Here is a 451,433-nt window from a genome sequence, read left to right as displayed (position 1 = left end):
GCCGACTCGTCGAGCGACTGGATGACTGCATCCTTGTTCGGCTGGTGGAAGAACGCGATCGAGAGGCGGTCGCTGTCCCAGGCGCCGTCGACCGGGTTGGCCACGCGGTGCAGGGTCGAGTTCCAGACGTCGTTCGTCCAGCGCTTCATGAGGTCGCCGAGGTTGATCACGAAGGTGCCCTCGACCACCGGCACGGGCTCCCACCCGTCGCCGTTCCACACCTCGAGCCCCTCCACCGACGGCGAAGCGTGCAGCACCGTGACGCCGCCGAAGTCGGTGTGCGCGCCGCCGCGCAGCTGGCCCGGGAGGGGCGCCTCCCGCATCGGCGGGTAGTGGAAGATGCCGAGGTTGCTGTCGTGCCGGTAGGTGAACTGCTCGAAGTAATCGCGCTCGCGCCCGAGCGCCAGGGCGAAGATCTCCATCAGGGTGTCGGCGACGGCGTTCATGGCGAAGTAGTAGTCGGTGAGTGCCAACCGCAGCTCGCGCGTCGACGGCTCGTCGCCCCAGACCGGCGAGGCGGGGTTCAGCAGGTCGCGGCGCTTCGCGCTGAACCCCTCGCGGAGGTCGGCCGGGGCGTCGGTGCCGAGCGACTGCCCGAGCGACATGTTCGCGAATTCGGAGTAGCCGCCCGAGTACCCCGCCTTCGTGTGCACCGACTTGGCGTCGCCCTCCTGAGCGAAGAAGTCGCGCATGGCCTCGACACCGCGGTCGAGCACGTCGGGCGAGACCCCGTGGCCGGAGATCACGAGGAAGCCGAGCTCCCGGCAGGCGGCGTCGACCTCGGCGACCACGCGCTGCGGGTCGGAGCCGTCACGGAAGGCGGTGATGTCGATGATGGGTACCGAGCGAGACATGATGGGTGTCCTTTCCGTTCCAGGCGGTCACTCGGCCGGGAGGCCGATGCTGCGGTCGATGTACTTGTTGGTGTAGAGGTCGTCGGCCGCGAGGCCGGGGGCGATCGTCGTGCCCGTCGCCGCTGCCATGCCGCTCACGAGGTCGAGCATCCGTTGCATCCGCTCGGGGTCGAAGTCGCCGATGGCGCCGTCGGAGCCGTTGGACACGAGCCCGTCGTCGATGACGCTCGAGACGCCGAACTCGGCAGCGCCGCGGGTGTAGACGATGCCGTTGTCGTAGGCGTCGACGGCATCGAGGATGAGGTCGACCACGGGCGCCGGGTCGGCGTAGAAGTCGACCTCCGCCTGCTGCATCACCGGCACCAGCTTCGTGAGGCAGGCGTCGAGCGTCTCGAGGTCGTCCTTCCGCACCGAGACGGTGGCCGTGTAGTTCGGGTACCCGGCGTCGGCCACCAGCTGGTAGGCGACGGGCTTGTCCCACTCCGGGATCTCGTTCTCGTAGAGGTAGGGCTCGCTGCTCGCGAAGCCCTGCTGGGCATCCTTGCCGTCGGCCGCGACGAAGGAGGCCGGGGTACCGTCGTAACCGCCGTCGGTCTGGTCGGTGCGCAGGGCGCCGGAGTCGACGAGGTAGTCCATGAACGGAGCGCCGCCGTAGTAGCGCACCACCGCATCCGTCTTGCCGAGGTCGGCGATGGTCGAGACGTCGGGGTAGGTGGCCGGGTCCCACATCACGATCTGCGGGCTCACGTCGAGCGGGGCCATCACCGAGACGGTCGGCTGGTCGGCCGAGGCGAAGATCTGGCCGTCGGTCTGCACGTAGCCGAGCGTGATCGACGGATCGGCGTACATCTGGCTCGAGACGCTTTGGAAGCCGATGGCCGGGCCGCCCGCCCGGATCTCGAGGTCGACCCCGGTGTACTCGCCGCCGGAGTAGAGCGGCCCGGAGACCGACATCGACGAGGAGTCGATGACCGGGTCGGGGCCGAGCATCTCGTAGAGATGGCCGTGCTCCGAGCTCGGGTTCCAGTCGGTCTGCACCACGACGGTCGAGGGGCAGACGTCGGAGAGGTCGATGGCGCCGATCTCGGCACCCGCGGTGCTCGATGCGGTGTCGGCGGTGCTGGCGGATGCGCAGCCCGCCACGAGCGTGACGAGAACGGCGCCCGAGGTGGCGGCTGAGACGATCCTGACGTGTTTCCGCATGGCGAATTCCTTTCCTCGCTGAACAGCGGGAATGATCGGGGAGAATATGATGCAGGCGTGGAGCGTGTTCTGACGTGCGGTGCTGAGGGTGAAATATAACCAGTGGGAATATTAGAGCGCACGCGTATTGCCGTCCCGTTTCGCGCTGATTTCGAGTTCGTGACTCCGTGAGCACGGTCGACTCAGACGGCGCAGCCGACGATCGCGCCCTGCGCCGGGACATCGGATTGCGCGTTCGGGCGCTGCGCAAGAGCCGCGGCGTCTCCATGGTGACGCTGGCGGCCGAGGCCGAGATCAGCCAGCCCTTCCTCAGCAAGCTCGAACGCGGCGACACCACGCCGTCGCTGCATACGCTCTACCGCCTGGCGATGGCGCTCGACACCACGCCCGGCGAACTCATGCCGGCGCCGGCTGCGGCGAAGGTGACGGTGGTGCGAGCGCACGAGGGCACCCGGGTCACGGCCGTCGACGACCCGTCGTCGCCGGCGGGCCGGTTGATCCTCCCCGGCGAGGGTGGGCATCTGGAGGTGTTCGACTACTCGGTCGACGCCAGCCACAACGTGAGCGACTGGTTCCACTCGCCGGGCGAGGGGGCGCTCATCCTCTTGTCGGGTGAACTCCTCGTCGAGGTGCGCGATCAGGGCGAATGGGAATTGCGGCCGCGCGACGTGCTGTTCATGCGCGGCGACGTCACCACGCGGTGGACGTCGTCGGGCCCCGACCGCGCGTCGATCATCCTGGTGACGATGCGGTAGGGGCCCGGCAGTGCCCTACGCGGGCAGCGACACCTCGCCGCAGAGGTGCACCTGCACGCCCAGGCGCGCGAAGGCGGTGGCCTTCGCCAGCAGCGCGCGATCGGCGGTGTCGGCGTCGGGGGCGTAGGCGACCTGCACGTGGTTGGCCTTGTGGCGGGCCATGAACTGGTCGCGGTCGATGCCGTGCAGCACGACGTGCATGATCGGCCACTCCGGGTTCGTGGCCTGCCAGCGCCGTTCGGTCTCCGCCTCGGGCAAGGCGACGGCCGACGCGCGGCCGATGTCGAGGTGCAGCGCCCCGCCCTGCACGTAGACGCGCGACCAGACGATCTCGCCGGGCTTCGAGACGCCCTTGATGGTGGAGCCGCCGGCGGGGAAGAACACCGGGTCCTGCCGCCAGCCCACCGCATCCGCGTAGCCGTTCTCGAAGTGCGAGGGCGGCACCGAGCCCGAGATCTCGTAGACCCAGACGAAGCGGCCGTCGAACTCCTCGCCCCAGCGCACGTCGTGCAGGGTGGTGGCGGGGTCGAGGTGCATCGCGGTCCAGATGCGGTTGGTCACGAGGGCGTCGACCGCAACGCCCTCGTCGGCCTCGTTGAAGTGGGGGAGCGCCTTGCCCTCCCAGAGCACGCGCGAGCCGTCGCGCGAGAGCACCGGCGGGCGCTCGACGTTGTTGAGCAGCCCCTCGGGCAGGTCGGATGCAGGGGTCAGGTCCTTGAGGCCCTGCTGGTACTGGATGCCCACCGCATCGAGCCCGAAGTCGTCGCTGATGCGGAGCGCGGCGATGTACATCTTGTACTGCTCGAGCAGCTGGCGCTCGGTGAGCTCGGTGGCGTCGTCGGTGCCGGTGCGGAAGGTCATGCCGGCGTCGAGCAGCCAGCGCCCCACCGCCTCGGCCTCGGCGTCGTCGACACGCTGCATCTCGGCGAACAGGGCACTCTGCGAGAGGCGCTCCTTGTAGATGCCGAGCGGGTTCAGCAGCTCGTCGTCGATGATGGCGTTGTACATGCCCATGCAGCCCTCGTCGAAGACGCCGATGATCGCCTTCTCGCCCTGCAGCTGGGCGGCGATCGCAGTGCCGAGCTCGACCTCGGGGCCGGCCGGCAGCGCAGCCGTCCCCGCCTCCGGGAACGGGCGCACGTGCGAGTCGTCGTGCACGATGGTGCCGGTCTCGATCCACTCGCGGATGCGCTCCCGCGCCCACTCGTCGGTGAAGTCGATGCTCCACACGGTCGAGTAGGGCGTGCCCATCTTGGTGAGGCCCGCGTTGAGGCCGAGCAGGCCGACGAGCCCGGGCCAGTCGCCGGCGAAGTTCGCGGCGGTGAGGATGGGGCCGCGGTGGCTGCGCAGGCCCGCGAGCACGTGGTGGCTGTACTGCCACACGGCCTCGGCCACGATGAGCGGAGCGTCGGCCGGGATTGTCGCGAAAACCTCGAGACCCATGCGCTGGCTCGAGATGAAGCCGTGCCCGGTCGCCGGGTCGACCGGGTTCGCCCGCACGATGCTCCAGCCGTACGAGGCGAAGACCTCGGCGAGCGCCGCCTCGAGCTCCTGCTGGGTGGCCCAGCCGGCGGTGTTGGCGGATTCGCGGAGGTCGCCGCTCGCGACGAGGTAGGCGGTCTGCGGGGCGACCTGACCGCGCTCGGCGATCTCGGGGAGCAGGTAGGGGGCGGACATGGGACTCCTTCGTCGAACGGATGCTGCGCGCCACATTGCCAGAAATCGATTTCTCAGTCAAGCCGCGGCGTCGGGTGGCCCGCCATCGCGGCGGGGAATCGTTCTCTCGCTAGGGTGGGGGCGTGGTCAAGATCGGTGACGTGGCGCGTGCGGCCGGGGTGTCGCCCGCCACCGTGTCACGGGTGCTCAACGAGCATCCGACGGTCGACCCTGCTCTCGCCGAACGCGTGCGGGCGGCGGCGGAGCAGCTCGGGTACCGCCCCAACGGGGTGGCGCGCAATCTGCGACGGCGCACCTCCGACGTGCTGGCGCTCATCATCAGCGATGTCGGCAACCCGTTCTACACCGCCATCACGCGCGGGGTCGAAGACGTGGCGCAGCGCAGCGGGTACTCCGTGCTGCTCGGCAACGCCGACGAGCAGGCCGAGAAGGAGTCGCGCTACCTCCGCATCGCCGAGCAGGAGCAGGTGGCGGGGGTGATCATCTCCCCGCACAGCGCCCAGACGGAGGTGGGGCGCCTGACGGCAGCGGGCATCCCGGTCGTCGTGATCGACCGTCCGCTCGCGAGCGACCTCGATTCCGTGCTCGTGGAGTCGGTCGCGGGCGCCCGCCGCGCGACCGACCATCTGCTCGCCGAAGGGTGGCGGCAACCGGGCTGCATCACCGGCCCCGCCGACGCCGAGACCGCCGAGCAGCGACTCGAGGGCTACCGCAGCGCGCTGCACGGGCGCGGTGACGTGGTGCCGCTGGTGGCACGCGGCGAGTTCCGGCAGACGGGCGGCCGCTCGGCTGCCGCCGAGCTCCTCGATGCACCGCGCCCGCCCGACTCGCTCTTCGTCGCGAACGCGCCGATGGCCATCGGAGTGCTCGAGGAGGTGCGGGCTCGAGGGCTCGTCGTCGGGACGGACATCGGGATGGTCGTCTTCGACGACGCGCCCTGGGCGCCGTTCATCGACCCGCCCATGACGGTCGTGGCGCAACCCGCCTACGACATCGGCGTCCGTGCCGCCGAGCTGCTGATGACCCGATTGGCCGGCGCCGGTGCCGAACCCCGGTCGGTCGTGCTCGAGACCGAGCTCCTCGTACGCGGCAGTTCGCGGCGGCGCACGCGCTGAGCGCGATACGCTAGTTGTCAACTGTTTACGGAAGGGTGCCCGTGGCCGACGTCGTTCATTCCCCCCGCCCGCTCGGTATGGGAGAGCAGATCTCGCACAACCTCCGCGTGGAGATCATCTCCGGTGTCATCGGCGACGGCACGCATCTGGCTGAGGACAGCCTGGCCGCTCGCTTCGACGTTAGCCGGGGGCCGGTGCGGGATGCGCTGCGGCAACTCGAGAGCGAAGGCCTCGTTCAGAACCGGCGCAAGCGTCTGTACGTGAGCTTCCGGGGCCTCCCCGACGTCGACGAGTTGTACTCGCTGCGCGAGAACCTGGAGTCGATGGCGCTGCGCCTCGCCATCGAGCGCTCACAACCCGACGACTGGGCGGAGGCGCAGCAGCTCGTCGAAGCGATGGAGCGCGCGGCCCAGAAGAACGACCCCGAGGCGTTCGACGTCGCCGACATGGACTTCCACACGAGCTTCTACCGGCTGTCGGGGCACCGGCGGCTGCGCGAGGCCTGGCGCCCCTACCAGCGCACCTTCGAGGTGCTCCTCGATCTCAGCAACACCGCCGACCTGCACGCCGCGGTCGCCGATCACCAGGCGTTCCTGGACATCGTGCGCTCGGGTGATGCCGATGCCGCGGTGGCCGAGCTGCACGACCATCTCGTGCGCGCCAAGGGCCGCATCCGCGATGTGATCCGGGATCGGGCGGACCGGATTCCCGCGGAGGACAAGCCCTTGGTCGCCTCCGCTCGATAGAAACTGTTAACAGTTAGCAAAAATTCTTGACTGTCGGACAATGACCGTCTACGGTGACTGTTAACAAGTTACAGTTTCGATCAATGGCGATGAGCGGCACCCGTACCGACGGAGGCTGCGGCGCCGCACAGAAAGCGACAACGCAGCAATGACGCCCCCCACCCCAGTCGGTCACGGCCGCACCGTCATCGTCGGACCGGTGCGGTACGCCGAACTCTGCTCGGCCGGCCGCGCGCTCCTCGTCGAGCACGGCTTCACCCTGGTGGAGAACGAGCGCTCCACGCCCTGGACCGCCGACGACCTCGCGCCGCTGCTCCCGATCGCCGACGCATCCGTCTGCGGCGTCGAGGTGTTCGACGAGGCCGCGCTCGCCGCGGCTCCGAAGCTGAAGATCATCTCCCGGCTCGGCGTCGGCCTCGACAACATCGACCTCGCCGCGGCTCGTGCACGGGGCATCGACGTGGTGAACGCGCCCGGCGGCAATGCCATCGCGGTGGCCGAGCTGGCTCTCGGCCTGCTGCTGTCGGTCTACCGCCAGATCCCGATCATGAACGCGGGCATCCGCACCGGCGCCTGGGACCGCTTCGTCGGCTCGGAGATCGGCGGCAAGACGATCGGCCTGATCGGCTTCGGCGCGATCTCGCGCATCCTCGCCCAGCGCCTCAAGGGCTTCGACGTCGACCTCGTGGCCTATGACCCGTACGCCGACCAGGCTGTCGCCGACGAGCTCGGGGTGCGCCTGGTCTCGCTCGAAGAGGCCGTGTCGAACGTCGACGTGGTGAGCGTGCACGCCCCGCACGTGCCCGAGACCCACCACCTCGTGAACGCCGACCTCATCGCGTCGATGCGGCCCGGCACCGTGCTCCTCAACACCAGCCGCGGCGGCCTCGTCGACCAGGCGGCCCTCGTCGACGCCCTCGAGAGCGGCCACCTCGCCGGTGCCGGCCTCGACGTGTTCGAGGTGGAGCCCGTCGGGCCCGACAACCCCCTCCTCGCGTTCCCCAACGTCGTCGCCACCACCCACGCCGCCGCCGACAGCCTCGAGGCGTACCACCGCATCGGGCTGTCCACCGCCCAGGCCATCGTCGACGTCTTCTCCGGCCGCACCCCGCGGTCGCTCGCCAACTGATGTAGACCCCCTTCCCTCCCGAGCACCACAACCGAAAGGATCAACGATGATCAGACGATCACACCGAGCCCGAAAGCTCGCCATCGCAGCACCGGTCGCCCTCGCCTTGGTGGCGGGCCTGGCCGCCTGCGCCGGCGGCGGCAGCGGCGACAGCTCCGGCGACGTCAAGGAGCTCACGCTGATCGCCGCCAACAGCCCCTTCACCGAGGGCCTGAAGACGCTCGCCGACGAGTACAAGGACGAGACCGGCGTGACCGTGAACCTCGAGTTCTACGGCAACGAGCAGCTGAACGACACCCTCAAGGTGAAGCTGAACGCCCAGTCGAGCGACTTCGACATCTACGGCTACCAGGTGCAGGACGTGATGCGCGAGTTCAGCCGCAACGGCTGGCTCGCCGACATGACCTCCTACGTCGAGAACGACGCCGACTGGAACTGGGAGGACTTCCAGCAGTCCGCCCGCGATGCGGTGACCCTCGACGGCGTCGTCTACGGCGTGCCCGTGATGACGGAGCGTCACATCATGTACTACCGCTCCGACCTGCTCGAGGCCGCCGGCATCCCGGTGCCCACCACCCTCGACGAGCTCGAGGCCGCGGCCGCGAAGCTCAACGACCCGGCCAACGGCTTCTACGGCATCGCGATGCGCGGCGCCAAGGTGCCGCTCGTCACGCAGTTCTCGTCGTTCCTCTACAGCTACGGCGGTGACTTCCAGGATGCCGACGGCAACGCCACGGTCGACACCCCCGAGGCCAAGGACGCCTACGCGATGTACGGCAAGCTGCTCGCCGACTACGGCCCTCCCGGTGTGACCAACATGGGCTGGACCGAGGCGAGCGCCATCTTCGCCCAGGGCAACGCGGCGTTCTACCTCGACGCCGACAGCCAGGCCTACACCTTCCTCGACCCCAAGAGCAGTGCCGTGGTCGACACCGTCGCCTACGGGTCGTTCCCCGCGGGCCCGGCCGGTTCGCACCCGTACAGCATCGTTCCGCAGACCCTCGGCATCAACGAGTACTCGACGAAGAAGGATGCCGCGTGGGACTTCATCAAGTGGGTCACCAACGAGGAGAACTCCAAGAAGCTGCTGGCCGACGACACCGTTCCGGTCGCCCGCGACTCGGCCTGGGCCGACGACACCGCGACGGCGTCGTTCCCCGCCGGCCTCGTGGAGATCGTGCGCAACAGCCAGGGCACGGTCGGCCACGACCGCCCGCAGCTGGAGAAGGTCGCCCAGGCGCGCGAGATCGTGGGTACCCCCGCGATCACCGCGATCGAGGGTGGTGACGTCGACGCCGCAGCCGACAAGGCGAACGCCGACTTCCAAGACCTGCTCGACGGCGAGAAGTAGTTCGCCCGGCCGGGCGGGCTACCTCGCCCGCCCGGCCGCCCCGCGCATCCGCGCCCTCCCATCCGTCCCCGTCAAAGGCACATCATGACCACGACGAGTCACCCGACCTACCTGGCCCCGAAAAGGCGCCGCGGCAGCTCCCTCACGAGCTGGGCCGACCGGCACATCAAGTGGCTGTTCACCGCCCCGGCGATCGCGTTCGTCGCGCTTCTCATCGTGTTCCCGATCGCCTACACGGTGTTCCTCTCCTTCACCGATTCGGCCAGCTCGGTCACGAGGCCGTTCCGCTTCGTCGGCTTCGACAACTACGTCGACTGGCTCACCGACTTCGAGCGGTTCTGGCCGGCGGTCGGCCGCACCGCCTACTTCACCGTCACCGCGCTTGTGATCGAGCTCGTTCTGGGTCTCGCGATCGCGCTGCTGCTGCGCAAGACCTTCCGCGGTCAGAGCATCGTGCGCGTGTTCATCCTGCTGCCGCTCGTGGCGACGCCGGTGGCGGTCGGCATGATGTGGCTGCTCATCTTCGAGCCGTCCATCGGCTTCGCCAACGTGCTCATGAAGTCGCTCGGCCTGGCGCCGCAACTCTGGCTCTCGGGCACCGACACCGCGCTCAACACCATCATCTTCATCGACGTGTGGCAATGGACACCGATGATCGTGCTCATCCTCCTCGCCGGGCTCTCGACCCTGCCGGAGGAGCCCGACGAGGCGGCCCGCGTCGACGGCGCGAACGCCTGGCAGCGCTTCCGGCACATCACCCTGCCGCTGCTCATGCCCACGCTCGCGGCCGCGGCCATCCTGCGCTCGATCGACGCCATGAAGACCTTCGACATCATCTACGCCACCAAGGGCCGCACGGGCGGTTCGAACAACGAGGCCGAGACGCTCAACATGCTCGCTTACAACGAGAGCTTCGGGAACTCGCAGTACGGCAGCGCCGCGGCACTGCTGATGCTCTTCCTGATGTTCATCGTGGTCATCCTCACCGCCCTCACCATCCTGCGTGCGAAGGGAAACCGCACATGATCGCCACCACCGAAGCCGTCCCCCGGCCCGCCCCCGCATCCGGCCCCGGTGCGCCGGCGCCCGTCCGCCGCGCGGCACCCCGCCGCCGCAGGAAGCGCGTGCTGGGCCCGACCTTCCGGGCGATCGGCATCGTGCTCGTCGTGCTCGTGTTCGTGGTTCCGCTGGGCTGGATGCTCATGGCGGCCTTCAAGACGAACCTCGACATCGTCACGCCGTCGCGCACCTTCGACTTCACGCCCACGCTCGCCAACTTCGGCACCGTGTTCGGGGCGCAGAACTTCGCCCCGTTCATCCTCAACAGCGTCATCGTGGGCGTCGGTGCGACCGTCGTCGCCCTCGTGCTCGGTGTGCCGGCCGCCTACGGCATCGCGCGGTACCGCATCCGCAACGCCACCGCGTTCGTGCTGCTGGCACGCGTCATCCCCGGCGTGAGCCTGCTCATCCCGTGGTACTTCCTGTTCAGCCAGGTGCAGCTGGTCGGCACCTACACGGCGCTCATCCTCACTCACATCTTCGTGACGATGCCTCTCGTGGTGGCCATCATGGCCGGCTTCTTCGAGAGCCTGCCCGAGGAGCTCGAGGAGGCCGCGCAGATCGACGGCTCGAGCAAGATCGGCGCGTTCGTGCGGGTGGTGCTGCCGCTGGCGCTGCCCGGGGTCGCGACGAGCGCCATCCTGTCGTTCATCTTCAGCTGGAACAACTTCTTGTTCGCGCTCGTGCTCTCGAACCAGAACACCCGTACCCTGCCCGTCGCCATCTCGAACTTCACGAGCTACGCGTCGGTCGACTGGGGCGGCCTGATGGCCGCGTCGGTCATCATCACCATCCCGGTGATGCTCGTGGCGCTGTTCGCCCAGCGGTACGTCGTGGCCGGTCTCACCGCCGGCGCGACGAAGGGCTGAGCGTGGCTGCGCCGAGCGAGCACGCCGGTGTCGCCTGGGTCGTCGGTGGCGGTACCGGAATCGGGGCCGGTATCGCCCGGGCGCTCGCCGACGACGGGCGCACCGTGGTGGTCTCCGGTCGCCGTGAGGCGGAGCTGAGGCAGGCCGCCGAGTCGGCGGCGGGCGCCACCGGCCGCATCGTACCGCTCGTCGCCGACGTCTCCGGCACCACGGATGACGGCGGCCTCGGCCTGGCCGCCGCGCACGAGCGCATCGTGGCCGACCACGGGCCGGTGGACGTGCTCGTGTACTCGGCCGGCACGAACGTGCCCAACCGGTTCTGGGCCGATGGAACGCCCGACGACTTCGCCCGGGTGGTCGACGTCAACCTCACCGGCGCCGTGCGGGCGGTGCACACCGTACTGCCCGGCATGCGTGCCGCCGCGGGCGGGCTGGTCGTGCTGGTCTCCTCCTGGGCCGCCTGGCGGTTCGGCCCGACGGCCGGTGCTGCCTACTCGGCGAGCAAGACAGCACTCGGTGTGCTCGCCGAGACGCTCAACGTGCAGGAGCGTGACCACGGCATCCGCGCCACCCACCTCTGCCCGGGGGAAGTGCGCACCGACATCCTGAAGACCCGGCCCGTCGTGCCCACCGAAGCCGAGCAAGCGCTCATGCTCACGCCGGACGACATCGGCGCGGCCGTGCGTCACCTCGTCGGCCTGCCGGCCCGGATCTGCGTCAACGAACTCGTCATCACCCCCACCAGCAACACCTCGTACAGCGCCGCGAACGCGGTCGCCCGCCCCAGCAGAAAGTGATTCCATGACCCGCCGAGACATCATCACCGCCGTTCCCGTCGCCTTCCACGACGACGGAACCCTCGACCTCGAGGGATCGCGCGAGATCCTGCGGTACGTCGCGGCCTCGGGCAACGAAGGCGCCTTCGTGCTCGGCACGACGGGGGAGTTCCCGGCGCTCAGCTTCGAGGAGCGCGGACAGCTCACCGCGCTCAGCCTCGAAGAGCTCGGCGGCACCATGCGCGTCATCGTGCACGTGGGAGCGCCGAGCCTCTACGAGGTGCTGCGGCTCGTCGACCAGGCGCGCGAGCTCGGTGCCACCGAGATCGCGGTGCTCACGCCCTACTACCTGCCCTCCGACGATGCCACGTTGCTCGACTTCTACACCGCCGTCGACGCGGCGGCCACGGGGCTGTCGGTGTTCGTCTACGTCTACCGCAAGCGCTCGGGCAACTTCGTGAGCGTCGAGCTGATGGCCGAGCTGGCGAAGCTGCCCTCCGTGGTCGGCGTGAAGGTGAGCGAGGAGCCGCTCGACCTCATCGCCCGCTACCGCGAGGTCGTGCCCGCCGACTTCCTCATCTACACCGGAGCCGACGCCGAACTCGTCGGCGCCGCAGCGGCGGGCGCGCAAGGCGTGATCTCCGGGGTCTCGTCGGTGTTCCCGAAGCCGTTCCGCGCGCTCGCTGCCGCAGCGGAGACCGGCGACCCCGGCCGGATCGAAGCCGCGCAGGCCGACGTCGACACCGTGGTGTCCGCCATCGCCGGTGACATGGGTCGTATGAAGGCCGCCTACCGTGAGCTCGGTGTGCGCGGGGGAACGACCCGCATGGCCATCAAGCGCCCCTCGCCCGAGGTGCTGGCCGAGATCGCACGGATCACCCCCCTCTACCGCTGACGAGGCCGGCCGATCGCGGCGACCGCGCTCGTCGCGATCGGCGGTGAGAACGCCGGCCGGTGAGCCTCCAGAACTTCACCGTACGGTGCGCCGCAGGAGCGGCGGCGCACAAATATGTCACCGGAAGATGATGGTGCGGGCGCCGTCGAGCAGGACGCGGTCCTCCGCGAACCACTTCACGGCCTGGGTCAGGGTGCGGCTCTCCTCGTCCTGACCGATGGCCACGAGTTCGGCCGGCGTGCGGGTGTGGTCGACGCGCACCACGTTCTGCTCGATGATCGGCCCCTCGTCGAGATCGCTCGTCACGAAGTGCGCCGTCGCCCCGATCAGCTTGACGCCGCGCGCGTGCGCCTGCTTGTACGGGTTCGCGCCCTTGAAGCCCGGCAGGAACGAGTGGTGGATGTTGATCAGCCGCCCCTCGAGTTGCTCGCAGAGCTCGGGCGAGATGATCTGCATGTAGCGTGCCAGCACCACGAGTTCGATGTCGTGCTCGTCGACCGCCTCGATCACGCGCTGCTCGAAGGCCGCCTTCGAGGCCGCATCCGTCACCGGCAGCGACTCGAACGGCACGTCGTAGAAGCCCGCGAGGTCGCGGAGCGAGCCGTGGTTCGAGAGCACCAACGGGATCTGCACCGGCAGCTGCCCCGCCCGCTGCCGGAACAGCAGATCGTTGAGGCAGTGCGCCGCCGTCGAGACCAGCACGAGGGTGCGCAGGGGTCGCCCCACCACGTCGAGCCGCCAGGTCATGCCGTACTGGGCCACCACCGGGGCCAGCGCAGCCTCGAACTCGCCGCGCGAGGCATCCGATTCGACCTGCAGGCGCATGAAGAAGCGCCCGGTGTCGGCCGAGGAGAACTGCTGGCTCTCGGTGATGTTGCCGCCGGAGGCCACCACCGCACCGCTCACCGCATGCACGATGCCGGGCAGGTCGCCGCAGACGAAGGTGAGTACCCAGTGATTGTGCGGCAACGCCATGCGAATCTCCCTCTCGTCGGGGCCTCTTGCCAGAGGTTTCCCCTGAGCTAGACTAGTGAGTGGCCGAACGGATGTCGTTCGTCCTCGGGCATGTACGAAGGCGTCACCGGTTCACGGGCTTTCCTCCCGTCACGGTGCGTCAGGTCGTCAGGTGGGCACAGCGCCAGAAGGCGCACCGGCCCCCTCTGTCCGCCGCTTTCGAGTTGTCTTCGAAAAGGTGTGCACTCAGTGACCACAACAATGCCGCAAACGGGCTCGGCCCCCGTCGTGAAACCCTTTCCTTGGGGAGGGCTCATCGTACTGGCCGTCGCCGTGTTCCTCACGGTGACCGCCGAGATGATCCCCACCGGACTGCTGCCCGAGATGAGTTCGTCGCTCGGCGTCTCCGAGTCGCAGACCGGGCTCCTCATCAGCGTCTTCGCCTTCGCAGTGGTGCTCAGCAGCGTGCCGCTGACCTTCCTGTTCCGCCGGGTGCCGCGCCACCTGCTGCTCATGGCGGTGCTCGTCGTCATCGCCGGCTCCAGCCTCCTCGGCGGCTTCGCGCCGAGCTTCGAGGTGCTGGTGGTCGCCCGCGTGCTCGGCGGCATGGCGCACGGCGTGTTCTGGGGTGTGGTGGGCGCGTACTCGGCTCACCTCGTGCCCAAGGAGCAGATCGGTCGAGCGGTCGCCATCACCACGGGCGGGGGCACCCTCGCCTTCGTGCTCGGTGTGCCGCTGGCCACCACCGTGGGGCACGCGTTCGGCTGGCGGGTGCCGTTCTTCGGCATCGGCGTGCTGGCCCTCCTCGGCGTGCTGTTCATCGGGTTGCTGCTGCCGCGGGTCGATCACCGCAAGCACCTCGAGCCGTCGACCGACACGAGGGCGCTCCGCGCGGCCCGACGACGCGGCCCGCTCGACCAGACCGTGCCCGTGGTGGCGCTCATCTGCATCCTGGTCGCCGTGATCATGATCGGCAACTACTCCTTCTACACCTACATCGCGCCGTTCATGATCGGTGAGATGGGGGTGCCCGAGGGGCAGGTGGGACTGCTGCTGCTCATCTACGGCATCGCCGGGGCCGTGGGCGTCTTCGCCGCCGGCGCCGTGTTCGGTCGGCGGCCCTCAGCCGGCCTGGTGGTCGCCATCGCGGCCACGGGCGTGTCGGTGCTGCTCCTGGCCGTGTTCGCGGCCAACCCGGTCATCGCGATCGGCGCCTTCGTCGTCTGGGGCGTCGCGTTCGGGCTCATCCCGACCCTGCTGCCCACCCGGCTCATGCACGCGGCGTCGCCCGCCATCCGCGACACCTCGAGCGCGTTCTACTCCACGGCGTTCAATGCCGGCATCGGTCTCGGCGCGCTGGTCGGTGGCTTCTTCCTCGACGCCCTCGGGCTCACCGTCCTGCCGTGGCTCTACCTCATCGCGCTCGCGCTCGCCGGCGCGCTGCTCGCAGCGACGCCCGCCCTCACTCGCCGAGCGCAGCGCGGCTGAGCCGCCGGTCCTGGCGGTCAGTCGGCGGCGGAGCCGACGGCCGACGCGATCACGACGCCCTTGCGCAGCACGACATTGGCGAACAGGCCGCGCTCGCCCGTGCGCACGACGAGCCGTGAGGAGCGTACTCGCTCGTAGAACGCGAATCGCCCGAGTGCGTTGGTGCGCTCGGCCGGTGCGGAGAGCGCGGCGCGCAGCAGGGCGTGGCTCGCGGGAGCATCCTCGCCCTCCGGCCCCGCCATCAGCAGGGCGGATGCGCCCTCCGCCTGATCCAGCGGCACCACCGTGCGGATGGCCGCGACAGCGGTCGCGGCGCTGCAACCGGGCAACTCCACCACGACGGTGCCGCATCGGTAGGCGGGGAAGTTGGCGTCGACCACCGCGAACTCGTCGCCGTGCCCGAGCCGGTCGAGGTGGAGCAGCAGTTCGCCGCTCAGCACGGGATGGATGCCGCTCAGCATGCCGTGCACCGCTGCCGCTGCCCCCGTCGCTGCCATGCGCTCACAGCTCGAACACCACCGTCTCCCAGTCGTCGAGGTCGCGCAACTCGATCACGCCGTCGACGAGGTGCAGCGGATCGAGCGCCGACCCGACCACCCGGCCCGCCGAGCGGGCGCCCGCGGGTGCCGTCACGCGCATCCGCGCGATGCTCGCGATGTCTTCGACGGCGGCCGGCTGGTCGGCGCCGTGCAGCGTGAGCCGGGCGACCGGGCCCCCCGACACCAGATGGGCCACCAGCGAGGCACCGTCGGGGCGCTCGATCCGGCGCAGCACCAGCTCGGTGTTGCGGTGCGTATCGTGCAGCTGCACGGCCGGGTCGCTGCCCGCGGCGCGGCGCACGAGCAGCTCGAGCAGCTGCCGATAGCCGTCGTGTCCCAGACGCGCATGGTTGTTGCCGAGGCGGGCCGACGAGACGATGACGCGCCCGGCGCCGAAGCGCCGCTCCACGATGGCCGGCACCGCCGGGAGTCGGCCGGGCGCGGGCTGGTTGTTGTGCCAGTACGTGACGGCGTCGGTCTGCAGCACCGGGTCGAGCGCGCCGGCGAGCACCCGGGCATCCGGGTCGACGATCTCGAGTTCCGTCAGCCGGCCGTAGTGGGGAAGCGGTACCGAGGGCGCGCCGTCGGCCACGAGGTCGGCACCCGGCACGATGTAGGGGTAGTGGGCGGCCCGCAGGTCTCCGAACCGCACCCCCAGCACGTCGTCGAGCGCTGAAGCACCGGGTTCGAGGAGCGCGCCCTCGGGCGAGCGCACCGCGGTGGCTCCGGTCACGACGAGCCCCCCGCCGGCCGCCACGAACGAGCGGATGGCCGCCGCCTCGTCGGTCGACACGGCGAGCACATCGGCGAGCACGAGCACCCGGTGCCCCGCCAGCCGGGCCAGGCTTTCGGGGCGCTCGTCGATCAGGGTCACCGGGAGGTGCGACTCGACCAGCGCGCGGTAGCTGCCGGTGACCGCCCCCGCGAGGTCGCTCGGCGAGGAGCGTGGCTCGCTCGGTGGGAACTGCGCCGACTGCTCGCCCTGGCTCGGGTTCTCGGGCGCGCCCAAGAGGCTCTCCAGTTCGCGCGCGCTCTGACTCACCCAGAGTGCCGCGTAGGGCTCGGGTCGCGCGCCGTCGAGCCAGGCTGAGCGCTCGCGGATGCGGTCGAACACCGGGGTCAGCCGGCGGTACACCTCGGGCTCGATGGCGCCGGTCGCATAGGGCTGGTCGTCGACCGACACGGTGGCGCCGTGTGCGGCGACGGTGAAGGCCTCGAAACGCAACTGGGCCTCGGAGCGCTGCGTGAAGTCCCAGGTGTGCACGAAGCGGCTCACCAGCACCTCGTGCGGCCGCTCGAGCACTCCGGCGCGGATGTAGCTCGACGCGAAGCTCGGAAAACCGAGGCCGTGCCAGTCGGTGTACCCCTCGCTCGAGCCGATGTCGGCCAGCGCGAGGTGCGCGGTGCTGAGGCCGATCACCGCGTCGACGAAGGTCGTGGCGTAGAAGTTCGGAATGAAGGCGGCGTCGGGGCGCTCGCCGGCCAGCACGGCGCGCTGCTCGGCCAGGTAGTCGGCGAGGGTGCTCTGCGAGAAGTGCACGAGGTCGAGCCAGCCCGCGTCTGCGCGGCTCGCCGGGATCGGCCGCCCGTACTCGGCCTCGAATGCGTCGGCACAACGGTGGCACACGCAGGGCCCGGCGGTGAGGATGTCGCTCCACAGCCCGTCGATCGGGTAACGGCAGCCGATCTCCCGCACCTGGTCGAGAGCGAGCTGCCGGTAGCCGCTGCGCAGGCACAGCGCCGGCCACCGCCCCGTCTCGCCCCGCGATTCGGCCGGCACGAGCGCCCAGTCGGGATGTGCGCCGGCGGCGGCCGTGTCCCACATGTTGGAGAAGTACGCGATCACCCGGATGCCGCGCGCGTGCGCCGCGCGCAGCTGGTCGCCGAACAGGTCGCGCCCGCCCAGAGCCGAGTGCGGTCGGCCCACAGCCGTCGGGTAGTACGCGTTGCCGTACTGGCACTTCGCGAACAGCACCACCGAATCGGCACCGGCCTGGGCGAGCAGTTGCAGGTCGCCCTCGGGGTCGACCTCCGACAGCAGCGGGAAGGCCGGGTCGCCCACCGCGCCGCGCTGATGCGGGTCTGCCCAGTCGGGGGTGTGTGCGTCGTAGAAGATGCGGCGGCGGGAGGTGGCCCACCATTCGCGGCTCGGCGCGGTGATGGCGGTGCCGCGGGCGGGCGTCGGGATCGACACTTCCACGTCGGTCGTCGTCTCGGTGCGGGAGGTCGTGAGGGGAACGGTCATCGAGGGTGCCGCCCTTTCGTGTCGGCTCCTGCGGAGAGGAGTCCAGCGGTCGGATGGTTCGGGACTGATGGGGGGCGCGCGCCAGGCGCCCGTCGATCACGGGGCGGCGCGGTGGTGCAGGGGCTCGGGATGCCGGTGACGCGGACTGAGCCGATTTTTCTGCCGCGACGACCGGCATCCCGAGATCATGGGCTCGTTCGCCGGGCGCGGTCGGCGGGGGCCGGATGGGCAGGTCGGGCGGCGGCGTCGATCTCGGTCAGCAGCGCCCCCACCGCCGAGGAACTGAAGGCGCTCACGAGCACGGGGAGCACGAAGCCGAGCGCGCCGACCGTCGCGGCGGCCGCGAAGCCGGCGAGGCAGCTGAGCGCGATCACCGTGAGCGCGGTCGACGGGCGGTAGGCGGTGAGGATGGCCGCACCGCGCCACCGGCCGAGCCCGCGACGGGAGCGCACCGCGCCGTACGCGAGCGCCATCGGCGCGAGCACTGCGACGACGGCGGCCGCGGCGAAGCCCGCGTAGCGGAGTGGCCCACCCGCGGCCACGAGGGCTCCCGCCAGAGCCACCGCGCCGGCGAGCGAGAGACCGAAGGCCGGGTCCACGCGCAGCGCCTCCCGGATCGAGGGCTTCCCGCCGAGCTCCAGCAGGGCGCCGTAACGCGCCACGCCGGTGAGCCCGACGAGCGCCGGAGCCGCGGCGAGCACACCGATCCACCAGGGGGCGTCGAACGCGAGGGCGAGGGCGAGCGGGATCAGGCTGGCCAGCCAGAGCCCGCAGACGGCGATGACGCGGGGCAGCTCCGCCCAGCCGAGACGGATGCTCCGCACGAGGAGTGCGGGCAGGGTCGCCGCTCGTCGCGAGTCGGCGTGCACATCGTGGGGCGGGTTCAGGATGGCCATCAGAGCTTCAATCCACTGGAGGCGATCGACTGCACGATGTAGCGCTGTGCGATCAGGAACACGATGAGCACGGGGATGATCGCCAGCGTGATGCCGGCGGCGATCGTGCCGAGAGAGCCGGTGGAGAACCGGCCGGCCAGGAGCACGAGGCCCACCGGCAGGGTCTGCGTCTCGGTGTCGTTGATCATGACGAGAGGCAGCAGCAGGTCGTTCCACCAGTAGGTGAAGGTCAGGATGCCGAGCGTTGCGAGCGCGGGGCCGGAGAGCGGGAGCATCACCTGGAAGAAGGTGCGCACGTGCCCGGCGCCGTCGATCGTCGCCGCTTCCTCCAGTTCGCGCGGCAGGCTGAGGAAGTGCTGCCGCAGGAGGAAGATGCCGAACGCGCTGAACACGCCCGGCAGGATGAGCGACCACAGCGTATTGGTCAGCTGCAGCTTCGACATCACGAGGAACAGCGGCACGATCGTGACCTGGATGGGGATCATCAACGAGCCGATCACGAGCGCGAAGGCGATGCCCTTGCCGGGGAAGTCGAAGCGCGCAAACGCATAGGCGGCGGTCGAGCAGGTGATCAACTGAGCCGCGGTCACGCTGGTGGCCACGATGATCGAGTTGAGGATGAACCGGAAGTACGGCACCTCGGTGGCAACCTTGCCGAAGTTCCCAAGGGTCGGGTCGGCGGGGAAGAGGGTGGGCGGCAGCTGGTAGAGCTCGGCGTCGCTCGGCGAGATGGCGCCGCGGAAGATCCAGAGGAACGGCGCGATGATGGCGACCGCGGCGATGCCGAGCACGGCGAAGGTGAGGATGCGGGAGACGACCACGCTCGAGGTGATTCTCATTGGTAGTGGGTCCAACTCTTCGAGACGCGGAACTGGATGGTGGTGAGCACGACCAGCACCAGCAGCAGGGTGAGGCCGACCGCCGAGGCGTAGCCGAGGTCGAAGGCGCCGAAGGCCAGGTCGTAGATGTACTGGACGATGGTTCGGCTGGCATCGCCCGGGCCTCCTCCCGTGAGCACCTTGGGTTCGGCGAAGATCTGGAACGCGCTGATCGTGTTGATCACGAGCAGGAACAGCACCGTGGGGGAGAGCAGCGGCAGCGTGATGCGGAAGAACCGCTGCCAGGCGTTCGCCCCGTCGACGATGGCCGCCTCGCGGATCTCGTTGGGAATGGATTGCAGCCCCGCCACATAGATGAGGATCGAGAATCCGACCGTCTTCCACGAGGACACGATGATGACCGAGATGGGCGCCCAGAAGCTCGACCCGAGCCAGTCGATGCGGTCGATGCCGATGAGACCGAGCCAGTAGTTGACGAGCCCGAGGTCTTTGTTGAGCAGGAACCGCCAGATCAGGGCCACCGCCGAGGAGGAGACCACGAACGGGAAGAGGAACGAGAGCCGGAAGAACCCGCGCAGCCAGTTGGGCATGCGCGTCTCGAGCAGCACTGCCAGGAGCAGGCCGATCACCACGTTCACCGCGAGGATGACGACCGCCATGAAGGCGGTGGAGCGGTAGACGTCGAAGAGCCGGGAGTCGCTCGCCAGCTTCACGAAGTTGTCGAAGCCGATGAAGGTGCCGTCGGAGAGCAGGTTCCAGCGGAACAGGCTCAGCACGGCCACCGCGATGCTCGGGGCGAGTACGAAGATGCAGAAGGCGATCAGGGAAGGCGCCAGGAAGCCGGCGGCGGCTCGGCCGTCGCGAGCGCGGCGCGACCGGCGGGGCCGGGAAGAACCCGTCCCCGCCGCCCGCGGGAGGCCGCTCGCCGGCTGGGCGGAGCGCACGGCGGTGCCGCCGGCGCCCCGCTCATCGGTGAGTTTCGTCATGTCAGTTGCAGGTCACGATCGACTCGAGTTCGCCCTGCATGGTCTCGAGACCCTGGTCGACCGGTACCTCCCCGGCGAAGATGAGCTGCAGGTTGCGCAGCACCGTGGCCTCGTACTCGCTGTAGTTCGTCGGCGCCGGGTAGGGCACCAGCGTGTCGTAGTCGTCGATGCTGCCGTAGAACAGGTCGGAGTTCTTCGGCGGCACGCCCTTGGTGCTCATCGTGGCCGCAGCCGAGCGGAGCGACGGGATCGAGTCGCCGGGAGCATCCGGAGTGCCCACGATCGCGTTCTGGATGTCTTCGCTCACCGTGAACTTCTGGAACTCCCAGGCGAGGTCGGGGTTCGCCGATGACTTCAGGATCGGGTAGCCCGCGCCGCCGAACACCGTCTTGTAGGTGTCGCCCGTCGGGTAGAGCTGAACGTCGAACGCGGTGAACCCGGCCGGCACGAAGGTGCCGATCGGCCAGCGGCCGGCACCGAACATCGCGATGGTGCCGTTCTGGAAGCGGGTGAACACGTCACTCATCGGCATCGGCGCCGGCGCGATCTTCTTCGCGATCAGATCGTTGAGGAAGGTGACCGCCTTGGACACCTCCGGGGTGTCGACCGTCGGCGTGCAGACCGCATCGTCGGTGAGATTGCCGCCGGCGTTGGCGACCCACGGCATGATGCCGGGGAAGATCTCGTTGCTCGCCCAGGTGAAACCGTACTGGTCGGGTTCGCCGTCGCCGTTGGTGTCCTTCGTGAGGGCCGCCGCCGTGGCTTCGAAGTCGTCCCAGGTCCAGTCGGCGGAGGGTGGCGCGATGCCGGCTGCGGCGAAGACGTCGGTGTTGTAGTACATCACCATGTCGTTCCACTGGTTCGCGAGGGTGACGACGTCGCCGTTGACCGTGAATCCGTCGATCAGGCCCGGCGCGATCCCGTCTTCGATGGCCTGTGCGTCGGGGTCGTTCTTCAGGTAGTCGTTGATGGGCAGGATGAGGTCGTTGTTGCTGACGAACTGCGCTCCCTCACCCGAGATGAGCATCAGGTCGGGGCGCTTGCCCGCCGCAATCGACGTGGCGACGTTGGCGTAGTAGTTGCCCCAGTTCTCTCCCGCCACCGGGGTCAGCTCGACGGTGACGCCGGGGTTCGCGGCCTCGAAGCCGTCGGCGAGGGCCTGGTTGTTGGTCTGGGCGGCGGGACCGTAGTCCCAGAAGGCGACGTTCAGTGTCTTCGACTCGCCGGCCGAGTCGCTCCCTCCGGCGCTGCAGGAGGTGAGTGCGAATGCCGAGATCGTTGCGGCGATCGCGGCGGCAGCGAGTGCTCTCGTGGTGCGTTTCATCGTGGGGATGGGTCCTCTCCGTTGAGAAATCGGCTGAGGACATTGAATCGCAAGAAATCGATTTCGTCAAGTACCACAGATTTGGCGCAAAATTTAGCATGAAATATGGGTGAAACCGATTACAGCAGCGTTGGGATCACACCATCACGCCGTGCTCATCTCCGCCCGGAGCACGACGGTCCGGGCGGGCTGGGTGTCGCCGGCGATGCGGTCGAGCAGCAGACTCGCCGCGGTCGTGCCGAGGTGGCGGGCGGGGAGCCGCACTTCGGTGACGGTATGGGCGGGGAGTGTGCTGAACGGCAGCTCGCCCACCACGGCGACCCCGATCGCGGGCGGTGCGATTCCCGCTGCGGCGAGCGCCTGGAGTGCGCCCACGCCCATCAGGTTGTTCGTGGTCACCACCGCATCAGGGGGTTCGGGGAGGGCGAGCAGCTCGGCCATCGCCGCCCGGCCGCCGTCCACGCGGTAGTCGCCGTGGCGCAGCAGCCCCTCGAACCCCGGTGCACCGCGTCTGCTCATCACGGTCCGCCAGCCCAGGCTGCGTTCTTCGGTGTCTTCGAGCCCGGCCGGCCCGGCGATGCAGGCGATGCGGCGATGTCCCGCGTCCAGCAAGGCGGTCGTGGCCCACATCCCGGCTGAGCGGTTGTCGACCATCACCGCGTCGATGTCGAGACCCGTGTTGCGGTCGACCGCCACCACCGGCCGCCCGCGATCGGTGAGGTGGCGGATGTCCCCGTCTTCCGACGAGGGAGCCAGGATGACCCCGGCCATGTCTTCGGAGTTCACGATGTCGAGGTATCGCGTCTCCTTCTCGGGTTCGTCATCGGTGTTGCACAGCACGATCGAAAAGCCGGCCTCCTGGGCGCGGTCTTCCACGCCGCGGGCGAGCGCCGTGAAGAAGGGGTTCTCGATGTCCGGGATCAGCAGCGCGATCAACTCCGAGCTCTGCGTGCGCAACCGTCGCGCCGACCGGTTGGGGGTGAAACGGAGCTGCGCTGCGGCGTCGCGCACTGAGGCCGCCTTCTCGGCCGAGACGAATTGTCCGTTGAACACGCGCGACACCGTCGCCGGCGAGACTCCTGCGAGGGCCGCAACTTCGTAGATCGTCGACATGCAATCACCTTAGTCGCGTGAAATGGATTTCACGACTTCGGCTCGGCATGGCTCGGTGCGAAGCCGGTCCGCCCTCACTCGCCGAGCGCAGCGCATCTGAGGTAGGCTGGCGGCGTCGCAACTGGCGTATCAGATGGTCACCATCGGGAAGCGACGGACAGGGATTCGGCCGCGCGCCTGGGTCGACATGAATCCCGCTGAGTAGTCCGTCACGCCGAAAAGGAGACCGTCTTGTCCGACACCTTCAACTCACCCCTGGCCGAGGTCGACCCGGAGATCGCCGAGGTGCTGCAGCTCGAACTGGGCCGCCAGCGGGACACCCTGGAGATGATCGCCTCCGAGAACTTCGTGCCGCGCGCCGTTCTCGAGTCGCAGGGTTCCGTGCTCACCAACAAGTACGCCGAGGGCTACCCGGGCCGGCGCTACTACGGCGGCTGCGAGTTCGTCGACATCGCCGAACAGCTCGCCATCGACCGCGCGAAGGCGCTCTTCGGCGCCGAGTACGCCAACGTGCAGCCGCACTCCGGCGCCACCGCCAACGCGGCGGTGCTCTCCGCCATCGCGACGCCGGGCGACACCATCCTCGGCCTCGAGCTCGCCCACGGTGGCCACCTCACGCACGGCATGAAGCTCAACTTCTCGGGCAAGCTCTACAACGCCGTCGCCTACGGCGTCGACCCCGAGACCTTCCTCGTCGACATGAACGTGGTGCGCGACAAGGCGCTCGAGCACAAGCCGCAGGTCATCATCGCCGGCTGGTCGGCCTACCCGCGCCAGCTCGACTTCGCCGCCTTCCGCGAGATCGCCGACGAGGTGGGTGCGAAGCTCTGGGTCGACATGGCGCACTTCGCCGGTCTCGTGGCCGCGGGCCTGCATCCGTCGCCCGTGCCCTACGCCGACGTGGTGTCGTCGACCGTGCACAAGACCATCGGCGGCCCGCGCTCCGGCTTCATCGTGAGCCGTGACATGGAGCTGGCGAAGAAGCTCAACTCCAACGTCTTCCCCGGCCAGCAGGGCGGCCCGCTGATGCATGTCATCGCCGCCAAGGCCACCGCGTTCAAGCTCGCCGCCACGCCCGAGTTCAAGGACCGCCAGGAGCGCACCCTCTCCGGCGCCCGCATCCTCGCCTCTCGGCTCACCGCCGACGACACGCGCGCCGCGGGCGTCGACGTGCTCACCGGCGGCACCGACGTGCACCTCGTGCTCGCCGACCTGCGCACCAGCGAACTCGACGGTCAGCAGGCCGAAGACATCCTGCACGAGGTCGGTATCACCGTGAACCGCAACGCGGTGCCCTTCGACCCGCGGCCCCCGATGGTGACCTCGGGCCTCCGGATCGGCACGCCCGCGCTCGCCACACGTGGCTTCGGCGACACCGAGTTCACCGAGGTGGCCGACATCATCGCCACCGCGCTGAAGCCCGCGCCCGACGTGACGGCCCTGCGCACCCGCGTGCTCGAGCTCACCGCCGGCTTCCCGCTGTACCCGGGCCTCGAGCAGTGGTAGCGGTCCGTCTCGACGGGGTCGCCACGGCGACGGCCCTGAAAGACGAGATCCGCGAGCGGGTGACCGCGCTGCGGGAGCGCGGGATCGTTCCGGGCCTCGGCACGCTGCTCGTCGGCGACGACCCGGGGTCGATCTCCTACGTCGCCGGCAAACACCGCGACTGCGCCGAGGTCGGCATCGAGTCGGTGCGCGTCGACCTGCCCGCCACGGCGAGCGAACAGGATGTGCGCGACGCCATCGCGGCCCTCAACAGCGACCCGGCGGTCACGGGCTACATCGTGCAGCTGCCGCTGCCGGCGGGCATCGACGAGAACGCGATGCTCGAACTCATCGACCCCGCCAAGGACGCCGACGGGCTGCACCCCACGAACCTCGGCCGGCTGGTGCTCGGCGTCGAAGGGGAGCTCGACTCGCCGCTGCCCTGCACGCCCGCGGGCATCGTCGAGATGCTGACCCGCTACGGCGTCTCGCTGCCGGGGAAGCACGTCGTGGTGGTGGGTCGCGGACTCACCGTCGGCCGGCCCCTCGGGCTGCTGCTCACCCGCAAGGGGGTGGATGCGACGGTGACGCTCACGCACTCGCGCACCGTCGACCTCGCCGCCGAGGTGCGGCGGGCCGATGTCGTCGTGGCGGCGGTCGGCGTGCCGGGGCTCATCAAGGCCGAGTGGGTGAAGCCGGGGGCTGCTGTGCTCGACGTGGGGATCACTCGCGTCGTCGATGCGGAGACCGGGAAGGCTCGGCTCGTCGGTGACGTCGATCCTGGGGTCGCTGAGGTGGCGGGGTTCTTGTCGCCCGTGCCTGGGGGTGTGGGGCCCATGACTCGGGCCATGTTGCTCGCCAATGTCGTGGATGAGGCTGAGCGGCGGGGGCGCTGACGGGGGTTGTTCGGGGGCAGTCGGGGGTGGCGGTTTCGGCCTCCCGCCTAAGGGTTGAGCGGAGCTCAAAGGCAGCGGGAGACCGAAACCGCCACCCCCGACTGCGCTTCGCGCAGCGGGTAGGCTGAGGGCGTGCGCGCGCCTACCGGGGAACAGTACTCGCTTCGCTTCGAGGGGGACGGGGCGGTGGTCACAGGGATCGTGACGCAGGTCGCCGCCGGCATCCGCGCTCTCGAGGTGGGTGGGGTGGGGCTTGTTGAGAGCTTTCCCGAGACGGCTACGCCGCCGGGGGCTGCGGGGATCGTGCTGGTGCCGTGGCCGAACCGGGTTGCGGGTGGGGTGTGGAACCTCAACGGGAAGGCGCAGCAGCTCGACATCACGGAGCCGAAGCAGGGCAACGCCATTCATGGGCTGTTGCGGTCGACGGGGTATCGGCTGATCGAACGGGAGCCGCATCGCGTGCTGCAAGGGGCGACCGTTTTTCCGCAGCACGGGTATCCATTCCTGCTCGAGACCACCGTGGAGCACCGGCTGACGGAAACGGGGATGACGGTCACCCACACGATCGTGAACGAGAGCGAGCAGGCTGCCCCGGTCGCCGTCGGCGCGCATCCGTATCTCCGCGTGGGGGACGTGCCGGTGGGGGAGCTGACGCTCACGATCGACGCGCGGACCCGGTTTCTCACCGACGAGAAGCAGGTTCCCGTGTCCGAGGAGGAGGTGGCGGGCACCGACTTCGACCTCACGCAGGGGCGGCGGGTCGGGGGGCTTGCGATCGACCACGGGTTCGGCGGGGTCACGGTGGGGGCCGACGGATGCAGTGTGCAGCGCCTCGAGGCGCCCGACGGCCGCGCCGTGGAGCTCTGGGCCGACGAGAACTTCGGGTTCGTGCAGGTGTTCACGCCGACGAACTTCGCGGCGCCCGACGGGCCGCGGCAGGCCGTGGCCATCGAGCCCATGACCGCGCCGGCCAACGCGCTGAACTCGGGCCAGGGCCTGCGCTGGCTGCGGCCGGGGGAGCGCTGGGAGCTCAGCTGGGGCATCCGGTACCGCGCCGCCTGAGCGAGGCGCTGCGCCGGGAGCACCCCCGGCCGGCTCAGCGGTTGTGGCTGAGCGCGCCGATCGCCACGAACATGATGATCAGCGCGATCATCAGCACCACGCCCACCGCTCCCAGCACGATTCCCGCGATCGAGAGACCACGCCCCATGCCCATCCGGCGGGCCTTGCTGAGCCCGGCGATGCCGAAGCCCACGGCCAGCGCGCTCGGCAGGAAGAGCACGTTGAACCCGATCGAGACGATGCCGAAGACGAGCGCGGCGGTGGCGTAGCCGTTGCGGCTGTCGGCCGGGTCGACGGCGCGGGGCGCGAAGTCGTCGGTCCAGCGGTAGCCGTCCCACCAGCGCAGCACGTCGGGAGCCTCGGGGTCGGGGTACCAGCCCGGGGCGTACCGGCCCTGCGGGGGGAAGCTCATGATTTCGAATGTACCTCGCGCACCTGACCGTTCGATCCGTCCCCGACCGCCGCCCCGGCCACCGCCCCGGCCACCGCCCCGGCCACCGCCCCGGTTGTCACGAGAGCCCCCAGAACGGCCCCTCGAGCCCGGCGGTCCGGAAGTACTCCGCCGCCGTCTGCGGGTCGCGCCGCGCGTAGGGCGAGTCGAGCCGCCCCTCGTACCAGCGCGACGCCAGGCGCCACAGCGTCTCGAGCGACATCGTGTAGCCGGGCTCGAGGCCTTCGTCGGCGAGCCACGCCGCCACGCAGTCGGGGGAGCAGAAGATGCTCTGGTGCGCGCAGGTGTGCACCACGTCGTCCCAGATGTGAGCGGCCGGCACCAGGAAGTGCACCACCTGGTCTCCGTCGGGAGGAGCATCCCGCCCCACCGTCCAGGCGTGCGCCGTGCCGCAGTTCGGGCACCGGGTGGCCACCAGCACCTCCGGCGCATCGCCCACGACGTGAGGGATCGCGAACGAATCCCAGGCGCAGCCGCCCCACCACAGCGTCGACGGCCCCATCACCGAGAAACCGAGCGGGATCGACGCGAACGGATGCGCCATCAGGACGTTCCGCTCCGCATCGAGCACGACGTGCCGCTCGGTCGCCAGCCGGTCGTACGCCGCCGCGACGAGGGTGGGTTCGAGCGACAGGGTGGATGCGACCTCCTCGACCGAGGAAGCCGCCCCGGTCGAGGCAAATCGCGTGTAGATGGCATGCCGCACCCGCTCGGCGAGCTCCGATGTAATCGCTGACGACATTTCTTTGTATCCTCACTTCACGGCCGCGTCGCCCACTCCCGCACGTGAGCATAGCTCATTCGTCCACCAGGGCCTGCGCGAACTGCGAGTTGTAGAGCGCCGAGTACACGCCCTCGGCCGCCAGCAGCTCGGCGTGCGTGCCCTGCTCCACGATGCTGCCCGACTCCATCACGAGGATGAGGTCGGCGTCGCGGATGGTGGAGAGCCGGTGCGCGATCACGAAGCTCGTGCGGTCGGCCCGCAGCGCCGACATGGCCTTCTGCACCAGCTGCTCGGTGCGCGTGTCGACCGACGAGGTGGCCTCGTCGAGGATGAGCACGCTCGGTTTCGCCAGGAACGCCCGCGCGATGGTGAGCAGCTGCTTCTCGCCGGCCGAGACGTTCGACGCCTCGTCGTCGAGAACCGTGTCGTAGCCGTCGGGCAGGGAGTGCACGAAGCGGTCGACGTAGGTGGCCCGCGCCGCGTCGAGGATCTCCTCCTCCGTGGCGTCTGGCCGGCCGTACGCGATGTTGTCGCGGATGGTGCCGCCGAACAGCCACGTGTCCTGCAGCACCATGCCGGTGCGCGAGCGCAGGTCGCGGCGGGTCATCCGCGCGATGTCGACGCCGTCGAGGGTGATGCGCCCCGCATCCAGTTCGTAGAACCGCATGATGAGGTTCACCAGCGTGGTCTTGCCCGCGCCCGTCGGTCCCACGATCGCCACCGTCTGCCCGGGCTCCGCCACGAGCGACAGGTCGGTGATGAGCGGCTTGTCGGGGGTGTAGCGGAACGAGACGTTCTCGAACACGAGCCGGCCGCGGCTCTCGGTGGGCGACTCGGCCGGCGACGGGTCGGGCGTCTGCTCCTCCGCGTCCAGCAGCTCGAAGACCCGCTCGGCCGAGGCGACTCCCGACTGCAGCAGGTTCACCATCGAGCCCAGCTGGGTGAGGGGCTGCGTGAACTGCCGTGAGTACTGGATGAACGCCTGCACCGCGCCGATGCTGAGCGCACCCGAGGCGACCTGGAGCCCGCCGACCACGGCGATCACGACGTAGATGAGGTTCCCGACGAACATCATGGCCGGCATGATGATGCCCGACACGAACTGGGCGCCGAAGCTGGCCTGGTAGAGCTGCTCGTTCTTCGCCGTGAAGCTCTGCTCGGTCTCGCGCTGGCGCCCGAACACCTTCACCAGGGCGTGGCCGGTGAAGTTCTCCTCCACCTGCGCGTTCAGCGCACCGGTGTGCGCCCATTGCGCCACGAACAGCTTCTGCGACCGCTTCGCGATCACCGCCGTGATGCCGATGGTGAGCGGGATGGTGACGAGCGAGATCACGGCGAGGAGGGGCGAGGTGATGAACATCATCACGACCACGCCGACGACCGTGAGGATGCTCGTCAGCATCTGCGACAGGGTCTGCTGCAGGCTCTGCGCCACGTTGTCCATGTCGTTCGTGACGCGGCTGAGCAGCTCGCCGCGCTGCATCCGGTCGAAGTACGACAGCGGCAGCCGGTTGATCTTGGCCTCGACCTCTTCGCGCAGCCGGTAGACGGTGCTCTGCACGATCGTGTTGAGCACCCGCCCCTGCAGCCAGGAGAAGACGGATGCGGCGACGTAGAGCAGCAGCACCAGCCCGAGCACCATGGCGAGCGCGTCGAAATCGATGCCCTGACCCGGGGTGAGCGCGATGCCGCTCAGCAGGTCGGCCTGCTGGGTCTGGCCGCTCGCGTTCAGCTGGTCGATCAGCTGCTGCTTGGACACGTCGGCCGGCAGCGTCTTGCCGATGGCGCCGGCGAAGATGAGGTTGGTGGCCTGGCCGAGCAGCCACGGGCCGAGCACGGTGAACACGACGCTCACGACGCCCAGCACGATCACCGCGAGCACGGCGACGCGGTGCGGGCTGAGCCGCCGGATGAGGCGCTTCGCCGACGGGCCGAAGGTCATCGACTTCTCGGTCGGCATGCCGACGCCGCCGAACGGTCCGCCGCCGCGGCCGCCAGGCCCGCCGCGGCCGGGCGTTCCGGCGGGTGGCCCCGCGGGGCGGGGGGACGACTTGGCCGGGGTGGGGGTCGCGCCGCTCATGCTGCCTCCTCCGCGGTGAGCTGCGACGAGACGATCTCGTTGTAGGTCTCCGATGTCTCGAGCAGTTCTTCGTGGGTGCCGCGGCCGACGACGGCGCCGTCCTCCAGCACGATGATCTGGTCGGCGTCGACGATCGTCGACACCCGCTGCGCCACGATCACCTTCGTGGCACCCGAGACCTGGGTGCGGAGCGCGTGTCTCAGCCGCGCATCCGTCGCCAGGTCGAGCGCGGAGAAGGAGTCGTCGAAGACGTAGATCTCGGGTTGCTTCACCAGCGCCCGCGCGATGGCCAGGCGCTGCCGCTGGCCGCCCGACACGGTGGTGCCGCCCTGCGCGATCGGCGCCTCGAGCTGCCCCTCCATCGCGCTCACGAAGTCTTTCGCCTGGGCGATCTCGAGGGCGCGCCAGAGCTCGTCGTCGGTGGCGTCGGGGTTGCCGTAACGGAGGTTCGAGGCCACCGTGCCCGAGAACAGGTAGGGCTTCTGCGGCACCAGGCCGATGCGGCTCCAGAGCAGATCGGGGTCGAGCTCACGAACATCCACGCCGTCGATGAGAACCGCGCCCCCCGTCGCGTCGAACAAGCGGGGCAGCAGGTTCACCAGCGTGGTCTTGCCCGCGCCGGTGCTGCCGATGACGGCGAGGGTCTGGCCGGCTTCGACCCGCACGTCGAGATTGCGCAGCACCGGCTGCGCGGCGCCGGGGTAGGTGAAGGAGGCGTCGCGCAGCTCCACCGTGCCGTGCTGCCGCAGTTCGCGCACCGGGTTCGCCGGCGGCGCCACCGACGACTCCGTGCTCAGCACCTCGGTGATGCGGTCGGCGCAGACCGAGGCGCGGGGGATCATCATGGCCATGAACGTCGCCATCATGATGGCGATGAGGATCTGCACCAGATAGCTGAGGAAGGCGATCAGGGTGCCCACCTGCATCGAGCCCTCGTCGATCCGGAACGCGCCGAACCAGATCACCGCAACGCTCGAGACGTTGAGGATGAGCATGACCGTCGGGAACATCAGCGCCAGCAGGCGGCCCGCGCGGAGCGCCGAGTCGGTCACGTCACGGTTGGCCGTGGCGAAGCGCGCCGTCTCGACGTCCTCCCGCACGAACGCCCGAACCACCCGGATGCCCGTCAGCTGCTCGCGGAGCACCCGGTTGACTGCGTCGATACGTGCCTGCATCCGCCGGAACTGGGGCACCATGCGCACGATGATGCCGCCGAGGGAGACGAGCAGCACCGGAACGGCGACCGCGATGATCCACGACATCTGCACGTCCTGCTGCAGTGCCAGCACCACCCCGCCGATGGCGAGGATCGGGGCCGAGACGAGCAGGGTGAAGGTCATGAGCGCGAGCATCTGCACCTGCTGCACGTCGTTGGTGGAGCGGGTGATGAGCGAGGGCGCGCCGAACGACGACACCTCGCGCTCGCTGAACTCGCTGACGCGGTGGAAGATCGAGCCGCGCATGTCGCGGCCCATCGCCATGGCCGTGCGGGCGCCGAAGTAGACGGCGGCGATCGCAGCGGCGACCTGCACGAGGGTGATGCCGAGCATCCAGGCCCCCGTCGAGAGGATGTAGCCCGTGTCGCCCTTGGCCACGCCGTCGTCGATGATGTCGGCGTTCAGGGTGGGCAGGTAGAGCGACGCGATGGACTGCACCAACTGGAACAGCACGACGGCGGCGACCAGCCCGCCGTACGGCTTCATGAAGCGCCAGAGGAGGCGGAGGAGGGTCATTCGGATTCTTCTTTCAGGATTCCGGTGGCGATGAGGTGGGCGAGTTCGGCGCTCGTGAACGGGGTGTCGACCTCGTTGATCTGCGGGATGGCGGTGGAGAAGGCGATGAGTCGGATGAAATGCGTGAGGCGGCGGGGGTCGAGGGCGAGCCGGGCGGCATCGGGAGCGAAGATCTGCGCCAGGACTTCGCCCGGGCGGTCGATCTCGGGGCGCCGCGGCGGATCGTGACGGCCGAGCGCCGCCATCACGCGCATGACACCGCGGAGCCGGTTGCCGAAGACGTCGAGGACCTGGGCGATCTTGGCCTCGAGCGGGTCGTCGGGGTCGATCGCGCGGAGGCCGTTGCGAACCCACTCGGGGTCGAAGATCTTCTCGGCGGCGGCGCGGATGACCGACTCCTTGTCGCCGAAGGCGCGGAACACCGTGCCCTCGGCCACGCCGGCGGCCTCGGCCATCTGCTTGGAGGTGATGTCGGCGCCGTGCTCGATGATGAGCGGGATGACCGCGTCGACGATCATCGCCCGGCGGTCTTCGAGAGGCAGGGCCGGGGCACGCCGGCCGGTGATCTCGTCGGTGCTGCTCATGACCGTGACAGTAGCTGAGTGAGCACTCACTCGCAAGTGTGCATGCGTCTGCATCGGGGCGGAAGGAGGCCGACGGTTGTCAAGCCCCATTTTCGGATTTTGGGGCTGAATTCCGCTCGGTTAAGCTCCGACGTAGGGCTGCAACGGGCCCGGAGTACCTGAGGAGCGGCGGTTTGGGCCTATTGATCTACGGTCCGAACGGGGCCGAGATTGAGATGGAAGACCGGCTCCTCGCGCATCTGCGCATCGTGATGGTCTCGAAGATGCGCAATCACGAGGCGTTCACGGTGTCGTGGACGATGGATGTCAGTCAGGGCGGCGGGCGCGAGACGTTGTGGGTGCATCCGTCGATCCCCCTCCGGTTCCGGTTCTTCGGCGGGCGACCGCCGGCGATCAACCGCGCCTGGATCGACCAGATGCTCGTCTCGGCCAACCGGGGCGACCTGCGCATCACCCCCGAGCCCAACCCGGGCCCCGAGGCCGCCGGCTGAGCCCACCCCGCGGGCCGGCACTCCGTGCGAGGATCGTGGCAGGAGGTGCTTCATGACCTACGAACTCGCTTCGCCGCCCGTCACCACCCACGAGCGGTTGCAGGCCCTGCTCGGGGAGCCGCTCGAGCGCGTGAAGAACAAGGCTCGCCCCCGGCTCGACGAGGTCGACCGGGCCTGGCTGGCGGGCTCGCCGCTGTGCTTCGTCGCCACCGCCGATGCCTCGGGCGCCTGCGACGTCTCGCCGAAGGGAGACCCGGCGCCGGTCGCGCACGTGCTCGACGACACCACCATCGTGCTGCCCGAGCGGCCTGGCAACCGGCGCGCCGACGGTCTGCACAACGTGCTCGAGAACCCGCAGGTGGGGCTGATCTTCGTCATCCCCGGTCGCGGCGACACGCTCCGCATCAACGGCCGGGCGCGGATAGCGGTCGATGAACCGTTCTTCGACGAGCTCGTGGTGAAGGGGCATCGGCCCGTGGTCGCCCTCCTCGTCGACATCGAGGAGGTCTTCTACCACTGCTCGAAGGCCTTCCTGCGGTCGGCCGCCTGGGAGCCGGAGAGCTGGAACGCATCCGCTGTTCCGTCGCGCGCTCGCATCGCGAAGGCGGTGGAGCGGCCCGGTGACCCGCTCGAGGAGCTCGAGGAGTACTACGGCCCGCGGTATGCCGAGTCGATCTACTGAGCGGCACGCGCCACGCCGCTAGGCTCGACCCGTGAGCGCAGAACAGCGGATGCCCGACGCGAAGCCGCGGCGCCGTCGTCGCTGGGCGGTGTCGGCGTTCGTCGCCGCCGCGGTGCTGGTGTACCTGCTGGTGGTGCTGCTCTATGCGAACAGCGGGCGGTTCACGTCGATCGGGCCGCCCGATGTCGACCCGAGCGTCGTAACCGTGGTGCTGACGCCGGACGCGGTGAATGCCGCAGGCGATCGCCTCGTGATGCAGGCCGAGATCGATCCGCCGGCTGACATGCTCGAGCCCGACAGTCCGATTCTCAAGCAGAATCTCAGCGTCATCATCGGGCCGGTCGAGGGCCAGCGCACTATCGACATCGAGGCTGGGACGATCCCGCCCGCCCGCTCGGTGTCGATCCTCGCCGACGGCGAGATCGAGAAGTGGCCGTTCGACAGCTACCACACGCAGCTGGTGGTGCTGGCCTACACGACCGTCAACGGGGTGAAGAAGGAGCTGCTGACCGACGTCTTCGTCGTCGGTGGGGTGCCCGGGTGGAACCTCAGCGGCTTCATCAACACGAAGACCGGCGCCGGCGTCGTCACGGACGAGGCGCGGGGCGTGACCGAACCCATCCCGGTCGTCGACATGACGGCGTCGCGCTCCGGCAGCACACTCGCGTTCGGGGTGCTGCTGCTCGGGCTCATGATCGTGATGCCGGTGCTCGTGCTGTTCGTGGCGATCACGGCGTTCCGGGGCATCCGCAAGGTCGAGGCGACCCTGATGAGCTGGATGGGTGCGATGCTGTTCGCCACCATCCCGCTGCGCACCTTCCTCCCCGGTTCGCCGCCGATCGGCTCGTGGATCGACTTCCTCATCGTGCTCTGGGTGATCGTCGGCCTCGTCACGGGCCTCACCATCTACGTGGCCGCCTGGATGCGCTGGGGCACCCCCGCCACCCCGCGAACCGGCGGTGTCGACGCGAACCCGTAGACGTCGAATCGTCGGCTCCTCGATGCAATAGCCTGTGCACATGGGGAGATGGAGGCGGCGGGGCAAGCGTGTGCCACGCGATTACACGGGTGCGTGGGCCGCATGACTGCTCCTGGGCCCAGCCGGCGCGCCGTTCTGGCGAGTGCTTGGGCCGCACCGGTCATCGTTGCGGCAGTGGCGGCTCCGTCAGCGGTCGCGTCGGGAGCCAGCCCGGCCATCACTCTCGAACTCCAGCAGGCTCTGAACCTGGTATTCGTGACGGTCACGACGAAGAACGCCGATGGGGTGGGGGTTTCGACGCGTTTCGACTTGAGTTATTCGTCGGACGGGAACGAGTGGACGTTCTACGCCAGTGCGGTCACCGACGCTCAGGGGAGGCTTCAGTTCCAGGCCGGGAATCGCGGAGCCTCTTACTTCCGGGTGACGGCTGTGATCGACGACGTCGCCGTCGTCGCAATCGCTCCGGTCCAGCCGGCCGTGGGCCCCGGCTGAAAAAACTCGCGGCACCGGCCTTCGTGAGGGGATTCCTGGGCGCCGTATGACACCATTCCTCCGTGAGGTCGTGGCTCCTGCCGTAAGAAGATCGCCCCGCGTCACGTCGACCATGGTCACTGTCTCCGCATCCGCACCCTATGGCGCTGTAGCAGGTCACGGGCGATCGATCCACGCCGCTGCCGCAGTCAGAGGGACAGAGCGCAATCGCTGCCTACTCGAGCGGAAACGTCGACCGTCTGCCAGTAGATCGGCTCTCCTCCGCCCCAGAAGACGCGCAGCGAATCGAAACTGCCCGTATCGTCCTTCTGCTCCGTCTCCAAGAGCAGCACAAGTGTCGCGCTACCGACCCGCGGCACCGGTAGGAACAACATCGCGTTGTCACGCGCCGCCTTCATCCTGTCGATCTCCTCCGTCGGTACCGGCTCGGACGGCCCGTAGGGACTCGCCTCAAAGACCAGGTCGATGCCGGCGACGGCGACGTTCTGTGGCTCGTCGAGCTCGACGCGGAGAATATCCGGCGTGAACTCCAGCCTGGGCTCGGCCACGATCGGAATTTGCAGAACCGAGTCGCGCTGTTCAGCGTCGACATGACACGTCAGGGCTTGCGGATCGATCAGGAGGCCAGCGTGCTCCGTGGGCGCGCAACCGGTCACCCCGAAGAGGATGGTTGCCAAGAGTGTGACGCCGATTGCGCTGCGGAATGTCGCGGCCTTCATGACCACAGAATGTCATCCGACGATCGACTCGGCCGCGACGTCCTGACTTTCGATACCAAGTCGTTGCGGCACCCGCTGACCACGAGGCAGCAACACCAACCTAAGGATCACTGGTGGGCCCGGAGGGGCTCGAACCCTCGACCCGCGGATTAAAAGTCCGATGCTCTGCCAACTGAGCTACAGGCCCTCGCCCTCCAATCTACCGTGAAACCACCACCCTCGTTCGCTCAGCGCGTGACCGGCAGCGGTAACGGATGCGCGCGCGTAGCGTTGAGGAGTCACGAGCCCCGACGGGGGCAGGATGGGATGGCATGAGCAACGATTTCCACAAGCCGGCACTCTTCGCAGGGGCCGCCTTCGAGGCGTTCCAGGGCGGCGACGACCCGGCGACCATCAACCGGGTGGCGCACGAGACCGCGGGCGCGCTGCTCAGCCGGGTGCGCGACGACCCGCAGCCCGAGGTGATCGACCGACTCCTGAGCTTCACCGACGACCACGGCATCGACGCCATCGCCGAGCTCTGGGCTCGTGCGAGCGCCCACAGCCTGCCCGGGAGCCTCTGGCGCATCTACCTGCTGCGCGCGCTCATCCGGCAGAACCCCGAGCAGACCAGCTACTTCTTCGAACGAGGCAGCAGCGAGATCCCGGGCATCGACCCGGTGCTCGCGGGCGCCGAGGCGCCGACCGGCCCCAAGGAGATCACCGAACTCGCCGACCAGATCCTGCGGGGGCTGTTCACCGGCGACTTCGCCATCGCGCTGGAGCGAGCGGCGGCGTTCTGCCGCATCATGGCGCACGGCTGCACCGGCATCGCCGACGAGGCCGAGATCGGCGCGCCCGATACGGCCAGCACACTCACCACCCGAGCCCTCCGCTTCGAGACCATCGGCGACGACCTCGCGCAGTCCGCCGCCCTCTGGCGGCACGACAGCCTCGACTGAGTGCGTAGACTGGATGCCGTCGGGTCGCGGTAACCCCGGGCTCCAATATTCGCCGCTACGAGCGGCCTTTCGCCGAGAGGCGTTTCCGCGGCCCGGCACCTCTACCGCGCAGGGGTGTGAAGAGCACACCGGCACCCCAATCCACTCGGCGCACGGCTTCGAATACCGGGTGTGAACCCGATCCGAGGTTCCGCCCGTCGAATCCGATTGCGAGTGTGACCTGCCATGCTTGAACTCGTGACCAGCGATCGAGGGCCGGACACAGGGAGCTCCGACGCCGCTGTGACATTCGAACGACTCCTCCACCAGATCGCCGCCGGCGACCAGGACGCCTTCTCCGAGCTGTACGACCGCACCGCCCCGCGCGTTCTCGGCCTCGTGCGGCGCGTGCTCGTCGATCACGCGCAGTCCGAAGAGGTGACCCAGGAGGTCTTCCTCGAGGTCTGGCGAACGGCTTCCCGATTCCAGTCGCAGCGCGGCAGCGCCCTGTCGTGGATCCTCACGATGTCCCACCGCCGCGCCGTCGACCGCGTACGCTCATCGCAGTCCGGACACGACCGCGACGAACGGATCGGCCTCCGCGACATCGAACCGGAATACGACGAGGTGAGCGAGACGGTCGAGATCCGCATCGAGCACGAACGCGTCAAACGCGCCATGGCCCAGCTCACGGCGTTGCAACGCGAGGCCATCTCGCTCGCCTACTACGGCGGCTACAGCCACTCCGAGATCGCGGGCATCCTCTCGATCCCCATCGGGACCGTGAAGACCCGACTCCGCGACGGAATGATCAGACTCCGAGACGAATTGGGGGTGACCGCGTGACTACGACACCTGACGACGACGACCCGCGCCTGTCCTCCGGCGCTTACTCCCTTGACGCGGTTTCGCGTGAGGAGGCCGAGGCCTTCGAGAAAGCAGCGGATGCGTCACCGAGCCTCCGCGACGAGGCCGACGGCCTGGTCGAGACGGCCGGCCTCCTCGGTCTCGCTGCGACGCCGGTGGCTCCGTCGGCGCGCCTCAAGGCCGACCTGATGGCGAAGCTCGCCGGCACACCGCAGCTTCCCGCGCTCCCGGATGCGGGCGCTCCGGATGCGTCGGCTCCGGATGCGCAGAACACACCGGTCCCGGACGCGGCAGCCCCTCTCGTCCCGGCTCCCGCTGCGGCCGAGGCGGCCTCCGCACCGGACGGCCCCGCTGCCGCTCGCGCCCGCACCCGCTGGTTCGCCCGCCCCATCGGCGTCGTGGCCGCGGTCGCGGCTGCCGCCGCCCTGTTCGTGGGCGGGGGAGTGGTGGGCACCGCTCTCTCCGGCGGTCTCGGCTCGACGGCTGTGGTCGACGCCGCCAGCAGCGATCTCGCCCGCATCACCGCGGCTGCCGACTCGCAGCGCGCATCCGTTCCCGTCGAAGGCGGTGGCACGGCCACCGTGGTCTGGTCGAACAGCCTCGGCCGGTCGGCCGTGCTGGCCGACGGGCTGCCGCCGCTGCCCGACGGCAAGGTCTACGAGGCCTGGTACATCCGCAGCCAGGGCGCGATTCCCGCGGGCACCTTCGCGGCGGCCGACAACAGCACCTCCTGGCACGTGCTCGCCGGTGCCATGAGCGCCGGCGACACGGTGGGCGTGACGGTCGAGCCCGCAGGCGGCTCGAAGACCCCCACCACCACCCCCATCATCGTGGCCCCCACCGCCTAGAACTCATCGCGACCCGTCGAAAATGGCCCTAAAACCGAAGTCTTAGGGCCAAAATCGACGGCTCGCGAGGAGGTTATCCGAAGCGGCCGGAGACGTAGTCCTCGGTGGCCTGCACGGACGGGTTCGAGAAGATCGTGGGCGTCGCGTCGTACTCGATGAGCTTGCCGGGCTTGCCGGTGCCGGCGATGTTGAAGAACGCGGTCTTGTCCGACACCCGCGAGGCCTGCTGCATGTTGTGGGTCACGATCACGATCGTGTACTCCTGCTTCAGCTCCTCGATGAGGTCCTCGATGGCGAGCGTCGAGATGGGGTCGAGCGCCGAGCACGGCTCGTCCATCAGCAGCACGTCGGGCGACACCGCGATGGCGCGCGCGATGCAGAGGCGCTGCTGCTGGCCGCCCGAGAGGCCGGAGCCGGGGAGGTTCAGGCGGTCCTTGACCTCGTTCCAGAGGTTCGCGCCCTTCAGCGACTTCTCGACGAGGTCGTCGCCGTCGCTCTTCGAGATGCGCTTGTTGTTCAGGCGCACCCCGGCGAGCACGTTGTCGCGGATCGACATGGTGGGGAACGGGTTGGCGCGCTGGAACACCATGCCCACCTGCCGGCGCACGAGCACCGGGTCGACGCCGGGGGCGTAGAGGTCGTTGCCGTCGATCAGCACCTCGCCCTTCACGTGGGCGCCGGGGATGACCTCGTGCATGCGGTTGAGGGTGCGGAGGAAGGTCGACTTGCCGCAGCCCGACGGCCCGATGAACGCCGTCACGGTGCGGGGTTCGATGTTGATGCTCACGCCTTCGACGGCGAGGAAGTCGCCGTAGAACACGTTCAGGTCGTTGACTTCGATGCGCTTGGACACGTCAGTTCCTTTTCGGTGGTGGTTCGGGTTCGGGTTACCGCGAGCCCTTGGGTGCGAACACCTTGGCGACGATGCGGGCGATGAGGTTGAGGATGATGACGAGGAACACCAGCAGCAGCGCCGCCCCCCAGGCGGAGGCGTTCGACGCCGCGATGTCCTGGCCGGGGAACTTGTAGCCGGTGTACGCCATGACGGGCAGCGTCTGCATCGGGCCGTCGAACGGGTTGGCGTTGAAGTTGTCGGTGAAGCTCGCCGCCATGAAGATGGGCGCGGTCTCGCCGATCACGCGGGCGATGGCGAGCATCACGCCCGTCACGATGCCGGCGATGGCCGTGGGCAGCACGATCTTCGTGATGGTGGAGAACTTCGAGACACCGAGGGCGTACGACGCCTCGCGGAGGTCCATCGGCACGAGCCGCAGCATCTCCTCGCAGGAGCGCACCACGATCGGGATCATGAGCACCGACAGGGCGACGGATGCGGAGAAACCGCTGAACGCCTTCGGCCCCACGATGAGCGTGAACAGCGAGAAGGCGAACAGACCGGCGACGATGGAGGGGATGCCCGTCATCACGTCGACGAGGAAGGTGACCGTGCGGGCCATCCAGTTCTGCTTCGTGGCGTACTCGACGAGGTAGATCGCGGTGAGGATGCCGATCGGGATCGAGATGAGCGCGGCGATGCCCGTGATGATGAGCGTGCCGACGATGGCCTGCCAGGCGCCCACCTGCGTGGTCACCTCGAGGGTGTCGGTGTTGAACACCGAGGCCGAGGTCTGGGTGACGAAGTCCCAGTTGATCACCCCGATGCCGTTTGCGAACACCGTGATGAGCGTCGAGACCAGCGGCGCCAGCGCGAGCAGGAAGGCGACCGTGACGAGGCCTCGGATCACCCGGTCGGTGGCCTTGCGCCGGTTCTCGACGGCGGAGGAGAGGATGCCGAGGGCGAGCAGGTAGATCACCGCGGTGAGCACGAGCCAGCCGGCGATGTTGAAGCCCATGAGGGCGAGGATGATCGCGCTGAGCGCGAGCGACCCGGCGAGCACGTACCACTCGATCAGGCGCGGGAGCTGACCCGAGGTCAGCGAGTTGGTGATGCGCCCGGTGGGCTGCCGGCTGGGGCTGATGGTGGCGCTCACGCGTCCTTACCCTTTCGCTCTTCCTCGTCGATCTCGGACGGGCTGCCGTCGACGGCAGCCGCTTCGGCCTGCTCGACCGCGCCCTCGTTGCGCTTCTTGGCCAGAACGTCGTCGACCGCGAGCACCGTGCTCGGGTCGGACGGCGGCAGCTGGGCCAGCATGGCTTTCTTCTTCTTCTGCGAACCCTTGCCCGCCCGGCCGGCGATGACGCGGGCGAGCATGTTCACGGCCAGGGAGATGACGAACAGCAGCAGACCGGTTCCGATCAGCGCCTCGCGCTGGAGCGTGGTGGCGATCGGGAAGTTGAGGGCGATGTTCGCGGCGATGGTCTGGGAGTTCTCACCTTCGGTGATCATCCGCACCGACACCAGGATGGCGGGGGAGATGATGAGCGCGATGGCCATCGTCTCGCCGAGCGCGCGGCCGAGGCCGAGGAGTGTGGCGCTGATGACGCCGGAGCGGCCGTAGGGGAAGACGGCCAGCTTGATCATCTCCCACTTGGTGGCGCCGAGAGCCAGCGCGGCCTCCTCGTGCAGGCGCGGCGTCTGCAGGAAGATCTCGCGGGAGATGGAGGTGATGATCGGGAGGATCATGACGGCGAGCACGACGGCGCCGGCGAGGATGGTCGATCCGGTGGTGGAGACCTGGCCGCCGAACAGCGGGATCCAGCCGAGGTAGGTGTTCAGCCAGTCCGAGAGCGGCAGCAGGAAGGGGCGGATGACGATGATGCCCCAGAGGCCGAAGACGATGGAGGGCACGGCGGCCAGCAGGTCGACCAGGTAGCCGAGGATGCCGGCCAGGCGACGGGGCGCGTAGTGCGAGATGAACAGGGCGATGCCGATGGCGACCGGGGCGCCGATGACGAGCGCGATCGCGGAGGCGAAGAGCGTTCCCCAGATCAGCGGGCCGACATAGGCCCAGAAGTTCGGGTACCCACCCGTGGGTCCGCTGTTCAGATCGGAGTTGTTCGGCCAGTCGGCCACGATGGCCGGGACGGCCTGGATGATGAGGAACAGGGCGACGCCGGCCAGGATCACCATGATCGAGGCGGCGGAGCCGGTGCTGAGGCCGAGGAAGATGCGGTCGGCGGGGCGGGCCTTCGCCCGAACCTTCTTCGCGGGGCCGCTCGGCTGCGGGGAGCCGGGTGTGCTCATGGGGTCCTTACCGGTTGCCGTCTGGTCGTCTCCACCCGCACTCCTCGGGATGGATCGGACTGCTGTGTTTTCGCTCACTGCACTCTTTCTCAAGGGTATTGGCGTAGACGAGCCAGACGGCAACGGGTTCTTGTCAGGGTGTTACTTGACGAGCTCGAGGCTCGTGGCGATCTGCGACAGCATGTCGGCCGGGATGGGCGCCGAGCCGGCGTTCTTCGCGGCGACCTGCTGGCCGACCTCGCTCGCGACGAAGCCGATGTAGCTCTTCGTCAGCTCCGCCTGCGCCTCGTCGGCGAAGGTGGTGCAGAGGATGGCGTAGGAGATCAGCGGGATCGGGTAGGCGTCGGCGTCGGTGATCTTCGTGTAGTCGATCTTCTGGGCGAGGTCACCCTCGACACCGGTGTCCTGCGTCACAGCGGCCTCGGTGAAGGCGTTGGAGGCGCCGTCGGCCGAGAACGGAACGAAGTCGGTGCTGTCGCCGACCTGGATGTTCGCTGCGGTCAGGTCGCCGATGGCGCTGTGGTCGGCGTAGCCGATCGTGCCCTCACCGGCCTTGACGGTGTTCACCACACCGGAGCCACCCTGCTGTGCGCTGGAGCCGGCGATCGGCCACGCGTTCGACGGCGGGTTGGTCCAGATGCTCGGCTGGGTCTGGCTGAGGTAGTTGGTGAAGTTGGTGGTGGTGCCCGAGCCGTCGGAGCGGGTGACCGTGGTGATCGGCGTCGCCGGGAGGGTGGCCTTCGGGTTCTCGGCGGCGATGGCCGGGTCGTTCCAGGTGGTGATCTGGAGCGAGAAGATCTTCGCGATGGTGGCCGAGGAGAGGTTGAGGTCCTTCACGCCCGGGAGGTTGTAGATGACCGCGACGCCGTCGAGGTAGATCGGCAGGTTGAGCGCGCCGCCGGGGCCGCAGATGGTCTGCGAGGAGGCCTGCTGGTCCTCCTTCAGGGGCGAGTCGGAGCCCGCGAAGTCGTAGCTGCCGGCGAGCCAGTTGGTGACGCCACCGCCCGAGCCCTGCGACTTGTCGTAGTTGATGGTGACGCCCTTGGCCTGAGCCGTGAACGCGGTGATCCACGCCGCCTGGGCGTTGGCCTGGGCGCTGGAGCCACCGGCGGTGATGGTGCCGGAGAGCGAGCTGTAGTCGACTGCCGCAGTGGTCGGAGTCGTCGAGGCGGCCGGGGTGCCGTCGCTTCCGCTGCCGCTGGCGCAGGCCGACAGTGCCAGGGCGGTCACGAGGGCGAGACTGCCCACCGCTGCCACGTTCTTGAGCTTCACTGTGTTCCCTTCGAATCGGGTGTTCCCGTCACGGCCCAAGTGAAATGGATCGAACTCGATCGGAGCACGCGCGGGTCGGGTCGGTGCTGACCCGCCTGCGACACTAAGCGCGACGCTTAACGAGTGACCCGCACGAAGATGAACGCGAGGTTAACGAACCCCGTCGATCGGCGAACTCCCGAGGGTCACGGACTCGTCACGGACTCGGGACGTGGGACTCGATGGCGATGATGCCCGAGCCCGGCCGGTCGACCGAGAGGTGAAGAACCGAGAAACCGGCGACGGGCAGGTCGCCGGCGCGGGAGACGGTGGCCACGGGAGCGGTGCCGGTCGCCAGCGCCACCTCGCGCACGATGTCGGGCAGCACCGGTCCGTGGCTGCAGACCACGACGTTCACCCGTTTGCGCACGCGCTTGCCGATCATCTCCCGCACGGCGCTCTCGCCGGATTCGTACGCGTCCTGACTGATCGCATCCGTCGTCTTGACCGGCAGCTTCAGCGCCTTCGACAGCGGATCGACGGTCTGCCGGCAGCGGCGGGCGGTGCTGGAGTACAGCTTCTCCGGGCCGAAGGCGGCGATGCTCGGCACGATCGAGCGCGCCTCGCCCCGCCCCCGCTCGGTGAGCGGCCGGTCGGCGTCCGGCCCGTCGAACTGGTACGGCGGAATCGCTTTGGCGTGCCGGAGGGCGATGATGGCGAAGGTGCGGGTGACCCCCTGCTCGACCAGCATGCGGAAGCGTTCCACGATCTCGGCGTCGCGCTCGTACGTCAGCGCGCCCATGGCCCGCTTGAGGGGCAGCCACTCGAGGGCCGCGACCTCCCCGTTCGGCAGGAAGGTGGAGGCCAGGATGGCGCCCTCGGTCGCCTCGGCCGCCCAGTAGTGCACCACCTTCTCACGCCCGTTCGGCATGGTGTAGTTCGTGACGCCGAGCGGAACGCCGAGCGTGACGGCGAGGCCCGTCTCCTCCGCGATCTCCCGCACCGCGGTCTGGGGGAGGGTCTCGCCCGGGTCGACCTTGCCCTTCGGCAACGACACGTCCCGGTGCGCGGTGCGGTGGATGACCAGCACGTTGACCTTGCCGTCGACCACCCGCCAGCAGACGGCCCCGGCCGCGAAGACCGTCACCGCGTGGTGCCCGGTCGCTTGCGGCGGCTGATCTGCTGCATCAGCTCGTCCTGCAGGTCGATCAGGTGCTCGCCTTCGGCGTCGACGACGCTGCGGTGCCAGTCGCCCTCGGCGTCGAGCGCCCAGGAAGTGACCTCGTCGGACATCGCCAGCTCGAACAGTCCGTCGATCTCGCGCAGGTGATCGGGGTCGACGAGCCGCACGAGCGCCTCGACCCGGCGGTCGAGGTTGCGGTGCATCATGTCGGCCGAGCCGATGTACACCTGCGGGTCGCCGTCGTTGTGGAACGAGAAGATGCGCGAGTGCTCGAGGTAGCGGCCGAGGATCGAACGCACCCGGATGGTCTCGCTGAGCCCTTCCTGCCCTGGCTTCAGCGCGCAGATGCCGCGCACCCAGATGTCGATCGGCACCCCGGCCTGGCTGGCGCGGTAGAGCCCGTCGATGATGGCCTCGTCGACGATGGAGTTCAGCTTGATCCGGATGCCCGAGGGCAGCCCCTTCTTCGCGTTCTCGGCCTCCACCGCGATGCGCTTCAGCAGCCCCTTGCGCAGGTGCAACGGTGCGACGAGCAGGCGCTTGAACTTCTTCTCGATGGCGTAGCCCGAGAGTTCGTTGAACAGCCGGGTGAGGTCTTTGCCCACCTGGTCGTCGGCGGTGAGGAGCCCGAGGTCTTCGTAGATGCGCGAGGTCTTGGGGTTGTAGTTGCCGGTGCCGATGTGGCTGTAGCTCTTCAGCCGGCCCTTCTCCTGGCGGATGACGAGTGCGAGCTTGCAGTGCGTCTTCAGCCCCACGAGGCCGTAGACCACGTGCACGCCCGCCTTCTCGAGCTTGCGCGCCCAGGTGATGTTCGCCTGCTCGTCGAACCGCGCCTTGATCTCCACCAGCGCGAGCACCTGTTTGCCGGCCTCGGCGGCGTCGATGAGCGCTTCCACGATCGGGCTGTCGCCCGAGGTGCGGTAGAGCGTCTGCTTGATGGCGAGCACGTGCGGGTCGGCGGCGGCCTGCTCGAGGAAGGCCTGCACGCTCGTCGCGAACGACTCGTACGGGTGGTGCAGCAGGATGTCGCCGCGCGAGATGGCCTTGAAGATGTCGGGCTTCGCGTTGGGCTCGGGCGGCAGCAGCGCCACCGCCGTGGTGGGCACGTGCTTGGGGTACTTCAGGTCGGGCCGCGCGATGCGGGTGAGGTCGAACAGGCCGCCGAGGTCGAGCGGCGACGGCAGGCGGTAGACCTCCTGTTCGGTGATGTCGAGCTCGCGCACGATCAGCTCGAGCGTCACCGGGTCCATGTCGTCGGTGATCTCGAGGCGGATGGGCGGACCGAACCGGCGGCGCAGCAGCTCCTTCTCGAGCGCCTGCAGCAGGTTCTCGGTCTCGTCCTCCTCCACCTCCACGTCTTCGTTGCGGGTGACCCGGAAGACGTGGTGCTCCACGATCTCCATGCCCGGGAAGAGGTCGCCGAGGTGGTTCGCGATGAGGTCTTCGAGCGCGATGAAACGCAGCTCGTTCACCGCCTCGCGCTGATCGACCCGGATGAAGCGGTTGAGCACCTGCGGCACCTTCAGGCGCGCGAACTCCTCCTTGCCGGTCTTCGAGTTGCGCACCCGCACCGAGAGGTTGAGCGAGAGCCCCGAGATGTAGGGGAACGGATGCGCGGGGTCGACCGCGAGCGGCATCAGCACCGGGAAGATCTGCGACGAGAAGATCTCGTGCAGGTTCTCGCGGTCGGCGTCGTCGAGCTCGTTCCAGGTGACGATGCGGATGCCCGCCTCCGCCAGTGCCGGGCTCACGAGGTCTTGCCAGGCGGCGGCGTGCCGGGCCTGCAGCTCGTGGGCCTTGACCGAGATGTCCTCCAGCACATCCGTGGGCCGGCGGCCGACGTTCGTGGGCACGGCGAGGTCGGTGAGGATGCGGCGCTTGAGTCCGGCCACCCGCACCATGAAGAACTCGTCGAGGTTGGAGGCGAAGATGGCCAGGAAGTTGGCGCGTTCGAGCACCGGCAGCGACGGGTCTTCGGCGAGTTCGAGCACGCGGGTGTTGAAGGCGAGCCAGCTGAGCTCGCGGTCGAGGTAGCGGCCCTCGGGCAACGGCGGGCCGTCGGAGGTCACGGCCAACTCGTCGTAGTCGTCGTCGAAGTCCGTGACGACACCGGCGTCGAGCGAGATCATGTCGTCGTCCATCTGAACATCATGGCACTCGGGCGTGACCGTCGGGACGCGGGAGCGGGTCAGGGCACGATGTGGGTGGCCAGGGCGGCGGCGACGGTGTCGGAGACCGAGGCGGTGCCGCCGAGCAGCACGATGCGGCGGGGCGCGAGCCGGTCGAGCTCGGCGGAGACGGGCGCCGGCACGCTGTCGCGGGTGACGAGGAGCACGGGCGCTCCGCGCGCGATGGCCGCCGCTCCGCCGGAGAGGGCGTCGGGGAAGGTGAGACCGGATGCGACGAACACCGTGCCGCGGCTGCTGTCACCGAAGGCGCCCGCCGACACCGCCGCCGACACGGCGAACCGGTCGGCGCCCGCGACGCGCGTCGCCGCGACGCCGGCGGCCTTCGCCACGGCCGACCGGGTGGCTTCGGAGACCGTGTTCACCCCGCCGAGGAGCACCACCGAGCGGGGCTGCAGGCGGTGCAGCTCGGCCGCGATGTCCGTCGGCACCGCGTCTTTGCGCACCAGCAGCACCGGGCCGCCGAGGTGGCCGGCGGCGGCCGACCCCGCCAGGGCGTCGGGGAACACCTCGCCCGAGGCGACATAGGCGACCGGTGGCCGAGCCGCGAAGGCGTGCGCCGAGACGGCGGCGGAGACGGCGAACCGGTCGGCACCCGCGATCCGCTCGACCGTGGGAGCGTACTGCTCGAGCGTGCCGGAGACCGCGGCGCCCACGGAGCTCTCGCCGCCGAGCACGACGATGCGTTGCGGCTGCAGCCGCCCGAACTCGGCCGCCACCGGCGCTGGAATGCCGTCCCGGCGCACCAGCAGCACTGGTCCACCCGCGGCGCCTGCCGCCGCCGACGCCGAGAGGGCATCCGGGAACACCTCGCCCGACGCGACGTAGACGGTGGCGGCGCCGGGCGCGAACGACTCCGCCGACACCGCCGCCGACACCGCGAACCGGTCGGCGCCGCCGATGCGGGTGAGCCCGGTGTCGGCGGGCCCGGCGGGCAGCCAGGAGTTGCCCGAGAGGAGGAGCATGACCTGCAGACGGATCGAGTCGGAGTAGTACCCGCCGCTCGGAGCCGCGACGAGGGCGGCCCACCCCGCATCCACCCACGCCTGCCCGTCGCGGTGCGGTGCCGCCACGGCCACCATCGGGGCGAGGAACGCCAGGGCACCGTAGTTCTCGAGGGCGGTGCCGCCGAGGCTGTAGCCGGCGCGGATGCGCGTGGGATCGCCCCCGGTCGCGGTCTCGGCCCAGCTGCGGATGCGGTCGGCGGCGGCCAGCGCGACCGCATCCCCGCCCTCCGTCCCCGTCGTGAGCAGCGCGCCCGCCGCGAGCCGCCACGGCGTGCGGCACGCGTTCCAGGAGAAATCACCGTCACGGGCCGCCTCGAGGTAGTTCTGGCCGGCCGGCTCCGGCGTCGTGTCGGTGTTGATCACGAAGTCGGGCAACAGCCCCGTCTCGGGCGCCCAGTTCGCCTGCATCGTGCTGACGAGGTCGCCCGAGGCCGTGGTCACCGCGCCCCAGAACGGGTCGCCCGTCGCCACCTCGAAGGCTCGGAAGTGGTCGATCATGAGGTCGGAGGTGCGCACACCGAAGTGGTAGCCGCTCGTCGGCCCCGCCCAGTCGCCGAGCAGCGGCAGCTTCGTCTGATGATTGATCTCGCTGTCTTTGATGGCCGCGATCACGCGCGCGGCCTCGTTCGCGTAGTCGATGGCCCCGGTCGAGCCCCACTGGGTGTCGGCGAGCAGGAGGGCGAACGCGATGTCGAGGTCGCCGTCGGTGGCGCTGCTGGAGTCGGGGAAGCTCGAGCAGTCGGGCTGCTGGTGCCAGGCCATCAGGTCGGGATCGGTCGTGCTCGGGTGGTCGTCGACGAACCGGAACAGGCCGTCGAACACCGTGCGCGCTGCCGGGTCGTGGCCGGCCATCAGCGCGGTGATCACCATGCCGTAGCCCTGCCCCTCCGACACCACCATCGACGCCGTGGCCGAGGAGGCGTCGACGTAGTACCGGTCGGCGCCGCAGCCGGCCTTCACGTAGTCGGCCTTCCACCGTGCGTAGGCGGCCGCGGTGTCGGCATCGGCGGCGGCCGCACCACCGGGCGGCAGCGCAGCGCCGGGCGCCGGGTCGACGAGGTGGGAGCCGAAGGGCCGGCTCGGCGCATCGCCCCCGGCCGCCAGCGCGGGGGAGGGCGGCGCGACGGCCACCCCGAGGAGGGCCGCGACGACGGCGGCCAGCCCGAGCGTGGTAATGCCACGCCTGCCTCGACCGCGCATCCGTTCCCCCTCGTCTCCGGTGCGACCTCGACTCCGGTGCGATCGAGGATACCTCAGCGCCGCTGGGGCCGCAGCGGCAGCCGCTGCTCGTACTGCACGTCGACGGTGTGGTCGGTGAAGCCGAGCGAGCGGTAGAGCGCGACCGCCCGGGTGTTGTCGGCGTCGACGAAGAGCGCCGCCTGCACGCAACCGCGCTCGGCGAGCCGCGCCAGGCCCCGGTTCATCAGGAACCGGCCGAGCCCCTGCCCCGCGGTCGATTCGTCCACCCCGATCACGTAGATCTCGCCCACCCGGTCGTCGCCGGGCTCGACCTTCAGCCAGTTGTAACCCACCAGCCGGCCGGTCGTGTCGCGCAGCAGCAGGAAGTCGTCGGGTTCGAACCACGACTCCGAGCGGCGGAAGCTCAGGTCTTCCGCGGTGAGGCCGCCCTGCTCCGGATGCTCGGCGAACACCCGCGCGTTCAGCTCCACCCACTCGTCGATGTCGCGCCCGCCGCGGAAGGTCGAGAGCTCGAAGCCGTCCGGCACCGGGGCGATGTCGAGGGCGGCGGGCAGTTCACGCCGCAGTTGCAGCAGCCGGCGCACCGCATCGAAGCGGTGCGTCGCGGCCAGGCGCCGTGCCGCCGGGTGGTCGCCGTGCGCCCAGGCGCGCAACGGCTCGTCGTCCGGCCCCGGCCGGCCCTGGTTCGCCAGCAGGATCTCGAGCAGCTGCCGCCCGAGCCCCTCCTCGCGCCATTCCGGGTCGATCACGAACTCGAGCTCGCCCTGCCCCACGATGGCGGCGCCCACGATCGTGCCGCCGCGCTCGGCGACGAGCAGCGAGCGCGCGCCCTTGCCCGCATCCACCAGCGCCTGGTCGTTGAACGGCTGCTGGCCGTCGACGAGGGCTGCGCGTGCCACGAGCCGGAGGAAGGGTTCGCGCGCCTCGTCGGGGCTACTGACCGAGAGGGTGAGCGAGTCGCTCATTGTCGTCCTCGAAGAAGTTGAAGCGGTACCCCACGTTCCGCACGGTACCGATCAACGACTCGAGGTCGCCGAGCTTGGCGCGCAGCCGCCGCACGTGCACGTCGACGGTGCGGGTGCCGCCGAAGTAGTCGTAGCCCCACACCTCGCTGAGCAACTGCTCGCGGGTGAACACGCGCGAGGGATGCATGGCGAAGAAGCGCAGCAGCTCGAACTCCTTGAAGGTGAGGTCGAGCGGGCGGCCGTGCACGCGGGCCGAGTAGCTCGCCTCGTCGATGACCACCCCGGATGCCTGGATCTTCGACGTCGACTGGTCTTGCACCTGCCGGCCGATGGCGAGCCGGATGCGCGTGTCGACCTCCGCCGGACCCGCCGACTCGAGCACCACATCCGCTGCACCCCACTCCGCGCTCACGGCGGTGAGGCCGCCCTCGGTGAGCACCAGCACCACCGGCACGCCGATGCCGGTGCTGGAGAGGATCTTGCAGAGCGAGCGCGCCGATGCGAGGTCGTGCCGGGCGTCGACGAAGATGAGATCGCTGTTGGGCGTGTTGACGAGCTGCGAGGCTTCGGCCGGGATCTGCCGCGTGCGGTGGCTGAGCAGGGAGAGCGCCGGGAGCACCTCCACGTCGACCGCAGAGGTCAGGATCAACAACTGCGCCACGTAAGATCCTCCAGAGAACGCCGTCGGTACATACTATCGGGCAGAATGACGGGTATGAGTCTGCTCATGAGAAGCGTAGTCCCGGTGTGGATCCTCACGGTTCTCGCCGTCGTGGCGGTGGGGCTGTTCATCGCGCCCGGGCAGTTCCTCGTGTTCATGCCGGTGGTGCTGGGGCTCGCGGTACTCGTGACCTTCGGCAGCCAGCTCCTCGTGCGCGAACGCAAGGGCTTCGTGAACCGGGTGTCGGCAAGCCTCGCGGGAGCGGTCGTCATCCTTGCCCTCGCCACCGTCGTGCTCGGTCCCTTGGCCTTCGCCGCGGGCGCTAAGCTGTGAGCATGTCCTACGTCGCGCTGGAACTCCTGTTCATCGGGCTGCTCGGGCTCGCGAGCCTCGCAATCGCCTGGACGGCAGGGGTCGTCATCTACAAGCTCTTCCGCGGTCAGCGCTGAGCCGCGCCCGGGTGCAGTCGTGATCGAGATCCCGACCGGTCTCCCCGCCGAGCTGGTGCCGCTGTCGTGGCTCATCGGCGTGTGGGAGGGCACCGGCGTCATCGACTATGCCGTGGGTGAGGAGCGGGTCTCCCAGGAGTTCGGGCAGCGCATCAGCTTCAGCCACGACGGGCTGCCGTTCCTCAACTACAGCTCGTACACCTGGCTCATCGGGGGCGACGCCGAGAGGCAGCCGCTCACCTCCGAGACCGGCTACTGGCGGCTGGCGCGCCTGCACATCGAGGGCGATGTGGGCCCGGGCATGCTGCCGGGCGTCGGCCCCAGGCCGTTCAACACCGCGCAGTCGGTCGAGACGCTCCGCAACTCGGCGGAGGGCTTCGACATCGAGGTGTCGATCGTGCATCCGACGGGCGTCAGCGAGCTCTACCTGGGCCAGGTGAAGGGCCCGCGCATCGACCTCGCCACCGACGCCGTGGTGCGCACGCAGTCGGCCAAGGAGTACGCGGCCGCCACCCGCATCTACGGACTGGTCGACAACCACCTGCTCTGGGCGTGGGACATCGCGGCCCTCGGCCAAGACCTCCGTACGCACGCCTCGGCCCGGCTCGCGAAGGCGGATTGAGCGCCGTGCCGGCCTCACCCTTCCTCGAGCTGCCCGGAGCGGTCGCCGCGGCCGCCCCCGATGAGGGCGTGGCGGCGCACTACGGCAACCCGATCGCCGAGCAGCGGATGCTCGGGGCCGCCGGTGCGGTGGTCGACCTGTCGCACCGCGGCGTCATCTCCGTCACCGGCCCCGACCGCCTGAGCTGGCTCGACTCGGTGACGAGTCAGAGCATCCGCGACCTCGCTCCCGGCGCCTCCGCCGAGACGCTGCTGCTCAGCGCCAACGGCCGCATCGAGCACGCCATCCGTGTGCTCGACGACGGCGAGACCGCCTGGCTGCTCGTCGACGCGGAGGAGACCGCGCCCCTCGAGCAGTGGCTGCAGCGCATGCGGTTCATGCTGCGCGTGGAGATCGCCGATCGCAGCGCCGAGTTCGCGACGGTCGGCTGGCTGGCCGACGGGCCCGACGGGGCGGCGCCGGGGGCGCTGGCCGAGCGGGCGGGCGTGGGGAACGGGCATCCGCTCATCTGGCGCGACCCGTGGCCCGAGGTGGTGGCCGGCGGCGTGCAGTACGCGCTGGTCGACGAGCACCCCGGTGCCGAATGGTGGTGGCGCGAGACGCTGGTGCCGCGCGCCGAGCTGCCCGCGCTGGCCGATGCCGTGCGCGCCGGTGAGCTCGCGGTGGCGGGCCTCCTGGCGGCCGAGGCGTTGCGCATCGCCGCGTGGCGGCCGCGTCTGTCGACCGAGGTCGACGAGCGCTCCATCCCGCACGAGCTCGACTGGATGCGGTCGGCCGTGCACCTGAACAAGGGTTGCTACCGCGGGCAGGAGACGGTGGCGAAGGTGCACAACCTCGGGCATCCGCCGCGCCGGCTGGTGCTGCTGAACCTCGACGGCTCGGACGCCGTGCTGCCGGCGTCGGGCGACGAGGTGGTGGTCACCGGCGGCGATGAGGCCGTGGGGCAGGTCACCTCGGTCGCCGTGCACCACGAGTGGGGCCCGATCGCGCTCGCCGTGGTGAAACGTCAGCTGGCGGCGACCGAGGTGCTGGTGCGCACCGCCGACGGCGATGTGGTCGCCGCGGTGGAGGAGATCGTGTCGCCCGAGGCCGGCGCGACCGTCGGCCGCGTGCCGCGCCTGCCCCGGCTCGGCGCCCGCACGCGCTGAACCGCCCGTGACCGACGGCACCGCGCCCGACGGGCAGCCGCCCTCGCGCCTCCGGCGCGGAGAGGACATCGCGCGCGGCGGAGTCGAACGAACCGTCACGAGCTTTCCCGCCATCCTGCAGCTCGTGGTGGCGGTGACCGTCGCGTACGCGCTGGCGCACTACCTGCTCGGGCACGAATACCCGATCGCCGCGGTCACCGTCGCCCTGTCGAGTCTCGGACTCGTGCTCGACGCCCGGCCGCGCCGCGTGATCGAGACCGCCATCGCGATGACGATCGGCATCGCGGTGAGCGAGGTCATCCTGCTCACGCTCGGGCAGGGGGTGTGGCAGTTCGCGCTCACCATGCTCGCGGTGCTCGCCGTGACCCGGGCGCTCTCGCCGCTGCCCGGCATCCCGATCGTGGCCGCGGTGCAGGCCGCGCTGGTCGCGCTCATGCCCGTCCCGCCGGGCGGACCGTTCACCCGCACCGCCGACGCGGTGGTGGGCGGGTTGATCGCGCTCGCCTGCACGGCGCTCATCCCGCGCGATCCGCGCCGGGCGGCGCGGCGCGAGGCGCTCAAGTTCTTCGGCGCCTTCACCGCGCTGACCGCGTCGCTCGTGACCGTGCTGCGGCTCGGCGATCAGCACACCGCCGAGGTGGTGCTGGGGCGCGCCCGGCAGACCCAGGGGCTCGTGGAGCAGTGGCGGGCCTCGGTCGACTCGGCGGTCGCCATCGCCCGCATCTCGCCGTTCCTGCGCCGGCGGCGGGCCGAGCTCGCCGAGCTGCAGGTGATGCAGGCGAACATGGATCACGCGGCCAGGAATCTGCGCGTGGTGGTGCGCCGCGTCAGCGTGCTGCCCGGCGGCCGCCCCCGGCCGGCGATCGCGCAGGTCATCGAAGGGGTGCAGAGCGCGGCGTCGTTGCTGGCGCAGAGCATCGACCGGCCCGAGCTCCGGCCGGTCGTGCGGCAGAGCCTCGTGCTCATCGCCATCACGCTCGACCCGCGCACCCTGGTTCCGGACGAGCCGGTCTCGGAGGCGGCGCTCGTGGTCTCCATCCGGCCCTTGGTGTCCGACCTGCTGCTGGCGAGCGGGATGAGCGTCGACGACGCCCACGCCGCCTTCCCCGACATCAGCCGCTGACGCCGGTGCCCGTCACTCCGGCCGCACGCAGGTACGCCGCGCGCACGGCCGGCTCGAGCGACTGCTGCAGCTCCTGCCAGGTCTCTCGGTGGCCGGCCAGGTACGTCCCGGCCGCACGACGGAACTCCGCCAGCAGCGCATCCTGGTCGATCAGGGTGCACCGTCCGTTCTCGACCACCAGTCGCCCGTCGACCCACACCTGGTGGATCGACTCGCCGTTCTCGGCCAGCACGAGCTGCGTCGCCGGATCCGTCAGCGGGGTGAACGCGGTGCCGGCGGTGAGATCGAACACCACGAGGTCGGCGGCGAACCCGGGGGCGATGCACCCCGTGCGCTCGCCCCACCCCGCGGCGTGCGCCCCGTTGACGGTGGCGGCGGTGATCACCTCGCCCGGCTGCGGCCAGCTGCGGTAGTCCGGGTCGCTGAGGGTGTGCACGAGGGCTGCCGTCTTCATCACCTCGAGCAGGCGCAGCGAGTCGTTGCTCGAGGCGCCGTCGGTGCCGAGCGCCACCCGCACGCCGGCGTCGTGCAGGGCCCGCCAGCGCAGCAGCCCCGAGCCGAGCCGCAGGTTCGACAGCGGGTTGTGCACGACGGATGCGCCGGCCGCCGCCAGCAGCGCGATGTCGTCATCCGTCAACCAGACGCCGTGCGCCGCGGTGAGCGCCGGGCCCACGGTGTCGAGCACGCCGAGATCGTCGAGGTGCTGCACGATGGTGCGGTCGTCGTAGCGGGTGCGCGCGAGCGTCTCCTGCAGCCGCGTCTCGAGCAGGTGGGTGTGCAGGATCTCGTCGTGCTCGGCCGCTTCCCGCGCGCAGCGCACGAAGAAGTCGTCGGTGAGCCGCTGCGGCGCGCTCGGCGACAGCGCGAACCGCAGCCGCGGATGACCCCGCACGAGGGCGCGCGCCTCGTCGGCGAAGGCGAAGTAGCGCTCCTGCAGCCCGGCGGTGTCGGCCATGGCTGCGCGGCTCGCCTCGAGCACCTCGGCGGGTAACACCTCCTCGGCGAAGGCGAGGCGGTCGACCATCGGCACGTCGACCGTGGTCGCTGCGCAGGTCGCCCGCAGTCCGGCGTCGTCGTAGGCGGCGAAGACGGCCCGGATGCTCGCGACCGTCTGCTCGGGCAGCTCGCCGGTGTCGTCGAGCACGGTCGTCACCCCGCCGCGCAGCGACTCGATCGCCGCGACCATCGTGCGGAGGTACACCAGGCGCTCCGGCAGGGGATCGACGTTCGCGGGCGGGTAGCTCAGCAGCGTCCAGATCTCCAGCGGCAGGGGAGCGCTGCTGCCGCGCTGGAGCACCTCCCAGGAGTGGGTGTGCGCGTTCACCAGCCCGGGAGTGATGAGGAGGTCGGTCGCGTCGATCACGGTGACCTCCGCATCCGCTTCGGGTACCGGGATGCCGCCCGCCGCCGTGAGGGCCACGATGTCTGCCCCGTCGATCAGCACGTCGCCCCGGAAGGGCACGGTCCCGTGTTCGTCGTCGGCCGCGATGACGAGCGCGTTCTGCCACAGGATGCTCACGACCTCGATCCTCCCAGGATGCCCGGCACGGCGTCAGCGCAGCCGCGCGATGCGGGCGGTGAGCTCGTCGTAGAAGGGCTCGGCGTCGACGTCGCGGGCGTAGAACAGGGTGCGGGGCAGGTCGGTGATCTGCCAGTAGTCGGCGACGAGCATCCCCATCGTCAGTTCGCTGCCGGTCTCCACCCGGGCGTTGATGAACCGGCCGTGGAAGAGCTCGGGCCGCAGCAGGTAGAGCGGCACCACCGGCCCGTGCAGGGGTGCGCCGTCCCAGCCGTACTTCTCGAGATCGAAGGTCTCGGAGAAGGTCAGCAGCTGGTCGACGGCTCGCCCGCACTCGTTGCCGAGCGCCGAGAAGGCGTCGAGCCGGGCGCGGGTGTTGCGCAGCTGGTGCGTGACGTCGAGCGGCAGCATGACGATCGGCACCCCCGACCCGAGCACGATCGCGGCGGCGTGGGGGTCGACGTAGATGTTGAACTCCGCCGCCGGGGTGATGTTGCCGACCTCGAAGTAGGCTCCGGCCATCATCACGATCTCCGCGATGTGGTCGGCGATGTCGGGCGCCTCGGTGAGGGCGACCGCCAGCGTCGTCATGCTCGAGAACTGGGCGATGGTGACCGAGCGCTCGGGGGCCGCGCGGAGCATCCGGATGATGGCCGCGACCCCCGATTCCTCCTCGGGGCGCCCGACGACGGGCGGGAAGTCGTAGCCGTCGAGGCCCGTCTCGCCGTGCACGTGGGCCGCCGTCACGAGCGGCCGCAGCAGGGGCTGCGGCACGCCCGTGAAGACGGGAACGCCGGTGACGCCCGCGAGCTCCAGCACCTTGAACACGTTCGCCACGGTGTTCTCGAGCGTGGTGTTCCCCGCGCTCGCGACGATGCCGAGCACCCGGAAGTCCTCGGGTGAGGCGAAGATCGTCAGCAGGGCCACCGCCTGCTCCTGGCCGGGGTCGGTGATGCAGATGAGGTCGCGCACGGGCGTCACCGGGCTCACGGGGCGGAGGGGGTGTCGATGACGATGTCGCCCGCGATGATGCCGGCCTGGATGTCGTCGAGCTCGCCCTGGAGGCTCGGCGCCACCTTCGACTCGAAGTCGTGGAACGGGCTCATCAGCACGCCGCCGTTCTCGAGCGTGCCCACGTACGGCTCGGTCGAGAACTCGCCCGCCGCCGAGGACTGGATGACCTCGGAGATCGACTTCGGCATGTCACGGGCGATCGAGGTGAACCAGATGTCGTCGTACTCGGGGTCGCTGAGGTACATGTCGGTGTCGACGCCCACCAGCGCCACCGGCTTCGACGATTCGCGGATGGCCTGCGCCGCGCCCTGGTAGATCGGCCCGCCGACCGGCACGATCACATCGGCACCCTGGTCGAGGATGCCCTGCGACAGCACCTTCGCGGCGTTGATGTCGCTGAAGTTGCCGGTGAACTGGCCCTCCTGGCTGTCGGGGTTCCAGCCGATCACCTGTACGTCGGTGCCCTTCTGCTTGTTGTGGTACTCGACACCCCGGGCGAAGCCGTCCATGTAGAGGGTGACCGGCGGGATCTGCGCTCCGCCGTAGGTGCCCACCTTGCCGGTGGTGGTGTAGTCGGCGGCCGCGTAACCCACGAGGAAGCCGGCCTGCGAGGTGTCCCACACCACGCCCTTCACGTTGTCGGCGGCGACCGTGGCGTCGTCGACCATGATGAAGTGCACGTCGGGGTTGGCCGCTGCGGCCTCTTCGGTGGCGGCGGCCAGCAGGTAGCCCATCGTCACGATGGTGGTGCAGCCCTGGTCGACGAGGCTCTGGATGTTCGGGGCGTAGTCGCTCTCCGTCTCCGACTGCACGTCGATGTGATCCGTGCCGAGCGCCTTGGCGGCGAGGGTGACGCCCTCGAGTCCGAGCTGGTTGAACGACTGGTCGTCGAAGCCGCCCTGGTCGCTGACGATGCAGGGCAGGAAGTCCCCGGCGGCGCCGGCCGGCGCGGAGCCGGAGGAGGCGGCGTCGCTCGGCGCGGAGGCGCAGCCGGCGAGTGCCAGCGCCCCGACGGCGGTGAGGGCGGCGGCGACGCAGAGCCGCCGGGCGAGGGTGGGGGAGGTTGTCATGATGCTCCTAGTGGTCGGGTGGTGCGAATGGGGTGGTGCAGGGGAGGGATGGAACTGGTCGATGCGGCGCGCTCAGCGAGGCGTCTCAACCCAGGCGTAGATCTCCCAGATGTAGCCGTCGGGGTCGACGAAGTAGGCCGAGCGGGTGCCCCACTCGTAGACCGCGGGCGGCCCCGAACTGACGAGTCCGCGGGCGACGAGGTCGGCCCAGAGCTCGTCGACCTGCTCGCCCGTGTCGAGCTCGACGGCCAGCATGAGGTGCCCGCCGTTGCGCGTGAACGAGGCGAACTCGCCGGGCGTCAGCTGGTCGTGACCCGTGCCGGCCACGTCGAGGACGGTGATGGCCACGTCGCCGGCCTCGAAGCGCATCCGGCCACCGCCCGGCGTGGCCACGAAGCCCAGCCGTTCGAGGAAGTCGAAGGTGCGCACCGGGTCGGAGACGGCGAGCTCGATCTCGGCGATGCGCGTGCGCCCGCTGGAACCGGCCCGGAGCACCGTGACGAAGCCGTCCGGGTCGGTCACGGCGTACCGCACGGCGCCGTCGGGCATCGGGGCGACGAGCCGCACCGAGGCCGGGATGCGCGCGGCGGCGGCCTCCACCTCTGCGCGCCCCGGCAACTCGAGCGTCACCCGGAACGGGAGTCCCGGTGCCTCCGGGTACCCCGCGCCGACGGTCTCCGCGATGCTCGGCCGCAGCCACATGGCCAGCCGCGGGCCGCTGTCGAAGGCGAAGTCGGCGAACCGCACGTTGCGCATCCGACGTTCGAGGCCGACGCCGAGACGATAGAAGTCGTCGCTGGCGGTGACGTCGGAGTTGACGATGCAGATGTCATCGAGTCTCATGGATCTCTTTCGGGGTCGGCGCCGCGAGCGGGCTCGAAAGACCGCTCAGGGCGCGCGGATGCGTGAGGACGCCCGGGCGCGCGGGAACGGCGGCGGGGCGGAGCGCAGGCTCACGGCAGGAGGATCAGGTGCCCGGTGGGCAGACTCCTCCCGCGGAGCGGGGCGCGGTCACGAGTTGAAAGAGAAGACAGAGGTGTTGTGGTGGCCGCTCTGGCGGCGCAGGCAGAACCATTGGCAGAAGCCTTCTGATTCGTGCGACATCCTCATGCCACCGACGGTACGGGAGCCGTGTGACGACCGTGTTTCGTGACCGGGTCGAAATGGTTTCGATCCGTCACGACGACAATCCGGGGTGCGCGCACACGGAGCCCTTCGGTTTCGGTACCGTTAGCACCATGAAGATGCGCACCTCGGCCCTGATCGCCCTGCCCGTTCTGGCCGCCTCGCTGCTGTTGGCCGGCTGCACCGTCACCGGGCCCACCGAGAACTTCTCCGGCTTGCCCGACGAGGAGCACATCACCCAGGAGGCGGGCAGCGCCGACGACGGCCTGCAGGCGTTCTGGATCGAGGAGGGCGACCAGCTCGCCATCAGCATCTCGGGCAGCTCGACCTGCCCGGTCGTCGGGTCGCACATCAGCGTCGTCGAGCCCAAGAACGAGGGCAACACGGTCGCCATCACGACCGTCCCCATCCCGGGCGACAAGATCTGCACGATGGACTTCGTGCCGCACACCTCGGTGTTCTGGACCCCGTCGAAGGTCACCCCCGCTCAGCCGCTGACCATCCAGGTCGACGGCAAGGAGATCGTCCTCCCCGTCAAGTAGCCGGCGCTCGCGCACACACACACGCTCACGCGCTTCACCCGGGGAAGGCGCTGGCGCACGTGTGCTGGGTAGCCGTCTGGCCGGTCAAGCCATCGACCACTTCGGGCGCCGCCGTGCTCAGTTCCGGTTGAGGCTCACCGGGCTCCGGGCGCAACTCTTCGGATCCGGCTTCCGGCGAGGTCGTCCCTGGCGAGTCGGTGGCCAGGCCGAACGGCCGATCGTCGAGAATGTGCGCGAAGAGGTCATCCGCAACGTCGTACAGGGGCTGGACTTTGTTCGCATCCTCGACATACGTCGTGACGGGGTACTGGACGAAGACCACTCTGTCCAGATCGACGTCTTTCAGGGTCATCGCCAGGGAGACAAGAGTGTCGAGGCCCTTGAGCGAGGTCGACGGCGTGATGTTGTGCGACGCGGCTTGAGCAAGCTGATAGAGCTTGCCGGGATCGCCGAGAGTGCTGTCGGCCCGGATCTTCCGCAGCAGCGACGCCAGGTACTGCTGCTGCGAGCCGATTCGCGACAGGTCGCTGCCGTTGCCGACCCCGTGCCGATTGCGTAGGAACGCCAGCGCGCTCTGCCCGGACACCGTGCTCACCCCCGCGGGAATGTCGACGCCCGAATCGGCGTCCATGATCGGGTCATTCGCACAGACCTCGACCCCGCCCACTGCGTCACTCAGCGCGATGACGCCGTTGAACGAGGTGGCCGCTGCATAGTGGATGGGCACACCGGTGAGATCGGTGATCGTGGCGGCGACGCACGCCAGGCCGCCGCGCGAATAGGCGACATAGAGCGGTTGCGCACTCATGGGGCCGAACGATTCCCCCGTGCTCGGATCGGTGCAAGTGGGGTGAGGGATGACGAGATCCCGTGGAAAGCTGATGACGACAGCGTTCTGATGGTCAGCCGACACGTGCAGCATGATGGTCACGTCGTTACGCACACCATCGCGCTCGCCGAAGTCGTCGCCCTGATCCGCATCGTTGTCGGTGCCGACGATGAGCATCGTGAACCCGCCCTCGAAGGCGCCCAGGTACGGTGGCGGAGGCGCAGGAGCGGTGCTGCCGATGTCGACGGCGGACGCATCGAGCGTCGATGAGACGCTGTAGATCGCATACGCACCGATGCCGGTCATGCTGACGATGGCCACCGTCCCGACGACCAGAGCAGCGCGCACGATGGCCGCCAGCGAGGATGGTGATTTCAGACGCCCATGTCGAAACTGCATTCACGACTACCCAACGATAACGAGGAAACCTCGCTATCGTAGCCCGTGCTGGAGATTCCGGCGACGGCTCGGGCCGCGTCAGGGCCAGCGGTAGCCGTTCGGGGCCACCTCGGGCCAGGGGAGGGTGAGCTCGCCGAGGCGCAGGCGCTTGCGCGGGGTGCGCACGCCCCAGCCGGCGGCGGCGAGGGCGTCCGCGGTCGCGATCCAGCGCTGCACCGGGCCGTAGGTGCCGAGACCGGCGTTGTGCTGCCAGAACCGGTCGAGGTCGGTGAGCAGACGGTGCACCGGCTCGCCCGGCACGTTGCGGTGGATGAGCACCTTCGGCAGCCGCTCCGCCACGATCGACGGATGCTCGAGCTCAGCCAGCCGCAACGACACCGTGAAGGTCTCCGGCCCCTGGTGTCCCACCGTCACCCAGCTGCTCACGCGACCGAGTTCGTTGCAGGTGCCCTCCACCAGCAGACCCTCCGGCTGGAGGCGCGAGACCATCAGTCGCCAGGCATCCGCCACCGCCGACTCGTCGTACTGCCGCAGCACGTTGAACGCGCGGATGACCGCCGCCAGCCGGCCGCCGGGCAACGGCACCTCGAAACCGCCCAGCGCGAAGTCGACCCGGGCGTCGGCCGCGAACCCGGTGCGGCCGTCGCGCACGTCCTTCAGCTGCCGCACGGCTGTGGCCACGCGCTCGGGCGCGATCTCGAGACCGCGCACGTGCACGTCCGGCCGCACCCGGGCCAGGCGGGCCTGCAGCTCGAACGCGGTGACGCCGCTGGCGCCGTAGCCGAGGTCGACGACGAGCGGATCGGCCGTGCGGCGCAGCACACCCAGGGTCGTGATGAAGCGGTCGACGCGGCGCAGGCGATTGGTGTTCGTGGTTCCCCGCGTGACGGCCCCGATCGGCATGCCCCAATAGTATTGAGCCATGCCTACTGAGCCTTACACCCTCATCCTGCTGCGCCACGGCAACAGCGAGTGGAACCAGAAGAACCTGTTCACCGGTTGGGTCGACGTGCCGCTCTCCGAGGTCGGTGTCGGCGAGGCCAAGCGGGCCGGCGAGCTGCTGGCGTCATCGGGTCTGCTGCCCGATGTGCTGTACACCTCGCGCCTCAGCCGCGCCATCCAGACCGCCAACCTCGCCCTCGAGGTGGCCGACCGCTCGTGGATCGACGTGAAGCGCTCCTGGCGCCTCAACGAGCGCCACTACGGCGCCCTGCAAGGCAAGGACAAGGCGCAGACCCTGGCCGAGTACGGGCCCGAGCAGTTCCAGATCTGGCGCCGCTCGTTCGACGTGCCGCCGCCCCCCATCGACGACGACGACCCCTACTCGCAGGTCGGCGACCCGCGCTACGCCGACCTCGGCGACGACGTGCCGCGCACCGAGTGCCTGAAAGACGTGATCGAGCGGATGCTGCCCTACTGGGAGTCCGACATCACCGGCGACCTCGCACTCGGCAAGACCGTCCTCGTCACCGCGCACGGCAACTCGCTGCGGGCGCTCGTGAAGCACCTCGACGGCATCTCGGACGACGACATCGCCGAGCTCAACATCCCCACGGGCATCCCGCTCGTCTACAAGCTCGACGCGTCGTTCGCGCCCGTCGGCCCGGGCGAGTACCTCGACCCCGAGGCGGCAGCCGCCGGCGCGGCAGCGGTAGCAGCCCAAGGGCTGCGTAAGTAGCGCGCCTCCGCGCGCGCGACGAGCCGAGGCAGCGATTCGCCCGGCCGCCCTCACGACGAAGCCCCGGCACCTCGCAAGAGGTCCGGGGCTTCGGTCGTGAACGGGAGGTGGCTACGCGTTCGTGCTGGTGGGCGACCACTCGCCGGTGGCGAGGTACTGCACCTTCTTCGCGATGGAGACGGCGTGGTCGGCGAAGCGCTCGTGGTAACGGCTGGCGAGCGTGACGTCGACGGTGTCGACCGCCTCACCCTTCCAGTGCGAGCCGAGCACGGCGTCGAACACGCTGACGTGCAACTCGTCGATGCGGTCGTCGTCGTTGCGCATCTCGTCGGCGAGGGCGAGGTCTTCGGTCTGCAGCAGCACCGTGAGCTTCTTCGCGATCTCCACGTCGAGCCGGCCCATCTCGGCGAACGTCTGACGCAGGCTCTTCTTCACCACCTTGTCGGGGTAGCGGTACCGCGCGAGCTGGGCGATGTGCTCGGCGATGTCACCCATCCGCTCGAGCGACGAACTCACCCGCAGGGCGGTGACGACGATGCGCAGGTCGCGGGCGACCGGCTGCTGCAGGGCGAGGATGCTGATCGCCAGTTCGTCGAGGCTCGACGCGAGCGCGTCGATCTTCGTGTCCTCCGCGATCACCGTCTCGGCCAGGGTGACGTTCGACTCGTTGAACGCCTCGGTGGCGTTCGTGATGGCCACGGTGACGAGTTCGGAGATCTCGACGAGACGCTCCTGAACCTCGCGCAGTTCTTGCTGGAATACCTCACGCATGCGTGCAGGGTCCTTTCTTCGGTGATGCCATCCTCCTGGGGCCAGGTTAACGCCGAGTGCCCGGCAGTTGAACAGTCCAGGAAGCAACGGCGCCGCCGCGGGATACCGGGCGTCGAGCCCAGATGGACTCACTAGTGTAATGGCTATGGAAACAGGCTGGCTGGTGCTGTTCTCTGTGGCACTCGGCCTTGCCGTGGGGGCGGGATTCGTCATCCTGCTGCACGTGGCTGAACGGCGGGGAAACAACGCGGTCACCGTCGCATCCTCCGCGGTGCCCGACGGTGTCGACCAGGTCATCGATGCGCTCGACTCGGCCGGCCTCGTGCTCGACCCGTCGAACAACGTCGTGAAGGCCTCGGTGAAGGCCTACACCTATGGTCTCGTGCTGAACGGGCTGCTCGTGCACGACGAGCTGCTCGAGATCGTGGCCCGCGTGCGGGCCGACGGGGAGTCGGTGAGCGAGGAGATCACGCTGGCCCGCGGCCCGTTCGGTGAGGCGAGCATCCATCTCGACGTGCAGGCCGCCCGCCTCGGCAGCCGCTACGTGCTCGTGCTCGCCGAGGACCGCACGGATGCCTACCGCCTCGAAGAGGTGCGCCGCGACTTCATCGCCAACATCAGTCACGAGTTGAAGACCCCGATCGGCGCGATCGCGCTGCTCGCCGAAGCGCTCGAGCCGGCCTCCGACGACCCCGAGCAGGTGCGCCGCTTCGCCAAGCGGATGGGCGCCGAGGCCACCCGGCTCTCCCAGATCACCCGCGAGATCATCGAGCTCTCCCGGCTGCAGGCCACCGACGTGCTCGCGACCGCTGAGCGCGTCGACCTCAGCGAGGTCGTCGCCTCCGCCGTCGACCAGAACCACGTCGCAGCGGATGCGCGCGACATCACCCTCGCGGTCGGCGGCGCCAAGCGGGTGCAGGTGATGGGCGACGAGGCGCTGCTCACCCTGGCGATGAACAACCTCATCGCGAACGCGGTGCAGTACTCGCCCGACGGCTCCCGCGTCGGCATCGGCGTGCACCACGACGAGGGCGTCGTGGAACTCGTGGTCACCGACCAGGGGATCGGTATTCCCGAGGACGACCTGCCGCGGGTGTTCGAACGGTTCTTCCGGGTCGACCAGGCCCGCTCGCGCAACACCGGCGGCACGGGCCTCGGCCTCAGCATCGTGAAGCACGTCGTGCAGAACCACGGCGGCGACATCCGGGCCTGGTCGCAGATCGGTCAAGGCTCCACATTCACCATCCGGCTGCCCGAGGCGCCACCCGCGTCGGCGGTTTCACAAGGAGAGAAACGATGACCCACATCCTGCTGGTCGAAGACGAAGCGGCGCTGAGCGAACCGCTCAGCTACCTGCTGCGCCGGGAGGGCTACGGGGTCACCGTGGCGCCCGACGGGCCGAGCGCCATCAGCGAGTTCGACCGCGGCGGGGTGGACATCATCCTGCTCGACCTCATGATCCCCGGCATCCCGGGCACCGAGGTGTGCCGCGAGATCCGCACCCGCTCGTCGGTGCCGATCATCATGCTCACCGCCAAGGACTCCGAGATCGACATCGTGGTGGGCCTCGAGCTCGGTGCCGACGACTACGTGACCAAGCCGTACTCGACGCGCGAGCTGCTGGCGCGCATCCGTGCGGTGCTCCGGCGGCAGCTCGAGGTGATCGACGCCGCCGAGCCGCAGCTGGTGGCCGGCCCCGTGTCGATGGACGTCGAGCGGCACACCGTCGCCGTGAACGGCAAGGAGGTGGCGATGCCGCTGAAGGAGTTCGAGCTGCTCGAGCTGCTGCTGCGGAACGCCGGCAGGGTGCTCACGCGCGGGCAGCTGATCGACCGCGTCTGGGGGTCGGACTACTTCGGCGACACCAAGACGCTCGACGTGCACATCAAGCGCATCCGCTCGAAGATCGAGAAGACGCCGTCGGAGCCGACCCTGCTCGTGACCGTGCGAGGCCTGGGCTACCGCTTCGAGGGCTGAGCCCGCGGGTTCAGCCGGCCGGGGTCTCGGTGGGCTCGGGGGTCGGGGTGGCCGTCTCGATCGGGGTGTCGACCAGCGTGGGCGGCGGCGACTGCAGGGGCGTGGCCGTGGGGGTGGGCGTCGGCGCGAGGTCTGCGTACTCGGGGAGGCTCGTGTTCAGCACCGGAACCAGGATCTGCTTGCCCTCGGCGCTGCCCGACTGGAAGTAGACGGGGAAGAGGCTGCCCGGCTTCGACACGTTGGTGAGCAGGATCTGCTCGCCGTCCTTGCCGCCGAAGCTCGTGATGGCGCCGTTGCCCTCGACCGTGACCTTCTGGCTCACGCGCTTGCCGGTGGCGCCGTCTTCGTACTGCACCTGCACCTGAGCGCTCGAGTCGCCCGTGTTCACGAACGAGACCAGCATGCTCGCGAGCTCGCCGTCCTCGCTGATGAGGGTCGCGTTGCGCACGGCGATGTCACCGATCGATCCGTTCACGCCGTCGGAGGTCTCGACGATCTCCGTGGTGGCCTGGGGGGTGACGAACGCGCACCCCGCGGTGCCGAAGCCGACGAGTGCAACCACCAGAACGGATGCGGCGAACCGAGCTCTCACAAGACCCTCCAGAGTCGTAAACGCTTTGACCCGAGCTTACAACGAGCGGGCTCCGCGGGGTTGGTTAGGACACCCTTACTACATGCCCCCTGTGGTATCCTGGTAGTCACGGAAGGACATCCATTCATGCTTTTTGAGGTCGGCGAAACAGTCGTTTACCCCCATCACGGAGCCGCCACGATCTCCGAGGTCAAGACCCGCATCATCAAGGGCGAAGAGAAGATCTACCTCAAACTCCGTGTGACGCAGGGCGACCTCACCATCGAGGTGCCCGCCGACAACGTCGATCTGGTGGGTGTGCGCGACGTCATCGGCCGCGAAGGTCTCGACAAGGTGTTCGAGGTGCTGCGTGCGCCGTTCACCGAGGAGCCCACCAACTGGTCCCGCCGCTACAAGGCCAACCTCGAGAAGCTCGCCTCGGGCGACGTCATCAAGGTGAGCGAGGTCGTGCGCGACCTGTGGCGCCGCGACCAAGACCGCGGTCTCTCGGCCGGTGAGAAGCGCATGCTGGCCAAGGCCCGGCAGATCCTCATCTCCGAGCTCGCCCTCGCCGAGAAGACCGACGAGGAGAAGGCCTCGCTGGTGCTCGACGAGGTTCTGGCCTCCTAGCCCGCTCGGGCGCCGGTCGGTCCGCGCATGGGGTCCATCGCGGTGATCGTCGTCGCCGCCGGCTCGGGCAGTCGATTGGGGCGTGCCGAACCGAAGGCGTTCGTCGAGGTCGCGGGGCGCAGCATCCTGTCGCGGTCGATCGATGCCGTTCGGGGAATGTCCGAACCGGCCGACCTTGTGGTGGTGGTTCCGGCGACGCTCGTGAGCGCGGCATCCGACACCCTGCAGGGGCTCGGCGTTGCGGCCCTCGTGGTCGCCGGCGGGGAGACCCGGCAGCGATCGGTGGCCGCGGGCATCGAGGTGCTCGCGCCCGACGTGGAGGTGGTGCTGGTGCACGACGCCGCGCGCGCGTTCACGCCGGCCGCCGTGTTCGACCGGGTGGTGGCGGCGGTGCGGGCGACGGGGCACGGCGTGATCCCCGGGCTGCCGGTCACCGACACGATCAAGCGGGTGGCGGCAGACGGCTCGGTGCGCGAGACCGTCGACCGCTCCGAGCTCACCGGGGTGCAGACGCCTCAGGGTTTTCCGCGCGACCACATCGTTTCGGCCTACGTGCGCGCGGCGGCCGACTTCACCGACGACGCGGCGCTGGTGCGTGAGGCCGGGCACGAGGTGGGTGTGGTGCAGGGGTCGGCGTTGTCGTTCAAGATCACGACGCCCGACGACCTGGAGCGGGCCGAGGAGCTCGCACGACGGGCCTCGGGCGCGGGGGCGCTTTCGCCGGTTCTGCCGCGCACGGGGGTCGGCGTGGATGCGCACGCCTTCGACGCGTCGGCCGAGCTCTGGCTGGCCGGGCTGCACTGGCCGGGGGAGCCCGGGCTCGCGGGGCACAGCGACGGAGATGTGGTGGTGCATGCCATCTGCGATGCACTCCTGGGCGCGGCTGGGCTCGGCGATCTCGGCAGTCGTTTCGGTACCGCCGATCCGGCGCTCGCGGGCGCGCACGGCGAGGTGTTCCTCTCCCGCACCCGCGACATCCTCGCGGACGCCGGTTTCGTCGTCGGCAACGTCTCGGTGCAACTCGTGGGCAACCGCCCGCGCTTCGCTCCGCGCAAGGCCGAGGCCGACGCCCTCCTCACGTCCCTCCTCGGCGCCCCGGTCTCCGTCTCAGCCACCACCACCGACGGCCTCGGCTTCCCCGGCCGAGGCGACGGCCTGACGGCCATCGCGACCGTGCTGGTTGTCGGGCGGCCCGGGCTTCGCCCGGGCAGCCCGGTAAACTAGCGCAGTGACTCTCCGCCTCTACGACTCGAAGGCCCGCGCCCTCACCGACTTCACGCCGCTCGTTCCGGGGCAGGTCGGCATCTACGTGTGCGGCCCCACCGTGCAGTCGTCGCCGCACATCGGTCACCTCCGCTCGGCCCTCGTCTACGACCAGCTGCGCCGCTGGCTCGCCTACAGCGGGTACACCGTCACCTTCGTGCGCAACGTCACCGACATCGACGACAAGATCCTCATCAACGCCGCCGAGAGCGCCGCGAGCGGCAGCCCGGAGCAGTGGTGGGCCCTGGCCTACCGCGTCGAGCTCGAGTTCACCGCCGCCTACAACGCCATCGGCGTGCTCCCGCCCACCTACGAGCCGCGAGCCACCGCATCCATTCCCGAGATGCAGGCGATCATCCAGCGCCTGATCGACTCGGGGCACGCCTACGCCACCGACGACGGCACCGGCGACGTCTACTTCGACACGGCGAGCTGGCCCGACTACGGCGAACTGACACATCAGAAGCTCGACGACATGGCACCCGCGACCGATTCCGATTCGCGTGGCAAGAAGGATGTGCGCGACTTCGCGCTCTGGAAGGGCCACAAGGCGGGCGAGCCCGAAACGGCGGCGTGGGTGAGCCCGTGGGGCCGCGGGCGCCCCGGTTGGCACATCGAGTGCTCGGCGATGTCGACCAAGTACCTGGGTGCCGAGTTCGACATCCATGGCGGCGGCCTCGACCTGCGCTTCCCGCACCACGAGAACGAGGAGGCGCAGTCGCACGCGGCGGGCGACCCGTTCGCGCGGCTCTGGATCCACAACGGTCTCGTCTCGGTCACCGGCCAGAAGATGTCGAAATCGCTCGGCAACTCGATCTTCGCCGCCGAACTCATCGCTGAGGCCCGCCCTGTGGTGCTCCGCTACTACCTCGGCGCCGCGCACTACCGCTCCACGCTCGAGTTCCACGACGGAGCGCTGGCCGAGGCCGAGGCCGCGGTGTCGCGCATCGAGGGCTTCCTCGAGCGCGCCGAGCGGCGCCTGGCGGGCACGCGCTTCGCGGGCACGTCCGAGCTCCTCATCCCCGACGAATTCCGAGCGGCGATGGATGACGACCTGAGCGTTCCGCAGGCCATCGCCGTCATTCACGAAACGGTCCGGCGGGGCAACGCCGCGCTCGACGACGAGGACTTGGCCGAGACGGCCGCCCTCCTCGGGCAGGTGCTCGCCATGACCGACGTGCTGGGCATCAACCCGCTCGCCCCTGAGTGGGCAGGTGCCGGCGACGCCGTCGCCGAGCGCGCGCTGGGCACCCTCGTGGAGCGGCTCGTCGCCGACCGTGAGGCGGCCAGGGCCGACCGTGACTTCGCAACAGCGGACCGCATCCGGGATGAACTCGGACAAGCCGGAATATCGATAGAAGACACGCCGAACGGCGCGCACTGGAGTCTCGATGGCTAAATCAGGAACGGGACGACCCTCGCGGGCCGGCGCCGTACGCAGGAGCACCAAGGGCAGCAAGGCCGTCGGTTCGGGCGGTCAGGGCCGCCAGGCGCTCGAGGGCAAGGGCCCCACCCCCAAGGCCGAGGACCGGCCGTACCACCCCGCCGGCAAGGCCAAGGCGGCGCGTGAGCGCTTCGCGGCCGCCGGCGGCAAGGGGAAGCCGGGTCAGCGCGGCGGGAACGATCGCGGTCAGGGTCAGGATGCGCGCACCGCCCCCGCCCGCCGGGTCAAGAAGGCCGACGACAGTGAGATGGTCACCGGCCGCAACTCGGTGGTCGAGGCACTGCGGGCGCACATCCCCGCGACCGCGCTGTATGTGGCGTTCCGGGTGGAGGTCGACGAGCGCGTCAAGGAGGCGCTCGCGCTGGCGAACAAGCGCGGCATCCCCGTCATGGAGGTGATGCGGCCGGAGCTCGACCGCCTCTCCGGCCACGACGCGGTGCACCAGGGGCTGGCGCTGAAGGTGCCGCCGTACGAGTACGCGCATCCGGAGACCCTGCTCGACGAGGTGCTCGCGAAGCAGCAGACGCCGTTGTTCGTGGCGCTGGACGGCATCACCGACCCGCGCAACCTCGGTGCGATCATCCGCTCGACCGCCGCGTTCGGTGGCCACGGCGTGATCGTGCCGCAACGCCGCTCGGTGGGCGTGACGGCCTCCGCGTGGAAGACCTCGGCCGGTGCCGCGGCACGCACCCCTGTCGCCATGGCGTCGAACCTCACCCAGACCCTCAAGTCGTTCAAGCAGCGCGGCGTCTTCGTGGTGGGCCTCGCCGGCGATGGAGACGTGACATTGCCCGACCTCGACTTGGCGCAGGGCCCCGTGGTGATCGTGGTCGGCAGCGAGGGCAAGGGGCTCTCGCGCCTGGTCACCGAGACCTGCGACGCCGTGGTGAGCATCCCGATCTCGGCGAACACCGAGTCACTGAACGCGGGCATCGCGGCCTCCGTCACCCTCTACGAGATCGCACGCCAGCGCGCGAACTGAATCGCCGACTCGGGTTTGTGATTAATACTCACTTCAGCTAAGCTCGACCTGCAGGTCCTTTGGGGGGACGCAGCAGTTCGAGGCCGCGGTCTCACGACCGTGGAGTACCGCTGTGTCGCGTCCCCTTGGCAGGATGTCGTTGGTCCTGTCCGCTTTGCTCATCGGCGGTGTCGTCGCGGGAAGCGGTGGTCCCGCCTGGGGCGCCGTCGGTGACGTCGTGGTGCCTTCTGCCACGGATGAGTCGGCAGCACCCGATCCGGCGCGGCTCGATACGGAGGATTCGGACCCGCCGTTGATCCAGCCCTCACCGGCCCCGGCAGGCGACTTCTCCGATGAACCGGATCGGGACCCGGTACCACTTCCGTTACCTGCGGCCCCGCTCGTGGTACCAGACGACTCCTCGGTCGATGCATTCGACGTCGACACCGCAGAACTCGTCGCCCGTACCGAATTCGACACCACATACCGCAACGCCGACGGTACGTTCACGACCGTGGCCTCACCCGAGGCCCAGAACGTGCGGGTCGGCGACGAGTGGGTACCGATCGAGACGGATGTCGCGACCGCCGGCCCGTGGGCGTGGCTCGGTATCGGCGGAGCGGAGGTGGCGCGCCATCCGCTCGCTCCGGCATTCGCGCCGACCGCCAGCGACGACGACGTGCTCCGCCTCAGCCGAGCGGGTCGCACGATCGGATTCACTCTGCGCGACGCATCCGACAGCCCGCTCGTGCGTGACGCGATCACGGGGGAGGAGAGCGCGAGTCATGTCGAGTACGACGCCGTCTTCCCGAACACTGACCTGCTGTACGACGTCACGACGTCGAGTGTGAAGGAGAACCTCCGGCTCGAATCGGCTCCTGGTGGCCGGGGCAGGACGTCGTGGTCGTGGGACGTCGATTCCGGCGGGCTGTCGCTTCACAAGACTGCCGATGGTGCCGTCGAGTTTCGTGATGGTGAAGGCGAGGTTGTCTTTCTCCTCCCGGCGCCGAGCATGTCCGATTCATCCGCGGTGGCGGGAGTCCGCACTGCCGCGGATGCGCCACTCCAGACGACGGTTCTGCACCGTGGAGACGCCTGGACGCTGACAGTCAGCGCTGAGCGCGACTGGTTGGACGACCCGGCGCGGGTCTACCCGGTACTGGTCGACCCCACCATCTCGACGGCCCCTAACGAGTACCTGCATGCCTACAAGTCCAATGGCATGACGAGCAACGGCATGCAGGTCGGCAACTCGAACAACGGCGGGTTCTGGCGAACCGTCTTTCACGTGAACTACGAGCAGTTCTTCGGCAAGCAGGTCATCGGTGCCGGGCTCGAGGTCACCGACATCTACTCCGACAGCTCGAACGACGAGTACGGCGTCGCGCTGTCGACGGCCACGACGTTCGGCTACGACAGCGTCGGCCAAGACCTCGGGGGTTTCACGATCGGGCCCAGCGGCGGCGCGAGCACGGATTCGCAACTGCAGACGAAGATCTCGGAGTACGTGCGCACGAAGTACGTGGGCGGCTACTTCACGCTGATCGGCGACGAGAGTCCCGGCGTCTTCACCTACAAGCATGTGGAGACACAGCTCGTCGTGAACTGGAAGGAGTATCCGACACCCGGTCGTCCGGGTGCATCGAGCCCGACGAACGGTGCTGTTAACGTCAGCCTGCTCCCGAAGCTCTCGGTGCAAGGTGCGACAGTCGATCCTGCTTGGCAGTTGCACTACCGGTTCCGCGTGTCCACGGCTGCAGACCCGGCGACCGATCCGAACCCGGCCTACGACTCGGACTGGGTCGGTTCGAGCGAGGTGACGATTCCGGATGCCAAGTTGCAGCCCGGGACGACCTATCGGTGGATGTGCTGGATACGGGACACGACCGACGGCCACCTCGGCGACTCGAGTGTGCGCCAGAGTCCGGTCACGTGGTCGTTCACGACGAACTCGGTGCCGCTGACATCGCTGGCATCCGCAGTGCCCGCCGACAACGGCATCGTGGTCACGACGACGCCGACCCTGAGCGTGGCAATCCCAGCGGGAACGGCGGGGCGCACGATGAAGTACTGGTTCCGGATCGCCTCGGGCAATGATTCGAAGACCGGCGTCATCGTCTCGTCGGGCTGGCAGACCGGGACGAGCTGGACAGTGCCGGCGAACTTCCTGCAGGACGGTTCGTCGTACACCTGGACGGTGTTGTCGCAGGATCAGTACTCGGACTCGGCCACACCGTGGGTCGGGCGCTTCCGCGTCAATCAGCGGATCACCGATCCAGGTCCCGCCCCGACGGATGTCGTCGGGCCGGTGGCGGTCAACCTCGCCAACGGGAACGCCGGGCTTCAGTTCTCCTCGCCGACGGTGTCGACCGCCGGTGGCCCACTCGGTATGGCGTTCTCGTACAACTCGCAGAAGCCATCGAACACGGGACTTCGTGGCGAGTACTTCGACGCCACCGAGCCTGCCTCGGCGACGCCGCCGTTCTCGTTCGACGGTCGTTCCCCGGCGATGGTGCGCATCGATCCCGCCATCGACTTCAACTGGGCACTCAGCTCGCCGACGGACGCGTCGGCCGGCGCTGCCAAACCGTTGGTGCCCGCGGATCGCTTCCTGGTTCGATGGGCGGGGATCATCACGCTGCCGGAAGGGAAGTACACCTTCGGCGTCACGGGTGACGACGGGTACCGCGTCTGGCTCGACTCGACGAAAGTCGTCGATCACTGGTTGACGGGAGCATCGACCACCTGGTCGACCACATCGATCGACGTTCCGGCGGGCGGTCGCGCATACTCCTTCAAATTCGAGTACTTCGAACACGGCGGGCCGGCCGGCGTCGTGCTCAAGTTCAAGCTCGGTGGCAAGCCGGAGACGCCGGTGCCGGCGACATGGTTCACCCGCGCCCCGGAGATCCTGCCATCGGGTTGGGGTGCATCCAGCATCCTCGCGGGCGTCTCGGGCACCTACTCCCGAGCCGAGGTGAGTGAGGGTGGGATCAAGATCACCGACGTCTACGGCTCGGTGCACTCCTACACGAAGAAGAGTTCCGGTGGCTACATGCCCCTGAGCGGCGAGTACGGAGTCGTGGCGCTCGACACGACGGGCGCCGTGACGTTCACCGATGACTCCGGCACTGTCTTCGCCTTCAATAAAGACGGCAGTTTCGCATCCGCGACGTCGCCGACCGACGTGCGAAAGCCTACGGCGCCGATCGTGTCGTACCGTTCTGGCAGCCGTCTCGTCGACAGCCTCGCCGATCCGTTGTCCCGGGTCGGTTCGACGGGCTCCTACGACCGAAAGGTCGTCTACCGCTACCGCGGCGACAGCCAATGTGTCGTTGAGGCGGGGTTCGCGCCCGCGCCGATCGGCATGCTGTGTCAGATCGAGTATCCGGATGCCGGCGTCACGAAGTTGCAGTACGACGCGAACGGCTATCTCGTGCGCATCGTCAATCCGGGAAACGAGGTCTCCACCTTCACCTACGACTCCCGCGGGCGCCTGGCCCAGGTTCGCAACGCCGTGGCGAACGACTGGCTGATGGCCGATTCGAGTCGGGTTGCGGGTCCCGCCAACCGAACCGATATCGGCTATGACTCCTCCGGCCGAGTGTCGGCCGTCACGCTGCCCGCCGGAGACGGCCTCACAGAGTCCTCCAGGTCGGGCGAGAAGTTCACCTACGCCCCGGGCGTGAGCTATGTGGACGTGGTCGGGCTCTCGGTTCCGGCCGGCACGGGGAGCGACGGCCACGCCACGAAGGTGACCTTCAACTCGATTCTCCAGCTCACCTCTTCGACGAGTGCTGAGGGTCTGACCACCCAGAGCGAGTGGAGTGCCAAAGATCAGGTGCTCTCGTCCACGGATGCCCAGGGCGTGAGAACCAGCACGATCTACAACGCTCAAGATCGCGCTGTCGCTCGGTACGGCCCAGCACCGACGAGTTGTTTCGACGCCGACAGAACCCTCCTCCTGTCGTGCATCACCTCCTATCCGATGACCCGCACGATGTATGACGAGGGCCTCCAAGGTCTGAACGTCGCCTACTGGGACAACGAGGCGCTATTCGGCCAGCCCAAGGCTTTCAGCCTGGGGTTCGACGGTGTGGCCGGCGGCGCATTTGCGCGCGACTTCGGTGCCGCAGCCCCGACCGGCGGAATCACGGATCCCGATACGTGGTCCTTGCGCGGCACGGGGCTGATCCGATTCGATCAGACGGGGGCGTATCGCTTCAACGTGTGGGCCGACGACGCGGTACGGGTGTATCTCGACGACGTGTTGGTCATCGACAACTGGACCTATCACGGCCCGGCGTTCGTCGGGGATTGGAAGGTGTTCACCGCGACCGCCGGCCAGACGGCGCGCATCCGCATCGACTACGCCGAGAACACGGGATCGGCCAATGTCCAGCTCAACTGGTGGAAACCGGGTGCCTCGACGTGGGAGGTGACCCCGGGCACGGCGCTGGCGCCCGACTATGGTCTGGAGACGGGCGCAGTGGCGTACGACACGGCACCGATCGGTGTGAGCGGCATCTCGCGCACCCAGGTCACGTCCCTTGCGAGCTCGACAGCCTATGCGAAGCCGTGGCTCGGCCTTGCGACCTCCTCGAGCGTCGATCCCTCCGGGTTCAACCTCACCACCCAGACTGTTTACGAGGGCCCGGACCTCTACAACCGCCGCATCGGACGGCTGAGCCCGGCTGACGCAGGTAGGCCCAGCCCGGCGAACGGCTCGAGCTACTCCTACTGGGCGATCGACGGCACTCCCTCGGCGGTGACCTGTGGGGTGTCGACGTCGACACGGCAGTACGGAATGCTGAAGACGGCCGTTCTCTCCCAGGCGTCCGCGGAGACCGGTGTCGGGGCGATCGCGGTCGACTACGTGTACGACGTGATGGGGCGGGTCGTCGGCACCAAGAAGACAGGCGACACCGCGTGGTCGTGTGTGTCCTACGACGCCCGCGGGCGTCCGACCGCGAAGACCTCCGCCTCGCTGTCCGCATCGGTGCGCACGACCACGTACAGCTACGCGTCGTCGACGGGCGATCCGCTGACATCCTCAGTTCAGGACGACGGCACGACGGGATCGCCGACCTCCGGGCGCATCACCACGGTCGTGAACCTCCTGGGCCAGGTCGTGTCGAAGACGGATGTCTGGGACACTGTCACCGTGATGAGGTACGACATCCTCGGACGGGTGACGGATGCGTCGGTCACCGCCGGAGGCGTGACGAACACCTCAACGTTCACCTATTCACCCGACGGCCGCGTGGAGACGGTCTCCGACAACGGAAAGCTGATCGCTGACCCGAGCTACGCCCGCGGGCAGCTCGCGTCAGTGGTGTATCCCGCCGCGGACGCCACGAATGCGGGCAACGGATCGATGCTCGCGGCGATCACCCGCGATGGCGCAGGCCGCGATACCGCTCTCACCTGGCGGTTCGCGGCGGCGGACATCGTCAGCGACACCGTGGTGCGGTCGCAAGGTGGTCGAGTGTTGCGATCGACTCTGGCCGATCCCGTCGCGCACGCCAGCTACGCGTCGACCTACTCGTTCGACTCGGCCGGGCGGCTGGCTGCAGCGACCATCCCCGGTCACGCCTTGACGTACGACTACGCCAGTAGCGGCGGTTGCGGCTCGGCCGCGCGGGCCGGCGCGAACGGCAACCGCACCCGCACTTCGGACACACCGACGGGTGGGGCGGGTCTGCAGTACGCGACCTCCTACTGCTATGACAGCGCAGACCGACTCACCTCGGCGCAGGAGCTGGTTGCGGGTACCGGGAGCGCGCCCGCCTCGATGGTTCGACCGGCGCGCTCGCTGGCCGCGACCGACATCGCCTACGACGCCCACGGCAACATCACGAAGCTCGGTAATCAGACCTTCACGTACGACGCATCCGATCGCCATATCTCGACGACGGTCGTCGACGCGGGCGTGACGTCGACCGTGTCGTACGTGCGCGATGCCACCGGTGCGATCGTCGCTCGCACCGAGCAGGAAGGCTCGGCTGCGCCGGCTACCCACCGCTACTCCGGGCCGTTGGTGCTGTCCGAGTCGAACGTCATCGAGCTGCGAACGCTGACCCTGCCCGGTGGCGTGACGGTTTCGCTTCCCGCCGCCGGCGATGCGGTCTGGTGCTACCCGAACCTGCATGGTGACGTCACCTGGACGGCCGGTCCTGGAGGTGCCCGCACCGGCCTGTACCTGTACGACCCCTTCGGTCAGCCGATCGATCTGACGACGATGGTCATCGGCAGCACGGCAGCCGACGAGTCCGTGCCCGACACGATGCCGGGCTCCTTCGACCCCGGCTGGGTCGGTTCGAAGGGCAAGGGCTACGAGCACCTCGGCTCCATCGCGACGATCGAGATGGGCGCCCGGATGTACTCGGCCATGCTCGGCCGCTTCCTCACCCCCGACCCCGTCGAGGGCGGCAACACCGGCAACTACAACTACCCCAACGACCCCGTCAACCTCTTCGACCTCACCGGCGAGCGCCAGAATTGTGGAAGCGGATGCAGCTACGCGAGTCTCATGGCTGGCCTGGCGGCGGGTCGGGATGGTGCGGGACAAAGCGCGAGGAATTCCGGCTTCAGCTCAGGCGACGGGTACAACCCAGTCGCGAGCGTGGCTTTCGCCGGACAACGATGGGCGCGGACGTCAGTCGCCCAGAGTCTCAAAAAGTATTTGAGTGCTGGTTCCTTTGTGGCGGGATTGACGGCGGGATTTGCGGCACGTCTTAAGATGCCCTGGCAAGTTATCGCTGTGGCGACAACGATGAGTTGGGTGACGGGCGCGGCTTCAACCGGCATTGGTTGTATGGCCGACCCGATGACACCGGACTGCGGGATCGGCATGATGGCTCTCATGTCGCCCGCGGGGGTCGCATTCGGAAATGGCGGGCGGCACGCACTTTCGCCAAGTGCAGGACGACTGGCCATTGGGGCGCTGACGATGAGCGAGGATATGAGGTTCGCTTTCGAGATGTTGGCGGGGATGTGAGCCGTGTCTACCGCAGCGTTGAAGTGGATGACTCTTGTTGTGTACAACGCGGCCTTCGTTGTCGCACTCGCCTATGCGGTTTTGCTGCTCGTAGACGGGTTGTTGAACCCGGAACAAGGGGCGCTCGTGGCCGCGATCGTGCTTCTTGGATGCCTGGTTGCCCTCGGCATGACGTTCCTTGTTGCTGGCCTGATTGCAGTACTGCGATTTCGGCGAGTGAAGTCAAGGTTGCCGAACGCACGCGTCTACCAGGTGACGCCGCACGAGAACTTCGACACGCTTCTTGCCGCATTCGCCGAAGACATGGGCGTCCGACCGCCCTTGTACCGCCCTTGGGACGTCTACCTGATTGTTGATGAGGATTTCGTGACATTTCTTGCTGGGTCATCTGGGCTTGAACTCGTTTCGCTCAGGAGAAGCAGCACGAGCGCGACCGTGACCTGCCTGCTGACCTGGATCGCTCTCATCCCCGTAGTACGGGTCTCGATTGCCGGTCTTCCTGCAGTGTCGCTCGCATCATCCGTGCTCATCTCCGGGGGAATGGTTTCGCGAGGCCCTCGCTTCCTCCGGCGCATCGCTGAAGACATCGGTGGGTCGCAAGAAGGTGGGCTCACACGGTGAGGCGCCAGTCTGCGTCGTCCCCACCACCCTGGGTGGAGATGGGGAGCGTGAACGTGCCCGCGGGTGGGTCGATGACCGTCGGCTCAGCGCAGCGGTGGTGCAGCACGGTGTCGATGTACGACGAGAACGCCTCGGCCAGTGGCACGTCGCGGCTCATGAACCAGCGGTGCTCGCTCACCGCGGCGGAATGTTTGCAGCGCGCGAAGACATGCGAAACGAGTGATCAGTGAGCTGTCTGCGCCCATTGAACAGATGGATCAGCAAGCGGAGGCGGAGTGTCGGAGGCTGGTCTGCATCGATTCCGACGACAGCGGCCTGCGGTGACGATGGCATGCAATGCGGTACGCAGTACCTTGCCGTCTATCAGACGTCGAGCTTATGCGGGCATGCCCGCAACGAGATCGCCTTCGGTCCACGCAGGCCCTGAAAGATGAACGACAAGCGGGGATTCTGGCTTGCGGTAGGCGGGGCGCTGGCAGCGTCGTCCGTTTTGCTGACTATGCAATTCGTGCGGTCGTCTCAGACCGGAGGTGGCGAGCCCTGGCTTCTTCCGGCCGCGATGGTGGTCTCGTTTCTGCCGATTGTTCTCGCAATTGCTTTCTTGTCCGCAGTCGCGGCGGGCTGGAATCAACGTGCGAGTCGATTGAAGGCGCAGGGCGTCTACGACGTGATCGCTCCGATAATGAAGTCGGAGCGGATGGAGACTGAGCTGTGGCGAGTCAATCCTTTGGGCCGGCGACGACGGCTGCCGCGCGCTCTGACTCTTACCGCAAATTCTGACGGAATCGGCATCTGGTCTGGCCGAAAGACTGTTGAGCTGGAAATCTGGCTTCCGTGGTCCACCATTGAGGCCATCGAGGCGACGTTGACGAGAGACCCACTCGAGAGCTTTCGCGGTCTCATCATCCACGCTCAATGGGGAGACGAGAGGGTCGGCCTGCCAATGCCCGTAACTGGAAGCTCTCCATTCGGAACCCGCATTGCCGGCACTGATGCCCTCTCCGAATTGATCGCCGACCTGAATCGAGTGCGACGCCCGGGGTGATCAGCTCGGTCCTCATCTCCGGTTGGATGGTGTCGCACGGTCGCCGCTATCTCCGGCGCATCGCCGAAGACATCAGTGGGTCGCGAGGAGCAGAGTTCAGACGGTGAGGCGCCAGTCGGCCTCGTCCCCGCCGCCCTGCGTGGGGATGGGGAGCGTGAACGTGCCCGTGGGCGGGTCGATCACGGTCGCCTCGTCGCGGCGGTGGCGCAGCACCGTGTCGATGTACGACGAGAGCGCCTCGGCCAGCGGAACGTCGCGACTCTGGTCCTGGCTCATGAACCAGCGGTGCTCGAGCAGCTGGTGGAACACCTCGGCCGGCTCGAGCTTGCCGCGCAGGTCGCGCGGAATGGCACGGATGACCGGCTCGAACACCTTCGCGAGCCACTCGTGCGCCACCATCTCCTCGTCATAGCCCTTGCGGCCGTACTTGGCCGTGTAGGAGTCCAGGTCGTTGAGCAGCCGCCGCGCCTGGTTCTCCTGGGCGTCGAGCCCGGTGAGGCGGAGCAGCCGGCGCTGGTGGTGCCCCGCATCCACCACCTTGGGCTGGATGCGCACCGTCGTGCCGCCCTCGGTGGTCTTGATGGCGAGCTCCTCGATGTCGAAGCCGAGGTCGTTCAGGCGGTCGACCCGCTCGTTGATGCGCCACCGCTCCGACGAGTTGAACGACTCGGCACCGGTGAGCTCCTTCCAGAGCGACCGGTAGGCCGCGACGATGCCGTTGGAGACCGTGATCGGGTCGAGCTCTTCGTCGACACGGCCGCCGGCCTCGAGATCCATCAGCTCGCCGGCGATGTTCACCCGGGCGATCTCGAGATCGTTCTCACGCTGTCCGTTCGACAGGCCGTCATAGAGCTGACCGGTCTCGGCGTCGACGAGGTAGGCGGCGAAAGCCCCCGCGTCGCGCCGGAAGAGGGTGTTCGAGAGCGACACGTCGCCCCAGAAGAAGCCGATCACGTGCAGCCGCACCAGCAGCACCGCGAGGGCGTCGACGAGACGCGTCGCCGTGTCGGGCCGCAACTGCTGCGAGAACAGGGCACGGTAGGGGAGCGAGAACTTCAGGTGCCGGGTGACCAGCACCGAGTTCAACGGGTCCCCGGATGCATCGGTGCGGTTCGTGATGACGGCCAGCGGGTCGACGCAGGGCACATCGAGTCGCTGCAGTGTGCGCAGCATCTCGTATTCCCGCTTGGCCATCTCATCCGTCGTCTCCTTGATGGCGATGACGTGACCGGAGAGGTGGGCGAACCGCACGAGGTGCCGCGAGATGCCCTTGGGCAGCGCGGCGATGTACTCGTCGGGCCACTCGTCCAACGGCAACTGCCACGGCAGATCCAGCAGGGCCGGATCTGCCGTGGCAGAGGTGATCGAAAGGGAGGTCGCCAAAACTAGCTGACGACGGCCTTGTTGCCGAGGCGCTCGCCCGACTCGAGGTCGAACAGGTGCACGTGGTTCGGTGCGGCGGTGAGGTACACCTTGTCGCCCACGAACGGGTGCGAGCGGCCGTCGACGCGGGTGACGATGTCGGTGCGCTTGCCCTCGATCTCGGAGTGACCGTAGAGGTAGCCGTCGGCGCCGAGCTCCTCGATCAGGTCGACCGTGACCTCGAGGCCTTCGCCCGGGGTGGAGGAGACGATGATGTCCTCGGGCCGCACGCCGATGGTGGCGCTGGTCGCGGTGGTGGAGGCCAGGGTCTCGCGGTCGACCGGGACGATCGAGGTGCCGAACTTCACGCCGGTGTCGGCGAGGTCGGCGTGGAACAAGTTCATGGCGGGGGAGCCGATGAATCCGGCGACGAACACGTTGTTCGGCTTCTCGTAGAGGTCGCGCGGCGAGCCGACCTGCTGGAGCAGGCCGTCCTTCAGCACGGCGATGCGGTCGCCCATGGTGAGCGCCTCGGTCTGGTCGTGGGTGACGTAGACCGTGGTGACGCCGAGGCGGCGCTGCAGCGACGCGATCTGGGTGCGGGTCTGCACGCGGAGCTTGGCGTCGAGGTTCGACAGCGGCTCGTCCATGAGGAACACCTGGGGCTGACGCACGATGGCGCGGCCCATGGCGACGCGCTGACGCTGACCACCGGAGAGGGCCTTGGGCTTGCGCGAGAGGTACGGCTCGAGGTCGAGCAGCTTCGCGGCTTCGAGCACGCGGGCGGCCCGCTCATCCTTGTTGACGCCGGCGATCTTGAGCGCGAAGCCCATGTTCTCAGCCACGGTCATGTGGGGGTAGAGGGCGTAGTTCTGGAAGACCATCGCGATGTCGCGGTCCTTCGGCGGGATGTCGGTGACGTCGCGGTCGCCGATGAGGATGCGGCCCTCGTTGACCTCTTCGAGGCCGGCGAGCATGCGCAGCGAGGTCGACTTTCCGCAGCCGGAGGGGCCGACGAGCACGAGGAACTCGCCGTCGGCGACCTCGAGGTCGAGCTTGTCGACCGATGCTCGCGTGGCTCCCGGGTAGATGCGGGATGCCTTGTCGAACGTGACAGATGCCATGATTCAGTTGCTCCTTCACCGGCAGGTACGTGCCGGACGATCCGTAGTGATGGATGATCGGGCCTGCTCCGTCGAAGACCCAGAGGCCATTATGCCACGGCCTCGTACACAGGATGCGCGTGGTCAACTCCCAGAGAGCGTCCCTACTATTCTGGAGTCATCCATCTCGAACCCCACGGAGCATCCACGCATGAGTACAGGCGGAGCCGACGATTCTCGTCTCTCGAAGAACCAGCGGCGTGAGGCGGCTCGGGAGAAAGCGAAGCAGCTGCGCGAGGAACAGCGCAAGAAGGACATCCGCAACCGGGTCATCCTCATCTCCTCACTCAGCGTCGTCGTGATCGCCATCGTGGTGGGCATCACCCTCGTCATCGTCTCCACGCTGAAGCCCGCGGGCCCCGGGCCGCTCAACATGGCCAGTGACGGCATCACCATCGGCACCGACTTCGTGGCCGAGACGACGCCGGCGCTCGCCGCCGGGGAAGACCCCGTGCCCACGACGCCCGACACGTCGTCGGGAGTCGTCGACATCCGGATGTACGTCGACTACATGTGCCCGTTCTGCGGCCAGTTCGAGAGCACCAACAACGCCCAGATCGGCGATTGGGTGAAGTCCGGGGTGGCGACGGCGGAGATCCATCCGCTCTCCATCCTCGACCGCTCCTCGCTCGGTTCGAAGTACTCCACCCGCGCTGCGAACGCGGCCGCCTGTGTCGCGAACTATTCGCCCGACCAGTTCTGGGACTTCAACGGCCTTCTGTTCAAGAACCAGCCCGCCGAGAACACCGAGGGGCTCGACGACGCCACGTTGAAAGACCTCGTGAGTCAGGCGGGCGTGAGCGCGCAGAGCGACATCGACTCGTGCATCGACGACACGCAGTTCAAGGGCTGGGTGGCGGATGCGACCTCCCGCGCCCTGCAGGGCCCGTTGCCGAACTCCGATGAGAAGGCCGTCACCGGCACCCCGACGGTGCTCGTCAACGGCCAGAAGTACAGCGGCCCGCTCGACGACGCGGACGCGTTCGCGAGCTTCGTGCTGCAGGTCTCCGGTAACGACTCCAGTTCCACGCCGACGCCGACGCCCACGCCGACCCCGGCAGGCTGATCGGCGCGGCCGTGGGGCCGTGGCTAGAATGAACTGTCCCACCAGCCGGCTTGGCGCAATTGGTAGCGCACCGCTCTTGTAAAGCGGGGGTTGCGGGTTCGAGTCCCGCAGCCGGCCCATTCAGGCCCGGAATCTAGCGGATCTGCTCACGAGCAGTCGCCAGATTCCGGGCCTTGTCACGTTTAACTCACGCTTTTCGCGAGGAAACGCTGCAGCAGGTCGCTGGCATCCGGGCCCTCGTGCAGCATCTCGATGTAGTGCTCGTTCGTGATGTCCTCGGACGAGTGACCGAGCTGATCCTTCGCAGCGGTGACGCCCATCTCGCGCGCGAGCAGTGTCGCGACAGCCTTGCGGAACGACTTCGGGGTCATGCCCGCCCACGTCGTCTCCGCGAATGCGAGCCGCCACTGGGTGCGGAAGTTGTTCGGCGACCGGAACGTGCCTGTCGACGATGGGAACACGAGCTCGGACATCGAGTGCACGCGGCGCTCCATGAGCATGTCGGTGGCGAACGGTGGCAGCTTCAGTTCGCGGCGGGATGAGTCGCTCTTCATGCTGTCGCGGAGCTCGAGCCGTCCGTCGAGGCCGAGAGCGATCGAGCGGCGCAGTGTGACGCGAACCGGCGTCGCGGCGACGTCGACCACGTCCCACTGGATCGCCAGGACTTCGCCCGTGCGGGCTCCCGTGGCAGCGAACATCACGGCGACGTCATAGAGGTCCGTCGTTCTCGGCAGACCGCGCTTGTCGGTGCCGGCGTCCCACGCCTTCAGGTGCGCGAGGATGCCCTGTACGTCCTCGGGGGACGGTGCCACGACGGCCTTCCGCGTCCGCGGCACGCTGCCTACGTCGCGCACCGGATTCGCCTGCACAGCGCCGTGACGAGCGGCCAGCGCGAACATGCCTGAGAGCACCACGCGCGCGAGCCTCGCCGTCGCGGGCCCGCTCGAGGACGAGAGAGCCTTGATGAACCGGTCGAGTCGCGGCACGGTCGCCTCCATCAGGCGGACGTTCCCGAGTCCCTTGAGGATGTGGCGCTCGATCGACTCGCGGTACTTCACGATGGTGCCGGCCGCGAGGTCGCGCTTCTCCGTCTCCGCGAGCCACAGCTTCGCGAGCTGGCTGACGGTCGAGGAGCCCGTGAGGTCGTCGACCGCGGGCGCCAGACGCTCCTTCAGCGCGGCGATGAGGTTCCGCTCGGCCTCGGCCGCAGTGCGTCCGGCGCGCTGCATCGGGCGGGTGACGCCGTCGGAGTCGCGGTAGCTGGCGCGGGCGACATGGGCGCCGTTGATCTTCATCCGGCGGATCTTGCCCCACGTCTCGAGGACGAGCGGCGGCCTAGGCAAGAGCGGCCCTCGCCACCCACTGGCCCTCGCCCATGCGTGGGTCGACGTAGGTGACCTCGCCGATCTTCTCGATGCAGTACCGCTGGTAGTCGAGGACGATCTGCTCTGTCACGTCGAGCTCTTCGGCGATGAACGCCACGTCGTGCGAGATGGCCTCGGCGCGTGCATAGGCGGCTGGGTCGACGAGGAGCGCGGCCGCGTACCGGTTCGCCTGCCGTTCGCCGCTGGCGCTCTCGCAGGTGTGGCAGTACTTGGCGTGTCCGAGTTCGTGCGCGATGACCTCGTGCCGCTCGGCGCGGGTGAGGGTGAGTTCCACGTAGATGGTCGACTCGTCGTGGTCGTAGAAGCCGACCAGGTCCTCCTCGATCTCGTCGAGGTGAGCGATCTCGATGCGGACCCCCAACTGGCGGGCCACCGCCCACAACTCTCGCATCATCGTCGCTACTCCTCGGTGTCCTTCTTCTGCCGGCGCTTCGCGGCCAGCTTCCCCTCGCCCTGCTCCCACCGCTGCCGAGCCTTCTCGGTCGCTCCGCGCGGCGTCTCCGATTCAGTATCCGCATCCCCTACGACACTGAGAGTCGGTCGGGCCGCAGCAACGAGCTCGAAGGGAGTGATCCCCAGCAGGTCGGCGATCCCGTCGAGGTCTGTCGTGCTCCACGGGAACTTCCCATTCACGCGGTACGACACGTAGGTCTGGTTCCGCCCGATCCTGGCGGCGATGTCCTCTTGCCGCACACCGGCGGCCTTTCGGAGCTGTTCGATCGTTACGCGCAGGGCGTCGGAAAAGGGCGTGAGCGAGGTCTCTTCGTTATCCACAACGACGACTGTAGCAATGAAATATTGCCTGCGCCATATGTTGACATGGGTATGGTGATGAACATATGGTCTACAACATGAACTTGACCAATGCGATCGGCGGGGAGCTCAAAGCGGAACTGGCCCGCCGTGACCTCTCCCAGGAAGTCCTCATGAAGGCATGGGGCGTGAATCAGTCCACGGTCTCGGCGAAGCTCAAGGGCCGCTCGCCGATCTCAACGGAAGAGCTCGACGCTGCCGCTCGGGCGCTCGGGTTCGACCCGTTCGACTTCGTCGCTCGAGCCGGAGCCAACGCGACCCCGGCGAAGGACGTGGCGGCATGAGTGCCGTGGCTCTGACCCCGGAGCAGGTGGAGCAGCGCACCGGCGTCGCCAAGAAGACGCTGTCGAACTGGCGGGCTCTCGGCGTTGGCCCGGCGCACTTCAAGATCGGGCGCCTCGTCCGCTACTGGGAGGCCGACATCGACGCCTGGCTCCTGGAGCAGTCCAAGGCGTCCGCCTCCTAACCCCAAATTCCTGCCGCGTTCGCGACCCCCATCGACCCGTCGGGCGGGCGCGGCACCCACTCAGAGAAGAGAGAGAACCATGGCGATCGAGATTGGCACGAAGGATGCGCAGCACGCGCTCTACGTCGTCGCAGGAGACTTCGGTCTCGGCCAGCAGCCCGGGTCGTTCACCGTTCACCTGATCCACGCGATCCAGCACGCTGACGCGCTGAACCGGGCGCGTATCGGTCACTCGTTTCCGTCGCTGGTGCTGGCCGTGAAGATGGCCGGCGGCTCGGTGGAGTCGGTCGAGGCGTTGCGGACGATCGTGAAGGACCGGCAGGAGGTCGGGGCATGAGCCGCCGGCGCCGGTCGACGTTCGTGCCGAAGCGGGCGTCGTGGGTCACGTACCGCATCCTCTCGATGCGGCTCGGGTTCCTCGCGTTCCTGGCCGCGGCTGAGCAGGACCGGGACGAGGTGGCGTCGTGATCGGGGCAGTGTTCGGGCTCGTCGGCCTACTGCTGGCCGCGGCAGCGATCACCCGGTCGTACACGGTCGCCGTCGACGGCCCGGTGGTCGTGCTTCTGGTGGCGTTCGTGCTCGTCGCGGTCGGGTTCGCCCGGTGGCTGAGGAGGGCGTCATGAGCTTATTCGAAGACATCGTCGAGGACTGGAAAGCTGCCGCCGCCGCGGAACTGTCGATGATCGCGCACCTCGACTTCGAAGCGCCATTGATCTGCGAGAAGGCGGAGGGCTGCGACCAGCGCGCCATCGCCTTGGTCCGCTCGCGGTGCTGTGCCGTAGGGTGCACCCTCTGCTCCGGGCACCTGGAAGCCCTGCGCATCCAAGTCGATTCGTACAGGCAGACCTTGTGCAACCGGTGCGGTGCGACAGGTCACTCGTTCGACGAGGTGGTCGAGGTCGTCCCGATCAAGGACGTGACCCGGTGATGGCCACGGTGACGTGGGACACGGACCTGTTCTGCCCGCAGTGCCAGCGGTACCAGCTGGTGCAGGACTCCGAGGGCGCCTGGTGGTGCCGGAAGTGCGGGGAGGTGGAACCCGAATGAGCACCCAGTGGAACGTCGTCGAACTGACCACCGACAGGCACGGGCTCGAGACGTCCTCGGTGATGTCGGAGCACGACACGCTCAGCGCGGCCGTGAACGAGGCGCAGCGGCTGCAGTACGACCGCGGCGAAGAGCCCCGGTTTGGTGCAGGTGACCGTGTCGAGTTCATCGTCGACGAGGTGGAGTTGCCCGATGATGTGGACTGACCGCATCCTCGCCGACGGAACCGACCGTGAGGCGTGGAAGGTGGCGCGCTACCCAGTCATCGGCGCGTCGGACGCGAAGATCCTGTCGAAGGCGTCGTCGATTCCCCTGTACCTCGCGGCGAAGCTGAAGCGGGACGTCTTCACCGGCAACGTGTTCACCGACAACGGCAACCGGTGGGAGCCTCTGATGCTCGGCTGGGCCGGGTACGAGCACAACACCGCACTCTTCCACGCCCCCGATGAGCCGGGCTTCGCAGCCACCCCTGACGGGCTCCGCACGTTCGGTGATGGTGGCGAGCTCGCTCTCGCAGAGGCCAAGGCGAAGCACGTCGCCGCACCGGGCACCATCAAGGGCCCGTCGCTCCCGGAACGCCGGCAGATCGCATGGCAGTTCCGGGTCATGCCCGAGGCCTACTGCCTCGACTGGATCTGCGCCGAGATCAACCGGGACACGGACGACCTCTGGGAGGACGAGCCGTGGAAGATCCGCTTCTACCCCGACGACCCGCAGATCGTCGCCTGCCTTCAGCAGGTGGAACCGATCGCTACTGAACTGCTCGCGCGGCTTCGTGCCGCACTCGAATTCGAGAAGGAACTCGCATGACCACCGACATTGAGCCGTACCGCAACGCATCCCTCGAGGACAAGCGGGCATACGTCCAGACCCTCGCCGCCGCTGGCGAGCTGCTCCCGAAGGGGCTCTGGGCGAACGTGAAGAACCCGGACACGGGGCTGATGGAGAACAGGCCGTCTCCCGGGAAGGTGCTCCTCATCGTGGAGACCGGCATCATGCTCGGCCTGCACCCCATGGCGGCGCTGCAGGGAATCGACGTCATCGAGGGCAACCCGACGCTGAAGCCGGCTCTCATGTCTGCGCTGATCCGCAAGGCGGGGCACTCGCTGCGCATCCGCCAGGTCGGCACCGTCGAGGGCGGCGACCTGGCCGTCACGGTGACGGGTATCCGCTCCGATGACCCCGATTTCCCGTACGAGTACACGTGGACTCCATTCGACGCGATTCGGGCGGGTCTGCTCGACTCGTACGCCCCGAACGCTGACGGTGTGTGGCAGGCGCGGGCACGGTCGGAGAAGGGCGGTGTGAAGCCGTGGGAGGCGTACACGGCTCGCATGTGCCGGTGGCGGGCTCTCGGTGACGTCGCGTCTGCGGGGTTCGAGGACGTGCTCATGGGCATGCACTTCACCCCGGAGGAGATGGGCGCCGCGGTGAACGCGGACGGTGAGGTCGTCGGGGGGTACGAAGAGGCTGTGCCGACCGAGGACTGGGAGGCGTTGGTCCGGGAGGCGACGACGAAGGAGGCTTTGGCCGAGATCAAGGCCCGGGCGGTCGCGGCTGGCGACTACTCGGACAAGGTCCGCACGTGGGTGCTGACCCGCTCCGGGATGATCAGTCGCGGCGAGGTCGCTGAACCGGCGCCGGTCGTGGTCGATGAGGTGGAAGAGACCGACGAGGAGCGGTGGGAGCGCGAGGAGCGCGAACGCTTCGATGCCGAACGGGCCGACGTGCAGCTCGACATCGAGGTGGCGTCGTGACCGCGCTGGCTGTGACCGTGTACGGGCTTCCGGCGCCGCAGGGGTCGAAGCGGCACGTGGGCGGCGGTGTGATGGTCGAGTCGTCGAAGAAGGTCAAGCCGTGGCGGCAGGACGTGAAAGCGACCGTGGAGGCTTCGCTGCCGGCCGGGTGGGTGCCGCTCGACGGCCCCGTGACGGTCACGGCGACGTTCTTCCTGCCGCGACCCGCAGGGCACCCGAAAACGCGGCGCACGTACCCGATCCGCACCCCCGATCTCGACAAACTCGTGCGATCGACGTTCGATGCCCTGTCGGCGGCGGGTGTGTGGACGGATGACGCCCGCTGCGTGGATCTGACGACCCGGAAGCGGTACGCGCACCCGGAACGCCTCGCGCTGTTCGGTGAGCTGCTGAGCCCAGGCGTGATCCTCACCATCGACGGGGGCGACCGATCATGACCCGCCGGTTGCGGGGCCAGTACTGGTTCACGCTCAAGAACGAGCGCGGTGAGGCTGTCGCGTTCCTGTTCCCGTCGTTCAGGCGGGCGTGGGAGCGGGCTCGGGTCAACGGGCATCCGACGATCTTCTTCACCGACGCGCAGGACCGTGACCACGAGTGCGCTGTCGTGCCTGGCCAGGAGGGGTACACGGAGGTGCTGCCGTGAAGACGCTGTACTGCCCCAAGTGTGGGGAGCCTCTGGTGGTGGTCGGTCTCGATCACTTCCACACCATCTTCGAATGCTGCAACGGACACAGGGAGCACCGATGACCATCGAACAGGAAGCGGCACCGTATGAGGGGTCGCAGGGCCGGGTGATCGCCCCGTACGGCGGCACGATCACCCTCATCAAGTGGTCCCTTGGCCGCGATGGTTGGACGCACGAAATCGTGCACGGCGTCTTCCGCGGTCGCCTTGACGGCTGGTGGCAGATCACCATCGACGGTGTCGAGCAGCGCCTCCGGGTCAGCGAGTGGGCGGAGTACCGGTCATGACTATCCTCCCCAAGACCGCCAAGCCGACGCCGGCTCAGGAGGCCGCAGCGTACGCGACCGCGACGAGGCGCGACAGTGGCCGCTGCCAGATGTGCCGCCGCTACTGCGGGCCCATCAACCGTGACCACCGCCTCGACCGGTCCCTCGGCGGCCGCACAGTGCCGTCGAACCTGCAGCTCCTCGGAGGGTCGGGTACGACGGGCTGCCACGGCCGGAAGACGTTGAACCCGCGGTGGGCGCTCGAGGAGGGCTGGTCGGTGCCGTCGTGGGCGACCCCAGCGGAGTGGCCTGCCCGCCGGTACCTGGCGACCGATCACGGGACGCTGCGGGCCGCGTGGGTGCTCTACGACGACGAGGGCGGGTTCCGTGAGATCCCGACCATAGAGGCGTTCGAGCGCATGGGGCGGATCTCATGAGCCTGGTGAGCTTCAAGTCTCAGAACCACCCGCAGCAGACCGACCTGCGTGGAGCTCTCGACGACGTCGACGACCGCGCCACCTTGCCGCTGTACATGCTGCAGTTCGAGGAGCGATTCGGTGCCTTCACGCTCGACGTCGCGGCGGCCGCACACAACGCGAAGTGCGAGCGGTACTTCACGAAGGAGCAGGACGGCCTCGCCCAGTCGTGGGCGGGGGAGCACGTGTGGTGCAACCCGCCGTACTCGGACATCTACCCGTGGGTGCACAAGGCGTGGCAGGAGTACGGGCGCACGCGCGGCATCGTGATGCTGCTGCCTGCGAACCGCACAGAGCAGAAGTGGTGGCAGAAGCTCGTGGAGCCTCGCCGCGATCGCGCCGGCTCGCCGCTGACGGCTGAGTTCCTGCCGGGCCGGATGCGGTTCCTGAAGCCGGGTCAGTCCGAAATCAGCCCAAATGAGCGTCCGCCGTTCGGCAACGTGCTGCTCGTGTGGACGGGAGGCATCACGTGAACGCGGAGGAGCGAGAGGAAGCCCGACGTATCGCCGCCGGCCTGCCGCCGCGCCGGTGCCCGAACTGCGGCGGCGTCGGCCGCCACTGGGTGCCGGAGCGTCTCGGGCAGCCAGGGTTCTGGTCGTGCGATGACGACGAGGCGGCGTGATGGACAAGAGCAAGCTGCTCGCCTGGCTCGGTCGCCGGGCACAGGCAGAGACCCCGGTCGTGGGAGCGATCTACGACGGGCTGATAGCGCGCATTCGGCGCGGAGATTTCGACGAAGAGGAGGTGGAAGACAGATGAGTGTTCACGTGAGCTCGTGGGTGTGGAAGCACGCACCCGCCGCAGGGAATCGACTGCTAGTGCTACTGGCACTCGCGGACATCGCGAATGACGACGGTGTTGCCTGGCCCTCACGGAGTCACCTTGCCGAGAAGACGCGGCTGTCGATCTCGACCGTCAAGCGAGTCCTGTCGGATCTCCGCGCCGATGGTGTTCTGGTCGCCGATGTGACTCTGGGCCGGTCGAGTGTCTACCGCATCGTCACCACAGACCCGGGTCATTCTGCACCCCAAGAGGTTCAATCTGACCCGGGTCAAGTTGAGCCGGGTCAATCTGAACCGGGTTCACATGTGACCCGGGGGGTGGGTCACAGCTATGACCCGGGGGGTGGGTCAACTGTGACCCTCTATACATCAGAGACACATCAAGACACGTCATTGGTAGTGGATGATGCCGATATCCCGAAGGGATCGCGTGCAGCGGTCGTGTTGCCGAGGCCTTGGCTGCTCACTCCGGAGATGCGTGCATGGGCTGCAGCTAACACCCCCTCGGTGGATGTCGAGGATGAGACGCGCGGGTTCGTCGAGTACTGGCGTGAGGGTGAGGGTCGCGGCAAGAAGAAGAAGAACTGGGAGCTGACCTGGCGGAACCGTCTGAAGGCTCAGCACCAGCGGAACGTCACGCGCGGGTGGAAGCCCGGGCAGATGGCGAACCCCGATGAATGGATGTACTCGTGACTGGGTCGCGGGCTGAGAGCTCGCTGCTGGGTGCTCTGCTGCTGGACCCGTCGCAGGCGCGCGCACTGTCGTCGTCGGTGTCGGGGAAGGACTTCGCGGATGCCCGCATGGGGGTCGTGTTCGATCGCCTGTTGGAGCGGGCGTCGATGGGGTCGCCGGTGCCGATCGGGACGGTGGAGACGAACTTCCCGGACTGGGATGTGCGTGGGCTGCCGGCGGGTGTCGAGTTCGACTGGATCGACGCGCAGATGACGATCCCGCACCTGGCGTTCGAGTACGCGGCGACGGTGCGGACGGATGCGTTGCGGCGCGCGCTTGGCGTGGTGGTGTCGACGATCACCGGGGAGTTGCAGCAGGGTCGCGGGCCTACGGATGTTGCAACCAGGGCGGCCACGCACCTGCAGAAGGTGTTGGAGGGTGCGACGTCGGGTCGTCTGGCGCCGAAGACGTTGAACGAGATCATGCAGATCCAGGACTCGTATGACTGGGTGATCCCGAACATGCTCGAGCGGCATGACCGGGTCATCGTGACCGGCCCTGAGGGGTTGGGGAAGACGACGTGGGCGAGGCAGATTGTGATCCTCGCGGCCGCCGGCATTCACCCGGTCAGCTTCGACCGCATCGAACCGGTGAAGGTGCTGGTGGTGGATGCGGAGAACACGTACAAGCAGTGGCGTCGTGAGGTCGACTGGATCGTCCGCAACGCCCGCGCGGAGGGCATGACGGACCCGGGTGAGCAGATCATCGTGCAGGCGGGGGAGCGGCTGGACATCACGCAGGGCCCGCACCTGGCGGAGATTCACCGGTGGGTGGACGTGTACAAACCGGACCTGCTGTACATCGGGCCGCTGTACAAGCTCGTTCAGGGTGCGATCACGAACGACGACGACGCCGCGCCGCTGATCGTCGCCCTGGATTCGCTGCGAGACCGCGGCCTGGCGCTCGTGATGGAGGCGCACGCAGGGAAGTCGGCGGGCGTCGACGGGAACCGTGATTTGCGGCCTCGCGGGTCGGCGGCGTTGCTGGGCTGGCCGGAGTTCGGTCTGGGCCTGAAACCGTCTCAGACGCCCGGTGAGGTCGATGTGGTGCCGTGGCGTGGGGGCCGTGACCGGTCGCGTCCGTGGCCGAGGAGGATGCGGCGCGGTGAGACGTGGCCGTGGGAGAGAACGAACTGATGGGAAGGACAGGACGAATGAGCATCACCGAAGAGGCGGTCCTGATGATCGCCGACGTCGACGTGAACGACGGGTACCGGGTCGAGTTGTGGCAGCACCGACGCCGCACCGACTACACGCCCGAGCAGGCCGAGACACTGGCCGCGGAGCTGATCGTCGCGGCCGCGGATGCCCGGCAGAAGTTCGAGGCGTTCCAGGAGGCCACGGCGGCCCGCATGCTCGGCACGCCGCCGCTGGTCGCGGACGCGGTTGAAGCGGTGCGTTCGACGGCGACGTTCAACCAGCAGATGCGGGCTCGTGGCCTCAGCGTCGAAGAAGGCGGTCAGTGATGGATGCTCTTCGTCTTCCCTCAACGACCCCGCGTGTATCTCGTTCGGCTGCCATGGTTGGGACGAACGTGATCGCGATCGAGGGCGCCCAGTTCGAGGACGGGCTGCGACGCATCGTGGTCGGCCCGGAGATCTCCGCTGAGTCGATGAAGGCGATCGAGGAAGCGCTCAGGCAGCTCGAGTTCGAGGAGGATCGCCGCCGGTGGTTGCTCGAGCTCCTGAGCCAGAAGCACGCGACGGGAGGCCCCACCTCATGACCATCACCACCGACACCCTGTTCTGCGTCGTCCACACCCGCACCGACGACGACGAGGAAGTCGCCGCCCGCTTCGGGTGCCTCTGCGGGCCCTGCTACGGCCGCACCCGCTGGATGCTCCGTCAGACCCCGCAGATGGTTGCGCACATCCGCTCCCTCGTCGCCCCTGACGTGCAGGCGGCAGCGTACGGCGCGAAAGTGTCCGGCACCCCGGAACGGCGCCTGCCGATGCGTGAGCAGGCTGTGGAGGACGCCGACGACCTGTTCTCGCAGCTCGCGAACTACATGGACGGGTTCGCCCGCACCCTGCACGTCACGGGCCCGTACGCGACGTTGCCGTACCGGGGTGAGGAGGACGGCGCCACCCGACTCCCACCGTTCGCCCTCGACCATGCCGGAGCGTTCCGGGCCGTCGAGAACCTCGTCGAATGGTACGAGAAGCGGGAACTGCAGATCGTGACCGCCGCCGACCCCGACGACATCCGCGCCTGGCACGACGACCTGGCCGACTACACCCGCACCCTGTGGGGCCGGTACCCGCAAGCACCACGGAAACCCCGTCAGGCGCGGCCGCGTGAGTGCCCGGTGTGTGGGGAGCGTGCGGTGGTCGCGACGTTCCTCGCCGCCGGCCCCGAGGTGAAGTGCACGCACTGCGAATGGCCTGTCCCGGCCGCTGAGGTCGACAAGTTCGTGGACTGGGCCGAGTGATGGACGCGAACTCTGAGCGCCCCTTGGGGAGGAGAGAAGAAGACATGAACGACTACTACCGTGAGTCATCGGGCAGCCCCGAGGTGTCCACGACGCATGAAGCTGCGGTTGAGCGGATGGTCACAAGAATGGCGGCGCTGTTCCGCGAACGGGTGGGTGAATTCCTAGCTGACGTCCTCGACGATCTCGCGCCGGCCTACGTGCCGCCGATTCATCGGGATGCATCTGACGACGAAAACGATGAGGTGTTCGCGGATGCCCTCAACGAGTTTGAAAACCAACTGGTCGCCGCTGTCACCCACACGAGAGGAGAAGCAGCATGAACAAGAACGACGAACTGATCGAAGAAGCGCGAGCACGCGCGGACTCGGAGCAGACCATCTACGAGAGCGCCACGGTTGGCGAGAGGCCAGAGGAACGGGCCGGGTCGAACATGGAACTCTTCGGCGAACTCGCCGATGCTCTGGACGAGGCAAGCTCGCCGCTGCCAACCATCGCGACCCCCGATGATCTCGCGGAGTTGATGGAGGACTGCTACCAGATGGTGGTCCGCACGAAGGACGGCGAGCTTCTACTCATCGCCTCGGGCGAGGACTGGTATTTCTATCAAGGCGTGCCCACCGAGGCCGACGAAGACGGGGTGGAAGTCGACCAACGCAACGGCGACATAGAACTCATCGACTCGCGGCATTGGCCGCTTGAGTATGTGGGGTCTGCGCTCCCCGCGGACCATGTGCGAGTGCGCGCAGCACTGATTCGCAAGGCCCGCGCTGATGGGGTGTCTTCATGACCGAACAGACCGAGACCCCGCTGCTCGATCCGAAGCCATGGGCGTGCGTCAACTGCGCCGACCGGTTCGTTCACGACCAGACCGAAGCCTTGGTCCACTGGACGAGCTTCTACCCGCGCCCGCAGTACTCCCAGAACCGAGAGGACTACCGCTCATGACCGAACAGTCCGACGAGGAACGCATCGCTGCCACCCTGCACGACGCCGTTGTGCGGTGGGAGGATCACGGCGGCGTTCTTGAACAGATCATGTACCGCGATGTGGTCCAGCCGCTGATCGAGCGCCTACGCGCAACCGAAGCTCGAGTTGAGCACTTGAAGGGCCTTCACCTGATCGACTTGGACATCATCGCCGAGCAGGCGATCAAAGTCGCGGCACGAGACGCCGCGATTGCAGAAGCACCCCATAGCGCGGATTGCGCCGCTGATCCCAGTTGGGGGATCACCGGAGCACCATGCAACTGCTGGAAGTCTGCTGCCCCTGCTTCGGTTCTGCGGGAACACGACGCCGCAACACTCGAAGCCGCTGCGAACGAGCTGGATCGCATGTACGCGGGCACGGACGGCACCGAGGCGGAGAAGCACTGGATCGGCGGTGTGCAGTCCGCAGCAAGGCAGGTACGAGCACGAGCGTCCGCATACCGGGCAGGAGCCGACCAGTGAGCGCCGAGTACGCAGGAATGATGTTCGACGCCATGTCGCCGAGCCGAGACGAAAGGAATGAGCCCGTGATCGCACGACTGACCGTTCAACGCGGTGACCTGACCGAATACCCGCTGGCCGAGCGCACGAAGGGTGGATGGCAGAACGGGGTGACCTTCTACCCGGATGAGGAGGTGGTGAAGGTCATCGAAGGATGGGGGTACACCAAGGCGCTCAGCGCTTTACTCGACTGGCTTCCGTCTCACATCACCCACGTCGCTGTAGACGACGTTCGAGCGGCTCTCGCGGGTGAACAGCGCTGGATCAACCTGCTCGCAGCACAGGGTAAGGCGGCACAGCACGATGAGTGACACCGACCGTGACGAACTGGCGCACCTGATCGACCCGAACGCGCTCGAACTCGACGCGTACCCGTGGCCGCGTGACGCCGCTGACCGGGTGCTCGCTTCTGACTGGCTGGCTCGTGTGAAGGCGGAAGCCGCAGCCGACGCGCTGGAGTCTCACGCCAACACGTTCCGGGGTGACTGGTACACGGGCTCGGAGGTCGCGAAGAGGCTTCGTGCTCGTGCTGCCGAGTACCGGGCGAAAGTGGGCGACTGATGCCAGCACCCGAACAGATCTGGGGCGTCGAACTCGACGATTACGGCAGCACCGACTGGCACGAGTCCGAAGCCTCAGCCCGCGAATTCGTCGCAAAGCACCCTGGCACCGTGCTCACTCTGACGACCGTGCAGCGGTTCCCTCACACGTCGATCGAGTTGCAGCAGCAGTTCCGAGAGCAGGTGAAGTGATGCCCCAGTTCGTCGTGATGAACTCAGCGACGGGTGCTGCCTGTTCCGAGGCTGGTGCACTGTGGTGGGCGCAAGCCATCGCGGATCTGATGAACCGACACCATCAGGGGATCACGTACACGGTTGGGCAGGTGAAGTGATGCCGAAGCTGATCACCGAGTGGAGCACCGACGACCACGAACTCGCCGAGATGCTGAAGAGCATCGCAGCAGAACCCGAGTACAGCGAGCTCCGCCTCGAGCTGGAGATCGCGCTCCACCAGTTCCAAGCGAAGCACACCGCTGAGCAGCTCGGCCGGCTTCGTGCCGACCGCCTGGACTCGGAGCGCAGGCGTGCCCGGTGGGCCGAGATCAAGGCGCAGCGCGCCGCAGCACGAGAGAAGGCGACGTGATGCGCCCACTCCGATACATCCGCGACTGGCTGGTCGACTGCATGGAAGCGATCACGCCCGGGGCCATCGTCTTCAGCATTCTCGGTACCGCAGCGATCGTCATCGTCATCCTCTGGCAGGTGAGCTGATGCCCGACAACGTGATCCCGTTCCCCACGAGCAACAGCAACCTCGCCTGCCCCGACTGCGGGTCGGAGTGGTTCGACGTGAAGGCCATCAACCTCGACACCGACATGCACCCGATCGGGTACGCCGCACCGGTCACCTGCCACGAGTGCGGGCGTGTCGTCCCTGCGAGAGGATGATCCAGTGCCGTTCTACATCACTGACCGCCTCTCGGCGCGGGCAGACATGGAAGAGAGATACTTGCAGCTGCCGGGCGCCAGGGAATCGCTCGCGAAGAAGCTCGCGCGCGATGTGATTCGCGAGGCAGAGAAGGCCGGCGGGTTCCCCAGGGAGGGCCACTTCCACTTCGAAGAATCCGAAGGACACAACTTCAGCCGCCGATTCACGTGCACATGGTCACCGAGCAGGGCACGACTCGTCGGAGGACCCAATGATGGGGACGAGTTCGACGCGGTTCGCGAAGGGTGGCAAGCGCTGCCCGTATGGCACACGACCGGCCTTCCGCAGCAGCCCACCTACAACGCCGACACATACGCAACGCAGCCGTCCGCGGCCTTCACTTACCTCCTCGCAGGAATTGATGGCATGGAGTCCGTCTGGGTGTACGAGTACCGCGCTTCCACGCCAGCCTGAGCCGTTTTCACGCCCTCATCGGGGAGAATTACACCAGTGTGATTCCTAGGCCGTGAGAGAGGCGCTGAGCGATGGACGAGGATCGGGAACTCTACGACATCCGACACGCAGCACGACGCGTGCACCGCGCCCGCTGGACCATCTACCACTGGATGCGAGACGGCATGACCTACCGCACCATCGCCGGACGCCGCTACATCGAACACGACACCCTCCTCGCCACCTACCGCGGCAAACTCACCGGCCGCACCGAACACACTCGCCGCCACGATTCACGCGGCAGGTTCGTGACCGCGCAAGAAAAAGTTTCCGAATTGGTTTGACACGCACCATGTCACACACATTTACTTCAAAGTACGCAGAAGTGGACAACGGCTAGAAGCAGTCGCTCGCCGAGTTGTTCGAAAGTTTTGCATCACCCTTCACAGACCCGCCACCAACTCTCTTCGGTGGTGACACAGGGCGACAACCTGGCTCCTGGGGGAGCGAACTCGTCAACGGGCGGCCGGCCGCGCACCGGGAGCGCAATCCCGAGCGGCCGGCCCCACTGACCGGGGCAGGGCGGGTAGTCGCGTAACGCGCACGCCCTGCACCCGCACACCGGGACCTGGAACCCGAGCGGCGCTGCACGTCACACCGTAGGCGACCGCATCAAGCCAGGCGCGCACCGGCCGCGAATTTGCCCCGGACGTCGCCGGGTACTCGGCGTCCGGCATCCTCTTGGCCGTGTACCTCGCCCAGTCCGTCTGACACGCGGCACGGCGACCGGAGCGGCACCCACGTCGAAGGAGACACCGATGCCCTGGTTCCTCCGCGAAGCACCCATTCCGCTCCCGTCGAAGAAGTCACGAGTCCGGGCACAGCAGACCAAGGCGCATCGGCGCCGGAAGACACGACGATGAGACCCCTTCCCGTCGTCCTCATCGGCATCACCCTGATGAAGCTGGCCGTGCTCGCCGCCCTGTACTCGTTGCGCCTGGCACCCGCCGACCCCGGACCACTCGAGGATGACGAAGTAGAATCGAGCACGTAAGAACCCCGCGACTGCGCTAACAGCCCGGGGCCATGGTCAACCTGGTCTAGAGGTCAACATGAACGATCGTACCTGTGCCGTCCCCGAATGCATCAAGCCCGTGAAGACGCGCGGTTGGTGCGGGATGCACTACCACCGCTGGCAGCGTCACGGATCACTCGAACTACCTGTCAAGGTCAAGGCCATGTGCTCAGCGCCTGGATGCGACCGACCGACAGAGAAGCTCGACGTATGCGCCAAGCACTACTCGGCTCGTCGACGTGAAGCGCGGCCGCACCACGTCTCTCAAGCGGACTGGCAGGCCAGGACAAGCCGACTGGCACGCGAGGCGCGATATGACGTATCTGGCAACAGGCGGTGCGTCCGATGCGGGATCGCGAAGCCGGACTCGGCGTTCGGAAAGACCAAACTGCGAAGCGACGGACTCCATACCGAGTGCAGGCTGTGCATGAGCGACCGGGGGTGCCTTCGACGCTACAAACACTCCTACGCCGAGCTGGTCGCCCGATACGGCGAACGCTGCGGGATGTGCGGTGTCACTGCATGCCCGACCGGGCAACGGTTCAGCGTCGATCACGACCACTCATGCTGCGCCAGCGAGATCACGTGCGGTGAGTGTGTACGCGGTCTGCTGTGTCGAGGATGCAACCGCGCTCTCGGCATCCTAGAGAGCACCATCACGCGCGAAAGGGCTGCTGCCTATCTCGCACGTGTCTGAGGAGGTGATGCACAATGGCAACCATCAAGCCCGACGCTGTCGCGGACCCGCGACCCGGCTCTCGTGGTTACCTTTAGCCGCCCAAGTGGTACTGGACCAAGGGGCCAGGCCTCGCGAAGTGGGCGAAGTCCCCGCACCCCTGGACGGCGCTGAAGCGGCACCTCACCGGGAAGGTGCCCGCCACCTACATCGACAAGGTCGTGTCGGCGTGGTTCGAGGACGTCTTCGGCTACCCGCCCTCAGCACGACAGGGCAAGAACCCGATCGGGAAGGGATGACGTGAGCACCGAGGACGACGTCCGAGCGGCACGCGACGAACTCAGCGCCGCGATCACCAAGTGGATGCGAGTCAAGGCGGCGTTCCGCGAGGAAGGCCCCGACGAGTACGACACCACCGTGACGAGCGACCCGATCATCCAAGGCTGGATCGTCATTGCTGCGTACACGAGCATCGAGCTCGAGCGTGAAGAAGCAACCGCAACCGCGTACGAGTGCGGAGACGGCCAGCCAGCGCCCCTGAGTCGCGGTCTCGCGACGTACGGCGTCGACCGCTGGTCGAACTTCTGACTCATGCCCGGCTGGCATGGCAGTAACCGCGCCGCTGAACTGGGACCGAACTGGCCGGCCACACGGCTCCGCATCCTCGACCGCGACCAGTGGCGGTGCGCCCACATCCGAGACGACACCGGGCGCCGCTGCGGACTCCGAGCAACCGACGTCGACCACATCATCCCCCACAGCGAGGGCGGGTCAGACGACGACGACAACCTCCAAGCGCTCTGCACCTGGCACCACGGCAAGAAGACCGGCCGCGAAGGCGGTAAGGCGTCAGGACGAGTGAGAGCCGCGAAGAAGACCGCGGCGAAGCCGCTCCACCCTGGTCTGCTGCCCGCTCCCACACGGCAACCCGTACCGAGCCCACACGAAGACCCACCACCGTTCTGAATCCAGGAGGCCCCGCATGGCCACGATCACTGAAACCCCAGCCCGCGAACTCAGCGGCAACGACATCGGATTCCTCGTCCGAGCACGTCTCGACGAAAACACCGAAGCGCGCGGCATCCTCACCGCCGTGCACCACGACATCGACACGCTGCTCTACGACTGGTCCGGAGCTGCGGCGCGCACAGCCCTCAGAGTGACGCTGACGATCGACAAGGTCGGAGCCGTCACCGTCAACCACGGGACGCTCATCGAAGTGGAGCACGACTGATGGTCATCGGAACCATCACCGTGCCCGTCACGATCCAGATCGTCACGGAGGCAAGCGAGAGCCCGCTCATCGAGGTTCCCGTCACGCTCCGCACCAAGGTGAAGACGACAGGGCAGATCAGGCACAGCGCCCACGTGTTAGGTGTGCAGCTGTCCGTCGACCAGGATGCGCTGCACATCGAGATGGCCGAGGCGCTCCGCCATGTCGCAGCACAGCTCGACCCAGCCGGCGCCAATCAGGAGCGACCCGAAGGCGTCGGCGTCATATGGCACACGGACGGAGCGGGACAGTGACCGACCGGTTCGCTCCCCGCTTCGGGACACCCATTGCGCCGTGGCACTGGCACTTCGCCTGGCGGCCCGTCAACACCCTCGACCGCGGCTGGCGCTGGCTCACGCCCGTGTACCGACGCCGCGTCGCGAAGCACGCCTATCTCGACGGTGGGGCGGACCTGTGGTGGCAACACGCGGTCGACCCCGACGCGAGTGATCAAAGCCCCCGCCCCAAGGACCCGAACGCGATGACGCCGGGGCAGCACGGCGCCTGGCTCAAGGGGGAACGATGACCGAGTACCTCAAGCAGTGGTGGCTCATCCTCGCAACACCCACCGCGACAGTCCTCGTAGCCGCCGCACTCGCACCCTGACACCCAGGGGGTCCACCCCCTCCCCACCCCTCCCTCCTGACCGCTTCGCGTTCTGCTGCTCGCGGTGCGCGCGACTCTGGGGGGATTGCTTCAGCCGCGCTCGGTCGCCGTCATGGTGGCTGGCATCCGCCATGGAGGTTGCTCATGTTTGCTCGTTCGTTCCGCGTGTTTGCGGGGTTGTGCTGATGGCGGGGCATGGGTTCGCTCCGTCTGGGAACCGGGTGAGGGATCGCGACAATAAGAAGCAGATCGCGCTCGTTGCGGATGGGAAAACGCGTGGTCCAGCGTTGCCCCGGAACGCGCTTCGCGACAAGTCGGGCAAGGTGCAGGCGTGGCACCCGCAGACGGTGCGGTGGTGGAACAGCTGGCGGAAGTCGCCGCAGGCGCTGCGGATGATGACGGGCCCGGACTGGGACTTCCTGCTGGACACGGCGCTGATGCACCACCAGATGTGGGAGTACGGCCGGTGGGAGCTCGCCGCGGAGGTGCGGTTGCGGGTCCAGAAGTTCGGCGCCACTCCGGAAGACCGCGCACGTCTCGGCCTCGAGGTGGGCACGTCGCGACCGGATGACGGCCCGGTGCAGACTCCGGGCGGCGCTACTGTGTCGTCGATGGACGCGGAGCGCGAGAAGCGGCTGCTGTCTGACGAGGACGACTGATGCCGCGCCGGGTGATCAAGGCGCCCGGCCATTCTCGGAAGGTCTCGCTGCGGATCGCGGTGTGGTGGATCGAGACGTTCACGGTCCATGGGCCTGGCGACGTCATCGGCCGGCCGACGCACCTGACGGACGAGTACGCGAAGTTCGTGCTCGACTGCTACGCGCTTGACTCGTTCGGGCGCCGCCTGTACGACTCGGCGTTCCTGTCGCGGCCGAAGGGCACCGACAAGTCGGGGCTCGCTGCGAAGTTCTCTCTGCTTGAGGCGTTTGGGCCGGCACGGTTCGCGGGCATCGCGAAGGGCGGTGAGCGGTACGAGTTCCTGGGCCGCACGTACGTGTACTCGGCTGGGGAGCCGATGGGCCGCCCAGTCGTGTCGCCGTTCGTGCGGATCATGGCGACCGAGGAGGAGCAGGCCGGGAACGTCTACGAGACGATCTACTACAACCTGCACGACTCGGCCGCGCCGCTGTTCCAGCTGCAAGCGTTCGGAGTGCAGGTCGGTCTGAACCGCATCGTGATCCCGTGGGGTGGGCAGATCGTCCGCTCGACGGCCGGTGCAGCGTCGAAGGACGGTGGGAAGGAGACCTTCGCGGTCTTCGACGAGACCCACCTGTACGTCACGCCGGTGTTGCGGCAGATGTACACGACGGTGACCAACAACCTCGAGAAGCGCAAGATGAGCGCCGAGCCCTGGTACCTCGAAACGACGACGATGTACGCGCCCGGCGAGGAGTCGGTCGCTGAGTCAACGTACGAGCTCGCTGAGGCCATCGACGAGGGCCGCGCAAGACGTGCCAGGCTGCTGTTCGACCACCGGTGGGGTGACGTCGTCGACTTCCGCGACGAGAAGGCGCTCGCTCAGGCGTTCCGGGAGGCGTACGGCGACGCGATCGAGTGGAACTCGGTCGATTCGCTCGTCTCCGCGGCGTACGACACCCGCCGGAAGGTGTCGACGACCCGCCGGTACTTCCTGAACGCGGTCGTCGGCTCGTTGAACGCGTGGGTGGAGCCCGAGCAGTGGTCGGCCCGCTCAATCCTCGTGCTGAGGAAGACGGCTGACGGCCCGTACCGGTGGAACGGTGAGGAGCTGTGGCTCCCGCCCGCGCCCGGTGACGTGATCACGCTCGGCTTCGACGGGTCACGCTCGAACGACGCCACCGCCCTGGTGGCGTGCCGTGTGCACGACAGGTACCTGTTCCCGATCAAGATCGCGGAGACACCTGACGGACCCGAAGCCGAGGACTACCAGGTCGACCGTGTCGCCTTCGACGCTGCCGTGTCGCAGGCGTTCACCGTCTACCGGGTGGTGGGGTTCTACGCGGACCCGCCGCTGTGGCAGGACTACGTGGATGCCTGGGCGAAGGAGTACGAGGACCAGCTCCTCGTCGAGGCGTCCACGAAGCATCCGATCGAGTGGTGGACGAAAGCCGACACACGCATGGTGCCCGCGCTCGAGCGCCTACACACGGCCATCGTGACCGGCACGGTGACTCACTCGGGAGACCGGGTGATGACCCGGCACTTCCTGAACGCCCGGGAGTGGCAGCGGCGTTCGGGAACGGTCATCGGCAAGGAGAAGAAGAACTCGCCGAAGAAGATGGACGCCGCGATCGCCGCGACGGCCGCTTTCGAGGCTGCCGCCGACTGGCTGGATCACGGGAAACCGCTGCCCGCCGCGATTACGAGTGTGCCCGAGAGGGTCAGATAGGGGAGTCAGGTTGCTTACACAGACCAGCATCCCCGGCACCGACGACTGGTGGCTGATGCAGCTCGCCACGGAGTGGGGGAGAGACCTTCCCCGCCTCGGCGAGCTGAAGAAGCACCGCGACGGTGTGGCGGCCGTCCCCGATGCTGCCGACGAGTCGATGCGGAACGCCTACCGTCGATTCTCGCTGATGTGCCGACTGAACATGGCCGACCTCATCGTGTCGGCTCGCGTGAACCGAATGAAGCCGGTCGGGTTCCGCACCGCGGCGCCCGGCGACGTCGACGGGGATGCCTCGGCGTGGGCGACGTGGAAGCGCTCCAACATGAAGGTCGGTGTCCGCGACTTCTTCGGCGACGCAGCGACATACGGAAGCGCGTTCCTGACCGTCACAGGGTCCGCGGAGTCCAACGGGGCAGGCGAGTTCGCTCAACCGCTCATCGTGCCCTCCAACGGTTGGAGCACGGCCACCCGGCAGTACGCGACGCAGAAGCAGATCACCGAGGCAGCGCTGCAGGTCGGATACGACCCCATCAACGGCGTCGACATCCTGACCCTGTTCCGACCGGGCTACATGCGGCAGGCATACCGGAAGGCGCGCACGAGCTCGTTCCCGACCGACGGCACGCCGTGGAGCCCTGGCCGCGACTGGGCATGGGTGTCCGACCCGGTGCTGCTCGGGTTCACCGACAAGGTGAACGTGGTTCGGTACGACCTCGAGGGCCGCATGGGCGTCTTCGAACGCCATCTCGACACCCTCCGTCGCATCGACCAGAACATCCTCGACCGCATCACGATCATCGCGATGCAGGCGTTCCGGCAGCGTGCGCTCAAGGGTGACCTACCGAAGGTGTACCCGCCGGACCACCCGCGCGCTGGCGAGACGATCGACTACAACGAGATCTTCAAGGCAGGCCCCGCTGCTCTCTGGCTGACGGGGAACGCGGAGATCTGGGAGTCATCGGTCACAGATGTGACCCCGATCCTGTCGGCATCGAAGGACGACATCCGCCACCTCGCGGCGTCATCTTCAACGGCCCTGTACATCCTTTCCCCGGATGCCGCGAACGGCTCCGCTGAGGGCGCGTCTCTCGCTCGCGAGTCGATGGTGTTCGCTGTCGAGGCTGACGAGGACCGCGCCGACCCGGCGTTCGCGCTGGCGTTGGGGATGTCGTTCGAGGCCCAGCGCGACCTGGTCCGCGCAGACCCGGCCGACATCGAGACGATTTGGGCCGCTGCAGAGCGTTCCTCGATCACTGAGCGGTCGTCCGCGGCCGCGCAGGCGAAGGCGGGCGGTATGCCTCAGCGGATGATCGACGAGAAGGTGTTCCAGTTCACGCCCGCGGAGATCGCACAGGCACGTCAGGATCGTTCGGACGAGGCCTTCGAGCAGCCGGCGGCGGTGTAACCCGTGGCGGCCGATATCGACCGTCTCGGCGCCCTCACAGAACGTCAGGCGGCGCAGCGCCGCTCGATCGTGGTGAAGCTCATCCGACTGCTGTTGGGGTTGTGGGGCGACTTCGGGGATTCTCGCGACCCGAACCTCACCGCAGGGCTCGCCGCGGCTTCTGCGACGCTCACGGATGCCGCACTGGTGCAGACCCGGCTGCTCACGCGCACGTATCTGTCGAACGTGCTTCGGGAGATGGATATCCGGAACCCTCAGTTCCCCGCCCGCGTGGATCTGTACCCCCGATCGGGCATCAGCGAGCTGGACGTGTACGCGCGACCGGCCGAGCAGTTCGTCTACGCCCTCTCCCAGGGCAAGTCAGTGGACCAGGCGCGCACGATTGCCGAGCAGAGACTGACGGCCATCGCGACCCAGGACGTGAAGGCCGCCGACCGTGACGAGGCCCAGAAGCTCTACGACGCGGTGCCCCGGATCATCGGGTACCGCAGGGTGCCGCACCCGGAGCTCTCCGAGACTGGCACGTGCGGTCTCTGCTGGGTCGCGTCGCAACGCCTCTATGCCACCAACGAACTGATGCCGCTCCATGGGCCGTCGTGCAACTGCACCACCCTCGGCGTGGTGAAGGGCGACGACCCAGGCCTCCGCATCAACGAAGCCGACTTGCAGCGGATCTACGACACCGCGGGCAGCACCGCCGCGGAAGATCTTCGCACGACCCGCATCAAGGTCAACGAGCACGGCGAGCTCGGCCCGGTCCTCACCCGCCAGGGCGAGCACTTCCGCGATGCGAAGGAAGCGGGCAGGCCCGAGTACTCCCGCCCGACGCCGCAGAGCGCCCGAGCCGCGAAGAGCGTCGAGCGGGCACAACTCGCGACCCAGCTCGAGATAGCGCAGGTCGCCTACGACGCTGTGCGCGCCGCCGACCCGGACGGTGTACCACCCGGCGGCGACGCCGGGCTGCGCCTGTTCCGCGCAGTGAAGCAGATGAAGGAACGCGTCCAGATCCTGGACCGCTTCATCGCGTCACTGCCCGAGTAGACCACCGGCCACCGGCCGGCCCGCCCGTCACGGGCACCATCCACCGACACGGAGGAAACACCACATGTTCCGCATCAACGCATTCGGGCAGCGCGTCCCCTGCAACCCCCGACTCCGATTCCACTCGGACCCGGAGAACCCGCCGTCGGGAGGCAACCCGGCAGACCAGCCGGTCGACCACGGCTTCCCGCAGGGCACCCCGCTCGAGCAGATGACCGCGGAGCAGCGCGAGGCGTACTGGAAGTTCTATGCGCGCAAGCACGAACAGACCGCGAACTCGCGCGCCAACTACGACCAGCTCAAGGCGGACTCGGAGGAGCTGGCACGGCTTCGTGCCGAGAACGCCACGGACGCAGAGAAGGCGCTCGAAGAGGCTCGCCGCGAGGGCGAGAACATCGGCGCCGCACGGTACCTGAAGCAAGCCGTCATGGGGAGCTTCCAGGGGCTGACCGGGAAAGACGCCGCGGAGGTCGCCACGATCTTCGCTCACGTCGATCCCAACACCTTCACGGACGCGAACGGCGACATCGACGCCGAAGCGCTCGAGAAGTACGCCGCCACCTTCGGCGCTCCCGCCGGCGGCACGACCCCTCCAGCAGATCCCGTCAGGGAGGCGCTGAACCGGTCGCAGACACCTGGCGGTGGCGGAGGAGGCGGCGGTGGTTCCATCGCCGAGCTCAAAGCCCAGCGCAAGGAAAAGCTCCAGAAGAAGAAGTAACCCCATCACCTACTGAGAGGAATCCATCATGGATCTCACCCCCGTGGTGACCTCGACGGGCGGTACGGACAAGACGTGGCTCGCGTCCGACCACGGGCTGAGCAACGCGCTCACCCGCACCCTCGATGTCTCCAAGTTCACCAGCGGCACCCACTACGACGCCACCACGAAGGTGCTCAAGTCGGGTATCGGCATCGCGAAGATCACCGCGTCCGGGCTCTACGGCCCCTACGACACGACCGCTTCCGACGGCCGCCAGTCCGCCCTCGACAGCTTCATCGTCAACGAGGAGCCCCTGCTGCTGTCCAACGGCACCACGTCGACCAAGGTCGCCGTCGCCGCAGTCCGGCACGCCATCATCAACCAGCCTCTTCTCCCGATCGCTGCACAGCGAGCGGCGGGGGCGTCCGACGTCGCGGCTGCCACCACCAGTGGCCAGTTCGTGTTCGAGAACTAGGAGGGACACGGAATGGTCTACTCGTCTGCATTCCGCACCGCCTCGCAGCTCACCGCAGCTGCCCGAGCGGCTGCAGAGCTCACAGCCGAGAGCTACCTGCTCTCCGGCTGGCTCCCCGCGCGAGAGAACTTCGGACTCTCGTTCGACTTCGACATCAACGCGTTGTCGCTGAACGAGACCGCGACGTACCGCGCGTTCGACACCGAGGCGCCCTTCGGATCGACTCCGGGCGGACAGTCCCGCTCCGGGAAGCTCCCCCCGATCAGCCGCAAGCTGCGGGTCTCCGAGTTCGATCAGCTCAGCCTCTACGGCCAGACCGATGCCATCGGTCAGAAGTTCGAGGATTACGCCGAGCGAATCGGTGGCCAGATCGCTGCCCGCGTCGCTCTGGCGCAGGGGCAGGCCGTCGAGACTGGAACGATCGTGCTGAACGAGAACAAGCTCTCGTTCACGATCGACTTCGGTCGAGCCGCAGGTCACACGGTCACCGCGGGCGCGGTGTGGTCGACGACCAGCACCGACGCGCTCACCGACCTCATCAACTGGAAGGCGGTGTACGTCGCGACGAACGGCTTCCCGCCGGCCGTGGCGATGATGTCGACGTCGATCATGTCGGCGCTGCAGAAGAACACGTCGATCATCAAGGCGTACTGGGGTCGCGGCACGGACGTTTCCACGATCCTCAGCGTCGAGCAGGTCATGTCGGTGTTCTCGACCTTCCGGCTCGGTCGGGTCGTCATCAACGACGACCAGGTCAAGGTGGGCTCCACCACGACCCGTCTCATCTCGGCTGACAAGCTGATCTTCCTCCCGGAGGAAGGCGGCGTGCAGCTCGGCGGTGCTGGCGGTTCGCTCGGCGGCACCGACTGGGGCATCCCGGCAGAAGCCATCAACCCGACCTACGGCATCAGCGACGCCGACAAGTCGGGCGTGTTCTCCGCCGCCTTCCACGACGACGACCCCGAGGGCCACAACATCCTCGGGTCCGCCATCGTGCTCCCCGTGCTCGAGAGCGCGAACGCCACGTTCGCCGCCGACGTCCTGTAGGGGGTGGTGATCATGGCGAAGGTACTCGCGACCGACGTGCACGTCACCAACGAGAAGGGCGAGGCGGTTCGGCTGGAGGCCGGCTCCAAGGTGCCCAAGTGGGCGACCGAGCTGGTCACCAACCCGAAGGCGTTCGCGGAGAAGGCTGAAGAGTCGGCGGATGACGCCGGCCAGCAGCCGCCTCAGACTCCTCCGGCCGCTCCGGCGTCTTCCGAGCCTGCCTACGAGGCGAGGCGGGAGAACGTCGACGAGGTGCATCCCTACGACACGTGGGCGTACCACGAGCTCCAGCAGGAGTCCATCGGGCGCAAGCTCGACGGCGGCGGGTCGGGCAAGGGCGAAGAGATCGTCGCTCGTCTCCGCGCGGACGACGCCGCGCAGCAGCCGCCCCAGCAGTAACGAGAGGAGGGCCACCGTGTCACTGCCAGCAGTCCAACTGGACGAGCTCGAGAACCGGTACGAAGGCGACGACTTCGCCACGCGTTGGCGTACCCAGTATCTGGTCACGAAGCTGGCCGACGCGGTGGCCCTCATCCAACAGAACTACCCGACAGTGGAAGGTCGGCTCGCATCCGGGCAGCTGCTCGAACAGAACTACCACCGCATCGTCTGCGACGTCGTGCTCAGGGTCATCACGAACCCTCGCGGCCTCACCAGCGAATCGGATGGCGGCTACTCGTACGGCATTCGCCCGGTCGTGTCGTCGGGAGATCTGTGGCTCACCCAGAAGGACATCGACACCCTGTTCGGTATCGTGCAGACCGCCGACATGGGCACTGTCGCGATCGGTTACCACGACCTCGGGAGACGCCACCGTGGGTATCCTCGATAACCCCCGGCACCAGCTCGAGCTGCAGCGGTTCGTTCTCGCAGGCGGCAGCCTGGGGCAACGGAAGCCCATCGCTGACGGCGAGCGGATCACCGTCCGCTGCAACATCCAGCCCCTCGACTCCGCCGAGCGCCTCAACCGAGGTCTCCAGCTCGAGATCACGCGGCGCGTGTCTTCGCGCACCTGGCCGGGTGACTACCTGTCTCGTGCTTACTTCGAAGGATTCGAGTGGGAGACGGTGGGCGAGCCTGAGCACTTCACCATGGGGCAGGGCACAGAGCACTTTGTGATCATCCTGAAGCGGGGCGCGCGCGATGGCGCAGGTCAATAAGAGCGCCGGCATCATCGCTGCACGCATCGTCGGAGAATCATCCGCGATGGATCTCGCTGCGCTGGTCGTGCTCGGTCGCGTGAAGATGGTTGCCGCGCGTCACCGCCTCACCGGTAACTACATGCGCGCGCTCGAGATCAAGAAGGTCCGCGGCCGGAACGGGGTGAAGGACCGCCTGGTCTCAGCAACGGACCCCGCCTCGATCTCCATCGAGTACGGGCACTACCCGGTGAAGGTTCGACGCAAGCGCCACGCCGGATCACGGCGCGTGTCCACAGGCACGCTCCGGTGGGTGCCCGGGCAGTACATCATGACGAAGGCGCGGGGGATGCTCTGATGATCGACGCCGAAGTCCTCGCCAAGAAGCTCCTCGACGCGGCCGTGCCCGACGGGGTGGCTGTGATGCCCGACATCGACGCCGACGCCTGGGACGACTTCCCGCTCGTCACGTTCCGCATCACGGTCGGCCAGGCGATCGACAACCACGCCCCACCGAGCGGCTGGACGGCGTCCCTCGACATCAACATCCTCGACGACGACCTCGACGACGCGAAGGCTCTCGCTGGCGCCCTGTACGACTCCATCTGGGAGTGGGCAGACCCGTTCGCCGGAAAGAACATCGTGCCCGACGTCGGGTCGGTCAATGACATCGAGGACCAATCGATCTTCACCCGCGTCGCGACCGTCGAGGTCGAGTCGAAGTGGGTGACGCAATACGCAGGCAGTTTCTCGCTGACGCTGCGACCAAGTAAGTAACCACCCCCGTCTCCAGCGGCCGAACGGCCGGGTCCGCCAACCCAAGGAGACACCATCATGGCCCTCGACGGAGATGCCGTATTCCTGCCTGGTCGCGGACTTCCCTTCCTGGCTGACGTCGACACTGCCCCGCCCGCATACAAGACGATGACGCCCGCCACGCCCGGCACCGGCTGGGAGGCGGCCGGCCACACGTCGCGCGAGAACAACGTCTCGCTGAGCAAGAACGGTGGCGAGGCGACCACGTCCGGTTCCTGGTGGACGCCCGCGCTGCGCACCACGTACTCGGACACCACCTACACGGGCACCATCGCGTCCCTCCAGATGGACAAGCTCACGCTCGACCTCGCGTTCAACGGAGCGATCGACACGGACGACGGGTACATCGTCCCCTCGACCCTCACGCCGGTCGAGCGGGCCCTGTTCATCCTCTGCCTCGACGGCACCGACCGGATGGGCGTGTACTTCCCGCGCGTCTCCATCGGCATCGGCGACGCCCCCACCTTCGACCCGACGAAGTTCTTCGAGATCCCGCTGGCGTTCTCGGTGCTCTCCTCCGACGAGCTCGACGGCGTCATGAAGTGGTTCCACCCCGCCCTCGAGGCGTGACACATCTTCCCGCCAGGTGCTGGAATGCGGACCCGCCTGGCGGGGAGACCCTCCTTGGTCCGCGCAGAAAGGGTCCGCAATGACCGCCCCGAAGAAGCCGCAGGATCACCTTCCCTCCAAGAGCGACCAGCTCGCCGCGGAAGCTGCCCCGCCGCCTGGTGCCGACCTCCTGAAGCCCGTCACGTCTCTGCCGTCGTGGGATCGCCTGGACCTCACCGCGCTCCTCACGGAGGCGTTCGAGGGGCTCGGCATCGATCTCGACGACGAAGACAAGAGCTTCGAGATCACGACCGATGCGAAGTCGCTGCGCGCGCTCGCGTCCATGCAGCGCGGGCTCATCCCCGTCGCTGTCAACGAAGAGGCCTACATCGCATTCGCGTCGGGCCCGGACTCCATCAGCCAGGTCACGAACCTCGCGATTTGGTACCTGGCGGCCATGGGGGAATCGATGGGCTCTGCGGCCTAGTCGACCAGCACGGGGCCGAGCTGCGCGGGGACTTCCAAGAGTTCTTCCAGCTCGACCTCGTCGACGTCTGGCGCGGCACGATCACACCGCGTCGGGCTCTCGACCTCGCAGAGTCCCTCTTCAGCGTGCCCCGCTCCCGCTACCGCGCCGCGGTGATGGGTGACCGGTGGATGGGGTGGTCGAACGAGACCGCGGTCCTTGCCGACGTCTTCGATGCGGTGCGCGACGCCATGACGTCGAATGCGGAGATCTGGGGCGGGAAAGTCACCGCCCCGAAGTATCCGCGGCCGGCGGCGAAACCCGACCTTCCAGTGGGCAGGGAGGCGTCGAGCACGATCGCGGACTTCCCGATTTGGGAGATGGTGCGCTCCACTTCCTGACCCGAAAGAGGTGACCGCATGCCGGTGACGAACACGGGTAAGGAAGTCGGTCGCGTATCCATCCGGGTGCTCCCGAACGCGACGAAGTTCCGCGAAGACGTGCGGCAGATGTTGAAGCGCGTCGAGGGTTCGATGGCGGCGAACATCAAGGTCGAGGCGGACACCCGCCCGGCGGAGAACGCCGTCCGCAAGCTTCGCGACGACATCAAGAAGCGGGCAGCTGACCTGAAGGTCGACGCGAAGACCCTCAAGGCATCCGCGGAGATCGCGAAGACCGCCCGGGACCGGCGGGTGAAGATCGCGGTCGACGTGAGTAAGGCGTCTGTGGCTCGTGCCGCCGCCATCCTCGCGACCCTGTCCGGTGCCCGGCTGGTCAGTTCGACCTTCGCCGACATCGGGCGTGGTCTCGCGAACATCGACCGGAACCTGCCCAAGATCGCGCTCGTCGCCACGTCGGTCGCGTCCCTGGTCAGCTTGGTCCTGTCGGGTATCGGTGGCATCGCGACGGTGGCCGCTTCGGTGGCGTCGCTGGTGGCGCTGGCGGCCCCTGTGCCGGGTCTTCTGGCCGCCGCTGGGGTGGCTGGCATCGCGCTTGCTGTGGCGCTCTCAGCGGCCAAGGAGCAGCTCTCCGAGCTGCAGCCCGTGTGGGACTCCCTGAAGGCCACGATCCAGGACAACTTCTGGGCTCGTGCACGGCAGCCGATCCTCGATCTCGTCAACGGGGTGTTCCCGCAACTGACCGACGGGCTCGCAGCCGTCTCGAACTCGCTCGGCGCCTGGGCGGCATCCGTCGCCGCATCCTTCCAGGCGGCCTTCGGCGACGGGGTGCTCGCCGGCATGATGGGGCAGCTCGCCACGGCGATCGACAACTCGACCGGCGGCACGGATGCGTTCGCGCAGTCCATCGCCTCCCTCGGCAAGTTCGCCGCCCAGTACCTGCCCTCGATCGGCAGCTGGTTCTCGGACATCTCGATCCAGTTCAACAACTGGATCGCCGCGGTAACCAGCAACGGGCAGCTCGCCCAGTGGGTGCAGGACGCCCTGAACGTCGTGACCCTGCTCGGCTCCTCGCTCGGGTCCGTGGTCGCGATCCTCGCCGGCATCGACGAGGCCGCCCGGCGGGCCGGTGGCGGCGGTCTGGAGACCTTCGCAGGGGTCCTCGCGAGGATCGCCGATGCGATCAACAGCAGCGCCTTCCAGGGCGCCCTGACCGCCATCCTGGTCGGCGCCAACGCCGGATTCTCGGCCCTCGGCGCAGCGCTCGCCCCGATCGGGCGGATGCTCGCGATCCTCGCACCCACGATCGCTTCGATTCTGACGACCGCAGGCGAGGCGCTCGGCGGCTTCCTGTCATCGATCGCAGGGGCGCTCCAGACACCGGCCTTCCGGGAAGGGCTCGACGCATTCTTCTCCGGCATCAAGTCCGGGTTGGACGCCATCGGCCCCAGCCTGCCGGCCGTCGCCGCAGCGCTAGGCACCCTCGGCGCCGTCGTAGGTGACCTGGCTGCCACCCTCGGCCCGGTTCTCGGTAAGGCTCTCGCGGTGGCGGCGCCGCTGTTCAGCGCCCTGCTCGCGAACATCGCTCCGCTGATCCCGGTGCTCGGTGACGCGTTGATCCAGTCGATCGATGCGCTCGCCCCGGCGCTGATGTCGATCGCGCTCGACGTGCTGCCACAGCTCGTTGACGCGATCATCCAGCTCGCGCCGCTCCTGCCCGCGCTCATCGAGTTCTTCTCGCAGCTGCTGGTCCAGGTCGCTCCGATCGCCGTGCAGCTGCTCGAAACCCTGATGCCCGCGTTCGTCGCCTTGACGCCCGCGATCATCCAGATGCTCGACGCGCTGACCCCGCTGCTGCAGTTCCTGCCCGTGATAGCTGAGGGCGTGCAATTGCTCGCCGCGGTGATCTCGACAGTCCTCGTGGTCGCGTTCGGAATTGCGCAGACGATCTGGACAGGCTTCACCGCGCTGATCACCGGCGACTGGTCGAACTTCGCTCAGAAGATCACCGACATCTCGAGCGGAATGGCGAGCTCCATCGGTCAGATCTGGTCCGGATTCATCGGCGGAATCGTCAACATCTTCGAGTCCGGAAAAGACCAAGCCATCCAGGTCGGCATCGACCTCGGCAACGGAATCCGCAACGTCTTCGACGGCGCGGGCTCCTGGCTCGTCGGTGCCGGACAATCCATCGTCGAGGGTCTCGCTCGCGGCATCCGCAGTGCAGTGAGCACCGCAACGAACGCTATCGCCGGCGTCATGGGTGCCGTCCGTGACTTCCTCCCGTTCTCGCCCGCGAGGGTGGGTCCGTTCTCGGGACGCGGCTGGTCGCTGTACTCGGGCCAGGCGATCGGTCTCGCCCTGGCATCGGGCATGCGGTCGACCACCAGCAACGTGCAGGCAGCAGCCAACGAGCTCGCGGCCAGTGCGTACGTGGGCGGGTCGGGAGCGGCGACCACTTCCACGTCCGCGAACGGCGCGGCAATCGTGGCTCTGCCATCCCAGATGACCCTGGTGGATCAGGACGGTTCGATACTCGCCCTGACCCGGGTAATCGCGTCTGACACTGTCGCGAACTACGACAGCGAGTCGGTGCGTCAGATGAAGGGTGGAGTGAACCGCTATGGCTAGCATCGAGGCCGTCGCGTTCCCGTCGGGCGCCCCGTCTCCGTACGTGGACCTGCTCGTATTTGGTCCGCCGCCGGTCGTGGCGTCAACGGTGACCGTGTCGCGCACCAGCGAAGGACGAACCTTCAAGGTGCGCGGCATGGTCGATCTCGACGTCAACTCCGAGCTCTCTCGCCGCGACTACGAGGCACCGTTTGATCGAGAGATGACGTACCGGGCGCAGTACTTCGATGTCGCAGGCAACCCTGTCGGGTTCTCGGACCCGACGACGGTTCGTCTGCCGGCGCTCACGCGGGGCACGGCGTGGTGGCACAACCCGTTGGACCCTGAGTCCGCAGTTCGGGTGATGATGGCACCGAACGCGGCGTCCGAGTTGACGCGTGAAGTCGAATCGGAGCTCCTGCGCGTCAGGAACCGATCGGTGGGCGTGATGATCGGCGGGGTCAGGCAGGGGCTCACGAAGATCCCGTTGGATTGCATCACCTTGACCCCGCGCGAGTCCGCCCGGTTCGATGCTCTCTTCGGCGGGTACGACCAGATCGTGTCCGGCGTCGTCTGCATCCGACCGTCAGGGGTGATTCCACTCCCTGGGGTGCTGTTCGCGAGCGTGTCGACTCCAACCCAGCGCCCGTACAACCGGAAGCAGCGCATCGACCCGTCGTCGGACTGGCCGCTCGTGGGCGACGAGGTTGCGCCTCCGGCTCCGGCGATCGTCCGAGCGCTCCTGACCTACCAGGACTTCGAGGACTTCTACGCCACGTACGCCGAGTTCGAAGCGGCGTACACGTCGTATCAGCAGGCGGCGAGGGACTACTCAGTGAAGGGGTGACCGCGTGCGAGCCACCGACCGTCTCTTCGCTGACATCCTCACAGACTCGGCCACACGCCGGATCACCGCCGACCTGTTCGTCGGCCTCGACCGAGTCGCCGAGGGAATCGAGTGCTCCAGCATCGCCCTGGTGTGGGACGGCTCACGGCAAGTGCTGTGCTCAGGAACAGTGCAGCTCGTGTACCAGGACGACTGGGGACGCTCGATCGCGCCCGAGAAGCTCACGGACTGGCTGGCGCCCTTCGGCGCGTGGCTGGACCTGAAGTACGAGATCACCCTGGGCGACTTCAACCGGTCGGTGCGTCTGGGACGACTGGTCGTGCAGAAGCCCCGCGACGTGCGCCGGCAACGGATGGTGATGACGGGGCGTGTGTTCTACCCGGGCGAGACGATCACAGTGGATGTCGCCGACGCGTTCTCGATCACGGCCCGGGAACGGTTCGTGACCCCGGGCCAACCACCGACCGCAGCGACGGCGTGGAGTGAGCTCGCGCGTCTCACGGGTTGGCCAATTCTGCGGAACATGCCCGATGTGAGCGTCCCGATGTCGGTGACGTACCAGGAGAGCCGCCTCGACGCCGTGTTCGATCTCGGGGACGTGTTGGGTGGGTCGCCGTATCTGCGCGCCGACAACACTCTCACGCTGCGGCCGTTCACGCCGGGTGGGGTGGTCGCGACGCTGCGCGACGGGCCGGAAGGTCAGATCGTGTCGCACACCGTCTCCGAGTGGGACGCCGACGAGGTCTACAACCAGGTCGTGGTGCGCATCACGGATGGCGACATGGTCACCGCTCTCGCTGAGGCACGGATCAAAGAAGGCCGGCTGCGGTACGGGCTCGCCTCGCAAGGGGCCTGGGGGCGCATCCCCTACTACGTGTCGTCGGAGTACATCAAGACCGTCGACCAGGCGCAGGCGTACGCCGACGCTCGGTTGCCGATCGTGTCGCAGCAGAAGACGACCATCGCGTCGATCGAGATGCTCCCCGACCCTCGCCTCGAGGTGGGTGACGTGGTGCGGTTGGAGGCTTCCGTGGATGACAGCGCGACCGTGGCCCGCATCCAGAAGATCTCCCTCTCGACGACAGGGCCGATGAAGGTAGAGGCGAAGCTGCTGTGAGCGCCGGAAACGAGGCCGCGAAGGGCTTCTCGGACATCGCCGCCAACGAACTACTCGCGGGCACCTACCTCGGCAACGACGAAGCGACAGGCTTCTGCGTCGTCGACACAGGCAACTCCGAGCGGGTCACGATCCCGAACCTTGGCTTCTACCTGCCCCTCCCGGGTGACCCGGTGCGGATCTGGCGGATCGGGAACCAGATGCTTCTCCTTGGCCCCGCGAAGCCGAAACCGCCCGACGCGACCGTGGAAGCGTTCGGGATCGACGGCTCCGGCGCCTTGTTCATCGACGCCCGCACCTCAGACGGAGTCCTGCGCAGTCACCTCCGCGCCTACGACACCTACGAGGAGCCAGCCATCGGGGACAACGTCGCCATCAACTGGCCCCTCGGAGGGATCGTCGAGGGCCGCTTCACATCCGCGGCCGCATCAGCACCTGTCAGCCCGGGCAACCCGGTGACCCCGGTGACGGACCTCGAGTTCCCAGCGATCGATTCGGGTTCGTGGAGATCCGGGAACGGGTGGTGGACCGACGACGTGTGGTGCTCCGACACGAACACCGGCGCATGGTTCTACGGCTCCGCCGTGTCCGACACGATCCCTGACGCTGCGACGATCACGCGCATCCAGATCTACCTTCCCCGCTACTTCGCATCCGGGGGAGCGCCGACATTCGGTGTGCACTCGTCTCCGACGAAACCGGGCGGGAACGTCGATGTGAGCTCGGCAGTCGCGCTCGACGCGGACGGGTGGGCGGACCTTCCTACCTCGTTCGGTGAGGCGCTGAAAGGCGCCCCGGGCGGTATCGGAACCGCGACCGGCGGCTACCACAAGTACAGAGGTGTCAGCAGCGACGGCCTGTCAGGGCGGTTGCGGATCAGTTGGAGTTGAGATGTCCACCACGCCCGGCCCCAAGTCCCAACCACGCACCGCGTCTCTCTCCGCGGCGACGTTCTCGGGTGACCTCACGAAGGTCGCGGACTACGCAGCATTCACCGGCAACTACATCGTGGGTACGAGCACGCAGCGCACCTCGTTCACGCATCCCGACTGGCCGGACCTCACCGCCCCGTGGGAGGGCCTCTTCTGGCAGGAGTCGGACGGCACACGCGACGGGTACCTGTACACCGGCACCGGGTGGGTGTTCGTTTCCCGCCCCCGGTCGACGACGGCGGGCCTGAACTACAACTCCGGGTACGGCAACGCCGGAAACATGCGGATCGCCCGAGCGAATGGGATCGTCACCGCAATGCTGGCCCTGTCGAAGGTCACACCGTTCACCGACGCTGACGTGCCGGGCACGATGCCTACGGGCTTCCGTCCCACGACCACCCTTGTCGCTGCCGGTGTGTTCAGCGGTGGCGGCGTCGTTCCCGTATTCGGGTCGGTCACGATGACCACCGCAGGGGTGGTGACTCTCTCGGGTACCCCAGGGCCGCATCCGGCGTTCTACGCGAACCTCAGCTACGAGCACTCCTAACCCGCCCGGCACCCTTCCTGGCTCGCCACTCGGTGGGCCTTCGTCGTTCTAGGGAGACCTGATGTCCCAGATCCGCACTGGCGTCGTTGAGATCACGACGAACCAGGCCGGCTACACAGAGTTCGACCACGAGGTCGGCGAGAAGCCCGACCAGCTGCACACCGCGATCATCGAAGACCCTGCGAGCCCGGGCGCCTACGCCTTCCTCGTCACCTCCTGGAACGACGCAACCGTCCGGGGGGTGCTCTTCGACCGCGCGACCGGTTCGGAGGCGGGCGAGGTGACCGCAAAACTGCGGTGGGATGCCGAGGTGGTGTCGTGAGCGCCATCTCCTGGGCGCCGAACTTCCAGAACGGCACCCCACCCGACGGGCAGTGTCTGGACGTCAACGGGCAGGGAATGCTGCTGCATTGGGAGGCCGCCCGCCAGTTTTGGGCGTTCGCCGCAGCGTTCGAGGCCGTCTTCGGCATCCCCCTCACCATCTCCGAAGCCGGCCGTTCGCTCGCCCGCCAGGAGTTCCTGTTCGACGGGTGGTCGCGGCGCCTCCCTGGCTTCTACCCGGCATCCCAGCCAGGGGAATCGTCACACGGCGAGTTCACCGCGATCGACATCAACTCGTGGGTGTACGGCGGTTCCGCCGGCACAGAACGTCACGACTGGCTCGTGGAGAACGGCCCCGCCTACGGGTGGGACTGGTACCTCGTCGGCGAGCCCTCGGGCGAGGCCTGGCACTTCAACTACCGGTTCGGGCTCAAGACCATCACGGCGGACGCGAACGGCGTCTACAACATCACGTCTCTGGAGGACATCGAAATCATGGGCGCGCTCGACGAAATCAAGAAGGCCATCACCGACTCCGAGGAGCGCATCCTCGCTGCCACGGGCCGTGGTGGGTCGGTCGTGTACTGGGTCCCGGCCTGGAACAGGACCTACCAGGTCGCACCGAACCTCATCAAGCACCACGCCAACGGCGTCGAGCGCGACAACGGGTACGTCCAGGCCGGGCAGCTCGACGAGCTCGCGATCCAGGCCGACGAGTTCAACATCGAACGGGTCTTCTGGAACAACGGCATCACTCACATTCCTGTCGCGAAGATCAAGACCGCACCCGCCGGCCAGGTGTTCCGGCCGGACACGAAGATCGACTGGTGACCTGCCCACCTCGACCCTAAGAGGGGTGTTCATGCGTCGGTTCAAACGCATCCTCCCGACAGAGGAGCCGCCCGAGGGTTCGCCGTACCCGTCGCTGCTGGTCAAGTACGTGCTGATCGCGCTCTACGGCATCGGCAACGCCGCGGTCGGTGTCACCACCCTCGACCTCGTCGCAGGCGAGGCGTGGGCGCTCGCATGGCCGGTGCTCGTCGCCGTGTGCGCCACCATCGCTTTCGTTGGGGTGGTGCGGTCACTCCGCACGAAGCGGTTCGGCCTCGAGCTCGTTGCGACGCTGCTGCTCTTAGGGCTGCTCGCAGGGTATTCGCTCGCTCTGATCATCCGCGCGGCGACGCTCGGTGACACCAGGGTGCTGCCGATCGCCCTGCTGCCGATCATCCTGGCGGTGTTTCCGTGGCGTCGGCTGTCGTCGATTGTGAGGGCTGGGGGCGGCGGATGGTGGGGGTGATCCTCGCGGCCGCCGTCGCCGTAGCCACCGACAGCGACATCCCCGGCTGGGTGTACCCCGCAGCGACCGTCATCGCTGCGCTGCTCGGCGCGCTTGGTCTCGTGATCGTGCGGAAGGTCCGCGGCCCTGTCGCGATTCAGGACCTGTGGGCGGAGAACCGGCTGCAGCGCACCGAGATGACCGAGATGAACCGGCGCATCGATGCCATGGTCACCAGCCGGGAGACCGACCGAAGCATCATCCGCATCATCAGCGAAGGCTTCCGGGCACTCTCGGACGTGGTCGACCGGCAGGTCCACAACGGCGTGGCTCCGCGCATCTTCCCGGATGAGGAGAAGGCCATCGAACGCGCCCGCGCGGTGGTCGATGACGACGACCTCTGGAACACGCTGCCGTCCATGCCGAAGCCCGGCGACCACGATCCCACGAAGGAGGAGTCATGACTCACGCCGCACCCACCCCGATCCAGCGTCTGTGGACGCAGTTCGCCCCCAAGCTGATCGCGTTCCTCGCGACCGGCCTCACCGCCTCCGGCCTCATCTGGGCGGTGCAGTACATCACCGGCCTGTTCGGGTACGACGTGACCCTCCCGCCGGAGCTCGCCGCGATCCTCGTCGGCATCGTCTCCACCGTGGCCGCGTACATCCAGCGCGACAACCTCCTGAGCCTGCGCCCGAAGGAGTTCGCGTCGAAGGTGCTCGTCTTCGCCCTCACCGGCATCAGCGCCACCGGCATCCTCGCCGTCGCATCCGCTGTCGGTGTGGACCTGTCGCAGTATTCGCCGCTGATCACCGCAGGCGTGACCCTGCTGGGTGCGATCCTGGGCTACTTCAAGCGCGACACCTACGCCCTCGCCGCATAGCAACGCCGCCCTCTCACACCGTCCTGGCCGCCGCGTGGGCGGCCTTTCTCATGCCCGGAGGAACTCATGGCGTCTGTCACCATCACCGGTCCCGTGCTCGACTCCGTGGGCCGCCCCGCGACAGGACTTTTCGTCGTTGAGGGCACCACGCAGTACGCGACGGAGGACGGCGAATACGTGTCGCGCACCCAGTACGTCGTGCAGGTCGCGGAAGGCGTCCCTCTACTCTCTGATGGCACGTCCCCGTGGACACAGATCGTTCCGCCGGTGGGTCAGGCGGTGCGAGTCTTCGAGCGGCTGCAGCCATCCGGCGACACTGCGGCATCGGGCACCAAGATGGTGCAGCGGACGCGCGTGCTGCAGATCCCCGGTGACGTGTCGACCGTGAAGTACGGCGACCTCATGGATGTCACTCCTGTCGATTCGCCCGAGTACTGGGTCGCGCAAGGTCCCGCCGGGCCGGAAGGCCCAATCGGACCCGCAGGCGCGGATGGGCTTCCCGGCGTGAACGCGGTCGAGAACGACACCGCAGTGGCGGCCTACGTTGGCACGAGGACGTCGCTGACCCGCGGAAAGCTCGACCAGACGTACGCGCCCACGAACTTCGTGCGCCACCTTTCCGAGTGGGTGCTTGACGGTGAGATGCTCGACCCGACCGACACGGCCGACATGTCGCCGATCTTCCAGCGCGCTGTCGACGCCCTGCAGGACGAGTTTGCGGCGCTCACCACGAAGCGACCTTTCATTCTGAACATTCCAGCAGGCGACTACCGCATCGCGACCGGTCTCGTGTTGGACGAGACGATCGGGATGCAGATCGGCTTCAAAGGCGCGGGGCTCGACGAGACATTCCTGTTCGTCGAGGGCGACGAGGCGTGCATCAACGGCACCACCTCCGCGACCCTCGACCCGGACCATGTCCTGTTCGGTGCAATCTCAATCGCTGACTTCACGATCGATGGGGCCCGGCAGACGCAGACCAGCTATGACTCGCGTCGTAAGGGGATCTTCATCCAGTCGGTCGGACACTTCCGGGCGGAGCGGGTCCGGATTCGGAACACTCTCGCGACCGGCTTCGGCGTCGACTACATCCAGGACGGCCAGTTCATCGACTGCATCGCCGAGAACTGTGGCCGCGGGCACTACGCCGACCCCGATAACCCCGACCCCAACGACCCTGCCAACGACGAGCACATCGGGTCGGGTGCCGGCTATGGTCTCGGCACCGGGCTGTATGAGGTCGAGAACGTCACCTTCACCAACTGCGTCGCGATCGGCAACTACAACGCTGGATGGTTCTCTGAGGCTGTTCTCACTCGCGCTGGGGTGACGCACGCACAGACCAAGGGACAGGTGGTGACCGGGCTGAAAGCCTATGGCAATTGGTACGGTCTTCTCGACGCGGGTTCGGATGGTCTCGTCGTCACGGGGTGCGACCTGTCTCGTAACCTGAAGGCCGGTTTCGCGCTCGACGCCACCCACGCTTCGCCGGGTGGTGGCATCAACGGGCGCGTGTCCGGTGGGCAGATCACCGAGAACGGGCCTGCCGACAACTCTGGTGCGGGCATCCTGATCGCTACGGCCATCGCGGGAGGGTACAGCTGGGACAACATCACCGTTGCTCGCAACAATGGACCCGGCGTCCGCTTCACCAATACGGACCCCGCTGGGTGGGCATTGGGGGCGATCTTCGGGTTCACGAGCCTGAAGATCCTCGAAAATGCCGGAGCTGCGATCCGTGGCGCGGTGGCGCTGCCCGCCGACTTGATGGTCGACAACTGCACGACCCGCGGCAACGCCTACGGGCTGCAGTTCGTCGGCGCGTACACACTCAACGGGCTTCTGGCACGAGTCAACTTCTTCTCGGAAACCCATCAGGTCACGCAGACGCTCTCCAACCCGCGACTGTCGGGTAACACTGGTCTGGGTCTGAACACGCCCTCCTCGATCATCGCAACCTACAACCCGACGGTGGCCGGTACGGTGGCGTTGACGTGGACAGCTCCGCTCGAGGTCCCAGACGACTACCGGGTCGAGTGGCAGGACGTGAACGTCGGAACGTGGCACACGGTGACGCGCAGCGCCTCCACCACGCCGAGCCAGACGATCACGGGGCTGCCTTCGTTCGCGAAGCTCCAGTTCCGAGTCGCGGGGATCGTGTCGAGCGTTGTTGGTACATACGCCGTGTCGGCTGCGCAGCGATTCATTCCGACTCCGTACGCGGGTGATCACTTCAACCGGTCGGACCGAACTCTGGCTGGTACTGCCACGCCAACGACGGACGGGCTGAATGCTCTGACGTACACGGACCACGATTCGGGTACCTGGTCGATTCTGTCGAACTCGATCCGCCCAAACATGAACTACGCCAACAGTGCTCGCAAAGCGCTCACCGTGGACGCGGGTTCCGCGACCGGAACTGTTCGGGCGGTGTACGCGAAAGCACCACCGCTGGTCGCGGATATCTCCACCTCCGGCGTGCTGGTCAGGTACGTGGATGCTTCCAACTACGTCGTCCTCGACATGTCATCCACTAACGGGTGGAGGCTCAGGAAGTGCGTTGCTGGTTCCTACTCGGTCATCTCAATGTCCGGGGTCGGGACCGGCGCGATTGCTCCCTGCACGGTCGGAGATCAGGTGATGGTGCAGTTTGCTGGCAGCAGCTACACCGTCACCATCAACGATCAACCGCCCGTCACGGGCACTGACACCGACCTGAACGCGGCTACTCGTCGCGGCTTCCTTCAGGCCGGCGCGAACGTCAGTGGCGGTGGATCTCCGATGAAGTGGGATGATCTCGAGACCTGGAACATCGCAGCGTAGAACACCCGAAGACCCCGGCTCAGCCCTATAAGGCTGGGTCGGGGTCTTTTCGCTTTTCCCGGACGGGAAGCCTGACCTCGAGACGACGCCGCACCTTCGCCAGCGGGTCCTCAACCAACCGGTACATCACCTCGGCGGCGGCGATTGTGACAGCCAGGGCGATGACATCACGGACAGGGTTGATAGGCGACAGCGGAGCGACGAGGGCTATCGCGAGCCGGTGGAGGAGATAGATCGAGAACGAGAGCACCCCGATGTGTGCGACGACGCGGTTGTTGAGGATGCGACCAACCCAACTGGTGGGCTGGGTGATCACGAACCAGAAGATCGGGATGAGGCACAGGTACTGCACAGTGTCGACGACGGAGAGGCGGATCGCGTCCTTCTGGATCAGCGCGGAAGCTGCGAACACAACCACCGCGACTGGGACGAGCACGCGCGCGATGATCTTCTGGTCAACACGGAAAGGGAACGCGTCGCCAGTAGTCGGGTTCCACAGCAGCGCCATCGCGGCGCCGGCTAGTAGCCCGTCGAATCGGGTGTCGGTGCCGGTGTAGAGGTGGAAGAAGCTGGCGTGCGCGAACGTCAAAGCGATCCTCCACAGCAGTCCCACACCGCACGCGACGAGGAGGATTCGCCCAATGGTGACGCGGCTGAGTCGCTTGCGAAGCATCAGGATAAGCGCGGCGGGGAATATCAAGTAGAAGTGCTCTTCGACGGCGAGTGACCACAGCATCGACGTCTCGGGCGGGAGCCCTTCGCGTCCGAAGAAGATGAGGTAGTAGTTGGTGAGGTTCAGGCCCTCTGCCAGCACACCCCACACGGTAGTTGTCGCCGCCAGCACACCCGCCGCACCGAGGACCACGGCGATGATGATCGTGATGTAAGCCGGTGGGAGGATGCGCAGAGCACGCCGGAGGTAGAACTTCGAGAGTGAGATCCGCCCGGTTTTGCCCCATTCGCGCCTTAGCAGGGTGGTGATGAGGTAGCCGCTGAGGAAGAAGAAGATGGTGACGCCGACGTTGCCGGGCCAGATCAGCGGCGCGGTAGCTCCGTGTCCGATGAACACGATGAGGACCGCTATCGCGCGGATGCCATCGAGAGACGGGATAGCGCTCGGGCCGTGCTTGTTACCTGGTGCTGGCATCTTCCCCCCGCCGTCCCCTGTACTCGACGAGTATAGACGCGCGAACCACGCTTACCGGTCGACGCCGACGTTGAGCATCTGCCACCCCTCGGGCACCCGCTCCCGGAGGTCGGCGTATCCGAGGTCGTAGACGTCCGTCTCGACCTCGATTGTGTCGAGCTCGAGCGTGTCGGTGTTGCGAATCGTGGACGAGATTTTCATGGGCTGATCGTACGAGCAGCCACTGTCACTGGTGCCAAAACACTCTGTTCGGGGAGAAGCTCGAGGGCGGACGGTGACTGCGTAGTTGGCGTACGGTCGTAGGCCGTGTGGGTTACGCGACGCGGTTAGCTGAGCTGTTCGAGCTCCTCCCTGGGGAACTCTGAGACCGAGTCGATGTTGTCCAGGATCAGCCCGATGAAGCCGTCGGGCGAGGTGCCGACGTAGACGCCCTCCATGCCCGTGGCGATCACCAGGAAGCGGGCGTGCGGAGAGATGGTCATATTGCGCAGCCTGACACTGCGCCCGCCGGTTTCCTTGGACTGGGGGCATACTCACCGGTACTCGGCGACTTCGTTCCTGATCACGGTGGATGGTCCGTGGTGTGTGTGGAGCACCTGAGGGGTTGCTATGGCGATCGCGTGCTTGTGGGCGGCCAAGGCGGCGTCTTCGATCTCGCGGTAGTAGCCGTCCCCGATGAGTCGCCGCTTTTTCGGGTCGGTGTGCCAGGTCACGACCCGCCACCGGGAGATGGGTTCGCCGTTGAGGTGGACGTCGACCCAGCGGATGATCGCGAACGGCTCCTTGGTGCCGGGGCGGGGGAAGATCCACTCGGTGGCGAGCATCGACTCGACAGGGTGCCATTGCTGCTTCGCCACGTCGTGCTCCCTCCCTGCGGAGCGCGCCGTGCTCCTGCGCACCTGATGGTAGGCAGCACCACCGACAACACGCCAAGAGGCGGTCAGGAGGTCAGGCGTGCCAGTAGTGATTGGGGCTGACCGAGTAGTAGATCAACCAGATCACCGGGATGAACAGGAACACCGACAGGATGATCCACAGGGTGAGGCTGTGTCCCTGCTGCGGGCGAACGTACGACACCCCCATGTTGTTCGCCTGCCGGCCCTGCACGCTCACCGGGATGGGCTGTTGGTACGGCTGGTACTGGGGCTGCTGAGGGTAGTAGGCGGGTTGCTGGTACTGCGGCTGAGGTGGGGCTGGCGGGGGAGCGTAGTGGTCGGTCCACTGGTGCCCGTCCCACCACCGTTGACGTCCTGCCCCGTCGTCGTACCAGCCAGCTGCCGCGTTGCTCATGAGAACCCCCTGATCGAGTCTGGAGCGATCCTACCCACCGAGCAGGGCCCCGTGACAGTCCCGCCTCGCACGCGCCCATCCACGGGCCGTGCGGGGCGTTCTCTCATTGTCGGTGGGTGGTGCGAGCATCGACCCCATGCTCACCGATCAGGACCGCGCCATCCTCGCTTTCGAGGAGCGGTGGATCGACCAGCCCCGCGGCCGCGAGATGGCGATCCTCCGCGAGTTCGGGTGGACGGCAGCACGGTACCAGCAGCGCCTCGCGCACCTGCTCGAAGACCCGGCCGCACTGAAGGCGCACCCGCAGCTCGTCTACCGGCTCCGCACGCGCCTCGAGCGACGCCTGAACCACCGCGACCGGATGCTCCTGTGACGCGACGATTAGTCACGGTTTACTCACGCTTTTGCGCGGGCCACGCCGGGCAATCGAGGGCAATGCGAGGCATCCCGGCCGCGGAGAACCGCCCGATGGCGGGCCGCTTAGGGCCGCATCGGGCTTCGCCAGACTACAAGCGGGGGTTGCGGGTTCGAGTCCCGCAGCCGGCCCCACTGACCGCCCTGAGTCGCGCGCGTGGCCGGCCCGGGCGACGCACGACGCGATGCGTCGTGGGGTTCGAGTCCCGCAGCCGGCCCCTCCGCCGCCACCGCTCTGGCTGCCTTTCCTCCAGGCGAAGCCGCCGTCGTACCGTTCTCAGGCGATCCGCCCGTTCTCAGGCCCCTGGCTCCTGAAAACCGCACGATCGCCCGCCGGCTCCTGAATTGCGGGGCGGGTGCGGGTGCGGCGGGTCAGCGGAGCGGGAGCTCGTAGTGGCGGTAGGCGGCGTCGGGCTGCCAGCCGAGGGACCCGTAGAGGCGCTGCGCCGCAGTGTTGGTGTGCGCCGTCGAGAGCTCGAGGCGGCAGGCGCCGGCCTCGACGCCGAGCCGGCGCGCCGCCTCGAGCAGGGCGGTCGCGGTGCCGCGGCCCCGCGCATCCGGGCGCACGAAGAGGTCGTAGAGCACGAGCACCGGCGCGAGCTCGAGCGAGCAGAACGTCGGGTAGAGCTGGGTGAAACCGTCGAGCCGCGCGGGCGCAGCAGTCGGGTCCGGTGCGGACGTGGCCGACGACGGGGCGACGAGCACGATCGACTCGCCCTGGCGCATCCGTTCGGCGAGGTAGTCGCGCGCGGCCGACGGCTCCGCTGGGTCGATCGGGAGGCCGTAGAAGGCGCGGTAGGCGTCGAACAGCGGAGCGAGCTCGTCGAGGTCGTCGAGGGTGGCGCGGCGCACGGACATGTCCACACCCTAGCGAGCGAGGCGCCTCCGGCGATCGATGCCGAGTGAGACGAGCAGCACCGCGAAACCGGCCGCCGCGAGTCCGACGCCGACCAGGGCGGGCGAGAGGTAGCCGAACCCGCCGGCGATCGCGAGGCCGCCGAGGAATGCGCCGAGGCTGTTGCCGATGTTGAGCGCCGAGTGGTTGAGGGCCGCGGCGATCGACTGGGCGTTGTGCGAGACGTCCATGAGCCGGGTCTGGATGGCGGGCGAACAGGCGCCCGCGCACGCCCCGATGAGCAGCAGGAACACGATGATGCCCGCTGCGGAGCCACCGAACAGGGCGAAGCCGAGCACCGAGACGCCCACGGCGCCGAGACTGATGAGGAGGGCGCTGGTGACGGAGCGATCGGCCAGCCAGCCGCTCACGAACGTGCCCGTCGTCATGCCGATGCCGAACACCACGAGCGCCCACGGCACGAACGCCGCCGGCAGCCCCGCCACGTCGGTGACCACGGGCGCCACGTAGGTGTAGACGGCGAAGATGCCGCCGAAACCGACGGACCCGAGGATGAGCGTCAGCCACACCTGCAGACGGGTGAACGCGCTCAGCTCGTTGCGGAGGGTCGCCCGTGGATCACCCGGCCGGAACGGCACCGCCACGACGATCGCCACGAGCGCCACGGCGAAGATGACGGTGACCAGGAGGTACGCGCTCCGCCAGCCGTACTGCTGGCCGAGGAAGGTTCCTGCCGGCACCCCGACCACGTTCGCGATGGCGAGCCCGCCCAGCACGAAGGCGACGCCACGAGCGCGCCGGCCGGGCCCCATCAGCGATGCCGCTACGAGCGAGGCGATGCCGAAGTAGGCGCCGTGCGGCAGGCCGCTGAGAAAGCGTGCGGCGAGCACCAGCCCGAACGAGGGCAGCACCGCCGAGAGCAGGTTGCCGGCCACGAACACCGACACGAGCACCACCAGCAGCCGTTTTCGCGGCCAGCGGGCGGCGAGCGCCGCGATGGTCGGAGCGCCGACGACCACACCGAGCGCGTAGGCCGACACCAGGTGACCGACGGATGCGTTTGCCGACTCCGGATCGACGGCGTACGTCGCGGGCAGCAGGTCCTGCGCGATGTTCGGCAGCAGCCCCATCGTCACGAACTCGGTGACCCCGATGCCGAAACCGCCGAGCGCGAGCGCCACGATGGCGAGCCAGCGGCGCACGGTGCCGACGTGCTCGAGCGGGGCCGGGCCGGCGTCGGTGTCCTGGCCGGTGGTAGCGGAGGCGGCGGGAGCGGCGGGAGCGGCGGGGGAGTCTTCATTGACTGGAGTCGAGTCCAGTTCAGTCACCGGTCAATCGTAGAGCACGGCCGGATGCGCGTCCGCCGCGCGCCGCACCGTCAGTTCCAGAGCGACAGCTTGTCGGGGTTCACGACGATCCACACGTCGGCCACCGACCCCTCGACGACGTGCAGCGTCGCCACCCCGATGATCCGGCCCTCCTCCCAGATGGCGAACCCGAGCCCGTCGGGCGTCTCCTGGTCGACCACCTCGAGGCTCGGCCGTTTCGTGAGCAGCCCGACCAGGAACCGCGCCACGTGGTCGGCGCCGGACACCGGGTTGCGGGCAGCGGACACGACTCCGCCCCCGTCGGAGCGGAGCACGACATCGGGGTCGAGCACCGCGATGAGCGCGGTCAGATCACCCGAACGCGCGGCCGCCGAGAAGGCCCGCACCACCGCGTCGTGCTGAGCCCGCGAGACCTGACGCACCCGGCTGGCCGCCACCCGGCGCCGCGCCGAGGCCGCGAGCTTGCGGCACGCGGCCGGGGTGCGGCCGACCGTCTCGGCGATCTCCTCGAACGGCACGGCGAACACGTCGTGCAATACGAACGCGACCCGCTCCGCCGGGGTCATCGCCTCCAGCACCAGCAGGAGTGCCGTGCTCACCGAGTCGTCGAGCGTCGCCCGGTCGAGCGGATCCTGCGGTTCGTGCGACCGGCTCGTGACGGTGCCCGCGAAGGTGTCCGACGGCACCGGCTCGGGCAGCCACGGGCCGACGTAGCGTTCGCGGCGCGCCCGCGCGGAGCCGAGCACGTCGAGGCAGACGCGGCTCGCCACCCGGGTCAGCCAGGCACGCGGCACCTCGATCGCATCGCGCTCGGCCGGCGACAGGCGGTACCAGCGCGTGTACGTCTCCTGCACGGCGTCTTCGGCCTCGGCGACGGTGCCGAGCATCCGGTACGCCAAGCTCATCAGGTGCCGGCGCTCGCCGATCACCTCGGCGTCGACGTCGCCGCGATCGTCGGGTGCGGTCATCGGGAACTCCCTTGCTTGCGCCCATCATCTCGCGACTCCCGGATGCGGGTCACACTTTCTGCCGTCATTCCGTCCAGAGAGATATGAACAGCACACCTCGACGCATCCTGCTCGCCGCGGCGGCGCTCCTCGGCGCCTACGTGGGCGTGTGGGCCGCCTTCTTCCCCCACTCCTTCTACGACGCCTTCCCCGGGTTCGGGCTCACCTGGGTCTCGGTCGACGGGCCCTTCAACGAGCACCTCGTGCGCGACGTCGGCGGGCTGTACCTCGGCCTCACCGCCGCGAGCGTGGCGGCGATCGCCGCGCGCACGGCGGCGCCGGCGCGCGTGGTGGGGCTCGGCTGGGCGGTGTTCGGCGCCATCCACTACGGCTACCACCTGCTGCACCTGGAGGGTTCGGCGGTCGACGTCGTCGGCAACGTGGTCAGTCTCGGTGTCAGCCTCGCCCTCGGCGTGCTGCTCGCCCTGCCGGCGCGTCCCGTCACGGTGACGCCGGCGGATGCGCGGCTCACCGTCGTGGCCGACCGCGACCTCGAGGGGCTGGCACGATGAGGGTCGCGGTCGCGGGCGGGACGGGCGCGGTGGGGCGGCACGTCGTCGACGTGCTGCGAGCATCCGGGCGCGATGCCGTCGTGCTCAGTCGCTCGGCCGGGCACGACCTCACCGCGGTGGGCGCGGTGCCCGCCGTCGCGGCTGCGCTGGGCGGCAGCGACGCCGTGATCGACGTCTCCTCGGTCAGCACGACGTCGGCGCGGGCTTCGACCGCGTTCTTCGGTGCCGTCACCCGCACACTGCTGGCGGCGGAACGGGCCGCGGGTGTGCCGCACCACGTCGCGCTCTCGATCGTCGGGGCCGCCGCGGCGCCCTCGGCGTACTACGCCGGCAAGAAGCTGCAGGAAGACCTCGTGATGGCCTCGGGCGGGGGCTGGAGCATCCTGCGCGCCACCCAGTTCCACGAGTTCGCGGCTCAGATGGTGCAGCAGGGCCGGATCGGACCGGTGCAACTCGTGCCGACGATGCAGTCGCAGCCGGTCGCGGCGGCCGAGGTCGCGGCGGTTCTGGTGGAGATCGCGCTCGGCGCACCTCGCGGTCTCGACCGCGATCTGGGTGGCCCGCACACCGAGAACATGGCCGATCTTGTGCGCCGTTACCTCGCTGCGACCGGGCTTCGGCGCCCGGTGCTGCAGGTGCCGCTGCCCGGCGTGTGGGGCCGCGCCCTCCGCGACGGCACCCTGCTGGCCGGCGCCGGCGCCCGCCGCGGCACGCAGACCTTCGAGGAGTGGCTGGCCGCGCTCTGAGACGCCCGTCCGGAACGACGGATGCTCGCGGCAACGTCGGAGCGAGCATCCGTCGTTCCCGTCAGCGGCCCCGAAACTCCGTCGTTCCCGTGCGGGGCTGGAGGAGTGCGCGGCGGAGGGTGGGCAGCGCGTCAGAGCGACGAGAGGTGCTCCGCCACGCGGATGCGGCCCTTCGGGCGCTCCTTCTTGCCCCGGTCGGGCAGGCCCCCGACGTAGAGCCAGCCGAGCAGCTCCTCGTGCTCGCCGAGCCGGTGCGCCGCCCGCACGGGCTTCGTGCGGGTGAGTTCACCGGTGCGCCAGATGACGCCCCAGCCCTCGTCGTCGAGCAGCAGCATCAGCCCGTGCGCGACGCCGGCGGCCACCGCCTCCTGCTCCCAGCGCGGCACCTTGTGGCTCGGCCGGAACGACGCGACCACCGCGAGCACGAGCGGCGCACGGCGCGCCTTGCCGCGGAACTTCTCGGCATCCCGCCCGCCGTCGGCCGCCGCGAGCGCGTCGCCGAGGATGTCGCGCGCCTCGCCGCGGATCTCGATCACCCGCCACGGCCGCAGCCCGCTGTGGTCGGCGAGCTGGCCGGCCGCCTCGACGAGGTCGGCGACCTCGGCGGGCGTGGGTGCCGCATCCGTCACCTTCGACGAGGACCGCCGGGCGAGCATCGCGGCTCTGACGCCGGGCACCGTTACTCGGCCGCCTCGAAGCTCAGCGAGATGGAGTTCATGCAGTAGCGGTCGCCGGTGGGGGTCTGCGGGGCGTCGTCGAAGAGGTGCCCGAGGTGCGAGCCGCAGTTCGAGCAGCGCACCTCGGTGCGCACCATGCCGAGCGAGCGGTCTTCGATGAGCTCCACCGCGTCGGAGCCGGTGGGGTCGTAGAAGCTCGGCCAGCCGCAGTGCGAGTCGAACTTCGTGGTGCTGCGGAACAGCTCCTGCCCGCAGGCCTTGCACTTGTAGACGCCCTCCCGGTTCTCGTCGAGGAGCTCGCCCGTCCATGGGCGCTCCGTCGCCGCCTGCCGGAGCACCGCGTACTCCTCGCTCGACAGCTCGGCGCGCCAGGCGTCGTCGGACTTCTCAACCTCGTAGGACATGCTGCTCCCTGGAACGGATTCGGGCGGGTCGACCATCAATCATTTCAGTAAACTCTGGCAGGTGCCTGCCCATTCCCTTGTTCAGAAGCGCTGGGCCGAGCTCAGCACGGCCGAGCTCTACGCCTTTCTCAAGCTCCGCACCGATGTCTTCTTCGTGGAGCAGAAGGTCGACGAGACCGAGCTCGACTGGCGCGACGCCGAGCCCGAGACCATCCACTACTGGATCGCGGAGGGCGACCGGACGGTGGCCTACCTGCGGGTGCTGACGGATGCGGAGCCCGAGCACGAAGACGCGCGCCGGCTGATCGGGCGCGTGGTCGTGCATCCGGAGTTCCGCGGTCAGGGGCTCGCTCAGGTGCTCATCGCCCAGGTGCTCGACCAGTTCGGCGACGAGTCGATGCTGTTGCACGCGCAGAGCTACATCGCACCGTTGTACGCACGGTTCGGGTTCGTGGCGTTCGGTGAGGAGTTCGTCGAGGCGGGCATCCCGCACGTCTCGATGTTCCGGCCGGGCAACGACGACAGCGCCGACTGAGTCGCGCCGCGCGCCGCGCCGCGCCGATCGCGCGGCCCGCCGCCGCTATCGGCGGGCGTTGAGGCGTGCGCACATATGATGGCGAAAACGCGCGCAGAGGAAGGAGTGGGATGGCCGCCGCCGAAGAGCAGCAGCCGGGTGCCCCGGCCGCGCTGAGCGACCGCGACGCCCGCATCCTGAGCTTCGAACGCGCGTGGTGGAAGCACGCCGGGGCGAAGGAGCAGGCCATCCGCAAGGAGTTCGGACTCTCTTCGGCCCGGTACTATCAACTTCTCGGTGCGCTGATCGACTCCCCGGCCGCTCTCGCACACGATCCGATGCTCATCAAGAGGCTTCAGCGGGTGCGGGATGCGCGAATGGCCGCGCGCTCCGCACGACTGCTGTCGCGCGACGACTAGGACTTCACCTCCGCATGGCCCGTTTCTCTGAGGACAGCTTCGACCGTCTGCCCGCCCACCCCGATCGCGTCGGCGCGCACCGCGGACCACGCGCGCGCGGCCGCGGCTGGATCGTGGTGGCCTGGGCGGCACTCGCCACCGCCCTGCTCGTGGGCGGGGGCGTGACCTACCTGGCGGTGATCAACAACAACATCCAGTTCACGGATGCGTTCGGCGGCGGCGGGAGCGGAGGCGGCACCGCGGTGCCGTCCGAGACCCCGACGCCCACTCCGACGATCACCCCGGTCACCGACGGCACCCTCGCGGTGACGGTGCTGAACGGCACCGAGAACGTGGGTCTCGCCGGTCGGGTCGGCCAGGCCGCGACCGAGGCCGGCTGGAACGTGGGCACCATGGCCAACGCGAGCTCCACCGACTTCGCCACCACCACCGTCTACTACGAAGACCCGGCGAACGAGGCGGCGGCGCTCGGCCTCGCACAACTGCTGGGCGGGGTCGCGACCGAGCAGTCCTCGACCTTCCAGGGTGCAGCCCTCACCGTGGTGCTCGGCACCGACTACGCCGGCCCCGGCCTCGACGGCGGGACGAGTGAGGTGCCGCCGGCCGTGGCTCCGGCCGACGGAACCGAGTAGTGCCCGGCGACTGACCCGGGCATCCGGGCCGCAATATTACGCGCGTGTTTCCGTCGTGTTGAGTTGCGGTCACGATCTGCCGATTTTGCCGCTCGAGCCTTTCTCGCCCGAATCCGCGCCCCTAGGATTTGGAAGTGGTCGTGGCAACTGTGTCACCACTGCAGAAACACAGCACTCGGGAGTAACAATGGCGAATGGAACCGTGAAGTGGTTCAACGCTGAAAAGGGCTACGGCTTCATCACGGTCGACGGCGGTGGGCAGGACGTTTTCGTCCACTACTCCGCCATCGACATGGCAGGCTACAAGGTCCTCGAAGAGGGCCAGCAGGTCGTCTTCGAAGTGGGCACCGGCGCGAAGGGGCCTCAGGCCGAGTCCGTCCGGCTTGCCTGATCACCTCGCCCGTTCTGCGGCGCACGACGGTGTGCGCCGATGCTGACGCCGCGCGGCGTTAGTCTGTGGGCGTGAAGAGCCGACGTCGAGGCGCGCTGCGCATCGCATCCGGTGCGGCGCTCGCGCTCTCGATGTCGGCGGTCGCCGCCTGCACGGCGCCGACCGCGGCACCACCGGCCGCGGTGGTGACGCCCACCGCCGGCTCGTCATCGGGTTACCAGACGCCGCCGCCCACTGAGCCCGCTCCACTGCGCGGCACTCTGGTGCCGGTGGGCAGCCTGACGAGTCCGGCGCTCGCGGCGAAGATCGACAACCACGAGGATGCCCGCCCCCAGGTCGGGCTCGAGCGCGCCGACCTCGTGTTCGAGGAGCTGGTCGAGGGCGGCCTCACGCGCTACGTCGCCGTGTGGCAATCCGACCTGCCGGAGCTGGTCGGCCCGGTGCGGTCGATCCGGCCCATGGATCCCGACATCCTCTCCCCGCTCGGCGGCATCGTCGCGTTCTCAGGCGGCCAGGAGCAGTTCGTCGAGCTGATGCGCCAGGCGCCGGTCTACAGCGCCATCCACGGGCAGAGCGACACCGAGGCGACCTTCTTCCGCGCCGACGACCGCGACAGCCCGCACGACGTGATGGTGAAGGCCGCCGAGCTCGCGGCCGAGCACGCCGACCTCGCTCCGCCGGCCCAGCAGTTCGCCTACGCCTTCGACGCCGCGTCGTCGACCGCCGGGGTCGACGGCGCGCCGACCGGCACGCTCGACCTGGTGTTCTCGGATGCCCGGTACCCCAGCTGGGCGTGGGACGCATCCGCTTCGATGTTCCTCCGGTCGCAGGAGGGCGCGCCCGACCTCGATTCGGCGGGGGCGCAACTCGCCGCCAGCAACGTGGTGACGCTGCGGGTCGACGAGGTCTACGACTACGACGCCGAGGTGCCGCGCGCGGTCATGGTCGCCTCGGGCGAAGCCTGGGTGTCGAGCGGCGGCAAGACCGTGCACGCGACCTGGACGAAGGATGCTCAGGGCGCCCCCATCCGTCTCGTCGACGATCTCGGTGCCACCGTGCGTCTCGCCCCGGGCAGCACCTGGGTGGAGCTCGTGCCGCTGGAGCAGGGGAGCGTCACCGTCACCGCGCCGACCACCGCGCCCGCGGGCTGAGCTCACTTGCACTCCCACCCTGCGAGTGCCAGTATTGCTTTAGCACTCGTGAACTCTGAGTGCTAACCCACGGAATCTTTGAAGACGTCCAGGGAGGACGAGAAACACACATGGCAAAGATCATTGCTTTCGATGAGGAGGCCCGCCGCGGCCTCGAGCGCGGCCTCAACACCCTCGCCGACGCCGTCAAGGTGACGCTCGGCCCGCGCGGCCGCAACGTCGTGCTGGAGAAGAAGTGGGGCGCCCCCACCATCACGAACGACGGTGTCTCCATCGCCAAGGAGATCGAGCTCGACGACCCGTACGAGAAGATCGGTGCGGAGCTCGTCAAGGAGGTCGCCAAGAAGACCGACGACGTCGCAGGCGACGGCACCACCACCGCCACCGTGCTCGCTCAGGCCCTGGTCAAGGAAGGCCTCCGCAACGTGGCCGCCGGCGCCGACCCGATCTCGCTCAAGAAGGGCATCGAGAAGGCCGTCGCCGCCGTCTCGGCCGAGCTGATCAAGAACGCCAAGGAGATCGAGACCAAGGAAGAGATCGCCGCGACCGCTTCCATCTCGGCTGCCGACCCTGAGATCGGCGCGATCATCGCCGAGGCCATCGACAAGGTGGGCAAGGAAGGCGTCGTCACCGTCGAGGAGTCGAACACCTTCGGCACCGAGCTCGAGCTCACCGAGGGCATGCGCTTCGACAAGGGTTACCTTTCGGCCTACTTCGTCACCGACCCCGAGCGTCAGGAAGCGGTCTTCGAAGACCCCTACATCCTGATCGTGAACAGCAAGGTCTCGAACATCAAGGACCTGCTGCCCATCGTCGACAAGGTCATCCAGACCGGCAAGCAGCTGCTCATCATCGCCGAGGACGTCGACGGCGAGGCTCTGGCCACGCTCGTCGTGAACAAGATCCGCGGCATCTTCAAGTCGGTCGCCGTCAAGGCTCCCGGCTTCGGCGACCGTCGTAAGGCGCAGCTGCAGGACATCGCGATCCTCACCGGCGGCCAGGTCATCTCCGAGGAGGTCGGTCTCAAGCTCGAGAACGTCACCCTCGACCTGCTCGGTCAGGCCCGCAAGGTCGTCATCACCAAGGACGAGACCACCATCGTCGAGGGCGCGGGCGACCCCGAGGCCATCGCCGGTCGCGTGGCGCAGATCCGTGCCGAGATCGAGAACACCGACAGCGACTACGACCGCGAGAAGCTCCAGGAGCGCCTCGCGAAGCTCGCCGGCGGTGTGGCGGTCATCAAGGCCGGTGCCGCGACCGAGGTCGAGCTCAAGGAGCGCAAGCACCGCATCGAAGACGCCGTGCGCAACGCGAAGGCCGCCGTCGAGGAGGGCATCGTCGCCGGTGGTGGCGTGGCCCTCATTCAGGCCGGCAAGACCGCGTTCGAGAGCCTCGAGCTCTCGGGCGACGAGGCGACCGGTGCGAACATCGTGAAGGTGGCCATCGAGGCTCCGCTGAAGCAGATCGCGTTCAACGCGGGCATGGAGCCGGGTGTCGTCGCCGCCAAGGTGCGCGACCTCGACTACGGCTGGGGCCTGAACGCCGCGACCGGTGAGTACGTCGACCTGCTGTCGGCGGGCATCATCGACCCGGCCAAGGTCACCCGCTCGGCGCTGCAGAACGCCGCGTCGATCGCCGGTCTGTTCCTCACGACCGAGGTCGTCGTGGCCGACAAGCCCGAGAAGAACCCGGCCCCGGCCGGCGACCCCACGGGCGGCATGGACTTCTAGTCCCCGCGCCTTCGGGCTCAGCACCACCACTGCCAAGGGCGGTCCCTCCGGGGGCCGCCCTTCGGCGTTCCTGGGGGCTCTTGCGGTGGGGGGCCGTCTTTGTTAGTGTCGAACCGGTTCGAATCGAACCGGTTCGACGACAATGTGACGGCAGGACGATGGAGACCTCATGGTGACGATCGGAGACGTGGCCCGCGTAGCGGGAGTGTCCCGCAGCACGGCGTCGTACGCCCTGTCGGGCAAGCGCTCCATCTCGCCCGAGGTCCGCGAGAAGGTCGAAGAGGCCGTGCGCAACCTCGGCTACACGCCCAACGCGGGGGCGAAGGCGCTCGCCACGTCGCAGACCAAGGTGCTCGGCCTCCTGGCCCGCTTCCTCGAGGACGAGTTCGCGCCCGCCATGCTGCAGTACATCCTCGGCGTCACGAACCGCGCCCGCGAGGCCGGCTACGACACCCTCCTCCTCACCGACGAGGACGGCGTCGCAGCCCTCAAGCGCATCTCCGACTCGCGGATGGTCGACGGCTTCATCCTGCTCAACGTGGCCGAGAACGACGACCGCCTCGACATCCTCCGCTCGGCCGCACAGCCCGGCTCGCTGGTCGGCCTGCCGGGCGACCCGTCCGGGATCGACGTCTTCGACCTCGACTTCGTGGCCGCCGGCCGCCTCATGGTCGAGACACTGCACGAGCTCGGTCACCGCTCGCTCATCCTCGTCTCCCAGCCCGAGCACGTGCTCGAACGCGGCGGGGCCTACGTCTGGCGTCTCGCCAACGCCGCCCAGCAGCGCGCCGCCGAACTCGGCATCGAGCTGCACCACCACTTCGGCTCCTCGAGCCAGCCCGAGATCGGGATCGAGCTCGAGCGGCTGCTCGACGAGCATCCGTCGGCCACCGGTCTGCTGCTGAACAACGAAGCCGCCGCCGCCGCACTGCCGAACGTGCTGCACTCGCGGGGGCTCTCGGCGCCGGCCGACATCTCGGTGATCGGCCGCTACTCCGACGACTTCGCCCGCACCTTCTCGCTCCCGTACTCCGCGATCGACAGCGCCGCCGATGAACTCGGCCGGCGCGCCGTCGAACGCCTGGTCTCCCGCATCGACGGCACCGCCGATGCGGAAACAACCGTTGTCGATCTGCTCGCGCCCCGGATCGACGACCGCGGCAGTACAGCTGTACCGCCGACCCGTCACTGACACCAAGAGGTCCGGATTCCCGGACACGTTCAAGGAGGAACACCATGATCACCAAGACGCTACGAGCGCCGCTCGTCGTCGCGGTCGCCGCACTCGCGGTGGGCGCGCTCGCGGGCTGCTCGACCTCGGGCACGGGCGACAGCTCGTCGACCGACGCCGCCGGCGGCACCTACACCTGGTGGGACCCGTACCCCCAGCACGAGGAGGGTTCCGACTGGGCCAACCGCGTGCAGGCCTGCGGCACGGAGGCGGGGGTGACCATCGAGCGCACCGCCTACGACACCACCGCTCTCACCAATCAAGCGCTGCTCGCCGCGCAGGAGGGCACCGCGCCCGACATCATCCTGCTCGACAACCCCGCCGTGTCGACCCTGGCCGACACGGGCATGCTGACCACGACCGACGAACTCGGCCTCGACACCTCCGGCATCGACGCCAACCTCCTCGCGGCGGGTGAGCTCGACGGCAAGGACTACGGCATCCCGATCGGCGCGAACACCCTCGCGCTCTACTACAACGCCGACATCCTCTCGGCCGCCGGTGTCGACCCGGCCTCGATCACGAGCTGGGCTTCGCTCACGGATGCTCTGGCCAAGGTGACCGCAGCCGGCCACAAGGGCATCACCTTCGCCGGTATCAACACCGAAGAGGGCTCGTTCCAGTTCCTGCCCTGGTTCTGGGGAGCCGGTGCCGACCTCACGAAGCTCGACTCGCCCGAGGCGGTCAAGGCCCTGACGCTGTGGACGGACTGGGTGCAGAAGGGCTACGCCCCGCAGTCGGTGATCAGCAACTCGCAGAACACCACCTGGGAGGAGTTCCTCACCGGCGACTTCGCGTTCGGCGAGAACGGCACCTGGCAGGTCAACAGTGCGTCGAAGCAGCCCTTCAAGACCGGCGTCATCGAGCTGCCGGCCGAGAAGTCGGGCGTCGCGCCGGCCCCCACCGGTGGTGAATTCATCACGGCCCCGGTGCAGAACGACACCGCGCGCTACGAGACCACGAAGAAGATCGTCGACTGCATGACGACGCCCGACGGCTTCGTGAAGACCGCCGACACCTTCGCGTACTACATCCCGCCGACCAGCGACGGTCAGGACAAGCTGCTCGAAGAGCACCCGGACCTCACGACCTGGGTCTCGGCGGTGCAGGCCGCGAAGGGGCGCACGAGCGACAACCTCGGCACCGACTACCCGCTGATCTCCGAGCAGCTGTGGACGGCCGTTCAGAGCGCGCTCTCCGGAGCATCCTCGCCGCAGGATGCGCTGACCGCGGCCCAGCAGGCGGCGTCGTCGGCGACCGACGGCAAGTAACCGAGGAGGCCCGGGGCGGGCTCGCCGCCCGCCCCGGGACCCGGAACCAACCCGTGACGAAGGACTGATGATGGCGATCTCCACGGCGTCGGCCGCCCCACCGACGCGCAGCACCCAGGCCTCGGCCGTGGCGCGCAAGCGCCGACCCGGCCGGCTCCAGGGCTCCCGCTGGGTGGCGGTGGGCTTCGCCGCGCCGCTCGTGGCGTACCTGATCGCGTTCTACGCGTATCCGCTCGTCCGCAGCATCGACCTCAGCGTTCATGACTACACGGTGCGCGCCTTCGTGCAGGGCAACGCCGAGTTCGTGGGGCTGAAGAACTACACCGACGTCATCACCTCGCCGCTGTTCGGCGAAGCGATCGGCAACACCGCGGTGTTCGTCGTGGCGTCGCTGGTCTTCCAGTACGCGATCGGGCTCGCGCTCGCCGTGTTCTTCCGCAACAACTTCCGTCTCAGCGGGGTGCTGCGGGCGCTGTTCCTGGTGCCGTGGCTGTTGCCGCTCATCGTGTCGGGGTCGACGTGGGCCTGGATGCTCAACAGCGACAACGGCATCGTCAACTCGGCGCTCCAGGCCTTCGGGATCGGTCAGATCAACTGGCTCACCTCACCCGACACCTCGATGCTCGCCGTGGTCATCGCGAACATCTGGCTCGGCATCCCGTTCAACCTCGTCATCCTCTACTCGGGCCTGCAGAACATCCCCACCGACGTCTACGAGGCCGCGTCGCTCGACGGCGCCGGCGCCTGGCGGCAGTTCTGGAGTATCACCTTCCCGCTGCTCCGCCCGGTCTCCGCGATCACCCTGCTGCTCGGGCTCGTCTACACGCTCAAGGTCGTCGACATCATCTGGATCATGACCAAGGGTGGCCCGGCGAACTCCACCACGACGCTCGCGATCTGGTCGTACCGGGAGGCCTTCGGCACCGGGCAGCCCGACCTCTCGCCGGCCGCCGCGGTGGGCAACATCCTCATCATCATCGCCTTGATCTTCGGCTTCGTGTACCTGCGCACCCAGCGCCGTCAGGAGTTGTCATGACCGCCCGCCGCCCCTGGTGGAAGACCGCCCTCGGCATCGTCTTCACCGCCCTGATGCTCTTCCCGGTGTATTGGATGGTGAACGTCTCGTTCACGAAGACCCAGGACCTCCGGCTGAGCCCCCCGCACATCTTCCCGTTCGACGCCACGCTCGACGGGTACACCGACGTGCTGCGCCAGCAGCTGCCGAACCTCGGCACGAGCCTCATCATCGGTCTCGGCTGCGTGGTGCTCACCGTCGTGATCGCCGCGCCCGCCGGCTACGCCATCGCCCTGCTCAACCTGCGCGGTGGTCGCACCCTCAATTTCGTGCTGCTGGTGGCGCAGATGATCCCGGGCGTCGTGATGGCGATGGGCTTCTACGCCATCTACGTGCGGCTCGGCCTCCTCAACAGCATCCCGGGCCTCATCCTGGCCGATTCCACCATCGCGGTGCCGTTCGGTGTGCTGCTGTTCACCGCGTTCATGAGCGGGCTGCCGCGCGAACTGCTGCAGGCGGCGCGGATGGACGGGGCCGGCGCCTGGCGCACCTTCACCTCGGTCGTGCTCCCGCTCAGCCGCAACTCGGCGCTCACGGTCGCGTTGTTCGCGTTCCTCTGGGCCTGGTCGGACTTCGTCTTCGCCTCGACCCTGGCCCGCAACTCGGCGCTGAAGCCCGTGACCCTCGGCATCTACGCCTACATCGGCAACAACACGACCCAGTGGAACGCCATCATGGCCACCGCCGTCGTGGCCTCCATCCCCGCGGCGATCCTGCTCATCGTCGCCCAGCGCTACGTCGCCGCCGGTGTCACCGCCGGCGCAGTGAAGGACTGACCCCGTGACCCTGTCCACCAGCATCGCCGATCAGCTCCCCGATGCCGAGGCGACGGTCGCGGCACCGGTGCGCCCGACCGGTTCCGCTGTCCAGGGCGTCGCCGTGACCGACGTGCAGCTCGACGCGCAGGGCTTCTGGGGTGTGCGCCAGGCGGTCAACAGCTCCGCCACGCTCGAACACTGCCTGCAGTGGATGGAACGCCTCGGCTGGCTCACGAACTTCGACCGCGTCGCCCGCGGGGAGGTCACGCACGACCGGCCGGGTTGGCAGTTCTCCGACTCGGAGGTCTACAAGCTGCTCGAGGCGATGGCCTGGGACTTGGCGCGCACGCCCGATCCGGCGCTGGAGGCGACGTTCTCGGCGCTGGTCGAGCGCGTCGGTGCCGCGCAGGACGACGACGGGTACCTCAACACGGCGTACGGGCATCCGGGCCTGCCGCCGCGGTACTCCGACCTGGCGATGGGGCACGAGCTCTACAACATCGGCCACCTGCTGCAGGCCGCGGTGGCGCGGTTCCGCAGCGGGCACGACGACCGTCTCGTCGAGATCGCTCGACGCGCGGCCGACCAGATCTGCGAAGAATTCGGGGCGGGCGGGTCGGATGCGATCTGCGGCCACCCCGAGATAGAGGTGGCGCTCGTCGAGGCGGGGCGCGCATTCGGCGAGCGTCGCTACCTCGAACAGGCACGGCTGTTCATCGAACGCCGCGGCCGCGGCACGCTGCCGGTACGTCCGCTGCTCTCGGCGGAGTACTTCCAGGACGACGTGCCGGTGCGCGAGGCGACGGCGCTCCGCGGCCACGCCGTGCGCGCCCTCTACCTCACGGCGGGGGCCCTCGACGTCGCGGTGGAGACGGGCGACGACGAGCTCTTCGGCGCGGTCACCCGCCAGTGGGAGCACACGGTCGCGCGCCGCACCTACCTCACCGGCGGCATGGGCTCGCGTCATCAGGACGAGGGCTTCGGCGACGACTGGGAACTGCCGGCCGACCGCGCGTACTGCGAGACCTGCGCCGGCGTCGGCTCGGTCATGCTGGCCTGGCGGCTCTACCTCGCGACCGGCGAGGTGCGCTATGCCGACCTCATCGAGCGCACCCTGTTCAACGTCGTCGCCACCTCGCCGAGCGCCGACGGCACCGCCTTCTTCTACGCCAACCCGCTGCAGCAGCGGGAGCCCGGCGAGCCCGCCGGCGACGGGGTGAACACCCGGGCCGAGGGCGGCATCCGGGCCCCCTGGTTCGAGGTGTCGTGCTGCCCCACCAATGTCGCGCGCACGCTGGCCTCACTCGGCTCCTACCTCGCCTCGGTCGACGACGAGGGCATCGCGCTGCTGCAGTACGCATCGGGCGAGATCCGGGCCGGCGGGTTCGTGCTGCGGGTCGACACCGCCTACCCCGTCGAGGGAGCCGTGCGTGTGCGCGTCGTCGAGGCGCCGGCCGGAGCGCAGCGCCTGCGGTTGCGCATTCCCGAATGGGCGACGGATGCGACGGTGCAGTTCGGTGACGACGCCCCGGTTTCCGTTGCGCCCGGCTGGGCCGACCTGACGCGCTCCTTCGTGAGCGGCGACTCGGTCGTGCTGCGGCTCCCGATCGCCCCCCGGTTCACCTGGCCCGATCCGCGCATCGACGCGGTGCGCGACACGGTCGCGGTCGAACGCGGGCCGCTCGTGCTCTGCCTGGAGTCCACCGACCTGCCCGCGGGCGTCGCGATCGACGACGTGCACGTGCATCCCAGCGGTGCGCCCGGCGCCGCGGACGACGGCGCCCGGCTGACCGGCACGGCCGACGTCGTGCCGAGCGCCGACGGAACGCTGCCGTACCGCCCGGAACCGGCATCCGTCGCCGGGCGGCGACCGATCGAGCTCACTCTCGTGCCGTATCACCGCTGGGCCGAACGCGGCCCCGCCACGATGCGCGTCTTCCTCCCCGTGGCCGACTGACCGTCGGCCACGGGCCCTGAACGCCCCGCCACACCCATCACCATCACGCAAAGGAGCATGACGACATGATCACCACTCCCACACCGGTGCGACGGGCGCGCGGGCGGCGAACCGCTGCGGCCCTGGCCGCCGTGACGGTCGCGCTGGCGGCGGTCGCCGCGTCGGCGCCCGCCGCGCAGGCCGCGCCGAGCGCCGCGAACACCCTCGTGGTGCACGCCGACCAGGCCTTCCGGCCGGTCACCCACCTGGCATCGGGAAGCCTGTACGGGCTCGCCGACGCCGACTCGCCCTCGAGCGAGCTGATCTCCGCGATCAAGCCGCACACCTTCATCCAGAAGCCGTTCGGCGGCAAGCAGCAGCCGACCGGCGACGTGGGGGACACCTGGCAGGTCGCCGCCGACCACGACGCGCGGGTGGTCATCCGGCTCTCCGACTACTACGCCGGCTGGCCGTACCAGTTCGACTGGGCGAACTGGGACCAGGTCGTCACCGACCAGGTGCGCCAGGCCAAGGAGTCGGGCATGACGAACCTCGCGGCCTGGGCGCCGTGGAACGAGTCGACCGGCACCTGGAACGCCGCGAAGAACGGCTCGTTCGAGGACTTCTGGGTGCACACCTACCGGCTCATCCGGAGCCTCGACCCCGACACGCCCATCCAGGGGCCGAGCTACTCCGACAACATCTCCGAGGCGCGGCAGTTCTTCACCGTGGCCAAGGCGACCGACACGATCCCCGACATCCTGGCCTGGCACGAGCTCATCCGGTCGCCCAAGATCGTCGACGACTACGCCACCATCGAGGGCATCCTGACCGATCTCGGCATCGACCAGCGTCCCATCTCCATCGAGGAGTACGCCGCGCCCGCCGAGGCCGGAATCCCGGGCTCGCTCGTGGGGTACATCGCGAAGTTCGAGCGTCTCGGCATCCACGACGCCGAGCTGCCGTTCTGGAACCAGTCGGGCACGCTCGGCGACCTGCTCACCCAGCGTGACGGGGTGCCGAACGGCGCGTACTGGCTCTACACCTGGTACGCCGACATGAGCGGTGACATGGTGACCACCGAGGCGCCGGGCAATACCGCGTTCGAGGCCGCCGCATCCGTCACCGCCGACAAGAACCAGGTGGAGGTTCTGGCCGGTGGTGGCAGCGGCTCGACCGCCGTCACCATCGACGGGCTCGACCAGCTCGCCGTCGCATCGAGCGGCGCCGTGAACGTGAAGCTCGAGTACACCCCGAGCTACGGGCGCACGGTCGCGGTCGCCGGGCCGGTCACCGTCTCGAACACCACCTACCAGGTCGGTGCGGACGGCTCGATCAGCGTGCCCATCACGATGAACCCGGCCTACGGCTACCACGTCGTGGTGACGCCGGCCGGAACCGGCGACGATCTCAGCGGCGCCTACACCGTCAGCAACGTGAACAGCGGGCTCGCGCTCGACACGGCTGATGCGGCACCCGCCGCCGGCACGCTGGTGAACCAGCGCACGCCGAACGCCGGCGCGGCCACCCAGACGTGGAACCTCGTCTCGGCGGGCTCGGGCCTGTACAAGATCGTCAACGCCACCAGCGGACTCGTTCTCGGCATGAAGACGGTCGACCAGAACAACGGCACGAAGGTGGTCGTGGCCGCCGACGCCGGCTCCGACGACCAGCTCTGGCAGCCGATCTCCGACGGCAAGGGCGGCTACCGCTTCGGCAACTACGCCACCGGGCGGGTGCTGGCCGTCGACGGCATGAGCAAGAGCGACGGCGCGCAGGTCGTGCAGTGGCTCGACGGCAACCCGTCGTCGAGCTGCACCGCCTCGGGACCGCGTCAGCCGGGCAAGCTCGGTACGGCGCTGAACTTCTGCGGAACCCCCGCATACGTGGCGCTGCCGACCGGAGCGGTCAGCAGCCTCACCGGCGACTACAGCGTCTCGGCCTGGGTGAACCCGGCGTCGAACGCGGCCTGGCAGCGCATCTTCGACATCGGAACCGGCAGCCAGCAGAGCATGTTCCTCACCGCGAACGACGGTTCGAAGCTGCGTTTCGTCATCACCACCAGCGGCGCCGGGGGCGAGCAGCGACTCATCAGCAGTGCGGGTGCGCTGCCGCTCAACCAGTGGTCGCTCGTGACGGTGACGGTGTCGGGCACGACCGGCAAGCTCTACGTGGGCAGCCAGCTCGTGGCCACCAACACGGCGATGACCGTGCATCCGTCGGCCTTCGGTCAGAGCACGAAGAACTACCTCGGCAAGTCGCAGTACTCCTCCGACCCCGCGTTCAACGGGTCGCTCGACGACGTGAACATCTACAGCCGGGCGCTGACCGCCGACGAGGTGCTGAACCTCTCGACGGGCGTCGCCGGCACCGGTGACGTGCTGAAGTACAGCTTCGACGAGAACACCGGCGCGAGCGTCCCCGACTCGTCGGGGGCGGGCCGCAACGGCACGATCCAGAACGGCGACAACGCGGGCAACGGCACCAACGCCACCACCACGGCGACGGATGCGCAGACCGCCGACCACTTCTGGAAGCTCACCCCGGTGGTGGTGCCCGACACGCAGAAGCCGAGCGCCACGCTCGTGACGCCGACCACTGCGGGGCCGTTCTCGGCGCTGTCGCTCCAGGTCGACGCGAGCGACGACCGCGGACTGAAGCGGATCGTGGCGAACATCTACCAGGGTGGCACGCTCGTGAAGAGCACCCAGACGGCGGTCGCCGACGGCGCGCTCACCGGCACGCACACCGCGACGGTGAACCTGCCCGACGGCAAATACACCATCCGTTACAACGCCGAAGACCTGGCCGGCAACATCGCGCCCACCAAGACCTTCGACGTCACGGTGGATGCCACGGCGCCGACCGTCTCGGTGAAGACGGGTGACTCGTTCGCCGTCGGGGCCGACGGGGTCTACGATCTCGTCAGCTTCAAGCTGAACGACGCCGGGCTCATCGACAAGGTGACGCTCAACGGCGTCGTGAAGGATCTCTCGAACAACGCGTGGTCGGACGTCAACTTCGTCAAGCCCGGCGTGTTCGGGGCGGTGCAGGGGGCCAACACCCTCGTCGTCTACGACGTCGCCGGCAACACCACCACGGTTCAGTTCACACTGAACTGATCATCCGGGTTCTCCGGGGCGCTCCGCGTGGGCGCCCCGGAGAACCTGCACCATTCCTGAAAGGGCCTTCGTGACCGCACCGTCCGACCTGTCGTTCGACATCCGTGAGATCCCGTTCAGCCGGCGAGGCTCGTGGCTCGACATCTCGCCGGTGGTGGGCCTGCACACCACCCGCGAGCAGCTGCACCTGGTGTCGCATCAGACCGGGATGCACGCGATCTTCCGGTTCGAGCCGCTCTCCGACGGCGCCGCGGGTGTCGTGGCGGTGTCGGCAGCGCCGGGCCGTCTCCTTTGGCAGTCACCGGCCGGGGCGGTTGAAGCGGTGTTCGAGAACGACAGCACCATCCGGATGCGCGGCCGCGGATTGGGCATGCGCATCGCGGATGCGGTGACCGAGCTGACACCCTTCACCGGCTCCTACCTCTTCCGTGACCCCGTCGACGGGGCCGCCGTGCTCACCTCCTACGAGACCGGCCGGCGTTACCGCATCACCACCGTGACCGGTGAGACGGTGGTGTCAGGGGCCGAGGTGCTCGGCACCGCCGATCGTTGGGTCGAAGCACGCGGCGGGGCCTGGGAGCTCGCGATCGAGGAATACGAGACGGCCCGCGCGCCGTATACCGCTTCGCGGTCGTTCGACGAGCTCGTCGCCGAGGCCGCGGCCGAGTTCGACGACTACGTGGAGACGCTCGCTCCGTGGCGGAACGAACGAACTCCGGCCGCCGTGGCGGCCTGTTACGTGCTCTGGTCGGCGACGGTGGCGCCGCGCGGTTTCCTCGAGCGCGAGGCGATCTTCATGTCGAAGCACTGGATGGACAAGGTCTGGAGCTGGGACCACTGCTTCAACGCCCTGGCGCTCGCGCCCGGGCTGCCGCGCGAGGCTGTGGAGCAGTTCCGCCTCGTCTTCGACTTCCAGGACCCGTCGGGCGCGCTGCCCGACTCGGTCACGCACTCCGAGGTGCTCTACAACTTCGTGAAGCCGCCCATCCACGGCTGGGCGCTCCGCAAGCTCCGCGCCGCGCTCGCGGCGCCGCTCTCGGCCGACGAACTGGCGGCGATCTACGACGCACTGGCGCGGTGGACCCGGTTCTGGCTCGACCGCAGGCGGGTGCCCGGGCATCCGCTCGCCCACTACCAGCACGGCAACGACAGCGGCTGGGACAACTCGACCATGTTCGATCGCGACCGCGTGATCGAGGCGCCCGACCTCGCCGCGTTCCTCGTGGTTCAGCTCGAGGTGCTCGGCGAGCTGGCGGCCGAGGTCGGGCGCGGTGAGGATGCGGCGGGCTGGCTCAGTGAGGCGGAGTCGATCCGGGCGGCCCTGCTGGAGCTCTGGCGCGGCGACACCTTCGTCGCGCGGGCGCCCTCGAGCGGACGCGAGAGCACGACGACCTCGCTGCTCAGCACCTTGCCGATCGTGGCATCGGCCGGGTTGCCGGCCGCCGTCACCGCCGGCCTCGCGACCCGGATCGAGTCGCACCTGACCGAGTTCGGCCCGGCCACGGAGCTCGTCGACAGCGCGGAGTACGAGGCCGACGGGTACTGGCGGGGGCCGGTCTGGGCGCCGTCGACGGTGCTCGTGGAGGACGGGCTGCGCCAGGCGGGGGCGACGGAGCTGGCCGACCGGATCAGCGAGCGGTTCCGGCGCCTGTGCGAGCGCTCCGGTTTCGCCGAGAACTTCGACGCCCTCACCGGCGCCGGCCTCCGCGACCGCGCCTACACCTGGACGGCGAGCAGCTACCTCCTCCTGGCCCGCGAGGCCGAGGCCCGCGCCGCGCGCTGACGCCGCCCTCCGTCGCCCTCACACCGCCCGCTGAATCCCACTCGCCCGCGCAATTCAGGAGCTTCGCCCGTATTCAGGACTGCGCCTCCTGAATACGGTGGTTTGCGAGCAGAAGTCCTGCGATGAGGCCTGCCACGAGGCGGCACGCTGGTTGTTCCGACGAGGGGCGGACCGTCCAGGCCGCCTCGGCGCCCGTGTGCGCAGTTCAGGACGTTCGGCAGGAACCTCCCTTGCTCAGGCGCCGGGGACCTGAATTGGGGAGACCCTCGTGAGACAGGGACGGCCGGCCTGCGGCGCGGGCGGACAAGGGCGGGGGTGTCCGGGGCTGGGCGGGGGCTAGGCGGGGAGGGGCTTGCGGGGCGGGGGCGTGGGGGCGGCGCCGACGGGCATGAGGGGGAGGGTGACGCGGAAGGTCGCGCCACCGCCCGGGGTCTCGAGCGCCTCGACGGTGCCGTGGTGGGCGGCGACGATCGACGAGACGATGGCGAGGCCGAGGCCCGATCCGCCGGTCTCGCGGGTGCGCGAGGAGTCGGCGCGCCAGAAGCGCTGGAAGATCTTCTCCCGGATCTGCGGCGGGATGCCCTCGCCGTGGTCGATCACGTCGACCATCGCCACCCGACGGGCGTCGTCGACCTGCACCGACAACTCGATCGGGCTGTCGGCGTCGGTGAAGCGGATGGCGTTGCCGATGAGGTTGGTCAGCACCTGCCGGATCTTGTTCTCCTCGGCCAGCACGATCGGCCGCGTCTCGGGGATCGCGATCGGGACGGCCGCCGCCGTGCCGTCGGGCGTCGCGGCCTGGGCCGGCGCGGTGGGATCAGGCACGGAGCCGGTGGCCCCGTTGGCTCCGGTGGCCCCGTTGAACCCAGAGGCTCCAGGATGCCCGGGCGCGCCGGTGTCGGACATGCCACCCGGCACAACAGCGGCAGAACCGCCAGTCGAGCCCACCAAGCCGCCGCCCGCGCCCGCCGCTCCGCCGCCGGCCCCCGCGGCTCCGCGCGGCCGGCGCCGCAGCCGCGCCAGCGTCGCGTTCGCGAACGCGATGGGCCGGGTCGCCGTCGACGGGCTGCGCCCCGATCCAGCAGCATCCGCATCCGCAGAGGGCACCCCCTCGATGCCGGGCGCGAACGAGACGGGCCCGTCGCTGTGCGGCGTGATCGCGGTGACGACGCGCCCCGGGCTGGCGGCACGGGCATCCATCGCCGCGTCGAGCGTCAGCGGCACGAGGTCGACCGGCGCCAGCTGCAGCGGCCGCGTCTCGTCGAGCCGGGCGAGCTCGAGGAGGTCTTCGACGAGCGTGCCCATCCGGATCGCCTCCTTCTCGATGCGATCCATGGCCTGCGCGACGTCTTCGGGCGTCTGCAACGCCCCCATCCGGTAGAGCTCCGCGTAGCCGCGCACCGACACCAACGGGGTGCGCAGCTCGTGCGAGGCGTCGCCGACGAAGCGGCGCATCTGGTCGATGGTCTTGGCGCGGTCGGCGAACGCCGAGTCGATGCGCGCGAGCATGGTGTTCAGGGAGCGGTTCAGCCGCCCGACCTCGGTGTTGGGCGTCGCATCCGACATGCGGCGGCTGTAGTCGCCGCCGTCGGCGATGGCCGCGGCCGTGCGTTCCACCTCGCGCAGCGGCCCGAAGGTCGACGTGACGAGCAACCGCGTCAGCATGGCGCCGAGAATGACCACACCCACGCCGAAGGCGAGGAAGATCGAGAGGTAGGTCGCCGTGGTCTTCTCGGTCTCGGCCAGTGATTTCGCGATGACCACGTTGCCGAGCGATCCGTCGCCGCCGAAGAGGTAGACGGTGGTGGCGATGGCGTGCCACTCGGTGCGCTGGTCGACCGAGTCGACGCTGAACACCTTGCCGCCCAGCAGGTTCGACGTGTCGAGCGAGACCTGCGCGTTGGGCATCGCGTCGGCGGGGCGATCGCCCCAGTTCGAGACGATCAGGTTGCCCGAGGCGTCGAGCAGCCCTACGAAGTAGTCGGTCGGCGCCGAGGTGATGTCCTCGATGCGGAACTGCTCGGTCGTCGCATCCGGCCCCAGGAAGGGCGAGGGGTCACGGCTCGCCGAGTCGAGCTGCGAGTCGACCTGCTGCAGCAGGTACGTGCGCAGCACGATCATGGTGCCGACACCCGAGACCACGAGGCCGAAGGTGAGCATGAGCACGGTCACCCCGGTGATCTTCGAGCGCAGTGAGATGGAGTTCCACTGCTTCAGGATGGCGTTGAGCATGCTCCCAGAAGGCTACGCCCTCTATGCCTTCGAGACTTTGAGCATGTACCCGAAGCCGCGCTTGGTCTGGATGAGCGACTCCTCGGTGTGGGCGTCGAGCTTGCGGCGGAGGTAGGAGATGTAGCTCTCCACGATGCCCGCGTCGCCGTTGAAGTCGTACTCCCAGACGTGGTCGAGGATCTGCGCCTTCGACAGCACCCGGTTGGGGTTCAGCATGAGGTAGCGCAGCAGCTTGAACTCGGTGGGGGAGAGCTCGATGGCGGCGTCGCCGACGAACACCTCGTGCGTGTCCTGGTCCATCGTGAGCTCGCCGGCGCGGATGATCGCGTCTTCGTCGGCCTGCATCGTGCGACGGAGGATGGCCTTGATGCGCGCCACGATCTCGTCGAGCGAGAACGGCTTGGTGACGTAGTCGTCGCCACCCACGGTGAGGCCGGTGATCTTGTCCTCGGTGTCGTCCTTCGCGGTGAGGAAGAGGATGGGGGCGGTGTAGCCCGCCGCTCGCAACCGCTTCGTGACGCCGAAGCCGTTCATGTCGGGCAGCATCACGTCGAGGATGATGAGGTCGGGCTCTTCTTCGAGCACGGCCGAGATGGTCTGGGCGCCGTTGGAGACGGCACGCACCGCGAAGCCGGCGAAACGCAGGCTGGTGGTGAGGAGGTCGCGGATGTTGGGCTCGTCGTCGACGATCAGGATGCGAGGACCGGTCATGGCTCCATTATCTGCGGGTTCGCTGGGCGAAGTCTGAGAAGTTTTCGGATGCGCGCGTTGAGCCTGCTACGCGGCGATCGCATCCGCATCGAGGATGCTGTAGGCGTACCCCTGCTCGGCCAGGAAGCGCTGCCGGTTCTGCGCGAACTCCTGATCGACGGTGTCGCGTGCCACGAGCGTGTAGAAGCTCGCGGGCAGCCCGGACTCCTTCGGCCGCAGCAGGCGGCCGAGACGCTGTGCCTCCTCCTGGCGGGAGCCGAACGAGCCGGAGACCTGGATGGCCACGCTCGCCTCGGGCAGGTCGACCGAGAAGTTCGCCACCTTCGACACCACGAGGATCTTCTCCTCCCCGTCGCGGAAGGCCTGGAACAGCCGCTCGCGCTCGGCCACCGGCGTCGCGCCCGTGATCTCGGGGGCGCCGAGCTCACGCGAGAGCTCCTCGAGCTGGTCGAGGTACTGCCCGATGACGAGGATGCGCTCGCCGCGGTGCTGCTCGATCAGCTGCCGCGTCGCCTCGAGCTTGGCCGGTGCCGTGGCTGCGAGGCGGTAGCGCTCGTCGTCGGCGGCCGCGGCATAGGTCATCCGCTCGGTGAATGGCAGGTCGACGCGCACCTCGTAGCAGTTCGCGGGGGCGATGTAGCCCTGGGCCTCGATCTCCTTCCAGGGGGCATCGAAGCGTTTCGGGCCGATCAGGCTGAAGACATCCGACTCGCGCCCGTCTTCGCGCACCAGCGTGGCGGTGAGGCCGAGGCGGCGGCGCGCCTGCAGGTCGGCGGTGAGCTTGAACACCGGCGCGGGCAGCAGGTGCACCTCGTCGTAGACCACGAGGCCCCAGTCGAGGGCGTCGAGCAGCTCGAGGTGCGCGTACTTGCCGCCACGCTTGGCGGTGAGGATCTGGTACGTCGCGATGGTGACCGGCTTGATCTCCTTGACGAGACCCGAGTACTCGCCGATCTCGTCCTCGGTGAGAGTGGTGCGCTTCAGGAGCTCGGCGCGCCACTGGCGGGCGGAGACCGTGTTCGTCACCAGGATGAGCGTGTTCGTCTTCACGCTCGCCATGGCGCCGGCGCCCACCAGGGTCTTGCCCGCGCCGCAGGGGAGCACCACCACGCCGGAACCGTGCGCGGCGAAGTTGTCGACGGCCTGCTGCTGGTAGTCGCGGAGGTGCCAGCCGGCCTGGTCGAGGTCGATCTCGTGCGGGGTGCCGGGGGTGAAGCCGGCCAGGTCGTCGGCGGGCCAGCCGAGCTTGATCAGCTCCTGCTTGAGCTGCCCGCGCGCCCAGGGCTCGATGCTCCAGCTGCCGTCGGGCCGCTTCTCGGTGAGGAGCGGCGCCACCTTCTTACCGCGGGTGATCTCGGTGAGCACGGCGGGGTCGGTGGAGCGCAGGGTGAGCACGCCGTCGGGGTGGCGCTCGATCACGAGCTTGCCGTAGCGGTCGATGGTCTCGACGATCTCGAGGGTGACGGTCTGCGGCACCGCGAACTTCGAGAAGCGCTCAAGCGTGGCGAGGATCTCGTCGGCCGTGTGGCCGGCGGCGCGCGCGTTCCAGAGCCCGAGGCGGGTGATGCGGTAGGTGTGGATGTGTTCGGGGGCGCGTTCGAGCTCGGCGAAGACCGCGAGCTCGTGGCGCGCGGCTTCGGCATCCGGATGCGCGACCTCGAGCAGTACGGTGCGGTCGCTTTGAACGATGAGGGGGCCGTCGGGCATAACAGACGAGTCTACGGCGCGCTGCTGTCAGTCGGCCGGGACGAGGCGGATGTTCGCTACCGGCAACGTGCGCTCGACGCCGGCCCGCTCGTCGACGCAGCGCAGGCGGCCGTTGGCGAGGCTCAGCGGGGTGACGTCGAGGCGGCGCGTGCTGCCGTCGGGCAGCTCGACGTCGATGGTGACGGAGGTTCGGCTGCGTACCGCCTGCTCGAGGCGGCGGGCCACCCAGGCGGAGTCATCGGCGGGGGACTGGCGGGCCGCGGAGTCGCGGAGGCGGCGCACGAGGTCGACGACCGCGGGCGGGGTCGGCGTGGCGGGCGCGGCGGGCGGCGCGGACTGGTCGGGCGGCGAGGACTGCTCGGGCGGCGCGGGTGCGGCGGGCGGCGCGGCCGGGATCGTGGTGGACCCGTCGCGGGGCGGCGTCGGCCGTGCGGGTGGCGGGTCTGCGATGCGAGCGCGGCGCATCACTGTCGGGCGGCCCTCGGCGTCTTCGGCGAGCACGGGGTAGCGCGCGTCGACGAGCGACCAGTAGACGGTCGTCGGGTCGCTCCGGCTGGCGAGGGCGTCGCCGTCGACGCCCGGGGCTTCGGTGGCCCGCAGGGCGAGGGGTGCCAGGGTCTGATCCACGGCGAGAGCGGCGAGCAGGGAGTGGTCGCGGGTGTGCACGACGGTGCGGGGGGCGCCCGCGTGGGCATCCGCATCCGCGAGCCGGCGGACGCGGACGGAGCCGTGGCGGCGGCCACCCTCGGTGAGGAGGTAGTCGAGGGCCTGCGGAATACCGGTCAGCGAGATCTCGGAGAGGAACCCCTTGAGGTCGGCTTCGGTCTCGCCCGAGGCCAGTGCGCGGTCGATGGTGGCCTGGGAGATGCGGTAGCTGGATGCGACCCCGCGGTTCTCGATGTCGGCGAGTAGGCGCAGGCGGGCGTCGACGGCGGGGGCGAGCGGCCCCGGAGCGATCACCGAGAGGTCGTGTTGCACGTACACGCGGCCGACCTCGGGTGGCAGCGCCGCGTCCAGAGCAGAAACCGCAGCCGCCGTCGCCGCGAGCGCGGCCCGCCCGAACAGCGTCCCCTGCCCGTCGGCCGTCAGGCCGAGCAGCGTCGCAATGCGGTTGACGTCCGCGAGCTGAGCGCGCATCGCCGCGTCGGATGCGGGGAACAGCCACGCATACCGCTCCCGCAACGCGCTCCCGCTCACCCAGCCGCCCGGGGCGTCCGCCCCGCCACTCCCACCGCCGTCCGCCGCCCCGCCCCCATCGGTGCCGTCGCCGTTCTGCGTGTTGGCGGCGCGGAGCGCCCGCTGCACGGGGAAGGGGAGGCTGCCGAGCCAGGCCGTGGCGAGCGCGAGCCAGCGCTCGGCGGCGGGGAGTCGACCCCACTCGTCGGCGAGCGACGTCGAGAGGAGCGTGTCGCCCTCCACCGCCACGAGCCGCGCGGCGGAGGCGATCCCGACCACATCGGGCACTGCCTGCGGGTCGACGCCGAGCACGGCCCCGAGCCGCTTCTCGTCTCCGGCCGGCACGCCTCCTCGTGCGAGCAGTCGCAGCGGTGCGGCCCGCAGCTGCTGCCCGAGTTCGGCGACCGCCGCCATGGCGACGAACGCGCGCTCGCTCCCCATCGCATCCGCTGCCGTGCTCACAGTGCCGGCTCCGGCCGGGTCGGGTGCGCCGTGCGCCGAGCCGTCGGCCTCGGTCAGTACCCGCGCGGCCGCCTCGGCGACGGCGGCGTACGGGCGGGGCTCGGCCGCCGCATCCGTCGCCTGACCGAGCGCGAGGTCGCTCAGGGTCGCGGCAGCCGTGTGCGGCGCCGAGCCTGCGGCGAGGTCAGCCAGCGTCGACCGGTCGAGGGAGCGCAGGGCCAGCTGGATGGAGGTCGGGTCGAGCAGCGCATCCGCCAGGTCGAAGAAGTCGTGCTGGTCGCGGGCAGCGACGTGACGGCGCACGAGCAGGGCGGTCAGCGCCTCGTCGTCGAGGGAGCTCAGCCGCCGCGCGAGGGCGAGCGAATCGCTCATCGACTCCCGCGTGCGTCGCGAGCGCGCCGACGCATGTTGACAACGAGTAGGGCGATCATGAAGATCAGCCCGATCGGCAGGCCGACGAGGGGGATGAAGAAGATCACGCGCCACAGGTCGCTGTCGAAGTCGCGCACGCCGAGCAGCGTCGAGATGATGATGGTCAGGAACGCGAGCACCGACAGGCCGATCGTCGCCGCGACCATGAACGCGAGGGGTCGTTCGGCGCGACCCGGCGCGCTCTTCTGTTCGTCACTCACGACACCAAGGATACGGGCACCGGTAGGCTGGTCAGTGGCCACGAGAGGTATTCGGGCCGATTACACGAGGAGATTCAGGATGCCTACCGGCAAGGTCAAGTTCTACGACGACGAGAAGGGCTTCGGCTTCATCAGTTCCGATGACGGTCAAGAGGTGTTTCTGCACGCGTCCGCTCTGCCGGCCGGGGTCACCGTGAAGAGCGGCACGAAGCTCGAGTTCGGCATCGCCGACGGCAAGCGCGGTGCTCAGGCGCTGTCGGTGCGGGTGCTCGAGGCCCCGCCGAGCCTGCAGAAGATGGCACGCAAGCCCGCCGACGACATGGCCGTGATCGTCGAAGACCTCGTGAAGGTGCTCGACTCCATCGGCGGAAACCTCAAGCGCGGGCGCTACCCCGACAACGCCCACAGCCGCAAGATCGCCGCGCTGCTGCGGAAGGTCGCCGACGAGCTGGACGCCTAGTGGCGTCCGACGACTCCGTCGACCGTTCCGCTGAGGCCGAGACGCCGGTCGCTGACGGCGGGTCCGCTACCGGCCTCGAGTCCGCCGCCCCGGTGGTCTCCGACGTGGAGTCTTCCGCTGACGCGGTCGAGCCGGTGGCGGATGCGCCCGGTTTCGCCGACGAGGCCGAAAGCGCCGCCGACGTGCGCGACTCCGACGGCGCGGGCGAGGGTGAAGCCGAAGCCGAAGCCGAAGCAGAAGCCGACGAGCCGGTTGCCGGCGAGCCCGTGGAGCCGAAGCCCGCGCCGGTCGTCGACGAGGTGCTGCTTGCTTCCGTCGATCTGGCGCGCGCCGCGCTGCTCGAGATCACGCCCGCCGCCACGGTCGGCGAGGTCGTGGGCTCGGTCGCCGATGAGGACCACGTGCTCAGCCTGCACTTCGCCTCGAAGCTCGCGGGCTACCCGGGCTGGCATTGGACGGTGACGCTCGCTCGCACCGACACCGACTCCGAGCCGACCGTGCTCGAGGTCGAGATGCTGCCCGGTGAGAGCGCCCTGATCGCGCCCGATTGGGTGCCGTGGTCGGAGCGCCTCGCCGAGTACCAGCTCGCGCAGGAGCTCGCAGCGGCCCAGGCCGCCGACGAGGAAGAGGGCGACGACGACCTCGATGACGACGACGAAGACGACGCCGAAGGCGATGACGATCTCGGCGACGACGACGACGATTTCGGCGACGATGACGATGACGACGACCACGACCTCGACGACGACGGACTCGACCTCGACAACGGCATCGACATCGACGACCACGTGACGGACGACGACGAGCTCGCCGGCTCCGTCGAGGATGGTTTCGGGGCCGCCGGCTCCGAGCCCGGCGGCTCCGTCGACGGCGACGCCGACCCCAACGGCGACGAGGACGAGTCCTCGGACATCGTCAGTGACGACGACTCATCCGACGACGTGGACGCCTACGCCGATGACCTCGACGACCCGCACGCGGAAGGCCCCTGGTCCGGGCGCTGACCACTCGGGCGGCCCCGTAGCCCGAATCCGGGCAGCGCCCGCAGGGCGAACGCGGACAACTCCAAAGCACGCGCCAACCGTCGCCCTCCAGGGGCGAGGTGCGCGCGAGGTTTGGAGAAGTCCGCAGCCGTCGCGAGCGGGCGCGCTCGTCGGCGTCGGCGCCGGCCTCAGTCGGCCAGGTGCTCCACGACGTACTCGATCGACGCGATCAGCGCCCGCACGTCCGACGGCTCGATCGACACGAACGTCGCCACCCGCAGCTGGTTGCGCCCGAGCTTGCGGTACGGCTCCGTGTCGACGATCCCGTTCGCCCGCAGCGCTGCAGCGACGGCAGCGGCATCGATCGAATCGTCGAAGTCGATCGTGACGACCACCTGCGACCGGTGCGCCGGGTCGGCCACGAACGGCGTCGCGTACGACACCCCGGATGCCCACTCGTAGAGCGCCGACGACGACTCCGTCGTGCGAGCGGATGCCCACGACAGCCCACCGTTCCCGTTGATCCACTCGATCTGGTTCGCCAGCAGCACGAGGGTCGCGATGGCCGGCGTGTTCAGCGTCTGGTTCAGCCGCGAGTTGTCGACAGCGTTCTTGAGGCTCAGGAATTCGGGGATGTACCGGCCGGATGCGGCGATCCGCTCCACCCGCTCCAGCGCCGCCGGCGAGAAGAGCGCGAACCACAGCCCGCCGTCGCTGGCGAAGTTCTTCTGTGGGGCGAAGTAGTAGACATCCGTCTCGGCGGCGTCGAACGCGATGCCCCCGGCGGCGCTCGTGGCGTCGACGACGGTGAGCGCGCCCTCGTCGCCCTGTACGCGGGTCACGGGCGCCATCACGCCGGTGCTGGTCTCGTTGTGCGGCCAGGCGTACACGTCGACGCCCTCCACGACCTCGATCGACCCGCGCGCGCCGGCCTCCGACTTCACGACGTGCGGTGCCTCGAGCCAGGGCGCGGCCGCAGCGGCGGCGAACTTCGACCCGAACTCGCCGAACGAGAGGTTCTCGGCACGCTTCTCGATGAGGCCGAACGCCGCCGCATCCCAGAACGCGGTCGAGCCGCCGTTGCCGAGCACGACCTCGTAGCCGTCGGGCAGCGAGAACAGCGTGGAGAGGCCGGAACGCACCGACCCCACCAGCTTCTTCACCGGCGCCTGACGGTGGCTCGTGCCGAGCAGCGTCGCTCCGCGGGTGACGAGGTCTTCGAGCTGCGCCGCACGCACCTTGGACGGCCCGCAGCCGAATCGGCCGTCGACGGGCAAGAGGTCGGTGGGAATCTGGATCTCGGCCATGCGCTCAATAGTATCGACGCGCGAGGGCCCGGGTCGCACGGCGAAACAGTAGGCTGGTTAGGTACGCCTCACAGGGTCTAGGAGCATTCATTGGCAGATCTCATCGACACCACCGAGATGTATCTCCGAACGATCCTTGAGCTCGAGGAGGAGAACATCAATCCTCTTCGCGCGCGCATCTCCGAGCGTCTCGGCCACTCCGGCCCCACCGTGTCGCAGACCATCGGGCGCATGGAGCGCGACGGTCTCGTCGTCGTCTCCGTCGACCGGCACCTCGAACTCACCGAGGTCGGGCGCCGCAAGGCCATCTCGGTCATGCGCAAGCACCGCCTCGCCGAGCGCCTGCTGAGCGACGTCATCGGTCTCGACTGGGAGCTGGTGCACGAAGAGGCATGCCGCTGGGAGCATGTGATGAGCGAGCAGGTCGAGCTGCGCATCCTGGACATGCTCGACCACCCCACCGAGTCGCCGTACGGCAACCCCATCCCGGGTCTCGACGCATTCGGTGAGGCCGCCGCCATCCCGTTCACGAAGGGCGTTGTGAACATCGTCACCCTCGTGCACGGAGCCGTGGGCCCGCAGACGAAGACCATCCGCCGCCTCGGCGAACCGGCCCAGGTCGACCCCGAGTTGCTGCTGCAGCTGAAGCAGGCCGGCATCGTTCCCGGGGCCACGGCGGCCTTCACCCCGGTCGGTTCCTACGTTCTAGTCGAGGTTGAGGGTTACGGCGAGGGGCTCGAACTGCCCAATGAGGTCGCAAGCCATATATTCGTTGGCATCTAAATCCATCGGGCCGGATGCGGCGTTACAGAATTGTTAAAAAGGGCGGGTCGAGAAGTGACAAACTCCGCACCCTCCCGTATTCTCTAACGAGTCCGAGGCCACCTGACGGCCGCGGGCGCGGGCCAAGACACCTCGATTCCCGTCTCTTGGTCGCTGACTACGCACGCAATTCGGTGTGGACGGGAGCAGTGCCCTAGCTGCGAGAGGTGCCGGAGGATTTCATTTTGGCCCCATATGGTGAGTCGCTCGGTTCCGAGCGAAACCCCGAAAACCCGAATAGACCCGAGACACCTTCCGCTTCATCCGCCAGCACCGGCACCGGTCAGCCCATGACCCGTCGTGAGCGGCGTGAGGCCGAGGCGCGTGCTGCAGCTGGCACATCCGCCGGGTCGGCCCCCGAGGCCGTCGCGCCGGGCACCGATCTCGTGCTGGCAGCGTCGTCGGCCACAGAGCCCGCCATCGCCCGTGCCCCCGAGAGCGTGAAGGCGCTTGAGCTCGCACTTCCGCGGGAGGCAGCGCCGGCTCCGGTCGCCACGACGTCGGCTGTCGCCGCGAAGCGCGGATCGGGCATCCGTATGCCGCGGCTCAAGAAGCCCACGAAGAAGTGCGCCGTGAGCGCGGTCGTCATGACCTTCGCCGCCGCCCTCATCGCCACCATGGCACTGCCCGCATACGCCTTCGGCGGCGGTGGCAACTTCGACAACGGCGTTGCGACCGACACCGCGCTGAGCGGTGCGCAGACGCTCGAGGTGCCGGCCAACGCATCCGCAGCGCTCGCCGTCAGCCGCGACAACTACAAGGCACCCACCACCGAAGAGCTGGCTGCCGCCCGTGAGGCCGCAGCTGCCGCGGTGGCCGCGACCGAGGCGGCGAACCGTGCCGCCGAGGCTGCCGCCGCCAAGGGCGCGACCGCCTCGACCAGCGGTGCTTTCACCGTCAACCCGCCGCAGGGCTCCTACAGCGGTGCCGCGATCGTGGCGTTCGCCGAGCAGTTCGTGGGCGTCGTGCCCTACGGCTCGGGTGCGAGCCCCGACACGAGCTTCGGCTGTGACGGCCTCACCCAGTACGTCTTCGGCGCGTTCGGCGTCTACCTGCCGCGCACGGTGAGCAACCAGGCGGCGATGGGTATCCCGATCTCCCCGGCGGATGCGCAGGCCGGTGACCTCATGATCTACCCGATCGGTCACGTCGGCATCTACGACGGCAACGGCGGCATGATCGACTCGCCCGACTGGGGCCGTTACGTCGAGCACCGCCCGGTGTGGGGGAGCTACTACTTCGTGCGCATCGTCGCCTAGTTCTGCGCAGACGGCGTGTAAACACTCCGTTACCGACTCCTGAATCGGCGTGCCACGAATATGTGGCACGCCGATTCTGTCGTAACCTGATGCTCTGATCGTCGAAGGAATCGGGAGAGCCTGATGTCACAGGGTAGGAGCATCCGCACCACGGATCGCCTTCTGCCGCCCGTGCGCAGGCACACGAGTGTGTTCAGTCAGGGCCGGATATCGGTCTCTGCGAGCAAGGCGCTGTCATTGTGACGGCGCCTTTTTTGTTGCCCACGCGTCTCCCGGCCCGCTCGTCGACATGTGAATCATCGAACACCTGGAAAGCCGTCCAGGTCTCTTCGAAAGGGAGAGCATGCGAACACTGGTCCTCAACGCAGGATATGAACCGCTCGGGGTCGTCTCGTTCAAGCGGGCGCTCGTTCTGGTCTTGAACGAGAAGGCGCGAGTCTTGGCGAGCGACGACGAGCATCCGGTCTTCGGCACCTCGGGTGCCTACGAACGGCCGGCGGTCATCCTGCTCACCCGGTACGTACGGGTGCCCTTGAATCGGATGATGCCGGTGTCGCGGCGCGGCGTGCTGCGTCGTGACGGGCAGCGCTGCGGGTACTGCGGCGCGTCGGCCACGACGATCGATCACGTGCAGCCGCGCTCCCGTGGCGGGAAGGACACCTGGGAGAACCTGGTGGCGTGCTGCCTACGCTGCAACAACGTGAAGGGCGACCGCACGCCGGCCGAGATGGGCTGGTCACTGCGCTTCGCCCCGCGGATGCCGCATCAGGCCGGGTGGTCGATCAAGGGCACCGAGAAGGCGGAGCCGCAGTGGGAGACGTTCTTGGCGGCTGCCTGAGCCGGCCGCCGGGCGTGACCGGCTGCACCCGCTAAACTCGTGGGGTCAGCCTCTGTAGCTCAATGGAAGAGCGACTCCGTCCTAAGGAGCAGGTTGGGGGTTCGAGTCCCTCCAGGGGCACCGCTGTGCTAGCCCTACGAGGATGCGTCCTCCGATTCATCAGGCGTCCGTCGACGGATCGGCTTGCCGGGGAGCATGAGCTTGTCCGCATGGCTCGTCGATTTCAGTGCGCGGGTCTCGTCGCGTATCGCCGCAATGCCGATGATCAGCGCGACGATGAGCGCACCGACGCCGATGAGCCAACCCATGATCGGGACGCTACACCCGCCGGCATACTCATGCGCACCTTCCGGTTCGTGCGCTGACGTGCGAGAATAGTTTGGTACCGAACGAAAGGATGGGTCATGAGCTTTGAGCGCATTGCACTGATCACGGGTGCCAATCAAGGGGTGGGGTTTCAGGTCGCCAAGGAGCTCGTGGCGAACGGGGTGACGGTTCTGTTGGGGTCGCGCGACGCCGCGAAGGGCGTCGCCGCCGCGGAAGAGATCGGCGAGGGTGCCATCCCCATCCAGATCGACATCACCGACAGTGACTCGATCCACGCGGCGAAGACGCGGATCGAGAGCGAGTTCGGCCGGCTCGATCTGCTCGTCAACAACGCCGGGATCTCGCGCGCGGCCCGAGACGACGGAGACTTCCTCGAGGGGTACGCGGCGGCGAACAAGGCCAGCACGGCATCGCTCGACGAGATCCGCACGGTGTGGGAGACCAATGTCTTCGGCACGCTCGCGGTGTACCAGGCGATGCTCCCGCTGCTGCGGAGATCGTCGGATGCGCGCATCGTGAACGTCTCCAGCGGCGTGGGATCGCTCACCGCCAACGCCGACCCGAGCTATCCGTACCACTCGATGTTCGGGCCGGTGTATCCGGCGTCGAAGGCGGCGGAGAATGCCATCACCCTTGCGATCATGGTCGAGCTCGAGGACACCGACATCAAGGTGAACCTGGTGTCGCCGGCGTTCACCGCGACGAACCTCAACTCGTTCGCGGGGACCGAGTCGCTGGAGGACGGATCGCGCGAAGTGGTGCGCGTCTGCCTGCTCGGGCCGGACGGACCGAGCGGCACCTTCACCCGGTGGGAGAACCAGAGCATCCCGTGGTGACATGGACTCGGTGATGCCTCCAACGGGGGAGTCGGATTCGCTCGGCGCCTGGGCGAAGCGCTACTACTATGCGAACCGACTGGCCGTCGAGACGCTCCTGAAGGCACACGGCATCGGCTCGACCCAGTGGCTCGTCCTCCGCCACCTCGCCGCCGAGGGTCCGACCGCGCAACGTGATCTCGGGCCCATCATCGGGGCCGAACGCGCGGCGCTCAGCGGCATCGTGGCGACGCTCGTGCGCAAGGGCTTCGTCGAGCAGACGACCTCCGCCGCCGATCAACGACAGCGCGAACTCGCCCTGACGCCGTCGGGGCGCCGGCTGCTGGACGGTCTCCCGGACCCGTTCGCGGAAGTCCGCGGGGTCGCGCTCGCGGGCATCGACCCCGCCGACATCGACGCAGCGATCACGGTGCTGCAACGCGCCATCGCCAACGTGCAAGCGCATGATTTCAGCCGGTAGCCATCCTGAGCATCCGCGAGGCTATTGGCTGCTCGTGGGGAGGGGCGCGAGGGCGCGGTCGACGAGGTCGGCGATGAAGGGGCGAGTCGCGGGCTTCGCCTCGAAGGTGACCCGCACGAGGACTGCTCCCGTGAGCGTCACGAGCACGAGGTCGACGTCCCCGGGGGCGAGGTGGGCCGACAGGACCCGGCGGAGGCCGGCCGTGCCGGTGTCGTAGAGACGCCGGCGCAGCTGGTCGACGACGGGATCGGAACCGCTGCGCTCGATGATGCCGCCGAGCACCCGCGCCAGGTGGCCGGCCGAGAGGTCCGAGGCGAAGTCCGCGAGGCCGGCGATGAGGTCGGCGCGCAGGTTGCCCGTGGGCTCGGGGTGGTGGGCCTCGTCACAGATGCGATCGACCGCATCCCGCACCAGGTCGATGCGCTGTGGCCAGTGCGTGTAAACCGTGGCTTTCGCGTAGCCCGAGCGGCGGGCCACCTCGGCGTGCGTCACGCGCTCCCAGCCGTCGAGAAGGAGGATGTCGGCCGCCGCGGCGACGACGTCGCGCCGCGTGCGGGCGATCCGCGGGTCGGTCAGCTGCGAGTCGGTCACGATAGGCAGTCTAGACAGAAACGGACTTCTGTGCTGTTAATAGACAACATGACCAATAGTGAATCGATCGTCCATCCATCTGGCGTGAGCGTGCTCGCGCTGCCCACCGGCAGCTATGCGACGAGAGCCGCCCTCGCCTTCCGTGGCGGGTCGTTCTTCGACGTGCGCCAGTTCGCCGCCACCCCCGTGCTCGTGCGCCACCCGCAAGGCGATCTGCTCATCGACGCCGGGTTCGGCCGCGACTTCGACGCGCACCTGCGGATGCTGCCCTCCTACCAACGGGCGGCGCACACCGTGGGGGTGCCGGTCGTCGACCAACTGATCGACGCCGGCTACGACCCGGAACAGCTGGCGGGCATCCTGCTCACCCATTCGCACTGGGACCACGTGAGCGGGATCGCCGACCTCGACGCGCCGGTGCTGATCACCGAGGCGGAGATCGCCTATGCGGCGCACGCCAAGAACGACACGGTCTTCGCCGCCGTCTCACCCGGCCACCGGCTGATCACCTACACCTTCGACGACGGCCCGTTCGAGGGCTTCCCGGCCAGCCACGATCACTACGGCGACGGCTCGGTGGTCGTGGTTCCGGCCGCGGGGCACACCTCCGGGTCGGTGATCGTGTTCGTGCACGCATCCGACGGGGCGCGATACGCCTTCATCGGCGACCTCGCCTGGCAGCTCGACGGGGTGCAACGCCACGTGGACCGGCCGTGGCTGATGCGGCGGCTCGCCGACAGCGACCCCGATCAGGTGCGTGCCGACCTGGCCCGCGTCTCCGCGCTCGCGGGCCGTTACCAGGTCATCCCGGCGCACGACGCCCGAGCGTTCGACGGCATCCCGACGCTGAGCGCCGAGGCGCTCCGATGAGCGCCGACCGCATCGCCGCCGGGCGCGCGGTGTATGCGCGCAACTTCGGGGTGGACGAAGCGACCGCCCAGCAGGCCATGGAAAGCCGGGTCGGGCCGGCGTTCGTGGCCGAGGCCTTCTTCGCCGCCGGCGGCCCCGGCTGGTCGGGCGAGCACCTCACCGACCGCGACCGCAGCCTCGCCACCATCGGCGCGCTGGTCGCACAAGGCGTCACGGATGATCGGCTCGAGGTCTACCTTTCCGTCGCCCGCCGAAACGGCGTCGACGAGCAGGGCCTGGCCGAGCTGATGATCCTCCTCACCGCTTACGTCGGCCAACCGCCAGCCTCGCTCGCGATGCAGGCGGTGCGCCGGACGGCGGTCAGCGCTCCATGACGATGATGGCCCGGCCCGAGATCTCGCCGCGGTCGAGCGCGGCGTAGGCCTCGCCCGCCTCTTCGAGGGAGTAGCGGCGGGTGACGGCGCGGGCGACGTCGTAGCCGCCGGATGCCGCCATCTCCACCACCTTCGGCAGGTCGCGCCGGGTGCGCGCACCGAACGAGCCCATGATGACCTGGCCTCGCCGCACCAGCGGAGTGATGGGCACAGCGGCGGTGGCGGCGCCGGCGGCGATGCCGACGGCGACCATCCGCCCGCCCTCGCGGAGGAGCGACACCGCGAGCTCGAAGGTCTGCGGTCGGCCGAGTGCCTCGAACGCCACGCTCACCCCTTTGCCGCCGGTGGCCTCGCGCACGCGCGCCGGCACATCCTCACGGGTGGAGTTGATGACGATGTCGGCGCCGAGCTCGCGCGCCGCGGCGAGCTTGTCGTCGTTGACGTCGATGGCGATGATCGGGCTCGCCCCGAGGTAGCGACCGACCTGGATGAGGCTCGATCCGATGCCCCCGGTGGCCACGATCGCCATCGACTCGCCGGCCACGATCTCCGACTTCGCGGCCGCGCCGTACGCGGTGAACGCCGCGCACCCGAGCACCGCCGCCTCCTCGAAGCTCAGCCCCGCGGGCAGCGGCGCCAGCGCCGACAACGGCACCACCGCGTATTCGGCGAGCCCTGCCATGGAGTACATCGACAGGCGAGTGCCGTCGGCCCGGTGCAGCCGTGTCGTGCCGTCGAAGAGGTTGCCCTTCAACCGGTTCTGTTCGAAGAAGGCCTCGCACATGTCGTCGCGGCCGGCGCGGCACGACTCGCACTCGGTGCACGGCATGATGAACGCGCCGACGACGCGCTGGCCGGCGGCAAGGCCGGTGGGTGCACTGCCCGGCCCGATCGAGACGATCGTGCCGCTCACCTCGTGCCCCATCACCGCGGGCGGCGGGAACGCCACCTCGCCCTTCATGACGTGCAGATCGGTGTGGCACACCCCGCAGGCGGCGACCTTGATGAGCGCCTCGCCCTGCTGCGGTACCGGAACCGGGATCGACTCGACCACGAGCTCCGGCGAGTCGCCGTTCCAGATGGCCGCGCGCATCGTGCTCAACGGCTCGCCCCGATCTTCGACAGCAGCGCTTGCAGTGCGTGCCGGTAGCCGAACCACCCCGCACCCGCGAAGTAGACGGTCGCGATCTCGGCGAAGATGTCGTGCCGGCGCCACTCCTCCCGCGCGTGCACGTTGGAGAGGTGGATGATCGCGAGCGGCACCCCGCACTCGTTCAGCGCATCCCGCAGCGACAGCCCGTAATTGGTCAGCCCCGCGGGGTTGCACACCACACCGTCGATCTCGCCCTCGACCGACTGCAGCCAGTCGATCATCGCCCCCTCGTGGTTCGACTGGAAGTGCACGAGCTCCACACCGATCTCCGCGGCGAGTACGTCGAGGTCGGCGACGATGTCGGGCAGCGTCACCGTTCCGTAGACCTCCGGTTTGCGCACGCCCAGGCGGTTGAGGTTCGGCCCCTGCAGCACGGCGATCTTCATGTGATGTCCTTTCGAGACGGTGGGATGACGGCGGCACGGATGCGCGCCACGAGCTCCGCAGGCTGGTCGGCCGCGAAGAAGTCCGAGGAGTAGGCGACCCCCGCCGCGCCACCGCGGGCCCCGTCGGCGGCCCGCCGCACCGCATCGGCGGCGGAGATGGGCGGGGTGGAGGCGAGGAGGACGGGCACGCCCGCCGCCGCGATCACCCTCTCGACGTCGCCGTCGGCGGGCTGCTCGACCTTCACGGCGTCGGCTCCCAGCTCTTCGGCGGTGCGGATGCCCCAGAGGAGGTGTGCCGCATCCCGCTCCTGCCCGGCGGCGTTCGTGCCGCGGATGAGCGGCTCGAGGATGCAGGGCAGACCCACGGCGTGCGCCTCGCGCACCGCCCGGGCCGCCCGCGCGACGTAGTCGGCCTCGACCGCGGGGTCGCCGTGACCGAGCAGGCAGTAGTGGATGACCGCATCCGCCCCGCTCGCCGCCGCCTCCGCCGCCGAGGAGACCGTGACCCCGACGCCGTCGGCGACCGGGCTGAGCTGAGGCCCGCGCCACTGACTGCACCAGTCGAGGCGCACCACGAGGGTGAGTTCGGGCCGGGCCACGAGCGTTGAGGCGAAGGTGGGCACGGCCGCCTGGGTGAGCAGGATGCCGTCGACGTCGAGTTCGGCGAACGCGCGCAGGTCATCCAGCCGCCGGGTGGCGCCGGGCGGCCCGACCTGCAACCCGACGTCGGCGCAGACGAACACGGCGAAGTCGGTGTCGCCCAGCAGGCGCCGGCGGCGCCGCGCCGCGGGCAGCGTGCTCACGCCGGTCATGCGTGCGCGCCGTGCAGCACACCGGCCGGCACGACCGGATTGCGCAGCACGCCGATGCCCTCGATGTAGGCCTCGACCTCGTCGCCGTCGTGCAGGAACACCGGCGGAGTGCGCGTGAACCCCACCCCCGCCGGCGTTCCGGTGGCGATGACGTCGCCCGGCTCGACCGGCCAGAACTGGGAGAGATGGCTGATCAGCTCGCCGACGCCGAAGATCATCTCGTCGGTCGACGAATCCTGCAGCGTCTCGCCGTTCACCCGGAGGCCGATGCGCAGCCCCCGCGCGTCGCCGAGCTCGTCGACCGTCACCAGCGCCGGGCCCATCGGGCCGAACGTGGGGAACGATTTCGACGTCATCCACTGGCTCGTGCGAGCCTGCCAGTCCCGGGCACTGACGTCGTTCATCACGGTGTAGCCGGCCACCGCCCGCAGGGCCTCGCGCGGCGTCGCGTTGACCACGCGGCGACCCATCACCACCGCCAGCTCCGCCTCGTAGTCGACCTCGGTCGACGAACCCGGCAGGGCGATGGCCGCTCCGCTGCCGACCACCGACGAGCGGTGCTTGGCGAAGACGACGGGCTGGGTGGGGATGGCGGCGCCGGTCTCGGTGGCGTGGTCGCGGTAGTTCAGGCCGATGCAGATGATGGAACGCGGCTGCGGAACCGGCGCCAGCACCTCGAGCTCGCTGACCGGCCGCCAGGAGTCGCGCGGCGCCTCGGCCTGCACGGTCGGCAGCCGCTCGCTCCAGAACGGCCAATCCTCGAGCACCTCGTTCATCGAGAGCGGGACGGGCGCGGCCGCGCCGCTGCGTGCCGCCTCGAGGGGCAGCGCCAGCTCGGTGCCGTCGTCGGCGGCCGTGACCAGGGCCGCCGCCGCGAATCCGCTCTGGTCGATGGAGATGAGTCTCATGATGCCTTCTTCGTGGTGGCGTGGTCGGTGACGCCGAGCAGGCGCCGGATCTCGCGGCTGACCCGGTCGACTTCCGGATGCTCGTCGTCGTCGAGCAGGCGGGGCCGGGGCCGCGTCATCTCGTACTCCGCCAGGATCTGGCCGGGCCGCTTCGACATCACGATCACGCGATCGGAGAGCAGCGTCGCCTCCGAGATGGAGTGCGTGATGAAGAGGACGGTGGGCCGCCGTTCGAGCCACAGGTCTTGCAGGTCATAGCACATCTGCTCGCGGGTGAGGGCGTCGAGGGCTCCGAACGGCTCGTCCATCATGATGAGCGGCGGCTCGTGCAGGAGGGCGCGGCAGATGCCGACGCGCTGCTGCATGCCGCCCGACAACTCGTGCGGCCGGCGGTTCTCGAAGCCCGCGAGCCCGACCTGCGCGAGCAGCGCCTTGGCCTTCGCCGTGGCCTGCTGCTTGGGCATCGACCGCATCTCGGCCTGCAGCAGCACGTTCGAGAGCACCGAGCGCCAGTCCATCAGCAACGGGTTCTGGAACACGATGCCCAGGTCGCTGTGCGGCTTCGTGATGGGCGCTCCGCCGATCGAGACGCCGCCGGCGCTCGGGCGGATGAGGCCGGCGACGGCTTTGAGCAGCGTCGACTTGCCGCAGCCGGACGGCCCGACCACCGAGACGAACTCGCCGGCCCCGATGGTGAGGTCGATCGGGCCGAGGGCGTGCACGGGCCCGCCGCTCGTCTCGTACTCGATCTCGAGTCCGCGTACGTCGATCTGCGTGCCCGTCGCCGCGACCGGCGCCGAGTCCCTGATGTCCGCCATGCTCATGCCGTCGGCCTGCTCACTTGATGTAGTCATTGGTGTAGTACGCGTCGAGCGACGCGGCCGGGGTGAGCCCGGAGTAGGTCGACAGCACGTCTTGCGTGGCTGCCCAGTCGGCTTCATCGGTCTCGCAGATCGGCGATCCCTCGGTGGCCTTCGTGTGCAGGAGCGGCACGGCGGCGTCGATCTGCGTGAGCGCGAGCTCCCGGTCGAAACTCGGCACGCCGGCCACGAAGTCGTCGGCGGCCTTCTCGGGGTTGTCGACCACGAACTGCGCCGCCTCCTGGGTGGCCGCGACGAAGCGCGTCAGCAGGTCTTCGTTGTCGGCGGCCCAGGCCTTATTCACGACGATGCCCATGCTGAGCGTGTCGACACCGAGGTCGGAGAACGCGAGGTAGTCCATGTCCTCACCCGAGGTCTGCTCGATCGCGGGCAGCTGCAGCGTGTAGTAGCCGAGGAAGGCGTCGGATGCGCCGGTCAGCACCGAGCTCTGCTTCGCCGCCGGGTCGGCGAGCCCGACCATGTTCACGTCGCTCTCGCCCAGACCGTTGGCCGCGAGCACGGCCGGGAAGATCTGCGACAGCGAGTCGCCGGGGGTCACGGCGATCGTCTTGCCCTTGAGGTCGTCGAGGCTCGTGATGCCGGCGGATGCGGGGAAGATCGCCGACATGGGATTGCGCTGAGCCAGCACGCAGACCGCCTGAACGGGGAGGCCCTTGCCGACCCCGCCCATCATCGTTCCCGCATCCACCAGCCCGACCGGGTCGCTTCCCGATGCCACCAGCTGGAGGGTCGAGGCCGAGCCCGTGCCCTCCTGCGGCTGCAGCTCGATGCCGTGCTCGGCGTAGATGCCCTCCGCCATGCCGGCGAAGAACCACGGGTGGTCGGCGGCCTCGAAGGTCCAGTTCAGGCGGATCGGCAGGACGTCGAGTTGGTCGCCGCCGGTGGCGGCGGGGGTGCCGGCCGGACTCGCGGCGGAGCAGGCGGCGAGGGCGAGTGCTGCAGAACCGGCGAGGGCGATGGACGCCAGCCGGGCGGGCTTCTTGTTCACGGATCTCTCCTTTGAGATTGAGTCGATGCGGATGCGGGGTGAGGTGCTGGGCAGGATGGTCGCCGGCTCAGACGGCCGGGCCGGTGGTGACGGTGCCCTCGGCGCGCTGGGAGACGTGCCACGGGATGACGAGCCGCTCCACCAGGGAGACGGCGTAGTAGAGCACGAGACCGAGAACCGTGAGGATCGCGATCGCGGCGAACAGCAGGGGCGTGTCGAGGTTCGCGTTCGCACGCAGGAGCAGATAGCCGAGCCCCTGCGTGGCACCGACGAACTCACCCACCACCGCACCGACGACGGCCAGGGTGATGGCCACCTTCACGCCGGCGAACACGTGGGGGAGCGCGGCCGGCAACCGCACCTTGCGGAAGATCGCCCACGTCCCGCCGCCCATCGAGCGCACGAGGCTCGCCATGTCGGGGTTCGACGAGCGCAGCCCCGTCATGGTGTCGAGGAGGATCGGGAAGAAGCAGATCAGGAAGGTCACGAGCACCTTCGGCAGGATGCCGAAGCCGAACCACACCACGAACAGCGGTGCCAGCGCGATCTTCGGCACGGTCTGCAGCAGCACGATGAACGGGTACACCACCGTCTCGAACCAGCGGAACGAGACGAGGAGCATGGCCACCGGGATGCTGATGACCACCGCGATGCTGAAGCCGGCGAGCACCTCGCCCGTGGTGACCAGGGTGGCGGCCCACAGCTCGTCGCGGTTGGTCCAGAGCGACTCCGCCGCGTCGACCGGGGTCGGCAGGATGTAGGTGGGCAGGTCGAACAGCACGGCGATCGCCTGCCAGGCGAGGAGCACGAAGACCCCGACGCCCAGCGTGATGATCCACCGGTGGTTCTTGGCCCAGGCGTTCCGGCGCCGCAGGCGGGCCGGCGCGGCGGGGGTTCCGCCGTCGCCGTCGCTCGCGAGCTGCGTGGCCGCGGTGGCGGTGTTCGTCATCGGGCGCGCCTCAGAACTCGCCGTTGCGCTGCTGGAACTTGGTGGGCTTGCCGATGGTGGGGCCGGATGCGGCGACCCAGTCGCCGACCCGCTCGATCATCTGCGCCAGCGTCGTCGACGGGAAGCCGAACTCGGCCTGCTGCGCGGAGCCGTCCATCACGTAGGCCGTGCCCGACTCGACGCCGTCGAACACCGGGCGGGTGCCGAAGCGCTCGCCGAACCTCTCGGCGAGCCAGCGGATCGAGACGATCTCGGGTCCGGTGATGTTCAGCCGGCGCGGCGGCGTGCTGGCCAGGTGCAGCGAACGGATGGCGTACTCCGCGACGTCGCGCTGCCAGATGACGCTGGCGTGACCCATGGCGAGCGGGATCGGGGTGCCGTCGTGAACGGCCTGCGCGATCTCCTGCAGCACGCCGTACCGGGTCTCGATCGAGTAGCCGAGGCGGAAGATCAGGAGCGGGGTCTCATGCTTCAGGGCGAAGTGCTCGAAGGTGCGCTCCCGGCCGAGGCACGACATGGCGTACTCGCCGATCGGGCCGGGCGCATCCGACTCGCGTGAACCGCCCGTCGAGACGTCGGCGAGCGGGTAGGTCACCAGGGTGGAGAACGCCACGATGCGCGAGTCGCGGAAGCGCTGCGCCACCCGTCCCGGCAGGTAGGAGTTCATCATCCAGGTGTGGTGCTCGTTGCCGGTGGTGCCGAACTTGTTGCCCGCCATGAAGATGACGTTGCGGGCCTCGGGGAGCCCGTCGAGCTCGAGGTCGTCGGTGAGGTCGGCCGGCACGACGTCGACGCCGTAGCTCTCGAGCGACTCCCGGGCGGCCGGGTCGCTGAACCGGGCGACCCCGTAGACGCGCTTGTCGACGCCCGCCTCGACGATGGCGCGGCGCGCCATGATGGCGACGCTCGGCCCGACCTTGCCGCCGACGCCGAGCACCATGATGTCGCCGTCGAGGCGGCTGATGTCGTCGATCAGGGCGGGGGTCGGGACGGTGAGGTCTGCTTCGATCTGCTGAATGGCCGTCATTGGCTTCTCCCGTGGGGTCTCGGGTGACTGCTCTGTCACGAATCAAGACTCACATGTGCGGGATTCCCAAAACGACGGGACAATTCCTAACGATCCTCCTAGGATTTTGGGATGGTCTCACAATCTCTGCGGTACGAGCCCGACGTCGAGGCGCTCACCGCCCGAGCGGTCGAGCTGATGTGGAACACCTACGCGGGTTATTCCGACGACGTCTTCGACAAGTCCGAGCTCATGCCGTCCGTGGCGCGGAACATCGAGCTCGCTGTGCGGGTGCTGCAGCGCGGCACCCCGCCGACGCGGGCGGAGCTCGTCTCGGGTCAGCACCTGGGCGGCCGCCGTGCCGCCCAGGGTGTTCCCCTGGAATCGGTCATCCAGGCCTACCGCTCGACCGAGCGCACGGTGCTTCTCGACCTGTTCTCCGGCTCCCCGGCGTGGCCCGTCGAGCTCACGAGTCACTACGCCGATCTCATCATCAGCACCTTCGACCTGCTGACCGAGGAGATGATCAACTCCTACCGCGAGACGGCGTCGGCGCTCGAGGCGGCGCAGCGCCGGGTCGAGAACGAGTTGGTGACCGCGATCGCGAACGGCATGCCGGCCGGCAACGAGCTCGATCAGTGGACCCGGACTCTGGGGGTCGAACAGCCGGGGCCGTGGTTCTCGTTCGCGATCGGCAGCGTTCGTGCGGCCGACCACGTGGAGGTGCTGCGATTGCGGCAGCGGATCGCGAGCGCGCTGCAGCCCTTCGTGAGCGGCCCACTGCTGTTCGGCGACATGGGCCGGCTGACCGTGGCACTCGCCCGGCCGCGCGGGAGTGCCTCGGGCATCCGGGAGGCTCTGGGCCGGGCGATCGACGGATTCGAGTCGTCGGTCGAGTACGCGGTGGGGCTCGGCGGGGTGAGTGACGGCCTCGTCGCCGCGCACGAGTCGAGTCAGGAGGCGCGGGATGCGGTGGCCGTGGCCCTCAGCGGGGTGCGGTCGACCCGGGTCGTGCCGTTCGAGGACGTGTTGCTCGAGGTGCTGCTGGCGCGGGAGCCGAAACTCGCCACCCGGCTGGTCGACAGCCGCCTCGGGGCGCTCCGCGACCATCCGTACCTGATCGACACGGTGGAGGCCCTCGTTGCGTGCAATCACTCGCAATCGGCGGTGGCCAAGGCCCTGTTCGTGCACCCGAACACCGTGACGTACCGGATGCGTCGCATCCATCAGCTCACCGGCTTCGACCCCCTCGTGATGTCCGACTTCGTGCAGCTGGCGACTGCCCTGCTCTGGTTGCGCATGAACCCGATTGCCCCTTGACGTCGCTGCGCGGCGAGGATTAGCGTGCCTGCGTATCCACAATGTTTCAGCAACAAACTGAAACAACAGGCACAATTCAACGAGGAGTCCCGTGCGCACCGATCGAAATCCACCTCCTGTTCCCGACCGTCCCGTCTCCCGGCGAAGCCTCCTGCTGGGCACCCTGGTCGGCGCCACCGCGGTGGCCGCCATCTCCGGCAGCCAAGGCCTCACGCCGGCGATCGGTACCGTGCCGCCCGCGAGCGGCCTGATCGATCCGGCCCTCACCGGCCAGCATCCGCGACTCATCCTCGGCACGCGCGTCTCGGTGGCCGAGGTGCAGCGTCGCGCGGCCGCTCCCGCATACGCCGGATTCGTGAGCACCATGCTCGGGTACGCGACCGCCCGCGCGGCCCTGCCCACCATCACCGGTGCCGGCAACGACGGGCAGTGGCAGACGGTGTACTGGGGCATTCCCGAGCTCGCGATGTCGTACATCATCACCGGGGACACGGCGTATTCCACCAAGCTCCGCAACTGGACGCTCTACGTGGCCGACCCAGCGAACTTCCCTGACTGGGGCGGTGAGAACGGCGGCTCGATGTCGAACGCCGTCGCGCTCATCGCGGTCGCCATCGCCTACGACTGGTGCTACGAACTCTTCAGCGACACCGAGCGCGCGATGATCCGCGACAAGCTCGCCCTGCAGGCCGATCGCCTCATCGCGCAGTTCTCGAACACCTCGGTCGCGACCGACGCGTACTGGAAGAACGATCCCCAGCCGAACCACCGCCACTTCCGTATCGACGGTATCGTCACCGCGGCCGCGGCGATCCACGGCGACGGCGCTGCCGACAGCATGGAGAGCGACGACTACCGGCTGGAGTTCGGCCGGAGCCAGCTGCGCCAGGTGCTCAGCTGGATCTCGCCGGACGGGTCGCAGCACGAGAGCATCACCTACGCCACCTACGGCAACGAGCACCTGGTGCGCGCCGTCGACGTGCTGGAATCGATCGGGAGCGGCGACCTCTGGGCGGAGCCCGAGATCCCGGGCATGGGCTCGTTCAAGATCGACGTCTCGCTGCCGACGAACGTCGGGCAGTTCTCCTACGGCGACACCGACGGATCGCTCTACTACTTCAACCCCTACCTCTGGCACATCGCTTCGAAGTACCAGGACACGCAGCTGCAGGAGTTCCTGCAGCGGCTGTACCAGTCGGGTCCGGCGGGGGTGAGCTCGTTCTTCTACAACGCCTGGAACCTGCTCTGGCACGACGACTCGCTCGCGGCGTCGGGGCTCGACGACCGGCAGACCACCCGGCTCTACCCCGACCTCGGCGTGCTCGCCTCCCGCTCCGACTGGAGCGCGACCGGTGTCTCCCTGCACCTCAAGGCGGGTGTGATGGGTGGCGTGCGCCTCAACGAGTGGCGCGACCGGCTGGGCCCGAACTCCCGCTACATCAACGTCGGTCACGATCACCCCGACGGCGGCCACTACAGCATGTCGTTCGGGGGAGCCATCTTCGGTGCGTACGCGCCCTACGGCGCCTACCTCACGAAGCAGACCAACAGCGTGGTGGCGGGCGCCGACATCGGGCAGGCGGGCGAGCGGGCCACCGGGTTCACCCAGCCCTACACCGACATGCGAGGGCGCGCCTCCATCCCCGCCGTCAGCGCCCTCGGCGCCGACACGGTCGTGGTGGCCGACACCTCGGGGCTCTACGCCGCCCCGAGCACCTCGGGCATCACCCGCTCCCGGCGCACCATCGCCTACGTCGACCGGCAGGCCGCCATCGTGCTCGACGACGTCGTGGCCTCCTCGGCCAAGGACATCCACTCGCTGTTCCACAGCAAGGGCACGGCGTCGTCGGTGACGGGAGGCAGCGACATCGCGCAGACGGTCGGCTCCTCGACGGTCACCGCCCGGTATCTGCAGTCTTCGCCCGACTCCGGTGCCACCTTCACCAACGGTGCGGGCCTCCTCCCCGAGCTCGGCACGACCTGGCGCACCACGGTGCCCGGGGCTACCTCGGCGCACATCGCGACCGCGCTCGTGCCCCAGCGTTCGGCAGCGGATGCCGCGACCCTCACCTCGTCGGTGAGCGGGAGCCAGTTCTCGGCCGACCTCACCCGCCCGAACCGCGTCGACACCGTGGCCATCGCCACCACCAGCGACGGCTACGGCGCCCTTTCGCCGGCCGGCGCATCGGGCAACGCACGGGCGCTGCTCGTGCGGAGCGAAGGCGCGACACCGGTGCCGACGAAGCTGACGGCCGTGGATGCGACGTTCGTGGAGTTCGTCGGCGCACGGGTGGAGGTGGCCGGCACCCGCCGCAACCTCCGGCTCGAGACCGACGGAACGGCGCTCACCGTTCAGGTCGATGCGGTGGCTCCGGGGGCGACTCCCGCGGCGAACCTGGTGCTCGGGCACCTGAACCCGGGACCGTTCAGCGTGACCGTCGACGGAACGCTCCGCGACTACTACACGGTGGGAGCGAACGGGCGGATCACGATCGCGCTCGAGCCGACGGCCGCACACACGCTCGTCTTCGACCTGCCCTGAACCGGTGCGGCGGGCCTGCCCTGTGCAGGCCCGCCGCGCTCAGGCCCGCCGCACTCAGGCGAGCACGGGCAGCAGCCGGTGGTCGACGGCGCCCTGCAACGGCTCCCCCCGGCCGTACCGGCCGAGCTCCGCCACCATGAACGCACCGAGCGACGCGACCTCCGTGCCCTGCACCCCCGCCGCGTGCGGCGAGCAGAAGACGTTGGGCAGCTGCAGCAGGAGGTCGTCGGGCGCGAGCGGTTCGGGGTCGGTCACGTCGAGGATCGCATCGATGCGGCCGCTCGCGCACTCCGCCCGGAGCGCGTCGTGATCGACCAGCGCCCCGCGAGCCGTGTTGATCAGGGTGGCGCCGTCGCGCATCAGCGCCAGCCGCCGCGCGTCGATCATCAAGCGGGTCGCGGGCACATCGGGCGCGTGCAACGACACGATGTCACTCGTGGCGCAGAGCTCGTCGAGCTCCAACTGCCGGGCACCGAGCTCGGCGATCGACGCCGGGTCGGCCACGGGGTCGTACACCGCGACATCCCAGTCGTCGGCGACCAGGCGCTCGATCACGCCCCGGCCGATCGCGGATGCCCCCACGATCCCGACCCGTGTGCCCGGCCGCCCACGACGCCCGCGCACCGGGACGAACTCGCCGTGGCGGTACGCCTGCGCGAGCGGGAAGATGCGGTGCGTGGCGAGCGTGATCACCGCGACGGTGTACTCGATCACGGGCTGCGCGCCGAGCGCCGCCGCCGAGGTGACCACGAGACCCGAACGCCAGCCGGCGTCGAGCACGGTGCCCTTGACCGAGCCCGCGGCGTGGAAGACGGCGCGGAGCCGGGGAGCGCGGGCGATCAGCTCGGCGCCGATCGGCACGGCACCCCAACTGGTGATCAGCACCTCCGCCTCGGGCAGGCAGCCGGCGACCTGGTCGTCGAGGCTCGTCAGCGGGCGCGGGTCGAGCAGCTCGACCACCTGGTCCAGTTCGGCGCGCACCGCCGGCGGGAACACCTCACCCACGACGTCGCTCCACATCGACAGGAGCGCCTTGGGTCGCCGGGCGCTCATGCGGCGCTCCTCGACCGGACCCATTCGACAGCTCGCCAGGCCTGGTGGGCCCCGCCGCCCTCGTGGGCGTTGTAGGGGTACACCGCGATCTCCTTGTCCGGCCCGCCATAGCGGTTGAAGGCGGCGAAGACCGTCCGCGGCGGACACAGGGCGTCCATCAGCCCCACCGAGACGAGCGCGGGCGCCTGCGCCCGCGTGACGAGGTTCGCCACATCGAAGTAGGCCAGGGTGTCGAGCACGTGCTGCTCCTGGTCGCGGTGCAGCATCAGGTACTGGATCAGCTCGGCGCAGCCGCCGGCGTTCTCGGAGGAGAGCGCGAGCGCCTCGGGGAAGTCGCACAGGAACGGCACATCGGCCACGACGCCGGCGAGGTCGCCGACGAGGCCCGCCGCCGCGAGTGCGATGCCCCCGCCCTGGCTGACGCCGGTCGTGAAGACCCGATCCGCGTCGACCTCGGGGAGGCTGCGGAGGGCGTCGACCGCGCGGACGGCGTCGACGAAGACCCGCCGGTAGTAGTAGGTGGCCGGCGAGGCGATGCCGCGGGTGAGCCAGCCCGCCGCCTCGGCACCCGTGCCGCCGTGCGGGTCGGGGGTCGCGCCCGCCGTCCAGGCGCCGCCCTGCCCGCGGGTGTCGACCGCGAGGTGGGCGAAGCCGGCCTGGGGCCAGAGGTGCGGCTCGTGCGCGAATCCGCGGCCGCCTCGATAGCCGTGGAACTCCACCACCCCGGACAGTGGGCGGGTGCCGGTATGCACGGGAAGCCGCAGCCAGGCCCGGATGCGGTCACCGCCGAATCCGGCGAACGACAGGTCGAAGGTGCGGAGCCCCGGGAAGCCGAGGTCGACCTCCGTCAGCTGCACGTCGAGCTCGAAGGTACGGGCCTCGGCGAGGCTGTCGGCCCAGAACGGCTCGAAGTCGGCCGGGACGGTCAGCTCGGGGGAGTGAGCGCGGAGCTGCTCGAGGGGGAAGTCGAATTGCATGAGGTCCTCGTGGAGGTCGGGGGTCAGTTCGTCGACAGCGTGATCGACTGCAGGATGTCGGTGGCCGAGAAGCCCACGTGGGCGGTGAACGCGCCGGGCTCGACCTGCCAGGAGTGCTGATCGGTCGACCAGTGCGCGAACTGCCGGCGGGGCACGCGGATGCGCACGACGGCACGCGCGCCGGCCTCGAGCTCGACGGCGGCGAACGCGCCGAGCCAGAGCGGCGGCCGGGTCACCGCCGACTCGGCGCGTGAGAGGTACACCTGGACGACCTGACGGCCGCGCCGGGCTCCGGTGTTGCTGATGGGCACGACCACCACCGTGGTCTCCCCGTCGTCGTCGGTCTCGGCGACGACATCGCCCACCCGCCACGAGGTGTACCCCAGGCCGTGGCCGAACGCGAAGGCCGGACCGGCCGGGCTGAGGGCCCAGGCGCGGTGACCGATGGCGACACCCTCCTCGTACCACAGGGTGCCGTCCGTCGGCACGACGTTCTGCACGGGGGCGTCGGCGAGACGCTCCGGCCAGGTGGTGGGAAGCCGGCCGCCCGGCTCCGCCTGACCGGTCAGGAGCGCCGCCACCGCCTCGCCGAACTCCTGCCCGCCGAACCAGGTGAGCAGGATCGCGGCGACCCGGTCGCGCCAGGGCAGTTCGACGGGGGCGCCGGCGCTCAGCACCACGACCGTGCGGGGGTTGACCGCGGCGACCGCCTCGACCAGGGCGTCGTGCTCGGCCGGCAGCGCCAGGTCGGTGCGGTCACGACCCTCGGTCTCGATGCGGGCATCCGTGCCGACGAAGACGATCGCCACGTCGGCCGCCTCGGCCGCGGCGATCGCCGCCGCGCGCAACTCGGCGGCATCCGCCGGGAGGACCCGGCCGATGCGCACGTCGAGAATCCGCAGCTCCAGGTCTTCCGGTGCGTCGGCAACGACCACCACCCGCACGGCGCGGCCCGCGATCGCGTCGAGCTGCGCCGACAGTCGCGACTCCCCGGTCACGCGGGCGCCGTCGACACTCAGCGAGCCGCCGGCCGGCAGCTCCACCACGAGCTCGAGCGGGCCGTCCTGCTGCGGCAGCACGTCGAACTCCGCGGTCAGCTCGCGCGCCGCGACCGGCAGGCCGCCGAGCCAGATCAGGCGCGAGGAGGTGCGGAGCTCATCGCTCAGCACGCGCCCCGCCGCATCCGTCAGGACGACGTGCATCGCTCCCGGGGTGCCGTCGGGCGCCTGGAACTCCTCGGCACGGAACGGTTCCGGATGCTCGGCCACCACGCCGGCGTGCTCGCTGACCTCGATTCCCGGGATGGCCCGGAGCGCCTGCGCCGGAGTGCTGACGTGATCGGGGATCACCGCTGCGCTGCCGCCGCCCTGGGTGCGGGGCCGGACGGCTCCCGGGCCGAGCACGGCCACCCGGAGAGGCTGCTCGCCGGAGGCGAGCGGCAGGGTGCCGTCGTTGCTGAGCAGGACCGAGCCCCGCTCGAGCAGGCGCCGAGCGGATTCGCTCGTCTCGGCGGCCGGCTTCACGGCCACCCGGTGATCGGCGCCGAGCGCGCCGACGCGCTGGGCCAGGGTCAGCAGGTGCAGCACCTTCTCGTCGAGCGTCTCGACCGGCACCGTTCCCGCTTCGACGGCGGCGCGCAGCGCATCGTCCCAGACCCCGCCCGCCACTCCGTCGGAGCCCGGCATGGCGAGGTCCTGGCCGGCCGACGCCGCGTCGATCGACCGCACGGCCGACCAGTCCGACACCACCGCGCCGTCGAAGCCCCACTCCGAACGGAGCGGATCGCGGAGCAGGTCGTGTTCGGTCATCCGCACGCCGTCGACCGAGTTGTAGGCGCTCATCACGCTCCACACCCCCGCGGCGACCGCATCCTCGAAGGGGCGGAGGTAGAGCTCGCGGAGGGTCGTCTCGTCGGCCTCGACCGAGACGGTCATGCGCTCGGTCTCCGAGTCGTTCAGCACGTAGTGCTTGGCGCAGGCGCCCACCCCGTTGTCCTGGAGCCCGGCGATGTATCGCACCGCGAGGGCGGAGGTGAGGTATGGGTCTTCGGAGAACGATTCGAACGACCGCCCGCCGAGCGGGGTGCGGTGCAGGTTGACGGTCGGGCCGAGCACGACGTCGACCCCGTGCCGGGCCGCCTCGGAGGCCAGGTCGGTGCCCACCTGGTAGGCCAGCGCCGGGTCCCAACTCGCCGCGAGCGCTCCCGCGGAGGGCAGGTTGAGTGAGGGCTGCCGTTCGTCCATCGACGGGCCGCGCACCCCCGCCGGGCCGTCGGACAACACGATGGGGCGCAATCCGATCCGCGGCACGGGCGCCGTCGTCCAGAAGTCGCGCCCGCTCACGAGGGCCACCTTCTCGTCGAGGGTGAGGGCGGCCAGCGCCTCTTCGACGTTCCGCACGGGCGTGCGCGGTGCCCGCGGATGGGCCGCCAGCCACGCATCGGCGGCCGAAAGGGCCTCGGTGAGCGGGGGGAGTTCGGGGTGCCAGCGCAGTTCCCACTCGAGGCTGAGGTAGCCGTCGTAGCCGCGGGAGTCGAGCTGGATCAGCACCTCCTCCAGCGGCAGCGCGCCCGTTCCCGGGAGCACCGGCCGCGGGTCACGGCGGCTCCCGACGTCTTTGATCTGCACATGGCGGAGCCACGGGGCGAGGAGGGCCGCGGTGGTGCTGACCGGTTCCGCCGCCACCCAGGGGTGCGCGATGTCCCAGATGGCGCCGACGCGCTCGTCGTCGACCGCGTCGAGCACCCGGGCCACCGACAGCCCGGTGGGGTGGCTGTCGTGGGTCTCGAGCCAGATGTCGACGCCCGCGTGGCCGGCGGCAGCGCGGAGCCGGCGGATGATCGCCGTGTCGTCGTCGCCGCCGGCGAACACCCGGATGGCCGTGAACCCCAGGTCGCCGGCGAGATCGGCTTCGGCGCGCAGGCCCGCGATCACCTGCGCGTCGTCGGCGTCGGGCCCGTCGAGGGTCAGGTACGTCGCGAGGCACACGCGCTCGACGCTGCCGAGCGTCGACGCGATGTCCGCCCGCTGCGCCCGGTCGATGCCCGTGTGCACTGCCGTCTCGGTGCTGGAGCGCAGCTCGATCGCGTTCCATCCCGATGTCTCCGCCAGCCGCACGATCTCGTCGATTCCCGCGGTGGGACAGCCCAAGGTGGAAAAAGCACGCCGTCGTGTCATGAATCGGGTCCTCACGAGTGGGATTGCGATGGGTAACGCTGCGTAGAAACGCATTAGAGACATTACAGAAACAAACTGCAGAAACAAAGCGCAAATCGGCGTTTCTGATCGCAGGCGCGCCAAATCGCGGCACGCGATGGCGCGTGCCGCGATAGGCGGTGCCGGGGGAGGTGCGGACTACGCCCGGGGCGGAGCCACGGAGTCGCGCACGACCACGTGGGTGCCCAGTTCGACGACCGAGCCGGGCATGCCGGGGAGCGGCTTCTCGACCGCCAGGCGCGCCGCCTCCCAGCCGAGGTCGAACACCGGCAGGTGCACGGTGGTGAGGTTCGGGCGTATCTGCACGGCCACTTCGTTGTCGTCGTAGCCGACCACCGAGATGTCGTTCGGCACGTCGACCCCCGCGTCGTGCAGCGCGCGCACGACCTCGACGGCGTGGAAGTCGCTGTTCGCGACGATGCCCGTCACATCCGGGTGCTCCTCGAGCAGCCGGCGCGTGTTCGCGTAGGTCTGATCGATCGTGCGGATGCGGCGGCTGCTGTTCGGCTGCACCGACTCCCGGTAGGCCACCTCGAGTTCGAGGCCGTGCGCTGCGAGCGCTCGCTGCACGCCGAGCACCCGGCCCTCGGTGGTCGAGTGGTTGCGGAAGCCGCCGACCCAGGCGATGCGCCGGTGTCCCCTGGACGCGAGGTAGCTCGCGACGGCGAAGGCGCCGCCCTCGTTGTCGTAGCCGACGCTCAGCGCGCCGAGATCGGCGCCGGCATCGCCGGGGCGTGCGCAGAGCACCAGCCGGGCATCCACCTCACCGAGCATGGTCAGGTAGTCGCCGAGCCGGTCGGGGTAGTCGTCGACGAGCTGCCGGCCGCCGACGAAGACGAGGGCGTCGAGTTCGCGCTGGCGGGCGGCGAGGCGCACGATGTCGCGCTCGCGGTCGAAGTCGCCCTCGGTCGGGTAGATCATGCAGATGCGGCCGTTCTCGGCGGCGGCGGCGTCGATGCCGGCGGTGACGCCCGACACCAGTGACGACCGCACGTCGGTCACGACCACACCGATGGTGCGGGTGGCCTCGCGCCGGCGCGCTCGGGACTCGGAGTAGCCGAGCTCGCGCATGGCGCCGACGACCTTCTCGCGCGTGGCGCCGGAGATGGGGTAGGTGCCGGACAGCACGCGTGAGGCCGTCGACAACGAGACGCCGGCGAGCGCCGCGACCTCGCGCAGGTTCGCGCGCCGAGCAGGATTCTCGGGAGCTGCCTTCATCGCGACCTCCTCACGCTTTCCACGTCACCGACCCTAGCTCAGCCCATCCGGAGCCGGGTCACCCCTTGATGCCATTCGCCATTCCCACACTGCGGAGGAACTGGCGCTGGAAGATGAGGAACAGCACGATCGGAATGATGAGGGACAGGAACAGCGCCGCCATCATGGCCGAGTACTCCAGCGACGGCTCGACCCGGGGCAACGCCACCGAGATCGGCTGCACGTTCGGATCCTGCAGCACGAGCAGCGGCCAGAGGTACTCCTTGTAGGCCGACACGGCGCTCAGCAGCGCCAGCACGCTGAGGATGGGCCGGGACAGCGGGATCACCAACGACCAGAGCACCCGAACCGGGCCGGCGCCGTCGATGCGTGCCGCCTCGATGAGCTCGCGGGGGATGGAGTCGAAGAACCGCTTCGCCAGCACGAGCGAGAAGGCGCTGGCGCCGGCCGGCAGCCACACCGCCCACATGGTGTTGAGCAGGCTGATGCCGAAACCGGGCAGGTCGAGCACGGTGAGGTAGAGCGGCACGAGCGAGATGACGCCGGGGATGAACAGGGTGGCGAGCACCGCCCAGTACACCACCGCACCCCACCGCGGCCGGAGGATGGAGAGGCAGTAGGCGCCGGTGACGCAGACCACCAGGGTGACGGCGGCGCTGCCGAGCGCGAGCCACAGCGTGTTCAGGAGGTACTTGAAGATGCCGAGCTCGTTCCAGACCACGCCGTAGTTCGACAGGTCGATCCCGGAGGGCCACCAGGCGAGCGGGTCGCGGATGAGGTCGCCCGTGGTGGAGATCGACGCCTTGGCCAGCCAGACGAGGGGGAACACCGAGGCGACCACGAGGCCCACGAACACGAGGATCTGGATGATCCGCAGTGTCCAGCGCACGCTCGGGCTCCGACGATCGCCCCACGACACGGCCGAGCGCGTGGCTTCCTCGTCGCTGCCGCGGGCGCGACGCCAGAAGAACCGGTCGCGCACCGTCGCCGTGGTCTCCTCGGGAATGTCGAGGTCAGTCATTGTCGCTCCACCTCCGGGTGGCGAACTGGTAGGCGATCGAGATGAGCGCCAGTGCGAGCGCGAGCATGACGCTCAGCGCGGCGGCGGCGCCGTAGTTGGAGTTCACGAAGCCGTACTGGTAGATCATCATCAGGATCGTGATCGACGCGTTGTTCGGCCCACCGCCGGTCAAGAGCTTGGGCTCGTTGAAGACCTGGAGGGTGCCGATGATCTGCAGCAGCAGGAGGATGAGCACCACGCCGCGGATCTGCGGGAGCGTCACGTGCCAGATGCGGCGCCAGACGCCCGAGCCGTCGAGCTCGGCCGCCTCGTAGAGTTCTGGGCGCACGCCCCCGAGCGCGGCGAGGTAGATGATCACGGCGGTGCCGGCGCCGGCCCAGGTGGCGGCCAGCACCATCGACGGGATGACCATCTGCTCCGAGTTCAGCCAGGCGAAGGGGCCAAGGCCGAAGGTGCCGAGGATCGAGTTGAACAGCCCCTCCTCGCCGGGCAGGTACATCACCTTCCAGAGCAGGATGCCGACGACCGGCGGAATCACGACGGGGAGGTAGGCCAGGGCGCTGTACAGGCCCTTGCGGCGGCGGAGTTCGGCCATCACCACGGCGAGCGCCAGCGGCAGCGGCGCGCCGATCACGAGCGAGATGCCGGTGAAGATGAGCGTGTTCACGATCGCTTTGGGCAACACCGGATCGGTGAATACGAACTCGAAGTTCGACCAGCCGACCCAGGAGGTGACGAGGAAGTTCGTCTTCTGCAGCGACAGGACGACGCCGCGCAGGATCGGTCCCCACGAGAAGTACGCGAAGACGATGACCAGAGGGGCCGCGAAGACGATGGCCCAGACCCCGCCCCCCTTCACCCAGCGGGAGAAGCGGAGCCGGAGGGTACGGCGAGGTGCCGCCCCGGCTCCCGAGCGGGTGTCCGCTCGGGAGCCGGGGGTGGCAGTGCGTTGCTGCGTCATGAGTGAGAGTGCGCTCCGGTCATCCCTGCGAGATGATTCGTTCGGCCCGCGACGACGCATCGCTGATGAGGGCCGGGATGTCGGCGCCCTCGTCGGTCAGCGCCTGCTGCACGGTCGGTGCCAGGTCGGCGTAGACCTCCTGCGCCCGGGTGGCGGGCTCGGGCACGAGCGGGATCACGTTCAGCGAGTCGGTGTACCCCGTGAAGTGCGCCGGGTCGACGTTGATGTAGTCGGCGATCCACTCGCGGTACTGGTCGTACGCCTCCTGGCTGAGCGGCGACAGGCCGGGCAGCCCCACCACTCCGCCGTCGGCGACGATCGCCTTCGCGTCGGCCACGGCCTTCTCCTCGTCGGTGTACTTGCCGAAGTAGTAGAAGTCCACCCACTCCGTGGCGGCGGCGAGCTGCTCCGGCGTCGACTTCGGGTTGAACATCTGCACGTTACCGGAGAGCAGGGCGCCGTAGGGGCCGCCCTCGGCCTGCGGCACGTGGGTCGCGCCGATCGTCGAGAGGTCGAGGTCGTAGACGTTGTTCAGCCACTCGTAGGTCTGCACCGGTGCGATGAACATGCCAGCACGGTTCGCGGCGTACTCCTGCATCAGCGTCTTCAGGCTGAACAGCACGGTCGAACCCATGGACTTGTCGTCCCAGTACATGTCGTGCACGGTCTGCAGGGCGGCGACGCCCTGGTCGCTGTCGAGCGTCACCTCGGTGCCGGTCGGGTCTTCGATCGTTCCGCCCTGCGAGTAGACCGTGGCGGTGTAGATCCAGCCACCCTGGCCCTCTTCGGTCATCTGGAGGTATCCGGGCACCCCGGTCTTCTCGGTGATCGTCTTGGCCGCGGCACGCACCTCGTCCCAGGTCGACGGCGGGTTGTCGGGGTCGAGCCCGGCCTGCTCGAAGAGCTGGCGGTTGTAGATCAGGCCGAGGGCGTCGACCGAGGTCGGGATGCCGTAGATGTTGCCGTTGTCGTCCTGGGCCTGCTTCAGCGTGTCGGGGTTCACCTGGTCGGTGATGCCGAGCGGTTCGACGATGCTCGTGATGTCGGCGACCTGGCCGTTGTCGATCACCTGCTTCGTGTTGGTGAACGGGACGCTCATGACCGTGGGCATCGTTCCGCCGGCCACGAGGGCCGAGAACGAACCGGTGTCCCAGCGGGTCTCGCTGGTCTCGATCGTGACATTGGGGTGCGCCTTCTCGAAGGCGTCGACGGAGTCGAGGAACTGCTTGCGGGCAGCCTCGGCCTGGGTGCTGGGCAGGTCGCCCACCGTGATGGTGACAGGCGCGTCAGGGTCGAACTGCGGGGTGGAGGAGGTGGCGGTCGCGGTGCACCCTGCTGCTGCGAGCGCCACTGCGCCAACAGCGACAGCGGCGACGCCGTGTCGAATCCGGAGCTTCATCGTTGAGTCTCATTCTCTCGTGGGCACGATCTCTTGGGCTGGCGGCGTCAACTTTCGACCCCGCGATTGGCGATGCTAGTTGAACTATTTCAAATGTGCAAGGATGGGGTGAGCACCGCACTTCGAACCAGGAAAGCGAGATGATGGCTGAAGAGACAACGACGTCCATTGCAGATGTCGCTAAGCGCGCCCGAGTCTCCGTCGGTACGGTCTCCAACGCTTTGAACCATCCTGAACGAGTCACCAACGCCACGCTCCGGCGCGTGCGCGCCGCGATCGACGAATTGGGCTGGACGCCCTCCGGTCGCGCCCGCAAAGCGCCCGGCCGGCTGGAGACCATCGGGGTCGTGCTGGTCGACGTCTCGTCGTCGCGGGCGGCGGTGCTGGAGGGCATCCAGGAGCGCATCGGCCGAACCGGCGTCGAAGCCCTCACGGCCTTCACCGGCGGGGACGACGAGCGGCTCCGCGGTGCGCTCAACGCTTACGAGCGGCTCGGCATGCAGAGCATCATCCTGGAGTCGGGCGAGGGCACCGATCAGCTGGCCGAGTCGCTGACCTCCCGCGGCATGGCCGTCGTCATCGCGGGCGAGTCCGTCTCACCCCGATTGTCGGCCGCGGCCGCCGACGACGAGAGCGCCTGCCGCCTGGTGATCGAGCACCTGCTGGCGGGCGGGCGGCGTCGCATCGTGCTCGCACAGGACGGTCGTGAATCCGCTCGATCCACCCTGCGCGCGGCCACCGCGCGTGCGACGGTGGCGGAGGCCGGACTCGATCCCGACGCGGTGCTCATCGACCAGGTCCTCCCGGGCCATGGTGCAGCCGGCGGGCGAGCAGCCGGCGATTTCCTGCTCGACCGGCGCGTGCAGTTCGACGCCCTCGTCTTCCCCGACGACTCCTCGGCGATCGGCGGCTGGCAGAACCTCGTCGCCCAGGGGCGGGCGGTGCCCGGCGACGTCGCCGTCGTGGGGTGCGGCGACTCGCCCGAGGCCGCAGCCGTCGGCATCTCGACCGTACGTCTGCCGCTGCATGCCGTCGGCTACCAGTGCGCCGAGTTGCTGCTCACGCAGCGGCGCGACCCTCGCTCCGCTCGGGTGAAGCAGGTGCTCCCGGTCGAACTCGTCGTGCGGGAGTCCTCCCGATGAGCCTCGATCCGCTGCTCCTGCGCACGCTCGCCGGGGTGGCCGACTGGGCCGACTACGAGCGCGCCATCGCGACCATCACCGAGGGGTACCGCCCGCCGGCGGTCGAGGTGACGCCGAGCACCGCGCCGGGGCCGCACGGTGCCGTGCCCCTGCGGCTGTACCGTCCATACGACGCGGCTGAACGGATGCCCGCGCTCCTCTGGGTGCACGGTGGCGGTTTCTCGGGCGGCTCGGTCGACATGCCGGAGGCCGACGTCGTCGCCCGGGAGCTCGCTCATCGTGCGGGCGCCCTGGTCGTGACCGTCGACTACCGGCTGGCCGGGCCCGGAACCCTCTTTCCCACCGGACTCGACGACGTCCAGGCGGCCTGGAACTGGCTCGTCGGTGCCGCCGCCGACCTCGGCGCCGATCCGGCGCGACTCCAGCTCGGCGGATGCTCGGCCGGCGGCAATCTCGCCGTCGCCGCCGCCCGTCGCCTACTCGATGCCGGGCAGCCGGGGCCATCGGGCCTCCTGCTCGGCTACCCCTGCCTGCACTTCCCGACGCCGGCCGTCGAGGGGCTCGAGGTCGACGAGCTGCCCGCCGTGCTCCGCTTCACCCCCGGCCAGTACCTGGCGGTCGTTCAGGGCTACCTCGGGCGCATCCACGACATCCCCACCGCGGCCATGCCCGGGCAGGGCTCGGTCGAGGGCTTGCCGCCGACCCTCCTCGCGCTGAGCGCGGTGGACGAGCTGCGCGGCTCGGGCGAGTTGTTCGCCGAGCAGCTGCGCTCGGTCGGCGTCCCGGTCGTCGTCGACGTCGCCGAGGGGCTCCCGCATGGGCACCTCAACATCCCGCCCGTGCCCGTTCTGCCGGAGATCGATCGCAGCCTGGCCGTTCTGGCGGCGGCGCTCCGCGCGGGGTCACCTGCATGAGCTGGGCGGCGCAGTTCATCTCCCCGCCGGCCGACAGTGGGGCGGCCCCGCTCTTCCGGCGCGAGGTGGCGCTGCCCACCGATCACGGAGGCATCGCCTCCGCGCGGTTGCGGCTCTCGGTGCACGGGGTCTGCGAGGCCAGCATCAACGGCCGGCCGGTGTCGGACGAATTGCTGACCCCGGGCTGGACGAGCTACCAATGGCGCACCCGCTTCACCGAGCACGACGTGACGGCGCTGGTGCAGGGCGACGCGGTGGTCATCGGCATCCGGGTGGGCAACGGCTGGTACCGCGGACACCTCGGCTGGGGCGGCGGCCGGGCGTTCTACGGCAGCCGCCTCGCCGCGATCGCCGAGTTGCGCATCCGCTTCGCCGACGGGCACGAGCAGATCGTCGCCACCGACTCGCAGTGGCGCACCTCGACCGGGGCGACGCTCGCCGACGATCTGTACGGCGGGCAGGAGATCGATGCCCGGCGGGAGCAGGCGGGGTGGGATTCGCCCGGCTTCGACGACTCCGGCTGGGCGCCGGTCGAGCAGTTCGAGGCCGACCTGACACAGCTCGTCGCGTCGGCCGTTCCGCCGGTGCGGCGACTGCGCGAGATCGCCCCGGTCGCGATCGGGTCGAGCCCGAGCGGACGGGTGATCGTCGACTTCGGGGAGGACATCGTCGGCTGGGTGCGGCTGACCGCGTCCGGTGCTGCCGGCACACGCATCACGGTGCGGCACGCCGAGGTGCTGGAGGGCGGCGAGCTCGCGACCCGGCCGCTGCGCTCGGCGCGAGCCACCGACGTCTATACCGCGAGCGGCGGCGTCGACGTGTTCGAGCCCACCTTCACCTTCCACGGCTTCCGGTACGCCGAGATCGACGGCTGGCCGGGTGGGGCGGATGCGCTGCTGACCGCCGACCCCGCCGACACCGGGGTGACCGCCGTGGTCGTGGGGTCGGACCTCCGCCGGATCGGGCGGTTCGCCTGCTCGGACCCGGACCTCGAGCGCCTGCACGAGAACGTCGTGCGGAGCATGCAGGGCAACTTCCTCGCCCTGCCGACGGACTGCCCGCAGCGCGACGAGCGGCTCGGCTGGACCGGCGACATCGCCGTGTTCGCCCCGACGGCGGCGTACCTGTTCGATGCGCAGGCGTTCCTCGCCGACTGGCTCCGCGACCTGGCCCTGGAGCAGGCGGCTCATGACGGGGTGGTGCCCTACGTGGTGCCCGACCTGTTCACGTTCACGGGCATCCCGACCGAGCTCGAGCCGTACGATGCGACGGCGATCTGGGGCGACGCCGCCGCCTGGGTGCCCTCGGCGCTCTGGTGGGCCTACGGCGACCCGGCGCTGCTGCGCGAGACCTACCCGTCGATGGCCGCCCACGCGCGCCGGGTGCGTTCGCTGCTCTCCGCCGACGGGGTGTGGGACACCGGCTTCCAGTTCGGTGACTGGCTCGACCCGGCGGCGCCGCCGGACAACCCGGCGGCCGCAGCGGCCGACCCCGGTGTGGTGGCGACCGCCTCGGCCTATCGCACCGCCCGCATCCTCGCCGACGCCGCGGCCGTGCTCGGGCACGCCGACGACGTCGTGGAGTTCGAGGAGCTCGCCGCGTCGCTCCGGGCCGGGTTCCGGGCGGTCTACGTCGGCGATCGGACGATCCGCAGCGACTGCGCCACGGTCTACTCCCTTGCCATCGTCTTCGGGCTGCTGGCCGAAGACGACCTCGGCTGGGCCGGTGACCGCCTGGCCGAGCTCGTGGCTGCCGCCGGGCATCGCATCTCGACCGGATTCGCGGGCACGCCGTTCGTGCTCGACGCCCTCACCAGCACCGGGCACGCGGACGCGGCCTACGCCCTCCTCCTCCAGCGCGAATGCCCGTCGTGGCTCTACCCCGTGAGCATGGGGGCGACCACCATCTGGGAACGCTGGGACAGCATGCTCCCCGACGGCACGGTGAACCCGGGCGAGATGACGAGCTTCAACCACTACGCACTCGGCGCCGTGGCCGACTGGATGCACCGATCGATCGGCGGCCTGGCGCCGCTGGAGCCCGGGTACCGCCGCATCCTCGTCGAACCCCGCATCGGCGGCGGGCTCACCTGGGCCGCCACGAGCCTCGACACCCCCTTCGGGCTCGCGTCGGTGCGCTGGGAGCTCGACGGAGACGGCCGGGTGCGGATGCTCGTCGTCGTGCCGCCCGGGTCGTCGGCGCTCGTGCGGGTCGGCGACGACGAGCGCGAGCTGCCCGCAGGGGAGCACGAGCTGACGGTGCCGAGGCCGGCGGCGTAGTCCGGCAGGACAAGGACGAAACGCATGCACACCGCACCTGCAGCCGAACTCGTGATCTTCGACCTCGACGGCACCCTGGTCGACTCCGGCGCGAACATCCTCGCGGGGCTCCGGGCGACGTTCGCCGAGCTCGGCCTCCCGGTGCCGGGCGACGAGGAGCTGGGGCACTACATCGGGCCACCGGTGCGGCAGTCGTTCCTTGCCCGGGCGGGGCTCGGCCGTGACGAGGCCGAGGCGGCCGGGCGGCTGTACGGACGCATCTCCGACGAGCACTTCCGCGACGGGGTGACCGTGTACCCGGGCATCCGCGACGCCCTGGTGGCGCTCGCCTCGCGGGGTGCCGCGCTCGCGATCGCCACCTCGAAGCCCGAGGCCCAGGCGTTCGCGCTGCTCGACGAGCACGGCCTGCGGGAGCGCTTCGCCGTCGTCGTCGGCTACCTGCCCACGGGGGAGCGCGAGTCGAAGGCGGCGATCATCCGCGAGGTGCTCGATCGCGTTGCGTCAGCGTCGGGGCCGGCGGTGATGGTGGGGGATCGGGAGCACGACCTCGACGGGGCCGCCGCGAACGGCATCGACTCGGTGTGGGCGGGCTGGGGTTACGGCCGCGCGACGGAGGGGGCGACGGCCACCCGCACGGTGCTGCGCCCCGATCAGCTCGCGGAGACGGTGGGCGAACTCCTCGACGGCGCCCGCCGCGCCGGCCTCAGCTGAAGCGCAGGACGGCGGCGACCACGAGCGCGGCGGCGCCGAGGAGCACGACCGCGCCGGCCGTGATGCGGAACACCCAGCTACGACCGAGCCGCTGCCACCCGGTCTCGAGCTCCGGCCGGTAGAAGCGCCCGCGCCGCGAGTACTGAGTCCTGGTCACCGGACGACCGTACCCGGCGGCCACGCGCCCGACCGGGCGAAGGGCGGAGGGTTCACCCCGCCCTTCACCCGCGCCGCGTCACGGCGTGATCGTGATGAGCTGCGTCGTGGTGTCGAAGGTCACCGTGTAGCCGAGCGCCTGGTGGAACAGCGACGCGGGCACGTGCACCCGGCCGCCCACCAGCACGGGCGGCGCATCCAGATGGATGCTCGTCGCGCCGTAGTGGGCCGTGCTGCTGCCGATCTGGGCGATGAGCGAGGTGCCGCCGTAGACGGCGACGAACCACTGGGTGTCGGGCCGCCACTCCGGGCGGCCGCCCGTCGCCTCCGCCACCCAGAACGCGGGCACCATCGGGGTGCCGTTGCTCGCGATGCTCGGCTGCGCCACCCGGTCGTACTTGCCCGCGACGAGGAGGCCCGGCGAGGGCAACGGCACCTTCACCACGCCGATCTCGTCGATCGTGAAGTCGCCGGGCGTACCCATCGTGTCGACGCGGATCTGCCGGATCGTGCCCACCCACCTCGGGTTGCCCCACACGGCGACGTAGGCCACGCCGAACTCGTCGTTCGCCGCGTCGTTGATGATCTGCACCCCTTTGTCCTGGGTCCAGCTGCCGTCGGCCTCGGTGGTGAAGAAGAGGTATTCGGCGGGGGTGTCGCTCTTCATCCGGATCTTCACCCACGGTGCCAGCTTCGCGTCGATGCCGAGGTGGTCGGCCGAGACGATGCCCGGGTCGGTGCCCGTCGAGGTGCCGGTGAGGTAGCCGCCGGCCACCTGGATGTTGATCACCTGGTGGTTGCTGTCGTCCTCCCAGCCCTCGGTGTCGCCATCCGTGTCGAAGGTCCAGTGGTGCCAGTAGTCGTCGGGCTTCGCCGGTGCGGGAATCTCCCGCAGGGGTTGCGTGCGGCCGGCCGGGTAGAGCTTGTTGATCCGCGCCAGCTGCGTGGCCGTCGGCACCACGTTCGACGGGCCCGCGGTGGTGCCGAAGACGTTGCGGATGCCGTTGACGTAGCCGAAGCCCGCGAGCGCACTCGGCATGACGAAGTGGCCCTCGCCGAACTCGTTCCAGTTGTCGACCAGCACGAGGGAGCGCCCGAGGCTCGTGCTCGGCAGCGTCGGGATGAACTCGTCGCGCACCCAGGTGGCGTTCGCCTCGTAGGTCGGCACGTCGGCCCACAGGCCCGGCGTCAGTGCCCACGGCTGCTGGTCCTGCCCCATCGAGATGGTCGGCAGCACATCCACCACCGCCGTCGTGCTGCGCCACTGCAGGAGGTTCATCTGGTAGGCGTCCTCGAAGGCGGCGACCGATCCCACGCTGTACTTGTACTGCGCGGTGACGCCGACCGTCGCGGCGTCGCTCAAGGGCTGCGGCGTGATGAGGATGATGTCGTCGAAGCCGGCGTCCTGCACCGCGGCGCGCAGGAAGTCGATCTCGGCCTTCACCCCGGCGGTGGTGCCACCGAAGGTGTCCTTCATCTTCTGGAACGAGAAGATGGAGAACACCGGCTTGTTGTCGATGACGAGGTAGTTCGGGTCGCGGAAGTAGTACTCGATCCAGAACGGCACCATCACGGTGCGGAAGTCGCTGCTGTTCGTGGCGCCGCTGCCGATGTTCTCGTACATGATGGCGAACTTCAGCATCGACTTGTACTTCGCCTTGAAGAGGCCGTCGTGCAGGTGGTGCCCGAGGTAGGGGAACTTGATCGGCTGCCCGACGCCGTCAACCGGCCGGAACCAGCAGGAGAGCTCGAACGACACCCCGTTCTCGACCAGCCACTTGATGCACCAGTCGGTCAGCTCCGGGTCGCCCTCGTCGTACCAGCCGAGCAGGGGCTTCCGGCTCGGGTACGGGGTGATCGCATCCCAGCCCTGGTGGTGCCCCTCCCGCCAGCCGGCGAAGGTCTGCACCCCCACCTGGTAGTCGCCGGTGTCGACCGGTACCGGGGTGGGCACGTAGTCCGCCGGCTCCGAGGAGGTCTGGAAGAGCCGGATGTCGTCGAGGTAGACCTTGCCCTGCGTGCCCGCAGCCACGCTGAAGGTCACCGTGTCGATCGAGGTGGCCGTGGGGATCGCCACGCCCGCGGCCGCGGTCTTGCCGTTGATCGCGATGGTGGCGACGCTGTTCTGCGGGTCGACCGAGATCACGACGTCGTACCAGAGGTTGGCCTTGCAGTCGTAGCAGGCGACCGGGGAGCCCGAGCCGTCGGTGTAGGAGATGACCCCGGATGCGACGGAGAGCTGTGCGCCGGGCGTGCCGCCGCCCGAGAGCGTCGCGGTCAGCCCCTGCGCGCCCAGCGGGGCCAAGAAGCGGAACGAGAAGGTGAGGTCGCCGGTCTGCGCGGGAACGCTCCGCGCGAACACCGCCGGCGCGGTGGCCGCGGTCGTGTCGACGAGCAGGCTGTACTTGTCGGCGTAGGTCGAGCCGTGCAGCTCCTTCACCGAGAACACGGCGCCGGCGCCGGTCATCGACCAGTCCGTCGGCACCGACCCCACGGGCACCGTGATGAACGACTCGTTGGCCAGGTAGCCGCGGTGGATGCGCACCGCATCGAAGTAGAAGTTGCCGGTGTAGGCATCCGCCGTCTGCACCGCGAAGGTGTCGAGCACGGTCGACGCCTGGCTGAACGGCACCGCGCTCGCGGCCGAGACGCCGTTCACGAAGACCGATACGAGGTTCTGGTCGATGTCGGCGACCACCCGCACCCCGACCGGTTGGGCCAGGCTGTAGCTCGCGAGGGTCACGGCGCCGCTCGGCGACTGCAGCGTCAGCGCCGATGCGGTCGCGGCCACCACGATCGCGTTCGTGGCGATGGTGCCGGCCGAGCCCGCGGCGCCGATCGTCCAGGTCACGCCGTTCAGCTGCGTGACGGGCTCGAACCGGAAGTCGACGGTGATGACTCCCGCCGTCTGCGCCAGGAACCGCTTCTGCATCACCACGGGCATGCTCGGGTTGCTGTCGGTGATCTTCGCCCAGCGGTTGTACGCCGCGCTGAAGCTGCCGCCGGCCTGCCGCACATCCCACCCCGACGGCACCATCAGCACCGGGTCGGTGACGAGGTTGGGGAACTGGAAGTCCTCATCCATCAGGTAGCACGTCGTCCCCGGCGCGCTCTGCACGCCCGCCGGCACGAACGACGGCAGCGCCGCCGCGACCGCGCGCGGTGCCGAATCCTGCAGCAGCAGGCCGGCGGCGGATGCGGCGGCCGCGATCGTGAAGAAGGAACGCCGGGTGAGTCCCCGGCCCTGGCTGTGCTCCTGACCCTCCGGCGGTGGTGGCGTCTGCGCGTGAGCGGCGTCGTTCATGTGGACTCCCTTATCCCCAGTACCCCGATGCCAGTTCATAAACGTGAACTGGCATTCTTAATAATGAACTTGCGCGATGAAGCTACCGGGTACGCGAGGTGGAACGCAAGAGGGGTCGCCGAAGAGCCCGCCGATCGGCGGGAGTGTGACAGGGGGGAGTTACGGGCGGATGAGCGTCTCGAGCTCGGCCATCGAGCGCCGCAGGGACTCGTAGATGTCGAGCGGCCACTCCGCGGTGGTGCGCGATGTCGGCATGGTGAGCGAGATCGCAAGCTGGGTGTCGCGGTCGCTCACGAACGGCAGTGGAACGGCGACACAGCGGCAGCCGCTCATGTACTCCTCGTCGTCGACGGCGTAGCCGTCTTCGTGCACGCGGTCGACCAGGGCGAGTAGTTCGTCGACGTCGGAGACGGTGTGCTCGGTGAGGTGGGCCAGGGGCGCGGCGGCCCGCAACCGGCGTTCCGCCTCCTCGCGGGGGAGCAGGCTCAGCAGCGCCTTGCCGATGCCGGTGGCGTGCGCGGGGAGCTGCATGCCCACCGAGGAGGCCAGTCGCATGGTGCGCGCCGGCTGACTGATGGCGATGTAGGTGTTGTTGACGCCGTCGAGCTGCGCCAGCTGCACCGTCTCGCCGACGCCGGCGGCCAGCTTGTCCATGATCGGCCGCACGATGCCGAGCAGGTCGGTGTTGCCGCGGAAGTTCTGCCCGACCTGCCAGGCTCGGAGCCCGAGCGAGTACTGCCGGGTGCGCGGGTCGTGGGCGACCCAGCCGGTGGAGGTGAGGGTCTGCAGCAGCCCGTGGGCGCTGGAGCGGGGGATCGACAGCTCGGTGAGGATCTCGCCGAAGCTCACGCTCTCGTGCTCGCTGACGAACTCGATCAGGCTGAGTGCTCGTTCTGCCGATTTGACGCTCGTGGCCTTCTCGTCCGTCGCCATCGCTGCCTCCTTCGGCGCACATCGTCGCGCATTCTCATCGGCGTCCGCCGATCCCGTCGATAGGATCACGATACAGCGAGATGAACTCTTGACCGGCATTTTCGATCAATAGTTCAGCTACGTGAACGCTAATCCCTTGACATGAACCATGATGGTCTGTAAGACTTTCGAGCGCTTACTCACCGGCTGCCGAACCCGACGGCCGCCGACTCATCGTGGAGGACATATGGTCGAGGTTCAGACGCCTGAACGAGTGGTGGCAGCGGTGGTGATCGCCACAGAACCCGAACCCTCGGTGCGTCGCCCGCGCCGCCGCAGCATCAGCTGGGGCGCCTACCTCGGGCTGGCTCCGCTCGTCGTCATGCTCGGGGTGTTCTGCTACTACCCGGCCGTGAGCGGCATCTGGCACTCGTTCTGGAACTGGAACCCCGGCGGCGAATCCATCTTCATCGGCGTCGACAACTACTCCGCCATGCTGAGCGACCAGCTGTGGTGGGAGTCGTTCAAGAACCTCGGCATCATCTTCGTGTTCGGCATCGTCTCCTGGGTGATCCCGCTGGCCGCGGCAGAACTGCTCATCAGCCTCCGCAGCGAGCGGGCCCAGTTCGTCTACCGCACCCTGCTGATCGTGCCGATGGCGTTCCCCGGTGTGGTGACGGCCCTCATCTGGTCGTTCCTCTACCAGCCGAACGAGGGCGTCATCAACAAGGCGCTCGAAGCCGTGGGGCTCGGGGGGCTCGCCCAGAACTGGCTCGGCGACCCACACCTGGCGCTCCTCGCGCTGCTGTTCATCGGCTTCCCGTTCGTGGCGGGGCTGCCCTTCCTCATGTTCTACTCCTCGCTCCAGAACATCCCGAAGGAGATCTTCGAGGCGACCTCCCTCGACGGGGTGAACCGCGTGCAGCGCCTTTTCATGATCGACCTGCCGCTGATGGGCCGCCAGGTGCAGCTGCTGCTCGTGCTCGTCATCATCGAGACCCTGCAGTACGGCTTCATCGCCTACATCCTCACCGCCGGCGGCCCCGACAACGCCACCACCGTGCCGGTGCTCCGGATGATCAACGAGGCGTTCTCGGGCGGCAACTGGGGGTACGCCGCGGCGCTGTCGACGACGCTGTTCGTGTTGACCGTGTTCTTCAGTGCCATCGTGGCCCTCGTCCGCCGCCGCGACACCACCACCAACGTGAAGGGGATGTGAGACCGATGGCCACACTGTCCGTCGAATCGCCGGCCCGGGGCGCCCGCCCCCGCCGTAACAGCAGGCGGTCGCGCTCCACCGTGATCGTGCACGTGCTGCTCATCGCCATCGTCGCGGTGGGCCTCCTGCCCTACCTCTTCGTGCTCACAACCTCGGTGAAGTCGAACGAGCAGTTCGCGGTGAGCTACTGGACCCCGACCTTCCCGTTCCACTTCGAGAACTACCTCAGCGCCTGGAACCAGATCGCGCCGTTCATGGCGATCTCGATCATCGTCGCCCTCATCTCCATCCTCGGGATCGTCGCCCTCAGCCTGGTGTCGGGCTTCGTGCTCGCCCGGTTCCGCTTCCCGGGGCGGCAGTTCTTCTTCATCATGGTGGTGGCGCTGCTCATGGTGCCGGGCATCGCGAGCCTCATCCCGCTGTTCGTGATGATGCGCGACTTCGGCCTCCTCAACACCCTCTGGGTGCTCATCCTGCCGCGCATCGCGGGCGGCGCGGTGCTCGGCACCATTCTCATGAAGACCTTCATCGAGGGCATCCCGCAGGAGCTGTTCGACGCCGCGCGGGTCGACGGCGCCGGCACCGGGCGGCTGTTCCGCTCGATCATGCTGCCGCTGTCCCTCCCGGTCGTCGGCACGGTGTCGCTGCTGACCGTGATCGGCGTGTGGAACGACTTCTTCTGGCCACTGCTCACCGTCACCAACAACGCGCTGAAGCCGGTGAGCGTGGGGCTGCTGTTCTTCCAAGGGCAGGCGGGCACCGATTACGGGGCCATGTTCGCGGGCTACATGATCGCGAGCCTGCCACTGCTGCTCCTCTTCCTCTTTCTTTCGAAGTACTTCCTGGCGGGCATCCAGGGAGGGCTCCCCGGTTCGCACTGACCCGCGGGTTCGCAGTTTCCAGAGGCACAATCACAGAAAGGCACTACACCCATGTCACGAAAGCTCACGACGATCACCTCGATCGGGGTGATCGGAGCCGCCGTCCTCGCGCTGGCGGGCTGCGCGCCCGCATCCGATGAGGGCAAGACCACCATCACCATCGCCGGACCCAATCAGTGGAACACGGATGCGCAGAGCTTCGGCCCCGCGTGGGAAGACCTGGTGGCGCGGTTCGAGAAGGCGGAGCCCAACATCAAGGTGGACACGGTCGTCCTCCCGTTGAGCGAGTTCTACCAGACCCTCTCCACCCAGCTGGCCGCCGGCACGGCCCCCGAGCTGGTGTTCAACCAGGCCTCGCACAAGCCCGACCAGGTGGTCTCGCTCGACGACTACTTCGAGGCGCCGAACCCCTACATCGAGGGCAACACGAAGTGGATCGACGCCTTCAACCCCGACTACATCGGCGGTGACAAGAACGCCGGGCGCAACGCAGCGCTGCACTACGAGTTCGTGCCGTTCAACCTCTACATCAACGGCCTCTACTACAACAAGGACGTGTTCGACGCCGCCGGCATCGACGCTCCGCCGACCACCTACGGCGAGCTGATCGATGACTGCAAGGCCATCAAGGCCGCCGGCTACACACCCCTGGCCTTCGACAACAGCTACCTGGCCCAGAACAACGTGGTGAAGCCGATCACCTCGATGCTGCTCACCAAGTACTTCGACGAGCTCAACTACTACGGGCCCGACGGCAAGCCGGGCACCTCGAGCCAGATCTCGGTGAAGGACTTCGCGAAGGCCGTGCTCACGGGCGAGTTCACCCCGCAGAACACGCCCGAGATCGGTGAGGCGTACAAGCTCGCCAAGCAGGTCGTCGACGAGTGCGCCACCCCGAACTGGTCGGGCGTCGCCACCACCGGCGCGGCGTTCACCGGCGCGCAGGAGTTCCTCTCCGGCAAGGCCGGCATGTCGTTCGGCGCGAACTTCTCGGCGAACAGCCTCGAGGACGTGGGCTGGGACTACGGCGCGATGCCGTTCCCGACCGTCACGAAGGAGGACAGCCCCCTGGCGACCGGTGAGCCGGCCCGCTCCGGTGCGAGCACCGGTGGCACGAGCTACATGATCCCCGCCACCACCAAGGGCGACAAGCTCGACGCGGCGGTCAAGTTCCTGCAGTTCGCCTCCAGCCCCGACGGCATCCAGCCCTGGCTCGACGCGACCGGCGGCATCCCGGCGATCGCCGACGGCAAGGCCGCTCCCGGACTCGAGGCGCTCACCTCGGGCGACTGGGCACTGAACCCCACGGTTCCGCAGCCCTCGCTCTCGCCCAAGGCCGTGCTCGGTCAGGCGATCTACACCGGGTACCTCACCGGCAACAAGTCGCTCGACGACCAGCTCACCGAGACCCTGGACCAGTGGACGACCGGAGCCAAGGAAGTCGCGGCCGACGGCAAATGGACGGATGACTGGGTTCAGCAGTAACCCCGGAATCCCTGATGGCCCGGCCGGCGGATCGACACCCGCGGGCCGGGCCCGTACCTGGAGGTATTGATGCTCCGAGTCGCACTCGCCGGCAGCGGCTGGTGGGCCCACCACGCCCACCTCCCAGCGATCCTCGCGCATCCGGAGGCCGCACTGGTAGCGGCGGCCGACCCGTCGCCGGAGCGGCTCGCCGCGCTGACGGCGGTCGTTCCCGGGGTGCGCACGAGCGGCACCGTCGAGGAGCTGCTGGCGCCGGGCGACATCGACGTGCTGGTGGTCGCCTCGCCGGCCGCGTTCCACCACCCGGCGGCGCTGGCAGGCCTCCGGGCGGGCGCGCACGTGTTGGTCGAGAAGCCCTTCACCCTGCACTCCGCCGAGGCGCACGAACTGGTCGATCTCGCGGCCGAGCGCGGCCTCGGGCTCACCGTGAGCCTGCCCTACCAGCACACCAGGGCCGCGTCGACCGCGCGCTCGCTCCTCGCCGCCGGCGCGGTGGGCCGCCTGGTCGCGGTGCACGCGGTGTTCGAGTCGTACACCGGCCCGCTCTACCAGGGCGACGTCGACGAGTATCTGCGACGGGTGAACCGGCCGCACGCGCTGGCACCCCTCCCCGGCACCTACGCCGACCCGGCGATCTCAGGCGGCGGACACGGTCAGTCGCAGACGAGCCACGTGGTGTCGGCCGTGCTGGACACGGTGGCCGCGCGCCCGGTGCGGAGCACCGGTGAGTCGGCCTACGCGGCGCCGGGGATGGACGTGGCCAACGCGATCGCCGTGCGGCTCGAGGGCGGCGCGGTCGCGAGCATCCTGTCCTCCGGTGCCACACCGCCCGGGCAGCTCGCGCAGCAGAGCATCAGCTACCTCGGCGAACGCGGGTCGCTCCGCCACGACCTCGCACGGGCGACGCTCGACTGGACGACCGTCGACGGCGACACCGGCCGGGTCGAGCCGGGAGCCGGCGAGTCCACCTACCCGAACGGGGCCCCGGTCGCCGCGCTCCTCGACGCGGCTGCCGCCGCGAAGCGCGACGGAACGGTGGAGGGACTCCGCGAGCTCACCCGCGGCGCCGAGCGCGCGGCCTGGGCGGTCGAGATCATCGAGCAGCTCTACCGTCCGGCGGCGGGCGCCTCGACGGTGGACGACTGAGCGGAGCCCGGATGCGCCGGGATCGCGCCGACGAAGCGGTGCGCCCCGCTCGTGACGGCCCAGCGCTGTTCGCCGAGGTGCACGGTCGCGGTCGCGCCCACCGGCACCTCGACGTCGATCTCGATCACGCCGCCGGTGCGGCGCCAACTCACCGCCGCGCGCCCGAGGGGCGTCAGCACGCTCGCCTTCGCCGACTCGAGCTCGAGCACGGCCGGCGCGATGCGGATGCTCCGCCAGCCCGCCGAGGCGGGGGAGAGGCCGGCCACGCCGGAGTACAGCCAGTCGTCGATGGTGCCGAGGAAGTAGTGGCCGTGCGAGCGGGCATCCGGGCTCCAGTGCTCCCACAGAGAGGTGGCGCCGAGCTCGACCCAGTGCCCCCAGCTCGGGTAGCCGGTCTGCTCGGCGACCGCCAGCGCGGTGCCGGCGTGGCCGAACCGGGTGAGCTGCGGCAGCAGGTACTTCGTGCCGAGCGCGCCGGTGTTGAGGCGATGACCGTTCTCGGCGATCTCCCGCGCCAGGGTGTCGGCGACCGCCTGCCGGTGCTCGGGCGGCAGCAGGTCGAAGGCGAGGGCGAGCACTTGGTGGGTCTGCCGGAAGCCGGCGTCGCCCCGGCCGGCGACCCGGGCATCCTGTGGCGCGAAGAAGGTCTCCACGAAGCGGATGCGCCACCGGGCGGCCTCGTCGGCGAACCGCCGCCCGTCGAGCCCGAGCACGCCCGCGGTTCGGGCCGCGATGTCGAGGCAGGCGATCACGAACGCCGAGGCCGCGATGCGCGTGTCTTCGGGCGCGTTTCCGCCGCCCGGGTCGGCGTCGGGACTCACCCAGTCGCCGAGAGTGGTGTCGGCGATGCGGTCGGGCCAGCGGGCCAGTTCGAATTCGAGGTAGGCGCTCGCGTCGCCCCAGGTGTCGGCGAGCACCCGCACGTCGCCGCGCTGCCGGTAGAGCTCCCAGGGCACGAACAGCAGCGACGCGTGCCAGGTGGGGGCAGGCGTCCAGTCCATGGTCCAGCCGCCGTGCGGCGCGATCACCTCGGGCGCCCCCGAGCCGTGCCGGGAGGCGGCGATGTCGGCCGCCCATTTCGCCAGCAGCTCCTGGCAGTCGAGGTTGAGCAGCATGAACTCCGCGCCGAGCATCCCGTCGCCCGTCCAGCCGTTCTTCTCGTACATCGGGGTGTCGGTCGGCAACCCGTGCAGGTTGTTCAGCACGGTGGCCACGCTGAGTTCGTGCAGCCGGTTCAGCAGCGGGCTCGAGCTGTGGAAGATGCCGGTGCGGGCGACGGCGGTGTGCACGAGCTCGGCCTCGACGTGTGGCCGGTTCGGTGCCGTCACCTCGACGAAGTGGAAGCCCTGGTAGCCGAAGCGCTGCACCCACTCGAGCGGCTCGCCGGCGAGCGTGATGCGGCACTCCTGGAAGCGACCGGCGTAGTACCCGGCCGGGTCGTCGGCGTCAGGCCGGCCGTCGGCCCGCAGCTTCTCGCCGGCGCTGACGGTGACCACCTCGCCCGGCGCTCCGGCCAGCTGCATTCGCACCCGGCCGGCGATCACCCGCGGAAACCGGAACAGCCACCGGCCCGGCGCCGTCTGCTCCACGTACTCGGGCGCGAACCGCTCCGCCACGGCCACGGGTTGCTGCCGCCGGTTCACGGCCCGGCCGCGGGGGCCGCGGGCGCGGCTCGCCGGCCGCCAGTCGCGGTCGTCGTACCCGGCACGCGAGAAGCCGGGGCGGTCGGCGCGGGCATCGAAGTCCTCGCCGCCGTAGAGATCGTCGTAGCGGGTCGGTCCGTCGATCGCGCGCCACTCGTCGTCGGTGCGCAGCAGCACCTCGCCGTCGGCAACGAGCAGGATGCGCACGCAGGGGTCGTCGTGCCAGGGCGCCGTCTCCCAGTTCCAGGTCGACGCCGAGCTCATGCCGTAGAAGCCCCGGCCGAGTTCGACGCCGAGAGCGTTGGCGCCCGGCACCAGACGGTCGGTGACGTCGGTCACCACGTACTGCGTCGTCACGTCGTAGTCGGTGAAGTCGGGGGCGAGGGTGAAGCCGGGCAACTCCTCGCCGTTCAGTTCGGGCCGCGCGTACCCGCCGGCCGCGACCACGAGCAGGGCCGACTCGGGCATCCGGCTCACCGTGAACTCGCGGCGCAGCAGCGGCGCAGCGCCGTCGGCCGACGGATGCGCGATCCAGCCGGCACCCCGCCAGTCGCCGTCGAGCACCCCGGTCGTGAACGTCGATTCGGCGACCGTGTCGCCGCGGTCGGTGCGCACCGCGACCCGCCAGTCGTACCGTGTCAGCGACCGCAGCTCGGGCCCGTCGTACTCGACGTCGACACCGGGGGCGCCGGACGCGTCCTCCTTGGTCCAGAGCGGGTCGCCCGGGGCCGACAGCACGTCGAGACGCCAGCCGAGCACCTGAACCGGCTCGCCGTCGCCCTCGACCTGCCAGCCGAATCGCGGCCGCACGTCGATGCCGAGGGGCGCCGGGCTGTGCTCGACGGTGAGGCCCGCCAACCGGATGCCCACGGCGCGTCAGCCGATCCGGTACCGCTCGAGGGCGGCGTCGTCGACGTCGAGGCCGAGGCCCGGGGCATCCGGCACGATCACGCGGCCGCCCTCGATCCGCCAGGGCGCGCTGCGCAGCACGCTGTCGTTGAGGCTCCAGGCTTCGTCGGGGGTGAGCGCGGGCGGCAGCACCGCGAGTTCCTGCCACTCGGGCCCGATCAACGCGGCGGCCTGCAGCCAGCCGGGCAGGCGCAGTCCGCCGGTGCCGTGCAGGCACACCGGCACGCCCATCGCCTCGGCCATCGCCGCGACCCGGACGGTGGGCAGGATGCCGTTCGCGATCGCCGCATCCGGCTGGATGACGTCGAAGCTGTGTGCCGTCAATGCGGCGGCGAACTGCGCAGGGCTGGTGTAGCCCTCGCCGCCCACGATCTGCAGGTCGACCTCCTCGGCCAGACGCGACTGACCGGCGAGGTCGTCGCGGGCCAGCGGCTCCTCGAGCCAGCGCACGCCGACGGCCTCGAGTTCGCGCGCCTCGGCCAGGGCGTCGTCGTAGCTCCACGTGGTGCCCGAGACGTGCGCCGTGCGGTCGACCATCAGCGTGAACCCGGGCCTCGTCGCCGCCAGGATGGCCTCGCAGAGCGGGGCGTTCTCGCCGAGCGGGCGCCAGCAGCGGATCTTGATGCCCTCGAAGCCGGCCGCCTCATAGGCCAGCACGTCGTCGACGATCTCGGCCGTGCTGACCTCGGTCTGGCTGGGGTCGCCCGGCCAGACCAGGGTCGCGTAGGCCTTCAGTGTCGTGGTGCGCGCCCCGCCGAGCAGGGCGTGCACGGGCTCGCCGAGAGTCTTGCCGAGCGCATCCCAAGCGGCGTGCTCGGCGCCGTGCCCGCGGTCGAGTCCGCGGCGGAGCATGCCGTCGATGTCGTGCACCGGGTACCCCTCGGTCGCCTCGACCACGAGCGGCCACACCGAGCGGTCGATCGGCCCCGCGAAGCTGTAGCCGCGCACGCCGTCGGTGGTGGTCATCCGCACCACGGCGTAGCGGTGGTAGTAGCCCGCCTGCACCTGAGCCGGCGTGGCCGGCAGATTGACCGGGAAGACCTCGGTGCGGGCGATGCGCGCGGCAGAAGTTCTCGATGCTGATCTTTCAATCATGATTGTGAACTGTATCGGATGCTCGCGCCGCATGGTCAATCTTGCTCGGTCCTGAAGTTCAGTTAGCTGAACTTGCTTCCATCAGAATGAACTGACTGCTAAGGTCTCGATGACGCACGACGAGAGGAAGACAGCCATGCGCGCACTGGTCCTGGCCGAATTCGGGCGAATGGCTCTGGCCGAGCACCCGGTGCCCACGGCCGGCCCGGGAGACGCTCTCATCCGGGTGGCTTACACGGGTATCTGCGGCTCCGACGTGCACGGGTACACCGGGCACAACGGGCGGCGCTCGCTCGGTCAGGTGATGGGCCACGAGTCCTCGGGCACCATCGAGGAGTTCGGCGACGCGGCCGGCGGAGCAGCCAACGGGCTCGCCATCGGCGACGCGGTGACGTTCAACCCCGTCGTGCTGCCGGCCGAGGACCGCGAGGTGTACGCCGGGCGCGAGCAGCACTCCCCGCGCAAAGCGGTAATAGGCGTCGACCCGGCACGCACGGCGTCCTTCGCGGACTACGTCGTGGTGCCGGTCGCCAACGTGGTGCGCCTGGCCGACGACATGCCGGTCGAGCACGGGGCGCTGGTCGAGCCGATCGCGGTCGCTCTGCACGCCGTGCGCCGCGCGGGCGTCACGGCGGAGCACCGCGTGCTCGTGGTGGGCGGCGGCCCGATCGGCCAGTCCGTCGTGCTGGCGCTCGTCGCGCTCGGGGTGCGGCGCATCCACGTCACCGAGACCAGCGCCGCGCGGCGCGAACTGCTCGCCACGATGGGGGTGACGGTGATCGACCCCACCCAGGCCGACCCGCTCGAGGTGCTCGAGCGGGACGGCGGGCCGGTGGATGTCGCGATCGACGCCGTCGGCAGCTCGCGTTCCCTGGCCGACGCCCTCCGCTGCACGGTGCTCGGGGGCACGGTCGGGCTCGTCGGCATGGGGGAGCCGTCGGTGCAGCTGGACGCGTTCCAGATCAGCACCGCCGAGCGCACCGTGGTCGGCAGCTTCACCTACTCCGCGCGCGACTTCGCCGATGCGGCCGAACTGGTGGCCGCGCATCCGGAGACCGCTGCCGCGCTCATCAGCCGCGTGGTCGAGCCCGAGAGCGCCGACGAGGAGTTCTTCGGGCTCGCCCAGGGCGTGACCACTCCCGGCAAGGTGCTGGTGAGCTTCCGGCAGGAGCCGGCGCTCGCCGGGGCGGGAGCGCACGCCCGATGAGCACCGCGCACGCGATGAACACCGTGGTCTTCATCGGTGACAGCATCACCGAAGACGGCAGCCCCCTGGCCGACCCGTACGCCCTCGGGGTCGGGTATGTCGCGCGGGTGGCATCCGCCCGTCGCGCCGCCGGCGCTGTGGAGCAGGTCGTCAACACCGGTATCGGCGGTAACCGCATGGTCGATCTCGTCGAGCGGTGGGAACGCGACTGCCTCGCGTACAGCCCCGATCTCGTCTCGGTGCTCGTGGGCATCAACGACACCTGGCGGCGCTACGACGGCGGCGAGGCCACCAGCACGGCCGCATTCGAAGCAGGCTGCCGCGACGTGCTCGAACGCACCGCTGCGACCGGAGCGCGGCTCGTGCTGATCGAACCGTTCCTCCTCCCCGTCCGGCCGGGCCAGGCCGACTGGCGCGACGACCTCGATCCGAAGATCGAGGTCGTGCGGGGACTGGCGGGCGAGTTCGGCGCCACTCTGGTGCCGGCGGATGTCGCGTTCACCGCTCGCGCGCGGGAGGTCGCCGCCGCCGAGCTGCTGCACGACGGCGTGCACCCGACCGACGCCGGCCGTGACCTCCTCGCCCGCACCTGGCTCGAGTCGGTGAGCGACTGACATGCTGCTCGGCGTTCAGTACTACCGCCCGCCGTCGCCCGACCCCGAGTTCTGGTCCGACGACTTCGCCGGGATCGCCGCGGCCGGGTTCGACACCGTGCAGCTCTGGTTGGTCTGGGGCTGGGTCGAGGCCGTCGAGGGCGTCTTCGACTGGAGCGACTACGACCGGCTGATGGATCTCGCGCACGAGCACGGTCTCGGCGTCGTGATCAGCACCATCGCCGAGCAGCAGCCCGCGTGGTTGCTGCGCCGGTACCCCGATGCGGCTGTCGTCGACCATCTCGGGCGCGTGACGCCCTCCACCACCCGCGCAGAGCTGCAGAGCGGGGTCACCCCCGGCGGCTCGATCGACGATCCGCGGGTGCTCGCCGGCATGCGCACCTTCCTCGACGCGGCGGCGCGGCACTTCGGCGGGCATCCGGCCCTCCGGGCCTGGGACTGCTGGAACGAGAACCGCTGGGCAATGGAGGCCGACGGCCACCTCGACTACAGCCCGGCGAGCGTGCAGGCGTTCCGCGACTGGCTCTGCCGGCGCTACGGCGACCTCGACGGGGTGGCGCGGGCGTGGCGGCGGCGGTTCGCCAGCTGGGACGACGTGCAACCCGGCCGGAAGCCCGGGCTGCCCTACACCGACCTGGTGGCGTTCCAGCAGTTCCTCACCGAGCGGGCGACCGTGCACCTGCGGATGCGGCGCGACACGATCCGGGCGGCCGACCCCGGGCATCCGGTCTGGGCGCACTGCGGCGAGCCGTCGGTGAACTCCCCGGGCAGCCTGTTCGAGCAGGCGCTGTCGCGGGGCAACGACTTCGCGTTGGCCGCGGAGCTCGACGGCTACGGCACCTCGAGCTTCCCGCACGTCACCGCCATGTCGGCGCTGGAGTTCGGGGTGCGCATCGAAGCCACCCGCAGTGCGGCGGGCGACCGGCCGTTCTGGCTCGCCGAACTGCAGGGCGGCGGCGCCAAGATCGGGCTGCACGTGCTTCCGCCGGTGCGCGCCGAGGAGCAGCAGCGCTGGATCTGGAACGGGATCGCCCGAGGTGCCAAGGGGGTGATCGTCTGGCAGTGGCGCGACGAGATCCTCGGCCGCGAGTCGGCCGGCTTCGGGTTCTCGGGCTACGACGGCGAGGCGGCCCACCGGGCGAGTGCGATGGCCCGCACCGCCGAGCTGCTGCGCGAGCACCGTGAGCTGCTCGACGGCTACCGGCCCGCACCGGCGCGCGCCGGGGTGCTCTTCCTCCCCACCACGTACCAGCTGGAGTGGGCGCAGGACGGCGTCGCCGCCCGGCAGGCGCACGGCAGCACGCGAGGCTGGCTGCAGGCCTTCGAGCAGTTGCAGCTGCCCTACGAGGTGCTCGACCCCGATCATCTCGACCGGCTCGACGAGCTGCGGCTGCTGGTGCTGCCGTGGCCGTTGTCGGTTCCGGATGCGGCCCTCGCCACGATCACCGCCTGGGTCGCCCGCGGCGGCGTGCTCGTGACGGAGGCCGACCTCGCGGCGTTCGACGACGAGGCGTTCTACCGCGACCCGCCCGAGCGCACGGCGGCAGTGGCCCTGGGTGTGCGATCGCTCGGCCGGCGGATGCTCCCTGACGATGGTGTGCTCACGGTGGTGCTCGGTGCGGAGGAGATCGCCCTGCCGACGGCGAGCTGGCTGGAGGAATACGACGCGCCGGGCGACCGGGTGATCGGCCGGCACGACGGGCGGCGGGCGGCGCTGCGGTTCGCCCGCGGCGAAGGCACCGTCATCTCCTGGGGGAGCTTCCCGGGTCTCGCGCACGCCGCCGTGCCCTCGGACGGCTTCCTGGCCGCGGTGCGCGAGCTCGCGGCGTTCGCGGGCGTCGAGCCGGGCATCCGTGTCGCCGGCACCGACGGCACCACGCTGCAGTGGCGGCTCGGCCGCAGCGCCGAGTGGACCGTGCTGTTCCTCATCGGCGAGCCGGATGCCGACCTGCTGGTGGAGGGCGACTCCCTCGCCGGAGCCGCCGGACTCGAGGAGCTCACGGATGCGCACGCCGCGCTCGTGGAGGGCGGCCTCCGCGTCACGCTGTCGCCCTGGGGCGTCGCGGTGCTCCGCTGGCGCCGAGCAGCGTCGCCGGTAGACTGAGGGCCGTGGGAACAATATTGAGCGCGCCCATGACGGCGTGCATCGTCACCATCCGTGAGCGCCGCGCCTGACGGCGCGTTCGCTCCCTCGCATCAGCGCGCCGTCTTCCGAGACCATCTGCACCTCGGACGGGCGCTTCGCCGTACCTGCTTCGCCCCGCGGGGTGCTCCCTTCTTCTCTTGGAGCACGCTCATGCCGCATTCCCGCCATGGCGGCCGACACGAACTCGGCCAGAACTTTCTCACCCACCTACCCACCATCGACCTCGTCACAGGCCTGGTGCGAGCCACCCGCGGTGCCGTGCTGGAGCTCGGCGCCGGAGACGGCGCGCTCACCCGTCCGCTCGCCGCGCTCGGACGGCCCCTGACCGCGATCGACCTCGACGAACACCGCGTGCGGGGGCTGCGTCACGCGCTGCCCGCCGTCGAGGTGGTGCACGCCGACGCCCTGCGCCACCCGATCAGCGCGACCACCGTGGTGGGGAACATCCCCTTCCACCTCACCACGCCCATCCTCCGTCGCCTCTTCCGCGAGGAGAGGTGGTCGCAGGCGATCCTCGTCACCCAGTGGGAGGTCGCGCGGAAGCGCGCCGGGGTGGGCGGCCGCACCATGATGACGGCGCAGCACGACCCGTGGTTCACCGTCGCGCTGCACGGGCGGGTGCCGCGCTGGGGCTTCACCCCGTCGCCGAGTGTCGACGGAGGCGTTCTCGCCATCACCCGGCGCGATGCGCCGCTGCTGCCGGTGGCCGATCGGCAGGAGTACGAACGCTTCGTCGGCGCGGTCTTCGCGGGCCGGGGCGGCACTCTCGAGCGCATCGTGGCCGGTGCCACGGGCGCACCGGTCACCGCGGCGCGAGCGGCGGTCGCGCGGGCGGATGCGCACGGCGCCCTCCCGCGCGACCTGGGGGTCGAGCAGTGGCTGGCGCTGTGGGGAGCCCTCGGCCGGGCATCCGTCGTCAGCCGGGGATCGCCCAGCTCACGACGATCGTCCCGGTCACGTGCTCGAGGGTGAGGAGGCCGTCGACGGTCTCGGCGGTGACGTCGCGCATCGCCACGACGTCGCCGATGAGGTTGAGGTCGGCCTGGTCGTCGCGTACCAGCACCACCTGCGCGGCGTCGCGCGGGACGGTGACGTGCACCCGGGCATCGGCGAAACCGGTGGCCGTGAGGGTGCGCGTCATCGCGTGCGGGTAGGCCGGGGACTCACGGCAGGCCACCGTGCCCGCCGTCTCCTGCTGCACGAACAGGCGCACCTCGGCGTGCACCGACTTGCCGAAGGCGTATTCGGTGTGGCCGTTCTCGAACCAGGCCTCGTGGCCGGTCGCGAGCGGCGCCCCGTGCGGCAGGCGGTAGCGCGGCCGAGTGGTGGTGTCGGCGAGGTAGCCGCTCAGCCGCAGCGCGTTGTCGCTCGCGTGCACCGTCTGCACCGCCACCTTCGACGAGGCGGTGCGGCGCACGAAGCCACACGACACCCCGAGCTCGCCGAGCAGCCGCCGCAGCACCGCGCCGGCCTCCTCGAACTCGGCGGGGTCGAGCGCACGAGCCGGGCGGAAGCCGTGCTGGTCGAGCGGTGCGCGGTCGAAGGCCGACGACCCGCGCACCCACGTCCAGGGGCCACGCCGGGTGGCGTATGCCCGCGAGCCGGCGTCGAGACCGTCGCTCGCGCCCGCGAGGCCCGCGTCGTCGGCGGCGCCGGCGTCATGCGCGCCGCTGCCATCGGTGCTGACGTCGGCGCTGCGCACGCTGGCGAGCACCACGGCGCCCGAGTCGGCATCCGCGACCTCGCGCACACCACCGCCCGACAGCGCCGCCACGTGCCGCAGCGGCCGCCGCAGCTCGCCCGCAACGACCGTGTCGGCGGCCAACGTGGTCGTGAACTGGAGGTCGCCCTCGAGGGCATCCGCGAGCCGCAGGCCGAGCAGCCGCCGCCCCGCGTCGTCGGCGCGCTCCGCGGGGCCGTAGGCGAGGATGCGCGCACCGCGCTCGACGAGCGTCACCAGCTGCTCGAGCACGGCGCCGCGCAGGGAGCGCGTGGGCGTCACCACGACGCGCCCGTCGAGCGTGCCCGCCTCGACCGCCGCGGCGAGCGACCCGGTCGACACGACCGTGTTGATCGGTGCGCCCGCGTTGATGCCGGCGGTGAGGTACCAGTCCTCGAAGAAGGGGAACTGGATGCTCGCCGGCTCGTTCTGGGCATCGGCGGAGTACTCGTCGAGCGGATAGAGCCACACGACCGGCCCGGCCGCGTCGGGCGCGGCCTCCAGCGCGCGGAGCACGTGCGACGAGACCTCCCGCCCGGCCCTCGGGTCGAGCTCGCCGCGCTCGGTGTCGATGGAGAGGAACTGCACGTCGGATGCGGTGCGCACGGCACCCCGTTCGTCGATGCGGGAGACGCTCAGCGGCAGGTCGATGTCGAACGGCTCGCGGTTGTAGAAGTCCCACCACGGGTTCTGCCAGAACCAGGGATCGTTGACGTAGAAGCGGAAGAGGAAGCCGTCGCCCGGCACCTCGGCGATGCGCGAGAGGTACCCCGCCAGTTCGATGCCGAAGTCCTCGTTCAGCGGGCCCCACGGCGAATTCGGCGGCGGGTTGCGGAACGAGCCCGCGCGGTAGATCTCGCGCGTGGGCACCGCGTCTGCTCCCAGGTCGATGCCGGCCGAGAAGTTCGTGCCCCGCACCTCCACCGGGAAGCGGCATTCGGCGGTGAACACCCGCCAGAACTCCAGCAGGGTGGCGGCGACGGCCGGCACCCGGCCGGGGTGGAAGGTCTCGCCGTCGTAGACCTCGCCGAGCGGGGTCCAGGAGTAGGCGCTGAACCCGAACCCGTTCGAGAGCCAGAGGTAGTCGAAGCCCATCGCCGCGAGGTAGGAGTCGGCCTGGCGGCCGAGGAACTCGCCGAACACCGTGTCCTCGGGGATGCCATCCGGATAGCCGGCGAACGGCCGCTCGTCGGCGTGCAGCACCGAGTTGGCCCGGATCATGCGGATCAGCCGCCCGATCTCGCCCTCCTTGTCGGCGGCCACGATCTCCGGGTGCTCCTCGTACTTGAACGGCGAGCGCGTGAACTCCGGCCCCGGGTCGAAGGTGGCGCCGACCGTCACCGGGATGCCGAGGCGCTCCTCGCCGACCCGGCGGATGGTGGCGACCAGCCGACGGATGTCGCGGTAGCGCAGCGTCGGCACATCGGCGCGGTAGGGCTGAGCCACGTTGTCGGGCGTGACGGCGTGGGGGTAGGCGCCGTACTCGGTGTTCGAGAAGCCCACCGAACTCGCCCAGTCGAGCTCGCGGTCGAGATCGCCGTTCCACTGCAGCAGTTCGCTGCCGTCGGCGACCCAGAGCAGCACGGTGGCGCTCTCCGCGCCGGCGAGGAGGTCGCGCCACTGCTCGAACATGGTCGCGGCGGTGGCCGCGACATCCGCTTCGCTCCACGACGGGAACGGCTTCAGTGAGGTCTCCAGTCCGACTCGGGCGAGCGGGCGGATGCGGGGGCGGGAACTCATCGGGGCTCCAGAATCGTCGGCGATAATCCAGCGGGCTGTACAATAGTCTCACATGTTGAACTCTGGGTCGGATGCGCGCTAGCATCGCTGTGCCCCCTGCGAACGAAGACGTCTGAACCGAGGAGCCCGTGCAGATCAGCAATGTCGTCGTGACGGTTGCGCCGTTCTCCTCCGGCACCTGGCTCGACGAGAGCCGCGTCTCGACCCCCATGTCGCGCTACCCGGAGTTCGCGGAGCGGCGCAGCAGCTGGCGCGGCCCCGGCAGCGACCTCGTCTGGGTGCTCGTCGAGGCCGACGGCGGCGAGGTCTTCGGCGTCGGCCAGAGCCGGGGCGGCGCGGTGACGGCCGCGCTCATCGAGCACCACTTCCGCGACCTCTTGCTCGGGCGCGACCCGCTCGAGCTCGAGACCCGGGTGGAGCAGCTCCGGCGCGCGGCGCTGCCCTACGCGGCCGGCGGTGTGCTGGCGATGGCGCTCTCGGCCTGCGAGCTGGCCCTGTGGGACCTCGGGGCCCGCGCGGCCGGGGTGCCGCTCGCCACCGAACTCGGGGGGAACGTGCATCCGCTCGAGCACTACCTCACCTGCCCGGCCCCCGAGCTGCTCGACGGCATCGATGCCGGCCTCATCGCCACGAGCACCACGGTGAAGGTGCCCATGCAGTACGGCCCGGCCGACGGACCGGCGGGGCTGCGCGCGAATCTCGCCCGTCTCGACGCCACCCGGGAGCGGGTGCCGGCTGCGGTGCCGCTCTCGGTCGACTGCTTCATGTCGTGGGATCTCGACTACGCCACCGCCTTCCTCCGCGAGGCCGGCGACCACTCGCTCGGCTGGATCGAAGAACCGCTGCTGCCCGACGACCTCGCCGGCTACGCCGAGCTGCGGCGCCGGCAGCCCGTGCCGGTCGCGGGCGGCGAGCACCTCTTCGGCCTGACCGAGGCCCAGCGTTTCCTCGACGCGGACTGCGTCGACGTGGTGCAGGTCGACGTCACCTGGTGCGGCGGGATCGGCGTCGCCCGCGCGGTGGCGGCGCTCGCCGCCGAACGGGGTGTGACCTTCGCCCCGCACGGAGCGGCCATGCATCCGTGGGCCGTGCACCTGCTCGTGTCGCCCGGCGTGGAGGGGCTCACCGAGATCCTGGTCGGGCTCGGCGCGCCGGCGGCGGTGCCGTCGGTCGGCTCCGGCCCGGGTGTCGGCATCGATCCGCGTTCGGTGGGCCTGCGGTGATCGTCGACGCGCACTGCCACCTGTGGCGGCACTGGCCCTACCCCTCGACACCGCCGGCCGGCGGCGCGAGCGCGGAGGCGCTGCTCGGTGAGCTCGCGTCGAACGGGGTGTCGCGTGCCCTGGTGGTCGCGGCGCAGATCGGGTCGGCGGCGGCGGGCACCGCGAACCCGCGCAACAACGACGACGTCGCGGCGGCGGTGGCCGAGCATCCGGACGCCCTGCGGATGGTCGTCGACGTGGACTCGCGCTGGTCGCCCGACTACCACCGTCCGGGCGCCGCAGCGCGCCTCGAGCGCGAGGCGGCGCGGCCCGGCGTGGTCGGGTTCACGCACTACCTGGCCGACGAGGTCGACGGCTGGTTCGACACTCCCGAGGCGGCGGCGTTCTTCGGGGCGGCTGAGCGGCTGGGTCTGGTCGCGAGCCTGCACGCCCCGCCCGCGTGGCACCCGGCGCTCGGCGAACTCGCGCGGCGGCACCCCGACCTCGAGCTGCTGCTGCACCACCAGGGGCTGGCCGGCACCGACGACGAGGTGGCGGTGCTGACCGGCCTCGCCGTGCATCCGCGGATCGCCGTCAAGGTGTCGGGGTTCCGCTACGTCTCGGCGGAGTCGCCGCCCTACCTCGACGTGCGGTCGCGGCTCGAACGGCTCGCCCGGGCGTTCGGCCCGGGCCGGCTCGCCTGGGGTTCGGACTGGCCGGTGTCGACGCAGCACCACAGCTACGGCGACGCGCTCGCCTTCGCGCACGAGGCTCTGGGGTTCTTCGACGACGGGGAGCGGGAACGGGTGTTCGGGGGCACGATGCTCGGGCTGCTCGGCCTTCCCGCGCGTGGCACGACGACGGGAGCGTGGGGATGACGGTGTTCGAGATGTCGCGCGACGAGGTGCGGGCGGCCGTGCGCGGCACCACCTTCGTCGACGAGACGGCGGAAGGGGTGTCGCCCATCCGGCTGCCGCACCTCATCCGGCGGCGCGGGGGCGACGAGTCGATCGAGCGGATGGCGGCGCAGACCGCCGGCGTGCGCCTCGAGTTCGCGACCGCGGCGGCCTGGGTCGAGGTGACGGCGGAGCTCACGCGCAGCTTTCCGGCGGGGGTGCCCGACGACGCGCGGCCGGCGACCCTCGTGGCCGTGGTGGGCGGGCGGGAGACCGATCGGCAGGGGTTTCTCGACGGACCGATCCTGCGGCAGCTCGCGGGCGGGACGGTGTCGTACGTCGAGGGCGTGGTCAGCGTTGCCCGGCTCTCGTTCGACGGCCCGGCACCCGAGGCGCGCACGGTGGAGGTCTGGTTGCCGCACGTGAGCGCGGTGAGCATCCGCTCGGTGCGTGCCGACGCGCCGTTCGCGCCCGCTCCGGCCCGGCCTCGGCCGCGGTGGACGCACTACGGCAGCTCGATCAGCCACTCCGCCGAGGCCGACGGGCCCACCCGCACCTGGCCGGCCGTCGCGGCGCTGGCGCTGGACTGGGACCTCACGAACCTCGGGCTCGGCGGGCAGGCGATGCTCGATCCGTTCGCGGCGGCGGTCATCCGCGACGTGCCGAGCGAGGTGATCACGCTCGAGATCGGCACCAACCCCGTCAACGCCGACGCGTTGCGGATGCGCACCTTCGCGCCGGTCGTGCACGGCTTCCTCGACACCATCCGGTCGGCACAGCCCGGCACGCCGGTCGTGGTGATCTCGCCCATCTCGGCACCGATCCACGAGACCACGCCGGGGCCGACCGTGGTGGGAGCCGACGGGCTGCTGACGGGCACACCGGATGCGGGTGACCGGCCGGGCGTGCTCACCCTGTCGACCGTGCGGCCGATCCTCGAGCAGGTGGTCGCCGATCGCGCGGGGGAGCCCGTTCACTACCTCGACGGGCGCCGGCTGCTCGGGCCCGGTGACGTGCATCACTTGCACGACCGCCTGCATCCGGATGCCGCGGGGTATGTGCTCATGGGAGAGCGCTTCGTCGCGCTCGCACGGGAGGCGGCCTGGTCGCCGCCGCCCGGACCGATCGCGCAGGCCGAAACATCCACTGGAACGAGGCTGGAATGACCGACTTCTCCCACACCGCCACTTCGGCCGCGCCTCGGCGCGAGCGCCTCGCGATCAACCCGCTGTCGTTCGTGCTGGAGGGGAGCGACCTCGACCTCAGCCGGCCACGCCTGCACGCGAGCTTCGAGCAGATCGCCCGCGCGGGCTACACCGCGGTGCACGCCGACGTGCCGCCCGGCTTCACCGTGAGGGAGTATGCAGAGTTCATCGCGTCGTACGGGCTGCGGCCGGCGCCGGGGTACGTCGGCGGGTTCTTCGACCGCGTCGAGGAGCGCGCCGACGTCGTCGAGGGCGCGCGGCGGCGTGCCGCCGAGGCCGCCGAGCTCGGCGTCGACGCGCTGTTCATCGCCCAGCACATGTGCGACGCGCGGCGCGCTCGGCCCGGCATCGGGGTCGAGGCGTCGGCGGAGCGGCTCGCCGTGATGGCCGACGGGCTCGCCGAGGCGGCTGACGCGGCTCGGGCGGAAGGCGTGACCGTGGCGCTGCATCCGCATGTCGCGTCGTGGATCGAGACGGAGCCCGAGGTGCGCGGCGTGCTCGACCGCACGCACGGCAGCGCCCTCATGTTCGGGCCCGACACGGGTCACCTCGCCTTCGCCGGAGCCGACCCCGTGGCCCTCGTGGCCGACTACCGTGACCGGGTGGCGAGCATCCACCTGAAAGACCTGGACTCGTCGGCGGCAGCCGCCGTGCTGCGCGACGGGGCGAACTACTTCGACGCCACCCGCGGCTACCGCATCTGGGCCGAGCCGGGCACGGGCGACCTCGACCTCGCGGGCGTGCTGGCCGCGCTGCCGCCCGGGTACGGGGGCTGGTACGTGGTGGAGGTCGATCTGCCCAAGCACGGCACGCCGTTCGAGAGCGCCGTGCTCGCGCGCGAGAACCTGCTGGCGGAGCCGTACTTCGCCGAGACGCCCTCCGCCGAGGCGCCGCTCACGGAGGACGCCCGATGACCGCGGCGCCGCTCGGCGTGGGCATCGTGGGGGCGGGGCCGGTGGTGCAGGCCATCCACCTCCCTACCCTCGCCCGGCTGCCGGAGCTGTTCGCGGTGCGGAGCATCATGGACGTGAACCCCGAGGTCGCGGCCGCCGTGGCGGGCCGGGTGGGCGCCCGACCGGTGAGCTCGCTCGAGGAGCTGCTCGACGACGAGGCCGTCGAGGTGGTGGCGATCTGCAGCCCCAGCTCGTTCCACGCGCCGCAGGCGATCGCCGCGATGCGCGCGGGCAAGCGGGCCGTGCTGTGCGAGAAGCCGTTCGCGACCGACCGGGAGCAGGCGGCGCAGATCGCCGAGGTCAGCCGCGAGACCGGGGTGCCGGTGGTGGTCGGCGCCATGCACACCTTCGACCCGGCGTGGCTCGCGGTGGCGAAGGAGTGGGGTGCGCTCGAGAGCGAGGCGCACACCATCCGGTCGCGGGTGGTGCTGCCGCCGAACGCACGCTTCGAGTCGGCGGCCACGGAGGTGTTGACGGCGCGGCCCGATCTCGGGCCCGCCGATCTCTCGAACCCCGAGGTGCGGGCGGGGATGGTGACGGGCGGGGTGCTCGGTCTCGCCATCCACGACCTGCCGTTGATCCGGCGCTTCCTGCCGAGTGGTGGCGGTGGCGGCGGTGGTGGTGGCGCCGACGACGGCGTGCGCGTGGTGTCGGCCTCCGCCCTCTCGCCGTGGGGCTACGAGATCGGGTTCACGTCGGGCGGGCGCCTCGTGCAGCTCATCGGTGCGCTCACCGAGCAGTGGCGGCCGCGCTGGGAGCTCGAGGTGCTGAGCGAATCGGCTCGTCTGCACGTCGAGTTCACTCCCTCGTACGTGCACGCGGGTTCGGCGGTGGCGACGTGGGAGACGGCGGGGCGCTCGGTGCGCCTCGGGCCTTTCGACCACAACGGGTACGAGGGGGAGTGGCGGGCCGTGCACCGCATCGCCTCAGGAGAGCGCGATTCCGCACCCGCGCTCGCGACCCTCATCGACGACCTCGTCTTCGCCGTCGGCATCGCCGCCGATGCCGCCGCACTGGCCCGAGAGGACGGCCCACGATGACGCCAGCCACCCTGTGGATCGGCCCGGCGGATGCCCGGCGCACTGCCGCGACCACCGCCGCGCTTGCCGCCCTGCCCCTGTCGTACCGGCCGGCCGGGAGCCCGACCGCGGCCGACGTGGTGGTCGTCTCGGGCGCGGCCGGCTGGCCACTCCGGGTCCGGGTCGCGGCCGACGCGGGCGCGCGGGTGGTGGTCGTGAGCGACCCCGCCCCCGAGCTTCGCGAGGGCGGGGTCGCGGCTGCTGGGCGGGCATCCGCTGCTGCCGTCGTGCTCGCGGAGCCGTGGGCGTCGAACCCCGTGCTGGCCGCGGTTCGGGCGGAATGGGATGCCGAGGTCGCGCGGGCCGGGCTGATCGAGGCGTCGGCGATCGAGCCGCCCGGGGGTCGCGACCTGCGATCGGTGTTGTTCGCGGAGTTGCGCGCCGTGCAGCGTCTCGGCGTCGAGGTCGCTTCGCTTCAGGTGGTCGCCGAGACCGCGTCGGCAGCGTTGGCGCACGGGCGCACGGCGGCGGGCGCGGCGGTGGTGTTGAGCGCGGCCCGGAGCGTTGTCGCGTCGGGCGAGTTGAGCATCCTGCTGGCAGCGAGCGCCGAGACGCTCCGCGTGACCGTCCCCGACGGCCGAACGGCCCGGCCGGGCCAGGCGGTGCTCACCACCCCCGATCGCGCCATCGAGCTCCCGACCCGCTGGGAGGCCCCCTACCGCGCCGCCCTCCGCGAAGCCCGGGACCTCCTGGGTGCCAGCACCGCACCCGACCCCGTTCTGGCCTTCCAGGCGGCCGCGGCGTTTCTCGGCTGAGTTTCATGCCTCACGCACACCGGTCGAAGTGACCGGCACGTCAGAAGACGGACGTAGGGTGGGGAGATGGCACGCGAATTCAGTCATGAGGCCGACCGGCACCGCTACACGCTGCGCGTCGACGGGGCGATGGTGAGCGCCGTCGATTACGTGGTGAACGACGACACCATCTCGTTCACCCACACCTTCACCGATCCGAAGAAGCGCGGCCAGGGCTACGCGGGCGAGATCGTGGCCTTCGCCGTCGACGACGTCGAGAACACCACCTCCTACCGTGTGGTGCCGATGTGCTGGTACGTCGGGCAGTGGTTCGACAAGCATCCGGAGCGGGCGGCGCTGCTCTCGCGCTGACGCGACATTCGCCGTTCACCGGCCGGACTTGCTATGCTCATTCGTGGGGAGGGCTTCGGCCCTCTCCACCAGCATTTACCCCGGGATTCGCAGCAGCGGCAGTTCTCAGCGCCGGCCGTTCTCAGTGCCGAATCAGCCGCACCACCGGAATGACCCGGCCGCCGGCTTTGGCCTCGTACTCGGCGAACCCTCGAGAGCGTTCCGTGAACTGCGCCCATCCGGCGTCCCGCTCGCCGCCCCGCAGCACCTCGGCGGTCACGTCCACCGTGTCGACGCCGCCCTGGCCGTCGCCCACCTCGATGCGGGTGTCCGAATGCGCGCGCAGGTTCCCGAACCACGCCGGGTTCTCCGGCGCTCCGCCCTTCGACGCGGCGATCAGGATGCTGCCGTCGGGCTGAGGGATGCCGAGCACGGGGCTGACGTACTCGGTTCCGGTGCGGGCCCCGGTGCTGTGCAGCAGCAGGAGGCTGGAGCCGAAGCCGCCCGTCTCGACGCGGCCGCCGTTGGCCCGGAACTCGTCGACGATGCGTTGGTTGAAGTCAGTCACGCTGCCCACGCTAGCGCTCATGACGGTGTCGGGGGTATCGCGTAGCGTTGACGCATGGTTTCCGGCACCGACTACGACTTCCGCTCCTTCACCGCCGCAACCGAGGGCCCCGGTGGCGATGCCACCCGGGCGTGGCTGCTGGCCGAGACGCAGGGCTTCCACGAGCCGCGACCGAGCGAGAAGACGCTCGCCCGCTCCGCCGCGTACCTGGCGCGCGACGGCCAGGTGCTCACCGGTGTGTACGCCGAGTCGCGCCCGCAGTCCTCGCTCGGCCCTGAGGTCCCGGTCGCCACCTTCGCGAGCTTCGAGCGCACCATCAACGTCGGCGGCGACGCGCTGCTGCCGGCGCACCTCATCTCGGCGGTCACCGTGCGGCCCACCCACCGGCGGCACGGCATCCTGCGCCGCATGATGACCGACGACCTCGCCCGCGCCGCCGCCGACGGGTACGCGGTGGCGGCGCTCACCGTCTCCGAGGCGACCATCTATCAGCGCTTCGGCTTCGGCGTCGCCACCACGGTGCACTCGGTGTCGGTGGGGACGGATGCGCGGTTCCGCCTCACCAGCGAGCCACGCGGTCGCTGCGAACTCGTCGATGCGCGGGAGATCGCGACGCTGGGGCCGGCCGTCTTCGCCGGTTTCCACGGCAGTCGTGTCGGTTCGGTCGACCGGCACTCGAAGTACTGGGGCCGGGTGTCGGGGCTCGACGGCGAGAAGGGCGACGACGACGACCCGGCCGTCCGCGGAGCGCTGCACTACGACGAGTCGGGTGCCATCGACGGCTACGTCACCTACCGCTTCTCGGGCTGGGAGAGCGAGCCGCACGTCATCGACGTGGTCGACCTCGTGGCGCAGAACGCCGACGCCTACCTCGGGCTCTGGCAGTTCCTGGCCGCCATCGACCTCGTCGGCACGGTCACCTACAGCGCTGCGCCCGCCGACGACCCGCTGCGCTGGGCGCTCACCGACTGGCGGCTCGTGTCGGTGAAGAGTGTCGACGACTGGCTCTGGCTGCGCATCCTCGACGTCGTCGCCGCCTTCGAGGCGCGCGGCTACCTCGACGAGGGCTCGATCGTGTTCGATGTCGTCGACCCGCTGGGTCACGCCGACGGGCGCTACCGGATGCGCGTGGCCGGCACCCGCGCCCAGGTCGTCCGCGACGACTCGGCCACCCCTGCCCTCGAGCTCGACGCCTCGGCGCTCGGCTCGCTCTACCTCGGTGGCGCCGACGCGCGGGTGCTCGCGGCGGCCGGCCGCGTCACGGAGCACACCCCGGGCGCGGCAGCCGCCTTCGCCCGCCTCCTCGCCCCCGTGCAGCCCCTCTACGGCATCACCCACTTCTGACTCAGGTTCGCGGTGCCCCGCGCCGCGGTAGCTGCACGCGCTTCGGTGCGCGAACGACGGAGTTCTCGCCCAGAGCGGACTCTCGCTCCGTCGTTCGCGACAAGTCCGTTGAATCTCCGTCGTTGCGGCGGCGGCAGAGGGCGGTGAGGGGCGGGCGGGGACACCTCGCGTTCACCTGGAGGTCACCTGCGCTTCCTACGCTCAATCGCACCGGTCCGCCGACGCCGGTGGCCGCGACGCGGCTGGGTGGGCGCGCGGACGACGCAGGCGGAGAGGGACCAGGACCAGTGGGCGACGACAGCAGGGGTCAGCGCGTGCTCGACGCGGCGGCGCGAACGACTCCGGAGCGCACGCTGGTCGACATCCTCACCCGCACGGCGCTGGAGAACCCGGATGCCCTCGCCCTCGACTCGCCCGAAGGCGCCGTGAGCTACCGCCGCCTCGTGCGGCTCGTCAACACGCAGGCGGCAGCCCTCACCCGCGCGGGGGTGCGGCGCGGCGATCGGGTCGGTATCCGCATCCCGTCGGGCACACGTGAGCTGTACGTGTCGATCCTCGCGGTGCTGACCGTCGGCGCCGCGTACGTTCCGGTCGACGCGGACGACCCTGAGGAGCGCGCCCAGCTCGTCTTCGGCGAGGCCCGCGTGATGGGCGTGGTGGGGCCGGGCGGAGTGTTCCAGGCGCGCGCCGGTGCGACCGGCGCGACAGGCCCGGCGGTCGAGGCCAGCCGCGCCGGTGCCACCGGCTCCGACGCCGAGGTCGCGCTCACCGCGCGCACCCTCCCGAGCGACACCCCGCCCTCCCTCGCCACGCCGACGGGCACCATCCCCGCCGTCGGGTCGCCCACGCCCGACGACGACGCCTGGATCATCTTCACCTCCGGCTCCACCGGCGTGCCCAAGGGCGTCGCGGTGACCCACCGCTCGGCCGCCGCCTTCGTCGACGCCGAGGCGCGACTGTTTCTGCAGAGTGACCCCATCGGCCCGGGCGACCGCGTGCTCGCGGGCCTTTCGGTCGCGTTCGACGCCTCCTGCGAGGAGATGTGGCTCGCCTGGCGCAACGGGGCCTGCCTCGTGCCCGCGCCGCGCTCGCTGGTGCGCTCCGGTGTCGACCTCGGCCCGTGGCTGATCGCCCACGGCATCACCGTCGTCTCCACCGTGCCCACCCTCGCCGCTCTCTGGCCCGAGGAGTCGCTCGAGCTGGTGCGCCTCGTCATCTTCGGCGGTGAAGCCTGCCCGCCCGAGCTGGTGGCGCGCATCACCGCCCGCGGCCGCGAGGTCTGGAACACCTACGGCCCCACCGAGGCCACCGTCGTCGCCTGCGCGGCTCTGCTCGGTACCGGCCCGGTGCGCATCGGTCTGCCGCTGGACGGCTGGATGCTCGCCGTCGTCGACGCCCGCGGCAACCGGGTGGGCGAGGGGGAAGTGGGTGAGCTCGTCATCGGGGGAGTGGGGCTCGCCCGGTATCTCGACCCGGCGAAGGACGCGGAGAAGTACGCTCCGTTCCCGACTCTCGGGTGGGAGCGGGCCTACCGCTCCGGCGACCTGGTGCGCTTCGAGGAGGCGGGTCTGCTCTTCGTGGGCCGCGCCGACGACCAGGTGAAACTCGGCGGCCGCCGCATCGAACTGGGCGAGGTGGATGCGGCGCTCCAGGGTCTCGACGGCGTCGCCGGCGCGGCCGCGGTGGTGCAGACCACACCCGCGGGCAACCAGGTGCTCGTCGGGTACCTCGCGCTGGCCGACGGCGTGGCGTTCGACCGGGCCGCCGCCAACGACCGCCTCCGGCAGGAGCTGCCGGCGGCGCTGGTTCCGTTGCTGGCCGTGGTGGACTCGCTGCCCACCCGCACCTCGGGCAAGGTCGACCGGGCCGCGCTGCCCTGGCCGCTGCCGGCCGCCGGAGGCGGCCACGCGGGACACGACGCTACCGGCGCGGGCCCCGCTGCGCTCTCGCCAACCGCCGCGTGGCTCGCCGAGAGCTGGCAGGCCATCCTCGGCATCCCGGTCGAGAGCCCCGACGACGACTTCTTCGCCCACGGCGGCGGCTCGCTCTCGGCCGCCCAACTCGTCTCCGCCATCCGTCAACGATTCCCCGACACGCGTGTGGCCGACATCTATGACCACCCACGCATCGGCTCCCTCGCCGACGAGCTCGACGGGCGCGCTCCCGCGGGCGCCGGCTCCGGGCGCGGAGCGGAGCGGCCGATCGACGTGACACCGGCGTCGAGCCGTATCGCGCAGACGCTGCTCGGCATTCCGCTGCACGTGCTCGTGGGGCTGCGCTGGTTCGTGTACCTGGCGGCGGCGAACAACCTGCTCGCGGCAGCCGGGGCCGGGACCGTTCTTCCCACCGTGTCGTGGTGGTGGGTGCTCGTGGGCTTCGTGCTCTTCGTGACCCCGCCCGGCAAGATGGCCATCTCGGTCGTGGCCGCGCGGTTGCTGCTCGCGGGGCTGCGCCCCGGCGACTATCCGCGCGGCGGCACCGTGCATCTGCGGGTCTGGCTGGCCGAGCAGGTCGCCCAGCTCTCCGGTGCCGTGAGCCTGGCGGGCGCGCCGTGGATCAGCTACTACGCCCGCGCGCTCGGCGCGAAGATCGGCCGCGGCGTCGACCTGCACAGCCTGCCGCCGGTCACGGGCATGCTCCGGGTCGGTGCCGGAGCCGCGATCGAACCCGAGGTCGACCTGGCCGGGCACTGGCTCGACGGCGACACCTTCCGGGTGGGGCGCATCCACATCGGTGCCGACGCCACCGTCGGGTCGCGCAGCACCCTGCTCGGCGGAGCGAACATCGGCCGCGGGGCCGAGGTCGAGGCGGGTGCCGCGGTGTCGGGGCGCGTGCCGAGCGGCGAGCGCTGGGCCGGATCGCCCGCCGCCCGGGTGGGCTCCGCCCGGCGGCCCTGGCCCGCCGCCCGTCCGTTGCCGGCCCGGCGCTGGCTCGTCGCCTACGCCCTCGGCTCGATCGCGATGGCGGCGTTCCCCGCTGTGGCGGTCCTCCTCGGCGCGCTCGTCGTCGGAGCGGTCGTCGGCGAGCCCGCGTCGCTCGGCGAGGCCGCCGCGCGCGCCGCGCTCGCGACCCCGCTGGCGGTGCTCGTGGCCGGGCTCGCCTACGCGGTGCTCGTCGCCGCATCCGTTCGCCTGCTCGGCATCGGGATGCGCGAGGGCTACTACCCCGTGCGCAGCCGTATCGGGTGGCAGGCCTGGTCGACGGAGCGCATCCTCGACAGCGCGCGCACCCTGCTCTTCCCGCTCTACTCGAGCCTCGCCACGCCGTGGTGGCTGCGCCTGCTCGGCGCGAAGGTCGGCGCGAACGTGGAGGCCTCGACCGTGCTGCTCCTGCCGGCCCTCACCACGATCGCGCCGGGAGCGTTCCTCGCCGACGACACGATGGTGGCCTCCTACGAGCTCGGGGGCGGCTGGCTGCGCATCGGCCGCGCGAAGATCGGGCGCCGCGCCTTCCTCGGCAACAGCGGGATCGCCGGGCCGGGGCGCAGCGTGCCACGCAACGGACTGGTCGCCGTGCTGTCGTCGGCGCCGAAGAACGGCAAGCGGGGCTCGTCGTGGCTCGGCAACCCCGCGGTGCGACTGCGCCGCACGGTCTCCGACTTCGACGAGGCGCGCACTTTCCGGCCGCCCACCGCGCTGAAGGTGGCGCGTGCGGTGTGGGAGATCCTGCGGATCGTGCCGGTGGTGGTCACCACCTGGATCGCCCTCGGCATCCTCGTGACCCTCGACTGGCTCTGGATCGAGGTCGGACTCGGCTGGGCGATCCTCCTCTCCGGTGTCGTGCTGCTCGCCGCCGGAGCCGTGGCCGCGCTCGTCACGACGGCCGCCAAGTGGGGGCTGGTGGGCCGGATCAGGGTGAGCGAGCATCCGCTCTGGTCGTCGTTCGTGTGGCGCAACGAGCTCTCCGACACCTTCGTCGAGACCGTGGCACGACCGTGGTTCGCCGCGAACGCCTCCGGAACGCCGGCGCTCGCGGTGTGGCTGCGCACCCTCGGCGCCCGCATCGGGCGCGGGGTGTGGTGCGAGTCGTACTGGTTGCCCGAGGCCGACCTCATCACGCTCGGCGACGGGTCGACGGTGAACCGCGGATGCGTGGTGCAGACCCATCTGTTCCACGACCGCGTGATGCAGCTCGACTCGGTGGCGCTCGCCGAGGGCGCCACGCTCGGGCCGCACAGCGTCATCCTGCCGGCCGCCGCCGTCGACCGGAATGCCAGCGTGGGCCCGGCGTCGCTCGTGATGCGCGGGGAGCGCGTGCCGGCCGGATCGCTGTGGGCGGGCAATCCGATCGCACCGTGGCAGACTTGACCGCACTCATGGCTGCCACTCCACCATCCGCGTTCACGGGGGCTGCTTCGGCGGGCGACGACTACCTGCCGACCAGCGGCAACGGTGGCTACGCCGTGCTCTCCTACGAACTCGACCTCGACTACCGGGTGGCGACCAACCGGCTGAACGGCACGGCGCGCATCCGGGCACGCAGCACGATGCCGCTCGAACGGTTCAGCCTCGACTTCGCGGGGCTCAGCGTCGTGAAGGTCACCGTCGACGGGGAGCGGCCGCGCAAGCTCGCCGAGACGCCGCGCAAGCTCGTCATCACGCTCGACCGGGCGCTCGACGCCGACACCGAGTTCACGGTGGAGGTGCGCTATCGCGGGGCGCCGCATCCGATCAGGAGCCCCTGGGGCGAGGTGGGGTGGGAGGAACTCGCCGACGGCGTGATCGTGGCGGGCCAGCCGAGCGGCGCGGCGTCGTGGTTCCCGTGCAACGACCACCCGAGCGACAAGGCCACATACCGCATCACGGTGGCCTGCGAGGCGGGCTACACGGTGGTGTCGAACGGGCCGCTGGTGTCGCGGGTGAACCGTTCGGGGCGCACCATCTGGACCTTCGAGATGCGGCAGCCGATGGCGACCTACCTCGCCACCGTGCAGATCGGGCGCTACCGGTCGCAGCAGCTCGGCGCGCCCGTGGGGGCGGCGCCGCAGACGCTGTTCTACCCGCAGGCGATCGAGCGCGACGTCATGATCGACTTCGGCCGGGTGCCGGAGATGATGGCGCTGTTCTGCGAGCAGTTCGGGCCGTATCCGTTCGAGTCGTACTCGGTGGTGGTGACCCCCGACGAACTGGAGATCCCGCTCGAGGCGCAGGGGCTCGCGGTGTTCGGGCGCAACCACGTCGACGGGGCGCACGGCACCGATCGGCTGATCGCCCACGAACTGGCCCACCAGTGGTTCGGCAACAGTCTCACCCTGGCTCGGTGGCGGGACATCTGGCTGCACGAAGGGTTCGCCTGCTACTCGGAATGGTTGTGGGCGGAGGCCAGCGGCGGCAAGACGGCCGACCAGAGCGCGGCCTGGTACCGCGCGGAGGTGAACGCGCAGCCGAAGGACATCGTGATCGGCGATCCCGGGCCACGAGCGATGTTCGACGACCGCGTGTACAAGCGGGGGGCGCTCGCGTTGCACGCTGTGCGGCGCGCGCTCGGCGATGCGGTGTTCTTCCCGTCGTTGCAGGCGTACGTGGCCGAGTGCCGCTTCGGGCTGGTGTCGACGGAGGACTTCGTGGAGATCATGGAGGCCCACTCGGGCAGCGACGCAGTGGGAGAGTTGGTCGAGCGCTGGGTGTACGGGCGGGCCCTGCCGAAGCTGTAGGGGCGTTCAGCGCCGTGAAACTCCGTCGTTCGGGCGCGGGCCGGGCGGGGGTGCGGATGCGGGTGCGGCGTCGCCGAGGGTGTGAGCTTCGGCGAAACGGATGCGCGTGGGCGAGGCGGACGCGACGGCGACGTAGCCCACCAGGCCGTCCGACAGTGCCGCCAGTTCGTGGAGGGCGGGGCCCTCGGCAGCCATCTTGGGGGTGCTGCGGCCGCCGGAGGCGGTGCGGAGGGCGAGGGGTCGCGCCGGGTGGGCGAGGTCGAGGGCGACCTCGCGGGGATCGGTGCGCAGGCCCGTGCCGGCCGCTTTGAGCACCGCCTCCTTGGCGGCCCAGGCCGAGGCGCGCATCCGTCGGGCCTCGGACTCGCTCCCGTGGGCGGCCAGTGTATCGAGCGACGCCCGTTCGGTCGCGTCGAAGGCGACGTCGTCGAGACCGGCGGCGGCGACGGCGTCGATCGACTCGATGTCGATGCCGACGGGTGCGGCGAGCGTGGCGGCCAGACCGACCCACCCCGCCGCGCGGGAGAGGCTGAGGTACACGCCCGCGACCGCCGTTCCGTCGGCCGACTGCAGTGACGGGCGGCCATGATCGCTCGCTCCGCAGTGCGCACAATGGTGGACGACGACGAACGCCAGCGGTGTGGCCGCGGGTGCTGCGGGCTGGAGGAGCTCGCCCGCGAGTGCAGCGAGCGTCCGGTGGTCGGCCGCGGGATCGCCCGTGTCGCGGATGACGGCCACCACGATCTCGGCGGGGGAGTCAGGGGAGGCGGTCGTCATGTGCGGGCCTCCCTCCGTGCGGTCGGAGTGAGCGTAGCGCGGCGGTGCGTGAGAAAGCACCGAGAGTTCACTCGGCCGGGGTGGGCTACAGCTGTCGTATGCCGCTACGCTCGCGGGATGAAGACGACGGCGCCGCTCACCACGTCCCTCACCGCGCTGCTGCTCGCGGTCGGCCTCGTCGCGGGCGGAGCCGCCGGAGCCGCCTCTGCGGCCGAGCAGCCCACCCCGCCCGCCGGTTCGGTCGCCCCCTCGCCCGGGTCGGACGCCGTCACCACCCCGACCCCCACCGACGCGCCCAGCACCGACGCACCCAGCACCGATTCGCCGAGTACCGACGCGCCGAGCACCGACGCGCCCACCCCGACCCCCACCGACGCACCCAGCACCGACGTGCACCCCAACCTCGTGGCGGGCAGCGTCGTGAGCTTCCGTGCCGGCGACATCATCAGCGACGCCAACATGTACAACGGCTCGGCCATGTCCGCCGCCCAGGTGCAGACCTTCCTGCTGCAGACCGTGCCGATCTGCCAGAGCTCGAACTGCATCGACATCAAGACCTTCGACCCGAGCCCCGCGCAGGCCGCGAACGCCGAGTGCACCGCTGTGTCTGGCGGCCTGACGAAGGCCTCCGCGATGATCGCCGCAATCGGTCAGGCCTGCGGGGTGAGCCAGAAGGCGCTGCTCGCCCTCATCCAGAAGGAGTCCTCGCTCATCGGCGACGCCAACCCGAGCGACGACGTCTACCAGCACGCCACGTTCTACGGCTGCGACGACACCGGCTCGGGCTGCAACCCCGCCTACGCCGGCTTCTTCAAGCAGGTCTACAACGCCGCCCAAGACCTCAAGAACTCCAAGCTGCACCCGCCCGTCGCCTTCCCGGTCGGCGAGACCACCGACATCGACTACAACCCGAACGCCGCCTGCGGGTCGGCCCCGGTGCTCATCCGCACCGTCGCCACCGCCGCCCTCTACGACTACACGCCCTACCAGCCGAACCCCGCGGCCATGGTTCCGGGCAGCGACGGCAACGGCTGCTCCAGCCTCGGCAACCTCAACTTCTGGTTCGTCTACACCGACTGGTTCGGCTACCCGCACATCGACGTCGACCGCATCCAGGGCGCCGACCGCTACGACGTCTCGGTGGCCATCGCCCAGAAGGCCTACCCGAGCGGCACCGACACGGTCTACCTCGCCACCGGAACCAGCTACGCGGATGCCCTTTCCGCCGGCCCCGCGGCCGTCGAAGACGGAGCGCCCCTCCTCCTCACCCCGCCGGATGCCCTCACCCAGGGTGTCTCGAACGAGATCACCACCCTCGGGGCGAAGAACGTCGTGATCGTGGGCGGTCCCAACTCGGTCTCCGAGACCATCAAGTCCGGGCTCGAGAAGCGCGGCCTCACCGTCACCCGCATCGGCGGCGCCGACCGCTTCGAGGTGTCGCGCAACGTCGCCGAGCACGCCTTCGGCGAGAGCGGCGCATCCGGCGCCTACGTCGCGACCGGCCTCAACTTCCCCGACGCGCTGAGTGCCAGCGGCGCCGGCGGGCACAGCGGCCGGCCCGTGCTGCTCGTCAACGGCTCCCTCGCCGCCATCGACCCGGACACCGCCTCGACCCTGGCCGACCTGGGCGTCACCGACGTCACCGTGGCGGGCGGCCCGAACTCGGTGTCGGCGGGCATCCTGAACTCGCTGAAGAAGCCCGGCGTGACCGTCACCCGGCAGAGCGGCGCCGACCGTTTCGAGGCGTCGCTGAACATCAACCAGGCCGCCTACGACACCAGCGACCGCGTGTACCTCGCCACCGGCTTGAACTTCCCGGACGCCTTGGCCGGGTCGGCGCTCGCGGGTGCGCAGGGCGCTCCGCTCATCGTGGTGCCGCAGGACTGCGTGCCGCAGGCGGTGAAGCTCAGCTTCAAGAACTTCGACAACACGAAGGTGACACTGCTCGGCGGCCCCAACTCCCTGGGCGCGGGTGTCGCGAGCCTCACGAGCTGCTGAACGCTCGTCGACCCGTCAGTCGTGGTTGGTATGGGCGGCTCGAATCAACCACGAGTGACGGGTCGGATGCCCGGCATCAATGTGGTTGCATGGTGACATGTCAGAGCTTCCGTCGACCGGGCCCGCCGCCCATCCGCACGAGCCGCACGTCGAGGGGCTCGCGAGCCGCCTGAACTGGCTCCGCGCCGGGGTGCTCGGCGCGAACGACGGCATCGTGTCGGTAGCGGCGATCGTGGTGGGTGTCGCGGGTGCGACGGCCGCGGTCGCGCCCATCCTCACGGCGGGTGTCGCCGGCCTCGTGGGCGGTGCGATCTCGATGGCGCTCGGCGAGTACGTCTCGGTGAGCAGCCAGTCCGACAGCCAGAAATCGCTCATCGCCAAGGAACGCGGCGAGCTGCGCGACATGCCCGACGAAGAGCTCGCCGAGCTCGCGGGCCTCTACCAGCAGCGCGGCCTCAGTCCCGAGACGGCGCTCCAGGTGGCGAAGGAGCTGACGGCGCACGACGCCCTCGCTGCGCACCTCTCGGCGGAGCTCAACATCGACCCGGACGACCTGGCGAGCCCCTGGCAGGCGGCCGGCGCATCCGCTCTCGCGTTCACGGTGGGGGCGCTGCTGCCGTTCCTGTCGATCCTGCTCTTCCCGGCCGAGATCCGGGTGGCGGCGACCTTCGTCGTCGTCATCATCGCGCTCGTGCTCACCGGAGCGTTGAGCGCCTGGATCGGCGGCGCCCGCATCGTGCGCGCCACCCTCCGCGTGGTGATCGGCGGCGTGCTCGCGCTCGCGGCCACCTTCGCGATCGGCACCCTCCTCGGCACCACCGGCGTCGTCTGACGCCGTTTCGACCGCTCGGCTGGAGGATTCGGTGGCAGGCTGGCCAGTGCGGCGGGTGGTGGCTGCGGTTCTCGGCGGACTGCTCGCGGCTGGCGCGGTCGTCGTCGGGCCCGGCTTCGACCGCGCGCCCGTCGACCCGGACCTGACCACATTGCTCGGCCTGCCGGAGGGCGACGTGGAGGCCTTCCTCACGACCCATCAGAAGGTGATCTTCGAGGTGCTGGCCGACCACCCCGATGCCGTGTCGGACTGGTGGGCGGGAGTCGACGAGGCAGAACGGTCGGACATGATCGCTTCGGACCCGGCGATCGTCGGCAACCTCGGGGGAATCGACTACGCCTCCCGGGATGCCGCGAACCGGGCACACCTCGACGATGAGCTCGATGCCGCGGGCAAGACGAGCGCGGCACATCCTTCCGACGCGGTCGCGGCGACACGGTTCGCGGCGCTGAGCGCCGTGCACGGGGCGATCTCGGGAAAACATGATCCGCCACGATTCCTGGTGGAGCTGAGCGACGACGTCCCTCCGCTCGCCGCGGTCGCGGTGGGTGACCTCGACACAGCCGATCAGGTCACCTTCGCGGTGCCGGGGATGGGCACCTACAGCACCGACATGCAGCTCTGGACCGTGGCCGCGGAGAACATCCACCTAGCCCAAGGCCGTGCGGGTGCCCCGGCCGACCGCGCGGTGATCGCCTGGATCGGGTATGAGGTGCCGCCGCCGGGAATCGACGCGACAGTCGGTTCGTACGCCGCGCTCGGCGCCCCGCGACTCAGCGCGGACGTCGCCGCGATCACGGCGACGCGGGCGGGGACCGGGCCCGACACGATCAGCGTGATCGCCCACTCCTACGGCACCACGATGGCGGCGAACGCCCTGGCCGACTCGGACCTCGGGCTGTACGCCTTCGTCATGCTCGGATCGGCGGGAGTCGAGTATCGGGTGGGAAGCGCGGCATCCCTGAGCGCTGAGCGCGTGTATGCCGGTGAGGGGAGTCGCGACAATGAGGCGTTTCTCGGCAGACTCGAGCGGATCGATCCCCGAGCCCGGTCGTTCGGGGCGACCGTCTTGAGCACGGACGGTGATCCCGCCCGGGGACTCGTGGGCGTGACCGGGCACGAGCCCATCCTCCATTCGGCCTACAACGACGACCCGACCAGCAAGGCGTGGACCAGATACACCGACCCCGCCGAGCGCGACCGCCTGTACCAGGAGCACATGAGGATGTTCGGGTATCTCGACACCGGCACGGAGTCCCTGGAGAACGCGGCACGCGCATCGACGAGGGTGCCGCGCTTCGCCTTGCTACAGTGAGCGCCGAACGGGAGGGGATCGGGTGCCGTCGACAGGACTGAGTTCGGCCGAGGTGCGGGAGCGGATCGAGGCCGGGCGCACGAACGCCTTCGTGCAGGACACCAGCCGGAGCGTCTGGAGCATCGTCCGGGCGAACGTGCTGACGCTGTTCAACGGGATCATCCTGGCCTGCTTCATCGTGCTGTTCGCGATCGGGCGCTGGCAGGATGCGCTGTTCGGGTTCTCCGCGATCGCCAACGCCGTGATCGGCAGCGTGCAGGAGTTCCGCGCGAAACGAGCCCTCGATCGGCTGGCGCTCCTGAACGCCCCGCACGCGCGGGTGCTGCGCGACGGTGCCGAGACCGAGGTCGAGGTCGCCGAGGTGGTACTCGACGACACCCTCGTGCTCCGCGCGGGCGACCAGGTGCCGGCGGACGCCGTCGTCGACGACGCGCGCGGTCTTCAGCTCGACGAGTCGATGCTCACGGGTGAATCCGATGCCGTGGAGAAGTCGCCGGGCGACCGGGTGCTCTCCGGTTCGGTCGTGGTCGGCGGCGAGGGCACCGCCATGGTCGATCGGGTCGGGGCCGATTCGTTCGCGAACTCGCTCGCGAGCGAGGCGAAGCGGTTCTCGCTCGTCGCGTCGGAGCTGCGCTCCTCCATCGATCGGGTGCTGCGCTGGGTCGCCTGGATCATCGGGCCGGTGGCCCTCCTCGTCCTCAATGCGCAGATGATCGCGCAGGGCGGATGGTCGGAAGCCTGGGCGAGCGGCGCCTGGCGCGACGCCGTGACGGCGACCATCGCATCCGTCGTCGCCATGGTTCCGCTCGGACTCGTGCTCATGACGAGCATCACCTTCGCCGTCGGGGCTGTGAAGCTCGCCCGCCGGCAGGTGCTCGTGCAAGAGCTGCCGGCGGTGGAGGGCCTCGCCCGGGTCGACGTGATCTGCCTCGACAAGACCGGCACGCTGACCCAGGGCGACATCGTCTTCGACGCCGCGCATCCGTTGGCCGAGGTCGACGGGTGGCAGAGCGTGCTCGCCTGGTACGGGGTGCAGAACGACGCCAATGCGACCGCCAGGAGCCTCACCGAACCGTTCCCCGCGGTCAGGGAGGAGAGCCCGGCCGGGCGGGTGCCGTTCTCGTCCGCGCGCAAATGGAGTGCAGTGACGTTCGACGACGGGATGTGGGTGCTCGGCGGCCCGGAAATGGTCTTCCCGGACGCCACCGGTGCCGACGGCGCTGACGGCGCTGAGGGTGACGACGGCGACGACGGAGACGACCCGCTGAGGCGCGGCTTGGCGGCACGGTCGGCCGAGCTTGCGGCCTCGGGACGACGAACCCTCGTGCTCGCGCACGGCTCGCCCACCGCCGATGAGACGGTTCCCGCCGACGCCGTGCCTGTCGCGCTGCTGACCTTCCGTGAGAACATCCGCCCCGATGCCGCCGAGACCCTCGCCTACTTCGCCGCGCAGGGCGTCGACGTGCGGATCATTTCGGGCGACAATCCGCAGACCGTCGCCGCGATCGCCCGCGAGGTCGGGCTCGACGCACCCCACGGCTTCGACGCACGCGAGCTGCCGGAGAGCGAGGGGGAACTGCTCGAGGTGCTCGAACGCACCCGCGTGTTCGGCCGGGTCACGCCCGACCAGAAGCGACGGATCGTGGTCGCCCTGAAGTCGGCCGGGCACACCGTGGCGATGACCGGCGACGGGGTGAACGACGCGCTGGCCATCAAAGAGGCCGACATCGGGGTCGCGATGAACTCCGGTGCCGCCGCGACCAAGGCGGTGGCCCGGCTGGTGCTGCTCGACGGCCGGTTCTCCCATCTGCCGAGCGTCGTGGCGGAGGGGCGGCAGGTGATCGCCAACATCGAGCGTGTGTCGATGCTGTTCCTCACCAAGACGGCTTACGCCACCTTCTTGGCCATCACCTTCGGCATCTTGCTGCTGCCGTTCCCGTTCCTCCCGCGCCAGCTGTCGGTGACGGATGGGCTGACCATCGGCCTTCCGGCGTTCTTCCTCGCCCTCCTGCCGAACGCGCAGCGGTACGTGCCGGGCTTCTTGCGTCGCTCGCTCACCTTCGCCATCCCCGCCGGGCTCGCCGTCACCCTCGGGATCGCCGCGTACGCCCGGCTGGCGGCGAACGCGCAGATCCCGGAGGCGGAGATCCGCACCGGGTCGACCCTCATCCTGACCATCATCGGGCTGTGGATCCTGGTCGTCCTGTCGCGACCGGTCACCCGCTTCAAGGGGGCCGTGATCGGCGCGATGATGATCGGGTTGGTGCTGGTCTACACCGTGCCGATCGTGCGCGACTTCCTGCAGCTCGTCGATCCGACCCTGCCGACCGCGCTGCTCGTGCTCGGCACCTCACTCGCCTCGATCGCGCTCATCGAGATCGTGCGCTTCGCCCACCGACGCATCGCCCGCCGGGACGCGGAGCGCGCGAGCGCCGGGTTGCGCGCCCAGCCGGGTCACGCCGACGCGAAGTAGCGGCGGCCCGGACCGGCCCACAGCGGAAGGATCACCGCCACGGCGGCGACCGAGGTGACCGCGACGCCCGACCAGTCGCCGTCGCCGGCCACGACGAGGTCGACCACGGCGAGGGCGACGCCGAGCAGCATCACCGCGGTGGCACCGGATCGCGCGGCCCGGCTGGCGCGCGCCACGCCGGAGGCGAGGGCGATCACGAACAGCCCGAACAGGATCATCGCGGCCCCCAGCAGGGTCACGGTGAGCGCAGCAGCGCCGGCACTCGCCTCCGGGGTGTAGCGGAGGAAGATGGCGAGGATGCCCAGCGCGATCTGGGCGATGCCGCCGATGTACATCAGCACCACCGCGATCGTCACCGGTCCGGGTCGCTTGGCTCCTGCGCTGTTCACCATGTGCTCATCGAACCATGCGGACGGCGGTGTCACTCCGAGGCGTACCGGCGCGAACCGGCAGAACGCCCGGCACTGTGGAGCTCCGCGGCCCCGTCACGGCCACGGGAGTTCATCGATTCAGGACGCATCCGAATGGTGGTGAACTCCGAGCTCGGGGAATCGCGCCGCGAGCAACTCGAGCGTGCGCTCGCGGGACGGCGTCGCGTCGAGCGGGTCGGCCGCCCACGCGCCCCCGGCCGGCGACACCATGACCTCGTCGACCCCGAACTGCTCGGCGAGCGAGCGGATGCGCCCCTCCACCGACTCGGGCGTGCCGATCAGCCAGCGCCGCGACTGCTCGAGCACCGATGCCTGCTCGGCATCGGTCAGTTCCGTGGTGCGCGCCTCGTCGATCGTGAGCTGAGGGGTGAGCGCCCCGCCGGTGCGCAGCCGCGCCATCGAGATGAGCTGCGGCAGCGTCACCAGCTGCGCCTCTTCATCCGTCGGGGCCACCGAGATGTTCACCGTGAGGAAGGTCTTCGGCGCGGCCAGCGCCTCGGAGGGCTGGAACCGGCTGCGGTAGATCTCGAGCGCCTGCTCGATGCCGGGCTGCCCGAAGTGGTTCGCGAACACGAACGGCAGGCCGAGCGAGGCCGCGAGCGTGGCGCTGAAGTTGCTCGAGCCGAGCAACCACAGCTCCGGCGCGGTGCGGATGCTCGGGGTGGCCTTCAACTCGTACGACCGCGCCCGGATGTTCAACCCCACGCCGGGCTGGTCGTCGTCTCCGAACGGCTTGCTCGCGGTGGCGCGGTCGGAGCCGAGCAGCGCCGCAACGGTCTCGACGTCGGTGGGGAAGGTCTCGGCCGGGTCGGCGTCGCTCGAGGTGCGCTGGCCCCGCAGCATGTACGCGGTCACCGGGTCGGAACCGGGAGCGCGCCCGAGCCCGAGGTCGATGCGCCCGGGGTGCATCGCCTCGAGCAACGCGAACTGCTCGGCGATCGAGAGCGGCGCGTGGTTCGGCAGCATAACACCGCCCGAGCCCAGACGGATGCGCGTGGTCTGCGCCGCGAAGTGCGCGATCAGCGTCGACGGCGAGGTCGAGGCGACGGCCGGCATGTTGTGGTGCTCCGCCACCCAGAACCGGGTGTACCCGAGGCGGTCGGCGGCGCGAACGAGCGCGAGGCTCGCGGCCACGGCCTCGCCGGACGACTGGCCGGTGCGAACAGGAATGAGATCGAGCACGGAGAGCTGAGTCATGACCTCTACCTCAGCCTCGCCGGGCGCCGGTTTATTCCGGCTCCCGGGCAGCTAGGCGGCCCGGGAGCCAGGCGCGTGCGCGTGCGGTCGTAGGCTGGGGGCATGCCTGCACGCGATCATCCCGCCGTCCGCGCCGTGCGAGAGGCGCTCGACGCCGGCGGCGTGCCAGGCGAGGTGGTGTGGCTCGACGACGCGGCGAGCACGGCGGCGCTTGCGGCCGCCGCGCTGGGCGTCGAAGTCGGGGCCATCGCCAACTCGCTCGTGTTCCTGCTCGACGGGCAGCCCCTCCTTGTGCTCACGAGCGGCGCGCATCGAGTCGACACCGAGTGGCTCGGCGAACGACTCGCGTCATAGTGCCGGCGCGAGCGCGAGGCTCATGGGGGCATACGCAACAGGCCGTACTCGACGACCCAAGGTGAGGGGGTGGCCGGACGGTGCGTCCGAAGGCCGCGCCGTTCGACCGCGCCCTCACATGTCGCGTCGCGCCGGACAGGGGCCGGCGCGACCCGGGCAGCCCGAGCGAAGCCCGGGCCGCCCGGCAGCCGGCACTGTGGTTTCCAGCACGGACTGAGGCGGCACTGACGCGGGGCTGAGGCGGGAATCCGCGCGAATTCGCGAAACTCGGCTCGATTACCGCCCAAACGGGGCGCGCGCACGTACTGTGACCATGTGTGGCGTGCCGATAAGAAACGAGACTCAGACGATTCGTCGTCTGCAGCCGACTCCGTCGAGTCGGCCTGGGGTCGCAGTGGCCGGTCCTCGTCCAACAGCCCGATCGCCCAGGTCTACTCGACGGAGAGCCTGGTCGAACCGACCCGTGACCGCTGGCGGGAGGAGATCGCGTCGCTCGGCGGCGAGTCGCCCCTCATCCGCTTCGACGATTCGCCGCGCTCGCGCATCGAGCTGAGCACCACGCATCCGGGCGGCCTCGCGCAGTTCATCACGGGCAACTCGACGCTGCTGTCGAGCCTCATCCGCGACGAGCTCGCGCTCCGCAACGCCCGCATCGCCGCGGGTGCCATCACCGACAAGGGCGTCGAGCTGCGCTCGGTGCGCGGCATCGACTCGGTGCACCTCGCCATCGGCCTGGCCGAGTGGCGTGGGCAGGCGGATGCGCAGAATCCCGACGCCGAGCCGGCCCAGTTCCGCGCCCCGGTGCTGCTGCGCCCCATCTCGGTGCGGCGTTACGGCCGCGACTTCGAGTTGAAGCTGCGCGGCACGCCGTTCGTCAACCCCGAGCTCGTGCGCGTGCTGCAGGAGCAGTTCCAGATCACCGTCGACCGCGAGGCGCTCGTCGCGCTCGCCGCGTCGAACGGCGTGTTCAAGCCGCAGCCCGTCATCGACCGGCTGCGCAGCCTCACCTCGCACCTGGCCTGGTTCCAGGTGCAGCCGCGGCTTGTGGTCTCGAGCTTCGCCGATGTGGCGAGCGGGATGCTGGCCGACAGCGCCGACATCTCGCATCCGGTGCTCGACGCCCTGGCCGGCAACCTCAGCTCACGCCGCGCGGTGCAGGACGGTTACCACCCGGTCGAGCCGTCGCCGCAAGATCACCGCGCGCCCGCCACCGACACCCTCCTGCTCGACGCCGACAGCGAGCAGGAGAACGTGATCGCGCAGATCGCGGGCGGCAACTCGCTGCTCGTGAAGACGCTGCCGGGCACCGGCGGCACGCAGACCATCGTGAACGCCATCGGCGCCCTCGTCGGCCAGAACAAGCGGGTGCTCGTGGTCACGCCGCGCCGGCTCAGCCTCAGCGGCATCAACCGCCGGCTGTCGGATGTGGGGCTGCCGGGTGTCGCGGTGTCGCCGCGCACCCTCCGGCGCGACCTCATCCAGTCGATCGGCCGCAACGAGAAGGCGCAGCAGCCGCACGTCGCCGACGTCGACGAGGCACTGGTGCGTCTGCGCAGTGTGCTGCTCGACTACCGCGCGTCGATGTCGCGGGTCGACCCGCTGCTCAAGGTCTCGGTGCTCGACGCGCTGCGCGAGCTCGCCCGGCTCGCCCTGCTGCCCAACCCGCCCTCGACCACCGCTCGGCTCGACCGTTCGGCACTCGAATCGCTCGCCACCGGCCGGGCGAAGGCCGCCAAGACACTCAGTCGCGCGGCCGAGCTCGGGCAGTTCCGCTACGGCCCCGACGACTCGCCCTGGTACGGCGCCCAGTTCGCCTCGAGCGACGACGCGCACCGGGCCCACCAGCTCGCCAAGCGGCTCGACAAGACCGACCTGCCGCGGCTGCTCACCGGTGCCTACGAGCTCATCGGCCAGACCCGCATGCGGCCGTTCACCTCGCTCAACGAGCTCGGCACCTACCTGCGCCTGCTCGCCGACCTGCGCGAGACGCTCGACAAGTTCCTGCCGGTGGTCTTCGACCGCTCGCTCACCGACCTCATCGCCGCGACGAGCCCGCGCCGCGACGCCCCGCAGCTGTCGTCGACGAGTCGCCGGCGTCTCAAGGCGCTCGCGAAGGAGTACGTGCGGCCGGGCGTGCACATCGGCGACCTCAACGAGGCGCTCCGCCGCATCCAGCAGCAGCGCACGCTCTGGTACCGGTTCGCCGCCGCGGGCATACCGCCGGAGATCCCGGTGGGCATCAACGACGTGCAGGTCGCGTTCCAGCGCGTCACCGAAGACCTCGCGCAGCTCGATCTGCCGCTCGGCACCGTGGGCACGGCACGTCAGCTCGCCGCCCTGCCGATCGACCAGCTGATCGGACTGGTCGAGGGTCTCGCCGCCGATTCCGAGGTGCTCGCCAACCTGCAGGAGCGCACCGCGCTCCTCGACTCGCTGCGTGAGCACGCCCTCGACCCGCTGATGGTCGACCTCTCGAACCGGCACGTGCCCGAGTCGGCCGTCGCCGACGAGCTCGAACTGGCCTGGTGGCAGTCGGTGCTTGAGCTGATGCTCGCCGACGACCGGGCGCTGCTCGGCGCCAACACCGGTGTGCTCGACCGCCTCGAGGGCGACTTCCGGCTCGTCGACGAGGCGCACGCCGCCATGAACGGGCAGCTGCTGGCCTGGCAGCTGGCCGAGACCTGGAGCGTCGGCCTCGTCGACCACCCCGACGAGGCCTCGGCTCTCAAGGCCCTGCTGCGCTCCGACCGCGTCGACTCCTTCGGGCTGCACGCCGCGGCCCCGCACCTCGGCAAGGTGCTGGCGCCGGTGTGGCTCGCCTCGCCCTACGAGGTCGCGCAGATCACGGATGCGATCACCTTCGACACCGTCATCCTGGTCGACGCGGGCGCCACCACCCTGGCCGAGAACGTCGGCGCCATCCGCCGGGCCCGCCAGGTGGTCGCCTTCGGCGACCCGGTGACCCAGACGCCGTCGCACTTCGAGATCGCGATCCGGCCGATCGAGGAACAGCGGGTGCGCCCGACCCTCGACGCGACGACGGTCGACGAGCTGCATGCCGAATCGGCGCTGGCCCGGCTGGCCGACATCGTCCCGACGCTCTCGCTCACCCGCAGCTACCGCGCGGGCGGCGAAGACCTCGCCGAGCTCGTCAACCACCGGTTCTACGGCGGCAAGATCGACTCGCTGCCCTGGGCCGGCACCTTCCTCGGGCACGGTTCGCTCGCCCTGCACTACGTCGAGGGGCGCGGCGGCATGCCCGACTCCGAGACCGGAGCCGTCGAATCCGTCGATGCCGAGGTCGATCGCGTCGTCTCGCTCGTGCTCGACCACGCCATCAACTACCCGCGCGAGTCGCTGATGGTCATCACCGCCTCGCCCAAGCACGCCGTGCGGGTGCAGCAGGCCGTGCTCGCGGCGTTCGCCAAGCGCAGCGACCTGGCCGACTTCATCCTCAAGGAGCGCGCCGAGCCCTTCATGGTCGCCACCCTCGAGCAGTCGGTGGCCCAGAGCCGCGACCGGGTGATCTTCTCGGTCGGCTACGGCAAGACCGCGCACGGCCGCGTGCTCACCAACTTCGGCGGGCTCGCTCGTCCCGGCGGCGAGCGTCTGCTCGCGGTTGGTATGACGAGAGCCCGCCGATCCATGGACATCGTCTCGTGCTTCAGCCCCGCCGACATCGACGAGGAGCGCATGAACTACGGGGTCGTCGCGCTGCGGCAGATCCTGCAGGAAGCCGAGAACGGGCCCACACCCGACACCTTCTCGAGCCCCGGCGACGCGCTGCTCATCGACCTCGCCCGCCGGCTCGGAGCACGCGGGCTGGATGTCGCCTTCGAGCACCGTGGCAAGCTCACCCTCGTGGCGTCGCACGACGGGCGGGCCATCGCGATCGAGACGGATGCGGTCGTGCACTCGACCTCGCTCCGTGAGTCGCTCCGGCTGCGCCCCGACATGCTGCGCCGGCTCGGCTGGCATTACCTGCGGGTGCACTCGTTCGAACTGTTCGCGAATCCGGAGGCGGTGGCGGCGCGCATCGCGAACGTGATCGGCGTGCGCGAGCTGTCGCTCGTGGAGACCTCGCCCATCCACGTGCACATCTGACCGGCGTAGGCTCGTCGGGTGACCCTACGCAAGACCGGGACCCGTCGAGTCTCCACCGACCCGGCGCCGGGGAGCGACCCCACGCCCCAGGCCGGCCGAGCGGATGCGCCGGTGCGCGCGGCAGAAGACGCCGACGAGTCCTGGGGGGACCGCCCGCGCACATCCGAGGGTCCGAACGACGCCCGCCTCAAGCAGGACGTGCCGCCCCACTGGAGCTGAGGCGCGCCTGAGAGATCTGCGGCGGCTGCGCCGCGTGTCTCGGGGCTAGTGCTTGGGGGTGTGCGGCTCGGCGGGCGCGCCCTCGAGGGCGGCTGCGGCGTTCTGGCGGGCGAGCAGGTCGCGGATCTCGATGAGCAGCTCCGTCTCGGTGGGCGGCAGCTCCTCCTTCGTGTCCTCGATCGACTCGGCCGGCGTCTTCTTGATGGCGAAGGCGGCCTTCTTCAGGTGGTTGATCGGCAGCACGAACACGAAGTAGACGACCACGGCCACGATCAGGAACTGGATGATCGCCCCGAGCACCGCGCCGAACTTGATGTCGGAGCCGTTGAGCGTCACCACCGCGACGTTCTCGAGGTCGCTGGCGTCGAAGATCGCCGCGATCAGCGGATTGAAGATGTTGCCGACGATCGAGTTGACGACCGCGGTGAACGCCGCACCGATGACCACCGCGACCGCGAGGTCGATGACGTTGCCGCGGAGGATGAACTCTCTGAACCCCTTGAACATGCTTCCAGCCTAGGCGGGGGTGCTCTTCGCGGGCGCACTGGCGGCCGGCGCCGCGGGCGCGCTCGTGCCGCTGCTGCTGCCGCTCGACGAGGACGACGAGCCCGAGTCACTCGACTTCGACGACGACCCGCTCGACCCCGCATCCGACGAGCTCGACTTCGCCCGCGAATCCGTGCGGTAGAACCCCGAGCCGTTGAAGGTCACGCCGACCGGGCTGAACACCTTGCGCAGCTTGCCGCCGCAGACGGGGCAGTCGGTGAGCGTGGCGTCGGTGAAGGACTGCTGGATGTCGAACGCGTTCTCGCACTCGGTGCAGCGGTAGGAGTAAGTGGGCATGGAGTCTCCGTGGGATCGAGCGCAGCGCGCTCAGGGGTGGAACCGGATGATGCGCGTCGGGGTGACGGCGCCGTCGACCGGCGCGTCGTGCAGCTCGCGCGGCACCTCGTCAAGGATCTCATCGTCGAAGACGACCGCAAAAACCGGCGGGCAGTTCTCCATCGAGCCGAGCGTGCGGTCGAAGTAGCCGCGCCCCCAGCCCATCCGGGTGCCGTGCTGGTCGACGGCCGAGGCGGGGATGAGGATGAGGTCGGCGTCGTTGATGGCGATGGGCCCGAGGATGCCGCCGACGGGCTCCGGCAGCCCGTACAGGCCCTCCGTCTCGGTCTCGCCGTCGCCCTCGGCCCAGTCGAGCAACCCGTCCTGCCGCGCGATCGGCAGCAGCACCCGCCGCCCGTCGGCCAGCGCCCAGTTGAGGAAAGGGCGCATGTTGGGCTCGAAGGAGGTGGAGAGGTACGCCGAGATGGTGTGCGCATCCGTCTCCTTCGCCAGCGCGATGAGGTTCTCGGTGAAACCGAGGTTCGCGGTGTCGACGACATGGGCGGGGCGGGTGCGCCGGCGCTCGCGCAATTCGGCGCGCAGGGCCCGCTTGAGATGGGCCGCCTCGGAGGTCATGGCAGCAATTCTAAGTTGCCGCAGATGACGGGAGTGTTTCACGGCCGACATCTGCGCGTGGCGAATTCTGGTTACGCTTGAGCACCATGGGGATTCATCTGACGAAAGCAGTCATTCCGGCGGCCGGCCTCGGCACGCGCTTCCTGCCGGCGACGAAGGCCATGCCGAAAGAGATGCTGCCGGTCGTCGACAAGCCCGCCATCCAGTACGTGGTCGAGGAGGCGGTGGATGCGGGTCTGAACGACGTGCTCGTCGTCACCGGCCGCAACAAGGCCGCCATCGAGAACCACTTCGACCGGGTCACCGAGCTCGAGTCGACGCTCGAGCAGAAGGGCAAGGGCGACATGCTGCGGGTGGTCAACGAGTCGACGGCCCTCGCCGAGATGCACTACGTGCGTCAGGGCGACCCGCTCGGGCTCGGCCACGCGGTGCTGCGCTCGCGGATGCACGTCGGCCACGAGCCCTTCGCCGTGCTCCTCGGTGACGACATCATCGACGCCCGCGACCCGTTGCTGCAGCGGATGCTCGAGGTGCAGCAGTCCCGCACGGCCACGGTCATCGCCCTGATGGAGGTCGATCCGTCGATGACGCACCTCTACGGTGTCGCCTCGGTCGAGCCCACCGACGAAGACGACGTGGTGCGCGTCACCGGGCTCGTCGAGAAGCCCGAGCAGGGCTCGTCGCCCTCGAACCTCGCCGTCATCGGGCGCTACGTGCTGCAGCCCGAGGTCTTCGGGATCCTCGAGAACACGCCGCCCGGCAAGGGCGGCGAGATCCAGCTGACGGATGCGCTGCTCACCCTGGCCGACGACGTCTCGATCGCGGGCGGCGTGTACGGCGTGGTGTTCCGCGGTCGTCGTTACGACACCGGCGACAAGCTCGACTACATCAAGGCGATCGTGCAGCTCGCGACCGAACGCGACGACCTCGGGCCGGAGCTGCGGCCGTGGCTGAAGGATTTCGTCGCGGAACTGTAGCCGACGACGGGGGCGGGCGCGGTATTCTTCGAGCACATGTTCGTTCCCACACTCTCCGAGGGGCCCATCGGCCTGCGGCCGATCCGTGTCCGCGACGCGAAGCCGCTCGAGCGCGAGCTGATCGAGAACCGTTCGTGGCTGCGCAAATGGGAGGCCACGAACCCGAACGGTCCGCTGTCGTTCGACACGCGGGCGAGCATCCGCTCGTTGCAGGCGAACGCGCGCGCCGGGCTCGGGTTGCCGTTCATCCTCGAGCACGAGGGGGAACTGGCGGGGCAGCTGAACGTCTCGTCGATCAGCTACGGGTCGGTGGCGTCGGCGTCGATCGGGTACTGGGTGTCGGAGCGGTTCGCAGGCAAGAACATCACGCCCGTGGGGGTGGCGCTCGCCACCGACTACTGCTTCTACTCAGTCGGGCTGCACCGCATCGAGATCTGCATCCGCCCCGAGAACGGGCCGAGCCTGCGGGTGGTCGAGAAGCTCGGCTTCCGGTACGAGGGGCTGCGGCGGCGGTACATCCACATCAACGGCGACTGGCGCGACCACTTCTGCTTCGCGCTGGTGCGGGAAGAGCTGCCCGTCGGGGTGCTGCGCCGCTGGCGGGAGGGACGCATCCCGCCCGGCGACGGCACGGTGCCGGAAGCGGAGCGGGTGGCGGCGCTGAAGGCGTTGCCTACAAATTAGCGCTGTTCACGCGCCGCGCCGGCCTGCGGTCGGTGCGGCGCTTATTGCTCGCGCCGCCGCTACTGCGGCGCGAGGCGACATGTTCGCGTGCGATCGAGGGGCACGGCCTGCGGTCGCACCCCTCGGCCGCGCGCTCACCCTGGGTCGTCGAGCGCGGCCTGCGGCCTGCGGTCTCGTTCCCCACGTGAGGGCGTGGCGCGGCCCGCGGGCTGCGGTCTCGTCGGTGCGACTTGGGTTGCGTCGAGGGTCCAGGTGTTGTCGGAATGGGCGGGGGTATTGTGACCATTTCTGGAGATTGGGTGGGGGAGTGGGGGTGAGGTGGCAACACGCGCGGGGGGTGCGCGGGCTGGGGGGCGTGGTGCCCCTACCGTAGGGGCATGACCACGGAATGGCTGGGCGGAGGGCTCATGATCGCCCTCGCGGCGATCCTGTGGCTGGTGTACCTGATCCCCTCCTGGTTCCGGTCGCGGCAGTACCTCGCCACCGAGCGCAACGCGGTGCGGTTGCAGCAGACACTGCGCATCCTGGCCGAGACCGCCGAGGTGCCCGAGGAGGTGCACGTCGAAGCCAACGCCCGCAGCATCGCCGAGCAAGAACGCATCCTGAGGCACCGGGCGAGCCGGCGCGAAGCCGAAGCCGTACCCGCCGCGGTGCGCGTCGCCGGCCGCCTGCGCCGGTCGCGTGCGGTCACCGCCGGCGTGCTCGCGCTCTCGGTCGCCGTAGCGGTGCTGGGCGGGATGCAGGCGGTGTACACAGGGGCGTGGATCATCCTGATCGCCGGTGTCATCGCATCCGCGGTCAGCGTGATCGTGCTGGTGAGGCTGGCGCGCGCGAGCCGCGGACTGCGCCTGCCCCGCCCGGTGGCGTCAGCGCCCGTCGCGATGCCGTTCGTGGACCACCTCGCGGACGCGGACGCGGGCGCCGACGAGGTCGAGCCGGCCGACGACTCCGCCGACGTCGAGTCGCCCGCCGACGGCTGGGTTCCGGTCGCGGTGCCCCGCCCGCTCTACCTCGGCCGCGGCTCGGCAGCCCCCCTGGGCCTCGCCGACTCCTCGTTCGCCCCCGCCGACGACACCGACGCCGCGGACGAGGGCGCCGTTCCGGTCGCCACCGCTGCCGCAACGGGCGGCGGCGATGGCTCATCGGCGACCTCGCTCGCCGCCGACGCCCACCGCGAGTCGCTGCGCCGCGCCGCCGCCGAGGCGGAGGGGGCTTTGCGTGCCCGCCTCGCCGTGGAGCACGCGACCGTCGCTGAGCTGCCGGCACCCGCATCCGCCGCCGTTGCGACCGCCACTGCTTCGTGGAGCGCCACAGCCCCCGGCGCCGCGACCGCGGTCGCCGCAGCAGCGAAGTCGACCCCACCCGCGGTGCCCTCGCGCTTCGCCCGCATGGGCATCGTCGACGACGACACCGCCTCCCACCTCGACCTCGACGCCGTCCTGGCCCGCCGCCGCGCCGGCTGACCGCCCCGCCGGCAGTCGCCCCCGCGCATCCGGTCGGCGTTGCCGCTCGGTGAGGGGCGGCGTAGCGTTGAAGGGGCATCCGAGCGAGAGGGATGACCATGAGCGAGAGCGACGACGTTCCGGTGACGGGTAGCACCGACACCTCCGGCACCACCGCCGAGAACCCGGTGACGAAGTACCCGGCCGACGGATTCCCGAAGCAGCAGCAGGATCAACCGGGCCTCATCGGCAAGACCGATCCGCGCCCCGATCACGGCGAGGAGAGCTACGTCGGCACCGGGCGCCTGAAGGGCCGCCGGGCGCTCATCACGGGCGGCGACTCGGGCATCGGTCGGGCGGTGGCCATCGCCTACGCCCGCGAAGGCGCCGACGTCGCCATCTCGTACCTCCCCGAAGAGCAGGACGACGCCGACGACACCGCCCGCTGGATCCGCGCCACCGAGCGCCGCGCCCTCCTCCTGCCGGGTGACGCCCGCGACGAGGAGTACTCCACCGGGCTCGTCGACCGCACGGTCGCCGAGTTCGGCGGCCTCGACATCGTGGTGCTGAACGCCGCCTACCAGGAGAACCGCGACGGCCTCGAGAACGTGCCGACCGACGAGTTCGATCGCGTGTTCAAGACGAACCTCTACTCCCTCATGTGGATCGCCCGAACCGCCATCCCGCACCTCAAGCCGGGCGCCTCGATCATCGTCACGTCGTCCATCCAGGCGTTCCAGCCGTCGCCGGCGCTCATCGACTACGCCATGACGAAAGCCGCCCAGGTGGCCTTCGTGAAGGCGCTGGCGCAGCAGCTCGGTGCCCGCGGCATCCGGGTGAACGGCGTCGCGCCGGGCCCCATCTGGACCCCGCTCATCCCGGCGACCTCCTGGCCCGACAAGCTGCCCACCTTCGGCCAGGACACCCCGCTCGGCCGGGCCGGACAACCGGCCGAACTCGCACCCGCCTACGTCTTCCTCGCCTCATCCGAGGCGTCGTACGTGTCGGGCGCCATCGTGCCCGTGACGGGCGGCAAAGCCCTGTAGCGCGATCGCGATCGCGACGATCGCCGCACCCCGACCGAGAGAGCAGAGAGGAGAACAGGATGCCCGGCAAGAGCACCCCGCAACTGAAAGATCCCGAACTCTACGAGAAGCTCCGTGACGAGGGCGACTCCAAGCAGAAGGCGGCTCGCATCTCGAACGCCGCCGCCGCCCGCGGGCGGAAATCGGTGGGGAAGAAAGGCGGCGAGTCGGGCTCCTACGAGGACTGGACCGTGCCGGAGCTGAAGAAGCGTGCCAAGGAGCTCGGGCTCACCGGTTACTCCAAGAAGACCAAGCCGCAACTGGTCGAGGCCCTTCGCGATTCATGACCCCGCGCCGACATATGCCGCATCGTCGATGAGTCGGCCTCATAAGATGGCCGCATGAGCGACCGGGCATCGTCGATCGATCTCTCGAAGCGAGATCTCACCCTCGATCTGGCGCGCGTGTTCTGCGTGCTGCTGGTGGTGGTCATCCATCTGCTGATGGTGGGGGTCGGCTTCGGGCCCGACGGTGCCGTCGAGGTGTCGCGGCCGCTCGAGGCCCAGTGGTGGTTCGCGCCGGTCACCTGGGCGGGCCAGATCATGCCGCTGTTCTTCGTGGTGGGCGGATTCGCGTCCATCACGGCCTGGCGGAGCCTCACCCGGCGCGGCGGCACGGCGGCCGACTACGTGCGCAACCGGGTGCTGCGGCTCGCGCAGCCGGCGCTGCCGCTGTTCCTGTTCTACGTCGTCGTGATCGGCGGGGCCCGCCTCATCGGCATCGACCCCGAGCTCGTCGACCTGGCCGTGGTCGGCGCCGCCTCGCCGCTGTGGTTCCTCGCGGCGTACACGCTCTGCCAGGCGCTCGTGCCGCTCATGGTCTCGTGGCACCAGCGGGCGCCCCGGGCGACGTTGCTGGTGCTGCTCGCCGGAGCCGTGGTCGTGGACGCCCTGCGTTACAGCACCGGCATCGACCCGATCGGTCTCGCCAACCTGTTCTTCGTCTGGCTGCTCGTGCAGCAGCTCGGCTTCTGGTACGCCGACGGCTGGTTCGCCGCGCGACGGTGGTGGACGCTGGTCGCCATCGCGATCGTCGCCTACGCGAGCCTCGTGCCGATGACCGTCTGGGGGCCGTACTCCGACGACATGCTGACGAACCTCAACCCGCCCACCCTGCCGCTCGTGGCCCTCGCGGTGGCTCAGGTGTGCATCCTGAAGCTGTTGCGACCGGCGCTCGCGGCCCTGATGAACACGCACGCGGCGCGGGCCGTCGTGTTCGTGATCGGCACCCGGTTGATGACGATCTACCTCTGGCACCTCCCAGTGATCCTGGTGCTGTCGGGCGTGGCGCTGCTCATCCCCGGCGCGAGCCCGGCGCCGGCGAGCCTCGCCTGGTGGTGGACGCGACCGGTCATGTTCGTGCTCGTGATGGCGGCCGTGTTCGGCCTGTCGTTCCTCGTCGGCCGCTTCGAAGCGCCGCGCGAGGTGGGGCCGACGCCGCCGAACCGCGTGGTGGCGATCGCCACCGTGCTGGCCTTCGTGCCGCCCTTCCTCGTGATGCAGTTCTTCATGGACCTGCCGATCGCCGTCGTCGGCAGCGTGCTGCTCTCGGCGGCCATTCTGCTGCTCGGTCGCTGGCCGGCGGCCCGGCGAGCGGATGCGTCGGTGCCCGGTTCGCATTCGGCGGCGATTTCGTCGTAAACTGTCGGAGTTGTCGCGCAAGCGTCAGCGGGGCTATGGCGCAGTTGGTAGCGCGTCTCGTTCGCAATGAGAAGGTCCGGGGTTCGAATCCCCGTAGCTCCACCAAAAGTGCCGCTTTCGAACCCCGACCATCTAAATGTGATGGTCGGGGTTCTTTGTTTTGGGTTTCCTCAGTCAGCACGCTGAGGATGGTCGGGCTCAAAAGGGTCTCGAACGGTTCTGCAAGCTGTCCGCTGACAGTCATCTCATCGGTATATATGACTTCAATGCGCTCGAACATGGCTTGGTTGATGTCTCGGCGAATCTGATCGTTTCCGCGGAGGTAGGCCTCGTAGCAATTTTCGGCGAGGGTTAGTGCGACTTCGAGATTGGTTTGCAGTAACGCGGTGGCGGCGCTGGCTGAGAATAGTTGGCTCTCGATTCCGGCAAGTCGCTTTGCGATGCTGGTCTGCTCCTCACGAAGGAGTTCGATAGGGATGGCGCCCTCGAGGTGTGCGTCGAGGAGCTTCTTTCGACGTGCTTCGAGTTTTCGGCGCCGGATGACCAACCTGCGTTCGAGGTCCGCGGCTTCGGTCTGGGCGCGGTCGAGTTCTCGTGTGAGCACATCTTGGATGGTGCGCCGAAGCTCGGCGGGGAGCGCTATCGCCTTGTAATACTCGACGATCTTCTGTTCAAGAGTGTCGATGGGCACTGCCGATTGCCGACAGGTATTGCGCCTGAGTATCTTGCCTATACACACGAAGTATTCGTAGGTGACGCCGTGTCGGTTGGTTGCGTGATTGACGACGAGTCGACTGCCGCAGTTGCCGCAGTAGACCGTGCTCTTCAGGTAGTGCGGATGTTCACGAGTCTTTTCTCCCACGGCGCGGGAGGCCAACATGTTCTGCACTTTTTCCCAAAGCGCTGGTGTCACGAGTGGCTCATGCCGGCCTGGGTACACAGCACCTCGGTATGTGACGTCGCCCTTGTAGTACGGGTTCGTAAGGATGCGGTGGAGTTGTGATGCGCTGATCGGTTGCGACGCTCGTTTCGGTGTTGCCAGCGAGACAAGGCCACCATCGGCAAGTGCTTCCGCGAGTTCTTTGAGGGTGGTTTGACCTGTGCTGTATTGCTGGAAGGCCCAGCTAATCTGGGGTGCCCGCTCGTCATCGACTTCAATGGTTCTCACCTCTCGCCCGAGGTCATCGGTGAGGCGAACATTGCGATATCCGAGTGGGGCCTTGCCCGGAGTGCCTCCGGTCTTGGCCTTCTGTTGCATTCCCTTATTCACCTCGTTAGCGAGGTTGCGGGAGTAGAACTCCGCGATTGAGCTCATGATCCCGTGCAGGAGCATCCCTGACGGTGTTTCATCGATGTTCTCTGTGGCCGAGATGAGTCGCACATCGGCGGTGTTGAGAGCGAGGTTGATTGCGACATCGTCGGCGCGGTTTCGGGCTAGTCGGTCGACCTTGTGGACGATGCAGTACTCGATGGGGTGATCCGCGACGTACGACAGCATCCGCTGAAGCTCGGGTCGGTCTGCTGATCGGGCCGACTCACCTCGGTCGATGAATTCTTCGATGATGTGAGCGCCGAGGCTCTCGGCCTTGCGACGATTGGCTTCGAGTTGAGCCGGAATGGAATAGCCGTCGGGGTCGCCGTCGCGTTCGGTCTGCTCTCTGGTGGACACGCGGACGTAGCTCACGGCAAGGAGTTTGGCTGTTGGGTGCATAGTTCCTCCTCTCTGGTTTATTGCCAGGTGAAACCGCCTTTTCCGGGTTCATCTCCTCATGGGCTCACTGACTGTAACTCTCTTCGGCATGTGAGTCGAGATCTTTGGAACGAGAAATCGACGCGCGGTAGGTGACTCTCCGTCGTTGGTCTCGAAGGGCACCTGCCGGCCGCCCCGAGCTTAGGTGTGGGACGGCCGGCCGGCCCTTTCTACGCCTCATCGACATAGATCCGGTCGAGAGCTGCCATCTAGAAGTGGTTGTCCCAGAAGTCGGTTTCACCTGTCCTGGACGTCAGGTGGCGTCGGCTCACGAAGTAGCAGTTCTGGACATGGGTCATTTCCGCGAAGTCGAGGAGCGCGCTGAGCCCTGGTCGGAGTCCGCGTGGTGTGCCGTAGTCGATGAATTCAGCAACGATTATCGTCTGCTCGGTGCGCGCGGCTCGAGCGATGATCTGTCGTTGCTGGTCCAGCGAGTCACGGCCGACCGTGCGGGGTGCCCGGGGATCGGTGTAGCTCCGTGCCCTCAAGTAGGCGACCCCTGTCCGGTACAACCTGTGTTTAGTTGTGGGTTCCCCTCACGGGGTCTTGCTCAGCCCACGGGGTGGACTGAAATCGGTGGGCCGGCAGCTCATTTGATGAACTGATAGATGCGGCCGTTGTATTCGACGAAGTCGTAGATCTCGTCCATCCGTGTCTTGATGAGGTCGAGATCCCAGACGAGCAGGTGCTCGTCGATGCCATGGGCGAGCCTCATCTGATGGAGGGCGTCGGCCCAGCCGAGGTTGTCGAGTTGTGCTCGGAGAGTTTCATCGATGGTGGCGTGGTCGCCGCGGTAGACGGCGTAGAAGTCGTTCTCGAGTTGCGCCGAGCTGGGGTCGACGTCGGAGAGTGAGAGGTAGGCGAGCAGGGCGTCGCCGAGTTTCTGGTGTGCGTGTTTGAGGCGCTCGGTGGTGAGCTGTTCTGCGCGTTGCAGGACATCGCCAGAGATCGGTGCGTCTGGGGTTGAGTCGGCTGCGTGGCGTCCGCGGCACGGCTGTTCGGCGTGGTTCATGCTGGTTCCTCCTTTCCGGGGGCGGGGGTTTGGTTGGTGATGATTTCTTCGAGTTGGTCGAAGGGGGCGACGGTGAAGAGTCGGGGGTGGAGGGTGCGAGAGAGTAAGATGGCGTGGCGGAGCCGCTCCGCCCGGGTTTCGCTCGTGGTGAGCCAGAGAACGCGGGGGAAGACCCCGTTCGTGGTTTGTTCACGTCTGGTGCGCCGGTAGGCCTCGTATACGGCGCATTTGCCGATGACTGTGCGGGGTGATTCGGTGCCGAGGTCGACCTCGATAAACCACCGGTCCTCATATTCGGGCTCAGAGAGGACGGCAGCGAGGTCTGGTCGGAGCCAGCTTGGTTGTCCTGTGTCACCGGAGAATTGCCGCCAGGAGGCTTGCTCAACCTCGACGGTAGTGAGGTCACGGTGGTGTGCCCGAGCAATCTCGGTGAGGCGAGTGCGCGTCTCGGTGACCGCCAAGGTGTGGTCGAGGAAGGTCGCGGTCGGGTTGAGGAACTTCCTCTGGGTATGGGCTCCTTCTCGGAGGAGGCGGTGTCCGTTGAAGTCCAGTGCCCAGACTTGGGAGCTGGAGCCACCTCGTGTTCCACCGACGCGGCGTTGAATTCGTGTCACGGTGTGGAGACGTTGGAGTCGCTCCATGACGCGGCTGCAGGCTCGCGCTCCCGCGGCCAAGGTGGCGTGGTCGTGAAAGTGGAGTCGCACGATCTGCTGCCCGGTGACGAAGCGATGCTCCAGCAACGTCTGCAGGATCGCGAGGTCGCGGGTGGAGAATCGTTGGCGGAAACTCTCGAGTTGGAGGTGGCCAAGGTGGTGCACGCTCATGACTGCCTCCGGCCTGCCATGGGATTGGGGAGGATCACTGCGAAGCAGGGATTAGTCGTTGCACCAGTTCGCGGTTTGGCCGCCAAAGACGCCGGAAAGGGACTGGTGTGCCCGTAGGCGAACGGACGGGCGGCTGGATGGGCACGGGGGCTTGTGGAGAGGCTCATTGGACCCTCCGCTTCTGGCGTCCGAAGCCTTCGCTGCCATCATCGGTACCTTCACTGGTCGCGCCAAGCTCCTCGGCTGAGGGGTTTGCTCCGTAGCGTTGTTGGCTGCGCGCTCGCAGCTCGATCTCGCTCGAGGTTGCTGGAGGTGGCGGTAGCGTTTTGCCGGACATCCACGCCCCGGGGGCGCCGTCGACGACGAGGCGGGTGTAGATCTCGTGTTTGCCGAGGGCTTGAAAATCGGCCGCCTCTAACGTCGGGGCGTGTTTGGCCATCGAGGCCGCGTCTTCGGGGGACGGGGAGAAGATGATTTTGTTCCGGGCGTTGGCATCGATCGCGGCGAGCATCGACTCGGGCATCTGCGCCCGGTACTGGTGGGCGAGCACCCAGCCGACCTTCATGGCGCGAGATCGGGCGAGGGCTTCGGGGAGGTCGACCGCGGAGAGGTGGAGAAAGTCCTGGGCCTCGTCTAGGTAGATGCTGAGCTGCCGTCTGCGGTGTTCGGGTACGGCGGCTTGGGCGAGGGTCTGAGACCACAGACCCGAGACCAACAAGGAGCCGAGCAGCTTGGCCGCCTCTGGCCCGAGGAGTGACTTGTTGAGTGCGACCAGCAGAATCCGGGGTTTGACGAACAGGTCAGTGATCTGGAACTTGGGGTGCACCTGTCCGAGGACGCGGCGAAGGCTTGGCCTTAGGAGCAGCTGCCGGAGGCGACTGAGCGACGGCGCGATGACCTGCGCCTGCTGCGTAGCCGACATGGCATCGAACTGAGCCCAGAACGGCTCGAGGGCAATCGGGTCGTCCAGGGTGCTGGTCAGCGAGCGGCGGAACACCGGATCGGTCAAGAGCCGTGGCAGCCACACGAGTGAGGCGTGTCCGTGGTGGGCGAGGGTGAGGAGCGAGGCGTGCATGACGTCGGTGGTGCGGGGTCCGAACGCGGAACCGTAGAGGTCTTTGAAGGTGCCGAGGATGCTGTCGGCGACGAGCTCTGGTGGTGTCCCGGGGGCGGCCAACGGGTTGAGACCGACCGGGCTCGCATCGGATGGGTCAAGGACGACGACGTCATCTCGACGATGCGCCGGGATGCGTTCGAGGAGATCGCGCACCAGGTTCGCCTGCGGGTCGAGAACGACCACGGATCGGCCGGCCTCAATGTCGTCCAAAGCCAGTCGGATGATCACGGATGACTTCCCCGCACCTGTGGGGCCAAGGAGCAATGTGTGAAATCGTCGTCCTTGTTCGGTGAGCCCGATCGGCACGGGAGTAGATGGTGCGGTGCCGGTCGCGAAGATCCCTGCCGTGCCTGCCTCCGCGGGCAGCAATTTCGGGTGACCGCTCAGCAGGCCTGGATAGGTGCCGTCGCCGAGTGGCCACCCAAGGAGCGGGAGGGTTTCCTCCAGACTGAGGCTCAGCGGCCATCGCAGCGGAAGAAGTGCCCCGTCTAAGGCATGGTCGTGGTCACGGTGCAGGGTGATGCGGAGCCCAGGAGCCTGCATGGTGCGAAGAGCGGAAAGGACACTGCTGAACAGTAGCCGGGCCACGTCGTCGTTCGCGTTGGTGGCGATCCGCACCTTCGCATCAAAGGTGTGCTGCTGCTGTTTCGCGGCGAGCTCTCGCCGAGTACTGGTGTCTGCGGTGCGTGATCCTCGTAGTAGCGTGTCAGCCCATCCTTGTCCCGGATCGCTGGGGGACCGGGAGCTACGATGCGGCGGAACGCCGGAGCCAAGGACGACTTGGAACGCCGTTTCCCCGGTTTCCGGGGTGCTGGTCAGTGCCTGGAGTAGTTGCCGAATTGCAGCGGGGGAGTCAGACGTGTCGAGACTGAGCGCTCTCGGCCGCACCGCCAGCTTCACCGTCACGGGCAGGACCGTGCGGGGTTGGGCGAGTTCGGTCACTGTCGTTCCGGGGAGGAGAGACTCGAGCAGGCTCGAGATACCGCGGAACGCCTGAGGGACGGCACCGAGCAGGTACTCGATCCTCCCCGATCGGACCCGGATTTCGAACACCACCGGACGCCGCTGTCCCTGCGAAGCCAGACGACGCAACACAGCCGCGACGGCGGGCTCATCGACAGGGCGCGGGAGGTGGATCTGCCGCCACCGGATGACCTCACGCATCTGCGGCCTCCGGCGACACATCGTCGATCAACTTCTGCCGCTCAGGAGTGTCAGCGGCGTGGGCCTTGGCGGCGTCGGATTCGAGTTGAGCCAGCGCGAGCAGCGCTCGGGCAAGCTTCGGCAGATCCGGTTCCTCACGGCGGATCCCACGGACGAACACACGCCGCTCTCGCGCCGCATTAGACCTGCGCCGGTTTCTGTTCCCACCCGTCATGATGTGCCACCTCCGGCAACAACGAGCAGTCCCCGTCTTCCCGGCCTGGCATGATTCCCCTGTTTCCCTTCATGTATGAATGAACCGCGCTGTTTCGTCAAGAGGAAAACGAGCCACCTACGATACGACCGGACGGGTGAGTACAGGGGCCAGAGCTGATCTGCTGCAACGGCGCGACGCGCCGTCACCAACGGCTGCGACGCATCCGCAGCCACCAGATCAGGCCCGCGACGACCGCCGCGATGACCACGCAGATCACGACGATGATCCAAATCTCCGCCAACAGCTGGACCGCCAACCACACACAGAACACGCTGCCCAGTATCAGGATGCAGGCGTGCCACAGTCGGGCGAGCAGGCGTGGACGTTCCTCGGACATGGTGCAGATCCTTCCCGGTCATGCGGATGCCCTCGTCGAAGGCGAATCCGGAACAGGAAACCCCTCGAGATCGACATCCGCGGCGATTTCGTTTCCCCAGGCGTGGTAGCCCTGACGGGGGCGGCGCGCGAACAGTTCGAGACGGTTGCCGTCGGGGTAGAGGCGATCGACGATGTCGTAGAACTCCTCAGGCTTGTGGGAGTGGTCCTGGACCGGGGCGAAGAACCAAGTGCCTTGGCCCTTGAAGGCAGGCTTCGGTGGCCGACCCTTGATCCCGAGAAGTACGTGCTCCGTCATGTTGCGCAGCGGCTGTCCGAGACCCATCCGGGCTTTAATCCAGGTCATCGTCCCGGAGTAGGTGTAACCCCAAGCCTCCAGAACGTCGTGGCCAGTCTTGATCGTGGCATTCGTGACCCAGAGAAAACAGACTGAGTCGGGCAGCATGTGCATCGCGATAGCCGGTCCCATGGCCTTGATTTCCTCATCCGTCATGAGGTCGTAGTGGGCCTGCGCGCCAAGATGGCCAAGCTGTCCAGCCATCCATGGCGGATCCGCGATACAGACGGCGTGCTGAAAAGTCTTCATTGTGTATGTCCTTTCCGCCGGCGCGCTCGATATCCGCGGTGTTTTGCAGCGGCTACTCGGGTTGCTCGGCGAACGTAGTGAAACTCAGTGGAGGGGGAGGGGCAACCGTCCGATCGCCCGATCGAGCGGTGCGGTCGGACGGTTACCCATCACTGGTGAGGCGGCACGTATCGGGCCTTCATCGGAGGTGTTGTGATTTCTGCAGCGATCAGGAACAGTGCCTACCGCTTGGGCAGGACACCGCGGGCTCTGTAGGCCGCCCGGATCATTTCCTCGCTTGCCCGGCGACCGGCGACCTTCTCCTCGGCGAGAGCGTCAGCCAGCTGCAGTACCGTCTGCCGAATCACGGCTTGGCGACGATTGAATTCTGCTTCTATTGCTGCTCGCCGCTGACGGTTCCTGCTCACCCACCACGTGCGAATCGACCGAGCGAGAAAGACCAACACAACACCGATGCCCACAGCAGCAAGGGTCACGCCACTCTCGAGCAGTCGTGGAGATGCCCAGTCCTGAAGGCTCATCACAGACCGCGACTCAGGCGGCGGCCGGCACCGATTGCATAGCCCGTGATGATGTCCTCATAGAACTGTGCACCCGACGGTGCCACTCTCATGTGGGCCTCCGCCTGGCTGACCAACACGGCGACGTTGGTCATAGCAACCGACGCCTGAAATGCGTGCGCCTGCTCAGTGATGGCTGCGACCTCGGTCTTTGCCGCGATGCGTTCGTTCTCGCGCTTCACCTGGCGAGCGAGCGCGCCGTTGATCTTTTCGCCGCTTCTCGTGGTGTGGGAACCGAAGAGGGGGATGATCTCGGTCATTGTGACTCCTTTCATCGTGTTGATGTCACATTTCTGGTCTATCCGGCCGCGAAACAGCGGGCTTAACGAGGTAGCGAGATACCTCCAGATACCGGTCGAGATAGCGAGATACCGGGTTTTGACATAGAGAAAGCCCCGCGTCGACGAATCGATGCGGGGCTGGTGGCTCGGGTGATTGGTTACTTCTTCGCGCACTCGCGCAGCAGCTCTTGCTGGCGGCGCGCAACGCACCGGTCGAAGAGAACTCGATCGAGTGCAGGGTGCTGAGTGTCGACCGGGGCAGGGAGCAGCGATATTCCTTCGATCGATGGACCGTCCTCTCCGACATGAATGTCGTCGAGGTCAAAGTCCTCCGGGTGTCGGTAGTATTTCGGGTCCTGATTCGGATCGATTGGTCCGTCGGTCCAGGGCTTTGTCCAGCGCGCGCCGAAGGTGCCCCGCTGGAGCTGGTCGCCGATCGTGATGATCAGGATCAGCCAGGACTCATAGGTCGGGCAGTAGTCCGTCCCGCTATCTTCGGCTATCCACATGAAGAGATAGTCGAGCAGGCATGTCGGGTAATCTGCTCTCTCTTTGTAGATCTCGTACCCGAGGTAGGTGCTCGCGAACGAGTCTGCGTCGGGTGCAATGAGCCAGTTGATAAACGCGTGAGACGGGTCCATCAAGTCCTGATACGGACCGCTTTCGATGGTATTGAAATCACTGTGTCGAGCCATAGGGGCTCCTTTCGATAAGGAGCCACCCTCGAAGATGATTATACCTCAAAAACGAGCACTTGTCAACAGGAGCGATACTCTCGACGTGTGGGCCTCGATAATATGAGCGATCTCGCTTGGCAGCCGTTTTACGACGACGTCGAGACACTCATGTCCGGGCATAAGAAGTTTGTGGGAAAGACCTCGACGAGCACCCGGTTCAGGAACTTTGAACAATTGGGAGCCATCAATAATTTTGCCGCGGAGACAGCCCGAGCTGTGGCCCCTACTATTCAGTGGACGCTTGGGGACACTGCTCGGATTGTGGTCTCGTTGATAGAGGGTGTAGAAAACGACCGTTTCGACAAACCCGCGCTGCTTGCAATCAAGATCTGCGCTGGATTTAGGGACGACCCTCTACCGAATGATCGAGTCTCAGGACAGGATCCTGAGTTGCGGTGGAGTAGCTTCGAAGCCACTCACCCCGACATCTATAACGATCGAGATTCGTTCTCAACAAAGATCAAGATTCGTCGCCTTTTCGCCTCTCCGCTATACGAAGGCGCAAACGTCAATCACTTTGATAAAAAGAAGCCCAGCATCAAGCGGGTGACTGAGGAATTTCTACATGAGCTAAAGGTTGCCGTAGAGACAGAGGTGACGAAGCGACTCGCGCCGCCGACAGCGGTCATCGAGAGGCCACAGTCCGCTGAGGAGCCACGAATCGACGGAATTCGGCCGCCTGTCGAGCAAACTACAAGGCCTCAAGTGCTGCAATCAACTGAAGTACCTCTGACAGAAGAGACCTCTCGGACGGCCTCGGATGAGGCGCCGGAACTGCTGAAACCCGCAGTAACGGTATCCATGTCCGAAGGCAATGATCGGCGTGGAGCGACAGCAACCAATTTTGTCCCAGCAGTTGAGAAGCGAATTCAGAGCGTGTCGCCATCGAGATCAATGGCCCCAACTGAGGGGCCCAAACAGCGATTGCGTGCCACCAGTACCGATAAGAGTTCCGAGCGGACAAGACGCTCAAGAGGCCGTCAAACACTGCGGCAAATAGGGATTCTCATGGGTGGAGCGCTTGTCGCGGGTGTGTTGGCCGTAGGTGTTTACGCGCTTATCGCACCGGTTTCGGCTCCCTCCAGTGCAACCCTGTCCGATGAAGTCCCTACCGCGATCCGAACCTATGTTCCAGGAGACGCCGAAGCCTCGGCGGCCGCGGATCTGGCTCCGGATACGTTGGGCGCAACCTGCTGGGAGCGTTCCTATGTCTCTGCCCGAAAGGACGCCCGCCTATGTGCCCTTGGGGGAGTTGACGGGGGCCTCATCTATGACCCTTGCTTTGTAATCAACCCCGGCACGGTGACGTGTTTCAGCGCCAATGACATATTTAGTCTGTCGCCTCCGGTGGGCGTTGTTGCGCGAATCACCGAATCTCGCCCGGCGCCTTCTTTCCTGCCGATGGAGGGTCTTGTGGGCGCAGAGCAAGCCGCTGAGACGCGATACCCCTGGGCGATAAAGCTCGCGATCGATGACCCTGGCGGCGTTCCTTATGTGTGTGCGCCTCTGCCAGTCGAGAGTGCGAACCTCGACGGAGTGCCCTTTGCATGTGGAGGGGGTGGCTTGCGCCTCGCCGGAGGCGAGGACAACTTCGTTTCAGGCGGTTCGATATACGTTCAACTCGCGGGCACCGTCCAAGCAACGAAGCTAGACACGTCAACCGACGAGTGGACGATCTCAATCGCGGACCCCGCAACGAACAGCCTAAAGCGGGTCGGCGTCGTCGAGGCGTGGTACTAGATTGTGCGCCGCCCTTGGTCAGTCTCCAAACACCATGGCTGACCCCCACCGTTCTTGCAGGTACTCACGAAACACCGGTGGGAATTGCGATGTGCTCGTCACGAAGATCGATAGGTCATCAATGCAGAGTGTCGTGAATCCATTGGCCGTTGGCCAAAGGTTCTCTGGGGTGCCATTGCACCCGATGCTTCCACCCGGATCTGTGTTCATGCGGAAGGCGACACCGTTCACCTGGCCCGCTTTGTAACCGGTGCCATTAGGCGCCATGCACCCCCAGGCCTCAGCGTTGGCGGACTTCACGTACCACACGGGCTGGCCGGTATCGCAAGTCGCGCCTGCCGGTGCGGTCTCAGACATTTCGGTGTCGATGAGGCGTGGATCACCCGTGTGCGAGGACTGGTCGACCGTGAGTCCGGAGAAGCCGGCCAACGCGGTAGTAGCGAGCTCGTCGGCCTGCTGCGTCTCTGATGGATCGACGTTGCCTTCGGCGCTGGTTACCGTGGAGCGGATCACCCAGGGGGCGTTGGAGCTGTACCGGCTGAGAGTCGGGCAGCTCGCGGCAGGCCCAGGGCTCGTCGTGGGCGAAACGCATGGATCTGCAAGTTGCTCGCTCCGACCGATCGACTGCTGCACTCCTGCGGCGTCCAGGTACCACTCCGCGGAGACGCTCGTAGTGAGTGGTCCGTCGCTTCGGGCACAGGAGATGGTCGCGAGGGCTTCTGGTGCATCCGGTGTCTGCCATGCCGCCGAGATGTTTCGGGCGGACTTGAACGTGAAGGTGCTTTCCGCGACGTTGCCGTCGATCGCGGAAGCTGCGGAGTCGAGGTCGACTGTCGTGCAGGCACGAACCGCGTTGTCGGGGTTGGGGGCGTCGTCGAACGTGGGTACGAGGCCGGCGTTCCAGCTGTCGACAAGTCGCCACAGGAGTGGAAGCAATTCAGTAGTGGTGGTCTGTGTGTCGACCGCGGGTGCCGTGACGTAGAGGACGAAGTGGTCTCGCAGTGAGATGCGCGCTCCGCTGGGGGTGAGCGAGCCTCGGTAACCGAGGTAGTCGACGGTGCCGTCCGAAGGCCAGACGCTCTGGTCGACCAGGGGCTGGTAGTCAACCAGCACCGTTGGTTCGCTGTCATCGAACTCCACTTCACCGGACGGTGCGGAGAGCTGACATGAAGTTTTCGCCCCGTCACTGTTCACCGAGAAGTCCTGCCCGTACATCGTGACAGTCGGGTACGACTTTCCAAGGATCTCCGGGGGAGCAGCGGCTGCCTCGGGAGCGATCCACGTGCACACGTCGATGTCAGCGAGGCGTTCGAGCGCCGCCCGGTCAATGGTGGAGCTCTCTGCCGGTGCAGCGGCGGCGGCCGGCGAACCGGTGGAGGCGGTCTCGGCGCCGGGTGGAGGCGTCTCGGTGGCAGTCGCGGTGCAGGCGCTGAGGCCCACGGCTGCCGCGAGACAAGCAGCCGGTAGAAGAAGGCGGCTACGCACTTCCGGCCCCCATCAAAAACAGGCTGCTGGGCGGGGTTTCTGGCATGGGAACGCTCCTCTGAAGACCTCGGCCGGAAGCCCAACGCGGGGCTTCGTGGCGGGATCTGCAGATTACCAATTTATATTGGTTCTGCCCAACTCTTTTTGGTTTCAGGCTGTACCGATGACCGACGGACCCGCAGCCAGTCCAAAGTGGGCCGCCTTTGCGCGGGAGCTCGGCCGCAATCTGCGTCGCATTCGGGTAGAGAAAGGGCTAACCCAAGAAAAGCTCGCCGAGCATGCAGGAATCTCGCTCTATGCATATCAGCAGTACGAGCGGGGTGCTTCGACCAAGGGTGGTGCACCCACCAACCCTCGTCTGGCCACCATGCTGGCCATCTGCGATGTGCTCGAGACGCCCATCCAGACGCTCCTGCCAGACCGGCCTCGTTAGTCCCCGAACCAGAAACCCCGACGGAATCCCGCATATGAGGCGCCATCGTCTGGTCTTTCACATGAGTGCCTCTTTGTCGCTGGGCTGCCACTGATCGCTGCAAGCTTGGCGAATTACCGATTCGGCCGGTCTTACAGCTGTGGGAAGCACTCCCGTGATGGTGTCTCGAGATGGAGACTCGATTCCCGACGGAATCGACAATTGCCTTGACATAGAGAACTTCGGACAGGAGGACTACGACCTAGACGGTATCGGCAATCCTTGCGACTCCACTAACGGAATCCCCACCGTCGATAAGCCAGGCGTTTCCGTGGTCGAAGAGGGCGGCGTCACCGCGCCAACAAGCCCGACACCTAGTGCAACTCCCGGCCCAGGAAACGTTATAACTTACCCGACTGGAGATCCCAACGCGACCGGGCCAAAGCTTGCGGCGACTGGTGGGGCGACGAATTGGATTGTTGTTGCCGGGGCCGTGTTGATGCTATTTGCCGGAGGCCTGATTTTCGTCACGCGCAGTCGCCGTCGAGTGTAGACGGCGACGGCGGGCTGTTTCCCCCAGGAGAGGCGCTACTTTTGCTCCGATGGTTTGCTCCACGATAAGGCGACCAACAGTTTGATCCGAGAAGCGCCAGATTGGATAGAGGTACTGGGACGGATTCAGAACCGCAACGATCCAGACTCGACCAGTGAGGTTGAGTACTTCGTGGCTGACGGTGGTCGTACCAGCTAGTACCGGCACGGTCCACCGCCTAAGTAGTCGCTGTTGAAAACTCCAACGAGCGACCGCAATTGCGTGATGGTCCTATTTGTCGAGTCGCTGAGCGTCGCCGCGTTCTGCCGCAGGTGACCCAATCAAAGTCGTCGGAAGACTAACTTGAGACGATCTTCGAGAGGTTGCGCCCATTTCCATACGTCATTTGTCCAGCCAATAGACAAGGCGACAGCTGCGGGGGATTTGGATCGCCTGGACGATGTCGTTGAACGTCTACGGGTTCAGGCCAGGCGTGATTAGCTCCCACAGGGCCTCCAGTTCCTCGTCCAACGCGGATTCGGATGAGCTGTCGACCAAGACAGTCACGACCCCGAATAAGCAATTAACGATCGTCCTGCTGGCGCGTTCCAGGTCGAGCGCAGCGCTTACGTCGCCGTCCTGCACGCCATCTAATAGGAACTGGATTAGCCTATTCGTCCACGCGGAATAGGGATTATTTTCTTCAGTGACGAGATGGAGTTCTTGGGAAAGGCGCATCGCGGCACGAACCCGAAGATCATGAACCATGATGGTCGCTACTCGAGATGCGGTCGCCTTCAGGCCCGAAATGCCACGGTGGCCACTTGAACGTATGGCCGCAACGATGACGGGCCATTCGTCGTACTTAGCAGATAGAAGAGAGTCTGCGAGACCCTGTTTCGAATTGAAGTGAAAGTAGAACGCACCTTTTGTCAGATGTGTGGCGGCGACAACCCGGTCTAACCGCGCACCGCTGAAGCCATATCGAGAGAACTCGATTGCGGCGGCGTCAAGAATCTTCTCGCGCGTCTCCGATGCTTGTTTCGCCCGGTCAGGCACGGCAACCTCTCTGGATGGGCTACCGGCACGCTGGAGCGGGCTTCTATCGGGACCCGTTGCACCAATCGGGGCAAATACATGTCGGAAGTATTATGTCACGACTTCGATGGCGGGGCGCGGCTCCACGGTACCGTGCCGATCAATAAGCCTTGCCGGACAGATTGCCAGGAAGAAGTCATTGTTCGCCCATTGACAGAACCTGAGGGATTCACATACTGAAAAGTATGCAGCGTGCTCGCAATTCAGGATGAGCTCGATGCAATCGGAATCAAACGAATGGGAGAACAAAATGAAAATCACGTCTGGTCTGATTGTTGAACACCGAGTTCGCTCGTTCCAGCCCGCCCTCGCGCGGTTTGGGTCGAACGGCATCACCGAACTGGGCGTCCTGGCCCCCGGCGGCTCCACGTGCAGCAGCGCAGGATCATCCTGTTCCTGCACATGCGCAGCGGTGAACGCTACGCCAGTGGCTGTCGCCGTCTAGGCAGACAACCATGGCTGATCCAGGAATTGCTAAAGCGACGATTTCAATCACCTCCTACCGCGTAGTCAGCCCCGGTCTCGAAGGCGTCGGACTGCGCTCCAACCAGTTCAAGGCCGACAACCTCGACTCGGGTCACTTTCCACGACCAGCGGAAGAGTTTCTCCTTTCGTCGCGGATTACGCGGTGGGACCGGGATTTCGCAATCTCAGTGAACGACTACTTTGGCGACCCCATGGTGGAGACGTACGGCAAGCTGGATCAGGACAGCTACTTGGAGGGAGAGATAGTCACTCTCCCTCCAAGTACAGCCGCGCACATGAGCGTGGACGACGCTGTACGGCAGCGCCGCACCAAGCGGTACTACACCGGAGATCCCCTCGAGATCGCAGATGTCACAGCCATGCTGCGCAACGCCGCAGCTGTTACGGGAGCCGCTGACGTAGATCTTTCGACAGGCGAGACGGTCCGTTATCACTATCGGGCCGTGCCGTCCGGTGGAGGCCTCTACCCTGTCCAGCTACATTTCGCGAGCACCAACGTCCGGGGGCTCGAGCGAGGCATCTACCGCTACTCCCCGCGACGAGACGTGCTGGTGCGTACCGGAGATGCAACGGCAGTAGGACGGTTGCTCGAGAGCATCTCCTCGCCTGAAGAGGACCTGAACGTCTCTGCCTCGGCTGGCATATTTCTGTTGATCGGGTACCCATGGCGAGCCATGAGAAAGTACGGCCCTCGTGGCCTTCGCTTCACCTTGCACGAATCGGGCGCTTTGTCCGAACATCTCCATCTGACGGCGACAGCGCTTGGTGTGGGAAGTGCCGACTACAGCAGTTTTTTTGACGATGAAGCGAACGAGGCTCTGGGGATAGACGGGGTAATCCAATCCCTGCTCCACATGGTCCTCGTTGGCATGCCATCTGAGTAGCACAACCATCGCTCATCCATATCGGTCATCTCATCCGGATGCCGACAGTGTTCGTTGAAAGGTAAGTCATGGCTTCATCGTCGAGTCTTCGTCTTGGTTCCGAATGGACTCTCGTCCCTCATTCAGCCGATGATGTCGAACTAAGAACAGGCGTCTGGAATTCGCAGGTGCTGAACCTCGCTGACGAGACTGGGCAGGGCAGCCTTTGGCCCATACTCAAGCGGTTGCGAGAGGGCGCTTCCGCGAAAGACATCGCTCGTGATCTGAAGGTTTCACGGCTCGAAGTCGACTCGCTAATCGATCAGCTCACAGGCCTCGGCGTCATGGAGGCCGGTCCCAGAAGCGCGATGGATGCGTTCGCTCAGGGAGCGGGTGCTGGCGTCCTGGAATTGGGTAACACCGACCAGCTCATGTTCTTCGGCGATAACAACGTCCACACGCGAATCCTCGGTGAGCTGTCCGGGGAATTGGAAGCCCACACCTCATTGGTGAAGAGCTCCGATGCATTGTTCACCAAATTTGAAATGCTGACCCACCAAAGTTTCGCTGACGGACTAAGCCTTGAACGCGTTCGAGAAGAATTTTCGTCGCTGAATGGCAGCCTCGTGGTCTTTGCGTTGGAACACAACAATCCGATCAAATTCCAACTCATGGATCTCCTGGCTCACGCTGTCGGGTTTAAGTGGATTCACGCGACTATTGATGGGCCATTCCTGTACGTCGGACCGACAGTTGTGCCGGGAAGAACAGCCAACTACCGCAGTTTTGAAACTCGTGTCGCGATGAATCTGCGAGAGTCTGAGTCCTACTTGAAATACAAGACCGCACTCGTTGACAACTCGGTCGTTCACGGGGTGTCGGAGCTTCATAAACCGGTGGTGGGCCTTCTGTCCGCCCATGTGGCACTCGAGCTTACAAACTGGATATTGACGGGGACCAACTTCACGACGAACAAGGTACTTGGGATCTACCTGCCCACTATGGAGATCGCGTACCACGAGATTTTCAGGTTGCCGAATGAAGGCGTCGCCGGAACTCTGCAGAACAGGGATGCGCCAGATCTCTACTTCGACGTCCGCGAATGGTTCGGCCGGAACTCGGAGTCACGATAATGCGCGTAGCGATCGATCGTAATCCGACAGATGTCACCGACAACTACCGAAAGCGAATGTATAGCCCTCTTTGTGGCATCGTCACGTCGGTCGGCTATTCACTGAGGTCCAGGACTGGGCCGCGCGTATTTGTAGCCGGCGGCGAACTGACTGGAGTCCACGAGCTTCTTCATCAAGAGCCGCCCAAGGCCGGCAGCTACCACATTGGCGGCTCCGGCGTGCATCCTTTCGAACCGGAGATTCGGGTCTACGCGGAAGCCGCCGAACGATACTCCAGCGCCGTTGCCTTGCTGCACAGTAAATTCTCCACGCGTTGGACCTCCTATTCCGCGCTAGTGAGTGAGGGGGAGCCGGTTCTTGATGAAGCTCTCCTTACACTCCGTCCACCCGGTGCCGTGGGCGGCCCATATGACTCCTTCAATCGCGACGCTCCTATGACATGGGTCCTCGTTCCTCGGGTGAAGGGGCTTCCGGCATCCATGTGGATACCGTCGCAGTTGTTTTTCGTCGGATACACACCGCGGAGAGAAGAGGGGGAGCCTTGGCTGCAAGCAGCAGTGACCACAGGAACGGCCGTGCACACGTCCTATCCGAGAGCCATCGCTGCGGCTGCATACGAGATAATTCAGGTCGATGCCACCATGGGTCACTGGTACGGCACCTCCGACGCTGTTCGCATCGGATTCGATAGCCGCACGACACGTATCGAATCGCTCCTGGCGAAGCACACCGATCGGCGAGGGTACAAGTTCGACTTCTATTTCATTCCTAGTCCGGATCTGCCTTCCTTCAGTGTCGCCTGCGTAATCGCAGAGGCGCAGGGTAGAGCACCCGTCGTGTCAATCGGTCTTGGTGCAGATTCGTCGCTCGAACGGGCGATGTACAAGGCTTTTCTCGAGGGGTCGGGCGTCCGCACTCTGGCCGAGTGGGGACTAATCAGTCACCAGCTGGACTCTCCGAACGAAGAACTTGATCCGGCATTGATGTTTGATCTTGATTCGAATGTCAGCTACTACGCGGCGCCGGGGAAGGGCGAGTCAGTTCTAGCGCGGTTCTCGTCCGCAAACACAGTTCCCGCAAGCACGCTACCGGCGGACCTTGATCTTGATGAAGAGGCACTCGCTCTACACCTTCTCGATTCTTTCGTCGCCTCCGGCAAAGATATCTTCTGCGCCGATATCACTCCGATCGACATCGCGGAGATCGGATTCAAAGCCGTTCGACTGTGGTGCCCGCAAACCCTTGCGCTGTGCCTGCCAAGCGCGCCCGCCGTGTCCCATCCACGATTCTTGGATTACGGAGGATTTACCCACTCCGAACCTCACCCATATCCATGACCGATCCTCTGGGGGCGACCGCGCTGTATGTCGCGGTGGTCGTCGTTGTCATGTCGCTCGGGACTGTGACGCTCACCACCTCGGTCGCACGCCTTGTGCCGGGCAGATGGCGAGTTCAAGTCAACACGATCTACACGCTGGTTACTCTTCTGTTCGCCGTCGCAGGGTGCGCGCTCTGGCCAGCTACCCTTCAGGTCGCGAAGAACCCCATCGCGGTTGCATTGTCGGTTCTCACCGGAGCCATCCTCGTGGTGCCTGTCACCAAAATCGACTCTGCAATCTCAAGGCGATTAGCCGTAAAGGTGCAACAGCAATTGGGGAGAACCTCATCGGCCCAACGCGGACTTCCTGCTCAGAGGCGACGAGTCTCCGTCACACCTGCGGGAGTCGCGAATCAGCGTCCAGGTCCTGGAGCGAGCAGTAGTGGGCAAAAGACCCAATTTCAACGCACCAGAGCGGCAGGCGGCAGATTTTCTACTCTCTTTTGGTTGATGGCCGTCGCAGTCGCAGAAGAGCTGTTCTTCAGGGGAGCGATGGTGGGTTGGGCGCAGTCACTTGGGAGCGAGGCGGCGACTATTGCGGGTTACGTGTGGCTAACTGTCGCCTTTTTGCTACTCCATAGCGGATTCGGCTGGGGTCAGGTAGTTGCGAAGATCCCGCTCGCCGTTGGGACACTCGCTTGTTGCCTCGCCTTCCAATCGGTGTGGGGCGCGATCGTCCTTCATGGTCTATTCAATTTCTGGTATTGGCGACGTCAAAGCTGGCTTGCTTCCTCGCCCGTCGGGACGGTTACGACATCATGACACCAGGCCTCCATTCGGTAGTGAGTATCGGCACTGTCCTCATCGTCTTCTTCGGTTATTACTATTTCGCGAAGGCCGGACTGTTCCGGCTGTCACATTTCTTCGCATCGCGCTTCCCCCGATGGGGGCGAGGCCGCCCTGTCCTCCAATCGTCGGCCATATACGAGATCGTCCTCGTCGTGGCCAGCCATGTGGTGCTCGTCATCGGACTCTATGCGTTGGCGGGCTCGCTGGGCTTTTCTGTCCCGGGCTTGCTCGTCAGTGATTTGACGCTCCTTCTGCTGCCGTTAGGAGCGGTGCTCGGTGTTGCCCAGATGACGGCTTCTATCTACATTTGCCAGCTCATTATCACCGGGATAGCAGCGACACAACGTCGCGCGGCAGCCGCTAAGCCGTCTGGTCGTGCGAGGCCGGCGATGGCCTCGCAAATCTCGCCGGAGCTGTGGACCGATTACAGCCGAGCTGGCTGGATGAGGCACCACCTCGTCGCGGAGTCCACCATTCCGCGCGCCTTGTCGGTTCTGCTCACCACTACGCAGGTTGCCTGCGAAGAGGTGGTCTTTCGAGGGATCATTCCCGCGGTGCTGCCGTTCGCAGGGCTGTGGATATCAGGTGCATTGTTCGTTGTGATGCAGATGTTCTTCATGCCGAATTGGCGTTCCGCAATGTTCCCGGTGGTGGGCGCCGTCCTTATGGCTGTCACGCATGGATTTCTCTTCTCCCACATACCCGAGCTATGGCCACTCATCGTTGCGCACGCGGTGAGCTTTTTTGCTGCCTCGAAGCGCTGAAGAGTGGCAATGAGATCCTTGACTGACTCGCAGGTAAGCGTATAGTTATACATATAGTTATACGAAAGGAGCGAGAAGATGCCAACTAAAACCGTGTATTTGTCCGCCGAGGACTTGGCCTTTATTGACGCGAATGCAGAGATCCTCGGAGACAACCTGTCGGCCGCGCTGATGGAGGGATTGCGCCTTCTGGCGGATCGCCGGGAAGCGCAAAGCGCAGGATTCGAAGAGGTGAAATTTAACGTCGGAGAAAGGGGGAGGCCGCAGATGAAGTCTTTTAAGGGGAGACTGTTGGCCCGAGTTCGCGAACTCGAAGAAGACGGCAAAGTAACGATTGCTCGAAGGATCTACGCGACACCCAAGCACGCCTATGTATATGTAGAACGCCGCTCAGTGAACTGGGACTACTGGACGAAAGCGGGTGACAACGATGTGTTTGATCTAGCGGCGGTCGAGGAGAAGCGTGTGTTCGAGGTGTCGGACACCTTGGAGGCTCTGGTCGCGATCGCTGGATCGGACCTCGTCAACGCTGCGCTCTCGGCCGAAGCCGATGCAGACAAATCCCTCGTCGAATACCTCGATATCTGATGTCTACGCGATCAGCGCCCGCCGGGGAGCGCGGCGGAAACCCGATCATTTCGGTTGACGAGGTCTCCTGCGGCTACTTCTACAAAGGTCGACGAATCCCTGCACTGAATGAGATGTCGTTTGATATCCGAGAGGGTGATTTCGCCGGGCTGTTTGGAGTCAACGGTGCGGGGAAAACGACCATAACGAAGATTCTGACCGGGCTTCTGCGCCCCTCATCAGGAACAGTGACAGTGTCGGGTCATGACGTTTCAGATGGGCACCAAGCGAAAGAAATGCTCGGCTACGTCTCGCAACAGGGTTCACTTCTTGCAGGAATGACGGTCCGTGAGGAGCTTCAATTCCAGGGGCGTAGCTTCGGCCTTTCATCCGCAGCAGCAAAACTCGCAGCAGGAGATATTGCTCCGCTACTCGGGGTGCAGGACCTCCTGCCTCGGCCTACACAGTCGCTGTCAGGGGGCCAGAGGCGCCGCGTAGAGATCGCGCTCGCCATCGTCCATCGCCCGAAGATCCTGATCATGGATGAGCCAACTCTTGGCCTGGATCCTCAGACTAGGGAGGGTCTCTGGGAGACAATCCGATTCCTGCATGACGATCTCGGCACCACCATTCTGATGACTACGCACTATCTGGACGAAGCGGCAGGGCTTCTAGATCAGGTCGTCGTTATCGACCACGGTCGTGTTGCCGCCGAGGGGTCGCCGACCGAACTCATCAGATCGCACTCAAAGGGACAACTTAGCGTCATACTCTCATCGCCGACTGAACTAGTGAAGGCGCAAGGGATCGTGAAGAAGGTCGCCGATGTCGAGCCGCAGGTTGACGGTCACGAACTCCTCCTGGCGAGCGCTCGGCCGGAGGAGGATGCCGTGGCCGTCCTTCAGTTGCTTCGCGACGCGGGGATAGAAGTCCAGTCAATGTGGACCCGTCCAGCCGCGTTGAGCGAAGCGTTCTTCTCGATTACTGGCCGCAAGATTCTCGCCTGACCCAAGCATTGGAGAAACAGAAATGTCGTTCGCCAGCCAGTTCATGATGGTTTTTTCCAGATACTGCATGCTCGCCCTGCGCAACCCCTTCGTGATGCTTCTCTCGATGCTGCAACCGCTGCTGTACCTCTTCTTATTCGGGCCACTTCTGTCGGGTATTCGTTCCGTGGGAGTGGAAGCAGGGGGTAATAGCTATGACGTGTACGTGCCAGCCCTGGCTATTCAGCTGGCACTGTTTGGCGGCGCATTCACCGGACTGACTCTTCTCACCGAATTCAGACAAGGTGTTCTCGACCGTATGCTGGCGACACCCGTCTCCCGGGGGGCGCTGTTGGGAGGTCGGGTGCTCCGCGACGCCCTGCTCATCACCATACAAGCGGCAATTCTGATTGCTTGCTCGTTCTTGCTCGGAACATCGTTCACGCTGCTGGGGATAGTCCTGACGCTGGGACTGGTGCTCTTGACCAGCACTTCGTTGTCCTCTGTGTCCTATCTCATTGCTCTTATCACCAAGAGCGAGTCCAGTCTTTCTGCCGTGTTCAACGCAGCTCTATTGCCAGTGCTGCTGCTCTCCGGAACGATGCTTCCGATGACGCTGGCGCCTCAATGGCTGGCCTGGATCTCGCGCCTCGATCCGTTGTCATACATCGTTGATGGTGCGAGAGGGGCCTTCAACGGGAACGCTGGCGTCGTCTTGATCGGATACGCCGTGTCGTTGGTTCTCGGTGTGGTCACATTTCTGCTGGCGACCCGTCGCTTGGCGTTCGTGCCTTGATGGACCGCCGCCGCTTCCGCCGAGAACAGCGGTTCGTTCCCGGTGCACAGGTTCGCTGTTGCTTGAGCTGACGAAATAAGAGCGAGGCGGAAGATCGCATCCTCTCTATATAAAGGAGCTATTCAAATGACCAGTGTGCAAGCCCTGGGATCTCCGCCGCCGTTGAGCCATGGTTTTGATTCGGTGTTGGGGCCGTCTTCACGCAGGTATTTCGGGGCTGGATATCGTCAAGTTACCTACGCGATTGAGTTTTCAACCGAGGCGGTCAATTTGGATGTTCGACCTAGAGGCCTTCACGGAGTAGGTGCAGTCAGCTACCCGAGGAACTGGTCCGTGAAGGACAAGGGCGAACCGCAAGTAGCCCATCTGAGTTCGATCGATGCCATGGTGCTTGCTGTCACTATGTGTGAGGAATATCTCGTGGCCTACTTCGGCCTCTCAAACGAGTCGCTCGAGCAGGCAAGAATCGAGACCTTGAGCCTGCGCGCCGGCTCGAAACCACTTGAGGACATCTCGGCAGTGGCACTCTCGTTACTTCTCGTTCAGAACGACCCTGTCAGCGAGAGCTGCTGCGTTTCCACGTTCGAGATCGGCGTTGGTCCGCTCCATGTCATCGTGCAGATTCGGCATGAACCCCCTAGTCCGCGGTGGTTTCACGTAGACGAGGTGCGACCCCTTGAAGAGCGCTCATCAATCTATAGGCGTTTATTCCGCGAGACTTCGCACTCGTCCACACCTGACAGTTCATCGATTAGTGACGATTCGATTGCCTATCGGCATGACGTCGTCGTCCGTTCAGAGCAGGCGCCATCGGGGATAGAAGCCGCATCCTGGCCGAAAGCCACGTTCATAGACAGTCTTGTTCTAGCTGCGCAGATGGCTGAGGTGCTCATCTATTCGTCCGGCGGCACGTCGCGAGACGCGAGCGGAACCCTCTGGATGCGCCAGGTCTCGTTTGCCGTCACCTCCTCTTCAGACTTCATCGGCATGACCGACGCGGCGACCTTGCAACTGGTTCGAAGCCGAGACCTTGTGATGCCGGAAAGGACCTTCCGCAGTCTCGATGTGAAACTTGACTCTCTATTCGGCGTTCGCTTTCGCTCATCCTTGGCATACGAGGTTCGTTAACGTGACTTCGATTAGCCGGGGTACCGTGCGCCAACCTCAACTCTCTAAGCAGGACGAGCAATACTCCCGGGCCCATCGTTCCTTTTTCGCAATCGCCTTCGGTGGTTCTGCACAATCTGGGGTGGCGCAAAACCGCGTCCGCGCGTGGTGGGCTGTGCCGAGAGTTACTACCGATTCATGAACGATATAGAGCAGCCTGACGCAATCCGGAAAGCGCGACTGTCCGACGTTCCTCAGGCCGGGCTGATCGCTGGGTTCGCGTTCGGTCGACCGTCGCGGTTCTGGCGGCTTGTCGTGCCGGAGATGGTTATTACCGTTCTCATCTCATGGGCGAGATCGGAGCTGTATATGAGCAACGATCGCCAAACCACGGTAATCGTTGGCGAACGCCGCACATGGCGCGCGTTGCTCAGGTGGATACCGATAGTGGCTGCAGCAATTGCGTGCTTTCTGGGCGTTCCGATTCTTGTGGCGATCATTGTCTGGATGGTCTCCGGGGACCTACTTGCGGCTCTCGATGCGGGGCAATCCGTGAATCTCGTTATCAGCGCAGGCACGATCCTCGTGCTTGTTGTGGGGCTGGTCCTTCTACGTCGTGGATCCGAGGCGAGCAAGACACACTCTCGCCCGAAGGGCCGGTTTTGGGAAATCGCAAACCTCGCCACGGGGCATGACGACGGACTTCGCGCCCTACCGGCTGTACGGCATTTGATTCGCGAAGTGGTGCCAAGCGGGAGCGAGGTCTTGGTCGTGGCTCGAACGAAACAGACTCGACGACTCTATGTTGCGTTCGGCTTCGTAGCGAGGCCTGACTCGTACTGGGTGCTGACCCGCCGATGTTGACGAGTGCAGAGTACGCGCTTCCCGCGGGAAGCGATCACTCCCCGTCGCTAGTTGAGATCTGCATCTTCCTCGTAGGGGCGAAGTGCAAACCAATCGAGATCTTCAGGGAAGAAGAGAAGCTTGCCGCTCGTATTTGATTGCCGGAGCTTGCCCATGAACGCGAAGAAGCTGCCGGAGAGTTCATCAAGGTCTTCGAGATTTTTGTCGCTGAGCAGTTGCGCCAAATCTTCTGGCTTGATCAACACGCTGGGAGATTGCCGGCTGCCTGTGTTGAGCCAAGCGCCTCCGGCCTCGTTAGTTCGAGGGAAAAGGATGGTTCCCCAATACACGCGCAACCGGCCAATATCCCTCTCGGTGACGTCCCCCATGTGCTTACAGACCGTGCGCACAGCACCGCGGGAACCGTCGGAAAGGACGAGCATAGTGCGGCTGGTCAGGAATTTCTCTCGCAGTGCAAGCTGCCTCAGCAGCCTGTCCATATTCATCGATGACACACGCAGCTGTCGGCTACCTCTCCCCGTATAACGCACCGCCGTGCCGGTCCCAGGAGACGCATCCGGATCGTGGGAGACATGACGTACCGAGCGAGTTCGGTTGGCTTCAATTCGGAATTCGTCACCGGCATTGATCCGCTCGTCGGTCTCATCAAGCGCGGCATTACCTCCGTCTTCGGTTGACAGCGATGCAAGTTCGCAGTCTTCCCCGTGCGGGCGAGCACCGAAGCAGGCGCGGCGACCGTCGCGACTCTCGCGGCGGAAGTATGCGTCGGCATGGCACGCCGGACACTCAAGGTAGCCGCGCAGCTCATTTCGTTGGCGCGCGGGCATCGCCATAAACGCATCGGCCGACACTGGCGCACCCGAGGATCGGAGCAAGGCTTCGAACAACGCAGTACCTTTCAAGTTGGTCTGGATCGGGCGCGTAATGCAACCGCCGCGCCCGATCCAGAGATCGGCTATCCCCGAGGTGGGAACGGATCGTTGCTGTAGGTGCGCTCGTCTTCGATGGTGCCGTCGGCGCGGTGGATGATCAGTTGGCTCGGCTGGTTTGCCTTCGCAACCGTGACGCCGGCGTCGATCGCCGTCGCCTTCGAGAAGTGGTCCGAAAGGGTAGTGCCGCTGAGCGTCACCTTCCACATCGAGCCGTTGGGGGAGACGTGATACTGCTTGCGCGCCACTGTCACTTCTCCTTCCGAACGCCCTTGAAAGGGGCGCTGTCAGACTTGCCGTCCATGAAACGTCCCGTTGAGTCGTTGCGCTTGACGTAGGTGTTCGTCTTCGGGTTGAGCACCTGCGAGCGTCCGCGCACGGCGCCCTGGCGATACCCCTTTCCGGTGTTGCTGGCCATCGAGGCCTCCTTCTGTGATTGCAGGAGCGTTGCAGTTCCACAACGCGGTTCTACATTAGCACCGTGTTGCGCTACTGCAACACTGCTCCCTTGGGGGTACATTGGACTGACGATGGGAGTTACATGGCGGAGAGTGTCATCGATGTGGCCGGCTTAGCGAGGACTGTCGAGGCAAGAGTGACAGCAGACGGAATCTCTTGGCGGAAAGCTGCCGGGGAAATTGGGGTGAGCCCTTCGTTGCTCACCCGGCTGAAGCAGGGGCAGCGACCAGACCTCGAAGCATTTGCGCGGATTGTACGTTGGCTTCGTCACGGCGCCGATGAGTTCCTCATCGACCCGAGCGAGCTCGCGAATCGGCCCGATCCGGCGCTCGACTCGTCAATTAGCGCGTTGCTGCGTGCCCGAAAAGATCTCACCGACGAAGATCGCGAGTATTTGGAGAGCATCCTCCAAGCCGGAGTGAAGCACTTCCGCCAAACCCGTAGCGCCGGATAGGCGCACCGATGCGCCCCAAAGCGGCCCTCGCGCGCCTGGCCGCGGAAATCCGAGCTGACTACAATCTCTCGGCTTTCGATCCGTTCGATCCGATGGCCTGGTCGGAGGAGTGCTCGGTTCCCTTCATATCCGTGGACGATTTTGTGGTGGACCCCGCAGCCCGGCGGCGCTTCGTCGAGGAACGTCCTGAGGTCTGGTCAGCGGCTCTCTTGCGTGACGGGATGGCACACCTTGTCATCTACAATCCCGCCCACTCGTTCGAACGCACTCGTTCTAACTTGACCCACGAAGTCGCCCACTTCGAAGCCGAGCACGCGCTTTCAAGTGGCTGGATGACCGAGGACAATGGTTGCGGTGGTTCCTCAAAGTCTGACGAGACGGAAGCAGCTGAACTGGCTGGCGCTATCCTCGTTCCTGTAGAAGCGGCGAGGCAGCACGCCATTCGAGACGGTGACCCGATGGTGCTTGCGCGACGTTTCAGGGTGAGTCACGAAATGGCGCTGTGGCGAATGCGGTTATCTGGCGGCTATCTCATTCGAGACCGGGCGGCAGAGAAGCGTCGGCGCCGCAGCAGGTAGTTGTGACAAGAGGCTTGATGATGAATTCAACTTCATCGAAGTTGTTTATGGGGAGACCGCCGAACAAGGCGTGCAGACCGAATATTGCTTCGGAGTTGCCGTCCGGTGATGGCCATTACGCGCAGAAACCTTGGATCGTGTCGTCGCCCCTAGAGCTGCACGACTACGAGCCTCGAGGAGTTCACGAAGACGTGGTCATCGCCGGCTTTCTCCGTCGTCCATTCTCGAAACCCGACATCGGCCGCAGAGCCCATGCTAATTCGACCAGCTACAGGTGCAATGCCAACCCACACCTCGACCTCGTCGGACTGTATGAAACCGAGAAATGGGACGCTGCGTTCTGCGATGGGGTCGATGCCTGCTAGCTGTAGGAGGTCAACACGTTATTGACGCGTGAGGGTGTCGCAGATGCTGGCGGTTGTCCGCCGTGTGCGCCGTGGGGGCGGTGATAGTTGTAGTGCTGGTTCCATATCGTGAGTGCGGCGGCGCGCTCTGTTTCTGAGTGCCACGTGCGGGCGTAGAGGAACTCTTCGGCGAGGATGCGGTTGTAACGCTCGATTTTCCCGTTGTGACGCGGCGTGTACGGGGTGATTCGCTGGTGTCGACTCTCACCGACAGCTTCGGCGAAGGCGTTCGCACGATAGCAGGAGCCGTTGTCTGTCACGATGCGTTCGATCTGTGTGATGCCGTGGGCCGCGAGCCACGATCTTGCTCGGTCGAGGAATGCCACAGCCGTGACGGCTTTCTCGTCGGGCAGCGCCTCGGTGTGGGCGAGCCGGGAGTAGCCATCGATCGCGGAGTGGAGGAACACGTAGCCGGTCTTTGCGCCGCGCGTCTTCGCCCGGGCTACCTCTTTGGCCTTGACGCTGTTTTTGCCGTGCACGCGCCAGCCGCCCCCGTCAGGAATACGGCCGGTCTTTTTCACGTCGATGTGCACCATGTGACCTGGGCGGTTGGCGATGATCTTTCTTGCCTCACGGTTGTTCTCGCCGGTGGGGTCGATGAACTGTCGCCGGTTCAGCCCCAGCTGGGCCAGCAACCGCGTGATGGTGCGGCGTCCGACCGGTGTGCCGTCGTGGTGGAGCTCGAAAGCGATGCGGGATGCGGACCACTTGTGCTCGCGCCGCATCTGCTCGATCCGCATGACGAGCCGCCCCGGCGTAGCCGTTGGCTGCCGCGCCGGAGCGGACGAGCGATCGACCAGCCCGAGTTCACCGAACTGCTTGTACCGGTTCAGCCACTTGGAGGCGGTGGCGCGGGAGATGCCCATCTCAGCGGCGACGTGAGCGATCGGCCGCGTGCGACAGCGAATGATCAATCGCATGCGCCCTTCGGGAGTTAAGGGCGCGTTCGCGTGCGTCATGTGCGCGCCAGGTCCGCTGCTGCGCGGCTGAGGTTCTGGATCTGGTGCAGGGGCATGCTCGCGTCACGGTGGATGCGTATCCGTCGCATGCCGCTGGGGCCGTCTCCTTCGAGGAGGTCGTCGGGGTCTTCGAGTTCTGCGCCGCGATAGTAGAAGATGTTGATCCATTCTCGCGCCGCGTAGAGCTTGACCACGGCGTGTCCATGGAGGAAGAAGTAGGGGTGGCTCCACTTGATCGCTTCCTGGAACGGACCGCCTGCGCGAATCGCGGTGACGGCGGAAGTGAGCACCTCCGCCGGCCAGGGATGCGTAGCCTCGGCGAGGTATCGGTCGACGTCAGTGCCGGTCATGCGTCTTGGCTCAGGTGGACGCGGTTGCCTGCCACATCACGGAGCGTGACCGCGGTTCCCCACGGCTGCGACTCCGGTTGTCCTTCGAACTTGACCCCATGCGCCAGCATCGCTTCATAGTCTCTGCGGCAGTTGTCGGTCGCGATACTGAACATCGGCAGCGCGGCCGCCTGTCCACCTACAAGAGCCTTCTCCTCCTCGGTGGTCGCGAGATCGAGGTTGATCCCAAACCCAGGCTGCTCTGGGTAGCCGACGAGGACCCAGCGGTAGTCGCCGAGCCGCTTGTCTTCGAGCAGGCTCATGCCAAGCTTGCCGGTGTAGAAGCCGACCGCCTCATCGAGGTCGTTCACGAGGACTTTGAATAGCGGGATCGATGGCACGGGCAGCCTCCTCAAGTGCGGGGTGGTGATGAGTAGCGGACCCAGCCTCGCGTCACCCTGGGCCCTCAGTCTTGGACCAATGCGACGTTCCCATCCGGATCGGTCGTGTGCTGGAACTGCCTGCGATAGTCGCGTGGAGTCATCAGCGCGAACAAGGTGAAAGCGCGATTCATGTGCGGCTGGTCCGCGTACCCAGCCTCCGCCGCCACGCGGGCAAGCGGGAGATCTTGGTTTATGAGTAGGCGGCGGGCGCGTTCGAACCGGAGGCGTGCGATCATCTGCGCTGGCGTCGCATCCAACACCTGGCGGAAGTCGCGCTGAAGCTTGCGCTGCGAGGAGGTGCACTCCGCCGCGAGTTCCGCGACGGACAGCTTCGCGGCGTGGTCCGCGATCGCCCGTCCCGCCTCTCGGAGGGGGGTGGGACCGATCGTCCACGCCAGTAGGTGCGACAGCAGCACCCGGTTCAGCTCGTCCACCGGGTGCGCCGACGAGGCTGCGTCGCGGATGCCGGCGACAAGACCCGCGTCGAAGACGTCGTCTGCCGCTGCCCATTGTCGTCCGGCGAAGGCACTGACGTCCCCGAACGGGGCCAGGCCCCACCACGGGAACCTGACGCACCAGACTTGTATGGCGCCCTCGGCTGTCAGCACCAGCGGACGGTCGAGTGTCCCGATCGCGACACATGTCGGTAGCTTCACGCCCGCGTCCCTGTAGGGGGCGGCAAGCTGAACGACGAGCTCGACCGTGCCGTCAGGCATCACCGTCTCGACATCCTCATCGCCGTACGCCCGCTCGTATGTCCACGCGCACGTCACCCACTCGGACAAGCCGGGATGGAGCCGCTCCTCCCGATAGATAACCGAAGCCACCCAACCATCATCCCGTCCGACGAGCCGCGCGCCCGTCAACAACCTCCTGGCCAGCAACAGCTAGCCGGATCTCTTCGTCCGAGGCATCGGTCGGGATGAGTGCGTATCGATTGGCCATCAAAGAAGCATACGAGTTGGTCAAACTGGAGCGGTCAGGTCTCTGGCCCCGGTGTGGTGGTTTGCGGTCGCTCAGTTGCTCACGGATTTCGATCTGCGCTCGAACATCTTTGCTGAGGCGAACCGTCAGCATCTCGCCACTGCCTGCGGGCGGGGCTGTCTGGTGTGATGTCGCTCATGATGAACTTTGTCTCCTTGGTTTATCCGGCCGGGACTCGAGATTGGTTCCTCTTGGGAAGCCGCAGGCCACGAAGGAAGGCACCGTGCGAGGGGCTCTGGAAACAATGTGCCGAACGCCCGGGGCGCTGAGGGCGCGCTCTGATTAAGGCCCTGTCCTTTGGCGTCCTCAACCGTCTGATCGCTCAAGGACGACCCCTGCAATGCAGGCTGGCGTCGTACGGTGCTGCTAGCCTCACAAGAAGTAAGAATGAGGCAGGGAGCTGCGCTTGACGAGCGTGCGTACGGAGACCGAGACGGTCATAAAGCGGATTCTTCCGTACCTTCGGCGTCGGGGCTACGACCCCGAGGTCGACATCGATTTTGAGACTCCTGTTCAGAACCCCGAGCGTTACTCGAAGGGGTATGTCGACCTCCTGGTCAACTGCGGCGCAAAGACGCCGCTGTTCGTTATCGAAGCCAAACGTAACGGCAAGACGCTGACCGCGGCGGACGCGAAGCAAGCTCGTCAGTACGGCTCGTCAGTCAAGGCTCCGTTCGTCGTAGTGACGAATGGATTGATCGTGCAGGTCTTCAACACGGCCACTGGCGAACCTCTCAAATGGAACGGCCGCTTGGCGGACAAGATCCCCAGCCGCGACCAAGTTTCCACGGTGGCTAAGTACCTTCGGCAGAAGAAAGATGCCGTTGACGTGCCCCTGGGCAAGGGCGACGATAGCCTCCCATTCAGACCTGCGCTGCCCCTTAAGCAGTTGAACGAGCTGTTCTCCAGATGCCACAACAAGATCCGCAACATCGAGAAGAACGAGGAGTACGCATTCGCCGATTTCTCAAAGCTCCTCTTCCTGAAATTGCTCGAGGAGAAAAGTGATATTGGCGACTTCGTGTTGCCTTACTCATTCACATTCTGGGAACTGGCAGAGAAACCAGCTGCACAAGCTGACCAGATCAAAAGCTCGATCCTTAACATGCTGAGCGACATCAAGAAGATGGGGTACGGCGACGTCCTCACCGAAGATCTTCACTTGAAGAACCCCGCAACCTACCGCTACATCGTTGGTGAGCTGGCAAAGGTGTCATTCACCGACAGTGATCTCGACGTCAAGGGTACGGCGTTCGAGTACTTTGTTCGAGCCACTCTAAAAGGGAAGAAGCTCGGTCAATACTTCACACCGAGGCCTGTTGTGGAAGTTATGGCGGATTTGGTGGGCAGCACAGGAATTGTGTCATCTATGCTCTCCGGCTCTGAGGTGAGAGTACTTGATCCAGCGTGCGGCACCGGTGGCTTCCTGGTCTATCTACTGAAGTCGAGCATGGCTGATTTGGACAATCTCGTCGCTAAGCGCAAAATCACGCGGGCTGCTCGGGATGACCTGGCAGCAAGATTGAAAAAGGATGTTTTCCACGGTGGCGACGCTAACGACGGGGTAGCGTCCGCCGCCAAGATGAACATGATTATTGCAGGCGACGGACACAACAATATTGTTTGCGAAAACTCTGTGTTGCCGAATGCCTCAATTTGGCCGATCAGCCAGGAGCAGTACGACTACATACTCACCAACCCACCATTCGGAACTGCGGAGGGAGACTCCTTATCCGCGTCGGATGCCGCGCAGTATCCGATCAGCGGCGGTAAGGGTCAGCATCTTTTTCTTCAGCGTATGGTGATGGCGACTAAGCCTGGTGGCTACATCTGCACGGTGATCGATGACGGACTATTGAACACCGATACAGGAGTCGCGTTGCGGCGCTGGATCATGCAAAACGTGGAACTCCGCGCAGTAGTGCAGCTCCCGAGCGATACTTTTAAGCCAAACAAGATCAACGTCCGGTCAAGCCTCCTTCTGATGCGGAAGCGAGACGTTCCCGACATCGACCTCCTCGATACCTACAGTGTTGCGTTTGGGGAGATTGAATCCCTGGGCTACATCGGATCCGGCGAACCGGTACGTGGGTTTGATCTGGAGGCGCTAAAAAAATCCTTCTCCGACGGTCTTCTCGACTCCACGCTTGGTGCGTCTCGTTCAGGTGTTTCTTGGAATGCATTTGATGTCCCGTCGGCTGACCTCGTGGCCGACGGAACCACACGATGGGATCGTAAATATTGGGAGCCTGACGTTCGAGTGCGAATGACGGCTCTCCGAGATGCCGGCGCAAAAACGATTGGTGAATTGAACTCCATTGCAACGCGCCGAGGCAAATCGCCGACGACAAGCTTCTACGTCGACGAATCTGATGGCTACGCAGTAGTGATAAAGGCCGGAAGCTGCATCTCAAAGTTCGGTGAGATCAATCTTGATGGAGCCGACTGGATAGAGAAGGCCGCTTATGACGACACTCTCGACGATGTGAAATTGCACCCCGGAGATGTTCTCGTTGCTTCTACCGGTGACGGCACGTTAGGCAAGGCCACCGTTTGGGATCTTGATCAACCCGCTATCGCGGACGGGCATGTCACGATCGTGAGAATGCCCGCAACCGAGATGGACCCATACTTCCTTGCGGACTATCTACGGGCTGGATTCGGTAATGAGCAGATCCAGCGTCTGTACACAGGTAGCACCGGTCTTATCGAACTGACCCCTGATCACGTCAAACGAATTGTCGTCCCGCTTCTAAGCGACACGAAGGCCCAGCATGTCCTTTCAGACAAGCTGCGCCAGGCAGAGTTGGCGCACCGGGCTCTCGTCACTGATGCAGAGTTAACCCTCAGGCAGGGCCGTTCCGAATTCACGGCGCTGGCCTCGGCCGCGCCGCTCGACTAGGTTGTCGTCCTTCGAGGGAGCCGTCGACGACGTGTGAGGGCGACCAACTTCCGGGTACTCCTCGATCTATTTGCTCGGGCAAGTCCGCTTGTCGTGCCGTGGAAGCCGCAGACGCTGCACACCCCTGCATTGATTGCACTGGGCGGGACCTCTTGTCATGACCTCATTCCTGCAGAGAGACGAGGGCCAGCCGGTCGATTGCATCACTACACTCACGTGGGTTGGATTCCAATATGCGGTTCGGGCCTGTCAGCGCCTTCGCGGTTCAGCGATTGGGACCAATGTTTCGCGACGTCTATGGCGGGCAGCCGTGGCTTTTGCCAAAGGGTGTGCGGCATGCGATGTCGGTGGCACGGTGTATCTCTTGACTGATCGAGTACGTCGCCAGTTTCTGGACATAGGCGTATAATTGAAGATAAATCAAATATGTGAAGGAGAAAGTAATGAGCGAGAACGAATCAAAAGGAAAAGACAAAGACTACGAAATCGTCGTGAACGGTGAACGGCATGAGGTGCACGACGAGACGCTGACGTTCGAACAGATCGTAGCGATTGCTTTTCCGACGCCTCCGAGCGCCGATGCTCGGTTCACAGTGACCTTCCGTGGGGCAAAGAAGCCAAAAGAGGGAAGCCTCAAGCCGGGCGGTCAGGTCGAGATCAAGAAGGACGGCGCCGTCTTTAATGTCACCCCAACCACCAAGTCTTAGTCCAGATCTGCAGAAACTGCAGGACGAGGGCTACGGCATCGAGCTGAGGTCCGGGCACCTTCTCGTAAGCGTTCCTTATGCGAACGCCCAGCGTGAGGTCGCCTGGGGCAAACTGGTGTCGAGCCTTGAGATGGCTGGCGATCAGACGTACCCACCGGATATCCACGTCGCCTACTTCATAGGGGAGACCGTCGATAGTTACCCCTGTGATAGTGACGGAGCTAAGCTGGCGAGCCTGATTCACCATGAAGGGCCCGTCGACCTGGGCAACGGACTGGTTGTCACCTGCGGCTTCTCGCAGCGACCGACCAACGCTCGAAATGACTACAACAACTACTTTGACAAGATGGCGGCCTACGTCGGGATGCTGCAGGCCGAGGCTCAAACCATCGACTCCACGATCTCCTATCGAGATTATCCGCCAATCGAAACGCATCCCGATGACTCGGTATTCAGGTACACGGACTCGGCGACAACACGAGCACGAATAGGCGCTGTCGTCGATCACATTCGCGGTCAACGAATCGCGCTCGTTGGACTAGGCGGGTCCGGTTCCTACATATTGGATGCCGTCGCAAAAACTCCTGTCGCCGAGATCCATCTCTTCGATGACGACACCCTGCTCACCCATAACGCATTTCGCGCGCCAGGTGCTGCCACACTCGAGCAACTCAATGCCCAACCGTCAAAGGTCGAACACCACCGCGCAACGTACGATGCCATGCATCGCCACGTAATCGCTCATCCGGAACGGGTGACCGCTGCCAATGCTAATCAGCTTGTCGATTTCGATTTCGTGTTCATATCCATGGACGCGAGCCCTGACAAACTTGTGGTGTTCCAAACTCTGCAACATAACGACGTGCCGTTCGTGGACACGGGAATGGGGATCTATCAGCGAGGCTCTTCAATTGGTGGGATCCTCCGCACCAGCCTGAGCTCGCCGAATCAAATTGATCCAGCCTGGATCAACAGCGACAGTGAGATCGCGTTTGTCGATGATGGTGACGACGACTACGACCAGAACATACAGATAGCAGAGCTCAACATGCTCAACGCGTCACTCGCGGTCATCATGTGGAAGAAGCACTTCGGCTTCTACTTTGACTTCGAACACGAGCGCTCGAGTAAGTTCACGATCGACGGCAACCATATGCAAAATGAGGTGCCGGCATGATAAAGATCGATCGTCTCGAGCCTGTCTTCGTAGAGTTCGTCCCGAAGGAGTCTGATCTGCAGCCCGGGAAGCTCTACATTTCGATGAAGTACACCACAACGGTTCATCTCTGCGCGAGTGGCTGCGGAATGAAAGTCGTCCTGCCCTTGAATCCGGCGAAATGGCACCTCAAGTTCGATGGCGAATCAGTTTCTTTGTCACCTTCGGTAGGCAACTGGGACTACCCGTGCGAGTCGCATTACTGGATCAGGAACAACAGAATCGACTGGGCTCCCAAATGGGACCGTGCGCGCATCGAGGCTGGCCGCCGCAATGACGAGCGCGACGTCGACGAGTATTTCGATCGATTCAAAATCGAGCCCGTTGAACCTCAAGCGCAGCCGAAGCCCTCGCTTGTTCGGTCGTTTTGGAGGCGGCTTCGCGGACTGAAGTAACTAATGAAGGGAAGGCCGGCGCCCACCTTGTCTTGGACGAACAGCCGCGTTGTGTCGTCGGAGCGCAACAGAGACAGTGGCTGCGGTTACGCCCAGTTGCTCACCAACGTCGGCGAGCGATAGCCCCGAAGAGTAAAGCCGAATGGCTTCTAGCTCCTGTAATTCAGTCAGTCCATCCAGCCGCAGCCGGATACCGCGAGCGCGGAGAGCGCGGCTAACGGTGTGCCGGTTGCAGTCAAAATGTGCCGCAACCTCACGGACCGTCAAGCCCTGAAGGTATAGCTGGACCGCTTCACTACGCTCAATGTCGGTAAGGCGCTTCTGGTGCTGTACCTGCCGCAGCGTTGCTGGTGCCGGTGTGACTGCGGGGGAGTATCGCGAAATTTCACGGATTGCCCCTGTCCTAATGTTCGAAAGCGAACTCTTCAGGACCACCACCGGTCATCACATCACGGGGGAAAATGATGTCTGAAGTCCAGAAGTCCGACGGGTTCTCACGCCGCACCGTGCTGCAGGCGGGTGTCTGGGCGGTTCCGGTGATCGCGGTCGCCGCTGCGGCGCCCGGTGCCGCCGCCTCGGAGGCGGGCGACTTCACCATCTACAACCAGTCGTGGTCGTACTACAGCTTCTCGACCGACTTCCAGGTCATCCGCCTCGTCGTGCAGAACGCGGGCTCGACCGCTCCCACGGGCGGCTTCGTGCAGATCTCCACACCGACGGCATCGGGCCCCTACAACCTCGACCCCTCGCGCACTCAGCCGTTCAGCGACGGCACGGGCACGGCCTGGGTGCTGTTCTTCCCGCTCACGCAACGCCCTGCCAACGACGGCGAGACCCTCACCGGCACCGTCACGCTGCTCGACCTCGGCTCGGTGCCCCTCACCGACATCATCTCCGACATCTGATCGCACCGCCGGCTCAGGCCGGTGCAACGAAAATCTCCGACGCGGAGCCAGGATGATCTGGCTCCGCGTCCGTCGTTAACGGGTATCCGCGGCCCCTTTACCAGACGGGGGCGTTCCATGTCACGTGACTGGAAGTTAACACTCCGGGCGTGACATGGAACGAGGCCGCGGCCTAGCATGGCCGACATGGAACAGCGTGCCATGTCGTACCACTCGCAGGGCCTCGCCCGCGCGCTCGCGGCATTGAAGGCTTTGAGCAAGGCCGAGAAGCCGCTCACCCTGGCCGATCTCTCGCGCGCGCTCGACCTGCCGAAGTCGACGCTCATCCGGCTACTGGCCGTGATGGAGGAGCAGGGTTTCGTGCGGCGCGAGGGTGAGCCTCCGGCCTACTCCATCGGGCACAGCGTGCTCGAGATCGCGGAGGCCTACCGCCCCGCCGACGTCGCCGACGTCGCGGCGCCGTTCATGCGCGACCTCGCGCAAGACCTCGGCTTCACCACGAACCTGGGCGTGCTCGAGGGCCGCTCCGTGCTGCACCTGCACGTCGAGGAGCCCCAGCGGGCACTGCGCTTCGCGGCGAGCGGCACCCTCGACTTCACCTATTGCACCGGCCTCGGCAAGATGCTGATGTCGACCCTGCCGGCCGAGCAGCTCGCCGAGCACCTGCCGCAGGCCGAGCCCTACCTCGAGTTCACGCCGAAGACCATCACCACCCGCGCCGGCATGGAGGCCGAGCTCGCCGCCATCCGCGAGCGCGGCTACAGCCTCGACGACGAGGAGCGCAATCGCGGGGTGATCTGCCTCGCCGTGCTCGTGCCGGTGGCGGGCGCGAAGCCCGTGTCGCTCAGCATCTCGGCGCCCTCGGGCGAGCTGATGCAGCCCGGCGACCAGGAGCGCTGCTACCACGCCGTGCGCGACACGGCGGAGACCCTCGCGGCGAACCCGCGATTCGTGTCGGCACTCGCCGCATTCAACAGCAAGGTGAACAACGGATGATCGTCGATCTGCACAGCCACTGCCACCTGCCCGAGCACTGGGGGCACGAGCACGAGGACCACTGGGAGAGCGCCTACGGTGGCGAGCCCTACCCGGTGGTGACTCCGGCGAGCTTCGATGAGGTGATGACCGAGGGCGGCATCGACGTGGCGGTCACCTTCGGCCTCGCCGCCTCGCAGGCCGGCGTGCGCACCCCGAACGACTACGTCGACGAATTCGTGCAGGCGACCACCACGCCCACCATCGCGTTCACGTCGATCGACCCGCTCGACGGCGACTGGCGCGACCAGCTCGATGACGCGATCGCCCGAGGCTTCGCCGGCATCAAGCTCTACCCGGTGCTCTCGCTGTTCGACCCGGTCGACCCGTCGTTCGACGACTTCTACCGCATCGCGACCGAGAACGGTCTCGTGCTGCTCTGGCACATGGGCGCGACCCCGAGCCCGATCGGCCGCCTCTCGGTGAGCCAGCCGCTCGTCGTCGACGAGGTGGCCCGCCGGCACCCCGATCTGAAGCAGGTGATGGCGCACATGGGTCACCCCTGGCAACGCGACACCAACACGGTGCTGCGGAAGAACCGCAACGTCTACGCCGACGTGTCGGGTGTGCCCTCGCGGCCGATGGATGCCTTCTTCGCGCTGGTCAACGCCCAGGAGTGGCACACCGTCGACAAGCTGCTGTTCGGCTCCGACTACCCGCTCTGGACCCCGGCGGAGGCTCTCGCCAACCTCCGCTCCATCGCCGAGTTCCGGGCCGGCAACCTTCCCTTCGTCACCGCCGAGACGGTGGAGACGATCATCCATCAGGACACCCTCACGCTCCTGGGCCTTCCCGACCCCCGGAAGACCCGGGCGTGAGCCGCGCAACGCAAGGAGAGAGATCCGTGACCACCACCAGGTCGAGCAGCAGCCTCATCGACGAGGCGAATTCGTTGATCCCGGGCGGGGTGAACTCGGCGACCCGCAACATCGGCTACCCCTATGCCTTCAGGCGGGCCGAGGGCGCCTACCTCACCGATCTCGACGGACGCCGATACGTCGACTACCACGCGGCCTTCGGCGCCATCCTGCTCGGGCACTCCGACGAGCGTGTCAACGCGGCGGCCGCGGAGACTCTCGGCCAGATCGATCTCGTCGGCCTCGGCACCACCGAGCTCGAGGTGGAGTGCGCCCGGCTCGTGGCCGAGCTGATCCCGTCGGTCGAGATGTCCATCACCACGATGAGCGGCACCGAGTCGACCTTTCAGGCGGTGCGCCTTGCACGGGGAGTGACAGGCCGCAAGTACCTGCTGAAGTTCCAGGGCTGCTTCCACGGCTGGCACGACGCCGTGGCCCGCAACGTCGCGTCACCCGCCGACAAGCTGTACCGGCGCGACCCGCTCTCCTCGGGCATCCTCGACGACGCGCTCGACTCGACGCTGGTGGCCGAGTTCAACGACCTCGAGTCGGTGAAGGAGCTCTACGAGCGCTACCCCGACCAGATCGCCGCCGTCATCCTCGAGCCCGTGCCGCACAACGTCGGTGCGCTGCTGCCCGAGCAGTCCTTCCTCGAGGGGTTGCGCGAGATCACCCGCGCCAACGGTTCCGTGCTCATCTTCGACGAGGTGATCACCGGCTTCCGGCACGCGCCCGGCGGCTACCAGCAGATCGCCGGCGTCACGCCCGACCTCACCACCTACGGCAAGTCGATGGGCAACGGGTTCGCCGTCGCCGGCATGGGCGGCAGCGTCGAACTCATGTCGCAGTTCAGTTCCGCCAAGGGCGACGTGCTGCTGGCCGGCACCTTCAACGGCAACCCGGTCTCGATGGCCGCGGCGATCGAGACGATGAAGCTGATCAGCGACCCTGAGGTCGGCTTCCACGACCACGTCTACCGGCTCGGCGACCGGATGCGCGCGGGGCTCCGGGAGATCACCGAGCGCCACTCCATCCCCGCCGTCGTCACGGGCATCGGCTCGGTGTTCATCACGTACTTCCTGGAGGGCGAGGTGCGCGGGTACAAGGATCTGCTGCGCAACAACGACCGTGCCTACGCGATGTTCCACCGCCGCATGACCGACGCGGGCTTCGTGATGTACCCGATGACCCTGAAGCGCAACCACATCTCGGGCGCGCACACCGATGCCGACATCGACGCCACGCTCGAGGCGGCCGACGAGGTGCTCGGCGCGATGGCCAAGGAGGGCGTGTTCGCATGAGCGCGCGCCGGGTTCTCATCGTCGGGGCGGGGGTGATCGGCCGCCGTCACGCCACCGCTGTGCTGCGCGGCGGCGACACCGTGACCGCCGTCGTCGACGCGGACCCGGAGCGTGGCCGAGCCTTCGCCACGGAGTTCGGCGGCGACGCCTTCGCGTCGCTCGACCTGCTCGAGGCGCGGCAGCTCGCCGACACCGCGGTCATCGCCACGCCCTCGCCCGCGCATCACGCTCAGTCGGTGCAGCTGCTCGCCGAGGGTCTCGACGTGCTGGTCGAGAAACCGCACCGCGTGCCGGGGCAGCCGGCGGCCGAGCTCGCCCGCGCTGCCGCGGCGGGTGGCGGCCGCTACGTCGTCGGCATGACCACCCGGCACTGGCCGGGGGTGCGCGCGCTCGCCGCCGCCGTGCACGACGGCGCGCTCGGTCGGGTGCTCGCCTACGACGACCGGATGCACTTCCGCCTCGGCCCGGACGACCTCCCGCCGTGGTACTTCGACCCGGCCAGGAGTGGCGGCGGCATCCTGCTCACCAACGGCGTGCACGCGCTCGACCGTGCCCGCGCCGTGCTCGGCTCGGCGCTCACCGTCGACGGCGCCCGCCTCACCACGGTGTTCCCCGGCCACGGCTGCGAAGACTCCGCCGAACTCGACCTGCACGCCGGTGACGGCACGCGGGTGCGCGTGAGCCTGCTCTGGTCGCCGGTCGTGCCGCTCGGCGCCGGTCTCCAGGTCACCGGCAGCGCGGGCGTGGCCCGGGTGGAGACGGACGGCTCGTGGCGCATCCGCACCGCCGATGACGAGTCCGGCGGGCCGGCCCTCGTCGACGACGACGAGCCGTTCGCCCGGCAGTGGGAGGCGTTCCGCGAGGGCGAACCCGGGTTCGGCCTCGACGACCTCGAGCCCACTCTCGCCCTGATCGAGCGCATCTACCGGGAGGAGCGGCGATGAGCGGCGACGTGACGATTCTGCTCTACCCCTGGGACGTCGTGGCCGAGGGCGTCGACGCCGTCGTCGACAGCATCGCCGCGACCGGCGTCCGGCGGCTGCAGATCGCGACCGCCTACCACTCGGCCGAGGTCATCTCCCCGCGGCGGACGAACCGGGTGTTCTCCGTGGCCGAGGCCAACACCGCGCACACACCCCTGGCGCTGCCCGGAGGGTTCTCCGACCTGGCGCTGCCGCCGTCGTCGATCGCGACGGAGCGTCCGGAGCTCTTCGCCGAGCTGAAGACCGCCGCCGAGGGGCGCGGTCTCGCGCTCGACGGCTGGGTGGTCGCGTTGCACAACAGCACGCTCGCCACCGATCGGCCGGACGCGGCGATCCGGTCCGCGTTCGGCGACCGGTTCACCCACGGGCTGTGCCCTGCGAATCCGCTGGTCCGGCGGTACGTGCGCGAGCTGTTCGCCGGGGTGGTCGGCACCGGGCTGTTCGATCGCGTGCTGGCCGAGAGCATCTCCTACCTGCTGCACGGCCACGGGCATCCGCATGAGCTGTGGGGAGCGCGGCTGGACGTGACCACGAAGTACCTGTTCTCGCTGTGCTTCTGCGAGCACTGCGTGCGCCGCGGCCAGGATGCCGGCATCGACGTCGAGGCGCTGCGCACCCTCGTGGCGGCGGAGCTGTCACGCACCTGGAACGCGCCGTACTCGGCCCCCCGGACCCCCGACGACGGGGTCGAGCTCGCCTCGCTGCTCGTCAGCTGGCCCGACCTCATGGCTTACACCCGGATGCGGCTCGACACGGTGACCTCGCTCGTCACCGAGGTCGAGGAGCTCTGTCGCGCCGGCGCGGTGGAGCTCGACGTGAGCGCCGCCGTCTGGGGCCGCCCCGCACCCCTCAATTGGCTCGAGGGCGTCGACGTGAGCGCGACCCTGCGGGTCGCCGACGGCTTCGTGCTGGAGAGCTACTACGAGTCGGCGGCCGACGTGGTGCGCGAGCTCGACCACACCGCGGCGCTCGCACAGGCGGTGGGGGAGCAGGCGGCCGAACTCACCGTCGCGCTGACGCTCTGGGAGAGCCACCACGGCACCGCCGACGGTCTGCTCGGCAAGGTGCGCGCCGCGCGGGAGGCCGGCGCCGCCCGGCTCGCCCTCTACAACTACTCGACTGCGAGTGATCGCAGCTACGCCTGGATTCCCGACGCCGTCGGCGAGTTCAGCGGGAGACCGTCATGACCGCACGGTCGTCGGCCCGCAGCTGTCCCACCCCGTGTCATCCATTCCATCGATCCGAAAGAGGCAGAAAGTGACCATCCACGCACGTTCCGCGCGAGCGGCCGCCGTCGCGGCACTCGCCATCGGCGCGCTGACCCTCAGCGCCTGCTCCGCATCCACGCCCGGTTCCACCTCGAGCGCGGGTTCGGTGAAGGACCAGGTCGTGGTCGCCCTCCCCGGCGACATCGACAACTTCGACCCGCACACCAATCAGCTCATCACCTACCAGTACGCGGTGAAGGACCTCGTGTTCTCGAGCCTCGTGAAGTACGACGAGAACCTCGAGGTGGTGCCCGACCTCGCCGAGTTCAGCGTGAACGACGACGCCACCGTGTTCACCTTCACGCTCGACCCCGACGCGGAGTTCCAGGACGGCACGAAGGTCGACGCCGCCGCGGTGGTCGACTCGCTGAAGCGCGCGGCCGGCTCGGCCGACTCGATCTGGGCCCCCCGACTGGCGGATGTCGCGAGCTACGACACCCCCGACGACGGGACGGTCGTCATCACCCTGAACAGCCCGAATGCGGCGTTCCTGGCCGGCCTCGTCGACATCTCGATCCTCGCTCCGGGGAGCTTCGACGACGCGAAGTCGAAGCCCGTCGGTTCGGGCCCGTACTCCTTCGTCTCGTGGGAGCCGAACAAGCAGATCACGCTGGAGCGCTTCGACGACTACTTCGGCGGCGCTGCGCCCACGAAGACCATCATCGAGCAGCCGATCACCGACCAGCAGGTCGCTCTCAACAACCTCTACAGCGGCAGCGTCGACATCATCGCCAGCGCCTCCTCGGCCACCACGGCACAGGTCGACAGCTCGCGGGCCGAGGTGGTGACGCCGTCGACCTCGAACAGCATGGACCTGATCGAGTTCAACTCCTCGGGCAAGCTCGCCGACCCGCGGGTGCGCCAGGCGCTCGCCCTCGCGCTCGACAAGGACTCGGTGCAGAAGATCGCCTACGGCGGTGGCGGGAGCACGACCGCCAGCCCGCTGCCGGAGAGCAGCTGGGCCTACGCCGAGCAGAACGGCTACGACTACGACCTCGACAAGGCGAAGGCCCTGCTCGCGGAGGCCGGCGCATCCGATCTCTCCTTCACCCTGGAACTCCTCAGCGGATTCCCGCAGGCCGAGCAGATGGCCCGGGTGTGGCAGGAGTCGCTCGCCCAGATCGGCGTCACCATGACGCCGCGGGTGAGTGAGCTCTCGGTCTGGCTCGACGCCTACACCTCCCGCAACTACGACGCGATCTGGAACAGCTTCAACGTGGGCGGCGACCCGAACTCGTTCTTCGACGTGATCATGACCCCGCACCTGGCCGACGACTACCCGAACAGCCAGGTGAAGGACCTCGTGGCCCAGGCCGTCGCCACCTCCGACGAGGATGCGCGCAAGAAGATCTACGCACAGCTGCAGGAGATCATCGTCGACGAGCTGCCGGTCATGGTGATCGAGTGGGCGCCGGTGGCCTCCATCGCCGGCAAGGACGTGACCGGGTACGCGATGAACCCGCTCGGCTGGGCCCTGCTCGGCCAGGTCGCGGTCAGCAAGTAGCACGGGCGGAAGACGGGGAACGACATGAAGAGAAAGCAGCTGGCGCGACGCATCGGGTTTCAGGCCCTGCGGCTCGTGTTCATCCTGTGGCTGGTGTCGATCCTCGTCTTCCTCGCCCTGCGCCTCACGCCCGGCGACCCGGCGGTGCTGCTGCTGGGCCCCCAGGCCGGGCGGCCGGATGCTGCTGAGGCGCTCGCCGCGCTGCGGCAGCAGATGGGCCTCGACCAGCCCTGGGTGGTGCAGTACGGCATCTGGCTCGGCAACATCCTCACCGGGAACCTCGGCGTCTCGAGCCGCAACGACGTGTCGGTGGTGCAGCTGATCCTGGGTGCGGTGCCGAGCACCCTCTGGCTGATCGTGCTCTCGGTCGTCATCTCGGTGCCGCTGTCGATCCTGCTCGGCATGTGGGCGGCGCGGCACCGCAACGGCATCGTCGACCGCGTCGTGCGCACCGTCACCACTTTGGCCATCGCCATCCCGGCGGTGTGGCTGGGGCTCCTGCTGATCATCCTGTTCTCGGTCACGCTGCGGGTGCTGCCCTCGGGCGGGTACGTGGCACCGACCGACGACCCGCTCGGCTTCGTCACGAGCATGGTCCTGCCGGTCACCACCCTCTCCATCTTCCTCACGGGTGTGCTCACCCGGTTCGTCTACGCGGAGGCCTCCGACGTGCTGCGTCAGGACTACATGCGCACCGCGACCGCCATGGGCATCTCGCCGCGCCGCCGGTTGTTCGCCTACGCCACGAAGAACGCGGTGCTGCCGATGATCACCATCGTCGGCGTGCAGATCTCCGCGCTCATCGGCGGCGCCGTGCTGGTCGAGGCCGTGTTCGGGCTCGGCGGGCTCGGGCAGCTTCTGCTCAGCAGCGTGCTGAACCGCGACTACCAGGTCGTGCAGGGGGCGGTGCTGCTCACCACGGTGGTGGTGCTCGTCGTCGGCTTCCTCTCCGACATCGCCTACCGCCTGGTCGACCCGAGGATCGCCCGATGATCGCCCGCTTCGGCCGCCGCGTCGCCGCGCTGGGCCCTGCCCGGCTGGCGCTGCTCGTCATCGGCCTGATCGTGCTGCTGATGGCGCTCTGGCCCCAGCTGTTCACACCGTACCTCCCGACCACCATCGACGCGGACGCCATCCTGCAACCGCCGTCGTTCGCGCATCCGCTCGGCACCGATGAGGCGGGCGCGGATGTCTGGGCGCGCATCGTGTACGCCACGCGACTCGAGCTAGTGGTCGCGGTGGGCAGCCTCGTGATCGCCCTCGTGATCGGCATCCCCACCGGCTTGCTCGCCGGCTACGGCGGCCGCCTGGTCGACGGAGCGCTCTCGGGTGTCTCGTCGGCGACGCTCGCGTTCCCGCTCATCCTCTTCGCCATTCTCATGGTGGCGAGCTTCGGCACCACGGCGGTGACCCTCGTCGGCATCATCGGATTCCTGTTCTTCCCGCGCATCTTCCTGCTCGTGCGGGCGCAGACGCTCGCCCTGCGGCAGCGCGAGTTCGTGCTCGCCGCGCACGTCACGGGCATCTCGCCGGCGCGCAACCTCGCGCGGCACATCCTGCCCAACGCCGCCGGGCCGCTGCTGACCCTCATCCCGCAGCTGATGGCCGAGGCCATCCTGATCGAGGCCGGGCTCAGTTACCTCGGGCTCGGCGTGCAGCTGCCGGCCGCCACCTGGGGCACCATCCTGCAGTCGTCGAAGAACTACTACGTCACCGCGCCGAGTTACGCGATCGCGGCGGGCCTGGCCATCACGCTCGCCTCGGCCCTCCTGATGTTCGCGGGCGAACTGGTGGCGGAGTCGTCGAACCCGATGCGACGGCGGCGGCGATCATGAGGGAGGACGACGTGATGACGTCAGCTGCACGGCCGGGGCCCGGCGGGGCGGCGCTGCTCGAGGTGGACGACCTCACGGTGCGTTACCCGGGCGCCGCGGGCAACGCGGTCGAGGGTGTCAGCATCAGCCTGCAGCCCGGCGAGACGCTGGGCCTGGTGGGCGAGTCGGGCTCGGGCAAGTCGTCGGTGGCGCGCTCGGTGCTGGGTCTGCACGAGAGCAGCGGATCGATCCGGTTCGAGGGGGTGGAGTTGTCGTCGCTCGGCCGGCGCCCGATGCGGGCCGTGCGCGCTCGGCTCCAGATGATCTTCCAAGACCCCTACGGCACGCTCGACCCGCGGATGACGGTGGGCCGGCAGATCGCCGAACCGCTGCGGGTGCACCGGGTGTGCCCGCCGCGCGAGGTGCCCGCCCGGGTGGGCGACCTGCTCGACCGGGTGGGCCTCGACCCGGCGATGGCGGTGCGCTACCCGCACGAGTTCTCGGGTGGCCAACGTCAGCGCATCGCCATCGCCCGGGCCATCGGACTCTCGCCGAGTCTCATCGTCTGCGACGAACCGACCTCGGCTCTCGACGTCTCGGTGCAGGCGCAGATCATCGCCCTGCTACAGGATCTGCAGCGCACGACGGGGGTCGCCTACCTGTTCATCGCCCACAACCTCGGCGTCATCCGCGAGATCTCCGACCGGGTCGCCGTGATGTACCGCGGTCGGATCGTCGAGACGGGGCCGGTCGACGAGGTGTTCGACCATCCGCAGCATCCGTACACCCAGGCGCTGCTGCGTGCGGTGCTCGAACCCGACCCGGCATCCCGGCACGCGCCGCCGGTGCCGCTGGAGTTCGTGGAACCCGGGGTCGAGCCCGTCACGTCGGGGAGGGAATCGTGAGCGACGATCTGCTGCACATCGAGAACCTCAGCATCGCCTTCGGCGACGCGCCGCCGGTCGTGCGGGGGGTCGACATCGTGGTGCCGCGCGGCCGGCGGGTCGGCATCATCGGCGAGTCCGGCTCGGGCAAGTCGGTGTCGGCGATGTCGGTGCTGCGACTCAACGACGAGAAGATGATGCGCTACGGCGCCGGCTCGGCCATCCGCTTCGACGGGGTCGACCTGCTCGCGGCCAGACCCGCCGTGGTGAACGCCGTGCGCGGGTCGGAGATCTCGATGATCTTCCAGGACCCGTCCACCACGTTGAACCCGGTGTTCCGCATCGGCAAGCAGATCGTCGACGTGCTGCTGACGCACCGGCCGATGCCCAAGGCCGAGGCGAAGAAGCTCGTGATCGCGAGCCTCGACAGTGTCGGCATCCGTGACAGCGAGCGGGTGTACCGCAGCTACCCGCACCAGTTGAGCGGCGGGATGCGCCAGCGCGCCATGATCGCGATGGCCACCGCCGCGCGACCGCGGCTGCTGATCGCCGACGAACCGACCTCGGCGCTCGACGTCACCGTGCAGGCGGCGGTGCTCGACACCCTCGGCGCGCTGGCGGACGAGCGGGGCATGTCGGTGCTGATGATCACCCACGACATGGGTGTGGTGGCGCGGTTCTGCGACGACGTGTACGTGATGTACGCCGGCCAGGTGGTTGAGTCGGGTCTCGTGGCCGACGTGCTGGTGCGGCCGCAGCACGAGTACACCCAGCGATTGCTCGCGGCGGTGCCGCGGGTGCGGACGGTGGGGTGAGGATGGCGTCGTTCGCGCTCGTGGGCGGGCTCGTGGCCGACGGCGGCGGAGGAGCGCCGGTGCGCGCCGACGTGCTCGTGCGGGACGGACGGGTCGAGGCGGTCGTGCCGGGCGCGGCCGAGGCCGCCGCGGGTGCTGCCGCGCGCTACCCCGACCACGCGAGCATCGACTGCCGCGGGCGCATCGTGGCGCCCGGCTTCGTCGACGTGCACTGCCACTCCGACCTCAGCCTCCTGGCCTACCCGGACAACGCCAGCCGGGTGACCCAGGGCGTCACCACCGAGGTGGTGGGCAACTGCGGCATGTCGCCCGCGCCGACGGGCGGCGATGCGGCGGGGCTCGCCGCGGTCATCGGCCCCGTCGACGTGGTGCCCGATCTGCCGCGGCCGTGGGCGGATGTCGCGGGCTGGCTCGACGCCCTCGACCGCACGCCGACCGCCACCAACGTCGTCGCCCAGCTCGGGCACGGGTCGGCGCGGTTCGCCGTGGCGGGGGCGCAGGCGCATCCGCTCGACGCCGCGACCGCCGACGCCCTGGAGCGCGAACTCGAGCGAGCGCTCGATGCGGGGTGCGCCGGGCTCAGCCTCGGCCTGATGTACGCGCCGGGTGAGGGCGCCGACCACGCGGAGCTGGCCCGGGTCGGGCGGGTCGCCGCCCGGCGCGGCGTGCTCCTGTCGGCGCACCTGCGCGACTACTCGGGCGAGCGGCTCGCCGAGTCGGTCGAGGAGGTGCTGCGGGTGGCCGAGGAGACCGGCGCACGGGTGCAGATCTCGCACCTGCGCCGCACCGGTCAAGGCGGGGACTTCGCGGCGGTACTCGAGCGGATCGAGCGGGCTCGTGCATTCGTCGATGTCGAAGCGGATGCGTATCCGTACGTCTCGGGGCACACCAATCTCGTCCAGCTGCTGCCGACCGAGGTGCGCGGGCTCGGGCCGGCCGCCATCACCGAGCTCTGCCGGAGCGCGCCGGAGCAGGTCGCCCGAATTCTGCGCGGAGCCGGATACCGGCCCGATCAGCTCGTGATCATGAAGGCGCCGCAGACCCCGGAGGACTCCGGGCTGGGTGTCGAGCAGGTCTCAGGCGACCCCTGGCGGTGGCTGGTGGCGCTGCTGGTCGCCAACGAGAGCAACGTCGACGTCGCGGTCGAGAGCGGGCGCTGGGCCGACGTGCAGCTCGCCCTGGCGACCCCGTGGGTGAGCATCGCCTCCGACGGCGCGGCGCTCTCGGCGGGGCACCGGTCATCCGTGCCGCATCCGCGGTCGTGGGGGTCGTTTCCGGCGGCATACCGCTTGCTGCGGGCCGCAGGAGTCGACACGGGCGAGGCGGTGCGCCGCATGACGGATGCCCCCGCCGCCCGGGTGGGTCGCTCCGCGCGCGTGCTGCCGGGCGCCGCCGCCGACCTCGTGGTCTTCGACGACCAGGCCTTCGCCGCTCGCGCCGACTACGCGACGCCCGCCCTGCCCGCGACCGGCATCGATCACGTGTTCGTGGCCGGCGTGCCCGTGCTCACGCACGAGACCCCGACCGGCCGCCGGCCCGGGCAACTGCTCCGGCACGGAGCGACCCCAGGCTCGTGACCATCCGCGGCGTCCGCCGCCTGAACCACCCGCGGCCCGTGCCGCCCATCGAAAGGAACACCATGCTCGAACCGGTCTTCACCCCCGCCGCCCCGCCCACGGCCGGCCCTTACTCGCCCGGCATCGTGCACGGCGACCTGCTCTTCCTCGCCGGGCAGGGGCCGTTCGACGCCGCCGGCAACCGGGTGGGCGACACCTTCGCCGACCAGGTGCGCCAGACCTTCAGCAACCTGCAGGCGGTGGCCGAGGCGGCCGGCGGCACGCTGCACGATGCGGTGCGCATCGGCGTCTACCTGAAAGACCTGGCCGACTTCGCGGTGCTGAACGAGGTGTCGAAGGAGTTCCTCACGGAGCCCTATCCGGCCCGCACGACCATCCGCGTGGGCCTCAGCGGCTTCGACATCGAGATCGACGCCGTCGTGGCCCTGCCGGCCGACCGCTCGTAGCCTGCGGCCCCGGACAACTCCAAACGAGGAGCAGACCGCGGCGCTCAGCGGCGCCACTGCCCGTGAGGTTTGGAGTTGTCCGCGCTCGAGCCCCCTGCTCGCAGCAGTCAGGGCCGCCACGGGAGGGGGGCGCCGCCGTACTTCGCGGCGCGCACGTCGCCCGAGCGGGCGTGCCCCTCGAACTTCTCCACCCGCGCGGCCCGCCCGCAGAGCTCGCCGAGGAAAGCGGAGGACGCCGGGTCGACGACCTCCTGGTAGGTCACCGTCTTGAGGTACTTGCCCACCCACAAGCCGCCGGTGTACCGCGCGGCACCGCGCGTGGGCAGCACGTGGTTGGTGCCGATGACCTTGTCGCCGTAGGAGACGCAGGTGCCCTCGCCGAGGAAGAGGGCGCCGTAGTCGTGCATCCGCTCGAGGGCCAGGCGTGGCCGGGTGGTGAGGATCTGCACGTGCTCGAAGGCGTACTCGTCGGCCAGGGCGAAGGCGTCGTCGAGCGAGTCGACCACGTGCACCGCGCCCCAGTCGCGCCAGGCCGGTTCGGCGTAGTCGCGGGTGGGCATGGTGGGCAGCAGCTCGTCGATGTGCATCAGCACGGCGCGGGCGAGTTCGTCGCTCGTCGTGATGAGCACGGCGGGGGAATCGGGGCCGTGCTCGGCCTGCGAGAGCAGGTCGACGGCCACGATGAAGGGATCGGCCGTCTCGTCGGCGACGACGAGCACCTCCGTTGGCCCGGCGAACAGGTCGATGCCCACCTCGCCGAACAGCTGGCGCTTGGCCTCGGCCACGAACGCGTTGCCGGGCCCGGCGATCAGGTCGACCGGGGCGATCGACTCGGTGCCGACCGCCATCGCGGCCACCGCCTGCACCCCGCCGAGCAGCAGGATCTCGTCGGCGCCGGCCAACCGCATCGCCGCCACCGTCGCATCCGGCACCTCGCCGTGGATGAGCGGCGTGCACGCGATCACCCTCGGCACGCCCGCGACCTTGGCGGTCACGATGGTCATGTGCGCACTGGCGAGCAGCGGGTACTTGCCGCCCGGGATGTAGGCGCCGGCGGCGGAGACCGGGATGTTCTTCTGCCCGAGCAGCACGCCCGGCAGGGTCTCGATCTCGAAGTCCTGCAGCGCGGCGCGCTGGCGTTCGGCCATCGTGCGCACCTGCTGCTGCACGAAGCGGATGTCGGCGAGCGTCTGCTCGGGCACCCGCGCCACGATCTCGTCGAGCTCGGCTTCGGTCAGCCGGAACGTCTCGGGAGCGTGGCCGTCGAAGCGCTGCGAGTACTCCCGCACGGCGGCGTCGCCGCGGGAGCGGATGTCGGCGATGATCCCCTCGACCGTCGCGCGCACCTCGGGGGTGCTGCCGCGCTGCGTGTCGGAGGCCGCCGGGGCTTTCAGCAGGCGGCCGGCTCGGGGGCTCGATGTGGCGGGGGTGCGCATCCGTGTCTCCTCGGTGAGTGCTGAGCCGGCGTCGTCACCGGCGTCTCGGTCGGTAGCGTATACGTATGCACGACTAGGATCAAGCACGCGGCGGGCCCGGCGCGGGCGCGCCGGAGACGAGGAGGGGCGCGGTGCCGACCAGTCATGACGTCGCCCGGGCGGCGGGGGTGTCGCAGGCCACGGTCTCGCGGGCGCTGAACGACGACCCGCGCATCTCCCTCGCCACGCGCGAGCGGGTGCGAGCGGCGGCCGAGTCGCTCGGCTACGTGCCCCACGCGGCGGCGCAGATGCTGAAAGGCCGGCGCACGGGCATCGTGGGGGTCGTGGTCGACGACCTGGCGAATCCGTTCTACAGCGAGGTGCTCGACGAACTCGCCCGCGTGTTCGCGGAGGCCGAGTACCGGATGGTCGTGTGGCACGCCGGGGCGGGCAGCCACGTGGATGCGCTGGCCGCCATCCGCGAGCGGGCGGTCGACGGGGTGGTGTTCACCACCGCCACCGGGTCGTCGCCCGAGCTGCAGGAGGCGGTCGCGCAGGGCAGCGCGTTCGTGCTCATCAACCGCACGGTCGCCGGGCTGGCCTGCGACCAGGTGGCCAGCGACAACGTCGAGGGCGGGGCGGTGATCGCGCGGTACCTCGTGCGGCACGGTCGCGTCCGCGTGGCGTACGTGTCGGGCACGGCTGGTACCAGCACGGCGGATGAGCGCGAGGGCGGGTTTCGGGAGGAGATGGCGGCGCTCGGGCATCCGCTCGATGCACGGCGCTGGGAGGGCCGCTTCGCCCGCGAGGACGCGGCCGCCGCGGCGCGGGCGATCGTGGCGGCCGGTGAGGTCGACGCCATCGTGTGCGCGAACGACTCGATGGCGTTCGGCGTGCTGGATGCCCTGCGGGACGCCTCGGGGGAGCGGCCGTGGGTGATCGGCTACGACGACGTCGACCTCGCGTCGTGGCCCGCCTTCGATCTCACCACCGTCCGCCAGCCGAGCCGCGAGATGGCGCGGGCCGGCGCGCGGCTGCTGCTCGAGCGCATCGCCGCCCCCGACTCGCCGCCCCGCCGCATCGAGTTCCCGTGCGAACTCGTGGTGCGCGGCAGCACCGCCGACGCGCCCGCCTAGCCGCCCGGCGCTTCCGCTCAGTCGACCGTGCCGCGCGGCACGATCCACCGGTGCAGAAAACGCCGCTCGACGGCCGCGACGTGCTCGAAGTCGCTGTCGTAGTGGAGCACCGTCGCCCCGTTCGTGAGGGCGTACGCCGCGATCTGCAGATCGGCCGCGCCCACCGCCCGGATCAGTCCGGCCGCGCACAACCTGCTCTGCAGATCGAGCACGTCGGCCGCAGTCGGCGCGACCAGACACTCTGAGAACTCGGCGAGATCGTTCATGATCACGTGATGGGCGGAGGCATTCCGCGCGATATGCCCCACCTCCGCTGCGACCGGTGGGCACATCAAGATCGCTCGCGGCGAACGTGTGGCGACGATCGTGTGGAGCGCGGCCGACACTGCGGGCGACAGGCGTGCGCGTGACCAGGCGCTGGTATCGATGAGATAGGAGGTAGGGAACTCGCTGAGTGCCCGGGGGCTAATCAGCCCCCTCCGACTCGGAAATGAAGAGGTCGAGTCGACTCAACGAGTCGATGGCGTCGTGCTGCCGCTGCCGCATCACCGCATCCCGCAATGCCAGATCGATGGCCTCGCGGTTCGTGCGCACACCGAAGGCGCGCTTCGCTGCGCGAAGCACCTCCGTGTCGATCTCGACATTCGTGACGGCCATGAGGCGATTCTACCGTCGCGACGACAGTGAGACAAGCTCATGTCGCGCGAATGGGATGCGCCTGCTCGGGGTCAGAAGAGGGTGGCGGCGGTGCTCGGCGGCTCCGGCTCGCGCTCGGCGTCGGGGGTGGGCAGCGGGGCGGGGGCGCCCGGGTAGCCCGGCCCCGTGTCGGGGGTGCGGCCGCGGGCGAAGGCCTCCGCCGCGCCGCGGGCCCGGGCATCCGCCGCCTCGTTGAGCTCGTGCCCCACGTGGCCCTTCACCCACTCGAAGCGGTAGCGGCGCCCCGCGATCGCCTCGTCGATCTCCTTGATCAGCTCGAGGTTCATCACCGGTTTGCCGTCGCCCTTGCGCCAGCCCTTGCGTTTCCAGCCGGGCATCCACTTCGTGACCGTGTTGATGACGTACTGGCTGTCGCAGAAGATGTGCAGGTCGTCGTCGACGTGCGCGGTGGCGCGAAAGAGCTCGAGCACCGCCTTCAGCTCACCCATGTTGTTGGTGCCGTGCGGCCAGCCGCCGGCGCCCCAGGTGTGGTCGTCGATGTACCAGGCCCAGCCGGCAGGTCCGGGGTTGCCGAGCGCGGAGCCGTCGGCGGAAGCGGTGATCGTCATCTGCTCCAGGCTACCGTCGCCGCGACCGGAGTCCGGGTGTTACACGCGTGTAAAACGTTCACGAGCTGGGGCTGCACCTCTTGCGCGAGCGCGAAGCCCGGTGTCAGAATCTCTACTATTGCGATAACGGGTCCTCAGAATGTAAGAATTTGAGAATCCAGAGGCTCGCCAGAGCCACCGAAACGAGGGGAACCACAGATGGTCGACAGCCGACGCCGTGCCGAGATCTCGGGCGGAGGTTTCGCGGGGCTCACCGCGGCCGCCGCTCTCGCCCGCATGGGCTGGAGCGTGCGCGTGCACGAGCGGGCCCCGGAACTGCGCACAGAGGGTGCAGGCATCGTGCTCTGGAACAACAGCCTCCAGGTGCTCGACAAGATCGGCGCCACCCACGACCTCATGTCGCGCTCCATGACGCCGCCGGCGTACGAGACGCGCATGAACAACGTCATCCAGTCGCAGGAGACCCTCGACGGCATCCGCTGGCGCACCATGACCCGCCCGCACCTCTACGAGACGCTCCTCATCGCGGCCCGGGAGGCCGGCGCCGAGGTGGTGGCGGGCTCCGAGGTGGTCGGGGCCACGGCTGACGGGCGCATCACCTTCGCCAGCGGCGAGACGGCCGAGGCCGACCTCGTGATCGGCGCCGACGGCGTGGGCTCGGCCGTGCGCGACTCCCTCGGGGTTCCGCTGAAGCGCGAGCGTTCGCGCGACGGCATCACCCGCTTCCTCGTGCCGCGGCGCAAGGCCGAGCTGCAGGCCCTCGAGCCCGACACCGAGTGGGACAACGTGATCGACTTCTGGAACCTCGATCCGCGCGTGCTCCGCGTGCTCTACACCCCGGCCAACGACGAGGAGCTCTACATCGCCCTCATGTCGCCCGCCGCCGACGCGCAGGGCTCTCGGGTGCCGATCGATCTCGAGCTGTGGACCTCCGTGTTCCCGCAACTCGCCCCGGTGCTCGAGGTCGCCGCCGAGACCCCCGGCCGCTACTACGGCTACCAGACCACGCGACTCGACTACTGGACCGACGGCAAGGTCGCCCTCATCGGCGACGCCGCCCACGCCATGTGCCCGGCGCTGGCGCAGGGCGCCGGATGCTCGATGCAGAACGCCTGGACCCTCGCCGTGGCCGCGACCGCCGCCGCCGACGGCGAACTGCCGGATGCGCTGAAGGAGTGGGAGCGCCTCGAGCGCCCCGTCACCGACCGCACCCAGGACAAGTCGCAGTGGTACGCCGACACCCGCGAGATGGCCAAGGGCAACCAGTTCACCGGCGACAGCGTCGAAGCCGCCCTCTACAACCCGACCGACCCCAACCGACACGAGGTACACGCAGCATGAGCATCGACCCTTACTACGACGTGCGGGCCTGGCACTCCTTCGTGCAGGAGACCGTGCACGAACTGGGCCCCGCGCCCGAGCAGCCGCTCGTGAAGGCAGCGGTCGCCGTGGTCATCGCCAACCCGTTCGCGGGCCGCTGGGTGGAGGACCTCTCACCCCTGACCGAGCCGAGCGCGAGTCTCGGCACCGAACTCGGCAGCCGTGCACTGGCCCTGCTCGGCGGCCGCCCCGCCGAGAGCTACGGCAAGGGCGGGCTCGCGGGGCTCGACGGCGAGCAGGAGCATGTCGTCGCCTGCGTCACGACCGTCTTCGGCAACGCCTTCCGCGACGCCATCGGCGGCGGCGACGCCTGGATCTCCTCGGCCACGAAATCGGCGGCCGCCGGCGCCACCATCGACATCCCGCTGGCGTACAAGCACGAAGTGTACGTACGGTCGCACTATGACGCCATCACCATCACGATCCCGGATGCGCCCCGGCCGGACGAGCTCGTCATCATCGCGGCCGTCGCCACCGGAGGCCGGGTGAACGCCCGCGTCGGCGGCATGACCGTCGCCGACGTCGCCGCCCGTAAGAACTGACCAGCCGAGCAAGCCGAGCCCGAAGACCTGAGGAGCCAGCGTGACCTACACGCACGAGCAGTATTACGAAGACCAGTCGATCGCGAGCGTGCTCGCCGACGTCGCGCGAGCCCACCGCATCCTGGAGCTGGAGGGCCACGGCGACATGTCGATGGGTCACCTCTCGTTCCGCGACCCGTTCGGCCGCGGGCTCTGGCTGAAGCGCGGCAACCTCGCCTTGAGCGAGGTCGAGGGCGACGACTTCATCCTGATCGACTTCGACGGCACCGTGCTCGAGGGCACCGGCCTCCGCCACCTCGAGTGGCCCCTGCACGCCGAGATCATGAAGGCGCGGCCCGACGTCAACTTCGTGGGGCACTCGCACGCGCACTACTCCACGGTGCTCGGCGCCTCGGAGGAGACGCTGAAGCCCTACAACAACCACGGCGTGTGGTTCGCCTACGAGGGCGTGCCGCGCTTCGCCGAGACGAGCCACATCATCACCACGGTGCCGCTCGGCGTCGCGGCGGCGAAGGCCCTGGGCGACGCGCAGGCGATCCTCCTGGCCAACCACGGCATCGCGTTCGTCGGCAGCACGGTGGCCGAGGTCACCCTCACCGGCATCTTCCTCGAGAAGGCGGCGCGCTTCCAGGTCGACCTCAAGGCATCCGGATTCGCCCCCATCGAACCCGACGCCGAGGAGACCAAGGAGAAGTTCGACCGCATCTACCCGGCCAAGGCCCAGCACAACTTCTGGACCTTCTTCAACCGCCGCCTCGACCGCGTCGAGGGCGCCTACGGCATCGGCATCTCGCCGATCGCCCTGCCACCCGGCATCTGACCCCCCACCACCCTCGACACGCCAACCGCGAACACGACACCCAACCCGCGAGAGAGAGAACCACGATGAGCAGTCTTCCCAGCATCGCCACCGTCATCGGCTCGGGCACCATGGGCCCCGGCATCGCCGCCACCCTCGCCCGTGCGGGCGTGACCGTGCGCCTGTACGACATCGCCGACGACGCCATCGCCCGCGCCGAAGCCGCCTACGGCGTCGTGCAGGGCGTGCTCGAGGCCGTCGACTCGCCGCAGGCGCCCGGCGGTTCGGTGTCGTTCGGCACCGACCTCGACGCCGCGCTCGAGGGCACCGAGCTCATCATCGAGGCGGTGCCCGAGAAGCTCGAACTCAAGCAGAAGGTGTTCGCCGACCTCGAGGCCCGCATCGGCGACGACGTCATCATCGCCACGAACACCTCCGGCATCCCGATCAGCACGATGGCCGAGAGCCTGCGCGTGCCCGGCCGCCTCATCGGCATGCACTGGTCGAACCCGCCGCACCTCATCCCGATGATCGAGATCATCCCCGGCAAGGCCACCGACGAGGCGCTCGTCGGCAAGCTCACCGAGATCGTGAAGGCGTTCAACTACGTGCCCGTGCTCGAGAAGGAGATCGCCGGCTTCGTCGAGAACCGTGTGCTCTACGCCATCCTCCGCGAGTGCCTGGCGCTCCTCGAAGAGGGCATCGTCACCCCCGAGGGCCTCGACGCCTGCGTCAAGTGGGGCATCGGCTACAAGCTCTCGGTGATCGGCCCGACCCGCCTCCTCGACATGGCGGGCCTCGACATCTACCAGGCGGTCTCCGGCTACCTCAACAAGGAGCTGGATGCGAGCACCGAGACCCCGCAGCTGGTCAAGGACAAGATCGCGGCCGGTCAGCTCGGCTTCAAGTCGGGCGGCGGCATGTACGAGTACGGCGAGGGCGACGTCGACGCCAAGCGCAAGGAGATCGTGACCGGGCTGATCGCCGCCCGCAAGACGCTCTCGAGCATCCCGAACGTCTGATGGCGCCGGCCCGCTCGTTGTCGATCGAGGAGATCGGCGACGGACTGGTGCGCACCCGGGGGGCGGAGGTCGACATCGCCGCCCGGGTGCGCGGTTCGGGGCCGGCCGTCGTGCTGCTGCACGGCACCTCGGCGAACCACGCGGTGTGGGAGCCGGTCGGCGACGCCCTGGCCGACCACGCGACGGTGATCGCCCTCGACCAGCGCGGGCACGGGCGGAGCGACAAGCCGCAGGCCGGGTACACCGGCCCCGACTTCGCCGGTGACGTGCTCACCGTGCTCGACGCCCTCGGCATCGAGCGCGCCGTGGTGGCCGGCCACTCGCTCGGCGGGCGCAACGCCTGGATGACCGCCGCCCTCCATCCGGAGCGCGTGTCGGGCGTGGTCGTGGTCGACTACGCACCGTTCGTCGAGGCCGCGGTGCTCGACGAGCTGCAGGAGCGCGTGGCGGCGGGCTACCGCACCTTCGCCGACCGCGACGAGATCGAGCAGTACCTCCGCGACCGGTACCGCGCCATCCTGCCGGGTGCCGTGTCGCGGCGAGCCCGGTGGGGCTACGCCGAGGGCCCGGACGGGCGGTTCACGCCGCTGGCCGATCCGGATGCGATGCGGCAGCTGATCGACGGCTTCCGCACTCCGCACCTCGACGAGTTCCGAGCGGTCTCCCGGCCGATGACCCACCTCCGCGGCGCGGACAGTCGTATTCTGAGCGAGGCGGCCTGGGCGAGCGCCCGGGCCGAGCGTCCCGCCGACCGCTGGGTCGAGGTCGACGGTGCCGATCACTACATCCCCGAAGAATTCCCCGACCTGGTCGCAGCCGAGCTCGATCGTGCGCTCGGCTCGTGACCGACATCCGTCACTGAAAGGACATACCACATGCCCATGTTCGACAAGCTCTCCGTCTCGAGCCCCGACTTCGAGAACGAGGGTCGCATCCCCGACCGGCTCACGGCCGACGGCGGCAACGAGACGCCGGTGGTGGAGCTCTCCGGTGCGCCCGAGGGCACGGTGGAGCTCGCGCTCATCGTGAACGACCCGGATGCGCCGCTGCCCAACGGCTTCACCCACTGGGTGGTCTACGGCATCGCCCCCGACACCACCACGCTCGACGTCACCGCCGACGGTGTGCGGGTGGGGCCGATGGGCGCCGGGCAGACGGTGTGGTACGGCCCGCAGCCGCCCGCGGGGCACGGCGACCACCACTACTTCTTCCACCTCTACGCGCTCGGCACGGCTGTCGAGGGCGAGCCGACCCGCGAGGAGTTCCTCGCCCGCTACGCCGGCGACGTGCTCGAGACCGCCCGGTACGTGGGCGTCTTCTCGAACGACGCCTGAGCGCTGACGACCGCAACGACCGAAGGGGAGCCCGGATGCCTATCACGGATGCGCACATGCACGTCGGGGACTTCCCGACGTTCGGCGTGAAGCTCGACGAGGACCGGCTGGCGCCGTACCTGGCCGAGAACGACATCGACACCGCCATGGTGTTCCACCAGGACAACGCCATGGTGCGGCGGGTGATCCAGGACATCCCCGGCGCGTACGGGCTGTACTGGGCGAACCCGAAGCTCGGCGATCCCGTCCCGGAACTTCGGGAGTACCTGAAAGACCCGAAGTTCCGGGGCGTCAAGCTGCATCCGTTGATGGACGGGTTCCACCCCGACGACCCGATGGTGTGGCCGATCATCGAGGTGCTGATCGAGCACGACCTGCCGGCGCTCATCCACTGCGGGCATCCGATCTTCTCGCTGCCGTGGAGCATCGAAGAGCTGATCGAGCGCTACGAAGACGCGAAGATCATCCTCGGCCACATGGGGCACGGCAACATCATCTACATCGACGCGTCGATCAAGGTGGCGTCGCGGCATCCGAACGTGTGGCTGGAGACCAGCGGCATGCCGATGAGCGTGAAGATCCTCGAGGCGGTGGAGAAGGTCGGCGCCGACCGAGTGATGTACGGCTCCGACGGCCCCTGGCACGAGCCCAAGGTCGAGCAGCTCAAGGTGCAGCTCGCCGGACTCGCCCCCGCCGACCTCGCCGCCGTCATGAACGGCACCGCCCAGCGCCTCTTCCTCGGCGCTGGCGTGTAGCCTAATGCGTCAAATTCGACGCAAATGGCTCAGATATGACGCAATTGTGTCAAGATTGCCGTGTGAATCTTAGTGAGCCGCTCGACGGACTGACCTCGCGAGTGGGTGCCGCGGCACTCCGAGTCCTGGCTCGCGCGGACACGGCCTTCTCCGGGCGCCAGGTGCACGCGCTGTCGCGCGTCGGCTCGGTGTCGAGCGTTCAGCGTGAGCTCGCCGCTCTCGTGGCCGTGGGCGTCGTGACGGCGCAACCGAGTCCGCCGTCGATCCTGTACCGGGTCAACCGGGAGCATGTTCTGTGGCCCGTCATCGAATCCGGGCTCGCGGCGCGCGATCGAGCATTCGACAGCATCCGGGCCTTCTGTGAAGACGACTTACCGACCGAGCTCGGCGTGAGCGTCGTCGTCTACGGATCGGTCGCGCGGCGGGACTCGCGCACCGAGTCCGACGTCGATCTCTTCCTGGTGTACCCGGACGGATTCGATGACGATGCTCGCGCCGAGTTCGGCTATGCGCTGGCCGATCATGTCCGGCGAGTAACCGGCAACGAGGCCCAGGTCTACGCGATCGAGCGTACTGAATTCGCTCGTCGCCGTGACGACGGAGACCCACTGGTTGCCAACGTGCTTGCCGACGGGATCGCCCTCGCTGGGCCGCCTCTCGAGTCCCCGACCGGGAGCGCCGCGTGACACCGAGGATCAGCACGCGACGCCAGCCGATGGACGCCGCAGCAGTGCGAGCGCGGATGAAGGATGCACAGACCCGACTCGTCTCCGCCGAAGTGCAGCTCGACGGCACGAGCCCGCATGAGTGGAAGCACGCCGGAGAAATCGCGGTCAGCGCGGGCATCGCCGCGAGTGATGCGCTCTGCGGGCATGTGCTCGGCTACAAGGTGGCGGCGGAGTCGCATCGCGATGCCCTCGACGCCCTGCGTCTCGCCTCGAGCGCGGTCGTCGCGAAGCACCTCGACAGTCTGCTCGCTGCCAAGTCCGCCCAGTCCTACGGCGACCGGCTGCCGACCCATGCCGATGCCGCACGACTGGTTCTGCACGCCCGTCGGCTCGTCGAGGCGGCGGCGGTGGCGCTGATGACGTGACGGATGTCCCGGGTCGACGTCTTCAGGCGTCCCAGTGGGCGGCGAAGGACTCGGCGAGGGCGAGCACCGAGGCGTGCACGGGGCCCGCGGTGATGGACGGGATGACGGAGGCGTCGACCACGTGCAGGTTCGCCAAGCCCCGGAACTGCAGGCCGGGGGTGACGGGGGCGTCGTCGGAGGCGCCCATGGCGAGGGTGCCCACGGGGTGGTGGTGGGTGATGGCGGCGCGTGCGATGAACGCGTCGAGCGCGTCGTCGTCGGCGTCGGTGTCGGATGCCCCGGCCTGAGCGGCGAGCCACCGCGCCGGCAGCACCTCCTCCTCGCGCCAGGCGTCGAGCCCGGCCGACCCGCCGACGAGGCGGGCGTGCCGCAGCGCCGCCCGGAACATCGCCCGGTCGTGCTCGGTGTCGAGGTAGTTGGGGTCGATCACCGGCTCGTCGTCGATCGAGGGCCCCGTGATGCGCAGCGACCCGCGACTCGTGGGGTTGGTGACGCCGAACAGCAGCGTGTAGGCCGAGCCGGGAACGGCATCCGCCGCGATGGCGCCGAACGACTCCGACATGCTCGGCCCCACCACGCACCCCACCACGATGTCGGCGGCCCCGGATGCCGCGGTGCGATCGCCCGCCGACAGGTACGTCATCGACTCCGACAGCTGCAGTCGCGTCGGCGGCACCGGCTGCCGCGAACGGTACACGTTCCCGGCGCCGAGTAGGTGGTCGTGCAGGTTGCGGCCGACGTTCGGCGACGCGAGCACGGGGGAGACCCCGGCCGCGGCGAGCACCTCGGGGTCACCCACGCCTGAGCGCATGAGCAGCAACGGGTCGCCGATCGACCCGCCGGCCAGGATGACCGTTCCCGCCGTGAGCACCTCGGAGCGTCCCTCGTGCGTCACCTCGACCCCCGTGACGCGGTCGCCCGCGATCACCAGCCGGTGCACGGTGACGCCGGTGAGGAGGGTGAGGTTCGGCCGGTCGAGCGCCGGGTCGAGGTAGACGTCGGAGACGGTCACCCGCTGGCCGTCGCGGATGGTGAGCGAGTTCGGCGTCGCGCCGAGCATCTCGCCACCGTTGTGATCGGCGATGCGTGCGACCCCGAGTTCGCCCCAGGCCGCGAGGTAGTCCTGCACGAGCGGGCTGGAGAGCTCCGGCCCGGGCAGCACCACCGGCAGTGGTCCGCTCGAGCCGTGCACGACGGTGCCGTCAGCGCCTGTCAGCGGCCCGCCCGAGAACGACTCGGTCGCGATGAAGTGCGGGAGCAGAGCATCCCACGACCACCGCGCGTCACCGGTCGCCTCGGCCCAGCGGTCGAAGTCGGCGCGGCAGCCGCGCATGTGCGCCATGGCGTGCACGAGGCTCGATCCGCCCGGCCCCTTGCCGCGCGCCCAGTCGAGGCTGCGCCCGGCGAGCCCCGCCTGCGGGGTGGTGCGGTACGCCCAGTCGTAGGAGCGGCCGTGGATGAACGGCCAGAGCTCCGGCCGGCGCATCTCCGGGTCGGAGACGCGTTCGCCCGCCTCCAGCACGGTCACCCGACGGGTCGGGTCGGCGCTCAGGCGGTTCGCCAGCACGCTGCCGGCCGAACCCGCCCCGATGATCAGGATGTCGGGGTGCGACACGCCCGGGCCTAGTTACGGGTGTGGCCGGCGTCGACCACGAGGGTCTGACCGGTGATCCACTCCGCCTTCTCCGAGGCGAGGAACGCCACTGCGGGGGCCACATCGGCCGGGACACCGCGCCGGTTGATCGCCTGCATGGGCACCACGTAGTCGAAGCCCGCCGCGTGCGGGCCCGAGAGCACGCCCTCGCTCGCGATGATGCCGGGCGCCACCGCGTTGATGGTGATGCCGAGCTTGCCGAGCTCGCCGGCGAGACCGCGCACGAGCCCGATCGAGGCGCCCTTGGTGGCGACGTAGTGCGCGCAGTCGGGAGTGCCGGCCACGAAGGTGTTCGAGGCGATGTTCACGATGCGCCCGTAGCCCGCCTTGCCCATCACCTCGGTGACGGCGTGGGTGACGAGGTAGATGCCGTCGAGGTTGACCGACATGACCTTGCGCCACTCCTCGAAGGTGATGTCGGCCCAGGGGGTCAGCGGCACCAGCGCCGCGTTGTTCACCAACACGTCGATGCGGCCGAACTCGTCGACGATCTCGCCCACCACGGCGGCCACCCGCTCGGGGTCGCTGACATCGAGCGTCTTCGCCACGCCGTCGATGCGGTCGGCGACCGCCTGGGCGCCCGCCGCGTTGACGTCGGCGACGACGACCTTCATGCCGTCGGCGGCCAGCTCTTCAGCGATGGCGGCGCCGATGCCCTGGGCGCTCCCGGTGACGAGCGCGACGCGCTGTTCAGTCTTGGCCATGGGGGTGTTCTCTCTTCCTGCTTCGGGGTCGGGTCTGGGGTGACGGGAGGGTGGTGCGGCTCAGTTGCCGCCGTAGAACTCCGGCGCGAGCTTCCACTCCGCGAAGGAGGCCTGCTCGTGCGAGGGGTAGATGTCGGCGTCCTTCGTGCGCGCCAGGTAGTTGAGCCGGCGGATGGCCTCGACGGATGCGGTCGGGTCGATGTGGAAGCCGGCGATCCACTCCTTCTCCAGGGTGGTGCGGGTGTACCCGGCGTCACCGCAGAACAGCATGCTCTTCTCGTTCTGGAGCTCGACGAGGAGGGAATAGTGGCCCACCGTGTGCCCGGGGGTCTCGAACAGCCACACGCCCGGCACGATCTCGTAGTCGCCCGAGATCGGCTTGTACGTCACATCCGCGTGGTCGAACGAGAGGTCGGAGTAGCCCAGGCGCTCGAACGGCTCGGGCACCTTCGCGTGCCGCAGCTCTTCCTTGTGCACCAGGGTGGTGGCCTTCGTGAGGTACTTGTTGCCGCCCACATGGTCGAAGTGGAAGTGCGAATTCACCACGATGTCGACGTCGTCGGGCGTGAAGCCGCACGCGGCGAGCTGCGCCGGGATGGTCTGCTCCGGCGTCTGCTCGGGCAGCTCGAACGGCAGCACCTTGTTCACGTGGTCGAGGTCGTAACCCGTGTCGTAGAGGATGAGGGCGTCCGGATGCTCGATCAGCACGCTGTACACCGGGAACCGCACCGGGTTGCCCGCGTTGATGTGCCAGTGCACGTCCGACTCGTCGATGACCAGGGTGCCGCCGTCGAGCAGGTAGACCTTGGGGTCCGTCATCGTGGCCTCATTTCTTCTTTCTCATATGACGCTAATTGCAGATCACGTTATGAGAAGCGATTTCGCACTGTCAAGAGGGTGGGGCGGAGTTTACGCATCGGTAACACGTTCAGCCGGCCGTCACCGCGGGGAACTCGGGGAAGGTGGGTTCGAAGTCGTAGTGCGCCCAGCGGTAACAGTGATCGAGCTGGGGCTGCTTCGCGAAGTCGCCGATGCAGGTCGCATCCTGATACCGGTCGCCGCTGTCGTCGGTGTAGTGCACCCGGCAGAGCACCTTCCAGGTGGTGTCGTCGAGCGAGGGGTCGACGACCAGGTGCTCCGAGGGGAGCCAGCACTCGGTGGAGGTGATGGCGTCGGGATCGACGTTCGAGGTGGGGCCGGCCACCTCCGCCAGGGTGGCGAGCGCGTCGGCATCCTCGGCCGAGAGTGGCGGCGCCGAGGCGGGCGAGGGGCTGGGTGCGGCGGGGGCGGGGCTCGTGCAGCCGGTCAGGGCGAGGGCGAGCGCCAGGGCGGCGAGAGGGAAAGCTGCGCGTCGGGGCATCGGGGTCTCCTTTTCCCTCATCGTCGGGGGCGCGTGTTTCCGAAGTGTAAAACCTGCAGATTCATCGTTGACGCTGCGATCGTTCTTCTCATACTGTATCGCTACCCCCGCACATTGTGAGAAGAATGTACCGAATTGATAACGACGAAGTTCGGGGGCCCTTACTCGAGAGGAAATCTTCGGCAATGTTCACATTCAGCAGCAGCGGCCCACGCCGCACCCTGACCCGGGTCGCGGTGCTCGCGACCACCGGCGCCCTCGCCGTCGCCCTCGCCGGCTGCTCCGGCGGCCGCGGTGGCGACGACTCGTCCTCCGGCGACTCCACGTCGTCGGCGGGCACCACCGTCACCTCCTTCGCCCTGGTCGCCCCCGAGAACGAATCCGACTTCGGCTGGAACCAGGCCGGGCTCATGGGTGCCGACGAGGCCGCCACCGATCTCGGCATCAAGGTCACCCTCGTTCCGGACGCGGGCTGGGACAACACCGAGACCGTGCTCGGCCAGGTGGCCGACGGCGGTGCTCAGTTCATCATCGCGCACGCCTCAGGCTACGGCGTGGCCGCCACGAGCGTGGCCGAGGCCAAGGACGTTCCGATCCTGATCCAGGACGCGGGCGACAACATCCCCGGCAAGATCGCGGTCACGAAGACCGAGGCCCAGGAGGGCGGCTACCTCGCCGGCATCGCCGCGGCGATGACCACGAAGAGCAAGACCATCGGCATCGTGGTCTCAGCCGACGACCTCAACTGGTTCAAGATGTCGGCCGGCTTCGCCGAGGGCGTCTACAGCGTCGACCCGTCGATCAACGTGCTCTACACCTCGGTCGGCCCCGCGGCCTACGCCGACGCGGCGGGCGGCAAGACGGCCACCGAACAGCTGATCGCCTCCGGCGCCGACGTCATCTTCGGCATGGGCGACGGCGCGACCCACGGCTACCTGCAGGCGGTCGAGGCGTCGCCGGGCGTGAAGTACATCGCCGACATCGGCGACGTCACCTCGGGCCTCAGCGACCCGAGCGTGCTGCTGACCTCGGTGCTCTGGAACTACGGCCCCACGTACACCCAGGCCATCAAGGATGTCGAGGCCGGCACCTTCGGCGAGCAGGGCTACGACCTCACCACTGACAACGGCGGCCTGTCGCTGCAGGAGACCGATAACCTGACCCCGGAGATCCAGACCGCGATCGACACCGCGAAGAAGGGGATCGCCGACGGGTCCATCACCCCGACGCCGGCGACCACTCCCGACGAGGTCGCCAAGGTCATCGCCGCCAAGGGCGCCTGAGGCCAGGGCTCCCGCCCCAGTCCAGCCGAGCCGACCCGATCAGGACTCGGTGCCGAGCGACCCCGCTCGGCACCGGGTCCCGTCTCCCACGCCGAAGGAGCACCCTTGACGACATCCGCGCCCGACGTGATCGCCCTGCGCGACATCACGAAGGCCTTTCCCGGGGTCGTGGCCAACGACCACATCTCGCTCGACATCGTGAGCGGCGAGGTGCACTGCCTCCTCGGCGAGAACGGCGCCGGCAAGTCGACGCTGATCAGCATCCTCGCCGGCATGCAGCAGCCCGACGCCGGCACCATCACGATCAACGGCGAGCCGGCCGCCATCACCTCGCCGAAGGCCGCCGTCGACTACGGCATCGGCGTGGTGCACCAGCACTCCACCCTCGTGCCCGCCTTCACCGTGCTCGAGAACCTGATGCTCGGCGAGACCGGGCTGATGCTCGAGAAGAAGCGCGCGATGCAGCGCCTCGACGAGCTCTCGGACCTGCTCGGCGCCCGCATCGACCCGCACGCGCTCGCCGCCGACCTCGGTCTCGGCCAGCAGCAGCAGGTCGAGATCGCGAAGGCGATCTGGAAGGGCAGCCGGCTGCTCGTGCTCGACGAGCCCACCTCGATGCTCACCCCCCAGGCCATCGAGCACCTCTCCGAGAGCGTCGCCCGGGTCAAGGCGCAGGGCCTCGCCGTGGTGTTCATCACCCACAAACTCCGCGAGGCGTACGCCATGGGCGACTGCGTCACCGTGCTCCGCGGTGGCCGCAACGTCGGCCACATCTCGGTGGAGGAGCTCGCGAGCTACACCGAGCAGCAGGCGCAGGACGCGATCCTCCGCGCCATGTTCGGCGACGACCTGAAGACGGTGGGCGACGACGCCGCCGAGCTGGCCGGCGCGACCGAATCGACCCGCGAGGTGCGGAGCATCGACCTCGCCACCCGCCCGGTGCGGCTCGAACTCGTCGGCGTCGCCAGCCACGGTCACGGCCGTGACGTGGAGGTGGAGGACATCGCGTTGCAGGTGCACGAGGGCGAGATCCTCGGGGTGGCCGGCATCGACGGCCACGGCCAGGGCGCGCTCGCCGAGGTCGTCGCCGGCCAGCGGCCGGCGTCATCCGGAACCGTGCGCTTCGACGGCACCGACGTGACCCGGCTCGGTGTTCGCGGCCGGCAGCAGCTCGGCCTCCGGTACGTGACCGACGACCGGCTGCACGAGGGCACAGTGGGCTCGATGTCGGTGGCGCTCAACCTCGTGATCAAGCGGATCGGGCAGCGCCCGTTCTGGAAGTTCGGCCAGATCCAGTCGAAGGCGGTGGACAAGGAGGCCGCGCGGCTCATCGAGGAGTACGGCATCCGCACGCCCTCGCCCGCCACCCGGGCGGGCACGCTGTCGGGCGGCAACATCCAGAAGATCCTGTTGGCGCGCGAGCTCACGCACGGCGCCCGGCTGGTGGTGGTGAACAAGCCCACCTACGGGCTCGACCTCAAGACCGTGCATCTGGTGCGCGAGATCCTCATCGACTTCGCCGCACAGGGCGGCTCGGTGCTGCTGCTGTCGACCGACCTCGACGAACTGGTCGAGCTCTCCCACCGCATCGAGGTCATCTCGCGCGGGCGGCTCGTCGGCAGCGTGAACAACGACGGGCCGGGAACGGCAGAGAAGGTGGGCCACTACATGACCGGCGCGATCGAAGGTGTCGAGGCATGATCACCGAACACAGCCGCGGGCGCAGGATCGTGGACGGCCTGGTGCGGTCGATCCTCCCCGTCATCCTCGCCCTCGTCGTGGCGGGCTTCATCATGCTCGCGATGGGGTCGAACCCGCTCGACTTCTTCGCCGGGGTCTGGACCTACGGCCTCACCGGCGGCAACTGGCAGCGCAGCCTCGTGCTGATGGCGCCGCTCGTGATCATCGCGGTCGGGCTCATCGTCGCGTTCCGCGGGCAACTGTGGAACCTCGGTTACAACGGCCAGTACCTCCTCGGTGCCGTCGTCGCCTCCGGTGCGGGCCCGTACCTGTTCGCCGCCCTGCCGGCCTGGCTCGCGACGCTCGTCATCTTCGTGGGCGCCATCCTGGTGGGTGCTGTCTGGTCGCTCATCCCGGCCATCCTCAAGGCGCGCTACGGCACGAACGAGATCATCACCTCGCTCGTCATGTCGTTCATCGCCGTGGGCGTGGTGAACCTCCTCATCAAGGGACCGTTCAAAGACCCCGACACGCCCATGCCGCAGACCGCCGTCATCCCCGACGACCAGCTGCTGCCCTACATCCCAGGCACCGAGATCCACGTCGGCTTCCTGATCGCGATCATCCTCGCGGTGGTGGCGCAGTTCGTGCTCAGCCGCACCTCGTTCGGGCTGCGGATGGACATCTTCGGGGCGAGCCCCAAGGCCGCTCGGCACGTGGGCATCAACTCCACCTGGATGGTCATCCTGCTCTTCGCGATCTCGAGCGGTTTGATCGCCTTCGCCGGTTCGATCGACGTGCTGGGTCAGTTCACCTACCAGCGGGCGAACTGGGACCCGCACTACGGCGACGCCGTGATGCCGTTCGTGTTCCTCGCTCGGCTGAGCCCGCTCGCCGCCATCCCGCTCGTCGCGTTCTACGCGGTGCTCGCCACCGGCGGCACGCTCGCGGCGCAGCAGGCGGGCCTCAACGTCGACTTCCTGCTCGTGATCGTGGGTCTCATCCTCATCTTCATGACCATCACCGAGTACGTGGGCGAACGCAGCCGGCTCGGCCAGAGCTACCTGCCGCCCGGATTGCGGCGCACCCTGTACCGGCCGTTCCAGGGCCTCGGCGGAAGGAAGTCCTCATGACCGCGCTCTCCGCGGCCTTCGTGACCGTGTTCATCGTCACGGTCATCGCGCAGACCATGCCCCTGCTGCTCGCGTCGGTGGGTGAGACCATCGGCGAGCAGGCCGGCGTGCTGAACCTCGGCATCGAGGGGGTGATGCTGATCGGCGCGTTCTCGGGCTTCGTCGTGACCCTCACCACGGGCAACTTCTGGCTCGGCATGCTCGCCGGGGCCGTGGGCGGGGTGCTCGCGAACCTCGCGATGCTCGTGCTGAACGTGTGGCTCGGGCTCAACCAGATCGTCATCGGTCTCGCCGTCACGCTGATCGGCGAGGGTCTCACGAGCGTGCTCTACCTGCAGAACTACGCCAAGTCGAGCACGAGTCTCGGCACCGCCCCGTCCCTCCCGATCCCGCTGCTCTCCGACATCCCCGTCGTGGGGCCGGCGATCTTCCAGCAGTCGGGCATCTTCTGGGTGTCGCTCCTCCTCGCGGCCGCCGTCGGGTTCTTCCTCACCCGCACCAACTGGGGCCTCTCCATCCGGTCGGCCGGGCAGAAGCCGTCGTCGCTGGATGCGGCGGGAGGCAGCGTGGTGCGCATCCGGTCGCAGGCGGTCATCCTGGGCGGCGCCTTCGTGGGCCTCGGCGGCGCCTACCTGGCCGAGCTCACCACCGCGACGTTCACCCCGTTCATCACCAACGGTCTGGGCTTCATCGCGATCGTCATCACCATGCTCTCCCGTGGCCGGATCGTGCTCGTGGTCATCACCTCGTTCATCTACGGTCTCGCCGTGGCGATCGGCCCGGCGCTGCAGGTGCTCGGCTTCGCAGTGCCGGCCGACTTCATCAAGATGCTGCCGTTCGTGGTGGTCATCCTCACCCTCATCATCTTCGCGCGCAGCTCCGTGGTGCCTCCGGCCCTCGGCGCTCCGTACACCCGGGGCGCGCGCTGACGCGCGTTCCGCCGCTCCAGAAAGGCAGTTCCATGGCATTCCCCGATTTCACGCTCTCGGCCGGTCCCGTCACCGTCTCGGCGCGCACCCAGGCGGCGCTCGGGTCGCCCATCCTCTACCACTACGACCCCGAGTTCATCGCCGCGTTCCGCCGCACCCAGGAGAAGGTGGCGCAGATCTTCCGCACCTCCAACGACATCGTGCTGATGCAGGGCGAGGCGATCGTGGGGCTGGAGGGCGCGCTCCGCTCCCTCATCACCCCCGGCATGCCGGTGCTGAACCTCGTGCAGGGCGTGTTCGGCAAGGGCACCGGCTACTGGATCTCGGGGTTCGGGGCAGAGCTGCACGAGATCGAGGTCGGCTACGACGACGCCGTGAGTCCTGCGGCGGTCGAGGAGTACCTCGACGCGCATCCGGAGATCCGCATGGTGTGCCTCGTCGCATCCGAGACGCCGTCGGGCACGGTGACGGATGTCGCGGCGATCGGGTCGCTCTGCCGCGACCGCGGCATCCTGAGCTACGTCGACACCGTCTCGGGTGTGCTCGGCATGGCGTGGGAGACGGATGCGTGGGGTCTCGACCTCTGCGTCGCCGGCGCCCAGAAGTGCCTCGGCGGCCCTCCCGGGGTGGCGCTCATCTCGGTCAGCGACCGGGCCTGGGAGGCGATCTACGCGAACCCCGCGGCGCCGCGCGACTCGTACCTCTCGCTGATCGACTGGAAGGAGAAGTGGCTCGGCGAGGGCCGCTTCCCGTACACGCCGTCGGTGAGCGACATGAACGGGCTCGAGGCGGCACTCGACCAGGCCCTCGAGGAGGGCATCGACGCGGTCATCGCGCGCCACGAAGCGGCGGCAGCGGTCACCCGGGCCGGGGCCGTCGCGATGGGGCTGACGCTCTGGGCCAAGCGCGAGGAGATCGCCTCGGCCTGCGTGACCTCCATCCGCCTGCCCGACCACATCGACAACGCCCTGGTGCGCGACCACGCGCGTGAGGTGTACGGCGTGATGCTGTCGCACGGCCAGGGTGCCGGCAACCTGGTGCGCCTGTCGCACATGGGGCCGACGGCCGGGGGCCTGCACTCGGTGGTGGGCCTCGCGGCGCTCGGCCGCACGCTCGCCGACCTCGGGCTGCCGGTCGACGTGGGCGCCGGCCTCGAAGCGGCGCTCGCCGTTCTCAGCGAACAGCGGCGCTGACCTCCGCCGACCCGGCCCGGAGCACGATTAGGATCGTCAGGTAGTCCATATGAGCACACATCAAGACGGAGACGCCGTGACCGCGCAGCCTCAGCGCACCAAAGGTGTCGACAGCGCGCGCCGCGCGCTCCAGATCCTGCTCCAGTTCAACGAGACGACGCCGGAGCTGACGGTCGACAACCTCATCGAGGATCACGACATCTCGGTGCCGAGCGCCTACCGGTACATCTCGTTGCTGCGCGAGATGGACCTCATCGAGGAGCGCGAGAAGGGCCGGTTCGTGCTCTCGCCGCAGGTGCTGCGGCTGGCGCGGGCGGCGGAGGCGTCGTTCGACTACCGGGCGCAGGCGCAGCCGATCCTCAACCGGCTGGCCGAAGTGACGGGGGAGACGGCGCTGTACCTCCGGCGGGTCAACGACTCGGCGGTGTGCCTGGCGATCGCCGAGTCCGATCATCCGATCTCCATCTCGTTCCAGCCGGGCAACCTCATGCCCTTGCACAGTGGGGCGGCGGCGAAGCTGCTGCTCAGCGACCTGAGCCCGTCGAAGCTGGCGCAGTACTTCCAGCGCGCGGGCGCGACCATCCCGAAATCGGCGCGGGAGGCGCTCGAGACCGATCTCGACGCCATTCGGGCCACCGGCTACGCGGAGAGCGCCGGTGAGGTCGACCAGGGTGTGTGGGCGAGCGCGGCGGGCATCCATGTGCGCGGCCGTCTGGTGGGTGCGATCACCGTGGTGGCGCCGGCCTACCGCCTCTCGGAGGAGCACCGCGACGCCATCGCCGACGCGGTGCGCTCGGGCGCGCGCGACCTCGAGCGGGCCCTGGCCGTCCGCGGCTGACCCCGCGCGGGCTCGTGGCTAGTACATCGAGGCGGCTGCGATGGCGGTGATGGTCCAGCTGATGACGGTGACGACAAGGAGGATGGCGCCCACGACCACGCCGGCGAGGGCCGGGGTGTTCTTGTAGCCGGCCTTCTTCGACTGGTTGAGGGCCACGAGGCTCACCACGAAGCCGACCAGGCTGACGAGAATCGCGAGGATGAGCCCGACGATGCCCAGCGTCTTGCCCGGGTAGTCGGTGCCGGCGGGCGCGGTGGTGAGGGACGACTGCGACATGGGGTGCTCCTTCGAGACGGTGGTGGCGGCGCTCTGCCGCATCCACGAATCTGGCACAGTTCGCAGTAAATGACAAATACTCGGTTGTCGACCCCATGCGAGCATGGCGGGTGGGTTGCGGTGCGGCGGGCTACTTGAGCAGGCGGGAGAGCACGCGGTCGGCCAGCGGCTTGCCGCCGGTCTGGCAGGTGGGGCAGTACTGCAGGCTGGAGTCGGCATAGGTGACCTGCCGCACCGTGTCGCCGCAGACCGGGCACGGTTGCCCGGTGCGCCCGTGCACCTGCAGGCCCGACTTCTTCTCGGCCTTCAATTCCGACGCCGCGAGCCCGTCGGCGCGCGCGATCGCGCCGCGGAGCGTGTCGTTCAGCGCCGTGTAGAGCACCGACACCTCGGCGGGAGTCATGGCAGCGGGCTTGAACGGCGACATGTGGGCCGCGTGCAGGATCTCGTCCGAGTACGCGTTGCCGATGCCCGCGATGAGGGACTGATTGCGCAGCACGCCCTTGATCTGCGCGCGCCCCGCAGCGGCCAGGATGCCCGCGAACACCTCCTCGGTGAACTCCGGCTCGAGCGGGTCGGGCCCGAGCCGCGCCACGCCCGGCACCTCTGCCGGGTCGCGCACCACGTACAGCGCCAGGCTCTTCTTGGTCCCGGCTTCGGTCACGTCGAATCCCGACCCGTCGTCGAGCACGAGCCGCGCCGCGAGCGGACCCTTCCCCGGGCGCCCCGAGGGTGGCGGGGGCGGCCCGTCACGCCAGCGCAGCCAGCCCGCCCGCGCGAGGTGCACGAGCAGGTGCAGCGAACCGATCTCGAAGTCGAGGAACTTGCCGTGCCGGCTCACCCCCTGAACGGTCTGGCCGCTGAGCGCCGACGCCGGGGGGTCGAAGGTCTTCAGCGCCGCGAACGACACCACGTCGAGCCGGTCGACCACGCGCCCGGCCAGGCGCGCGCCGAGATCGGCCACGAGCGCGGTGACTTCGGGCAGTTCAGGCATGCCTCCAGTCTCGGTCATGGCACCGACATCGGGGTAGCGTGGGCCGGATGAACGGTTCAGCCTGGAGCGAAGTGGCCGACGGTGTCTTTCAGCGGCGCTACGAACCGCTCGACGTGTCGGTGGTCGCGATCGTGGGGGAGACCGGCGTCACCGTGGTCGACACGCGCAACAATCCGGCCGAAGCCGACGAGATCGTGCACGATGTCGAGGCCGGGTTCGCGCGCCCGATCGTCGCGGTGATCAACACTCACGCCCACTACGACCACACCTTCGGCAACGAACGGTTCACCCGCGCACCCGGGTTCAGCGGCGTGCCGATCTACGGGCACGCGCGCATCCCGGCGCATTTCGAGCGGTACGAGGCGCCGCGCCTGGCGGCCGTCCAGGCCGATCCGGCGCGTGAACCCGACAAGTCCTGGGCCGACGTGCAGCTCACCCCGCCGACCGAGCTGGTGCAGGCGCCGCTCACCGTGCATCCGGGCGGCCGCACGATCGAGTTGATCCCGGTGGCGCCGGGCCACACCGACACCGACCTCGCCGTGTTCGTTCCGGATGCCCGCACGTGGCTCCTCGGCGACGTCATCGAGGAGTCCGGGCCGCCCATGTTCGGCTCCGGCAGCTTCCCGCTCGGCTGGCCGGGCGCCCTCGACGAGCTGCTGGAGCGCATCCGGCCCGGTGACGTGATCGTGCCCGGGCACGGTTCGGTCGTCGATCGCGATTTCGTGCTGCGCCAGGCCGACCAGCTGCGGGCCGTCGCCGAGTTCGTGCGAGCGGCCCACGATGCCGGCGCGCCCGTCGACGAGGTCGAGTTGCCGGCTGTGCTCCTCGCCGTCTGGCCGGACTCGTTCCTCCGCTCAGCCCTCACCGCCGGATACGCAGAACTCCCCCCGCGCTGACGCGCGAGGGGAGTTCGGAGCGGGAAGACGGGCGGCCCGGCTCAGCGCGCGCCGAGCAGGTGCTCCATCGCGAGCTGCTGCAGGCGCACGAAGCCGAAGCCCTTGCCACCGAAGTAGGCCGCAGCATCGAAGTCCTCGTAGGCGCTGCGGTCGGCGATGAGGGCATCGATGCCCTCGCCCTCGGCGAGCGTCGGCGTGGCGATCTCGTCGACCTTCGACGCGGCCAGAGCCTCCTGCACCTCGGGGTCGGCACGGAACGCGGCCGCCCGCTCCTTCAGGAGCAGGTACATCTGCATGTTGGCCTCGACGGAGTCCCAGACCCCGGCCAGGTCTTCGGTGCGGGAGGGCTTGTAATCGAAGTGCCGCGGCCCGTCGTACGCCGGCGTGCCGCCGGGGCCGCCGTGCTCCAGCAGGTCGACGAGCGAGAACGAGTTCTGCACGTCGCCGTGACCGAACACGAGGTCCTGGTCGAACTTCACGCCGCGCTGGCCGTTGAGGTCGATGTGGAAGAGCTTGCCGGCGTCGAGGGCCTGCGCGATGCCGTGGGTGAAGTTGAGGCCCGCCATCTGCTCGTGCCCCGTCTCGGGGTTGAGGCCCACGAGCTCGGGCCGCTCGAGGGTGGCGATGAAGCCCAGCGCGTGCCCGACGGTGGGGAGCAGGATGTCGCCGCGGGGCTCGTTCGGCTTCGGCTCGATGGCGAAGCGGAGGTCGTAGCCCTTCTCGACCACGTAGTCGCCGAGCAGGTTCACCGCCTCGCGATACCGCTCGAGCGCGCCGCGGATGTCCTTGGCCGCGTCGTACTCGCCGCCCTCGCGGCCGCCCCACATGACGAAGGTGGTGGCGCCGAGCTCGGCGGCGAGGTCGATGTTGCGGATGACCTTCCGCAGAGCGAACCGGCGCACGGCCCGGTCGTTCGACGTGAATCCGCCGTCCTTGAACACCGGGTGCGAGAACAGGTTGGTCGTCACCATCTCCACCACCACGCCGGTGTCGGAGGTGACCTGCTTCAGCCGGTCGATCTCGCGCTGCCGCTCGGCGTCGGTCGACTCGAACGGGAACAGGTCGTCGTCGTGGAAGGTCACGCCCCACACGCCGCGGGCCGCCAGCCCTTCGACGGCCTCGACCGTGTCGAGCGGGGGGCGGGTGGCGCCGCCGAACTGGTCCTGCGCGTTCCAGCCGAGGGTCCAGAGACCGAAGGAGAACTTGTCGGCGGGGGTGGGCGTGAGTGTCATGGTGGAACTTTCTGTTGGTGAGGAGCGGGGCGGTGGTGGCTATTTGCGCGCCGCGCGGTTCGCGAAGCGCTGCTGGAGCAGCACCGCGACGACGATGATGACGCCCTTCGCGATGGCCTGCACCGAGGTGGAGAGGTTGTTCTGCGTGAAGACGTTGGTGAGCGTGGCGAAGATGAGCACGCCGAGCACGGTGCCCATGATCGTTCCGCGACCGCCGATGAGGAGCGTGCCACCCACGACCACCGCGGCGATCGCGTCGAGCTCGTAGAGCGTGCCGTGGGTCGAGGTGCCGGCCGTGGTGCGGCCCATCATCATCATGCCCGCGATGCCGGCGGTGAGGCCGGAGAGCACGTAGAGGTACATGATGTGGCGCTTGACCTTGATGCCGGCCAGTCGCGCCGCCTCGAGGTTGCCGCCGATCGCCACGGTGCGGCGGCCGAAGGTGGTGCGGTTGAGCAGGAACCAGCCGGCCACGACGACGACCACGAAGATCCAGATCAGGATCGGCACGCCCAGGATGTCGCCGCGGAAGAAGTCGAGGAAGCCCTGCACCTTCACGATCTGCGTGGTGCGGTTCGCGAGCACCTCGGCGAGACCGCGGGCGCCGACGAGCATGGCGAGCGTCGCCATGAACGCCACCACGTTGCCGTAGGCGATCACGATGCCGTTGATCAAACCCGCTCCGGCGCCGACCGCGAGGGCGATGATCACCAGGACGACCCAGTTCGAAGCGTCGGCGAACTCCTGCACCCACGAGAGGGTGGCGACCACGCTGGCCAGGCCCATCACGGAGCCGACCGACAGGTCGATCCCGCCGGCCGTGATCACGAAGGTCATGCCGATGCTGATGACGCCGGTGATCGAGGCGAAGCGGATGATCGTCAGCACGTTCTCGAAGTTCGCGAACCGGTCGCCGGCCGTGATGGTGCCCACCACGAACAGCACGAGCAGGGCGATGATGAGGCCGATGCTGCGCCCGGCGGAGCCGCCGAGCACACGGTTCAGCACGCTCTGCCTCTGGTTCTGCGGCGGCAGGCCGCCTGCGACATGGCCCTCTCCCGCCAGAGCGGGGGCGACGGGCGAATTCTGCTCGCTCACGCGGCACTTCCTTTCATGACCAGATCGAGCACGCCGTGCTCGTCGATGTCGGTGGCGGTGGTGGTGTGGATGACGCGGCCCTCGGCGACGACGAGCACACGGTCGGACAGACCGAGCACCTCTTCGATCTCGCTCGAGATGACGACGATGGCGGTGCCTTCGGCGGCGAGCCGCCGGATGAGGGTGTAGATCTCGGCGCGCGCGCCCACGTCGACGCCGCGGGTGGGTTCGTCGAGCAGCAGCACCCGGGTGCCGTGCACGAGCCACCGGGCCAGGAGGATCTTCTGCTGGTTGCCGCCCGAGAGGGTGCGCGCGGGCCGCTCGGGGTCGGCCGGCCGCAGCTCCAATGCCTCGAGCTGCGTGCGGGCGACCTGCCGTTCGGCGCGTTCGTTGAGGAACCCGGCCTTGGCCCACCGGGCGAAGCTCGCCAGCGTGACGTTGCGGTAGACCGGCTCGTCGAGGATGAGCCCCTGGCTCTTGCGTTCCTCGGGGGAGAGCCCCATGCCGGCGTGCACGCCGGCGCGTACCGAACCGGCCTCGATGGGCTTGCCCTCCACCTCGACGGTGCCCGAGGTGGCCTTGCGTGCGCCGTAGATGGTCTCGATGATCTCCGACCGGCCCGAGCCGACGAGTCCGGCCAGGCCCACGATCTCGCCCGCGCGCACGTCGAAGCTGACGTCCTCGAAGACCCCGCGGATGCCGAGGTTCTGCACCGACAGCAGCACCGGCGCATCCGCCGGCACCGGCACCGCGGGCGGGAACACGTTCTCGACGGTGCGGCCGGTCATCAGGCGGATCAGGTCCTGGGTGGGTGTGTCGGCGACGGCCAGGTTGGTGGCCATGGTCTTCCCGTCTTTGATGACGGTGATGCGGTCACCGATCTCACGGATCTCTTCGAGCCGGTGCGAGATGTAGATGACCGCGATGCCGTCGGCGGTGAGCTCGCGCACCACCCGGAAGAGGTTCTTCACCTCTTCGGAGTCGAGCACGGCGGACGGCTCGTCCATGATGATGAGCTTGGTGTCGTGGCTCAGCGCGCGCGCCATGCTCACGATCTGCTTGTTGGCCGCCGACAGCGTGCCCACCTCGCGGTTGGGGGAGATGCTGCCGTGCCCGAGCCGGCTCATGATCTCCTGCGCCCGCCGCGCGGTCTTCCGGCGCTCGGTCACCCCGCCGCGCGCGAACTCGTGGCCGAGGAAGATGTTCTCGGCCACACTGAGCCCGTCGACCACGTCGAGCTCCTGGTACATCGTGGCGATGCCGAGCCCCAGAGCGGCGACCGGGTCCGAGATGGTGACGGGTTCGCCCTGCCACACGATCTCGCCGTCGTCGGGCTGGTTGACGCCGGAGAGCGTCTTGATGAGCGTCGACTTGCCGGCGCCGTTCTGGCCGAGCACGCAGTGCACCTCGCCCGGGAGGATCTCCAGATCCACCCCCTTCAGCGCCTGCACACCGGCGAACGATTTTGTGAGTCCGCGCACCTTGAGCAGTGGAAATCCATGGTCGACAGTGATCATGAGGGCACGGTAGCAGAATTGTTACGGTCCTGCATCAAAATACCGCGAGGTGGCCCTGAGGCCCCGAATTACAGCGGTTTCAGGCCTCACAATATTGCTCTTGAGCAACTAAAATTGGGCGAGACAAATGTCGAGCGGTCTGTTATGTTGCATGAAACGTCAATGTGGACTGAGGCACCGTTGCACCTCCACACGGGCGAAAGCAGAATCCCTGCATCCATCACCAAGGAGGAACAATGCTTGCACCACGCTCACTGCGCAGCCGCTTGCTGCTGGCGTCCGGAGCATCACTCGCCGCCGTCGCGATGATGACCGGATGCACATCGGGAGGCTCCGGCACCTCGACCAGCGCCGCGGTCGAAGAGAACACCGTCGAGGACAACGCGGCCACCGGTGAGACCATCACCATCGGCTTCTCCGGCCCCGCCGCCGACCACGGCTGGCTCGGCGCCATCAACACCGCGGCCATCGCCGAGGCCGACAAGTACGACGACGTGAACCTGGTCGTGGCCGAGGGCACCAACGACGCCAACCTGCAGATCAGCCAGGTCGAGACCTTCATCAACGACAAGGTCGACGCCATCGTGCTGCTGCCCACCGACGGCGCCGCGCTGACGGATGTCGCGATCAAGGCCATGAACGCCGGCATCCCCGTGATCAACGTCGACCGCGAGTTCTCCAGCACCTTCGCCGCGCGCACCACCATCCTCGGCGACAACTACGGCATGGGCGTGAGCGCGGGAACGTACATCTGCGAGCAGCTCGACGGCAAGAAGGACGCCGTGGTGGCCGAGATCGCCGGAATCGACAGCCTGCCGCTGACGCAGGATCGCAGCAAGGGCTTCGCCGACGCACTCGACGACTGCGGTCTCGAGGTGAACAACCGCGTCGCCGCCGACTTCACGGTGCAGGGCGGTGAAGCAGCCGCCTCGCAGCTGCTGGCCTCCGCACCCAAGATCGACGCCATCTGGAACCACGACGACGACCAGGGCGTCGGCGTGCTCGCCGCGATCGACGCCGCGGGCCGTGACGAGTTCTTCATGGTCGGCGGCGCCGGTTCGGCGAACGTGATGCGCGACATCCAGGCCGACAACACGGTGCTGAAGGCCACGGTCATCTACCCGTCGACCCAGGCGGCCGACGGCATCAGCCTCGCGCGCCTGATCGTGCAGGGCAAGGGCATGAGCGACCTCGTCGAGTCGGCGGTACCGCGTAAGATCCAGCTGTACGCACCCGTCGTCACGAAGGAGAACGTCGAGGTCTACCTGCCGAGCGCGTTCGAGTCGTAACCTGCGCGAGGCCGGGGTCGTCGCGGACTTCACCCGCGGCGATCCCGGCCTCACCTCTCGCTGACTCCGGGCACGGTGCCCTTCCCGCTAGAGAAAGTGACGACACGTGACGACAACCGCACCACTGCGAGTGGCGATGGTGGGCTACGGATTCATGGGAGCCGCCCACTCCCAGGGCTGGCGGGTGGCACCGCGCTTCTTCGAACTCGGCGCCACCCCGGAGATGACGGTGCTGGTGGGCCGGGATGCCGAGCGCACCGCCGCGGCCGCCGAGAACTGGGGCTGGGCGGAGATCTCCACTGACTGGCGCGAGACCATCGCGCGGGACGACATCGACATCGTCGACATCGTGACTCCCGGCGACTCGCACGCCGAGATCGCGATCGCGGCCCTGGCGGCCGGCAAGCACGTGCTCTGCGAGAAGCCGCTCGCGAACACCGTGGCCGAAGCCGAGGCGATGGCCGCCGCGGCCGACCGCGCCGCCGAGAACGGCGTGCGCGCCATGGTCGGCTTCACCTACCGCCGGGTACCCGCCGTCACCTTCGCCCGCGACCTGGTCGCCGCCGGCCGCATCGGCACCGTACGCCAGGTGCGCGCGCAGTACCTGCAGGACTGGCTGCACGACGCCGAGGCGCCGATGACCTGGCGCCTCGACAAGTCGCTCGCGGGCTCCGGCTCGCTCGGCGACATCGGCGCCCACGCCATCGATCTGGCGCAGTTCATCACGGGCAGCCGGCTGACCTCCGTCTCGGGTGTGCTCGAGACCCTCGTGGCCGAGCGTCCGCTGCTGGCGGATGCGCGCGGCCTCTCCGGCACCGCCTCCGACGAGCGGGGCCAGGTCACCGTCGACGACGTCGCCCTCTTCACCGGGCGCTTCGACGACGGCGTGCTCGGCAGCTTCGAGGCCACCCGCTTCGCCACGGGCCGGAAGAACGCGCTGCGCATCGAGGTCTCCGGCTCCACCGGCGCCCTCGCCTTCGACCTCGAAGACCTCAACGCGCTGCAGTTCTTCGACGGCACGGCCGACCCGGCCACGCAGGGCTTCACGAAGATCCTGGTGACCGAGCCCGAGCATCCGTATGTTGCCGCCTGGTGGCCGGCCGGGCACATGCTCGGCTACGAGCACGGCTTCTCGCACCAGGCCCGCGACTTCGTCGAGGCCATCGTCGCCGGGGAGCAGCCGCGGCCCTCGTTCACCGACGGTCTGCAGGTGCAGCGAGTGCTCGACGCCGTGGAGCAGAGCTCCGGCAACGGCAGCGCCTGGACCGCCGTCTGACCGCCACCACGTATAAGAGGAGTAAGAAACATGGCACGACCGATCACTCTCTTCACCGGCCAGTGGGCCGACCTGCCCTTCGAGGAGGTCGCACGGCTGGCATCGGAGTGGGGCTACGACGGGCTCGAGATCGCCTGCTGGGGTGACCACCTCGACCCGTGGCGCTGGGCTGAACCCGGTTACGTCGAGGGCAAGCTCGCTCTGCTCGAGAAGTACGGGCTGAAGGTCTACGCGATCTCGAACCACCTCAAGGGCCAGGCGGTCTGCGACGACCCCATCGATCAGCGGCACCGCGACATCCTGCCCGACGTGGTGTGGGGCGACGGCGACCCCGAGGGCGTGCGTCAGCGCGCCGCCGAGGAGATGAAGAACACGGCGCGGCTCGCGGCGGCGCTCGGGGTGAAGACCGTCGTGGGCTTCACCGGCTCGGCCATCTGGAAGTACGTCGCCATGTTCCCGCCGGTGTCGCAGGAGCTCGTCGACGCCGGGTACCAGGACTTCGCCGACCGCTGGAACCCCATCCTCGACGTCTTCGACGAGGTGGGTGTGCGGTTCGCGCACGAGGTGCACCCCTCGGAGATCGCGTACGACTACTGGACCACGGTGCGCACCCTGGACGCGATCGGGCACCGCCCGGCGTTCGGCCTGAACTGGGACCCGAGCCACTTCGTCTGGCAGGAGCTCGACCCGGTGGCGTTCATCCTCGAGTTCAAGGACCTCATCTACCACGTCGACTGCAAGGACGTGAAGATGAACACCGGCAACGGCCGCAACGGCCGGCTCTCGTCGCACCTCGCCTGGGCCGACCTCCGGCGCGGGTGGGACTTCGTCTCGACCGGCCACGGCGACGTGCCGTGGGAGAAGAGCTTCCGTGCGCTCAACGCCATCGGCTACGACGGCCCGATCTCGGTGGAGTGGGAAGACGCCGGCATGGACCGGCTGGTCGGCGCGCCGGAGGCCCTCGAGTTCGTGAAGCGCCTCGCCTTCGACGCCCCGACCGCGGCCTTCGACGCCGCGTTCAGCACGCGATAGCAGCAGCGGATGTCAGTGACAGAGCCCCCGATCTTCGGATCGGCGTCGGCGGCCACCACCAACGACCAGACCAGGCGCACCAACCTGTCGCTCATCCTCTCGCTCGTGCATCACCGCGGCACCCTCACCCGGGCGGAACTCGCCCGGGTGACGGGGCTCAACCGCTCGACGGTGGCCACGCTCACCGCTCAGCTCAGCGAGCTCGACCTGCTCTACGAGTCCTCGCCCGGCACCAGCACCAACGTGGGCAGGCCGAGTCCGCAGGTGCATGCGAACCCGTCGACGGCGGCGCTCGCGATCAACCCCGAGATCGACGCCATCACCATCGGACTGGTCGGGCTCGGCGGGCGGGTGCTGAAGCGCATCCGCTACCCGACGGAGCACGTGCCGACGGCCCAGGAGGTGGTGAACATCGCCGCCGCCGTGATCGAGGGGATGCGCGGCGAACTCGACTCGGCCTACCGCATCGTCGGCATCGGCATGGCGGTGCCCGGACTCGTGCGCGCGGAAGACGGCATGGTGACCTATGCGCCGCACCTGCGCTGGCTCGACGAGCCCATCGCCGACATGGTGGCCACCGCGACCGGCTACCCGGTGTGGGCATCGAACGACGCGTCGCTCGGCGCGGGCGGCGAGATCCTCTTCGGCGCCGGGCACGGGTCGACCCATCTGCTCTACGTGAACGGCGGCTCGTCGGGCATCGGCGGGGGAGTGGTCACCGGCGGGATGCTGCTCACCGGCACCGACGGCTACGCCGGCGAGCTCGGTCACACCCTGGTCAACTCGACCGGCGAACTCTGCCACTGCGGTGCGATCGGATGTCTGGAGACCGAGGTCTCGAAGCGCCGGCTGCTCGACGTGGTCGGTCTCGACGGGGGTGACAACGACGAACTCGAGCGGGCGCTCGCCGCGGCCACGGACCCTGCGGTCACGGCAGAGGTGCACCGCCAGGTCGACGTGCTCGCCGTAGCGCTGCGCAACGCGGTGAACGTGCTGAACCCGGAGCGGATCGTGCTGGGCGGCTTCCTCGCCACCCTCCACGCCCTCGCGCCGGGGCGGCTGGTGGCGAAGATGCGGGAGAAGGGCCTGCAAGCACCGGCCGAGGCCGTGGAGATCACCCGGGCGGAGCTGGGCTCGAACCTGCTCATGATCGGAGCCGCCGAGCTCGCGTTCTCCGGCGTGCTGTCGGACCCGGCGGGTGCGGTGCGCTCGCGGTCGCGAATCGACGCCCGGGCGCCGGAGCTCGAAGCTGAGAAGAAGCTTTAGGTGTCCGATGGATGAGGTGTGAAATCTTCTAGCGAAGCCGTGCCGTTCTAATTTGTTGTCTCGCCGCTGATAATATGATGCTCCCGCCTGGATGGCCGACGGGTAACTCGATCTGCTCCGGGATTCCTGGGCGAGGGCGGTGCGCGATGGTCGTGAGCGACTCAACGAAAGTCCCCGTGCGTGCGGCGGCGCGCGGAAACAACCTCGACGACGTGCGGCGCAACAACCTGTCGGCCGTGCTCAACCTCGTGCACTCGAGCGGCGCGGTCACCCGCGCTCAACTGACCCGCGACACCGGGCTGAACCGCTCGACCATCGGCGCCCTGGTGGGCGAACTGGTGAGCCTGCGCCTTGTCGACGAGACCGAGCCCGACACCACGAATCAGGTCGGCCGGCCCAGCCTCATGATCAAGCCCGGAAGGCGCGCGGTCGCACTGGCGGTGAACCCCGAGCTCGACGCCGTCACCATCGGGCTCGTGGCGCTCGGCGGTCAGGTGCTGAAGCGCATCCGGTACGACACGGTGCGGGTGCCCTCGGTCGAGGAGGTCGTGAACATCGTGTCGGCCGTCGTGGCCGGCATGCGCGACGAGCTCGACACGAGCTACCGCACGATCGGGGTCGGTCTCGCCGTGCCGGGCCTCGTGCGCGCGAGCGATGGTCTCGTCAACCTGGCGCCGCACCTCGGCTGGCAGCACGCTCCGCTCTCGGAGATGCTCGGCCGTTCGCTGCGCCTGCCCGTGTACGCGGCGAACGACGCCGCCGTCGGTGCCCTGGGCGAGAGCCTGTTCGGTGCCGGCCGCGGGGTGCGCAACCTGGTGTACCTCAACGGCGGGGCGAGCGGCATCGGCGGCGGAGTCGTGAGCAACGGCGTGCTGCTCACCGGTGAGAGCGGCTACGCCGGGGAACTCGGCCACACCCTCGTCAACAGCGACGGCCTGCCCTGCTACTGCGGGGCCAGCGGATGTCTCGAGACCGAGGTCAAGCGGCAGCCGCTGCTGGATGCGCTGGATCTTGCGCCCCATCGGGTCGACGATCTCGACGACGTCCTGCGGGAGCGACTGGCCGATCCCGCAGGGCCTGCCCCGGAGCTCGTGGCGCTGGTGCATCGTCAGCTGGACTTCCTGGCCGTCACCCTGCGCAATGCGGTGAACCTGTTCAATCCGCAGCTCATCGTGCTCGGCGGCTTCCTCGGGTCGCTCTTCGACGCGGCACCGGAGCGCCTGCAGGGCGCGGTCGCGCGGTCGGCCATGCTCGGCTCGCGGGAGACCGCTCGCATCTCCCGCTCCTCGCTGGGCCGGGATCTCCTCATGATGGGCGCGGCCCAATTGGCGTTCGCGCCGCTCCTGGCCGATCCGGCCGGCGTGGTCACCGCATAACTCGACGTCTGTCGCCCGCAGCGGCTGGAGAACGCCTGATGAACCGGGTTTCTCTGCGCTGCCATCCTAATCGCGCCCGCTTTTGCTCAAAACGCGCTCGAGACGCCATTTGACGCGCATCTCGAATTAATCTTGACGGACAACAAAATCCTCCTTAGGATCGGCAGGAGTTGCGCGTCGTCCGGCGCGCCAGGTACTGAGGGGTGCACACGTTGAACAGAGCTGTCCAACCACATCGCTCCGTGAGATCGCGACTCGTCGCGTCTCTCGCGGCTCTCGCCATGGTCGCTTCCGGCGTCCTGGCGACCGCCGGCGCGGCTTCCGCGTCGACGACGACCACCACCGCCGGATCGCCCCGCGTGGGCACAGCCATCGCCCCGGCCGCGGTGGATCCCGATTTCAAGGTGCTGGTCTTCTCGAAGACCGCCGGCTTCCGGCACGGCTCGATCCCGGCCGGCATCGCCGCCATCCAGCAGCTCGGCACTGAGAACAACTTCTCCGTGGACACCACCGAAGACGGTGCATCGTTCACCACGGAGAACCTCGCGCAGTACGACGTGGTGGTCTGGATGTCCACCACGGGTGACGTGCTGAGCGCCGACCAGCAGGCAGCGTTCGAGGACTACATCGAGAACGGCGGCGGCTACGCCGGCGTGCATGCGGCCTCCGACACCGAGTACGACTGGCCGTGGTACGGCGAGCTCGTCGGCGCCTACTTCGCCGGCCACCCGGCCGAGCAGAACGCGACCGTCAAGGTCGAAGACCACGCGCACCCCAGCACCTCGCACCTCGGCGACACCTGGACGCGGTACGACGAGTGGTACAACTTCCGCAGCAACCCGCGGGGCAACGTGCACGTGCTCGCCTCCCTCGACGAGAAGTCGTACACCGGCGGCACGATGGGCATCGACCACCCGACCACCTGGTGCCAGAACTACGACGGCGGTCGCTCCTGGTACACCGGCGGCGGGCACACGGATGCGTCGTACAGCGACCCCGCGTTCCTCGAGCACCTGCTGGGCGGCATCAAGACCGCGGCCGGCGCCCAGAACGCCGACTGCAGCGCAACGCAGAGCGACAGCTACGAACTCGTGCCGCTGGACACCGACACCGGAAACCCGATGGCGATGGACATCGCCGACGACTCGACGGTGTTCTACGCCGAGCGCAACGGCCGCGTGCAGCGCATCGACCCCGTTTCGCTGCAGACCACCACGGCGCTCTCGCTGCCGGTGACGCAGGCCAACGAAGACGGCCTGCTCGGCATCGCGCTCGACCCCGACTTCGCCACCAACAACTGGGTCTACGTCTACTGGGCCCCGGCGAACGTGGGCAGCGACGGGCCGCACAACCGCATCTCCCGCTACACCTACGACCCTGCGGCGAAGACCTTCGACCCGGCAAGCGAGAAGGCCGTGCTGAAGGTCACCACCCAGCGCAACACCTGCTGCCACGCCGGTGGGGACATGCTCTTCGACAACGACGGCAACCTCGTGCTCGCGCTCGGTGACAACACCAACCCGTTCGAGTCCGACGGCTACTCGCCGATCGACGAGCGTGCGGGGCGCCAGGACTACGACGCCCAGCGCAGCGCCGGCAACACGAACGACCTGCGCGGCAAGATCCTGAAGATCACGCCGACCCCCGAGGGCGGCTACACGATCCCCGAGGGCAACCTGTTCCCCGAGGCGAACGACACGAACGACAAGACGCGGCCCGAGATCTTCGCGATGGGCTTCCGCAACCCGTTCCGCATCGGCCTCGACCCCTACACGAACAACCTGCTCGTGGCTGACTACGGCCCCGACGCCGGCTCCGCCAACGCCAACCGTGGCCCCGGCGGCACCGTGGAGTGGAACATCGTGAAGCAGCCCGGCAACTACGGCTGGCCGTTCTGCGTGGGCATCAAGTGCTACAAGGACTACAACTTCAGCACCCAGACTTCCGGCGCCGAGTTCAACCCGGCCGCGATCGTGAACAACAGCCCGAACAACACCGGCCTGACCACGCTTCCGCCGGTGATCGTGCCGGAGTGGTGGACCGAGAACGGCACCACCGCCATCTACCAGGAGATCGGCAACGCCGGCGCCCCGATGGGTGGCCCGGTCTACCAGTACGACGCCTCGAACCCGTCCGAGACGAAGTGGCCGGAGTACTGGGACGGCAAGGCGATCTTCGCCGAGTGGAACTCGGGCCGGATGTTCTCGTTCCAGCTGAACGAGGACACCAGCGACACCGTCGGCCGGCACACGAAGATCCAGGACATCAACCGCATCTTGCCCGACATCTTCGACCCGTCGAAGGGCTTCAGCAAGTCGATGGACTTCCAGTTCGGCCCCGACGGCGCGCTCTACGTGATCGACTGGGGTTCGGACTTCGGTGGCAACACCGAGAACTCCGGCGTCTACCGGGTCGACTACGTGCAGGCCAACCCGTCTCCGATCGCCCGCGCATCCGCTGACGTGACGAACGGCCCCGGCCCGACGCTCGACGTGCAGTTCTCCTCGGAGGGCACGCGTCACCCGATCTCGAAGCCGTTCACCATCGAATGGGACTTCGGTGACGGTTCGCCCACCACGACGGAGCCCAACCCGGCCCACACCTACGCGCAGAACGGCGACTACACCGCCCGCCTGACCGCGACGGATGAGGACGGCAAGACCGCGATCGCCAACGTGCGCATCGTGGTGGGCAACGCCACCCCCGAGATCTCGATCGATTTCCCGGAGAACGGCGGGTTCTTCACCTGGGGCGACGACATCGCCTACAAGGTGACGGTCAACGACCCGGATGCATCGGGGCCGATCGACTGCGAGAACGTGAAGCTCATTCCCGCTCTCGGTCACGACTCCCACAACCACGACTTCGGAGAGATCCACGGTTGTGAGGGGAGCTTCCCGACGGCTCGCGACGCAGGCCACGGCCTCGAGGCGAACCTCTTCTGGGTGGTCAACGCCAACTACACCGACGACGGCGGCGCCGTGGGCGTGCCGCAGACCGGCTACGCCACGACGGTGCTGAACTCCACCCACATGGAGGCCGAGTACTTCGACCAGACCGGTAGGGTCAACGGCACCGGCGGGGCGGACGACGGCGTGAAGACCGAGTCGACCGGCGACAGCGCCGGCGGCGGTCGCAACGTCAGCAACGTCGAGGTGGGCGACTGGTGGTCGTACTCCCCGGTGAACCTCAAGGGCATGGACAGCGTCACGCTGCGCCTGGCCAAGGGCTTCGCCGGCAACGCGAACATCGCGGTGCGCTGGAACGACCCCGTGACCGGTCAGCTGCTCGGGAACATCCCGTTCACGCCGACGCTGAAGAACGGGAGCCCCGACTGGCAGACCTACTCGGACTTCACGCTGAACTTCGACGGGGGCCTGCCGACCGAGACCGGCACGGTGTACTTCGTGCTCACCGAGGGCGGCGCGAACATCAACTACATGAACTGGGGTGGTGACGGCGTCGAGTCCAACTCGCCGCCGACCGTGACCCTCGGCGTCTCGCCGAAGTCAGGCACCGCACCGCTCGTGGTCGACGCCACGGTCGACGCGACCGACCCGGAGGGCACCGCGCTCAGCTACCGCTGGGACGCCGGGCTCGGCGGCGGGTTCGTCGCCGGCGACGCGACGGAGCAGTACGTCTACGACACGCCGGGCAGCTACGAGCTGCGGGTGCGCGTCTACGACGAGCAGGGCTCCTACACCGAGAAGAGCCAGACGATCACGGTGAACACGCCGGGTGACACGCTGTGCCTCACGGGTCGCTCCGACGGATTCGACGGCACCACCCTCGACACGAGCCGCTGGAACCGCATCGTGCGGCCCACCCAGGATGCTCGGGTCGAAGACGGCGCCCTCGTGATCCCGGCGTCGAAGACCGACATCTACGGTGCCGGCGCGGGCGACGTGCCGAACATCACGCTGCAGGATCTGCCCGCGGGAGCGTGGCAGGCCACTGCGAAGCTGACCTTCGAGGCCCGCGCGCAGTACCAGCAGGCCGGTCTGATCGTGTACGGCGACGACGACAACTACGCCAAGTTCGTGCTGCAGGGCCGGAGCGGGTCGCCGGATGCCGCTCAGCGCATCTTCCAGTACATCCGTGAAGAAGGGGGCACCCCGAACGAGGTCGCCGCATCGAACACCGCGAACCTGGGTCTGGACTTCCCGGACACCTTCTTCGTGCGGCTCACGAGTGACGGAACCAACCTGAACGCCTCCTACTCGGCCGACGGTGTCTCGTACACCGCGATGAGCGAGACGAAGCCGCTGGCCGGCATCGTCAACCCGCGCATCGGCCTGGTGGCCTTCGCGAACAGCGGCTCGCCGGTGGACGTGATCGACGCCAAGTTCGACTGGTTCCAGATCACGCCCGATGACACCGCGGTCGCGGCGACGCCGAACGACGAGTTCGACGGTTCGACGCTCGACGGGTGCCGCTGGCAGGTCGTCAACGAGCAGCCCGAGGGCTACCGCGTCTCCGACGGCGCGCTGCGGATCGACACGACGCCGAACGACATCTACGGTGGCGACACCGGAGTGCCGAACTTCATCGTGCAGAACCAGCCCGAGGGTGACGAGTGGGTGATCGAGACGAAGGTCGACGCATCCGACCTCGACCGGAGCTACCAGCAGGGCGGCCTGATCGTGTACGGCGACGACGACAACTACGTCAAGCTGGACATCCTGGCCACCAACTCGGCCGGCTCGGCCATCGCCCGCAACATCGAGCTCCGCAGCGAGATCGGTGCCGTGGTGCAGAACCCGCAGCCGAACGCGCCGGCGCCCGCCGACGGCATCGTCTGGCTGCGCCTGGCGAAGTCGGGTGACGTCTACACCGGCTGGTACAGCAACGACGGCACCACCTGGTCGCAGATCGCCGAGACGGTGACCAACGCCGGCCTCGGTGGCGCCCGAGTGGGTCTGTACGCGCTCGGCAACTCCAGCCAGGGCCAGGTCTCGAACACGGCCGTCTTCGACTACTTCCACGTGGTCGGCGACGAGCCGGAGGAGCCCGTCACGGTCAGTGCGACCGTCGAGCCCGCTGCGCCCAACGGTCTGGCGGACTGGTACACCCAGGCCGTCACCGTGACGGTGGAGAGCCAGGGCGGCGGTTCGAGCACGGTCTACCGCGAGTACAACCTCGACGGTTCGGGCTGGCTCGAGTACACCCACCCGGTGCAGGTGACGGCCGATGGCGAGCACACGGTGCAGTACCGTGCATCCGCCCCCGGCTCGACCAGTGAGATCGGTGCGGTCTCGTTCAAGATCGACGCCACCGCCCCGGAGGCCACCGCGAACCTCGTGGTGGACGGCACGGAGCGCACGGTGGAGATCACGGCGACGGATGCCACGAGCACCGTCGACACGATCGAGTACCGCATCGGCGACGGCGCCTGGGCCGACTACACCACGCCGGTCGCGGTGGACGAGACGGCTCAGACGGTGCACTACCTGGTGACGGATGTCGCGGGCAACCCGTCGGCAGAGGGCTCCCTCGAGGTTCCGGCCGCGCCGGTCGACCCCGAAGACCCGACGCTGACGGTCGAGGTGACCCTCGACCCGGCGACCGCCAACGGGCTCGGCGGCTGGTACACCACGGGGGTCACGATGACCGCCGTGGGCACCACCACCGATGCCGAGGGCACCGCCACGGTCGAGTACTCCACCGACGGCACCACCTTCAGCCCGCTCGGCGCCTCGGTGCTGCTGTCGGCCGAAGGTGAGACCACGGTGAAGGTGCGCGCCACCGACGGCGAGGGCCACTACTCGGCCACCGTCGAGCGGCTGGTCAAGATCGACACCGTGGTGCCGAGCGCGACCGGTTCGATCGAAGCGCGCACCGTCACCCTCGCCGGCACCGACGCCACCAGTGGTGTCGCCCGGGTCGAGTACCGACTGCCCGGTGACGCGGCGGATGCCTGGCGCAGCTACACCGCACCGGTCGTCGTCGCGGGCACCGAGGCCGCCACGGTGACGTACCGTGCGGTCGACGTGGCCGGCAACGTGAGCGCCACCGGCACCGTCGAGGTGGCGGAGACCGAGGAGCCGCAGCCGACGCCCACCGTCGTGGTGGACGACCGGAACGTCAAGCAGGGCGAGCTCGTCAAGGTCACCGGAACGGGCTTCCCGGCCGAGACCGAGCTCGACGTGTGGCTGTACTCCGAGCCGCTGAAGATCGGCACGGTCACCACGGATGCGGACGGCGGCTTCAGCTACACGCTGCAGGTTCCGGCCGGGTTCGAGGTGGGTGAGCACCACGTGGTGATCCGCCTCGGCGACGTCGAGCTGGCGCGGAGCCTGGCCATCACGGTCAGCGCCGCGGCGGTCGACCCCGGGCCGGGCAACCCCGGCACGCCGGGCAACCCGGGCAACCCGGGCACCCCGGGCGGCGGCAACGGCGGCTCGGGCTCCGGATCGGGCGGCCTCGCCAACACCGGCGCCGACGGCTGGCAGAACCTGGTTCCGCTGGCGATCATCCTGCTGGTCGGTGGTCTCGGAGGACTGCTCCTCCTGAACCGCCGCCGCACCGACGGCGCGGCCGAGTAACACCCGACCGCACCAACCCGCCGACCCGTCAGTCTCCGTCGCTTTGACCCCCTCAGAGCGACCGGGACTGACGGGTCGGCACTCTCGTTACGATCGGAAGGCAATGATGCACACGATTGACATCGCACGACGGGCGGCGGTCGCCGTCGCGATCGGGCTACTGGTGGCGCTCGCGGCGGTGCTCGGGGCGGCGGCTCCAGCGGCGCTGGCGCACGGCGGGCCGTTCCAGCTCACCGTCTCGCCGGACGGCGCGGGGGGACTCATCGTGAACGCTGCCTACACGGAGGACGGGCATCCGGTCTCGGAGATCATCGACCCGGTCGCCACCGCGGTCTCGCCGAGCGGGGAGAGCGTCGGCCCGCTGGCGCTCGTCTCCTCACCCGAGGGGGAGGGGATCTGGATCACACCCGAGCCGTTCCTGCCCGATGGGCAGTGGGCGGTGACGGTCACCACGACCACGCCGAGTTCGGCCTCGACCACGGTCGACATCACGGTGGCCGAACTCGCGCCGCCGGTCGAGCCCGGGGAGACCATCGCGCCGGTGGCCGATGAGGCCGCGGGGGCTGGGGATGCGTCGACGGCGACGCCGGCGTCGGCGGGGGTGTCGCCGCTCACCGTCGGGCTCTGGGTCGGCGCGGTCGTGGTCGTGCTCGCCGTCGCGGGCGGGCTCGTGTACGTCAACCGCGGGCGGTTGTTCGCGCGGCGCTGAGGCACGCTGCGCCGCCGGTCAGGGCAGGCGGCGCAGCGAGTTCTGCGGGTCGAGTCGTTCGAGCAGGGTCGCCATGATCCCGTCGAGCTGCTCGACCTGCTCGTCGGTCAGCAGGTCGATGACGTGCGCGCGCACAGTCGCCACGTGGCCGGGTGCCGTCGCCACGACCTTCTGCCAGCCCGCCCCGGTGAGGTGGGCGTTGGTGGCCCGGCGGTCTTCGGGACAGGGCCGGCGCTCGAGGAAGCCGCGTGCCTCCAGGCGGCTCACCACGTGCGAGAGGCGAGGCAGGGTCGAGTTCGTGATGGCGGCGAGCCTCGTCATGCGCAGCACGTGCTCGGGCGCCTCGGAGAGTTTCGCCAGCACGAGGTATTCGAAGTGGGTGAGTTGGGCATCGCGCTGCAGCTGCGAGTCGAGCACTGTGGGCAGCAGCTCCACCACCGATTCGAGCCGGATCCACGCCCGCAGCTGCTCGGGGGTCAGCCAGCGCGGGGTCTCCATCCGTCGATCCTAAGTCCGTTCCCGGGCGTCAGTTGCCGCGACAACCACTTTCAGCGGGCGATCGACGCCAGACGCCACTGGCGCACCTGGCCGGGGCGGATGGCGGCGCAGGTGGAGAGGAGCGGGTCGGAGAGCATCTCGGTGAGCTCGACCGTGACGGGGCGCGGGTCGTCTGCCGTGCCGGCGAGGCGCACCGTCCAGGTGCCGCCGTCGTGCCAGTGCTCCTCGAGCGGGGCGTAGGCGCCGACGCGGTCGTCGCCGTACTCGAGCCGGGCGAAATGCTGCGCCGCCTGCACCGGGTGGGTGAGCGAGCTCCGGCCGCGGAAGAACTCCTCCTGCACCCGCCCCTCGAGGTAGGCCTCCGCGATGCCGACGGCGTCGCCGTCGTCGACCCGGCCGTAGTAGAGGCCGTGCGGGAGCAGCACCATGGTGCCCGCGAAGCGGTCGCCACCGAGGTGGGAGCACTCCCAGGTCTCGTCGGGGAAGGCGTCGGCGAGCTTCGTCACCACCGGGCGGCCGCGCACCGCGCAGCACTGGTCGTGCCGGGCGTGGGCGCAGACGGCGAAGATCGGGCGATCGGATGCGACCCCCGTCGACCCGTCGAGCGGCACCTCGAGGAGGTCGGCCGGGTCGGCCACCTCGCCCCACCGCACGCTCTCCCGCCCCGGGCGGGAGTCGACGACGGCCCAGCGCCAGCTGCGCTGCGGAGGCCTGCGACCGGTGCGGCGGATGGCGAGCGGGCGCATCCCGGCTGCCTCGATGCGGGTCACCAGGGCGCGGCCGAGCTCTTCGTCGAAGGGCGGGTCGAGGAGCGCGCGCGTGCCCCACGCGCCCGACACCTCGATGAGGAACCACTGCAGCCCGCGCGACCCCGTGGCGGCGAGCGGATCGCTCCGCTCCCGCGCGCAGTCGCTGCACGGCGCCCACCCGGCGGCCGGGCCGAGGTTCTTGGCCGTCACGCCGCGCTCGTCGCCCGGCCAAGGCCGGGGCCGCGGGCGCTGCGCGCTGCTCGGGGCATCAGGCGGGCACCAGGATGCCCTCGCGCAGCAGGCGGCGGGCCACCACGATCGCCGATTCGAGGTCGAGGCCGGGCAGCTCGGCGAGCGTGACCGCGGTCAGGCCGCCCTCATGCAGCCGGCGCACGGCCGCTTCGGCGTCGATCGGCAGCGCGACCGTCTTCGCCGCCGTGACGATGCGCACGTGGGCGCCATCGCTGCTGCTGTCGATGCGCGCACCGAGCGAGCCGCGCCACCGCACCGCGGTGTCGGGGCCGAGTGCGGCGATCGCGTCGACCGTCGTCAGCGGAGCGACCGGTTCGGGCCTGGTCGCACCGGCGAATCGGGCGGCCAGGTGCCGTGACACGGTCGCCGCCGGGTCGGGGGCCCGGAATGCGGGGGGCGCGACCGCGTTCTCGAGCTGATCGTGCGCATCCGGGAGCGCGGTCAGTGCCCGCACCAGCTCGGCCACCGTCTCCTCGACCACCGGGCGCAGCGCATCCGCATCGCTGAAGTCGAGGCCCAGCGGGAGGGAACCGCGCAGGGCAGGCACGTCACCGAGGGTGGAGACGAGCGCGCGCACCACGTCGGCGCGGGTGTAGGCCGCGACGCCGACGGTGAGATGCACCGAGGTTCCGCCGAGCGCCTCGGCCGAGTGCAGCCAGCCGCGGGGGAGGTAGAGCGCGTCGCCCGGCCGCAGCACGGCGTCGATCACCGGCTCGTTCTGCGCCTCACGGGCCACGGCCTCGCGGTGGTCGCCCCAGGGCTGGTCGCGCAACGGGTCGACGTGCACCGGCGCGTGGATGCGCCAGTGCTTCTCGCCCGCGATCTGCAGCACGAACACGTCGTGCACGTCGTAGTGGGGGTCGAAGCCGCGCGACGATGCCGGGGTGATGTAGGCGTTCACCTGCGCCGGATGCCCGATGTCGTCGACCAGGCGCCGGGTGAAGTCGATCAACGGCGGCCACAGCCGGTGCAGCCCCTGCAGCACGATGGTGGCTCCGGTGGCGAACTCGGCGAGCACCTTCTCGGAGCTCACCTGGTCGCCCACCTCGGCGCCGAACCCGCCGGGGGCCGTGTAGGCGCCGGGCGAGAGCACAGTGCCCTCTTGCGCCATGCGGATGAACGGGGTTCGCACCCCGCGCTCCGCGATCAGTTCGTCGACGGCCCGCTCGCTGAACAGGTCGTCGAAGCCCTCCGGAAGGGTGTCGGCGGGGGAGAGGAGTGGCCGCCGGCCCCAGAGCTCACGCGCGAACTCATCGGGCGCGACATTGATGCAGCGGGAGAGCGCGGGCCGGGTGACCGACCCGCGCTCGATCTCGATCGTCACGCCGAGCCGTCGGCCCCGCCGTCGTGGCCGCCGGGGTTCGCGCCGCCGTCGGCCGTGCCCTCGCCCTCGTCGGCCGAGCCGTCGGCGCCGCCGTCGTGCCCGCCCGGGTTCGCGCCGCCGTCGGCGGTGCCTTCGCCGCCCGCTGCCGAGCCGTCGGCGCCGCCGTCGTGCCCGCCCGGGTTCGCGCCGCCGTCGGCCGTGCCCTCGCCGCCCGCTCCGGCCTCGGTCGTGATGTCGTCGTCGTTGATAGCCATGCCGTTCTCCGTTCACCTGTGACGGTCGTTGCCGTCGATCCGAGCGTACGCCGAACCCCCGACGCCCCGTACCCCTTGTGCGCGGGCTCAGCCCGCGGTCAGGATGTGGTGGAGTAGATCGTCGTCAGCTGATCGGCGATCGCCGCGAGTTCATTGCGCACCGAGACCGGCGAGAGTACCTCGGCGAACGCGCCCCAGCCGGCCAGCTGCCGCGCGATCAGCGCTCCGGTCGGCGCCGACAGCCGCACCCGGCTGCGCCCGTCGGCAAGCCGCTCGAGCTCGTCGCAATTCTGCCCGAACTGTGCGCGCAGATACCCGAGCAGCGGCGATGCCACCACCGCGACAGCGGTCACCGCGGCGCGTTCGGTCGCCACCTCGGCCACCACCCGATCCCAGGCCGCGCCGAGGTCGAAGTCGTCGGGGCGGGTGGCCGGCTCCTCGGTCGGCGTGACGGCACGCATCCGGTCGACCCGGAACGTGCGTTCGCCGTCGCGGCCATCGACGCCGCCGAGCAGGTACCAGACCTCGTTCTTCTCCACGAGACCCCAGGGCGACACGAGGTAGTCGGTCTCCGCCTTCGACCAGCCGGCGTAGCGGATGCGCACGACCCGCCGCTGCACCACCGCGGTCTGCAGCGTCTCCACGAACGCAGGTCGCGCGCGGCCCGCCCGCCCCCACGCAGCCGGGTCGACCACCACGGCGGACGCCGCGGCCTCGGCGTCGGCCCGGAACGTCTCGGGCAAGGCGCGCACGAGCTTGCGCAGCGCCGACTTCGCGGCCGGATCGATCGCCGCTGCGGGCCCGAGGAGAACGAACAGCGCCTGCGCCTCGGGCGAGCTGAGCCCGCTGAGGTCGGTGCGGGCGCCGCCGAGCAGGGCCCAGCCACCGCCGCGGCCGGGCTGCGGATAGACCGGGATGCCCGCACCTGAGAGCGCCTCCAGGTCGCGCCGGGCCGTGGCCACCGAGACCTCGAGCTCCTGGGCGAGTTCACGGGCCGTCACCCGGCCGCGCGCTTGGAGGAGGAGAACGGTGGCCACGAGCCGGTCTGCGCGCATGCCTCCATTCTCGTCAGAAAAGTAGTCAATCGATGAGCACTTTCGAGTCGCAGACTGAGTGCACGAACGAACAGACGCACCGCGAAGAAGGAGAACCACCATGTTGCGAGGACTGTCCACCGTCAGCTTCTACGCCGCCGACCTCGCCGCCGCCGAGCGGTGGTACGCCGAGGTGCTCGGCATCCCGGCCTACTATCACGTGCCGGGATACACCGAATTCCGTATCGGCGACCACGAGCACGAACTCGGCATCATCGACGCTCGCTATGCTCCGCCCACCCGCACCGGCGGGCTCGGCGGCGAGATCGTGTACTGGCACGTCGACGACCTCGAGGCATCGCTCGCCCGCCTGATCGACCTGGGTGCCACACCGCACGAGGCGCCGCGCGAGCACGGCCCCGGCTTCGTGACCGCGTCCGTCGTCGACCCGTTCGGCAACATCCTCGGTGTCATGTTCAACCAGCACTACCTCGATACCCTGGCCGCCGAGCGAGGCGGTGACGGTGGTGCTGTGCCGGGACCCCCATCGCGCTGAGCGGCTCCTCGAACACTCGCAGGTCAGGCACTCGCAGGTCAGGAGGCTAGCGTGGACGCATGCGAGCACTCACCCACGCCAGTTTCGGCGACGCCACCGACGTTCTCGAGGTCACCGAACTCCCGCTTCCTGAACCGGGCCCGGGCGAAGTGCGCGTGCGCACGGTGCTCTCGCCGATCCACAACCACGACCTGTGGACCATCCGCGGCACCTACGGCTTCAAGCCGGAGCTGCCCGCCGCCGCCGGAACGGAGGCCGTCGGCGTGGTCGACGCGCTCGGCGACGGCGTGACTTCACTCGAGGTGGGCCAGCGCGTCGTCGCGGGTGGCGTCTTCGGCGTGTGGGCCGAGTACTTCGTGGCGAAGGCGGCCGGCCTCGTCCCGGTGCCCGACGGCATCGCCGACGAGGCTGCGGCACAGCTGATCGCCATGCCCTTCAGTGCGCTCAGCCTGCTCGACTACCTCGACGTCGAGCCCGGGGAGTGGATCGCCCAGAACACGGCCAACGGGGCGGTCGGCCGTCTCGTCGCCCAGTTCGCCGCCCGCCGCGGAGTGCGCGTGCTGGGCCTCGTGCGGCGCGACGCCGGCGTCGACGAGCTCGCAGCCGCCGGCATCCACGACGTCGTCTCCACCGAGAACGACGGTTGGCAGGATGCGGCGGCGGCACTGCTCGACGGCGCGAGCCCGCGGGCGGCGGTCGACTCGGTCGGCGGAAGCTCGGCCGGCGACCTGGTCGACCTGCTGGGTGAGGGCGGTCTCCTCGTGTCGTTCGGCGCCATGGGCTCGGGCGATCTGCAGATCCCGTCGGGCGCCCTGATCTTCAAAGACGTCACGGTGAAGGGCTTCTGGGGCAGCCGCGTGAGCCGCGAGATGGCCGCAGGCAAGCGGTCGGCACTGTTCGCCGAGCTGTTCGAGCGCATCGGCTCGGGCGAGGTGCAACTGCCGGTCGAGGCGATCTTCTCGTTCGAGGACGCCCGGCAGGCCGCGGCGGCGAACGCCGCGCCGGGTCGCGACGGAAAGATCCTGCTCCGCTTCTGACGCAGGCCGGTGGGCTTCGGTCAGCGCCGCCAGCGGTACTCGAACTCGGGGCGGCCGGGCTGCCCGTAGCGCGGGGAGCGTTCGACGGTTCCCGACGCGGCGAGGTTCTCGAGGTAGCGGCGCGCGGTCACCCGCGACAGGTGTAGTTCGGCTGCGATCTCACTCGCCGACAGCGCGGTGTCGGCGGCGCGGAGGGCCGCGATGATGCCCGCCCGGGTGTCGGGCGCCAGCCCCTTGTCGAGCACGGGCGCCGACTCCGTGCGCAGGCTCGCGAACGACTGGTCGACGTCGTCCTGGGTGGTCACCCCCTGCACCTCGCCGAGGCCGGCACGGAACGCCCGGTACCCGTTGAGCTTCTCGGCGAACACGGGGAACGCGAACGGCTTGATGAGGTACTGCACGATGCCGAGCGACACCGCCTGACGCACCACGGCGATGTCGCGCACCGCCGTCACGGCTATCACGTCGACGTCGATCCCCACCGACCGCAACTGCCGGCAGAGGTCGATGCCGTGCACGTCGGGCAGGTTCATGTCGAGCAGCACGAGATCGATCGGGTCGCCACCCGGGCCCGCGGATGCCTGCAGTCGCCGCACCGCCTGCGCCCCGTTCCCGGCGACACCGGCCACCTCGAAGCCCTCGAGCCGAGCGAGGTAGGCGGCGTGCGCCTCGGCGGTGATCGGCTCGTCGTCGACCACCAGCACCCGCAGCGGATTCACTGCTGCTCCACGGGGGCGGCGAGGGGGATGACGACGGTGAAGGTCGCCCCGGGCCCGTTCGTGACGGCGATGGTGCCGCCGAGCCGCCGGACCGACTGGCCGACGAGCGCCAACCCGATGCCCCGGCCGCCGACGCCGGCGTCTTTGGTGCTGTAGCCGCGCCGGAACACCTGCTCCGGTTCGGGCACGCCCGGGCCGGTGTCGGAGACCGCGATCAGGAGCGACGCCCGCTCGCGACGCACCGAGACGGTGACCTGCGGATGATCGTCGGCCGCCGCGTCGAGCGCGTTGTCGATCAGGTTGCCGACGATCGTCACGAGCTCGTCGGGCGCGGTGCCGAGCGGCCCGAGATCGGGCGCGAGCTCGAGCACGAGGGAGATGCCGCGTTCGCCCGCCTGCGCCGACTTGCCGAGCAGCAGCGCCGCGAGCACCGGCTCGTCGACCGCCGCCGACACCACCTGGTCGACCAGGTGCTGGCCGAGGTTCAGCTGGTGCGCCGCGAACTCGAGCGCCTCATCGGGTCGCCCCAGCTCGATCAGCGCCACGATGGTGTGCAGCCGGTTCGAGAACTCGTGCGTCTGCGAGCGCAGGGCGTCGGAGAGCGTGCGCATCGAGTCCAGCTCCCCGCTCAGCTGCTGCAGTTCGGTGTGGTCGCGCAGGGTCGTGACGGTGCCGAGCCGTCGCGCCGGCCCGGTCGAGGCCGCCGAGACGGCGACCGACTGGTTCACCACCAGCACGCGATCGTCGGTGAGGTAGACCTCGTCGACCGCCACGGCGCCACTGCCGAGGAGTGACCGCAGCGGTCGGGCGATGGGCAGGTCGTCGAGGGCGAGCGGATGCGCATCCGCCGGCTGCGAGCGGAGGCCCAGCAGCTCGGCTGCCTGATCGTTGTAGAGCACGAGCCGGCCTTTGGTGTCGACCAGCACGAGTCCTTCGCGCACCGAGTGCAGCACGCCTTCGTAGTAGGCGAACATGCGGCTGAGCGCCTCGGGGCCGCGCCCCCAGGTGACGCGGCGAAGATACCGGCTCAGCAACCACGACGCGAGCGCCCCCACCAGGAGGGTGGCGAGAGCCGCGCCGATCACGAACGGCAGCCGTTGCGCCAGGGCGGCCGAGAGGTTGCTCACGGTGACCCCGGCGGAGACCAGTCCGATGACGGTGCCCTGCGCATCCGTCACCGGGACGACCGAGCGCACCGAGGGGCCGAGGGTGCCGGTGTAGGTCTCGGTGAAGCTCTGCCCGGCGAGGGCCGGGGCGATGGTGCCCTGGAACGGTTTGCCGATCTGGCTGGGGTCCGGATGCGTGTAGCGGGTGCGATCGGGATTCATGATGGTGATGAAGTCGATCGAGGTGTCGGCCATTAGCGTCAGGGCGTAGGGCTGGAGTTCGGCGCTCGGGTCGGCCGACGAGAGCGCGTCGACCACGAACGGGTTGTCGGCGATGGCCGTGGCCACCGCCATCGTCTTCTGCCCGGCGTCGGTGTCGACGTCGTTCTGGGCGTCGGCCCAGAGCCACATCACGGCGACGCCGGTGAGCAGTGCGATGAACGACACCTGGAGCACGAAGAGCCGGGCCGAGATGCTGAGGCCCGCGATCCATGCCTTCATCGCTGCCTCCTTCGGCCTCGCTGCCCGTCATTCGGTGTGATCACGATAACGCCGCCGCGCCCGAGCGGGCTCTGAACAATATGAACACAAGGCCGGCCGGATGCGCGGCGCCACCCATGCTGATCTCCTCACCACCAGCGAGCCGTCGACGCAGACGCGGCGGCCTTGACCGTTAGGAAGACCCATGGCAATGACGCACACGGTTCGGCCGACCAGGAGACGCCGGCTCGACCGATCGCACTACCTCTACATCGCGGTGATCGTGGCCGTGGCGGCCGGCATCGCGGTGGGACTCCTCTTCCCCGACTTCGCGAGGGGCCTGAAGCCGCTCGGTGACGGGTTCGTGGCGCTCATCAAGATGATGATCGCGCCCATCATCTTCTGCACCATCGCGCTCGGCGTCGGGTCGATCGCCAAAGCGGCCACGGTCGGCAAGGTGGGCGGGCTCGCGCTCGGCTACTTCGTGATCATGTCGACCTTCGCGCTCGGCATCGGGCTCGTGGTGGGCAACCTCATCCATCCCGGTGACGGCCTCAACATCGCGACCACCACCTACGACACGTCGACGCTCGCCCCGGCCGACTCCACCGAGTTCGTGCTCGGCATCATCCCCACCTCGTTCCTGACGTCGTTGACGTCGGGGAGCATCCTGCAGGCGCTGTTCGTGGCGCTCCTCGTCGGCTTCGCGCTGCAGCGGATGGGCGCGAAGGGCGAACCGATCCTCGGCGCCATCCGCCAGCTGCAGCAGCTGGTGTTCCGCATCCTCGGCATGATCATGTGGGTCGCCCCGATCGGTGCCTTCGGCGCGATCGCCGCCGTGGTGGGCACGACGGGCGTGGCCGCGCTGGTCGCGCTCGGGGCGTTGATGGGCGCGTTCTACATCACCTGCATCCTGTTCGTGGTGGTCGTGCTCGGCGGCCTCCTGAAGCTCGTCACGGGCATCAACATCTTCCGGGTCATGAAGTACCTGGCGCGGGAGTACCTGCTGATCGTGTCGACCTCGTCGAGCGAGGTGGCCCTGCCGCGGTTGATCGCGAAGATGGAGCACCTCGGCGTCTCGAAGCCGGTCGTGGGCATCACCGTCCCCACGGGCTACTCGTTCAACCTCGACGGCACGGCGATCTACCTCACGATGGCGTCGATCTTCGTCGCCAACGCACTCGGCACCCCGCTCAACCTCGGCGAGCAGCTCTCGCTGTTGGTGTTCATGATGATCGCGTCGAAGGGCGCCGCGGGTGTCACCGGTGCGGGCCTCGCAACACTCGCCGGCGGGTTGCAGGCGCATCGCCCCGACCTCGTCAACGGCGTCGGACTGATCGTGGGCATCGACCGGTTCATGTCGGAGGCCCGTGCGCTCACGAACTTCACCGGCAACGCGGTCGCCACCCTCCTCATCGGCAAGTGGACGAAGCAGATCGACACCGGCCAGGTGCGACAGGTGCTCGCCGGCACCCTGCCGTTCGACGAGACGACGATGAGCGCCGACGACCACCTGAGCGACGACGAGAAGACGCATCACGCCCGCGACCTCGCCGCGGCGGGCCAGGAGGAGCGGGTCTCCACCGGCGCCATCGCGAGCATCGTGCACGGGCCGGACGCCGACACGCGCGTGCCTGCGCGCAAGTAGCTCCTAGCGGGCGGCCGGCCACGGCTCGTCCGCGTGAGCGAGCCACACCCGGTGGGGCTCGAGCGCGCGGATGAGCCGCTGGCCCTCGGTGGCCGGCGCGTCGAGTTCGCCGGCCCACACCGCGGTGTCACCGGCGATCACGACCGGACCGTCGGCCGTCTCGATCACCACGATCTGCGACCCCCGCGTGTGCCCCGGCGCGGGAACGAGGCGGATGCCCGGCAGCAGTTCGAGCTCGCCGTCGACCTCGGTGTAGCTCACGCCGGGCGCATCCACCCACTCGCGGATGGTGTAGTCGTCCTGCGTCCGCGCATCCTCGAGCTCCTGGCGCTGCACGTAGACCGGGGTGCCGGGGAACAGGTGGTTGCCGCCACAATGGTCGAAGTGCAGGTGGGTGTTGACGACCGCGGTGATGCCACTGAGGTCGATGCCCTTCTCGGTGAGGGGCTCGAGCTGCGGGTCCATGTCGGCGACGGCCGGGTGCAGCTCGGTCAGACCGGTGTCGACGAGCACCCGGCCTTCAGGATGTTCGATGAGGTGCACGTAGAGGGGCATCCGCTCCTCCTCGCCCACGAAGAGGGTGGCGACGCGCACCGGCGTCACGGTGAGCGAGGGAGTCGTCATGTGGACACTGTACACTTCGGGCGGACCGAGCGATGGTCCGAGGGCTGATGTCACGCCCCGATCTGGAGGCCGAGGGGCAGCATCGCGGAATCGGCCGGGCGGGTGAGGTACTGGATACCGCGCGGGGAGAGCACCTGCTCGATGGCCGAGACCATCCCGCCGATGAGGCCGGCCTCACTGCCGAGCGCGCTGTGCGTGACCGAGAGGTTGCGCGTGGCCAGCGGCTGCGCCTGCTGGTAGACGACGCTGCGGATCTGCGAGAGCACATCCTCGGTGCACTCCGTGACATCGCCGCCGATCACGATCCGGGCGGGGTTGCAGAAGTTCACCAGGTCGGCGATGGCGCGGCCGAGCGTCGCGGCGGTCTCCCGCACGATGCTCACCGTCGTGGCGTCACCGAGCACGAGCCGGTCGATGAGGTCTTTCGAGCTCACCGGGACCTCGAGTGCCTCCGACACGCGACCGGCCATCGCGCCCACCGAGGCGATCGCCTCGAGGCATCCGCGGTTGCCGCAGCTGCAGAGCACGTCGCTCATGTCGCGCATCTGGATGTGGCCGACGTCGGCCGCGGCACCGTCGGCTCCGTGCAGGAGCAGTCCGCTCTCGCTGACGAATCCGGCACCGACGCCCGTGTCGATGTTGATCATGAGCAGCGGCAGATGGGCTCCGCCGTATGCCCGCGCCTCGCCCAGGGCCATCAGATTCACATCGTTGTCGGCGATCACGTCGCAGGTGAACCGCTCCGCCATGAAGGAGCAGACGCTGAACCCGTCCCAGCCGGGCATCAGCGGGGGGCGCACGGCGAAGCCGAGGTGGGAGTCGACGGGGCCGGGTAAGCCGACCGAGATGGCGAGCGCATCGGCGTTGGTCAGTTCGTGCGCGTGCAGCATCTCCGAGAAGGCGTCGCAGATGGCGCCGAGCAGGGCCACCGGACCGGCATCGACGCGCATGTCGACCTCCCGTCGTTCGACCACGACCTTGTCGAGAGTGGTCACCACCAGCCGGGACTTCTCGATCGAGACGTCGGCCACGAGCACCACCCCGCGGCCGGCGCTGATCGTGAAGACCTGAGCCGGGCGGCCGCGCAGATTGGCCCCGCCGAGGCCGCCGTCTTCGATCAGCCCGTTGGCGAGCAGTACGCCGAGGTGCCCGTCGATCGTCGACCGGGCGAGTCCTGTTGCCCGCACGATCTCGCGGCGACTGACGCGGACGCCATCCGCGATCATCCGCGCGATCACACTCCGGGCGGCGTGGGCGTCAGGAGCGAGGTTCTGGTCGGGCTTCAGAAGTTGCACCTCTGTCCACAGCGTTCCCATTTGTCGAATGTCCCCTTCGCGGCCCTGATTTATGTTTTTTTCAGAATAAATCGGGCGTCTTTTTTCTCTTCTCAACGCTATTTAGAGTAAGTGAGCGCTCAAGAAATGACCAGCCATCGTCGGTTGTAGAAAGAAAGAGGTCGAAGATGACACTCCGCTTGGAGGTGAAGGGCCTCTCGAAGCACTTCTTGGGAGTGCAGGCACTGCAGGACGTGAGCTTCGGGATCGAACCGGGCCAGGTCGTCGCCCTGATCGGCGAGAACGGCGCCGGCAAATCGACCCTCATCCGCATCCTCTCGGGGGCGCACGCCCCGGACACGGGAGAGGTCTTCGTCAACGGCGAACCCGCGACGATCACCGGACCAGCCGCGGCCGAGCAGCTCGGTATCGCGACGGTGTACCAGGAGCTCAGCCTCTTCCCCGACCTGTCCGTGGCCGAGAACCTGCTGTTCGGGGCCTACCCGGGCAAGGGCATCATCAACTGGCGCGCGGCCAATAAGGAGGCCGCGGCCTTTCTCGAGGACCTGGGCCTCTCGGTCGACGTCACCGCGAAGGTGCGTCAGCTCGGCATCGCCGAGAAGCAGATGCTCGAGATCGCGAAGGCGCTCCACCGCCGGGCTCAGATCGTGATCCTCGACGAGCCCACCGCGGTGCTGGGCGGCGAGGACGTCGATCACCTGCTCGCCCTCGTGCACGGTCTCAAGGAACGCGGCGTGAGTGTGATCTTCGTCTCCCACCGGTTGGAAGAGGTGTTCGGCCTGGCCGACCGCTACGTCGTGCTGAAGGACGGCGCGCTGAGCGGCGTGGGAAAGATCTCGGAGACCAATCACGACGAGCTCGTGTCGAAGATGGTCGGCCGGGAGTTCACGCGCGCCCCCCGCGCCGTCAACCAGACCTTCGGCGACGTCGCGCTCGAGGTGACCAACCTCTCGCGAGCCGGCGTGCTCGACGACATCTCGTTCTCCGTGCGCGCCGGCGAGGTGGTCGGCATCGCCGGGCTCCGTGGTGCCGGCCGCACCGAGCTCGCGCGGGCCATCTACGGCGCCGACCGCATCACGAGCGGCGAGGTGAAGGTGCATGGCACGGCGACGTCCATCACCAATCCGCTGCGGGCGATCCGGGCCGGCTTGGGACTCGTGCCGGAGGAGCGCAAGACCCAGGGACTGTTCGTCGCTTTGTCCACGGCCGCGAACATCCCGATCGTTCGGATGCTCAAGCGTGGGGCGGCCCGTTCCCACCCCGGCGCGGACCGTCGCACCGCTGCCGACTACGTCACGAAGCTCCGCATCAAGGCGGGCGACGTCACCGCACCGGTCGGCACCCTCTCCGGGGGGAACCAGCAAAAGGTCGTGCTCGCGAAATGGCTGGAGGCGGGTGCCGACGTGCTCATCCTCGACGAGCCGACCCGCGGCATCGACATCGGCGCCAAACAGGAGATCTACGAACTCATCCAGGCGCTCTGCGAGCAGGGTCGCGCGGTGATCGTGATCTCCTCCGAGCTCCCGGAGGTGCTCGCCCTCAGCCACCGCATCCTCGTCATGTACCACGGCCGCATCGCCGCCGAGCTCGACGGGGCGACCGCCACCGAGGAGTCGATCATGTTCCACGCAGTAGGAGGAAAGCAATGAGCACCACCGCACCCGGCCGGGGCGCACTGAACACGTTCTCGATGCGGCTGCGCAGCAACTGGCTGCCCATCGCGATCTTCGTCGGCGCCGTGGTTCTGGTGGCGATCTTCGTGCCGGCCTTCTTCCAGCCGAACAACCTCCTGAACGTCGGGCGTCAATCGGCCATCGTCGGCGTGATCGCCATCGGCATGACCTTCGTCATCCTCACCGGGGGCATCGACTTGAGTGTCGGATCGATCCTCGCGCTCTCCGGTGTCACCACCGCCTTGCTCATCAACAACGGGATGGTCGTCCCGCTCGCCATGGTCATCGCCCTGATCGTCGGGCTCGCCGTCGGCGTGTTGAACGGACTCGGTGTGGCGGTGCTCGGCATCCAGCCGTTCATCATGACCCTGGCGACCATGGTGGCCATCCAGGGTCTGTCGCTCCGGCTCACGAACGGCGGTCCGCAGCAGTTCAGCAACACCGAGGAGATCTTCCGCGTGATCGGGAGCGGCAACGTCTTCGGCATCCCGGGCCCGTTCCTGGTGTTCCTGATCGTGGCGGTCATCGGCATCCTGGCGCTCCGCTACCTCGCCTTCGGCCGCTACGTGTACGCGATCGGGGGCAGCCTCGAGGCTGCCCGGCTCTCGGGAGTGCGCACCAAGCGCACCCTCGTGATGGCCTACGCCATCAGCGGGCTCTGCGCCGGACTCGCCGGCGTCATGACGGCGTCTCGCCTCGGCGTCGGCGACCCAACGGCGGGAAGTCTCTCGAACCTCGATGCGATCACCGCGGTGGTCATCGGCGGAACGAGCTTGATGGGCGGCACCGGCGGCGCCGTCGGCACGGTGTTCGGCGCCCTGCTGCTCGCTGTGCTCTCGAACGTGATGAACCTCATCGGCATCTCGCCGTTCGATCAGCAGATCGTCAAGGGCGCCGTCATCGTCATCGCCGTGCTGGTCGCCGTCCAAGCCACCCGCCGCCGGCTGCGCGAACGCAAGCCGCTCGCGCCGCGCAAATAACGCATCCGATCGTCTGTCGTCACTCCACCCACCACCACCACCAAGAGAAAGGTGCAATGATGCACGCCCTGAACAAGACCAGAGCACGTTGGCTCGCCCTCGCCGCCATCACCGGTTCGGTCGCACTGCTGACCGCCGGATGCACGTCGACGGGGTCCACCAGCCCCACGTCGGTCAACGAGCAGGTGGGCGATGAACTCGCCCCCAGCATCTACTGCGGCGAGGAATGCCAGAGCCAGCTCACGCTCAAGGCCGACCCCGCGTCGATCGACTGCCCGGTCGGCGTCTCGTGGAGCAGCGCCTCGTTCCCGTACGGCGCGAAATCGACCAAGCAGATCCCCGAGTTCGCGAAGGCGTTCTTCCCCGGCATGAAGGTCACGGTCAGCGACGGCCAGGGTGACGCGACGACCCAGTCCGGTCAGGTCGACGACATGATCGCGCAGGGGATCAAGGTGCTCATCATCTCGCCTCAGGACGCGGCGGCCCTGGCCGGTGCCGTCGACCGGGCGACCGCGGCCGGCATCAAGGTCATCGCGGCCGACCGGGCCGTCGACACCACCGTCTCCACCTACATCGGCTCCGACAATGTCGAGGCCGGCCAGGTCAGCGGCGAGGCGGTCGTCTCCGACTTCCCCGACGGCGCGAAGGTCGTCGAGCTCGCCGGCAGCCTCGGCGCCTCGCCGACGATCGATCGCGGCAACGGCTTCCGCACGGCCATCGAGGGCTCGAAGGTCGAGATCGTGGCGAGCCAGACGGCGAATTACGACCGGGCCGAAGGGCTGAAGGTGATGGAGGACTTCCTCCAGCGCTTCCCGTCGGGCCAGATCGACGCCGTCTTCACGCACAACGACCAGATGTCGTTCGGCGCGATCCAGGCCATCAAGGAAGCCGGTCGTGAGGGCGAGATCAAGGTCTACGGCATCGACGGTGAGTCGGGCGCCCTCGACATGGTGAAGGCCGGCGACTACACCGCAACCGTCGGCTATCCGCTGGTTGTGAAGGAAGCCACGATCGCTGCCGCGAAGCTCTGCGCCGGTGAGCCCATCGACGAGCGCATCGTGCTCGACTCCACCCTCATCAACGCCGACAACGTCGACGACTACATCGGCCGCGCCCCCCAGTGATCGCGACCGGGCCGGATGCGCTACGCGGCGCATCCGGCCCACCCCGACTTCCCTCTGAAAGGAAAGACATCATGAAGATCTCCTACAACACCTGGGCCTACTCCAGCTTCTTCGTCTGGGTTCCGGCGTACACTCTCGACGAGACGATCAAGCGGATCGCGGGCCTCGGCTACGACGGCATCGAGATCGGCGCCGCCGCGCCCCACGCCTACCCGCCGCACCTCGGCGCCGACCGGCGCAAGCAGGTGCGTGAGCTGCTCGACGAGCACGGCATCCAGCTCTCCAGCATGCTGCCGGCTCCCTCGGGCGGCCCGGGCAACAACCCGGCCTCGCCCTACATCGAGGAGCGTCGCGCCACCGTCGAGCACTACAAGGAGCTCGCCGAGATCACCGCGCAATGGGGTGGCAAGACCCTCATCTACCTGCCGGGCTGGATCATCTTCGGCACCACCCGCCGCCAGGCCTGGGCCTGGAGCCGCGAGGTGCTCACCGAGGTGGCCGACGCGATCGCCCACACCGGCGTGACCCTCGTGATCGAGCCCACCTCGCACGACACCAACCTCTGCATGAGCGCCGACGACGCCATCGAGCTGATGGAAGACGTCAACCGGCCGAACGTGAAGCTCATGTTCGACACCTTCCATGTCATGTACAACAAGGAGGTGCTGAGCGACTACGCCTACAAGATGGGCGAGAACCTCAAGCACATCCACATCTCCGACAACGACCGGCTTCCCCCCGGCTCGGGCGTCGGCGACTTCCCCTCGCTCGTCGACGCGCTGATCGACGTGAAGTTCGACGGCTTCCTCACGATGGAGACCGGCTTCCACCGTCGTGGCATCGAGCCCGACGAGGACGCCCGCACCTCGATCGAGTACCTGCGCCCCCTGGTCGAGCAGAAGCTCGCCGCACGGGCGGACGCGAACACCGGCGCGTGACGAGACCCGAAAGGCAGTGGTGACGATGGAGTCGACGTTCTCCAACGATTTCGCACTCTTGTTCCTCAACGTGAGGGAGGCCGCGACGGTCGAAGCGCTCGTCGGGCACATCATCCCCTCCGAGCCGGACTCGCCCGGCGCGTGGGAGGCCGGGGTGACCGAGTACATCGACCGGGCGCTGTCGGGCTTCCTGCGCGACCTCCAGCCGGTCTACCGGGAGGGGTTCGCCGAACTCGACGTGTTCTCCGTCGAGACCTCCGGCGCCCCGTTCCTGGAGCTCGACGAGGAGCAGCAGCTCGGGATCGTGGTCACGCTCGACGAAGTCAGCCGCACGGATCCCGAGGCGTTCCTCGGCCAGTTCTTCCGCATCGTGCGGGAGCACACGGTGCAGGGATTCTTCGGCGATCCGGCGTACGGCGGCAACCGCGAAGTCGTCGGCTGGAAGCTGGTCGGCTTCCCCGGCGCCCAGTGGGGCTACACGCCGGAGCAGATGCGCCCCGGCGTCGACTCCGCCACCATCCCCATCCTCACGGTCAAAGACCTCTACTCACGGATCGGAAGCGCGCGATGAGAGAAGAATTCGACGCCATCGTCGTCGGCATGGGTTCGGCGGGAGGCATCATCGCCGAGCAGCTCACGAAAGCCGGCGCGCACGTGCTGGCCCTCGAGAAGGGCCCGGACTACACCCAGGACGACTTCCTGGTGAAGCAGGACGAGCTGCGCTACTACCAGCGCGGCGCGATCGTCGCGGGCGTGAACGTCGACCCGGTCACCTGGCGGCCGAACGAGACGACCACGGCGCGCGTGCTGCCCTGGTCGGCGGGCGCCCTCGGCACGGACGAGCCGCTCTACGGCCTGCCATCGATCGGCACCGGCGGCGGCACCCTGCACTGGGGCTGTGCGGCCTATCGGTTCCGCGAAGCGGACTTCCGGATGCGCTCCGCCATCGCCGAGCGATTCGGCGAGGCCGCGCTGCCGGAGGGGTCGTCGCTGGCCGACTGGCCGATCAGCTACGCCGACCTCGAGCCCTACTACGAGCGGGTCGAGCAGGAGCAGGGTCTGTCGGGCCGCGCGGGCAACATCGACGGCGTGCTGCAGGAGGGCGGGAATCCGTTCGATCCGCCGCACGCCCGCGACTATCCGATGCCCCCGGTCACCCAGGGGCCGGGCGACGTGCCGTGGGTCGAGGCCACCAAGCGCCTCGGTCTGCACCCGTTCCGCCAGCCGCTCGCCATCAACTCGGAGGAGTACCGCGGGCGGCCGGCCTGCGTGAACTGCGGCTTCTGCCACGGGTTCCCGTGCCACGTGAAGGCGAAGTCCACCACGCAGGTTACCTCGGTGCCGGAGGCGAAGGCCACCGGAAACCTCGAGCTGCGCGCGCGGAGCCGGGTGCTGCACATCAACCGTTCGGCCGACGGCCGCGAGGTGACCGGGGTGACCTATGTCGACGCGCGCGGCGAGACCCACGACGTGTACTCCAACACGGTCGTGCTCACGGCGTATGCGCTCGAGAACGTGCGTCTGATGCTCATCTCGGGCATCAACTCCAACGGGCAGGTGGGTCAGCACTTCATGACCCACAACTTCGGCTGGTTCACCTCGGTGCTGCCGGAGCCGACGAACCCGTTCCTCGGCACCTTCAACGCCTCCAGCGCCATCGACGACTACACCTCCGAGCTCGTGCCCGACAACGATCTGGGCGTGCTCTGGGGCTCGCCGATCATCAGTGTCACCGGTGATCTGCAGCCGATCGAGGCGTACCACAACATGAACCCGGCCGTTCAGAAGTTCGGGCTCGAGTTCAAGCACTGGCTGCGCGACAACTACCGGCACATGCACCGCATGTACTCGCAGACCACCAACTTCCCCTACGCCCGGCACTACGCCGACCTCGACCCCGTGGTGAAAGACCGCTGGGGTCAGCCGGCCCTCCGCATCACACACGACTGGGACGACCACGACGCCAACTCGGTGACCCTGATGGGCCGCTACAAGGAGCGCATCGCGCAGGAGATGGGCGCCAAGGAGTACTGGATGGACTCGCCGCGCCCGCCCTACCACCTCTCGACCCACGACGTCGGCGTGCACCGCATGGGCCTCGATCCGGCGACTTCGGTCACCGACGTCTACGGCCAGGTGCACGAGTGCAAGGGGTTGTTCGCGGTCGGCGGCGGCCAGTTCGTGAGCTACGGCGGTTACAACCCGAACCAGACCGTGCAGGCGCTCGCTTACCTGAGCGCGGAGCACCTGCTGGCCTCGAACGGCGTGCGGCTCAGCCGTGCATTGACCCAGGCGGCGTGATGGGGCGCTTCACCGGCAGGGTCGCGTTCGTCACGGGCGCGGGCCGGGGGCAGGGGCGCGCGCATGCGCTCCGGCTCGCGCGGGAGGGAGCGGATGTCGCGCTGCTCGATCTGGGGAGCGCGGGGCGGGTCGAGCATCCGTCGTACCGCACGGCGACGAGGGACGATCTCGATGCGGTGGCCGAGGAGGTGCGCGCGCTCGGCCGTCGCGCCGAGATCTTCGAGGTCGACGTGCGCGATCCTGCGGGCTTGCAGGATGCAGCGGATGCTGCGGCCGAGCGCCTCGGCGGCATCGACCTGCTCGTGGTGAACGCCGGTATCACCGACGGCTTTCACGACGCCTGGGAGCTGCCGGTCGAGAACTGGCGCACCATGATCGACATCACGCTGTCGGGCGCGTTCTACACCTGCCGCGCGGTGCTGCCGCACCTGCTGCGGCGGCCGGAACGCGCATCCGTCGTGCTGATCGGGTCAGGCGTGGCGATCAGGCCGGTGCCGGGGCTCAGCCACTACGTGGCGGCGAAGGCGGGTCTCGTGGGGTTCGCCGGTGCACTGGCCGCCGAGCTCGGGCCGCACGGCATCCGTTGCAACTCGGTGCACCCCGCCGGGATCGACACCGAGATGACCACCGCGATGGTGGAGCTCAACGGCATCCCCCGCGAGGAGTTGCTGAGCGGGTTCCGCGAGCGGCAGCTCATTCCGCAGAACGTCGAGATCGTCGACGTCACGGCCGCCGTGACCTGGCTGCTCTCCGACGAGGCGCGCCGGGTGACCGGGCTCGCCATGACCGTCGACGCGGGCGAGACGAAGAAGTGACCAGCTCCGACGGAGCGAGAGAGGACGAGAACATGACCACCCAGAACGTCTACCGCGTGGGCATCGTGGGCCTGGAATTCGGTGCGGAGTTCATCCCCATCTACCAGCGCCACCCCAACGCCGAGATGTACGCCATCTGCCAGCGCACGCAGTCGAAGCTCGACGAGGTCGGCGACCGCTACGGCGTCGACGTGCGCTACACCGACTACGAGCGGATGCTCGCCGACCCGGCGATCGACATCATCCACATCAACACGCCGCTGCAGTTCCACGCCGACCACGTGGTCGCCGCGCTCGAAGCCGGCAAGCACGTGGGGTGCACCATCCCGATGGCGACGTCGGTGGAGGACTGCAAGCGCATCGTCGACGCGCAGCGGCGCACCGGGCTGACCTACATGATGATGGAGACGACGGTCTACAGCCGCGAGTTCCTCTTCGTGCAGGACCTGTACCGCAGCGGCAAGCTCGGCAAGCTCCAGTTCCTGCGCGCCTCGCACCACCAGGACATGACCGGGTGGCCGTCGTACTGGGACGGCATGCCGCCGATGTACAACGCCACCCACGCGATCAGCCCCACGCTCGCGCTCGGGCGCCACCAGGCCGAGTCGGTGCAGGCACTCGGCTCGGGGTCCGTGTTCGAGCGGATGAAGGGCGCCTACGGTGCGCCGTTCGCGATCGAGTCGACGCACATCCGGTTCCTCCACGCCGACCTCGGCGCGGAGGTGACGCGGCACCTCTGGGCGGTGGCACGGGAGTACCGCGAGAGCTTCGACGCCTACGGCGCCATCCGGTCGTTCGAGTGGACGCAGACCGAGGGCGGCCAGCACGTCGTCTACCTCGGCGAGCAGGCGGAGCGCGTCGAGGTCCCCGACTTCGCGAGCCGTCTGCCCGAGCAGATCCGGTCGTTCACCACGGCCGGCGTCTACACCGACGAGGGGGAGTCGGAGCATCGCTCCTTCGTGCAGGGCGGAGGCCACGGGGGATCGCATCCGCACCTCGCGCACACGTTGCTCATGGCGGTGGCGGGGGAGCAGGAGGCGTTCCCGAACGCCGTGCAGGCGGCGAACATCACCTGCTCGGGCATCCTCTCGCACCAGTCGGCGCTGCAGGGCGGCGAGAAGATCTACTTGCCGGAGTGGACGCTGAGCGACGAGAAGCCGTTCGAGGTGGAGCTCGTCGAGGGCCGCGAGCCCGCGTGGGCGGGAGAGACCGGCCTCTGAGCGGGTCCGCGCCCCCGAAAGGGAGGGCGGCGGTCGCTCTCCTGCTTCGTTTAGTGTGAGCGGGCGGATCTCGGATGGTGAGCCGCGACGACCGCAACGGGGGACGGCTGTGGGCATGATCGGACGGGCGCGCGGCGCCGGCGTGGCGATGGCCGTGGTGGTGGCACTTGTGCTCGGCGGAGCCGGTGCCGCCAGCGCCGACGAGACCTGGGGTGACGGACCGCAGCCGACGCCCGAGGACAGCGCCGGAGGGACTGACCTCGCGCCGCTCTCGGGTGAGGCGGCGCGCGCCGCCGGGGCAGCCGTGCTGGTGTTCGGCTCGAGCGACAACGGCTACGAGCGCGACAACCTCGCGGCGACGCTGACCGAGCTCGGCGCGGTCGTCGACACCGAGGACACCCTGCCCGACGACCTCGCGCAGTACGCCGAGATCTGGAACGCGGATGCCTACGGCAGCTTCGATGAGGCGGTCGAACAGCGCCTCGTCGGTTTCGTGCGGCGCGGCGGAGGCCTCTACCTCACCGGGGAGCGTCCCTGCTGCGAGCCGCTCAACGACAGCGTCGAACGCGTGGTGAACGAGCTGGTCGACGGGGGTGGCGTCACCATCGGCGACCAGGGCGACATCGACGGACCCTTCACCTTCAACCCGGACGCGGCCGATGAGGCCACCAGGCTGCCGAACGTGCTGGTGGACTTCGTGCCCGACTCGCCCGGCGGCATCCTCGGCATCGGGGGCATCAGTGCTCGCAACGTGCTCGCCAGCAATGCGAGCATCGCTGTGGGCGGCGTGTGGTCGGACGACGACCTCGTCGGTGCGGCCGGCCGGCTGGCGGTGTTGATGGACATCGACTGGCTCGGCTCGGAGTCGCGTGAGCCGATCATCGAGAACCTGCACACCTTCTTGAGCTTCGGGGTGAGCTGCGCGCCGGCCGACGAGCATCCGACCATCGTCTGGACCTCGACCATGCCCGAGAACTGCGGCACCATCATCGCCCCCGACACCGTCAACTTCCTCGCCAGCGTGCAGCGCGGGTCGATCGACGTGCAGGTGCAGGGCCGCGGGATCGACCTCGATTGCGATCACTTCGCCGGCTCCCCGGTCACCTCGGCGTCGCAGCTCTGCCGCTTCACGAGCGTGCCGGTCGAGGGAGCGAGCATCGTCGTCACCGCGACCGCGAGCGACTTCGGCGAGTCGACGCTGTTCTTCCGCATCAAGAACAAGAACGATCCGCGCAATGTGCCGTCGGGCTTCGCTGCTGCGTCGAACTGGTGGGAATGGCCGGACGGCGACAACGACGGCATCCCCGACAAGTGGGAGCTCGACGGGGTCTGGGGCAAGAACGGGTTCCTCGATCTGCCGGGGCTCGGCGCCGACCCGCGGCACGCCGACCTCTTCGTGTACGGCGACTACCAGGAGGGGTTCGAGGTGTCGGACCGGATGCGCGACAACGCCCGCGCCGCCTTCGCCGCGTCGCCCCTCAACGGCGGCCAGGGGGTGGACCTGCATTTCGTGAGTGGCAACGCGGCGCCCGCCTCCCTCATCCGCAATCTGTCCTTCACCAAGGACTTTGTGAACCAGTCGGGAGTCGACGAGGAGACGCAGAAGGACTTCCAGCGCATCGCCACGTACACCGGCTTCCTCGCGAGTCCGTATGCCGGGGGTGACGGGGTGCCGCAGATCGTGAAGTGGTGGCTCAACTACGACCGCACCGACGGCGATGTCGCGAACGACGGGGCGGTTCTCGGGCAGGCCATCATCAACGGCAGCCTGCTGTGGACGTCCGTGGAATCGCAGTACCGGCAACTCGATCCCGGCGCGAACGAGCGCGCCCTCGACTGGACGCGGGCGTCGAACTTCGTGCACGAACTCGGTCACTCCCTCGGGCTCGGGCACGGAGGCGCGAGCCTCGAGCACAGCAAAACGCCCACGAAGTACCAGAGCGTGATGAGCTACTCGTACAGCACGACGGGTGTGCCGAGTGTGCCACCGCCGAGCGATCCGGCCGGGAAGATCAGCTTCCGCATCGACTACTCACGCCAGAACACCATCAACAACGACTGGCGCTGGCGGGCGCCGAACGGGGCGCGTTACGGCAGTCTCGAGTTCGTGCAGGGGCAGAACGGCGAGTACCCCCGGTTCTACGGTGACAGCTTCGCCAACGTCTTCTCGTTCGAAGGCGAGCCCACCGAGGCGCACGACCTCGAGGAGATCACCCGCGAGATCGACCCGGCCGACTATCAGGCGTTCGCGGCGGAGTTCGAGTTCGAGAGCGCCCTGGTGTTTCCGAAGGTCACGCCGCCGAGTGGTGCCTGGTCTGCGCGGGAGCAGCCGACGCTCACTCTTTCGGCCACGGACATCGGGGACGCGGCGAGCGTGCTCGTCGACGCGGCGCCGGAGCACGGCACCCTCACCACCGACGGGCTGTCGCTGCGCTACACGCCGGCCGCGGGCTACTCCGGACCCGATTCGGTGACCGCGCGCGTGACGAGTGACGGGCTGTCGTCGGAGCCCCTGACGATCGCCATCACGGTCACCGTTCCGCCGTACACCTGGCCGCCCGCGGTCACGCGGGTCGCCGGAGCCGACCGCTACGAGGCCGCCATCAACGTGTCGAAAGCGGCGTACCCCACCCGCTCGGCCGATCAGGTGGTCTACGTGGTGACCGGCACCAACTACCCGGATGCGCTGTCGGCGGGGCCCGCGGCGGCGAAGGCGGGTGCGCCCCTGCTGCTGACCGACACGTCGGTCTTGCTGCCGATGGTCAAAGCGGAGATCCAGCGTCTCGCGCCCGTGAAGATCGTGGTCGTGGGCGGCCCCAGCTCCGTGTCTCCCGCCGTGTTCGCGCAGCTGACGGCCCTGCAGAAGAACACGGTACGCATCTCGGGTGCCGATCGGTACGAGGCGTCACGCAATCTGGCCGAGTACGCCTTCGGCGACACGGCGGTCAGCACCGCCTACGTCGCCACCGGCGGAACCTTCCCCGACGCGCTGAGCGCGGGGGCCGCGGCCGCCAGTGTCGACGGCCCGGTGATCCTCGTGAACGGAGGCGCATCGGCACCCGACGCGACGACGAAGGCATTGCTGAACAGGCTCGGGGTCAGCGCCGTCAAGATCGCCGGGGGGCCGGCATCGGTCTCGGCGGGTGTCGAGAAGGGACTCGCGTCGGCGTCGCGCACCGTGGAACGTTTCGGCGGGGCCGACCGGTTCGCCGTGGCGGCGGCGGTCAACCTCGACGCCTTCGAGACGAGTTCGCGGGCGTTCCTGGTGACGGGGCTGAAGTTCCCGGATGCTCTCTCCGGCTCAGCATGGGCCGGCACGCTCGGAGCACCGCTCTACGTCGCGCACAGCGACTGTGTCCCGGTGGAGACGCTCGCGGCGCTCCGCGCTCAGAAGGTGACGGAGGTGACGCTGATCGGCGGCCCGGCCTCGCTGGATGCGCGGGTGGAGGCGCTCACCAGCTGCGGCTGAACGTCGGCCCTGCGGTGCCGGGCGCGGGAGCCCGAACGGGCGTAGCGTGGCGAGCCTCACCGCGACGGATGGAGCACCTATGACCGACAACCACACCGACGACATCGAGACCCTCGCCGGGCTGCTCGACGACTTCCCCCTCACCATGATCGTCTCGCTCGACGACGACGGGCATCCGGTGTCGCAGCCGTTCGCCATGCAGCAGCAGCACCATCGATTCGACGGCGACCTGTGGTTTCTGGTGAGCGCCGAGTCGTCGACGGCCGCCCGCATCGAGAAGAACCCGGTCGTGAACCTGGCTTTCGGCTCGAACGGCTCGTGGGTCTCGCTCACCGGACACGCGGAGCTCGCCACCGAGCAGAGCTACATCGACCAGATGTGGGACCCGAGTGTCGAGGCCTGGTTCCCCGGAGGCCGCACCGACCCCGCGATCCGCGCGCTGATCGTCCACGCCGACTCGGCCGAGTACTGGGACACGCCGGGCTCCACGCTCGCGACGGCCTTCAGCTTCGTGAAGTCGAAGGTCACGGGAACCCCCATGGACATCGACAACGAGAAGGTCGAGCTCTGAGCGACGGGCGCGCAGACAGCAGGTAATCGCTGCCCATCGGCCTCAGGCGGCGCGAGCCGCGGCGGCGAGGTGCTGCACGGCGCGCACAGACCGCGCAACGCTCGTCGGCGACATGGTGTCGTGCCCGTATCCCGCCCGCGTCTTGAGTGACAGGAGGGTCGAGAGGTGCCCGGCGGGGGTGACGACCACGTCGCGGAGCTCGTCGTCGGCCAGAGCGAGGATGATCTCGGCGGCCTCGACGAATTGCGCCGTCGTGGTAGACCGCCCGTGCAAGACGGCGGGATCGCGATCAACGCGCGGCATGCGCTGACTGCGTTCGGGCGCCGCGGCGCAGCCGGCTGCGGAACGCGGCGGCGTCGCCCGCCACGGTGACGCCATCCCGGATGGCGGGAGCGAGGATGTGGTCGGGGTTGAATGAATGGAGCGTGAGCTTTCCCGCTGGGCTGGCCCGGACCCTTCCCTGCGCGGAGTTCTCCGTCGCCCGCCCGATCTCCGCGATGCTCATCGGCACAGAGCACTACCACGATTCCGGATCGCGAAGCCCTCCTGACTCGACGCTAGGCGGCGAGGAGGGCCAGGACTCCGGTGGCGACGAGGGTGGTGAAGCTGGTCCAGAGCGAGATCGCCACCGCCTGCCAGAGGAGCACCCAGCGTTTCGCCACACCGGTCGAGACCAGGATGGCCGAGGTGAACTGAGTGGGGATCGCGAGCGGACCGAGGATGCTCGCCCCCGGCACACCGAAACGCACCAGGAAGCGCTTGAACCGCCGCACGCCCTTCGACTCGGGCTTGGGTTCGGGTGCGCGCTCGGCGGGCGACTGCTCGGCGGACGACTGCTCGGCGGCGGACTGCTCGGGATGGTCGGACTCGCCGGGCATGTCGGGCTGCCCGGCCGGCACGAGTCGGCGCGCGGGAACGGACTGGCCGGCGGCCCGACGGCGGGCGCGGCGCGCGACGATCGCCGCCCGGATGCGCGCTCCGAAGAACACCACCACGAAGACCGATGCGAAGTTGCCGGCCGCCGCCGCGAGCGCAGCCACCACCGGATTCAGCCCGGCCCACACGCCGAGCACGGAGGCCACCTCGCCCTCGACGAACGGGATCATCGCGGCGACCGCGACGATGACGGGCTGCACGAAGAAGGGCACCTGGGCCATGAGCTGTTGGATGAAGGTGACGACGTCCATGATCTCTCCAAGGAAGGAAATTGGGCCGGGCGCATTTCGCCTGGCGAAGGTGGTGGAATGACGACGACGGCCGTCACCGGTTGGCGACCACGATCGACGCCACCAGCGCGTTGGTGACCACGGCCGTCATGGTGCGGGTGACGGCGGCCGCCGCCGCATCCGCCGCGGGATCCCCGAGCTCCAACTCCTTCGCCCGCGTGGCCGTGGCACTCGACCACGGGATCTCGGCGTCGAGGACGGGCAGCCCCCCGCTCGCCGACACGAGTGCTGTGACCGCCGCGATCCGCTCCGTGGGCGCCGCGCCGTCGAGGAGCACGGAGCGCATGGCCTCGATGAGCTCGGCGCGGCGGGTGGTGCTGCCGAGGCGGAGGGCGGTGGTGGGGATGAGTCCGAGCATCCGTTTCTGCACCCGGACGAGATCGCCGCGCTCCACCAGGCGGTCGAGCACCGGAGCGCGCAGCGTCGGCCCGGTCGCCGCCAGAACGGTCTGCACGCCGCGGGGTTTCGCCGACACGAGGTCCCAGGCGGGCTGGAGCACGGTGTCGTCGGGTCGTTCACCGGCGGCGCGGATGAGGGTGCCGCGCAGCCCCGCACCCTCCACCACGGCTGAACCGCGCTGCGCCAATTCGGCGAGCACGGCGCCGCCGAGCACGTAGAAGAGGATGTTCTCGCCGGCGATCGTGCCCGACGACGGCTGGAACAGCACGAGGAGCACGTCTTCGGCGATGAGCCGGTCCGGATGCGCGCCGAGCGCTGGTTCTGTGGACATGCAGGAGAGACTAGCACACTGTACTAGCACACTGTGCTAGTACAGTCGACCGACCCTCTAGAATCGACCCGGGAGGTTTCGTGGAGAGCACACGTGACCGCATCCTCGCCTCTGTGATGGCGATGATGCGCGACGGCGCTGAGCGGTTGAGCGTGCGCGCCGTGGCGGCGCACGCCGGGGTCGGGGCGAGCACGCTGCGCCACTACTTCCCCACGCAGCGCGACCTCATCAACGCGGCCCTCACCGCCACCTATGACGCGGCCATGCCCGACGAGCGCATCCGCGACACGTCGGTGCCGCCGCGCGAACGCCTGCGCGAATGTCTCTGGCGTCTCTTCGAGCCCTTCGGCGACAGCGAAGCCGCCGCCTTCGAGGTCTGGCAGAGTCTGTTCGCGACCTTCCCGGGGCCCGACACGACTCCGGATGCCCGCGCCGGCTACGAGGTGATCGTCGCCCAGGCCGAGCGCCGGGTCGGGGCGTGGCTCGCCATCCTCGAGGCCGAGGGTGCGCTGGCGCCCGGCGACACGGCGCGACGCACGCACTTCTTGCTCACGGTCGTCGACGGGCTCTCGATCGAGCGCGCCCTGCCGCATAGTGCCGACTACCTCGAGGCCCAGGCGGCGACGCTGGCGTTCGCGGTCGACGCCGTGTTCGACCTGCCGGCGGCGCCCGGCCCGGCGAGCTGAGCGCGCCAGTCGGCACGTGGGGGCTGTCGCGGGGCGGCCCGACGTGATCGAATGAGCCATGCCATACGCCGTCGTCTCCCTCCACTCGCCCCGACCGGAGCACCGCGCCGCCGTGCTCGACTCGATGCAGCGCTACAGCCGCGTCGCCCGTACCCAGCCCGGACTGGTCTGGACGGGCGTGGTCGACGACAGCTCGGGGCGCTTCGTCGGAATCGCCCTCTGGGAATCGGCCGAGGCCGCGCAGGCTGCGTCACCGGCCCTGATGGCCGAGGTCGGCGACGATCCCTTCACGACGTGGGACGAGCATCCGATCGACAGCCTGCGGGGCCTCGTGCTCTGACTCAGAGCCCGCGCTCCGCCAAGAAGTCGTCCACCTGCCGGTGCGTCGAGGTCAGGCGCTCAATGCGCTCGGCGAGGCCCGCTCGCACGTGCACGAGCTGCTCAGCGAGGGCGTCGTGGGCGGCCGCCGGTGCGTCACCCGTGCAGGCCAGCACCGAGTGCACGACCTCGCGCGGGAAGTCCATGCCGAAGAGCAGGTGGATGATCTCGGCCCGGTCGACCATCGCGTTGTCGTAGTCGCGGTAGCCGTTGGACTCGCGCCGCGCCGCGATGAGGCCGTGCTTCTCGTAGTAGCGCAGCGACCGAGCGCTCACCCCGCTGCGGCGGCTCAGCTCGCCGATCTTCATCGCGCGTTTGACCTTGACATGATGTCAGAGTTTAGCGTGTTCGTGGTCCGGCGAGATACGCCGCGCACGAAGGATGTCTGATGCTCTCCACTGTCTCGGTCGCAGGCCGCTCCCGCACGTTCGCGGTCGTCGGGGAGGTCGAGGGGGCCGCCGATCGCGCGATCGTGCTCGTCTTCCATGGCTCGCGGCAGACCGGTGAGGTACACCGCCGCTTCACCGGTGGCGCCCTCGACCGGCTCGCCGACGAGGGGCGCGCGGTCGTCGTCTACCTCGACGGCTACCGTGGCAACTGGAACGACGCCCGCGCCGAGAGCTCGTTCCCGGCGCGGCGCGACGGGATGGAGGACGTCGCCTTCGCCCGGGTGGTGGTCGACGCGGTGCGGCGCTCGCATCGCGTCGACGGGCGCGCCGTCGTGGCGGTGGGCTACTCGAACGGTGGCCAGATGGTCTTCCGCCTCCTCCACGAGGCGCCCGAGCTCCTCGCGGGCGCGGTGGTCGTGGCAGCCACCATGCCCGACCGAGCCGGGTTCCTCGGCGACTTTTCCGACGCCCCGGTCGAGCGACCGATCCCGATCGTGCTCGTGGCGGGAACCGCCGACCGCATCGTGCCGTTCGAGGGCGGGCGGATGGCGTGGTGGGCGCGCGCCCTGTTCAAGGTCGGGGGAGTGGCGCTGTCCGCTCCTGCCACCGCCGCGTACTTCGCCGGGCGCAACGGCATCACGGTCGCGCCCGAGGTCGAGCTGCTGCCCGCGCGGCCGCGACCCGACCGTCCCACCGCCGCGAAGCCGGCCACCCGCATGGAGCGCACGGCGTACCGGGAGTCGGGTCGCGCATCCGTCACCCTCTATGCGGTGCAGGGCGGTGGCCACACCGTCCCCGGCCCGACGCCGGGCCCGGCCGTGGTGGGTCGCACCGGCACCGACCGCGGCATCGACGAACTCGTGCTCGACGTGCTGGAGTCGCTCGACCAGACCGGGCATGACGAATTACTACCGAAATGAGACGGACTGCCCCGCTACACGGGGTCGGTGTCGCTCATTCCGGTAGTTACTCGGGGCGCCCGACTCCGGCAGCGTCACGCTCGACGGATGCGAGCACCACGAAGCCGGAATCGCCCCCGACGACGAGTCTTGTCGCTCGGCGGCGTGGCGTGGTGGCCTTGCGCTACCGCCGGAAGTAGGCGTTCGCGCTGCGGGTGTAGAGCAGGATGATGCCGAGGAGCGCGAGGACGCCGTTGATGAGCCCCTGCCACAGGCTCGACGGCACGGCCACGAGCAGGTAGATGGCGCTGGCGAGGTTGAGGGCGAGCACGATCGTCGTCAGCACCCGCGCGACCTGACTGCCGCGGAGGAGCGCCGCGCCGACGATGATGGTGATGATGCCGAGCACGATGGCCACGATGGCGGTGGCGGTGAGCGATCCGGTCGCCCCGGGGACCCCGCTCACCTGGGCCGTCGTGGGCGCCGTGATCAGCCCGATGACGCCGCCGATCACCTGCAGTGCCCCCGAGATCCAGACGATCACGGCCACGAGAGTGACTCCACCAGGTCGACGCACGACTACCCCCTTCTTCGAGCCGGCCTGATCCGACTCGTTTCGAGCATCACCCTACTGGTGTTGAATCCCCAACGGGAGGCCGGCCCTCACGCTGCACCGACGTCGAGCATGGAGCGCACCGACTGCGGCTCGCGGCCGAGGAGCGTGCCGAGCAACGGGTCGACACCCGCGAAGAAGCCCTCGCGTGCGGCCCGGTACATGCCGAGCGTGAAGCGCGCCATCATCTCCGGATGCCCGGCGGCGGCCTGGCTCGCCACCCACTCCTCGTCGTCCACGACGACCCGCGCGATGGTTCGCCCGGCAATCTCCGACGCCATCACCGCGACCTCATCGAGAGTAGGAGCGGAGGCTGCGGTGAGCGTGGTCGGGCCGTCGTAGGCGCCGTCCGAGGCGATGATGATCGCGGCGGCCTCTGCCTCGTCCGCGCGTGAGGTCCAGGAGACGGGCCCGTCGGCCGGCACCGCCATGACGCCGGTCTCGCGCCACGGCCCGGTGAGCCAGCTCAGGCTGTGGGCATAGAAGCCGTTGCGCAACGAGGTCCACGCCACGCCGCAGTCGGCGAGCAGCTGCTCGGTCTCGGCGTGGTCGCGGCCCGGACCGAACGGGGTGTCCAGCGCGGCTCCCTGGTGGCTCGTGTAGAGGATGCGCCCGGCTCCGGCGGCGACGGCCGCGTCGATGGCGGTGCGATGCAGGGTGACCGCATCCGCTGCCGGGTCGCTCGACGACACCAGCAGCAGCTGGTCCGCTCCCTCGAATGCGGAAGGCAGCGATGCCGGGTCGGCGTAGTCGCCGTAGCGCACCTCGATGCCGAGGTCGGCGAAGCGCTCGGCCTTCGCGGTGTCGCGGGCGACGACCGCGATCTGGCCGGCGGGCATCCGCTCGAGCAGATGGTCGACGGTGGAGCCGTTGAGCGCGCCGGTGGCGCCGGTGATGACGATCATGGTTATCCGTTCTTGTTATCGATGGAATCAAGTGAACAGTATCACTGGAAGTGTCGTTGTTATCAAGCGTGCGATAACATCGATACATGGACGACGCATTCGATTCGCGACCAGGCATCCGCGAGCGCATCATCGATGCCGCAGCGCAGCTGCTCAAGGAGCACGGCCCTTCAGCGGTGACCACCCGTGCCGTGGCCGTCGCCGCGGGCGTGCAACCGCCCGCCATCTACCGTCTGTTCGGCGACAAGGACGGCCTGCTCGAGGCGGTCGCCGAGCATGTGATGACCACCTATGTCGAGGCGAAGGCGGGAATCGTCGACGCTGCCGCCGCAGACGGAGTCGATCCGCTCGACGACCTCCGTGCCGGGTGGGAGACGCAGCTGGAGTTCGGGCTGGCGAATCCGGATGTCTTCCGTCTGCTGAGCGAGCCGAGTCGCGTTCTGAACTCCCCGTCGGCGGCTGCAGGGCGGCGAGTGCTGGAGAAGCGGATACGCCGGGTCGCCGAATCCGGGCGCCTCCGCGTCAGCGAGCAGCGTGCTCTCGGCCTCGTGCAGGCGGGCGGGGTCGGCGCGGTCCAGACGCTGCTCGCGACCCCGGCTGACCAGCGCGACCCCGGGTTGGGGGAGGCGATGTTCGAGGCGGTGCTGGCGCAGATCCTCACCGACACCCCCTCGCGCGAGCCCGACGACACGGTCGCGGCGACCGTCGCGTTCCGCGCGATCGCGCCGTCACTCACCGCGCTCACCGCCTCGGAGCGTCAGCTCATGACCGACTGGCTGGATCGGGCGCTGGCTGCGAAGTAGATCAGCGTCAATCCGGCGGCGAACCGACGGCGAGCCGTGCCGGCTGTGACCCCTCGAGTTCGAGTTGCGGGCCCGGGGTGAAACGTGAGGCTGCTCCGATGCCGAAGACGGCCGCGCCGGTGAAGACCTCCACCGTCTCCCCGTCGACGAGGATCGTCACGGGCTCGGTCGACGCGGGAACGACGGTGGTCGTGTCCTTCCAGGTGCACACGACGCTCTCGCTGGTGCGGCGAACCCGAAGGGCGTCGGTGTCGTTCGTCGTCGTCCATTCCTCGTCGTGGTCGAGCATGATCCGCGTGGGGCGGTACTGATCCGTCTCGTCGGAGTACCCCTCGAGGGAGCTCATCACCGACGGATGAGGTGCCGACACGAGGGTGTCGCCGTCGAGGCGCAGAACATGGGGCACGCTCAGCGCGCTGGCACGTCCGGCGACCTCGTCGAGAACGCCGCGCATCCAGAAGATGAGGCACGGCTGCCCCGCTTCATCACGGAAGAACGACGGCGCGTAGTAGCTCTCGCCATAGGTGAGGCGCCCCCAGTGCTCCGGCTCGAAGCGGCCGTCGCGGAAAGCGCCGATCGCGTAGACGACGTAGTACAGCTCGTCGTCCTGCCAGACCGACGTCACCATCACGTCGCGCCCGTCGATGGTGAAGATCTGCGGGCACTCCCAGAGCGATCCGGTCCACACCGGCTCCGACTCCCGGGTGTTGCGCGAGGCGGCCAAGCCCTCGTACGACCACTCCGAGAGGTCGTCGGAGACGAACGAGCTCGCCGCGGCTTCTCCGCCGGCGAGTGCGGTTCCGACGAGCATCCGCCAACGATCTCCGTCGCGCAGAACGAAGGGGTCGCGGAAGGCCACGAGATCGAGGGGAGGAGCCGGCACGACCACCTCGCCCTTGCTCCAGACCAGCCAGTCGTCGTCGACGGGGGTGGCCGTGCGGATGCTCCCCACGCCGAAATCGGGAACCCGTACCGACGTGTAGAAGATCGTCGGCCGGCCGTCGTCGTCGATCGCCATCGACCCCGACCAGATGCCGCCGTCTCCGTCGCCCGGCTCGATGGCCGGCGGATGCTCCCTCCAGGTGACCAGGTCGGGCGAGGTCGCGTGGCCCCAGCGGCAGTCCGGCGCCCAGTCGGTGCGATCAGGAACGAACTGGAAGAAGAGGTGGTACTGACCGTTGTGCCAGGTCAACGCCAAGGGGTCGTTGATCCAGCCCGATCGCGGTGTGAAATGCAGGCGGGGGCGTGGTCGCTGCGCGTCCGTCATGGGGGCGGCTCCTTCTGCGGCCTCCGTCGGTGGCGGCCGTGCTCTGACAATTATGGAGTTGACAAGACGTTTTGGCAAAACGTATTGTCATCACAGTCGCTTCGGGCGACCGGCGCCGGACCACCCGGCGCGTACCCTCGCAATCACGCACCACCGCACAGAATTGGAGCCGAAGTAATGATGCTTCGCACACACCGGCACTTGTCCCGACGCGTCCTCGTCGGGGCCGCCGGAGCCCTTGCCGCACTCACCGCCGTCACCCTCACCGGGTGCGGCGCCGGAGGAGGAACCTCTGCCTCCGGAGACGATTCGATCACCGTTCTCGTCGAGGCCGGCGGCCACGGAGAGCTGCAGCCGATCGCCGACCAGTTCGAGAAGGACACCGGCACCTCGGTGGAGTTCGTCGAGCTGCCCTACGACGGTCTCTACAACCGCCTCAACAGCGAGTTCGGCTCGGGCTCGCTGTCGTTCGACGTCGCAGCGCTCGACGCCATCTGGCTGCCGACCTTCGCCGAGGCGCTCACCCCGCTCGACGAGATGTTCACCGACGACGTGAAATCCGATCTCTTCCCAGCGTTGGTCAGCGAAGCACAGGTCGACGGATCGTTCGTCGGGATGCCCGCCTGGACCAACTCCGAGATCCTCTACTACCGCACCGACCTCTTCGACGACCCGACGCAGCAGGCGAACTTCAAGGCCCAGTACGGGTACGACCTCGCCCCGCCCACGACCTGGGAACAGTACGCCGACATCGCGAAGTTCTTCACGCAGGACACGAACGGGGACGGCCAGGTCGACGTCTACGGCACCGACGTCAAGGGCGCCGTCGAAACCGAATGGCTCGCCACCCTGTCGCAGACCGGCGAGACGAACATGGTGGTGGGTGACGACGGCACCGTGTCGCTCGGCGATGCGGACAGCCTCAAGGCGCTGGACTTCTACACCAGCCTGCTGCCCTACGCGCCGAGCGGCGCCGCGCAGCTGGACTGGGCGGGCTCGCAGAACCTCTTCAATCAGGGTCAGCTGGCGATGATGCGCTTCTGGGCACACGCCTACAAGCAGATTCCCGCCGACTCCCCGGTCTCCGGCAATGTGGGGGTCACCACGATGATCGGCGGACCGGGCGGAATCGCCGGCGTTCCCGGCGCGTGGTACCTCTCCGTGCCCTCGGGCACCCCGAAGCAGGAGAAGGCTCTCGAGTTCGTGCAGTACGCCTATGACCACAACGACCTGTCGGTCGACACCGACCTGGGTCTGGCGTCACGGATCTCGGTTCTCGAGAAGTTCGAGAACGAGCCCGGCTTCGAGAACTACAAGCCGCTCGTCGACACCCTGAACGCCGAGGCGACCATCCCGCGGCCGGCCAACCCGAAGTGGCAGGAGATCGTGGACTCGGCGCTCATCCCGATGATCCAGAAGGCCGTGGTGCCGGGGGCGGACAACCAGAAGCTGCTCGACGAGGCCAAGGCGAACGTGCAAGACATCATCGGCGGCTGACCGCCGGCCGGTGGGCTTCCGCCCGCTCGCGGAAACCCACCGGCCCTCCCTGCCCATCACCTCACCGAAAGTCTCATCGTGCGTCTCACCGACCGCCGGTTCGCCTTCTTCTTGATGCTGCCGGCCACCCTCTTCCTCGCCGTGTTCGTGGCCTGGCCGCTCGTGCAGTTCGTCTCGGACTCGTTCTTCGAGATCAGCAAGTTCGCCGGTGGCCCGCGCACCTTCGTGGGCCTCGACAACTACATCGAAGCCTTCACCTCCGGCGACTTCGGCAATGCGGCCTGGCGGACGCTCGTATACACGGTCATCGTGGTCGTCTTCGAGTTCGTGCTCGGCCTCACCGTCGCCCTGATCTTCACGGCCCTCGGCAACAGCTCCCGGGTGTTCCGCACGATCTTCCTCTACCCCCTGATGATCGCCCCGATCGTGGCCGGACTGCTCTGGCGGTTCCTGCTGATCGACAACTTCGGCATCGTCAACCAGCTGCTCACCGACGCCCACATCCTGCACGACCCGGGTCAGATCCAGTGGCTCAGCGACCCGAACATCGCCCTCTTCTCCGTGGCCATCCCCGACATCTGGCTGACCACGTCGTTCATCTCGCTCATCCTCTTCGCCGGGCTGCAGAACATCCCCGGCGACGTCATCGAGGCGGCCCGGCTCGACGGCGCTCGCTACCCGACCATCTTGTTCCGCATCATCATCCCGCTGCTGCGACCCGTCATCGCGGTCGCACTCATCCTCCGCGGCATCGACGCCGCGCGGGCCTTCGACGTCATCCTCATCCAGACCAACGGCGGCCCGCAGCAGAGCACGGAGACCATGTCGCTGCTCATCTACCGCACCATGGTGCGGTTCGGCGACCCCGGCCTGGCGAGCGCCATGGGCACCGTCTACCTGATCGCGATGCTCGCGGTGTCGGTCGCCGCCATCCTGCTCATCTGGCGACCCGGAAGTGAGAACGATCGATGAACGGCCTCGAAACCACCCGGATCAGTTCCCGCGTCATCCTCTGGATCGCGCTGGTTCTTCTCGTCGTGCTCTACGGCTTCCCGTTCCTCTACATGCTCTTCACCTCGTTCAAGACGCCGCTGGAGACGATCGCGGTGCCGCCGACGGTTCTCCCGTCGACCTGGACCATCGAGAACTACGCGACGGCGATCGGCCGCGACGGTGTGGTCGCCTCGTTCATCAACAGCATCGTCACAGCGGTGCTCAGCACGCTCATCTCGCTCGTGCTGGCGGTGCCTGCGGCCTATGGCGTGACCCGCTTCCGCACGCGGTTCGGACAGTTCTTCATCGTCGGCGCCCTCGTGATGCGGATGGTGCCGCCGATCGTCATCGGCGTTCCGATGATCGCGATCTTCCGCAACCTCGGCATCTCCGACACCTCGTTCGCGCTGGCCATCGCCCATGCCACCATCTCGCTGCCGCTGTCGATCTGGCTCATGTCGAGCTTCTTCGAGGCGGTGCCCGAAGAACTGGAAGAGGCAGCGAAGATCGACGGCGCGAGCCGGCTCGGCGCGCTCTGGCGGGTCGTGCTCCCGGTGACCGCGGGTGGAGTGGCGGTGACGGCGATCTTCGCCTTCCTCGCCTCCTGGAACGAGTTCCTCTTCGCCCTCCTCCTCACGGCCACGAGGTCGCAGACCACCCCGATCGTCATCGCGAACTTCCAGACCCAGTTCGGTCTCGACTGGGGAGCGATGACCGCCCTCGCGGTGCTCTACTCGGTTCCCGTCATCCTTCTCGCCTTGGTGCTGCAGCGGCACATCGTCGCCGGACTCACCGCCGGTGCGGTCAAAGGCTGATGGGCTCGGCCAGAATGGTCGCCAACCAGGTTCGAACCGAACGGACGCAGAGGACGAGAGCAATGGCACGCAACACAGTGGGCATCCGGGACGTCGCGCGTGAAGCCGGGGTCTCAGTCACCACCGTCTCCCACATCCTCAACGACGTCGAATCGGCGCGGGCGAGCGACGAGACGCGCGAACGGGTGCGGGCCACGGCGCAGCGGCTCGGCTACGGTGCCAACCGCATCGCCCGCAGCCTTCGGCGGCAGCAGTCCGAGATGATCGGTCTGCTGAGCGAGGAGATCGCCACCACGCCGCACGCCGGCCGCATCATCCTCGGTGCCCAACAGGCGGCCCGGGAGCGGGGGCTGACGCTGGTCTTGATCAACACCTCGCGCGACGAGCTCGACATCCAGCGCGACACGGATGCGCTGCTCCGCCAGCAGGTCGACGGCGTGCTCTACGCCACCATGTATCACCGCGAGATCACGCTCCCGGCCTCCCTTCAGGCCGTGCCGACGGTGCTGATCGACTCGACGTCGGAGGACGGACGTGTGCCCTCGGTCGTGCCCGACGAGGAGGGCGGGGCCTACGTCGCGGTCGACGAACTCATCCGGCACGGACACCGCCGAATCGGCTTCATCACCAACTCCGACGACGTGCCCGCCACGCGGGGGCGGCTGGCGGGGTACCGCAAGGCGCTCGCCGACGCCGGACTCGACTTCGACCCGACCCTCGTCGTGGCCGAGCAATCCGAGACCCCGGGCGGCTACAAGGCCGCGGTCGAGGTGCTCGGGCGGCCCGATCGACCGACCGGCATGTTCTGTTACAACGACCGGATGGCCATGGGCGCCTACCGCGCGGCGGCCGAACTCGGTCTCCGCATTCCCGACGATCTCTCGCTGGTCGGCTTCGACAACCAGGAGCTCATCGCCGAGGGCCTCTATCCAGCCCTCACCACCGTGGCGCTCCCTCACTTCGAAATGGGGGAGTGGGCGCTCGGCGCTCTCACCACGTTGATGGAGGGCGGAGACGATTCCGATGAGGAGACCGTCTACGAGGTGGCTGTGCTGCCCTGCCCACTCGTGCGGCGGCAGTCGGTCGCGGCGCCGGCGCGCTCGAAGGAGGGCATCGATGAGTGAAGTGCTCGTCATCGGTGAAGCGCTCGTCGACGTGGTGTCGACCTCGGACGGTCGCGAGGCCCACGCCGGCGGGAGCCCCATGAACGTGGCGGTCGGTCTGGCCCGGTTGGGGGCATCCGTGACCCTGGCGACACGCATCGGCACCGATGAGAACGGGCGTCTTCTCTCGGATCATCTCGCCCGGTCGGGTGTGCAGCTGACGCGTGGATCGGTGGATCCCTCGTTCCGCACCTCGTCGGCGACGGCGACGATCCGGTCCGACGGATCGGCGCGGTACGACTTCGACATCACGTGGGACATCGCCGCTCCTCCGGCCGTCGGGTTCGGGGCGATCCATTCGGGGTCGATCGGAGCGCTGCTGCCGCCGGGAGGCGAGATCGTCGCGGCCTGCTTCGAGGCTGCCGGGGCCGGTGTCCTCCGCTCGTTCGACCCGAACATCCGCCCGTCGGTGCTGGGCCCGCGGGACACCGTGCTCCCCGAGGTCGAGCGCCTCGCGCGCCGGAGCACCGTCGTGAAGCTGAGTGACGAGGATGCCGCCTGGCTCCAACCCGGGCTCGATGCGGCCGAGGTGACGGCGCACTACGCGCGGCTCGGGGCCACGATCGTGATCGTCACGCAGGGCGCATCCGGGAGCCTTGTCCGGCTCGGTGCGGAGACGGCGTTCGTGCCGGCCGTCACCACCGAGGTCGCCGACACCATCGGGGCCGGTGACTCCTACATGGCGGGGCTGCTCCACTCCCTCACCACGACGGTCGGTATCGAGCCGATCGTCACCGGGACGGCTTCGTTGGCCGAGGTCGTGGAGGCGGCTTCGTTCGCGGCGGCGTGTGCCGCCGTCACGGTGAGCCGACCGGGCGCCGACCTGCCCCGGCTCGACGAGGTCGCTTCTCTCTCATCCCCCCGTTCCGAAAGCGAGACCCCATGAGCGCCGCCAACCGGTACGACGTGACCGAGTGGCCCGTCGGAGACCCGTTCGACGATGTCGGCGAGGTGATCATGAGCATCCTCGCCGACATCAAGCAACGTCAATCCGCCACCGACGAGAACGACGGCGGCAAGCCGGGCGCCGTCATCTACGTCCCGCCCGGAGACTTCCGTCTGCGCACCCAGGTCGTGATCGACGTCAGCTTCCTCCGGATCGAAGGCTCCGGTCACGGCTTCACCTCGTCGAGCATCCGTTTCAACGTGCCCGAGGACGAGTGGCCCGATCTGCACGAACTGTGGCCGGGTGGCAGCCGAATCCTCGTCGACATCCCTCCGGGCAGGCGCGCCCAGCAATCCGACGGTGCCGCCTTCCTCGTCGAGCGGCCGGGGAGTCCGCGGATCAGCGCGGTGGAGTTCTCGAACTTCTGCATCGATGGCCTGCACTTCGCCGCCGACGGCTCCGACCGGCATCCGGAGAACACCTATGCGAACGGGAAGACCGGCATCCACGTCGCCGGCGCCAACGATTCGTTCCGGGTCAACGGCATGGGGTTCGTCTACCTCGAGCACGCCCTCACCATCCACAACGCGGATGCGCTGTCGATCCACGACAACTTCGTCGCCGAGTGCGGGAGCTGCATCGAGCTGCGCGGGTGGGGTCAGGCGTCGAAGATCACCGACAACCTCATCGGAGCCGGCCCGAGCGGCTACTCGATCTACGCCGAGAACCACGGCGGCCTCCTCGTCACGGCGAACAACGTCTTTCCGCGCGGTGCGAGCAGCGTGCATTTCAGCGGCGTCACGCGCTCGAGCATCACCGCGAACCGGTTGCACTCCTTCTACCCGGGCATGCTCGTCCTCGACGCCGACAGTTCCGAGAACCTCGTGGCCTCCAACCATCTGCTGCGCGACCACGAGCCCTGGACCCCGTTCCTCGAAGTCGACAACGGTCTCGACGACGACTACGGACTGGTGCGGATCGACGGCAACGGCAACTCGGTCATCGGGAACCACATCTCCGAAGTCGTCGACTCCCGGAGCCTCCGGCCTGCGGGCACGATGCCGACGATCATCAGACTGGCCGCGGGCACGGGCAACTACGTCGCGACCAACCACGTCGTGGCGAGCGACGTGAGCGCGTCGTCGAGCAGCGGCTCTGCGTTCGAGGCGCAGGTCGACGCCCTGCTGAGCACGGCGGTGTCGAGCTCCCTCGACGTGGTCACCGTCATGGCCGACCCGGAATCGACCGGCAACACGATCCTCGACTCGGGGACCGACGTCCAGGTCGTCGCCGATCGGCACGCGAACGCGGTGAGGGCTACCCCGGCGATCGGCGCCCGCACCGACTGACGGAGTCGACGCCCGAGTGGATGGTCGCGGTCCGCCTCAGACGGATGCCCGTCGAACCGGCGGGCACGAGATCGCGAGCGGCGCTCCCGTCGGGGCCTCCTGCAGTCCGAGGAGCACCCGCACCCCTGCTGCGCCGAGCTCGTAGTGGGGGAGTGCGACCGTCGACAATGGCGGCCGCAGGTGGGCGGCGATGACCTCCTGGTTGTCGAAGCCCACGACCGCGATGTCGTTCGGGATGGTCAGGCCGAGTTCGCGCAGGCCGTCGTAGAGACCCATCGCCACGCGGTCGTTGTGGCAGAAGACGCCGGTCACGCCGAGGTCGCGGATGCGGCCGGCGACCGCGTATCCGCCCTCCTGTTCGGGTGCGGCATCCAGAACCAGGGTGGGGTCGAAGTCGATACCGGCGTCCTGCAGGGCGTCGCGGTAGCCGACCAGTCGACCCGATCGCGCGGGGGACGGAGTGGTGGTGTTCACGAAAGCGATGCGGGTGTGGCCCGCGCCCAGGAGCAACCGGGTGGCCACGTTCCCCCCTTCCCGCTCGTCGGGCACGACCGCGGGGGCCGGCGTCGCGGTGTCGAAGCAGTCGACGAGCACGTACTCGGTCTCGTGCAGCGCCGGCGGAGCGGTGACGGCGCGGTGATACCAGGTGGAGTAGAGGATGCCCCGCACCTTGTGCTCGAGCATCATCGAGATGGCGGCCTCCTCCGCAGCCAGATCGCCCTCGGTGTTGGCCACGAGCAGCACGTAGCCGTGCTTCCAGGCCTCGTCTTGGGCGCCGTGGATGATCTGACCGGCGAACGGGGTGGTGGCGATCGCGTCGGCGACGAGGCCGATGAAGTTCGAGCTCCCGCTGGAGAGTGTCTTCGCGAGGGCATTCGGCCGGAATCCCAGCTCCTTGACGGCGTCGAGAACGCGTTGGCGCGCCTCGGGGCCGATCCTCGCCCCCTTCTTGTCATTGACCACGTAGGACACGGTCGCGATCGACACGCCGGCCGCTTCGGCGACTTGGCGCATCGTGATGGGCTGGCCTGCCCGGTCGGCGCTCATCGGTTCACTCGTTTCGGACACGAGACGATCATCCCTTAGTCGCGCCGCTCGCGAGGCTGTAGGTCATGGCTTTGTTCAAGACCAGGAAGACGAGGAGCAGCGGAGTGATGCTCACGCACACCGCGGCGAAGGTCGCGGTCCAGTCGACCTTGCCCATCGCGCCGATGTAGTTCTGCAGCCCGAGCGGGATCGTCTTGAGGTCGTCGGTCAGCACGAAGGTGTTGGCGAAGATGAAGTCGTTCCAGATGAAGATGCTGTTGACCATCGCCACCGTCACCATCGTGTTCACCGACAACGGCAGCGTGATCTGCCCGAAGATGCGGTAGGGCCCCGCGCCGTCGAGCGACGCCGCTTCGTAGATCTCGCCGGGGATGTACTCGTAGAACGACGAGAACAGGTAGATCGATGTCGGAAGCGCGAACCCGGCGAGCGGGATGATGATCGACTGATAGGTGTCGAGCAGGTTCACTGCGGCGTAGTCGACGAAGAGCGGCACGAGGGCCACCTGCACCGGCACGATGATGCCGATGAGGAACAGCGCCCGCACGAACTTGCTGAAGCGGAACCCCAGCACCTGCAGGGCGTAGGCACCCATCATCCCGAGGAAGACGATCACCACGATCGCCCCGACCGTGACGATCAGCGAGTTCAGGATGTTGAGGCCGAGGTTCCCCGTGGCGAAGGCTCGCGTGTAGTTGTCGAAGGTGATCTCGGTCGGGAGAGCGAAGGGATTGCCTCCGGTGAAGTCCTGTTCGGTGCGCACGCTCGTGATGAACAGCCACGCGAGCGGGTAGACCTGCACGATGACGATGAGGGCGACGATGACGCCGGTGAGCTTGCGCTGCAGATGCAGCTGTCGGCGGCGCGGGCGCGGCAGGCTCTCCTGCTCGGAGGGCCGGATGGGGCGGGTTGCCGTGAGCGTCATGCGTCGGCCTTACGTCGGAGGAGCAGGAAGATGAGGCCGACCGCGACGAGGCACTCCACCACCACGAAAACCGAGATCGTGCTCGCGTAGCCGTAGTTCGTGCTCGTGAACGCCGTCTTGTACATGTAGGTCGTGAGGAGCTCGGACGACTGGCCGGGGCCGCCGTTGGTGAGGAGGTAGGGGATGTCGAACCCGCGGAGGGCGTTGGTGGTGGCGATGATGGTCGTCGTGATCCACACGGGGCGGATGTAGGGGAATCGGATGCGCCAGAACGTCTGCCACCACGACGCACCGTCGAGCTTCGCCGCCTCCTCGAGCTCTGCCGGCACGGCGAGCAGAGCGGCGTAGATGATGAGCATGTAGAGCCCGGTGAATCGCCATCCCTCCGGCACGGAGACGGCGGCCAGCACCGTGCCGACGTCGGAGAGCCACGCATTCTGCAGGTTGCCGAGGCCGATGAACTCCAGCACCTGGTTGATGAGTCCCTCGGGGTCGAGGGAGTAGATGCGCTGGAACAGGAACGCGATCGCCACGGTGGAGATCACCGCGGGCAGGATGTAGAGCGTCTTGACGACTTCGCGGCCCCGGCGGAGCAGGGTGAGCAGGCTCGCCACGATCAGCGCCCCTCCGAGCTGGAGGACCAGGCAGATCACCACGTAGCCGAGGGTGTTGCGGAACGCGATCCAGAACACGGTGTCACCCGTGAACATCCGGACGTAGTTCTCGAAGCCCACGAAGAGCATCGGGCTGATGCCGTCCCAGTCGAAGAAGCTGAGGAACAGCGACTGGAAGATGGGCAGCAGCACGGCGATGCCGTACAGGGCGAGCGGCGGCAGCAGGAAGACCAGCACGGAGAGGCGTGACCGCTGGGGAAGCATCGGCATCCCCTTCCTGTGGGGCCCGGAGGCCCCACATCAGGCGTGGATGGAGGGGGATTACTGGAAGGCTTTCGGCCCGTTGTCGGCGATCACGCCGTCCATGGTGCTGATGAACTCGTCGGGGTCGATCTCGCCCTGCAGCAGCAGCGTCAGTTCCTGCTGGAGCCGGGTGTTGGAGGTCGGGTCGAGCTGGGTGTCCCACGGCATCGCCGTCTTCTCGCCGACGTCGTTGGCCTGGTCGACCGCGCGCTGGTAGAGAGGAGTGGCGTTGTCCGGGATGGTGGTCTGCACGTTCGTGGTGGGAGAGAGGGCACCCGTGGCCGCGTACACCTCGGGGTAGCGCTTGAGCGCGAAGGAGAGGAAGTCGCGCACCAGCGGGTCGTAGGTCTTGGCGTTCACGGCCATTCCGATGCCCGACGGCGAGACGTACTCGTTGGCGGCGGTCACCGAGTCGGCGGTGACGGGGAGCGTGAAGTAGTCGATGTCGTCGCGCACCGAGGGGTCGAGTGCGTCGGTGGCGAGGCTGTTCAGCTCCCAGGTGCCGATGTTGTACACGGCAGCCTTGCCCGAGGTGAAGGAGGCCTGCGCGTCGGAGTATCCGGTCGACGAGAAGCCGTCTTGGAAGCATCCGGCCGACCCGAGGTCGCTCAGCCACTGCACGGCCTGCTCACCGGTCGCGTCGCTGAGTTTCGCATCGCCCTTCTTGAGCTGCTGCACGTAGTCGGGCCCCGCGGTGCGGAACGGGTAGTAGGCCATGTACCGCTCGAGTGGCCACTGGTCTTGGCCGTCGAGTGCGATGGGGGTGATGCCGGCGGCGCGGAGCTTCGTGCACATCGCGGGGAAGTCGTCGAGGGTCTTCGGCACCTCGACCCCGGCCTGCTCGAACAAGGCTTTGTTGTACCAGAAGAACTCCAGCTGGAACTCGAACGGCACCATGTAGAGGGAACCGTCGTCGAAGCGCTGGTAGTTCAGAGCGGCGGGCCGGTAGTCGTCGTAGACGCCGAGATCTTTCAGCAGCGCCTCGGCGTCCATCATCGTGCCTTGCGAGGCGAGCTTCTGGGCGAACGGGGTCGCATCCGTGTCGAACAGTTCGGGCAGTTTGTTCGCGGCGGCCAGGGTCTCGTACTTCTGGATGTACGAGGGCCGGTCGGGCGTGGTGATCAGGTTGAGGGCGAAGCCGGGGTGGTCTTTCGCGTACTCGTCGGCGATCTGCTCCATTGCGGTGATCACGCCGCCGTCGGCCGGCCGGGAGAGCAGCCAGGAGATCTCGCGGGGAACGATCTCGCCCTCAGGGCTCACATCGGTCGGATCGCTGGTGCCGGAGCTGCCACCGGAGCAGCCGCTGAGCAGCAATCCGATGGTGGCCACCGTGGCTGCGAGGGCGAGTCGTGTGCGGGTCGTGTTCATGTGTTCCATCTCCATTGATCGAAGGGTAGGTGAGGATTGGTGCTGGTGGCGAAGCGTGATGGTCAGGCGTACTGCGGGTCGGAACGTGTCATCGCGGAATCCGCGTCGGTGGCGGGAGATCCGTCGGGCCGTACCGACACCTCGAAGTCGTGCGCGGTCACCGCTCCTTCGCCCACGAACACGCCGATCCGGCCGCCGGTGCGGTCGTAGATCCGGGTGCTGAGGGTGGTACGGCCGTCGAGGTTCACGACGCACAGGTCGTTGTCGACGATGACGTCGAGCCGGTGGCGGCCCGGGGTGAGATCGCACGGGCGCTCGAGCTCGATCAGGAACGGCACGTCGCCGGAGATCTCCCACTGTCCGTCGCCCGTGCGTCGTCGGGGCCAGCGATCGAAGACCATCCGGTTGCGCTTGGGTTCGAGACGCACGATGTAGGAGGTGTCGCCGTCGCTGCTGGAGCGGAGGAGGAGGCCGCATTCGGTGGTTCCGGGGTCGATGTCAAGTGTGACCGAGGCGCGGAAGGCGGTCGGTGTGTCGTGGTCGGAGAGCGCCGCGGCGTAGCCGTGCGGGGCGGCGAGCACGAGGGGATCGCCGCTCGGGTGACCGGCGAAGGTGGTGGTCACGGGCTCGCTGAAGCTCGCGCGCGTTTCGGCGGCGAAGCCGAAGGCGAGGGTGCCGTCGGCGTTCTGTCGTGCTTCGAGCACCGACAGGGTGCCGGCCCATTGCCAGGCCCCGTCGTCGCGGGAGTCCTCCTTGCTCGCGATCCAGCCGAAGAAGAAGCGGCGGCCGTTCAGCTCGGCGGTCTTCGAGGCGTAGAAGGCGCGGCCGTCGATGCTGTCGAACTCGGGCACCTGCCACGGACCGTCGAGGGATCGGGCCATCCGATAGCGCGTCGTGAAGCCCTCGGAGAACTCGGAGTACACGAGGTACCACCAGTCGCCCCAGTGGAACACCTCGGGGCATTCGTGAGCGATGTAGCGGCGAGGATCCCAGAACGGCTCAACGGGCTCCCAGGTGACGAGGTCGGTCGAGACGCACTGGGCGATCACACCGCGCCGCCGCTCGGGGCCGTCGATGTGCCGGGCGGCGATGAGCATCCGCCAGACCCCGGCCGCCTCGTCGCGGAACACGAAGGGATCGCGCCAGTCGCCGGATTCGTAGCCGGCGGATGCGCCGAAGGTGTGCTCCGGATGCCGGGTCCAGCTGGCCATCCCGTCGGAGCTGGTGGCGTGCATGACCAATTGCAGCGGCAGCCCGTCGGAGCCCAGGTGGCGCGGGTTCTGGCCGGTGTAGAAGAGGTGGAAGGTGTCTCCCTGCTGCACGATGCTTCCGGTGTAGACGTTGAAGTCCGGGTCGTCGGCCGTGCCGTGTTCGAAGGCCAGCCCTTCGTCATCGAAGTGGACGAGGTCGCGGGTGGTGACGAGGTGCCACGGGGTGCCCGGCTTCGGGTCGGATCGCTCTTCGTAGAGGTAGAAGAGGGCGAGGTCGCCGTCGTGCTGGAAGGGGATGATGTCTCCCACCCACGCGCCGCGCGGCTGGAAGAAAGTGTGATCGGGCATCGTCGTCGAGTCCTTTGGTTAAACGCTTGATCATGACCATAAACGATGGAATTCTTTTGATCAAGCGGTTAAGCAATTTAAGCGTCTGCCCGAGGCGGATGCTCTCGCGGGACTGGCGACCCGACAGTAGCCTGGATGCGAACCAGTTCCGCCTGCATCGAGGGAGAGCAAGGGATGCGACCGCTGCGCTACGGAATCAACGTCACCCTCGACGGTTGCGTTCATCATGAGGCGGGTGTAGCCCCCGACGAGGACTCGATGCGCTTCTGGACCGCCGAGATGGACAGGGCGGACGCGCTGATCTATGGCCGGGTCACCTACGAGATGATGGAGGCCGCTTGGCGGCGGCCCGCCACAGGCGAGTGGCCGAACTGGATGGGGGAGTGGGACATCCCGTTCGCCGAGAGCATCGACGGCAAGAAGAAGTACGTCGTGTCGAGCGCCTTGGCCGAGGTCGACTGGAACGCCGAACTCGTGCGAGACGATGTGGGCGACGCGGTCCGGCGGCTCAAGGCGGAGGTGGGAGGGCCGCTGTCGGTCGGGGGCGTCACGTTGCCCCTGGCGCTCGCCGACCTCGGCCTGATCGACGAGTATGTGTTCGTCGTGCATCCGGTGATCGCCGGCCGCGGCCCGACCTTGCTCGCCGGACTGCGAGAGCGGGTCGAGCTCGAGCTCGTCGAGCGCCAGGACTTCCGCTCGGGGGCCATGGGCCTGCTCTTCCGGCCCGCTGCGGTGTGAGACGAATGAGCCGGGACCGTCTCCGCGCTTCTCGATGATCAGCCAAAGTTCGCGGTGAGGACGACGTCAATCACCATCAGCTGAATCGTTCGGATCTGAAGATTGGCCCACGACTGAGCTGGGTTCGCGCTAAAGAACGTCCCGCCGCCGGGTGGAACGGGGTCGTCGACGGACCACTGTGCGCACCACGCGATCGACGCGGCGTCGGAGCACGCGAAGGGTGCGGCGCATCCGGCCCACCACGGTCGCACGACGGCCATGCGGCGCACTGACCCACGGTTCGCGCTGCTGGGCCGGGTCAGCCGCCTCGGCGGCGACCTCACCCTCGACCGGCTGACATACTGTTGCCGACAGCTGAAGGGGTATGTATCGCCGGTACTCTCAAGGCATGTCGCTGCTGGATCGCATTGTCGTCAGCCCGAAGGTCGTGCACGGCCGTCCCGCCGTTCGCGGTACACGGGTGCGTGTGGCAGATGTGCTCTTGCTTTTGGCCGCGGGCGCATCGGAGGCAGAGATCCTCGAGGACTACCCGTTCCTCACGGCCGACGACATCCGCGCCTGCCTCGAGTACGCTGCCGCTCAGGCAGATCACGCGATCGTGTTCGCTTCCTAACCAGCGCGTTTCCTCATCGACGCCACTGCCGCCGGTACCTGCCTGCACGCTGGCCCCGCGCTCCCGCTGCCGCGCGGCCCGAATTACGCCGTCGTTTCCGTAGCCCACGGCGTCAGAGAGTCAAACGCATCCGCTCCGCAAACATTGGAACTCCGGATGCTTCCAGGCGATCGACGATATCAGTGGCGGCCAGATGAGGTGGCGGCTCGTGGTCAAGATTCGTCTCACTGCATCGACAACAGCGACGGGGTCGTCGTCGAACAACTTGGTCAGGAAAGCATCCGGATGCTGCGCTGTCACGCCGTACTGCGCTAGGTCGTCCGCAGGAAAGTCCTTCAGATTTGCGGTGATGATCACGCTGGCGCGGGCCTGGATTGCGGCAGCGAGCACATGCCGATCGTCAGGATCAGGCAACTCGAGCTCGTCGATCAGATACTCGAAGCCGGTCACTGGGGCGTCGCGCACGGCATCGGTCATCAGCGTCCGAGTTCTGTCCAACGCGCCGATGTCGAGGTCCGGCCGGTTTGCGCGAAGGATCCGAAACACCTCGTCCAGAATCTGCTCCGTCCAGCGCGCCCGCACGGCGCCGGCGATGGAGAGCCGGATGAGAATGTCACGGAGGAGCGAAGGGTAGAGAACGTTCGCGTCATAGACGGCGACGACGGTCACCGGTCGAAGCCCATGTCCTCTGTCAATCGCACCAACTCGTCAGCTGCATCATGAGCTCGAGCGTCAGCACGAGCCTTGTACGCGAGCAGCGAATCCGTGTTCACTCGACGATGTGTTCCCACCATCCGATAGTCGATCTCGGCACTTTCCAGCAGCTTGATCAGGTAGGGGCGCGAAACGTTGAGCACCTCCGCGGCCTGCACCGTCGTCAGCTCGTCATCGCGCGACAGCACGCTCACGTGGTGGCCGGCGGCGAGGTTCTCGAGAGCCGCGATAACAACCCCTGTCATCTCCGCGGGGATCTCGACCGGCGACTCCTCACCCACAATCGTCAGTTCGACCACGTTCGACCCCGGCGCCGCTTCTGCCGCACGGCGAACCCGATCAAGGGCGCGCTTGGCGACGCGCTCCGGGCTCTCACCAGGGACGTGATTGGCGGCGGTTGACATGCACCCATTGTCGCGCCACAAACGCAATAAGTGAAGCGAACGCTATGCCGTCACGATGTTGAGTGCGTCGCCTCTGAGATCAACTACGACAGCACGATCGTCGCCGATAGTCGCGCCTGCACTAGAACGCAACTGCAAATGCCGGACCTAAAGGCAATTCAGCTTGAATCGCAGGAGCACCCTCGACGTCTCGTAGCGCCCTGTCCCTCGGGCCTGCCGCCACGTTTGGTGGCACAGAACAGTGCGCGACACGCCGCGTCCCGTGCAGCCGCTCGATACCGGCGGACGTGTGGTCCCACGCGCTCCGAGTGACCCGAGGCTGGTGGATGGCGCTCTCGTGGCTATTACGCACTGAACGACACTGCGCCAGCACCGCGCTTCCGTTCCCTCTTCTTCGGGACTACTCCCGTCATTTCAATCTTGGCTAGGGCAACTTTGAACCCACCGCGAGTGATCTGATCGATCGAGTTTGCAATCTGAACCTTTGTAAAGAAGAAAAGGGACTTGCTTAGGGGTCCGGGCTTCGGCGTGGCGATTGCGAGCACGAATGTTGCGTCGTTGCGTGATAAAGCCTCGGCGCCCGGACGCAAACTTACCCAATGAGCGTGAAGGTGAGATTGGTAGCGTAGGTCTCCCCACGTGGCGGCACTCACCAACGCCTGGGCAACAAGGTGAGAGAGCGTTGCAGAACTGGACGCAGACTTGACGCATAGGAACTCGCCATCGGCAGTCAACAGATCGCATATTTCTAGCTTCTCGCGAGGCCCTAGCTGAACTAGCTTCTTGTCCATCAGGGCATAACCCTTTTGTTTCGCTGTACGTACGTTGTATGACCCTTCGGAAGTTGGGTCAGACGTATCCGCCTTGAGGGCGGGTGCATCCCAAACCGGCAGAGCCAATTGTGCACTTAGGTCGGCAATGTCTTTAATCTTCTGATCTACGGATTCCGCAAAATCCTCTCGAACGGTGAACCATAGTCCGGCAGAGAGCAAGTAGTTGGTGCCATCGTGAGTCACTTCCGTTTGCACGTATGACTTTAGGTCGCGCACTCGGTCGACGAGTCCGCCGTCGCCATCGACTGCATAGACGCGCACCGCAGTTAGCGGATCCTTATCAGCCTTGAGTTCGTCGATAATGTCGAAGATTGCAACGTTGTCGAGCTCTTCAATGTCGAATCTGTGATAGTTCGCGGTGATCTCGAAGTGGTCTAAGCGGTCCAACTCAAACGGATCGGGAGCGGCGAACGTAATTCTGGGCTCTCGCGCCCTTAGTTGATTCGTGACTAATGCGTCGAGGTCTTCGACTACGGGATCGCTCTTGTCGATTGGCGTGATCTGGTCGAGAAACGGGAAGACCGATGAGTAGTGATCAGAGCGATAGGCAGAAAGAACGGCGTCCACCTTCGATTCGATGTCTTGAATCGAAAATTTGGGAACGGTGATACGTAACGAGTCCGATCCTGAAACGGACGTGCCGAAGGTCTTGTCCGTGGCAGTGCCTGCGAGTTGTCGCAGCCAATCTTCATTCACTTCGATGTTGAGGTCCGCGAACTGCCCATCCACAGGAAGAATCGTCTTTTGGTCTCGGGCATCCCTGGCTACGCCTCGTGTCTGAGCGCTGCGAACCTTGGATTCACTCACTACGTTCGCTGTGACGCGAAGGCCAAATCCTCGCTCGATGAGGGCGGGCCGGATCGCGTGGAACCCGATTCCAAAGGTTATCGCGAAGACCCGGCTGTCACGAAGCACCAAGAGGACCGCGCCGAGGCTCTGGTTCTTGAAATCTAGAACACTCTCGCTGAGTTCGGCGATCAAGGCGACATCTTTTACCCAGTCAGGATGCCGGGCGTTACCTGTCATTACATACGTCGCAGAGGTAGCCGAAGAAAGGCTTCTACCGGGAACGAATTGAGCTTTGGCGGTCTCGCGGAACACCTCGTCAGACAGGTCGGCTCCATCACGAAGTAAATACATGGTTAGACGCATCTGAATCCCCCTCTTTCGAACCGACCCATAAAAATCTGCCAGGGAACTGACGTTCGCCATGCCCCCAGTTCTGGGTTGATTTTCTTACTCCACTACAACAGTCGATTGCAGGTAGCTTCAAGATAACGGGATCGACGGGAGTAGCAATGACGCGATACGTACCAATTCTCAAAGGCATGCCAGCCGAATTCAACGCTTGGGCAAACGCGTCCGCAGCTGTCCGGTTGGGCGCCACACCGCTGTTTGAAGTTGTGCCGAAGTCTGGGCTCGACGAGGATCTCAGAAAGTTCACTGACCGCCTCAGCTCTTCTGTCGCTGCTTCGAGCGTGGTCGCATTTGACACCGGATACCTAGATCAGGTGACGCCGGTTGGAACCGGTGTCGATGCAGCGAGCGTCTGGACGGCCAAACGCATACTCGCTTTTGGGGCAATAGCGCGGCCGACAGTTCGGATTGACGACGTGGCTCGCGTGGTTGACGATGCTGCGAGTATTGCAGCGACGCACGGCGAAGGCGTTACTCTCCGCATCGGCGGCAATGAAAGTGACCCAGATGTCGACCTGGTTTCAGCCCAGCTACCGGCCCTACTCTCCCAACTCCGTCTCGCCACCAGCGATATACATCTGGTGGTGGACTTTTTTGACTTGAAGGATGCTCGCGATGTGGCCAGGACGCTTCCGATTGCGAACTCTTGTTTGGCTTGGGCGGCCTCAGTTGGTCAATGGGCTTCCGTGACAGTAGGGAGCGGTGCCTTTCCCGCCACTGTGAGTCATTTAGAAAAAAGCATCGAGAACCGACTACCTCGACTTGATGCCGAGTTCTGGACACGTCTGAATACACCGCATGGACTGATGGTCCAGTACGCGGACTATGCAATTAACCATCCTGCCCTGGGCGGGGTGGGGCGTGGCCCGTTGCCTTCGTTGAGGTACACCGATGGAAACGAATGGATCGTCTGGCGCGAGGCCAAAACTCGACCTGGCAACGAATCGTTCTTTACCGTTTGCCAACGCGTTGTAGCCCTGCCCGCATTCGCGGGGCAGATCTATTCATGGGGAGACAGCGAGATCCACCGATGCTCGACATCGACCGGGGGAGCAGGTACCGCTACGCAGTGGCGGGGATACGGGACAAGCCATCACTTGGAGACAGTAGTCGACCGCCTGGCCACTCTTGGCGCTCCTTGATTCGGGTTCGAACAACATTTCGGAGCTCGGCCGCTGGGACCACCTCTACTAGCCGCTGCCACACGTACCAGCGGGCTTTGCCGCTGAGCCCGGTCGCACTTGATCGACTTCTGAGTTCGTCGAGGGCTTCTTCGCGCCATAGCATCTGGGCCAGGGACATGGAGTCGATTGACTCGTTCCTGCGTGCGCTACGCTGCGTCAGGAGTGAGACTCCACCGGACGCATTAGTCGCGATGATCAAGCCCCAAGACTCCGGGAGGAGGCTCGCGGCCTTGGACGCAAAGCGTTCCGTAGTGACGAGCCAGCAGTAGTCGAGTACTTTGCCGTAAGCCTCTATTTGGCCGCCAAGCCGAGCTAGGGTATCGACGTCGCTCTTGATCTCCCAGCCGGCCATATCGCCGTTGAGTAGCGCGACGTCGACACGTCGGCGCCCCTCCAACAGTCCCATCTCATGACGGATAACGACGTGTCGATCGTAAGCGTGCATCTCGAGTAGGTCCCGCTCGAGGGCCCCTCGAATGTCGATGTCACGCATGCGACGAGCATATTACCCATCGGGCTCAGGCTTGGCCCGGACTTACCTATGCCGAACTGAGTCACGGACTTTGTGAACCAGTTTGGGTCAACAAGGCTATGGGATCGCTGCTCGTGAGAGCTGCAATCCGCTCCACGGACCTGAGGGTGAGGTTTCGTTCGCCTCGTTCGATGCCGCCGAGGTAGGTGCGGTGGTAGCCGAGCTTGTCGGCGAAGTCTTCTTGGCTCATGCCCTGGCTCTCGCGCAGGCGGCGGAGATTGCGGCCGAGGGTCTTTTGCAGTTCGCCTTCCATCTGGTCGAGCGTCGCGGAATGATACTTGAAGGTCTACATACTTATGAGTATCATTTGGAGCAACGAACGGAGGCTTCGCGTGAGGTTCAAGGCGAGATTGCGTCGGTGTCGGCACTGCGGCATCCGGGTGCTTCGCAGGGAGATGCGGTACGACCAGTTGGCCTGCTCGGAGGAGTGCGCCAATGAAATCTGGATTGAGCGGCATCCGGAGGCAGTCGCTGAATGCTGCGTGGGATGGCCCGGCGAGGAGGTGGGGACGTATGTTCTCGCGAGTTGAGGTGCGCGGGTGTGTGTCGAGTGAGCCGTTTGTTGGGGAAGGGCCGGCCGGGGAAGTGGTTGCGTTTCTGGTTTCCGACGATGTTCACGTGGGTCGTCCGGAGCCGACGTGCGAGATCATCTGCGAGGGTGCACTCGCGGATCATGCTCTCGCGTGCGTGGTTGAGGGAGGGCGAGTCGTCGTGACGGGCGCGCTTCGTGCGTCTCAGCCGCCCGGGCTCGAAGGCAGTGACCTTTGTGTGCTGCGAGTCGAGGCTCAGACGATCGAGTGCGCGTAGGCTCGGCGGGGCGCTCGCGTTCGCATCCAGGATATGGGCAGTGAGGGAGCGGCTGCCGAGGTCGCGACATCCGGAGCGCTGGTGAGTCCTAGCCGTGTAGCAGACGACGGGTGGGCTCGCCTGGCCCAGCGTCGATCGCGTTGCGGAAGGCGCTGGCTCTGACGTCCACCAGACTTGTGGGGTGACGAACGTCTCCTACCCGGTTGTCTCCGTTCTGCGCGCCAAGAACACGGCGTATCTGCTGTTCACCTCGCTGCTCGGACGGCTCCCCGGTGCGATGGCGGCGCTCGCGATCGTGCAGCTCGCGCGGTCGACGAACGGCGACTTCGGGTTCGCGGGGCTCATCACGGCGGTCTACGTCGTGGCGGGCGCGGTGGGCCAGCCGCTGCTCGGACGACTGATCGACCGGGTCGGGCAGGTGACCGTGCTGGGGGTCAGCGGCATCCTGAGCTTTCTCGCGTTCACGGGCATGGCGCTGGCGCTCGGTTCGCTGCCGGCCTTGGCGGTGGCGCTCGCCGCAGCCGCTGGGGTGTTCACGCCGCCGCTCGAGCCGGCGTTACGGGCGCTGTGGCCGCGGCTCGTGGCGCCCGGACCGCAGTTGAAGGCGGCGTTCAGCCTGGATGCGGGGGCGCAGGAGATCATCTTCATCCTCGGGCCGCTGCTCACGGTGGTGGGGATCGCGGTGTTCGGGCCGGTGGGGAACCTGTTGTTCGCCGGTGGGCTCGGGCTGGTCGGGGCGCTCGCGTTCATCCTGAATCCTGCGCCGCGGGCGGCCTCGACTCGTCGGCGCGTCGGTGTCAGCGCTCATGCCGGGGTTCGCTCGCCGATCCTCATTCCGGCGGTCGCGCGGGTCGCGGTGTTCACGTTCGGCATCGGTGTGCCGGTCGGTGCGCTGACGATCGTCGCGACGGCATCGGAGGCGGCGCGTGCGAACGACGGGTTGGCAGGGTGGATTCTCGCGGTGAACGCGCTCGGGGCGCTGGTGGGGGCGACGGTCGTGGGCATCCGGCCCCTCGGATCGACGCCGGCGCGGCTGCTCACACTGTGCGGGGTGCTGCTCGCGGTGGGCTACCTGCCGCTCGCGGCGACGGCGCTGCCCACTTGGGCGTTCGTGGTCGTGGCCGGCGTCTCGGGGTTGATGCTGCCGCCGACCCTCGGCCAGGTGTTCGAGCGGATCGCGCAACTCAGCCCGGCCGCCACGCTCACCGAGGCGAACGGGTGGGTGGTGAGCGCGATGACGCTGGGGGTGGGGGCTGGGACGCTTGGGGCGGGCGTGGCCGTGGGGGCGGCGGGGACGGATGTGGTGGGGTGGACGGTGCTGGGGGCGTCGGTGGTTACGGCGGTGCTGGCACTGGTTGCGCTGCCCGGGAGAGTCGCGGCATCTGCTTCCGTGTCGATTTCGGAGGGTTGACCGCATCCGCTTGCCGAGCATCCGCCATCTGTACGGAGCTCAGCTGCGTTCGCGTCGGCCGGCTCGCTCGGCGAAGTCATCGATCGCCCCGAGGATCTCGTCACTCCGCCAGAACGGGCCGGCCTGGTGCTCGGCCTTCGACTTCAGGATGCCCGCATCCGTCAGCGCCTGCAGCGCCGGATAGACGTTCGGCTGCTTGACGCCGAGCGCAGCGGCCGCGGTGGCGGAATCGATGACCGGTCGTTGGGCGATCACGTCGAGCAGCGCCCAGGCGTTGCTCGACCTGCGCGCTTTCAGCGTGCTCTGCCAGCCCGATTTGATTGCGTCGATCTCAGCAACAAGTGCTCGCGAGTTGGCGACGGCGCGGAGCGATGCTTCGCCGAATGCCAGGATGATCGGCGACACGTCTCCCTCGCGATACGCGCTGAGGGCTCGGTGGTACCCCTCGACATCGGCGAGCAGACCCGCCGAGACCGGCACCGCGACATTCCGGGTCACGCCACGGTGACGGAGCAGGGCTTGGGCGAACGCGCGTCCGGTTCGGCCGTTCCCGTCGGTGAACGGGTGAATCGTCTCGAACTGCGCATGTGCGACCGCCGTCAACGCGAGAGCGGGGATGTCGCGCCTCGCAGAGAATTCGATGACGTCGTCGATGAGTGCCGGAACTCGCTCGAAGTGTGGTGCGACGAACTCGGCGCCGATGGGGCTGTTGGACTTCGTTCCGATCCAAACAGCTTCGCGCCGCCACTCCCCGGGGGTGTGACGCGTTTGGTCGCCCATCAGCACGCGGTGCATCTCGGCGAGGGCGGTTGGAGAGAGGGCATCCGACAGGTCGATGGCGGCCTGCATGGCACGCGTGTTCGCGGCGATCAGCTCGGCGTTGCGGCTGCTCTTCGATCCGAGCTCGGCGGTGAAGATGGCGCGTGCACTGGCGGTGAGATTCTCGATCTGAGATGAGGATGCGGCTTCGGATCGCAGGAGCACGGGAGCGAACCCCGCAACCCGAGCACCGAGCTCGGCGTCGAAGCGGCCCAACTCCTGCACTGCAGCCTCCGCGGCTTCTCGGGCCTCGGTGTCGGGCTCGGGAGTGAGAGCAGCTATCGCAGGCGGAACAGAGGACTTGTATGGCTGACCGCCACTCCCGAACTCGGCGTTCACGCTCCACCCTGATGTGGGCAGCCATGCCCCGCGCTCCCACTCGAGGCGTGGCCAGCCGCTTGGTGCCGCGTGCTTCGAAGCGACGTTACTCATAATGGTGAGCAGTCTAGTTTATGACTAACTCAGTTACTCATAATTCCACCGAATCCAATTATTGCCAGATCATGCGGGGCCGAGATGCCCAAGAGCGACGACGGATAGCCTGTCACCATGGTCTCGACGGCGATGTCCTTCTCCCCGGCGCTGCAATACAGCCGAGTGAACACCGCGCTCGAACTGGACGTGCTCGCCCCGCGCCGGAACGCCGACAGCGATCCGCTCCCCACGGCGATCTTCTTTCACGGCGGGGGATGGCATGAGGGCGACCGCGGTGCGGGAATGCACCCGTGGCTGAATCCCCTTCTCGCGGCCCGCGGATACGTGACCGTCTCCGTCACCTACCGGCTGAGTGGTATCGCGCTATGGCCCGCTCAGTATGAAGATGCTCACGAAGCCCTGGCTTGGGTGCGGGAGCACGCCGCCGAATTCGGGGGAGACCCGTCCCGGATCGGGGTGTGGGGCTTTTCAGCGGGGGCGCACCTCGCCGCCCATCTGGCACTTCGTGAGCCCGGGGCCGTCAAGGCTGCATCGTTGGCGGCGTGCCCGGCCGACCTGCGGGATGCGGGAGCCGATGACCCCAACGAGGTGACGTGGTTGGTGGGGCCGTCGCCGAGCGCGGAGGTGCTTGCCGACGTGAGTCCGATCAGCTGGGTGACCCCGGATGCGCCACCCATCCTGATCGTGCACGGAACCGACGATCAGATCGTCGACTTCGCCCAGGGGCTCGCGCTCCGAGATGCCTTGGTGGAAGCGGGTGCGCCTGCTCAGCTGCACGTGATCCCGAACGGAACCCACGAGTGGGCAGACAAGCCGTCGCCCGACGAGAATGCCCCGCGCGCGAATTTCGGAACGGTCACCGCGGACTTCTTCGACCGCGTGCTCTGAGTCGCCCTGGCTGCTCCGGCCCCGGATGCTCATCTGAAATAAATCTGCGTGATCCCGACAGCCACGCTATCGACCGGGAGACCACTTCGTGAGCATCCACCACGACCATCCCACCGACCATGATCACGACGAAATGGGTCCCGCCGCTAGCGTCTCGCGGGTAGCGTGGGAGTGTCGCGGTCGACCAGGGTGCCGTGAGCGCGGTGGCCGCGTGTGGCATCCTGTTCGGCGTGACACGCGGGTGGATTCGCGGATGCTGACGAGACGGGGGACGCCGATGTTCGGGCTCGGAGACAAGTTGAACGACGTGGTGTCCCAGCTGCGCCCCGATCTTTCGCGCGAATCGCTCGGCGTCGGGCCGGCGTTTCCGGGTATCGCGCCGAACCCCGTGCTCAGCCCGGCCTCGCACACCCGCAACGCAGAACTGCGCTCCGGCGCGCTCGCGATCGGCACCCTCGTCGACTGGCGAGAAGTGAGCAACGAGGGCAGCCCCCGCGTCGTTCTCATGCTCGACGTCGACACGCCCGAGGGCGTTTCGTTCCGGGGCATCGCGGATGAGACGCTCACCATCACCGACCTCACCCGACTCCGGGCTGGCCAGAGGATTCCCGTCCGCTACCGCCCCGCGGTCATGGACCACTACGTCGCCCTCGTCCGAGACCTCACGCCCGAGCAGATGCAGGATCTCGCCGACCGTGTCACCCCACGAGCCCGCGACTGATCCCGAGCCTACGAAAGCAGGGTCGCGACGACGTCGTCGGTGTATCCGTCGGGCCCGAACTCGACCCAGAAGGTCGCGATCCACAGGCCGCCGCCGAAGAACTGCGTCTCGCCACCGGACGCCGTCGCATCCTGATGGCTCGTCGAACAACGCGTTCCTCGTTCCTCCGCCTCGCAGGTGTACGCCTCGGCTGTCGCTGTGGTGATGAGTGCGGCTTGCTCATCGCTCGAGATCAGGCTGACGGACGTGGTGAGCCCGACTCCGCCGCCTCCGCTCGGCTTCGCCCAGAAGCAGTCGAGACGGTCCTTCGCCTGAAGCAGGGGCAGCAACTCGGCGTTCTTGGTGCCGAGCGAGGCGGCGCCCTCGACGTCGGTCCACGCGGGATTCAGCACCAGGATGCCGGCCGCAGCCTGCAGTGACTGCAGGTAATCCGGGCTGTAGATCTGCTCGCAGGATGCCGGGAGCGCGACAGGTGCGGTCGTGGGCGTGGCCGACGGGGTCGCCGAGGGAGCCGGAGAGGCACTGGTCGGGGCCGCCGCCGATGCGCCGGAGGGTTGTGTGGCCGCATCCGACTCCGCTGGTGACCCGACGCATCCGGTCAGGAGAAAGGCGACGATGGGCAGTAGCGCGAGCGTTCCCGCGTGACGTCTCATGGGTTGAGAGTAGCGGCGCAACGACACGCGTAGAGTAGCGGTTTCGTAACGGCTCGTCTTCGCAACTCGATTGTGAGCAGATCACACCTCTGGTGATGGATGCGTGGCCATGTAGTCGCGCATCGGCACGAGGTTTCCGAGCGGCGCGAAGTATCCGGCGGCGGGGTAGTCGAAGACGATTCCCTTGACCCCGACGCTCGAGAATGACGCGGCCCACTCGATTGCCGAGGGGAGAGGCACGGCGAGCAGCCAGGATGCCTCCTCCTCGGAGAGGCCCATTCCCAGCGCCGCAGATCTCGCTCGCTCGCCGGTGGTGAAGGCGAAGAGCATCGGCCCCTGCGGGAGCTCGCCGGCATAGGGCCCGGGCTGGTCGGTGGTGCCTCGCGCGATGAAGATCCAGCGGTCGAGTTCATAGACGGCGCGCCAGAGCGCATCCATTGCGGCGAAGTCCTCCGGCTGCGCCTTGAGCGCGTCGGCCCTTCGGTCGATCTCGGCGACCTGTTCAGGCGGGGGACTGAGGTGAGGCGTCTCGGAATTCTCCATGCCTTTCACTCTTCCACGACGACCGATGTCGGCAAGGGCCCGCTCCGTGGCCTGCCGACGGCGCGTGCCGCATATTCGGTAGGGTCGACGCGTGATTCCCGCTCACTCCGCGACACCCGGGTCGCAATCGGATCGTCGCGCTCAGCTGCGGGCCATCCTGGCGGGTTCGGTGCCGAACCTCGTGCAGTGGTTCAACCTGTACCTCTACGCGACGTTCGCTCCGTATTTCCGCACCGAGTTCTTCGATCGCAACTCGCCGGATTCGCTCATCTACGTCTACGGACTCTTCGCCCTGACGTTCGTGGTTCGCCCGCTCGGCTCGTGGCTGTTCGGCAGGTTCGCCGACACGCGAGGACGGCAGCGGGCGCTCGTGACCGCGGTCACCCTGATGGCGGCCGGTTCGGTCGCGTTGGCGGTGGCGCCGACCGAGCGGGCGATCGGTGCGTGGGCGGCTGTGATCCTCGTGGCCGTGAGCATCCTCCAGGGCATCGCCACCGGCGGCGAGTACGCGGCCGCCACGGTGCTGCTGTCGGAGTCGGGCACTCGGGGCCACCGCGGGTTCTTCGCCTCGTTCCAGGGCGCCACGATCGTCGGCGGTCTCGTGCTCGCACAGGTGTGCCTCCTGGTGCTCCTGCTGTTCGGCGATCGCGCGGAGATCTCGGCGTGGGGCTGGCGGGTCGCGTTCGTCGCCGGTGGCGTGGCCGGTTTGGTGTCGCTGTGGTGGGCGCGGGGGACGAAGCGGGCTTCATCCGCCGCGGTCTCCTCGGGGGGCGGCGGCGTCGCGTCCGCTGTCGGTGCCGCATCCGCTGCCCCATCCGCATCCACCTCGCCGAAGCCGGCGACCTCCGGCGAGGCGTCGACGATGAAGGCGTTGCTGCGCGACCACTGGCGCCCGCTGGTCTGGGTGATGCTGCTGACCGCCGGCGGAAGCGCCGCGTTCTACACCGCGACGGTGACCGTTCCCTACATCATTCGCGAGACGTTCTTCGGCGCGGACGGCAGCGCGGGGGAGCTCACCGCCACGGGGCTCGTGCTCGCCGCCTTCGTGGTGCTGATGCTGATGCAGCCGCTCGGTGGAGCGCTGAGCGACCGGATCGGCCGGAAGCCCCTGCTCATCACCTTCGGGGCAGTGGGGCTCCTGGGAGCCGGCGTGCTGGTGACCGCGGCCGCCCAGGTGACGTCAGCCCCGGCGGTGCTCGGCATCCTCGTTCTCGCCTTCGCGGTTCTGACCTGCTACCTCTCGGTGAACGGCATCGCGAAGGCGGAGGTGTTCCCCGCGCACATCCGGGCTCTTGGGGTCGGCTTCGGCTACGCCGTCGCGAACTCGCTCTTCGGTGGCACGGCACCGCTGCTCTATCACGCCACGGCCGGAGACGGCAGTGTCGGCTTCATCGTGTACCTGACCGTGCTGCTCGGGGTGACGCTTGCTGCCGCGCTGGTGATGCGGGGAGGGGCGTCCACCGCGCTCGACGGGCCCGGAGGCTCGCCGAAGGGCTGATTCAGTGTCATGTCGGACTCGGGAGTGATCCGATGACTCGCGGGACGCGCCTGAAGTATCGCGCTAATTCCTGTTCCTGGGCGCGTCAGTTACGGTTGGCGGCCTGGGGTCGACGAATGACGCTGGAACTCAGCCCGGAGAGCATGGGGCATCGAGCCTGAGCTTCGGTAGGGTCGGTCAGTCAGCTCGCCAACTTGTGTTGCGCGAGCAGGAGATGCACCGCCTCGCGCACAAGCTCGGCCTCCGTGCGGCCCGTCTCCTCACGCAGCCGTGTAAATGCGGCGAAGTCCTCCTTGGAGACACGCGCCCGGACTGTCGGAGACGCTCCCGGCATTCTGGTCCCGCGCTTCGGCCTGCCCGGTCGCATCGCGGCTTCGAGGGCTTCTTCGGTGCCGTACTCCCGAAGCAGGAAGGCCCTGCCGTGGGCGGCGGCTTTTTCTCCGTGGAGTTCCGCGATGGCCGGCGTCTCTTGGTCGGGATCAGTCAGTCGGGCTGCCAAGACGTCATAGTCGATCTCATCTCCAGCCATCGGGGTTCTCCTCTCGGTAGCGGCGGTACTTGGGGCCCAAGGGCATTGCGTGGAAGATCGATGCCTCTTGACCTGACTCAGGATGCTCGTGCACAAGGATTTCCAGCTCACGATCGGTCTGCCCGTGAGCCGGTCCGATGTAGATCACGATGCGTCCCCGGCGCACCGGCTCGTCCAGAATTCGCACGTAATCTGCGTGAAGAATCGCGTGGATCTGGTCGTGGCGCGGCACCCCGTGTTTCTCGCTCGAAGGCTCCCATCGGGGAGTCATCGGTTGCGAAATAATTGTAGCCGCATTATCTGTTCCGGTGAAGGCGCCGGTAGTGAGTATTGCTGGTGCGCATTCTCTGGATGAGATCTCATAGTGCAAAGCGTAGCGGCGAAAGTGATGATTCCTAACTTTATCGCGATTGAAGAACGAGACGAGGCCGTCGAGCTGCACAACCAGCCGGATGCCCGAAGCGGGCGGGAGGGCTTGGGACCGATTTCACTGACTAGCCGCCCGATGCACCCGACCGCGTGGGCGCCGCGACGCCGGCCCGGCGGTGACCGGCGCGCGGGTTGATGCCGACCTGCCGCGAGGCCATCTGGAGGGTGATGCCCTGGCGCATCAGTATCAGTATCAGTAGAGTCCAGGCGCGATCGGTGTGCTTGGTGGGGTTGGCGGTGCTCCACAGCTGGTCGCAGTAGTCCACCGCCAGCTTCGCGAGCAGCGAGGCGTTGCGCACTCCTAGCACGCTCGTGGGCGCCGCCTCGCCCCACTCGAACGCCACGGCGAGATGGTCGTCCGAGGTCGAACGCCATCGGCAGCCAGACGGTCGTCTTCGACACTAATCGGGCGTCGCCGCCGCTGCAGACGCCGCCGTTCCTCGTGGGGAGGGCAGCCGCTCCGCTGAGCGGTGCGCGACTTCGGCTGGTCGATCGGAGGGCGCACCGCCGCTGTCACGCCCGGTGTGGCTCTGGCCGTCGGAGCCGGCTTGCCGATCCAGGCACCGCTCCGCATCGTGCCGGCCTGAGCGCGGGCGGTGGCTCGCGGCTCGACGGGGCCGCCGGCCCGGTCGAGACTCAGTCGCCCGTGGTGCCGTCGGCGAGTTCGCGGAGGATGTCGATGTGGCCGTTGTGGCGGGCGTTCTCCTCGATGAGGTGCAGGATCACCCAGCGGAGCGTCGGATGCTCGCCCGACCGGAACGGGGTCTGCGACCGGTCGTCGAGCTGGAGGCCGGCGATGAGCGCATCCGTCGCGGCGGCTTGGGCGCGGTAGCCGTCGATCACGGTCTGCAGGGGGAGCGTCGAGCCGTCGATGAACTCCTGGTCGGGGGACTCGTCGGTCCACGGCCCGAGGTCGGGGCCGCCGACGAAGCGGTTCTCGATCCAGGAGTGCTCGACCCAGCGCATGTGGTTGAGCACGGCGCCGACGCTCATCAGCGGGGAGGTCGCGAGCGGAGTGGCGGCGGCTTGGGCATCCGTGAGGCCTGTGGCCTTCTCGATGCCCGTGTCGCGGGTGTACTGCAGCATGGTGAGGAGGGTCGTTCGTTCGTCCCAGGCCTGTGGGTGATCGGTGCGTTCCATGCGTCGAGTATGTCCGGGCATGGGCGCGACCGCACGGGTTCGGATGTGTCAGGCGGTCACGCACCGAAGCCGGTGAGCGAGCCGCGATCGTCGAATCGAGCGCTCGAGGCCCACGCGATCTCCCAGCGGTTGCCCTCCGGATCGGCGATGTACCCGGATCGGCCGCCCCACTCCCGCGTCGTCGGCTCGCAGAGCGCCTGGCCGGCCCGCTCGAGCCAGGTCAGGTGTGGGCGCACCTGCGTGCGCCGCCGCGGAGGTTGCAGATGCCATAGGCTCTGCAATGCGACAACTGTCGCCGGAGCCGACAGGAGTTGTTATGAACGGACTCGGTATGCGCGGGGCGTGGCTGAGGATCGCGGCGGCGGGCGTGGCTCTAGCGGTCTCGGCAGTTCTCGGAGCGGCGATTCCCGCGGCCGGTGCCGAGCATCCGGGCGGGTCCGGCCGAGGTCTCGGAGGCGACTCCGGCGCCAGCGGAAACTGGGTGACCGGTCCAGCAGGCGCCGCCTCCACGGAGTCGGGAAGTCAGTCGAGCGGTGGCGAGACGAGTTCCTCCGATTCCGGGACCCTCTCGGCTCAGGCTCCCAGCGATGCTTCTACCGGCACCATCACGGGTGACGTCAGCTATGCCGCCGCCGACGGCCTCCCGCAACGGCCCGGGAACGCTGTCCTGGTCGAGCTGGCCCGACTCATCCCTGATTCGGGCGCGTTCGAAGACGTCACGGCCGCCTACGGCCCCACCTTCCGCTTCATCGGACTCGAACCCGGACAGTATCGCGTGCATTTCGCCGACAAGGGCGGCCAGGACGTGCGGAACGAGTACTACGACGACTCGCTCTACGCTTCGGATGCGACCCTGATCACACTGGCCGCCGGCCAGACCGTCGCGCGAGTCGACGCGACGCTCGAGCCCTGGGGCATCTGGACCTACCGCTACGGCGGGGACACCCGGTACGACGTCGCCGCCTCCATCGCAACGCTCGCCTTCGAGCCGGGCGTACCCGTCGTCTACATCGCGAGCGGAGAGAAGTTCGCCGATGCTCTGAGCGCCGGCCCGGCCGCTGCTCGCCAAGACGGCGCCATGCTCCTCGTGACCTCTCACAGCGTGCCCGTGGCCACGAAGTCGGCTCTCGAGAAACTCGAGCCGAAGAAACTCGTGGTCGTCGGCGGTGAGGCCACCATCTCGGCGGCCGTCTACGCTGAGCTGGCCGCGCTTCAGCCGGACATCGTTCGGGTAGCGGGAGCCGACCGGTACGAGGTGTCGCGGAACGTCATCGAATACGCGTTCTGCGATCAGGTCACGGGCGACTGCCCCGATGGCGCGAAGACGATCTTCGCCGCCAGTGGTGCGAATTTCCCCGACGCGCTTTCCGCCGGTCCGGCCGCTGCTCACGTCGATGGCGCCGTTCTCCTCGTACCGAGCGGCGAGTGGCGGGTCGATTACCCCACCCAGCTGCTGCTGCACCGGCTTGGCACCAACCGCATCTACGTGGTCGGTGGCCCCGCATCGGTGAGTGAGTCAGTGCTGTTCGACCTGGTGTCGGCGATTCCCGGAGGCGGTGGCTCGCGCATCGGTGGTGCCGACCGTTATGACGTCTCTGCGAACGTGAACGCTGAGATCTTCACCACGGGGGAAACGGCGTTCCTCGCGTCGGGCTCGGTTTTCGCCGATGCGCTTGCCGGAGGCCCGGTGGCCGCAACGATCGATGCCCCCATGTTTCTGGCGCAGAAGGACTGCTACCCGGGATCGGTCTGGAACGGCATCCGCAGCTACGACCCTGTTGACCTCCTACTGCTCGGCGGACCGAACACCCTCAGCGACTCGGTGCTGCACGTCGAGTACCTGTGTTGATGCCGGCTCGAACGGGCACGGAACTGCGGTAACCGGCGGCGCAGCATGACGCTCACGCTCGACCAATTCCGCGCGGCGCTTCGCAACTCCGCGGAACGAGCCGAACTCGGGATTGCGATGACCGATTCTGAGGCTCAAGCAGTACTGGCCGACGAGCACCAGGTTGCCGCATACTTCGAGATCTGGGAGCAAGACCGGGGCCGCAGGGAGGTGAACGGAAGCTATTGGCAGCCCACGGCGATCGCCGGGTTCGTCCTGGCGATCGCCGGCGCCGCAGCCATTGCTTACAGTTTTCTGCCGTTCGCCTGGACCGTCACGCCGGGGTTGGCGGCAATCGCCACGGTGGCCGCCGTCATACTCTCCGCCAACGGCCTCAGTGCTTGCGCTGCCAACGGCACTCGAGGGCGAGCATTGGCGGCGGGCGGGGTCGTCATCGGCTCAGCTTCGGTGCTCGCCGGCATCGCGATCGTGATCTCCCTCGTCTCGACTTGAGCCGGCAGAGGCTGAGCGTCGCGCCCCCGGTTGCCGCGAAGATGACCGTGCCGCCATCGAGGTGGTCACGGCTTCATGAAGAACGGGGAGTAGTGGTATCCGTCGAGGTCGTCGAACTGGCGCTGATACATGAAGGGGTAGTCGTCGGTGTCACCGACGCGCCCGCCCGCCGCCCCGGCCCGCTCGACCAACTCGTCGACCGCCTCCTGGCTCGCGAGGTCGAACGAGATCGTGACCTTCGATGGGGTGTCGGGCGTGCCGATCAGTTCCTCCGTGCCGCCGACGCTCGCGTACAGCTCGCGGCTGCCGAGCATGATGTACTGCTCGGGGGCGATCGAGAAGCAGGAGACGTTCTCGGCTGACATCTCCTCGTTGAGAGTCCAGCCGAGCGCGGTGTAGAAGGCGGTGGCTCGTTCGACGTTCTCGACGGGGCAGGTGATGTAGAGGCTCATGCCGTTCATCGTGGCGGTCGACGGATGCTCGGTCAAGGCGCCAGGGCGACCGACGCGATCGGGCAGCGATTGTCGGGTGTCGGCGAACGGGGGCTGCGAGGGTAGTGAGCGAAGGGAGAACCGTGATCGCTGAACTGAACCGGCTGGTCGACCAGATCGACGAGCGCCTCACCGACGAGATCGACATCGACGAGCTGGCGCGCGGGCTCGGCACCACCGAGTACCACCTGCGGCGCATGTTCTCGTCGCTGGCCGGCATGCCGCTGTCGGAGTACATCCGTCGCCGGCGCATGACGGTCGCCGCCGCGGAGCTCGTGAACACCGGCACCGGCGGCGCCGCTGATCTCCTCGGTCTCGCCGTGCGCTTCGGCTACGGCTCGGCCGAGGCGTTCGGGCGCGCGTTCCGTTCCGTGCACGGCGTCGGCCCCGCCGACGTGCGGCGCGATGGCGGACCCCTTCGGATGCAACCACAGCTCAGGTTCCGCCTGACCGTAGAAGGGACAACCCAGATGGACACTCGCCTCGTCGAACGACCCGCATTCCGCCTCGTGGGGCACGCCACCCGTGTTCCGCTCATCCACCACGGGGTCAACCCGCACATCGCGGCTTTCATCGGCTCTCTGCCGGCAGCCGAGCACGACCGGCTCAAGGCGCTGAGCACCACCGAGCCCGCCGGGCTGCTGCAGGTGAGCGCGGATGTGGATGCGGACTACCGCGAGGGTACGGAGCTCACCTACCTGCACGGAGTCGCGGTCGACGAGGAGACCGCCGTGCCCGCTGACCTCGACGCCCTGGACGTCCCGGCCGGGACCTGGGCCGTCTTCCGGGCGGTGGGGGAGTACCCCGCTGCGCTGCAGGCGGTGTGGGCGGCGACGGCGACGGAATGGTTCCCGTCGAATCCGTGGCGGTTGCGCGAAGGCCCGTCGATCGTGTCGGTGCTCGAGCGGGCCGCGGACTTCTCGACCGCCACCTGCGAGCTCTGGCTGCCCGTCGAGCGAGCCTGACGCCGCCGGTTGTCAAGCCACCGGCGGCGTGACCCGCCTCGCCGTACGGTGGGTTCACATCCACGACGGAAGGATCACCCGATGGATCTCGGAGCACTCGGCGGCTACCGCCTCCCCGCAGCACTCCGCGACGCCTACGGCGTCGCCACCGCACAAGAGCTGGCCGACCAAGTCGGTATCACCAAACGGCCGACCCCCGACCTTGCCGGCGAAGCGGATGCCGCCTACCGCGCCCTCAAGCGTGGCGACACCGCTCCGGCCCGAACTCTGCTGATCGACAAGCTCGGCGTCAGCGAGACCTCGGCGGACGCGGCGCTGAGCAAACTCCCGCCGCTCTAGCCGCCGCCTCCATCAGCTGGCGAGGGCGTCGAGCCACGCGAGTGGTCGCGCTCCGTCGAGCGTGCCGACGGAGGCCGCGCCCGACTCGAAGAACAGCGCGATCGTCACCGCCCCCGGGTCGAGCACCCCGCGAGCGAGTTCGCCGACGTAGCTCGCCCGGCCGCGGGAGGCGACCAGGCCGGCCGTCGACTCGGCGCCCGCCCGCGCCGCGCCCGCCGCCGCCCTGAGCGCACCGGCGACCGAGGAATCCTGCGCGGCAGTTTCGCCGAGGGCATCGGCCGCCGGCGCCAAGGCGTCGATCATGGTGTTGTCGCCGACCTTCGCGCCGCCGAGCTTCTGGATCGTGGCGAGGCCGCCGGCGACGCCCTCCGCCAACTCTGCGGCCGAGGCACCCACCGGGGAAGCGGAGCGCGAAATGTCGCGGAACCACATCCCGAACAGCGGGCCGCTCGTTCCGCCCGTCGCAAGGAACCCCCGCGACGTCGCTCCGAAGACGGTGGCGAAGCTCGCGATCTCCCGATCCGGCAGTTTGTCCGTCGCCCGCCGGAGCGCGGAGGAGATGTTCGTGCCGAAGTCGCCGTCGCCGGCGAGGCGGTCGAGATCGGTGAGGCGTTCCTGTGCTGCCGCGAAATCCGCTGCGAAGCGGGTGATCCAGTCGAAGGCGAGGGTGCCGGTGATGATGTTCGAATCGGTCATGGTCGTGAGGTTCCTTACCAGGTGAGGTTGGGGGTGCGGACGGGGGCGTCCCACGCGCGGACGAGTTCGTCGTCGGCGACGGTGAAGGTCACGGATGCGCCGTGCATGTCGAGCGAGGTGACGTACGACCCCACGAGCGAGCGCGCGACGCTCACCCCGCGGTCGCCGAGCAGACGGTGCACCTGGCGCGCGATGATCGACAGCTCGAGCGCATACGCCCCGCCGAGCCCGTTGACGATGGCGATGACCGACTGCCCCCGCTTGAGTCCCAGGCTCTCTGCCAGGGGAGTGACCAGCTGCTCCACGAGCTCGTCCGCAGTGGCGAACGGGATGCGCGAGGTGCCACGCTCGCCGTGGATTCCCACCCCGAACTCCACCTCGTCGGCCGCGAGCTCGAACGCGGCCCGGGATTGGCCGGGGTGCGCGCAGGCATCGAGGGCGAGCGCAAGACTCCGCGACCGGCTCACCACGTCCCGCCCGCGCGCGGCGACGGTGGCGAGGTCGGCGCCCTGCTCGGCGAGCGCGCCGAGCACCTTCTCGACGGTGACGACGGCCGCTGTGCCGCGGCGGCCCGGCCCGTCGCCGGCTCCGTCGGACGCCAGGTCGTCGTCGACGATCACCGCCTCCATCGAGATGCCGTCGTCGCTCACCAGCTCGGCGGCGATCTCGAAGTTGAGTACGTCGCCGGTGTAGTTCTTCACGATGTGCACCACCCCCGCTCCGCTGTCGGCCAGCCGGGTGCCGGCCTGCACCTGCTCGGAGGTGGGGCTGGCGAACACGGCACCGCAGACGGCGGCATCGAGCATCCCGGAGCCGACGAATCCGGCGTGCAGCGGCTCGTGCCCCGAACCGCCGCCCGACACCAGGCCGACCTTGTCGACCGCGGGCCTCGCCCGGGAGATCACGTTCGCGTCGGCGTCGAAGGCGAGAAGGGCCGGGTAGGTGCGTTGGAGCCCCTCGAGAGCCTCGGCGATCACGTCGTCCGGCCGGTTGACGAACTGGCGGCGGAAGGTGGACATGCGTTCTCCTGTCGTTGCGGTGGGGTGGTGATGGATCATGGCGGTGTACGGCGTGAGGGCCTCGAAGAGGAGGGCGGCGGATGCGGCACCCGGGTCGAGGTGATCGGCGCTGCGTTCGCCGAGGTAGCTGGCGCGGCCCTTCCGCGCGATGAGGGGAAGTGTGCGGTCTCGCCCGGCCACGGCAGCCCGTGCGGCGTACTGAAGGACCGTGTCGAGCGGCGCCTTTGCTGCCGCTCGGGTGAGCAGGGCTCTGGTGCCCGCGGCGAGCGCGTCGACCATGGTCTTGTCGCCTGTCTCCGCACGCCCGAGCGCGACGACGGCTGCGAGACCGGCCTCGAACGCGCGGCCCAGATCGGAGGCGCTGAGCTCGACGACTGCCCCGACGTGGTCGCTCATGGCCCGGAACATCGAGCCGTACAGTGCCCCACCCGCCCCGCCGACCGTGGCGAGCATCGTCATGCCGCACCGGCCGAAGAGCTCACCGACATCAGTGGCGGCGTGCTCGTGCAGGCTCCGCCGGAGGGCCGAAGTGCCCCGGGTGAGGTTGACGCCGTGGTCGGCGTCACCGATCGCGGTGTCGAGCTCGGTGAGCCAGGTCAACTGAGCGACGCACAGGTCGTCGAATCGGTCGAGCCACGCTACGAGATCGCCGACGGAGAGGGTCTCGGCCGCTTCTCCCCGAGTGTCAGCGGGCACGCGCATCCTCTTCCTCGAGCGCCTCGGTGAGCGTGGTGCGATCGGCGCGGGTGCGGGAGATGACCCCGAACAGCAACCCGGCGGCGATGCCGGCGAGCAGCTCGGCGATGACGTAGACGGGCCACTGCTCCCAGCGCACGGTGCCGCCGAGCAGCTGCTGCACGAGCATCGGGCCGGTGGTCCGGGCGGGGTTGATGGAGGCTCCGGTGGCCGGCGCGACCGGGATGATGGCGGCGAACACCACGAGCCCGATGACAAGGCCCGCGAAGCCGGGCGCCGCTTTGCGGTGGATGACGCCGAAGACGGTGAACACGAGGATGAACGTGCCGAGGAACTCGGCGGTGAACGCCTGCCAGACCGGGATGTCGCCGTACGCCGCGACGCCGAGACCGAGTTCGCTCGCCCGCTGCCCGAGAGCGCCGACGATGGCGAAGGCTCCGGCGACCGCTCCGAGCACCTGGGCGAGCAGGTAACCGGGAACGTCGCGCCAGGCGAACTTGCCGCTCACCGCGAGTGCGACGGTGACGGCGGGATTGATGTGGTTGCCGGAGATGTAACCGAACACGTAGACCGTGGCGATGACGATGGTGGCGAAGGCGAGCGAGATGAAGCCGAGGCTCGCCATCGTGAACGGGGCGTCGCCGTTGACGATCAGTGCGGCGGGCACCGAGCCGACCCCGATGAACACGAGGAACGCTGTGCCGAGGAACTCGGCTGTCAGGCGCTGCCAGGCGCGGTTGTCGTCCATGTGACTGTTCTCCTTTGAACGGATGCGTGGCGAATGGATGCGCGACGGGATGCCCCCACCATCCATTCGATATTGTCGAATAGCTTTCGGTAATATCGAATAATGCACGGTTGCTCGTACCGTGTCAACAAGTCCGCGAGAATGGACACGGCGCGCGCAACGGCGGGCGGTAGGAGAGCGAGTGATCCAATCGATCGACCGGGCGGCGGCCATCCTGTCGCTGCTGCAGGGCGCCCGCCGGCTCGGCATCACTGAGCTCGGAGCGGCACTCGGGCTGCCTCCGTCCACTGTCCACGGCATCGTGAAATCGCTGCAGGCCCACGGCCTCGTCGCCCAGGAGCGAGGTGGTAACCGATACATGCTGGGTCCCGCGCTGGTGAAGCTGTCGAGCGTCTACCTCGACACCCTCGACGTGCGCGCGCGCTCGATCCGCTGGATGCACGACCTGTCGAGTCAGACCGGATTCGCCACGAGACTCGGAGTCGAGTTGTTCGGCGAAGTGCTGGTCATCCATCACGACCGGCGCCCTGACGGGTCGGAGCAGATGCCTGAAACCGGGCTCACCATCCCGAGCCATGCCTCAGCGTTGGGGAAGGTGCTGCTGGCGCTCGACGCCGACCACCGGCGTGACGCCTTCGAGCGCCCGCTGCGCACCCTGACCGGGTCGACGAAGACCGACCCGGCCGAACTCGAGGCGGAGTTCGAGCAGGTGCGACGATCGTCGCTCGGGTACGAGGTCGAAGAGGCGGTGATCGGCGAGAATTCCGTCGCCGCCCCCGTCTATGACAACAGCGGCGCGGCCATCGCCGCGCTGGCGATCGTGGTGCCGTCGTCGGAGTGGCCGCCGCCCGGCACCGCGCTCGTGCACCTGGCCGACGCGGCGCGGAGCATCTCTCGCGAACTCGGCGCACCCGCCCTCACGCGCCCCGGGAGTTGACCGCGGTGCTCCGACGCCCCCAAATGTGGGGGCGTCGGTGCGAACGGGCCGTCTGCCACACTCGTCATGTCCCTGCTACGAGAACCGAGGATGCCCGTGCCCCACCTGTCCCGCCTCCGCGCCGTCCTCACCGCTTCCCTCGCCACCGCCGCGACGCTCGCGGCCGTCGTGGCGCTACCCGCCGCATCCGCCACCGCCGACGGGTTCGACAACTACGTGGTGAAGGGCCAACTGCAGTTCGAGTGGACCTGCAACAACACCACCGCCACCTTCACCTGGAAGGCACCCGAGGTGGAGTTCGGCTCGAGCGCGCAGGGCGGATTCGTACTCGACGACGCACCCATCGGCCGCACCACGACGACGTACCACACGGGCAGTTACGCGCCGTTCCTGCAGACGGTGACCATCCCCGTCGCGTCGTACCCGAAGCACGTCGAGGTGGGCTACTGGATCGGCTACTCCGCCGACGACCGCGCGTTCACCTACCCGGGCTTCGACCTCCCGACCAACTGTGGTACGGGCGGGGGCAGCCCCGTCACCAACCGCATCGCCGGCGCCGACCGCTACGAGGTCGCCGTCAACATCGCCGACCAGGCCTACCCCACGACCGCCGACGTCGTGTACGTGGCCACGGGCGCGAACTACCCCGACGCGCTGAGCGCCGGCCCCGCCGCGGCGTTCGGCAACGGACCCCTGCTGCTCACCGACACCACCACCCTCATCCCGAGCGTGAAGGCGAAGATCGAGTCGCTGAACCCCGCCGAGATCGTGGTGGTCGGCGGCGTCAACTCCGTCTCGGCGGCGGTGTTCGACGAGCTCAAGGGCATCCAGCCGAACACCGTCCGCCAGGGCGGAGCTGACCGGTACGAGGCGTCGCGCAACCTGGTGGAGTCGGCGTTCCCCGACGGCGCCGCCACGGTCTACGTCGCCACCGGTGCGAACTTCCCCGACGCCCTGAGCGCCGGTGCGGCCGCCGCCACGCTGCAGGGGGCGGTGCTGCTCGTCAACGGCTCAGCTTCCGCGCCGGACGCCGCGACCGTCGCCACCCTCACCGAACTCGGCACGACCCACATCGTCATCGCCGGTGGCCCCAACTCGGTGAGCCCCGGCGTCGAGGAGGGGCTCCGCGACATCCCCGGTGTCTCGTCGGTGGTGCGTGAGGGCGGCGCCGACCGCTTCGCCGCATCCGTGAACATCAACGCGGCCGCCTTCCCGACGGCGTCGCGGGCGTTCCTGGCCACCGGGTTCAAGTTCCCGGATGCCCTTTCCGGCTCGGCCTTCGCGGGCGCCATCGACGCACCCCTCTACGTCGCCACCACCGATTGCGTGCCCCAGGGTGTGCTCGCGGCGATGCACGATCAGGGCATCCGCACCGTCACCCTGCTCGGCGGCACGGCCACCCTCACCCAGGCGGTCGAGGCCCTCACCCCCTGCACCTTCTGAGCCTCGGGTCGGCTACGCGTCGGTCGGGGCGTGGCGCTCGAGGAACTCGAAGACCTCCGTGGTGTCGACGCCGGTGAAGCCGGTCGTGGGCATCGCCGCCAGGAGCGACGAGTTGAGCCGGGCCGACGGATGCGCGTGCCCGGCCCAGGCGGCCGCGAGCGACGCCGGCGGGCGGCGGCAGCACGACTCGTCGGGGCAGGAGGAGGTGAAGCGGTTCGCCGTGTCGCGGCCGCGAAACCACTTCGCGTGCGCGAACGCCGTGCCCACCGACACCGAGAACTGGCCGGTCGACCCGGCTTGGATGCGCGAGGTGCACCAGTAGGTGCCCGTCGGCTTGTCGGTGTACTGGTGGTAGGGACTGAACCGGTCCTCCACATCGAACACCCGCCGTGCACTCCAGTAGCGGCACACGGGCTGGCCCTCGACGGAGCCCAGCGCATCCGTCGGGAACGCCACGTTGTCGTTCTCGTAGGCCTTCGAGAGCGTGCCGTTCTCGTGCACCTTCAGGAAGTGCACCGGGATGTCGAGATGGTGCGTCGCGAGGTTCGTGAAGCGGTGTGCCGCGGTCTCGTAGCTCACGCCGAAGGCGTCGCGGAGGTCTTCGACCGAGAGCTCGCGCGCCTCCTTCGCCTGACGCAGGATGTCGACGGCCCCCGCCTCCGGCACGAGCAGCGCCGCCGCGAGGTAGTTCGTCTCGACCCGCTGCTGCAAGAACTCGGCGTAGTCAGCCGGCTCGCGATGCTCGAGCACGTGCGAGGCCAGCGCCTGCAGCACGACCGAGCGGGGGTCGGCATCCGGTGACTGGCCGAGCGGCACGTAGATACGGCCGTTGCGGAGGTCGGTGACCGATCGCGTCGAGCCGGGGAGGTCGCCCACGTAGTGCAGCGTGAAGCCGAGGTGCGAGGCCAGGTCGGAGGCCAGGCGCTGCGAGAGCGGCCCGCCGCTGTGCCCGACTGCCGCGTGCAGTTCTGCGGCGGTGGCCTCGAGGTCGGCGAAGTAGTTCGCGCGTGCCCGCATCGCCTTGCGCAGCTGGGTGTTGGCCCGGCGCGCCTCTTCGGGCGTGGCGGCGCGCTCGTTGTGCACGCGCTCGAGTTCGCGGTGCAGCCCGAGGATCGTCTCGATCGCCTCATCGCTCAGCGACTTGCGCACGGGGAGGGCCGGCAGTCCGAGCGACGCGAACATCGGCCCGCGCTGCGCCCGTTCGAGTGCGATCTCGAGCGCTGCGCGCCGCGAGGGCGGCTCGGCCGAGAGCAGCTGGTCGACGCTGATGTCGAACACCCGCGCGAACCGCTGCAGCTCGCCGAGCTTCAGCTCGCGCTTGCCGTTCTCGATCACCGACACCTGAGAGGGCGCGCGACCGATGGCGGCGCCGAGGTCGTCGAGCGTGAGCCCGCGGTCGGAACGGAGCTGGCGGATGCGGCGGCCGATGGTGAGCGAATCGAGCATGTAGTCATCATCGACGGGTCCGGTGAGCGATGGGGGCATGCCGGAAGTCTCTCACCTCCGGTTCTTCAAGAAAACAGAAGAACGCAAAAAATTCTGTGATGAAAGTCGGTGAAGAAGCATTGCGTGGCCCGGATAGTCGAAGGCAGACAGCAATTCCACGGCAGAGGAGCCACCATGACGAACCGACCCGGAGACCAGACCCAGACCGCCGCCGACCTCGAGCGGGAATGGAAGACGGATGCGCGCTGGAACGGCATCGAGCGCGACTACAGCGCGGACGACGTCATCGCCCTCCGCGGTCGCGTGCAGGAGGAGCACACCCTCGCCCGCCGCGGTGCCGAGCGCCTCTGGCAGCTCATCCACACCGAGGAGTGGGTGCCGGCCCTCGGCGCCCTCACCGGTAACCAGGCCGTGCAGCAGGTGCGCGCCGGGCTCAAGGCCATCTACCTCTCGGGCTGGCAGGTCGCCGCCGACGCCAACCTCAGCGGCCAGACCTACCCCGACCAGAGCCTCTACCCCGCGAACTCGGTTCCGTCGGTGGTGCGCCGCATCAACAACGCGCTGCTCCGCGCCGACCAGATCGAGTGGGCCGAAAAGCATCCTACCGGTGGGAATTCGGCGACCGCGTCGGTGAATTCCCACGCGCACGCCGGACAAGGGCCGGCGTTAGCCGACGAACACAGCTGGCTGGCGCCGATCGTCGCGGACGCCGAAGCCGGGTTCGGCGGGCCGCTCAACGCCTACGAGCTGATGAGCTCCATGATCGCGGCCGGTGCCGCGGGCGTGCACTGGGAAGACCAGCTGGCCAGCGAGAAGAAGTGCGGGCACATGGGAGGCAAGGTGCTCATCCCGACCTCGCAGCACATCCGTACGCTGAACGCCGCCCGGCTCGCCGCCGACGTCGCCGGGGTGCCCACGATCATCATCGCCCGCACCGACTCGCTCGCCGCCAACCTCATCACGAGCGACGTCGACGAGCGCGACCGGCCCTTCCTCGACGGCACCCGCACGCCGGAGGGCTTCTACGGCACCACGCCGGGCATCGAGACCGTGCTGGCGCGCGGGCTCGCCTACGCGCCCTACGCCGACCTGCTCTGGGTCGAGAGCTCCGAGCCCGACATCGAGCTGGCGCGTCGGTTCGCCGAAGTCATCCACGCCGAGTTCCCCGGCAAGCTGCTCGCCTACAACTGCTCACCGTCTTTCAACTGGAAGTCGAAGCTCGACGACGAGCAGATCGCGAGCTTCCAGCGCGAACTCGCGGCGATGGGTTACGCCTTCCAGTTCATCACCCTCGCGGGCTTCCACGCCCTCAACCACTCCATGTACACCCTCGCCCGCGGTTACGGCGAGCGGCACATGAGCGCCTACGTCGAGCTGCAGGAGGCCGAATTCGCCTCCGAGGCCGACGGCTACACCGCCACGCGCCACCAGCGCGAGGTCGGTACCGGCTATTTCGACCGAATCGCCACGGCCCTGAACCCCACGAGCGCAACCCTCGCGCTCGTCGGGTCGACCGAATCCGAGCAGTTCCACTGAGCCGGCACCGCTCAGCCGCCGACTCATCGATTGAAAGGCCTGTCATGACCACCCACACCAGCCCCACCGCCATCACCGTGAACGCCGAGCACGGCGAGCGGTTCGACGAGATCCTCACCCCCGAGGCGCTCGCCTTCATCGCCCGCCTGCACGACCAGTTCGCCGGCCGGCGCCAGGAACGCCTGAACGACCGGATGCTCCGCCGCAAGTCGGTCGAGAACGGCCGTGACCTGCGGTTCCTACCCGAGACCGCCGCGATCCGCGAGAACACCGAGTGGCGCGTCGCCGGCGCCGGCCCCGGTCTCGAAGACCGCCGGGTCGAGATCACCGGGCCGACCGACCGCAAGATGACCGTCAACGCCCTGAACTCCGGGGCGAAGGCGTGGCTCGCCGATCTCGAGGACGCCACGAGCCCCACCTGGCAGAACGTCATCGAAGGCCAGATCAACCTGTTCGACGCCATCCGCGGGCAGGTCGACTTCACCAGCGCCGAAGGCAAGGAGTACCGCGTCGGGGCGCAGACGCCCACCATCATCCTGCGGCCGCGCGGGTGGCACCTGGTCGAGAAGCACCTCGGCTACCGCGACCGCTCCGGCTACACGCGGGCCGCATCCGCGAGCCTGGTCGACTTCGGGCTGTACTTCTTCCACAACGCCAAGGAGCTCATCGCGAACGGGCGCGGGCCGTACTTCTACCTGCCGAAGCTCGAGAACCACCTCGAGGCCCGGCTGTGGGACGACGTGTTCACCTTCTCGGAGAACGCGCTCGGCATCCCGCGCGGCACCATCCGGGCGACGGTGCTGATCGAGACGATCACGGCCGCCTACGAGATGGACGAGATCCTCTACGAGCTGCGCGACCACTGCGCGGGACTGAACGCGGGCCGGTGGGACTACATCTTCTCGATCATCAAGACGTTCCGCGACCGCGGCCGCAGCTACGTCTTCCCCGACCGGTCGCAGATCACCATGACGGTGCCGTTCATGCGCGCCTACACCGACCTGCTCGTGCAGACCTGCCACAAGCGCGGGGCGCACGCCATCGGCGGCATGAGTGCGTTCATCCCGAACCGGCGCGACCCGGAGGCGACGGCCATCGCCCTGGCGAAGGTGGGCGAGGACAAGCGGCGCGAGGCCGGCGACGGGTTCGACGGCACCTGGGTCGCGCATCCGGATCTCATCGCCACCGCCCGCGCCGAGTTCGACGCCGTGCTCGGCGAGGCGCCGAACCAGCTCGACCGGCAGCGGCCCGAGGTGCACGTCACCGCCGGTGAGCTCGTCGACCTCAGCGCGCTCGAACCGCGGGTGACGGATGCCGGGGTGCGGTCGAACGTGTCGGTCGCGCTGCGGTACATCGAGAGCTGGTTGCGCGGAACGGGTGCCGCGGCGATCGACGGGTTGATGGAGGACGCCGCAACCGCAGAGATCTCGCGGTCGCAGCTGTGGCAGTGGATCCACCAGGGCACCGTGACCGCGGAAGGCACCCGCATCACCCGGGAGTACGTGCTCGACGTGCTGCACGAGGAGCTGCGCGGGCTGGAGCGCTCGCTGGCCGACCGCTTCGACGACGCCGAGAACATCCTGCGGCTCGTGGCGTTGGAGGACGAGTTCCCGACGTTCCTCACCATTCCGGCGTACGCGCACTACCTGGTCGACGTGGCGCCCGCGCCCGCGGCTGCCACCGCTCCCGCCCCCGCTCCCGCTCGGGAGGCGGTCGCGGCCTGACGGTCGGGTTCTCCAAACGAAACGGCCACCGTGCGCTCCCGGCGCACCGGTGGCCGTTTCGTTTGGAGAACTCCGGCGCCGAGCGGCTCTCGCGTCGTCCATAATTGCGTTCTATGGACGGCGATACCGTGGGCACGATCGTGTGGGTGGTCTCGTTCGTCGTGGTGACGGTCGCGGTGACGGGGCTGTCGCGGCGCGTGGGCTGGTCGGCGCCGGTCGTGCTGGTGCTCGTGGGGGCGCTGGTCTCGTTCATCCCGGGGGTGCCGAGCATCGCGGTCGAACCCGATCTCATCCTCTACGGACTGCTTCCCCCGCTGCTGTTCGCGGCCGCCATCCGCACCTCGTTCTCCGATGTGCGAGCGCGGCGGGACAGCATCCTGCTGCTCTCGGTCGGTCTCGTGGCGTTCACCGTCGTGACGGTGGGGCTGGCCGCGTGGCTCGTCGTCCCCGCCATCACGCTCGCCGCCGCGTTCGCCTTCGGGGCGGTCGTGGCACCGACGGATGCGGTGGCCGTGACCGCAGTGGCCGGTCGTCTCAACCTGCCGCGCCGTCTCGTGACGGTGCTCGAGGGCGAGAGCCTCCTCAACGACGCCACCGCGCTCGTCGCGCTCAATGCCGCCGTGGCGGCCATCATCGCCACCGTCAACCCCGGCATGGTGGTGCTCGACTTCGGCATCGCCGTCGTGGGCGGCCTGGGGGTGGGGCTGGCGGTCGCCTTCGTGATGGGGTTCATCCGCAAACAGTTGCGCTCACCGGTGCTCGACACGAGCCTGTCGCTGGTCACGCCGTTCGTGGCATTCATCCCGGCCCAGCTCATCCACGGATCGGGTGTGCTGGCCGTCGTGGTCGCCGGGCTCTACCTCGGCTACAAGGCGCCCGTCATCCAGACCGCCGAGGCACGCATCGCCGAATCGTTGAACTGGCGCACCATCCAGTTCCTGCTCGAGAACGCCGTGTTCCTCTTCATCGGGCTGAGCCTGTACGGCATCCTCACCTCGGCCATGTCGACCGCGCCGGGGCTCTGGACGACGGTGTGGATCTCGGTGGTGATCCTGTTCGTGCTGTTCGCGTCGCGGTTCGTGTGGATGGTGTTCACGACCTCGCTGTACCGCTACGGGCCGAAGCGCATCCGGTCGCGGGGGTGGAGCTGGCGGAACGGAATCGCGGTGTCGTTCGCGGGCATCCGGGGGGTGGTGACGTTGGCGGCGGTGTTCCTGCTGCCCGAAGAGACGCCGGGGCGCTCGTTCCTGCAGTTCCTCGCGTTCATCGTGGTCGTCGGCACCCTACTCGGAGGGTTGACGCTGCCCTTGATCATCCGTGCCCTGAAGCTGCCGCCACCCGACTACTCGCAGGAGCAGACCGAGGCGCACATGCTGATGGCCGAGGCGCAGACCATCGGGCTTGCCCGGCTCGAGGAGGAGGTGAGCGACGCCGACGAGGAGCGCGTGGTGAACCGGCTCCGGCTGAACGCCACCTTCCTGAGCGACGCGCTCGAGAACCCGGCGGCCGACGGAGTGGAGCCGCCGGCCCGTGCCTACAACCGGCTGCGCCGGATCATGATCGCGGCCGAACGCCAGGCGGTGCTCGATGCGCGACGGGAAGGCCGCTACCAGGACCGCGCGGTGAAGTCGGTGCTCGCGAAGATCGACGTCGAAGAGACCGAGCTCAACCTCGGCAAGCAGAAGAAGCTCGACTGAGCCGGGCGCCCGGTCGCCCGGTGGTGCCGGGGCGGTGCTACTCGGGTCGGAGGCGCAGGTTCTGCATGCCGCCGTCGACCGCGATCGACGTGCCGGTGGTGGAACCCGACCGCGGGCTCGCGAGGTAGGCCACCGCATCGGCGACCTCGGCGGCCGCCACCAGACGGCCGTGCGGCTGGCGGGCGTTCAGTGCGGCCCGCTCGGCGGCCGGATCGTCGGCCTGGTCGAGCAACCGTGCCACCCACGGGGTGTCGGCCGTGCCCGGGTTCACGCAGTTGACGCGGATGCCCTCGCGGAGGTGGTCGGCGGCCATCGCGCGGGTGAGCGAGAGCACCGCGCCCTTCGTGGCCGAGTAGAGTGCGCGCTGCGGTAGGCCCGCGGTCGCGGCGATCGACGCGGTGTTGACCACCGCCGCCGACGGCGACTCGCGCAGCAGCGGAAGGGCGGCGCGCGTCACGCGCGCCATGCCGACGACGTTGATGTCGAAGACCCGGTGCCACTCGTCGTCGTCGTTGTCGGCCACGGTTCCCACCGCCCCGATGCCCGCGTTGTTCACGACGATGTCGATGCGCCCGAACCGCTCGCTCACCGCCGCGATCGCAGCGCGCACGGATGCGTCGTCGGCCACGTTCGCCGCCACCGCGAAGTGCTCGGGGTCGGCGCCGGAGGGATTGAGGTCGAGCACGGCGACCGAGGCGCCGCCCTCGTGCAGACGGTCGGCGATGGCCGCGCCGATGCCCGATGCGCCGCCCGTGACCACCGCGACCAGCCCGTCGAACTCGGCCATCAGACGAATTCCTGCCGCTGCCCGCCGAGGCCCTCGATGTCGATCTCGACCACGTCGCCCGCCGTGAGGTAGGGGAAGCGACCGGAGAGCGCGACGCCCTCCGGGGTACCGGTGAGGATGAGGTCGCCCGGTTCGAACGCCAGGTACTGGCTGAGCTGGTAGATGATCTCCTCGACGCCGAAGATGAGGTCGGCGGTGGACGAGTCCTGACGCGGCTCGCCGTTGACGAAGGAGCGCAGACGCAGGTTCGTGTGGTCGACCTCGTCGGGGGTGACGAGCCACGGCCCGACCGGGCTGAACCCGGGTGCGCTCTTGCCCTTCGACCACTGGCCGCCGGAGACCTCGATCTGCCAGGCGCGCTCGGAGAGGTCGTTCGCCACCACGAAGCCGGCGACGTGCGCCAGTGCGTCGGCGGGGGAGTCGAGGTACGAGGTGTGCGTGCCGATCACCACGCCGAGCTCGACCTCCCAGTCGGTCTTCGTGCTGCCGCGGGGGATGCGCGCCTGATCGTTGGGCCCGACGACGGTGTTCGGCGTCTTCAGGAAGATGATCGGCACCTCGGGCGGAGCGGAGCCGGACTCGGCGGCGTGGGCCGCGTAGTTCATGCCGACGCAGATGACGGCGGAGGGCCGAGCGATGGGGGCGCCGATGCGCAGGCTCGTGGCCTCGGGCAGTTCGGGCAGTTCACCCGCATCGAGCGCTGCCCGCACGCGGGCGGGGCCGTCGCCGGCGAGGAACGCGCCATCGATGTCGGCGGTGAGGCCCGTGAGGTCGTAGTAGGTGTCGCCGTCGAGCAGGACCGGTCGTTCGTGACCGATCTCTCCGAGTCGCAGGAATTTCATGGAGCCGCTTTCTTCATCGAGTACGGGCGGTAACATCAGAACTATAGCGGGCAGCCGAGCCGAAAACATCCATCCGCGGCATGATTGACACCATATACATCCGATGTTTATGCTCGGCCGATCAGCTAAAAGGAGACACCTCGGTGAGCACCATCACGACACTCGAGACGAGTGACATCAGATTCCCCACCTCGACGATGCTCGACGGGTCGGATGCCATGAACCCCGACCCCGACTACTCGGCCGCCTATGTGCGGATCGTCACCGACTCCGACGACGCGCTGACGGGTCACGGCTTCGTGTTCACCATCGGGCGGGGCAACGACGTGCAGGTGGCCGCCATCCGCGCCCTCGAGGCGCACCTGCTCGGTCGCGACGTCGAGCAGCTGCTCGGCGCGATGGGTGCGACCTGGCGCGAGCTCGTGCACGACTCGCAATTGCGCTGGCTCGGCCCGGAGAAGGGCGTGATGCACATGGCCATCGGCGCCGTGGTGAACGCCCTCTGGGATCTGAAGGCGAAGCGCGCGGGTCTGCCGCTGTGGCGGCTGCTCGGTCGGCTCTCACCGGAGGAGCTCGTCGAGCTGGTCGACTTCCGTTACCTCACCGACGCGATCACGCCTGACGAGGCGCTGGGGCTCTTCCGCAACGCTCAAGCCGGTCGCGCCGAGCGTGAGGCGCAGCTCATCGCGAGCGGTTACCCGGCCTACACCACGACGCCGGGCTGGCTCGGCTACGACGACGCGAAGCTCGAGCGGTTGAGCATCGAGGCGGTGGCCGAGGGGTTCGAGCAGATCAAGCTCAAAGTGGGCGGAGACGTCGACGACGACGTGCGCCGATTGGGCATCGCGCGTGCGGCGGTCGGTCCGGACATCCGGATCGCGGTCGACGCCAACCAGCGCTGGGAGGTGGCGGAGGCGATCGAGTGGATGTCGAGGCTCGCGCCGTTCGACATCGCCTGGATCGAGGAGCCGACCAGCCCCGACGACGTGCTCGGCCACGCTGCCATCGCCCGAGGGGTCGCGCCGATCCCGGTCGCCACGGGGGAGCACGGCGCGAACCGGGTGATGTTCAAACAGTTCTTGCAGGCAGACGCCCTCCAGGTGCTGCAGATCGACGCGACGCGCGTGGCCGGCGTGAACGAGAATCTGGCCATCCTGCTGCTGGCCGCGAAGTTCGGCGTGCCGGTCTGTCCGCACGCGGGCGGTGTCGGGCTGTGCGAGCTGGTGCAGCACCTGTCGCTGTTCGACTACGTGGCGCTGTCGGGCCGGCTCGACGGGCGCATGATCGAGTACGTCGACCATCTCCACGAGCATTTCGTCACGCCGGTCGACGTGCGGAACGGTCGCTACTGGCCGCCGCTGGCGGCGGGCTCCGGGGCAGAGATGCTCCAGTCGAGCCGACGGGACCACGAGGTGGCCGCGTATGTCTGAGTCGGAGCGCGCAGGCGATCAGGAGCATGTGCCGGCAGTCGAAGGCCGGAGGCGACCGGCACCGGCCTTCGGCGCGGTCGGGTACGGCGCCGCCAACCTCGGCAACCTCTACCGGGAACTGAGCGACGAGTCCGCCACCGCCATCCTCGACGCCGCCTGGGAGTCCGGGGTGCGCTACTTCGACACGGCGCCGCACTACGGGCTGGGTCTCTCGGAGCGGCGCCTCGGGGCCTTCCTGCGAACCAAGCCTCGAGACGAGTTCGTGGTCTCCACCAAAGTGGGGCGGCTGCTGCGCCCCAACCCGGCGGGCGCGGGCACGCTCGATCTCGAGAACGCCTTCCACGTCCCGGCCGACCAGAAGCGTGTGCTGGACTACACTGCCGATGGCGTGCGGCGGAGTCTGGAGGAGTCGCTCGAGCGGCTTGGACTCGACCGGGTCGACGTGCTCTTCCTGCACGACCCCGAGCAGGGCGACCTGCAGCGCGGCGTCGAGGAGGCGTTACCGGCGCTCGCCGCCCTCCGCGACGAGGGAGTGGTGCAGGCGGTGGGCGTCGGCTCGATGTCGATCGAGGCCCTGCTCGCCGGCGCCGCGGGCGGGCACATCGACCTGCTGATGCCGGCGGGCCGCTACACGCTCGCCGAGCAGCCGGTCTTCCCCGACATCCTCGCCGCGTGCGACGAGAACGGGGTGGGCATCGTGAACGCGTCGGTATTCAACTCTGGCCTGCTCGCCACGAACGACCCGCGCGCCGACTCGCGGTACGAGTACGGCGGCGTGCCGGCCGACGTGCTGGAACGAGTGCTGGCGATCGCCGCTCTGGCCCGGGAGTTCGGCGTGGAGCTGCCGGCCGCGGCGCTGCAGTACACCGCTCGCGACCCGCGGGTGCACACCGTGGTGGTCGGCAGCAGCCGCCCGGAGCAGATGCGGCAGAACGTCGAACGGATGAGCGCGGAGATCCCGGCGCAGTTCTGGGCCGAGCTCCGCGATCGAGGGCTGGTGCAGGTGTGAGCGGCGGGCGCGCGGTGGGTGGTGCCTCGCAGCCGGTGATCGACTCGCACCTGCACCTGTGGAACCGGAGCGGCGGTGGCTACGCGTGGCTCACGCCCGCGGCGGGTGAACTCTTCGCCGACTTCGAGGCGGCTGACGTCGCACCCGAGCTCGAGCGGGCCGGCGTCGACGGCGCCGTGCTGGTGCAGGCCGACGACACCGAAGCCGACACCGAGGCGATGCTGCGGGTCGCCGACCAGAACGACTGGGTCGTTGGCGTGGTGGGCTGGGTCGCGCTCGACGACCCGGCGCGGGCGGCGGCTCAACTGGCGCGGTGGCGCGAGCATCCGCGGTTCTGCGGCGTGCGTCACCTCGTGCACGACGATCCGCGCGACGACTTCCTCGAACTGGCGCCGGTGCGCCGATCGCTCGGCCTCCTCGCCGAGAACGGCATCGCCTTCGACGTGCCGAACGCCTGGCCGCGCCACCTCGCTTCGACGACGGCGCTCGCCGCGGCCCTTCCCGAACTCACCATCGTGATCGACCATCTCGCCAAGCCGCCGCGCGGGCGAGCGGATTTCGCCGACTGGCGGGCCGAGTTCGAACGAGTGGCCCGGCGGTCGAACACGGTCGCCAAGCTGTCCGGGCTGCGTGAGCCGACGGCGCCGTACACCGTCGAGGCCCTTCGTGAGGTGTGGGATGTCGCGCTGGACGCGTTCGGTCCCGAGCGCCTGCTGTGGGGCAGCGACTGGCCCGTCACGGTGCCCGACGGCGGGTACCAGCCGACGTTCGAGGTGCTCACCGCGCTCATCGACGAACTCGGCCCCGAGGAGCAGCGCGCCGTGCTCGGCGGCACGGCCACGCGCGTCTACGCCTTGGAGAGATCCGAGCTCTGAGCAGGGTCGGCGGCAGCCGGCGCGAAGTCCACTGTCAGGGTGGCCCCCTCTCCGCGGGAGCGCGCGATCCATTCCCGCAGCCAGCGCTCGATGCCCGAGATGTGCGTGACCATCAGTGCCTCGGCGAGCTTGGCATCGCCGACCTCGAGCGCATCGACCATCGCCGCGTGCTCCGAGAGCGTGCGAGCGGTCGCGTTCTCCTGGGTGAGGCCCCGCCACAGCCGCGCCCGCACGGTGCGGCCGGAGAGCGACTCGACCAGGGTCGCGAGGTAGGCGTTGCCGGCCGCGTCGACGATCGCGGCGTGGAACTCCAGATCGTGCGCCACCAGGTCTTCGACGTTGCGCGACTCGTCGATCTCGGCGATGCGAGCCCGCAACTGTGCGATTCGTGCGGCATCGAGGTGGCCCGCGGCCATCCCCGCCGCCGCCGGCTCCAGGATGCGCCGCACCGCGAACAACTCCAGGATCGAGTCGTCGTCGTGCAGGTCGACCACGAAGCTCATGGCCTCGAGCAGCAGCCGCGGCTCGAGACTCGTGACGTAGGTGCCGTCGCCACGCCGTACGTCCAGCACCCGGATGACCTCGAGTGCCTTCACCGCCTCGCGCATCGAGCTCCGCGACAGGCCGAGCCGCTCACTGAGTTCCTTCTCAGGCGGCAGCCGGTCGCCGGGAGCGAGCTCGCCCGCGAGGATCATGTCTTTGATCTTCACGATCGCTTCGTCGGTGACGGCCATGCAGTGATCCTACCTTTGGCGACGCCCGCCCGCCGGGTCACTGCACCTGTCTCGTGGTGACCACCGTCGTCCAGGGGCCGGGCGGCACTGCGGCGTCGTCGACGAAGCGCCACGAGATTCCCCCCTGCTCGCCGTTCAGCTCGTCGAAACCGAGGTAGCCCACGACGGCGGGGGAGACATCCATTCCCGCGCCGCCGTAGCGGGCGTTCAGCGGGCGGGCGTCGTTCTCGCCGAAGACGTACTCGGCGTCGTCGTACTCGCCCGGGCCGGCGTCCTCGATCTGGGCGTAACAGGTGGCGCCGTTGTAGCTGAGTTGCACCCACCGGTTCTTCAGGTAGCTGAAGTTCGGGTCGCCGTGGTGCGAGGCGTAGGGCTCCGCATTCGCCCAGGGCACCACCTGGTCGCGGCGGGCGAACGCGCCGGGGTCGTTGACGTCGTCGAACGGCAGATCGAGGTAGAACGGGTTCTCCTTCGGGGTGAAGCCCGACGGGAAGAAGTCGTTGGCGGCGGTGCGTGGTTCGGTCTCGCACGAGCCGGTCGCGGTGGAGCCGTCGCACCCGCCGTAGCTCTCGAGCCAGTTGCTGTCGTAGGTGGAGAACACCTGGCTGCCGTCGGCGGCGTTCGGATCGAAGATCTCGCCCACCCAGAAGGTCGTTCCGACGATGTCGGTGTGCAGCGGGTACGTGCTTCCGCCGCCGGGGTTCGCGGTCGGGCTCGGGGTCTCCACGGTTCCTCCACATCCGGCCAAGGCCACGCACGAGCGGAGCAACGAGCATCCGCTGAGCCCCGTCGCGACCACGGCCGCCAGCAGAACCCCCGCGACGAGCCGTGCAGGGCGGTGAGTCGCGGGGGTCCCGGTCCGGCCGGATCGAGTCATCGGCCGGCGCCGCCGGCACCGGCCGACGCGGTCGGCGTGGGTGCGGGGTTGGTGGGCGCCGGGGCGGCCGGGGCAGCAGGAGCGGCCGGCGCCGGAGGAGCTGGGCTCGGCGAAGGCGCGGGGGCGGACGAAGGCGCGGGGGCGGACGAAGGCGCGGGTGTGGGCGTGGGCGTCGCCGCGGGCGGAGGCGAAGCCGTGGCCGAGGGGGTCGGCGCGGGCGCGGGAGCAGCCGATGGAGCCGGCGCCGGCGCCGTACCCGAGCCTGCGGGCGGCGCGGTCGAGTCGCTCGCCGCATCCGGTGCCGGGTTCATGTGCACCTCCACCGGCCCTTGTACCTTCGGCGCGACGCTCGGCGCGGGCGCCGGCGCGGTCGAGGGGGCCGGTGCGCCGACGCTGTCGTAGAGAGCGTAGTCGTCGGTGACCAGCGTGCCGTTGCTGAACAGGTTGAGTCCGAAGCTCACGCCCGTGAATCCGGTCGGCACCGCCGGCGTCGTGTAGACGGCCTCGGTGAAGCCGAGGCTCGAGGGGAACCACGGGCTCGACGTCCAGTACTGCCAGACTCCCGCACTCGTGCGCAGGTAGATGGCGAACTGGGTGACGGTGGTCGAGGTGTAGAACGCCCGCATGGAGTACGTGTGGCCGGGCACCACGGTCGGACTGCACGCACCGAGGTCGAAGGTGGGGAGGAGCTTCGCGTCGCCGTCGACGTAGTTCGCCATCGAGACGTATCCGGCGACGGTGCCCGTGCGCGCGGGCGAGGTCCAGGTGAGAGTCGGGGTGTTGTTGCCGTAGCCGCCGGTCATCCAGCAACTCGGCAGGCCGAATGATCCCATCGTCTCCATGCTGGGGTTGACGACCGCGTTCACGCCGGGGCCGGCCGGCGCGGTGACGGGGCCGGCCTTCGCCGGCTTCAGGGTGCCGCCGATCACCTGGTCGACCGTCTTCACGACGGTGTTGTTGGTGAGGGCCCGCGGCGCGAGCCACTGCACGAACTGCGTGAACACGGTCGGGGTGACATTGAGGTCGCAGCCGCTGGCGCACACGTTGTGGAAGGTGAACGGCACCCAGCCGCCCGTCTTCTCCGCGTTCGTCACCGACGCCTTGAGGTCGGCGAGGGTCCAGGTGTTGTCGACCTGGTCGAGCGCCTTCAGGTAGTACGGATTCGCGGGCGGGATCTTCTCGGTGTAGCCGCAGCCGGCGCAGCCGAAGCGGCTCTGCAGGTCGCCGAGCATCCGTGCGCTGTTGTAGCCGCAGTTCTTCGCCGCGGTCTCGTTCGCCGGGATGCTCGAGGCGAACGGATACGCGAAGCTCTTCACCGAGTAGCCCCAGCTCATGAGGGTGCTGCGATCGTTGCAGATCTGCCGCGCCACCTCGTCGGCCGGCAGCACCGCGAGGTCGGGATGGTTGACGGTGTGGCCGCCGATCTCGTGCCCGGCCGCCTTGAGGGAGGCGAGGTCGGCGCGGGTGAAGTACCCGGCAGCACCCACGAACCCCGACACCACGTAGAACGTGCCCTTCAGGCCCAGCGAATTCATCGTCGTGGCTGCGGTGAGCTGATTGGCGTTGCCGTCGTCGAAGGTGAGACTGATCACCGTCTGTGGCTTCACCGCCGGCAGCGCGACGCCGGCCGCGGCCGCCGCCCCGCTCGGCAGCGCGACGGCGGCCAGCAACGCCGCCGCCGCGGACAGGGCGACGAGCAGCCGGCCGGATGGGCGGGCAGCGCGAGTGTGTCGGTGCACGGTGGACTCCTCTGGCGGGGCGTCGTCGACCTACTCGACGGTGACCGATTTGGCGAGATTGCGGGGCTTGTCGACGTCGCGACCGAGTGCGAGCGCGAGATCGCGGGCGAGGATCTGCAGGGGCACCACCGACTCGAGCGGCCCCCAGCGGTCGATTCCGCCGGGCATCGGTGCGCCGAGGCTGAGCCCCAGGGCGGGGATGGTGCTGCCGGCGCCGCCGATGCGGATGACGCGGCCGCCCCGCGCTTCGACCTCGGCGACGTTGCTCTCGATGCGCCGGTCGCCCGAGTCGATCACCACGACCGGCGTGCCCGGCTCGACCAGCGCCAGCGGCCCGTGCTTCAGCTCGCCGGCGGGGTAGTGCTCGGCCCAGCGATAGCTCAGCTCCTTGAGCTTCAGCGCGCCCTCGGCGGCGTAGACCACCCCGGCGCCGCGGCCGAGGAAGAGATACCCCTCCGCATCCTGCACCTCGTCGATGAGCGGCGGGATCGCTTTCTGCGAGGCCGCGATGGCATGGGCGAGGAGGTCGGGGATGCGCCGGAGGTCGTCGGTCTGCCGCCTGGCGTAGTCCCGATCGATCCGCCGGGTCGCCGCGAGCGCGGACAGGGCCATCGCCACCCCGCTGATCACCTGGGCGACGAAGGTCTTGGTGGCGGCGACGCCGATCTCCGGGCCCGCGTTGCAGCCCAGCATGGAGTCGGCCCGGCGCGCCAGGGTCGAGTGCTCGCTGTTGGTGAGGGCGAGGAGCGAGGAGGTGCCGAGATCGAGGTCGCTGATCGCGCGCAGCACGTCGGCCGTCTCGCCCGACTGGCTGAGCGCGATGACGAGGGTGCGCGGTTCCATCACGGCCGACTGCGCTTCGCTGGCGATCAGCGCGCTGTGCGGCACGTCGCCGAGCGCGCCGAAGGCGTTCGCGATCACGCGTCCTGCATTCAGCGACGTGCCGCAGCCGAGAACGGCCACGCGCTCGAACGGTGGCAGCCGCAGCTCCGACCACAGCGAGCCGTCGGCGATCAGCGGCGCAAGACGGTCGATGATGCGCGCCGCCGTCTCGGGCTGCTCGGCGATCTCCTTGCTCATGTAGTCGCTGTGGCCGGCCAGCCCGTGCGTCACGCCCGACCAGGTCGACGCGGCGTAGGCCGGTGCGGCCGAGCGGGCGCCGCTGCGCGTCCACACGAACTCCTCGGCGAGCTCGACGACGTCGCCGTCGCTCATCGCCTGGAACTCGTCGACGTACTCGGCGATCGCGTTGATGTCGCTGGCCGCGAACACGCCGCGAGCCGAGTGCGCGACGAGAAGCGGCGAACGGTTCGCCGCGGCGACCATCCGCCCGGTCTCGGCGTCGAGCGCCACGATCGCCCAGGAGCCGTGCAGGCGCAGCGTGGCGGCGGTCACCGCCGAGCGGAGGTCGCCCGTGATCGCGAGCTCCTCCTCGATGAGGTGGCTCACCACCTCGCTGTCGACCTCTGAGGCGAACCGGTGCCCGTTCTGCTCGAGCTGGTGGCGCAGGGCATCCGCGTTCTCGATGATGCCGTTGTGCACGATGCTCAGCCGCCCGCTGCAGTCGGCGTGAGGATGCGCGTTCGTCTCGGTGACCGCGCCATGCGTCGCCCAGCGGGTGTGCCCGATCCCGACGCCCGAGAGCGCGGGCCCGCTCCAGCCGGCGAGCTGGCGGGCCAGCGTCTCGACCCGGTTGGTGGTGCGCGAGGAGGCGGTGGTGCCGTCGAGGGTGCGGATGGCGACGCCGGCCGAGTCGTAGCCGCGGTACTCGAGCAGCTTCAGCGCGTCGATGAGGAAGGGACCTGCCGCATCGGGCATGCGGCAGGCGACGATCCCGCACATCAGGAGCCCCAGCTGTCGAAGGCGGCGCGGCGGGATGCTCCGCCCGTGGCCTCGCGCTCGAGCGACCGGGAGCTGAGCATCTCCTCCGCCACCCGCCGGATGATCTCGTCGAGCGGGGTCGCGGGTACGAAGCCGACGAGCGCGTGGGCGCGGCTGTTGTCCGGCACCCGGCGCCGCATGTCTTCGAATCCGGCCGAGTACGCCTCGCTGTAGGGCAGGAAGGTGACGGTCGAGCGGCTGCCCGTGATGTCGATGATGCGGCGGGCGAGGTCGACGATGGACACCTCCTCGGCGCCGCCGAGGTTGAAGGCGCTGCCGTAGGCGGCGGGCTCCTCGACGAGTCGCACCAGAGCGGGCACGATGTCGCCGACGTAGGAGAAGCAGCGGGTTTGCTTGCCGTCGCCGTAGACGGTGAGCGGCTCCCCGCGCAGCGCCTGCCCCACGAGGTTCGGCACCACCATGCCGTAGCGGCCGGTCTGCCGGGGGCCGACGGTGTTGAACAGGCGCACGATCGCGACATCCAGCCCGTACTCCGTCCAGTACCCGTGCGCGAACGCCTCGTCGATGCCCTTCGCGGCGGCGTAGGTCCAGCGCGACTTCAGCGGCGACCCGAGGATGCGGTCGGAGTCTTCGTGCAGCCGGTCGGCGGTGTTCTTGCCGTAGATCTCGCTGGTGGAGACGAGCAGCAGGGTGGCACCGTGCTCCACGCAGGCGTCGAGCACGTTCTCGGTGCCGTGGATGTTGGTGCGCAGGCTCGTCAGCGGGTGCTCCACGATGAGCTTCACCCCCACCGCTGCAGCCAGGTGGAAGACCCGGTCGGCCCCGCGCACCGTCGCCAGCACGGCATCCCGGTCGAGCACGGAGCCGTGCACGATCGAGAGTCGGGGGTTGACCAGTGAGTCGATCAGATTGCGGGGCGCCCCGGTCGACATGTCGTCGAGAACGACGACCTCGTCGCCCAGCTCGAGGAGGTATTCCACCAGATGGCTGCCGATGAATCCGGCTCCGCCCGTGATCACAGTTCGCATGTCGTGTCCTCTTCGTGTTCAGGTCTGAGTGGAGTCAGAGAATGATCCGCTGAGGCACGTCGACCCCGCGGTAGGTGGTGTCGAGCACGAGCTGGTGCGGCTCGATGAAGCCCAGGTCGGCGGATGCGTGCCGCGTGTGCAGCACGACCAGCTGCGCCCCGAAGGCGGCCGGGTCGGTCACCGCGGTCAACCGGGCGCCGCTCGGCAACGTGACCGCGTCGAAGTGGTCGTCGAGGAAGCCGACGGTCGCGCCGCGCTGGATCAGTTCGTCGAGGATCTCGAGGGCGGGCGATTCACGGAGGTCGGCGACATCCGGCTTGTAGGCGATGCCGACGACGAGCACGCGCGTGCCGAGCATCCCGGTGCCGGCGGCCGACAGCACCTCCTGCACGCGGTCGACGACGCGGTGCGGCCTGGCCGCGATCTCGACCATCGCCTGCGTGATCATCGGCGCGGCCACCCGCTGCTTCCGCAACTGCCAGAGCAGGTAGTGCGGATCGCACGGGATACAGTGACCGCCCACCCCGGGGCCGGCGAGGAAGGGCATGAAGCCGTACGGCTTCGTGGCCGCGGCATCGACGACGTCGGCCGGGTTCAGGTCGAGCGAGCGGCAGATGTCGGCGAACTCGTTGGCGAGAGCGATGTTGACAGCGCGAAACGTATTCTCCAAGAGCTTGGTCATCTCCGCAGCCGCCAGCGATCGCACGCGGTGCACGTTGGTGACGTACCGGAGCAGCAGCTTCGTGGCCTCCTCCTCGCACTCGGCGGTGGCGCCGCCCACCACGCGCGGCACCTCGTCGTGGTCGAAGGACGCGTTCCCCGGGTCGATGCGTTCCGCGCTGAAGGCCACGAACACGTCGGCGCCGATGGTGAAGCCGCGCTCCGCCAGCGGCTTCGCCAGCAGGTCGTCGGTACAGCCGACATAAGAGGTGGAGGTGAGCATGAGCACCTGGCCGGCGACCGCGTGTTCGACCACCATCGCGGTCGCGGCTCGCAGGATGGTCAGGTCGGGGATGAGGTGCTCGTCGACCGGTGTGGGCACGCACACGATGACGGCGGCGGCCCGGCTGAGGTCGTCGGGATCGGTGCTCAACACGAAACCGGGGTGGTCGAGGGCGACGGCGAGCCGGGCCTGGTCGACCTCGAGCAGGTCGGCCTGCTGGGCGCGGATGACGGCGATGCGGCGTTCGGAGACGTCGAGCGCGAGCACCCGGCTGTTCGACCCGTGGTAGGCCAGGGCGGTCGGCAGCCCCACGTAGCCGAGACCGACGATGGCGACGTCGAAGTCGAAGCCGGCGCGGGCGGCCGGCTGGGGCGGTGCGCTCCACGTCGCGGTGCCGTCGGTTCGCTGCGGTCGGGTGATGCTCTCGAACGTGGTCACGGTGGTCTCCCTCGATCTGTGACGCGGATCTCTGACGTGGATCTGACGCGGGTCAAGTGCTGCGGGTACGGCGTCCGGTCACACTGTCCCCGGCGCCCGAGCGCGCCGTCAATCGCTTTCGGGAGGACTGCGGTTTCCACCAGTGAGGTTCGCGCGCCCCTGCGGTCGGCCGTCGCGGAGTGCGGTTTCCCGCACGAGGATGCGGGGCGTGACGGATGCCGGACGAACTAGCCTGGGCCCGTGTCAGAAGGGGGGAAGGGCCCATGGTGACGTTCATCGTCGTGCTCGTCTTGGTGCTCGGCCTCAACACGATCATCTGGACGACGGCGGGCGGCCTGCGCGTTCTCGCCGCACGGGTGCACCGCTCCGGCGCCGCACCCGCACGACGCTCAGGACGCGGCCGTGCACCCCGGCGCGACGAGGTGGCCATCCTGATCGCCGCGCACAACGAGGAGGTCGTGATCGGGCACACCATCGGGTCGCTCGAGGCGTCCGGCGACAACCTGAACGTGTTCGTGGTCTCCGACGGCTCCACCGACGGCACCGCCGCCATCGCGCGGGCCCACGGGGCGACCGTGCTCGAGCTCAGCCCGAACCGCGGCAAGGCGGGTGCACTCGTGGCGGCCATCGAGCACTTCGACATCGCGAACCGCTTCGAGGTGCTGCTGCTGCTCGACGCCGACACGCACCTCTCGCCCGACTACTTCGACACCGGCCTCCGCGAGTTCGCCGACCCGGGGGTGGTGGCCGTGGCGGGGCGGGCGTCGACCATCTTCGTGCCCCGCTCGCCCACCTTCATCGGGCGGCTGCTCGTGGCCTACCGCGAGCGGGTCTACATCGCCATGCAGTACCTCTTCAAGTTCGGTCAGGCCGCCCGGTACGCCAACGTCGTGCCGATCGTGCCGGGGTTCGCCAGCATGTACCGCACGAGCATCCTCGCCGACATCGACATCGCCGCGCAGGGCATCACCATCGAGGACTACAACATGACCTTCGAGGTGCACGCCAAACGGCTCGGCCGCATCGCCTTCCACCCGCACGCGGCCATCGCCCTCACCCAGGACCCGGACACGCTGTTCGACTACGTCAAGCAGGTGCGGCGCTGGAACCTGGGTTTCTGGCAGACCGTGGGCCGGCACCGCTTCCGGCTGCGCACGTTCTGGTTGGCGCTCACCCTGTTCATCGCCGAGCTCCTCGTCTCGAGCGTCGTGCTGGCGCTGCTCGTGCCCGCCGTACTGGTCTCGGCCGGAGCGGACGCGGTCGACGCGTACGGGCTCGACCCCTCCGGGTTCGCCGCCTGGGTGGCCGGCGCTCTGCCGCCGGTGGCCTTGGTGCTCGGGGTGGTCGTTCCCGACTACCTCCTCAGCGTGCTCGCCGCCGTGGTGGCGCGGAAGCCGGTGTTCCTCGCGTACGGCATGCTCTTCCCGTTTTTCCGGGTGGTGGATGCGCTGCTCTGCCTGGCCGCGCTGGTCGGTGCGGTCTTCAGCCGGTCGACCGGCCGCTGGCAGAGCCCGGACCGCCGGCCGGCACGGGCAGAGGATGCGCCGGAGCCCGCGCTCAGTTGAGCAGCGACGCGAGGTGCGACCGCGAGCGCGCGCCCACCTTGCGGTAGATGTGGGTGAGTCGCAGCTCCACCGTTCGCAGCGAGATGTAGAGCTCGGCCGCGATCTCCCGGTTGCGGAAGCCTTTGCGCACCATCTCGGCGACTTCCCGTTCTTCGGGGGTCAGCTGCGCGAGCACCGCGCTGGCGGGCACCGCGGGCGCCGTCTCCGGTTGCTCCGCGAACCGGCGGGCCCAGAGGGTGGCGCCGGCCTGCTCGAAGGCGGCGGTCGCCGCGGTGGCCGCGTGCTCCGCGGCCTGGGCGTGGCCCAGCCGCGCGAGGCGTTCGGATTGGGCCAGCAGGGTGCGCCCGTGGTCGTAGCTGTAGACCGTGCCGTCGTAGGTGGCGACGGCCTCGCGGAAGAGGGTGGGGGCGAGGTCGTCGGGCGCCACCAGGGCGCGGCAGCGGGCGATCGCGAGATCGAGCCAGGAGGTGGGGCGGACCTTCTGCTGCTCGAGCAGGCGATGCAGCACGGCTTCGGCCTCGCGCATCCGCCCGATCGCCGCGCAGGCCTCGACCAGATCGGCGGAGTGCCGTAGCAACGACGGGTTCACGATGTGCGCGGCCGTCGCGTCGGCCAGGAGCAGCAGCCGCACCGCCTCGTCGTTGTTGCGCTCCAGGAGGGCGACCTGCCCGCGATGGGCGAACAGTCGCGCGAGCACGGCGGGGTTGCGTTCCGCCGAGGCGAGCTCGAGGCATTCCTCGGCGTACGCCTTCGACTCGTCGAGGCGCTCCTTGGAGAAGGAGTACCAGGTGAGCAGGAGCGAGCGCACCGCGCGCCGGCCGGTGACGGGCAGCGGCATCGCGAGCCAGTCCTCCACCGCCAATCGCGCCCGGTGGAAGTCCCCCGCCCGCAACTCGTTCGTGCAGGCGAGGGTGCGCGCCCACTCGATGGCGAGGAGGTCGGGCTCGGGCTTGCTGAACAGCACCGCGTAGACCCGGCGGGCCTGGGCGTACCGCTCGCGATAGGTCAGGGTCGCGGCGAAGGTCACGAGCGAGTGCGGCGAGAGCGCCTGCAACGACTCCGAACTGATGCGCGCCAGGGTGGGTTCGTTGCCCGGCAGATTGTCGGTGGCGTCGGCGAGCCCCTGCGCCTCCGCGTGCATCGCGCGTGCGGCCTCGTTCGCGCGCATGGTGAACTTCTCGGCCAGGCCCGCGCTCCGCCTGCTCTCCTCGACCTCCCAGCGGGTCGCGTGCAGCACCGACACGAGCGAGAGCAGGTGCACGGCGCCGGCGGGGTCGTCGTCGCCGTAGAGGCTCACCGCCGCCTCCACATCGCCCATCGGCACGATCTGCGTCTTCTCGAACTCGATCGCGATGCGCTCGCTCGCCAACCGCATGTTGAGGGCGGCCGAATGCGGGTCGAACCGCACGTGCAGGAGGTACCGCTGGGCGAGGTCGAGTTCGGCGTGGCTCGACAGCGCCGAGGCGAAGCGGAACAACAGAGCGTGATGCGCTTCGAGGTCGACCGCACCGAGCAGGGCCCGCTCGGCGAGTTCCACCGCCGAGTCGATGTCGCCGTCGTCGGCGAACCGCGTGGCGGCGACGAGGAGTTCGTCGGCGAGTTCCGCGTCGGTGGCGGTGAAACTCGCGTGCCAGACCTGCAGCCGCTCGTCGATGCCGTCGTTGAGTTCGGCCAGCCGGGCGTGCCGTTCGCGGCGTTCCCGCGGCTTCATGTCCCAATACAGGTACGAGCGCAGGAGCGGCTCGACGAGGTGCACGTACTGGCCGTGGGCGATGGCGAGACCCGAGTAGAGGATGTCCTCGAGGGCGTCGATCTCGTCGGTGCCGGCGCGCGTGAGCGCCGAGACGTGGCTGACCGGCGCCAGGGCGATGGTCTCGAGCATGCGTCGTCGCTGGTCGCTGAGTCCGGCCAGCCGGTACGCCGCTGCGTTCTTGATGGTCTCGCTCGGCCGGCAGGGCAGCACGAGCGGCTCGCGGCCCAGCGTCTGCTCGTGGCTGAGGGCACGCGCCGCCTCCATCATCACGAGCGGATTGCCGTCGGCTTGATGCGCGATGATCTGGAGGGTGCCCGGGTCGGTGCCGGGGCCGAGGTCGGCGAGGGCGAGTTGCACCGACTCGGCGATGCTGAGCCGGTGCACCTCGCGCTGCTGGAAACCGGCCAGCGGACTGTCGTCGGCGAGACGTTCGGCGCTCGCCACGAAGCGCAGTCCCGTTCCGGCCAGTCGCCCCGCCATGAAACCGAGCAGGGTCTGGCTCTCGACGTCCATCTTGTCGATGTCGTCGATCAGCACGACCAGGGGTGGCAGGGCGAGGCCGCGGAGCAGCGACAGCAGGTCGCGCGCCGCCGCGAACATGAACTGCGGCTCGGTCGAGCGCAGCGTGAACCGGCCGCCGAACTCCACCGCCCGCGAGTCGTCGATCGAGGCGAACACGCGCGAGAAGCCGGAGAGCGGCCACGCCGCTTCGGCCGGGTTCGCGTGCAGCAGCACCGCCTGCACACCGGATTCGCGCTGCGCCGTCTCGAGCAGCTGCGACTTGCCGATCCCCGCCTCGCCCACGAACACCACGGCGCTCTCGGCGGGAGCCGAAGCGAGGTGCGCGATGAAGTCGAGTTCGTCGCGGTGAGCGACGAACTCCATCACTTTCCCCGCTCTGGCGGGGCGACTCGGGTCGCTGCTTGCAGAGTATTCGTCATGACGACACTGTCTACTCGGCCGCACGGGTGATGCGGGTGTTACGGGTGGTACCGGGTAACCGAATTCTTACCCTATTCACCGATCGTAGACAAGCGGCTGCCCAGCGGGCCGTTCAGTGCCGATTCGGAGGTTGCTCAGCGTTCGGCGAGGAACTGCTCGACGAACGCGGCGGTGTCCTGCCAGCTCTCGACGGCGTGGGTGGCGACGCCGAGCGCCTTCACCGGGTAGTCGTTGCCGCCCTCGTCGAGCCGGTCGCCGACGAACAGCATGTCATCGAGCGGGATGCCCGTGAGCTCGGCCAGCCGGTTCATGCCGTAGGCCTTGTCGATGCCCTCCCGTGTGATGTCGACCGAGGTCGACCCACCCGAGCGCACCTCGAGGTCGGGCAGCTGAGCGGCCACCGCGGCACGCAGGCGCTCCTTCTTCTCGCCGCTCGGGTCCCAGGCCGCCTTCTCGGCGATCGGCGCCGCCTGGCCGAGGGCCGAGAAGGTGATCTGCGAGCCGCGGTCCTCCATGATCGGGCCCCACGTCTCGCTCGCCCAGAGCCCGAGCTCCTTGGCGCTGGACTCCAGGGCGGCCATGGCCCGGGTCTTCTGGTCGTCGCTGAGGTTCTCGGCGTAGACCTGCGTCCACCCGCCGTCCTCGAAGCGGTAGTACTGCGTGCCACAGGTGGGCATGAGGTGCAGTCGTGCGAGCTTGTCGTCGGCGCCGGCGGGGAGGTTCGCGACGAGTTGCGACTGGAACTGGCCGAACTGGCCGCCCGAGATGACGCACACCTCCACCGCATCGAGCAACCGCACGAGCAGGTCGGCCATGCGGGGGTCGAGGGGGGCCTTCGACGGGGCCAGAGTGTCGTCGAGATCGAATGCGACGAGGCGCACGGTGGTCGTCACGGCAGAGGTCTCCTTGGATCGAGGCGGGGATGTCGTCGGCGACGGATGCGCGCGAGGGGCGCGGCGGACATCCGATTCTCTCACGGGTGCGCGGGCACGCATGGTCGGGCACGTGTGGTCCGGCTCAGAGAAAGCCGATCACCTCGTCGCCCCAGGCGGCGCGGATCGCGGAATCCGGGTCGTCGACCACCGTCTCGCCGTGGTCGATCACGAGGGTGGCGCGGGTGGTCCCGTCATAGAGCGGCCATTCGGGGGCGTCGCCCGGCGCATCCGGCTGTCCGTCGCGGGCGAAGCCCAGCCAGCGGGCCTGCAGTGCGGCAGAGACCCGCCGGGCTTCGGGCAGGCCGCCGAGCCGGAAGCTGAAGTCCTTCTTGGCGATCTTCAGCGTGCCGAACACGTAGGCGATCTCGGCGCCGTGCGTCGCCCCGATGCCGAGCAGTTTCAGGAGCGGGGGTGAGTGGTCGAAGCGGTACATGCGCGTCGGCGCCACCCGGCTGTGGGCGGTGGCCAGCCAGATCGAGGGCATCCGGAAGCCGGCGTCACGGGACAGCTCGGCCGGGGTGGTGCCGCGGGGGAAGTGCGGGTAGGCGCTCTCGATCTGCTGCTCGGCCGAGAGGTCGGTGCCGAGGAGGTCGGGGCGTTCTTCGGCGATCTGAGCGAACATGCTGTGCACGCTCTCGTTCGTGATGGGCATGAGCGGCGACTTCATCAGCTTGAACAGCGACGCCTCGTCGTGGTTGGTGCCGATGATGAGCGGCACGGGCAGCTGCACACCGTCGCGGTACGCGTCGATGGGATGCCGGGGCACGAGCTCGCCATCGACGACGGGCGCGATGGCCAGGGTGCCGGGGTTCTCGGCCGAGACCGCGCTCACCAGGTCGAAGGCCGCCTGGTTGAGGGTGGCGACCGGCAGGTCGTGCAGGCGCTGCGCCTCGCTCTCGGGCACACCGGCGAGGTCGAGGAAGCGCCGCGCCGCGCGGGCGGCTCGCTCGGCGGAGTAGACGGAGGTGGCGGGTGAGCTCTCGGCGATCGCCCGGTGGAAGAGCCCGGCCGCCGCGGGCGAGGTGAGGAGGGTGGTGACGCACCCGGCGCCCGCCGATTCGCCGAACAGCGTGACGTTGTCCGGGTCGCCGCCGAACGCGGTGATGTTCTGCTGCACCCAGCGCAGGGCGGCGAGGATGTCGCGGAGTCCGAGGTTCGGCTCGCACCTCTCATCGAGCGAGGAGAAGTCGAGAAAACCCAGGGCGCCGAGCCGGTAATTGAGGCTGACGAACACGACGTCGCCGTTCTGCACCAGGTGCGTGCCGTCGTACAGGGGCTGGGCGCTGGAGCCGGCGAAATACGCACCGCCGTGAATCCACACCATGACGGGTTTCCGGATGCCCGGGCCCGCGTCGCCCGGGGCGAGCACGTTGAGGGTCAGGCAGTCCTCGGACTGGGTCACTCCCTCGGGCAGCGTGATCGCCTTGTTCTCGTGCTGCGGAGCGGCGTGGCCGAACGTGAGCGCGTCGCGCACGTCGCTCCACGGCTCCGGCGGCTCGGGGCTGCGGAAGCGCAGCGCGCCCACCGGCGGAGCGGCGAACGGGATGCCCCGCCAGCTGCGGAGCCCCGCGCGGACGACACCGCGCACGGCGCCGGATGCGGTCGGGACGATGAGCGGGTCGACGGAGACGACGTCCTGGTCGGCGGGCACGGCGGGCATGAGGCAACTGTAGCGAGCGACGACCCGGTTGAATGGTCGGGTGGACCACGAATCGATCGATCTCCTCCGTGCCGACCTCGGTGCCGCCCGCTACCGCGTCGACGTGCTGGACGCGCTCTGGGGCGAGCAGGCTGCGGCGGCCCTGTTCCGCGGGCGGCGGTTGCCGGCGGCCCGGGCGCTCGAGCGGATGCGCGCATCCGAAGGCCCATTGCCGCCCGTCGGCACACTGGCGCGACTGTTCCTGCTGGGCGAGACCGTGCCCGAAGCCGAGCTCGACGCCGCGCTGCCCCGGTTGAGTGCGGTGGGCGCCGCCGCGCTCGGGTTGGTGGGCCCGGCGGAGTCGGGCGGCGGCTGGAGTGCGCTGCTCGACCTGCGCCCCTACAGCTTCGTCGACTCGCTGGGCGCCGGCAGCTGGTGGATCGTCTCCGACCTCGGCGAGGCGCTGCTCGGCCGGCCCCTCGACGAAGACCACGTGCTCGGCATCGGTGGCGCCTCGAACACGCTGAGCGGCCTGATGATCCCGACGCCGGCCGACTCGGTGCTCGACCTCGGCACCGGCTGCGGCATCCAGGCCATGCACGCCGCCCGGCACGCCCGGCGCGTGGTCGCCACCGACATCTCGCGGCGCGCGCTCGAGCTCGCGGCGCTCAACGCGCGGCTGAACGAGATCGACACCATCGAGTTCCGGCACGGGAGCCTGTTCGAGCCGGTGGCGGGGGAGCGGTTCGACCGGATCGTGTCGAATCCGCCGTTCGTCATCACGCCGCGGGTCGACGGGGTGCCGCAGTACGAGTACCGCGACGGCGGACTGGTGGGCGACGCCCTGGTGGAAGAGGTGGTGCGCCAGGCGGCCGACCACCTCACGCCGGGTGGGATCGCGCAGCTGCTCGGCAACTGGGAGTACCGGGGTGCGGGTGCGGCTGCGGCTGACGGGCTGGCGCGGGTTCGCGGCTGGGTCGAGAGTGCGCGCGGCGCGCTCGTGGACGCGTGGGTGATCGAGCGTGAGCGGCAGGATGCGCCGAGCTACGCCGAGACGTGGATCCGCGACGGTGGCACCCGCCCCGGCACTCCCGGCTTCGACCCGCTCTACGAGGCGTGGCTCGACGACTTCGAGGCGCGGGACGTGCGCGAGGTGGGTTTCGGGTACGTGCTGCTGCGGCGCCCGGTGAGCGGCGCGCCGACGCTGGCGCGCTACGAGCGGGTCGAGTCGGCGATCGGCTCGAACCCGGCGGGGCTCGGCGATCACCTGGCCGACTGCCTCGCCGGCCACGACTGGGTGGTGCACCGCGACGACGCCGAGCTGTTGCGCGCGACGCTCGTCTACGCATCCGACGTCACCGAGGAGCGGCACTACTGGCCGGGCCACGACGACCCCGTGGTGATGACCCTGCGGCAGGGCGGCGGGTTCGCGCGGTCGGTGCCGCTCGACACCGGGCTCGCCGCGTTCGTCGGCGCGTGCGACGGCGACCTCTCGGTCGGTGCGATCATCGCGGCCATCGCCACCCTGCTCGAGGTGCCGGAGGCGGCGCTCGCCGCCGATCTCCTCCCGCCCGTGCGCGCCCTCGTCGCCGACGCCTTCCTCCGCCCCGCCCCCTGACCCGTCCGCTCCATCCCGGTCCCCGCGGGTCACACCCCGCCCCCGACTCGTCGCGCAAGGGGGGCATCTGCGGGGCGCCGGATGCTCCTAGAGTGGGGGCATGGGTGGGCGTGTGGTGGAGACGGACGTGTGCATCGTGGGCGGCGGGCCCGCGGGCATCATGCTGGGATACCTGCTGGCGCGGGTGGGGGTCGACGTGGTGGTGCTCGAGAAGCACGCCGACTTCTTCCGCGATTTCCGCGGCGACACCATCCACCCATCGACCCTCGCGCTCCTCGGCCAGCTCGGTCTGCGCGACGAGTTCCTCGAGCTCCCGCACAGCGAGGTGGGCACCCTCGACTTCGTGGTGAACGGGGTGCGCGTGCACGCCGTCGACTTCGGGCGGTTGCCGGCGCCGAACGACTTCCTCACCTTCATGCCGCAGTGGGACTTCCTGACCTTCCTCGCCGGCAAAGCGGCCGAGTTTCCCTCCTTCCGCCTTCTCATGAGCACCGCCGCCACCGGTGTGCGCCGGGCCGGCGCCGCCGTGACCGGGGTGACGGCGACGGATGCGGAGGGTGAGCTCGAGATCGTCGCCCGCCTCACCGTCGCCGCCGACGGGCGCGGCTCGACCGTGCGCGCGGCGACCGGACTCGAGCCGCGCGAGTTCGGGGTGGGCATCGACGTGCTCTGGTTCGAGCTGCCGAATCCGCCCGTGCCAGCGCCCTCCACCCTCGCCTACATCGGTCTCGACGCCCTGGTGCTCACGATCGACCGGCGCGACCACATCCAGGCCGGGTCCGTCATCCCGAAGGGGCGCTTCGCCGAGGTGCAGGCGGCCGGCCTCGACGCCTTCCGCGAATCCCTCGCCACGACCGCCAAGCCGCTCCGCCCCGTGGTCGACACCCTCACCGACTGGGACCAGGTGAAGCTCCTCAGCGTGCAGATCGCCCGGCTGGAGACCTGGCACCGGCCGGGCCTGCTCTGCATCGGCGATGCGGCGCACGCCATGTCGCCGGCCTTCGGCGTGGGGGTGAACTACGCGATCCAGGATGCGGTGGCCACCGCGAACCGGCTCGCCGAGCCACTCCTCGGCGACGGGGTGACCGAGCGCGACCTCGCCGCGATCGAGCGCCGCCGCCTGCCTCCCGTGCGCGCGATGCAGGCACTGCAACTGCGGTTGCACGAGGTCATCGGCCGCCCGCATCCGGCGCCGCTCCTGGCGAACCCGCCCACCTCGGCGCAGCGGGCGGCGCTCAACCTCCTGGTGCCGGTCGTGCAGGCCGTTGCGCCGCGCCTGATCGGGCGCGGTTTCCGGCCCGAGACGATCAGCGAGGTCGTGGTGGGATCCCAGTGATTCCCCAGTCGGCCGGGCGAGACTGAACGTCAGCGACGGCGCATCCGGCGCCCCTGAGATCGGAGCGATCACCATGGGATTCCTCGACCGCCTCCTTGGCCGAGAAGAACCACAGCAGCCCGCCCCCTACCCGCAAGCCCCGGCCGGCCAGAGCTACCCGGCGCCCGGCGCGCCCGGCGCCGCTCCGGCCCGCACCGACGACGAGATCGCGGTCGAGCGCTACCGCTACCTCCTGCGCACCGCTCCGCCCGAGACGATCGAGCAGGTGCACGAGGAGGCGTTCACGAAGCTCACGCCGGAGCAGCGGCGCATCCTGTTCACCCAGCTCAGCGAGAACGCGCCCGCCGGCGAGCAGCCCCGCGGGGAGGACCCGCGCTCGCTCGCGCAAGCGGCGACCCGCTCCGAGATCCGGCAGCCGGGCACGCTCGAGCGCTCCTTCAACGGTGGCCCGCAGGGCGGCGGCATGGGCTTCGGCAGCATGGTCGCGAGTTCGCTGCTCGGAACCGTGGCGGGCTACGTGATCGGCTCGGCGCTCGTCAGCGCGTTCCTGCCGCAGCCCGGCTTCGACCAGGCCGCGGGCGACGGGAGCGGTGCCGGCAACGACGGATCCGGCACCGACGGCTCCGGCAACGATTCGGGCTCGGGCGACGGCGGCACGGATGCCGGCGGCGACGCGGGCGCGGCCTCCGACGGCGGCGTGAGCGCCGACGGCGGCGGGTGGGGCGATGGCGGTGGCGACTGGACCGGAGGCTCGGGCGACTTCGGTGGCGGCGATTTCGGCGGCGGCGACTTCGGCGGCGGCTTCGACTTCTGACGCCGAGAACCGCAACCCGCCTGCGGCGTGCGGTGACGGGCCGGATGGGGAGTGGGTAGAGTCGGCGGTATGACCGACCTGCGCATCGTCGAGCACGAACAAGACGACATCGTGACCTACTTCGTGACCACCGACCTCAACCCGGACGACTTCCCGGGCGCCCCGTCACTCGGGCCGTTCGACACCCGCGCCGAGGCCGAGCAAGCTCTGGCGGAGTGGGACCAGGAGCTCATCGACGACGCGACGCCCGACGACGACGACGCGGCTGCGGCGACGGTCTGACCGACGGCGCGAGCAGCCCGGCACCGTAGCGAGGCGCGGTCGCGCTCAGGCGTTCTGCAGCACGACGACCACCGAGATCGCACCGATGCTGAGCGCCACCAGCCCGATGATCACGATCCAGGCGAGCATGCGCGCGCGACCGAGGCGGCCGATGAAGCCCGACGGGCGGTTGTCGTACTCGTCGTCATCGTTGCTCATGCCACGACCATAGCGGGTACCGTAAGTCCCAGCCCAGCCCGTCGACAACGAAGAAGGCGATGAACCCATACGAGAGCCGCCCGTGGCTGAACAGTTATTCTCCTGAGCTCTCCCCGGTCATCGATCCGGTGGAGTACGAGTCGATCGGCCGGCTGGTCGACGAGGTCTGCCGCCGGTTCTCGGGCCGGCCGGCGTTCTCGAACCTCGGCACCGTGCTGTCGTTCCGCCAGATCAACGCCCTCTCGGACCGGTTCGCCGCGTTCCTCGTCGGCGAACTGGGACTGACGAAGGGCGACCGCATCGTGCTGCAGATGCCCAACCTGCTGCAGTACCCGGTCGCCGTGTTCGGGGCGCTCAAGGCGGGGCTCGTCGTGGTCAACGCGAATCCGCTCTACACCGCGCACGAGATGAAGAAGGTCTTCGTCGACTCGGGCGCCGTCGCCATCGTGGTGCTGCAGAACTTCGCCGACAAGCTCGAGAAGATCATCGGCGAGACCTCGATCGAGCACGTCGTGCTGACCGATGTGGGCGACCTCCTGCCCCCGGCCAAGCGGGTCGTGACGAACTTCGTGGTCAAGCACGTGCAGCGCATCGTGCCGAAGCACTCGCTGAAGGGAACCATCGGCTTCCGGGAGGCCCTGGCGCTCGGCGGCAAGCACCACCGGGTCGCCCTGCCCGAGGTCTCCCGCGACGACACCGCGCTGCTGCAGTACACCGGCGGCACGACAGGCGGAACGAAAGCCGCGGTGGTCACGCACCTCAACCTCATGTCGAACCAGGCGCAGATGCTCGCGCCCATGCGCCTGCGCCTCGACGAGGGCAAGGAGACCGTGATCGCGGCCCTGCCGATGTACCACATCTTCTGTCTCACGGTGAACTGCCTCGCCTTCTTCAACTTCGGCGCCCACAACGTGCTCATCACGAACCCCCGCGACACCGCCGGTCTCACCAAGACCATCGCGAAGACCACGCCGAGCGTGCTCATCCTGGTGAGCACGCTCGCTGCGTCGCTCCTCGATCGGGCCGACTTCAAGGCCCTCGACTTCTCGCGCGTGAAGCTCACGGTCGCCGGCGGCATGGCTCTTCGCGGTTCGACGGCGAAGGCGTGGAAGGATGCGACGGGCAACGACGTGCTCGAGGGCTACGGCCTCACCGAGGCGTCGCCGGTGGTCTCGGTGAACCCCACCTGGAAGCCGCCGCGGGTCGGCACCATCGGGTTGCCGCTGCCCTCCACCGACATCGAGCTGCGCGACGACGACGGCGCGGTGGTGCCGCTCGGCGAGCCCGGCGAGCTGTGCGTGCGAGGCCCCCAGGTGATGCAGGGGTACTGGAACCAGCCCGAACCCACCGCCGAGGTGCTGAAAGACGGCTGGCTCCTCACCGGCGACGTCGCCACGATGTCGGAGGACGGCTACATCACCATCGTCGACCGCAAGAAAGACCTCATCGTCGTCTCGGGCTTCAACGTCTACCCGAGCGAGGTCGAGGAGGTCGCGATGGCGCATCCGAAGGTCAAGGACGCCGGCGTCGTCGGTGTCTCCGACGAGCACTCGGGCGAAGCCGTGGTGCTCTTCGCCGTGAAGGCCGACGACTCGCTCACCGAAGACGAACTGCGTACCTACCTCAAGGGCGAGCTGGCCGGGTACAAGCGGCCCAAGCGCATCGTGTTCAAAGCCGACCTGCCGAAGTCCAACGTGGGCAAGGTGCTGCGCCGTGAGCTCAGGGAGCTGCTGGAGGAGGAGTGACCGCCCGCGGCTTGCGGTAGAGGATCGTGCCCGCGATCACCGCTGCAACGACGAGCGTGATGGCGAGCACGACAGCGGCGAGCGGCAGCGTTCCGGTGGCGACGGGGAGCAGCAGGACGATCGCGGCCGCGCCGAGGGAGAGGCCCGGCGGGATGACCGTCGGCCCGGTCAGCGGACGGTAGAGCGCCCACATCGCCGCCAGGAACACCGCCACCGGCACCGCGATGGCGTAGGCCACCACGATCGCCGGCGCCTCGACCTCGTGGCCGATCGCCTCCACGCTCACCTCCAGCCCCGCGCCGAGCGCGGCCAGCGCCGCGAAGATGACGTAGTGCCCGTACCCCCAGTAGTACGACCGGGCGCGATTGTGCTCGAGCCCCTCGTGCGCGGGCTCGAGGAAGTACACCCACCACAACCCGAACAACAGCGCGAGGCCGGATGCCGCGAGCAGCACGAATTCGCCCGACGACGCCCCGGCGCTCACGATCCCCTGCACGCTCACGCTCGACGCGAGCACCGATTCGCCGAGCAGGATGATCGTGAACAGGCTGTAGCGTTCGGCCACGTGATGGGGGTGCCACGTGGTCATCCGCGGCCGCTCGGCCCAGATCGGTACCGCCATCTCCGCTGCCGCGAGCAGCACGAACACGCCCACCTGCGCGCCGAACGGCCAGGGCTGTGCAAGGAACAGCCGGGCGATCCACAGCGCCTGCACCACGGTGATGCCGAGGGCGTAGCGGAGCGCCGTCGGCCGGCCCTCCGGGTCTTGCGCCGCCGCCCGCAGCCACTGCACCACGAGCGCGATGCGCATGATGAAGTAGCCCGTGGTGATGAGGGCGTACTCCCCGGAGTCGAAGGCGCTCGGCACGCCGGCCGCCAGCACCAGCACACCGCCCATCTGCAGCATGGTGAGCAGGCGGTAGGGCACGTCGTCGGTGTCGTACGCCGAGGCGAACCAGGTGAAGTTGAGCCACGCCCACCAGATGGCGAAGAACACCATCAGGTAGTTCGGCAGCGCGGTGGCGAAGTGGTTCTCGGCGATCGCGTGGCCGAGCTGGGTGACGATGGAGGCGATCGCGACCACGAAGGTCAGGTCGAAGAGGAGTTCGAGCGGGCTCGAGACCCGGTTCGGCTCGTCGATGCGGCGGGAGCGCATCCGCACCACCGGGATCAAGCCGCTCAGCGCGCGCACGTCTTTCGACATGCGCACCAGCTTAGGGGCGGCGACGGGTCAGGCGGCGAGCCGGAAGGTGCTGGCGAAGCGGTCGAGCAGGACGCCTTGGCCGTGCTGCACCGACACCACACCGGTCGCGATCGCCTGCTCGGGTTCGAGCTCGCCCGCGAGGAGCCGATGGATGCCCGGCCCCGCCGTGAAGGCGAGGTCGACCGGCGGGCCGGCTTCGCCCGCATCCGCTCCCGAGGCCGGGGCGCGCGACACGTCGAGCCGGCTGCCGTCGACGCGGATGAGGAGCCCGCCGGCGTCGAGCCGCGCGGCGTAGGCGGTGGGCGGCAGGGTGGTCGCGACCTGCGGCCGGAACGCCGTGCGCAGGTCGATGGCCATCGCGTCGGGCGTGATGACCTGCTCGGCGCGCGGGTCGCCCATCGCCTTGAACCCCCACGCACCGAGCGCGAGCACGACGGGTTCGAGTTCGCGGCCGTACGGGGTGAGTTCGTAGACGATCACGCGGGAGCGGGGCATCCGCCGGATGACGCCGGCCGCCTGCAGCTCCTTGAGCCGGGTCGCCAGGATGTTGCTCGGGATGCGCGGCAGCCCGGCGGCGAGCTCACCATAGCGACGCGGGCCCACCAGCAGGTCGCGCACGATGAGCAGCGCCCACCGTTCGCCGATCAGCTCGACCGCGCGGGTGAGGCTCGAGTACTCCCCGTAATCGCGGGCGGCCACGAGGTTCAGCCCTGCTGCTGATCCGCGAACGCGTCGGGGCCCTGGGCCGCGGCGACCGGGTCCATCCAGCCGAACTCGAGCACGTTGCCGTCGGGGTCGGTGAGCTGGCGCTGGTACATGAAGCCGTAGTCGGAGGGCTCCTGCGCCTCCGAGCCGCCGGCGGCGAGGCCCGCGGCGACGCGGCTGTCGACCTCCTCGCGGCTGTCGACGAAGATCGCGGTGGAGACCGAGACGGCGGTGGCCGGGTCGCCGATGGGCAGGGAGGTGAAGGTCTGGAAGAAGTCCCGCACCAGGATCATGAAGTAGTTGTGGTCTTCTTCGACCACGACGCAGGCGGCGTTGTGGTCGGTGAACTTGGGGTTGATGGTGAAGCCGAGCGCCTCGTAGAACGCCTTCGCGCGGTCGAGGTCGGTGACGGGCAGGTTGACGAACATCTGGGACATCGAGGTCTCCTTCGAGGATTCACGTGCTGACGACGACCACACTTGCAAAAAACAAGTGAGACGTCAAGAGCTCACACGAACAGCAGCACGAACTGCAGGATGATCGCGAGCGCCCCGATGCCGAGCAAGATCCAGCCCGTGGTGCGCAACGCCCGCCCCTCGTGCCGTGGGTCGTCGACACGACCGACCGACGGGTCGCGGGGGCTGACGTACACCGTCACGTCGTCGCCGGGCTCGAGCGACTGCGTCTCGTCGTCGGCGGCCGGGGCCTCGTAGAGCAGACCGTCCTCGCCGAGCCAGCGGTACACGAGGTCGCCCTGCGGATCGAGCACCACCACACCGAGCGTCTCGCGCCAGCCCCGGTAGAAGGCGCCGCGCAGAAAGCCGATGGCGAGCAGCACGAACCCGGCGCCGATGCCGATCCAGCCGAACAGCTCGGTGATCAACGACACCGCGTCGATCGCATCCTCCATGCTCAACACCTTATTGGCCGGGCACGCCGCTCCGGTGACGCGGTCGCGGTGTCGGAGTCACCCCCTAGAGTGGCAGCGTGAACGGTGTCCAGCTCCTGCTCGTGGTGGTGGGCGCCATCGCCCTCACCGGGCTGGCGCAGCGGCGCGGCCTCCAACCGGCGCTCGTGATCACGCTGGTGGGCTTCGCGGCATCCTTCATCCCCGGGTTCACCGGCATCGAACTCGACTCGGACATCATCCTCGGCGTGGTGCTGCCGCCGCTGCTGTACTCGGCGGCGCTCAACTTCTCGTTCTTCTCCTTCGTGCGCAACCTCCGCCCGATCATCGGGCTCGGTGTGGTGCTCGTCGTGGTCACGGCGCTCGCGGTGGGTGTGGTCGCCTCCTGGGTGGTGCCGGCCCTCACCTTCGGCACCGCCGTCATCCTCGGCGCCATCGTGTCGCCGCCGGATGCGGTGGCCGCGGTGGCCATTGGCCGCAAGCTCGGGCTGCCGAAGCGCGTGATGACGATCCTCACCGGCGAGAGTCTGGTGAACGACGCCGCCGCGCTCACGCTGTTCTCGGTCGGCGTCGCCGCGGTGGCCGGCACGCACACGCTGTTCGAGAGCCCGGTGCTGCTCTTCCTCTACAGTGCGGCCGTGGGGGTGGCCGTGGGCATCGCGCTCGCCGGGGTCTCCCTGCTCATCCGTCGCCTGCTGAAGGACGCCGCGCTCGAGACCGTGCTGGGGCTCGTGGTGCCGTTCGCCGCCTACCTGCTGGCCGAGCAGTTCGAAGCCTCCGGCGTGCTCGCCGTGGTGGCGGCCGGGTTCGTCATCGGCACCAACGCACCGCGGGCCGGGTACGAGACCCGGCTGCAGGAGCGTCAGGTGTGGAGTTCGCTCGACGTGCTGCTCGAGGCGTTCGTGTTCGCCTACATCGGGCTGCAGCTGCGCTTCGTGCTGCAGGACATCGTCGACGCCGGGCGGTCCGTGTGGGCCGTGCTGGGGGCAGGGCTCGTGGTGCTCGCCGTGGTGCTGTTCATCCGGCCGGTGTGGGTGTTCCTCTCCTTCGGGCGCAACTGGCTCGGCGACCGGCTGATGCGCCGCAAGTACGCCAGCGACGTGCGGGTGCGGGAGCGCATCGAGCGAGAGAACGCGGCGCGCGTGGCACGGGGGCGGCGGCCGCGCCAGTTCCCGGTGTTCCTCGGCTGGAAAGAGAGCCTCGTCGTCTCCTGGACCGGCATGCGCGGGGTGGTCACCCTGGCCGCCGCGGCCGGTGTGCCCGTGCTGCTCGCGAACGGGCAGCCGTTCCCGGGGCGGGCCGAGATCCAGGCCATCGCCTTCGTGGTCGCCGTCGGCACCCTACTGGTGCAGGGGCTCACGCTGCCGGCGCTCATCCGGGCGCTGAAGCTGAGCGACCCGAACCAGGAGAGCTTCGACCGCGAACAGGCCGCGCGCGCCCACACCATCGCGGAGGAGGCGTCGAAAGAGGTGTTCGCCGCCTTCCTCGCATCGCCGCCCGCCGGTCTGCCGCCCGAGCTGCTGAAGCGGGTGGAGGCGACGGTGGCGCGGCAGTCCGCCGACGCCGACCGCGCACCCGACCCCGAGAGGAGCGAGTTCGGCCGGGCCTTCGGCGACCTGTACCGCCGGGTGCTGCAGGCGCAGCGCACCGCGCTGGTGAACGAGCGCGACGCCAACCGCCTCGACGACGACGCCGCCCGCGAACTCATCGAGCAGCTCGATTACCAGGAGGCGGCGATCGTGTCGCGCCTCGGCAACCGGCTCTGACCATCCGCCGCCCGCCCCGACCCCGAGGAGAACCATGATCATCAGCTACGACGGAGTCACCCCCGCCATCGACGAGACGGCGTGGCTCGCTCCCACGGCCACTGTCATCGGCCGCACCCGCATCGCCGCCCGGGCGAGCGTCTTCTACGGTGCCGTGCTGCGCGGCGACACCGACGCGATCACGCTCGGCGAGGGCTCGAACCTGCAGGACAACGTGGTGGTGCACTGCGACACCGGCGTGCCGACGACGATCGGTGCGGGCGTGAGCGTGGGGCACGGCGCCGTGCTGCACGGCTGCACCATCGAGAACGACTGCCTCATCGGCATGAACGCCACGGTGCTGAACCGCGCCGTGATCGGCGCCGGATCGCTCGTGGCCGCGGGCGCCGTCGTGCTCGAAGACACGATCGTGCCGCCCGGGTCGCTCGTGGCCGGCGTGCCCGCGAAGGTGCGCCGCGAACTGAGCGCCGACGAGCAGGAGCGCATCCGCCGCAACGCCGCCACCTACCTGCGGCTGAGCGCAGGGCACGCGGAGGCGCTCGCCGGCGACGCCTGAACGGCCGCCTCGCCGGCGCGAGCGGGTTCAGGATGCGCGAGTAGCCTGTGCGGGTGACCCTGATCGACGACGAACTCCTCACCCGCATCCGCTCCCGCGCCGCTGGGCACGACCGCGAGAACACGTTCCCGCACGACGACCTGCGTGAGCTGCACGAGGTCGGCTACCTGCGGATGTTCACCCCCACGGCGCTCGGCGGCCTCGGGTACGGGCTGGCCGAGGTGGCGCGCGAGCAGACGAGGCTGGCGACCGCCGCACCGGCGACGGCGCTCGCCGTGAACATGCACCTCGTCTGGACGGGGGTGGCCAAGGTGCTGCTCGACCGCGGCGATGCCTCGCTCGAGTGCGTGCTGCGCGATGCGGCGGCGGGCGAGATCTTCGCCTTCGGCAACTCCGAGGCGGGCAACGACCTCGTGCTCTTCGGGTCGACGACGGATGCCCGTCCCCTTCCCGACGGCTCCTACGCATTCACCGGCCGCAAGATCTTCACCTCGCTCTCGCCCGTGTGGACCCGGCTCGGCGTCTTCGGCCGCGACACCTCCGACCCGGCGGCGCCGCTGCTCGTGCACGCCTTCCTCGACCGCCAGGCGGCGGGGGTCACGACGGTGGAGGACTGGGACACGCTCGCGATGCGCGCCTCGCAGAGCAACACGACCCTGCTCGACGGCGCCGTCGCATCCGCTGACCGGGTGTTCCGCAAGCTGCCCGAGGGGCCGAGCGCCGATCCGCTGATCTTCGGCATCTTCGCGAACTTCGAGATCCTGCTCGCGGCCGTGTACACCGGCATCGGGCAGCGGGCGATCGAGCTCGCGGTGGCGGCGGCGCACCGGCGCACCTCGCTCAAGGCCGGTGGGCGTCCCTACGCCCACGACCCCGACATCCGGTGGAAGGTGGCCGAGGCCGGCATTGCGCAGGACGCGATCCCGCCCCAGATCGACGCGCTCGCCCGTGACGTCGACGCGGGCGTGCGGCGCGGCGCGGCGTGGTTCCCGCAGCTGGTGGGCCTCAAGGTGCGGGCGACGGAGACGGCGCGGTTCGTGGTCGACCAGGCGCTGCGGGTCGCGGGCGGGTCGGCGATCTACTCCTCGTCGGAACTCGGGCGGCTCTACCGCGACGTGGTGGCGGGCATCTTCCATCCCTCCGACGGCGAGTCGGCGCACAACACCGTGGCCAACGCGCTGCTCGGCCCCATTCCCGAGTGATGCGGGGGAGTGTGCTGCGCCGCGTGGGCGCCGGCCTCGCTGTCGTCGTCGCCGTGACGGTGCTGGCGGGCTGCGGCTCGCCGGGCAGCGGGGTGGCGAGCTCCGCTGGGAGCTCCGCTGCGTCCGGCGCCACGGAGACGGATGGCGGGCTCGACGCCTCGCCCGCAGCGGGCACCGCTCCCACGGGCACGGCGACGCCGGCGCCGCGCACCCGGCACCGGGCGGCGTTCCCGGCGCCGACACGTGAGGAGCGCATCCGCTCGTTCGCCGCAGGACGCCTGGCCGGCATGACGCTCGAGCAGAAGATCGCCGCGCTCTTCATGGTGCACGTGCCGGGCGCCGACCCTGCCGTGCTGCAGTCCTACCTCCAGGGCACCGGTGCCGGCGGGCTGCTGCTGCTCGGCGACAACGTGCCGGGATCGGCCGCCGACGCCACCGCTCTCACCGCAGCCCTCGTGGGCGGCGACGGCCTCGGCACCCTGATCGCGATCGACGAGGAGGGCGGCATCGTCGCGCGCCTCGGCGACGACACCTACCCCTCGGCCGAGACGCTGAAGAACGAGCCCGTGCAGGCGACGACGGATGCGTTCACCCAGCGCGCCGATCTGCTCCGGGCGACCGGGATGACGGTCAACTTCGGCGTCATCGCCGACGTCACCGCCGACCCGGCCTCGTTCATCTACGAGCGCGCCCTCGGCACCGACGCGGCCGGCGCGAGCGAGCGGGTGGCGGCCGCGGTCACCGCCGAGAACGGCAAGGTCTTCAGCACCCTCAAACACTTCCCCGGTCACGGTGCGGCGCCGGGGGACTCGCACACGTCACTCCCCGCGACCGACCTGCCGTTCGAGCAGTGGCAGGCGGAGGATGCGCCGCCGTTCCAGGCAGGGATCACCGCGGGTGCACCACTGGTGATGTTCGGCCACCTCGTGTACACCGCGGTCGACCAGGCGCCGGCGTCGCTGTCGCCCGCCTGGCACCGGGTGCTGCGCGACCAGCTCGGCTTCGACGGGGTGGCGGTGACCGACGATCTGCTGATGCTCGAGGCATCCGGAGTCCCGGAGTACGCCGACCGCACCGCCAATGCCATCGCCGCGATCAACGCGGGCAACGACCTGCTGCTCTACAACACGCAGCTCGATCTGCCGGCAATGACGGCCTCGATCGTCGCCGCGGTGCAGTCGGGGCAGATCGCCGAGCAGACGATCGACGACGCGGTGCTGCGCGACCTCGAACTGCGCCGCGAACTCTGGCTGCAGCAGCATCCGCCCGCCATCGCGCCCTGAGGCGGGCGCGACGACGGGTGGGCGCTCACGGCGCGGGCGGGGTGGGGAGCTTCGGCTTCCGGCCGGCGCGGCGGGTGAGCAGCACGATCAGGATGACGACCACCGCGATGACGGCGAGCGGCAGCAGGAACGGGATGAGGAACCCGACCACCACCACGGCGCCCGACAGCGCGGTGAGCAGCGCCGCCCAGCCGGTGGCCAGACCGCTCCAGAAGTCGCCCGGAGCGGCCGAGGGCAGCGCCCCCTTCTCCTGCAGGTCGAGCGTGATGGTGGAGTAGTCGATCTGGTCGCCGAGGTACTCGCGCTGCGACTTGAGGCTGTCGAGCTGGCCCTGGCGGTCGGAGATGGCGGTCTCGAGCTCCACCAGGTCGGCGGTGGTGGCCGCCTGGCCGACGAGGGCGAGCAGCCGGTCGACGGATGCCTGCAGGGCCTTGATCTGCGCATCCAGGTCTCGCACCTGCAGCGTGACGTCGCTCGAACTCAGCGAGACCTGCTCGACCGTGCCGAGTTCTTTGAGGCCGTCGATGGCCTGATCGACCGAGTCGGCGGGAACGCGGATGGTCAGCTGCGAGCTGGCCTTCTGGCTCTCGGTGCCGGCCTGTTCGGTGCGGGAGTCGATGCGGCCGTCGAGCTTCTCGACCAGGGCCACGGCGTCGTCGGTGGCGGCAGCCGGGTCGTCGACGATGACGGTGATCCAGCCGGTGGTGATCACGCTCTGGTCGGCCTGGACGGCGCCGGTGGAGCCATCGGCGGTGGCACCCTCCTTCGACATCTGGTCGGGCATGACGGGGCCCTGCTGGGGCCCGACGATGCCCGAGGGGGCGGACGACGAGCCGCCCGAGGCGGCGCATCCGGCGAGCAGCAGCGTCGCCGCGACGGCGGCGGAAGCGAGGATCGTTCGTCTCATGCCGCTCACTGTAGGGAACGCTGTCTGTACGGTGGCTGGAACGGCCCGGATGGTTATCCGGTCGTTATCCGAGCAGCCGATCGAGGTACGCTCGGAGCATCATGGAGCAACGCATTCTCGGCCGCACCGATCGTCCCGTTTCCATCGTCGGACTCGGCACCTGGCAGCTCGGCGCGGACTGGGGCGAGGTGGACGAATCGGATGCGCTCGACGTGTTGAGCGCATCCGTCGACGCCGGGGTCACGTTCTTCGACACGGCCGACGTCTACGGCGACGGCCGCAGCGAGCGGGTGATCGGGCGGTTCCGCCGCGAGAACCCGTCGGTGCCGCTCACCGTTGCCACGAAGATGGGGCGTCGCGGGCCGCAGGAGCCGGGGGAGTTCACGCTCGCCAACTTCCGGGCCTGGACGGACCGTTCGCGCACCAACCTCGGCGTCGACCGGCTCGACCTGGTGCAGCTGCACTGTCCGCCGACGCCCGTGTTCTCGAGCGACGCGGTGTACGACGCGCTCGACACCCTGGTGGCGGAGGGGGCGATCGCGAACTACGGGGTCAGCGTGGAGACCTGCGCGGAGGCCCTCGCGGCAATCGCGCGGCCCGGCACGGCGAGTGTGCAGATCATCCTCAACGCGTTCCGGCTGAAGCCGCTCGACGAGGTGCTGCCCGCCGCGCGCGCCGCCGGCGTCGGTGTCATCGCGCGGGTACCGCTCGCGTCGGGGCTGCTCTCGGGCCGCTACACGGCCGACACCGAGTTCGCGTCCACCGATCACCGCAACTACAACCGCGACGGGTCGGCGTTCGACGTGGGCGAGACCTTCTCGGGGGTCGACTACGAGCAGGGTGTGCAGGCCGCGCGGGAGTTCTCGGCGCTGGTGTCGCGGGAGCTGCCGGGCGTGTCGCCCGCGGCGGCCGCCATCGCGTGGGTGGCGAGCCAGCCCGGCGTCACCTCGGTCATCCCGGGTGCGCGCAGCCGGGCGCAGGCCGAGGCGAATGCCGCGGCGGGCGACGTGACGGTGCCGCCCGCGCTCGACGAGGGCGTGCACGCGCTCTACGACCAGTACTTCCGGGCCGCCATCCACCCCCGCTGGTGACGTCGCGCGGGTAGCGCCGAGTAACTACGCGAATGCGTGCAACCGACGCCCTATACGGGCTCGGTGTGCTTGATTCGCGTAGTAACTCATCACGCATGCAGAGTTACCCGCCACACTCCGCTCAGTTGCGGTCGTCGGGGTCGACGCCGGTGCGCTCCCCGGTCGCGAGACCCGCGATCGCCGTCATGTCGCCGGCGTCGAGCTCGAAGTCGAACAGGTCGATGTTCTCGCGGATGCGCGCCGGCATGACCGACTTCGGGATCACCGCGATGCCCAGCTGCACGTGCCAGCGCAGCACCACCTGGGCCGCGCTCTTGCCGTGCTTCCGCCCGATCGCGGCGAGCACCTCGCCGCCGCGCGCCGGGTCGAAGACGTGACCGCGCGCGAGCGGCGACCACGCCTGGGTGACGATGCCGTGCGCGGCGTCGAAGGCCCGTAGCTCCGGCTGTGGCAGCCACGGATGCAGCTCGACCTGGTTCACGACCGGCGTGCGCCCGGTCTCGGCGACGAGCCGCTCGACGTGCTTCGGGTGGAAGTTCGCGACCCCCACCGACCGCGCTCGCCCCTCCTCCTCGAGCCGCAGGAGGGCGCGCCACGTGTCGACGTAGCGGTCGGTGGCGGGCGCCGGCCAGTGGATCAGGTACAGGTCGACGTACTCCAGCCCGAGCCGCTCCAGGCTCTCGTCGAAGGAGCGCAGCGTGCTCTCGTACCCGTTCTCGGTGAACCACACCTTCGTCGTCACGAACACGTCGTCGCGCGGCAGACCGCTTCGGCGCACGCCATCGCCCACGCCCTTCTCGTTGCGGTACATCGAGGCGGTGTCGATCAGCCGGTAGCCGTGCCGCAGGGCGAAGTCGACGGCCGTCGCCGACTCCGCGTCGGTCGTCTTGTACACCCCGAGCCCCACCTGCGGCAGGCCACGGCCGTCGGCGAGCGGGAGGACGGGTGAGAGCGCGTCGGTCATGCGTCGATTATCGCGCGCGGCGGATGCACGGGTCCCGTGAGCGGGCGCGGTGCAGATGCGCGGGCTGCGGCTGCGGCGCAGCTGCGGGGCGACGCCTACCCGGTCAGCGGCACCGGCTCGGTGTCGGGGAGGGGGCTCGCGTCGCGCCCCCGCAGGTCGGGGTGGAACCGCTTGCCGAGCAGCGGCACGAGGAAGCCGAGGAACGCCAGGGCCGCCGCGACGAGGAAGGCGCCGATCGCCCCGATGCCGTCGATGAGGAAGCCGGCGAGTGCTGATCCCACTGCCGCGCCGATGAGCTGTCCGGTGCCGACCCAGCCGTAGGCCTCCGCGGTGTCGCTGAAGCGCACGCTGGCCGAGACGATCGCGAACATCACCGCCAGCGCGGGCGCGATTCCGATGCCGGCGATGAACAGTGTGGCGGCGAGCCACCAGATGTTGAGCGAAGCGGCGGCGATCGCGGTGCCCACGAAGACGATGGCCATGCGCCGGGCGAGCGCCCACGGCCCGATCGGCTTGTGGCCGAGCGAGAGACCGCCCACGAGGGAGCCCACCGCGAAGAGTGCGAGCACGATGCCGGCTTCGGCGCCCCCCTCGCCGAAGGTCGCGACGACCCCGGCCTCGATGGCGGCGCAGGCGGCGACGAGGAGGAACCCGACCGTCGTCGCGAGCAGCACCGCCGGCTTCTTCAGCACCGCGCCGAGCTTGCGCTTCGAGCGGGGGATGCGCACCCGCCCGAGCTCGGGGCTGGTGAGGAACCAGGTGCCGCCCCCGACGAGGAACGCGACCGCGAGGAGGATGCCCCAGACGGTGCCGATCTGGATCGACACGAACGTCGTGATGACGGGCCCGAGCACCCAGATGATCTCCTGCGCCGACGCATCGAGCGAGAAGAGCGGGGTGAGCTGCTTGGAATTCACCATCTTCGGGTAGATGGTGCGCACCGCGGGCTGGATGGGCGGCATGGTGAGTCCGGCGACGAATGCGACGCCCATTGCGGCCGGGATGGGCAGCGGGAACAATGCGATGCTCGAGATGGCGACGGCGCAGATGATCATGGTGAGCAGGATGACGCGGCGCATTCCCCACACGCCCATCAGCCGGCTGGTGAGCGGGCCGGCGATCGCCTGCCCGATGCTGAGTGCGGCGAGCACGAGCCCGGCGATGCCGTACGAGTCGTAGGTGTGCTCGATGTGCAGGAGGAACGCGAGCGAGAGCATCCCGAACGGGAAACGGGCGGTCAGCTGAGCAGCGATGATGCGGGCGACGCCGCGGGTGCGGAGGAGTTCGGTGTAGCTGCTCATAACCGATCTAGCTTAGCCGTGCCCGCTGGGCACTCGGCAGGCCGGCCCGAGCGGAGGTCAGGCGCCGAGGGCCTTGGTGATGCGCTGCAGCGAAGCGGGCTCGGCCGTGCCGAGCGGCTGCGCGAACAGGCCGATGCGGAGCTCCTCGATCAGCCAGCGGGCGCGCACCAGGTTCTCCGGTGCGTGCGGCCGCAGCGGGATGCTCCCGCCCGCGTCGACGAGACGTTCGGTCGCGGTCTGCACCTCGTTCAGCCAGGCGCGGTCGCGAGCCGGGTTGTCGGGCAGCTTCTCGAGCCGGTAGACGATGCCCGCGAGGTAGCGCGGCAGATGCCCGAGCCGCGCGAGTCCGGTCGCACTGATGAACCCGGGACGCACGAGTGCCGCCAGCTGTTCGCGTGCATCCGTGATGGCCGGCAGCAGGGCCATGCTCGTCACCGCCTTGATGGCGCGCTCGGCATCACGTGCACCGCTCAGGATGCGCAGCACCGTCGCCACGGTCTGGTCGAGCAGGGGGAGCACGGCCGCCGAGAGGCGATCGCGCACGGCCTCGAACTCGGCACGCGTCCAGATCAGGCCGTCGGGGTGCAGCGCCCGCAGCGCCTCGTCGGCGCAGGCGAGCATCGCGTCGTCGAACAGGGCCTGCACGTTCTGGTAGGGGCTGGTGGCGAGCAGCAGTTTCTCGTTCTGGGTGAGATGGTCGCGCACGTAGGATGCGGGACTCGGCACCGCGAGCAGCACGAGCCGCAGCACTCTGGCCGGTGTCGCGCGCGCCTGCTCCTCGGCGGTGGCCATGAGACGCACCGCCACGCTGGACTTCTCGTCGACCAGTGCGGGGTAGGCGCGGATGACGCCGCCGTGCTGGCGGGTGTCGACGAAGCGGGGGAGGTCGCCGATCGTCCAGTCGGTGAGCCCGCTGCGTTCGATGCCGCCGCCCGCCGCTGCGCCCGCAACCCGGGCCGCGCCGCCGGTAGCCCCACCGCCCGCGCCGGTTCCGCCTCCTGTGCCGCTTCCGCCGGGCGCTCCGCCTGCCCGGGCTGACGTGCCCGTCGCGCTCGCGCCGGTCGGCTCAGAGGTCTCGGCAGTCGCCCGGCCGCCGGCTCCGGGCGCGCCGCCGCGCCGGCCGTCGCGACGGCTCGGGCGCACGCCTTCGCGCGGCTCCGCGGCTCCCGACGATGCTCGCGCGATGCTCGCGCGCGCTGCGTCGGCAAGCCGCGCCTGCAGCGCGGTGAGGTCCTTGCCGGCGCCCACGGTCGCGCCGCGCTCGTCCACCACCCGGAACGTCACCCGCAGGTGATCCGGCACCTTCGCCAGATCGAAGTCGCCCGCGCTGACCGGCTCGTGGGCGAGTCGGGTCATGAGCGCCGCGAGCCGGGCGAGAAACCCGCCCCCCGCATCCGCCGCTCCGCCGCGCGCGCTGCGGCTCGCCGAGCCACCGCTGGCGTTCGCATCCGGTGCGCCCGCATCGGCCGGGTCGGGCCCGAGCTCGGCGAGCAGGCGGCCCGCCCAGTCCGTGGCCGGCACGAAGTTCACCCGCAGGCGCTTCGGCAGCGAACGGATGAGCGCCGTCACGAGTTCCTGCCGGAGCCCCGGCACCTGCGTCTGGAACGCCACCGGGTCGAGCCGTGGCAGCAGTGCCAGCGGCACGGTCGCGGTCACGCCGTCGTCGTCGGCGCCCGGCTCGAAGCGGTAGCGCAGCGCGAGCCGCTGGTCGCCCTGCTGCCACTGCGCCGGGAACTCGGTCTCGTCGACCTCCGGAGCGCCCTCGGGGAGCAGCGTCTCGCGGGTCATCGTGAGCAGCGCCGGGTCGTCCTGCCTGGCGGTCTTCCACCAGCCCTCGAAGCTGCGCTGCGACACCACGTCGCGCGGGATGCGCGCCTGGTAGAACTCGAACACCGCCTCGTCGTCGAGCAGGATGTCGCGGCGCCGCGACCGCTCCTCGAGCTGCTCCAGCTCGCGGCGGAACGCTCGGTTCGCCCGGTCGAACGCCTGCTGCGACTCCCACTCACCCTCGACGAGCGCGTGTCGGATGAACAGCTCGCGCGCGTACTCGGGGTCGATCCGCGCGAACTGCACCCGCCGCCGGGCCACGATCGGCACCCCGAACAGCGTGACCCGCTCGTAGGCCACTGCCGCGCCCTGCTTCTTCTCCCAGTGCGGCTCCGAGTACGTGCGTTTCACCAGGTCGCCCGCGAGCGGCTCGGCCCAGGCGGGGTCGATGGCCGCGTTCATCCGGGCGAACAGACGGCTCGTCTCGACCAGCTCGGCGCTCATCACCGCACTCGGCTGCTTCTTCGCCAGCGTCGAGCCCGGGAAGATCGTGAACCGGGTCTGCCGGGCGCCGAGGTAGTCGCGCTTGACCTGGTCGCGCAACCCGATCTGGCTGAGCAGCCCCGACAGCAGGGACTTGTGGATACCGTCGGGGTTCACGCTCGGCTCGCCGATGGTCAGCCCGAGCGGCTTCGCGAGCTGGCGGAGCTGCCGGTACACGTCCTGCCACTCGCGGATGCGCAGGTAGTTGAGGAACTCGGCCTTGCACAGCCGCCGGAACGCGCTCGACGAGAGCTCGCGCTGCTTCTCCTCGAGGTAGTTCCAGAGGTTCAGCAGGGTGAGGAAGTCGCTCGTGGCGTCGGCGAAGCGCGCGTGCAGTTCGTCGGCGCGGCCACGCTTCTCGAGCGGGCGCTCGCGCGGATCCTGGATGGTGAGCCCGGCGACGATCGCGAGCACCTCGCGACTGGTGCCGGTGCGCTTGGACTCGACGACCATCCGGGCGAACCGCGGCTCGATCGGGAGGCGCGCGAGGTCGCGGCCGATGCGGGTGAGTGCGGGGCCGGGCGTCGTCGAGGGCGGAAGCCCGGCATCCGTCGGTTCGCCGCGGCGCGTGCCATGACCGTCGAGCGGGCGCGTTGCAAGGTCTTCCGCGGCTGCGCCGGTCGGGTGACCGGCGCGGCTGCCGCCTTTCGCGCCGCTCACCGCGGCGCGCACCGCGCCCAGTTCGCCGAGGAGGTCGAGGCCGTCCTTGATGCCGCGGGAGTCCGGCGGCTGCAGGAAGGGGAAGGCGGCGATGTCGCCGAGTCCGAGCGAGATCATCTGCAGGATGACCGCGGCGAGGTTCGTGCGCAGGATCTCGGGGTCGGTGAACTCGGGCCGCCTGGCGAAGTCCTCCTCGGAGTAGAGGCGGATGGCGATGCCGTCGCTGGTGCGCCCGCTGCGGCCGCTGCGCTGATTCGCCGAGGCTTGCGAGATCGCCTCGATCGGCAGCCGCTGCACCTTCGAACGCACCGAGTAGCGGCTGATGCGCGCGGTGCCGGAGTCGATGACGTACTTGATGCCCGGCACCGTGAGGCTGGTCTCGGCGACGTTCGTCGAGAGCACCACGCGACGACGGATGCCCGGGGCTCCGCCGCGCTGGAACACCCGGTGCTGCTCGGCCGCACTCAACCGCCCGTACAGCGGCAGGATCTCGGTCTCGCCACCCCGCCCGCCCGCCGCGAAGCGCCCCCGTAGCGCCTCCTCGGCGTCGCGGATCTCGTTCTCGCCGGAGAGGAACACGAGCACGTCGCCCGGCTTCTCCCGCGCGAGCTCGTCGAGGGCGTCGCCGATGGCGTCGAACAGGTCGCGCGGCTCGGCGCCGTCGCGCCCGCCGCCATCGAGTCTCCCGCTCTTGTCAGAATCGGGAGCGCGATTCCGGCCGTTTCTGGAGACTCGAGCGTCGGCCCCGTCGTCGGCGTCGGCTGCATCGACGTCGGTGTCGGCGTCGTCGGTGTCGGGCGCGAGCGGGCGGTAGCGGATCTCGACCGGGAAGGTGCGCCCCGAGACCTCGACGATGGGGGCGGGTTCGCCCGCGGCATCCGCGAAGTGACGGGCGAAGCTCTCCGGGTCGATGGTGGCGCTCGTGATGATGACCTTGAGGTCGGGGCGCTGTGGCAGCAGCTGCTTGAGATAGCCGAGCAGGAAGTCGATGTTGAGGCTGCGCTCGTGCGCTTCGTCGATGATGATCGTGTCGTAGCGCGAGAGCAGCCGGTCGTGGTTCATCTCGTTCAGCAGGATGCCGTCGGTCATCAGCTTGATGCGGGTCGACGCCGAGGCGCGGTCGGTGAAGCGCACCTGGTAGCCGACGAGACCGCCCACCTCCTGGCCGAGCTCGTCGGCGATGCGCTCGGCGATGGTTCGGGCGGCGAGCCGTCGCGGCTGAGTGTGCCCGATGGATTCGCGGCCGAGCTCGAGACAGATCTTCGGCAGCTGCGTGGTCTTGCCCGACCCCGTCTCGCCGGCCACGATCACGACCTGGTGGTCGCGGATGGCGCGCGCGATCTCATCCTTCTTCTGGCTGACGGGCAGCTCAGGCGGAAAGACGATGCGAAGGGGAGTGGGGGCAGACATCAGCCCTCCATCGTACGACGGGCGGGGGTGGGAGGAGCGGGCGCGCGTCTGACGAGCGGGCGGGCGTGCGGCGAGCGAGCGGGCCTCAGGCGACGGCCGAGGCTGCGGCCCGGGTGAAGGCGGCCAGCTCCGCGGCCATCGGCTCGGGCTGCCACGAGTGGTGGGCGCCGGGCACGGTCGTGACGACGGTCCCCGGGATCGCGGCGGCGATGCGCTCGGCGGCTTCGGGCATGCCGGGCACGGTCTCGGTGCCGTACATCGCCAGCACGGGAACCCGGATGCCCGCGAGCACCCCGAGCGCCGCCGAACCCGCAGGCGTCGTGCCCGCCTCCTCGAGCGTGGCGGTGGCCCAGGCCATCGATTCGGCGTCGGCACGCTGACTGCGCACCGCGGTGGCGAGCTGCTCCCAATCCGGGCGGGACCGGAGCCCGGCGAGCCACTCCGGCGGCATGTCCTTCATGTAGTGACTGAGGGCGGCCGGGTAGTCGGCGGCGTCGATGAGGCGGGCGATCTCATCGGCCCAGGCACGGGTGGTGGCGGCCGGCCCGGCGAGCGGGGCCTCCCAGAGGGCAAGACCCTGCACCGGGAGGCCTGCGGCGGCCGCGGCGAGGGAGATCGAGCAGCCGGAGCTGTGCCCGCAGAGCACCGCGGGGGCTCCGGCGACCTCGATGACCGCCTGCACAGCCGCCAGCTCGCGGTCGAGGTCGAGCGGGTCGCTGCCGTCCTCCGCCGCCTCGCTCTCGCCACGGCCCAGCCGGTCGAAGACGAGTGTCGCGACGCCCAGCTCGGCTGCGCGCTCGGCGGTCTCGGTCGTGATCGGGTCGCCGGCGCGGAACGGGCCGGCCCCCGCCACGAACACGAGAGCGGGCCCGGTTCCGCGCAGATCGTAGGCGACGCGATCGCCGCGAGCGGTGGTGGTGAACTCGGTCATGGCTGCCTCCGCTGCCGAGGGTAACGCGCGCATCCGTCACTGGGAAGGGGCTGGGGCGGGGCACTCGGTCGCGATCGCCTGAGCGGCCGGCCGGCGGGCGGATGGAGAGCGGCCGGACGGCGGTCGGGGCGGCGTAGGCTCGATGCGTGACGGAGAACGCATTCGACGACGCCTGGCAGAGCTGGCACACCGCGCGGCTGCGCACGATCACCGCCCCGCACGGTCTCGCGTCGCTCGTCGCGACGCACTGGCTCTCCCCGGAGCCCCAGCGGCTCGACGGCCTCGATGGCGAGTGGTACCTCGACGGAGCCGCGATCGTGGGCGAGAACTTCACCATCGTTCAGGGCGGCGAGGTGCTGGTGGGCGGGCGCATCCTCCGTCACTTCCGGCGCGACGACCAGGTGGCGTTGCGGGTGCTCGATCCGCAGGCGCCGACCCGCGCATCCGTGGTCGACGTCGACAGCTATAAGCCGGATGAGGCATGGAAGCTCGCGGGCCGGTTCACGCCGGCGGCCGAGGGTGAGACCGTGCCGGTGGAGGAGATCGACGGCTACGTCGAGGTCGAGCGGGTGGCCGGCACGATCGCGCTCGAGATCGACGGTCAACCCGTAGAGTTCGTGGCGACCGGAACGCCGCAGAGCATGCAGGTGGTGTTCTCGGACGCGACGAGCGGCACCGAGACCTACCGCTTCCGCTTCCTGCGGCTGCACGCCGAGGTCGGCACCGATCGCATCGAGGTCGACTTCAACCGGGCGTACCTCCCGCCGTGCGTGTTCGCCGACTTCTACGTCTGCCCGCTGCCGCCCGCCCAGAACCGGTTGCCGATGCCGGTGCGCGCCGGTGAGAAGAATCTGATCAGACGCTAGGGTCACGCCGGGCCGAGTGGAAGGCTGGGGGCATGACGAATCGCCTGGCGACCGCGATCAGCCCCTACCTGCGTTCGCACGCCGAGAATGCGGTCGACTGGTACCCGTGGGGCGAGGAGGCG

General features: G+C 68.6%; 450 protein-coding genes, 4 tRNA genes, 3 pseudogenes and 1 riboswitch (2 of these 458 running past the window's edge). Of the genes and pseudogenes, 278 read left to right on the top strand and 179 right to left on the bottom strand.

Translation table 11 applies throughout. The annotated features are described in order from the left end of the window. Both AC3WLB_RS04630 and AC3WLB_RS04625 read right to left on the bottom strand, forming a co-directional pair. A protein-coding gene (locus AC3WLB_RS04630; RefSeq protein ID WP_022896539.1) for an isopenicillin N synthase family dioxygenase crosses the window boundary here: on the bottom strand, positions 1-854 show its 5' portion. It extends 76 nt beyond the left edge of the window; 854 of the gene's 930 nt are visible here — the first part of the coding sequence; the start codon lies at positions 852-854; its stop codon lies off the left edge, out of view. Between the two features lie 27 nt (positions 855-881). After that, a complete protein-coding gene (locus tag AC3WLB_RS04625) occupies positions 882-2,057 on the bottom strand; it encodes an ABC transporter substrate-binding protein (protein WP_492503711.1) in 1,176 nt (391 codons plus the stop codon). Positions 2,058-2,224: 167 nt separating this feature from the next. Between AC3WLB_RS04625 and AC3WLB_RS04620 the strand changes: the two genes are divergently transcribed. Next, positions 2,225-2,812, top strand: coding sequence for an XRE family transcriptional regulator (locus AC3WLB_RS04620; protein WP_022896536.1), 588 nt, complete (start codon positions 2,225-2,227; stop codon positions 2,810-2,812). A gap of 15 nt (positions 2,813-2,827) precedes the next feature. On the opposite strand, the gene AC3WLB_RS04615 is transcribed toward AC3WLB_RS04620, so the two are convergent. Next, positions 2,828-4,489, bottom strand: coding sequence for a fucose isomerase (locus AC3WLB_RS04615; protein WP_492503709.1), 1,662 nt, complete (start codon positions 4,487-4,489; stop codon positions 2,828-2,830). A gap of 122 nt (positions 4,490-4,611) precedes the next feature. Between AC3WLB_RS04615 and AC3WLB_RS04610 the strand changes: the two genes are divergently transcribed. From AC3WLB_RS04610 to AC3WLB_RS04575, 8 genes are all read left to right on the top strand, one after another. Continuing rightward, positions 4,612-5,604, top strand: coding sequence for a LacI family DNA-binding transcriptional regulator (locus tag AC3WLB_RS04610; RefSeq protein ID WP_492503707.1), 993 nt, complete (start codon positions 4,612-4,614; stop codon positions 5,602-5,604). A 41-nt stretch (positions 5,605-5,645) separates the two neighbouring features. Further along, a complete protein-coding gene (locus tag AC3WLB_RS04605) occupies positions 5,646-6,350 on the top strand; it encodes a GntR family transcriptional regulator (protein ID WP_492503705.1) in 705 nt (234 codons plus the stop codon). A gap of 148 nt (positions 6,351-6,498) precedes the next feature. Beyond that, complete coding sequence (locus AC3WLB_RS04600) at positions 6,499-7,479, top strand: phosphoglycerate dehydrogenase (protein WP_022897574.1); 981 nt, start codon at positions 6,499-6,501, stop codon at positions 7,477-7,479. Positions 7,480-7,525: 46 nt separating this feature from the next. After that, positions 7,526-8,830, top strand: coding sequence for an ABC transporter substrate-binding protein (locus AC3WLB_RS04595; protein ID WP_022897575.1), 1,305 nt, complete (start codon positions 7,526-7,528; stop codon positions 8,828-8,830). A gap of 84 nt (positions 8,831-8,914) precedes the next feature. Beyond that, positions 8,915-9,856: a carbohydrate ABC transporter permease gene (locus AC3WLB_RS04590; protein WP_492503702.1), complete on the top strand. Its 942-nt coding sequence runs from the start codon at positions 8,915-8,917 to the stop codon at positions 9,854-9,856. Then, on the top strand, positions 9,853-10,758 hold the full coding sequence (locus tag AC3WLB_RS04585) for a carbohydrate ABC transporter permease (protein ID WP_492503700.1): 906 nt from the start codon (positions 9,853-9,855) through the stop codon (positions 10,756-10,758). The genes AC3WLB_RS04590 and AC3WLB_RS04585 overlap by 4 nt, the downstream gene beginning before the upstream one ends. Positions 10,759-10,760: 2 nt before the next feature. Further along, positions 10,761-11,555, top strand: coding sequence for an SDR family oxidoreductase (locus AC3WLB_RS04580; protein WP_492503698.1), 795 nt, complete (start codon positions 10,761-10,763; stop codon positions 11,553-11,555). 4 nt (positions 11,556-11,559) lie between these two features. Beyond that, on the top strand, positions 11,560-12,429 hold the full coding sequence (locus AC3WLB_RS04575; protein WP_492503696.1) for a dihydrodipicolinate synthase family protein: 870 nt from the start codon (positions 11,560-11,562) through the stop codon (positions 12,427-12,429). Positions 12,430-12,546: 117 nt separating this feature from the next. Here the strand turns inward: AC3WLB_RS04575 and purU are convergent, their stop codons facing one another. Beyond that, positions 12,547-13,404, bottom strand: a complete 858-nt coding sequence (gene purU / locus AC3WLB_RS04570; RefSeq protein ID WP_492503694.1) for a formyltetrahydrofolate deformylase — start codon at positions 13,402-13,404, stop codon at positions 12,547-12,549. A gap of 267 nt (positions 13,405-13,671) precedes the next feature. On the opposite strand from purU, the gene AC3WLB_RS04565 reads away from it, so the two are divergent. Beyond that, positions 13,672-14,871 (top strand): MFS transporter, encoded by a 1,200-nt coding sequence (locus tag AC3WLB_RS04565; protein WP_492503692.1) that lies wholly within the window; start codon positions 13,672-13,674, stop codon positions 14,869-14,871. A gap of 17 nt (positions 14,872-14,888) precedes the next feature. On the opposite strand, the gene AC3WLB_RS04560 is transcribed toward AC3WLB_RS04565, so the two are convergent. From AC3WLB_RS04560 to AC3WLB_RS04530, 7 genes are all read right to left on the bottom strand, one after another. Beyond that, positions 14,889-15,368, bottom strand: a complete 480-nt coding sequence (locus AC3WLB_RS04560) for an RbsD/FucU family protein (RefSeq protein WP_492503690.1) — start codon at positions 15,366-15,368, stop codon at positions 14,889-14,891. 4 nt (positions 15,369-15,372) lie between these two features. Beyond that, positions 15,373-17,655 (bottom strand): hypothetical protein, encoded by a 2,283-nt coding sequence (locus AC3WLB_RS04555; protein WP_492503688.1) that lies wholly within the window; start codon positions 17,653-17,655, stop codon positions 15,373-15,375. A gap of 185 nt (positions 17,656-17,840) precedes the next feature. Beyond that, complete coding sequence (locus AC3WLB_RS04550; protein ID WP_492503686.1) at positions 17,841-18,551, bottom strand: hypothetical protein; 711 nt, start codon at positions 18,549-18,551, stop codon at positions 17,841-17,843. After that, positions 18,551-19,390, bottom strand: coding sequence for a carbohydrate ABC transporter permease (locus AC3WLB_RS04545; protein WP_492503684.1), 840 nt, complete (start codon positions 19,388-19,390; stop codon positions 18,551-18,553). The genes AC3WLB_RS04550 and AC3WLB_RS04545 overlap by 1 nt, the downstream gene beginning before the upstream one ends. Further along, complete coding sequence (locus tag AC3WLB_RS04540) at positions 19,387-20,376, bottom strand: carbohydrate ABC transporter permease (protein ID WP_022897092.1); 990 nt, start codon at positions 20,374-20,376, stop codon at positions 19,387-19,389. The genes AC3WLB_RS04545 and AC3WLB_RS04540 overlap by 4 nt, the downstream gene beginning before the upstream one ends. A 1-nt stretch (position 20,377) precedes the next feature. Then, positions 20,378-21,700 (bottom strand): ABC transporter substrate-binding protein, encoded by a 1,323-nt coding sequence (locus tag AC3WLB_RS04535; RefSeq protein ID WP_492503681.1) that lies wholly within the window; start codon positions 21,698-21,700, stop codon positions 20,378-20,380. A gap of 144 nt (positions 21,701-21,844) precedes the next feature. Then, complete coding sequence (locus AC3WLB_RS04530) at positions 21,845-22,813, bottom strand: LacI family DNA-binding transcriptional regulator (RefSeq protein ID WP_492503679.1); 969 nt, start codon at positions 22,811-22,813, stop codon at positions 21,845-21,847. A 107-nt stretch (positions 22,814-22,920) separates the two neighbouring features. Continuing rightward, positions 22,921-23,003: riboswitch (ZMP/ZTP riboswitch) on the top strand. A gap of 41 nt (positions 23,004-23,044) precedes the next feature. Here AC3WLB_RS04530 and glyA point away from each other — a divergent pair. From glyA to AC3WLB_RS04515, 3 genes are all read left to right on the top strand, one after another. Next, the gene (gene glyA, locus AC3WLB_RS04525; RefSeq protein ID WP_492503677.1) at positions 23,045-24,319 is read left to right on the top strand and encodes a serine hydroxymethyltransferase; all 1,275 of its coding nucleotides are present in this window, start codon (positions 23,045-23,047) and stop codon (positions 24,317-24,319) included. Continuing rightward, positions 24,313-25,194, top strand: coding sequence for a bifunctional methylenetetrahydrofolate dehydrogenase/methenyltetrahydrofolate cyclohydrolase (locus AC3WLB_RS04520; protein WP_492503675.1), 882 nt, complete (start codon positions 24,313-24,315; stop codon positions 25,192-25,194). Before glyA ends, AC3WLB_RS04520 begins: the two co-directional genes overlap by 7 nt. Before the next feature lie 132 nt (positions 25,195-25,326). Next, entirely contained in the window at positions 25,327-26,256 is a 930-nt protein-coding gene (locus AC3WLB_RS04515; protein WP_492503673.1) for an aldose 1-epimerase family protein, read from the top strand. 34 nt (positions 26,257-26,290) lie between these two features. On the opposite strand, the gene AC3WLB_RS04510 is transcribed toward AC3WLB_RS04515, so the two are convergent. The 5 genes from AC3WLB_RS04510 to AC3WLB_RS04490 form a co-directional block, all read right to left on the bottom strand. Further along, positions 26,291-26,668: a DUF4190 domain-containing protein gene (locus AC3WLB_RS04510; protein WP_492503671.1), complete on the bottom strand. Its 378-nt coding sequence runs from the start codon at positions 26,666-26,668 to the stop codon at positions 26,291-26,293. A gap of 97 nt (positions 26,669-26,765) precedes the next feature. Beyond that, a complete protein-coding gene (gene merB / locus AC3WLB_RS04505) occupies positions 26,766-27,449 on the bottom strand; it encodes an organomercurial lyase (protein WP_492503669.1) in 684 nt (227 codons plus the stop codon). Positions 27,450-27,504: 55 nt separating this feature from the next. Then, positions 27,505-29,511, bottom strand: a complete 2,007-nt coding sequence (locus AC3WLB_RS04500) for an ABC transporter ATP-binding protein (protein ID WP_492503667.1) — start codon at positions 29,509-29,511, stop codon at positions 27,505-27,507. Then, a complete protein-coding gene (locus tag AC3WLB_RS04495) occupies positions 29,508-31,244 on the bottom strand; it encodes an ABC transporter ATP-binding protein (RefSeq protein ID WP_492503665.1) in 1,737 nt (578 codons plus the stop codon). Before AC3WLB_RS04495 ends, AC3WLB_RS04500 begins: the two co-directional genes overlap by 4 nt. After that, positions 31,241-31,828: a TetR/AcrR family transcriptional regulator gene (locus AC3WLB_RS04490; RefSeq protein WP_492503663.1), complete on the bottom strand. Its 588-nt coding sequence runs from the start codon at positions 31,826-31,828 to the stop codon at positions 31,241-31,243. Before AC3WLB_RS04490 ends, AC3WLB_RS04495 begins: the two co-directional genes overlap by 4 nt. Before the next feature lie 38 nt (positions 31,829-31,866). Between AC3WLB_RS04490 and AC3WLB_RS04485 the strand changes: the two genes are divergently transcribed. The 4 genes from AC3WLB_RS04485 (at position 31,867) to AC3WLB_RS04470 (ending at position 34,472) form a co-directional block, all read left to right on the top strand. Further along, a complete protein-coding gene (locus AC3WLB_RS04485) occupies positions 31,867-32,319 on the top strand; it encodes a DUF7882 family protein (protein WP_492503661.1) in 453 nt (150 codons plus the stop codon). Between the two features lie 52 nt (positions 32,320-32,371). Further along, positions 32,372-33,001: a pyridoxamine 5'-phosphate oxidase family protein gene (locus AC3WLB_RS04480; RefSeq protein WP_492503659.1), complete on the top strand. Its 630-nt coding sequence runs from the start codon at positions 32,372-32,374 to the stop codon at positions 32,999-33,001. A gap of 31 nt (positions 33,002-33,032) precedes the next feature. After that, complete coding sequence (locus AC3WLB_RS04475) at positions 33,033-33,980, top strand: DUF8686 domain-containing protein (protein WP_492503657.1); 948 nt, start codon at positions 33,033-33,035, stop codon at positions 33,978-33,980. A gap of 255 nt (positions 33,981-34,235) precedes the next feature. Then, complete coding sequence (locus AC3WLB_RS04470; RefSeq protein WP_492503655.1) at positions 34,236-34,472, top strand: hypothetical protein; 237 nt, start codon at positions 34,236-34,238, stop codon at positions 34,470-34,472. A gap of 188 nt (positions 34,473-34,660) precedes the next feature. On the opposite strand, the gene AC3WLB_RS04465 is transcribed toward AC3WLB_RS04470, so the two are convergent. After that, entirely contained in the window at positions 34,661-35,191 is a 531-nt protein-coding gene (locus AC3WLB_RS04465) for a hypothetical protein (RefSeq protein ID WP_492503653.1), read from the bottom strand. A gap of 111 nt (positions 35,192-35,302) precedes the next feature. After that, a tRNA-Lys gene (locus AC3WLB_RS04460) sits at positions 35,303-35,378 on the bottom strand. Positions 35,379-35,502: 124 nt separating this feature from the next. Between AC3WLB_RS04460 and AC3WLB_RS04455 the strand changes: the two genes are divergently transcribed. The 3 genes from AC3WLB_RS04455 (at position 35,503) to AC3WLB_RS04445 (ending at position 37,826) form a co-directional block, all read left to right on the top strand. Further along, a complete protein-coding gene (locus tag AC3WLB_RS04455; protein ID WP_022897013.1) occupies positions 35,503-36,132 on the top strand; it encodes a hypothetical protein in 630 nt (209 codons plus the stop codon). 225 nt (positions 36,133-36,357) lie between these two features. Next, positions 36,358-36,957: a sigma-70 family RNA polymerase sigma factor gene (locus AC3WLB_RS04450; RefSeq protein ID WP_492503651.1), complete on the top strand. Its 600-nt coding sequence runs from the start codon at positions 36,358-36,360 to the stop codon at positions 36,955-36,957. Further along, positions 36,954-37,826, top strand: coding sequence for an anti-sigma factor (locus AC3WLB_RS04445; RefSeq protein WP_492503649.1), 873 nt, complete (start codon positions 36,954-36,956; stop codon positions 37,824-37,826). The genes AC3WLB_RS04450 and AC3WLB_RS04445 overlap by 4 nt, the downstream gene beginning before the upstream one ends. A 73-nt stretch (positions 37,827-37,899) precedes the next feature. On the opposite strand, the gene pstB is transcribed toward AC3WLB_RS04445, so the two are convergent. The 9 genes from pstB to AC3WLB_RS04400 all read right to left on the bottom strand — a co-directional run bounded on the left by pstB (position 37,900) and on the right by AC3WLB_RS04400 (position 49,424). Next, entirely contained in the window at positions 37,900-38,679 is a 780-nt protein-coding gene (gene pstB, locus AC3WLB_RS04440; protein WP_022896253.1) for a phosphate ABC transporter ATP-binding protein PstB, read from the bottom strand. Between the two features lie 34 nt (positions 38,680-38,713). Then, a complete protein-coding gene (pstA, locus tag AC3WLB_RS04435; protein WP_492503646.1) occupies positions 38,714-39,817 on the bottom strand; it encodes a phosphate ABC transporter permease PstA in 1,104 nt (367 codons plus the stop codon). Further along, positions 39,814-40,971, bottom strand: a complete 1,158-nt coding sequence (pstC, locus tag AC3WLB_RS04430; protein WP_492503644.1) for a phosphate ABC transporter permease subunit PstC — start codon at positions 40,969-40,971, stop codon at positions 39,814-39,816. Before pstC ends, pstA begins: the two co-directional genes overlap by 4 nt. Positions 40,972-41,112: 141 nt before the next feature. Continuing rightward, positions 41,113-42,243: a phosphate ABC transporter substrate-binding protein PstS gene (gene pstS, locus AC3WLB_RS04425; RefSeq protein ID WP_492503642.1), complete on the bottom strand. Its 1,131-nt coding sequence runs from the start codon at positions 42,241-42,243 to the stop codon at positions 41,113-41,115. Between the two features lie 196 nt (positions 42,244-42,439). Further along, on the bottom strand, positions 42,440-43,369 hold the full coding sequence (locus AC3WLB_RS04420) for an NUDIX hydrolase (RefSeq protein WP_022896257.1): 930 nt from the start codon (positions 43,367-43,369) through the stop codon (positions 42,440-42,442). Beyond that, on the bottom strand, positions 43,366-45,546 hold the full coding sequence (locus AC3WLB_RS04415) for an RNA degradosome polyphosphate kinase (protein ID WP_492503640.1): 2,181 nt from the start codon (positions 45,544-45,546) through the stop codon (positions 43,366-43,368). The genes AC3WLB_RS04420 and AC3WLB_RS04415 overlap by 4 nt, the downstream gene beginning before the upstream one ends. A 47-nt stretch (positions 45,547-45,593) precedes the next feature. Beyond that, positions 45,594-47,798: a glycosyl hydrolase family 8 gene (locus tag AC3WLB_RS04410; RefSeq protein WP_492503638.1), complete on the bottom strand. Its 2,205-nt coding sequence runs from the start codon at positions 47,796-47,798 to the stop codon at positions 45,594-45,596. Between the two features lie 53 nt (positions 47,799-47,851). Then, positions 47,852-48,763: a mycothiol synthase gene (gene mshD, locus AC3WLB_RS04405; RefSeq protein ID WP_022897925.1), complete on the bottom strand. Its 912-nt coding sequence runs from the start codon at positions 48,761-48,763 to the stop codon at positions 47,852-47,854. Further along, positions 48,732-49,424: a response regulator transcription factor gene (locus tag AC3WLB_RS04400; RefSeq protein WP_492503635.1), complete on the bottom strand. Its 693-nt coding sequence runs from the start codon at positions 49,422-49,424 to the stop codon at positions 48,732-48,734. The genes mshD and AC3WLB_RS04400 overlap by 32 nt, the downstream gene beginning before the upstream one ends. A gap of 66 nt (positions 49,425-49,490) precedes the next feature. Between AC3WLB_RS04400 and AC3WLB_RS04395 the strand changes: the two genes are divergently transcribed. The 4 genes from AC3WLB_RS04395 to AC3WLB_RS04380 all read left to right on the top strand — a co-directional run bounded on the left by AC3WLB_RS04395 (position 49,491) and on the right by AC3WLB_RS04380 (position 52,766). Beyond that, positions 49,491-49,757, top strand: coding sequence for a hypothetical protein (locus AC3WLB_RS04395; protein ID WP_492503633.1), 267 nt, complete (start codon positions 49,491-49,493; stop codon positions 49,755-49,757). Between the two features lie 135 nt (positions 49,758-49,892). Then, on the top strand, positions 49,893-50,495 hold the full coding sequence (locus AC3WLB_RS04390) for a nitrobindin family protein (RefSeq protein WP_492503631.1): 603 nt from the start codon (positions 49,893-49,895) through the stop codon (positions 50,493-50,495). Positions 50,496-50,500: 5 nt separating this feature from the next. After that, positions 50,501-51,643 (top strand): CAF17-like 4Fe-4S cluster assembly/insertion protein YgfZ, encoded by a 1,143-nt coding sequence (gene ygfZ, locus AC3WLB_RS04385; RefSeq protein WP_492503629.1) that lies wholly within the window; start codon positions 50,501-50,503, stop codon positions 51,641-51,643. 7 nt (positions 51,644-51,650) lie between these two features. Beyond that, positions 51,651-52,766: an FUSC family protein gene (locus AC3WLB_RS04380; protein ID WP_492503626.1), complete on the top strand. Its 1,116-nt coding sequence runs from the start codon at positions 51,651-51,653 to the stop codon at positions 52,764-52,766. Here the strand turns inward: AC3WLB_RS04380 and AC3WLB_RS04375 are convergent. The 4 genes from AC3WLB_RS04375 to AC3WLB_RS04360 form a co-directional block, all read right to left on the bottom strand. Beyond that, entirely contained in the window at positions 52,756-54,285 is a 1,530-nt protein-coding gene (locus tag AC3WLB_RS04375) for an amidohydrolase family protein (RefSeq protein WP_492503624.1), read from the bottom strand. The genes AC3WLB_RS04380 and AC3WLB_RS04375 overlap by 11 nt on opposite strands. Positions 54,286-54,318: 33 nt before the next feature. Continuing rightward, the gene (locus AC3WLB_RS04370; protein WP_022898040.1) at positions 54,319-55,275 is read right to left on the bottom strand and encodes a nucleoside hydrolase; all 957 of its coding nucleotides are present in this window, start codon (positions 55,273-55,275) and stop codon (positions 54,319-54,321) included. Then, positions 55,272-56,369 (bottom strand): BMP family lipoprotein, encoded by a 1,098-nt coding sequence (locus AC3WLB_RS04365; RefSeq protein ID WP_492503622.1) that lies wholly within the window; start codon positions 56,367-56,369, stop codon positions 55,272-55,274. The genes AC3WLB_RS04370 and AC3WLB_RS04365 overlap by 4 nt, the downstream gene beginning before the upstream one ends. A gap of 72 nt (positions 56,370-56,441) precedes the next feature. Next, the gene (locus AC3WLB_RS04360) at positions 56,442-57,212 is read right to left on the bottom strand and encodes a VOC family protein (protein ID WP_492503620.1); all 771 of its coding nucleotides are present in this window, start codon (positions 57,210-57,212) and stop codon (positions 56,442-56,444) included. A 395-nt stretch (positions 57,213-57,607) separates the two neighbouring features. Here AC3WLB_RS04360 and AC3WLB_RS04355 point away from each other — a divergent pair, with 395 nt between their 5' ends. Beyond that, the gene (locus AC3WLB_RS04355) at positions 57,608-58,036 is read left to right on the top strand and encodes a hypothetical protein (RefSeq protein WP_492503618.1); all 429 of its coding nucleotides are present in this window, start codon (positions 57,608-57,610) and stop codon (positions 58,034-58,036) included. Positions 58,037-58,070: 34 nt separating this feature from the next. Here the strand turns inward: AC3WLB_RS04355 and AC3WLB_RS04350 are convergent, their stop codons facing one another. Both AC3WLB_RS04350 and AC3WLB_RS04345 read right to left on the bottom strand, forming a co-directional pair. Then, the gene (locus tag AC3WLB_RS04350; protein ID WP_492503616.1) at positions 58,071-59,264 is read right to left on the bottom strand and encodes an LCP family protein; all 1,194 of its coding nucleotides are present in this window, start codon (positions 59,262-59,264) and stop codon (positions 58,071-58,073) included. 78 nt (positions 59,265-59,342) lie between these two features. Continuing rightward, entirely contained in the window at positions 59,343-60,167 is an 825-nt protein-coding gene (locus AC3WLB_RS04345) for a class I SAM-dependent methyltransferase (protein WP_492503614.1), read from the bottom strand. Between the two features lie 19 nt (positions 60,168-60,186). On the opposite strand from AC3WLB_RS04345, the gene AC3WLB_RS04340 reads away from it, so the two are divergent. Beyond that, positions 60,187-60,942: a phosphoglyceromutase gene (locus AC3WLB_RS04340; protein WP_492503612.1), complete on the top strand. Its 756-nt coding sequence runs from the start codon at positions 60,187-60,189 to the stop codon at positions 60,940-60,942. 111 nt (positions 60,943-61,053) lie between these two features. Here AC3WLB_RS04340 and phoU read toward each other — a convergent pair whose 3' ends face one another. Then, complete coding sequence (gene phoU, locus AC3WLB_RS04335; protein WP_022895984.1) at positions 61,054-61,713, bottom strand: phosphate signaling complex protein PhoU; 660 nt, start codon at positions 61,711-61,713, stop codon at positions 61,054-61,056. Between the two features lie 145 nt (positions 61,714-61,858). Here phoU and AC3WLB_RS04330 point away from each other — a divergent pair, with 145 nt between their 5' ends. Both AC3WLB_RS04330 and AC3WLB_RS04325 read left to right on the top strand, forming a co-directional pair. Further along, positions 61,859-63,013, top strand: coding sequence for a sensor histidine kinase (locus AC3WLB_RS04330; protein WP_492503610.1), 1,155 nt, complete (start codon positions 61,859-61,861; stop codon positions 63,011-63,013). Next, positions 63,010-63,690 carry a response regulator transcription factor gene (locus AC3WLB_RS04325; protein ID WP_022895592.1) on the top strand — a complete coding sequence of 227 codons (681 nt, stop codon included), beginning with the start codon at positions 63,010-63,012 and terminating at the stop codon, positions 63,688-63,690. Before AC3WLB_RS04330 ends, AC3WLB_RS04325 begins: the two co-directional genes overlap by 4 nt. A gap of 10 nt (positions 63,691-63,700) precedes the next feature. Here the strand turns inward: AC3WLB_RS04325 and AC3WLB_RS04320 are convergent, their stop codons facing one another. Further along, entirely contained in the window at positions 63,701-64,282 is a 582-nt protein-coding gene (locus AC3WLB_RS04320; protein WP_492503607.1) for a hypothetical protein, read from the bottom strand. Positions 64,283-64,408: 126 nt separating this feature from the next. Between AC3WLB_RS04320 and AC3WLB_RS04315 the strand changes: the two genes are divergently transcribed. From AC3WLB_RS04315 to AC3WLB_RS04290, 6 genes are all read left to right on the top strand, one after another. Continuing rightward, on the top strand, positions 64,409-64,891 hold the full coding sequence (locus AC3WLB_RS04315; protein WP_022898150.1) for a CarD family transcriptional regulator: 483 nt from the start codon (positions 64,409-64,411) through the stop codon (positions 64,889-64,891). Positions 64,892-64,918: 27 nt separating this feature from the next. Beyond that, entirely contained in the window at positions 64,919-66,115 is a 1,197-nt protein-coding gene (gene ispD, locus AC3WLB_RS04310; RefSeq protein ID WP_492503605.1) for a 2-C-methyl-D-erythritol 4-phosphate cytidylyltransferase, read from the top strand. Positions 66,116-66,119: 4 nt separating this feature from the next. Continuing rightward, complete coding sequence (gene cysS / locus AC3WLB_RS04305) at positions 66,120-67,553, top strand: cysteine--tRNA ligase (protein WP_492503603.1); 1,434 nt, start codon at positions 66,120-66,122, stop codon at positions 67,551-67,553. Beyond that, the gene (rlmB, locus tag AC3WLB_RS04300; RefSeq protein ID WP_492503601.1) at positions 67,546-68,580 is read left to right on the top strand and encodes a 23S rRNA (guanosine(2251)-2'-O)-methyltransferase RlmB; all 1,035 of its coding nucleotides are present in this window, start codon (positions 67,546-67,548) and stop codon (positions 68,578-68,580) included. Before cysS ends, rlmB begins: the two co-directional genes overlap by 8 nt. Before the next feature lie 382 nt (positions 68,581-68,962). Continuing rightward, entirely contained in the window at positions 68,963-75,559 is a 6,597-nt protein-coding gene (locus AC3WLB_RS04295) for a PA14 domain-containing protein (RefSeq protein ID WP_492503599.1), read from the top strand. A 3-nt stretch (positions 75,560-75,562) separates the two neighbouring features. Continuing rightward, complete coding sequence (locus AC3WLB_RS04290) at positions 75,563-76,180, top strand: hypothetical protein (RefSeq protein ID WP_492503597.1); 618 nt, start codon at positions 75,563-75,565, stop codon at positions 76,178-76,180. On the opposite strand, the gene AC3WLB_RS04285 is transcribed toward AC3WLB_RS04290, so the two are convergent. After that, positions 76,170-76,358 (bottom strand): hypothetical protein, encoded by a 189-nt coding sequence (locus AC3WLB_RS04285; RefSeq protein ID WP_492503595.1) that lies wholly within the window; start codon positions 76,356-76,358, stop codon positions 76,170-76,172. The genes AC3WLB_RS04290 and AC3WLB_RS04285 overlap by 11 nt on opposite strands. Positions 76,359-76,610: 252 nt before the next feature. Between AC3WLB_RS04285 and AC3WLB_RS04280 the strand changes: the two genes are divergently transcribed. Then, positions 76,611-77,225, top strand: coding sequence for a hypothetical protein (locus tag AC3WLB_RS04280; RefSeq protein ID WP_492503593.1), 615 nt, complete (start codon positions 76,611-76,613; stop codon positions 77,223-77,225). A 96-nt stretch (positions 77,226-77,321) separates the two neighbouring features. Here AC3WLB_RS04280 and AC3WLB_RS04275 read toward each other — a convergent pair whose 3' ends face one another. Together AC3WLB_RS04275 and AC3WLB_RS04270 are read right to left on the bottom strand one after the other, a co-directional pair. Continuing rightward, on the bottom strand, positions 77,322-78,608 hold the full coding sequence (locus AC3WLB_RS04275; protein ID WP_492503591.1) for a DUF4032 domain-containing protein: 1,287 nt from the start codon (positions 78,606-78,608) through the stop codon (positions 77,322-77,324). A 2-nt stretch (positions 78,609-78,610) separates the two neighbouring features. After that, entirely contained in the window at positions 78,611-79,711 is a 1,101-nt protein-coding gene (locus AC3WLB_RS04270; RefSeq protein WP_022897318.1) for a sn-glycerol-3-phosphate ABC transporter ATP-binding protein UgpC, read from the bottom strand. A gap of 190 nt (positions 79,712-79,901) precedes the next feature. On the opposite strand from AC3WLB_RS04270, the gene AC3WLB_RS04265 reads away from it, so the two are divergent. Next, positions 79,902-80,816 (top strand): DsbA family protein, encoded by a 915-nt coding sequence (locus AC3WLB_RS04265; RefSeq protein ID WP_492503588.1) that lies wholly within the window; start codon positions 79,902-79,904, stop codon positions 80,814-80,816. Positions 80,817-80,860: 44 nt separating this feature from the next. Further along, positions 80,861-80,933: transfer RNA gene (locus AC3WLB_RS04260), tRNA-Thr, on the top strand. Positions 80,934-80,998: 65 nt separating this feature from the next. Here AC3WLB_RS04260 and AC3WLB_RS04255 read toward each other — a convergent pair. The 3 genes from AC3WLB_RS04255 to AC3WLB_RS04245 are packed head-to-tail and all read right to left on the bottom strand — an operon-like array spanning position 80,999 to position 82,975. Further along, positions 80,999-82,111 carry a tyrosine-type recombinase/integrase gene (locus AC3WLB_RS04255; RefSeq protein WP_492503586.1) on the bottom strand — a complete coding sequence of 371 codons (1,113 nt, stop codon included), beginning with the start codon at positions 82,109-82,111 and terminating at the stop codon, positions 80,999-81,001. 40 nt (positions 82,112-82,151) lie between these two features. Continuing rightward, positions 82,152-82,595, bottom strand: a complete 444-nt coding sequence (locus AC3WLB_RS04250; protein WP_492503584.1) for an ImmA/IrrE family metallo-endopeptidase — start codon at positions 82,593-82,595, stop codon at positions 82,152-82,154. Between the two features lie 5 nt (positions 82,596-82,600). After that, positions 82,601-82,975, bottom strand: a complete 375-nt coding sequence (locus AC3WLB_RS04245) for a helix-turn-helix domain-containing protein (RefSeq protein ID WP_492503582.1) — start codon at positions 82,973-82,975, stop codon at positions 82,601-82,603. Between the two features lie 65 nt (positions 82,976-83,040). Between AC3WLB_RS04245 and AC3WLB_RS04240 the strand changes: the two genes are divergently transcribed. The 66 genes and pseudogenes from AC3WLB_RS04240 (at position 83,041) to AC3WLB_RS03915 (ending at position 120,413) form a co-directional block, all read left to right on the top strand. Further along, positions 83,041-83,298: a helix-turn-helix domain-containing protein gene (locus AC3WLB_RS04240; RefSeq protein WP_492503580.1), complete on the top strand. Its 258-nt coding sequence runs from the start codon at positions 83,041-83,043 to the stop codon at positions 83,296-83,298. Continuing rightward, positions 83,295-83,480 (top strand): helix-turn-helix transcriptional regulator, encoded by a 186-nt coding sequence (locus AC3WLB_RS04235; protein ID WP_492503578.1) that lies wholly within the window; start codon positions 83,295-83,297, stop codon positions 83,478-83,480. Before AC3WLB_RS04240 ends, AC3WLB_RS04235 begins: the two co-directional genes overlap by 4 nt. A gap of 79 nt (positions 83,481-83,559) precedes the next feature. Continuing rightward, positions 83,560-83,817, top strand: coding sequence for a hypothetical protein (locus AC3WLB_RS04230; protein ID WP_492503576.1), 258 nt, complete (start codon positions 83,560-83,562; stop codon positions 83,815-83,817). Then, entirely contained in the window at positions 83,814-83,948 is a 135-nt protein-coding gene (locus AC3WLB_RS04225) for a hypothetical protein (RefSeq protein WP_492503574.1), read from the top strand. The genes AC3WLB_RS04230 and AC3WLB_RS04225 overlap by 4 nt, the downstream gene beginning before the upstream one ends. Next, a complete protein-coding gene (locus tag AC3WLB_RS04220) occupies positions 83,945-84,103 on the top strand; it encodes a hypothetical protein (protein ID WP_492503572.1) in 159 nt (52 codons plus the stop codon). Before AC3WLB_RS04225 ends, AC3WLB_RS04220 begins: the two co-directional genes overlap by 4 nt. Further along, complete coding sequence (locus AC3WLB_RS04215; RefSeq protein WP_492503570.1) at positions 84,082-84,408, top strand: hypothetical protein; 327 nt, start codon at positions 84,082-84,084, stop codon at positions 84,406-84,408. The genes AC3WLB_RS04220 and AC3WLB_RS04215 overlap by 22 nt, the downstream gene beginning before the upstream one ends. A 115-nt stretch (positions 84,409-84,523) precedes the next feature. After that, positions 84,524-84,733 (top strand): hypothetical protein, encoded by a 210-nt coding sequence (locus tag AC3WLB_RS04210; protein ID WP_492503568.1) that lies wholly within the window; start codon positions 84,524-84,526, stop codon positions 84,731-84,733. Then, positions 84,720-85,337 carry a PDDEXK family nuclease gene (locus AC3WLB_RS04205; protein WP_492503566.1) on the top strand — a complete coding sequence of 206 codons (618 nt, stop codon included), beginning with the start codon at positions 84,720-84,722 and terminating at the stop codon, positions 85,335-85,337. Before AC3WLB_RS04210 ends, AC3WLB_RS04205 begins: the two co-directional genes overlap by 14 nt. Further along, positions 85,334-86,284: a hypothetical protein gene (locus AC3WLB_RS04200; RefSeq protein ID WP_492503564.1), complete on the top strand. Its 951-nt coding sequence runs from the start codon at positions 85,334-85,336 to the stop codon at positions 86,282-86,284. The genes AC3WLB_RS04205 and AC3WLB_RS04200 overlap by 4 nt, the downstream gene beginning before the upstream one ends. Beyond that, on the top strand, positions 86,281-86,721 hold the full coding sequence (locus tag AC3WLB_RS04195; protein ID WP_492503562.1) for a RusA family crossover junction endodeoxyribonuclease: 441 nt from the start codon (positions 86,281-86,283) through the stop codon (positions 86,719-86,721). The genes AC3WLB_RS04200 and AC3WLB_RS04195 overlap by 4 nt, the downstream gene beginning before the upstream one ends. Continuing rightward, the gene (locus tag AC3WLB_RS04190; protein ID WP_492503560.1) at positions 86,718-86,927 is read left to right on the top strand and encodes a hypothetical protein; all 210 of its coding nucleotides are present in this window, start codon (positions 86,718-86,720) and stop codon (positions 86,925-86,927) included. The genes AC3WLB_RS04195 and AC3WLB_RS04190 overlap by 4 nt, the downstream gene beginning before the upstream one ends. A 100-nt stretch (positions 86,928-87,027) precedes the next feature. Beyond that, complete coding sequence (locus AC3WLB_RS04185) at positions 87,028-87,255, top strand: hypothetical protein (RefSeq protein ID WP_492503558.1); 228 nt, start codon at positions 87,028-87,030, stop codon at positions 87,253-87,255. Next, positions 87,252-87,671 (top strand): HNH endonuclease, encoded by a 420-nt coding sequence (locus AC3WLB_RS04180; protein WP_492503556.1) that lies wholly within the window; start codon positions 87,252-87,254, stop codon positions 87,669-87,671. The genes AC3WLB_RS04185 and AC3WLB_RS04180 overlap by 4 nt, the downstream gene beginning before the upstream one ends. A gap of 5 nt (positions 87,672-87,676) precedes the next feature. Further along, a complete protein-coding gene (locus AC3WLB_RS04175; RefSeq protein WP_492503554.1) occupies positions 87,677-88,183 on the top strand; it encodes a DNA N-6-adenine-methyltransferase in 507 nt (168 codons plus the stop codon). Between the two features lie 148 nt (positions 88,184-88,331). After that, on the top strand, positions 88,332-88,469 hold the full coding sequence (locus tag AC3WLB_RS04170) for a hypothetical protein (protein WP_492503552.1): 138 nt from the start codon (positions 88,332-88,334) through the stop codon (positions 88,467-88,469). Further along, positions 88,466-88,642, top strand: a pseudogene (locus tag AC3WLB_RS04165) (helix-turn-helix domain-containing protein); the annotation flags it as partial. The gene AC3WLB_RS04170 and the pseudogene AC3WLB_RS04165, both read left to right, overlap by 4 nt. Positions 88,643-88,999: 357 nt before the next feature. Continuing rightward, positions 89,000-89,185 carry a hypothetical protein gene (locus AC3WLB_RS04160; RefSeq protein WP_492504689.1) on the top strand — a complete coding sequence of 62 codons (186 nt, stop codon included), beginning with the start codon at positions 89,000-89,002 and terminating at the stop codon, positions 89,183-89,185. Further along, positions 89,182-90,360, top strand: coding sequence for an AAA family ATPase (locus AC3WLB_RS04155; protein ID WP_492503550.1), 1,179 nt, complete (start codon positions 89,182-89,184; stop codon positions 90,358-90,360). Before AC3WLB_RS04160 ends, AC3WLB_RS04155 begins: the two co-directional genes overlap by 4 nt. Before the next feature lie 17 nt (positions 90,361-90,377). Next, positions 90,378-90,689 (top strand): hypothetical protein, encoded by a 312-nt coding sequence (locus AC3WLB_RS04150; protein WP_492503548.1) that lies wholly within the window; start codon positions 90,378-90,380, stop codon positions 90,687-90,689. 53 nt (positions 90,690-90,742) lie between these two features. Beyond that, positions 90,743-90,946: a hypothetical protein gene (locus tag AC3WLB_RS04145; RefSeq protein ID WP_492503546.1), complete on the top strand. Its 204-nt coding sequence runs from the start codon at positions 90,743-90,745 to the stop codon at positions 90,944-90,946. Continuing rightward, positions 90,943-91,653: a hypothetical protein gene (locus AC3WLB_RS04140; RefSeq protein WP_492503544.1), complete on the top strand. Its 711-nt coding sequence runs from the start codon at positions 90,943-90,945 to the stop codon at positions 91,651-91,653. The genes AC3WLB_RS04145 and AC3WLB_RS04140 overlap by 4 nt, the downstream gene beginning before the upstream one ends. A gap of 44 nt (positions 91,654-91,697) precedes the next feature. Beyond that, positions 91,698-91,976, top strand: coding sequence for a hypothetical protein (locus AC3WLB_RS04135; protein WP_492503542.1), 279 nt, complete (start codon positions 91,698-91,700; stop codon positions 91,974-91,976). Further along, the gene (locus AC3WLB_RS04130) at positions 91,973-92,443 is read left to right on the top strand and encodes a hypothetical protein (protein WP_492503540.1); all 471 of its coding nucleotides are present in this window, start codon (positions 91,973-91,975) and stop codon (positions 92,441-92,443) included. The genes AC3WLB_RS04135 and AC3WLB_RS04130 overlap by 4 nt, the downstream gene beginning before the upstream one ends. Beyond that, complete coding sequence (locus AC3WLB_RS04125; protein ID WP_492503538.1) at positions 92,440-92,601, top strand: hypothetical protein; 162 nt, start codon at positions 92,440-92,442, stop codon at positions 92,599-92,601. The genes AC3WLB_RS04130 and AC3WLB_RS04125 overlap by 4 nt, the downstream gene beginning before the upstream one ends. Next, entirely contained in the window at positions 92,598-93,104 is a 507-nt protein-coding gene (locus tag AC3WLB_RS04120) for a hypothetical protein (RefSeq protein ID WP_492503536.1), read from the top strand. Before AC3WLB_RS04125 ends, AC3WLB_RS04120 begins: the two co-directional genes overlap by 4 nt. Next, positions 93,101-93,454 carry a hypothetical protein gene (locus AC3WLB_RS04115; protein ID WP_492503534.1) on the top strand — a complete coding sequence of 118 codons (354 nt, stop codon included), beginning with the start codon at positions 93,101-93,103 and terminating at the stop codon, positions 93,452-93,454. The genes AC3WLB_RS04120 and AC3WLB_RS04115 overlap by 4 nt, the downstream gene beginning before the upstream one ends. Then, positions 93,447-93,704, top strand: coding sequence for a hypothetical protein (locus tag AC3WLB_RS04110; RefSeq protein ID WP_492503532.1), 258 nt, complete (start codon positions 93,447-93,449; stop codon positions 93,702-93,704). The genes AC3WLB_RS04115 and AC3WLB_RS04110 overlap by 8 nt, the downstream gene beginning before the upstream one ends. Continuing rightward, a complete protein-coding gene (locus AC3WLB_RS04105) occupies positions 93,704-93,895 on the top strand; it encodes a hypothetical protein (RefSeq protein WP_492503530.1) in 192 nt (63 codons plus the stop codon). Before AC3WLB_RS04110 ends, AC3WLB_RS04105 begins: the two co-directional genes overlap by 1 nt. Before the next feature lie 139 nt (positions 93,896-94,034). Further along, positions 94,035-94,286 carry a hypothetical protein gene (locus AC3WLB_RS04100; protein ID WP_492503528.1) on the top strand — a complete coding sequence of 84 codons (252 nt, stop codon included), beginning with the start codon at positions 94,035-94,037 and terminating at the stop codon, positions 94,284-94,286. After that, positions 94,286-94,414: a hypothetical protein gene (locus AC3WLB_RS04095; protein ID WP_492503526.1), complete on the top strand. Its 129-nt coding sequence runs from the start codon at positions 94,286-94,288 to the stop codon at positions 94,412-94,414. The genes AC3WLB_RS04100 and AC3WLB_RS04095 overlap by 1 nt, the downstream gene beginning before the upstream one ends. Further along, positions 94,414-94,590 (top strand): hypothetical protein, encoded by a 177-nt coding sequence (locus tag AC3WLB_RS04090; RefSeq protein ID WP_492503524.1) that lies wholly within the window; start codon positions 94,414-94,416, stop codon positions 94,588-94,590. The genes AC3WLB_RS04095 and AC3WLB_RS04090 overlap by 1 nt, the downstream gene beginning before the upstream one ends. A 4-nt stretch (positions 94,591-94,594) precedes the next feature. Continuing rightward, positions 94,595-95,044 carry a hypothetical protein gene (locus tag AC3WLB_RS04085; protein ID WP_492503522.1) on the top strand — a complete coding sequence of 150 codons (450 nt, stop codon included), beginning with the start codon at positions 94,595-94,597 and terminating at the stop codon, positions 95,042-95,044. A 71-nt stretch (positions 95,045-95,115) separates the two neighbouring features. Then, complete coding sequence (locus AC3WLB_RS04080) at positions 95,116-95,367, top strand: hypothetical protein (protein WP_492503520.1); 252 nt, start codon at positions 95,116-95,118, stop codon at positions 95,365-95,367. A gap of 575 nt (positions 95,368-95,942) precedes the next feature. Then, positions 95,943-96,077, top strand: a complete 135-nt coding sequence (locus AC3WLB_RS04075) for a hypothetical protein (RefSeq protein ID WP_492503518.1) — start codon at positions 95,943-95,945, stop codon at positions 96,075-96,077. A gap of 58 nt (positions 96,078-96,135) precedes the next feature. Then, a complete protein-coding gene (locus AC3WLB_RS04070) occupies positions 96,136-96,795 on the top strand; it encodes an endonuclease domain-containing protein (protein ID WP_492503516.1) in 660 nt (219 codons plus the stop codon). Positions 96,796-97,074: 279 nt separating this feature from the next. Continuing rightward, positions 97,075-97,362, top strand: a complete 288-nt coding sequence (locus AC3WLB_RS04065) for a hypothetical protein (protein ID WP_492503514.1) — start codon at positions 97,075-97,077, stop codon at positions 97,360-97,362. A gap of 3 nt (positions 97,363-97,365) precedes the next feature. Further along, on the top strand, positions 97,366-97,740 hold the full coding sequence (locus AC3WLB_RS04060; RefSeq protein WP_492503512.1) for an HNH endonuclease: 375 nt from the start codon (positions 97,366-97,368) through the stop codon (positions 97,738-97,740). 16 nt (positions 97,741-97,756) lie between these two features. Then, positions 97,757-98,008, top strand: a complete 252-nt coding sequence (locus tag AC3WLB_RS04055; protein WP_492503510.1) for a hypothetical protein — start codon at positions 97,757-97,759, stop codon at positions 98,006-98,008. Further along, positions 98,008-98,301, top strand: a complete 294-nt coding sequence (locus tag AC3WLB_RS04050; RefSeq protein WP_492503508.1) for a hypothetical protein — start codon at positions 98,008-98,010, stop codon at positions 98,299-98,301. The genes AC3WLB_RS04055 and AC3WLB_RS04050 overlap by 1 nt, the downstream gene beginning before the upstream one ends. After that, complete coding sequence (locus AC3WLB_RS04045) at positions 98,298-98,573, top strand: hypothetical protein (protein ID WP_492503506.1); 276 nt, start codon at positions 98,298-98,300, stop codon at positions 98,571-98,573. Before AC3WLB_RS04050 ends, AC3WLB_RS04045 begins: the two co-directional genes overlap by 4 nt. Positions 98,574-98,784: 211 nt before the next feature. Then, positions 98,785-99,312 (top strand): phage terminase small subunit, encoded by a 528-nt coding sequence (locus AC3WLB_RS04040; RefSeq protein ID WP_492503504.1) that lies wholly within the window; start codon positions 98,785-98,787, stop codon positions 99,310-99,312. Next, positions 99,312-101,021, top strand: coding sequence for a terminase large subunit domain-containing protein (locus tag AC3WLB_RS04035; RefSeq protein WP_492503502.1), 1,710 nt, complete (start codon positions 99,312-99,314; stop codon positions 101,019-101,021). The genes AC3WLB_RS04040 and AC3WLB_RS04035 overlap by 1 nt, the downstream gene beginning before the upstream one ends. A 10-nt stretch (positions 101,022-101,031) precedes the next feature. Continuing rightward, positions 101,032-102,426: a hypothetical protein gene (locus tag AC3WLB_RS04030; RefSeq protein WP_492503500.1), complete on the top strand. Its 1,395-nt coding sequence runs from the start codon at positions 101,032-101,034 to the stop codon at positions 102,424-102,426. 3 nt (positions 102,427-102,429) lie between these two features. Next, positions 102,430-103,467, top strand: a complete 1,038-nt coding sequence (locus AC3WLB_RS04025) for a hypothetical protein (RefSeq protein ID WP_492503498.1) — start codon at positions 102,430-102,432, stop codon at positions 103,465-103,467. Positions 103,468-103,531: 64 nt separating this feature from the next. Continuing rightward, complete coding sequence (locus AC3WLB_RS04020) at positions 103,532-104,185, top strand: hypothetical protein (protein WP_492503496.1); 654 nt, start codon at positions 103,532-103,534, stop codon at positions 104,183-104,185. A gap of 28 nt (positions 104,186-104,213) precedes the next feature. Beyond that, positions 104,214-104,642: a hypothetical protein gene (locus AC3WLB_RS04015; protein ID WP_492503494.1), complete on the top strand. Its 429-nt coding sequence runs from the start codon at positions 104,214-104,216 to the stop codon at positions 104,640-104,642. A gap of 12 nt (positions 104,643-104,654) precedes the next feature. Continuing rightward, positions 104,655-105,689 (top strand): major capsid protein, encoded by a 1,035-nt coding sequence (locus AC3WLB_RS04010; RefSeq protein ID WP_492503492.1) that lies wholly within the window; start codon positions 104,655-104,657, stop codon positions 105,687-105,689. A 12-nt stretch (positions 105,690-105,701) separates the two neighbouring features. Further along, the gene (locus AC3WLB_RS04005; protein WP_492503490.1) at positions 105,702-106,088 is read left to right on the top strand and encodes a hypothetical protein; all 387 of its coding nucleotides are present in this window, start codon (positions 105,702-105,704) and stop codon (positions 106,086-106,088) included. Positions 106,089-106,104: 16 nt separating this feature from the next. After that, positions 106,105-106,521 (top strand): Gp19/Gp15/Gp42 family protein, encoded by a 417-nt coding sequence (locus tag AC3WLB_RS04000; protein WP_492503488.1) that lies wholly within the window; start codon positions 106,105-106,107, stop codon positions 106,519-106,521. Further along, entirely contained in the window at positions 106,505-106,849 is a 345-nt protein-coding gene (locus AC3WLB_RS03995; RefSeq protein WP_492503486.1) for a hypothetical protein, read from the top strand. Before AC3WLB_RS04000 ends, AC3WLB_RS03995 begins: the two co-directional genes overlap by 17 nt. Beyond that, on the top strand, positions 106,833-107,186 hold the full coding sequence (locus AC3WLB_RS03990) for a DUF5403 family protein (RefSeq protein WP_492503484.1): 354 nt from the start codon (positions 106,833-106,835) through the stop codon (positions 107,184-107,186). The genes AC3WLB_RS03995 and AC3WLB_RS03990 overlap by 17 nt, the downstream gene beginning before the upstream one ends. Next, complete coding sequence (locus AC3WLB_RS03985) at positions 107,186-107,605, top strand: hypothetical protein (RefSeq protein ID WP_492503482.1); 420 nt, start codon at positions 107,186-107,188, stop codon at positions 107,603-107,605. The genes AC3WLB_RS03990 and AC3WLB_RS03985 overlap by 1 nt, the downstream gene beginning before the upstream one ends. Positions 107,606-107,662: 57 nt before the next feature. Then, positions 107,663-108,214: a phage tail tube protein gene (locus AC3WLB_RS03980; RefSeq protein WP_492503480.1), complete on the top strand. Its 552-nt coding sequence runs from the start codon at positions 107,663-107,665 to the stop codon at positions 108,212-108,214. 79 nt (positions 108,215-108,293) lie between these two features. After that, positions 108,294-108,680, top strand: a complete 387-nt coding sequence (locus AC3WLB_RS03975; protein WP_492503478.1) for a hypothetical protein — start codon at positions 108,294-108,296, stop codon at positions 108,678-108,680. 125 nt (positions 108,681-108,805) lie between these two features. Beyond that, positions 108,806-109,060 carry a hypothetical protein gene (locus tag AC3WLB_RS03970; RefSeq protein WP_492503476.1) on the top strand — a complete coding sequence of 85 codons (255 nt, stop codon included), beginning with the start codon at positions 108,806-108,808 and terminating at the stop codon, positions 109,058-109,060. Positions 109,061-109,078: 18 nt separating this feature from the next. Next, positions 109,079-111,688 carry a phage tail protein gene (locus tag AC3WLB_RS03965; RefSeq protein WP_492503474.1) on the top strand — a complete coding sequence of 870 codons (2,610 nt, stop codon included), beginning with the start codon at positions 109,079-109,081 and terminating at the stop codon, positions 111,686-111,688. Continuing rightward, positions 111,681-112,514 (top strand): hypothetical protein, encoded by an 834-nt coding sequence (locus AC3WLB_RS03960; RefSeq protein ID WP_492503472.1) that lies wholly within the window; start codon positions 111,681-111,683, stop codon positions 112,512-112,514. The genes AC3WLB_RS03965 and AC3WLB_RS03960 overlap by 8 nt, the downstream gene beginning before the upstream one ends. A 4-nt stretch (positions 112,515-112,518) precedes the next feature. After that, the gene (locus tag AC3WLB_RS03955; protein ID WP_492503470.1) at positions 112,519-113,631 is read left to right on the top strand and encodes a hypothetical protein; all 1,113 of its coding nucleotides are present in this window, start codon (positions 112,519-112,521) and stop codon (positions 113,629-113,631) included. Beyond that, positions 113,628-114,521 carry a hypothetical protein gene (locus tag AC3WLB_RS03950; RefSeq protein WP_492503468.1) on the top strand — a complete coding sequence of 298 codons (894 nt, stop codon included), beginning with the start codon at positions 113,628-113,630 and terminating at the stop codon, positions 114,519-114,521. The genes AC3WLB_RS03955 and AC3WLB_RS03950 overlap by 4 nt, the downstream gene beginning before the upstream one ends. 1 nt (position 114,522) lies before the next feature. After that, positions 114,523-115,110, top strand: coding sequence for a hypothetical protein (locus AC3WLB_RS03945; RefSeq protein WP_492503466.1), 588 nt, complete (start codon positions 114,523-114,525; stop codon positions 115,108-115,110). Between the two features lie 61 nt (positions 115,111-115,171). Further along, complete coding sequence (locus AC3WLB_RS03940) at positions 115,172-115,432, top strand: hypothetical protein (protein ID WP_492503464.1); 261 nt, start codon at positions 115,172-115,174, stop codon at positions 115,430-115,432. Further along, positions 115,429-116,262: a M15 family metallopeptidase gene (locus AC3WLB_RS03935; RefSeq protein WP_492503462.1), complete on the top strand. Its 834-nt coding sequence runs from the start codon at positions 115,429-115,431 to the stop codon at positions 116,260-116,262. Before AC3WLB_RS03940 ends, AC3WLB_RS03935 begins: the two co-directional genes overlap by 4 nt. Before the next feature lie 31 nt (positions 116,263-116,293). Beyond that, positions 116,294-116,728, top strand: coding sequence for a hypothetical protein (locus AC3WLB_RS03930; RefSeq protein WP_492503460.1), 435 nt, complete (start codon positions 116,294-116,296; stop codon positions 116,726-116,728). Then, positions 116,716-117,171: a hypothetical protein gene (locus AC3WLB_RS03925; protein WP_492503458.1), complete on the top strand. Its 456-nt coding sequence runs from the start codon at positions 116,716-116,718 to the stop codon at positions 117,169-117,171. The genes AC3WLB_RS03930 and AC3WLB_RS03925 overlap by 13 nt, the downstream gene beginning before the upstream one ends. Next, a complete protein-coding gene (locus AC3WLB_RS03920) occupies positions 117,168-117,590 on the top strand; it encodes a hypothetical protein (protein WP_492503456.1) in 423 nt (140 codons plus the stop codon). Before AC3WLB_RS03925 ends, AC3WLB_RS03920 begins: the two co-directional genes overlap by 4 nt. A gap of 66 nt (positions 117,591-117,656) precedes the next feature. Beyond that, positions 117,657-120,413, top strand: coding sequence for a hypothetical protein (locus AC3WLB_RS03915; protein ID WP_492503454.1), 2,757 nt, complete (start codon positions 117,657-117,659; stop codon positions 120,411-120,413). Between the two features lie 25 nt (positions 120,414-120,438). On the opposite strand, the gene AC3WLB_RS03910 is transcribed toward AC3WLB_RS03915, so the two are convergent. The 5 genes from AC3WLB_RS03910 to AC3WLB_RS03890 form a co-directional block, all read right to left on the bottom strand. Then, positions 120,439-121,560: an acyltransferase family protein gene (locus tag AC3WLB_RS03910; protein ID WP_492503452.1), complete on the bottom strand. Its 1,122-nt coding sequence runs from the start codon at positions 121,558-121,560 to the stop codon at positions 120,439-120,441. Positions 121,561-121,611: 51 nt separating this feature from the next. Then, a complete protein-coding gene (locus AC3WLB_RS03905) occupies positions 121,612-121,761 on the bottom strand; it encodes a hypothetical protein (protein ID WP_492503450.1) in 150 nt (49 codons plus the stop codon). A 125-nt stretch (positions 121,762-121,886) separates the two neighbouring features. Beyond that, complete coding sequence (locus tag AC3WLB_RS03900; protein ID WP_492503448.1) at positions 121,887-122,042, bottom strand: hypothetical protein; 156 nt, start codon at positions 122,040-122,042, stop codon at positions 121,887-121,889. Between the two features lie 51 nt (positions 122,043-122,093). Next, positions 122,094-122,417, bottom strand: coding sequence for a hypothetical protein (locus tag AC3WLB_RS03895; RefSeq protein ID WP_492503446.1), 324 nt, complete (start codon positions 122,415-122,417; stop codon positions 122,094-122,096). 91 nt (positions 122,418-122,508) lie between these two features. Further along, positions 122,509-122,850, bottom strand: a complete 342-nt coding sequence (locus tag AC3WLB_RS03890; RefSeq protein ID WP_492503444.1) for a DUF2510 domain-containing protein — start codon at positions 122,848-122,850, stop codon at positions 122,509-122,511. Positions 122,851-122,986: 136 nt separating this feature from the next. Between AC3WLB_RS03890 and AC3WLB_RS03885 the strand changes: the two genes are divergently transcribed. Next, a complete protein-coding gene (locus AC3WLB_RS03885) occupies positions 122,987-123,223 on the top strand; it encodes a DUF3263 domain-containing protein (protein ID WP_492503442.1) in 237 nt (78 codons plus the stop codon). 413 nt (positions 123,224-123,636) lie between these two features. Here AC3WLB_RS03885 and AC3WLB_RS03880 read toward each other — a convergent pair whose 3' ends face one another. The 3 genes from AC3WLB_RS03880 to sigJ form a co-directional block, all read right to left on the bottom strand. Further along, positions 123,637-124,122: a GNAT family N-acetyltransferase gene (locus tag AC3WLB_RS03880; RefSeq protein WP_492503440.1), complete on the bottom strand. Its 486-nt coding sequence runs from the start codon at positions 124,120-124,122 to the stop codon at positions 123,637-123,639. A gap of 9 nt (positions 124,123-124,131) precedes the next feature. Then, entirely contained in the window at positions 124,132-125,322 is a 1,191-nt protein-coding gene (locus AC3WLB_RS03875) for an MFS transporter (protein WP_492504660.1), read from the bottom strand. Positions 125,323-125,498: 176 nt separating this feature from the next. Beyond that, entirely contained in the window at positions 125,499-126,416 is a 918-nt protein-coding gene (sigJ, locus tag AC3WLB_RS03870; RefSeq protein WP_492503438.1) for an RNA polymerase sigma factor SigJ, read from the bottom strand. Between the two features lie 83 nt (positions 126,417-126,499). On the opposite strand from sigJ, the gene AC3WLB_RS03865 reads away from it, so the two are divergent. Together AC3WLB_RS03865 and AC3WLB_RS03860 are read left to right on the top strand one after the other, a co-directional pair. Next, positions 126,500-126,967 carry a hypothetical protein gene (locus AC3WLB_RS03865; RefSeq protein WP_492503436.1) on the top strand — a complete coding sequence of 156 codons (468 nt, stop codon included), beginning with the start codon at positions 126,500-126,502 and terminating at the stop codon, positions 126,965-126,967. Further along, the gene (locus tag AC3WLB_RS03860) at positions 126,964-127,713 is read left to right on the top strand and encodes an SDR family oxidoreductase (RefSeq protein WP_492503434.1); all 750 of its coding nucleotides are present in this window, start codon (positions 126,964-126,966) and stop codon (positions 127,711-127,713) included. The genes AC3WLB_RS03865 and AC3WLB_RS03860 overlap by 4 nt, the downstream gene beginning before the upstream one ends. Before the next feature lie 131 nt (positions 127,714-127,844). On the opposite strand, the gene AC3WLB_RS03855 is transcribed toward AC3WLB_RS03860, so the two are convergent. Beyond that, complete coding sequence (locus AC3WLB_RS03855; protein ID WP_022898091.1) at positions 127,845-128,390, bottom strand: nitroreductase; 546 nt, start codon at positions 128,388-128,390, stop codon at positions 127,845-127,847. A gap of 2 nt (positions 128,391-128,392) precedes the next feature. Continuing rightward, positions 128,393-128,794, bottom strand: a complete 402-nt coding sequence (gene msrB / locus AC3WLB_RS03850) for a peptide-methionine (R)-S-oxide reductase MsrB (RefSeq protein ID WP_022898090.1) — start codon at positions 128,792-128,794, stop codon at positions 128,393-128,395. 61 nt (positions 128,795-128,855) lie between these two features. Here msrB and AC3WLB_RS03845 point away from each other — a divergent pair, with 61 nt between their 5' ends. From AC3WLB_RS03845 to AC3WLB_RS03785, 13 genes are all read left to right on the top strand, one after another. Next, the gene (locus AC3WLB_RS03845) at positions 128,856-129,329 is read left to right on the top strand and encodes a GNAT family N-acetyltransferase (RefSeq protein ID WP_492503431.1); all 474 of its coding nucleotides are present in this window, start codon (positions 128,856-128,858) and stop codon (positions 129,327-129,329) included. Positions 129,330-129,439: 110 nt separating this feature from the next. Next, positions 129,440-129,727: a DUF3263 domain-containing protein gene (locus AC3WLB_RS03840; RefSeq protein ID WP_492503429.1), complete on the top strand. Its 288-nt coding sequence runs from the start codon at positions 129,440-129,442 to the stop codon at positions 129,725-129,727. Positions 129,728-129,741: 14 nt separating this feature from the next. Then, a complete protein-coding gene (locus AC3WLB_RS03835) occupies positions 129,742-130,359 on the top strand; it encodes a LytR C-terminal domain-containing protein (protein WP_492503427.1) in 618 nt (205 codons plus the stop codon). A gap of 187 nt (positions 130,360-130,546) precedes the next feature. Further along, positions 130,547-130,750 carry a cold-shock protein gene (locus AC3WLB_RS03830; RefSeq protein ID WP_022898088.1) on the top strand — a complete coding sequence of 68 codons (204 nt, stop codon included), beginning with the start codon at positions 130,547-130,549 and terminating at the stop codon, positions 130,748-130,750. Between the two features lie 71 nt (positions 130,751-130,821). Continuing rightward, positions 130,822-131,901 (top strand): DUF3048 domain-containing protein, encoded by a 1,080-nt coding sequence (locus AC3WLB_RS03825; RefSeq protein WP_492503424.1) that lies wholly within the window; start codon positions 130,822-130,824, stop codon positions 131,899-131,901. Between the two features lie 110 nt (positions 131,902-132,011). Further along, complete coding sequence (gene groL, locus AC3WLB_RS03820; protein WP_022898087.1) at positions 132,012-133,631, top strand: chaperonin GroEL; 1,620 nt, start codon at positions 132,012-132,014, stop codon at positions 133,629-133,631. Between the two features lie 169 nt (positions 133,632-133,800). After that, positions 133,801-134,823: a LacI family DNA-binding transcriptional regulator gene (locus AC3WLB_RS03815; protein WP_022898086.1), complete on the top strand. Its 1,023-nt coding sequence runs from the start codon at positions 133,801-133,803 to the stop codon at positions 134,821-134,823. A 44-nt stretch (positions 134,824-134,867) separates the two neighbouring features. Further along, the gene (locus AC3WLB_RS03810; protein ID WP_492503421.1) at positions 134,868-136,133 is read left to right on the top strand and encodes a sugar ABC transporter substrate-binding protein; all 1,266 of its coding nucleotides are present in this window, start codon (positions 134,868-134,870) and stop codon (positions 136,131-136,133) included. Positions 136,134-136,203: 70 nt separating this feature from the next. Then, positions 136,204-137,169, top strand: a complete 966-nt coding sequence (locus AC3WLB_RS03805) for a carbohydrate ABC transporter permease (RefSeq protein ID WP_492503419.1) — start codon at positions 136,204-136,206, stop codon at positions 137,167-137,169. Next, positions 137,166-137,984, top strand: coding sequence for a carbohydrate ABC transporter permease (locus AC3WLB_RS03800; RefSeq protein ID WP_022898083.1), 819 nt, complete (start codon positions 137,166-137,168; stop codon positions 137,982-137,984). The genes AC3WLB_RS03805 and AC3WLB_RS03800 overlap by 4 nt, the downstream gene beginning before the upstream one ends. Positions 137,985-137,988: 4 nt before the next feature. Continuing rightward, positions 137,989-139,923: a glycoside hydrolase family 127 protein gene (locus AC3WLB_RS03795; RefSeq protein ID WP_492503417.1), complete on the top strand. Its 1,935-nt coding sequence runs from the start codon at positions 137,989-137,991 to the stop codon at positions 139,921-139,923. Between the two features lie 65 nt (positions 139,924-139,988). Continuing rightward, a complete protein-coding gene (locus AC3WLB_RS03790; RefSeq protein ID WP_492503415.1) occupies positions 139,989-143,024 on the top strand; it encodes a LamG-like jellyroll fold domain-containing protein in 3,036 nt (1,011 codons plus the stop codon). A gap of 70 nt (positions 143,025-143,094) precedes the next feature. After that, positions 143,095-144,807 (top strand): amylo-alpha-1,6-glucosidase, encoded by a 1,713-nt coding sequence (locus AC3WLB_RS03785; protein WP_492503413.1) that lies wholly within the window; start codon positions 143,095-143,097, stop codon positions 144,805-144,807. Between the two features lie 336 nt (positions 144,808-145,143). Here the strand turns inward: AC3WLB_RS03785 and AC3WLB_RS03780 are convergent, their stop codons facing one another. The 5 genes from AC3WLB_RS03780 to AC3WLB_RS03760 form a co-directional block, all read right to left on the bottom strand. Beyond that, entirely contained in the window at positions 145,144-147,039 is a 1,896-nt protein-coding gene (locus tag AC3WLB_RS03780; protein ID WP_492503411.1) for a sensor histidine kinase, read from the bottom strand. Positions 147,040-147,060: 21 nt separating this feature from the next. Then, positions 147,061-147,750: a response regulator transcription factor gene (locus AC3WLB_RS03775; protein WP_022897448.1), complete on the bottom strand. Its 690-nt coding sequence runs from the start codon at positions 147,748-147,750 to the stop codon at positions 147,061-147,063. 66 nt (positions 147,751-147,816) lie between these two features. Beyond that, positions 147,817-149,457 (bottom strand): DNA repair helicase XPB, encoded by a 1,641-nt coding sequence (locus AC3WLB_RS03770; protein ID WP_492503409.1) that lies wholly within the window; start codon positions 149,455-149,457, stop codon positions 147,817-147,819. Positions 149,458-149,484: 27 nt separating this feature from the next. Beyond that, positions 149,485-151,467, bottom strand: coding sequence for a helicase-associated domain-containing protein (locus AC3WLB_RS03765; RefSeq protein WP_492503407.1), 1,983 nt, complete (start codon positions 151,465-151,467; stop codon positions 149,485-149,487). After that, the gene (locus AC3WLB_RS03760; RefSeq protein ID WP_022897445.1) at positions 151,464-151,727 is read right to left on the bottom strand and encodes a hypothetical protein; all 264 of its coding nucleotides are present in this window, start codon (positions 151,725-151,727) and stop codon (positions 151,464-151,466) included. The genes AC3WLB_RS03765 and AC3WLB_RS03760 overlap by 4 nt, the downstream gene beginning before the upstream one ends. Positions 151,728-151,806: 79 nt before the next feature. On the opposite strand from AC3WLB_RS03760, the gene AC3WLB_RS03755 reads away from it, so the two are divergent. Both AC3WLB_RS03755 and AC3WLB_RS03750 read left to right on the top strand, forming a co-directional pair. Further along, positions 151,807-152,187 (top strand): cold shock domain-containing protein, encoded by a 381-nt coding sequence (locus AC3WLB_RS03755; protein ID WP_022897444.1) that lies wholly within the window; start codon positions 151,807-151,809, stop codon positions 152,185-152,187. Continuing rightward, positions 152,187-153,191, top strand: coding sequence for a DUF3027 domain-containing protein (locus AC3WLB_RS03750; protein ID WP_492503404.1), 1,005 nt, complete (start codon positions 152,187-152,189; stop codon positions 153,189-153,191). The genes AC3WLB_RS03755 and AC3WLB_RS03750 overlap by 1 nt, the downstream gene beginning before the upstream one ends. Positions 153,192-153,358: 167 nt before the next feature. Here the strand turns inward: AC3WLB_RS03750 and serC are convergent, their stop codons facing one another. After that, positions 153,359-154,477, bottom strand: a complete 1,119-nt coding sequence (gene serC / locus AC3WLB_RS03745) for a phosphoserine transaminase (protein ID WP_492503403.1) — start codon at positions 154,475-154,477, stop codon at positions 153,359-153,361. Positions 154,478-154,567: 90 nt separating this feature from the next. Between serC and AC3WLB_RS03740 the strand changes: the two genes are divergently transcribed. From AC3WLB_RS03740 to AC3WLB_RS03725, 4 genes are all read left to right on the top strand, one after another. Continuing rightward, a complete protein-coding gene (locus AC3WLB_RS03740) occupies positions 154,568-155,260 on the top strand; it encodes an iron-dependent transcriptional repressor DtxR (RefSeq protein WP_022897441.1) in 693 nt (230 codons plus the stop codon). A gap of 329 nt (positions 155,261-155,589) precedes the next feature. After that, positions 155,590-156,558, top strand: coding sequence for a C40 family peptidase (locus tag AC3WLB_RS03735; protein ID WP_492503400.1), 969 nt, complete (start codon positions 155,590-155,592; stop codon positions 156,556-156,558). Positions 156,559-156,901: 343 nt separating this feature from the next. Next, positions 156,902-157,396 carry an HNH endonuclease gene (locus tag AC3WLB_RS03730; RefSeq protein ID WP_022897439.1) on the top strand — a complete coding sequence of 165 codons (495 nt, stop codon included), beginning with the start codon at positions 156,902-156,904 and terminating at the stop codon, positions 157,394-157,396. Positions 157,397-157,444: 48 nt separating this feature from the next. Further along, positions 157,445-157,516 (top strand) — tRNA-Arg (locus tag AC3WLB_RS03725). Between the two features lie 14 nt (positions 157,517-157,530). Here AC3WLB_RS03725 and AC3WLB_RS03720 read toward each other — a convergent pair. Continuing rightward, positions 157,531-157,704, bottom strand: coding sequence for a hypothetical protein (locus AC3WLB_RS03720; RefSeq protein ID WP_492503398.1), 174 nt, complete (start codon positions 157,702-157,704; stop codon positions 157,531-157,533). Between the two features lie 96 nt (positions 157,705-157,800). Here AC3WLB_RS03720 and AC3WLB_RS03715 point away from each other — a divergent pair, with 96 nt between their 5' ends. Continuing rightward, positions 157,801-158,559 (top strand): SDR family NAD(P)-dependent oxidoreductase, encoded by a 759-nt coding sequence (locus tag AC3WLB_RS03715; RefSeq protein WP_492503396.1) that lies wholly within the window; start codon positions 157,801-157,803, stop codon positions 158,557-158,559. 13 nt (positions 158,560-158,572) lie between these two features. Beyond that, positions 158,573-159,019: a MarR family winged helix-turn-helix transcriptional regulator gene (locus tag AC3WLB_RS03710; protein ID WP_492503394.1), complete on the top strand. Its 447-nt coding sequence runs from the start codon at positions 158,573-158,575 to the stop codon at positions 159,017-159,019. Between the two features lie 21 nt (positions 159,020-159,040). Here the strand turns inward: AC3WLB_RS03710 and AC3WLB_RS03705 are convergent, their stop codons facing one another. Then, complete coding sequence (locus AC3WLB_RS03705) at positions 159,041-159,610, bottom strand: TetR/AcrR family transcriptional regulator (RefSeq protein WP_492503392.1); 570 nt, start codon at positions 159,608-159,610, stop codon at positions 159,041-159,043. Between the two features lie 84 nt (positions 159,611-159,694). On the opposite strand from AC3WLB_RS03705, the gene AC3WLB_RS03700 reads away from it, so the two are divergent. Both AC3WLB_RS03700 and AC3WLB_RS03695 read left to right on the top strand, forming a co-directional pair. Beyond that, on the top strand, positions 159,695-160,480 hold the full coding sequence (locus AC3WLB_RS03700) for an MBL fold metallo-hydrolase (RefSeq protein ID WP_492503390.1): 786 nt from the start codon (positions 159,695-159,697) through the stop codon (positions 160,478-160,480). Next, positions 160,477-160,854 (top strand): carboxymuconolactone decarboxylase family protein, encoded by a 378-nt coding sequence (locus AC3WLB_RS03695; protein WP_492503388.1) that lies wholly within the window; start codon positions 160,477-160,479, stop codon positions 160,852-160,854. Before AC3WLB_RS03700 ends, AC3WLB_RS03695 begins: the two co-directional genes overlap by 4 nt. Here AC3WLB_RS03695 and AC3WLB_RS03690 read toward each other — a convergent pair. The 8 genes from AC3WLB_RS03690 to AC3WLB_RS03655 form a co-directional block, all read right to left on the bottom strand. Continuing rightward, positions 160,841-161,947: a zinc-binding dehydrogenase gene (locus AC3WLB_RS03690; RefSeq protein WP_492504658.1), complete on the bottom strand. Its 1,107-nt coding sequence runs from the start codon at positions 161,945-161,947 to the stop codon at positions 160,841-160,843. The genes AC3WLB_RS03695 and AC3WLB_RS03690 overlap by 14 nt on opposite strands. Positions 161,948-161,952: 5 nt before the next feature. Continuing rightward, positions 161,953-162,393, bottom strand: a complete 441-nt coding sequence (locus tag AC3WLB_RS03685; protein ID WP_492503386.1) for a type II 3-dehydroquinate dehydratase — start codon at positions 162,391-162,393, stop codon at positions 161,953-161,955. Further along, positions 162,390-163,205: a hypothetical protein gene (locus AC3WLB_RS03680; protein ID WP_492503384.1), complete on the bottom strand. Its 816-nt coding sequence runs from the start codon at positions 163,203-163,205 to the stop codon at positions 162,390-162,392. Before AC3WLB_RS03680 ends, AC3WLB_RS03685 begins: the two co-directional genes overlap by 4 nt. Further along, positions 163,202-164,113, bottom strand: a complete 912-nt coding sequence (locus AC3WLB_RS03675; RefSeq protein WP_492503382.1) for a fumarylacetoacetate hydrolase family protein — start codon at positions 164,111-164,113, stop codon at positions 163,202-163,204. Before AC3WLB_RS03675 ends, AC3WLB_RS03680 begins: the two co-directional genes overlap by 4 nt. After that, a complete protein-coding gene (locus AC3WLB_RS03670; RefSeq protein ID WP_492503380.1) occupies positions 164,110-164,967 on the bottom strand; it encodes an ABC transporter ATP-binding protein in 858 nt (285 codons plus the stop codon). Before AC3WLB_RS03670 ends, AC3WLB_RS03675 begins: the two co-directional genes overlap by 4 nt. Next, a complete protein-coding gene (locus tag AC3WLB_RS03665; RefSeq protein ID WP_492503378.1) occupies positions 164,951-165,982 on the bottom strand; it encodes an ABC transporter substrate-binding protein in 1,032 nt (343 codons plus the stop codon). Before AC3WLB_RS03665 ends, AC3WLB_RS03670 begins: the two co-directional genes overlap by 17 nt. Positions 165,983-166,049: 67 nt before the next feature. Continuing rightward, a complete protein-coding gene (locus AC3WLB_RS03660; RefSeq protein WP_492503376.1) occupies positions 166,050-166,931 on the bottom strand; it encodes an ABC transporter permease in 882 nt (293 codons plus the stop codon). A 10-nt stretch (positions 166,932-166,941) separates the two neighbouring features. Next, positions 166,942-167,958 (bottom strand): NAD-dependent epimerase/dehydratase family protein, encoded by a 1,017-nt coding sequence (locus tag AC3WLB_RS03655; protein WP_492503374.1) that lies wholly within the window; start codon positions 167,956-167,958, stop codon positions 166,942-166,944. Positions 167,959-168,069: 111 nt separating this feature from the next. Here AC3WLB_RS03655 and AC3WLB_RS03650 point away from each other — a divergent pair, with 111 nt between their 5' ends. Together AC3WLB_RS03650 and AC3WLB_RS03645 are read left to right on the top strand one after the other, a co-directional pair. Continuing rightward, on the top strand, positions 168,070-169,257 hold the full coding sequence (locus tag AC3WLB_RS03650) for a PucR family transcriptional regulator (RefSeq protein WP_492503372.1): 1,188 nt from the start codon (positions 168,070-168,072) through the stop codon (positions 169,255-169,257). Between the two features lie 91 nt (positions 169,258-169,348). After that, a complete protein-coding gene (locus AC3WLB_RS03645) occupies positions 169,349-171,799 on the top strand; it encodes a DUF4962 domain-containing protein (RefSeq protein ID WP_492503370.1) in 2,451 nt (816 codons plus the stop codon). A 54-nt stretch (positions 171,800-171,853) separates the two neighbouring features. Here the strand turns inward: AC3WLB_RS03645 and AC3WLB_RS03640 are convergent, their stop codons facing one another. The 7 genes from AC3WLB_RS03640 to AC3WLB_RS03610 all read right to left on the bottom strand — a co-directional run bounded on the left by AC3WLB_RS03640 (position 171,854) and on the right by AC3WLB_RS03610 (position 181,643). Beyond that, complete coding sequence (locus AC3WLB_RS03640; protein WP_492503368.1) at positions 171,854-172,852, bottom strand: hydroxyacid dehydrogenase; 999 nt, start codon at positions 172,850-172,852, stop codon at positions 171,854-171,856. After that, the gene (locus tag AC3WLB_RS03635) at positions 172,849-173,829 is read right to left on the bottom strand and encodes an acetylxylan esterase (RefSeq protein WP_492503366.1); all 981 of its coding nucleotides are present in this window, start codon (positions 173,827-173,829) and stop codon (positions 172,849-172,851) included. Before AC3WLB_RS03635 ends, AC3WLB_RS03640 begins: the two co-directional genes overlap by 4 nt. A gap of 23 nt (positions 173,830-173,852) precedes the next feature. Next, a complete protein-coding gene (locus tag AC3WLB_RS03630; RefSeq protein ID WP_492503364.1) occupies positions 173,853-177,005 on the bottom strand; it encodes a glycoside hydrolase family 3 C-terminal domain-containing protein in 3,153 nt (1,050 codons plus the stop codon). A 177-nt stretch (positions 177,006-177,182) separates the two neighbouring features. Further along, positions 177,183-178,262 carry a LacI family DNA-binding transcriptional regulator gene (locus AC3WLB_RS03625; protein WP_492503361.1) on the bottom strand — a complete coding sequence of 360 codons (1,080 nt, stop codon included), beginning with the start codon at positions 178,260-178,262 and terminating at the stop codon, positions 177,183-177,185. Positions 178,263-178,320: 58 nt separating this feature from the next. After that, on the bottom strand, positions 178,321-179,283 hold the full coding sequence (locus tag AC3WLB_RS03620) for a carbohydrate ABC transporter permease (protein WP_492503359.1): 963 nt from the start codon (positions 179,281-179,283) through the stop codon (positions 178,321-178,323). Beyond that, positions 179,276-180,244 carry a carbohydrate ABC transporter permease gene (locus AC3WLB_RS03615; RefSeq protein ID WP_492503357.1) on the bottom strand — a complete coding sequence of 323 codons (969 nt, stop codon included), beginning with the start codon at positions 180,242-180,244 and terminating at the stop codon, positions 179,276-179,278. Before AC3WLB_RS03615 ends, AC3WLB_RS03620 begins: the two co-directional genes overlap by 8 nt. Before the next feature lie 19 nt (positions 180,245-180,263). After that, entirely contained in the window at positions 180,264-181,643 is a 1,380-nt protein-coding gene (locus AC3WLB_RS03610) for an extracellular solute-binding protein (protein ID WP_031284078.1), read from the bottom strand. Between the two features lie 140 nt (positions 181,644-181,783). Here AC3WLB_RS03610 and AC3WLB_RS03605 point away from each other — a divergent pair, with 140 nt between their 5' ends. The 4 genes from AC3WLB_RS03605 to AC3WLB_RS03590 are packed head-to-tail and all read left to right on the top strand — an operon-like array spanning position 181,784 to position 186,689. Further along, positions 181,784-182,785: a LacI family DNA-binding transcriptional regulator gene (locus AC3WLB_RS03605; RefSeq protein ID WP_492503354.1), complete on the top strand. Its 1,002-nt coding sequence runs from the start codon at positions 181,784-181,786 to the stop codon at positions 182,783-182,785. Further along, positions 182,782-183,699: an alpha/beta hydrolase gene (locus AC3WLB_RS03600; protein WP_492503352.1), complete on the top strand. Its 918-nt coding sequence runs from the start codon at positions 182,782-182,784 to the stop codon at positions 183,697-183,699. The genes AC3WLB_RS03605 and AC3WLB_RS03600 overlap by 4 nt, the downstream gene beginning before the upstream one ends. Then, on the top strand, positions 183,696-185,978 hold the full coding sequence (locus AC3WLB_RS03595) for a family 78 glycoside hydrolase catalytic domain (protein WP_492503350.1): 2,283 nt from the start codon (positions 183,696-183,698) through the stop codon (positions 185,976-185,978). Before AC3WLB_RS03600 ends, AC3WLB_RS03595 begins: the two co-directional genes overlap by 4 nt. Positions 185,979-186,002: 24 nt before the next feature. Beyond that, the gene (locus tag AC3WLB_RS03590) at positions 186,003-186,689 is read left to right on the top strand and encodes an HAD hydrolase-like protein (RefSeq protein WP_492503348.1); all 687 of its coding nucleotides are present in this window, start codon (positions 186,003-186,005) and stop codon (positions 186,687-186,689) included. On the opposite strand, the gene AC3WLB_RS03585 is transcribed toward AC3WLB_RS03590, so the two are convergent. The 3 genes from AC3WLB_RS03585 to AC3WLB_RS03575 all read right to left on the bottom strand — a co-directional run bounded on the left by AC3WLB_RS03585 (position 186,682) and on the right by AC3WLB_RS03575 (position 191,082). Beyond that, complete coding sequence (locus AC3WLB_RS03585; protein WP_492503346.1) at positions 186,682-186,846, bottom strand: hypothetical protein; 165 nt, start codon at positions 186,844-186,846, stop codon at positions 186,682-186,684. The two genes, AC3WLB_RS03590 and AC3WLB_RS03585, sit on opposite strands and share 8 nt — an antisense overlap. A gap of 78 nt (positions 186,847-186,924) precedes the next feature. Beyond that, positions 186,925-190,149 carry a stalk domain-containing protein gene (locus tag AC3WLB_RS03580; RefSeq protein ID WP_492503344.1) on the bottom strand — a complete coding sequence of 1,075 codons (3,225 nt, stop codon included), beginning with the start codon at positions 190,147-190,149 and terminating at the stop codon, positions 186,925-186,927. A 159-nt stretch (positions 190,150-190,308) separates the two neighbouring features. Next, positions 190,309-191,082, bottom strand: coding sequence for an IclR family transcriptional regulator (locus tag AC3WLB_RS03575; protein ID WP_492503342.1), 774 nt, complete (start codon positions 191,080-191,082; stop codon positions 190,309-190,311). A gap of 226 nt (positions 191,083-191,308) precedes the next feature. Between AC3WLB_RS03575 and AC3WLB_RS03570 the strand changes: the two genes are divergently transcribed. The 4 genes from AC3WLB_RS03570 to AC3WLB_RS03555 all read left to right on the top strand — a co-directional run bounded on the left by AC3WLB_RS03570 (position 191,309) and on the right by AC3WLB_RS03555 (position 195,792). After that, entirely contained in the window at positions 191,309-192,280 is a 972-nt protein-coding gene (locus tag AC3WLB_RS03570; RefSeq protein ID WP_492503340.1) for a carbohydrate ABC transporter permease, read from the top strand. Between the two features lie 5 nt (positions 192,281-192,285). Next, positions 192,286-193,161 (top strand): carbohydrate ABC transporter permease, encoded by an 876-nt coding sequence (locus AC3WLB_RS03565; RefSeq protein WP_083890426.1) that lies wholly within the window; start codon positions 192,286-192,288, stop codon positions 193,159-193,161. Between the two features lie 51 nt (positions 193,162-193,212). Next, a complete protein-coding gene (locus tag AC3WLB_RS03560) occupies positions 193,213-194,646 on the top strand; it encodes an ABC transporter substrate-binding protein (protein WP_492503337.1) in 1,434 nt (477 codons plus the stop codon). 69 nt (positions 194,647-194,715) lie between these two features. After that, the gene (locus AC3WLB_RS03555; protein ID WP_492503335.1) at positions 194,716-195,792 is read left to right on the top strand and encodes a Gfo/Idh/MocA family protein; all 1,077 of its coding nucleotides are present in this window, start codon (positions 194,716-194,718) and stop codon (positions 195,790-195,792) included. On the opposite strand, the gene AC3WLB_RS03550 is transcribed toward AC3WLB_RS03555, so the two are convergent. Continuing rightward, on the bottom strand, positions 195,753-198,305 hold the full coding sequence (locus AC3WLB_RS03550; protein WP_492503333.1) for a family 78 glycoside hydrolase catalytic domain: 2,553 nt from the start codon (positions 198,303-198,305) through the stop codon (positions 195,753-195,755). The two genes, AC3WLB_RS03555 and AC3WLB_RS03550, sit on opposite strands and share 40 nt — an antisense overlap. A gap of 6 nt (positions 198,306-198,311) precedes the next feature. Further along, entirely contained in the window at positions 198,312-199,439 is a 1,128-nt protein-coding gene (locus AC3WLB_RS03545) for a mandelate racemase/muconate lactonizing enzyme family protein (RefSeq protein ID WP_492503331.1), read from the bottom strand. Positions 199,440-199,575: 136 nt separating this feature from the next. Here AC3WLB_RS03545 and AC3WLB_RS03540 point away from each other — a divergent pair, with 136 nt between their 5' ends. From AC3WLB_RS03540 to erm, 4 genes are all read left to right on the top strand, one after another. Continuing rightward, complete coding sequence (locus AC3WLB_RS03540; protein ID WP_492503328.1) at positions 199,576-200,646, top strand: zinc-dependent alcohol dehydrogenase; 1,071 nt, start codon at positions 199,576-199,578, stop codon at positions 200,644-200,646. Beyond that, on the top strand, positions 200,643-201,260 hold the full coding sequence (locus AC3WLB_RS03535; RefSeq protein ID WP_492503326.1) for an SGNH/GDSL hydrolase family protein: 618 nt from the start codon (positions 200,643-200,645) through the stop codon (positions 201,258-201,260). The genes AC3WLB_RS03540 and AC3WLB_RS03535 overlap by 4 nt, the downstream gene beginning before the upstream one ends. A 1-nt stretch (position 201,261) precedes the next feature. After that, entirely contained in the window at positions 201,262-203,364 is a 2,103-nt protein-coding gene (locus tag AC3WLB_RS03530) for a beta-galactosidase (RefSeq protein ID WP_492503324.1), read from the top strand. A gap of 192 nt (positions 203,365-203,556) precedes the next feature. After that, positions 203,557-204,378 (top strand): 23S ribosomal RNA methyltransferase Erm, encoded by an 822-nt coding sequence (gene erm, locus AC3WLB_RS03525; RefSeq protein ID WP_492503322.1) that lies wholly within the window; start codon positions 203,557-203,559, stop codon positions 204,376-204,378. Here the strand turns inward: erm and AC3WLB_RS03520 are convergent. Then, positions 204,323-206,866, bottom strand: a complete 2,544-nt coding sequence (locus AC3WLB_RS03520) for a hypothetical protein (RefSeq protein WP_492503320.1) — start codon at positions 206,864-206,866, stop codon at positions 204,323-204,325. The genes erm and AC3WLB_RS03520 overlap by 56 nt on opposite strands. Before the next feature lie 128 nt (positions 206,867-206,994). On the opposite strand from AC3WLB_RS03520, the gene AC3WLB_RS03515 reads away from it, so the two are divergent. From AC3WLB_RS03515 to AC3WLB_RS03485, 7 genes are all read left to right on the top strand, one after another. After that, entirely contained in the window at positions 206,995-208,089 is a 1,095-nt protein-coding gene (locus AC3WLB_RS03515; RefSeq protein ID WP_492503318.1) for an enolase C-terminal domain-like protein, read from the top strand. Beyond that, the gene (locus tag AC3WLB_RS03510; RefSeq protein WP_492503316.1) at positions 208,086-208,946 is read left to right on the top strand and encodes an amidohydrolase family protein; all 861 of its coding nucleotides are present in this window, start codon (positions 208,086-208,088) and stop codon (positions 208,944-208,946) included. Before AC3WLB_RS03515 ends, AC3WLB_RS03510 begins: the two co-directional genes overlap by 4 nt. Further along, the gene (locus AC3WLB_RS03505; protein ID WP_492503314.1) at positions 208,943-210,130 is read left to right on the top strand and encodes a GDSL-type esterase/lipase family protein; all 1,188 of its coding nucleotides are present in this window, start codon (positions 208,943-208,945) and stop codon (positions 210,128-210,130) included. The genes AC3WLB_RS03510 and AC3WLB_RS03505 overlap by 4 nt, the downstream gene beginning before the upstream one ends. Beyond that, positions 210,127-211,083: a sugar phosphate isomerase/epimerase family protein gene (locus AC3WLB_RS03500; RefSeq protein WP_492503312.1), complete on the top strand. Its 957-nt coding sequence runs from the start codon at positions 210,127-210,129 to the stop codon at positions 211,081-211,083. The genes AC3WLB_RS03505 and AC3WLB_RS03500 overlap by 4 nt, the downstream gene beginning before the upstream one ends. Then, entirely contained in the window at positions 211,080-212,162 is a 1,083-nt protein-coding gene (locus AC3WLB_RS03495; RefSeq protein WP_492503310.1) for a Gfo/Idh/MocA family protein, read from the top strand. The genes AC3WLB_RS03500 and AC3WLB_RS03495 overlap by 4 nt, the downstream gene beginning before the upstream one ends. Further along, positions 212,159-212,956: a hypothetical protein gene (locus AC3WLB_RS03490; RefSeq protein WP_492503308.1), complete on the top strand. Its 798-nt coding sequence runs from the start codon at positions 212,159-212,161 to the stop codon at positions 212,954-212,956. Before AC3WLB_RS03495 ends, AC3WLB_RS03490 begins: the two co-directional genes overlap by 4 nt. Positions 212,957-213,022: 66 nt before the next feature. Further along, positions 213,023-213,307 (top strand): GNAT family N-acetyltransferase, encoded by a 285-nt coding sequence (locus tag AC3WLB_RS03485; protein WP_492503306.1) that lies wholly within the window; start codon positions 213,023-213,025, stop codon positions 213,305-213,307. 121 nt (positions 213,308-213,428) lie between these two features. On the opposite strand, the gene AC3WLB_RS03480 is transcribed toward AC3WLB_RS03485, so the two are convergent. Then, entirely contained in the window at positions 213,429-213,854 is a 426-nt protein-coding gene (locus tag AC3WLB_RS03480) for a nitroreductase/quinone reductase family protein (protein WP_492503304.1), read from the bottom strand. Positions 213,855-213,908: 54 nt separating this feature from the next. On the opposite strand from AC3WLB_RS03480, the gene AC3WLB_RS03475 reads away from it, so the two are divergent. The 3 genes from AC3WLB_RS03475 (at position 213,909) to AC3WLB_RS03465 (ending at position 220,851) form a co-directional block, all read left to right on the top strand. Beyond that, positions 213,909-215,198, top strand: a complete 1,290-nt coding sequence (locus AC3WLB_RS03475; protein WP_492503302.1) for a GNAT family N-acetyltransferase — start codon at positions 213,909-213,911, stop codon at positions 215,196-215,198. 287 nt (positions 215,199-215,485) lie between these two features. Then, positions 215,486-219,505, top strand: a complete 4,020-nt coding sequence (locus AC3WLB_RS03470; protein WP_492503301.1) for a Pls/PosA family non-ribosomal peptide synthetase — start codon at positions 215,486-215,488, stop codon at positions 219,503-219,505. Beyond that, positions 219,493-220,851, top strand: a complete 1,359-nt coding sequence (locus tag AC3WLB_RS03465; protein WP_492503299.1) for a M1 family metallopeptidase — start codon at positions 219,493-219,495, stop codon at positions 220,849-220,851. The genes AC3WLB_RS03470 and AC3WLB_RS03465 overlap by 13 nt, the downstream gene beginning before the upstream one ends. A gap of 6 nt (positions 220,852-220,857) precedes the next feature. On the opposite strand, the gene AC3WLB_RS03460 is transcribed toward AC3WLB_RS03465, so the two are convergent. Beyond that, on the bottom strand, positions 220,858-221,628 hold the full coding sequence (locus tag AC3WLB_RS03460; protein ID WP_492503297.1) for a 4'-phosphopantetheinyl transferase family protein: 771 nt from the start codon (positions 221,626-221,628) through the stop codon (positions 220,858-220,860). Between the two features lie 117 nt (positions 221,629-221,745). On the opposite strand from AC3WLB_RS03460, the gene AC3WLB_RS03455 reads away from it, so the two are divergent. The 4 genes from AC3WLB_RS03455 (at position 221,746) to AC3WLB_RS03440 (ending at position 228,246) form a co-directional block, all read left to right on the top strand. After that, complete coding sequence (locus AC3WLB_RS03455; protein ID WP_492503295.1) at positions 221,746-223,626, top strand: cell wall-binding repeat-containing protein; 1,881 nt, start codon at positions 221,746-221,748, stop codon at positions 223,624-223,626. Positions 223,627-223,723: 97 nt separating this feature from the next. Beyond that, entirely contained in the window at positions 223,724-224,458 is a 735-nt protein-coding gene (locus AC3WLB_RS03450) for a VIT1/CCC1 transporter family protein (protein WP_492503293.1), read from the top strand. A gap of 31 nt (positions 224,459-224,489) precedes the next feature. Continuing rightward, a complete protein-coding gene (locus tag AC3WLB_RS03445; RefSeq protein WP_492503291.1) occupies positions 224,490-225,773 on the top strand; it encodes an alpha/beta hydrolase in 1,284 nt (427 codons plus the stop codon). A 22-nt stretch (positions 225,774-225,795) separates the two neighbouring features. Then, positions 225,796-228,246 (top strand): HAD-IC family P-type ATPase, encoded by a 2,451-nt coding sequence (locus tag AC3WLB_RS03440; protein WP_492503289.1) that lies wholly within the window; start codon positions 225,796-225,798, stop codon positions 228,244-228,246. Here AC3WLB_RS03440 and AC3WLB_RS03435 read toward each other — a convergent pair. Both AC3WLB_RS03435 and AC3WLB_RS03430 read right to left on the bottom strand, forming a co-directional pair. Next, positions 228,228-228,635 (bottom strand): hypothetical protein, encoded by a 408-nt coding sequence (locus AC3WLB_RS03435; protein WP_492503287.1) that lies wholly within the window; start codon positions 228,633-228,635, stop codon positions 228,228-228,230. The genes AC3WLB_RS03440 and AC3WLB_RS03435 overlap by 19 nt on opposite strands. Positions 228,636-228,755: 120 nt before the next feature. After that, on the bottom strand, positions 228,756-229,874 hold the full coding sequence (locus tag AC3WLB_RS03430) for an LLM class flavin-dependent oxidoreductase (RefSeq protein WP_492503285.1): 1,119 nt from the start codon (positions 229,872-229,874) through the stop codon (positions 228,756-228,758). Positions 229,875-229,976: 102 nt separating this feature from the next. On the opposite strand from AC3WLB_RS03430, the pseudogene AC3WLB_RS03425 reads away from it, so the two are divergent. The 3 genes and pseudogenes from AC3WLB_RS03425 to AC3WLB_RS03415 all read left to right on the top strand — a co-directional run. Further along, a pseudogene (locus AC3WLB_RS03425) lies at positions 229,977-230,219 on the top strand (YbaK/EbsC family protein); the annotation flags it as partial. A 324-nt stretch (positions 230,220-230,543) separates the two neighbouring features. Next, entirely contained in the window at positions 230,544-234,332 is a 3,789-nt protein-coding gene (locus AC3WLB_RS03420; protein WP_492503283.1) for an AAA family ATPase, read from the top strand. Positions 234,333-234,350: 18 nt separating this feature from the next. Then, the gene (locus AC3WLB_RS03415) at positions 234,351-234,551 is read left to right on the top strand and encodes a hypothetical protein (RefSeq protein ID WP_083890091.1); all 201 of its coding nucleotides are present in this window, start codon (positions 234,351-234,353) and stop codon (positions 234,549-234,551) included. A 45-nt stretch (positions 234,552-234,596) separates the two neighbouring features. Here the strand turns inward: AC3WLB_RS03415 and mscL are convergent, their stop codons facing one another. The 3 genes from mscL to AC3WLB_RS03400 are packed head-to-tail and all read right to left on the bottom strand — an operon-like array spanning position 234,597 to position 236,009. Continuing rightward, the gene (gene mscL, locus AC3WLB_RS03410) at positions 234,597-235,058 is read right to left on the bottom strand and encodes a large conductance mechanosensitive channel protein MscL (RefSeq protein ID WP_022894930.1); all 462 of its coding nucleotides are present in this window, start codon (positions 235,056-235,058) and stop codon (positions 234,597-234,599) included. 9 nt (positions 235,059-235,067) lie between these two features. Continuing rightward, positions 235,068-235,394, bottom strand: a complete 327-nt coding sequence (locus tag AC3WLB_RS03405; protein WP_492503280.1) for an FmdB family zinc ribbon protein — start codon at positions 235,392-235,394, stop codon at positions 235,068-235,070. 30 nt (positions 235,395-235,424) lie between these two features. Continuing rightward, positions 235,425-236,009, bottom strand: a complete 585-nt coding sequence (locus AC3WLB_RS03400) for a 5-formyltetrahydrofolate cyclo-ligase (protein WP_022894927.1) — start codon at positions 236,007-236,009, stop codon at positions 235,425-235,427. A gap of 86 nt (positions 236,010-236,095) precedes the next feature. On the opposite strand from AC3WLB_RS03400, the gene galU reads away from it, so the two are divergent. From galU to AC3WLB_RS03365, 7 genes are all read left to right on the top strand, one after another. Further along, positions 236,096-236,986, top strand: a complete 891-nt coding sequence (gene galU, locus AC3WLB_RS03395) for a UTP--glucose-1-phosphate uridylyltransferase GalU (protein WP_492503278.1) — start codon at positions 236,096-236,098, stop codon at positions 236,984-236,986. 36 nt (positions 236,987-237,022) lie between these two features. Then, positions 237,023-237,670, top strand: coding sequence for a GNAT family N-acetyltransferase (locus AC3WLB_RS03390; RefSeq protein WP_492503276.1), 648 nt, complete (start codon positions 237,023-237,025; stop codon positions 237,668-237,670). Positions 237,671-238,047: 377 nt separating this feature from the next. Continuing rightward, complete coding sequence (locus AC3WLB_RS03385; RefSeq protein WP_492503274.1) at positions 238,048-239,133, top strand: YdbT family protein; 1,086 nt, start codon at positions 238,048-238,050, stop codon at positions 239,131-239,133. 98 nt (positions 239,134-239,231) lie between these two features. Beyond that, positions 239,232-240,158 (top strand): SDR family oxidoreductase, encoded by a 927-nt coding sequence (locus AC3WLB_RS03380; RefSeq protein WP_492503272.1) that lies wholly within the window; start codon positions 239,232-239,234, stop codon positions 240,156-240,158. A 59-nt stretch (positions 240,159-240,217) separates the two neighbouring features. After that, positions 240,218-240,484, top strand: coding sequence for a DUF7218 family protein (locus tag AC3WLB_RS03375; protein WP_492503270.1), 267 nt, complete (start codon positions 240,218-240,220; stop codon positions 240,482-240,484). 54 nt (positions 240,485-240,538) lie between these two features. Then, a complete protein-coding gene (locus AC3WLB_RS03370) occupies positions 240,539-241,837 on the top strand; it encodes an acyltransferase family protein (protein WP_492503268.1) in 1,299 nt (432 codons plus the stop codon). A gap of 29 nt (positions 241,838-241,866) precedes the next feature. Further along, positions 241,867-241,942: transfer RNA gene (locus tag AC3WLB_RS03365), tRNA-Ala, on the top strand. A 604-nt stretch (positions 241,943-242,546) separates the two neighbouring features. Here AC3WLB_RS03365 and AC3WLB_RS03360 read toward each other — a convergent pair. The 9 genes and pseudogenes from AC3WLB_RS03360 to AC3WLB_RS03320 all read right to left on the bottom strand — a co-directional run. Beyond that, positions 242,547-243,548, bottom strand: a pseudogene (locus AC3WLB_RS03360) (recombinase family protein); the annotation flags it as partial. A 628-nt stretch (positions 243,549-244,176) separates the two neighbouring features. Further along, a complete protein-coding gene (locus AC3WLB_RS03355; RefSeq protein WP_492503266.1) occupies positions 244,177-244,599 on the bottom strand; it encodes a hypothetical protein in 423 nt (140 codons plus the stop codon). Continuing rightward, positions 244,596-245,423: a replication-relaxation family protein gene (locus AC3WLB_RS03350; RefSeq protein WP_492503264.1), complete on the bottom strand. Its 828-nt coding sequence runs from the start codon at positions 245,421-245,423 to the stop codon at positions 244,596-244,598. Before AC3WLB_RS03350 ends, AC3WLB_RS03355 begins: the two co-directional genes overlap by 4 nt. Positions 245,424-245,586: 163 nt before the next feature. Beyond that, positions 245,587-247,704 carry a type IV secretory system conjugative DNA transfer family protein gene (locus tag AC3WLB_RS03345; protein ID WP_492503262.1) on the bottom strand — a complete coding sequence of 706 codons (2,118 nt, stop codon included), beginning with the start codon at positions 247,702-247,704 and terminating at the stop codon, positions 245,587-245,589. Beyond that, positions 247,697-247,918 (bottom strand): hypothetical protein, encoded by a 222-nt coding sequence (locus AC3WLB_RS03340; RefSeq protein WP_492503260.1) that lies wholly within the window; start codon positions 247,916-247,918, stop codon positions 247,697-247,699. Before AC3WLB_RS03340 ends, AC3WLB_RS03345 begins: the two co-directional genes overlap by 8 nt. Before the next feature lie 184 nt (positions 247,919-248,102). Continuing rightward, positions 248,103-248,297 carry a hypothetical protein gene (locus tag AC3WLB_RS03335; protein WP_492503258.1) on the bottom strand — a complete coding sequence of 65 codons (195 nt, stop codon included), beginning with the start codon at positions 248,295-248,297 and terminating at the stop codon, positions 248,103-248,105. Positions 248,298-248,315: 18 nt separating this feature from the next. Then, positions 248,316-248,882: an MT-A70 family methyltransferase gene (locus AC3WLB_RS03330; RefSeq protein ID WP_492503256.1), complete on the bottom strand. Its 567-nt coding sequence runs from the start codon at positions 248,880-248,882 to the stop codon at positions 248,316-248,318. A gap of 520 nt (positions 248,883-249,402) precedes the next feature. Continuing rightward, complete coding sequence (locus tag AC3WLB_RS03325) at positions 249,403-249,702, bottom strand: hypothetical protein (protein WP_492503254.1); 300 nt, start codon at positions 249,700-249,702, stop codon at positions 249,403-249,405. 179 nt (positions 249,703-249,881) lie between these two features. Then, the gene (locus AC3WLB_RS03320; RefSeq protein ID WP_492503252.1) at positions 249,882-250,418 is read right to left on the bottom strand and encodes a hypothetical protein; all 537 of its coding nucleotides are present in this window, start codon (positions 250,416-250,418) and stop codon (positions 249,882-249,884) included. An 87-nt stretch (positions 250,419-250,505) separates the two neighbouring features. Between AC3WLB_RS03320 and AC3WLB_RS03315 the strand changes: the two genes are divergently transcribed. Then, the gene (locus AC3WLB_RS03315) at positions 250,506-252,200 is read left to right on the top strand and encodes a hypothetical protein (RefSeq protein WP_492503250.1); all 1,695 of its coding nucleotides are present in this window, start codon (positions 250,506-250,508) and stop codon (positions 252,198-252,200) included. A gap of 18 nt (positions 252,201-252,218) precedes the next feature. Here the strand turns inward: AC3WLB_RS03315 and AC3WLB_RS03310 are convergent, their stop codons facing one another. Next, the gene (locus AC3WLB_RS03310; protein ID WP_492503248.1) at positions 252,219-253,640 is read right to left on the bottom strand and encodes a hypothetical protein; all 1,422 of its coding nucleotides are present in this window, start codon (positions 253,638-253,640) and stop codon (positions 252,219-252,221) included. 208 nt (positions 253,641-253,848) lie between these two features. Between AC3WLB_RS03310 and AC3WLB_RS03305 the strand changes: the two genes are divergently transcribed. Then, positions 253,849-254,118 carry a helix-turn-helix domain-containing protein gene (locus tag AC3WLB_RS03305; protein WP_492503246.1) on the top strand — a complete coding sequence of 90 codons (270 nt, stop codon included), beginning with the start codon at positions 253,849-253,851 and terminating at the stop codon, positions 254,116-254,118. 157 nt (positions 254,119-254,275) lie between these two features. Continuing rightward, on the top strand, positions 254,276-254,650 hold the full coding sequence (locus AC3WLB_RS03300) for an LAVTG motif-containing sortase-dependent surface protein (protein ID WP_492503244.1): 375 nt from the start codon (positions 254,276-254,278) through the stop codon (positions 254,648-254,650). 453 nt (positions 254,651-255,103) lie between these two features. Here AC3WLB_RS03300 and AC3WLB_RS03295 read toward each other — a convergent pair whose 3' ends face one another. Further along, positions 255,104-255,688, bottom strand: a complete 585-nt coding sequence (locus AC3WLB_RS03295; RefSeq protein ID WP_492503242.1) for a TetR family transcriptional regulator — start codon at positions 255,686-255,688, stop codon at positions 255,104-255,106. Between the two features lie 494 nt (positions 255,689-256,182). On the opposite strand from AC3WLB_RS03295, the gene AC3WLB_RS03290 reads away from it, so the two are divergent. The 10 genes from AC3WLB_RS03290 to AC3WLB_RS03245 all read left to right on the top strand — a co-directional run bounded on the left by AC3WLB_RS03290 (position 256,183) and on the right by AC3WLB_RS03245 (position 265,460). Beyond that, a complete protein-coding gene (locus AC3WLB_RS03290; protein ID WP_492503240.1) occupies positions 256,183-257,097 on the top strand; it encodes a SagB/ThcOx family dehydrogenase in 915 nt (304 codons plus the stop codon). Positions 257,098-257,165: 68 nt separating this feature from the next. Further along, positions 257,166-258,209, top strand: coding sequence for a hypothetical protein (locus AC3WLB_RS03285; RefSeq protein ID WP_492503238.1), 1,044 nt, complete (start codon positions 257,166-257,168; stop codon positions 258,207-258,209). Beyond that, positions 258,209-259,546, top strand: coding sequence for a YcaO-like family protein (locus tag AC3WLB_RS03280; RefSeq protein WP_492503236.1), 1,338 nt, complete (start codon positions 258,209-258,211; stop codon positions 259,544-259,546). Before AC3WLB_RS03285 ends, AC3WLB_RS03280 begins: the two co-directional genes overlap by 1 nt. Next, complete coding sequence (locus AC3WLB_RS03275; RefSeq protein ID WP_492503234.1) at positions 259,543-260,349, top strand: CPBP family intramembrane glutamic endopeptidase; 807 nt, start codon at positions 259,543-259,545, stop codon at positions 260,347-260,349. Before AC3WLB_RS03280 ends, AC3WLB_RS03275 begins: the two co-directional genes overlap by 4 nt. Further along, the gene (locus AC3WLB_RS03270; RefSeq protein ID WP_492503232.1) at positions 260,292-261,140 is read left to right on the top strand and encodes a CPBP family glutamic-type intramembrane protease; all 849 of its coding nucleotides are present in this window, start codon (positions 260,292-260,294) and stop codon (positions 261,138-261,140) included. The genes AC3WLB_RS03275 and AC3WLB_RS03270 overlap by 58 nt, the downstream gene beginning before the upstream one ends. A 78-nt stretch (positions 261,141-261,218) precedes the next feature. Further along, positions 261,219-261,728, top strand: coding sequence for an EXLDI protein (locus tag AC3WLB_RS03265; protein ID WP_492503230.1), 510 nt, complete (start codon positions 261,219-261,221; stop codon positions 261,726-261,728). Further along, positions 261,728-262,714, top strand: a complete 987-nt coding sequence (locus tag AC3WLB_RS03260; RefSeq protein WP_492503228.1) for an ABC transporter ATP-binding protein — start codon at positions 261,728-261,730, stop codon at positions 262,712-262,714. Before AC3WLB_RS03265 ends, AC3WLB_RS03260 begins: the two co-directional genes overlap by 1 nt. Positions 262,715-262,736: 22 nt before the next feature. Continuing rightward, on the top strand, positions 262,737-263,489 hold the full coding sequence (locus AC3WLB_RS03255) for an ABC transporter permease (RefSeq protein ID WP_492503226.1): 753 nt from the start codon (positions 262,737-262,739) through the stop codon (positions 263,487-263,489). A 126-nt stretch (positions 263,490-263,615) separates the two neighbouring features. After that, positions 263,616-264,617: an AvrD family protein gene (locus AC3WLB_RS03250; RefSeq protein ID WP_492503224.1), complete on the top strand. Its 1,002-nt coding sequence runs from the start codon at positions 263,616-263,618 to the stop codon at positions 264,615-264,617. A 177-nt stretch (positions 264,618-264,794) separates the two neighbouring features. Continuing rightward, positions 264,795-265,460, top strand: a complete 666-nt coding sequence (locus tag AC3WLB_RS03245; RefSeq protein WP_492503222.1) for a hypothetical protein — start codon at positions 264,795-264,797, stop codon at positions 265,458-265,460. Between the two features lie 47 nt (positions 265,461-265,507). On the opposite strand, the gene AC3WLB_RS03240 is transcribed toward AC3WLB_RS03245, so the two are convergent. The 3 genes from AC3WLB_RS03240 to AC3WLB_RS03230 all read right to left on the bottom strand — a co-directional run bounded on the left by AC3WLB_RS03240 (position 265,508) and on the right by AC3WLB_RS03230 (position 266,807). Further along, complete coding sequence (locus tag AC3WLB_RS03240) at positions 265,508-266,311, bottom strand: hypothetical protein (RefSeq protein ID WP_492503220.1); 804 nt, start codon at positions 266,309-266,311, stop codon at positions 265,508-265,510. A gap of 104 nt (positions 266,312-266,415) precedes the next feature. After that, positions 266,416-266,637, bottom strand: a complete 222-nt coding sequence (locus AC3WLB_RS03235; protein ID WP_492503218.1) for a DUF2188 domain-containing protein — start codon at positions 266,635-266,637, stop codon at positions 266,416-266,418. 2 nt (positions 266,638-266,639) lie between these two features. Further along, positions 266,640-266,807 carry a hypothetical protein gene (locus AC3WLB_RS03230; protein ID WP_492503216.1) on the bottom strand — a complete coding sequence of 56 codons (168 nt, stop codon included), beginning with the start codon at positions 266,805-266,807 and terminating at the stop codon, positions 266,640-266,642. Positions 266,808-266,930: 123 nt separating this feature from the next. Between AC3WLB_RS03230 and AC3WLB_RS03225 the strand changes: the two genes are divergently transcribed. Next, a complete protein-coding gene (locus AC3WLB_RS03225) occupies positions 266,931-267,302 on the top strand; it encodes a transcriptional regulator (RefSeq protein ID WP_492503214.1) in 372 nt (123 codons plus the stop codon). Positions 267,303-267,310: 8 nt separating this feature from the next. Next, positions 267,311-267,880, top strand: a complete 570-nt coding sequence (locus AC3WLB_RS03220) for an ImmA/IrrE family metallo-endopeptidase (RefSeq protein WP_492503212.1) — start codon at positions 267,311-267,313, stop codon at positions 267,878-267,880. A gap of 361 nt (positions 267,881-268,241) precedes the next feature. Here AC3WLB_RS03220 and AC3WLB_RS03215 read toward each other — a convergent pair whose 3' ends face one another. The 4 genes from AC3WLB_RS03215 to AC3WLB_RS03200 all read right to left on the bottom strand — a co-directional run bounded on the left by AC3WLB_RS03215 (position 268,242) and on the right by AC3WLB_RS03200 (position 270,842). Then, positions 268,242-269,243, bottom strand: coding sequence for an IS481 family transposase (locus AC3WLB_RS03215; protein WP_492503210.1), 1,002 nt, complete (start codon positions 269,241-269,243; stop codon positions 268,242-268,244). Then, a complete protein-coding gene (locus AC3WLB_RS03210; protein ID WP_492503209.1) occupies positions 269,240-269,593 on the bottom strand; it encodes a DUF1801 domain-containing protein in 354 nt (117 codons plus the stop codon). Before AC3WLB_RS03210 ends, AC3WLB_RS03215 begins: the two co-directional genes overlap by 4 nt. Further along, positions 269,590-269,973 carry a VOC family protein gene (locus tag AC3WLB_RS03205; protein WP_492503207.1) on the bottom strand — a complete coding sequence of 128 codons (384 nt, stop codon included), beginning with the start codon at positions 269,971-269,973 and terminating at the stop codon, positions 269,590-269,592. The genes AC3WLB_RS03210 and AC3WLB_RS03205 overlap by 4 nt, the downstream gene beginning before the upstream one ends. 65 nt (positions 269,974-270,038) lie before the next feature. Further along, positions 270,039-270,842 carry a helix-turn-helix domain-containing protein gene (locus tag AC3WLB_RS03200; protein ID WP_492503206.1) on the bottom strand — a complete coding sequence of 268 codons (804 nt, stop codon included), beginning with the start codon at positions 270,840-270,842 and terminating at the stop codon, positions 270,039-270,041. Positions 270,843-271,414: 572 nt separating this feature from the next. Here AC3WLB_RS03200 and AC3WLB_RS03195 point away from each other — a divergent pair. From AC3WLB_RS03195 to AC3WLB_RS03180, 4 genes are all read left to right on the top strand, one after another. Further along, positions 271,415-273,901 (top strand): N-6 DNA methylase, encoded by a 2,487-nt coding sequence (locus tag AC3WLB_RS03195; protein ID WP_492504656.1) that lies wholly within the window; start codon positions 271,415-271,417, stop codon positions 273,899-273,901. A gap of 443 nt (positions 273,902-274,344) precedes the next feature. Continuing rightward, on the top strand, positions 274,345-274,608 hold the full coding sequence (locus tag AC3WLB_RS03190) for a multiubiquitin domain-containing protein (protein WP_492503205.1): 264 nt from the start codon (positions 274,345-274,347) through the stop codon (positions 274,606-274,608). Next, positions 274,583-275,785 carry a ThiF family adenylyltransferase gene (locus tag AC3WLB_RS03185; RefSeq protein ID WP_492503204.1) on the top strand — a complete coding sequence of 401 codons (1,203 nt, stop codon included), beginning with the start codon at positions 274,583-274,585 and terminating at the stop codon, positions 275,783-275,785. Before AC3WLB_RS03190 ends, AC3WLB_RS03185 begins: the two co-directional genes overlap by 26 nt. After that, on the top strand, positions 275,782-276,219 hold the full coding sequence (locus tag AC3WLB_RS03180) for a ubiquitination-like system serine protease family protein (RefSeq protein WP_492503202.1): 438 nt from the start codon (positions 275,782-275,784) through the stop codon (positions 276,217-276,219). Before AC3WLB_RS03185 ends, AC3WLB_RS03180 begins: the two co-directional genes overlap by 4 nt. Here the strand turns inward: AC3WLB_RS03180 and AC3WLB_RS03175 are convergent, their stop codons facing one another. Continuing rightward, a complete protein-coding gene (locus tag AC3WLB_RS03175) occupies positions 276,220-276,654 on the bottom strand; it encodes a helix-turn-helix domain-containing protein (RefSeq protein WP_492504654.1) in 435 nt (144 codons plus the stop codon). Positions 276,655-276,683: 29 nt separating this feature from the next. Between AC3WLB_RS03175 and AC3WLB_RS03170 the strand changes: the two genes are divergently transcribed. From AC3WLB_RS03170 to AC3WLB_RS03110, 13 genes are all read left to right on the top strand, one after another. After that, positions 276,684-277,124 carry a hypothetical protein gene (locus AC3WLB_RS03170; RefSeq protein ID WP_492503200.1) on the top strand — a complete coding sequence of 147 codons (441 nt, stop codon included), beginning with the start codon at positions 276,684-276,686 and terminating at the stop codon, positions 277,122-277,124. Between the two features lie 186 nt (positions 277,125-277,310). Further along, positions 277,311-278,120, top strand: coding sequence for an IclR family transcriptional regulator (locus AC3WLB_RS03165; RefSeq protein ID WP_492503198.1), 810 nt, complete (start codon positions 277,311-277,313; stop codon positions 278,118-278,120). Beyond that, on the top strand, positions 278,117-278,977 hold the full coding sequence (locus AC3WLB_RS03160; RefSeq protein ID WP_492503196.1) for an amidohydrolase family protein: 861 nt from the start codon (positions 278,117-278,119) through the stop codon (positions 278,975-278,977). Before AC3WLB_RS03165 ends, AC3WLB_RS03160 begins: the two co-directional genes overlap by 4 nt. A gap of 26 nt (positions 278,978-279,003) precedes the next feature. Beyond that, entirely contained in the window at positions 279,004-280,317 is a 1,314-nt protein-coding gene (locus AC3WLB_RS03155; protein ID WP_492503194.1) for an aspartate aminotransferase family protein, read from the top strand. Next, entirely contained in the window at positions 280,314-281,261 is a 948-nt protein-coding gene (locus tag AC3WLB_RS03150; protein WP_492503192.1) for a Gfo/Idh/MocA family protein, read from the top strand. The genes AC3WLB_RS03155 and AC3WLB_RS03150 overlap by 4 nt, the downstream gene beginning before the upstream one ends. Further along, positions 281,258-282,487, top strand: a complete 1,230-nt coding sequence (locus AC3WLB_RS03145; protein ID WP_492503190.1) for a hypothetical protein — start codon at positions 281,258-281,260, stop codon at positions 282,485-282,487. The genes AC3WLB_RS03150 and AC3WLB_RS03145 overlap by 4 nt, the downstream gene beginning before the upstream one ends. Positions 282,488-282,557: 70 nt before the next feature. Beyond that, positions 282,558-284,072, top strand: a complete 1,515-nt coding sequence (locus AC3WLB_RS03140; protein WP_492503188.1) for an ABC transporter substrate-binding protein — start codon at positions 282,558-282,560, stop codon at positions 284,070-284,072. Between the two features lie 24 nt (positions 284,073-284,096). Beyond that, positions 284,097-285,065 (top strand): ABC transporter permease, encoded by a 969-nt coding sequence (locus AC3WLB_RS03135; protein ID WP_492503186.1) that lies wholly within the window; start codon positions 284,097-284,099, stop codon positions 285,063-285,065. Continuing rightward, entirely contained in the window at positions 285,062-285,907 is an 846-nt protein-coding gene (locus tag AC3WLB_RS03130; protein WP_051047761.1) for an ABC transporter permease, read from the top strand. The genes AC3WLB_RS03135 and AC3WLB_RS03130 overlap by 4 nt, the downstream gene beginning before the upstream one ends. 14 nt (positions 285,908-285,921) lie before the next feature. Then, entirely contained in the window at positions 285,922-286,791 is an 870-nt protein-coding gene (locus AC3WLB_RS03125; protein ID WP_085961975.1) for an ABC transporter ATP-binding protein, read from the top strand. Further along, positions 286,788-287,585: an ABC transporter ATP-binding protein gene (locus AC3WLB_RS03120; protein WP_492503183.1), complete on the top strand. Its 798-nt coding sequence runs from the start codon at positions 286,788-286,790 to the stop codon at positions 287,583-287,585. The genes AC3WLB_RS03125 and AC3WLB_RS03120 overlap by 4 nt, the downstream gene beginning before the upstream one ends. A gap of 2 nt (positions 287,586-287,587) precedes the next feature. Beyond that, the gene (locus AC3WLB_RS03115; protein WP_492503181.1) at positions 287,588-289,162 is read left to right on the top strand and encodes an N-acyl-D-amino-acid deacylase family protein; all 1,575 of its coding nucleotides are present in this window, start codon (positions 287,588-287,590) and stop codon (positions 289,160-289,162) included. Between the two features lie 62 nt (positions 289,163-289,224). Then, the gene (locus AC3WLB_RS03110; protein ID WP_492503179.1) at positions 289,225-289,608 is read left to right on the top strand and encodes a RidA family protein; all 384 of its coding nucleotides are present in this window, start codon (positions 289,225-289,227) and stop codon (positions 289,606-289,608) included. Positions 289,609-289,715: 107 nt separating this feature from the next. On the opposite strand, the gene hisD is transcribed toward AC3WLB_RS03110, so the two are convergent. Beyond that, positions 289,716-291,044 carry a histidinol dehydrogenase gene (gene hisD, locus AC3WLB_RS03105; RefSeq protein ID WP_492503177.1) on the bottom strand — a complete coding sequence of 443 codons (1,329 nt, stop codon included), beginning with the start codon at positions 291,042-291,044 and terminating at the stop codon, positions 289,716-289,718. Between the two features lie 131 nt (positions 291,045-291,175). Here hisD and AC3WLB_RS03100 point away from each other — a divergent pair, with 131 nt between their 5' ends. Continuing rightward, positions 291,176-292,159: a LacI family DNA-binding transcriptional regulator gene (locus AC3WLB_RS03100; protein WP_492503175.1), complete on the top strand. Its 984-nt coding sequence runs from the start codon at positions 291,176-291,178 to the stop codon at positions 292,157-292,159. Positions 292,160-292,176: 17 nt separating this feature from the next. Here the strand turns inward: AC3WLB_RS03100 and AC3WLB_RS03095 are convergent, their stop codons facing one another. The 3 genes from AC3WLB_RS03095 to AC3WLB_RS03085 all read right to left on the bottom strand — a co-directional run bounded on the left by AC3WLB_RS03095 (position 292,177) and on the right by AC3WLB_RS03085 (position 293,424). Beyond that, a complete protein-coding gene (locus AC3WLB_RS03095) occupies positions 292,177-292,587 on the bottom strand; it encodes a PIN domain-containing protein (RefSeq protein WP_492504652.1) in 411 nt (136 codons plus the stop codon). Positions 292,588-292,624: 37 nt separating this feature from the next. Then, a complete protein-coding gene (locus AC3WLB_RS03090) occupies positions 292,625-292,816 on the bottom strand; it encodes a type II toxin-antitoxin system VapB family antitoxin (protein ID WP_492503173.1) in 192 nt (63 codons plus the stop codon). A gap of 71 nt (positions 292,817-292,887) precedes the next feature. Next, positions 292,888-293,424, bottom strand: a complete 537-nt coding sequence (locus tag AC3WLB_RS03085) for a ribonuclease H family protein (RefSeq protein WP_492503171.1) — start codon at positions 293,422-293,424, stop codon at positions 292,888-292,890. Positions 293,425-293,622: 198 nt separating this feature from the next. Between AC3WLB_RS03085 and AC3WLB_RS03080 the strand changes: the two genes are divergently transcribed. The 9 genes from AC3WLB_RS03080 (at position 293,623) to AC3WLB_RS03040 (ending at position 300,349) form a co-directional block, all read left to right on the top strand. Beyond that, a complete protein-coding gene (locus AC3WLB_RS03080; protein ID WP_492503169.1) occupies positions 293,623-294,765 on the top strand; it encodes an FAD-dependent oxidoreductase in 1,143 nt (380 codons plus the stop codon). Further along, the gene (locus AC3WLB_RS03075; RefSeq protein ID WP_022897315.1) at positions 294,762-295,346 is read left to right on the top strand and encodes an amino acid synthesis family protein; all 585 of its coding nucleotides are present in this window, start codon (positions 294,762-294,764) and stop codon (positions 295,344-295,346) included. Before AC3WLB_RS03080 ends, AC3WLB_RS03075 begins: the two co-directional genes overlap by 4 nt. 40 nt (positions 295,347-295,386) lie before the next feature. Continuing rightward, complete coding sequence (locus AC3WLB_RS03070) at positions 295,387-296,166, top strand: class II aldolase/adducin family protein (protein WP_492503166.1); 780 nt, start codon at positions 295,387-295,389, stop codon at positions 296,164-296,166. A 65-nt stretch (positions 296,167-296,231) separates the two neighbouring features. Next, on the top strand, positions 296,232-297,167 hold the full coding sequence (locus AC3WLB_RS03065) for a 3-hydroxyacyl-CoA dehydrogenase NAD-binding domain-containing protein (protein WP_492503164.1): 936 nt from the start codon (positions 296,232-296,234) through the stop codon (positions 297,165-297,167). Then, a complete protein-coding gene (locus tag AC3WLB_RS03060) occupies positions 297,167-298,012 on the top strand; it encodes an alpha/beta fold hydrolase (RefSeq protein ID WP_492503162.1) in 846 nt (281 codons plus the stop codon). The genes AC3WLB_RS03065 and AC3WLB_RS03060 overlap by 1 nt, the downstream gene beginning before the upstream one ends. A gap of 30 nt (positions 298,013-298,042) precedes the next feature. After that, positions 298,043-298,501, top strand: a complete 459-nt coding sequence (locus AC3WLB_RS03055; protein ID WP_492503160.1) for a YbhB/YbcL family Raf kinase inhibitor-like protein — start codon at positions 298,043-298,045, stop codon at positions 298,499-298,501. A 35-nt stretch (positions 298,502-298,536) separates the two neighbouring features. Further along, positions 298,537-299,256 (top strand): amidohydrolase family protein, encoded by a 720-nt coding sequence (locus AC3WLB_RS03050; protein ID WP_492503158.1) that lies wholly within the window; start codon positions 298,537-298,539, stop codon positions 299,254-299,256. Between the two features lie 227 nt (positions 299,257-299,483). Next, entirely contained in the window at positions 299,484-299,942 is a 459-nt protein-coding gene (locus AC3WLB_RS03045) for a nucleotidyltransferase domain-containing protein (protein WP_492503156.1), read from the top strand. After that, positions 299,939-300,349 (top strand): hypothetical protein, encoded by a 411-nt coding sequence (locus tag AC3WLB_RS03040; RefSeq protein ID WP_492503154.1) that lies wholly within the window; start codon positions 299,939-299,941, stop codon positions 300,347-300,349. The genes AC3WLB_RS03045 and AC3WLB_RS03040 overlap by 4 nt, the downstream gene beginning before the upstream one ends. Positions 300,350-300,371: 22 nt before the next feature. Here the strand turns inward: AC3WLB_RS03040 and AC3WLB_RS03035 are convergent, their stop codons facing one another. The 4 genes from AC3WLB_RS03035 to AC3WLB_RS03020 all read right to left on the bottom strand — a co-directional run bounded on the left by AC3WLB_RS03035 (position 300,372) and on the right by AC3WLB_RS03020 (position 304,067). Then, complete coding sequence (locus AC3WLB_RS03035; protein ID WP_492503152.1) at positions 300,372-301,964, bottom strand: GMC family oxidoreductase; 1,593 nt, start codon at positions 301,962-301,964, stop codon at positions 300,372-300,374. 8 nt (positions 301,965-301,972) lie between these two features. After that, entirely contained in the window at positions 301,973-302,707 is a 735-nt protein-coding gene (gene pldH, locus AC3WLB_RS03030; RefSeq protein ID WP_022898229.1) for a pyridoxal 4-dehydrogenase, SDR-type, read from the bottom strand. A 60-nt stretch (positions 302,708-302,767) separates the two neighbouring features. Then, positions 302,768-303,526: a 4-pyridoxolactonase gene (gene pldA, locus AC3WLB_RS03025; protein ID WP_492503150.1), complete on the bottom strand. Its 759-nt coding sequence runs from the start codon at positions 303,524-303,526 to the stop codon at positions 302,768-302,770. A gap of 109 nt (positions 303,527-303,635) precedes the next feature. Next, a complete protein-coding gene (locus tag AC3WLB_RS03020; RefSeq protein WP_492503148.1) occupies positions 303,636-304,067 on the bottom strand; it encodes a hypothetical protein in 432 nt (143 codons plus the stop codon). 185 nt (positions 304,068-304,252) lie between these two features. Here AC3WLB_RS03020 and AC3WLB_RS03015 point away from each other — a divergent pair, with 185 nt between their 5' ends. From AC3WLB_RS03015 to AC3WLB_RS02990, 6 genes are all read left to right on the top strand, one after another. Next, positions 304,253-305,350: a putative B6 ABC transporter substrate-binding protein gene (locus tag AC3WLB_RS03015; RefSeq protein ID WP_492503146.1), complete on the top strand. Its 1,098-nt coding sequence runs from the start codon at positions 304,253-304,255 to the stop codon at positions 305,348-305,350. Positions 305,351-305,455: 105 nt separating this feature from the next. Continuing rightward, positions 305,456-307,051: a putative B6 ABC transporter ATP-binding protein gene (locus AC3WLB_RS03010; protein ID WP_492503144.1), complete on the top strand. Its 1,596-nt coding sequence runs from the start codon at positions 305,456-305,458 to the stop codon at positions 307,049-307,051. Beyond that, a complete protein-coding gene (locus tag AC3WLB_RS03005; RefSeq protein ID WP_492503142.1) occupies positions 307,048-308,163 on the top strand; it encodes a putative B6 ABC transporter permease subunit 2 in 1,116 nt (371 codons plus the stop codon). Before AC3WLB_RS03010 ends, AC3WLB_RS03005 begins: the two co-directional genes overlap by 4 nt. Then, positions 308,160-309,092, top strand: coding sequence for an ABC transporter permease (locus AC3WLB_RS03000; RefSeq protein WP_022896453.1), 933 nt, complete (start codon positions 308,160-308,162; stop codon positions 309,090-309,092). Before AC3WLB_RS03005 ends, AC3WLB_RS03000 begins: the two co-directional genes overlap by 4 nt. Before the next feature lie 32 nt (positions 309,093-309,124). Further along, entirely contained in the window at positions 309,125-310,285 is a 1,161-nt protein-coding gene (locus AC3WLB_RS02995) for a pyridoxal-phosphate-dependent aminotransferase family protein (protein WP_492503140.1), read from the top strand. A gap of 76 nt (positions 310,286-310,361) precedes the next feature. Then, complete coding sequence (locus tag AC3WLB_RS02990; protein WP_492503138.1) at positions 310,362-311,123, top strand: IclR family transcriptional regulator; 762 nt, start codon at positions 310,362-310,364, stop codon at positions 311,121-311,123. A gap of 18 nt (positions 311,124-311,141) precedes the next feature. Here AC3WLB_RS02990 and AC3WLB_RS02985 read toward each other — a convergent pair whose 3' ends face one another. Beyond that, positions 311,142-311,399 (bottom strand): DUF4190 domain-containing protein, encoded by a 258-nt coding sequence (locus tag AC3WLB_RS02985; RefSeq protein ID WP_022896450.1) that lies wholly within the window; start codon positions 311,397-311,399, stop codon positions 311,142-311,144. 130 nt (positions 311,400-311,529) lie between these two features. Continuing rightward, positions 311,530-312,393 carry an Fpg/Nei family DNA glycosylase gene (locus AC3WLB_RS02980; protein WP_022896449.1) on the bottom strand — a complete coding sequence of 288 codons (864 nt, stop codon included), beginning with the start codon at positions 312,391-312,393 and terminating at the stop codon, positions 311,530-311,532. Between the two features lie 47 nt (positions 312,394-312,440). Between AC3WLB_RS02980 and AC3WLB_RS02975 the strand changes: the two genes are divergently transcribed. After that, positions 312,441-313,289, top strand: a complete 849-nt coding sequence (locus AC3WLB_RS02975) for an MBL fold metallo-hydrolase (RefSeq protein ID WP_492503135.1) — start codon at positions 312,441-312,443, stop codon at positions 313,287-313,289. Between the two features lie 41 nt (positions 313,290-313,330). Here the strand turns inward: AC3WLB_RS02975 and xylA are convergent, their stop codons facing one another. From xylA to AC3WLB_RS02960, 3 genes are read right to left on the bottom strand one after another with little or no spacing between them, the layout of a single operon-like run. Then, positions 313,331-314,521, bottom strand: coding sequence for a xylose isomerase (gene xylA / locus AC3WLB_RS02970; protein ID WP_492503133.1), 1,191 nt, complete (start codon positions 314,519-314,521; stop codon positions 313,331-313,333). 39 nt (positions 314,522-314,560) lie between these two features. Continuing rightward, positions 314,561-315,619, bottom strand: coding sequence for an ABC transporter permease (locus AC3WLB_RS02965; RefSeq protein WP_022896956.1), 1,059 nt, complete (start codon positions 315,617-315,619; stop codon positions 314,561-314,563). After that, on the bottom strand, positions 315,616-317,136 hold the full coding sequence (locus tag AC3WLB_RS02960) for a sugar ABC transporter ATP-binding protein (protein ID WP_492503130.1): 1,521 nt from the start codon (positions 317,134-317,136) through the stop codon (positions 315,616-315,618). The genes AC3WLB_RS02965 and AC3WLB_RS02960 overlap by 4 nt, the downstream gene beginning before the upstream one ends. A 236-nt stretch (positions 317,137-317,372) precedes the next feature. Here AC3WLB_RS02960 and AC3WLB_RS02955 point away from each other — a divergent pair, with 236 nt between their 5' ends. The 7 genes from AC3WLB_RS02955 (at position 317,373) to AC3WLB_RS02925 (ending at position 330,629) form a co-directional block, all read left to right on the top strand. Next, the gene (locus AC3WLB_RS02955) at positions 317,373-318,425 is read left to right on the top strand and encodes a substrate-binding domain-containing protein (RefSeq protein WP_492503128.1); all 1,053 of its coding nucleotides are present in this window, start codon (positions 317,373-317,375) and stop codon (positions 318,423-318,425) included. Between the two features lie 136 nt (positions 318,426-318,561). Continuing rightward, on the top strand, positions 318,562-319,701 hold the full coding sequence (locus tag AC3WLB_RS02950; RefSeq protein ID WP_492504650.1) for a Gfo/Idh/MocA family protein: 1,140 nt from the start codon (positions 318,562-318,564) through the stop codon (positions 319,699-319,701). A gap of 30 nt (positions 319,702-319,731) precedes the next feature. Then, complete coding sequence (locus tag AC3WLB_RS02945; RefSeq protein ID WP_022896236.1) at positions 319,732-320,733, top strand: sugar phosphate isomerase/epimerase family protein; 1,002 nt, start codon at positions 319,732-319,734, stop codon at positions 320,731-320,733. A gap of 9 nt (positions 320,734-320,742) precedes the next feature. Next, positions 320,743-321,999: an ROK family protein gene (locus tag AC3WLB_RS02940; protein WP_492503126.1), complete on the top strand. Its 1,257-nt coding sequence runs from the start codon at positions 320,743-320,745 to the stop codon at positions 321,997-321,999. A gap of 146 nt (positions 322,000-322,145) precedes the next feature. Continuing rightward, a complete protein-coding gene (locus tag AC3WLB_RS02935; protein ID WP_492503124.1) occupies positions 322,146-323,375 on the top strand; it encodes an ROK family protein in 1,230 nt (409 codons plus the stop codon). Positions 323,376-323,617: 242 nt separating this feature from the next. Then, entirely contained in the window at positions 323,618-329,920 is a 6,303-nt protein-coding gene (locus tag AC3WLB_RS02930; RefSeq protein ID WP_492503122.1) for a ThuA domain-containing protein, read from the top strand. Between the two features lie 103 nt (positions 329,921-330,023). Next, positions 330,024-330,629, top strand: a complete 606-nt coding sequence (locus AC3WLB_RS02925; protein ID WP_051048134.1) for a hypothetical protein — start codon at positions 330,024-330,026, stop codon at positions 330,627-330,629. 18 nt (positions 330,630-330,647) lie between these two features. Here AC3WLB_RS02925 and AC3WLB_RS02920 read toward each other — a convergent pair whose 3' ends face one another. The 5 genes from AC3WLB_RS02920 to AC3WLB_RS02900 all read right to left on the bottom strand — a co-directional run bounded on the left by AC3WLB_RS02920 (position 330,648) and on the right by AC3WLB_RS02900 (position 334,761). Then, complete coding sequence (locus AC3WLB_RS02920) at positions 330,648-331,127, bottom strand: MarR family winged helix-turn-helix transcriptional regulator (protein WP_492503119.1); 480 nt, start codon at positions 331,125-331,127, stop codon at positions 330,648-330,650. A 50-nt stretch (positions 331,128-331,177) separates the two neighbouring features. Next, positions 331,178-332,086 (bottom strand): ferredoxin family protein, encoded by a 909-nt coding sequence (locus AC3WLB_RS02915; RefSeq protein WP_492503117.1) that lies wholly within the window; start codon positions 332,084-332,086, stop codon positions 331,178-331,180. A 58-nt stretch (positions 332,087-332,144) separates the two neighbouring features. After that, complete coding sequence (locus AC3WLB_RS02910; RefSeq protein WP_492503115.1) at positions 332,145-333,452, bottom strand: cupin domain-containing protein; 1,308 nt, start codon at positions 333,450-333,452, stop codon at positions 332,145-332,147. Next, complete coding sequence (locus tag AC3WLB_RS02905; RefSeq protein ID WP_492503113.1) at positions 333,449-333,706, bottom strand: BatC protein; 258 nt, start codon at positions 333,704-333,706, stop codon at positions 333,449-333,451. Before AC3WLB_RS02905 ends, AC3WLB_RS02910 begins: the two co-directional genes overlap by 4 nt. A gap of 98 nt (positions 333,707-333,804) precedes the next feature. After that, positions 333,805-334,761: a helix-turn-helix transcriptional regulator gene (locus AC3WLB_RS02900; RefSeq protein WP_492503111.1), complete on the bottom strand. Its 957-nt coding sequence runs from the start codon at positions 334,759-334,761 to the stop codon at positions 333,805-333,807. Positions 334,762-334,861: 100 nt separating this feature from the next. Here AC3WLB_RS02900 and AC3WLB_RS02895 point away from each other — a divergent pair, with 100 nt between their 5' ends. Together AC3WLB_RS02895 and AC3WLB_RS02890 are read left to right on the top strand one after the other, a co-directional pair. Then, complete coding sequence (locus AC3WLB_RS02895; protein WP_492503109.1) at positions 334,862-335,296, top strand: VOC family protein; 435 nt, start codon at positions 334,862-334,864, stop codon at positions 335,294-335,296. A 59-nt stretch (positions 335,297-335,355) separates the two neighbouring features. Then, on the top strand, positions 335,356-336,333 hold the full coding sequence (locus AC3WLB_RS02890; RefSeq protein WP_492503107.1) for a zinc-binding dehydrogenase: 978 nt from the start codon (positions 335,356-335,358) through the stop codon (positions 336,331-336,333). Positions 336,334-336,353: 20 nt separating this feature from the next. On the opposite strand, the gene AC3WLB_RS02885 is transcribed toward AC3WLB_RS02890, so the two are convergent. Next, positions 336,354-337,052, bottom strand: coding sequence for a response regulator (locus tag AC3WLB_RS02885; RefSeq protein ID WP_492503105.1), 699 nt, complete (start codon positions 337,050-337,052; stop codon positions 336,354-336,356). Further along, positions 337,049-338,659 (bottom strand): ATP-binding protein, encoded by a 1,611-nt coding sequence (locus AC3WLB_RS02880; RefSeq protein WP_492503103.1) that lies wholly within the window; start codon positions 338,657-338,659, stop codon positions 337,049-337,051. Before AC3WLB_RS02880 ends, AC3WLB_RS02885 begins: the two co-directional genes overlap by 4 nt. A 184-nt stretch (positions 338,660-338,843) precedes the next feature. On the opposite strand from AC3WLB_RS02880, the gene AC3WLB_RS02875 reads away from it, so the two are divergent. Then, positions 338,844-340,286, top strand: a complete 1,443-nt coding sequence (locus AC3WLB_RS02875) for a cation:dicarboxylate symporter family transporter (RefSeq protein ID WP_492503101.1) — start codon at positions 338,844-338,846, stop codon at positions 340,284-340,286. A 3-nt stretch (positions 340,287-340,289) separates the two neighbouring features. Here AC3WLB_RS02875 and AC3WLB_RS02870 read toward each other — a convergent pair whose 3' ends face one another. Further along, positions 340,290-340,910, bottom strand: a complete 621-nt coding sequence (locus AC3WLB_RS02870; RefSeq protein WP_492503099.1) for an N-acyl homoserine lactonase family protein — start codon at positions 340,908-340,910, stop codon at positions 340,290-340,292. 50 nt (positions 340,911-340,960) lie between these two features. Continuing rightward, on the bottom strand, positions 340,961-342,226 hold the full coding sequence (locus AC3WLB_RS02865) for an ROK family transcriptional regulator (protein ID WP_492503097.1): 1,266 nt from the start codon (positions 342,224-342,226) through the stop codon (positions 340,961-340,963). Between the two features lie 146 nt (positions 342,227-342,372). Between AC3WLB_RS02865 and AC3WLB_RS02860 the strand changes: the two genes are divergently transcribed. The 10 genes from AC3WLB_RS02860 to AC3WLB_RS02815 all read left to right on the top strand — a co-directional run bounded on the left by AC3WLB_RS02860 (position 342,373) and on the right by AC3WLB_RS02815 (position 355,296). Next, entirely contained in the window at positions 342,373-343,854 is a 1,482-nt protein-coding gene (locus AC3WLB_RS02860; RefSeq protein ID WP_492503095.1) for a sugar ABC transporter ATP-binding protein, read from the top strand. Beyond that, positions 343,851-344,858: an ABC transporter permease gene (locus AC3WLB_RS02855; protein WP_492503093.1), complete on the top strand. Its 1,008-nt coding sequence runs from the start codon at positions 343,851-343,853 to the stop codon at positions 344,856-344,858. The genes AC3WLB_RS02860 and AC3WLB_RS02855 overlap by 4 nt, the downstream gene beginning before the upstream one ends. Positions 344,859-344,914: 56 nt before the next feature. After that, positions 344,915-345,982, top strand: a complete 1,068-nt coding sequence (locus AC3WLB_RS02850) for a substrate-binding domain-containing protein (protein WP_492503091.1) — start codon at positions 344,915-344,917, stop codon at positions 345,980-345,982. Positions 345,983-346,053: 71 nt separating this feature from the next. After that, the gene (locus tag AC3WLB_RS02845) at positions 346,054-346,920 is read left to right on the top strand and encodes a sugar phosphate isomerase/epimerase family protein (RefSeq protein WP_492503089.1); all 867 of its coding nucleotides are present in this window, start codon (positions 346,054-346,056) and stop codon (positions 346,918-346,920) included. 25 nt (positions 346,921-346,945) lie between these two features. Beyond that, positions 346,946-347,491 carry a gluconate 2-dehydrogenase subunit 3 family protein gene (locus AC3WLB_RS02840; RefSeq protein ID WP_492503087.1) on the top strand — a complete coding sequence of 182 codons (546 nt, stop codon included), beginning with the start codon at positions 346,946-346,948 and terminating at the stop codon, positions 347,489-347,491. Continuing rightward, a complete protein-coding gene (locus tag AC3WLB_RS02835) occupies positions 347,488-349,221 on the top strand; it encodes a GMC family oxidoreductase (protein ID WP_492503085.1) in 1,734 nt (577 codons plus the stop codon). Before AC3WLB_RS02840 ends, AC3WLB_RS02835 begins: the two co-directional genes overlap by 4 nt. Then, the gene (locus AC3WLB_RS02830; protein ID WP_492503083.1) at positions 349,221-350,036 is read left to right on the top strand and encodes an SDR family oxidoreductase; all 816 of its coding nucleotides are present in this window, start codon (positions 349,221-349,223) and stop codon (positions 350,034-350,036) included. The genes AC3WLB_RS02835 and AC3WLB_RS02830 overlap by 1 nt, the downstream gene beginning before the upstream one ends. Positions 350,037-350,068: 32 nt before the next feature. Next, entirely contained in the window at positions 350,069-351,256 is a 1,188-nt protein-coding gene (locus AC3WLB_RS02825) for a Gfo/Idh/MocA family protein (protein ID WP_492503081.1), read from the top strand. A gap of 115 nt (positions 351,257-351,371) precedes the next feature. Beyond that, a complete protein-coding gene (locus tag AC3WLB_RS02820) occupies positions 351,372-354,725 on the top strand; it encodes a cell wall-binding repeat-containing protein (RefSeq protein WP_492503079.1) in 3,354 nt (1,117 codons plus the stop codon). Positions 354,726-354,804: 79 nt separating this feature from the next. Next, the gene (locus AC3WLB_RS02815) at positions 354,805-355,296 is read left to right on the top strand and encodes a pyridoxamine 5'-phosphate oxidase family protein (protein ID WP_492503077.1); all 492 of its coding nucleotides are present in this window, start codon (positions 354,805-354,807) and stop codon (positions 355,294-355,296) included. A 42-nt stretch (positions 355,297-355,338) separates the two neighbouring features. Here AC3WLB_RS02815 and AC3WLB_RS02810 read toward each other — a convergent pair whose 3' ends face one another. The 3 genes from AC3WLB_RS02810 to AC3WLB_RS02800 all read right to left on the bottom strand — a co-directional run bounded on the left by AC3WLB_RS02810 (position 355,339) and on the right by AC3WLB_RS02800 (position 357,252). Further along, complete coding sequence (locus tag AC3WLB_RS02810) at positions 355,339-355,599, bottom strand: hypothetical protein (protein WP_492503075.1); 261 nt, start codon at positions 355,597-355,599, stop codon at positions 355,339-355,341. Between the two features lie 254 nt (positions 355,600-355,853). Continuing rightward, complete coding sequence (locus AC3WLB_RS02805; protein WP_492503073.1) at positions 355,854-356,483, bottom strand: small multidrug efflux protein; 630 nt, start codon at positions 356,481-356,483, stop codon at positions 355,854-355,856. Between the two features lie 73 nt (positions 356,484-356,556). Next, positions 356,557-357,252, bottom strand: coding sequence for a GOLPH3/VPS74 family protein (locus tag AC3WLB_RS02800; RefSeq protein ID WP_492503071.1), 696 nt, complete (start codon positions 357,250-357,252; stop codon positions 356,557-356,559). An 80-nt stretch (positions 357,253-357,332) separates the two neighbouring features. Here AC3WLB_RS02800 and AC3WLB_RS02795 point away from each other — a divergent pair, with 80 nt between their 5' ends. Both AC3WLB_RS02795 and AC3WLB_RS02790 read left to right on the top strand, forming a co-directional pair. Continuing rightward, a complete protein-coding gene (locus AC3WLB_RS02795) occupies positions 357,333-357,938 on the top strand; it encodes a TetR family transcriptional regulator (protein ID WP_492503069.1) in 606 nt (201 codons plus the stop codon). A gap of 58 nt (positions 357,939-357,996) precedes the next feature. Beyond that, positions 357,997-358,278, top strand: coding sequence for an antibiotic biosynthesis monooxygenase (locus tag AC3WLB_RS02790; RefSeq protein WP_492503067.1), 282 nt, complete (start codon positions 357,997-357,999; stop codon positions 358,276-358,278). Between the two features lies 1 nt (position 358,279). Here the strand turns inward: AC3WLB_RS02790 and AC3WLB_RS02785 are convergent, their stop codons facing one another. After that, on the bottom strand, positions 358,280-358,624 hold the full coding sequence (locus AC3WLB_RS02785) for a MerR family DNA-binding transcriptional regulator (protein ID WP_492503065.1): 345 nt from the start codon (positions 358,622-358,624) through the stop codon (positions 358,280-358,282). 80 nt (positions 358,625-358,704) lie between these two features. On the opposite strand from AC3WLB_RS02785, the gene AC3WLB_RS02780 reads away from it, so the two are divergent. Further along, the gene (locus tag AC3WLB_RS02780; RefSeq protein ID WP_492503063.1) at positions 358,705-359,625 is read left to right on the top strand and encodes a CE1 family esterase; all 921 of its coding nucleotides are present in this window, start codon (positions 358,705-358,707) and stop codon (positions 359,623-359,625) included. 163 nt (positions 359,626-359,788) lie between these two features. Here the strand turns inward: AC3WLB_RS02780 and AC3WLB_RS02775 are convergent, their stop codons facing one another. Beyond that, positions 359,789-360,181, bottom strand: coding sequence for a DUF7144 family membrane protein (locus AC3WLB_RS02775; protein ID WP_492503061.1), 393 nt, complete (start codon positions 360,179-360,181; stop codon positions 359,789-359,791). 86 nt (positions 360,182-360,267) lie between these two features. Continuing rightward, positions 360,268-361,122, bottom strand: a complete 855-nt coding sequence (locus tag AC3WLB_RS02770; protein WP_492503059.1) for an NAD(P)H-binding protein — start codon at positions 361,120-361,122, stop codon at positions 360,268-360,270. 86 nt (positions 361,123-361,208) lie between these two features. Between AC3WLB_RS02770 and AC3WLB_RS02765 the strand changes: the two genes are divergently transcribed. Then, positions 361,209-361,925, top strand: a complete 717-nt coding sequence (locus AC3WLB_RS02765) for a TetR/AcrR family transcriptional regulator (RefSeq protein WP_492503057.1) — start codon at positions 361,209-361,211, stop codon at positions 361,923-361,925. Positions 361,926-361,932: 7 nt separating this feature from the next. Here AC3WLB_RS02765 and AC3WLB_RS02760 read toward each other — a convergent pair whose 3' ends face one another. Beyond that, a complete protein-coding gene (locus AC3WLB_RS02760) occupies positions 361,933-363,192 on the bottom strand; it encodes a glycoside hydrolase family 32 protein (RefSeq protein WP_492503055.1) in 1,260 nt (419 codons plus the stop codon). A 201-nt stretch (positions 363,193-363,393) separates the two neighbouring features. Between AC3WLB_RS02760 and AC3WLB_RS02755 the strand changes: the two genes are divergently transcribed. The 6 genes from AC3WLB_RS02755 (at position 363,394) to AC3WLB_RS02730 (ending at position 369,895) form a co-directional block, all read left to right on the top strand. Then, positions 363,394-364,689 (top strand): ABC transporter substrate-binding protein, encoded by a 1,296-nt coding sequence (locus AC3WLB_RS02755; RefSeq protein WP_492503053.1) that lies wholly within the window; start codon positions 363,394-363,396, stop codon positions 364,687-364,689. A gap of 78 nt (positions 364,690-364,767) precedes the next feature. Continuing rightward, positions 364,768-365,661 (top strand): carbohydrate ABC transporter permease, encoded by an 894-nt coding sequence (locus AC3WLB_RS02750; protein ID WP_492503051.1) that lies wholly within the window; start codon positions 364,768-364,770, stop codon positions 365,659-365,661. Continuing rightward, entirely contained in the window at positions 365,658-366,497 is an 840-nt protein-coding gene (locus AC3WLB_RS02745) for a carbohydrate ABC transporter permease (RefSeq protein ID WP_492503049.1), read from the top strand. The genes AC3WLB_RS02750 and AC3WLB_RS02745 overlap by 4 nt, the downstream gene beginning before the upstream one ends. Positions 366,498-366,559: 62 nt before the next feature. Beyond that, positions 366,560-367,621: a LacI family DNA-binding transcriptional regulator gene (locus AC3WLB_RS02740; protein ID WP_492503047.1), complete on the top strand. Its 1,062-nt coding sequence runs from the start codon at positions 366,560-366,562 to the stop codon at positions 367,619-367,621. Next, entirely contained in the window at positions 367,614-368,546 is a 933-nt protein-coding gene (locus AC3WLB_RS02735) for a carbohydrate kinase family protein (protein ID WP_492503045.1), read from the top strand. The genes AC3WLB_RS02740 and AC3WLB_RS02735 overlap by 8 nt, the downstream gene beginning before the upstream one ends. Then, complete coding sequence (locus AC3WLB_RS02730) at positions 368,543-369,895, top strand: NosD domain-containing protein (RefSeq protein ID WP_492503043.1); 1,353 nt, start codon at positions 368,543-368,545, stop codon at positions 369,893-369,895. The genes AC3WLB_RS02735 and AC3WLB_RS02730 overlap by 4 nt, the downstream gene beginning before the upstream one ends. 36 nt (positions 369,896-369,931) lie before the next feature. Here the strand turns inward: AC3WLB_RS02730 and AC3WLB_RS02725 are convergent, their stop codons facing one another. From AC3WLB_RS02725 to AC3WLB_RS02705, 5 genes are all read right to left on the bottom strand, one after another. After that, positions 369,932-370,963, bottom strand: a complete 1,032-nt coding sequence (locus AC3WLB_RS02725) for a LacI family DNA-binding transcriptional regulator (RefSeq protein WP_492503041.1) — start codon at positions 370,961-370,963, stop codon at positions 369,932-369,934. A 7-nt stretch (positions 370,964-370,970) separates the two neighbouring features. After that, positions 370,971-371,867 (bottom strand): carbohydrate ABC transporter permease, encoded by an 897-nt coding sequence (locus AC3WLB_RS02720; RefSeq protein WP_492503039.1) that lies wholly within the window; start codon positions 371,865-371,867, stop codon positions 370,971-370,973. Beyond that, a complete protein-coding gene (locus AC3WLB_RS02715; protein WP_492503037.1) occupies positions 371,864-372,745 on the bottom strand; it encodes a carbohydrate ABC transporter permease in 882 nt (293 codons plus the stop codon). Before AC3WLB_RS02715 ends, AC3WLB_RS02720 begins: the two co-directional genes overlap by 4 nt. A 57-nt stretch (positions 372,746-372,802) precedes the next feature. Then, the gene (locus AC3WLB_RS02710; RefSeq protein ID WP_492503035.1) at positions 372,803-374,152 is read right to left on the bottom strand and encodes an ABC transporter substrate-binding protein; all 1,350 of its coding nucleotides are present in this window, start codon (positions 374,150-374,152) and stop codon (positions 372,803-372,805) included. 62 nt (positions 374,153-374,214) lie between these two features. Further along, entirely contained in the window at positions 374,215-375,711 is a 1,497-nt protein-coding gene (locus AC3WLB_RS02705) for a family 43 glycosylhydrolase (RefSeq protein ID WP_492503033.1), read from the bottom strand. A 174-nt stretch (positions 375,712-375,885) separates the two neighbouring features. On the opposite strand from AC3WLB_RS02705, the gene AC3WLB_RS02700 reads away from it, so the two are divergent. Both AC3WLB_RS02700 and AC3WLB_RS02695 read left to right on the top strand, forming a co-directional pair. Further along, positions 375,886-376,449: a dihydrofolate reductase family protein gene (locus tag AC3WLB_RS02700; protein WP_492504648.1), complete on the top strand. Its 564-nt coding sequence runs from the start codon at positions 375,886-375,888 to the stop codon at positions 376,447-376,449. 388 nt (positions 376,450-376,837) lie between these two features. After that, positions 376,838-377,062: a DUF433 domain-containing protein gene (locus AC3WLB_RS02695; protein WP_492503031.1), complete on the top strand. Its 225-nt coding sequence runs from the start codon at positions 376,838-376,840 to the stop codon at positions 377,060-377,062. 120 nt (positions 377,063-377,182) lie between these two features. Here the strand turns inward: AC3WLB_RS02695 and AC3WLB_RS02690 are convergent, their stop codons facing one another. The 3 genes from AC3WLB_RS02690 to AC3WLB_RS02680 all read right to left on the bottom strand — a co-directional run bounded on the left by AC3WLB_RS02690 (position 377,183) and on the right by AC3WLB_RS02680 (position 380,225). Beyond that, positions 377,183-377,731 (bottom strand): PIN domain-containing protein, encoded by a 549-nt coding sequence (locus AC3WLB_RS02690; RefSeq protein ID WP_492503029.1) that lies wholly within the window; start codon positions 377,729-377,731, stop codon positions 377,183-377,185. Further along, on the bottom strand, positions 377,728-378,180 hold the full coding sequence (locus tag AC3WLB_RS02685; protein ID WP_492503027.1) for an excisionase family DNA-binding protein: 453 nt from the start codon (positions 378,178-378,180) through the stop codon (positions 377,728-377,730). The genes AC3WLB_RS02690 and AC3WLB_RS02685 overlap by 4 nt, the downstream gene beginning before the upstream one ends. A gap of 344 nt (positions 378,181-378,524) precedes the next feature. Next, positions 378,525-380,225 carry a DUF6119 family protein gene (locus tag AC3WLB_RS02680; RefSeq protein ID WP_492503025.1) on the bottom strand — a complete coding sequence of 567 codons (1,701 nt, stop codon included), beginning with the start codon at positions 380,223-380,225 and terminating at the stop codon, positions 378,525-378,527. A gap of 86 nt (positions 380,226-380,311) precedes the next feature. On the opposite strand from AC3WLB_RS02680, the gene AC3WLB_RS02675 reads away from it, so the two are divergent. Continuing rightward, positions 380,312-381,352 carry a beta family protein gene (locus AC3WLB_RS02675; protein ID WP_492503023.1) on the top strand — a complete coding sequence of 347 codons (1,041 nt, stop codon included), beginning with the start codon at positions 380,312-380,314 and terminating at the stop codon, positions 381,350-381,352. Here the strand turns inward: AC3WLB_RS02675 and AC3WLB_RS02670 are convergent. After that, positions 381,273-381,839, bottom strand: coding sequence for a sce7726 family protein (locus AC3WLB_RS02670; RefSeq protein WP_492504646.1), 567 nt, complete (start codon positions 381,837-381,839; stop codon positions 381,273-381,275). The genes AC3WLB_RS02675 and AC3WLB_RS02670 overlap by 80 nt on opposite strands. A 109-nt stretch (positions 381,840-381,948) precedes the next feature. After that, positions 381,949-382,179, bottom strand: coding sequence for a helix-turn-helix domain-containing protein (locus AC3WLB_RS02665; protein ID WP_492503021.1), 231 nt, complete (start codon positions 382,177-382,179; stop codon positions 381,949-381,951). A gap of 735 nt (positions 382,180-382,914) precedes the next feature. Between AC3WLB_RS02665 and AC3WLB_RS02660 the strand changes: the two genes are divergently transcribed. Next, entirely contained in the window at positions 382,915-384,144 is a 1,230-nt protein-coding gene (locus AC3WLB_RS02660) for an MFS transporter (RefSeq protein WP_492503019.1), read from the top strand. 39 nt (positions 384,145-384,183) lie between these two features. On the opposite strand, the gene AC3WLB_RS02655 is transcribed toward AC3WLB_RS02660, so the two are convergent. After that, positions 384,184-385,395, bottom strand: a complete 1,212-nt coding sequence (locus tag AC3WLB_RS02655) for a Fic family protein (RefSeq protein ID WP_492503017.1) — start codon at positions 385,393-385,395, stop codon at positions 384,184-384,186. 117 nt (positions 385,396-385,512) lie between these two features. Between AC3WLB_RS02655 and AC3WLB_RS02650 the strand changes: the two genes are divergently transcribed. Then, positions 385,513-386,286 carry an alpha/beta hydrolase gene (locus AC3WLB_RS02650; protein WP_492503015.1) on the top strand — a complete coding sequence of 258 codons (774 nt, stop codon included), beginning with the start codon at positions 385,513-385,515 and terminating at the stop codon, positions 386,284-386,286. Positions 386,287-386,539: 253 nt separating this feature from the next. After that, the gene (locus AC3WLB_RS02645) at positions 386,540-387,007 is read left to right on the top strand and encodes a hypothetical protein (RefSeq protein WP_492503013.1); all 468 of its coding nucleotides are present in this window, start codon (positions 386,540-386,542) and stop codon (positions 387,005-387,007) included. An 8-nt stretch (positions 387,008-387,015) separates the two neighbouring features. Here the strand turns inward: AC3WLB_RS02645 and AC3WLB_RS02640 are convergent, their stop codons facing one another. Then, positions 387,016-387,660, bottom strand: coding sequence for a hypothetical protein (locus AC3WLB_RS02640; RefSeq protein WP_492503011.1), 645 nt, complete (start codon positions 387,658-387,660; stop codon positions 387,016-387,018). 81 nt (positions 387,661-387,741) lie between these two features. After that, the gene (locus AC3WLB_RS02635; RefSeq protein WP_492503009.1) at positions 387,742-388,203 is read right to left on the bottom strand and encodes a hypothetical protein; all 462 of its coding nucleotides are present in this window, start codon (positions 388,201-388,203) and stop codon (positions 387,742-387,744) included. Positions 388,204-388,294: 91 nt separating this feature from the next. Between AC3WLB_RS02635 and AC3WLB_RS02630 the strand changes: the two genes are divergently transcribed. Further along, entirely contained in the window at positions 388,295-389,701 is a 1,407-nt protein-coding gene (locus AC3WLB_RS02630; RefSeq protein WP_492503007.1) for an MFS transporter, read from the top strand. A gap of 181 nt (positions 389,702-389,882) precedes the next feature. Here AC3WLB_RS02630 and AC3WLB_RS02625 read toward each other — a convergent pair whose 3' ends face one another. The 5 genes from AC3WLB_RS02625 to AC3WLB_RS02605 form a co-directional block, all read right to left on the bottom strand. Then, positions 389,883-390,230 carry a hypothetical protein gene (locus AC3WLB_RS02625; protein WP_492503005.1) on the bottom strand — a complete coding sequence of 116 codons (348 nt, stop codon included), beginning with the start codon at positions 390,228-390,230 and terminating at the stop codon, positions 389,883-389,885. Next, complete coding sequence (locus tag AC3WLB_RS02620; RefSeq protein ID WP_492503003.1) at positions 390,217-390,672, bottom strand: hypothetical protein; 456 nt, start codon at positions 390,670-390,672, stop codon at positions 390,217-390,219. Before AC3WLB_RS02620 ends, AC3WLB_RS02625 begins: the two co-directional genes overlap by 14 nt. Before the next feature lie 52 nt (positions 390,673-390,724). Next, positions 390,725-391,003 (bottom strand): hypothetical protein, encoded by a 279-nt coding sequence (locus tag AC3WLB_RS02615; protein WP_492503001.1) that lies wholly within the window; start codon positions 391,001-391,003, stop codon positions 390,725-390,727. 292 nt (positions 391,004-391,295) lie between these two features. After that, positions 391,296-391,799, bottom strand: a complete 504-nt coding sequence (locus tag AC3WLB_RS02610; RefSeq protein ID WP_492502999.1) for a DinB family protein — start codon at positions 391,797-391,799, stop codon at positions 391,296-391,298. Between the two features lie 56 nt (positions 391,800-391,855). Further along, complete coding sequence (locus AC3WLB_RS02605; protein ID WP_492502997.1) at positions 391,856-392,035, bottom strand: hypothetical protein; 180 nt, start codon at positions 392,033-392,035, stop codon at positions 391,856-391,858. 80 nt (positions 392,036-392,115) lie between these two features. Here AC3WLB_RS02605 and AC3WLB_RS02600 point away from each other — a divergent pair, with 80 nt between their 5' ends. After that, positions 392,116-393,648 (top strand): cell wall-binding repeat-containing protein, encoded by a 1,533-nt coding sequence (locus AC3WLB_RS02600; protein WP_492502995.1) that lies wholly within the window; start codon positions 392,116-392,118, stop codon positions 393,646-393,648. Between the two features lie 45 nt (positions 393,649-393,693). Then, positions 393,694-394,140 carry a hypothetical protein gene (locus AC3WLB_RS02595; protein ID WP_492502993.1) on the top strand — a complete coding sequence of 149 codons (447 nt, stop codon included), beginning with the start codon at positions 393,694-393,696 and terminating at the stop codon, positions 394,138-394,140. Between the two features lie 65 nt (positions 394,141-394,205). Here AC3WLB_RS02595 and AC3WLB_RS02590 read toward each other — a convergent pair whose 3' ends face one another. Beyond that, the gene (locus AC3WLB_RS02590) at positions 394,206-394,592 is read right to left on the bottom strand and encodes a VOC family protein (RefSeq protein WP_492502991.1); all 387 of its coding nucleotides are present in this window, start codon (positions 394,590-394,592) and stop codon (positions 394,206-394,208) included. A gap of 122 nt (positions 394,593-394,714) precedes the next feature. On the opposite strand from AC3WLB_RS02590, the gene AC3WLB_RS02585 reads away from it, so the two are divergent. After that, complete coding sequence (locus tag AC3WLB_RS02585; protein ID WP_492502989.1) at positions 394,715-395,596, top strand: AraC family transcriptional regulator; 882 nt, start codon at positions 394,715-394,717, stop codon at positions 395,594-395,596. Between the two features lie 81 nt (positions 395,597-395,677). Then, a complete protein-coding gene (locus tag AC3WLB_RS02580) occupies positions 395,678-395,935 on the top strand; it encodes a hypothetical protein (protein ID WP_492502987.1) in 258 nt (85 codons plus the stop codon). 12 nt (positions 395,936-395,947) lie between these two features. Here AC3WLB_RS02580 and AC3WLB_RS02575 read toward each other — a convergent pair whose 3' ends face one another. The 3 genes from AC3WLB_RS02575 to AC3WLB_RS02565 are packed head-to-tail and all read right to left on the bottom strand — an operon-like array spanning position 395,948 to position 399,094. Beyond that, the gene (locus AC3WLB_RS02575; RefSeq protein ID WP_492502985.1) at positions 395,948-396,631 is read right to left on the bottom strand and encodes a DAK2 domain-containing protein; all 684 of its coding nucleotides are present in this window, start codon (positions 396,629-396,631) and stop codon (positions 395,948-395,950) included. A 14-nt stretch (positions 396,632-396,645) separates the two neighbouring features. After that, complete coding sequence (gene dhaL, locus AC3WLB_RS02570) at positions 396,646-398,346, bottom strand: dihydroxyacetone kinase subunit DhaL (protein WP_492502983.1); 1,701 nt, start codon at positions 398,344-398,346, stop codon at positions 396,646-396,648. Beyond that, positions 398,336-399,094: an MIP/aquaporin family protein gene (locus AC3WLB_RS02565; protein ID WP_492502981.1), complete on the bottom strand. Its 759-nt coding sequence runs from the start codon at positions 399,092-399,094 to the stop codon at positions 398,336-398,338. Before AC3WLB_RS02565 ends, dhaL begins: the two co-directional genes overlap by 11 nt. A 181-nt stretch (positions 399,095-399,275) precedes the next feature. On the opposite strand from AC3WLB_RS02565, the gene AC3WLB_RS02560 reads away from it, so the two are divergent. Both AC3WLB_RS02560 and AC3WLB_RS02555 read left to right on the top strand, forming a co-directional pair. Next, entirely contained in the window at positions 399,276-400,031 is a 756-nt protein-coding gene (locus tag AC3WLB_RS02560) for an IclR family transcriptional regulator (RefSeq protein WP_492502979.1), read from the top strand. 96 nt (positions 400,032-400,127) lie between these two features. Continuing rightward, positions 400,128-401,474: a cell wall-binding repeat-containing protein gene (locus AC3WLB_RS02555; protein ID WP_492502977.1), complete on the top strand. Its 1,347-nt coding sequence runs from the start codon at positions 400,128-400,130 to the stop codon at positions 401,472-401,474. 12 nt (positions 401,475-401,486) lie between these two features. Here the strand turns inward: AC3WLB_RS02555 and AC3WLB_RS02550 are convergent, their stop codons facing one another. After that, positions 401,487-402,959, bottom strand: coding sequence for a helix-turn-helix domain-containing protein (locus AC3WLB_RS02550; protein ID WP_492502975.1), 1,473 nt, complete (start codon positions 402,957-402,959; stop codon positions 401,487-401,489). Positions 402,960-403,094: 135 nt separating this feature from the next. Here AC3WLB_RS02550 and aceA point away from each other — a divergent pair, with 135 nt between their 5' ends. From aceA to AC3WLB_RS02535, 3 genes are all read left to right on the top strand, one after another. Beyond that, positions 403,095-404,456 (top strand): isocitrate lyase, encoded by a 1,362-nt coding sequence (gene aceA, locus AC3WLB_RS02545; protein ID WP_492502973.1) that lies wholly within the window; start codon positions 403,095-403,097, stop codon positions 404,454-404,456. 44 nt (positions 404,457-404,500) lie between these two features. Further along, positions 404,501-406,180, top strand: coding sequence for a malate synthase A (gene aceB, locus AC3WLB_RS02540; protein ID WP_492502971.1), 1,680 nt, complete (start codon positions 404,501-404,503; stop codon positions 406,178-406,180). A 113-nt stretch (positions 406,181-406,293) separates the two neighbouring features. Continuing rightward, on the top strand, positions 406,294-407,877 hold the full coding sequence (locus AC3WLB_RS02535) for a Na+/H+ antiporter (RefSeq protein WP_492502969.1): 1,584 nt from the start codon (positions 406,294-406,296) through the stop codon (positions 407,875-407,877). Between the two features lie 37 nt (positions 407,878-407,914). On the opposite strand, the gene AC3WLB_RS02530 is transcribed toward AC3WLB_RS02535, so the two are convergent. Continuing rightward, complete coding sequence (locus AC3WLB_RS02530) at positions 407,915-408,664, bottom strand: SDR family NAD(P)-dependent oxidoreductase (RefSeq protein WP_492502967.1); 750 nt, start codon at positions 408,662-408,664, stop codon at positions 407,915-407,917. Then, a complete protein-coding gene (locus AC3WLB_RS02525) occupies positions 408,664-409,506 on the bottom strand; it encodes a fumarylacetoacetate hydrolase family protein (RefSeq protein WP_492502965.1) in 843 nt (280 codons plus the stop codon). The genes AC3WLB_RS02530 and AC3WLB_RS02525 overlap by 1 nt, the downstream gene beginning before the upstream one ends. Positions 409,507-409,649: 143 nt before the next feature. Between AC3WLB_RS02525 and AC3WLB_RS02520 the strand changes: the two genes are divergently transcribed. Genes AC3WLB_RS02520 through AC3WLB_RS02510 form a run of 3 tightly spaced genes read left to right on the top strand, consistent with a single transcriptional unit; the run spans position 409,650 to position 412,820 of the window. After that, entirely contained in the window at positions 409,650-410,936 is a 1,287-nt protein-coding gene (locus tag AC3WLB_RS02520) for an L-fuconate dehydratase (protein WP_492502963.1), read from the top strand. Then, the gene (locus tag AC3WLB_RS02515; protein ID WP_492502961.1) at positions 410,929-411,945 is read left to right on the top strand and encodes an aldo/keto reductase; all 1,017 of its coding nucleotides are present in this window, start codon (positions 410,929-410,931) and stop codon (positions 411,943-411,945) included. The genes AC3WLB_RS02520 and AC3WLB_RS02515 overlap by 8 nt, the downstream gene beginning before the upstream one ends. Continuing rightward, a complete protein-coding gene (locus tag AC3WLB_RS02510) occupies positions 411,942-412,820 on the top strand; it encodes an amidohydrolase family protein (RefSeq protein WP_492502959.1) in 879 nt (292 codons plus the stop codon). The genes AC3WLB_RS02515 and AC3WLB_RS02510 overlap by 4 nt, the downstream gene beginning before the upstream one ends. Here AC3WLB_RS02510 and AC3WLB_RS02505 read toward each other — a convergent pair. The 6 genes from AC3WLB_RS02505 to AC3WLB_RS02480 all read right to left on the bottom strand — a co-directional run bounded on the left by AC3WLB_RS02505 (position 412,793) and on the right by AC3WLB_RS02480 (position 420,421). Then, positions 412,793-413,554 carry a FadR/GntR family transcriptional regulator gene (locus tag AC3WLB_RS02505; protein WP_492502957.1) on the bottom strand — a complete coding sequence of 254 codons (762 nt, stop codon included), beginning with the start codon at positions 413,552-413,554 and terminating at the stop codon, positions 412,793-412,795. The genes AC3WLB_RS02510 and AC3WLB_RS02505 overlap by 28 nt on opposite strands. A gap of 37 nt (positions 413,555-413,591) precedes the next feature. Next, positions 413,592-414,281 (bottom strand): hypothetical protein, encoded by a 690-nt coding sequence (locus AC3WLB_RS02500; protein ID WP_492502955.1) that lies wholly within the window; start codon positions 414,279-414,281, stop codon positions 413,592-413,594. A 146-nt stretch (positions 414,282-414,427) separates the two neighbouring features. Then, positions 414,428-416,170, bottom strand: coding sequence for a polysaccharide deacetylase family protein (locus tag AC3WLB_RS02495; RefSeq protein ID WP_492502953.1), 1,743 nt, complete (start codon positions 416,168-416,170; stop codon positions 414,428-414,430). 30 nt (positions 416,171-416,200) lie between these two features. Continuing rightward, positions 416,201-418,012: a glutamine--fructose-6-phosphate transaminase (isomerizing) gene (glmS, locus tag AC3WLB_RS02490; protein WP_492502951.1), complete on the bottom strand. Its 1,812-nt coding sequence runs from the start codon at positions 418,010-418,012 to the stop codon at positions 416,201-416,203. Then, positions 418,012-419,040, bottom strand: a complete 1,029-nt coding sequence (locus AC3WLB_RS02485; protein ID WP_492502949.1) for an NAD-dependent epimerase/dehydratase family protein — start codon at positions 419,038-419,040, stop codon at positions 418,012-418,014. The genes glmS and AC3WLB_RS02485 overlap by 1 nt, the downstream gene beginning before the upstream one ends. Positions 419,041-419,074: 34 nt before the next feature. Then, on the bottom strand, positions 419,075-420,421 hold the full coding sequence (locus AC3WLB_RS02480) for a nucleotide sugar dehydrogenase (RefSeq protein WP_492502947.1): 1,347 nt from the start codon (positions 420,419-420,421) through the stop codon (positions 419,075-419,077). A gap of 263 nt (positions 420,422-420,684) precedes the next feature. Here AC3WLB_RS02480 and AC3WLB_RS02475 point away from each other — a divergent pair, with 263 nt between their 5' ends. Beyond that, on the top strand, positions 420,685-421,986 hold the full coding sequence (locus AC3WLB_RS02475) for a glycosyltransferase family 2 protein (protein ID WP_492502945.1): 1,302 nt from the start codon (positions 420,685-420,687) through the stop codon (positions 421,984-421,986). On the opposite strand, the gene AC3WLB_RS02470 is transcribed toward AC3WLB_RS02475, so the two are convergent. The 3 genes from AC3WLB_RS02470 to AC3WLB_RS02460 all read right to left on the bottom strand — a co-directional run bounded on the left by AC3WLB_RS02470 (position 421,979) and on the right by AC3WLB_RS02460 (position 427,276). Continuing rightward, the gene (locus AC3WLB_RS02470; protein ID WP_492502943.1) at positions 421,979-424,624 is read right to left on the bottom strand and encodes a helix-turn-helix transcriptional regulator; all 2,646 of its coding nucleotides are present in this window, start codon (positions 424,622-424,624) and stop codon (positions 421,979-421,981) included. The genes AC3WLB_RS02475 and AC3WLB_RS02470 overlap by 8 nt on opposite strands. 191 nt (positions 424,625-424,815) lie before the next feature. Next, entirely contained in the window at positions 424,816-425,574 is a 759-nt protein-coding gene (locus AC3WLB_RS02465) for an HAD-IIB family hydrolase (protein WP_492502941.1), read from the bottom strand. Between the two features lie 124 nt (positions 425,575-425,698). Then, the gene (locus AC3WLB_RS02460; protein ID WP_492502939.1) at positions 425,699-427,276 is read right to left on the bottom strand and encodes a carboxylesterase/lipase family protein; all 1,578 of its coding nucleotides are present in this window, start codon (positions 427,274-427,276) and stop codon (positions 425,699-425,701) included. A gap of 40 nt (positions 427,277-427,316) precedes the next feature. Between AC3WLB_RS02460 and AC3WLB_RS02455 the strand changes: the two genes are divergently transcribed. The 4 genes from AC3WLB_RS02455 (at position 427,317) to AC3WLB_RS02440 (ending at position 431,305) form a co-directional block, all read left to right on the top strand. Then, positions 427,317-428,873 (top strand): DUF7059 domain-containing protein, encoded by a 1,557-nt coding sequence (locus tag AC3WLB_RS02455; RefSeq protein WP_492502937.1) that lies wholly within the window; start codon positions 427,317-427,319, stop codon positions 428,871-428,873. 100 nt (positions 428,874-428,973) lie between these two features. Further along, positions 428,974-430,209 (top strand): FAD-dependent oxidoreductase, encoded by a 1,236-nt coding sequence (locus tag AC3WLB_RS02450; protein ID WP_492502935.1) that lies wholly within the window; start codon positions 428,974-428,976, stop codon positions 430,207-430,209. 73 nt (positions 430,210-430,282) lie between these two features. Next, the gene (locus AC3WLB_RS02445; protein WP_492502933.1) at positions 430,283-431,023 is read left to right on the top strand and encodes a hypothetical protein; all 741 of its coding nucleotides are present in this window, start codon (positions 430,283-430,285) and stop codon (positions 431,021-431,023) included. Between the two features lie 69 nt (positions 431,024-431,092). Continuing rightward, positions 431,093-431,305, top strand: a complete 213-nt coding sequence (locus AC3WLB_RS02440; RefSeq protein ID WP_022897864.1) for a hypothetical protein — start codon at positions 431,093-431,095, stop codon at positions 431,303-431,305. Between the two features lie 45 nt (positions 431,306-431,350). Here AC3WLB_RS02440 and AC3WLB_RS02435 read toward each other — a convergent pair whose 3' ends face one another. Beyond that, a complete protein-coding gene (locus AC3WLB_RS02435; protein ID WP_022897863.1) occupies positions 431,351-431,503 on the bottom strand; it encodes a hypothetical protein in 153 nt (50 codons plus the stop codon). A 59-nt stretch (positions 431,504-431,562) separates the two neighbouring features. Between AC3WLB_RS02435 and AC3WLB_RS02430 the strand changes: the two genes are divergently transcribed. After that, on the top strand, positions 431,563-433,248 hold the full coding sequence (locus tag AC3WLB_RS02430) for an AMP-binding protein (RefSeq protein ID WP_492502930.1): 1,686 nt from the start codon (positions 431,563-431,565) through the stop codon (positions 433,246-433,248). Here AC3WLB_RS02430 and AC3WLB_RS02425 read toward each other — a convergent pair. From AC3WLB_RS02425 to AC3WLB_RS02410, 4 genes are all read right to left on the bottom strand, one after another. Continuing rightward, positions 433,223-434,452: a low temperature requirement protein A gene (locus AC3WLB_RS02425; RefSeq protein WP_492502928.1), complete on the bottom strand. Its 1,230-nt coding sequence runs from the start codon at positions 434,450-434,452 to the stop codon at positions 433,223-433,225. The two genes, AC3WLB_RS02430 and AC3WLB_RS02425, sit on opposite strands and share 26 nt — an antisense overlap. A gap of 27 nt (positions 434,453-434,479) precedes the next feature. Then, the gene (locus AC3WLB_RS02420; protein WP_022897860.1) at positions 434,480-435,151 is read right to left on the bottom strand and encodes a winged helix-turn-helix transcriptional regulator; all 672 of its coding nucleotides are present in this window, start codon (positions 435,149-435,151) and stop codon (positions 434,480-434,482) included. 5 nt (positions 435,152-435,156) lie between these two features. Then, positions 435,157-435,594, bottom strand: coding sequence for a VOC family protein (locus AC3WLB_RS02415; protein ID WP_492502926.1), 438 nt, complete (start codon positions 435,592-435,594; stop codon positions 435,157-435,159). A gap of 71 nt (positions 435,595-435,665) precedes the next feature. Further along, positions 435,666-436,067, bottom strand: a complete 402-nt coding sequence (locus tag AC3WLB_RS02410) for a DUF3592 domain-containing protein (RefSeq protein WP_492502924.1) — start codon at positions 436,065-436,067, stop codon at positions 435,666-435,668. A gap of 77 nt (positions 436,068-436,144) precedes the next feature. On the opposite strand from AC3WLB_RS02410, the gene AC3WLB_RS02405 reads away from it, so the two are divergent. The 4 genes from AC3WLB_RS02405 to AC3WLB_RS02390 are packed head-to-tail and all read left to right on the top strand — an operon-like array spanning position 436,145 to position 440,871. Further along, complete coding sequence (locus AC3WLB_RS02405) at positions 436,145-437,830, top strand: cation:proton antiporter (RefSeq protein WP_492502922.1); 1,686 nt, start codon at positions 436,145-436,147, stop codon at positions 437,828-437,830. Between the two features lie 34 nt (positions 437,831-437,864). Further along, positions 437,865-438,386, top strand: coding sequence for a gamma carbonic anhydrase family protein (locus AC3WLB_RS02400; protein WP_022897388.1), 522 nt, complete (start codon positions 437,865-437,867; stop codon positions 438,384-438,386). 53 nt (positions 438,387-438,439) lie between these two features. After that, a complete protein-coding gene (locus AC3WLB_RS02395; protein WP_492502919.1) occupies positions 438,440-439,588 on the top strand; it encodes an acyl-CoA dehydrogenase family protein in 1,149 nt (382 codons plus the stop codon). Next, the gene (locus AC3WLB_RS02390; RefSeq protein ID WP_492504644.1) at positions 439,588-440,871 is read left to right on the top strand and encodes a glycoside hydrolase family 3 N-terminal domain-containing protein; all 1,284 of its coding nucleotides are present in this window, start codon (positions 439,588-439,590) and stop codon (positions 440,869-440,871) included. The genes AC3WLB_RS02395 and AC3WLB_RS02390 overlap by 1 nt, the downstream gene beginning before the upstream one ends. A 25-nt stretch (positions 440,872-440,896) precedes the next feature. Here the strand turns inward: AC3WLB_RS02390 and AC3WLB_RS02385 are convergent, their stop codons facing one another. Then, positions 440,897-441,778 (bottom strand): DUF4349 domain-containing protein, encoded by an 882-nt coding sequence (locus AC3WLB_RS02385; RefSeq protein WP_492502917.1) that lies wholly within the window; start codon positions 441,776-441,778, stop codon positions 440,897-440,899. Between the two features lie 101 nt (positions 441,779-441,879). Here AC3WLB_RS02385 and AC3WLB_RS02380 point away from each other — a divergent pair, with 101 nt between their 5' ends. Continuing rightward, positions 441,880-442,869, top strand: coding sequence for an aldo/keto reductase (locus AC3WLB_RS02380; protein ID WP_492502915.1), 990 nt, complete (start codon positions 441,880-441,882; stop codon positions 442,867-442,869). A gap of 121 nt (positions 442,870-442,990) precedes the next feature. On the opposite strand, the gene AC3WLB_RS02375 is transcribed toward AC3WLB_RS02380, so the two are convergent. From AC3WLB_RS02375 to AC3WLB_RS02360, 4 genes are all read right to left on the bottom strand, one after another. After that, a complete protein-coding gene (locus AC3WLB_RS02375) occupies positions 442,991-443,833 on the bottom strand; it encodes an aldo/keto reductase (RefSeq protein WP_492502913.1) in 843 nt (280 codons plus the stop codon). Positions 443,834-443,928: 95 nt separating this feature from the next. After that, positions 443,929-445,134 carry an MFS transporter gene (locus tag AC3WLB_RS02370; RefSeq protein WP_022895346.1) on the bottom strand — a complete coding sequence of 402 codons (1,206 nt, stop codon included), beginning with the start codon at positions 445,132-445,134 and terminating at the stop codon, positions 443,929-443,931. Between the two features lie 57 nt (positions 445,135-445,191). Next, a complete protein-coding gene (locus AC3WLB_RS02365; RefSeq protein WP_492502911.1) occupies positions 445,192-449,514 on the bottom strand; it encodes a DUF3418 domain-containing protein in 4,323 nt (1,440 codons plus the stop codon). Between the two features lie 85 nt (positions 449,515-449,599). Continuing rightward, positions 449,600-450,445: an alpha/beta hydrolase gene (locus AC3WLB_RS02360; protein ID WP_492502909.1), complete on the bottom strand. Its 846-nt coding sequence runs from the start codon at positions 450,443-450,445 to the stop codon at positions 449,600-449,602. A 146-nt stretch (positions 450,446-450,591) separates the two neighbouring features. Here AC3WLB_RS02360 and AC3WLB_RS02355 point away from each other — a divergent pair, with 146 nt between their 5' ends. Both AC3WLB_RS02355 and AC3WLB_RS02350 read left to right on the top strand, forming a co-directional pair. Continuing rightward, the gene (locus AC3WLB_RS02355) at positions 450,592-451,311 is read left to right on the top strand and encodes a DUF1684 domain-containing protein (RefSeq protein WP_492502907.1); all 720 of its coding nucleotides are present in this window, start codon (positions 450,592-450,594) and stop codon (positions 451,309-451,311) included. A 32-nt stretch (positions 451,312-451,343) separates the two neighbouring features. After that, positions 451,344-451,433, top strand: partial view of a thioredoxin domain-containing protein gene (locus tag AC3WLB_RS02350; RefSeq protein ID WP_492502905.1) — the 5' end (the start) only. 2,028 nt of this gene lie beyond the right edge of the window; only the first 90 of its 2,118 coding nucleotides appear in the window; it begins with the start codon at positions 451,344-451,346; the stop codon falls past the right edge of the window.

It is taken from the genome of Herbiconiux sp. FW305-C-125 (assembly GCF_058783455.1).
The sequence above is the reverse complement of the archived record's forward strand: the minus strand, read 5'-3'. Positions and strand labels throughout refer to the sequence as shown.

Coding starts and splice junctions, on each gene's coding strand:
- AC3WLB_RS02460 (WP_492502939.1), bottom strand. CDS start 427,276: ATGCCCGCCGTGCCCGCCGACCAGGACGTCGTCTCCGTCGACCCGCTC.
- AC3WLB_RS04125 (WP_492503538.1), top strand. CDS start 92,440: ATGACCGAACAGACCGAGACCCCGCTGCTCGATCCGAAGCCATGGGCG.
- AC3WLB_RS03005 (WP_492503142.1), top strand. CDS start 307,048: ATGATCACCGAACACAGCCGCGGGCGCAGGATCGTGGACGGCCTGGTG.
- AC3WLB_RS03575 (WP_492503342.1), bottom strand. CDS start 191,082: ATGGCGACGGACGAGAAGGCCACGAGCGTCAAATCGGCAGAACGAGCA.
- AC3WLB_RS03165 (WP_492503198.1), top strand. CDS start 277,311: ATGGAACAGCGTGCCATGTCGTACCACTCGCAGGGCCTCGCCCGCGCG.
- AC3WLB_RS04415 (WP_492503640.1), bottom strand. CDS start 45,546: ATGGACGACGACATGATCTCGCTCGACGCCGGTGTCGTCACGGACTTC.
- xylA (WP_492503133.1), bottom strand. CDS start 314,521: ATGACACTCACGCCCACCCCCGCCGACAAGTTCTCCTTCGGTCTCTGG.
- AC3WLB_RS03500 (WP_492503312.1), top strand. CDS start 210,127: ATGACCGACTTCTCCCACACCGCCACTTCGGCCGCGCCTCGGCGCGAG.
- AC3WLB_RS04010 (WP_492503492.1), top strand. CDS start 104,655: ATGGTCTACTCGTCTGCATTCCGCACCGCCTCGCAGCTCACCGCAGCT.
- AC3WLB_RS02485 (WP_492502949.1), bottom strand. CDS start 419,040: ATGCGAACTGTGATCACGGGCGGAGCCGGATTCATCGGCAGCCATCTG.
- AC3WLB_RS03880 (WP_492503440.1), bottom strand. CDS start 124,122: ATGTCCGTGCGCCGCGCCACCCTCGACGACCTCGACGAGCTCGCTCCG.
- AC3WLB_RS04190 (WP_492503560.1), top strand. CDS start 86,718: ATGACCCGCCGGTTGCGGGGCCAGTACTGGTTCACGCTCAAGAACGAG.
- AC3WLB_RS04600 (WP_022897574.1), top strand. CDS start 6,499: ATGACGCCCCCCACCCCAGTCGGTCACGGCCGCACCGTCATCGTCGGA.
- AC3WLB_RS03185 (WP_492503204.1), top strand. CDS start 274,583: ATGTCACCCCAACCACCAAGTCTTAGTCCAGATCTGCAGAAACTGCAG.
- AC3WLB_RS02415 (WP_492502926.1), bottom strand. CDS start 435,594: ATGTCCCAGATGTTCGTCAACCTGCCCGTCACCGACCTCGACCGCGCG.
- AC3WLB_RS03920 (WP_492503456.1), top strand. CDS start 117,168: ATGACTCACGCCGCACCCACCCCGATCCAGCGTCTGTGGACGCAGTTC.
- AC3WLB_RS03080 (WP_492503169.1), top strand. CDS start 293,623: ATGGTCGACAGCCGACGCCGTGCCGAGATCTCGGGCGGAGGTTTCGCG.
- AC3WLB_RS02940 (WP_492503126.1), top strand. CDS start 320,743: ATGTCAGTGACAGAGCCCCCGATCTTCGGATCGGCGTCGGCGGCCACC.
- AC3WLB_RS03215 (WP_492503210.1), bottom strand. CDS start 269,243: ATGACGCACGCGAACGCGCCCTTAACTCCCGAAGGGCGCATGCGATTG.
- ispD (WP_492503605.1), top strand. CDS start 64,919: ATGGGGTCCATCGCGGTGATCGTCGTCGCCGCCGGCTCGGGCAGTCGA.
- AC3WLB_RS03860 (WP_492503434.1), top strand. CDS start 126,964: ATGAGGGTCGCGGTCGCGGGCGGGACGGGCGCGGTGGGGCGGCACGTC.
- AC3WLB_RS03075 (WP_022897315.1), top strand. CDS start 294,762: ATGAGCATCGACCCTTACTACGACGTGCGGGCCTGGCACTCCTTCGTG.
- AC3WLB_RS02625 (WP_492503005.1), bottom strand. CDS start 390,230: ATGGCTGGAGATGAGATCGACTATGACGTCTTGGCAGCCCGACTGACT.
- AC3WLB_RS03340 (WP_492503260.1), bottom strand. CDS start 247,918: ATGACGGGTGGGAACAGAAACCGGCGCAGGTCTAATGCGGCGCGAGAG.
- AC3WLB_RS04395 (WP_492503633.1), top strand. CDS start 49,491: ATGAGAAGCGTAGTCCCGGTGTGGATCCTCACGGTTCTCGCCGTCGTG.
- AC3WLB_RS02400 (WP_022897388.1), top strand. CDS start 437,865: ATGATCATCAGCTACGACGGAGTCACCCCCGCCATCGACGAGACGGCG.
- serC (WP_492503403.1), bottom strand. CDS start 154,477: ATGGCCGAGATCCAGATTCCCACCGACCTCTTGCCCGTCGACGGCCGA.
- AC3WLB_RS03135 (WP_492503186.1), top strand. CDS start 284,097: ATGAAGAGAAAGCAGCTGGCGCGACGCATCGGGTTTCAGGCCCTGCGG.
- rlmB (WP_492503601.1), top strand. CDS start 67,546: ATGGCTAAATCAGGAACGGGACGACCCTCGCGGGCCGGCGCCGTACGC.
- AC3WLB_RS04020 (WP_492503496.1), top strand. CDS start 103,532: ATGTTCCGCATCAACGCATTCGGGCAGCGCGTCCCCTGCAACCCCCGA.
- AC3WLB_RS02800 (WP_492503071.1), bottom strand. CDS start 357,252: ATGTCCACAGAACCAGCGCTCGGCGCGCATCCGGACCGGCTCATCGCC.
- AC3WLB_RS03840 (WP_492503429.1), top strand. CDS start 129,440: ATGGCCGCCGCCGAAGAGCAGCAGCCGGGTGCCCCGGCCGCGCTGAGC.
- AC3WLB_RS03355 (WP_492503266.1), bottom strand. CDS start 244,599: ATGAACCACGCCGAACAGCCGTGCCGCGGACGCCACGCAGCCGACTCA.
- AC3WLB_RS03285 (WP_492503238.1), top strand. CDS start 257,166: ATGGCTTCATCGTCGAGTCTTCGTCTTGGTTCCGAATGGACTCTCGTC.
- AC3WLB_RS02820 (WP_492503079.1), top strand. CDS start 351,372: ATGATCGGACGGGCGCGCGGCGCCGGCGTGGCGATGGCCGTGGTGGTG.
- AC3WLB_RS02925 (WP_051048134.1), top strand. CDS start 330,024: ATGATGCACACGATTGACATCGCACGACGGGCGGCGGTCGCCGTCGCG.
- AC3WLB_RS03250 (WP_492503224.1), top strand. CDS start 263,616: ATGACCAGTGTGCAAGCCCTGGGATCTCCGCCGCCGTTGAGCCATGGT.
- AC3WLB_RS04355 (WP_492503618.1), top strand. CDS start 57,608: ATGAAGATGCGCACCTCGGCCCTGATCGCCCTGCCCGTTCTGGCCGCC.
- AC3WLB_RS03015 (WP_492503146.1), top strand. CDS start 304,253: ATGTTCACATTCAGCAGCAGCGGCCCACGCCGCACCCTGACCCGGGTC.
- erm (WP_492503322.1), top strand. CDS start 203,557: ATGCCGCATTCCCGCCATGGCGGCCGACACGAACTCGGCCAGAACTTT.
- AC3WLB_RS02530 (WP_492502967.1), bottom strand. CDS start 408,664: ATGGCCGAGTTCGACGGGCTGGTCGCGGTGGTCACGGGCGGCGCATCG.
- AC3WLB_RS04150 (WP_492503548.1), top strand. CDS start 90,378: ATGAGCATCACCGAAGAGGCGGTCCTGATGATCGCCGACGTCGACGTG.
- AC3WLB_RS03210 (WP_492503209.1), bottom strand. CDS start 269,593: ATGACCGGCACTGACGTCGACCGATACCTCGCCGAGGCTACGCATCCC.
- AC3WLB_RS04555 (WP_492503688.1), bottom strand. CDS start 17,655: ATGACCGTTCCCCTCACGACCTCCCGCACCGAGACGACGACCGACGTG.
- AC3WLB_RS02960 (WP_492503130.1), bottom strand. CDS start 317,136: ATGATCACTGTCGACCATGGATTTCCACTGCTCAAGGTGCGCGGACTC.
- AC3WLB_RS03800 (WP_022898083.1), top strand. CDS start 137,166: ATGACCGCCCGCCGCCCCTGGTGGAAGACCGCCCTCGGCATCGTCTTC.
- AC3WLB_RS02645 (WP_492503013.1), top strand. CDS start 386,540: ATGCTGACGAGACGGGGGACGCCGATGTTCGGGCTCGGAGACAAGTTG.
- AC3WLB_RS03150 (WP_492503192.1), top strand. CDS start 280,314: ATGAGCGCGCGCCGGGTTCTCATCGTCGGGGCGGGGGTGATCGGCCGC.
- merB (WP_492503669.1), bottom strand. CDS start 27,449: ATGTCGTCAGCGATTACATCGGAGCTCGCCGAGCGGGTGCGGCATGCC.
- AC3WLB_RS03535 (WP_492503326.1), top strand. CDS start 200,643: ATGAGCACCGCGCACGCGATGAACACCGTGGTCTTCATCGGTGACAGC.
- AC3WLB_RS03400 (WP_022894927.1), bottom strand. CDS start 236,009: ATGACCTCCGAGGCGGCCCATCTCAAGCGGGCCCTGCGCGCCGAATTG.
- AC3WLB_RS03735 (WP_492503400.1), top strand. CDS start 155,590: ATGACCCGTCGTGAGCGGCGTGAGGCCGAGGCGCGTGCTGCAGCTGGC.
- AC3WLB_RS03335 (WP_492503258.1), bottom strand. CDS start 248,297: ATGTCCGAGGAACGTCCACGCCTGCTCGCCCGACTGTGGCACGCCTGC.
- AC3WLB_RS03345 (WP_492503262.1), bottom strand. CDS start 247,704: ATGCGTGAGGTCATCCGGTGGCGGCAGATCCACCTCCCGCGCCCTGTC.
- AC3WLB_RS03450 (WP_492503293.1), top strand. CDS start 223,724: ATGTCAGAGCTTCCGTCGACCGGGCCCGCCGCCCATCCGCACGAGCCG.
- AC3WLB_RS04315 (WP_022898150.1), top strand. CDS start 64,409: ATGCTTTTTGAGGTCGGCGAAACAGTCGTTTACCCCCATCACGGAGCC.
- AC3WLB_RS04230 (WP_492503576.1), top strand. CDS start 83,560: ATGGCGATCGAGATTGGCACGAAGGATGCGCAGCACGCGCTCTACGTC.
- AC3WLB_RS03380 (WP_492503272.1), top strand. CDS start 239,232: ATGAGCGAGAGCGACGACGTTCCGGTGACGGGTAGCACCGACACCTCC.
- AC3WLB_RS04365 (WP_492503622.1), bottom strand. CDS start 56,369: ATGACAACCTCCCCCACCCTCGCCCGGCGGCTCTGCGTCGCCGCCGCC.
- AC3WLB_RS04135 (WP_492503542.1), top strand. CDS start 91,698: ATGAACGACTACTACCGTGAGTCATCGGGCAGCCCCGAGGTGTCCACG.
- AC3WLB_RS03225 (WP_492503214.1), top strand. CDS start 266,931: ATGGCGGAGAGTGTCATCGATGTGGCCGGCTTAGCGAGGACTGTCGAG.
- AC3WLB_RS02525 (WP_492502965.1), bottom strand. CDS start 409,506: ATGAAATTCCTGCGACTCGGAGAGATCGGTCACGAACGACCGGTCCTG.
- AC3WLB_RS03260 (WP_492503228.1), top strand. CDS start 261,728: ATGTCTACGCGATCAGCGCCCGCCGGGGAGCGCGGCGGAAACCCGATC.
- AC3WLB_RS04035 (WP_492503502.1), top strand. CDS start 99,312: ATGCCGCGCCGGGTGATCAAGGCGCCCGGCCATTCTCGGAAGGTCTCG.
- AC3WLB_RS02855 (WP_492503093.1), top strand. CDS start 343,851: ATGAGCACCACCGCACCCGGCCGGGGCGCACTGAACACGTTCTCGATG.
- AC3WLB_RS02825 (WP_492503081.1), top strand. CDS start 350,069: ATGACCACCCAGAACGTCTACCGCGTGGGCATCGTGGGCCTGGAATTC.
- AC3WLB_RS02475 (WP_492502945.1), top strand. CDS start 420,685: ATGGTGACGTTCATCGTCGTGCTCGTCTTGGTGCTCGGCCTCAACACG.
- AC3WLB_RS02380 (WP_492502915.1), top strand. CDS start 441,880: ATGGAGCAACGCATTCTCGGCCGCACCGATCGTCCCGTTTCCATCGTC.
- AC3WLB_RS03960 (WP_492503472.1), top strand. CDS start 111,681: ATGGCTAGCATCGAGGCCGTCGCGTTCCCGTCGGGCGCCCCGTCTCCG.
- AC3WLB_RS02550 (WP_492502975.1), bottom strand. CDS start 402,959: ATGCCCCCATCGCTCACCGGACCCGTCGATGATGACTACATGCTCGAT.
- AC3WLB_RS03965 (WP_492503474.1), top strand. CDS start 109,079: ATGCCGGTGACGAACACGGGTAAGGAAGTCGGTCGCGTATCCATCCGG.
- AC3WLB_RS03615 (WP_492503357.1), bottom strand. CDS start 180,244: ATGACGCAGCAACGCACTGCCACCCCCGGCTCCCGAGCGGACACCCGC.
- AC3WLB_RS04490 (WP_492503663.1), bottom strand. CDS start 31,828: ATGAGCAGCACCGACGAGATCACCGGCCGGCGTGCCCCGGCCCTGCCT.
- AC3WLB_RS04100 (WP_492503528.1), top strand. CDS start 94,035: ATGCCGAAGCTGATCACCGAGTGGAGCACCGACGACCACGAACTCGCC.
- AC3WLB_RS02735 (WP_492503045.1), top strand. CDS start 367,614: ATGAGTGAAGTGCTCGTCATCGGTGAAGCGCTCGTCGACGTGGTGTCG.
- AC3WLB_RS04210 (WP_492503568.1), top strand. CDS start 84,524: ATGAGCACCCAGTGGAACGTCGTCGAACTGACCACCGACAGGCACGGG.
- AC3WLB_RS03830 (WP_022898088.1), top strand. CDS start 130,547: ATGGCGAATGGAACCGTGAAGTGGTTCAACGCTGAAAAGGGCTACGGC.
- AC3WLB_RS03090 (WP_492503173.1), bottom strand. CDS start 292,816: ATGGCCGTCACGAATGTCGAGATCGACACGGAGGTGCTTCGCGCAGCG.
- AC3WLB_RS04535 (WP_492503681.1), bottom strand. CDS start 21,700: ATGAAACGCACCACGAGAGCACTCGCTGCCGCCGCGATCGCCGCAACG.
- AC3WLB_RS03835 (WP_492503427.1), top strand. CDS start 129,742: ATGGCCCGTTTCTCTGAGGACAGCTTCGACCGTCTGCCCGCCCACCCC.
- AC3WLB_RS03680 (WP_492503384.1), bottom strand. CDS start 163,205: ATGACCGGCGTGAGCACGCTGCCCGCGGCGCGGCGCCGCCGGCGCCTG.
- AC3WLB_RS03560 (WP_492503337.1), top strand. CDS start 193,213: ATGTCACGAAAGCTCACGACGATCACCTCGATCGGGGTGATCGGAGCC.
- AC3WLB_RS03675 (WP_492503382.1), bottom strand. CDS start 164,113: ATGAGACTCATCTCCATCGACCAGAGCGGATTCGCGGCGGCGGCCCTG.
- AC3WLB_RS03780 (WP_492503411.1), bottom strand. CDS start 147,039: ATGCTCAACGCCATCCTGAAGCAGTGGAACTCCATCTCACTGCGCTCG.
- AC3WLB_RS04595 (WP_022897575.1), top strand. CDS start 7,526: ATGATCAGACGATCACACCGAGCCCGAAAGCTCGCCATCGCAGCACCG.
- AC3WLB_RS04050 (WP_492503508.1), top strand. CDS start 98,008: ATGGTCATCGGAACCATCACCGTGCCCGTCACGATCCAGATCGTCACG.
- AC3WLB_RS04270 (WP_022897318.1), bottom strand. CDS start 79,711: ATGGCATCTGTCACGTTCGACAAGGCATCCCGCATCTACCCGGGAGCC.
- AC3WLB_RS03620 (WP_492503359.1), bottom strand. CDS start 179,283: ATGACTGACCTCGACATTCCCGAGGAGACCACGGCGACGGTGCGCGAC.
- AC3WLB_RS04455 (WP_022897013.1), top strand. CDS start 35,503: ATGAGCAACGATTTCCACAAGCCGGCACTCTTCGCAGGGGCCGCCTTC.
- AC3WLB_RS03330 (WP_492503256.1), bottom strand. CDS start 248,882: ATGAAGACTTTTCAGCACGCCGTCTGTATCGCGGATCCGCCATGGATG.
- AC3WLB_RS03595 (WP_492503350.1), top strand. CDS start 183,696: ATGAGCTGGGCGGCGCAGTTCATCTCCCCGCCGGCCGACAGTGGGGCG.
- AC3WLB_RS04345 (WP_492503614.1), bottom strand. CDS start 60,167: ATGCCGATCGGGGCCGTCACGCGGGGAACCACGAACACCAATCGCCTG.
- AC3WLB_RS02375 (WP_492502913.1), bottom strand. CDS start 443,833: ATGACCGACGCGCTCTCACCCGTCCTCCCGCTCGCCGACGGCCGTGGC.
- AC3WLB_RS03375 (WP_492503270.1), top strand. CDS start 240,218: ATGCCCGGCAAGAGCACCCCGCAACTGAAAGATCCCGAACTCTACGAG.
- AC3WLB_RS03190 (WP_492503205.1), top strand. CDS start 274,345: ATGAGCGAGAACGAATCAAAAGGAAAAGACAAAGACTACGAAATCGTC.
- AC3WLB_RS04575 (WP_492503696.1), top strand. CDS start 11,560: ATGACCCGCCGAGACATCATCACCGCCGTTCCCGTCGCCTTCCACGAC.
- AC3WLB_RS02875 (WP_492503101.1), top strand. CDS start 338,844: ATGGCAATGACGCACACGGTTCGGCCGACCAGGAGACGCCGGCTCGAC.
- AC3WLB_RS03940 (WP_492503464.1), top strand. CDS start 115,172: ATGTCCCAGATCCGCACTGGCGTCGTTGAGATCACGACGAACCAGGCC.
- AC3WLB_RS04410 (WP_492503638.1), bottom strand. CDS start 47,798: ATGCGCGGTCGAGGCAGGCGTGGCATTACCACGCTCGGGCTGGCCGCC.
- AC3WLB_RS03125 (WP_085961975.1), top strand. CDS start 285,922: ATGACGTCAGCTGCACGGCCGGGGCCCGGCGGGGCGGCGCTGCTCGAG.
- AC3WLB_RS03610 (WP_031284078.1), bottom strand. CDS start 181,643: ATGAAGCTCCGGATTCGACACGGCGTCGCCGCTGTCGCTGTTGGCGCA.
- AC3WLB_RS04055 (WP_492503510.1), top strand. CDS start 97,757: ATGGCCACGATCACTGAAACCCCAGCCCGCGAACTCAGCGGCAACGAC.
- AC3WLB_RS03580 (WP_492503344.1), bottom strand. CDS start 190,149: ATGAACGACGCCGCTCACGCGCAGACGCCACCACCGCCGGAGGGTCAG.
- groL (WP_022898087.1), top strand. CDS start 132,012: ATGGCAAAGATCATTGCTTTCGATGAGGAGGCCCGCCGCGGCCTCGAG.
- AC3WLB_RS04250 (WP_492503584.1), bottom strand. CDS start 82,595: ATGATGCGAGAGTTGTGGGCGGTGGCCCGCCAGTTGGGGGTCCGCATC.
- AC3WLB_RS02790 (WP_492503067.1), top strand. CDS start 357,997: ATGCCATACGCCGTCGTCTCCCTCCACTCGCCCCGACCGGAGCACCGC.
- AC3WLB_RS03570 (WP_492503340.1), top strand. CDS start 191,309: ATGGTCGAGGTTCAGACGCCTGAACGAGTGGTGGCAGCGGTGGTGATC.
- AC3WLB_RS03650 (WP_492503372.1), top strand. CDS start 168,070: ATGGTCTCACAATCTCTGCGGTACGAGCCCGACGTCGAGGCGCTCACC.
- AC3WLB_RS04545 (WP_492503684.1), bottom strand. CDS start 19,390: ATGAGAATCACCTCGAGCGTGGTCGTCTCCCGCATCCTCACCTTCGCC.
- AC3WLB_RS03305 (WP_492503246.1), top strand. CDS start 253,849: ATGACCGACGGACCCGCAGCCAGTCCAAAGTGGGCCGCCTTTGCGCGG.
- aceB (WP_492502971.1), top strand. CDS start 404,501: ATGACCACCCACACCAGCCCCACCGCCATCACCGTGAACGCCGAGCAC.
- AC3WLB_RS03720 (WP_492503398.1), bottom strand. CDS start 157,704: ATGGGTTGGCTCATCGGCGTCGGTGCGCTCATCGTCGCGCTGATCATC.
- AC3WLB_RS02535 (WP_492502969.1), top strand. CDS start 406,294: ATGGACGGCGATACCGTGGGCACGATCGTGTGGGTGGTCTCGTTCGTC.
- AC3WLB_RS03670 (WP_492503380.1), bottom strand. CDS start 164,967: ATGACTACATCAAGTGAGCAGGCCGACGGCATGAGCATGGCGGACATC.
- AC3WLB_RS02505 (WP_492502957.1), bottom strand. CDS start 413,554: ATGGCCGTCACCGACGAAGCGATCGTGAAGATCAAAGACATGATCCTC.
- AC3WLB_RS02760 (WP_492503055.1), bottom strand. CDS start 363,192: ATGACGGACGCGCAGCGACCACGCCCCCGCCTGCATTTCACACCGCGA.
- AC3WLB_RS02880 (WP_492503103.1), bottom strand. CDS start 338,659: ATGAAGGCATGGATCGCGGGCCTCAGCATCTCGGCCCGGCTCTTCGTG.
- AC3WLB_RS03770 (WP_492503409.1), bottom strand. CDS start 149,457: ATGCCCGACGGCCCCCTCATCGTTCAAAGCGACCGCACCGTACTGCTC.
- AC3WLB_RS02770 (WP_492503059.1), bottom strand. CDS start 361,122: ATGATCGTCATCACCGGCGCCACCGGCGCGCTCAACGGCTCCACCGTC.
- AC3WLB_RS02655 (WP_492503017.1), bottom strand. CDS start 385,395: ATGAGTAACGTCGCTTCGAAGCACGCGGCACCAAGCGGCTGGCCACGC.
- aceA (WP_492502973.1), top strand. CDS start 403,095: ATGACGAACCGACCCGGAGACCAGACCCAGACCGCCGCCGACCTCGAG.
- AC3WLB_RS03630 (WP_492503364.1), bottom strand. CDS start 177,005: ATGACACGACGGCGTGCTTTTTCCACCTTGGGCTGTCCCACCGCGGGA.
- AC3WLB_RS02895 (WP_492503109.1), top strand. CDS start 334,862: ATGTTGCGAGGACTGTCCACCGTCAGCTTCTACGCCGCCGACCTCGCC.
- AC3WLB_RS02715 (WP_492503037.1), bottom strand. CDS start 372,745: ATGCTTCCCCAGCGGTCACGCCTCTCCGTGCTGGTCTTCCTGCTGCCG.
- phoU (WP_022895984.1), bottom strand. CDS start 61,713: ATGCGTGAGGTATTCCAGCAAGAACTGCGCGAGGTTCAGGAGCGTCTC.
- AC3WLB_RS03685 (WP_492503386.1), bottom strand. CDS start 162,393: ATGAAGATCGCCGTGCTGCAGGGGCCGAACCTCAACCGCCTGGGCGTG.
- AC3WLB_RS02640 (WP_492503011.1), bottom strand. CDS start 387,660: ATGAGACGTCACGCGGGAACGCTCGCGCTACTGCCCATCGTCGCCTTT.
- AC3WLB_RS03530 (WP_492503324.1), top strand. CDS start 201,262: ATGCTGCTCGGCGTTCAGTACTACCGCCCGCCGTCGCCCGACCCCGAG.
- AC3WLB_RS02595 (WP_492502993.1), top strand. CDS start 393,694: ATGACGCTCACGCTCGACCAATTCCGCGCGGCGCTTCGCAACTCCGCG.
- AC3WLB_RS02360 (WP_492502909.1), bottom strand. CDS start 450,445: ATGACCGAGTTCACCACCACCGCTCGCGGCGATCGCGTCGCCTACGAT.
- AC3WLB_RS02900 (WP_492503111.1), bottom strand. CDS start 334,761: ATGCGCGCAGACCGGCTCGTGGCCACCGTTCTCCTCCTCCAAGCGCGC.
- AC3WLB_RS03350 (WP_492503264.1), bottom strand. CDS start 245,423: ATGAGCGTGCACCACCTTGGCCACCTCCAACTCGAGAGTTTCCGCCAA.
- AC3WLB_RS02870 (WP_492503099.1), bottom strand. CDS start 340,910: ATGACGACTCCCTCGCTCACCGTGACGCCGGTGCGCGTCGCCACCCTC.
- AC3WLB_RS03220 (WP_492503212.1), top strand. CDS start 267,311: ATGCGCCCCAAAGCGGCCCTCGCGCGCCTGGCCGCGGAAATCCGAGCT.
- AC3WLB_RS03020 (WP_492503148.1), bottom strand. CDS start 304,067: ATGCCCCGACGCGCAGCTTTCCCTCTCGCCGCCCTGGCGCTCGCCCTC.
- AC3WLB_RS03320 (WP_492503252.1), bottom strand. CDS start 250,418: ATGGCTCGACACAGTGATTTCAATACCATCGAAAGCGGTCCGTATCAG.
- AC3WLB_RS03495 (WP_492503310.1), top strand. CDS start 211,080: ATGACCGCGGCGCCGCTCGGCGTGGGCATCGTGGGGGCGGGGCCGGTG.
- AC3WLB_RS03115 (WP_492503181.1), top strand. CDS start 287,588: ATGGCGTCGTTCGCGCTCGTGGGCGGGCTCGTGGCCGACGGCGGCGGA.
- pldH (WP_022898229.1), bottom strand. CDS start 302,707: ATGGCCAAGACTGAACAGCGCGTCGCGCTCGTCACCGGGAGCGCCCAG.
- AC3WLB_RS02515 (WP_492502961.1), top strand. CDS start 410,929: ATGTCTGAGTCGGAGCGCGCAGGCGATCAGGAGCATGTGCCGGCAGTC.
- AC3WLB_RS04095 (WP_492503526.1), top strand. CDS start 94,286: ATGCGCCCACTCCGATACATCCGCGACTGGCTGGTCGACTGCATGGAA.
- AC3WLB_RS03765 (WP_492503407.1), bottom strand. CDS start 151,467: ATGAGCGATTCGCTCGCCCTCGCGCGGCGGCTGAGCTCCCTCGACGAC.
- AC3WLB_RS03975 (WP_492503478.1), top strand. CDS start 108,294: ATGACCGCCCCGAAGAAGCCGCAGGATCACCTTCCCTCCAAGAGCGAC.
- AC3WLB_RS03775 (WP_022897448.1), bottom strand. CDS start 147,750: ATGACCGGTCCTCGCATCCTGATCGTCGACGACGAGCCCAACATCCGC.
- AC3WLB_RS04560 (WP_492503690.1), bottom strand. CDS start 15,368: ATGGCAGCGACGGGGGCAGCGGCAGCGGTGCACGGCATGCTGAGCGGC.
- AC3WLB_RS04180 (WP_492503556.1), top strand. CDS start 87,252: ATGACTATCCTCCCCAAGACCGCCAAGCCGACGCCGGCTCAGGAGGCC.
- AC3WLB_RS03865 (WP_492503436.1), top strand. CDS start 126,500: ATGAACAGCACACCTCGACGCATCCTGCTCGCCGCGGCGGCGCTCCTC.
- AC3WLB_RS03900 (WP_492503448.1), bottom strand. CDS start 122,042: ATGACCATCTCTCCGCACGCCCGCTTCCTGGTGATCGCCACGGGCATG.
- AC3WLB_RS03505 (WP_492503314.1), top strand. CDS start 208,943: ATGACGGTGTTCGAGATGTCGCGCGACGAGGTGCGGGCGGCCGTGCGC.
- AC3WLB_RS02635 (WP_492503009.1), bottom strand. CDS start 388,203: ATGGAGAATTCCGAGACGCCTCACCTCAGTCCCCCGCCTGAACAGGTC.
- AC3WLB_RS04615 (WP_492503709.1), bottom strand. CDS start 4,489: ATGTCCGCCCCCTACCTGCTCCCCGAGATCGCCGAGCGCGGTCAGGTC.
- AC3WLB_RS04130 (WP_492503540.1), top strand. CDS start 91,973: ATGAACAAGAACGACGAACTGATCGAAGAAGCGCGAGCACGCGCGGAC.
- AC3WLB_RS02765 (WP_492503057.1), top strand. CDS start 361,209: ATGGACGACGCATTCGATTCGCGACCAGGCATCCGCGAGCGCATCATC.
- AC3WLB_RS02975 (WP_492503135.1), top strand. CDS start 312,441: ATGAACGGTTCAGCCTGGAGCGAAGTGGCCGACGGTGTCTTTCAGCGG.
- AC3WLB_RS02580 (WP_492502987.1), top strand. CDS start 395,678: ATGGATCTCGGAGCACTCGGCGGCTACCGCCTCCCCGCAGCACTCCGC.
- sigJ (WP_492503438.1), bottom strand. CDS start 126,416: ATGACCGCACCCGACGATCGCGGCGACGTCGACGCCGAGGTGATCGGC.
- AC3WLB_RS02840 (WP_492503087.1), top strand. CDS start 346,946: ATGGAGTCGACGTTCTCCAACGATTTCGCACTCTTGTTCCTCAACGTG.
- AC3WLB_RS02410 (WP_492502924.1), bottom strand. CDS start 436,067: ATGGAGGATGCGATCGACGCGGTGTCGTTGATCACCGAGCTGTTCGGC.
- mshD (WP_022897925.1), bottom strand. CDS start 48,763: ATGAGCGACTCGCTCACCCTCTCGGTCAGTAGCCCCGACGAGGCGCGC.
- AC3WLB_RS03910 (WP_492503452.1), bottom strand. CDS start 121,560: ATGCCAGCACCAGGTAACAAGCACGGCCCGAGCGCTATCCCGTCTCTC.
- AC3WLB_RS02590 (WP_492502991.1), bottom strand. CDS start 394,592: ATGAGCCTCTACATCACCTGCCCCGTCGAGAACGTCGAACGAGCCACC.
- AC3WLB_RS03290 (WP_492503240.1), top strand. CDS start 256,183: ATGGCTGATCCAGGAATTGCTAAAGCGACGATTTCAATCACCTCCTAC.
- AC3WLB_RS03385 (WP_492503274.1), top strand. CDS start 238,048: ATGACCACGGAATGGCTGGGCGGAGGGCTCATGATCGCCCTCGCGGCG.
- AC3WLB_RS04235 (WP_492503578.1), top strand. CDS start 83,295: ATGAGTGCCGTGGCTCTGACCCCGGAGCAGGTGGAGCAGCGCACCGGC.
- AC3WLB_RS02845 (WP_492503089.1), top strand. CDS start 346,054: ATGAAGATCTCCTACAACACCTGGGCCTACTCCAGCTTCTTCGTCTGG.
- AC3WLB_RS04040 (WP_492503504.1), top strand. CDS start 98,785: ATGGAGGTTGCTCATGTTTGCTCGTTCGTTCCGCGTGTTTGCGGGGTT.
- AC3WLB_RS02705 (WP_492503033.1), bottom strand. CDS start 375,711: ATGCCCGATCACACTTTCTTCCAGCCGCGCGGCGCGTGGGTGGGAGAC.
- AC3WLB_RS03110 (WP_492503179.1), top strand. CDS start 289,225: ATGCTCGAACCGGTCTTCACCCCCGCCGCCCCGCCCACGGCCGGCCCT.
- AC3WLB_RS03660 (WP_492503376.1), bottom strand. CDS start 166,931: ATGACGAACACCGCCACCGCGGCCACGCAGCTCGCGAGCGACGGCGAC.
- AC3WLB_RS03055 (WP_492503160.1), top strand. CDS start 298,043: ATGCCCATGTTCGACAAGCTCTCCGTCTCGAGCCCCGACTTCGAGAAC.
- AC3WLB_RS03265 (WP_492503230.1), top strand. CDS start 261,219: ATGCCAACTAAAACCGTGTATTTGTCCGCCGAGGACTTGGCCTTTATT.
- hisD (WP_492503177.1), bottom strand. CDS start 291,044: ATGCGCACCCCCGCCACATCGAGCCCCCGAGCCGGCCGCCTGCTGAAA.
- AC3WLB_RS03990 (WP_492503484.1), top strand. CDS start 106,833: ATGGCGCAGGTCAATAAGAGCGCCGGCATCATCGCTGCACGCATCGTC.
- AC3WLB_RS02805 (WP_492503073.1), bottom strand. CDS start 356,483: ATGGACGTCGTCACCTTCATCCAACAGCTCATGGCCCAGGTGCCCTTC.
- AC3WLB_RS02860 (WP_492503095.1), top strand. CDS start 342,373: ATGACACTCCGCTTGGAGGTGAAGGGCCTCTCGAAGCACTTCTTGGGA.
- AC3WLB_RS03300 (WP_492503244.1), top strand. CDS start 254,276: ATGGTGTCTCGAGATGGAGACTCGATTCCCGACGGAATCGACAATTGC.
- AC3WLB_RS03915 (WP_492503454.1), top strand. CDS start 117,657: ATGGCGTCTGTCACCATCACCGGTCCCGTGCTCGACTCCGTGGGCCGC.
- AC3WLB_RS03635 (WP_492503366.1), bottom strand. CDS start 173,829: ATGCAATTCGACTTCCCCCTCGAGCAGCTCCGCGCTCACTCCCCCGAG.
- AC3WLB_RS04450 (WP_492503651.1), top strand. CDS start 36,358: ATGCTTGAACTCGTGACCAGCGATCGAGGGCCGGACACAGGGAGCTCC.
- AC3WLB_RS03370 (WP_492503268.1), top strand. CDS start 240,539: ATGAGCGACCGGGCATCGTCGATCGATCTCTCGAAGCGAGATCTCACC.
- AC3WLB_RS03555 (WP_492503335.1), top strand. CDS start 194,716: ATGCTCCGAGTCGCACTCGCCGGCAGCGGCTGGTGGGCCCACCACGCC.
- AC3WLB_RS03600 (WP_492503352.1), top strand. CDS start 182,782: ATGAGCCTCGATCCGCTGCTCCTGCGCACGCTCGCCGGGGTGGCCGAC.
- AC3WLB_RS03485 (WP_492503306.1), top strand. CDS start 213,023: ATGGCACGCGAATTCAGTCATGAGGCCGACCGGCACCGCTACACGCTG.
- AC3WLB_RS03545 (WP_492503331.1), bottom strand. CDS start 199,439: ATGATTGAAAGATCAGCATCGAGAACTTCTGCCGCGCGCATCGCCCGC.
- AC3WLB_RS02745 (WP_492503049.1), top strand. CDS start 365,658: ATGAACGGCCTCGAAACCACCCGGATCAGTTCCCGCGTCATCCTCTGG.
- purU (WP_492503694.1), bottom strand. CDS start 13,404: ATGGCGTTGCCGCACAATCACTGGGTACTCACCTTCGTCTGCGGCGAC.
- AC3WLB_RS04500 (WP_492503667.1), bottom strand. CDS start 29,511: ATGAGCGGCGCGACCCCCACCCCGGCCAAGTCGTCCCCCCGCCCCGCG.
- AC3WLB_RS04255 (WP_492503586.1), bottom strand. CDS start 82,111: ATGAAGATCAACGGCGCCCATGTCGCCCGCGCCAGCTACCGCGACTCC.
- AC3WLB_RS02365 (WP_492502911.1), bottom strand. CDS start 449,514: ATGTCTGCCCCCACTCCCCTTCGCATCGTCTTTCCGCCTGAGCTGCCC.
- AC3WLB_RS03715 (WP_492503396.1), top strand. CDS start 157,801: ATGAGCTTTGAGCGCATTGCACTGATCACGGGTGCCAATCAAGGGGTG.
- AC3WLB_RS03815 (WP_022898086.1), top strand. CDS start 133,801: ATGGTGACGATCGGAGACGTGGCCCGCGTAGCGGGAGTGTCCCGCAGC.
- glmS (WP_492502951.1), bottom strand. CDS start 418,012: ATGTGCGGGATCGTCGCCTGCCGCATGCCCGATGCGGCAGGTCCCTTC.
- AC3WLB_RS03805 (WP_492503419.1), top strand. CDS start 136,204: ATGGCGATCTCCACGGCGTCGGCCGCCCCACCGACGCGCAGCACCCAG.
- AC3WLB_RS03280 (WP_492503236.1), top strand. CDS start 258,209: ATGCGCGTAGCGATCGATCGTAATCCGACAGATGTCACCGACAACTAC.
- AC3WLB_RS03710 (WP_492503394.1), top strand. CDS start 158,573: ATGCCTCCAACGGGGGAGTCGGATTCGCTCGGCGCCTGGGCGAAGCGC.
- pldA (WP_492503150.1), bottom strand. CDS start 303,526: ATGACGGACCCCAAGGTCTACCTGCTCGACGGCGGCACCCTGGTCATC.
- AC3WLB_RS02445 (WP_492502933.1), top strand. CDS start 430,283: ATGGGATTCCTCGACCGCCTCCTTGGCCGAGAAGAACCACAGCAGCCC.
- AC3WLB_RS03180 (WP_492503202.1), top strand. CDS start 275,782: ATGATAAAGATCGATCGTCTCGAGCCTGTCTTCGTAGAGTTCGTCCCG.
- AC3WLB_RS04080 (WP_492503520.1), top strand. CDS start 95,116: ATGGACGAGGATCGGGAACTCTACGACATCCGACACGCAGCACGACGC.
- AC3WLB_RS04465 (WP_492503653.1), bottom strand. CDS start 35,191: ATGAAGGCCGCGACATTCCGCAGCGCAATCGGCGTCACACTCTTGGCA.
- AC3WLB_RS03390 (WP_492503276.1), top strand. CDS start 237,023: ATGTTCGTTCCCACACTCTCCGAGGGGCCCATCGGCCTGCGGCCGATC.
- AC3WLB_RS04110 (WP_492503532.1), top strand. CDS start 93,447: ATGAGTGACACCGACCGTGACGAACTGGCGCACCTGATCGACCCGAAC.
- AC3WLB_RS03690 (WP_492504658.1), bottom strand. CDS start 161,947: ATGCGCGCGGCCATCTGGAACGGCGACTCGCCGGAGCTCGTGGTCGAG.
- AC3WLB_RS02710 (WP_492503035.1), bottom strand. CDS start 374,152: ATGAACACGACCCGCACACGACTCGCCCTCGCAGCCACGGTGGCCACC.
- AC3WLB_RS03050 (WP_492503158.1), top strand. CDS start 298,537: ATGCCTATCACGGATGCGCACATGCACGTCGGGGACTTCCCGACGTTC.
- AC3WLB_RS03245 (WP_492503222.1), top strand. CDS start 264,795: ATGAACGATATAGAGCAGCCTGACGCAATCCGGAAAGCGCGACTGTCC.
- AC3WLB_RS03160 (WP_492503196.1), top strand. CDS start 278,117: ATGATCGTCGATCTGCACAGCCACTGCCACCTGCCCGAGCACTGGGGG.
- AC3WLB_RS03980 (WP_492503480.1), top strand. CDS start 107,663: ATGGCCCTCGACGGAGATGCCGTATTCCTGCCTGGTCGCGGACTTCCC.
- AC3WLB_RS02935 (WP_492503124.1), top strand. CDS start 322,146: ATGGTCGTGAGCGACTCAACGAAAGTCCCCGTGCGTGCGGCGGCGCGC.
- AC3WLB_RS03640 (WP_492503368.1), bottom strand. CDS start 172,852: ATGAGCGCCCGGCGACCCAAGGCGCTCCTGTCGATGTGGAGCGACGTC.
- AC3WLB_RS02665 (WP_492503021.1), bottom strand. CDS start 382,179: ATGGAAGGCGAACTGCAAAAGACCCTCGGCCGCAATCTCCGCCGCCTG.
- AC3WLB_RS04075 (WP_492503518.1), top strand. CDS start 95,943: ATGAGACCCCTTCCCGTCGTCCTCATCGGCATCACCCTGATGAAGCTG.
- AC3WLB_RS03625 (WP_492503361.1), bottom strand. CDS start 178,262: ATGAAGGCAGCTCCCGAGAATCCTGCTCGGCGCGCGAACCTGCGCGAG.
- AC3WLB_RS04350 (WP_492503616.1), bottom strand. CDS start 59,264: ATGCAGTTTCGACATGGGCGTCTGAAATCACCATCCTCGCTGGCGGCC.
- AC3WLB_RS03730 (WP_022897439.1), top strand. CDS start 156,902: ATGCGAACACTGGTCCTCAACGCAGGATATGAACCGCTCGGGGTCGTC.
- AC3WLB_RS04510 (WP_492503671.1), bottom strand. CDS start 26,668: ATGAGCTTCCCCCCGCAGGGCCGGTACGCCCCGGGCTGGTACCCCGAC.
- AC3WLB_RS02440 (WP_022897864.1), top strand. CDS start 431,093: ATGACCGACCTGCGCATCGTCGAGCACGAACAAGACGACATCGTGACC.
- AC3WLB_RS02650 (WP_492503015.1), top strand. CDS start 385,513: ATGGTCTCGACGGCGATGTCCTTCTCCCCGGCGCTGCAATACAGCCGA.
- AC3WLB_RS02995 (WP_492503140.1), top strand. CDS start 309,125: ATGGCATTCCCCGATTTCACGCTCTCGGCCGGTCCCGTCACCGTCTCG.
- AC3WLB_RS04015 (WP_492503494.1), top strand. CDS start 104,214: ATGGATCTCACCCCCGTGGTGACCTCGACGGGCGGTACGGACAAGACG.
- AC3WLB_RS03985 (WP_492503482.1), top strand. CDS start 107,186: ATGATCGACGCCGAAGTCCTCGCCAAGAAGCTCCTCGACGCGGCCGTG.
- AC3WLB_RS03145 (WP_492503190.1), top strand. CDS start 281,258: ATGAGCGGCGACGTGACGATTCTGCTCTACCCCTGGGACGTCGTGGCC.
- AC3WLB_RS02865 (WP_492503097.1), bottom strand. CDS start 342,226: ATGGGAACGCTGTGGACAGAGGTGCAACTTCTGAAGCCCGACCAGAAC.
- AC3WLB_RS04240 (WP_492503580.1), top strand. CDS start 83,041: ATGGTCTACAACATGAACTTGACCAATGCGATCGGCGGGGAGCTCAAA.
- AC3WLB_RS03540 (WP_492503328.1), top strand. CDS start 199,576: ATGCGCGCACTGGTCCTGGCCGAATTCGGGCGAATGGCTCTGGCCGAG.
- AC3WLB_RS02565 (WP_492502981.1), bottom strand. CDS start 399,094: ATGGACGACAACCGCGCCTGGCAGCGCCTGACAGCCGAGTTCCTCGGC.
- msrB (WP_022898090.1), bottom strand. CDS start 128,794: ATGTCCTACGAGGTTGAGAAGTCCGACGACGCCTGGCGCGCCGAGCTG.
- AC3WLB_RS03085 (WP_492503171.1), bottom strand. CDS start 293,424: ATGACGATCACCGCTTCCGCCGACGGCTCCGCGCTCGGCAACCCCGGA.
- AC3WLB_RS03230 (WP_492503216.1), bottom strand. CDS start 266,807: ATGGCCAGCAACACCGGAAAGGGGTATCGCCAGGGCGCCGTGCGCGGA.
- AC3WLB_RS03130 (WP_051047761.1), top strand. CDS start 285,062: ATGATCGCCCGCTTCGGCCGCCGCGTCGCCGCGCTGGGCCCTGCCCGG.
- AC3WLB_RS03000 (WP_022896453.1), top strand. CDS start 308,160: ATGACCGCGCTCTCCGCGGCCTTCGTGACCGTGTTCATCGTCACGGTC.
- AC3WLB_RS02890 (WP_492503107.1), top strand. CDS start 335,356: ATGCGAGCACTCACCCACGCCAGTTTCGGCGACGCCACCGACGTTCTC.
- AC3WLB_RS03475 (WP_492503302.1), top strand. CDS start 213,909: ATGGTTTCCGGCACCGACTACGACTTCCGCTCCTTCACCGCCGCAACC.
- AC3WLB_RS02920 (WP_492503119.1), bottom strand. CDS start 331,127: ATGGAGACCCCGCGCTGGCTGACCCCCGAGCAGCTGCGGGCGTGGATC.
- AC3WLB_RS02600 (WP_492502995.1), top strand. CDS start 392,116: ATGAACGGACTCGGTATGCGCGGGGCGTGGCTGAGGATCGCGGCGGCG.
- AC3WLB_RS03945 (WP_492503466.1), top strand. CDS start 114,523: ATGTCCACCACGCCCGGCCCCAAGTCCCAACCACGCACCGCGTCTCTC.
- AC3WLB_RS04205 (WP_492503566.1), top strand. CDS start 84,720: ATGATGTGGACTGACCGCATCCTCGCCGACGGAACCGACCGTGAGGCG.
- AC3WLB_RS02785 (WP_492503065.1), bottom strand. CDS start 358,624: ATGAAGATCGGCGAGCTGAGCCGCCGCAGCGGGGTGAGCGCTCGGTCG.
- AC3WLB_RS04225 (WP_492503574.1), top strand. CDS start 83,814: ATGAGCCGCCGGCGCCGGTCGACGTTCGTGCCGAAGCGGGCGTCGTGG.
- AC3WLB_RS04540 (WP_022897092.1), bottom strand. CDS start 20,376: ATGACGAAACTCACCGATGAGCGGGGCGCCGGCGGCACCGCCGTGCGC.
- AC3WLB_RS03930 (WP_492503460.1), top strand. CDS start 116,294: ATGCGTCGGTTCAAACGCATCCTCCCGACAGAGGAGCCGCCCGAGGGT.
- AC3WLB_RS04550 (WP_492503686.1), bottom strand. CDS start 18,551: ATGGCCATCCTGAACCCGCCCCACGATGTGCACGCCGACTCGCGACGA.
- AC3WLB_RS04070 (WP_492503516.1), top strand. CDS start 96,136: ATGAACGATCGTACCTGTGCCGTCCCCGAATGCATCAAGCCCGTGAAG.
- AC3WLB_RS02740 (WP_492503047.1), top strand. CDS start 366,560: ATGGCACGCAACACAGTGGGCATCCGGGACGTCGCGCGTGAAGCCGGG.
- AC3WLB_RS02695 (WP_492503031.1), top strand. CDS start 376,838: ATGTCGCTGCTGGATCGCATTGTCGTCAGCCCGAAGGTCGTGCACGGC.
- AC3WLB_RS02905 (WP_492503113.1), bottom strand. CDS start 333,706: ATGGCTATCAACGACGACGACATCACGACCGAGGCCGGAGCGGGCGGC.
- AC3WLB_RS04325 (WP_022895592.1), top strand. CDS start 63,010: ATGACCCACATCCTGCTGGTCGAAGACGAAGCGGCGCTGAGCGAACCG.
- AC3WLB_RS02810 (WP_492503075.1), bottom strand. CDS start 355,599: ATGCCGCGCGTTGATCGCGATCCCGCCGTCTTGCACGGGCGGTCTACC.
- AC3WLB_RS04625 (WP_492503711.1), bottom strand. CDS start 2,057: ATGCGGAAACACGTCAGGATCGTCTCAGCCGCCACCTCGGGCGCCGTT.
- galU (WP_492503278.1), top strand. CDS start 236,096: ATGGGGATTCATCTGACGAAAGCAGTCATTCCGGCGGCCGGCCTCGGC.
- AC3WLB_RS02950 (WP_492504650.1), top strand. CDS start 318,562: ATGGTGGGCTACGGATTCATGGGAGCCGCCCACTCCCAGGGCTGGCGG.
- AC3WLB_RS04185 (WP_492503558.1), top strand. CDS start 87,028: ATGACCATCGAACAGGAAGCGGCACCGTATGAGGGGTCGCAGGGCCGG.
- AC3WLB_RS02575 (WP_492502985.1), bottom strand. CDS start 396,631: ATGACCGATTCGAACATCATCACCGGCACCCTCGCCTTCGACTGGATC.
- AC3WLB_RS03885 (WP_492503442.1), top strand. CDS start 122,987: ATGCTCACCGATCAGGACCGCGCCATCCTCGCTTTCGAGGAGCGGTGG.
- AC3WLB_RS03890 (WP_492503444.1), bottom strand. CDS start 122,850: ATGAGCAACGCGGCAGCTGGCTGGTACGACGACGGGGCAGGACGTCAA.
- AC3WLB_RS03460 (WP_492503297.1), bottom strand. CDS start 221,628: ATGACGACCGCCTCCCCTGACTCCCCCGCCGAGATCGTGGTGGCCGTC.
- AC3WLB_RS03255 (WP_492503226.1), top strand. CDS start 262,737: ATGTCGTTCGCCAGCCAGTTCATGATGGTTTTTTCCAGATACTGCATG.
- AC3WLB_RS04200 (WP_492503564.1), top strand. CDS start 85,334: ATGACCACCGACATTGAGCCGTACCGCAACGCATCCCTCGAGGACAAG.
- AC3WLB_RS04060 (WP_492503512.1), top strand. CDS start 97,366: ATGCCCGGCTGGCATGGCAGTAACCGCGCCGCTGAACTGGGACCGAAC.
- AC3WLB_RS04145 (WP_492503546.1), top strand. CDS start 90,743: ATGGTTGGGACGAACGTGATCGCGATCGAGGGCGCCCAGTTCGAGGAC.
- AC3WLB_RS02945 (WP_022896236.1), top strand. CDS start 319,732: ATGGCACGACCGATCACTCTCTTCACCGGCCAGTGGGCCGACCTGCCC.
- AC3WLB_RS02370 (WP_022895346.1), bottom strand. CDS start 445,134: ATGAGCAGCTACACCGAACTCCTCCGCACCCGCGGCGTCGCCCGCATC.
- AC3WLB_RS02720 (WP_492503039.1), bottom strand. CDS start 371,867: ATGACGCTCACGGCAACCCGCCCCATCCGGCCCTCCGAGCAGGAGAGC.
- AC3WLB_RS02430 (WP_492502930.1), top strand. CDS start 431,563: ATGAACCCATACGAGAGCCGCCCGTGGCTGAACAGTTATTCTCCTGAG.
- AC3WLB_RS04105 (WP_492503530.1), top strand. CDS start 93,704: ATGCCAGCACCCGAACAGATCTGGGGCGTCGAACTCGACGATTACGGC.
- AC3WLB_RS02985 (WP_022896450.1), bottom strand. CDS start 311,399: ATGTCGCAGTCGTCCCTCACCACCGCGCCCGCCGGCACCGACTACCCG.
- AC3WLB_RS02670 (WP_492504646.1), bottom strand. CDS start 381,839: ATGCACGCTTACGATCGACACGTCGTTATCCGTCATGAGATGGGACTG.
- AC3WLB_RS03325 (WP_492503254.1), bottom strand. CDS start 249,702: ATGACCGAGATCATCCCCCTCTTCGGTTCCCACACCACGAGAAGCGGC.
- AC3WLB_RS03405 (WP_492503280.1), bottom strand. CDS start 235,394: ATGCCCACTTACTCCTACCGCTGCACCGAGTGCGAGAACGCGTTCGAC.
- AC3WLB_RS04495 (WP_492503665.1), bottom strand. CDS start 31,244: ATGACCCTCCTCCGCCTCCTCTGGCGCTTCATGAAGCCGTACGGCGGG.
- AC3WLB_RS04360 (WP_492503620.1), bottom strand. CDS start 57,212: ATGAGACTCGATGACATCTGCATCGTCAACTCCGACGTCACCGCCAGC.
- AC3WLB_RS04530 (WP_492503679.1), bottom strand. CDS start 22,813: ATGTCGACGATCTACGAAGTTGCGGCCCTCGCAGGAGTCTCGCCGGCG.
- AC3WLB_RS03275 (WP_492503234.1), top strand. CDS start 259,543: ATGACCGATCCTCTGGGGGCGACCGCGCTGTATGTCGCGGTGGTCGTC.
- AC3WLB_RS04090 (WP_492503524.1), top strand. CDS start 94,414: ATGCCCGACAACGTGATCCCGTTCCCCACGAGCAACAGCAACCTCGCC.
- AC3WLB_RS02390 (WP_492504644.1), top strand. CDS start 439,588: ATGCGGGGGAGTGTGCTGCGCCGCGTGGGCGCCGGCCTCGCTGTCGTC.
- AC3WLB_RS03790 (WP_492503415.1), top strand. CDS start 139,989: ATGATCACCACTCCCACACCGGTGCGACGGGCGCGCGGGCGGCGAACC.
- AC3WLB_RS02955 (WP_492503128.1), top strand. CDS start 317,373: ATGCTTGCACCACGCTCACTGCGCAGCCGCTTGCTGCTGGCGTCCGGA.
- AC3WLB_RS04140 (WP_492503544.1), top strand. CDS start 90,943: ATGACCATCACCACCGACACCCTGTTCTGCGTCGTCCACACCCGCACC.
- AC3WLB_RS02610 (WP_492502999.1), bottom strand. CDS start 391,799: ATGGAACGCACCGATCACCCACAGGCCTGGGACGAACGAACGACCCTC.
- AC3WLB_RS04120 (WP_492503536.1), top strand. CDS start 92,598: ATGACCGAACAGTCCGACGAGGAACGCATCGCTGCCACCCTGCACGAC.
- AC3WLB_RS02980 (WP_022896449.1), bottom strand. CDS start 312,393: ATGCCTGAACTGCCCGAAGTCACCGCGCTCGTGGCCGATCTCGGCGCG.
- AC3WLB_RS03590 (WP_492503348.1), top strand. CDS start 186,003: ATGCACACCGCACCTGCAGCCGAACTCGTGATCTTCGACCTCGACGGC.
- AC3WLB_RS02435 (WP_022897863.1), bottom strand. CDS start 431,503: ATGAGCAACGATGACGACGAGTACGACAACCGCCCGTCGGGCTTCATC.
- mscL (WP_022894930.1), bottom strand. CDS start 235,058: ATGTTCAAGGGGTTCAGAGAGTTCATCCTCCGCGGCAACGTCATCGAC.
- pstC (WP_492503644.1), bottom strand. CDS start 40,971: ATGAGCACACCCGGCTCCCCGCAGCCGAGCGGCCCCGCGAAGAAGGTT.
- AC3WLB_RS02815 (WP_492503077.1), top strand. CDS start 354,805: ATGACCGACAACCACACCGACGACATCGAGACCCTCGCCGGGCTGCTC.
- AC3WLB_RS03430 (WP_492503285.1), bottom strand. CDS start 229,874: ATGACTCAGCTCTCCGTGCTCGATCTCATTCCTGTTCGCACCGGCCAG.
- AC3WLB_RS03490 (WP_492503308.1), top strand. CDS start 212,159: ATGACGCCAGCCACCCTGTGGATCGGCCCGGCGGATGCCCGGCGCACT.
- AC3WLB_RS03755 (WP_022897444.1), top strand. CDS start 151,807: ATGCCTACCGGCAAGGTCAAGTTCTACGACGACGAGAAGGGCTTCGGC.
- AC3WLB_RS04330 (WP_492503610.1), top strand. CDS start 61,859: ATGGAAACAGGCTGGCTGGTGCTGTTCTCTGTGGCACTCGGCCTTGCC.
- AC3WLB_RS02730 (WP_492503043.1), top strand. CDS start 368,543: ATGAGCGCCGCCAACCGGTACGACGTGACCGAGTGGCCCGTCGGAGAC.
- AC3WLB_RS02675 (WP_492503023.1), top strand. CDS start 380,312: ATGACGCGATACGTACCAATTCTCAAAGGCATGCCAGCCGAATTCAAC.
- AC3WLB_RS02425 (WP_492502928.1), bottom strand. CDS start 434,452: ATGTCGAAAGACGTGCGCGCGCTGAGCGGCTTGATCCCGGTGGTGCGG.
- AC3WLB_RS04340 (WP_492503612.1), top strand. CDS start 60,187: ATGCCTACTGAGCCTTACACCCTCATCCTGCTGCGCCACGGCAACAGC.
- AC3WLB_RS03565 (WP_083890426.1), top strand. CDS start 192,286: ATGGCCACACTGTCCGTCGAATCGCCGGCCCGGGGCGCCCGCCCCCGC.
- AC3WLB_RS03455 (WP_492503295.1), top strand. CDS start 221,746: ATGAAGACGACGGCGCCGCTCACCACGTCCCTCACCGCGCTGCTGCTC.
- AC3WLB_RS03925 (WP_492503458.1), top strand. CDS start 116,716: ATGGTGGGGGTGATCCTCGCGGCCGCCGTCGCCGTAGCCACCGACAGC.
- AC3WLB_RS02385 (WP_492502917.1), bottom strand. CDS start 441,778: ATGAGACGAACGATCCTCGCTTCCGCCGCCGTCGCGGCGACGCTGCTG.
- AC3WLB_RS02470 (WP_492502943.1), bottom strand. CDS start 424,624: ATGGAGTTCGTCGCTCACCGCGACGAACTCGACTTCATCGCGCACCTC.
- AC3WLB_RS04590 (WP_492503702.1), top strand. CDS start 8,915: ATGACCACGACGAGTCACCCGACCTACCTGGCCCCGAAAAGGCGCCGC.
- AC3WLB_RS03065 (WP_492503164.1), top strand. CDS start 296,232: ATGAGCAGTCTTCCCAGCATCGCCACCGTCATCGGCTCGGGCACCATG.
- AC3WLB_RS02680 (WP_492503025.1), bottom strand. CDS start 380,225: ATGGCGAACGTCAGTTCCCTGGCAGATTTTTATGGGTCGGTTCGAAAG.
- AC3WLB_RS02780 (WP_492503063.1), top strand. CDS start 358,705: ATGCTCTCCACTGTCTCGGTCGCAGGCCGCTCCCGCACGTTCGCGGTC.
- AC3WLB_RS03170 (WP_492503200.1), top strand. CDS start 276,684: ATGTCTGAAGTCCAGAAGTCCGACGGGTTCTCACGCCGCACCGTGCTG.
- AC3WLB_RS02850 (WP_492503091.1), top strand. CDS start 344,915: ATGATGCACGCCCTGAACAAGACCAGAGCACGTTGGCTCGCCCTCGCC.
- AC3WLB_RS04170 (WP_492503552.1), top strand. CDS start 88,332: ATGGACAAGAGCAAGCTGCTCGCCTGGCTCGGTCGCCGGGCACAGGCA.
- AC3WLB_RS03520 (WP_492503320.1), bottom strand. CDS start 206,866: ATGAGTTCCCGCCCCCGCATCCGCCCGCTCGCCCGAGTCGGACTGGAG.
- AC3WLB_RS03810 (WP_492503421.1), top strand. CDS start 134,868: ATGATCACCAAGACGCTACGAGCGCCGCTCGTCGTCGCGGTCGCCGCA.
- AC3WLB_RS02835 (WP_492503085.1), top strand. CDS start 347,488: ATGAGAGAAGAATTCGACGCCATCGTCGTCGGCATGGGTTCGGCGGGA.
- AC3WLB_RS02685 (WP_492503027.1), bottom strand. CDS start 378,180: ATGTCAACCGCCGCCAATCACGTCCCTGGTGAGAGCCCGGAGCGCGTC.
- AC3WLB_RS04280 (WP_492503593.1), top strand. CDS start 76,611: ATGAACGACAAGCGGGGATTCTGGCTTGCGGTAGGCGGGGCGCTGGCA.
- AC3WLB_RS02450 (WP_492502935.1), top strand. CDS start 428,974: ATGGGTGGGCGTGTGGTGGAGACGGACGTGTGCATCGTGGGCGGCGGG.
- AC3WLB_RS02830 (WP_492503083.1), top strand. CDS start 349,221: ATGGGGCGCTTCACCGGCAGGGTCGCGTTCGTCACGGGCGCGGGCCGG.
- AC3WLB_RS03655 (WP_492503374.1), bottom strand. CDS start 167,958: ATGACGGCCATTCAGCAGATCGAAGCAGACCTCACCGTCCCGACCCCC.
- AC3WLB_RS04585 (WP_492503700.1), top strand. CDS start 9,853: ATGATCGCCACCACCGAAGCCGTCCCCCGGCCCGCCCCCGCATCCGGC.
- AC3WLB_RS03695 (WP_492503388.1), top strand. CDS start 160,477: ATGAGCGCCGACCGCATCGCCGCCGGGCGCGCGGTGTATGCGCGCAAC.
- AC3WLB_RS04005 (WP_492503490.1), top strand. CDS start 105,702: ATGGCGAAGGTACTCGCGACCGACGTGCACGTCACCAACGAGAAGGGC.
- AC3WLB_RS03060 (WP_492503162.1), top strand. CDS start 297,167: ATGGCGCCGGCCCGCTCGTTGTCGATCGAGGAGATCGGCGACGGACTG.
- AC3WLB_RS03905 (WP_492503450.1), bottom strand. CDS start 121,761: ATGAAAATCTCGTCCACGATTCGCAACACCGACACGCTCGAGCTCGAC.
- AC3WLB_RS03605 (WP_492503354.1), top strand. CDS start 181,784: ATGATGGCTGAAGAGACAACGACGTCCATTGCAGATGTCGCTAAGCGC.
- AC3WLB_RS04265 (WP_492503588.1), top strand. CDS start 79,902: ATGAGTACAGGCGGAGCCGACGATTCTCGTCTCTCGAAGAACCAGCGG.
- AC3WLB_RS04480 (WP_492503659.1), top strand. CDS start 32,372: ATGACCTACGAACTCGCTTCGCCGCCCGTCACCACCCACGAGCGGTTG.
- AC3WLB_RS02700 (WP_492504648.1), top strand. CDS start 375,886: ATGCGACCGCTGCGCTACGGAATCAACGTCACCCTCGACGGTTGCGTT.